This window comes from Formosa agariphila KMM 3901 (genome assembly GCF_000723205.1).
Classification (GTDB): Bacteria; Bacteroidota; Bacteroidia; order Flavobacteriales; family Flavobacteriaceae; genus Formosa; species Formosa agariphila.
In genome coordinates this window covers 1,937,106-2,398,478 of the sequence record NZ_HG315671.1, presented here as the reverse complement: position 1 = coordinate 2,398,478, position 461,373 = coordinate 1,937,106, and the positions used below count along the sequence as shown (strand labels likewise).

Here is a 461,373-nt window from a genome sequence, read left to right as displayed (position 1 = left end):
TTCAAAAACACCTATAAATTTAGGTTCCCCAATATCATTGATGTATTTGGCAGTTTTTAAATCTACTGTATTTCCTATCTCAGGAAGTTTTCTTTTAGCATCTTTTTTACGATCTTCTGACCATTGTACATCGTATGTTTTTCTTCTCGTTTTGCTTTTTTTCTTCTAGGAAATCGTCCTCTGAATCAAATTTAGGAATACTTAAGTCGACATAATCAAAGCCGACACTATATTCTTTAATGTCTTTCAATTTTTTAGACTTCCAGAATTTATTTTACTTTTTTTGTGCAAAAACATATTAAAATGATAGCAAGTTGTGTTTTTTCATAAAAGCAGTTGTTTATTTAATTTGAATTGCTAATATATAGAACACAACCTTCTATTTTGAGAAAACCAATTGTTTCAAATATATATGAATACAAGTTTTACACCACATTAACACAACAAGCTAAGCAAGCAACTAATTACACCTAATTCTCAGACAATACTTTCCCTATCAAATTTTTATAATCTCCCGATTTTAAATTGTAAAACAGTTTTACAATTTTAGAAAGCCCTTGCATAATGTCCTTGTTTTCGAATAATATAGTCAGAATTAATTCGCTATTCTTTCCGCTTAACTTTTTATCTGTAGCCCAAGAAATCTGATTGGAAATTGCCTGATCGATATCTTTAACAATTCCATTTCGAATGTGCTTAAACGTTTTATAATCTGCTTCGGAAATATGATCTTTTTCTAAACATTTAATAAGTTCGTTTAGATACAATCTTATTTTAGTTTTACTGTTTTCAAGCAACTCTATCTGTTCGTCTTCTAATTTTGGATGTAAATTCTGAACATGCTTTTTAGAGCTAGCAACAATATTTACAAAACTCTCTAATAATTCTTGCTGAATATCATGAATATAAAGCATAGCTTTTCCTCCTTCTCGATATTCTTTAGGAACAGTTTTTATTTGTTGCGTCAGTTTAAACTTATAATTCTCATTAGTAGATTTAATATCATCTACCAGAATATTCATGCGTTTAAGCTGTTCTAAATCCGACTTTAACAGTGCATCGATAGTTTCATGATAAGACTTGTCTAAGCGCTTCATCATAAAAGTTAGTTTTTTTCGTATTTCGTGTTCTATTTTAAAGAAATCTGACTTAAACCAAACATCATCCATTTCAAGATTTACTTCAGCTTTAAACCTATTATTTCGATAAAAGATTAAGCTCTTAAATAATAACACAACCGTTATTATTAGCAATGGAATAAGCGCATATAATTTAAAGTTAATTAGAATTGATGCACATATAATAGAAGCCGCCAATGCCATAATAGCCGTTAAGAACCAACCTCCAACAACCGTTAATACGCCAGACACTCGATAAACAGAACTACCTTGCGACCACGCCTTATCTGCAAGCGACGTCCCCATTAATACCATAAACGATACAAATGTTGTAGAAAGCGGTAGTTTAAAGGATGTGGCTACTAGAATTAAACCCGCTGCAACAATTAGGTTTATTGCCGCTCTTACCATATCGAAAGCTGGACGATCGCTAGGAAGCTCGTATTCTATTTTTGGTGTATCGTCTACGAATCGTTTATTTATTTTATGCCAAGTTGTATCGGGAATCACTTTGGCTACACTATTAGATATTCTTGAAATTCCCGAAACTATGCCTCGTGCTAATTCATTGCCTTCAAATCGTTCTTGTCCCTCTTCTTGTCGGCCTAAATCTACAGCTGTTTTCACCACAGATCGCGCCTTTTTAGAAAACCAAAGTGTTAGCGACATAATAATTCCCGCACCCATTAAAAATAACGGGTTCGATTTTACGGGCTCGGTTAAAGCTGTCATTTGATACTCACTAGCAGGGATTCCTGAATCTAACCAATTTAAATACGCATCGTAACCTGCAATTGGCACCCCTATAAAATTCACTAAGTCGTTACTTGCAAAAGCCATAGCCAAAGCAAACGTTCCTAAAAGCACTACGAATTTATAGATATTGAACGATGTATTTGCGCGTAATACAATTTGAAAAATGATAAATGAGGCCCCAAATGCCAGCAGACTAATCAGTGTTGAACTGTTTTGAATGGTAGCAACAACTTCTTGGCTCACACCAGGAATTCCTGTCAATCCCTTGATCACTATAAAATTCGCAATTAAAGCTACGGATAATGAACCGAATAGAGCTCCGAAACTTTTCATGGTCTTTCCGTAATTAAAAGACACGATTAATCTGGTAATGTATTGCACAGCCCACCCCACAACAAAGGCTATGGCTACCGAAAGAAATATACCTACAATAATTGTTAATGCTCCTGCTGCATTGATATGTTCTCCCCATGAGGCTAGTGAACCATCACTATGTAATACCGAGAAGAATGAAATCCCGATGGCCGATCCTAATAAATTAAAAACGATAGACACCGTAGTCGATGTGGGCATTGCTACAGTATTAAAAAAATCTAGAAGAATAATATCTGTAATCATAACTGCTGCAAAGAGGTACATAATTTCCTCCATGCTAAAAAAGGCCGGATTAAACACGCCACTTCTTGCAATCTCCATCATTCCTCCCGAGAATATAGACCCGAACATAATTCCCATGGTTGCAATAATCATGACCAGTTTAAAAGAACCTGCTTTAGAACCTAATGCAGACGTTAAGAAGTTAACCGCATCGTTACTCACGCCTATTATAAGGTCTGTGATGGCTAGAATGAAAAGAATAATTACAATAAACAAATACAGATTTTCCATTTTATATGATGATATTAAAAGGATTATGGATTTTGAGCACCTACAGGAAACCCAAGTATAATTGAATTATAAATATAAGCTCGAGCATCGTTATTAGACGACAAGCCCGCATTTATTAAACGATCGTAAACTAAATCTGTACCGTCTAACTGATACAATGGTCCAACAACAGTTGCATTGGCAATTTGAGCTCGCGTTATAGGTTCTGTATTCACAGCATCTGAACTACTGATCTCGAACGCATTCGCTCCTGACTCGTCTGCAGCGTACGGATTACGTACAATATACACATATTGTAAGGTTCCTGAAAACCCTGAATCCATATCTAAATCATCATCCAAGGTATTATAAGTTGCGATATAAGACATATTTATTTTTCCTCCAAACCATTCCATAGCATCGTCTCCTGCAGCTGTTATAAGTATATGATGAGCTGTTGTTCCAGACCCCACACTACCATAGGTAATACTATTTACTTCATTTCCTGGAGTAATAGCAATTCCTGCATATTCCACACGCCAAAAACTAAAAGTTCCTGAGCTATCCGTTTCATCGTTTCCTCCAAAAAGTCCATCGTCTGCTTCGTCACCCTGAATTCCTTCAATTAAAATATCATCGCCTTTGTTATTCGGCGCACGACCTAGAAATACAACGCCACCCCATTGTCCTCGGGTCCGCTCACCTGCATCGGCAGTTCCCGTAAAAACTATAGGCTCTTCGGGTGTACCGTTGGCATTAATTTTAGATCCGCGATTAAAAATTAATACCCCAGCTTCGACACCAGTTCCTTTGTTTCCAAAGACCACAGTTCCAGGCTCGATGGTTAATGTTACGCCGTCTTTCACAAACACCTGACCTAAAATTAAATACTGTTTATCTTTAGTCCATGTGGTGTTCTGCTCGATATATCCTTCCACTTTAACGGCCGTATTTTTATCAAAATTGTAGACGACATCTTGCGGATCAAGATTAAACCAATTCGAATCTGAATACCACTTTTCGGACATTGTAGAACCAAAAGCACCAACATAAGACGTGGTTTCAAAAACGGGATCCGTTTTAACAACATCTAAAAAATCTTCGTTTATTAGTAACGGAAACTGATCTAAATCTAAATTGTTTGGTACCGACACATTACTAGGTCTTGCAAATGATGTATTCGAAAAATATTTAGACACATCGTCATCGACCAAATAGGTTTCAGAAGAAGCAGGATCTACAAAAAGTGTTGCTGTTTCATTCAATCCAAAATAGATTCCGAGAGCATCCGAATCGCCTGTACTCGTTTGTACTACATTTCCAGTATTATCTGGCGGATCTAATATTTCTATTTCTTCACAACTTTGGCCTAACACTAAAATAAGCATACAAAGCATGGATAGATGTTCTAATGATTTAAAAGTCATATTATATACAATTATTCTACTTTGCTAATTAAAAATTATAACTCATTGAAATACTGTAACTCTGATAAGACAGTCCGTATAACACCTGCTTATCGACAGCACTATTCAGCTTTCCATCTAAATTAGCATCTTCCACCTGTTCGTAAGGTGTGTTTATAATATTTGAAGCATATAGATTTAGTTTAACTGCTTTATTGAGCGCAACACTAAAACCTGCATTTAAAAAATTCTGAGGTTTTATGTACCACGGAAAGGTTTCTACACCGTTCCCGACAGAAAACAATGACTTCCCTTGATATAAATAATCTAAATTAAATTGAATGGTATTTTTAGGATTAGTATAGACAAGTCCAGATGAAATTACCAATGGAATTTGCCCTTGTAATGGGCGTTCTGCCGCGACTTCGTTAGTTTCAGAACCAAGATCTATTAAACTATAGGTATAGGTTACATTGGCTCTGAAGTTAATCTGATTGAAAATTGAAAACTCGTTATTGCTTAAATGTTTAGCGAATTCTAATTCGAATCCAGTTACATGTGCTCCAGCTGCGTTATCGAAACTAAACAAAGGAGAATCTGATCGAATAATATAAACCATTTCAATAGGATCCGTTATTTTTTTATAGAAGGCATTTATAGCAAAATACCCATCCCGATCGAAGTCATGTTCTAAGCTAATATCGATGTTATCTATAGTTGCAATTCTCAGGTCGGGATTTCCTGAAATATCCGATCTGTAATCAAAATCGTAAAAAGAAAATGGAGACAGTTCTCTAAACGCCGGTCGATTTAATGATTTGGTATAAGCAGCTTTTAAAATAGTTCGTGCACCTAACCTATAGTTAAGATTAAGGTAAGGTAGAACATTATTGGAGTCTGTATCTACATCGACATCTCCTGATGCTAATTGTTGATTAAAACTCTCGAAGCGTAAACCAACAGCACTTTTTAAACGCCCATTTAAAAATGTATTTTCTAATCCGGTGTAAGCACCAAAGGTAAAATTGGATGCATTATAGACATCGTAATCTGTAGTTCCATCTACAAGATAATAGCCATTAGGCCCGTAATTTTCAGGAGCATAAACCGTTCCTAATTCGCTGGCATTTACAAATCGTAAATTGGGCGAAGTAAAATCGTCTTTGGCAGATGTTATAATTCGTGCTTCAAAATCGCGTTCGGTACTTTCGATAATAGCACCGGCTTTTAATTGAAAAACAGCATCTATAACATCATGATTTAAATCTATTCGACCGCCATAAGCATTATCTAATAAATCGCTATAGAATCTAGCACCTTGATCTGCTTTAGAACTTTCTGGAATAATAAGTAGAAACGGTTCGTCTGGATTATCGTAACCACGTTGGGCTGCAGAACGTCTTAAATCCGGTTCTTCACGCCCTGTGAGTGACACCCCAAAAGACCAATCGATATCCGTTTTTTCAGAAATATTATGCGCCCCGGTTAATCGCGATAAAAGTACACTTTTTGTAAGTAACCCATATTGTGCTGCATAGGCTTCGTTTCCTGTATTTAGTGCTACGCGATATCGCGATAATGTAGAATTTGTACCTTGGTGCGAATAGGTGAAATCGAAATTATATTCATTTTTATCATTATACTTATAAAACCAACCCGAATTTAAAGACACATTTGCACTTGTTTTATACACACCATCAGTCATATAATTTTCTAAAGCACTCGCTACGACTGTACCTGTTTCATCGGTTTCGTAACCCGTATACGAGGCTCTATTAATATGAGATCCGCCTTGTTGCCTGGAATATAATATAGAATTAATCGTAGATAATTTTGATGTAGCATTATCACGTAAAACGCGCCCCATACTATAAGCCATTTTAAAACTAGGAATTGCATTTGTTTTTTCTAATTCCCAAGCGTTACGCAACAGTTTACCTTGCTCTGCGGCTTCGTTTCTACTTAGATTGGCAAACTCATCTCGCGATACAATGTCGTTTGTTATTTTCCTACGATCTGCGCCATATCCAAATATGTCGCCAAATTTAGAACCATAATCGGCATCTTTTAAAAAGGTATTAAACGTGAAGTTATGCTGATACCCAATATTCAAAGCGATGTTATTATAATCGTTATCGACCTCTGCTTTTGTTGAAATGGCAACCAGCGCACCAGCCCATTCTGCCTGATTATTATAGCTTCCAGATTTAAAAACAGATAATTCTTGTACCGCAGTCGCGGGTAATAACCCTATAGCAAATGCCTTAATCGTTTGTTCGGTAATCGGAGCCGTAAGCCCATCGATGGTAACTGTAGAATATCTCGGACTCAAACCACGAATAGACAATAAAGAACCTTTATCGAATGTAACTCCAGAAATTCGACTAAGCACACCGATACCCGTTCCACCTTGTTTCTGAACCGCTTTTTTATCTAGGTAAAGTCCGATGGGAATTTCCTCGTAATCCGTATACCGCTGGTGTAATCTAAACAAACTGTCGTTCTGATATAACGTCTTGCTTTTTTGTTCAATGTTTTGTCCATTAACATTCAAAAAATTTAAAAGTACAATTAGAACAATAACACACTTATACCGATTCATACAACTACATGTTTATAATTATCCAGAAGAGAATTCAATGGACTATTAAAATTATAAAATTATGTTAACATAGTTGTTTATCAAATTGTTACTAAAACTTAATATCGAATCTATTAAATCGCATGTTTTTCTCTTCTTAAGGTATTTTATAACATAACTATTAACAATTACATAATCACGGCCCTTTTACTTTTAGTAATTTGTACATAATTATAAGCCTTTACCAACCGATTTAATGACAGCGCTAGATCTGATCTACGAAATCATAATACAATTAGCACAGAACTTATCCAAAACTGTATACCAATTTAAAGATTTACTAGTGGTTATCTCTTTACCATTCACTTCTACAGTTTCTCCTTTTGCAAATTTATAAGCATCTGTAGGCTTTAAGCGAGTACCTCCCAGATAGGCGTCTAAAGAGTAGGATGTATGTACATGAATCTCACCAAAAAAGGCTTCTTTATTTTCAAAAAACAGAATATTCTCGTTATTGGAAATGGTGTCGGTTATTTCAGAAGTAAAAATGTCTTCCGACTTTTTTTGTTTTCTGTACAAGAGAAAACCGTAAGTACAGCAAGGGAAAATATAAGAGATTTCATATATCGATGGTTTTTACCCTAGTAAAGTACTGATTTTTTTTCAATACAACTTGTAATCTGTTTTATATCATTGAGTTGTAAATACGCAGGTGTAATGCATAAAAAATTAAAAAGCAAGCTTCTAAGGCGTTAAGGATACATGTGTTGCTATTGCATTTTTTAAAACGTTTACGAAAAGGTAAATTCAATACTGTTACCCATTCAAAATTTTTTTCAACTAAACATCCTAATATTTAGGGGTAGAATCTTTGCTAGAATTTAGAAATTTAAATTCTAGCAAAGATTGATTTTTATTTCCGTTTTTTATATCTCCTATACTATAATAAAAATTATTATTCCGTTACCTTATAAATTTTAGATAATTGGTTGTAATTAGCTTCCATTTCTTTAAAATAATTGCTGTTTTCTGGTGCTGTATATATAGGGTTTACTACAATGCTTTCTATGCCCATAGCTTCTAAACGTGATTTGGTTTCAGATAAAGGAGCTGCTTCCCAAATCATGTATTTAAAGTTTTCTGCCTTTTTTAAATACTCAATATCTTGTGCTCTATCATGATTTAATTCGTAGTTAGGTTCCCAGTGTAAACTTCTACCTTTTAAGTTATACGCTTTTTCGAAATACTGATAAACTGGAAGAGAAAATATAACTTGTAATTCTAGATTTGTAGCCGTTAGTGTTTTAAACTTGGTGTCTAATTCTATTAATTCTTCTGATAATGTTTTAAAATTTGATTCGTACACCGCCTTATGTTCTGGGAATTTCGAAATTAAATGATTTGCAATGACTTCGGCTTGCTTATTGGCTAAATCCATGTCTAACCATGTCAGTGCTGCTAATTCGTTATGTACGTGTGCACCATCATCACCGTGACTGTGTGTGAATAGGCTACCACTTTCTAATAATCTGTCTTCTAAATTTTTGGTCGTATTTATTACTATAGATTCTGATATTGATGTAGACATGAGCCATTTTTCAAAACCCGCTCCATTAATAAAAACAAAATCCGATTCTTGCATACTTGCAATGGTGATTGTTTTTGGTTTCCAATTGGTAATGGATTTCGAAGTTTTCATTGGGAAACGTAAATCTATGTGTTCACCACCAATGCGTTTGGCAAAGTAATGTAACGGATAGGTCGATACATAAACTATTGGTGTTTTAGTTGAAACTGCAGATTCTGTTTCAGGAGTGTTTTTAGTGTCGTTTTTACAACCGACTATAAATAGGACTGATAATAGGAGTAATGAGATTTTTTTCATAATTAGAAATTATTAAAGTATAAAAGTTTCAATTAAGTAAGGTCCAAATTGATTTAAAAAGACGACTAGAACTACCAATGTGTTTTATGGTATTAATTTCTCCACGTCGTAATTTAATAGACTAACTAAACACAAGAGTTACAATTACCAATGTGGCGAAACCAATGCTAATGGCGGCTAAAATAATAAATTCTTCACAGAGATAACGGTGTCTAGTAATTTCCGCATCACCAAAGTTGGGACTATAACTTGTAGGTTGTCTGTTCGATTTTCAAAACATCCTCTTAAAGTAAGTTCGTCTTTTTTAGACTTCGGATTAACCAAAAGCGCCTGAACAGGAAAGACATCCGGATTTCCATGAAAGTGAAACGAATCGATATTTTCTGGCGTGATTTCATTATAAGTGAACACGGCTATATTTGCAATGGCTTTGGTTTCAGTTTTAGACAGCAATAGACTATCTGCTGTGTTTTCTGTAACATTATCATGACCATGTGCATAACTAGAAATCACTCAAGTGGTTTTTATATCTGAATGTAGTTTTGACAATAAGTATCTTATGAAACAGTGTATTATGAGATTTCGTGTCTCGATTATAAACCCCTAATTATTATTAATAACAAATCCAGCAAAAAATAATTTCGCTGGATTAGTTTCATTTTTTAAATGGTCGACTTATTTAATACCGATTAAAAGGTTTTACATATTCTTAAAAGAATACCACTTAAAACTACACTGTAAAAAGACCATCTATAGACAGGTAGCGCTCTCCAGTATCGTAATTCATAGTTAATACAACTTTCTCGCTAGGTATTGTCTCTAACTGTTTTCTAACGGCAGCCAAAGACGCTCCAGTAGAAATACCTACTAAAATACCTTCTGTTTTGGCAATATTTTGAACTTCAGAAAAAGCTTCTTCTTTTGTGATTTTAATAGCACCGTCAATAAGGTCGGTGTTAAACGTTTCTGGTATAAATCCAGGGCCAATACCTTGTAAAGCATGTGGGCCAGGTTCTCCTCCCGAAATTATAGCCGAGTCTGAAGGCTCTACAGCAAATACTTTTAAGTCGGTATATTTTTCTTTTAAAGCTTTAGATATACCAGAAATATGACCACCAGTACCAACACCTGTAATTACGTAATCTAATCCTTCTGGAAAATCGGCAGCAATTTCTAAAGCTGTAGTTTTTTCGTGAATTTCTGGATTAGCAGGATTTGTAAATTGAGACGGCATCCACACATTTTTGTTGTTTTCAACTAATTCTTTTGCTTTTGCAATAGTACCTCCTAAGCCTAATTCTTTAGGAGTAAGTACAAGGTTTGCCCCGTATGCCGCCATTAAAGCTCTACGCTCTACAGACATGGATTCTGGCATAACCAATGTTAATTTATAATTTTTAACCGCTGCTACCATAGCCAATCCAATACCTGTATTTCCAGATGTAGGCTCTATAATCTCAGTGTCTTTAGTTAAGAGGTTTTTTCGTTCTGCATCCTCAATCATAGCCAATGCAATTCTGTCTTTAATACTTCCTCCTGGGTTGTATTTTTCAAGTTTCATCCAAACATTAGCATTCGGGAATAATTTATTTAATTTCACTACAGGAGTGTTACCAATACCTTCTAAAATGTTATTGATTTTCATAGTCAATTATTTATTTTAATATTTAAAATCGCTCAAATCTGATGTAAGTGAGCTGTATGATTTGCTCTAAAAGCATAATTATTTTGTGATATAAAATTACTGTTTTTTAAGTGGTAATTGTTGCTAATTAGTAATTTATTAAGAATTAGGAAGATAAAAAAGAGGTCGTAAATCTTATAATTTATAGGGATTACTCGAAAATGAATTGCTATAAGTTTACTAAATCTATAGATTTAATCAGTAATTAAAAAAGAATGCTTGTTTTTTTTTAAAATAATGATAAAAAAAGGGATGTGAATTAGTAAAAAGATAGTGTTAATTAATAATGCTATCGGTTAAATTTTTCAATTTAATTTTTCGAACAAAAGATGTGTTTGGGTCTGTTTTTAGAAATCGAATCGGAATTTTATCGCCGACATTCAGTGTTTCAAATTCGTTTTTCTGAACAAAAGCACTGTTTTTATACTCTTTACTTTGATATTCGAATGTATATTTTAAAACGTAATTCAATTCTTCAATACGTTTTCCTTTACTCATTGAATCAACCGCATATGTGTTTTTATCGTAATACGAATTATCTATAATTTCTTTATCAAGTATTGTAGCAGTGGTATATTTTCCATGTTTTTTTACAAGGGCTTTCTCGTAATAATGTATCATACTTGAGGGGATGGTATAGATTAAAAAAAAGAGAGCCACAGAAATAAAAATTCCTCCAAAAACGATTAGAAAAATAATATCAAAACGTAATCCAATATAGATTAAAAGTGTTCCTAGCGTAATAAATAGAAATCCAATGTAAAGGATGCCACGATAGGCTTTAGACGACTCGATTAATAACTTAATTTTTTCTGAAAGAGTTTGCCTAATCATTATAGAATAAAGATGACCTTTTTTAATGTGTTTACAATTTATAGGTCACAAAGTATTACAAACAATTGATAATGGCAAGTGCTATTGTGTGCATTTCCCTAATCTGTATGATAAAAAACACACTTCTATTTACTTTTGTATTGTCTTATTTACGTTTTATAGATGTTGAATAGATAATTTAATTAACTTTATAGATACGATCAAACCAATTGATATTATGAAAAAATACACAACTTTTATTTTTATTGTATTACTCGCTATTCCTCAATTTACTAACGCACAGGCAGCAATAATTGCCATGATTTTTGGTGATAAAGTAGCATCGGAAAAATTCAATTTAAGTATGGAAATTGGAGTGCCATTTAATAGTTTTTCTAATGTAGATAATTTAAAAGCTAAAAATGGAGTCAACTTCGGTATCGCAGGAAACATTCAATTAAATGAAAATTGGTATATCAGTCCTACCGTTTATTTTTTATCGAAACGAACGTTTAAGCTAGAAGATACAGATTTACATTCTAACGACGATTATTTAAATAGTTTATATACAAATACAACAGCTAAAACGATTATAAGTTATACCGATGTTCATGTATTATTTACTTATCAATTAAGCGATTCTAATTTCAGATTTGGATTGAGTCCGCAAGTGTCTTTTTTAAGTAAAGGAAGAGCAACTTACGATGGAAGTGAGGGTGAACTTGAACAAAATATTGGCGGATTTGTTAATAAAACGGACTATGGTGTTATTGCTAATGTTGGATATTTTTTAAGATCAGGACATGAAGGTAAAGGCGTAATTTTTAATTTAAGATACTATCAAGGGTTTACAGATGTATTTAAAAACGACTTTCAGGCGGGAACAAATAAAAGTAATTATGTTGCGTTACATGTTAGTTTACCTTTCTTAACAGACGAATTGGCTGCAAAAAATAAAAAACCAGAACCAATTTCTGAAAAGTAATTACAAGCCGTTTTTAAATTAGTGCGAAAACATACATGTTACATCATTTACCTTGTAATATGCTGTTATTTGTGCTTATTTAAATGTTTTTCCTGCTGTTTTTAAAGAAGAATGAATCGTTTTGATTCTATTCTGTCTTCTCAATTTAGGAGAAGGTTTATTTATTAAGTTTGCAATAACCTCTCCAATTTTCTCCGAAATAGAAGTTAATAATTTTAAAACAGAAGATGTTATTTCATAAGATAGCTTTATTATTAGATACTATCAAAGATGCAATCGTTTAGCCATAATTCAATATTTAAGCGGGGTTTTTCTAATTGTTCAGAACTAATACATGTACTTCAGTGCTTTTGTAAGTAATCTATAATACATATAGATGCGTTTCTAGTGTCTAATGTTTTTTGTTTATAAATAATGGTTGATGTATTTATGATAATAAACATCATTTATAGTGAATTTATATCAATCGGTCGATATTTTTGAGTTATCAGTAGAAAAAGCACAATAGTTGCGTTAAATTTTTATATTTTAGAAGAGTATTATATCGACATCAAATTAACTTTTAAAACCACAGAATTTAATGAGTAATTATCACATTAAACATTTAGAAGAATATTACCAAGTATATAGAAAATCGGTTAGGGAGCCTGAAAATTTTTGGGAAGAAGTAGCCGAGGAACATTTTATGTGGCGTAAGCGCTGGGATAAGGTGTTAAGTTGGGATTTTAAAAAACCCGAAATCAAATGGTTTGAAGGTGCTCAATTAAACATTACAGAAAATTGTATAGATAGACATTTAAGAACAAAAGGAGATAAAACGGCTATAATTTTTGAGCCTAATAATCCAGATGATGCAGCCGAGCATATTACATACCAACAACTTCATGATCGTGTTTGCCAAATGGCAAATGTGTTAAAAGACAAAGGCATTAAAAGGGGTGATCGTGTTTGTATTTATTTACCAATGATTCCTGAATTAGCAATTTCATTATTAGCATGTGCAAGAATAGGAGCGATTCACTCTGTTGTTTTCGCAGGATTTTCTGCAAAAGCCTTGTCGTCTAGAATAAATGATAGCGAATGTAAAATGGTTATTACCTCAGATGGCTCTTACCGTGGAGCCAAAACCATAGATTTAAAAGGTATTGTAGACGAAGGATTAGAATCTTGTCCAACTATAGAAAATGTATTAGTTGTAAACAGAATTGGTTCGGACATTAACATGAAAGAAGGACGTGATATTTGGCTTCAACCATTATTAGATGCAGCTTCTACAGATTGTGAACCAGAGATTATGAATGCAGAAGATCCGCTATTTATCTTATATACTTCGGGTTCTACAGGAAAACCTAAAGGAATGGTACACACTACAGCTGGATATATGGTGTATACAGCGTATACCTTTAAAAATGTATTCCAGTATCAAGATGGTGATGTCTATTGGTGTACTGCAGACATTGGTTGGATTACTGGTCATAGTTACATTGTTTATGGGCCGTTAGCCAATGGCGCTACTACAGTGATGTTTGAAGGGGTACCACATTATCCAGATTTTGGACGTTTTTGGCAAATTGTAGAAAAACATAAAGTCAATCAATTTTATACAGCTCCAACAGCAATTCGTGCTTTAGGAAAACAAAATATTTCATTTGTAGACGATAGAGATTTATCATCCTTAAAAGTTTTAGGATCCGTAGGAGAACCTATAAACGAAGAAGCATGGCACTGGTATAACGATAATATTGGAAAACATAAAAGTCCGATTGTAGACACTTGGTGGCAAACAGAAACAGGAGGTGTAATGATTACTCCAATTCCGTTTGTAACGCCAACAAAACCAACCTATGCAACTTTACCGTTCCCAGGAATTCAGCCTGCTTTAATGGATGAAAATGGAGATGTTATTAAAGGGAACCAAGTAGATGGTCGTTTATGTATTAAATTTCCTTGGCCGTCTATAGCACGTACCATTTGGGGTAATCATGAGCGTTATAAAGACACATATTTTTCTGCTTACGAGAATATGTACTTTACGGGAGATGGTGCATTACGGGACGAAGTAGGATATTATAGAATTACCGGTCGTGTAGATGATGTTATTATTGTATCTGGACATAATTTAGGAACAGCGCCTATAGAAGATGCAATTAACGAACACCCAGCAGTTGCAGAATCTGCTATTGTAGGATTCCCACACGATGTTAAAGGAAATGCATTGTATGGTTATGTTACCTTGAAAGAAACAGGAGAATCTAGAGATCAGAACAATTTAAGGAACGAAATTAATCAGTTAATAACAGACCGTATTGGACCAATAGCGAAACTAGATAAAATTCAGTTTACAGATGGCTTACCTAAAACACGATCAGGTAAAATTATGCGTCGTATTTTAAGAAAAATTGCAAGTAAAGATATTAGCAATTTAGGAGATACAAGTACATTATTAAATCCAGAGTGTGTTCAGGATATTATAGATGAAAGTCTATAGTTTTTAAACTGAAATTAAAATTTTAAATAAAAAATCCCGATGTTACATCGGGATTTTTTTTATGAAAATAGATTGTAAGAACGTCATGATATTTCTATTTCAAAGTCATATAGAATGAGATTTTTGAAATTCGTTTATCAGAACGACTTAAACCTTATTGAATAATTTATTTTTTCTTAGGTGTAAATACAGGAAGTAATTCGGTTTTAACCTCACCAAAACCAATTCGTGTACCGTCGTTTTCACAGAATCCTCGCATGATAACAGTATCGTAATCGTTAATAAAATTACGTTCTGTACCATCCTTTAAAGTGATGGGTTGTGTGCCTTTAATTGTTAATTCTAACATCGAACCTAAAGATTCTGGTGTAGGACCAGAGATAGTTCCACTACCCATTAAATCTCCTGAGTTTACAGGGCAACCATTAATGGTATGGTGAGCCAGTTGCTGAGACATATTCCAATACATATGCTTGAAGTTTGAACGACAAACAATAGTTTCTTTTTCTTTTTTAGGCTGAATTGCCACTTCTAAATTAATATCGAAACTTTTCTTGCCTTTGGTTTGTAAGTAAGGCATTTGTGGTTTAATAGGTTTTGGTCCTTGAACTCTATAAGGTTCTAAAGCATCTAAAGTTACAATCCATGGTGACATAGACGAAGCAAAGTTTTTAGATAAAAATGGACCTAATGGTGCATATTCCCAACTCTGAATATCTCTAGCACTCCAATCGTTAAACAATACTAATCCAAAAATATATTCTTCTGCTTCATTCACAGGAATTGGTTCTCCTAAATCATTCGCATCAGTGGTAATAAATGCTAACTCTAATTCAAAATCAATACGCTCAGATGGTCCAAAAACAGGGTCTTTAGCACCTTGAGGTAAGGTTTGTCCTTGTGGTCTATGAATTGGAATTCCAGATGGAATTATAGACGAACTTCTTCCATGATAACCAATTGGTATATGTAACCAGTTAGGAAGTAAAGGTTCTTCAGGTCCTCTAAACATAGTTCCAAGATTAGTGGCGTGTTCAATATTTGAATAGAAATCTGTATAATCTCCAATCTGCACAGGAAGTTGCATTTCAATTTCATCTAAACGAAACAATACAACTTCTTTATGTTGTTTGTTAAGTTTTAAAGTATCATTTTCATCATCAAAAATATCAGCAATTTTATTACGTACTGCACGCCAAGTTTTTCTACCGTCGGCAATAAAATCGTTAAGAGTGTCTTGAAGGAATATATCGTCTGTTAAAGGGATGTCATTAAAGTAACCCAATTGATGCAAAGCACCAAGGTCGATTGCTGTATCTCCAATACGCGTACCTATTGTAATAATGTCGTCTCGGGTAAGAAATACACCGAAAGGAATATTCTGTATAGGGAAATCCGAATTCTTATCGACATGTAGCCATGTTTTGCGACCTGGATTGTTGGCTGATATTTGCATAACGTAATTTTGTGGTTTGTTTAATAAATTATATTCAAATATATGTTTTTTGGTGTATTTAACTAATCTATTTCCTATTTTTGAGGAATTTTTAACGATAAATATAATGATGCAACGCGACGAACAAATTTTTGAATTAATAGAAGCAGAAAAACAACGCCAATTACATGGTTTAGAGTTAATTGCTTCAGAAAACTTTGTAAGCGACCAAGTTATGGAAGCTGCAGGTTCTGTTTTAACTAATAAATATGCTGAAGGTTACCCTGGTAAACGCTACTATGGCGGTTGCGAGGTTGTAGATGAGGTAGAGCAAATCGCGATTGATCGTGCTAAAGCACTTTTTGGAGCTGCTTATGTAAATGTTCAGCCACACTCTGGAAGTCAGGCAAATACAGCTGTTTTTGCAGCCTGTTTAAAACCTGGTGATAAAATTTTAGGTTTCGACTTATCTCACGGTGGACATTTAACACACGGTTCTCCTGTAAATTTCTCAGGAAAATTATATAACCCAACATTTTACGGTGTAGAGCAAGAAACGGGAGTTTTGAACTACGATAAAATTCAAGAAATAGCAACTAAAGAACAGCCAAAATTAATTATTGCTGGTGCTTCTGCGTATTCTCGTGATATCGATTTTAAGAGATTCAGAGTAATTGCAGATAGTGTTGGTGCTATTTTAATGGCCGATATTTCTCACCCTGCAGGTTTAATTGCAAAAGGTATTTTAAACGATCCAATTCCGCATTGTCACGTTGTAACAACAACAACACACAAAACGTTAAGAGGGCCAAGAGGTGGAATGATTATGATGGGGGAAGATTTTGATAACCCATTCGGAATTACACTTAAAAACGGAAATAAAAGAAAAATGTCTTCTTTATTCGATTCTGCTGTATTCCCAGGAAACCAAGGTGGACCATTAGAGCACATTATTGCGGCTAAAGCGATTGCTTTTGGTGAAGCACTTACAGATAATTACCTAACTTATATGTTACAAGTTAAGAAAAATGCTTCAGCTATGGCTGATGCGTTTGTAGCAAAAGGATATAACATTATTTCTGGTGGGACAGATAACCATATGATGCTTATTGATTTAAGAAACAAAGAAGTGTCTGGAAAACAAGCTGAAGAAGCATTAGTAAAAGCAGATATTACAGTAAACAAAAACATGGTGCCTTTCGATGATAAGTCTCCCTTTGTTACCTCTGGTATTCGTATTGGAGCGGCTGCAATTACAACTCGTGGATTAAAAGAAAGCGATATGCAAACTATCGTAGATTTAGTTGATGAAGTTATTATGAACTTAGAAGACGAAGCGGTATTAGCTGCTGTTGGAACTAAAGTGAATGCACTTATGGCCGACAGACCATTATTTGTATTTTAATTAGAATATAATAGATATAATAAAAGGCTGCCAATTGGCAGCCTTTTATTATTTATGAATAGTTTTTCATAGGAATTGTAAGTGTATATTAAAAAGGTTTTACCCTTTTATTTATACTGACATAAATAAGACGTTTGCTCAGCGACCTTAACTTGAAATGTTTTGTTCGCTTCTATCTGATACGATTCTCCAGCTTTAAACGTTTTCCAATTGCTAGATTCTGGTAATAAAACCGTCATTGTACCTTCAATAACATTCATGGTTTCATGTTTGTCGGTGGCAAATTCGTAGGTTCCTGCTTCCATAACGCCTAAGGTCGATGCACCTGTAGCCGATTGGTAGCCTAAAGATTTTACATTGCCATCAAAGTAAGTATTAGATGATATCATAATATGTGTATTTTTTTAAGAATGAAACTTAAAAGTATAACAATGCTTTGGAAGCAACAAAGGAATTACTAGGGAATCCCAATCTAAGCTGTTGAGTGCCAATAATGAAAAAATCGCCTAAAAATTGCTTTCTAGACGATTTCTCTTATTTAATGACCGATTTGGGAATTAATCATTAAAATAAAATCCGTTTGGAGAAATACCAGTGGTAAATGAATTTAGGTATGTTCCAGAAGTATTATACGTATACACTGCTCCTGCAGAAGCATAGTCTTTAGCGTCTCCAATATATATAATGTTGTCTTCTACTTCAAATCCGTAAATACCAAAAGCACCTTGAGAAGCAACATCTATTAGTGCAGTGGTTGGTAAGGCAGCATTTAGTCCTTTAGTGTATACTTCAGTACCTAGTGTATAGTATACAATATCATCTTCAATTTTTAAATGAGATGGGTGTACACCAACTTCAAAATCTAATACTTCTGCTACAGAATTATCAGACATATTAATTTTTGTAATTGCACCTGGAGTTTCTTCTCCAGTAAACCAATCATATTTTCCTGAAGATAACACATATAAGTATCCGTCTTCTTCTTCCATAGTGTCTGGAATATCTGCAACAGTTATAGTAGTTTCAACAGTGTTGTTAGCTAAATTAATTACAGAAATGGTATTTCCAAAACCATAACCACCTTTATGGGCTACATATAATTTACCATCTTCTTCAACTAAGGCTTCTGGACCTTCAGCAACAGATATTGTAATTTCTACTGTATTGGTACTGCTGTTTATTACGGCTATAAAATCGTCTGTAGAATCGTTAGGGTCTCCCCAGTTACTAACATATCCTTTATCATCTTCAAAAACAATATATCTAGGTGTATAAATACCTTCAGAAATGGTAGTAATATCCATCATAGTATAACGGTCTACCACTTTAACAACGTTAGAGTTGTTAATCGCGATATAGGCTTTATCATCTTCGAAAGCCATACTCTGGGCCACATCACCTAAAGTCTCACCATTTTTAGTAGAGTAAATATCATTTGTTAGTTCGTCAGCCGCATTAATAAATGAGATAGAGGCATTATTTTTTGTAAATGCACCTTCGTTTAATACCAAAGTCCCATAATCGTAATCGCCTTTTGGTAAATCATTATCGTCGTCATCGCTGCTACAAGAGCTAAAAAGTGCGGCACTAGCAAATGCCACGGCAAAAAGTGTATTGATTTGTTTCATAGTTAAATAATTATATATTAAAGTTTAAATAAATTGAATAATGTCGTCCGGGCATAAACCTGTTTTCTACACTTTGGTAATTAACATTCCAAAGGTTGTTTACTTTTCCGCCAAGCGTTAGTGTGTTACAAATAGCATAATCTATCCCTATATTTGAAACCTGATAGGCATCTAATTCATATCTAGACAAATTATCGGTTGTGGTAAAAACACTGCCTACGGCTAACCATTGGTATACGGCGGAAATCTTTTTATAGTTGTATCCTAAACTAGCTGTTGCTTTGTGGTAAGGCACATAAATAAGTTGCTTTTTGGTGTCCTTATTTTCAGAAACGGTATACGCATAGGTTCCGTTAACGGAGATGTGATGTTCTCCAAAATCATGTTTATAACCTGCCAAGGCTTCTAGGCCATAAGTCATAACATGGTCTGTATTAATAGGTCGCCATAAACTGCCATTTGGTACCCAACGAATCATATCACTAATGTCATTATAATAAGCTGTTAGAGATATATTAGCGTTTTTAAACTGTAAATGATTCCCGATTTCTGCTTGATAGGCCGTTTCTGGAGCTAAATCAGGATTTCCGCTACCTTCCCAATACAAATCATTAAACGTAGGAATTCTGAAGTTTTTAGAACCGTTAACTGTAATGGTGTACGGCTTGGCAACTTGAAATTGTAAGCCTACATTATATAGAAACGGACTGTTATAGGTATTAGTCACCTCTTGTCTGATTCCCATTTCATATAAAAACCACGAATTTAATTGATGTTTAAAAAGCAGGTTCGAGCTACCAATATGTCGCTTTTCGTTTGCTATACTAGACCCTTCAGCATTATTTTGGGTATAGTCTATAATTCCGTTTACAGTAACATTATCTGTAGGGACGTAGGTCACATCGTATTTTGCGATAACCGTTTCAGCAGATCCAAATGTATAAGTATCGGTGTTTATATTTCCGAAGTATTTATAGTTTTCACTTAAATAGGCGAGTTTTAATTTGGTGGTAATTGTATTGTAAAAGCTCTGCCATTCGATTAATTGTCGTGTGTTAAAGTCTTTATATTTAGTGGGCGTTTCTGTAGGCAGAATTAAGGACAAATGCCGTTCGCCATCAAACACATAACTGTAAAAATTTAGTAGATGTTTTGGGTTAAGTCGGTAACTCAGATTAGCGGTGAGACTCGTGTTGTAATAATTTCCGTTATGGTTGTAATCATCAGAATTCACAAAATCGTAATCATTATCAGAGCTATTTCTACTGATTCCAATATTAGCGCTCAATCGGTTTACTGTAACATTGGCTTTATAATCTAGCAGAAACGTATTAAAACTTCCGTAGTTAGTCAGTAAGCTGTTTTGAAAACCTTCAGAATAATTGAACCTATTATTTAAATGAATACTGCCACCTATAGCACCGCTGCCGTAAATGACACTGCCACCGCCACTACGCACACTAACATTATTAAAACTAGAGGTGTTTATGGTATTAAAATCGGTTTGTCCATTCAGCTGCGAATTGATATTAATGCCATTCCAAACTACAGCGGTTTGTTGAGCAGTCGTACCCCGAAAAGCAGGTGAGGAGACCATACCTAATCCGTTTTCCTTAAAATAAATTGGAGTGTTGTAGTTTAACAAGGACGTTAGTAGTGGCTGATTGACGCGTAACACGCTATCATTTAGCTGTAACACAGATTGGGTGTCACTAAACAGTTTTAGTTGGCTATCGGTGGTAATTAAAACTTCATCTAATTTCTGGATAGAATCGTTTTGTGCAAGGAGTACCGTAGGAACACACACGAAAAATAAAAAAAATAGGATTAGTTTTTGTTTCATATATCTTAAGACCTTTTGCCCGAAAGTCAGTTATTTATGCTGAATTTGGCAGGTCTCCTGACTTTCGTCTTGTTATTTACCTTCCCAGTTTTAATTGAAACCAGTGGTGTATTGAAGTTTTAATAACAAGCATTTTGCAAAGCAAAACTAAGATTACAGTTGCGGGAACAGTTTGAGATTTACACTCAATTCCCATTTAATCCATCACGTTACATGATATGAACCAAAATTCGATTCAAAAATAAGACATTTATTAATATTCAGTATGCTAAACCTAGTTTATTTGTAGGGTAGTTTTTTTCAAAAATTTAAAGACCTTATTGATATGAACTTTTGAATGTTATTTTGAGTGAAGTAAGTTTTAATTATTCAAAAATAAGAGGTAGAGCTATGTGAAGTATACGAGTGGTTAAGCCAAATTAATTTAATTAAAAAATCATTTATTTTAATTTGTCTAGATTTTATATGCTTACATTTGAAGTGTTTTTACTGTTAAATAAATTAGTAATTATTATTTTTATCAGTTATAAATCGCTCATTTTAAAGATTAATTAAATGAATTCTTTTCAGTTAAAATATTTTATTATCGTCTTTTTTGTGCTCGCTTTTAGTTGTAAAAACGACACTAAATCGGTGGAAATACCTGAAGAACATAGTATAGAACTGGTATTAAAACATGCAAAAGGGTTTTCTGTGAAAACGTTCGAAAATTATAAAATTCTTGAAATTTATAGTCCGTGGCCCAAAGCAGAAAAAACATTTAAATATGCATTAGTCGATAAGACAAACCCTAATAAAGCGTCTTTAAACTCTGATGATTTTGATGCTGTAATTTCTGTGCCATTAGAGCGTGTTGTGGTGACATCTACAACCCATTTACCAAGTTTAGAATTGTTAGATGTGGCATGTACCTTAATAGGGTTTCCGGGTACACAATATGTGTCTTCAGAAAACATAAGAAAAAGAATTGAAAGCAAAGATATTCGTGAACTGGGTAAAAACGAAGGGATAAATACAGAAGTACTTTTAGAATTACATCCCGATGCTGTAATTGCATTTGGTGTAGATGGTAGTAACCGGTCTTTAGAGATGATTAAGAATGCCAATATACCTGTGATTTTTAATGGAGATTGGGTAGAAGCTTCGCCTTTAGCCAAAGCAGAATGGATAAAATTATTTGGTGTACTATTTAATAAAGAAGCTAAAGCCTATAAGGTTTATAACGATATTGAATCTGAATATTTAAAAGCCAAAACCTTAGCCGAAAATGTAACAGAAAAACCAAGTGTTTTTAGCGGAGCTATGTATAAAGATGTTTGGTATATGCCAAATGGAACGAGTCCTGAAGCACAACTTTTAAAAGATGCAAATGCTAATTTTCTTTGGAAAAACACACAAGGCTCAGGAAGTTTAGCTTTAAATTTTGAAACCGTATTTAACAAGGCTAAAATGGCTGATATTTGGATTAATCCTTCTATATATTCAAGTTTAAACGATTTGGTAGACGCCAATGTACACTACACCAAATTTGATGCGTTTAAGCAGCAAAACATCTATACCATGTCTAATACAAAAGGCGCCACAGGCGGGGTGTTGTATTATGAGTTGGGACAGTCTAGACCAGATTTGGTTTTAAAAGATTTAATTAAAATTTGTCATCCAGAACTGCTTCAAGATCATGAATTGTTCTTCTTTAAAAAGCTAAATTAATTGCCAAATTCACAGACATATAGAAACGCGTTTATAGTCTTAATTCTTCTACTGTTTTGTAGTTTTTTTATTAATATCAGTTTGGGATCTGTGTCTATTCCGTTACGAGATGTTTTTCATAGTATTTTTGGTACGTCAAGTAACGAATCTTGGCGTTACATCATTCTAAATTATAGATTACCAAAAGCCATTTCAGCCATATTAGTTGGTTCGGGTTTAGGAATATCTGGACTTTTAATGCAAACGTTATTTCGTAATCCGTTGGCAGGACCATTTGTTCTTGGTATTAGTTCAGGGGCGAGTTTAGGAGTGGCTTTAGTGATTTTAGGTTCTGGGCTTTTTGGTGGAACATGTGCTGCTTTATTAACGTCTAAATGGAGTGTGGTTATTGCCGCAAGTTTAGGGAGTTTTATGGTGTTATTGGCGGTGTTAATTGTATCGTCACGGGTACGAGATACCATGTCGATTTTAATCATCGGACTTATGTTTGCAAGTATAACAGGTGCCATAGTGGGCGTCTTATCTTATTTCAGTTCTGCAGAACAATTACAACGTTATGTCTTCTGGGGCTTTGGTAGTTTAGGGAATTTATCATGGCAAGAATTAACTGTTTTTGGAGCAATTTATAGCGTAGGATTATTATTGAGTTTGGGATCTATAAAAGCATTAAACACGTTATTATTAGGCGATAATTATGCGAAAAGTCTAGGATTGAATTTAAAACAAAGCCGACTGTTTATTATTTTAGCCACGAGTTTGTTGGCAGGAACAATTACCGCTTTTGCTGGCCCAATAGCATTTATCGGATTAGCCATTCCGCACGTTACCCGCTTAGTTTTTAATACCTCTAATCATAAAATACTATTACCAGCGGTGCTTTTAGTAGGCGGTGTTATTATGCTAATTTGCGACACTATTGCACAAATTCCTAATAGCGATTATACGTTACCAATTAATGCCATTACGTCTTTAGTAGGAGCGCCTATTGTAATATGGTTGTTGGTTAGAAAACGAAATTTGATGTTTTAAAATGAAGGGAAATAAGAAACATATCATTTTAAAAACAGAGCATTTAAGCATTGGTTATCGGTCTAAATCCGAAAACCATGTTGTGTCTAAAGACATTAATATTGCTTTAAACGAAGGTGAATTGGTTGGGTTAGTTGGAGGAAACGGCATTGGTAAATCGACTATGTTACGCACGCTTACTAATACGCAAGAAGCTCTTAGTGGACAGGTTTTTATAAATGATAAAGCAGTAAATACTTATGGTGCTTTAGAATTAGCACAAGTATTGAGTATTGTTTTTACAGAAAAATTAACCTCTAAAAACTTATCGGTTTTCGAGTTAGTGGCTTTAGGGAGACAGCCGTATACCAATTGGATTGGAACCTTATCTGATTTAGATTTAGAGAAAGTAACGCATGCCTTACAACTAACAAATATTGAATCTTTAAAAGATAAAAAATGTTTTGAATTAAGCGACGGCCAACTTCAGAAAGTCATGATTTCTCGTGCCTTAGCGCAAGATACCCATCTAATTATTTTAGATGAACCCACGACGCATCTAGATATGTATTACAAAGCATATACATTAAAATTACTTCAAAAGTTGGCTAAAGAAACGGGGAAAACCATTTTGTTTTCGTCTCACGAAATTGACTTAGCGATTCAACTCTGCGATAAAATGATTGTAATGACTCCAGAACACGTGGTGTCCGATTCACCATGTAATTTAATTCAGCAAGGCGTGTTTTCTACTTTATTTCCCGATGATTTAATTCAGTTTGATGCCTCTACGGGAAGTTTTCGTGTGAATAAATAAGTTCTGAAATCTTCTAAATTCCATTCTTTTCCTTCGATTAAAAACGAGTATATTTGAGTCATTTCAAAATAATTTCATGAACGATACTATTATATTATTAGCATCTATAAGTGTTTCAGCTCTTGTAGGTGGATTTATAGGGTTTACCATTTCTAAACTAAAAAGTAAAGGAGAATATAGTCGGATAGAAGAACGCTATTCTCAATTACTTCAACAGTTTTCTGAATTTAAAAAAGAAACAGTATCTCAAAATTTGAAGCAAGACGAAGCGTTTAAATTTCAGTTAGAAGCACTTCAAAAGAACATTTCAAAAATTGAAAGTGATCGCGAAGACATTCGCAGAGAGAAAGAGTTTTTAAACTCAGAATTAGCTCGTAGAAATTCAGAATATGAGAATCTTCAGCAGCAAAATTTTCAGCGAGAAAAAGATGTTATAAAACAGCAAGAACAGCTTCGTAAAGATTTTGAATTGATGGCGAATAAGATTTTAGAAGAGAAGTCTGAGAAATTTACACATCAGAATAAAGAGAATTTAAAACAGATTTTAAATCCGTTACATGAAAAAATTCAAGGGTTCGAAAAAAAAGTAGACGATTCTCAGAAAGAAAGTATAAGCATGCATTCGGCATTAAAAGAGCAATTGCTTGGGTTAAAAGATTTGAACCTGCAAATGACGAAGGAAACCTCTAATTTAACGCGCGCCTTGAAAGGAGATAGCAAAATGCAAGGAAATTGGGGCGAATTAGTTTTAGAGCGTGTGTTAGAAAAATCGGGATTAGAAAAAGATAGAGAATACTTTGTACAACAAAATTTTACGCTTACTGACGGTTCCCGTGTGTTACCCGATGTGGTTTTACATCTTCCAGATGCTAAGAAAATGATTATCGATTCTAAAGTCTCTTTAACAGATTACGAACGTTATGTAAATGCTAATGATGATTTTGACAAAGCTGCATTTTTAAAAGCACATGTAAATTCTATTCGTAGACATGTTGAGCAATTGTCGGCAAAGAATTATCAGGATCTTTACGACATAGAATCTCCAGATTTTGTGTTAATGTTTATTCCTATAGAACCCGCATTTGCTATTGCTTTAAACGAAGATAATGCATTGTATAATAAAGCGTTCGAAAAGAATATAGTTATTGTAACGCCTACAACTTTATTGGCTACTTTACGGACTATAGATAGTATGTGGAATAACGAAAAACAACAACGTAATGCATTAGAAATTGCAAAATTAGCAGGTTCACTCTACGATAAATTTGAAGGTCTTATTAAAGATTTAACTGCTGTTGGAAAGAAAATAGACGATGCTAAAAAAGATTATTCTTCGGCCATGAATAAATTAGTAGATGGTCGTGGTAATTTAGTAACAAGCGTAGAAAAGCTTAAAAGAATGGGGGCAAAGGCAAAGAAGTCGCTTCCTGAACCAATAATTAAACGAGCTTTAGAAGAAGAATAAAAAAAAGCAGCTTTTTAAAAGCTGCTTTTGTGTATATATTTTAAAATAATGACTTCTAATACGGTTCAAAATCTTCTTTAGTGGCTCTTGGTTTTTCGTATTCTTCAACGTGTACTTTATCGTGAGTAAACAAATTGACAACGATTAAAACAAATCCAATTAACAGTAGTGTAATTACTACAAAATTATCCAGAATATCTAGTAATCCACAAATAGTAAATCCTAGTGCGACTGCAACAGTTAATATAAAAGAAGTTTTGTCAGAAAACATATGTATTTCAAGTATTAAATTCCTGTATAATTACTAGGAGTAATATCTTTTAACTCTAATTTTATAGTGTCTGAAACTTCTAAAGTGTCAATGAAATTCGAGATAGATAATTGATTTATTTTTTCGTTTGTTCGCGTTAATCCTTTAAGCGCTTCATACGGATTTGGATATCCTTCGCGACGTAATATGGTTTGAATAGCTTCGGCAACAACAGCCCAGTTATTCTCTAAATCTAGAGCAAATTTGTCGGCATTTAAAAGTAATTTATTTAATCCTTTTAAAGTCGATTCAAATCCAATTAATGTATGTCCGAAAGGTACACCAACATTTCTTAATACGGTACTATCTGTTAAGTCACGTTGTAATCTAGATATCGGTAACTTTCCAGCAAGGTACTCAAAAATGGCATTTGCCATACCTAAATTTCCTTCACTGTTTTCAAAATCGATAGGGTTTACTTTATGTGGCATTGCAGAACTTCCTACTTCTCCTGCTTTAATACGTTGTTTAAAATAGTCCATAGATACGTAAGTCCATATGTCACGATCTAAATCTATTAATATATTATTAATACGTTTAACATTGTCAAATAAAGCTGCCATATGGTCGTAGTGCTCGATTTGCGTTGTAGGAAACGAATGGTGTAAACCTAATGTGTCTTGTACAAAAGCATTACCAAATGCTTTCCAGTCAATTTGCTTATACGCAACATGATGTGCGTTGTAGTTTCCTGTTGCTCCACCAAATTTGGCAGCATGAGGAACGGTTTCTAATAATTTAAACTGTTCGTTTAATCGAACTACAAAAACGTCTATTTCTTTACCTAAGCGTGTAGGAGAAGCTGGTTGTCCGTGTGTTTTTGCTAACATAGGAACATCTCTCCATTCAATAGATAATGCTTCTAACTTTTCTTTTACAGCTAAAAATTTAGGAATGTAGACCTCGTTTAAAGCGTCTTTAATACTTAATGGGATTGCTGTATTGTTAATATCTTGCGATGTTAATCCGAAGTGGATAAACTCTTTAAATTCTGCAATGTTTAAAGCGTCAAATTTTTCTTTAATAAAATACTCAACAGCTTTAACATCATGATTTGTAACACTTTCAATTTTCTTAATGGCTAAAGCATCTTCAGTAGAAAACGATTTGTAAACCTCACGTAATGCTTCAAAAAGACTGTTATCGAATCCTTTTAGTTGTGGTAACGGAATTTCGCAAAGGGCAATAAAATATTCAATTTCTACTTGAACTCTATATTTAATTAAAGCTTCTTCAGAAAAATAAGGAGCTAAAGAACTTGTTTTGCTTCTATAACGACCATCTATTGGCGAGATCGCATTAAGTGTTGATATTGACATGTGTAGTTAATTTTTTTTAAAGGCCAAATATACGCATTTCATAGCCTTTTATAGGAGATATTATAAAAGGATTTCGTTAAATATTTTATAGAAATGTTAATAGTTTAAATTTCTATTTTTTAGACTTTATACGTTTTAAAATTTGGCGGGCTCTTGCTTTATAAGCTGCGCTTTGGCTAGGGAAGTCGCGTTCTAAAATAACGACTAATTCGGGGTGAATCCATGGAAATTCCTTTCCTAACATATATAAAGTCGACATGGCATATGCTTTTGTAGCCACTTTTTCGTCATTAATCATATAATCAAAACATACCGAAATTATACGTTCTTTATGTTGCTTTGAAAACATAAACTCTAATAAGCTATTTTCCGGTATCTTAATATTTTTTGCCAAATATTCGCATATTTTTGCCACAGGACGCACAGCAGAATCTAAATGGACAAGATGTATTTTAGAAGTGAATTCATCTAAATAAGGCAGTAAGATGAGTAAATTTTTTTTACAAACAAATTCTAATACCCATCCAGCACGACATGATCGTTTATCGTCTACCATAAATAGGATATCTAGTAAATTATCAATTAATGATGGGTCATCTAAAATAAGTTGGGTGTACTGCACCCGCTTTTCAAGAGAGTGATTCACATCATTTAATTGTTCGTAAAGTTGTGCTGTAGTCACTTAATTGTTATATTTTTAATTACTAAATTTAAATAAATGAAAGGTATTAAGAAAATATTATTGCTAATTTTAGTAGTGTTTGTAATTGCTCAGTTTTTTAAACCAGAACAAAATATAGGAGACTTAACGTCTATAGAACCCTTTCTTGAAGAAACAAATCCTCCAGAAAATGTTAGACTTATTTTAAAAGAGTCTTGTTACGATTGCCATAGCAGTCATACAAATTATCCGTGGTACAGTAACATAACGCCTGTAAATTATTTTATGGCAGACCATGTAAATGACGGTAAAAAACATTTCAATTTTAGTAAATGGAATGCATATTCTCTGAAGAAAAAAGACCATAAAATTGAAGAGTTAATCGAGATGGTAGAAGCTAAAGAGATGCCGTTGGAGTCGTATACTTGGATGCATGCCAATGCAAAATTATCTGATGCCGACATTGCATCTATAAAAGAATGGGCAGAACATTTGCGTATAAAATTTACTTTAATGCCGCAGCCCGAATAAATGAAAGTAGACGTACTTATTATTGGTTTTGTATGGCCTGAGCCTAAATCGTCTGCAGCGGGAAGCCGGATGATGCAGCTTATTGAAGCCTTTCAATTACAAAATTACCAGATAACTTTTGCGAGTCCAAGTAGTAAAAGTGAGCAAAGCGCCGATTTAAATGCACTAGGAATAAAGGAAAAAACGATTGAACTTAATCATTCTAGTTTCGATGATTTTATTACCGAATTAAATCCTGATATCGTTTTGTTCGACCGCTTTATGATGGAAGAGCAATTTGGTTGGAGAGTAACAGAATGTTGTCCGAAAGCTATCAAAATTTTAGATACCGAAGATTTACATTGTTTACGAAAAGGGCGTCAGCAGGCATATAAAGACCAAGTCGAATTTAGTGATGCTTATTTGTTTAGTGACCTTGCAAAACGTGAAATTGCAAGTATTTACAGATGCGATATAAATATTATGATTTCTGAAGTTGAAATGGACATCTTAACACAGAAATTTAAGGTTCCAGAAGACTTATTGTTGTATGTGCCTTTTATGTTAGAAACAATTTCTGAAAACACACAACAAGGTGTACCAACATTTAATGAGCGTGAAGACTTTGTTACTATCGGAAATTTTCTGCACGAACCCAATTATCAATCGGTCTTGTATTTAAAGCAAACGCTTTGGCCACTTATAAAAAAGCAACTTCCAAAAGCAGAACTTCATATTTATGGCGCTTATGCGTCGCAAAAAGTAAATCAGTTACATCAACCTAAAGACCGTTTTTTTATTAAAGGGTTTGCAGACGATGTAAATGAAGTGATGAAACAGTCCAAAATTTGTATAGCGTCCTTAGTTTTTGGAGCTGGATTAAAAGGGAAATTGGTAGATGCCATGATTAACGGAACACCATGTGCCATGTCTTCTATCGCTGCTGAAGGTATGTTTGGAACACAACAACCAAACGGCTTTATTGAAGACGATGCCGAGGTATTTGCTAAGCAAGCCGTAGACTTATATACCAATGAAACGCTTTGGAATGAAAAACAAGCATACGGATTTAAAAACTATAATTCCCGATTTAATAAGTCGTACTTTCAGCAACAGTTTCTAGAGCGTATTCACAACATTAAAAAGCATTTAGAACGACATCGCTTATCTAATTTTACAGGCAGTATGTTGCAACATCATAGTATGCAAAGCACTAAATTTATGTCGCGATGGATTGAAGAAAAGAATAAACTGAATTAGTTAAATACACCCTATGGATTGGAGTTTAATTTTACAACTTGCTTACATTCTAATTGTACTGTTGGTTTGCTTGCGTGTTATTTACGATACCAATAACATTACAAAAACACTGTCGTATTTACTACTCGTTGTATTTGTTCCATTTTTTGGTATAATATTCTATTTTTCTTTCGGAATGAACTACAGAACACGAAAGATTTATAGTAAAAAACTCTTCAGTAATATTAAGTTCGAAAGGCAATTAGAAGTTCAGTTAAAACATTATACACAGAAAATAATAAAAAATAAAGGCGAACTTCTAGAGTCTAATAAAAGGTTGATTCATTTATTGTTTACTGAAATTTCTAGTCCGTTAACCAATAAAAATGAAGTAGATGTTTTACTTAATGGAGAACAGAAATTTCCGGAAGTTTTTAAAGCTATTGAAGCGGCTAAATATCATATTCATATAGAATATTACATTTTTACAGACGATACCATAGGGCGCAAAATTGAAGCACTTTTAATTAAAAAGGCGAAAGAAGGTGTGAAAATTAAATTTATGTACGATGACTTCGGAAGTAGTTCTATCCGGAAAAGTTTGGTTTATAGATTGCGAGATGCCGGCATAGAAGCCTATCCGTTTTACAAAGTAAAACTCATTTATTTAGCGAATAGGATGAATTATAGAAACCACCGTAAGATTATTGTTATCGATGGTCGTGTTGGTTTTGTTGGAGGAATAAACGTTAGCGATCGATATATAAATAACAACAATAATATAGAACCTTCTACGTATTGGAGAGATACGCATTTAAAGATTCAAGGTCCAGCAGTTTGGTATTTGCAATATCTGTTTTTATGCGATTGGAATTTTTGTGCAAATTGTGAAATAGAACCGCAAGCGCATTTATTTCCCGACCTCGATACTTTTGAAACAAAATCTAATATTGCGGTACAAATCGCAGCTAGTGGTCCAGATTCGGAAACACCAACCATTCTATATTCACTGTTACAGGCAATAAGTTTAGCCGAGCGCGAAATTCAAATTACCACGCCTTATTTCGTGCCAAACGAAAGTATTATGGATGCATTATGTATCGCCTCTATGAGTGGCGTAAAAGTGAAACTTTTGGTGCCACGGTCCTCAGATTCTAGAATTGTAAATGCAGCCGCAAGTTCGTATTACGAAAAATTACTTCAATCGGGCGTAGAAATTTATCGCTATAACAAAGGATTTATTCATGCAAAAACAATGGCTATAGACGATGAAATTGCTATTGTTGGTTCCGCAAATATGGATATGCGTAGTTTCGATTTAAATTTTGAAGTGAACGCTATCGTGTATGATAAAGGTGTAAATAAACAGCTTAAAGAGGCTTTTAATACCGATTTAAAAGATGCAGATCAAATTGATTTAGAACGCTGGCAAACACGTACTTGGTATCATGAACTTACAGAGAAAGTCGCGCGATTATTATCACCTTTACTCTAGGGTTTAGATGTTAATGGCGAAATCTTTGTAGTGGATATGCTAGACCTAAGATGCTAAAACAAGTTCTGTATAACGGCTAAATATTAGCGATGATTACGTCTTTATTCTGAAATACAAATAGTTGATAATTCTTAAATTTCAAGATTATAATTTCAAGCTATGTATTAAAGTTAGGCGTTTGTTCTTGATTTATCAGTTTCCAACTCACAACTCACTAAAACTCAACTTTTCTTCAAGTTTTTAATCCTACTAAATAGGGTAGGATGCGAGTAATGCATAAACACATACGCCGGATGTGGCGTTAAATTGCTCAAACTGGTTTTAGATAATTTCTTAAGTGACGTTATCAAGTCGTTAGCATTATAAGTGTTTTTAGCATAATCGTCGGCTTGATATTCAAATTTTCGCGAGAAGATGTTCATTACCAGACTGGTTAACTCACTTATCGGACTGTAAAGCAATCCGAAGGCGATTAATCCCACGTGGAAACTAGGAATCTCAACACCAATAGCATGAGATAATAACGGGTTTGAAATGAATAGCGATAACACAAAAAGAGTTACGCCTGTAAGTAAAATAGAAGCCAACAGATTAAAAATAATATGCTTCTTTTTATAATGCCCAACTTCGTGAGCGAGTACAGCCACAATTTCGTTTTCGGTTAAATCGTTAATTAAAGTATCGTATAAAGTAACTCGTTTTTCGCTTCCAAATCCAGAGAAATACGCATTGGCTTTGGTACTACGCTTGGAGCCATCTATAACAAAAATATTATCTAATTTAAAACCTACAGTGTTTGCATAATTAGAAATTTTTTCTCGTAAACTACCATCTTCTAAAGGCACTTGTTTATTAAAAAGAGGTACAATTAATTTAGCATAAAACATATTCATTAATAGGCTAAATACAGCAATTAAAGCCCAAGCATAAAGCCAAAACTGTTCGCCTGCTATATCGTAAAACCAAATAATAAGGGCCAAAATTCCACCTCCAATTATGGCAAGCATAAACCAACCTTTTATCTTATCTATTATAAAGGTAGTCTTTGTGGTTTTGTTAAACCCGAATTGTTCTTCAATAACAAAAGTCTGATAATAATTAAAAGGCGTCGTTAAGATATCGCTTCCCATCATTATTATTCCAAAGAAAATAATGGCTATAATAATTGGATTATCACTAAAACTTCTCGCAATATTATCTACAAACTCAAAGCCATCTAGTGCTAAAAAGACTAAGGTTAAAACAATAGAAAAGGTAGATGTTATTAAACCAAATTTATAATTTGTTGCCTTATAGCGTTGCGATTTTTTATACGCTTCGTCATCATATACATCTTGTAGCTCTGTAGGTAATGCATCGTTAAAATGTTTAGCATTTAAGGCATCCAAAACCTTATCGACTATAAAATCGATAATAATTATGGCAATTATAATGTAAAATAAGGTCGTAGAAGTCATAAATTAAAAAGGGAATTTAACTGAAAAATTAAGCGAATTGACGCTGACGTTTAGCTTCGAAAACTAAAATTCCCGCGGCTACAGAAACGTTCATAGAATCGATTTCGCCTTGCATTGGAATAATAATATTTTGTGTGGCCTGATTTCTCCACGCTTCGCTTAAACCTGTAGCTTCGGTACCAACCACCAAAGCTGTTGCTGTGGTATAGTCTTGTGTGTGATAAGGTTTTGAAGCTTGTAATGCCGCACAAAAAATATTAATGTTTTTGGATTTTAAAAACGAAATAATGTCATCGGTACTGCCCGAAGCCACTTGATTGGTAAAGACACAACCTACACTAGACCGAATAATATTTGGATTGTATAAGTCCGTTTTAGGATTCGCTATAATAAAAGCATCTACATTCGCGGCATCGGCAGTTCTTAATAACGCACCTATATTTCCTGGTTTTTCTGGAGCTTCAGCAATTAAAATTAAAGGATTAGGTTTATCGAAAGTCAAGTCGGATAAGTCTAATGTTTTAGATTGAGCTATGGCTATAACGCCTTCGGTAGTATCGCGATAGGCCAATTTTTGGTACACATCTTTAGAGACTTGAATAATTTCGGTAGCGGCCGATGTTAACGTTTCAATTTGAATATTGTCAATATAATCATTGCAGTATAAAAGCGTATCTATGGTATACTGTCCCTTTAAAGCGAGGGAAATTTCACGTTGCCCTTCAATTAAAAATGTTCCCGATTTTTTGCGGTCTCGAGACTTGTCTTTTAACTGAACCAACTGTTTGATGTAACTATTTTGAGTGCTTGTAATATCTTTCATAAACTAAAAAAAACAAAAGTAAATGTTTTAGATGTAATTAATACCTTTTGAATTCGTCAAAGACCGTAAATCATTATAAAATACTATGAAAAACATTTTACTACTTTTATTTATTGTTGCTTTCGCATCTTGTAAGCAATCTACCGAAAAGAAAACCACAGAACAGGCAACGTTAGAAGAAGTCGTTACTCAAGACACGGCATCTAAAAACTACCCAGAGAATATAGCAAAGGTCTTTGAAGCGCATGGTGGTTTAGAGGCTTGGAATGCGATGCAAACTTTAGCATTTACGATGCAAAAACCAGATGGGGCAGAGGTTACGACTACCGAATTAAAAAGTAGAAAAGCGCATATTGAAATGCCAAACCACGTGTTAGGTTATAATGGGAAAGATGTGTGGTTAGAATCTAAATATACTACAGCTTACAAAGGAAAACCTAAGTTTTATTATAATTTAATGTTTTATTTCTATGCAATGCCTTTTGTATTAGCAGATGATGGAATTACATATAGTGATGCAGAACCATTACGTTTTGAAGGTGTGGAATATCCAGGAATTAAAATTTCTTATGGTGCAGAAGTAGGTTCGTCGCCAGATGATGAATACATTATTTATTATGATGCTAAAACGAATGAAATGACTTGGTTAGCTTATACCATGACCTTTTTTGCTAAAGAGAAAAGTAAAACATTCAGCTATATTAAATATGGAGATTGGCAAGATGTAAATGGTGTGAAATTACCAAAGGCGATACAATGGTATAATGTGGTAGATGGAAAACCTGTAGATGTGAAAAAAGAAGTTGAGTTTTCTGATGTAAACATATCTGAAGACAAGAAAGATGCTTCATTTTATGATGTTTCTGAAGGTGCGGAAACGATAGAATAATCTCACTATAAATACCAATAGATTAAAAATGTTAACAGAGCGCTTGATTTCGCTCTCTGTTAACATTTTTTATGTTACACCGGATTTTTCTGAAAATAATTCACCAATAGCGCAACGACATAACTATAACTTTCCATGCCGCCTTTCTGGTTATTTGCTTCTAAATACGAGTTGTAACTCATTTTAAAAAGTGGTTCTAACGGATTCTGATAGCTTTCCCAAAACACACGTGTTTCCTCATAATTCTTTAAAATTCCTATGTTTACTGTTTCTACAATATTTTCATACTGTTCTGGGTCGCGACGGTAAATTTCGTTTAAACAATGGCGCAGTCCAAATGCATACCCGGAGTATTTCATGTAAATATCATCGTTATTTATTGTGGCTAAACACCCAATAAAATTAGCTTCATTTTCGGCCGCATAACCTAATTGATGCGCCATTTCGTGAGCCGATGTGGTTGGGAATTTGTAAGAGGGAATTAAATAATCGACTTGCGCTTCATTAGTTAGTGGATTTAAATAACCACTGAAACCCATATACGTTAACGGTACACTGAATAAGGATTTTTTGATACTTCTTGGATGGTATTCGAGATGCGGATACTGTTCCTCTAGATTCTTATATCCTGATTCAGAACGTTTAAATATTTCCGATTTACTATAAGGTATGTCAACTTTTATCGTGTCGTTTTTAGTAATTCCTAATTGAAGACTGTTTGTTTTTTGAATTAATTCTTGAGTTACAGAAATTAGCTGCTCTGTAGTGTAATCGGCTTCTAAATTTAAATTCTGATGCAGTGGTAGTCGGTAATAATTCATGCCCCAGAACAAATGGAAGGCGAAGTATAATAAGGTTACTGCCGATAAAATATCGATTAGCCATTCTTGTGTATTTCTAAAGAAACCTTTTCTATTTACAATCAGCCACCTCACGATATAAATAATACCGAAAGCATAAACCAAATCGCCAAACGAAAAGGGAATCCAACCTAAGCCGTATCGCAATATTTTAGAAATTATAGGGTATATCCCATTACTATAATAATGTTCTATGATTTCCGGGTAATTCGATAAGAATCTTACTAGAAAATATACGGGAAGCAACGAAAATGCTAGATATGTTTTTGGGTTTTTAAGCATGCCTCAAAAATAGGCAAATGTTTGTAATTGCTTAATGCTAATACGTACCTTTGTGAAACATTATAAAACGAAATTATGAATTCAGAAATAAGAGCATTAGAACCAAAAGCCCTTTGGAACAAATTTGCAGATTTAAATGCTGTGCCAAGAGCCTCGAAAAAAGAAGAGCAAGTCATTGCCTTTATGAAAGATTTTGGAACGTCTTTAGGATTGGAAACTATTGAAGATGAAGTTGGAAATGTTATTATAAAAAAGCCCGCTAGTGCAGGAATGGAAGATAGAGCGCCTATCGTGATGCAATCGCATTTAGATATGGTTCACCAAAAAAATAACGATACCGTATTCGACTTTGCTACACAAGGTATTGAGATGTTAGTCGATGGAGATTGGGTGCGTGCCAATGGTACAACTTTGGGAGCAGATAATGGTTTAGGAGTAGCTACAATTATGGCTATTCTTGAAAGTAACGAAATTGCTCATCCGCCACTTGAGGCTTTATTTACTATAGATGAAGAAACTGGAATGACAGGTGCACAAGGTTTAAAAGGAGGTGTTTTAGAAGGAAACATTCTTTTAAATTTAGATACTGAAGAAGATGATGAAATTGGTGTAGGTTGTGCAGGAGGAATCGATGTTACGGCAACAAGAACGTATGAAGAAGAAGAAACACCTGAATTTAAATTAGGATATAAAATTACTGTTAACGGCTTACAAGGTGGACATTCAGGAATGCAAATTCACGAAGGTTTAGGAAACTCGAATAAGATTTTAAATCGCTTATTATTTGACGGATTTGAAAACTTCGGTTTACGTATTTCTGAAATTGATGGCGGAAGTTTACGTAATGCAATACCAAGAGAAAGTAAAGCTATAGTTGCTGTAGATGCAATTCATCAAGAGGCTTTCGAATTAGAAATGAAACTTCAAGGTGCTACAATTCAAGAGGAATTAAAAACAATGGAACCAGATTTAAAGGTGACTGTTGAAGCTGTAGAATTACCTGAAACTATTATGAACTTAGGTGTGCAAGAAGGCTTAACTAGAGCCTTATATGCCGCGCATAATGGGGTATACCGTATGAGCGCTGATATTCCTGAATTGGTAGAAACGTCTAATAATATTGCTCGAGTACTTGTAAAAGACGGTCATATTAAAATAAGCTGTTTAACTCGTTCTTCAGTAGATAGTTCTAAATGGGATTTAGCAAACACATTGCGTTCTGCATTCGAATTAACAGGATGTGAAGTGGAGTGTACGGGAGATTATCCAGGATGGGCACCAAATATGGATTCGTCTATCTTAAAAGTATTAGATACCACTTACCAAAAAATGTACGGTGAAAAAGCACATGTAGCCGCATGTCACGCCGGATTAGAATGTGGTATTATTGGTTCTAACTATCCAGATATGGAAATGATTAGTTTTGGACCGACAATTAAAGGGGCGCATTCTCCAGACGAACGCGCTAGTATTTCTTCAGTACAGAAATACTGGAACTTTGTTCTTGAAATTTTGAAGGAGATTCCTAAAAAATAGGGAGACTATGATGTCTTAAATTACAAGACAGTTTATAAACATTAAAAAATCTGGTGAAAGTCTTTTTCACTGGATTTTTTTTGGTTAAAAAAGAACCATATATTCTAAGATTTTTAGAATGTCATTGGTCATCAATAAATTTTCTGTGCTAATTATATTTTTTATTGTAATTTTTATATTGACATGTTTGTCAGTTATTTAAGTGTTTGTGTGTTAAGTTGAGATATGATATATGTCATAATTTAGTAAAATGAAAATTCGGATGTTTGTAAATCTTTTTGCTAAAAAAAGAGAAACTAAAAACGATTTTAATGAAAAAACTACATTCTTTCCACATCCCTGTAATGGGAATTGGATTTACCGCAGATACACCACTAAAGGTCTCTCATTTAGGAATAGATTCGGCTATTTCTCTAGTGGATGATATTTTACTTGAAAAACTTAGAAAGATGTATTGCAATATGTTTGAACTGCCATATGATGAAATTGATAATTCTCAATCAGATTTTAGAGCGAAACGCATCACGTCGTATTTAGATATGATACACGACGTTACCGAGGAGAAATTCAATCAGCTTAAAGAAGTGAATAAATCTTACACTGCTGAATTAAAACAGTATCTAAATTTATTACCTAGTACTTCAGAGATGAAATTTCAATTCTTAAATGCCATATCGGGGACACTTAACTTAGATAAGGCGAAGAAGTTTTTAACAGACAATTTAGTTAAAGGTAGTATAGATGTAAACATCATGACTAAGGTCGATAAAGACAACTTTAAGGATAAAAAGAAATTACCTATCGAATATAACGATGCACATGCAGCATTAAGAGGGTATGCAAATTCTAATTTAAGTTCGTCCTTAATACTATCGGCAGGAATGAACCCGAGTTTATTCAGTTATTTAGAAAATTTCATGGATTTTTATCCTGATGCTACGGGATACATTAAGAAAAAAGTAATATTAAAAGTAAGTGATTATAGATCAGCTTTAATTCAAGGGAAAATTCTGGCTAAAAAGGGAATCTGGATTTCAGAATTCAGAATAGAATCTGGGTTAAATTGTGGTGGTCATGCATTTGCAACTAATGGATTGTTGTTGGGACCAATCCTAAATGAGTTTACGACCAATAGAGAAAGCTTAATAAATGAACTTCACGATTTACTTACGAAAGCTTTAAAGGCTAAGGGATATTTTGTTCCTAAATCACCTTTACCGATACAAATTACTGCTCAAGGCGGTGTGGGAACATCAGAAGAGCATGATTTTCTATTACATAAATATAAGTTAGATTCTGTAGGGTGGGGAACACCTTTTTTATTAGTGCCTGAAGCAACTACTGTAGATGATGCTACGCTAAAACAATTAACAAAAGCAAAAGAGGAAGATTTATATTTGAGCAATATTTCTCCGTTAGGAGTGCCTTTTAATAGTATGAGAGGGAATACTAAAGATGCTGAAAAAGATAGAAATATTGAAAAAAACAGACCAGGTAGTGCGTGCCCTAAAAAGTTTGTGGCTCTAAATAAAGAGTTTTCAGAAGAAGGTTTGTGTACAGCTTCTAGACAATATCAGCATTTAAAAATTAAAAAGTTAGACGAGCTTAGTCTAGACAAAATCGCCTATAAAAAGGAGCTTGACAAAATAACGGTTAAATCGTGTACTTGTGTAGGTTTAGGAACATCTGCATTATTAAAGTATAATTTAGATACAAAAACAGAAGGTACTGGAGTTTCAGTTTGTCCTGGACCTAATATGGCGTATTTCTCAAAAATTCTGAGTTTAAAAGAGATGTCTTCTCATATTTATGGTGAAATTAAAAATATAGTAGCGCCTAGACGACCAAATATTTTTGTTAAAGAACTGACTATTTATGTAGATTATATTACAGATAAATTTAATGAATCTCCGATAATCTCTAATAAAAGAGAAGAAAAGTATTTTACGACTTTTATTAATAATTTAAAGTCGGGTGTGCTGTATTATGAAAGTATGTTAGAAGATACAAAAGATTATTTTGAAACCTCTAAGAACACTATTTACAAAAGTTTAAATTTTGAATTAGATCGATTAAAAGCACTACATGATAAGGTAAGTCTAGCCATTCAAGTTGTGTCTTAAATGAGGTTGTTTGTTTACTTGTTATGAGTTAATTTTAAAAAAGCCTTGTAGTTAACAAGGCTTTTTCATTAGAGATTAGCATTCATTGCTTAAAAGTCGATTGTAAGTTTATATAAAGTAGTTAGATTTTGTCTCATAATTTAATAATAAGTTTAGTTCTATATGGTTAGCTTTATCTCGTGATTTATAGATTGTATTTAAAGTATAATTGATTTAGTCTATAAAATTTTACGAGAACCCGAAAGCTATTTTGTATGTTCTTATCTAATTTCTGTAGACGAATACAAAGGTTTAGGAGTAAAAATAAATGCGATTTAGTTAATCATTTTTTAAGAGTTTACTAATTTTGAAATATAATACATAGTACTTAATCAATTGTAAATCAGTTGATTGTTATAAATTAGTGATATTGAGAGTTTTCGGTTGTTTAACTTAAAATTGTATTTTATAATTCGATTAATTTCTTAATATTTTGTAAATTTGATAAGGATTTCGTGGAAACGGAATTATATTTTTAAACCATTAAAAATTATAATTATGAGTAAAAGTGGAAACACCGTATTAGGTCTTTTAGCTGGAACAGCAATAGGTGCATTGTTTGGAATTCTTTATGCTCCAGACAAAGGAAGTAAAACAAGACAACGTTTGTCAGAAGAGGCTTTAGCTGCTCGTGATAAAATGAACAGTGAAGCTCACGACCTGAAAGAAAAAGTAAGTAGTAGTGCTCACGATTTAAAGGAAAAAGTAAATAGCAGCTTAAATACTAAAAAAGGAACTTTAGATGAGCAAATAGAATCTATAGTTACAGATGCCAGTCATAAAGCAGACGATGTTATTTCTAGTTTAGAAAAAAAGCTAGCAAAATTGAAAGATCAAAATAAGAAATATCAAAAATCATAATATATGAATATTTTTGAATCTTTAAATGAGACTTCAAATAAAGCTTCAGATATTGGTGAGACTTATATTAATAAATCTCACCAATATGTAAAGCTAAAAATCTTTCAACAGCTCACTCAAGTCATGAGTTTGCTAGGCAAGATGATTTTAGTAGGTGCCTTTTTATTTATTGCATTCATGTTTTTTGCAATTTCGGCAGCTATTGGTATCGGGTATTGGTTAGATAATATGGCTTATGGAGCTTTAGTTGTTGGTGGATTATTTTTAATTTTTGCTGTTATTGTTTATGTGTTAAGAAAACGAATTGACAATAAATTTATAACAACCATGTCACAAAATTTCTTTGATTAACGTATGAAAAAAGTTTACAATTCTTTTGATGAGATAAATTACGAATTAAAACGCCTAGATTTAGAGCGTAAAATTGCTTGGGAGGAATTAAAAGGTCTTAAAGGCGATGTTAAGGAAGATTTACAACCACTTAATTGGGTTCAAACGGCATTGAGTTATACGGCTAAAATAGGATCTTTCGTAATGTTTAAAAAATTTATGAAATAGCCCTATTGTATTTTTCGGATGCACTATTATTTCAATATTATAACTTAATAGACTTAAGGAATTACTTAAGATATTAGGTTTTTTTTGTTAAACGTTACGGTTTTTAGTTATGTAAAATTCAAAAGCAATTTATAAAATTATTGTTTTTTTGTGTAACTGCAAGATTTGTAGTAAATTAATGAGGGTGAGGTTTTGTGTCGTATTAAAAAAATATTCTTAGTATTCATTGTGGTATTTTAAGAGACTTTGCGAATCTCGAAACACTATTTTCTGTTAACTTCTTTAAAACTGAATACGGCTATAGAATACTTCAAATAGAAATTAGAGTGAAAAATCAACAAATCTATAGTGTGCTAATTAACTTTTAATAGAAGAAGCGGTTAATGTATAGGTAGTTCTTATGTATTGATAATAACTTTTAATAACTTAAACTGTAAGGATTGTTTCAAAAATTCTACTTTTGTATCAATTAAATTATAAGAAAAGTTATGTCTGATACAATTGAGAAAGTAAAGTGCCTAATTATTGGTTCTGGTCCTGCAGGGTATACTGCGGCTATTTATGCTGCCAGAGCAAATATGTTTCCTGTATTATATCAAGGAATGCAACCAGGAGGACAATTAACAACGACTAACGAAGTTGAAAATTTTCCAGGTTATCCAGAAGGAATCACTGGTCCAGAAATGATGATTCAGTTACAAGAACAAGCAAAACGTTTTGGATCTGATATTCGTGATGGTTGGGCAACAAAAGTTGATTTTTCTGGAGACGTACATAAAGTTTGGATTAATGAAACTCAAGAAATTCATGCCGATACGGTAATTATTTCTACAGGAGCTTCTGCAAAATATTTAGGATTACCTTCAGAACAAAAATACCTTCAATTAGGAGGTGGGGTTTCTGCTTGTGCAGTTTGCGATGGATTCTTTTATAGAAATCAAGAAGTTGTAATTGTTGGAGCTGGAGATTCTGCTTGCGAAGAAGCACATTACTTATCTAAACTTTGCAAAAAAGTAACCATGTTGGTAAGACGTGATGAATTTAGAGCATCTAGAATTATGGCAGAACGTGTTAAAAAGACGGAAAACATTACCATCTTATTTAATACAGAAACTGAAGAAGTTTTAGGTGACGGACAAGTTGTTACTGGAGTTAAAGTTAAAAACACTCAAACAAATACTATTACAGAGATTCCTGCAACTGGATTTTTTGTAGCTATTGGTCATAAACCAAATACAGATATATTTAAAGAATATTTAGAATTAGACGAAACGGGTTATATTGTTAATACTCCGGGATCTTCTAAAACTAATATTGAAGGTGTGTTTGTTTCTGGAGATGCAGCAGATCATGTGTACAGACAAGCAATTACAGCAGCTGGAACAGGATGTATGGCGGCTTTAGATGCAGAACGTTATTTAGCATCTATAGAAGTAGAAGCTTAAACTAGAGTTTATATATAAATTAAAAACCCCAAACATGATGAGTGTTTGGGGTTTCTTTTATGAATGAGATTTATTCTCTTAACACAAAATGTCTAAAATTAAGGTGATTATTGCTTTTAATAAAGTTTCCATAAAGGTTGGTTTTTTTTGATTGATGAGTTGCTTTTATTAAGAACTAAAATGCCCGAGAATTTCTCGGGCATTTTAGTTTATTTAATCTGATGTAATATTAATTCCATTTTCATCGATGTTTACATTCACATCTTCAGAGGTTGCTTTAACACCGTCGCTGTCAATTTGAATATCGACATCATCGTTCTTAATTTTCACTCCTTTATTATTAATTTTTAAAGTACCGTTACTATCGTTAATGTTAAGATCGATATAGCCTTCTTCATCAGAATCGTCTTCCGTGTCAATATCAAAACAATCAATACAGCTTGCATCATCGTTTAATATTTTCATGATATGGTTCGAGTCTTTATAGGTGATAATATTATCAGCAGATTTATAAGATTTTAAGTACGAACGCATATTTCTATTTAAATCAACATATGTACCTTCTGGAAGATATAATACAATATCTACATTTTGTTCTCTGTATTTATTCTCATAATCTGTAAGTAAATAGCTGTCCAAAAGCAATTGGTTCCCTGTAAGTGTATAGTTGTACATAATATGTTCTGCACGTGCTTTAGCATCTAAGAAGTCTTTTCCTTTAGATTCTTTTTCAATCTGAATTCTACCTATACTATCTTTTGTAGAACGTACATGTACAGTTACATCTCTAGTGAAAATTACTTTCTCGTCGTTATCGTTGTACACAATCTGGAAATCATCGCTTCTACGAATACTTCTGTTGAATTTGTTATTCTTCACCATAGTAATACGTAACGTGTCTTGCGTGTTATATACAAGTGTATTCTTTTCTGTTACTACAGAATGAAGTGCGTGGTCTGAAGCTTGCTTAACACCTATGGTTATTACAGCGATTAACGAGATTAACCACAGTCCTAATAAGGTGAATTTAGCAACCTTTCCTATAGACTTTAAATTATTGATTAAGATTTTAAGTCCTAGGTATAGCACGAAAAAACACGGAATACCAACAGTGAAAAACACAAGTAAAGACCCTAGCCAAATAGGTAAACCTGTCGTGTTTACGGCATCTGGATAATCCATCCACCACGGGTGAAAAAAGGATGAGCTACCTAAAGATAGTAAACTAATCAATAAAGCGAAAATGGATAAAGCACCAAATAACACTAAAATAAGTCCTATAAATTTGGCAAAGAGTTTCAGGAAAAACATGATAATATCACCAATAGTTTCAAAAAATGACTTTGAAGACGATTTAACTTTGCTTCCGTACTTTTCATAGTCGACACTTCTTACAGTATCTGATACATCTTCAAATCCTTTTTTTATTTTTTTTTCGATGTTACTAATATTCACGGGTTCGCCCGTCATAGTTAACTTTTCTGCAGTGGTAACAGCTTCAGGAACTAAAATCCAAAATAAAACATAGATTAGTATAAATGTACCGGCAGAACCAAAAGTTAATAAAACCCAGATTAGGCGTACCCAAATGGTATCTATTCCTAAGTAATGGCTTAACCCCGCAGCGACACCACCTATGTACGAGTTGCTTGTATCTCGATACAGTTTCTTAATAGATTTAGGATGTGAAGGCGATACTGGCTCATCTTCAAAAATTTCGTCGTCAACCAAATAATCTTCTGGTTGCCCCATAATAGAAATTACTTCATCTACTTCTTTGTTACCAATAACCTGTTTGTCGTGTTTTACGCGTTCGTTAAACAATTCGGCAATTCTAGCTTCAATATCTGCTATAATTTCGGAACGACCTTGAGAATCTGTAAATGAACGTTTAATAGCCTCAAGATAGCGCTGTAGTTTTTGGTATGCATCTTCATCAATATGGAAGAAAATACCTGCTAAATTTATGTTGACAGTTTTATTCATTACTATTATTTTTTTGACGGGTTACTAGGTTTACGGCATGTTGTAGTTCGCTCCAAGTGGTGTTTAGTTCACTAAGAAATAATTGTCCAGTTTCGGTTAATCCATAATATTTACGAGGTGGTCCAGAAGTAGATTCTTCCCAGCGATAATTAAGGAGTCCGGCGTTTTTAAGACGTGTTAGTAAAGGATAAATGGTACCTTCTACAACTAACATTTTAGCATCTTTAAGTGTTTCTAGAATTTCTGCAACATAGGCGTCTTCATCTTTTAAAACCGATAATATGCAATATTCTAAAACACCTTTTCGCATTTGTGCTTTTGTGTTTTCTATTTTCATCTGTTTGTATATTTATCCGTCTCGATTAAAGACAAAGTTCTATGAAATGAATATATTTTTACTTGAGTCATGTGTTGATGTGTTTTAATTTTAAACTGTTCATTTTTTTTGATTGGATTGATGAATGATTAATTATTTGATGAAATGGATATTTAATGGATAACGGAAAAGCTCTCCGTCTTTAGCCTTTAAACTAGCGTTTACAATTAAGGCGAGTTCGATAATAAATCCTAAAACAGCTAATCCCGCTAATGCGCCTCCCAAATACAACAAGGGAGAAGGTTTACTTATATTAATTTCTATATGCTCTAAAAGATTAAAATTTATAAAATCTAAGCCATTAAAAATATTAAATATAAAAAAGGGCACTGTAATTAGTCCTATAATAACAGTGTATAGTAAAATACTTAGTTGAAAGTTGATGGCTTCCTTGCCGTGAACATCTATAAATTGAGATTTATCTTTATTGGTAATCCATAAAATAACAGGGGCTATAAAATTTCCAAAAGGAAAAATGAATCTACTGAAGGTAGATAAGTGAATACACGTGGCTATATTTTTTTGGTGGTTATCAATCATGGTTTTTTGTTTTAAGTAGAGATAGATTAATACATTTTGTATGATTCTGAATCTGTTGTTTTATAGAGGACTTTATTAGTTTCGTTTATAAAAATGAGTTCTCCTGACTTTATTTTAGATGTTTTAATTTCATCTTTTATAGCAAACTGACCAATAGTTTTAGCCATATTATGCTTTTGTTGCGTACTGTAATTATTGAATTTTGTATCTGTAATAAAGATTAGTAAGTCTATATTATTATCATCTTCATTAATTTTTACTTCTATCTGCTCTGTATTATATGTATTCGTTATGTTTTTCTTTAAATGATGTATAAACATTAATTTGTCTTTAGCCTTAGAGCAGTTCATCATAGAAAGGCATCCTAATAATGCGAAAATTAAACCAATCTGTTTCATCTTTTAAAAGCATATAATAGTTTCTTATGCAAATATATATCTTTAAAAAGGTATTATGCAAAACATAGTAGTAAAATTTAACGTAATATTAACAAGTTGAAATCTCGATAATTTTCGATATTTTTACCTAAACAACATCGATAACATGAAAATAAGTCCGTCTAAACTGAATAGTTTTTTAATGCTAAAATTGCCATCTGCTTACTTGTGTGGCGTGCGCACAAAATCTTTAAACGAATCGGAATGTGTGGTTACAGTAAAATACAGTTGGATAAACCAAAATCCATTTAAATCTATGTTTTGGGCGGTTCAAGGGATGGCAGCCGAACTCTCTACTGGAGCGCTTATGATGCAGAAAATAAGAAATAGTGGTAAAAAAGTATCTATGTTAGTGTTAAGTAATTCTGCAAACTTTACAAAAAAGGCAACAGGTCGTATTCGTTTTTTATGTGTTGATGGACATGTAATCGATGTAGCATTATCTAAAGCAATTGAAACAGGAGAAGGACAAACAGTTTGGATGACATCAATAGGTACTAATGAAGATGGGGTTGAGGTTTCTACTTTTAAATTTCAATGGACTATAAAAGTAAAGGCGTAAGGCACAAGCATTTTTATGGTGTTTGTAACATTTTTAAATAATAAACTACATATAATTAAGTATTAATCTTTAAAACCTAAAAAAATGAGAGCACACGAAATAGATTATACCATTTATGGTGAAGAAATGCAGTATGTAGAGATTGAATTAGACCAAAATGAAGGCGTTGTTGCAGAAGCCGGAAGTTTTATGATGATGCATGAGGGCATTAAAATGGAAACTATTTTTGGTGATGGCTCAAAACAGAGCTCGAGTTTATTAGATTCTATTTTTGGAGCAGGGAAACGTCTACTAACAGGAGAAAGCTTATTTATGACCGCTTTTTATAATACATATCCAGACAAGCGTTCTGTATCGTTTGCATCGCCATATCCAGGAAAAATTTTGGCTGTAGACTTGAACAAGTTTGGAGGTAAAGTGATTTGCCAGAAAGATGCATTCTTATGTGCAGCTAAAGGAGTAAGCGTTGGTATCGAGTTCTCTAAACGTTTAGGACGTGGTTTATTTGGTGGTGAAGGATTTATTATGCAAAAACTAGAAGGCGATGGTATGGCCTTTGTGCATGCAGGAGGAACACTTGCAACTAAAGAGCTAAAAGCAGGAGAGAAGCTTCGTGTAGATACGGGGTGTATTGTTGGGTTTACTAAAGACGTAGATTACGATATCGAGTTTATAGGTGGAATTAGAAATACAGTGTTTGGTGGGGAAGGTTTATTCTTTGCTACCTTAACAGGACCTGGAACGGTATATGTACAATCGTTACCTTTTAGTCGTCTTGCTGGCCGTGTGCTTTCTGCCTTACCAAATGGAAATAATAAAAAAGGTGAAGGTAGTGTCCTGGGCGGACTCGGAGACTTACTTAATGGAGATAACAGATTTTAACAATATTATTCTGATTTTAAGAGAATATTAAGATTAAAACCTTTATTTTTAATAAAATTTAAAACGTTATAGTTGCCTATAGAACAAATCTACATTTTAAATATAATTACTAAACCTAAACTCAATACCTATGGCAAGAGCAATGTTCGAGTATACCAAAACTATACTTAGTAAAGTTAGTTTTGATACTACGTTGTTTTGCAAAGAAGTACAAAAAGCCCTTCAAAGATTATTACCTTATGAAATCGAAGAGCTTAAGATTTATATACAATCTATAGTACAGCAAAACCCAGATTTAGATAAATGTTTAGTTTATCTAGATTCATAAAAAAAAGCAACTAGAAATAGTTGCTTTTTTTTATTTGAAATTTTGTCCCGTCCTGAAATAGCGATACACTAAAATAAAAATAGTTTAGTGCTAACTATAAACAAGCCTTATAGTGTACATAAAGTGGTTTTATTTTTTAGTAAGTAGGGGACTTATAATTTTTACATTCTGAAAAGCTATAGCGCCACGAATAACTCCAGAGATTATAGATTGCAAAGCTTCAATAATTTGAATTTTTAATTCACTCTTATGATATATTAAACTCACTTCTCGAGCAGGAGAAGGTTCACTGAAAAACTTCAAGTTTTTTTGTGCCTTTTCATTCAAGTCTAGAGTGTGTAAATATGGAAGTAACGTCATTCCTAAACCTTCGTTAGATAATTTAATTAAGGTTTCTATACTACCACTTTCTAACAGGAAGTCGTCGTCTGTATGCTTTTTAAAGGTCTTACAAATGTTAAGTATACTGTTTCTAAAACAATGGCCGTCTTCTAATAAAAGCATATCGTCTACATCTAAATCGCTAGATTCTATTTTTGTTGCATTATGTAATCTGTGGTTTTGCGGTACATAGGCTACAAAAGGTTCGAAATATAAGACGCGTTCTTTTATGTTTTCAGCATCTAAAGGAGTTGCAGCAATAGCTGCGTCAAGATGTCCTTCATTTAATCTAGAAATAATTTCTTCTGTAGTTAATTCTTCAATAATAAGTTTAACCTTAGAGTGCTTTTTTATGAAGGTATTTAAAAACATAGGTAAAAGCGTAGGCATAATAGTAGGTATAATTCCTAATTTAAATTCTCCGCCTATAAAACCTTTTTGCTGGTCTACAATATCCTGAATACGATTCGATTCATTTACAATATTTTTGGCCTGGTTTACAATTTTCTTACCAACTTCGGTTAATTCAATTGGTTTTTTACCACGATCGAAAATAAGAACATCAAGCTCATCTTCAAGTTTCTGTATTTGCATACTTAATGTAGGTTGTGTTACAAAACATTTTTCTGCTGCTTTCGTGAAATTTTGATTTTCTGCAACGGCTAAGACATAATATAATTGAGTAATCGTCATGGTATAAGTTTAGACTATAAAATTATAAAATGAATCAATATAATTGATTATTAGTTGTGTTAATTATGGGCTAAATTTGTATAAATATAAAAACATAAATTATGGGACTTAATATATTAGGATTAGATTCAAAAAAAACTAAAGATTTAGCAAAAGATTTAAATAGCTTATTAGCTAATTTTCAAACATATTATCAGAATTTAAGAGGTATTCACTGGAATATTAGAGGAAAGCAATTCTTTGAATTACACGTTAAATTTGAAGAATTATATACAGAAGCTAACGTAAATGTAGATGAAATTGCTGAGCGTGTATTAACACTTGGTGAAACACCTCTACATACATTTTCAGATTATACAGAAGTTTCAGAAGTAAGAGTTGGTAAAAATGTGTCTGATGACAAAAAAGCTGTAGAGCTTATTGTAGAATCGTTATCGATTTTATTAAAAATTGAAAGAAGTATTCTAGATAAAGCTGGGGATGCAGGAGATGAAGGTACAAACTCTATGATGAGTGATCTTATAACTGAACAAGAAAAAACAATCTGGATGATGAAAGCGTGGTTAGGAGAAACAACAGTATAACCATCGATTGTATAGAAAAAACAGAACCTTCATTTGTAGAAATACAAATGAAGGTTTTTTTTATTTCGTTTTCTGTATTATAATTCATTCATAAACTAAAATGTAATAGTATATTTGCGCCCGCAAATAAATAATGTCATGTTATATACTATTGATTTATTAGGAGTTATAGCCTTTTCTATATCAGGAGTTTTAGTCGCTTTAAGTAAGCGTATGGATCCATTCGGAATTTTAATTATTGCTTTTGTTACCGCAACAGGAGGAGGGATGATGCGTGATGTGCTTATAGGAGCAACACCAGTTTTTTGGATGATTAACCCAATGTATGTTTACCTTATTTTAGGAAGTACAATTTTTGCAATAATTTTTAGACATAAGATTGATTATTTAAGAACATCACTCTTTTTATTCGATACAGTAGGGATTGGTTTGTACACCGTTATTGGTATAGAAAAAGGAATATCTGCTGGCTTGTCCATGCCTATTTGTATTATATTAGGTACAATGACAGCTTGTTTTGGAGGTGTTATTCGTGACATTTTATGTAATGAAATTCCTGTAATATTTAGAGAAGAGATTTATGCGACTCCATGTATCTTAGGTGGAATTTCCTTCTTTTTATTAGAGTTATTGCCTATAGAAGATAACATGGTTTTACTGTCGTCAGGACTAATTGTTATCGCGATAAGGTTGGTAGCGGTACGTTTTAAAATTAGTTTGCCAAACTTATATGCGCACGAAGACAATGTGTAAATATTTGTTTTTAAGCTGTTTTCTGTATTTAATTTAAATCTTTAGTTAATGCAACTTATGTCTTGTAAAAAAGGGTAGCATATAAAATACGGTATCAAATTGATTAGATGTTTTTTACGGCTTAAGTTTTTGTAAACTAATATTTAATCTTAATCTTGTAGTTTGACCATAACAAAAGTCGTAATACATGATTTATATTATAGATATTTTAGGAACAATCTCGTTTGCTATTTCTGGTGTTTTAGTTGCTTTAAGTAAACGTATGGATCCTTTTGGTGTTTTAATAATCGCTTCTGTCACTGCAATTGGTGGCGGAACATTAAGAGATGTATTAGTAGGTAATACGCCTGTTACTTGGATGCATAACATGACGTATGTGTACGTAATCCTAGCAACAACCATTTTCTCTGTAGTATTAAGGCATAAAATTGATTACTTAAGAACATCGTTGTTTTTATTCGATACCATTGGTATTGGTTTGTATACCTTAGTAGGTATTCAGGTTGGGATGTCTCACGGTTTACATCCAATTATTTGCATTGCATTAGGAACAATGACAGCTTGTTTTGGCGGTGTTATACGTGATATTTTATGTAATGAAATTCCTGTTATTTTTAGAGACGAAATCTATGCAACGGCATGTATTTTGGGTGGAATTTCATATTTCGTTTTACGTAAATTACCAATTGAAGATGATTATGTGTTTATGTTTTCAGGGTTGGTGGTAATTTTAATTCGTTTGTTAGCCGTGCGTTTTAAGATTAAACTGCCTAATTTGTATAAAAGTGAAATTGTTAATTAATAATTTCAACTTTCTCAATATAAATATTATTTAAAGGCCACTCTCTGTTGTCTGTTTCAACGTTAGAAATAGCGTCTACGACATCCATTCCGCGTGTTACTTTTCCGAAAATGGTGTAATTCCCATCCAAATGGTGTGCGCCATGTGGTGCTTGTACTATGAAGAACTCGTATGGAGAGGCGAGTTTGTAAGGGTTCTCGATATCGCTACTTGGCATAGAAATTACGCCTCTGTCGTGTGTAAATCCTCGTTTAGCATCTGTTGGAAGCAAGTATTTACCAATACGATTTCTACGCTTTGCAATTTCTGTATCATCACTACTACCACCTTGAATGATAAAGTTTTTTACAACTCTGTAAAACTGTGTATCTGTAAAATAATTTTGTTTTGTTAAGAATATAAAGTTTGAGCGGTGAAATTTGGTTTCGTTAAAAAGCAATAATTCAATAATCCCCATACTAGTGGTTATTCTTACCTTGTTTTCTTTGTGTTTTTTGTCGTACTGAAGAAAGAATTCCATAACATTATCATCTGTCAAGACAGGGTACTCGCGTTTTTCTTTTTCAGAAGTTGTAATGCTGTCCTTTTCAATAGATTTTTCTATTGTGGATTCAGTAGTGATTTTTGAGGTCTTGTTTTTTTTAGAATTTGTATCTTCACAATTAAATAGAAAAAGGAATAAGCAACAGTATACTAAGAATCTCATAAATGAATTTTGATGATTTTATAAAGTTAAGGTCAAAAATAGAAAATATACAGCTTCCAGCCGAAGCATCTCAGTTTAAAATGTCTCCGCCGTTTCGCAAAGAACTGCTTGAAGAAAATAGAATTAAGATGAAAACCGCTAGAAAAGCCGCAGTAATGGCATTATTTTACCCGAATCAAGCGTATGAAACCATGTTGGTTTTAATTCTTAGAAACACGTATAAAGGCGTGCATTCTGCGCAGATAGGGTTTCCTGGTGGTAAGTTAGAGTTAGAGGACGAATCGCTTAAATCTGCAGCTATTCGAGAAACCTTCGAGGAGGTGGGTGTGCGAGAACAAGATATAGAGGTGTGGCGAGAAATTTCTAATTTATATATCCCACCAAGCCACTTTTTAGTGCAACCGTATATTGGGATTGTAGAAAAAACACCAGTTTTTTTAAAGCAAGATGCCGAAGTAAAAGCTATAATTGAAGTTCCGCTTACCGAATTTTTAAATGAGAACAGTGTGGTTACTAAAACAGTAACAACGTCTTATATCGAAAAAATAGATGTTCCAGCCTTTGTTTTGCAAGACTATGTGGTTTGGGGAGCGACAGCAATGATGTTGAGTGAAGTAAAAGACATTTTAAAAGAAGTGTGTTATCTATGACTTTTTCCTACATTTGCTTAATTATAAAAACTTAGAACTATCATGGGATTGTTTAAACGAAATCCTTTCGGACATATACTTTTAATTAAAAAATGGATCATTCGCTACTTGGGAATCATTACGCATCGCAGGTTTCGAGGGTTTAATGAATTGCAAATAGAAGGTTCAGAGGTTATTAAAAATTTACCTCATAACAATGTATTGTTTATATCTAACCATCAAACATATTTTGCAGATGTAGTAGCTATGTTTCATGTGTTTAATGCAAGTCTTAGCGGACGAGAAGATTCTATTAAAAATATAGGGTATATCTGGAATCCTAAGCTAAATGTGTATTATGTTGCTGCTAAAGAGACTATGAAATCTGGTTTGTTGCCTAAGATTTTTGCTTACGCAGGATCTATTAGTATAGAGCGTACTTGGAGAGCAGAAGGTAAGGATGTGAACAGACAGGTTAAAATGAGCGATATTTCTAGTATTGCTAAGGCTTTAAAAGATGGCTGGGTGATTACGTTTCCTCAAGGTACTACAACGCCTTTTAAACCAATTAGAAAAGGAACTGCGCATATAATTAAACGTTACGAGCCTATTGTTGTCCCTGTTGTTATAGACGGTTTTAGACGTTCTTTCGATAAAAAGGGGTTACGGGTCAAGAAAAAGAATATCCTTCAATCTATGGAGATTAAAGCGCCTTTAGATATCGATTATAAAAATGATTCTATAGAGGATATTGTTGAAAAAATTGAATACTCAATAGAGCAACATCCATCATTCTTAAAGGTGCTTACTAAAAAGCAAATTGAAGATATGGAAGAGTTAAATAAACAAAGGAAATATAACGTATAGGTTAAATATCCATCTTTTTAAGTTCCTTATAATTCTTATTGAGTCGTTTTAAAAGGATACCGTATATTAACCAGTAGAAAGCGAGCAATACGCCTGTAGTAATTGCTAGTATGGCTCCTGTAATTAGTATTACTTTAGTGTAATAGATGAAAATGTGACCGCTAGCGGCTGCTTCGTTTATTTTTGAAACTAAGACTTCGTCTTGTCTAAATTCAATCGTTAAAATTGTTACCGTAGAAATTATAATGAATAACAGATTAAACAAAACATAATTTTTCACAGTTTGTCTTGTTTTTAATATGTTCTTCATTAGTGTTTTAGCATTATCTGTAACAGATATTTTTTTGTAGTTTTTGTAAAACAGATAAAAGAAGTACAGTAATACAGCGTAATTTAACACGATAAGTATATCTAAAATAAGACCAGCATCGGTTTTGTTAATTCTAGTTAAGTGTTCAGGTTCTTTAATGGCTAAAGATATAACGGTCCAAAATAAGAACTCTAAAATGCTAATAATAAAAATCCACTTTACAATAGAAGAAGATTTCTTTAAAATCATTTTATATATATCGTTATAAGACAGTTTAGGGAAGTTCTGATTTTCCTTTTTATTCCAATCTTTCTTTAAAATTTCTAATTCATCCATAAGGTTACGGATTTAAAATGGTTCTTAATTTGGTTTTCACACGGTTCATCTTCACTCTGGCATTTACTTCGCTAATTCCCAATGTTTCACTAATTTCTTTGTAATTTTTATCTTCTAAATACAAGAAGATAAGTGCTTTCTCAATATCGTTAAGTTGTTTTACAGCACTGTAAAGTAATTTTAACTGCTCTTCCTCAGTATCATCATAATCTTCAGCTTTTATTCTAAATTGAACCGCATCAAAATCTTGAGTCTGAATTCTTCTTTTAGATTTTCGGTATAGTGTAATAGCGGTATTTAACCCAATACGATACATCCAGGTGCTAAATTTAGCATCGCCACGAAACTTAGGGTAAGCTTTCCAAAGTTGTATGGTTATTTCCTGAAATAAATCGTTGTGAGCATCGTAATCGTTAGTGTATAATCGGCACACCTTATGTACGATATTTTGATGCTCCTCAAGCAATTCAATAAAGTTATGTTTTTGGTTTTTATTCAAGTCGAGAGGTTAATTAATGTATTAGTGTGTTTTGTTTTCAATTTGTTACAAGACGAATTAAAATTGATTAAAATATTGTTTGTGTTATAGGAATTAAGAGGTGTTGTTAAGTTGGTTTTTGTTGTTAAAAGAAAGTGTGAAATCTTATTTTTTAAGTCATATGAGGTATTTATATGTTTAAGATAATTAAAATTTATAGTTAAAGTTTTTATTTATGTAATCATTTTAACTTGTTGATTGTTAGCTTTTGTTGTGTTGTATATAGATAAACTCTATAATGAGTTTTTAATGCCTAAAACTAAAGTGAGTTGGGCGAGACCATACGTAAGCATAATTAGAATATGACTATAATTTAAAGGAACTAAAAACTTATCAATTGCAAGTATGCTGTCTGAAATTATAAATAGAAAAGCACCAATTAAAATTAAATAATAAGACATTTTAGAGTCTGTTTTGTTTCTTAGATAGGCTGTTGTAACCATCGCCAAAATGGCAATAATATAAATAATTACAGGGGTAAATAACTCGCCTAAATTAGGAGATAAAAAATGAAGTAATATTAATCCGTATAGTGACACAACGGTTAGGAATAATAAGCTTTTTTTGTTTGTTCTTCTGTCTTTTAAGAAGACTAAAATATACATAATATGTGCAATTAGAAACGATGCTAAGCCTAACGGGAAAAATAAAGCGTTCTTGTCTTGAAACATTAATAATATGTCTCCAATAAGTGAAAACACTAAAGCTAATAATGTGAATTTCTTCACGTAGGTCGAGGCTGAAGAGTTTGTTTTATAGAAGAATAATATTAGAGAGATTAGCAATGCGGGCTTCGTGATGTAATGTATCGCCGACAAGTGATTTATGTTGGTGAATATTAATTCGGATAGTAATATTACGAGGTAAATCTTAATGAAATTCCAATCGGTTCGGCTTAGCATATGTTTGCTGATGAGTTAGTTGTGCCAAATATATCTAAAATCTTTCTATTTAATGATCTTTTAAAATATTGGAAGCTCGGTTGTTAAATGTTTGGATTGTTATAGTTTCAATTCATCCTTGAAATATAACAGTTGGGTAGGCTTTAGTTTTCAAACGGTAGTATCTGTTTCATTTTTGTATGACTAATTATAACCAATCAAGACATGAAACAATTACAAAGTCTTCTTATTCTAATGAGCTTACTCACTCTAAACCAAGTGTGCGCTCAGACCTTAATTTCTGGTCGTGTTACAGATGCTAAACAGAATCCTATCGCAGGTGCTAATGTGTATTTAGAAGGGGCTTACGATGGCGGAACTAGCGATGCATCGGGAACATTTAGTTTTAAAACGACTGAAACAGGCGCTCAAATTCTTATTGTATCGTTTATAAGCTTTGAAACCTACCGTAAAGCCGGAGATGTTTCCAATTTTCAAGATGTTGAAATAAAATTGCGGGAAGATGTCAATGCCTTAGATGCTGTGGTGCTTTCGGCAGGAACGTTTTCTGCGGGAGACAATAGTAAAGTCAATGCCTTGTCGTCTTTAGATGTGGTTACAACGGCTAGTGCTTTAGGTGATTTTGTAGGTGCTTTGCAAACTCTGCCAGGAACCACAACGGTTGCCGAAGATGGTCGATTGTTTGTTAGAGGTGGAGAAGCTAATGAAACACAGATTTTTATAGATGGTACTCGCGTTTTTACACCTTATACGCCAACGGCTAATAATGTGCCAACACGTGGGCGATATTCGCCGTTTTTGTTCGATGGTATTACCTTTTCAACAGGTGGGTATTCTGCCGAATACGGCCAAGCCTTGTCTAGCGTGTTGATGTTAAACACCATTGATGAACCGGAACAAAACAAAACAGATATAGGGTTAATGTCGGTTGGAGGCGCTCTTGGTCATACCAAAAAGTGGGAAAAAAGCGCGCTGAGTGTTAATGCATCTTATATGAATTTAGGGCCGTATATCTCACTGTTTCCGGGGAGAAACGATTGGGAAAAACCATATCAGAGTTTCTCTGGAGAAGCGGTGTTTCGCAAAAAAATGAATAAAGGGCTGTTTAAATTGTATACGGCTTACGAGCTTAGTGACTTTGAGTTAACTCAAGAGCATATCGATTATGAAGATGGCGTAGATTATAAGCTGAATAACAAAAACCTATATGTAAACACGTCTTATCAAGGAAAACTGAATGCGAATTGGTCTGTGTTTGCTGGTGGGAGTTATACCAATAACAAATCAGAGATTCATATTGAATCGGATGAGGTCGATAATTTAGAACATGCAATGCATGCCAAAGTAGCCTTGAAATATCGTTTTAATAATCGGTATAAATTAAACTTTGGAGCCGAACAATTGTTCTCCAATTTCGATGAATCGTTTAAGGCGTTTAATACAAATTCGGAGTCGTATGGATTTGATAATTCCATCTCTGCATCTTTTGTAGAGGCCGATATGATTTTTACAAAAAAGTTAGCTTTAAAAGCAGGATTACGCGGAGAATATAGTGCGCTTTTTAAGACGTTCGATGTGACACCTCGTATATCTTTAGCTTATAAGGTAGCGTCTAAAAGTCAGGTGTCTTTAGCTTACGGTTCCTTTTATCAGAATCCGAATAATGATATTTTAAATTTTAATCAAGTTATTGATTCAGAAGAATCTACTCATTATTTGTTAAACTATCAGTTAAATGGTGATGGGCGTCTCTTTCGTGCAGAAGCTTACTTTAAAGACTATCGTAATTTAATAAAATACGATACCGAATATGCGAGTTATAACAGTGTGTTTACCAATAATGGCTCTGGTTACGCCAAAGGATTCGATTTGTTTTTTAGAGATGATAAAACCCTTAGGAATTTTGACTATTGGGTGAGTTATTCCTACTTAGATACGGAACGCGATTATCAGAATTATCCAATAGCATCACAACCTAATTTTGCTAATACTCATAACTTTTCTGTAGTAGGAAAATATTGGGTAGACGATTGGAAAAGTCAGATTGGTTTTAGTTACAGTTTGGCTTCTGGACGTACTTACACCAATCCAAATGAAACGGGTTTTTTAAACAATAAAACGAAAGCATATAACAATTTAAGTCTGAATTGGGCTTACTTAATTAGTCCGCAAAAAATTCTGTACCTCTCAGTAAATAATGTGCTTGATTTTAAGAATGTTAATGGCTACCAATATGCCAGTACTCCAAATAGTAATGGCGTTTATAACAGCAGGGCCTTAACGCCGGCTAGCGATCAGTTCTTTTTTGTAGGCTTCTTTTGGACGATTAGCGATAACGGCACAGACAATCAATTAGATAATTTATAGGAATTTTATTTTGAAATGATGGCATCTTACGGTTCATCATACAAAAACTACAGTTCGGTATTTCGTTTTTTAGAAACCAAGACGTTACATAGATATTTGCTTTATAATAATTAATCAACCATAACAATATGAAACATTTAATTCTTTTAATCGTGCTTTTAGTGAATACAGTAACTAACGCACAGTCTAATTTTGAAACCGGTATGCAAAAGGCTTTTGCGTTATGGCAAGACAATAAGCAAGCCGAAGCAGAACAACTTTTCGAACGTATTGCATCTGCCGAACCCGACCAATGGTTGCCTAATTACTACGTGGCGCAATTAAACAGCTTAAAGAGTTGGACGGAGAAAGATGCAACGGTGCTTAAAGCTAATTTGGACAAGGCACAAGAGTATTTAAACACTGCAAAAGGCAAAAGTCCTAATAATGCTGATATCATGGTGTTACAAGCTCAAATTTACACCAATTGGGTAGCGTTCGACGGTATGACTTACGGGATGAAGTATTCTGCTAAAATTGCAGAACTGTATAATAAAGCATATGCATTGGCTCCAGAAAATCCGATGGTGGTTTTAGGGAAAGCAGAATGGGGTATGGGAAGTGCTAAGTATTTCGGACAAGACACGGCGCCGTTTTGTAAGGATATAGCGCATGCATTAGAACTTTTTGTTAACTTTAAACCGGAATCTGCATTTCATCCTAAATGGGGAGAAGCACGCGCTAAGCACGTGTTAGCATCATGTAAATAATTAGAACGAGGACCTTGAATATGATTAAATCAGTAAAAAGTATAGCGATTACATTTGCAATTGGCTGTGTGGTGTACCTTATCGGAAATTTATGGTTTAGCGGATTTAATTATAATTCGGTTAATGATTTCTTTATCGATTTTATATTCTACCAACTGTATGCTTTTGTGTTAGGATATTCAAACATGGCTTTTTTCGATTATTTATCGAAACGTCCTTGGAAACCTAAGCAACATATCGTAAGAGTTTTAACGGGTTTTGTTGGAGCATCTCTAATAACTATTGCTGGTCTTTTTATCATTCACGGATTTACCAAAATGGTATATCAAGAGGCTACATTTAGTGAGTTTGTTGCAACCGAACGGGTTTCAGATTACATTTTTGGGTTTTGGATGACGATTAGCATTGTTATCGTATTTCATCTAGTGTATTATTACAATGCGTACCAGCAAAATAAACTTAAAGAACAAAAGGTTATTGCAGGAACTGCAAGTGCACAATTCGAGAGTTTAAAAAATCAAATCGATCCGCATTTTTTATTCAACAGTCTCAATGTATTAACATCTTTAATTGAAGAAAACCCAGATAGCGCACAACGTTTTACAGTGTCTTTATCTAAAATTTACCGCTATGTATTAGAGCAAAAAGATAAAGAATTAGTCACAGTCGAAGAGGAATTGAAGTTTGCAAAAACGTATATGAATTTGCTTAAAATGCGATTCGAAAACAGTATCGTTTTTCATTTACCTGAAAACTACGACAATCCAGAAGCTAAAGTGGTGCCTTTGTCCTTGCAGTTGTTGTTAGAAAACACCATAAAACACAATACGGTAAGCGAGCAAAAACCATTAGAAATTAACATAACCATAGAAGACAATGTCTTGGTTGTGAAGAATAATTTACAAAAGAAAGAGGTTTTACAAACCAGAAAAGGCGTAGGGTTACAGAATATTGTAAATCGCTACGGCATATTAACTAACAGAAAAGTATTGATAGACGAAACCGAAACGTATTTCGCAGTTAAATTACCAATACTTACAAAACGCATTACAACAATGGAACAAATAAAACATAATTATAACGAGCAAGAGGCATATAATCGTGCAAAGAAACGCGTAGAAGAAATTAAAGGGTTTTACGGCAACTTAGTATCATACTGTGTTGTCATTCCGTTTTTAATATTTATTAATTACCAAACCTTCTGGGGACATCAATGGTTTTGGTACCCAATGTTAGGGTGGGGAATGGGGCTTATAATTCACGGATTTTCTGTATTTGGTTATGGAAAATCTTGGGAAGAGCGTAAGATAGAATCTATTTTAAAGGAAGAAAAACAACAAAAAAACTGGAACTAATGGACAATTCACACTTTGAACAAGAACGCTACGAACGCGCAAAAAAACGAGTAAGGCGTATTAGTGGTTTTTATAGACATGCTTTAATATATATAGTTGTTAACCTTGTACTGGTATTAATAAATATTAAAAATTTGGATCCAGGAGAAAGCTATTTCCAGTGGAAAAATTTTATAACCTTAGGCTCTTGGGGAATTGGCCTACTAGCTCATGGTGTGTCTGTATTTTTACCAACACTAGTTATTGGTAAAAATTGGGAAGACGATAAGATTAAAGAGCTTATGGAAAAAGAACGGAACCATAAATGGGAATAATTTGGGCGTGTTTTTCCGCAAAGCTCCAAAACCGCGCTTTCCGCGCTACACGGTAGCTTGCTCCAATCCCTCACGCAGTACCAATTAGCATACAGTTTAATATTAGAAGTTTTAAGCCCTTATGAAAGTTATTATAATAGAAGACGAAAAACCATCAGCAAGGCGTTTACAGCGTATGTTAGCACAGTTAAATCTAGAAGCCGATGTGATGTTACATTCTGTAGAAGAATCAATAACGTGGTTTCAAAATAATGAACATCCAGAACTTATCTTTTTAGATATACAGTTAAGTGACGGTTTATCGTTCGAGATTTTTGAAAGTGTTAACATAGAATCGGCTATAATATTTACAACAGCTTACGACGAATACGCGCTTAAAGCTTTTAAATTAAATAGTATAGACTATTTGCTCAAGCCTATAGATGAAGATGATTTGGAGTTGGCTGTCGAAAAATTTAAAACTCGAATCCCAAAACAAGAACAAGTAGTTTTAGATTTTAACGAAATTAAAAATCTGCTAGTAAACCCGTTAGACCGCACCTATAAAAAACGATTCTCTGTACAAGTTGGTCAGCATTTAAAACTTATAAATAGTGATGATGTCGAGTGCTTTTATAGTGAAAACAAAGGGACGTACCTACATACAACTTCTGGTAGAAATTATCTTTTAAACTCTACTTTAGACCAATTAGAACAGGAATTAGAGCCCAATGCATTTTACAGAATAAACAGAAAATTCATTGTAAATATTAATGCCATTAATGATATGGTAAACTATACCAATTCACGATTAGAAATTAAACTAAACTCGTATAAAGACAATCAGGTAATTGTTGCTAGAGAACGTGTAAAATCGTTTAAAGACTGGTTAGAATAGAATTTGCTTGATTTTTAGCGCTTTAGCGTTGAATTAGTGGTGTTTATAGATTATTTTTTAGAAACTTTATATAAACTTCTAATTTTCATAGTAAATCAACCGCTATGAAAACCAACCTAATTACTTTATTACTAGTCAGTTTTGTCTTTTTTTCAACTCAAGCACAAAATTGGAAAACATATCCCTATACGCCAGAAGGTAGCTTAATTTCATTTGCTACAGACGAAGGTGCTCATGCTTCCGAACCTACAGAGTGGTGGTATACTAATGGCGAATTAGTTGGCAAGACCACAGGAACTACTTATACTTATTTACTCATTTATTTTAGAAGCACGTATTCCTATGCTGGATTCGACGGATTTCGAATTATAAATATCATGGACGAAAGTACAGGAATGTTTTATACCGATACCAAACCCGTTAATTATGAGTCTATTTCCGAAACAGAACTAAATATTGTCGCAAATGTGTTTACAGGAGGTCAAGATCAGTGGGCGACAAAACGGAATTCAGAAAATCAATTAATCCCTTTTGAGTATACTATTTCGGCAACATCGCCATACGGAGCGCTTGATATCGAATATACGAGTTCAAAAGCACCTTTAATTTTAGGCGATAATGGATATTTAGAACAAGCCAGTGAAAATTATACCTATTACTATTCGCAAACACATAATACTGTTTCTGGAAATATTTCCTTAAATGGTATTACGGAATCTGTTACAGGAACATCGTGGGTCGATAGGCAATATGGAGATTTTAACCCGTATTTGGGCGAACGATACGAATGGTTTAGTATTCAGCTATCAAACGGCATGGATATTAATGCCTATCATGTGTTTACCGAAGATTATGAAATTCCAGACAATTTAAAATATCGCGTGTTTTCGGCTTATGTAGATGAAACGACACAATATACCACAAGTGATTTTAAACTAGAAAGATTATCTTATCATTGGACAGAAGATGAAGAGAAGTGTTACGCAAACAAATGGCGATTAACCTCAGAACAAAATCAGGTTGATTTAATAATTGCAACACGCCACAAGAATGCGGAAATTACCGTTCCTATTCGTTTTTTTGAAGATGCAACTACAATTACAGGAACAGTAAATGGTAAAGCTGTTACCGGAATTGGTTTTGCAGAATTGATTCATAGCTACGATAATCCTGAAATTACAATTAATGAAATAAGTAATAATTTATACACTTCAGAAACTCCAATTTCATGGAATTTAGAAAACCCTGACGATGCAAGAACTACGCTTTACGATGTTTTATATAGCACAGATGGAGAGGTTTTTAATACGTTAATTGCCAATACTTCCGACATGATTTATAGTGGAGATGTACCCAATTTAACAAGTGGTGATTCCGTTTGGTTTAAAATTATAGCGCATACTGCAGATGATGTGTTACAAAGTGAAACAATTAGCGGAGCCTTAATTTACACGGTATTATCTGTTGAAGATGCGTATTTTAATGATATGAGATTGTTTCCTAATCCAACAAAAAATCAATTGTATTTAAATGGGGTTTCGAAGATTTCAGGTTTACAATATCAGATTTTAGATGTTAGCGGACGTATTGTTTATCAATCAAATAAAATCTTAAATTCATCCAATACTATCGAAATTAATACACAACAATTATATTCTGGATTATACTTTTTAAAATGCCAAGCAGCAGAGGCTGAAAAGAGTTTTAAATTTATTAAGGAATAAGCTAATCTTCGTCTTCAATACGGTTATCATCAAAAGCCGATGGTAATAATTTGGGGATAAACTTAATCACGATTGGTAATAAAATAGCACCTCCAGGAAGTAAAAATATAGCTAAACTCGGAATCGATTTAAAAATATCTAAGAGTTGTTCGTTAACTTTTTTACGTTCTTGAGACGTTAAATCTCGTACTGTAGATTTTGTCAGTAAAACCATAAGTTCCTTACTATCTCGTAATTCTCTCAGTAACCGATGACTATTTCTAGTTATTAGTTTCGTTACAATTTGAGACGATCGGTTATAGAAACTTTTCACCACATTTTTTGCACTTAATAATGGTATTTTATCACGATTCGCATTGAAAAACAAGTTAATCGCGTTTAAAGATTCGTTACGGTCTTCCTTATTAATTTGGAGTGCAGTGCTTAGGTTTTCTAAGAATTCAGCTTCAGCAGGTTCTATCCATGCGTCACTCCAAGCGGCCATACAGGCAATATCTAAATAGTATAAATTATGTTGTATTTTTTTTGCATTCTCTATAGCTTCTATATAAGTTAATTGCCCAACTTGTTCGTAGCGTAATGAAGATTGAAACAATTCAATTAAACTTTTGTCGTAATCACTTTTTTCAGATTTTAAACTTAACGCCTCAATAACTATGGTTATTATGGTCGATTCTAAAATTTCTAAATACGATTTTGTTATCGATTTAGTCTCTAAAAAGTGATCGTAAGCAATAATGTCAATGTAGAGTAATACATTGGTGATGTAGTGGTTGAAATTTTTTGAAATAACGTTTTCATGAATCTGAATTCGTTTATGCATAATTTTTTCTACCAATACTTCCGCAGAGTCTCGTCCTAAAAGGTCTCCTAAAAAAGACGTTTTGTTTTCGTTAATAGCGGTGTAAAAATTAATGATACTGTCAAAAAGACCTAATTCGGTACCACTAGTTTTATGTGCATTTATAAACGCAATGCACAAATTAACCTTACATAATTCTTCTTCGGTAAGGTCTTCATTAATAATATAATCGTTTACAATTTTAATGTTGTAGCCATAGATAAACCCTGAGTTTCGGAATGCTTTATAAAAATCGTAATCTGTTGGATTGTCAAGTAAGGTTTGGTTAGATAGTTCTTTTATCAGTTTTTTTATCCAGCCGTTAGCCGATGGGTTCATACCGTTCAGTTTTATAGTTACAAATGTAATATATCGGAGCTAAATAAATGAAATTTTTAGCATTAACATAATTTTAACAAAACCGACTATTTCTTTTTTTCGTAGGTATGAGTGAGAATCAAAAAATACATTAACTAAAATCTCAACTATTATGAAAACAATGAAAATTATTTTAGGAATCGGAGCTTTATCAATCGCTGGTTTCTTTATGGTAGCAGCCGATCATATCGATGCTCCAGCAGTTAAAGGTGGTACAAGCGATATTACCGATTTTTACGCCTTTCAAGGTGAAGACACAAAAAATATAGTGTTTGTTGCCAACGTACAAGGTTTATTAAGTCCGTCGGCTTCAAACGATGCGATGTTCGACGAGAGTACTTTAATCGAAATTAACATCGATACTAACGATGATAAAATTGAAGATTGGGTAATTCAAGCAATTCCTCGTGAGGGTAAAATGTACTTCTTCGGACCTGTAAAACCTACAGCTACTGGATTAAGTAGCCAGATTGAAACTATGGGAATAACAGCTATGGTTGATATATCTACTTATGGCAATGATGCTGTTATAGCAAACACTAATGGAATGAAATTTTTTGCCGGCCCAAGAGATGATCCATTCTTTATGGATTTCGCGCAATACACAGAGATTATCGCTGGTAACGCATCAAGTTTTAACGAAACAGGTAGCGACACCTTTGCTGGAACGAATGTAATGTCTGTAGTTGTTGAGTTGCCAAAATCTATGATTGGTGGTTCTGGAACGATCAATACTTGGGTAGAATCTAAAACAAAACAATAATTAACTTTTAAAACACACACATATGAAAACTTTAAAATATATACTAATTGCAGTTGGCGTTTCAATACTATCGTTTAACTGCTCGAGCGACGATGATAATATGACTATAGATACAACAGAACCAGATTTTTCTGGAACCTATATGCAAGCGGATCAAATGGGGAGGCCTGCCATAAATACGGTATTTGTATCGCCTTCTGCTAAAGATCAATTTAATGTTACCACACCTTCTAATCAAGCTGCTGCGTTTCAATCTATGTTTCAAACTAATTTAGAAGCTTTAAGTCCTGCATATGCTGAAGAAGGAGATACTAATGCTTTAGGATTAGATGCAGTAACATTTACTGGGCTTTTAGCTACAGATGTGCTTACGGTGTCTTTAGATGGTCCAACTACGTTTTACGATGGTACTAATGTGTTAACCGGTAGAGCGTTAACAGACGATGTAATTACAGTAGAGTTATTATTGATTTTTGGAGGAGAAGATTTTACTGAAAACCCAGGGCTTTCAAACGACAATGTCGATGCTAACGATAAAGCATTTTTAACATCATTTCCTTACTTAGCTTCTGCTTGGTAGACACTTTTATGCAATAGGGTGAATGTAAATTTATCCTATTGTTTTCACTAACATAAAACAAAACACCATGAACACTTTTAAACTTATACATCTTACAGTTATTGTACTAATTTGTTTTAGTTGTACTTCTGAAGATAAACAAATAGCTCAAAAGAGCGATTATATTGCCTATGTAGAAACGGAAGACCAGACCGCGTTGCTTTCTATAGAAGCTGATTATGCTTTTTGGAATGGAAAATTAAAAAACCATCCAAATCAGTTTCCATACCTACTTAAGAAAGCAGCGTCCTTGTCTTCTAAATTTAAAATTACAGGAAACATAGATGATTTAATTGAAGCAGAACATGATTTAATTGAAGCGAATAAAAGAACAAACTATGAGAATTCGGGATATTTAAGAGCTTTGGCCAGAAATTATATTTCGCAACATCGCTTTAAAGCGTCTTTAGAGCTACTTAAAAAAGCAGAATCTATAGGCGAGCACTTAAAAGGAACTCAAAATATGCTTTTCGATGTATATCTAGAGTTAGGAAACACGAACGAAGCTTCTGAATATTTAGTGAAAACTCAAGATTTTAATGATTTTGATTATGTTATCCGATTAGCGAAATGGCAAGATCATGAAGGAAATTTAGACGCTGCTATTAAATACATGGAAAAGGCTTTAGCTATGGCAGAATCGTCAAATAATCCAAGTAAAAAACAATGGATTTATACAAATATAGCCGACTATTACGGTCATGATGGTCAGATTGAAAAATCGTATCAATACTATTTAAAAGCATTAGCATTAGATCCTTCTGATGCATATTCTAAAAAAGGAATTGCATGGATTGTATATTCACACGATAAGAATCCTGAAGAAGCAATGAATATCTTAAATCGAGTTACACAGCAGCATAACACACCAGATTATGAGCTTTTAAAGGCTGAAATTGCTGAATTTATGGGAGACGATAGCTCTAAAAAGAAATATTTAAACAAGTATTTAAAAGCTGTTAATAATAAAAAATATGGCGACATGTATAACGCTTATAATACATTAGTATTTGCAGATGATTTACAAATTTTCGATTCTGCTTTAAAATTAGCATATAAAGAAGTCGAAAATAGACCTACACCTCACTCTTACGATTTATTAGCTTGGAGTTATTATAAAAAAGGAGACTATAAAAAAGCGTTACAAATCGTTGAAACCCATATTAAGGGCAAAAGTTTTGAGCCTACCATTTTAAGCCATATGGCTCAAATATATAAAGACAATGGAAAGCTAGCAGATGCCAAAATATTAAAGAAGGAATTATTAGATGCTGCTTACGAATTAGGTCCTGTAGAGACACAGCGTATTAAAAATATTTAGAAGACTTATAAGTGATTTTGTTGGTGGTTTTTTTGTTTGAAAAAGGGTCTGTTATGTACATAACAAACCCTTTTTAATTTTAAGATTGTATATCTTAATCATATAATAAGCTATAATTTAAAGTCGAATACATTAAAAGTTATAGTGTATTAATTAGATGTAGCTGAATTAAGAATCTACTGTACCTAAAGTATAAAGTTGTTCTAGAGTAGGAGAGGTGCTTCCTCCAGCTGGCTCTAATGTAATTCCGAAAGCTTCTGATGCGTTAGCATTTTGCATAGCAAAAATCTTGTTTTCGTTTGATGTAAAATTATCTAAAGTTCCTAGACTAGTAGGTGTTAACGGATTTAATGTTAAAGACCAGACTTGATATACTTTGCCTTTTGGAGGTTCAGGTAAACCTTGTACATCAATATATACACTATTTTCAGCTTTATCCCAATATACTTTAGCGTAAGCTTCTGGATATACTGCTTGTCCGCCAAGCGGAATTGCTAAAATATCTTTATCGCGTAGAATAGTAATTAAACTTTTAGCTTCTTTTAAGTCGGAATCAGCAATTTGAATTTGTTGTTCTAAGAATTCATTATCCGTTTCTACGACATCAATCTGAGTTTTTAAGTCAGAATTTTGCTGTATAGCCCATAATAATCCACCACCTAATATAACCGCAGCAGCCCAACCAGTAAAAGACAACCAACTTGACCTAAGTTTTTCAGCCTTCATATTGATTACCTTAGACTCGGTGTCTTCGGTATTAATATGTTTTGCAATCGGACTAAAATCTAACACTCTATCTTTAGGAGCTGTGGCTTCGGTTAGTTTTAAAATAGCAGCTTCAATGTGTAATACTTCGGTTAAAACTTCAGGATATTTCTGCATGTTTTCGTAGACAGCCTTGTTTTCCGCTTCGGAAAGTGCGCCAGCAACATACAGCTCTAAAATACCAGAATTTATGTAATTATTAATATCCATATTAGTTTAAGACCATTGTTCGTAATTCATTAATACAATTTCTGTTTCTCGTTTTTATAGTGCCAATAGGCATATCTAGAGACTCTGAAGCTTCTTTTTGTGTATAACCTTTAAAATATAATAACTCTATAACCTCGATACATTTCTTAGCAAGTTTGCTTACAAATTTCTCAATGCCAATAGCATCTGTCTTTGTATTTAGGTTATCTCCATGTTCTAAGATATCTACGAAAAATTGAGCATCAAGGTTTTGCTTTTTATTTTTAAAAGATTTGGAGCGGGTTTTATCTATTGCTGCATTACGAGCTATGTTTAAAATCCAAGTAAAAAACCGACCTTTTTCTGCAGAATAAGTTTCTGCTTTATGCCATGCTTTTATAAACACGTCTTGCATAATTTCTTCTGCAATATCTTTGTCTCGAACTATATTATAAATTACACCATGAATATTTGTGGCGTACATGTTGTATAAGATTTCAAAAGCCTTTTCGTCTTTTTTCTGAAATTTTTCAATAAGAAGTTCTAATTGCATATAGTGTTTTGTAAAGGATGAAAGTAGTTAAATAAAGTCATAAAAAAAAGCTGCACAGAGCAGCTTTTTCAAATATAAATTAATTTAAGATTTTAGTTTTCTCTTAAATATGTGTCTATGGTAATGGCAACTTCTTCCCATGTTTTACTTACACCATCTGCACCTGTATGTAAGACCTCGCATGCTTCATGTAACGTACTTAAAGCATCTAAAGCATTCCAATCTTTTAATTGCATAACTCCAGTAAGTGAAACGCGTCTGTCTTCGGCAACGGTATACGTTAATGGTAAATCGTGAGTTTCACCATTCATTGTAATAGTTGCTACAGCTTCAGTAGCAGAATTTGTTTTAAGTATTCCTTTTAAAAGCTCTGTATCTGCCATAACGTTAAAAAAGAATTTTTGCAACTTTCCATCGCGTATAGAATCTTTAGAGAAAATACTACTCACAGGAATTGAAAATTCAACATTATTCAAGGCTTCTTGTACAGAAGCACCAGAATGAGGTTCAAAATTTAAGGTGGTAAACACACCAGAAACAGGGGTTTTAGCTGTGGTTTTATAAGCCGTCCAATTAACAGTCGTACCTGCTGGCTTTATAACAAATTGTTCCGTTTTTTCAGTTGGAGTTTCAGTGACGGTTGTTTCTTTTTTATCAGATTTACAACTTGTAGCAAATGCTAATGCAAATACTGCCATTAAGAGTGTTATTTTTTTCATGATTGACTTTTTAATTACTAATAATTGACTTCGAAATTACAGAATATTTAACCAAATTCAAATAATAGTCTAATCTAAATATAGATTACATTGAAAATGAAGATTTGTAGGAGAACTGTGTTAAAATTTTAAGGGAATAGTCTCTATGTTTTTAGTTTTTTTTGAATGCTTTAACAGTTGCTGTTAAATAAAATGTAAAGTTGATATACAAGTTTGCCCACCTCTAATTAAGAGCGTAAATTTGAAGTATAAATAGTTAGTTAGTTTTTTTTCAAAAACAATTCTATAATAATTTTGGTTGGTTATACATAGAATTAAAAAGTTTGTTAGTTAATTTTTAGTTTAAGAAAGCAGTTGTTTTATACGTTAAAACAACTGCTTTTTTTATTCTATACATTCCATTGTACTTTCTACAGTATCTGGATTAATTTTTGGAGACATATACGGAATACCTAGACCAAGTCCTCTAATAATGAATAGTATTCCAATAATTATTACAAATACTGGGATTAATTTTTGAATACGCTTTTTCGCTAAATTACTTAGCATATTTCCAAAGTATATGGCTGTAGTCATTAACGGAATAGTACCTAATCCAAATAAAGCCATATATAATGCGCCTTGTAAAGGTTCTGCCGTCGCTATAGATGATAAAACGGCCATATACACTAAACCACAAGGAAGAAATCCATTTAAGAAGCCTATGGTTAAAAAAGTGTCCGCTGTTTTTTTCTGAAGAGCTGTACCCATTCCTTTTTTAACTTTAGAAATGATTTTAAATACAGGTTTCGAAAAATTGTATTTGCTGAAAGTTTTGTAGGGGAGTAGTACAATCACGATTAATAAAACTCCTATGATGATAGATAACTTCTGCTGAAGTCCGAAAATGTATAACCCTTTACCTAAGAACCCAAAAACCAAACCGATGATGCTATAGGCTAGAAGACGACCAAAATGATAAATACATATCTGACTTATTTTTTTAACCGGATTGCTTCTGTCTACTGGTAGCATAAATGCAATAGGACCACACATACCAATACAATGAAAACTACCTAATAGGCCAAATATAAAGGCAGAAATAAACATTTAGTACGTTAAGGATTGCTTATAGATATAGCTAGAACCATTGTTTGTCCAGTCTACTTTTAAATTCCAACGACCATCTACAAGGTTTGCCTCAGGGACTAACAAGGTGTGGTTTTTTAGTGCAATAGGTAATTCAAAATCTAAAGCTTTATTTGAAGGTCTGTAAAGCGATACTATACCTGAAATTTGAGTTTCGTTTATCGATTTTGGAAATTGAATTAGTATGCCTTCGGCAGTTTTTTTCCAAGATACGTTCTCTTCTAAAGTTTGCGAGTTTTTTTCTTTATCGATATCGTCTTGTAATGTTAATTCTTGCTGATAATAGTCTTCGACCACTAAATCGTGATTAAATCTGTCGCCAACCATCATATTTACAACAAAATACATGATAAATGCAATAAAGCATACAAAAGCAATAACAATTCCTGTTCCCCAATTTATTCTCATAATGTTACCTTTTATAATTATTTATAACTTCTTGGTCCTAAGAAACTAACTGTGGTGGTTTCAATTAATTCATCGTGACTATAAACTTCCAAAGTCAGTTCGTTTTTATCACCTTTTAAATCAGATTGTTTAATTTCTATAAACAATGTTCCTTCTGCTAAACCTTGTCCTGCTACAGTAAATGAATCTGTAGTAGATACTAATTTAATTTCGCCAGGATAACCTACAAGTTTAAATGATACATCGTCTATATCATCATTAGTCTTATTGATTAGTTTATAGGTAAATACATTACTAATAACGTTGTTCTCTTTATGTTCGTATAATTGTCCTGGAAGTCTTAAAACAGTTGCTTCTAAAGCATTTCTAGAAAACAGCATGCCTCCCCAAACTATTAATAATATAATAAGAACCGCACTATAACCTTTAAGTCTAGCTGTAAACTTGAATTTTTCTTTCTTTTCAATTTCATCTTCACTAGCATATCTAATTAGACCACGTGGGTAACCCACGCTATCCATTATCGTATCGCATTCATCTATACAGGCCGTACAGTTAACACATTCTAATTGTGTTCCGTTTCTAATATCTATTCCAGTTGGGCAGACGTTAACACATTGAAAGCAGTCTATACAATCTCCATGACCTAGTGCTTCGCGGTCTTCATTTTTACGATATTTTTTTCTTCCATTTTCACCTTCACCACGTTTATGGTCGTAAGCTACAATTATAGATTTATCGTCTAGAAGTACACCTTGAAGTCTTCCATATGGACAAGCAATTATACACACTTGTTCTCGAAACCAAGCAAATACAAAGAAAAATACGGCTGTAAAAATTAATAGTGAAATAAGTGTACTAAGATGGTCCGCAGGGCCTTCTTTTATGTATTTAATAACTTCATCCCCACCAACCAAATAGGCAAGGAAGACATTTGCTATTATAAATGAAATTAGCATGAAAAGAAACCACTTTAAAAGACGTTTTCTAATTTTTTCGGCATCCCAAGATTGGCGGTCTAAACGCATTTGTTTCCCACGGTCTCCATCAATCCAATATTCTATTCTTCGGAAAACCATTTCCATAAAAATGGTTTGTGGACAAATCCATCCGCAGAAAATCCGACCAAAGGCAACTGTAAATAACGATAGAAAGACAACACCAATAAGTAACGAAACGACAAAGAGTTTAAAGTCTTGCGGCCAGAACGGGAATCCGAAAATATTAAATCGGCGTTCTAGAATATTAAACATCATAAATTGATTGCCATTTACTTTTATAAATGGAGCAGCAATTAAAATGATTAATAAGATGTAACTAACAATTTTACGCTTATCGTAGAATTTTCCACTAGGTTTTTTTGGAAATACCCAGGCCCTTTTTCCATCTTCGGTAAGTGTGCCAATTGAATCTCGAAATTCTTCGTGTTCTGGAGTTTCCATTATTTAGGGATAATTAATTACTTAAATGCGTTAAATTTTTATTCGGCAGCAGTTTCCTCAACCCAAATCTCACCTTCGGCAGCTTTTGGTTTAGCTGGTGTTGTACCTTGTAAACTTAAAATATAACTAGAAACTTGAGCGATTTGTACAGGTTTTAAACTTTGTTTCCATGCAATCATACCTTTTCCGTCACGACCACCTTCACTAACTGTATGGAATACATTTTTAATTCCTCCACCTAAAATCCAATGATCATCGGTAAGGTTTGGTCCAATACCACCACCACCATCAGCCATATGGCAAGCCACACAGTTAGTTTCGAAAATTGATTTACCAGCGCTTAAATCGGAAGCATCGGTTAATACGGTAACGGTATTAGCATCTACTAAGTCTTTAGCTGTTTTCTTGTATTCTTCAATAGCTATTTTAGCTTCTGCTAGTTCTGTATTGTACTCATCAATTTGAGAATCACCATCAAATACTTCGTATTTTAGCATATAAACTATAGCAAATACTATAGAAATGTAAAACGCATATTTCCACCATGGCGGAAGCGAATTGTCTAATTCACGAATACCATCGTAATTATGATCTAATACAATTTCACTCTCATCAGCGATAGGTCTCTGACCTAATAACTTGATGTAAGTATCTTTAATCCATTGAATGAATTTAGGTGTTTGTTCGTTATTCACTATAAATCTTGCTTTTTCATCTTCGTTTAGACTTTGGAATAATACATTATCTAGAGCCGAAACAATACCTTCTATAGATATAATAACTACTAAGACCAAAAGTAAGAATAACAAAACAGCTGGGTACTTTATAAAAGCAGGTTCATTACCAGAATCCACAAAGTATTCAACTAATCCCGCTATTAAAAAAAATAGAACGGGTACTCTTATATAGGCTGGAATAAATTTTCTCATAATTGGTTTTCGGTTTGGTGGTTATCGTTTTCAAAAGGCAGGTTGCTTACGGTGTCGATGTAGTCTTTTTTTGCGGTTAATACCCACCAAAAAAGGACAACAAAAAAACCGAAAAATATTAATAGCGATAGTATTGGGTATATTTCTATACCCGAGATACTATCCATGTAGTTTTTTACGAAGCTTAACATAATTAATCGTTTTAGTTTATTCTACGTCGCTTACTTTAATGTCTGTTCCTAATCGTTGTAAATAGGCAATTACTGCCACGATTTCACGATTTCTCATCTCTACAAAATCTTCACCATTTTGGGCAGCAGATTTCTTGTCGTTTTCGTATGTTTCTGCAAAGTCAGGATCGCTGTAAAGATTTTTTTCTATAGCAGTACCTTGTTCTAACATACTTTGTTGCGCATTGGCAATGTCTTCTTCTGTATATGGTACACCTAGGGTAACCATAACTTCCATTTTAGTTTCTGTATCAGACTTATCCAATTCGTCTCTTACAATCCATTGGTAAGCAGGCATGATAGAACCACTCGATGTACTTTGTGGGTCGTACATATGGTTTAAGTGCCAGTTGTCTGAATATTTACCTCCAATACGGTGTAAGTCTGGACCGGTACGTTTACTTCCCCAAAGGAATGGATGATCGTATACATATTCACCCGCTTTAGAGTATTCTCCGTAACGTTCTACTTCACTTCTAAAAGGTCTAATCATTTGTGAATGACAACCCACACAACCTTCACGAATGTATATATCTCTACCTTCTAATTCTAGAGGTGTGTAAGGTTTTACGCTACTAATTGTTGGAATATTTGATTTTACCATAATGGTTGGTACAATTTGAATGATACCTCCAATTAAAATAGCAATCGTTGCTAATACTGTTAATTGAATAGGCTTACGCTCTAACCAAGTATGGAAGCCTTCACCTGCCAGACGTCTTTTAGATACACGCTCTAAAGCAGGGGATTCTGCTAATTCATCTGTAACATCAGAACCACGTTTAACAGTTACATAAATGTTGTACACTAATACAATCATTCCTGTTAAATACAATGTACCTCCAATAGCACGCATTGCATACATTGGGATAATTTCTGTAACCGTTTCTAAGAAGTTACCGTAAACTAAAGTACCATCTGCATTAAATTGTTTCCACATACTCGCTTGTAAAAATCCAGCAACATATAATGGAAGTGCATACATTACAATACCTAAAGTTCCGATCCAGAAATGTAGGTTTGCAAGTTTAGTTGAGTATAATTTTGTTTTGAATAATCGTGGTACTAACCAGTAAATCATACCAAAAGTAAAGAACCCGTTCCATGCTAGAGCACCAACATGTACGTGTGCAATAATCCAATCGGTAAAGTGACCAACTGCATTTACATTTTTAAGTGACAATAAAGGCCCTTCGAAAGTCGCCATACCATAACCTGTAATGGCAACAACCATAAATTTTAAAACAGGGTCGGTTCTTACTTTGTCCCAAGCACCTCTTAAAGTTAATAGTCCGTTAATCATACCTCCCCAAGAAGGCATTAATAACATTACAGAGAATGCAACACCTAAATTTTGTGCCCATTCAGGTAAAGCTGTATATAACAAGTGGTGCGGTCCAGCCCAAATGTAAATAAAGATTAATGACCAGAAGTGAACAATAGATAGTTTGTAAGAGTACACTGGTCTGTTCGCTGCTTTAGGAACAAAATAATACATTAATCCTAAGAACGGAGTAGTTAAGAAGAATGCTACAGCATTATGTCCATACCACCATTGTACTAAGGCATCTTGAACACCTGCATATACAGAGTAACTTTTTACTAAACTTACTGGTAACGATAAACTATTAAAAATATGTAATACAGCTACGGTTACAAATGTTGCGATATAAAACCAAATAGCAACATATAAGTGACGTTGTCTACGTTTTAAAATAGTTGCAATTAAATTCCATCCAAAAACAACCCAAACCACAGCAATAGCAATATCTATAGGCCATTCTAATTCGGCATATTCTTTAGAAGACGTATACCCAAGCGGAAGCGTAATTGCAGCAGCAACAATAATTAATTGCCACCCCCAAAAGTTTATGCTACTTAATAAGTCGCTTGCCATTCTCGCTTTAAGTAAACGTTGCGAAGAGTAATAAATTCCCGCAAAGATGGCATTACCAACAAAGGCAAAGATTACAGCATTGGTATGTAAAGGTCTTAATCGACCAAAACTTAACCACGAAATACCGTCGGTAAGGTTAGGGTATAGAAAGAAGAAGGCAAGTAGTAAACCTACTACCATTCCAATTACACCCCAAAAAATGGTTGCATAAATGAATTTTTTTACGATTTTATTATCGTAGTAGAACTGTTGAATTTCCATAGTGAGAGTTAATTATTCTTTTTTGGTTAGTATGGTTTTGTTAGGTTTCTCAGAAACTAATTCGTCTTCAAAAAGCATGCGTACAGAAGGGGTGTAGCTATCATCGTACTGTCCGTTTTTTACTGCAAAAATAAATGCAACAAAAAATATTAATGCAACGATTACACTCACTCCTAATAAAATATAAATTACGCTCATTCTTTATCAATTAATCGGTAAAAGTAATAGGGTCATTTTGTTCAAAATATGACATTTGTCATGTTTTGAATGTTGTTAAGCTAATTTTCTTCCGGCCCAATTAGAAGCAATGGTTGTAAATACCACAATGCTTATAGAGCTTAAAGGCATTAAAATTGCTGCTACTACAGGAACAAGTTGCCCAGTTATAGCAAAATACAGTCCTACACAATTATATAATAAAGATAATAAAAAACTCCATTTTATAATTTTTATAGCCCTTTTTGAGGTTATTAAGAATTGTTCTAATTTATGAAAAACAGAGGCATCCATAATTCCGTCGCAAGCAGGAGAAAATATATTAATGTTTTCAGAAAGGGCGATTCCAACTTCGCTTTGTGCTAAAGCTCCAGAGTCGTTAAGTCCATCGCCAAGCATGAGAACTTTTGCACCTTCGGTTTGATGGTATTTAATGTATTCTAATTTATCCTCGGGTTTCTGATTAAACAATAGTTTGGTTTTTGTAGGTAATAATTTTTTTAAATTTTCTTGCTCACCTTCGTTATCTCCAGAAAGGATAACCAAATCGTAATACTGTTTTAAGTTGTTAAAAAGTTTAGATAGTCCTGTTCTGTAACTGTTGTAAAATGTATACTTCCCTTTATATATATCGTTACTACTGATATGAACACTTGTTTTTAGCGATTTCTGCAATTCTTGTTGTCCTACAAAATTAGCAGAACCTACTTTTATTGCATTTTGTTTTAGTGAGGCTTGAACACCTTTCCCAATATGTTCTTCAAAAGAATCTAAAGTAACAATGTCGTTCACTTTTAAAATATCGTAAAGTGTTCTACTTAGCGGATGGTTAGAGCCCCGTAAGGTGTTTTTCAATAGACGCTCTTCATCAGATGTTAATGGAATTCCGTCGTATGTGGCGGTACTTTTTTTGTTAGAGGTTATGGTTCCCGTTTTATCGAAAATAATAGTATTTATTGCTGCTAATTGTTCAATAACACTTGCATTTTTTAAATAGAATTTATGTTTTCCGAAGATGCGTAGTATATTACCAAATGTAAAAGGAGCGGCTAGGGCTAAAGCACAAGGACATGCAATAATAAGGACCGCTGTAAATACATTCATGGCTTTGCTAGCATCGTAAAATAACCAAAAAATAGTTGAGATTACCGCAATGCTTAAAATAGAAATAGTAAATCGCTTACTAATGGTATTGGTTAAATTAACAAATGCATCCTCTTTGTTTTTGTTGAAAATATCATGACTCCAAAGTTGTGTCAGGTAGCTTTGTTTTACTTCCTTTAAAGCTTCCATTTCTATACTTCCAGACGTTTGTTTTCCGCCTGCAAATAATTTATCTCCAGAGAATTTACTAATAGTTTCCGATTCTCCGGTAACAAAACTATAATCTATAGCTGCTTTTCCTTTAATTAGAATTCCATCAACGGGAATTAACTCTTCATTTCTTATCAGTAAGCGGTCTCCTTTTTTAATGTCGTAAATCTGAATAGGGATTTCTTCAGTTTCCGACACAATTTTGGTTACCGCAATCGGAAAATAGGATTTATAATCGCGTTCAAAAGATAAAAAAGAATACGTTTTTTGTTGAAAAAATTTTCCTAATAATAAAAAGAATACAAGACCAGTAAGACTGTCAAAAAAACCTTGTCCGAGGTCGAATATAATTTCTATAGTACTTCTTAAAAATAAGACGAGTATTCCAATAGCTATTGGTACATCAATATTTAAAAGTCCTGCACGAAGACCTTTATACGCCGAAATAAAATAATCGCGTCCCGCATAAAATACTACTGGAAGTGAGAAGGCGAACATCATCCATCTAAAAATGGGTTTATATTGATCTAACCAAAATTCGTTAACTTCAAAATATTCTGGAAACGACAGAAACATAACATTCCCGAAAGCAAAACCTGCTACACCTAATTTGTAAATTATAGAACGGTTTATATGTGTTTTACCATCGCTATGATCGTCTAAACTAATATAAGGTTCGTATCCAATTCTACTTAAAAGTAAAACAACGTCTTTAAGCGTTGTGGTTTGAGATTGATATGTTATTCGTACTGTTTTTTTATTAAAATTAACCTGCGAACTTGTAATTTCAGGACTTAATTTATTTAGATTTTCTAAAATCCAAATACAAGAACTACAATGAATATGCGGAATATATAATGTGGCTATTTGAATGGCATCATCATTAAACTCGAGTAGTTTTTCTAAAATTTGTGCATCCTTTAAAAAATCGAATTTCCCCTCATTAATTTTAGGAATAGCACCTGGAGAATTCTGCATCTCGTAATAAGCCGTAAGATTGCTTTCCGAAAAAATTTCAAAAACAGTTTTGCACCCGTTACAGCAGAAGGATTTGTCGTCGAATTTAATTTCGACAGTATCACAGCTATTACCGCAATGGAAACAGGTTTTATCTTCGGAAAGTTGATCCATTTTTTTTAGGTCAAAGGTTTAAAATAGGCGCCTACAAAAATATGATAATTGTCATAGTTTCACTACTTTTGTTTCTAATTTAATATTGATTGAATGGGAGATTGCGAACAATGCATGGTGAGGAAGCTAAGTGCTCTAAAAGTGCTGAAGGGTGAAGAAATAAAATCCATATCGAGCTGTAAAGTAACTAAACGAATTAAAAAGGGTGAAGTTATTTTTAAAGAGGGCGAGATGCTTAATGGAGTGTATTGCATAAGCTCGGGTGTTTGTAAATTAACTAAATTAACCGAAAAAGGAAAAGAACAGGTTGTAAAACTGGTAGTTAAAGGAGAACTTTTAGGACAACGTTCTGTAATTCTTAATCAGGTTGCAAATTTATCGGCTACTGCTTTAAACGATATGGAGTATTGCTATATTCCTAAACAAGAAATTGTAAAAGACTTATTGGAAAATAACGAATTTTCGTTTCAGGTGTTAAGAACCATGGCAGAAGATTTAAAAGAGGCTGAAACAGCCATTATCAACATGGCTCAAAAATCGGTTAGAAATCGTTTAGCTGAAATTATTTTGTATTTAAATGATAATTTTGGTGTCGACGATGCTAACTATTTAAAGGTAACCTTGTCTCGAGATGATTTTGCAAGTATAGTAGGTACAGCAACAGAATCTGTAATTAGAACATTGTCTCAATTTAAAAAAGAGGATTTAATTAAAACTTCTGGAAAGCGTATTCAGATAAAGGATTATGATGCTTTACAAATGATGGAATAAATCACAAATTATTCTTGTTATTATATAATATAAAGTTGAATGGCTATTACAAGTGATTCAACTTTTTTTCATATTATAATATTATGTGAAAGCCTGTAGGTTATAATGTAATTTTATTATTTTTATGATGCTATGAAAAAAACAATTCACAAAAAAGGGTTTGTATTTAAGACTTACGAAGCGAAAAATGAGTCGCCATTCGATAAACTTTTAGATATTTTTAAAGAGCTAATTACACATACTTCAGGCGATTTTGAAGAAGCTATTAGTTGGTTACGTGAATTAGATAAGGAATACAAACTAACCGATGACAAGTATACTATAGACGATTTTCTTGACGACCTTTTAAAGCGTGGCTATATTAAAGAAGATGTAGATCCACAAGGTGGTCGCGGAATGCATATTACTGCAAAAACAGAACGTGCTATTAGGCAGCAAGCATTAAATCAAATCTTCGGAAAATTAAAACGTAACGGTTCTGGAAATCATAAAAGTAAATCTCCAGGAGTTGGAGACGAACATACTGGCGAATTTAGAACGTATCAGTTTGGAGATGCTTTAGATAAAGTGTCTATAACCGAAAGTTTAAAAAATGCACAAATAAATCACGGTATCGGGAATTTTAATCTTAGCGAAGAAGACTTGGTTGTTGAAGAAACCTTGCACAAATCGCAAATGAGTACGGTACTCATGATTGATATTAGTCATAGTATGATTCTTTATGGAGAAGATCGAATAACACCGGCAAAAAAAGTGGCTATGGCTTTAGCCGAATTAATTACGACACGTTATCCAAAAGACACTTTAGACATTTTAGTTTTTGGTAACGATGCGTGGCTAATTAAAATCAAAGAATTACCTTATTTAACCGTTGGACCATATCATACCAATACTGTTGCTGGTTTACAGTTAGCCATGGATGTATTAAGAAGAAAGCGTCATACCAATAAACAAATTTTTATGATTACCGATGGTAAACCTAGTTGCCTACGTATGCCAGACGGACAGTATTATAAAAACAGCATGGGCTTAGACGATTTTATTGTGAATAAATGTTACGATTCGGCACAGCAAGCTAGACGATTACATATTCCAATCACCACATTTATGATTGCTAAAGACCCGTACTTAACACAGTTTGTAAGAGAGTTTACAAAAGCAAATCAAGGAAAAGCGTTTTATACCGGCTTGAAAGGACTTGGTGAAATGATTTTTGAAGATTATGAAGCCAATCGTAAAAAGCGAATTAAAGGTTAGAAAGCGAATTATAAATTAGAAAAAAAAGATAACATTAAGATTACTTTTTTAAAGCATCAACTATGAATATTGAAAATATAAAAACATTGGGAGCCCTAAAAGCTTCAGGATATAAAAGCAAATCGGTTAAAGATGAATTACGCGATAATCTCATTAAAAAATTAAAAAAGAATGAGGTTGCTTTTGAAGGCGTTCATGGTTACGAAAACACAGTAATTCCAGAGTTAGAACGTGCTATTTTATCTAGACATAATATTAATCTATTAGGATTACGCGGACAAGCAAAAACACGCTTAGCACGATTAATGGTGAATTTGTTAGACGATTATATTCCAGTAGTAGAAGGTTCAGAAATTAATGACGATCCGTTGCAGCCTATTTCTAGATTTGCGTTAGAATTAATTGAAGAAAAAGGAGATGAGACTCCAATAACTTGGTTACCAAGAAGCGAGCGTTTTGCCGAAAAATTAGCCACGCCAGATGTAACGGTTGCCGATTTAATTGGAGATGTAGATCCAATAAAAGCGGCACATTTAAAACTGAGTTATGCAGATGATCGGGTGATACATTATGGAATGATTCCGAGGGCTAATCGCTGTATTTTTGTAATTAACGAAATCCCAGATTTACAAGCTAGAATTCAGGTCGCATTATTTAACATTCTTCAAGAAGGAGATATTCAAATCCGTGGATTTAAACTGCGTTTACCTTTAGATATACAGTTTGTGTTTACAGCAAATCCTGAAGACTATACCAACAGAGGAAGTATTGTAACACCTTTAAAAGATAGAATTGGTTCTCAGATTATTACACATTATCCAGTAGATATTGAAACAGCTAAAAAAATAACACAGCAAGAAGCTAAAATAAATCCAGAGCAATCCGCTTTAGTAGAGGTTCCTGAGTTGGCTAAAGATATGTTGGAGCAAATTGTTTTTGAAGCTCGCGATAACGAATTTATAGATTCTAAGAGTGGAGTAAGTGCGCGTTTGGGAATAACAGCACTCGAGAATTTAGTTAGCACCGCCGAACGTAGAGCCTTAATCTCTGGCGACTCTAAAACAATAGTTAGATTAAGTGATTTTATTGGAATTATTCCAGCCATAACCGGAAAAGTAGAATTGGTTTACGAAGGCGAGCAAGAAGGTGCATCAATTGTGGCTTTTAATTTAATTGGTGATGCTGTACAAACCTTATTCCCAAACTTTTTTCCGAAGATAGAAAAATTACAAAAAGAAAATGAAGAATCGCCGTATGACGACATTTTATCTTGGTTTTTCAACTCTGATGATAACTTTGAATTGTTAGACGACTTAGATGAGGTAGCTTATCAATCGACTTTAGATTTGATTACGCCATTAGATGATTTTATTAATACGCATCAGCCCGATTTAAAAGAAAATGAGCGTTATTTTGTGAAAGAATTTGTGCTTTGGGGATTAGTACAGTTTAATAAAATAAGTAAATATCGTTATACAGAAGGTATTCAGTTTAGTGATCCTTATGGGAGCTATATAAAAGGGTTGTAGTATATCATATTTGAGTAATTTTTTTTCTAATATTAATCTCTTATATCCATCAATTTATATAAGGTTTTAGACTTTTAGATGATTTAGATGAGGCTGCTTCCTATAAAGGAATTTTAGATGAAATTATACCTTTAAAAGCGGTGTTGGTGAAATATCTACCTGATTTAAACGAAAATGAACGTTACTTTGTAATGGAGTTTGTGCTTTGGGGCTTAGTTTAGTTTGGTAAATTAAATAAGTTTCGATATACCGAAGGTATACAGTCTAGTGGTTTTTATAGTAGTTATATAAGTGGACTATAATTTAAGATGATGATTTAATTACTCAGGATTGTTATTTTTTTAGAAATAATCCTGAGTATATCTTTTGAAGTTAAACTCTACTAGTAAATTAAATATTTTTCTCTTATTTTTTTGAAAGCGATCAAATCATCTTGCCAATTAGCTTTTATTTGATCGAAAGTTAATCCTTCTTCAATTTGTTTTTTTAATTTATCAGTTCCAGCTAGTTTGTTAAAGAATTCAGTTCTTGAAAAGAATTGGTCTTTATCATCTGTTGCGTGATAAGCATTTATTAACCAATTTAGGTTTAAACTACTAAGTCTTTTTTCTTTAGACAAATCTAAACCAAAGCATATTTGATTTTTGTTCTTTGGATTGTTTGCTCCAAAATTTGGTTGAGGTATAAAACTGAAGGTGTATTTGTCCTTATTTAAAAAAGGAGATCCAAACATTTGTAGGGGGGTTTCTGTTCCTCTCCCGCAACTAACATTAGTGCCTTCAAATAAGCATAAGCTTGGGTATAAATTAATAGATATGTCGTTCGGTAGGTTTGGAGATGGTCTTAATGGAGGTGTGTAGGTTGAATTGTGAGTGTAGTTTTGTAAAGGAATTACAGTTAGGTCGCATTGAACTTTATTCTTAAGCCATTTTTCTCCGTTAATCATTTTTGCATATTCGCCAATTGTCATACCGTAAACAATAGGTACGGGATGAAGTCCGACAAAACTTTTAAATTGAGGTTCTACTATGGGGCCGTCAATATAGTGTCCATTTGGGTTTGGTCTATCTAAAACAATAACAGGAATATTGTTTTCTGCACAAGCCTCCATAATATAATGCATCGTTGATAGGTAAGTGTAAAATCTTGCGCCAACGTCTTGGATATCGAATAGTACTAAGTCAATATTTTTTAATTGTTCTTTGTTGGGCTTGTAATTATCTCCATAAAGAGATACAACTTCAAGTCCAGTTTTTTCATCTAACCCGTTTTCAATTTTTTTGCCTCCATTTACAATACCTCTTACACCATGTTCAGGAGCAAACATTTTTTTTATTTTAATTTCAAGTGATAAAAGAGAGTCAACAAGATGTTCAAACGAATTTATACTATCATTTTTAAATATTACCGAAGTGTTATTTACAGCTACTGCAATATTTTTTCCTTTTAATAATTCTAAATATTTTTCTGTTTGGTTTGCTGCAACAATAATGTTTTCTGTTTTTCGTTCGTCTGTGGTTAGTTTGAAATTTTTATTTTTATTAGAGTTTTTGCAACTTAATGCTAATAAGGAGAAAGAGAATACAATTAATAAAATGCGAGATAATAATTTGTGTGTTTTCATATAATTTATATCAAGTTAATGCCTGCGGATATATAGGGTTTTAGTTTTTCGTCTTTTAAATCAAGGTTTGTTATTATTGTATCAATCTCTGTAGTATTACATACATCATAATTGTGGCTTAAGTTTAGTTTATTGGAGGTTGTTAAATAGACGATTTTTTCGGATGCTTTAATCATAGTTTTTTTTATTAAAGAAACTTCATAACCTTCGTCTGTTACGCCTGTATTATGATGTATTGCGCTTACTCCCATGAAGCATATGTTTGCTCTTATATTCGAAACATATTGAATAACATCAATACCAATGGTAACCATGGAGCTTCTATGTATTTTACCTCCAATAAATATGGTTTCAGCCAGTGGAAGTTCTGTTAATTGCATTGCAATCGGTAGGCTGTAAGTGTAAATTGTTAGTTTAATATCTTTTGGTAATAATTTAGCGAGCATTAAATTTGTGGTTCCTCCACTCATAACTAACACCATATTATTTTTAACTAAAGAAATTGCTTTTCGTGCAATGAGAATTTTTTCTTCTCTATTGTAGATAATATCTTCGTTATAGTGGTATAGCTTTTGAATGTTAGAAATAGCACCGCCGTGAATTTTAGTCAACATCCCTTTTTGGTCTAGTTCTTTAATGTCTCTTCTGATAGTGTCTTCTGATACTTTTAGCTTTTCAGATAAAAAATTTGAACTAACTTTTCTATTTATACTAACTTCATCTAAAACTCTTTGTTGTCTCTCTTTTTTTTTCATAAAGAAAATAATTTGCGTATATATTAGCTAATATATGCATTTTTTTGCGTGATAATGTGTTTTTAAATGCAATTGTTTGGTAAAACTTATATATTTGAAAATAGTTGCGTATTTATAAATTATAAATAAAAAAAACATGAAGGTTTCAAATAGGCTTATTTCTTTAGATGTATTGAGGGGAATCACAATCTCTCTTATGATTTTAGTAAATACTCCTGGAAGTTGGAGTTATGTGTATGCTCCACTTAGGCATGCTAAATGGCACGGTTGTAATCCAACAGATTTAGTTTTTCCTTTTTTTTTATTTATAGTTGGAGTGTCTGTATGGTTTTCGTTTTCGAAATATCAAACTAGTTTATCTAGGGAATCCGCTTTAAAAATCATAATACGAACATTCGTAATATTTTTGCTAGGGTTTGTTTTGAATTTATTTCCATTTTTTGATTTCAGTACAGTTAGAATTATGGGAGTGTTACAGCGTATTGCTCTAGCGTATGGAGTTGGTTCTATTCTTTGTTTGGCTTTCAAAAGAAATCATTTGTTGTTGGTTTTGAGTGTGATTCTTATTGGGTACTGGGCACTGCTGTTATTTGGAGCAGATATGGAACCTTATGCATTAATAGGTAATGTTGTTCGAGAATTTGACATCTTTCTTTTTGAGGAAGAGCATGTGTATAAGGGGTTTGGTGTTCCATTTGATCCTGAAGGTGTATTGTCAACAATACCAGCTGTTGGTACTGTCATTATTGGTTTCTTTATAGGGCAAATTATTGATAAAGAGCGTGTTATTTTGAGGAAAATAAGGAAGTTGTTGATTTATGGTAGTATGTTCGTATTTTTAGGATGGATTTGGAGTTTTATTTTTCCAATTAACAAGGCGTTATGGACAAGTTCTTATGTGCTTTTTACCTCTGGTTTGTGTATCTTATTGTTAGCGCTTTTAATTTTTATTATTGATTATAAGGGGTTTAGTAGATGGTCGAAACCTTTTGTTCATTTTGGTACTAACCCTTTGTTTATTTTTGTGTTTTCTGGACTATATGTTAAGACTATTAGTTATTTAATTAAAATACATGTTGGAGAATCAGGAGACACTATATCTGGTTATAAATATATGTATGAGCATCTGTTAGTTCCTGTCTTTGGTAATATGAATGGGTCTTTATTGTTTGCTTTGATTCACGTTTTTGTTTTTTGGTTAATTTGTCTTGTTCTGTATAAGAATAAGATATTCATAAAAATATAGATTATAATACTTCATATTGTTATTTGATAGTCTATTTTCGAGTTTAATGGGTAAAAACTGCATATTTTTACTGTTATTTTGCGTTTTTGTATTTATTTTTCATAGTTTTAACATTGTAACTAAAATATTAACACGTATGAAAAATTATTATTTTCAATTAATTACCATGGTTGTCTTGCTTTTTGTGCAAAGTGGTTTTTCTCAAACAGGTACTATTTCAGGAACTGTTACGGAAAAAAAGACAGATATGCCTTTAATAGGTGTTAACGTTTCTATTGAAGGAACGAGTAAAGGAGCTGTGACGGATTTTGATGGAAACTATTCTATTAATACAGAAGATGCTGCAGGTAAATCATTAGTCTTTAGTTCACTTGGTTTTAAAATGGTCTCGATTGTTTTAAATGGTGGAACTCAGGTTGTAAATGTATCTTTAGAAGAAGATGCTACGAGTCTAGATGAGGTGGTCGTAACAGCATTAGGTATTAAAAGGGAATCTAAAGCCTTAGGGTATTCATTGACAGAGGTTGATGGAGACGAAATGTCCCAAGTAAAAACTACTAGTGCAGTGAATTCTTTGCAAGGTAGGGTTGCAGGTGTGAATATTTCTACCAGTAGTTCTGGTGCGTCTGGGTCGAGTAGAGTTGTTATTCGAGGAGCTAGTTCATTAACAGGGAACAATCAACCACTTTATGTTGTAGATGGAGTGCCTATTATTAACAATACAAATGGGTCCGTAGTTGGTGCTACCAATACTGGTTCAGGAGATGGAGGGGATGATATATCTTCAATTAATCCTGATGATATTGCATCAGTTTCTGTTTTAAAAGGAAGTTCTGCAGCTGCACTTTATGGTTCTTTAGCATCTAATGGTGTAATTATGATTACTACCAAATCAGGTAAAGGAAGTCAGGGTTTTGGTATTGAATATTCTACTTCATATATGTTTGATGAAATTAACACTGATTTACAAAATTTTCAAACTATTTATGGAGCAGGTACGAATAATTTAAAACCAGGGCATGAATATGATGATAATGGAAATGCTGTTGAAATTGCTGATTCAGCTTTAGCTACCGATGAAGCTTTTACCAATTCTTTATTATCATGGGGGGCTAAAATGGATGGTTCGTTAGTCTATAATTGGGATGGGGTTAAAAGACCATATTCTTATACCGGAAATAATTTAGATAAGTTTTATGATACTGGTTCGACGGCTGTTAACTCTGTTGCTGTATCTAAAGGAGGAGAATCATATAACTATCGTTTGTCTTTTTCAAATTTAGAAAATAAAGATATTTTTCCAGAATCTACATTGAATAGAAAGTCTTTTGGGTTAAATGTTTCTTCAGATATTACTCCAAAATTAAAATCTACGGTGAATGCAAAATATGTTATAGAAAAAGTTCATAATCGAATTAATCTAGGTGATACTCCTGGTAATGCGAATACTGTAGCATATGTTTTACCTACTAGTTTAGATATTAACGATTTAAAACCTGGGATAAATGAAGAGGGTACCGAACTCTTGTTTCAGCCGAGTCAGTTTATTCAAAATCCATATTGGGTAGTGAACAACTTTAATTCAGATGATAAAAAAAATAGATTAACAGCTTCTACAACTCTGAGATACGATTTTACAGATTGGTTGTACGCTACAGGTAGAGCAGGTATAGATACTTATGATTTATCTAGAAAGAAAGTTACGCCTTATGGTACGGCTTATCGTCCCACAGGAGAGTTAACCCAAAGTAAATTTACTTACTCGTTGTTTGATGCAGATATAATGTTAGGAATACAAAAAACGTTAACAGGTAAGATTTCAACCAATAGTATTATTGGGACAAATACAAGAACTAATAGTTTTGAAGGACTAAGTGCTACAGGTAGAGAATTTGTTGTAATTGGTTTAGAGGATATAAATAATACCACACTGCCAGAGCCTGATAATAGTTATTATAAAACAAAAATGAGTTCTATATATGGTTCTTTTGAGTTTGATTATGATAACTTTTTATATCTAACATTTACAGGTAGAAATGACTGGTTTTCAACATTGTCATACCCTGGTAAAACAACACCAAATAATGATTTCTATTGGTCTTTAAGTGGTAGTTTATTGATTAGTGAGGCTTTTGAAATGCCTGAGGCTATTAATTATATAAAATTAAGAGCAAGTTATGCACAGGTAGCAGGTGGAGCAAGTGATGCTTACTCTTTAAATTTAGATTATGCTATTACAGGATCTTTTCAAGGGCAATCGTTCGGTCAATTAAATGGGAATTCTATTCCTAATCCAGATTTAGTGCCTTTTCAAAAAGATGAAATAGAAGTTGGATTTGAGACACGTTTCTTTAGTAATAGATTAAACCTTGATGTTGCTTATTATCAAAATAAAACGCAAAATGATATTGTAGAGGCTTCTGCTTCTCAATCTTCAGGATTTACATCGTCTGTACTTAATATTGGGGAGTTACAGAACAAAGGAATTGAATTACTAATAGGTGGTACGCCGATATATACAGATGATTTTTCTTGGAATACATCTTTTAATTTTAGTTTTAATGATAGTGAAATCGTTCATACTGACGATGAGAATACTCCAATTAATGTTGATGGTAGTGAGACGAGATCAAGAACCGCAATTATTTCTCATATAGTAGGTGAGCGCTACGGGGTAATTTATGGGTCTTCTTATAAGCGAGATGAAGATGGTAATATTATGTATGATGTTAATAGCACAATACCTAAACCAATTCAAGGAGAATATAAAATACTAGGAGAAGGTGTGGCACCATATACATTTGGTTTTTCAAACACCTTTAGATACAAAAGTGTATCACTAGGATTCTTAATAGATGCCAAATATGGTGGAAGTGTACACTCTGGTACAAACAGAGAGTTAATGATTAGAGGATTACATGAAAAAACTTTGGAAGGGCGAGAAACTGGCTTGGTTGTATCTGGAATAGATGATGCTACAGGTGAAGCATTCACTACAACAGTAGCTCCAGAGAATTTACGAACTTATTATGGTCTTATTGCAGCAGAGAGTTCAGGTATATCAGAAGAGTTTGTGTATAGTACAGATTTTGTAAAGTTCAGAGAATTAAGTTTGTCATATAACTTCCCAAAGAAGGCTTTAGATAAGATTTTTATTAATGATATTAGAATCTCATTAATTGCTAGAAACTTGTTTTTCTTTTATAGAGCAATTGATAATGTAGATCCAGAAGCTTCATTAAACAATCTTAATTCACAAGGTATAGAACGATTCGGAGTGCCGTCAACGAAAAGTTATGGTTTTTCAATGAATTTTAAATTTTAAAAATAATATAAGATGAAAAAATTAATAATTATAACAGTACTAGTTTTGTCATTGGGATCTTGCGATAAAGGCTATGAAGAACTTAATGTAAATCCAACTAAGCCTACGCAGCTTGAACCAGCAACGAAATTAACATTTATTCAGTTGTATACAGGAGGTAGTAATTATGTTGCTTGCTTATTTTGGAATGTAATCCATTTAATGCAGAATATTCAACATCTTAATGATACTTCATATGTGTCATTCCTATACCAAGAGGGAAATACACATCAATTTTTTGAAGAACAGTTTTCTAATACTGTAAAAAACATCATTGATTTAGAAGCGCAATTAGAATCGAGTGAGGACCCAACTGCAATTGCAGATTTGGCTATTGCAAGAATACAAAAAGTCTTAATATTTAGTAGAATAACAGACCTTTATGGAGATATTCCATATACAGAAGCCGGTTTAGGTTTTTTAAATGGTATACGGTTTCCTAAATATGACAAACAAAGTGATATCTATCTTGATATGTTAGCAACCTTAGAAGCTTCTGCTTTAACTTTAGAAACAGCTGGATCAAATTCTTACGGATCTGCAGATTTATTATTTGCTGGAGATAATTTTAAATGGCAAAAATTTGCTAATTCTTTAATGTTACGTTTGGCAATGCGTATGGTAAAAGTAGATAATTCTGCTTCAGAATCATGGGCTTCTAAAGCTATTAGTGGTGGAGTTATGACTAGTAATGATGATATAGCATTCACTAAATATGAAAATTCAGCAAATGATGGAGGACCTAATGTTAATCCGTTAACTAAGAGTTTTACTTCAAGAGGGGTTAATCAAATAAAAATTTCTAAAACTTTTTTAGATTTTATGAAAGATAGAAATGATCCACGAGTTTCTGTATTGTGTTCTACAGTAGATGGAAATACAGATCCGGAGCTTCAATTTGGTCAAGATATAAATGAAGCAGCAGGAATTCCAACCAATTCAAAACCAAACATTAATATTTTTGGTGGATCAGGAGTGGTAGTTTATGATGCTCCATATTTTTTTCAAACTTATGCTGAAGTAGAATTTATGTTAGCTGAGGCAGCAGAACGTTGGGGATTAGCTGGAGGAGATGTTGAAGAACATTATAACAATGGAGTAATTGCTGCAATGGAATATTTATCCTTATATGGAGATGGAGGTTATATAGCGCCAGAACAAATAAATGATTATTTGGTAGCTAATCCTTTTGAGGCTTCTCAGGCTTTGAAAATGATAAACGAGCAGTATTGGGTAGCTACATTTGGAAATGGTTTAGAAACATTCTCAAATTGGAAGAGATCAGGTTATCCAGAATTAGTGCCTGCAGATGTTGCGGCAACGCTTACAGGAGGAAATTTACCTAGAAGGTTTATATACCCATCTTCAGAAAAATTAAATAACCCTGAAAATGTAGCATTAGCTATAGAGCAGCAAGGTCCAGATGGGCTTTTAACTAGAATGTGGTGGGATGTTGAATAAAATTAGATTTTATATTATTATGTTCTTTTAGTATTGATTAGAAGTAAAATAATATTCATTTTTTTGAATTGTTTTGAAGTTGATAGCAGGGGTGAGATAAGTTTATTTCTTTACTCACCTCTTTTTTTTAGTATTTGTAATTTAATGTATCGTTTTGAAAAAAGTTATAACAGGTTTAGATGTTCTTGTAAACCATCGGGAATTATACGAATCATTCACTGGAAATGTAGCTCTACTTTGTCATAATGCTTCTATAGATTCAGCTTGTACTCATGCAGCTTTAAAGTTTAAAGAAATTTTTGGTACTAGGTTGGTTAAACTATTTGGTCCACAACATGGGTTTTCTACAGATGCACAAGATAATATGATAGAAACGAATCATTATATACATCCGTTTTTTAAGATACCCATTTACTCTTTATATTCTGAAACGCGTATCCCAACAGATGAAATGCTAGAAGGTATAGATCATATTTTCGTGGATTTACAAGATGTCGGGTGTAGAATGTATACTTATATCTATACACTTACTCTTTTATTAGAAAAATGCAGTAGAAAAGATATTCAGGTAGTCGTTTTAGACAGGCCAAATCCAATAAACGGTGTAGATATAGAAGGTAATATTTTAGACTTAAAATTTGAATCTTTTATAGGTAGGCATAAAATTCCTGTTCGTCATGGATTGACTATAGGAGAGTTGGCATTAATGCATCAAGAATTTTGGACTAAAGAGAAATCACAATTAAAAGTTGTGAAAATGAAAAATTGGAATCGTAACATGTATTTTGAAGATACAAAATTACCATGGATTTTGCCTTCTCCAAATTTAGCAAGGTCACAAAGTGCGCTTACTTTTCCTGCTATTGTAGCGATTGAAGGTACTATATTAAGTGAAGGGAGAGGAACAACACAGCCTTTGGAGGTTTTTGGGATTCCAAAAATAGACCCTTATATGTTTTATAATGATAGATTATTCGATCGTATTACAGAATCAAAATTAAAAGGATTTGTATTACGTCCAATGACATTTTTACCAACCTTCGATAAATATAAAAACCATGTTTGTGGTGGTTTTCAACTTCTTATAACTGATAGAAAAACATATAAACCTTGGCGGGTAGGGCAATTTATACTAAGAGAATTATATCAGTACCTAGGGGGTAGTTTTGCTTGGAAAGACCCACCTTTTGAATATAATTATCATCAAAAACCAATAGATATAATTAATGGTACGGATGCTTTGAGGCATTGGGTTGAAAGTAATTCTAGTATTGAATCTCTTGATGATTTTGAAATATTAAATGAATACAGCTCTCAGGTTAATGAAGTTAAAATATATTAAGAATATAAAATAAATAGTAAAAAATATAAATGAGCGCAACACTTATCTTATTCATTATAGCATCTTACTTTGGAGTATTACTCCTTATTTCTCATGTAGTTTCAAAAAATACAAGTGACGAGTCTTTTTATACAGGAGATCGTAAATCACCATGGCAAGTTGTTGCTTTCGGAATGATTGGAGCCGTACTATCTGGGGTGACCTTTGTATCTATTCCAGGTATGGTAGGGACTAATTATTTTTATTATTTACAATTTGTTTTCGGGAATGTAGTTGGTTATGTGTTTATAACGTATGTGCTTGTTCCTATTTATTACGATTTAAAATTGGTATCTATTTATACGTATTTAGAATCGCGATTCGGAATTAAATCTTATAAAACAGGTTCGCTTTTTTTTCTAATATCACAGTCATTTGGTGCAGCGCTTAGATTGTTGCTTGCAGCAAAAATTTTACAATATGCAGTGTTTGATGCTTTTCATATTCCGTTCTTCGTTACGGTACTTGTTATTCTAGCATTAATCTGGTTGTACACTCATAAATCTGGAATTAAAACTATTGTGTGGACAGATACGTTGCAAACATTTTTCTTGCTACTCTCTGTGGGCGTAACTATTTATGTCATAAAAAATGCTTTAAATTTAAATTTGGTAGAGACGACTTCTGCTGTTGTTAATCATGACTATTTTAAAATTTTTAATTGGGATTTTAATTCAGGAAGTAACTTTTTTAAGCAGTTTATTTCAGGAGTTCTAATCGCTGTAGCCATGGTTGGTCTGGATCAAAACATGATGCAGAAAACGTTAACCTGTAAAAATAAGAAAGAAGCACAGCGCAATATTTTAACCTTTAGTTTGGTATTAGCAGTTACACAATTTCTGTTTTTAGGATTGGGAGTGATGCTGTATATGTATGCCGAAAAATTTGGAATAGAACTAGATGTAGAGAATGGGAAATTTATTAATACAGATACGTTATTCCCTATGTTATCCTTAAACCATTTTGGGACAATTGCGAGTCTAAGTTTTATTTTGGGAATTACAGCAGCTTCGTTTTCAAGTGCAGATTCTGCTTTAACCGCCTTAACAACTTCATTTACACATGACTTTCTAGATATTAAACATAAGAATTCAAAAGAAAAAAAGATTATGAAAAATCGTGTGTTATTTGGTTTTTCAATAGTTGTTTTTATAATAATTATGGTGTTTTCTCAGAGTAAAGGAAATGTAATATCACTAATATTTAAAGTGGCAGGATATACATATGGTCCGTTATTGGGACTGTATTTGTTTGGAATTTTTACTAAAATAAAAGTAAAAGACACGGCAGTACCTTTTATATGTATAGTTATGCCTATGGTAACCTATCTTTTAAACCATTATTTTATTCTTTTGTTTGATTTCGATTTCGGATTTATGAACATTTTTGTTAATGCTTTTTTAACAGTAATATGTTTAATCCTTTATAGAGATAAAAAAAATATAAATTAAATTGAAAAAATGCTGAACATGAAAAATAAGCTAACAACAGAGCAAGAATCAGTCTATAATAATTTGGAAAAAATGAGCACTAATGAGCTGCTCACTAATATGAATGTGGAGGATAAAACAGTACCAAACGCTTTAGAAAAAGCAGTGCCTTCTATAGAAAAATTGGTAGATGTTATTTATGATAAAATGAAAGCAGGAGGGCGCTTATTTTATATAGGTGCAGGGACAAGCGGAAGACTAGGTGTTTTAGATGCCTCAGAATGCCCGCCAACTTATGGTGTGCCAGACGACTGGGTTATTGGACTAATCGCTGGTGGTGATTTTGCGCTAAGAAAAGCAGTAGAAAATGCTGAAGACGATACAGAGTTAGCTTGGGAAGATTTAAAAAAATATAATATTAGCGAAAACGATGTGCTTGTTGGTATTGCAGCGTCTGGAACCACGCCATACGTAATAGGAGGCGTAAAAAAAGCTAAAGAACACAATATCTTAACCGGATGTGTAACCTGTAATCTAGATTCTCCATTATCTTTAGAGGTAGACTACCCAATTGAGTTAGTTGTAGGTCCGGAATTTATAACAGGAAGCACAAGAATGAAAGCTGGAACAGCTCAGAAATTAGCCTTAAATATGATTTCTACAACGGTTATGATTAAGCTTGGTCGTGTAAAAGGAAACAAGATGGTTAATATGCAATTATCTAATAAGAAACTTGTAAAAAGAGGTGTGAAGATGATTGTGGATGAATTGGGTATTGATGAAAAAACGGCTAAAAGTTTATTACTTAAACATAAAAGTGTTAGAAATGTAATTAATGAATTTAATATAATTAGTAATGAATAAGATTTTAGCTATAGGAATTCTAGCGTTACTTTCTCTTGGATTTCTACCACATGATTATAAAATTGAAACTAATAATTCTAAAAAAAAGTGGGTAGATAGTATTTACAACAGCATGTCTTTAAAGGAAAAAGTAGGACAATTGTTTATGGTGGCAGCATATTCTAATAGACCTAAAAGTCATGTAGATTCTATTCAGAATTTAATTAAAACAAATGGAATTGGTGGACTTATATTTTTTCAAGGCGGTCCTGTGCGTCAGGCTAAATTAACAAACATGTACCAATCGTTATCTAAAGTACCATTATTAATAGGCATGGATGCAGAATGGGGACTAAATATGCGTTTAGATAGTACATCTGGATTTCCTTATAATATGACGTTAGGAGCAATACAGGGTGACGCTATAATAGAACAGATAGGAAAACAGATAGGAATTAATTCAAAACGTTTAGGTGTACATCTAAATTTTGCTCCCGTTGTAGATATTAATACCAATGCTAATAATCCTATTATAGGAGTACGTTCTTTTGGAGAAGATAAGTTTAACGTTACTAGTAAGGCTTTGGCATTTACAAAAGGTATGCAAAGTGAAGGTGTTTTAGCTTGTGCTAAACATTTTCCAGGTCATGGAGATACTGCTAAAGATTCACATAAAACTTTACCTACAGTCAGTTTTTCAAAAGAACAAATAAATAATGTAGAGTTTTATCCGTATAAAGAATTATTTAAAAAAGAGGTTGCCGGTGTTATGGTAGCACATTTAAATGTTCCGAGTTTAGAGTCTAAAGAAGGATTGCCTTCTTCATTATCTTATAATATAGTTACCAACATATTAAAAGGACAATTAAGTTATAAAGGCTTAGTGTTTACAGATGCTTTAAATATGAAAGGAGTAGCGAATTATAAAGAGCCAGGCGATGTAGATTTAGCTGCATTTAAAGCAGGGAATGATGTATTACTTTTTACTAATAATTCTACAAAAGGAATTTTTAAAATTGTAGAAGCTTATAATAATAAAGAAATAACAGAGGCACGTTTAGCTCATTCTGTTAAAAAAATATTAGCAGCTAAGTACAATGCTAATTTAAATCTATTTAAGCCTATTAAAATAGAAGGTTTGGTAGATGATTTAACTCCTGATTCTAATGTATTATTAAATGAAGAAGCACTCACTAATTCAATAACAATTATTAAAAATGAAAAACAAGTTTTACCCATTCAAACTAATAACAACGAAAAAATAGCTTTCTTAAAATTAGGCGATGGTAATTCTGACTCGTTTTTTAATGCAATAAAGTTTCATGTTAATATTTTTGATGTTTCAAATATTAATCCTTCTCAATTATTAAAAGAGCTTAAAAAATACGATAAAGTTATAATTAGCTATCACCGATTAAATTATAGAGATGTTAAGAAAATAGATTCTGAAAAAGCCTTGTTAATAGAGGAAATAGCAAATAATAATCAAGTCATTTTAAGCGTTTTTGCGAGTCAGTATAGCTTAAAAGAAATTCATTTTCAGAATATAGAGGGAGTTATCGTATCTTATGAAAATACAGATGTTGCACAACGTATTTCTGCTCTAATTGTTTTAGGAGAAAAAGAAGCATTAGGTAAGTTGCCGGCATCTATTAACAGTGAACTTAAATAAAAATTCATTTAATTAAAGTTTATAATAATGAAGATTTTTAGTCTTATAATTTTAATTATTACATGTTTGTCTTGTAACGGTAATTCTGAACAGATAAATAGAGCTGTTACTAAAGTGAAGATGACTGCGTTGGAAGATAAAGAGGAGTTAATTAGTGTTGGAGCAAATCAAACCGATGTGTATTTACCTTTACTGAAAGGAAAAAAAGTAGGTGTTACTGCAAATCAAACGAGTGTTATTTTTAAAGGAGATAATCAATCTCAGTAAATCCATTTAGTAGATTCTTTAATGCTATTAAATATTGATGTAAAAAAAGTGTTTGCACCAGAACATGGATTTCGTGGTAGAGCAGATGCGGGTGAGCATATAGTTGATGGGGTAGATGCTGCAACAGGGCTACCTATTGTATCACTTTATGGGACAAATAGTAAGCCTTCAAAAGAAAATTTAAAAGATATAGATATTATGATTTTCGATATCCAGGATGTTGGGGTGCGTTTCTATACTTATATATCTACATTACATTATATAATGGAAGCTTGTGCAGAGTTGAATATTCCTGTAGTTGTATTAGACAGACCAAATCCTAATGGACATTATGTAGATGGGCCAATACTTGAAGCGGAACTTAAAAGTTTTGTAGGGATGCACCCTGTTCCTGTTGTTTATGGAATGACTATTGGTGAATATGCAAAAATGATTAACGGTGAAAAATGGTTGAATAATGAGGTTCAGTGTGATTTGACAGTAGTTTTGCTAAATGGATATACACATGATTCTGAATATGCTTTACCTATAAAGCCTTCTCCAAATCTGCCAAATGCAGTATCTGTTAATTTATATCCAAGTCTTTGTTTTTTTGAAGGAACAATAGTTAGTTGTGGAAGAGGTACAGAAATGCAGTTTCAGGTTTTTGGAGCGCCTACGCTTCCAAATTCACCTTTCGATTTTAGTTTTACACCACGACCAAATTTTGGCTCAAAAACACCAAAATATAACGGTGAATTATGCTATGGGATGGATTTGATGAATGAAGAAAAATACAATGTTATAAATTTAGATTGGTTAATGGCAGCTTATAACTCTTCATTAGATAAAGCTTCTTTTTTTAATCCGTTTTTTTCGAAATTGGCAGGAACTAAAAGATTACAAAAAGAAATAGAAAACGGATTGTCTGCTAGTGCTATTAAAGAGATTTGGCAATTGGGATTAGATGAATTTAAAGAGAGAAGAGTAAAATATTTGCTATATAAATAATTAAGGAATTGAAATAGGCTTTAATTATAGCATACACAAAATAGAAATTAGAGTAAATAAATAGAGATACAAATCACAATAAAACAAAATATTATGCTAAAAAGTAATATAGACAAAGCCACAGGATTTGAAAAGCGATTTGAAAATATAGGAACGGTAGTTTACGAAAATTCTAATTCAGGATCAAAGGCAGTAGCTAAGGAGATTGCCGATTTAATTAAGGTTAAACAATCACAAAAGCAACCTTGTATTTTAGGTCTTGCTACAGGGTCATCTCCAAAAGGGCTATATGCAGAATTAGTGCGTCTACACAAGGAAGAAGGATTAAGTTTTAAGAATGTGATTTCTTTTAACTTGGACGAATATTATCCTATGGAGCCAGATTCAGTAAATAGTTATGTGCGATTTATGAAAGAGCTTCTATTTAATCATGTCGATATTTTACCAGAAAACTGTAATATTCCAGACGGTACTTTATCAAAAGAGGAAATCGCTGATTATTGCGATGCTTACGAATCTAAGATTGAAGCTTTAGGAGGTATTGATTTACAAATATTAGGAATTGGAGGAAATGGACATATCGGTTTTAATGAATCAGGTTCACTACAAAATTCAAAAACACGATTAGTAGCCTTAGACCACATTACAAGAGTAGCGGCAAGTAGCGATTTTTTAGGTTTAAATAATACCCCAAGAACCGCAATTACTTTAGGAGTTAAAATAATTATGGAATCTCAGCGTGTTATTTTAATGGCATGGGGAGAAGGTAAATCTAATATTATAAAACAATCGGTAGAAGGTCAAGTAACTAATCTCGTTCCGGCATCATTCTTACAAGAACATGATAATGTTACGTTTGTTTTAGATAAAGAAGCATCATCAAAGTTAACACGTATCAATACACCTTGGTTAGTCGAGAAAATAGTTTGGACAGATAAGTTAATTAGAAAAGCAGTTCTAGGCTTAGCATTACATTTAAAGAAACCGATTTTAATGCTTACAGATGCCGATTATATAGAGAACGGTATGAGTGATTTATTAGCCGATTCAGGACCTGCTTACGATATAAATATTAAGATTTTTAACAGACTACAAAATACCATCACAGGTTGGCCAGGAGGCAAGCCCAATGCAGACGATTCTAAACGTCCGGAGCGTGCAGAACCCGCAAAGAAACGTGTACTTATATTTAGTCCGCATCCAGATGATGATGTGATAAGTATGGGAGGAACCTTTAAGCGTTTACAAGAACAAGGTCACGAAGTACATATTGGTTATCAAACTTCTGGAAACATAGCTGTCTCAGATGATGAGGCATTACGTTTTGCAGGATTTGTATGCGATTATAATGCTAAATTTGGTATTGAAAGTTTAGAGGCCGAGAACATTTATAAAAAAGCAGTTGCCTTTTTAGAGAATAAAAAAGGGAGTGAGATAGATATCCCAGAAGTGCGTTATATAAAAGGGTTAATACGAAAAGGAGAAGCTCATGCAGCAGCAAAATTTATTGGCTTACCAGATGCCCACATCCATTTTATGGAAATGCCATTTTATGAAACCGGAGCAATAGAAAAGAAACCCTTAGGTGATGAAGATATCGAGTTGACAATGGCATTAATCGATAAGATAAAGCCACATCAAATTTATGCAGCGGGCGATTTAGCCGATCCACACGGGACGCATAAGGTCTGTTTAGATGCGATATTTACAGCAGTAAAAGCACTAAAACCAAAAAAGTATATGAAAGACTGTTGGGTTTGGTTGTACAGAGGCGCATGGCAAGAGTGGAATGTAGATGAGATAGAAATGGCAGTACCAATGAGTCCTGACCAAGTATTGGAAAAGCGTCATGGAATATTTAAGCATCAATCTCAAAAGGATGGTGTCGTGTTTCAAGGGGCAGATAGTAGAGAATTTTGGCAACGTGCAGAAGATAGAAATGGCGAAACAGCAGAGATTTATCATTTATTAGGGTTAGCTCATTATGCGGCTATGGAAGCCTTTGTGAGATGGCATTTTTAAAAAATGATAGTAAACAATCTTTCAAAAGACACTATCCTAAAAAGTGTGTAAGTTCAAAATTTCAGGGTTAGGTTATTTATAACTTAATCCTGTTTTCAAATATAGCTAAAAATTGATTTAGTATCACTCCCCAATTTCTGATTGGCATGGTCCATTTTTTAGTGCTTTCTCTCAAAGCTAAAAACACGGATTTCATAACTGCTTCATCGGTTGGAAACGAGAGTTTGTTTTTTGTGTATTTCCGTATCTTTCCATTTAGGTTTTCTATAAGATTTGTGGTGTAGATTATGGTTCTTATTTCAATAGGAAAATCAAAGAATACTGTAAGCTCATCCCAATTATTTTCCCAACTTTTAATGGCGTAAGAATATTTAGAATCCCATTTAGTTTTGAAGTCATTTAAAGCAGCTTTGGCAGCTTCTTTTGTAGGAGCAGTATAGATTTGCTTCATGTCACGAGTAAATTCCTTTTTGTCCTTCCAGACCACGTAACGACACGAATTTCTTATTTGATGCACAACACAAATTTGAGTCGTTGATTTCGGAAAAATAGTTTTAATAGTATCCGTAAATCCATTTAAATTATCGGTAGCTGTGATAAGTATATCTTGAGTTCCTCGAGCTTTAATATCGGTTAAAACACTCATCCAAAAGGCTGAAGATTCATTTTTACCTAACCATAATCCTAGGACTTCCTTTTTGCCATCTGTTCTCAGGCCTACTGCAATATAAATAGTCTTGTTTATGACTTTAGAGTTTTCCCTAACTTTAAATACGATGCCATCCATCCAAACAATTAGGTAAGTGGCCTCCAAAGGCCTGTTCCGCCAAGCAATAACATCTTCTGTAATCTTATCTGTAATCCTTGAAATAGTGGATGTAGAAATATTAAAATCGTACAGCTCACGTATTTGTTCTTCAATATCACTGTTACTCATGCCTTTGGCATAAAGCGATATAATAATATTTTCGATGCCTTCTGTTGTACTTTCTCTTTTCTTTACAATTAAAGGATTAAAAGAACTATCACGGTCTCGAGGAACTTGAATCTCTGTTTCTCCTAAAACGGATTTTAATTTCTTTTTAGTGTAACCATTTCGAAGGTTGGCTGCTTTACTTTTTTTGTGCTTATCGTAGTCTAAATGGGCATCTAGTTCCCCTTCTAGTAACTTCTCAATACCACGTTTGTGCAACTGTTCTAAAAAGGATGTTAGCTCTGGTGCATTCTTGAATTGTTTTAAAAAGTCTTCGTTTAATAAATCTTCTGGTTTCATAAGTGTGTAAAAGTTAAAATTAATGAATAAAAAAATCTCAGATTAATATTTAACCTGAGATTTTAAAACTTACACAGTTTATGAGATACTGCCTTTCAAAATTTAACATTTACAATCAATTTTTATAGTTTTAAAGAGAAATTGATTGTAAATGCTTTTTTATACTATACTACAATTGCTTATAGTCTACATAAAAATCATCATCAATTTTAAAGTTGAATGTGTTTTTAAGAGTTAATGTTTTCCATGCGCTTGTAGGCTGTATCCATTCTGATTTTTCGTCTAAAATTACTTGAATAGGCATGTCAAAACCGTTTACAATATTAGTCCAACGGTATTTTAAAGTGTTATGCTCTAACTTATATTCTAAAGTAGGAATACGGACGTCTCTTAGATATTGATTGAAAAATTCGGTTAAATCAATTCCTGTTTCTTTGCTTAAATAATCTTCAATTTGTTTAGTGCTGACAGTTTGGTGATAAAAGGTTTTGTTCATTCCTCTTAAAATTTGTCTCCATTTTTCGTCATCGTCTATCAACTGGCGTAAGGTATGAAGCATATTAGCTCCTTTATAATACATATCTCCAGAACCTTCATGATTTACATTATATTCACCTATTAATGGTCTATCATTTAGTATTGATTTACGAGTTCCAATAACATATTCTGAAGCAGCTTTCTCTCCGTAATAATAATTCAGAAACAGACTTTCTGAATATGCTGTAAAGCTTTCGTGAATCCACATATCTGCAATATCTATATTGGTAATGTTATTCGCAAACCATTCGTGACCTGCTTCATGAATAATGATGAAATCGAATTTTAGTCCCCATCCTGTATCCGATAAATCACTTCCTAAATAACCGTTTTCAAAATTGTTACCGTAAGTTACAGAACTTTGGTGTTCCATGCCTAAATATGGGGCTTCTACTAGTTTAAAGCCATCTTCATAAAACGGATACGGTCCAAACCAATGTTCGAAAGCTTTCATCATTTTAGGTGCGTCTTTAAATTGCTTCTTCGCTTTTTCAAGATTGTCTCGTAACACGTAGTAATCCATAGTTAAAGGTCCTTTTTCTCCAGGGTAAACTTCAGAAAAATGTACATAATCACCAATATTTACATTTACACCATAATTATTTATCGGATTTTTCACAGACCATATAAAGGTCTTTCTACCATCTTGTAACGTTTTTGTATCGGTAAGTCTACCGTTAGACACATCGGTTAATCCTTTAGGTGTTGTAATGCTAATGTCCATGCTATCTACTTCGTCGTACATATGATCTTTACATGGCCACCACACACTAGCACCTAAACCTTGACAAGATGTCGCAACAAAATCATTTCCATTATCATCTTTTTTCCAAGAGAATCCACCATCCCAAGGGGCTCTAATTGCCTCTTTAGGATTGCCTTCATAATATACATCAACTGTATGCCTACTTCCTATTGGCTGAGGTGTTGTAAGGGTTATAAAATGTGCATTTCCGTTAGTAACGATTTGTAAAGACTCACCATCCTGGATTGCTTTAGTAATTTTTAAGGGCGTCTGTAAATCTATTTGTAATACTTTATTAGGTTTTAAAACCGTGTATTGAATGGTGTTTTTACCTAAAATAAATTTGTCTTCTGGTTTTACTTCCACATTTAAATGGTAATATGTTAAGTCCCACCAAGCACGTTCTGGAGTAATACTTCCGCGAAGTGTGTCTTGAAGGGTAAACTTCTCTTTATCGGATAATAACTGACTAAATGCAGTGGTTGTTAAACATAAAAAAGAAAGTAATAGAATTGTTCTTTTTTTCAAAGTTGAAAATTTTAAAATCATTAGTTCTTAATAATACTGTTAGGGAAAACTACAGGGCTTTCAAAGCCATTTTCGTTAATAGAAGCAACACCAAAATAGAAATTATCAATTACAATACCGTCTAAAGTAAATGCCGTAACATTACCAACAGTTCTACTATAATCCCAAGTTGGAGATGTGGTATCTCGCCAATAAATTTTGTAACCCACAGCACCTTCTACTGCATTCCATTTTAATTTAGCAGCAGCTTCAACAATACCACCAATGGCAACAGTTGTAGGTGCAGGTGCCGCATTGGCTAATGAGGCTAGATTTATGGCATTAACAGTGGTTAATTTTTTATTATATTCAAAATTTACATGTTCGAAAGTATCGCCATAATTAATGCCATTTTCGGTACGAACGTCTTGATGTTGTTGTGTGTAATTTTCGTGAGCTTCCATAATTCGGATTCCCGCAAATCCTAAATCGTTAAACGGACGGTGATGGCCACCTCTTCCAAAACGATCTAATCTATAAATCATCATAGGGTTCATTTCTGGCATATACGTTTTGGTAGTTTTATAGACGTACCGGGCTAATTGTCTAGATATACCATCGACTTCACCACCATAAAAACGACGCATTTTGCGTTCCTGTTCAGTTTCTGTAGGGGGAACTGGTTCTGAGAATATTCTAAACGACCTATTGTCAATAACGCCATCAACACCTTCAATATTACCAATCATATCGTTATTAAATACGCCAATAATATCCCAATTGTTAACTTTAGCATAGGCAGCAAAACCTGCACCTCCAAATAAACCTTGTTCTTCACCAGATAAGCCCAGATAAACTATACTATTTTCAAAGGTATATTGAGATAACACCCGAGCGGCTTCGATGGTTCCTGCCATTCCAGACGCATTATCATTAGCTCCAGGGGCGTCTGTAGTAAAATCCATAGTATCGCTAGCACGAGAATCGATATCTCCACTCATAATAATATAGCGGTTTGGATATTTTGTCCCTTTTTGTACCGCTACAACGTTTACCACCCAGGCATCATGTGGTACTCTCGAGTTTCCTTTTTTAGTCACCAAATCTTTTTGATAAAAAACATTTAAACACGAGTTACAGGTGCTAGAAATAGCATCGAATTCACTTTTAATCCAACGTCTAGCAGCACCTATACCTCGGGTCTTAGAAACGGTATCGCTAAAGGTGTTACGGGTACCAAACTCGGTAAGTGTTTTTACATCTTGTTTTATCCGATTTGCCGAAACAGCATCAATAATATTATAAATTTGCTGCAGGTTCTGACCTGAGACCAATAGGGTATTAATGCCTAAAATTAGACATAAATATATACGGTATTTCATAAATTAATTTAAGATTTCGTAAACATGTTTAATAATTCACGAACTTCATCGGTGTTTTTAATGTGATATTTAGCACTTGTTTTCTTAAAGCCAACTTTTACGGTACAAGCAGTTTCTGGTAATTCTTCAAACATATATTCGTCTGTCCAGTCATCTCCAATAGCAAACATAAAATCGTATTCTTCTTGTGTTAATAAACGCGATGCGGCACGACCTTTATTTACATTACTACTTTTAATTTCTGTAACCTTATTACCTTTTAGAACTGTAAGCCCATGGTTTTCAATTAAACTATTAAGTACCGTATTAAGCTCTATACTTCTAACTTGTCCTAATTCGGGATCGGTTTTTCTGTAATGCCAAGCCAAGGAATATTTTTTCTTTTCAACAAATGTTCCTGGTGTTCTATCTACAAAGGTTTCTAAAACAGGTAGAATGTTTTCCATCCAATCGTTTTTAAGATGTTCTAGCATCATCCAATCCTTGTCTTTTTCTTTAAGCCAAACACCATGATCTGTAACTAACGTATAGTCTTTTCCTGCGAACCATTCTTCGAAAGTTTCACGGTCTCTTCCGCTAATAATAACCAGTTTAACACCTTCTATAGCATGTAATTTATCTAGTAAATTCAATAATTCAGTGTCGGGTTTGCAATCTTTTGGATTATCTTTAAAACCGACTAATGTGCCATCAAAATCTAGTAATAATAGTTTCTTTTTAGCTTTTTTAAAGGTTTTAGAAATGTCCTTTTTTAAAGATTTATCCAAACGCTTAGAAATAAATATATCTTCTTTGTTTTTAGTAGAGTCTAAGGCTTTTAAGAATTCTTCTGCCCATTTTTCAACACTATAACGTTCTAAACGTTGTTGAAGAATTTTGATTCTATTTTGTTGTTCTTCAAGCGGCATTTCAATGGCTTGCTTAATGGTATCAGCAAGTTGATCGAAATTATTCGGGTTAATTAAAAGGGCTTCATTCATTTCTTTAGAAGCTCCCGTCATTTCACTTAAAATTAACACACCATCTTGATTGGTTCTTGTGGCTACGTATTCTTTAGCAACCAAATTCATTCCATCTCTTACCGGTGTAATTAATGCGATATCTGAAGTGGTATATAAATCTATTAAATTTTCGAAAGGCATTGAACGGTAAAAATACCAGATTGGTGTCCAGCTTACTGTTGAAAATTCACCATTAATTCGGCCAACCAATTCGTCTGTATCTCGTTTTAATTTTTGGTATTGAGGTACATTTGATCGCGATGGTACAGCTAATAATATTAAGCGTACTTTTTCCTTAAACTGAGGATATTTATTTAAAAAATATTCGAAAGCTTTTAATCGGTTAGGAATTCCTTTGGTATAATCTAATCGATCTATTGATAATATGATTTTAGCATCGGAAGCAGATTTTATATGCTCGTCTAATCGGCGCTGTAATTCTGTACGTTCTTTTTTTAGTTGGCTATTATTTGCTAAAGCAGCCTTGTAGAATTTATCATAATCAATTCCCATAGGGAAGGAGTCTACTTTAACTGTACGATCTAGATAATCGATATTATTAAAATTGACATCAAGTCTTAAAATACGTTTAATAGAGCTTAAAAAGTGTCGTTCATAATCATAGGTGTGGAATCCAATTAAGTCGGCTCCAAGCATACCTTCCAATAATTCTTCACGCCAAGGAAACGTTCTAAAAATTTCGAAAGATGGAAAAGGGATATGTAAAAAGAAACCTATAGATATATTCGGTTTTTTATCTCTAATTAATTTTGGAAGTAATAGTAACTGATAATCGTGCACCCAAACGGTGTCGCCATCGTTAACATTTTCAAGGACCGCATCGGCAAATTTTTGATTTACTTCTTTATAAGATTCCCATTCCGAACTCTCAAAAGAGGTGTATTCCATAAAATAATGAAACAATGGCCAAAGGGTTTTATTACTGAAACCGAGGTAGAAATTATCTATGTCTTCGGTTGTTAGAGGTACAGTTACACATTTTTCTTTAGTAACCTCTTTTTTTATTTCTTTTTTTAATTTAGGAGTAAGTTCTTCTTCTGTTAATCCAGACCAACCAATCCAAATACCATTGCCTTCGGCATGTACAGATTTCATTCCTGTTGCCAAACCGCCAATACTTGGTTTAATTTCTAGCTTAGAATCTTCTAATTTTACTTGTAAAGGGAGTCTATTCGAGACTATAATAGTCTTATTCATGAAGTTCGATTTTGATTAGCAATAAGTTTTTCGTTAATTTAAAGAAAAATAGGTTGCTAACCATATAAAAAGAAGATTTAATGAATAATTTAGATTATGGAATTATAGGAAATTGCCGAAGTGCTGCACTCATCTCTAAAACAGGTTCTATTGATTGGTGTTGTTTGCCAGAATTCGACTCAAGTTCCGTTTTTGCGAAACTTTTAGATGAAAATATTGGAGGTCATTTTGGGATTTCTGTAGACGACAGTTATACGGTTACACAAGAGTATCTTAGTAATACAGCAATATTAGTAACGTCGTTTAATAACGGTAATGATGCGTTCGATATTTTCGATTTTATGCCTAGATACCATAAAACTGCAGGCGGTTATCAATCGCCACCAGAAATTATTCGATTTATAAAATATAAAAGTGGTAGTCCAAAATTCACTGTAGATTATAACCCGAAACTAGAATATGCTTTAGGAGAAACGAATACCTATATTAAAGATGATTTTATTGTTAGTTTAACCGATAAGGAAAAATTTGACACTTTATTTTTGTACACCGATTTAGACAAAAATGCAGTTGTAAATGCAGATGAAATAGAACTGACTAAAGACGCTTATTTTGTTCTGGGTTATAACGAGAAAATTTTTAAACCCGATGTAGAGAAGGTTTATATTGAGTTTGAACGCACCAAAGTGTATTGGTTAAATTGGATGAGTAAAACTCCAGCTTACGAACGATATACTCAAGAAATTAACAGAAGTGCAATTACATTAAAACTTTTAACTTACGATAAATCTGGAGCTGTTTTAGCAGCAGCAACAACCTCTTTACCAGAAACTATAGGCGAAGTTCGTAATTGGGATTATCGTTTTTGTTGGATTAGAGATGCTTCTATGGTTGTAAAAGTTGTGTCGCATTTAGGACATAAAAATATTGCAAAACGTTATTTAAAATTCATTATTGATTTAATTCCAGATAAGGATGAGAAACTTCAAATCATGTATGGAATTAATAAAGAAAAGAAGTTAACCGAAGAAACGTTAGACCATTTAAGTGGTTACAAAGGGTCTAAACCCGTACGTGTTGGAAATGCAGCTTACGAGCAAAGACAGAACGATATCTATGGTATTTTAATGGATGTGATTCACCAACAATTGGTTAGTTTTAGTACCGATATTGAAAACGGTGAAGAAATTTGGACCATTACAAAAGGTATTGTTTGGGTGGTTAACAAGCACTGGAAAGAAGCCGATAAAGGGATATGGGAGTTTAGAACAGAAGAACGTCATTTTACATTCTCTAAAGTGTTGTGTTGGGTTGCCATAGATAAGGCAATTAAGGTTGCAGAAATTTTAGGAAAAACGGCTAAGTTGAAAAAATGGATTCCTTTAGAACAAGAAATTAAGGCTGATATTATGACGAATGCTTGGAACGATAAAGTTCAAGCTTTTACGCAATCTTATGGTTCAGACGATTTAGATGCTTCTGTATTATTAATGGAACCTTACGGATTTATTGATGCTAAAGATCCTAAATATGTAAGTACTGTAAAAGGAATTGAACGCGACTTAAGCAACGATGGATTACTGTATCGTTATAAAAACAAAGATGATTTCGGATTACCATCATCGTCGTTTACAATTTGTACATTCTGGTTTATAAATAGTTTATATAAAATAGGTGAGGAGCAAAAAGCAAAAACACTGTTTGATCAACTTTTGTCGTATAGTAACCACTTAGGATTGTTTAGTGAAGATATCGATTTTGAAACCAAAAGATTGTTAGGGAACTTCCCACAAGCTTATTCTCACTTAGCGCTAATTGAGACCGCTATTAATTTATCTACAGTAACAGATGAAGAGAAAGTTATGGAGTCTATGCGTGAGCATGTAGACGAAAGTGATAATTTATAAAATTACTTTAATCATATTATATATAGATTCTCATAAGGGCAGTATCTCATAAACTGTGTAAGTTTTAAAATCTCAGGTTAAATATTAATCTGAGATTTTTTTATTCATTAATTTTAACTTTTACACACTTATGAAACCAGAAGATTTATTAAACGAAGACTTTTTAAAACAATTCAAGAATGCACCAGAGCTAACATCCTTTTTAGAACAGTTGCACAAACGTGGTATTGAGAAGTTACTAGAAGGGGAACTAGATGCCCATTTAGACTACGATAAGCACAAAAAAAGTAAAGCAGCCAACCTTCGAAATGGTTACACTAAAAAGAAATTAAAATCCGTTTTAGGAGAAACAGAGATTCAAGTTCCTCGAGACCGTGATAGTTCCTTTTAATCCTTTAATTGTAAAGAAAAGAGAAAGTACAACAGAAGGCATCGAAAATATTATTATATCGCTTTATGCCAAAGGCATGAGTAACAGTGATATTGAAGAACAAATACGTGAGCTGTACGATTTTAATATTTCTACATCCACTATTTCAAGGATTACAGATAAGATTACAGAAGATGTTATTGCTTGGCGGAACAGGCCTTTGGAGGCCACTTACCTAATTGTTTGGATGGATGGCATCGTATTTAAAGTTAGGGAAAACTCTAAAGTCATAAACAAGACTATTTATATTGCAGTAGGCCTGAGAACAGATGGCAAAAAGGAAGTCCTAGGATTATGGTTAGGTAAAAATGAATCTTCAGCCTTTTGGATGAGTGTTTTAACCGATATTAAAGCTCGAGGAACTCAAGATATACTTATCACAGCTACCGATAATTTAAATGGATTTACGGATACTATTAAAACTATTTTTCCGAAATCAACGACTCAAATTTGTGTTGTGCATCAAATAAGAAATTCGTGTCGTTACGTGGTCTGGAAGGACAAAAAGGAATTTACTCGTGACATGAAGCAAATCTATACTGCTCCTACAAAAGAAGCTGCCAAAGCTGCTTTAAATGACTTCAAAACTAAATGGGATTCTAAATATTCTTACGCCATTAAAAGTTGGGAAAATAATTGGGATGAGCTTACAGTATTCTTTGATTTTCCTATTGAAATAAGAACCATAATCTACACCACAAATCTTATAGAAAACCTAAATGGAAAGATACGGAAATACACAAAAAACAAACTCTCGTTTCCAACCGATGAAGCAGTTATGAAATCCGTGTTTTTAGCTTTGAGAGAAAGCACTAAAAAATGGACCATGCCAATCAGAAATTGGGGAGTGATACTAAATCAATTTTTAGCTATATTTGAAAACAGGATTAAGTTATAAATAACCTAACCCTGAAATTTTGAACTTACACACTTTTTAGGATAGTGTCCTAATAAGTAAAAAGGGCTAATTCAAAATAATGAATTGGCCCTTTTAATTAAAAAGAATTTGAATTAGTCAATGCAATATGTTTAGAAACAATATTTGTTTTCTGATTTTACTTTTTCTGCGATTTCGTTTCTTAAATCTACTATGTCTGGATAGTTTACATATTTTGTAAAGCGTTTAAGTCCCATTAACATCATGCGTTGTTCATCGCCTTCAGCAAAAGAAATAATACTTTCTTTACCTTTTTTCTCAATAATATCTACCGCTTGGTATAAGTATAATTTAGACATTGCGATTTGTACTTTCTGAGAATCTTCACCAAAACGTTTAGCATTCTTTTCTGTTCTTAAGATTGCAGATTCTGCCATATAAATTTCAATCATGATATCTGAAGCAGCCATTAATAATTGCTGATGTTCTTCTAGAGCTGGTCCAAATTTTTGAACAGCTGCACCAGCCACCATTAAGAATACTTTTTTGAGCTTGGCAATCATTGATTTTTCTTCCGATAATAATTCAGAAAAATCTGGAGTGTCGAAAGAAGGAATACCCATTAAGTCTTCTTGAACTTTCATTGCTGGACCTAATAAATCTACATGACCTTTCATAGCTTTTTTAACTAACATTCCTACGCAAAGCATACGGTTTATCTCGTTAGTTCCTTCGTAAATTCGTGCAATTCTAGCATCTCTCCAAGCAGCTTCCATAGGCGTGTCTTCTGAGAATCCCATTCCACCAAAAATTTGAATACCTTCGTCTGCACAATGTTGTACATCTTCAGATACAGCTACTTTTAAAATAGAACATTCAATAGCATATTCTTCAACACCTTTTAGCTCTGCTTCTTGATGCGAGTTTCCTGCGGCTTGACGCATAGCTATACGGTCTTCTATATTCTTAGCCGCTCTATACGATGCAGACTCACCAGCGTAAGCATTGGTAGTCATTTCAGCAAGTTTTAGTTTTATAGCTCCAAAATCTGCAATAGGCGTTTTAAATTGTTTACGTTCGTTAGCATATTGTACCGCAAGTGTGGTAATTCGACGTTGCGAATCTAAACAAGCTGCAGCAAGCTTAATACGTCCAATATTTAATGCATTCATGGCAATTTTAAAACCTTCGCCACGAGCTGCTAACATGTTTTCTGAAGGCACTACGGTATCGTTAAAAAATACCTGACGTGTAGATGATGCACGTATTCCTAATTTATGCTCTTCTTCACCAAGAGTGATTCCGTTTGGATTTTCTTTATCATATTCAACAATAAAACCAGTAATATTTTTATCGTCTTCAATACGCGCAAACACAATCATTAAACTACAAAAACCAGCATTTGAAATCCACATTTTTTGTCCGTTGATTACGTACGATTTACCATCGTCAGATACTTTTGCGGTAGTTTTTCCAGCGTTGGCATCGCTACCAGCACCTGGTTCTGTTAATGCGTAAGCACCAAACCATTCACCTGTAGCTAATTTTGGGACATATTTTTGTTTTTGTTCTTCTGTTCCGTAAAGGGTGATTGGCATTGTTCCAATTCCTGTATGTGCACCAAAAGCTGTACTAAAAGATCCTGTTCCACTAGAGATATAATCGCAAGTAAGCATAGTTGATACAAATCCCATTCCAAGTCCACCATATTCTTCAGGTACCGAAACACCTAAGAAACCAAGTTCTGCGGCTTTGCGCATAACGTCTTCGGTAAGTGCATAATCTTTAGCTTCGAATCTTGCCTTATTCGGAATTATTTCACGGTCGTTAAATTCTATAACGGCCTCTTTCATCATGTTTTGTTCTTCAGAGAAATCCTCTGGAGTAAACACATCTTCACTTAAGGTTTCTTTTATAAGGAATTGCCCGCCGCGAAGGATATCTTTTTCTGTAGTTTCCATGTTTAGTAGTTTGTATTAGAGAAAATAGATAATAGAATAAAGAGTATAGATTATTGACTTAAGCCGTTTTGAAAACTCATTGTCATTCTCTGAAATTCTTCTAATTTATTTTCTAATTGTTTTAATTTTTCTTGTTTTATATATTGTCTGTGATGTCTTATTAATAATTGCGTTCCTAATTCAAAAGATGAGCCTAAAGAAATGTTTAAAAAATGACCAAAAGATTTGTTTGTTCTAGACGAACCTTCTGCAATGTTGCTTGGTATTGATATAGAACACCTGCTTAATTGAGAACTTAAATTGTACAATTCATATTTTGGAAAATCTATCAATAAATCAGAAATATCATTAGCAATTTCCAACCCTAGTATCCAAATTTTTAAATTCTTATAATTATGACGAGTACTCATCTATTGTGTCCTTTTTTCAATTTTCTATGCTCTGTTATCTTTCATCTTAATTAAGGAATTCAAAAATTCCACAAGCACCTTGCCCAGTACCTACGCACATGGTTACAGCACCGTATTTACCTTTCATATCACGTTTACGCATTTCGTCAAAGAGTTGAACAGATAGTTTAGCTCCAGTACATCCAAGAGGGTGTCCTAATGCAATAGCACCACCATTTACATTTATAATATCTGGATTTAAATCTAATTCACGAATAACCGCCAAAGATTGAGATGCAAATGCTTCGTTTAATTCAATAAGGTCTAAATCGCTTTGTTTTAAACCGGCTTGTTTTAATGCTTTTGGAATGGCTTTAACAGGGCCAATTCCCATAATACGAGGTTCTACACCTGCAGCAGCATAATTTACTAAACGCGCAATAGGTTCAAGATTTAATTCTTTTACCATATCCTCACTCATAACCATTACAAAAGCGGCGCCATCACTAGTTTGCGAAGAGTTTCCTGCCGTTACGCTTCCGCCTGCTGCAAATACTGCTTTTAATTTAGATAAGGCCTCAATGCTTGTTCCTTTTCTTGGACCTTCATCTTTTGTCACCGTATAGGTTTTAGTTGCTTTTTTACCATTGGCATCGATATAGGTTTCATCTACTTCTATAGGAACGATTTGATCTTGAAAACGATTTTCCGCTTGTGCTTTTAAGGCTTTCATATGTGAATTGAAAGCAAATTCATCTTGGTCTTCGCGTGAGACATTAAATTGATTTGCCACCGCTTCAGCTGTATTTCCCATGCCCCAATAGTAATCTTCGTGACCTGCTTTTACGATATCGTAATTTAATTCAGGTTTAAAACCTGTCATAGGTACAGCGCTCATACTTTCGGCACCACCTGCTATGATACAGTCGGCCATTCCAGACTGAATTTTTGCTGTTGCCATTCCAATGGTTTCAATTCCAGAAGAACAAAAACGGTTTACGGTAACTCCAGGAACATCTACAATATCTAATCCCATAAGAGAGATTAAACGTGCCATGTTTAAACCTTGCGAGCCTTCTGGCATGGCGTTACCAACAATAACATCGTCTATACGTTTTGGGTCCAATTCTGGCAGTTCTTTCATCATATATTTGATGGTTTCTGCTGCCAATTCATCGGTTCTTTTAAATCGGAACACGCCTTTAGGAGCTTTTCCTACAGCGGTTCTATATGCTTTTACTATATATGCTTGTTTCATAATCCTCTCCCCAGCCCTCTCCGAAGGAGAGGGAGTTTGTTTGGAGTTTTATTTAAATTTTAGACTTCATTTTATATTATACCGCTCTTTTTTCTCCCCTTTGGGGAGATGCCTTTAGGCAGAGGGGATTTTAGTTTCTTAAAGGCTTTCCGGTTTTCAACATATGCTGAATTCGTTCTAAAGTTTTACGTTCAGTACATAGACTTAAAAAGGCTTCACGCTCTAAATCTAATAAGTATTGTTCGTTGACTAAAGTTGGTTCAGATAAATCACCACCAGCCATTACGTATGCTAATTTATTAGCTATTTTCTGATCGTGTTCACTAATGTAATGACTCGCTTCCATAGAATCTGTTCCTACTAAAAACATTCCTAAGGCTTGTTTTCCTAGAACTTTAATATCGGTACGTTTTATAGGTTGGGTGTAACCTGATTCAGCCATTAATTTAGCGTGCGCTTTTGCTGTTGCTATTTGTCTGTCTCTATTTACTACAACCACATCTTTTCCGTGTTGAAGTAAACCTAAATCGAAAGCTTCGTAAGCAGAGGTAGATACTTTAGCCATACCTATTGTTAAGAAGTATTCTTGAAGTGTGTTTAATTCTACATCACCTTTCTTAAAAGTGTCTTGTGCTCTTAAAGTCATTTCTTTAGAACCGCCACCTCCAGGAATCACACCAACTCCAAATTCTACAAGTCCCATATAGGTTTCTGCAGCAGCAACTACTTTGTCGGCATGTAGCGATAATTCGCAACCACCTCCTAAAGCCATGCCATGAGGTGCAGAAATTGTTGGGATAGATGAGTAACGCATACGCATCATAGTATCTTGGAAATACTTAATTGCCATATTAAGCTCGTCGTATTCTTGTTCGGCGGCCATCATGAAAATCATTCCGATGTTGGCACCAACAGAGAAATTCGCACCTTGATTTCCGACAACTAAACCTTGGAAATCTTTTTCAGCTAAATCTATAGCTTTATTAATTCCGGCTAGAACATCGCCACCAATGGTATTCATTTTCGATTGGAATTCGCAATTCAAAATACCATCACCTAAATCTTCTATAACTACACCTGAGTTTTTGAAGACTTCATTTGATTTTCTAATGTTATCTAAAATAATGAAGGCATCTTGACCAGGCACTTTTTCTTGTTTTTTAGATGGGATATCATAAAAATAAGATGCGCCATCTTTTATAGCATAGAAGGATGATACTCCAGAAGCTAACATATCGTTAACCCAAGCAGCAGGTTCAAAACCTTCAGCTTTCATAATTTCAATTCCTTTTTCAACACCAATAGCATCCCAGATTTGAAACGGACCATGTTGCCATCCGAAACCAGCTTTCATAGCATCGTCAATTTTATAGAGTTCATTTGTTATTTCTGGAATTCTGTTAGAAACATAAGCAAATAAGGCCGCGAAGTTTTTTCTATAAAAATCTCCAGCTTTATCTTTTCCTACTACTAAAACTTTAAAACGGTCTACAACCTTTTCAATCGTTTTCGTTAATTCTAAAGTTGCAAAATTTGCTTTTTTGTTTGGACGATATTCTAAAGTATTTAAGTCTAATGACAAAATATCTTTAGTGCCATCTTTATGACGTTCTAATTTATAGAATCCTTGTTTTGTTTTACTTCCCAGCCATTTATTTTCCATCATTTTACTAATGAAATCTGGCAATTTAAAGAGGTCGTGACGTTCGTCTTTAGGAACATTTTCATACAAGCCGTTAGCGACGTGAACTAAAGTGTCAAGTCCGACAACATCTACCGTACGGAAGGTTGCGGATTTTGGACGACCAATTACTGGTCCTGTTAATTTGTCGACTTCTTCTATGGTTAAATCCATGTCTTTAACAGCATGAAATAAACTCATTATACTGAAGATTCCAACGCGGTTTCCTATAAAAGCAGGCGTGTCTTTAGCAACAACAGATGTTTTTCCTAAAAATTGTTCACCATAACTATTTAAAAAGTCTAAAACGTCTTGACTCGTTTCTGGTCCAGGAATAATCTCGAATAATTTTAAGTAACGTGCAGGGTTGAAAAAATGCGTCCCGCAGAAGTGTTTCTGAAAATCTTCTGAACGTCCTTCACTCATAAAGTGAATTGGAATACCCGAAGTGTTCGATGTAATTAAAGTTCCTGGTGTTCTGTGTTTCTCGAGCGTTTCGAACACTTGTTTTTTGATATCTAGGCGTTCAACAACCACCTCAATAATCCAATCTACGTCTTTAACCTTCGCAATATCGTCTTCTAAATTCCCAGTCGTAATACGGCTTGCAAATTTTTGATGATAAATAGGAGAGGGTTTAGATTTTAAAGCAGCGGTAAGCGAATCGTTTACCATTCTGTTTCTTACAACTTTATCTTGTAATGTTAATCCTTTTGCTTGTTCGGTAGCATTAAGTTCGCGAGGTACAATATCTAGTAATAGTACGTCCACACCAATATTGGCGAAATGACATGCAATACCACTACCCATAATACCGGAACCAATAACGGCTACTTTTTTTATTCTACGTGTACTCATTTTATTTTAAAATGCTTTCGTTAGTATATATTTTTTTGTTTGAAATTAAATCGTTTATAACTTCTGCCACTTCATAAAAATGGTTAATTTTCTCGGCAGAAATGTTCTTTTTAATTGCTTCGTTAAAAATTAAAACGCGATCTCTAGAGAAATCTCTTTTTTCTTTACCCATTTCGGTTAAGTAAATTAAAACGCCTCTACCATCTTCGGGGTTTGGCTTACGTTCTATAAGTCCTTGTTTTTCCAAGTTTTTAATAATTCTGGATAAACTAGTCGCTTCCATTCCCATTTTAGGTCCCAACGATGTCGATGGTGTTCCTTTTTCGGGATCGATACTTAGTAATGCGAAACCTGTGGCCATGGTGCTGTCAAATTTTGCGCCTTGTTCATTGTACATTTTTGTAACAGCTAACCAAGTAGTTCGTAAAACATAATCGATTGTTTTATCTTTCATTTCCAATTTTTGTCTAATCCAAATATAGGAAATAATATTATGCATGCATAATAAATAGTATAATTTTAACTAAAATTAATCACAAAAAAAACTCTCTAAATAGATAGAGAGTTTAATAATTTAAGGTCGATATATCGATTCTATTAAATTTTTGTAGATTTCTTTGATGTTTTTTCGTTTTAACTTCAAAGTAGGAGTAAGGTGTCCATCTTCTATAGACCAGAGTTCTGGTGTTAATTTAAACACTTTTATTTGTTCCCATTTTCCAAATTTCTTATTGGCATGATCAACCTCCGATTGAATACGATCTAATAAACGTTCGTCTTTACATAAGGCTACAATATTAGTAGAATCGATATCATGGCGTTTAGCCCATTCTTTAATAAAATCGAAATTAGGTTGAATTAAAGCTGATGGCATTTTCTCTCCTTCACCAATTACTATAACTTGTTCTATAAAACGAGATTGTTTTAATCGGTTTTCTAATACTGCTGGTGCTACATATTTACCTCCACTTGTTTTAAAAATTTCTTTTTTACGGTCTGTAATTTTTAAGAAGCCTTCGCTATCAATTTCTCCAATATCTCCAGTATGGAAATACTCTCCTGTCATAACTTCTGCAGTTTTTACCGGATCTTTGTAATAGCCTAACATTACATTTGGACCTTTTACAAGAATTTCACCATCTTCTGCTATTTTAACATCAACTTTATCGATTAGTTTTCCAACAGTTCCAACTTTAAAACCAAAATTTCTTTCATCGTTTACAGATATTACTGGGGAAGTTTCTGTTAGGCCGTAACCTTCCATTATTGGCATTCCTGCTGCTGCAAATGTTCGTGTTAATCGCGATTGTAAAGGTGCACTCCCAGAAACCATTAATTGTATATCTCCGCCTAAACCTTCTTTCCATTTACTGAAAATTAGTTTTCTGGCTAGACTAAGTTGCTTTTCGTACCACCAACCATTCTTACCATAAGGTTCGTATCTAAGTCCTAAAGAAATTGCCCAAAAGAATAAAGCTTTCTTTATACCTGTTAATTCACCGCCTTTAGCTACAATTTTATCGTATACCTTTTCGTATAATCTAGGTACAGCAGTCATGACATGAGGATGAACTTCTTTTAAGTTATCACTCATTTTTTCTATAGATTCTGCAAAATAAATTTCTACGCCACAATATTGGTATAGATATAAAAGCATACGTTCAAAAACATGGCAGATAGGTAAGAAGCTTAATGCTCTTGATTTTCCGTAATCGAAAGGCACTCGTTTTTCACTACTTAAAACATTACTTACAAGATTGTTATGTGATAACATAACACCTTTTGGTGTACCTGTAGTTCCAGAGGTATATATTATGGTAGCTAAATCGTCTGGCTTTACATTAGCCTTTTTAGCTTCAACTTCAAGCTGATTAGATTTATCTTTACCTAATTCTAAGATTTCTTTCCAGTTCTTTTCGGTTTTTATGTCATCGAACGTGTATACACCTTTTAAATGTGTATTTCTTTTAATTGCATTAATTTTATCTACAACATCTTGGTCTGAAACAAAACAATATGTAGACTCTGAATGATTTAAAATATATTCATAATCTGATTCTGAAATTGTTGGATAGATTGGTACATTTTGCGCACCAATTTGAAGTATACCAATATCCATAACATTCCATTCAGTTCTGTTATTTGTTGATATAATTGCAATTTTATCGTTTGGTTTAACTCCAAGTCGAAGTAAACCTCTACTTATAGCGTTTGCTTGATTTATATACTCTTGTGTAGAAATGGATACCCATTTATTTCCGTACTTAGTAGATAAAGCTTTATTTAAATTATACTTTTCCAACTGATAATAAGGAAAGTCAAATAGTCGTGTTATGTTTATCATGTATTGTTTAGTGCATCAGTATTACAAAATCTTCTTTTTGAAAGACATTGCGTTTACTGAATTTTTAAGGGTTGAGTAACTATTTAATTGTTAATATTATTATTTTAGTGGTAATATAGTAAGAATTTAATAATTGAAGATTGTTTTTTGATAACTTTCAATCTTCAATTTAAAATATTTAGCATTTTTTTATGAATTCGGATGTTTTTTTTAAAGAATCTGCTCTAATTCTTGTAGATATAATTAGTGCAAAAAAAAGACTGTCTATATAGACAGTCTTTTTTTGAAATTTATTAGTATTAGGATTTACCTCGCCCTCGGCTGAGAACTTTGTATTCTTCATAACATCCGCTTATAGCATCAAGTATTTGAAGATCCGTTGCTGTATTAATAAAGTCTTTAGAGTAGTTGCACTGTCTTACAATTTCATCTAAATCGACTCGATCTACTTGTAATAATACCATTAACATTTCGCGGTCGAATCTGGAGGATAATAAGTTTCGAATTTCGTCGCTCTGTTTCATTTGCTTCAGCTTTTTCATTTCCTGAGGCTTCTTTCCGAAGGTATTATATAAGAAATCGGCAGGATTAAATATAGAACTTAAAATTTTATTAACACCTGTACTTTTACCAGCTTCATATCCGTTTTGTAATCCAGAAATACTATACTGATAATTATTGTTTATAGGTACTTGTGCAATATCTACTTCTAAATAACCTGTTAATCTAAATTGATTTACAATAACTTCTTCTAATGCTAATGCTAATTCTGTTAAGGCAATTGTAGAACTTCCGAATTTTATCCAGTCGTTTGTTACTCTTACTTTAATAGATTTAAAACCTAAATAAGATAGGTGAAGGGTGTCGTTTGCTCGCGCAGCGATTTGAAATTCACCTTTAGTATTTGTTGTGCTTCCAGAGACTTGATTTATGTTTACAATATTTACACCTTCTAAAGGTTCATCGTTAGAACCGTTAATAATTACCCCCATTACATTAGTGTTAGCCTCTTCTTGAGCGAAGACAGCAGTAGACATTAATAATAAGGTAAAAAGTAAAAATGTATATTTCATTATAATATTGTTAGACGTAAAAGTAGCAAACTAAAGCACAATTTAGAAAAAGACCTATTCTTTTGACTAAAAATTAACAGAAAGTTTAGCGTCTAGAACGTCTAGGTCTTGATGAAGATGATGAATCACTTCTTCTTTCAGAACTAGTGCTAGAGTTAGAGCGTCTTGGTTTAGAGTCTGAATCAGAATTTCTTCTTCTTCCTTCTCCTCCAGATTTTGAACGTCTGTCGCCTCTAAATCCACCATCTTTTCTATCTCTACGACCACCGCCGCCACCACGACTTCTGTTTCCGCCGCGACCACCGCCGCCGCCTTTGTTTTCTGTTTCTTCAACATTAACAAAACGACCATCGTGCTTGTAATCTGTAAAGAATGCTAAAACCTTTTCTTTAAGTTCTTTTTCTGTATTAAAGAAAGAGAAACTCTCTTTAACATCTACTTTAAAGACATCGTCACGACCTAATTCTAAAACTTCTTTTAAGAAATCTTTTAGTTTCATCCAGTCGAAACCATCACGGCTACCTACGTTAATAAAGAAACGAGCAGCATTATCGTTACCTACATGTTCTCTTCCTTCTCTTTCTCTAGAGTTTCCTTCAGCTACATTTAAATCTTTAGATTTCTGGTAGTAGTTAAAGAATCTTGTAAATTCTACAGAGAAAAATTTCTGAATTAATTCGTCTTTAGTTGTATCTGCAAATAATGTATTAATACTATCTAAATGCTTATCAATTTCAGGATTGATTTCGGTACTGTGTATTTTGTTAGCAAGAGACATTAATTGAACTTCACAAATTTCCATTCCGTCTGGAATTTCTTTTTTGATGAAATCTTTTTTAATGATACGCTCTATACTTTTAATTTTTCTAACTTCACTTTTAGACACAATTACCATAGAGATTCCTGTTTTACCAGCACGTCCAGTACGACCACTACGGTGATTATACGTTTCGATTTCGTCAGGTAATTGGTAATTGATAACGTGAGTAATATCGTCTACATCAATTCCACGTGCAGCAACATCTGTTGCAACAAGCATTTGGATTTGCTGATTTCTAAACGATTTCATTACTAAATCACGTTGGTTTTGACTTAAGTCACCATGAAGTGCTCCAGCGTTATAACCATCTTCTATAAGTTGTTCTGCTACTTTTTGAGTATCACGCTTCGTTCTACAGAAAATAACAGAGAAAATATCTGGGTTAGCATCTGCTAAACGTTTTAAAGCTTGGTAACGGTCTCTAGCGTTCACTAAATAATATTCGTGAGATACTTGAGTACTACCTTCGTTTTTATTTCCTACAGTAATTTCGGTAGGATTATGCATGAATTTTTTAGCTATAGTTGCAACTTCTTTTGGCATAGTTGCAGAAAATAACCATGTGTTTTTATCTGTAGGTGTATGCGATAAAATATCTGTAATATCTTCTTTGAAACCCATGTTAAGCATTTCATCTGCTTCATCAAGTACGCTATAGGTAATCTTAGAAATATCAACCATGTTACGGCTAATCATATCTTTCATACGACCTGGCGTTGCAACAATAATTTGTGCACCACGTTTTACTTCTCTTGCTTGGTCTTGGATACTAGATCCACCGTAAATAGCAACAACGTTTAAACCTTTACAGTATTTACCGTAAGCTTTAAGTTCGTTAGTAATTTGTAAACAAAGTTCGCGAGTAGGCGATAAGATTAATCCTTGAGTGGTTCTACTATCGATATCAATTTTTTGAAGCATTGGGAAACCAAACGCAGCAGTTTTACCTGTTCCTGTTTGTGCTAATGCAACTAAATCTATTTCACTTTCTAATAATAATGGGATGGCTTTGTCTTGGACTTCACTTGGAGTTTCAAAACCCATATCGGTAATAGCACGCAATAGGTCGTCATTAAGACCTAAATCTTGGAATGTGTTCATTCTTGTAATAAGTATTCGATTAAACTATGTAAGTGTTACATAAGAAGGGAATCGACATACTTAACCTTAAACTTCCAAGTAACACATCCTCTCTCTGAGGAATTTCAAGCTGCAAAGGTAGTGTTTTATTCCGAATAAACTAATTTTGATTAATTTATTGTAAATCAATGGTTTAATTTATGCTTCTAAACTGTTTAAATATTTAACCAATAAAGAAACTGCTTTTCCACGATGACCAATGGTGTTTTTTTCGCTAAGTGGCATTTCTGCAAAGGTCTGTTTCAATCCTTTAGGTCTAAAAATAGGGTCGTATCCAAAACCATCTGTGCCATGTTGGGTTTTAGTAATTTCCCCTTCGCAAATGCCCGTAAATGTTTGAATATTATTTTGAAGAGATAATGCGATTACGGTTTTAAATTGCGCATTTCTATAAGTGGTATCTTTTAAATCCTCTAAAAGTTTGTTCATATTGTCTTTGGCATCGCGTTGTGGTCCAGCAAAACGTGCCGAATACACCCCAGGAGCGCCATCTAAAGCATCGACTTCTAAACCTGTATCGTCTGCAAAACAATCGAAACCATACTTGTCTTTTACATATTCTGCTTTTTGCTTTGCATTGCCTTCTATAGTAGGTTGTGTTTCTGGAATATCTTCTAAACAGTTAATATCTTCTAAACTTAAGAGTGTGATATAACTAGGAATTAAGCCTTGAACTTCCTTTATTTTATTTTTATTGTTGGTAGCAAATACAAGTTTCATGACTTTAGGTTTAAGTTTTGGAATGCTAAAATAAGCTTTTAAAACAATTTTCAGAACTCTTAATAAAAGACTGTTCAATTTGTAATACACCAGTTTTTGATTTAAAATTGATTAATAGTTTGGTATTTAGTTAAATAGATTATTATTTAAAAATTTACGGGCTTAAAACTGATAATTTCACAATTATTTATGATTAAAATCATATGATATAATAGGCTTTATTTTTAAATTTGGAATAGAACATTTAAATATTAATCTATGACTATAAACATTCAATACATTCATATGACGACTAGCGAAGCAATGAATGAACACGTAACCGAAAAACTTAATAAATTAGCTTTAAAATACGATTGGATAATTTCTGCACAGGTTATTTTTGAAAATATTCAAAAAGAGAAAGAAGAAGGTAAAATATGCAAAATTGAATTGAGTGCACCTGGGCCTAGAATTTTTGCTTCTTCTCAAGAAAGAACGTACGAAGGCGCTGTAAAAAACACGATTAATGATTTAGAAATTCAACTTAAAAAACGTAAACAAACATTTGCCCATTCTTAGGCTATAAGAATTTATAATTTAAACGGATGATACAATTTTAAAGTGTATCATCCGTTTTTTTATAAATGCTATAATAGACTTAAAATGCTTATAAATTAGCATTAATTGTTTGTTTCAAGAATTAATGTATTTTTGGCAAACTCCAATAATACTTTATAACCAAGTCAAGTGTGTAGGCGAAAATTACATGGTAAAGAAAACGATTATTTTATTTATATTTTTCACGGTTTCTTGGACTGCACAATCTCAGATTATCAAGAATTTAGATACTTTAGATGTTATTAAACTGATTGATAAAGTTTTTATAGACCATGATATAGATAATTATTCCCTTCGTTTTTTTAGTAATTATAAAGTAAAACAATTCCGAATCAAGAATGAAGATGATTTTAAATCTAAATATTCCCCAAATAATAAGTTTGGTTTAGGTTTTGGTTTTGCCAGCAGTAAGCTGTTAATAGATATTGCTTTTAATTTAAAAACCAATAAAAAACACATTACGCATAGGTTCGATATGCAGGGCACATCTATAGTTGGTAAAAAAAATTATATAAATTTTTATGTACAGACCTATAAAGGTTTTAATGTGAGAAATAATTTTGATGAACCTTTTGTATTTCGAGACGATATTAGATCTGTTACCGTAGGTTTTAATTATTTACGTACCATACCAGATATAGAATTTTCGTATTCTATGTTAAAAGCTGGTGTAGATAATTTAAATCGTAAAGTGTATATAACGGGTGGTTTTGGAGCTTTTGGTTTTTATGATTATTTTTCTGCAGATGACAATATTTTAGAAGACCCATCTAACATTTACTTTAACGAACAAGCGCATGTTAAACGGTATAACAGTAGTGCTTTAGGTATTTTAGGTGGTCTAATGTCTGTGTTTAGGTTGCCGCAAAACTTTACAGCCTCGTGTAATATTATGCCTGGAGTAGGGTTAATGTACAAACATGTGACTTTAGAGGATAATACTTATAAACCGTCTAATCCTATGATTTATAAAATGGATTACACTTTTGCTTTAGGGTATAATGTTCCGCAATATTACGTAAGTTTAATATATGGAGGAGGAGTGTATTCTAGCGATTTAGATTTCGACAATACTTATAGTTTTAATCTAACAAAAGCTAAGATTGCATTCGGATATAAGTTAGGAACCATAAAACCTAAACCTACGAGATAGCATTAAGGTTTATCTATGGTGATAAGGTTCGTTTTTAAGTATAGTAAAACCGCGATATAGTTGTTCGATAATAAATAGTCGAATCATTTGATGAGAAAATGTCATTTTAGATAATGATATCTTACCTAATGCCTTTGCATAAACTTCTTGCGAAAATCCGTAAGGTCCGCCAATAACAAATACTAATTGTTTAATCCCCGAATTCATGTGTTTCTGAAGGTAATTAGAGAAGCCTACAGAATCCATTTGCTTTCCGTTTTCATCTAATAAAATTAACGCATCTGTAGAGTTTAATTTGCCAAGAATAAGCTCACCTTCTTTTTGTTTTTGTTGTTCTTCACTTAAATTTTTAATCTTTTTTAAGTCAGGAATAATTTCAAATTCAAACTTGATGTAAAACCCTAAACGTTTTTGGTAATCATCGATTAAACCTTGTAAAAGTTTACTATCTGTTTTTCCAATGGCCAATAGTTTAATGGTCATAATGTTTCAATTGGATATTAAATAGATAATTGGATTATCTTAGTTTAGGATACTTATTAGGATTTGCCTCGTGCATAATTTTGTAAACAGTTTCAAAAACATCTTCTAAAGAAGGTTTAGAGAAATAATCGCCATCTGTACCATAAGCAGGTCGGTGCGCCTTAGCGGTAAGCGTTCTAGGTTTACTGTCTAAAAATTGGTAAGCATTTTGGTTATCTAAAATTTCATTTAAAATATATGCTGAAGCACCACCAGGAACATCTTCATCTATAATTAATAAACGATTTGTTTTTTGTACACTTTTTACAATATCATGATTAACATCGAAAGGTAAAAGCGATTGAACATCGATAACTTCTGCTTGTATACCAACTTCCATTAAATCTTTAGCAGCTTGCTCTACAATACGTAGTGTAGAACCGTACGATACTAAAGTAATATCTAATCCTTCACGCAGTTTCTCGACAACTCCGATAGGTGTTTTAAATAACCCAAAGTTAGCTGGCTTCTTTTCTTTTAATCGGTAACCGTTTAAACACTCTATGATTAAAGCAGGCTCGTCAGACTCTAATAACGTATTATAAAACCCTGCGGCTTTAGTCATGTTTCTTGGCACTAAAACATGTATCCCTCGAACAAGATTAATTATACCTCCCATTGGCGATCCAGAGTGCCAAACACCTTCAAGACGGTGACCACGTGTTCTTATAATTAAAGGAGCTTTTTGGCGCCCTTTTGTTCTGTACTGTAATGTTGCTAAATCATCACTTATAATTTGAATAGCATATAATAAGTAATCTAAATACTGAATTTCTGCAATTGGACGAAGCCCTCGCATTGCCATTCCTATACCTTGACCAAGAATAGTTGCTTCACGAATACCAACATCGGCTACTCTTAATTCGCCATATTTTTCTTGCATGCCTTCAAGACCTTGGTTTACATCTCCAATGGCTCCAGAGTCTTCACCAAAAATTAATGTTTCAGGATATTTACTAAATATCGCATCAAAATTATCTCTTAAAATTAAACGTCCGTCTACGCTTTCAGTGTTTTCTGTATAGATAGGTTTAACTTCGGCTATATACTTTACAGATTTATTACCTTCACTATATAAATGCGAGCTGTATTGTGGTTGTACTTTTTCGAAGTATTTTTCAATCCATTGCAGCAGTCTGTCTTTTTCTGGAGAATTATCATTAATAATGTAACGTAGCGCTTTACGAGCAGCTACAATAATATCTCGTTTTACAGGTTCGTCTATAGCTTCAAGATCTTGTGCTAATTTAAGAATAAATGCCTTGTTAGGACTTTTGTTAGCTACAAGTTTTAATATGTTTAAGGCTTCTGTTTTATCTTTATTAATAGGGTCTACAATAAGGGACCAAGATGTTTTTTTACCAATTCTAACGACCTTTTTAATGCTTTTTTCGAGTTCGGTTAGTTCTTCATCGGTAGCAAAACCATTTGCAATAATCCATTTTCTCATTTTGGTATTACAATCGTTGGCAATTTCCCAAGCTAGACGATTCCCGTCTTTATAGCGTTCATGAGATCCTGAAGTCGAGTGTCCTTGTGGCTGAGTAATTTCGTTTACGTGTATTAAAACAGGTACATGTTCTTCTCTAGAAATCTTACTTGCTTTTTGGTAGGTTTCAATTAGGGCAGGATAGTCCCAACCTTTAACACGTAATATTTCGTATCCTTTAGTATGTTCATCTCTTTGAAACCCTTTTAAGATTTCAGAAATATTTTCTTTAGTTGTTTGGTGTTTAGCGTGTACAGAAATACCGTATTCGTCATCCCAAACGCTAATAATCATTGGTACTTGTAATACACCTGCAGCGTTTATGGTTTCGAAGAACACACCTTCGCTAGTACTAGCATTTCCAATGGTTCCCCAAGCCACTTCATTTCCGTTATTCGAAAAGTTTTTGGTGTAAATTCCTTTTACATGTCTGTAGATTTTAGAAGCCTGAGCTAAACCTAAAAGTCTAGGCATTTGTGCAGCTGTAGGTGAAATATCTGCACTAGAATTTTTCTGTTCTGTTAAGTTTTTCCAATGTCCATTTTCGTCTAAACTATGTGTTGCAAAATGACCACCCATTTGTCTACCAGCAGACATGGGTTCTATTTCTATGTCTGTATTGGCATATAAACCAGAGAAAAATTGTTCTACAGTAAGTTCGCCTATGGCCATCATAAAGGTTTGGTCGCGATAGTAACCAGAACGGAAGTCTCCGTCTTTAAACGCTTTTGCCATTGCTAATTGAGCAACTTCTTTTCCATCTCCAAAAATTCCGAATTTTGCTTTTCCTGTAAGTACTTCTCTTCGTCCAAGTAAACTACACTCCCGAGAGGTAACTGCAATTTTGTAATCATTTAAAACTTCGGCTTTAAAGTCTTCAAAAGAAAGTCCTTTCATAGTTTCAGGTTCTATTTGCATGTTTTTTTGGGATTGAATTTAAGTACAAATTTATGGAATTTAAATGGTTTTAACAATTGAAAAAGGACTTAATAGAATATACTATTTCTACGAAAATCAATGATTATGAGTGTTTTTATATTGAATTAATAAAAAAAATAATTCTACTGATAATCTAATAAATAAAATTGGGTTTTTAATACCAACGTCTTTTAAATAGTCCTAATAAGGTTTTTGGGGAAAGAGTGACTATAAACCTAATTTTTTCAGCATATTGTGGTTGCGAAATTTCCCATCCTAAATTAGAGTAAACAGGAAAATATAACTCGAAGTAATCGGCAATCAGGTTTAAACGGAATCCTGTATCGTAAACAAACTTAGCAGATTGTCCATGGTTTTTCACTAAACCAAGGTCTCCATAAAGCTCGATATATTTCCAAATGGTTGTTCCTCCATTTAAAGTGGTCATCCACTGATTGGCAAAGGCAGGATCTAATTTCGATTTAAATCCACCCTCAGCAATTACTAATTCCTGACTTAAAACTCCGGACTCTTCCGAACGTCCCAAGTAATTGTAATCGAATAAATAATCTGTTGGTCTATCTAAAGCAAAGCTAAAATAGTCTGAAGTTTCGTAGGTGTTATTGTATAGAAATGTACCAGCAAATAAACGAAGGTTGTAATTTCTGTTGTTTTCTGTTAGCTTTCTATATTCAAAATTTACAGCTATTTTTCCAAAGTTTTTAGCCAATTGAAAATCTGCAAATCCGGTAATATGGTTTTTTAAATTTGGGTCTGTATTTCCATAACGGATATTAAAAACATCGTAATCCGGTTGGGTTTCTTTATTGTAAATATTTGAAGGGTCGTCTTCTCTAGAAATACTAATATATCGTAACGTTAAAGATTGTTTTTTGTTATCTCTAAAGTCGTCGCTATTTCTAAACCCAATATTTACATATGGTGTATATGAGGTGTAAGATAGGTTAGGAGCGTAATTAGAATACTCTCCAGAAAATCCGTATTTAATGTAATATAAATTTTTATTCTCGAATTGGTGAGTATAGCTTAAACTTACATTTCCAATAAGCTGTTTACTTTTTATAGCATATCTAGGTCTTAAACTGTATAAAAATTCTTTAGGGAGCGCTGTTTTGTTATATAAACGAATTCCAGGAGCAAAACCATCGTAATAATTATAGGTAAAATCGGGCATAAAAAAGACCTGATTGTAATACGGGTCTTCAATATCTTTAAATAATCTAAATTGTAAGGGTTTGTTGTTGAAAATAAATCCTTTTAAAGATTTCCAATCGTCTCTTAAATTAAATTCAGGAACACGCATATCGTAGTTTAAAACGAGTTTATCTATGCCTGCTTTTGGAATGTTTACCTTTTCAGTTTCGGTAATGTTATTAATCCACGTTTTATATACAATGCTGTCGTTCTGAATACCAAATAATGAGATTGGCATATTGTTTTTTCGCTTGTTTTTTATGGTAACTTCTAGTGAGTCTCCAACAACGTCGTAGCCTTTAATTTTATAATCTATTTTTTTACGGGTCTGTATGTAATCATTAAAAAACCAATCGACATCTTTAGTGGTGTTACAGCGTAAAAGCGTTTCGAAGTCTTCTGTAGAAGTTTGCTTTAATTTGTTTAATGAAATAAAGCCATCTATAGATTCTTGTACGACATTATCATCTAAATAATCTTCTAAATATTTTAAACCCAGTCCTGCCTTATATTTATTCGCAATATTTGAATTGAATTTTAGTAACGAATCTTTAGGCATAGCTAATGGCTGATCTAAATTAGAGCGTGCCATATGCATGTATAAAAAAGTGTATTGGTTATTAAATTGAAGCTGTGTGGCGTGAAAAGCACGAATTCCCCAAATATTTGAAAGTGTTCCGAAAAGTTTCATATTCGGATAATGTTCGTCTACATATTTCATTAAATAATAGACTTGTAGTCCGTCATTCAACCAATAATCATCCCTTGGGTTAACTAACAATATGTTTTCAAAATAGTTGTTTAAAGCGGTTTTTATAAGTTTTAATTCGTATTGAAAATGATTTGGAAACGGTCGTATAAAATTAGGCAATTGATTAAGACCATAAATGGGATTCTTTCTATAATCGATTTCTGTTAACAGTAGTTTTTCATGTGGATATTCGCCAAAATTATCGGTTATGAACGTGATGATTTTATCGGTGATTATAATGCGTTCTATTTCATTTAAATTCTCTTCATTAATATTGGTAACTATCGAAAAGGATTCGTTTCCAGTTGAATTAAAATCGGATTTAGTTTTTAGAAATAATTTTGAATTTATACTGTTTTTACCTTGTAAAGTCACAATAGTATTTCCGTCTTTAACTTTGGTGTCGGCAACCGATAACTCTGAAATAAGTGAGTAATAGCTTGGAAATTCGATTTCTAAATTTAAATCGGCTACAGGTATAAATAAATCATCTAAATCTTTATTGCTATAGTAGTTCCAGGTTCCGTTGTAAACTGCAGGTGTTATGTACCAGTACCTTAAGTTGAAATCGTTGTTGCTAGTCCAACCATACCGTGTAAAATTATCGTTGGGAACTTGAACAATATATTGAAGATTTATGGTGTACGTTTCGCTTCCTTGTAATGGTTTAGGAAGTTTGACTTTTATAACATCGGGATGATTTTTAACACGACTAAATTCTAGTTCGTCGTTGTTTTGCGTAATACTGGTTACAGCTGTAAAACCACGGTCTTCGCTTTTTGCGAAATGAAAATTAGTTTTATATTCTTCGGTAAAACGTTTTGCAAGAGGTGTAGATTTTGTAGAAAAACTATTTGGCCAATCGTTTAAATATATGGCATGAAGCGTGTCTTGCGTCGTGTTTTTATATTGAATGGTTTGAGAAATTTTAATTTGTTTAGTCGCAACATCGAAGGTAGCTTTTAGGTCGGTTTTATTCTGACCAAAAGTAACCATATGTATTAATAGAAAAAGAATGTAGCAACTATGTCGAAATCTCAATGTGGGTGTTCAAATTTTGTATTTTACAATATTCTAAAGTCAAACGCTATCGGATTAGCTTGGTGTTGGTGTTTATTGCGATAGCGTTTGAAAGATAGATTTTTAAAGTAATTTTCTCACTTTAATTGTGTTAAAAATTTAGACTAAAATTAGATTCGTTATAGAACTTATTTAGCACGTCAACAACTTCATCTTCAGTGTCTACAATGTTGATTAAGTCTAAGTCTTTTGGACTAATGGTACCGTTTTTAGCTAGCATGGTCGATTTAATCCAATCGAATAAACCTTCCCAGTATTCTTTTCCAACTAAAATAACCGGAAAACGTTCAATTTTTCCAGTCTGTATAAGTGTTATCGATTCAAACAATTCGTCTAAAGTTCCAAATCCTCCAGGAAGGACAACAAAGCCTTGAGAGTATTTTACAAACATTAATTTTCTAACAAAAAAGTAATCAAAATCTAAGCTTTTATTATGGTCTATATATGGATTGTCGTGTTGCTCGAAGGGTAACTCTATATTTAATCCAATAGAAGTTCCACCAGCTAAATGTGCACCTTTATTTCCGGCTTCCATAATTCCAGGACCACCACCTGTAATAACACCAAAACCAGCGTCTACAATTTTATGCGCTACGCGTTCTGCTAATTTATAGTAAGGGTCTTCTGGTTTTGTTCGTGCTGATCCAAAAATTGAAATACAGGGACCTACAGTACTCATCTTTTCAAAACCACTAACAAATTCACCCATAATTTTAAATATGGCCCAAGAATCGTTTGTTTTTATTTCATTCCAACCTTTTGGATGTTGTTCTGTTTTCATGATAATTTAATCTTCTATTATTAATGTAATTCCTTTTTTAGGAATTGTGCTGTATAACTTTTTTTGTGTTTTGCGACTTCTTCAGGAGTGCCTTCAACAATCACTTTTCCACCACCTTTTCCGCCTTCGTAACCAATATCTATAATGTGGTCTACAGTTTTTATAACATCTAAATTGTGTTCTATAATTAACACTGTGTTGCCTTTGTCTGCAAGTTTATTTAATACAATCATAAGCACACGTATATCTTCAAAATGAAGTCCGGTAGTAGGTTCATCTAGAATATAAAATGTGTTTCCGGTATCGCGTTTACTTAATTCTGTTGCTAATTTAATACGTTGTGCTTCTCCTCCGGAGAGGGTTGTACTTTGCTGTCCTAAGGTGATGTATCCCAATCCAACATCTTGGATGGTTTTTACTTTTTTATGAATTTTAGGAATATTCTCAAAAAACGGAACGGCATCGTTTATCGTCATGTTAAGTACATCACTAATCGATTTTCCCTTATATCTAATCTCTAAAGTTTCTCTGTTAAAACGCTTTCCTTGACATGTTTCGCACTCCACATAAACGTCGGGAAGAAAGTTCATTTCTATTACGCGTAAACCTCCACCTTGGCACGTTTCGCAACGTCCACCTTTAACGTTGAAACTAAAACGACCTGGTTTATAGCCACGAATCATGGCTTCGGGAATCTTTGCAAACAAACTTCTAATTTCTCCAAAAACACCAGTGTACGTTGCCGGATTACTACGTGGTGTTCTACCAATTGGCGATTGATTAATATCGATAACTTTATCTAAATGTTCTAAACCTTTTATGCTTTTATAAGGCATTGGTTTTTTTACGCCATTAAAGTAATACGCATTTAAAATAGGGTATAAGGTTTCATTAATTAATGTGGATTTACCACTTCCTGAAACACCTGTTACACCAATCATTTTTCCTAAAGGAAATGAAACGCTTACGTTCTTTAAGTTATTTCCTGTACATCCTTTTAAGGTTAATAGGTGTCCGTTACCTTCACGACGTTTTTTAGGAACTTCAATTTCTTTGGTGCCGTTTAGATAATCTGCAGTTAAGGTATGTTGTTTTAATAATTCGGCAGGCGTACCTTCACTAATTATTTCACCACCATAACGCCCTGCTTTTGGTCCGATATCAATCACGTAATCTGCACGTTCTATCATGTCTTTATCGTGTTCAACTACGATAACAGAATTCCCAACATCACGAAGTGCAACTAAAGAATTTATTAATTTTTCGTTGTCACGCTGATGTAACCCAATACTAGGTTCGTCTAAAATATAGAGTACACCAACCAATTGAGAACCAATCTGGGTTGCTAATCGAATACGTTGTGCTTCTCCACCAGAAAGTGATTTAGAACTTCGGTTTAATGATAGATAATCTAAACCAACATCTAATAAAAACTGAAGACGTGTGGTAATCTCTTTTATAATTTCTTCTCCAATTTGTAATTGTTTAGAAGATAAGTGTGTGTTTAAATCTTTAAACCAAACAGATAAATCGCTAATATCTTTATTTGCTAATTCAGCTATGTTTAAGCCATTGACTTTAAAATAAAGCGATTCTTTTCTAAGTCGTGTGCCATGACATTCGCCACAATCCACTTTGTCCATATAGTCTTTAGCCCAACGTTTTAATGATGTGGTTTGAGCATTTTCGTACTGACTTTCAATAAAATTAGCAACACCTTCAAAATCTATTTTATAATCGCGTGTAATTCCCAAAGTTTTACTTTCAACAGAAAACTTTTCTTTTCCGCCGTATAAAATCATGTGTTTAGCAGCCTCAGGAATGTCTTTATACGCATCGGTTAAATTAAAATTGAAACGCTGCGCGATAAGTTGCAATTGCTTGAAAATCCAACTATTTTTCTCGGGACCGTGTGGTGCTAACGCTCCAGATTTAATCGATAATGTTGGGTCTGGAATAATTTTAGATTCATTAACCTGATACAATTGACCAATACCATTACATTTTGGACAAGCACCTTTTGGGGAATTAAATGAAAAATTATTAGGTTCTGGATTTGGATAAGAAACTCCGGTTGATGGACACATAAGCAAACGACTAAAATAACGTGCTTCTTGGGTGTCGTGATCAATAACCATTAAAATATCATCGCCATGATACATGGCTGTTTTTATGGTTTCGGAAAGTCTTTTGTCATTGTCGGCAGTCGTATCGATTTTTAAACGATCGATAACAATTTCTATATCATGTGTTTTATAGCGATCTAGTTTCATGCCTTTTACTAGGTCACGAATTTCCCCATCTGTTCTTACTTTTACAAAACCTTGTTTGGCAATTTGTTCGAATAATTCGCGATAGTGTCCCTTTCTAGAACGAATAACAGGAGCAAGTATATTAATACGTTTTCCTTGATAGTCTTGTGTAATTAAATCTTTGATTTGCTCATCACTATAACTTACCATTTGTTCACCAGTGTTGTAACTATAAGCATCACTAGCTCTAGCATATAACAAACGTAAAAAATCGTAAATTTCTGTAATTGTTCCTACAGTAGATCGAGGAGATTTACTGGTTGTTTTCTGTTCAATAGCAATTACAGGCGAAAGTCCATCGATTTTATCAACGTCAGGACGCTCTAATCCGCCTAAAAACTGACGGGCATAGGCCGAAAATGTTTCAATATAACGGCGCTGACCTTCGGCATAAATTGTGTCGAAAGCCAAAGACGATTTTCCACTCCCCGATAAACCAGTAATTACAACTAGCTTGTCTCTAGGAATAGAAACGTCAATGTTTTTTAAGTTGTGCACTCGGGCACCTTTAACTTCAATATATTCTTCGAAATTGCTCATAGAAATGCAAAGTTTCAAATATACAGATTTTAAGATGAAAAAGGAAGCGAGTTGTGTCTTAGTAAACTGTTAAATATATTGCTGTTTTTTAAGGAGAAATTAAAGCCTTAACAAATACTTAATTTAAAATTAAGACAAAAAAAAAAGCTGATGTTTACACATCAGCTTTAGAATATATATTTAAAAAAGTGATTATTTACTTGTTACACGCATAGCTATTCTTCTATTTTGTGCACGTCCTTCTTCTGTTTCATTAGTGGCAACAGGGTGTTGTTGTCCGTAGCCTTCTGCTGATAAACGACCTGAATCAATTCCTTTAGCTACCATTTCTGCTACCACACTTTTAGCGCGATCTTCAGATAATTTTAAGTTAGCAGCAGGGTCTCCAGTATTGTCTGTATATCCGCCAATTTTAATAGCAACATTTGGGTATGCTTTTAAAATTTCTACAAGGTTAGATAATTGATTTTCAGATTCTGGTAACAAATTTGCAGATGCTGTAGCGAATAATAAATTATCGAAATCGAACCACGTGTTTTTATCTAAAACATTATCTGTGTTTGCTAACCACGTTGTTAACTGACTTTCTAATCCGTTAGCCGTTGCGTTTAAAGTTGTTCCATTTGGAAGTGTAACATCTACTAAATCCACTTTTGGTTCTATAACATCCACTTTAGTTTCTTCTACAACAACAGGAACATTGTTACGTACCACAGGAGTTTCTGGTTCTCCTTCGCAATTTCTAAGTAAGTAAAATATTAATAAAGCGGCAACAGCAATTAAAAATGGTAAAATCCATTTGTTTTTTTGCTTTGCAGGCGGAGGTGTTGGAGTAACAGGTCTTTTAATGTCTTTAATTTTTTCTTTCACTTCAGGTTTTAACTTGGTACCGTGACCAAGTAAAGCTTGTAATCCAGTAGGCGCAGCTTTTAAAATGTCGTCTTTCTGAGAAAATAAAGTTTTAACTAAACTTCCCGCACTAAATCCAGATTTACGAATATATCCTAAAATCATTGGTGCAGCCATCATCATTAATCTAGAAACAGAAGATTTTTTAACACCAGATGTACTACCTAATAGGTCAAATAACCCAGATTGTTTATTTCCAAATAACATGTTTAGCATACCAGAACCTGCTGCGATGGCAGATTTGTTTCCAGAATCGCTAAGTAAGGATGGTAAACTTGAAAGCACACTAGAGGCATCAAAATCTTTGCTATTGGCTAATCCTATAATGCCGTCTATTACATTGGTGTCGTTGGCATTGGTTAATAAGCCAGACAATAATGTTGGTATTGCACTCGACATAGCACTAGAGATTCCGGTTTCAGACTCTCCTAAAGCACTAGAGGCTTGAGAAATTAATTCGGGAGTAACATAATTACTTAATGATTTTAATAGATTGGTTTCCATGGTTTTATTGATTAAATTGTTTACTCAAATTTAACAAAATAATTCAATGAAAATTAAATATTATTAGATTTTACATAAAAATGATGTAAGAATAGCATTGCAAATTACAGAAATAATACTTTTTATACATATTCGGTATTTCTTAAATCATAATTATATAGGCTAAAACTATAGCTTTAATAGGGTTTGAGCTTTTAATACCAATATAGATAATGCTGAAATTTAAAAAACAGTAATTGTTAGTTATGTAATCTTTAAATTGAAAACAATAGTTTAGACATCTAGATTGCAGTTTTAATATCTGTAATTTCTAACCCGAGGAATAATAATTTATGAAATTCAGGAAGTTGAGCCCCTGTCTCAGTAGTCTTCCAGTTACTCCATGTTGCTTCTAAACCTTCTATAGGTAAAATTGAAACCCACATTTTAAATGCCGTAGGTTTATAATCGTTATCTAATAGCCACATATACGAATCTCCAGGTGTACTTCCTCCAGAGGCATACGAAATTAAAAGGCCTTGTTGGTTATTCTCCAACGGAATTAAACTACGTGTTGTGCCTGCATCGAAAACTTTGTACGGGGCAATTAGCCAAAAAGAATCGTTGTTAAAATATTCAACAGCCTTGTCAATATACTCCTTTGCATCAGCTGTTTGTAATGTATCGTTACTTATTGTAACCATACTTGAATGCGGTGCATTTATGTTTAAGTCAACTTTAATGTCTTTCCAATACACTTCACAAAAGTTTTCATTTTTTTTCCATTTAAAATGATGACGTTTGTTAAAGGTCCATTCAATATAATTGGTGTTTTTATATGCTTCATAATCTAAAGCTTCGAGCATTTTATTAGCTACAGTATCTGCTGCTTCCGTAGGTGTACCTTGTGGTAAGTCTTCGTTGTATTTAAAATAGATATACCCGAAAAATAATAGAGTGGGAAGCGTGAAGAATACAATAATTCCAGCAACGATTTTAAGAATTTTCTTAGGAGACATAACTATGATTTTATGACAAAATTACGGTTTTAAAATCCAATTGCGGTATCGTCTCCACGATAATCTGCACCAGCTTCTAAAGTTCCGTTTTTCAATTTTAAAATACCATCAACACGTCCAATAATAGGCGCATCTTTTTCATTAATCGGGTAGCCTTTGGCTTCCAGTTCTAAAATGGTATTTCGGTTAAATTTATTTGGTTCCATTAAAATTTCATCGGGCAACCATTGATGATGAAAACGTGGTGCATTTACAGCTTCTTGCATGCCCATATCGTATTCATGTACATTTAATATGGTTTGAAGTACACAGGTTATTATGGTTGAGCCACCAGGAGTACCAACAGACATGTATAAATCGCCATCTTTTTCTACGATAGTCGGTGTCATTGAACTTAACATGCGTTTTTGTGGTGCAATGCTATTTGCTTCAGCACCAATTAAACCGAACATATTGGGTTCGCCTGGTTTACTGCTAAAATCGTCCATTTCATTATTTAAAAAGAATCCCAATTCAGAGCAATACAATTTAGAGCCATAAGCACCATTTAAAGTGGTGGTGACTGAAATCGCATTTCCAAATTGATCGACAATAGAGTAGTGGGTGGTTTCATCGCTTTCTACAAGTTCTACATTACCATGTGTTAAAGACGATGATGCTGTGGCTTGATCGAAGGATACATTAGACATCCTATCTTTTAGATACGTATCACTTAACAGGGTTTCGGTTGGAATGGCAACAAAATCTGGGTCACCTAAATAGTAGCTTCTATCGGCATAAGCACGACGTTCTGCCTCGGTAATAATCTGAATGGCTTTTGTGCTGTTATGACCATATCTTTTTAAATTGTAAGGTTCTATCATTGTCATAATCTGACCCAAACAAATCCCGCCACTAGATGGTGGAGACATGGATATGATTTTTAAATCGTCGTAGTTAAAAACCACAGGAGTTCGCCATTTGGCTTCGTAATTTGCTAAATCGTCTTCAGTGATAATACCGCCATTATCTTGGATAAAATGGGCTAGAGTTTTTGCAATATCCCCTTTGTAAAAGCCATCTTTTCCAGTGGTCATAATTTTTTCTAAAGTAGTTGCTAACTTAGGATACTTTATAGTGTCGTTTGCTTTCCAATCGGCATCAAAAATAATAGTGTCTTTATTGGCTTCTTGGAATAAAGAACGTTTTGATTGAATATGAATGGCTTGCTTTTCGGTAACAATTACTCCGCGTTTCGCTAAGGCTATTACCGGTTCTAAAATTGTAGATACAGGTAACGTTCCAAATTTTTCATGCGCTGTGAACACACCAGCAACGGTTCCTGGAACTCCAATGGCTAGACTTCCAAGTGTACTTTTGTTTGGAATGACATTGCCAACTGAGTCCAGATACATGGTTTTTGTGGCAGCCATTGGTGCTTTCTCGCGATAATCTAAGGCTCCAATATCTCCGTTGTTTAATCGGTAAACCATAAATCCGCCACCACCTAAATTTCCAGCATAGGGATATGCTACTGCCAGTGCAAGTTCGGTTGCCATCATGGCATCGAAAACATTTCCGCCTTGTTTTAATATAGATGTTCCAATTAACGAGGCTTCCTTTCTTGCCGATACCACCATAGCTTTTTCGGCAATAACACCTGTTACTTTTGGTGTTGAGCTAGATTTTGATTCTTTACATGATGTTAGAATAAGTAATAGTAAGAGCGTATAGTAAATAGACTTCATATGGTATCTAAAAGGGAATTTAATTTATGATGAGAAAAGGTACGGAGTTCTTCAAAAAATGTTGTGAATTCGGCTTCAAATTCATCGTAATACATGCGTAATTCTTTAGTTGCTAAATGCATGTGAGACAGATTTTTGGTACGTTTGTCCATCCCGACAAGTACATCCTCAATGCCTTTAATATTCGAATAACTTACCAGCCAGTTTGCCTTTACCATATAAGGGAGAAGGTATTGCGTACGTTCGGGTAACGTATCGAAATTGTTTTGTAAAAGGGTATAAAACCATTGGGCTTCATCTTCTAAAGAGATTTCTGAATATTTACTCCAGTTTTTAGCTAAAAAGTGGTCGTAAAAAATATCAACTATAATCCCCGAATAATGGCCGTAATTTTTATGTAATCGTTTAGTGCTTTGCTTTACAATAGGATGAGCATCTGTAAATGTATCGATTTGGCGGTGAAGTAAAATGCCAACTTGAATGGCTTTAGGGAATTTTTTATAAGATTTTCCGGTAATCCCATTTCCATCAGCAATAAAATTTCCAATGGTGACCTTTTCTTTGGATTCTGAAAGATAAATGTGGGCTAAATAATTCATTTGGGGAATTTACAAATTCAAAATATAAGATTACCATATTGAAATATTATATTTGTTGAAACTTAAATTATTTTATGACACTAATTAAATCAATTTCAGGAATACGAGGTACCATTGGTGGTGCTATAGGAGATAATTTAACTCCAATTGATGCCGTTAAATTTGCAGCAGCTTATGGAACTTGGATAAAAAAACAACGTAACAAAGAAGATTATCGCGTGGTTGTTGGTCGTGATGCCCGAATTTCGGGAGAAATGATACAGAGTTTAGTAATGAATACCTTAATAGGGATGGGGATTCATGTGATAGATTTAGGTCTGTCTACTACACCAACTGTAGAGGTTGCTGTGCCGTTAGAACATGCCGATGGTGGAATTATTTTAACAGCAAGCCATAATCCAAAACAATGGAATGCTTTAAAATTATTAGATGCAAAAGGTGAATTTTTAAATGCTGAAGAAGGCGCAAAAATTTTAGAATACGCTGAAGATGATACTGTAGAATTTGCTGATGTTGATAATCTTGGGGAAATTTCTATAAATGATGCGTATATCGATATCCATATCGATGAAGTTTTAGATTTACCATTAGTAAACTTAGATGCCATAAAAGATGCTAAATTTAAAGTGGTTGTTGATGGTGTAAATTCTACCGGAGGAATTGCGATTCCTTTACTTCTAGAACGTTTAGGTGTAGAGCCTATAAAATTATTCTGTGAGCCAAACGGACATTTTCCTCATAATCCAGAGCCTTTAAAAGAACATTTAACAGATTTATCTGAGGCTGTTGTAAAAGAGCGTGCTGATTTCGGAATTGTAGTCGACCCAGATGTAGATCGTTTGGCGTTTATGGACGAAAATGGTGAGATGTTTGGAGAAGAATATACGCTTGTGGCCTGTGCCGATTATGTGTTGAGTAAGAATCCAGGAAACACGGTAAGTAATATGAGTTCTACACGTGCTTTAAGAGATGTTACAGAAAAACATGGCGGAACTTACGAAGCTAGTGCAGTTGGAGAAGTCAATGTGGTTACCTTAATGAAAAAGAACAACGTTGTAATTGGTGGTGAAGGTAACGGTGGTATTATTTATCCAGCGTTACATTACGGACGTGATGCTTTTGTTGGTGTAGCTCTATTTTTGAGTTTATTAGCAGAGAAAAAAATGTCGGTTAGTGCTTTAAAAGCATCCTACCCACAATATTATATGAGTAAAAAGAAAATTGCATTAACGCCTCAATTAGATGTTGATGGGATTTTAAAAGCAATGGAAGAAAAATATGCTTCTGAGCAAATTACGACTATAGATGGTGTGAAAATCGATTTCCCTACCAATTGGGTGCATTTACGTAAGAGTAACACAGAGCCAATAATTCGTATTTATACGGAAGCAGGAAGTCAAACAGAAGCCGATGCTTTAGCAGATCGTTTTATTGCTGAAATATCAGAAATTGCAGGTTTGTAATTTTTTAGAATAACAGATAAATTAAAGACCTCACAAGTTATAGAACTTTGTGAGGTCTTTTTTTTATTTAATATGGACGTCATACAGGACGTTTTTCAGCATCTCGTTCCGATTGATAAGCAATAACGATGTGAACCTGAAACAAGTTCAGGTTGACGAAAATTCAATTTTTTAGATAACTTTTTTACTGAAATTCCGCTGGTACCTTATCCCGATGCTTCCAACGCTTGTGTGTCCATAAATAATATTGCGGAGCTTCATAAATTTGTGCTTCAACCTTTCTTAGGAAGGTGTCTGTAATATCGTAATTATCGTATTCTTTAGCATTTTCGGCTATAAGTTCAAAAGTCGTTTCGTAATATCCGCGCTTTATGCGTTTTGTTTTAAAAAATACTACAGACATATCTATGCGTTTAGATAGCATTTCGGCACCCGTATACACAGGAACTTTTATACCCATAAATTCGGTCCAGTAATGAGCGCTTTGTATTTTAGGGGATTGGTCCGATACAAATCCGCAGATATTTAAATCACCGTTAACCTTAGCGCGCATTAGCGTAGGAACGGTTTCTTTGGTTGTAATAAGGTAACTGTCGTATTTGGCTCGTATTTTTTTAACTAATTTGTCAAAATAAGGATTTCGTAGTTTTTTATAAACCGCATAACCTTTAACATTGAAATAGGATTGCAACACGAAAATCCATTCCCAACTTCCGTAATGGGCACACATTAAAGCGATGCTTCTGTCTTTGTCTATCAAATCTTGAATAACATCTAAGCTCTGAAATTGGAAGCGTTTTTTCATTTCAGCATCAGAAATGGTTAACGATTTCATGGCTTCAACAGTCATATCACATAAATGATGATAAAATGCTTTTGTAATGCGTTTTTTTTCAGCTTCAGATTTATCAGGAAAAACTAAATCTAAGTTTTCTTTAACTGTTTTTTTTCTATAGCCAATTATATAATATAAAAGCACATACAAAAAATCTGAGAAAGCATACAACAGCCTAAATGGAAGTATAGATATTAGCCAAATAAATGGATAAATAAGAATATAAGCGAGAAATTGCATTATTTAGTTTTAGTTTTGCTGTAACAAATATATAGTATATTTGAATGATAAGATTATAGTTTATGGGTAATTTAAGTTTAGTGACTATTGTAATTATTGCAGCCAACGTTATTATTTCGTTGAAAGGGTTTAATGATTTTGGTTTTTTTGAGAAATATAAATTTAATGTAGGAGCTATAAATCGTGGTGAAAAAATTAGAATGTTTAGTTCTGGTTTTTTACATGTAGATACGTCTCATTTATTTTTTAATATGTTTACGCTTTATTTTTTCTCTGATGTAGTGGTAGCGTATTTAGGCAATTTCGGATTTATAGTTGTATATCTAGTGAGTTTAATTCTAGGTAGTTTATTATCGCTATACTTTCATAAAAATGAATATCAATACAGTGCTGTAGGAGCGAGTGGGGCAGTAACAGGAATTTTATATTCTGCTATTTTATTACAACCAAATATGAGTTTGTATATGTTTTTTATTCCCATTCCAATTCCTGCATATGTCTTTGGTATCGGATACTTATTGTATTCCATTTACGGGATGAAAAATAGGGTTGGTAATATTGGTCACGATGCCCACTTTGGAGGAGCTATTGGTGGTTTTGTAACGACTTTAGTATTATCGCCAATCTTGTTTAAAACTGATTTGTTAATGATTGGATTATTAATGATTCCAATTATTGCTCTTTTTGTACTGCATAAGACGGGGAAGCTTAATTGAGACGTTAATTTTGAGCACATAGTACTTAGTATTTAGAGAATATGCCAAGATATAAGAAGTAGGATTACGCTCAGATTATATTTAAATTTTAGTTTAAAATTGGTGGCAATTCGTGCTGATTTTTAACTTTCTCATTTCTCATTTCTCATTTCTCATTTCTCATTTCTCATTTCTAGCTTAATAGCTTTAATTATTAACGCTATCGATGCTGTTCGTTTACATTTTATTAATTTTTTCTATCTTAGAGTTTGATTAATAATGTATTATGAATCCGCTATAAGGTAAATGCGCTTTAAAACTGTAAATTACAATCAGAACTATCCATATGTTTTATGTGGTATATTTTTATTGTTTTTTAGTTGTTCTCCCAAATTTTCAGAGATACCACTTCCCATTGAAGATGTTAAAGAATTTTCGACTACCGGAGAACGGGTTTTAGAAGATAAATGGTGGATGGCCTTCGAAGACGAGCAACTCAATACGTTAATAGATAGTGCCATGCAGCGTAATTTCGATTTGGCTGCAACTTGGCAACAATTCTTAGCTGCGCAAGCAACAGTTTCCATAGAAACTTCAAATCTATGGCCTCAAATTGATGCTGGTGCTCAAACTGCGGAAAATTTTCCGCTTAATGATTTTACTGGAGGTGAAAATACACAAATAGGATTATCTGCATCTTACGAAATAGACTTATGGGGCCGACTACGAACGGCCGTTCAAGCGGAAAAATTTAGGGCAGAAGCCAACTTGTACGATTACCGAGCGGCAGCCATTTCCTTATCTGCCGAAATAGCAACAACATGGTACGAGTTACTTGCTGCTAAAAAACAATTACAAATTACCGACGACCAAATTCAGACGAATCAAGACATTATTAAACTGATGCGATCTCGTTTAGTTGGCGGACAAATACGTTCGGTAGATATTCTTAGGCAAGCGCAATTATTAGAGAGTACTAAAGAACAACATATAATTTACAGTACGAATTTACAAATTTTAGAAAATCGCTTAGCTGTACTCTTGGGGAGACAACCACAAGAATCCTTAGTGTTTTCAGAACACTTTTTTCCTAATTTACCAGAACTTCCGGCAACAGGATTGTCTTTAGAGCTGGTTCGTCGCAGACCAGATTTACAACAATCTTATGCTGTTTTACTTTCAGCGGACCGGGATATGGCTGCTGCTGTTCGGAATAAATATCCGAGAATTTCTATAAACATAGACGGACAACTACGCTCTAATAATTTCGCTAATCTTTTCGAAAACTGGGCCTATTCTCTAGCAGGAAATATATTGGCTCCGATTTTTTATGGCGGACAATTACAAGCAGAAGTCGAACGAGCAGAAGCCATCAAACAACAACGTTTATTTGAATATGGACAAACAACATTGGTCGCGTTTCAGGAAGTTGAAGACGGCCTTGTTCAAGAGGTAATGCAAAAGAAACGTACGGAAAATATTAACCGTCAGTTAGAACTATCCCAAAAAAGCAACAAGCAATTACGAATTGAATTTTTAAATGGATTTAGCCCGTATTTAGATGTGCTAATCGGTTTAAACCAAGAACAGCAATTGCGCCGTGATTATGTAGATGCACAATTACGTCAAATTCTCATGCGGATTAGATTGTATAGAGCTTTAGCAGGAAGTTTCGATACAGGACGAACACTTGAAGATTGATATAAAAGAACAGAACATTATGAATACTAAAAAAATACTTTGGATTTGCCTGGCCATTCTTGGGCTTGGTATACTCATTACTGTACTTATCTTTTCTACCGAGCCCGAGGCTAAACAAGAAGGTGCAAGTATTGAGACTGCTATTTTGGTAGACGTTGTCCCTGTAAAAAAAGGAACATTCAAGCCTACAATTGTGGCTACAGGAACTGTTCAGGCTGTAGAAGATATTAATTTAAGTCCGCTAGTTTCCGGTCAAGTTGTTCGTAGAGCCGCCGCTTTTACTCCGGGAGGATTTGTGAAAAAGAATCAGGTGCTGTTGCAAATCGATCCTTCAGATTATAGAAATACGTTAGCATTACGCCAGAGTGAACTTATGCAAATTCAGACCACGCTACATACAGAAATGGGACGCCAACAAATAGCAGAACAGGACTTAGAACTTATTGCCGGAGATTCTCTTTTTGGAGACAATCCTCTGTCGGAAGAAGAGCGTCAATTAGTGCTTAGGCAGCCACAGCTTAATGCGGTTAAAGCAAATATTTCGGCTGCTGAATCTTCTGTAAATCAAGCCCGATTAAATCTAGACCGTACGACAATTCGGGCGCCTTTCGACGCTCATATTTTAAGTCAGAATGTAACCCAAGGATCATTAGTGACACAAGGCGATGATTTAGGACGCTTGGTAGGGACAGATTTTTATTGGATTATGGCCACAGTGCCTGTAGGCAAGTTAAAATGGCTGAGTTTTCCAAATGAAGCAGACGAGCAAGGAGCTCTAGTTCGCATTGAAAATTCATCAGCCTGGAGTAAGGGCGCTTTCCGAGAAGGCTATTTAGATAAACAAATTGGAGCGCTTGATGGGCAAACACGATTAGCACGGGTTTTGGTAAAAGTTAGGGATCCTCTGGCAACAACATCAGAATTAAAAGGACAACCCAAACTCATGATAGGCACCTTTGTAGAGGTAAGTATACAAGCCGACCCCATAGAAAATGTAGTGAAACTGAGTCGAGATTATGTAAGAAGTAACGAAACGGTTTGGGTGATGAAAGCCGATAAATTAGAAATACGAAAGGTTGAAATTGTGTTAACAGATGATACACACGCTTATATAAGCGACGGATTAAAAGATAATGAACATGTGGTAATTACGGACCTAAGTACTGTAAGCGAAGGTATAGCATTACGAACAGCAAAGGAAGGACAGTAATCCAAATGCGATTATAAAACAATGGAAGAGCAGGACGATATACATAAAGGAAAGGTGAGACGAAAAGAAGGTGCCATAGCATATATGGCTCGGAATTCTATTGCGACTAATTTATTAATGTTGCTCCTTCTTGTTGGTGGTTTGTTTACCATGTACAACATTCAAAAAGAAGTGTTTCCTGAATTTCAACTTGATTTTGTAGAGGTTTCTGTAGCTTATCCGGGAGCCTCACCTGCCGAAGTCGAGCAAGGTGTATTGCAACCGGTAGAAGAAGCCGTAAGAGGCGTGCAAGGTATTAAAGAAATTGTGTCTGAAGCCAGTGAAGGTTCAGCAGAAATAAGTATTGAATTGGTGGCTGGATCAGAGCGTATGCAGGTCTTCCAGGATATTGACCAAGCGATTAATCGTATTCGAACGTTTCCAGACGATATTGAACGGCCCGAAGTGAGATTACAATCACGGCAACGCGATGTGCTTCAAATTGGACTTTATGGCGATGCCGATATTTGGACATTAAGAGAAGTTGCAGAACGGTTGCGGACTAGATTATTAAGTAATTCTGAAATCACTCAAGTCGAATTAGGAAATGTGCCGGAATACGAAACGCGCATTGAGATCCCAAGACAAACACTTCAGAAATATAATTTGACGCTAGGGCAAGTTGCAGCAATTATTCAACAAAGTAGTAACGATGTGCCTGCTGGAGCAATTCAAACGCAGAGTGGGGAGATTTTACTTCGTATGCAAGAGCGTAAGCAATGGGCTAAAGAATATGGAAATATTACCATAATATCATCGGAAGATGGTGGGAAAGTGACGTTAAATGATATCGCTACAATTACCGACGGTTTTGAAGAAACGGGCTTCCACGGACAATTCAATCAGCAGAATTATGTAGAACTTCGCATCTTTAGAATCGGAAATCAATCACCTTTAGATATCGCCGATATCACGATGGAGATTATGGAAGATTTTCAATTACCTCCAGAAATAAAATACCGAACAGATAGTAATCGCGCAGCCGACTATAAAGAACGCTTAACTTTATTAACAGAAAACGGTGTGCTAGCGGTAGTAATTGTGCTTATTATCTTGACACTGTTCTTAGAGTATCGTTTAGCCTTTTGGGTGATGATGGGAATGACTGTTTCGTTTATAGGAGGAATGATATTATTACCGTTAATAGGTGTTAGTGTGAATATGATTTCCATGTTTGGGTTTCTTGTTGTACTCGGAATTGTGGTCGATGATGCGATTGTAGTGGGTGAAAATGTGTACGAATATCGGCAGAAAGGCCTAAGTCCGATACAAGCTGCAATTGCGGGAGCAAAAGACGTGTCATTGCCTGTAACATTTAGTATAGTAACAACAATTATAGCGTTCGTTCCTTTATTATTTATGCCAGGCGAAACAGGGAAGTTTTGGCAACCACTTCCAGCTGTTGTTATTGTGATTTTAGCCGTGTCTTTACTTGAAGCGCTGTTTATTTTACCGTCTCATTTAGGTCATCTTAAAAAGAAAAAAAACAAAAATAAGTGGGTCGAAAAACTAGAAGGTTGGCAACAGTCTTTCGCAAAAGGTTTCGATAAACTTATCGATAAGCATTACCGACCATATTTGGATATCTGTTTAAAATATAGATATATCACGCTTAGTGCAGCCCTAGCTCTTTTATTAGTTGTGGGTGGTTACGGACTTAGTGGCCATATGGGAATGATTATGATGCCTGAAGTGGCGGCCGACGAAATTGAGGCAGGAGTGCGTTTGCCCGTGGGAACAACGCCAGACCAAGCTGCTAAAGTAGCACATAACATTTCGGAATCGACGCAGCGTATGTTCGAAGAGCATAATCTTTATGAAGTTGCTGAAGGGATAAAAACCAACGTGCGCGGTCAGAATTTTATTGATGTAGAAATAGTGATGTTACCGCCTGATGAACGTGATATTACTGCAGCTGAAATGATTGCTTTGTGGCGCGATAATATTGGTGATATCGAAGGTGTAGATCAAATTACATTTGAAGCCGAACGTGGGCCAGGTGGCGCACGTCAAGATATTAGTGTCGATTTGAGTCATTCGGATATTGATGTTTTAGAACGGGCCAGTAAAGCTTTTGTAGAACGTATGGATGCCTTTACAAATACTCGAGATGTTACAGATAATTACAATAAGGGTAAAATGCAATACGACTTTAAATTGTTGCCACAAGGTCGGAATTTAGGACTCACATCAGATGAAGTTGGGCGTCAGGTTCGGAATGGTTTTTTTGGTGCTTTAGCGTTGCGGCAATTACGTGGAATGAATGAAATTGAGATTCGTGTAAAATTACCCATAGAAGAACGTAAGGATATTAAAAATCTAGAAAAATTTCTCATACAAACGTCTGATGGTGTTGAGGTGCCTTTAATGGATGTGGTCGAAATTGAAGAACATGAAGCCTTTAGTACCATTAATAGGAGAGATGGTAGACGCGTTGTAAATGTAGGTATGGATGTCGAACCAGCCAATGCCGCTGGACGTGTTATTGCCTCCATTCAGAAGGAAACCTTACCACAACTACGAGCAGATTTCCCGGGTATTACGTGGACTTTTGAAGGGAGCCAGGCAGATATGCGGGAAAGTACCGGTACGTTACGATTAGGATTTTCGATTGCCATGTTGCTTATTTATGCGTTGCTAGCCATTGCGTTTCAAAGTTATATTCAACCTATAATTGTTATGACAGCTATTCCGTTTGGAATCGTGGGTGCTGTTATTGGTCATATTTTATTGGGTTACGATTTGTCTTTGGTGAGTTTAATGGGGGTAATTGCCTTGTCCGGTGTTGTAGTAAATGATTCTTTGATTATGATAGATTATGCAAATAAGCGACGGAAAGAAGGAGATAGTATTTATGAATCCATTCACGAGGCCGGTTTGAGACGATTTCGTCCTATTATTTTAACCACAATGACCACATTTGGAGGGTTAGCGCCAATCATTTTAGAATCGTCAAGTCAAGCGATGTATTTAATTCCGATGGCCATTTCATTAGGATTTGGGATTGTATTTGCCACAGCGATTATACTCGTTATTGTGCCGTGTTTATATTTAATTTTAGAAGATATCCGCTTGCTGATACTAAAAGGAGAAACGGTGAAAGAGGTTGACGTAATGGAAGAGTAGGGCATAGATTAAAGCTAATGTGGAGAGATAATTAGGCGTTGGTATGGAATCCTAAACCAAGAATTGAGACTGCGGCATACAATACATTTAGATTATAAAATAAAAATGCTGTAAATATTATTTTATAACATCCTTAAACCCATAGAAAAAGCCTCCACATTTAAATAAACATGAAGGCTTTTAATCGGATTAGGAATTATACATCTAGTTTAATAACTGTCCAATTTTATCTTCTAAAGCTTGTCCTCTTAAACCTGAAGCAATAATTCTACCTTCTGCATCAAGAATGTATGTTGCAGGAATAGCTTGAATATTAAATTGCTTAGCAATTGGGTCGTTAAAATAGTCTAAGTTAGACACTTGGTGCCATGCTAAACCATCTTTTTCAATTGCAGCAATCCATTCTGCTTTTGCGTCTTTTTGTCTAGGCGTTCCATCTAAAGATACCCCTAAAATTTCTAAACCTTTCTCGTTGTATTTATTATAAACCTTAACTAAGTTCGGATTTTCTTTTCTACAAGGTCCACACCAAGCTGCCCAAAAATCGATAATAGTTACTTTTCCTTTTACATCGCTTAAAGCAATTGTTTTTCCTTCAGGGTTAGGAGCAGAGAAGTCTTTAACTACACTACCAACAGCCGTTGCACTTTGTGCAGCTAAAGATTCAGCAATTGTTTTACCAACACGTGTGTTTTTTATATCGTCTGTGAAATTATCGTAAATAGATTGTTTTTCTTCAAAACTTACTTTCTGATTCGCTAAATGACGTTCTAATATTAATACTGAAACTACAGCATCATTATTTTTTTTCATAAAGTCTAAATCGTAAGCTAAGTTATCGTCTACCATAGACATATAACGTGCTTGAATTTCTGCAACTAATGCTGTATCTTGACTTTGTTGTGCTGTTCTAAATTCTGTACTTAAGGCTTGGTTTTGTTTTTGAAGCCCAACCATATATTCTTGGTAGGTATTAAATACTTTATTTTCTTTACCTCCTTGAACGCGAGCATTAAAAATACTATCGCTGTTAATGTCAACCGTCATGGTTTCATTTTCAATAATTACAGGCACAGCACCTCTAACTTGATCAATCTGAATAAAATAGATGTCTGGAGAATCTACAGATCCTTCAAAAACAGCTTTACCATCTGTAATTGTTGTAGAATCGATTACTTCTTGTTTCTGACCTTCAACTTTTAATAATTTTACAGCTTTACCATTAGAGGCATCGTTAAACGAGGCATTTATAGCAAACCCATTTTTTTCTTCAGCACAAGAAAATGCTAAAGCTACTAGTCCTAGTAGAGCAATCTTTTTAAACATATTAAGTTTTATTTATAATTTCGCACAAATATAACAGAATTAATACTGAAATTCTGTTAAGATTAAGATAAGACTATAATCATATAATTTTAATGAATATGTTTACTTTTGCAGTATGAACTATAACGATACAATTATTGCTTTAGCGACACCTTCAGGTGCAGGTGCTATTGCTGTTATACGCTTATCTGGTAAAGATGCTATACGTTTAGCAAGCGAGTCTTTTAAATCTGTTAGCGGAAAAACATTAGGAAATCAAGCAACACACACCATTCATTTAGGACATGTTTTAGATGGACCTCGTGTTATTGATGAGGTTTTGGTGTCTATTTTTAAAAATCCAAAATCGTATACAGGAGAAGATGTTATTGAAATATCGTGTCATGGTTCGCAATATATTCAGCAAGAAATTATTCAGTTATTTCTTAGAAAGGGATGCCGTATGGCAGATGCGGGAGAATTTACTTTACGTGCCTTTTTAAACGGAAAATTAGATTTAAGTCAGGCAGAAGCTGTAGCCGATTTAATTTCGAGTGATAATGAAGCTTCTCACCAAATCGCGATGCAACAAATGCGTGGCGGATTTTCTTCTGAAATTGCAAAACTTCGTGAAGAACTTTTAAACTTCGCCTCGTTAATAGAATTAGAGTTAGACTTTGCTGAAGAAGATGTAGCCTTTGCAGATCGCACACAATTCAGGGAACTTATTACGCGAATCACGTTTGTCTTGAAACGTTTAATCGATTCGTTCGCGGTTGGAAACGTGATTAAAAACGGAATTCCAGTCGCCATTGTTGGAGAACCCAATGTTGGAAAATCGACATTATTGAATGCTCTATTGAATGAAGAACGTGCTATAGTAAGTGATATTGCTGGAACTACACGAGATACCATAGAAGATGAATTGAGTATAGGCGGCATCGGGTTCCGTTTTATAGATACGGCTGGTATTCGAGAAACTACAGATGTTGTTGAAGGTTTAGGAATTAAGAAAACCTTTGAAAAAATTGAACAATCTCAAGTCGTTGTGTTTTTAGCAGACGGAACGAAATTAGATTCAGAGACAAAAATTCATGTCTTTAAAATTGAAATTGAGAAAGTCAAGAATAAGTATCCTTTAAAACCTATGGTGATTATTGTGAATAAAGTTGACCAGTTAGATGATTCAACGATTTCGCATTTAAAAGACGTCCTTCCAGAACTTCATTTGTTATCTGCAAAAACAGGTTTAGGAGTAGAAGAATTAAAAACAAAACTTTTAGATTTTGTTAATACAGGCGCTTTAAGAAACAACGAAACCATAGTAACTAACACCAGACATTACGATGCCTTATTAAAAGCATTCGAGGAAATTCAGAAAGTTCAACACGGCTTAGATACCGATTTATCTAGCGATTTAATGGCGATTGATATCCGTGAGGCTTTGTATCATTTTGGTGTTATTACTGGTCAAGTGACTAACGATGAATTACTAGGTAATATTTTTGCTAATTTTTGTATCGGGAAATAAATTACGTTTCTTATGGTTTACTTTAGTTTCTTTTTGTTGATAATCAGCGTGTTATATGGAATAGTATTTTCTTTATAATTCCTTTATTATTATATTTGGTACCTCACATGTACCGCATTTATAAAATATGTAGTACAAATGTACCACATTATGAAAATATCGCTTATAGAAAGGAAATTATCGAGTGGCAAAATTAGCTTACTTATAGAATACTATAAAGGTTCGGAAATATCTCCAGAAGGAAAAAGGAAACACATAAGAGACCGAGAAAACTTAAAATTGTATTTATTTAGTGATCCTAAAAATGCTATTGAAAGAAAAGAGAATAAAGAGACACGGTTATTGGCCAAAAAAATTCTGGCTATTCGGGAAGCAGAATACTACCAAGGTAAGTTTGATTTAAAAAACACAACAAAAGGTAAAAGACGATTTTTAGACTTCTTTAAAGAGAAGGTGGAAGAACGGTATGAAAGTCCTAAAAACTATGGTAACTGGACTGCTGCATTCATTCATTTGGAGCGTTGTGTTTCGACGAATACTGTGTTCGACGACATTGATGAAAATTTCGTGAACAACGTTCGTAAATATTTTGACAAGAAAGCACACACTAAAAGTGATTTACCGTTATCCCTTAATTCAAAATATTCATACTTCAATAAATTTAAAGCTGCTTTAAGAGCTGCTTTTGATGAAGGTTATTTGTCAATTAACTATGCTACAAAAGTAAAATCTTTCGAACAGGCAGAAAGTCAGAGAGAATATCTTACATTCCAAGAATTACAAAATTTGGTTAATACAAAATGTAAATATGAAGTTTTAAAACGGGCTTTTTTATTTTCGTGTTTATCCGGTTTAAGATGGTCAGACATCAATGCGATGACTTGGTCTGAAGTACGTGATGAGGATAATACGAGCCGTGTTAACTTTAGACAAAAGAAAACGGATGGCGTAGAATATCTATATATCTCAAAACAAGCACGCCAATTGTTAGGTAATCGTCTTTCGTCTAATGATCGCGTATTTGTAGGTCTCAAATATTCAGCAGTTTATAATAATGAAATTGTGAGGTGGTGTAATCGCGCAGGAATTTCCAAGCATATTACATTCCATAGTGCGAGGCACACAAATGCTGTTTTACTATTAGAAAATGGAGCAGATATCTATACAGTATCTAAGCGTTTGGGACATAGAGAAATTAGGACTACAGCCATTTATGCCAAAATTGTAGATCAAAAAATGAAAGAAGCTTCTAACCTAATTCCTGAATTTAATGTAGAGTTCTAGCTTTATGTTTATCATTTCTAGAAGAAATTCTGTCGATTTTATTAATATTTTACTGTTAATATATTGATTTTGTTGTTAATAACTTTTTTTATTCAAATTTCTATAAATTTTATTGAATGGTAAAAACCCACATTTAATATCAAATAAAATTTTATCAAATATTATTTACCTATTTATACGAGTTTTTGTTATAATTAATTAGTAATCAGTAATTTGTTAAGAACTAATCGTCTTAATAAACCTCCTTTGTTTGCTTGTTTTATACCTTTATTTCTATAATCTCATAAGAGAAAACAAGTGCGCTCTTGTTCATTTTATTAATTCTTAAACCTAAGAAAATGGACAATATTTTAATATTAGAACGATTAGCTCGTTTAGAGAAACTATTAGTAGGACATAAGGAGGTGTTAACCTTCGAGGAAACCTGTGACTATACAGGTATATCTAGAAGTTATTTATATAAATTAACGGCTTCTGGCACAATTCCACACTCAAAACCCAATGGTAAGATGATTTTTTTCGAAAAGGATAAAGTCGTAGAGTGGTTACTTCAAAATAAACGAAAATCCAAACAGGAAATTCACGAACAGGCTTTAGAGTATGTACTCAAACATAAACTAAAGTAATTTCTACTTCATAAAACTAATTATTCATGCTTAAAATACTTTAAGCTAAATACCTCTTATTATGATAAAGATACCATATGTTCGTGTGGGGACTTCCTATTACAAAATGGTTAAAGCACCCACTATTGCTGGTCATTTTAATGAATTTCTTGTGCATTGGAATATGGAAACCATAAAACAAGATCACGGAAAAAATTATTTAAGTAAAATCTCTAAATATGATGGTTTTACTTGTATTCCAAATCACATCGATTTTAAACCGGAATATTTAGGATTCTATAACACTTATTCGCCTTTAAGTAACATTCCAAAAGCTGGTGATTGTTATGAGACACTCGGTTTTCTGAAACATATCTTTGGAGATCATTTTTCCTTAGGGTTAGATTATCTGCAGCTCTTATATCAAAAACCTGTTCAAATCTTACCCATTTTATGCCTGGTATCCAAAGAACGTGTTACAGGAAAAAGTACGTTTCTAAAATGGATGAAAGCCATCTTTGAAAACAACCTAACTTATTTAACTAACGATAGTTTTAGCAGTCAGTTTAATGCCGATTGGGCAAACAAATTATTGATTTGTATAGATGAAGTACTATTCAATAAAGAAGAATTAACAGAGCGTATTAAATATTTAAGTACTACAAATATAAATAAATTGGAAGCCAAAGGTAAAGACAAACGTGAAGTTGAGTTTTTTGGAAAGTTCATTTTATGTAGTAATAATGAAACCAATTTCATAAAGATCGATGCCAATGAAACCCGATTCTGGGTTTTAAAAATTCCTGTTATAAAAAAGGAACGTATTGATTTACTACAAGGACTTATTGAAGAAATACCAGCCTTTCTAAATTTCCTAAATACTAGAGAACTAGAATCTCAAAATATCACTCGCATGTGGTTCACGCCTAGACAAATAAAAACTCCTGCTCTTTTAAGGTTAGTGCAAAATAATAGAAATCGTGTAGAAAAGGAATTGGCCAGTATTCTGTTCGGAATTATAGAAAAGTTTGAGTTAGAAGAAATTCAGTTGTGTCCAATGGATGCGTTAAGTGCTTTAAACAGAACACGAGTAAAAACCGACTTGACTCAACTTAGGCGGCTACTGAAACACGATTGGAATTTAACCAATCAGCCGAACTCTAACAGCTATCAAAAATTTATGATTTTACAGGATGGTACTGAGATTTTAACCGAAAATAAGGGGCGTTATTTTACCATTACAAAAGAGTTTTTACTTGAAAATTTTGATGAAACGATGACAGGATTGTAAAACCCTAGTATTTACAAGGGTTAAGCTGTCATCAAAATACTCATCAAACGGTCATCAAAATAGAAAATGATGACAAGAACTAAAAATTAAAATATAAAAATGATGAAACGATGAATTATTGATGACTTGATATTTCTTGGTATAGATAGAGATTCAAGGGGTTGTCATCAATTCATCAAAAAAAATCTAAAAACATATTGCCTTATGAAAACAAAAAAACTAACCTGTGAAACTGCCCGATCATTATCTATAATGGAAGCCTTAGCTATGCTTGGCCACTTTCCTTCTCGAGAACAACAACAAGACGCCTGGTTTCTTAGTCCATTTCGTACAGAAACCCACGCGTCATTAAAGGTGTCAAAACAATTAAACCGTTGGTATGATCACGGCATAGGTAAAGGCGGAAACATCATTGATTTGGTATGTGCCATTTTAAAAATTTCTGTAGCAGATGCCTTGCTTATCCTAGCCAAATTAAAAACAGTGAATTATGAAATAAGGCCACCAATCCATACTAATAAAAATCAGTCCTCTAAATTAAAAATTTTAGAAACAAAAGAGATTCAGCATGGAGCACTAATTACATATCTGAAGAAAAGGAAAATCCCTTATGCATTGGCCAAACAGTTTTGTAAAGAAGCCCATTTTCAATTGGGATCAAAACATTTATTTTCAATTGGTTTTGAAAATATTTCAGGAGGCTGGGAATTACGTAATCCCTATTTTAAAAGTTGTACTTCTCCCAAAGATATTACGCATCTCCAAATTGGAAGTAAAGCACTTGTGATAACTGAAGGTATGTTCGATTTTCTCTCCATACTAACAGCATTCCCAAAAATGAAAACTTCAAGAGACTTTTTAGTATTGAATTCCCTAAGTCTCATAAAACTGACCTGGCCCATTTTAGAAAACTATGATACGGTTGAACTTTATTTAGATCGCGATCAAGCAGGACGAAAGGCAACAGCTCTGTATTTAGAAAAACATTGTAATACAAATTGTATTGATAAATCAATTATTTATAGTGGTTATGGCGACGTAAATGATTGGCTTATAAAACGAAAACTTGAATTGAAGTAGAGCGTAAAGCAAGATGTGTGGCTGTGGCCACAAACCTTGCTTTACTCCCGATGGTCGCAAAGAAAATAAATAGAACAAAACAAGATGAAACGAAGTCTAATCAAATTTAGGTGTAGCGTTTACGAAAAGAAGTTTTTAAACGCAAAAGCAAAACATGCGGGATTGACTTTGAGCGCGTTTTGCAGACGAGCCTTATTAGAAAAAGAGTTAACCCAGCGGATGACAGAAGAACATATTATGATCTATAAAATGTTAGTTACCTACCATAACAACTTTAAAAGGATTGGGAACATGTATCGTGTTGCGAATCCAAAATTAGAAGAAGAAGTGTTGGTTGTGGCTAGAGAAATCCAATCTCATTTAAAAAAAATAACATCATGATAGGTAAAGCTACTGCTATATCGAGTACTAAGGCTGCCATTGGTTATGGCAATGATCATGAAAAGGGAGCGGAAACTGTATACACTCATTTAATTACAGGAGAACATCCAGATGAAATAGCTAAAGAATTTAGAGCCATTCAATCACTTAACGACAATTGTCAACGAAACACTTTTAGTTTTGTTTTGAGTCCAACTATTGAAGATGGAAAAACATTAGACAATAAAGCGCTTGGAAATATAGCCTCTAAATTTCTTGAAGATATGAAATTAGCAGACCGGCAAGCCATTGCCTTTGTGCATCATGATAAGGCGCATAAACATATTCATTTGTATGTTAATCGTATAGATTTAAATGGAAAGGCTTATAACGATAGTTTTATTGGAAAACGTAGTCAAATTGCCGCAGAGCGTGTAGCAAAAGATCTCGGAATGCAAACAGTTAAAGATATTCGCCAGCAACGTCTTCTTCAGTTAAAAAGTATCCGAACAGAAATCAAAACCCTTCATTCCGAAGTCCTTTTAAAGCATAAACCTAAGTCTATAGATTCTTATATGAAATTGATGCAAGAAAAGGGCGTTAATGTGATTCCTTATATTAATAAATCGAATCAGTTACAAGGATTCCGGTTTGAGTTTAAATGTTATAATTTAAAGGCTAGTGAGGTGCATCGTTCGTTATCTGGAGGGCGGATTATTCAAAGTCTGGATGCACAGAACTATATGACAATTATTAATAAAAAAGATAATAGTATTCTAATTCAGGGCGCCAAATTGGCCCTGTCTGGAAATTTATTGCAGAGCCTGACAAAGAAAGTATTAAAACAAGCGATTAAAAAGGTAATTGAAACAGGAATAGGGATATGACAAAATTAGAAATTATATCAGAATTATTGGTTGAAGAATTACAGGAATTCAAGAACCAAGCACAGCGTGTGGAACAGGTTTCAAAGACCTTAAAGGACGTTAGAATTAAAGCGGATAGCACAGAAATTATACTGATTTTACAGGAATTTATCAAAAAACAGGAACACGTTCAAACCTTACAAAAGGAACAACACAATGAGCTTTTTATAAAACTAAAAAATGCCAGGGTTATCCCAAATTGGCTACTAATTCTTGTGACTGTATTTTTTATTTCATTAGCTCTTATTATAGGTTATTTACTAATCGTAGTATTGAAAATAGAAGGGTTTTGAAAAAACGTTGATTAGAATTATCCATTAAATAAGACTGTAAATCTAATGTTGCATCGCATACTTGTATTATTTGATGCAACATTAGCATCGGTTAATTTTGATATGCGACGAATAAAGTTTATTTTCGTTGCAAATACTGCATCGAATGAAAGCATTTATACATCAAAAAGATAATTGGCCAGAATTTTCATGGGAAAGTAATGAATTTATGAGTCTGTTAAGTGAAGCTAGAAATCTTCAAGGTAGACTTATAGGGAAAATGGAAACGTTAGGTTTCGATTTAAGAAATGAGGCTTTGCTTGATACGCTAACTTTAGATGTTATAAAAACTTCAGAGATTGAAGGAGAAATTCTGAATCCAGGCCAAGTGCGTTCTTCAATTGCTCGTCGGTTAGGAATGGAAATCGTAGGATCAATTGAATCCGATAGGCATATTGATGGTGTAGTAGAAATGATGCTCGATGCCACCCAACATTGTTTTGAACCACTAACAAAAGATAGACTATTTGATTGGCATGCGGCTTTATTTCCTACAGGTAGAAGTGGTATGTATAAAATTACCGTTGCAGACTGGAGGCAAAATACCACGGGGCCAATGCAAGTCGTATCTGGAGCTATGGGAAAAGAGAAAATTCATTTTCAAGCACCAAACTCTGATGTGTTGGATGAAGAAATGACACGATTCCTTGATTGGTTTAATACCTCAAAAACTGATTTAGTTCTAAAGGCAGCAATTGCACACCTATGGTTTGTGACTATCCATCCGTTTGATGATGGAAACGGAAGAATAACCAGAGCATTAACAGATATGCTTTTGGCACAATCTGATAAAAGTACCCAGCGATTTTATAGTATGTCTGCACAAATACGATTAGAAAGGAAGCAATATTACGAGATACTCGAAGAAACACAGAAAGGTGATTTGGATATAACACCTTGGATTATCTGGTTTTTAAATTGTTTAATTAACGCTTTAAAAGCTACAGATTCTGTATTGACACGAGTCTTGGCAAAAGCAGAGTTTTGGCAAAAACATTTAAAAACTCCAATTAATGAAAGACAAAGAAAACTATTAAATAGATTAATGGATGGATTTGACGGGAAACTAACATCCTCCAAATGGGCTAAAATAGCGAAATGTTCTAAAGATTCTGCCGTTCGTGATATTAATGATTTAATGGAAAAAGGTATTTTACAAAAAGAAGCTGCAGGGGGAAGAAGCACTAATTATGAACTGATAGGAATGTCTTCTAATAACGATCCGAAATAGCCAACTTCATACTTACTTTGATTATAATTAAAATGAAATACTAATTGTAATTTCGAAAGCTCCCCATGCTGTTTTTACTTTACGTTTATCTAACGGAACACTATAAAAACAGCATCGGATCCACGCGCAGTTAAGTTATGGGAGATTTGGGGTGATCCAAATTTAAAAGAGAGTTATAGATAATAAGCCGTTCAGCCCATTCCCACTTCATTCCGCGAAAAGCTTCATTACGGGAAAAGCGCTTCCTTGAAAAGTCTTGAACACAATATTAAGGCTTCCTACTTCCACTCCACTTGCTCGCTAATTCCCGAGAAAAACGGGAAGCAATCAAATTCCATTCCTACCTACAGCATTTACGTTATGTTCGATTGATTTTCTTCCATATTTATAATTTGAATTACTTAAAGCACCTCGTATGTAATATTACTTTCCATTTTACGGTTAACTGTACTCTTATTTCTATAGAAAGTAATATATTTAGTGATTAAATCAATGATATCACTTTGTTTATTCTTAATATATGAATATTTAGCAATGATGAAAACAGGTATAATACAATCAACTAGTACTTGATGACAAAATTAGATAAATTCAATATCCACTTTGATAGTAGCTTAAAAGATTTTCACCCAGATATTGATTTTAAAATAATTGGAGGTAGAGAAGTTTTAAGTATCGCAAATGATTTTTCCGATGAGAATTGGCAATTTCAAAAATTTATTTGAATAATATTGCACAAACTGGACTTTCAACAAAAATCTGAACAATTAGTTGAATGACTATGCAGCTAGTTCAAGGTTATACATATCTAATTCAAATTCTTTAATATTTTTGTTTCCTAGAAAGGAATGTCTTCTTTTCTTATTGTACCAAGTTTCTATCCACTGAAAGATTGGAATGTCTACTTTAGTTTGTACAGATTTATGTGATAAACTTAAATTTGTAATATGAATAAAAAGAATTACGATTAGGAATTTAAAATAACCATTGTAAAGTTGTTAAATACAGGGGAAATAGTTAAGTATTTGTCTGAAGAATACGGAGTTAGTGAAGCCTCTATAAATAGATGGAAAAAGGATTTAAAAACAAAAGGGACATCCCAGGATAAGACAACTTCTCAAGAGAGGCTTCGCATCAAGGCTTCAGAGAAGGAGTTAAAAGAAATAAGATTAGAGCGAGATATTCTAAAAAGGGGGGGTAAGCATCTTTTCCAAGAACGACAGGTAAAATATGGTTTTATAAAAAATCATACAGGTAAGTACCCTGTTGAAAAGATGTGTTATTGTATGAAGGTAAGTAAAAATGCTTATTACACTTGGTTAAGAAATAAAGATAAAAGTCTAAGCAACAATTTTTTAGAGTCTGTGAGATAAAGTGTAAAGGAAATATATTACGATAGTAATCGTATTTACGGGAGTTTAAGAGTTCAGAAAATGTTAGAAAGACGAGGGGCGTTTTATAGCATATCTTATACAGCTTATTTAATGAAACAAATGGGGTTAAGAAGTATTTTAAATAGAAAATTTAGGGTAGTCACAACAGATTCTAATCACACCTTCCCCATTGCAGAAAACTTGTTAAACAGGGATTTTACCAGCGACTTCCGTAACAACAATATTAGATTAAGCAGATAGAAAAGTTCTGTCTTGGGTTTTAAGTGAAGATATGACCACCGAAAACACTGTTTAGATTGCTTGGATTTTAGCAAGAAAAAAGAGGGAAATCACAGAAAACCATATTATTCATTCAGATAGAGGAAGCCATTATGCTTCACAAAAAATACCAGACTTACTTAGTTTAAGTTGTAAATCCACTCAAAGCATGAGTCGTAAAGGAAATTTTTGGGATAATGCTGTAGCCGAAAGTTTTTTTAAGACTATAAAATACGAAGGTATTTATAGACATAATTTTAAGCTTACCAAATTATTGAAAACTATATAAAATGGTATAATAACGCTAGAATACACTCTGCTTTAGACTTTAAAACTCCAGCGGAGAAGGAATTAGAATTAAAAATTAAAAGCATGTATAATGTCGTATAAAAAATAGTACCAAATTTATTAGGTAGTCCAAAATTATTTGGTTTGATTAATGCTTGCCTTTACAGAAAAATTTAATAAGGCATAAATTTTTGTCAATATTATTTATGATTTTTTGTAGAAATCAGTTGTAAGTGTACATGAATCATGTTGTTAGTAGAAAAAGAGAAACATAATGATGGATTAGAGAACGTGTTTTTTTTGTTGACAAGATATCTTTGTTGAAAATTGATTAGTTATTATGCGGTATTCAATAGAGTTAAAACGAAAGGTAATATTCCTTGCAGTATTCCTTTTATCCATTAGTTTTTGTAATGCACAAGATATTCCAAAGGTTGCTTTTAAAAACCAAAAAGATTATTCGTTTATGTGGTGGGAAAAAACCATTAAAACAGGTAATAAAATTTTTGCGATTAAAACCAATCGTTATCGATTGGAGTTTGATTATCCAAACCTGTCTATTAATGATTTTAGTAATCATAAAGATCTTACATCAGAAAATATAGTTTTAAGAGAAACCAATGCAGAAAGCTTTCCTTCTAAAGAACCTATAACGTTTAGTTTTGGAGTTAAACGCGATGGAGTTATGAATTGGTGCCAAGAAACGAGCGGTACCGATGATGACTGCCAATTAATAGAAACGGGAAAATATTTTCAACGCAGATTTATTACTAATTTACCAGATTTAAAGGGGGTTATTTCTAATAATAGCGGATTGGAAATTTCTTCTTGGCCAGACCGAATTTCTTTTATTTTGAAAACAGTTCCGTCTACCAATTTAAAAAATATAGAACTGCATACGAAACTCACATTTCCTTCTGAATACAATACAATTATAGTGGAAGGCGAGGTGAAAGCATTAAAAAATCCAAAGAACGGTAGTGGTTATATTTTTCTCAAATCAAGCCAATCTAATCGTATAGTTGTTAAAGGAACAACAGTAGAGGTTACGCTTAGTAAACAAGAGTTTTACCAAGGTGTAGAAGAAAACTCAGGAATTATAATCTACCCAGTTTCAGAAGATATTGATAAAAAGATTGTCGAAATTTCAAATCAAGAAAATCAACCTGTAGTAATAATCGCTAATCAAGTTGCTCCAATCGAAAAATCTCTAGATGTAAATTATAATCAAGATAAGGGTTGGCATGAAATTACCCTAAGAAGTGATAAGATTAAAAGTGAGAGTAGCCCAGCAGAACCAGGTGAAGGTAATCCGGGGCCACAGGATAGAAATAATGAAAGAATGGAGCAGGTGCAATTCACCATTACTAATAGTTCTGATGTGGAAAAGGTTGCGCGATTAAGTTTTGCTAAGGGCAGGATTTTTGACAATGGAGCAGATGTATTTGCCATTCCAGGTATTTCAGCAGTACTCCGTGATATGGAGGGCAATCCTATTGGTATTCCCATTCAGTTGTCAAAAAACTGGCATACAGAAGGAAGAACAGGTGTGGATGATGATTATTTTCGAGGTTCATGGTATCATGGATTAACAATGCTTACCGTTCCTGCAAATACAACTTTAAATCTTGAGTATACTAGTGTGAATTCATTGTGGGGTGGAGTTCCTGCAGCTTCACATGCTCAATTATGTTTGGTTGGCTGGGGTCACAATCAGCAGTGGGATGAATCTGCCATTGGTGCATGGGGGGAAACCATTACTTATGAGCCCGATTTAGATCAGACAGGAGCTCCGGTATTAGACTTTAGACCTCTTCTTGTATCAACGCCAAAAGATAAAAAATGGGGTTGGACGGGCAATTTGGGTGGTGCAGACTTTTTCGATTACACTAAATTAGATGGTAATCGTGGTTGGCACAGTAGAATTCGAACACAGTATAAAAGGTATAGTCCAAATTTTACGGAAGTTACTTATGCTGGTACTATGGACGATAATGCTATGGATTTTGAATATCAAGCTTCAATTGGGCGCTCAGACGATATAACAAGAGGTATTTATAAAATTAAGCTCAAAGTGTTAAAAGATGTCACGTTTAAAGATTTTTCAATTATTGAGTTTGCATCGTCAAGATATCATCATGTAAAATCTAAAGATTTGGCATGGGGTAATGAAACAGGCGTGAAAAGACAATGGCAATCAACAGTGGGAGGCGTACCTAGATATACTACCGAAAAGTCTGCTGCAGAGGGGGAGTTTATATGGTTTTCATTTAACGATTCAGAATACACTAGCCCCCAGTTAAAGCGTTTTAGACTTGCAGAACGTGGGTTTGTTGTTCGTGATTGGAAAGCAAAAATAAATGGAGATACCAATGTTTCCCCATGGTTTGCAGAGTATAATACTGCAAGTGGAGATTATGGTGATCAGAGTGCTATAATAAAAATTGTGCCTCCAAAAAATTGTACATCTTTTAAAGCCGGTGATTTTATTGAAGCAACAGTAGAACTTATACTTATTCCATCGGCCTTAGATGATTATTATGGTCCTAACAAAAATTTGAAAAACGCATTGAGGAATAATGCGCTTACTTGGGAATTAATTTATCGCGAGGCTCTTGGTAATGATCTTGCCGTGGATGTAACTAAAGGAGAATTGGTTGATAATTATCCCATAAAGATCAGGACAGAAAATAACAAAGCACAGTTTTCGGTCATAGGAGGGATTGGGTATGTTCCATTGACTTTAACCAATGTAGGGAGTTATAAAAAACCATTTCTTTTTGTAAAGGAAGATAGCAAATGGAAAAAGGTAAATCAGGAAGTTCATGGAAATGACTTTTGGCAAACCGAGTTTAATGCAGAAAATGAAACATGGGATGTTACATTTAATGTGAATCTTGATTCCCCTAACGATATGCGTCAGAAAACAGAATTTAAGTTTGTTGGTATCCCAAATTAGATTTATAACTAAATAAGTCATCATATTTTTAAATCTCATTCTGTTTTTTTAGATTCAAATGGCTGGGGACGCTAATAAAAACTTATAAATTGGAAGTTTTTCTTTATAATTCAACAATATTATCTTTATAGTATCCTTTGGAACTTGTAAAATAGAGAAGGTACTTGAGGAGGGGGTGATTGATAAAAAAGTAATAAAAATAATAAATAATTATTATATTGTTTTTTATTTTGCTGATTTGTAGTGATTTGTGTAAAAATATGTCGTTTTTAAGCAATGATTTGATTGATTTGAGCAATTGGTTTCACTGACTTGTATCTAATATTGCTAATGAAATTAATCAATAGTTAAGCTAAATTGAAGTGTTCAAAATTAAAACTCTAAACCATTCATCTTTTTTGCTTTAACCATTATCCTGTTACAGATAACGGCTAATTTGATTAAACAGTATTTTACTAACAAAATAAACAAACCAATGAAAAAAACTATTTATTTAAGAAAGTGCCCGAAATTTGGGTTATGTTGTTTTCGAAACCAAAACCAATTTATTTTATTATTACTTTTATTACTCAATACTTTATTTAGTTATCAAGTTTATTCCAATGAAATCTATAAAGATATTATTCCTTCACTCCAAGGTATTACTATTCGGGGGAATATTATTGATTCCGAAGGTATCCCAATGATAGGTGTAACTGTTTTGGTGCAGGACACAACTAATGGGACACTTAGTGATTTTGATGGGAATTATGAAATTAATGTAAATACTGGAGATGTTATTTTATTTTCATACGTTGGTAAAATTTCAAAAAGTGTTACAGTAGGAGCCCAAACTACAATCGATATCGTAATGGAAGATGACGCTAGTGAGTTAGACGAAGTTATTATAGTTGGATATGGAACACAGAAAAAATCTGATTTAACAGGATCTATAAGTTCTGTTTCGGGAGAAGAGGTTACAAGTTATGTCTCAGGAGATCCTAGCCAAGCTTTACAAGGTAAAATGGCAGGTGTAAGAGTTCAATCTAATGGAGGTGGGCCTGGTGCTTCAAACGATATCGTGATTAGAGGTGTTTCTAGTTTTGCAGGATCAACCCCTTTATTTGTAATCGATGGCATGTTTTCAGATACTATGGATTTTGTAAATCCATCAGACGTAACTTCTATAGAGGTGTTAAAAGATGCTTCTGCAGCGGCTATATATGGTTCTAGAGCTGCTAATGGAGTTGTGATTATTAGTACAAAAACAGGAAGTACTACAGAGGGAATTAGAGTTGATATTGAATCAAGTGCTGGTTTTCAGTCAATAACCAATGAATTGGATTGGATATCTGGAGTTGAATATGCCAATTTAAGAAATACATTGGCAGAAGTTAATGATACTGAAAAATATCCTGGATTTAATGAAAATTTAGATCCTAGTGTGAATACAATTGTAGATGAACTTGCGATTTCTTCAGCGCCTCTTATGAATACTTCAGCGAGTATTTATGGGAGTAGTAATAATATAAATTTCAATGTTTCAGCAAATTGGTTAGACCAAGATGGGATAGTTATTGGGTCAAGTTTTGATAAGAAAACCATGCGAACAAATATTGGTTTTAATAAAGGAAAGTTTAAAGTGACTGAATCATTTGCAGTAACTAGAACTTTAGAGCGGCCAAATACAATTTGGAATTTAAATAATAATATTTTACCTACCATACCATTTTATAATCCAGATAATGAAGGCGGGTATGGTGGTGCTACATTAGAAGAACATGGTGTAAATGGTAATAACCATGTCGCTAGGTCTATACTTATGGATAAATATATTGAAAGAGATAATTTGATTGGTAGTTTAGCAATGGAGTATGAGATAATTGATGGATTAGTGGCTAAGGTAAATACGGGTTTAACATATAATACAAATCTAGATTACACATTTATACCAACATTCTTTATTTCGGAACAAATTGGAGCTAATCAAGAAGAAGCAGAATTAAGAGAGTATTCAGGAAAAAGTGTTAGTAGTCTAATAGAAGGAACTGTAAATTATGATAAAAGTATTAATAAAAATAGTTTTAGTCTTTTGGGAGGTATAACGCGTCAGAAAACAACTACCGATACTCGAGCTAGTATTGTATCTGGATTTCCTTCAAATGATGTGAATCAAATTAGTGCATCATCAAATGTGATTCGAATAACAGGTGAACAATATGTTAATACCTTAAGTTCTTTGTTCGGAAGACTTAATTATAATTATGATAGTAAATATTTTTTTAGTGCTACAATAAGAAGAGATGGTTCTTCGAGATTTTCTGAGGAAAATAGATATGGAACCTTCCCATCTGTAGCCGTTGGATGGACAATTTCTAAAGAAAACTTTCTAAATGATAGTGATTTTATTAGTAACATGAAATTAAGAGCCAGTTATGGTAAACTAGGGTCACAACAAATAGCCGATTATGCATATATACCAGTTTTAAATATAAATAGTGATGCTGTTTTTGGTACTGGACAAAATAGATTACCAGGTATTTCTCAAACCGTTTTTGCTAACCCAGACCTTGTATGGGAAACAACAAAATCGAGTGATATTGGGCTTGATTTAGGATTTATGAATAATAAGCTAACGTTTACCATGGATTATTATAATAAAGTTTCTGAGAATGTACTTGTATCATTAGAAATTCCACCTACATCAGGAACTTCAGTTCCAGTGGCACAAAATGCTGCATCCATAGAAAATTCAGGATTTGAGTTTTCTGGAACTTATAGAGGTGCCGTGGGAGATTTTACTTTTAATGTTAGCCCAAACATCACATTTTTACATAACGAAGTTTTAGATTTAGGAGACAATATCGCCCCTATTATTGGAGGTCAGTTTATGGTGTCATACTCAACGAGAACAAGTGTAGGTGAGGAGGTTGCAAGTTATTATGGTTATAAAGTTTTAGGTATCTATCAATCACAAGAAGAGATTGATAATGATGGAGCAATGGCTGATGCAAATGCTGAACCAGGTGATTTTAGATATGCTGATACAGATGGAGATGGCATTCTTTCTGCCGAAGATCAAACCGTTTTGGGGAGTTATATTCCGGACTTAGAGTATGGTATTTCTTTAGCGTTTACATTTAAAAATTTTGATATGAATCTTGATTTTAATGGGGTTTCGGGAGTAGAAATTTATAATTATGGAAGAAGAAAAAACTTATTAGATATAGGAAGTAATATGACTACGGAAGCGCTTAATTACTGGAGACCTGACAATACAGATACTGATATTCCTAGAATTGGTGGAAATGCTCAAAATGAACGCGCATCATCCTTTTTAGTAGAAGACGGTGATTATTTCCGATTAAGAAGTATGCAAATTGGGTATTCATTACCTCAAAGTGTTTTGGATAAAATAAAACTAAGAAAAATTAGAATTTATGCTTCAGGACAGAATGTGTTTACTATTACCAAGTATTCTGGTTATTATCCAGAAATAGGGCAAGGTCTAGCAGATGAGGACAGAGTTGTTGCTAACGATAATCCTCTATTTTATGCAGGTGTAGATCAATCAACGTATCCTACTGCAAGAACATTTCTATTAGGAATTCAATTAGGTTTTTAAAAATAAATAAATATAAAATATATTCAAATGAAAAAATATATAGTAATAATATGTTGTTTTATATCCTTTTATGGATGTGATGATGATTTTCTAAATCAAGAAAATCCTAATACACTTACTCCAGATCAATTTTGGAATACTTCTGACGATGCACAAAGTGCAATTGTAGGAACCTATAGTCCTTTATCTACTATTTTCAATCATGGGCGATTATTTTCGGGGTACACCCAATCGCTTTCTGATGCCGTTCATACTACAGCAGATTTTTCTTATAATGCATCTTTATACAATTTAAATCCTGGTGATGGAAACTTTACTGCAGGATGGGGCGAGTACTGGAAAATTGTGTTCAGAGCTAATTTAGTTTTACAAAATGTGCCAAATATTGAAATGGATTCTGATTTAAAAAATAATATACTAGGTGAAGCCTACTTTTTAAGAGCTTATAGCTATTTTGTCTTGGTTAATTATTTTAATAATATACCACTTGTTACAGTGCCAGCTGCATCACTTGCAGAAACACAACAGCCCCAAGTGGAGCCAGCTCTAGTTTGGGCGCAAATTAAAGAAGATCTTAATATGGCTATTCCAATGTTACCGAATTCTTGGGATGATAATAATAAGGGACGAGTTACAGCTGGTGCAGCTACAGCGCTTTTAGGTAAGACGTATTTGTATCAACAAGAATGGTCAGATGCTGCTACACAATTAAAAAGAGTTATAGACGGAGAGTTTGGAACTTATACGCTTACTTCTGATTATTCTGATAATTTTAGATTAAGTGGAGATAATAATTCAGAATCACTATTTGAAATTCAGTTCGATTTAACTGGAGCGTGGACTGCTGGTTGGGGATCGGATGTACCATCTACAGCAAGATATAATTCATTTGGATTCGATATGTCTAATGCTGGTAGTTCAGTTTTAAACACTTGGGTTTTAAATTTATTTTTAAAGGATCGAACAATAAATGGTCAGATAGATCCAAGAGCCTATGAAACTATGGTTTGGAATTATCCTGGAGCTGAACATTTTAATGGGGAATCATTTGCTACTAAATTTGCATCACAACTCGCAGAAGACCCTAATTATGTAAAAGCAGGGAAATATATTAACCCTAACGGAGGAGGAGCTGCTCCGGCATTTAACACCTTTGCTGTAAATAAAAAGATAATTCGATTTGCAGATGTATTACTAATGTATGCAGAGGCAGAGAATGAAAATAATGGACCGACAAGCGATGCTTATGCCGCTGTAAATCAAGTACGAGATAGAGCTAATATGCCAGATTTTACTCTAGGAATGAGTAAAGATGATTTTAGACAAAAAGTTAGAGATGAACGCGTGCTTGAACTTACATTGGAAGATATTAGACAGTTAGATCTATTAAGATGGGGAATGCTTCCGGATAGAATTATAGATAATCCAGAATTTAGAGAAGGAAATAATTCATATAAACCAGGTAGAGAATATTTCCCAATTCCACAATTAGAGTGGAGTACAAACCCGAATATAGTACAAAATCCAGGTTATGAGTAAAATAAAAGGGGGCTCAATGAGCCCCTTTTATTAATTATATTAGTTTAGGTATGAATTGGTTAAAAAAAATATGTTGTGTGAGCGCTCTTTTAATTCTAAATTGTTCTTGTAGCGATAAGGAAGAAAAGAGAAGTAACTCATCGGTTACAAAATTTAAAGAAATTAGCGACTCAGAAAGTGGTATCGCTTTTAATAACAAAATTATTGAAAATGATTCTTTAAATTATTTTAAGTTCCCTTACATGTATAATGGCGGAGGTGTTGCCATTGGCGATATAAATAACGACGGGCTTTCTGATGTTTTTTTTACAGGTAATTTAATGCCGAATAAATTATATATAAACAAAGGAAATTTACAATTTGAGGATATTACAGAACACGCTGGTGTGGGTGGAGACGATAGATGGTATACTGGAGTGACTATGACCGATATTAATAACGATGGTTTTTTAGACATTTACTTATCGGTTTCTGGTATGGGTGGTAACACTGAAAATCAACTTCTAATAAATAACGGTGATCAAACATTTGCAGAATCTGCTGCCGATTTCGGAATTAACGATAATTCAAATTCTATTCAATCTACTTTTTTTGATTATGATAACGATGGAGATATCGATTTATTTGTAGCGAATTACCCATCCATTCCTATTAGTCAAGGTAATATGTATTATCAGTCTAAAATGCTTGAGAATACCCCTGAAGATAGCGGGCATTTATATAGAAATGAAGGTAATGGCACATTTGTAGATGTTACAAAAGAGGCTAGAGTGCAAAATTTCGGACTCACCTTAGGTCTAGTGGCTTCAGATCTTAATAATGATGGTTGGATTGATTTATACTTATCTAATGATTTTAATGTACCAGATTATTTTTACATAAATAACCAAGATGGAACCTTCTCGGAAGTATTACAACAAGCTACAGGACATGTATCAATGTTTGGTATGGGTGTAGATGCATCAGATTTTAATAATGACGGATTAATAGATTTAGTACAAGGAGAAATGTCTCCAGATGATTATGTGCGTGCACGGGTAAACATGGCAAGTATGAACCCTGAAAATTTTGAACAAGGGGTTGCTATGGGGTTTCATCATCAATATATGCAAAATAGTTTGCAATTAAATAATGGCGTAAATCAGGATAATATTCCTATGATGACTGAAATTTCTCGGTTTGCCAATATAGCATCTACAGATTGGAGTTGGTCAACACTTTTTGTCGATTTGGACAATGATGGCTGGAAAGATATATTTATTACCAATGGTATGAAACGCGACGTTAATGATAATGATGTAAATAACCGTGAAAATACCACATCCTTTAAATATGCATTTAATTTAGATATTACAGATTACCCAAGCGAACCTATTTCAAATTTTGTATTTAAAAATAATGGTGGGTTACAATTTGAAAAGATAACAAAAGCATGGGGATTAGATTTTGAAGGTTTTTCTAATGGGATGGCTTATGGTGATTTAGATAATGATGGTGATTTAGACATTGTTATTAATAATATAGATAAGAAGGCTTCTTTATTTGAAAACCAAACAACAGGTGCTCATTTTTTAAGATTTAAATTAAAAGGTAGTGCTAAAAACCCTTTAGGATTAGGAACAGTGGTCACTTTAAAATCTGGCGATAAGATTCAGCGTCAAGAAATGAGTCTAACTAGAGGTTATCAGTCTAGTATGGAACCCATTTTGCATTTCGGATTGGGGAGTGAGACTAAAATAGATGCAATTACAATAGCATGGCAAGATGGTCGTGAACAAGTTTTAACCACTATTGAAGCCAATCAGGTATTGATTATAGACCATAAAAACGGGGTTTCTAGAGATTCTGAAAAAGACATTGTAAGCATCAAGTTTAAAGATGTTACCGAACAATCTAAAATAGATTTCACCCACATAGAAGATTTGTATAATGATTATCAAAAAGAACCTTTATTGCCTTATAAATATTCTATGTTAGGAGGTGCTTTGGCAGTAGCAGATGTTAATAATGATGGCTTAGATGATTTTTATGTCGGTAATGCTTCAGGAAGTAAAAGCGCACTTTTTATACAAAATAAGGATGCCACATTTACAGCAGTAGACGGGCCTTGGCTTAAAGATGAATCCCAAGAAGATGTAGGGGCTGTTTTTTATGATTTTGATAATGATGGTGACCAAGACTTATATGTTTCTAGTGGTGGTAGTGCCCATTTAAATCTGGTGGATCGCTTGTATATAAATACAGAAAATGGCTTTGTAAAGTCATCGCAGTCTATTCCGGAATTATCGATATCAGGCAAAGCTTTAGCTGTTTGCGATTTTGATAAAGATGGTCTTATGGATATTTTTGTGGGCGGAAGAAATATTCCTGGAAAGTACCCATACCCTCCAACCAGTACACTTTTAAGAAACACAGGAGGTACAGATCAAGATTTAAAATTTGAAAGAATATCATCTCCATTTGGGCAGGACTCAAATAATATAGGAATGGTTACAGATGCTGTCTGGGCAGATTTAGATGGTGATTCTTGGAAAGAATTAATTGTGACAGGGGAGTGGATGCCTATTACAATTTATAAGAATGATCATGGTAAATTGATAAATAGAACTGAAGACTACGGTTTAGATAACACGAAAGGTTGGTGGTATTCATTAGATGTTGTTGATGTTGATCAGGATGGTGATTTGGATGTGGTTGCTGGAAATCTTGGTTTAAATTATAAATATAAATCTAAGCCAGATTCCCCTTTTGAAGTCTATTCAGCAGATTTTGATGAAAACGGTTCAAACGATATTGTATTTACTTATAATAAAAAAGGGAAACAAGTGCCACTAAGAGGGCGAGAATGTTCTTCTCAACAAGTACCTGCAATTGCGAAACGTTATAAAACATTTAGAGCATTTGCAAAGGCCGATTTGCAAGATATATATGGAAATGCCCCTTTAAAAAATGCATTGCATTATACCACAGATACATTTAGCCATTTCTGGTTTGAAAATGAAAATGGAAAAACATTCTCATCTCATGAGCTACCTATGGAATCACAGTTGTCAACTATTACGTGCATAGAGCAAATAGATTATAATAATGATGAATATCCTGATCTTATGGTTTTCGGGAACTTATTTCAAGCCGAAGCAGAAACACCCCGATCAGATTCAGGTTTAGGAACCATTTTACAAGGTTCAAAAGATGGTTTTGAAGTCGTGAACAATGCTGAAACTGGATTGTTTTTCAGATCAGATGTAAAGGATAGTAAAAAAATTACTTTGGCCAACGCTAAACAAGGGTATTTAGTGATTTCAAATAATGATACTCTAAAGCTTCTTGAGTTTGATAACAATTAAATTTTACCCCCTTTAAATTAAGCTGATTACCTGCAGTGTTTATTACTATTCATGCTGCATGTAATACAGCATGGGTAAGAAAGGTGTTTTTTACCTTTAAATGCTTACTAAAAAGACATACTATCTCAATTATTAAAATATATGAAAAGACATAATTTAAAAACGCTTGGTTTCCTTTTATTATTAATTGGTTTAGGGGCTTGTGCACCAGCCGAGAAAACATCAACACCACTTCAGAAACCAAATATTATTTATGTGTTAACAGATGATTTGGGGTATGGAGATCTTTCTGTTTTTAATGCAGATAGTAAGATTTCAACTCCAAATATTGATAAATTGGCAGCAGAGGGTATGATGTTTACAGATGCTCATACATCGTCTGCCGTATGTACTCCTACTAGATATGGCATTTTAACGGGGCGCTATAATTGGAGATCAAAATTGAAATCAGGTGTGCTTGGTGGGAAATCTAAAGCCTTAATTCCAAGTTCAAGAACGACTGTAGCGTCTTTATTGAAAACACAAGGATATGCAACAGCATATATAGGAAAATGGCATTTAGGATGGGATTGGGCATTAAAAAATGACCAGGATACCTTGTCTGAATTTTGGGATAAAGATGATGATCTTAAAGAAATTGATTTTTCCAAACCCATAACTAATGGTCCAAAAGAACTGGGATTTGAGTATTCATATGGTCATTGTGGGTCGTTAGATATGGCACCATATGTATATGTGGAAAATGGAATGCCTACTGAAATTCCTACTGAAATTACAGAAAGTAAAGGAGATCAAAATTGGTGGAGAAAAGGATTAACTTCGTCCGATTTTGTGCATGAAGATGTCACTCCTAACTTTTTTAGAAGAGCCATTTCCTATGTGAAAGAACAGGCCAAGGAAGATAAACCGTTCTTTTTATATTTACCCTTACCATCGCCACATACACCGATTTTACCAACAGAAGAATTTCAAGGGAAAAGTGGATTAGACAATCCGTATGGAGATTTTGTTTTAATGATAGACGCCTATATGGGGCAATTGCTAGCTGAAATAAAAGCGTCAGGGATTGAAGATAATACCTTAATTGTTTTTACAAGCGACAATGGTTGTTCGCCGGAAGCAAATATTGAACAATTAATTTCTAAAGGACATCATCCAAGCGGCATCTATAGAGGTCACAAAGCAGATATTTTTGAAGGCGGACATCGTGTCCCATTTATTGTAAAGTGGCCTAATGTTATTGAAGCAGGTGCAACCAATGAACAACCCATTTGCACAACCGATTTTATGGCCACAGTGGCAACAATAAGTGGTTATACGCTAAAAGATAATGAAGCCGAAGATAGTTTTGATATGATGCCCTTATTAACGCAAACAATAAAGGATGATTCTTTTCGCGAGGGAACTATTCATCATTCAGTTAATGGAAGTTTTGCCATTAGAAAAGGGGATTATAAATTGATTATGTGTGGGGGTTCTGGTGGTTGGAGTTTTCCAAAACCAAACAATAAAGAGGCTCTTGAACAACTACCAGAAATACAATTGTATAATTTAAAAAATGATCCAGGAGAGCTCGTAAATCTTCAATCCGAACGCCCTAATTTAGTAACTGAATTAAAAGCGTTGTTAACAAAACAAATTCTTGATGGACGTAGTACTAAAGGTGCTAAACAAACAAATGATTCGGCAGAAGATTGGAGTCAATTATGGTGGATTGATACTAATTAGGATAGTACCAATGACTTATGTTATTCGAAAATAATATCAGAGTTGCTCTAAATGTTATAAATCATGACAGAACCAAATTGGTTTACGGTTAATTTATTTTTAAAATTTAAGACTTCTGTATGAAAGTAAGCTGCTGAAGAAGTAAAATTGAAAGTAATATATAGTTATATTAGAATTTTGAATTACAAATTTTCGAGTTAGTCCAACGCGTTCCGTTTTGTTGCGAGCGTAAAATAGAGGTGAATAAACGTGAACGTTTTAGTTTAACTGGATTATATATTAATAGCAATGGTCTGTTTAATTATACAGACCATTTAGCATACAGGTGTTTATGAAGTTTAGTTTTAAAATAGTTATATTTTTTGTGTTTCTAATAGGAACCGTTTTATTTAATACTGCTAATGCTCAAAATTTTGAACGGATTTCTAATAAAGAAGGATTTAATCAAAATACCATAAATGTTATAGAACAAGACCAATATGGGTATTTATGGTATGGTACTCCAAATGGATTAATTAGATATGATGGGTACGAGTTTAAAGCCTATACCACGCAATCTAAGAGTGAAGGTAATATTTCTAGTAATTACATTTTGTCATTAAAAAACGATGATCAGGGTGTTTTATGGATAGGGAGTAATGTCGGTCTGAATATTTATGTGCCTTGGTTAGAAAAATTTTACACCGTTCCTTTACCAAATAAATTAATTGTAAATGAAATACAAATTGGACCAAATGGACGGGTTTGGATTCTAGGAAATAATCATCTATATACATGTGAAATATTAGATATAGAAAAAGGCATTTTTAATGTTTCAAAAAACATATTAAAATCTCAAATAGAAGATTTAGAAATTAATGCCATTAGTTTTATTGGTAAACACACCTTAATTGTTGGAACGTCTAGAGGTTTAAAGAAAATTGAACTGAAAAGTCAAGATGACTGTATTGAAATAGATTCCATTACAAGTTTTGAGAATTTTGAGGGGAAACATGTTTCTACCATTTTAAAAACAGAAAACAATTTTTTGATTGGTACTTTTGAAGGTCTCTATAAGGTTTCTATTGATGGCGGTGTGGCACATATTTTAAATGATTTTAGTTCATTTGATAATAATAAATTAAGCTACTCAAAATTACAAGTTAATAACATTATTGAAGACCATTCTGGTGTTATATGGATTGCGACTACAAATAATGGATTGTTTAAATACGATCAGGATAAAAATATAATAGAACATTTTGCATACAATACTAAAGACGAATTAGGGTTAAGTAGTAAAATGATTAATGCCTTGTATCAAGACGATTTTAATGTGTTATGGATAGGAACCGCCCAAGGTGGTATTAATAAACTTGATCTTACACAAAAACCTTTCATATCTTATTCAAACAACCCTTTTAATACAAATTCATTATCAGATAATTTAATAATGGATATTGTTGAAGACACCAACGGACGTCTTTGGTTGTCCGGATTTAATGATCCTTTGTTTAGAAGTGTAAATCGTGTAAATGAAGGGAATATTACCAAGCTGAAGTTTGAAGATTTACAAGATCGGATTAATATAGGTGCTGATGATGTTATTAGATGTATTTATGAAGATAGACATGGCTATTTGTGGTTTGGATCAGATCAATCCTTAACGATTTACAATCCAAAGGAAGACCAATTTAAAAAAGTGGTATTAATGGATCAAGACGAACCATTAACCAGTACTTCTGTTAGGGATATTATTCAAATTGATGACAATAACATTGTTTTAGTTGGCGAGTTAATTTTAGTACTAACAGATCCGTGGGAAGACATTAAAGCGGAAAAAACACCACATATTGTAGTATCTTCAGCGTTAAATTTGGGACACGAAAGAGCTCAAACTGTTTTGGTCGATGATAATTTCAATATATGGTTTGGTACCACAAAAGGATTACTACAAGGGGTACTTAATAATAATCAAATTGAAATTAAAAATGAATATAACGATGACAAATTAGATGAAATTAGTCTAAGTTATAACAATGTATTTTCACTTCATTATGAGGAAAATAACCTTTGGATTGGCACTTTTGGAGGAGGATTAAATAAAATGACCTTAAATGATGAAGGAGAGCCTCTTAAAATGGAATATTATAGAAAAAATGATATCCTACCTGATGATGCTATATATGGGATTTTACAAGATGACAATTCCAACTTGTGGTTAAGCACAGATATGGGTTTGGTGAAGTTTAATATGGATACCAATAAAATACATGTTTATGATGTTAGAGATGGCTTAAACCATAATAATTTTAGACAAAACGCTTCGTTTAAAGGGAAATCTGGATATTTTTATTTTGGTGGACTTAATGGTTTAACAGCATTTAAACCACAGGATATAAAGGAAAATTCGCAAACACCAGAAATTCTGATATCTGCTTTACTACTTAACAATAAGCGGATAAATATTGGGGAAAAAATTAATGGTAAAGTTTTATTAGAAAAATCTATTTCAGAAACTGAACATATTGAAATAAGTCAAGACGAAAGAATTATCTCTTTTAATTTATCTGTTAAACATACAACTTCACCATCAAAAAATAAATTAGAGTATAAGTTAGAAGGCTTTAAAGACGATTGGACAGTAGTACAAGCAGGAAAAACAACAGTAACATATACCAATCTTTCTGCAGGGAATTATGTTTTTAAAATCAGGGGAGCCAATGGAGATGGTATGTGGAGTGAAAAGGTTAAAGAGTTAAAGGTTAAAATCCTGCCACCTTGGTATCAAACATGGCTTAGTTACTCTCTATTTGCAATTTTGGTTTTAGGTATCGTATCAGGGGTCATGATTTATTTTTTACAACATGAAAGACTAAAACAAGGTCTTAAGTATGAGAAAATGGATAAAGAACGCATGGAAACTATTAATCAAGGGAAATTTAGGTATTTCACAAATTTATCGCATGAATTTAGAACGCCATTAACCTTAATAGCCGGGCCTTTAGAAAGTATTATTGCAAATAATTCTGATTCTAAAAATTCTAAGTATTTAAGCATTATTGAAAAAAACACAAAGCGATTACTCAGTTTAGTAGATCAATTAATTACGTTCCGTCAGGCAGAACAAGGGCACATTAAATTAAACCTTGTAAAAACTACTTTAGGAGAATTTATTTATCCAACTACCGAAGCTTTTGAAAATTATGCTTTAGAAAAAAATATAAACTTCTTTTATAAGGTTAACGATCCCAATGAAGAAATTATAATAGATGTTGAAAAATTTGAACGTATTATTTTTAATTTACTTTCAAATTCATTTAAAAACACACCTTCACAAGGTAATATAAGTATTGAAGCCGAAATACTTGTTAGTTCTGGAGAGAACATAATTAGCGTAGATGTTGTAGATACAGGAAAAGGAATCCCTCCTGAGGATATGGAAAATATATTTGAAAGGTTTTATCAATTAGGAAATAAGGATGTTATTAGTGGTGGCGGAATAGGATTATCATTCTGTAAATCTTTAGTTCATATACTAGGTGGTAATATTTTCGCAAAAAGCAATCCAGGAAAAGAAACGCGTTTCTCAGTTAGAATACCTTCTAAAAATATAGATGATTACAGTTCAGAAATAATAAAAAATTCTAACAGTTCATTTATTAAAAATTGGGTGCCATTATCTAATACTATTATTGAAAATGATATAAAAACAGATCGTATTGGTGAACAGAAGGAATTTAGTATTTTAATTGTGGAAGATGAAGCAGATGTTCAAAACTTCCTATACAATGAATTCTCAATAAAATATAATGTTAGTATCGCTAATAATGGGATAGAAGCACTAGATAAAATTAAAATAAAAGCACCGGATTTAATTATTAGTGATGTTATGATGCCTGGAATGGATGGTTACGAACTATGTGAGAAACTAAAATCTAGTTCCGACACCTGTCATTTACCTGTTTTGTTATTAACGGCTTTAGGTTCTAATGAAGAAATTATTAAAGGATTGGAATATGGTGCCGATGAATATTTGAGTAAACCCTTCTCTATAAAACACTTAGAATTACGTGTAAATAAATTAATTAAAAACAGTATTCAAATAAAACAATATTTCTCTAAGAACAGTACGTTACCTAAAAGTGACAAAAAATTGGAGTTATGTACAAAAGATCAAGAGTTTATTGAAAACCTGAATAAAGTGATTGAGAAAAATTTATCCGATTCATCTTTTGGAGTAGAGGAGTTGTCTAAAGAAATTGGATTAAGTACCTCACATTTTTACAGACGATTAAAGCAACTTACCGGGCAGGTTCCTAATGCGTTTTTAAGAAATTATAGATTGCAACACGCAGCAGAACTTTTAAAAAGTAATGAAGGTTATAATGTTGCCGAAGTCATGTATCAAATAGGCATAGAATCTAATTCGTATTTTTCAACATCCTTTAAAAAACTTCATGGCGTATCGCCATCAGAATACTTGAAAAAAAACACCTAAGTTGTTTTACTCTAAGTAAAAGTGTAAACAATATTTATTTTATTCGATCAGAAAAACGGTTTTGACTGTAATCTTTTAGTGCTGTTTACCACCGTTAGAGCATGGGTTTAAAAAGATATAAATCTTTACGAATTGTTTTATAATAAATAAACCCTAAGATTTTAACTTAGGGTTTATTTATTAATTTTGCTAAATTAATAACGTGTGATGTTTTGTCTAGTGTCATAACTTTTATAGGGGCTATATTTGATTACTTTCCCCTATATGTTCCTTATAAAATTTCCAGTTTTCCCTTGCTATATTTCTACCTAATTCTAAGCCAGCTATATTATCTGACTGTATGTGGTATCCTCCTAAAACTCTTGAGATTCCTGCCATTTCAGAAGTCTCTGTAAATGTTGGGAATTTTAAAGTAATTGTATCTCCCAAATGATTTGGCTCCGTTAATGCCCCTGCAACCATTACCGCTTCCGAACCAAAAACTTCACTACCTGTCCAAATTTTTAAAGCTTCTGCACAACCACCACTAATGGTACTATGACCTGATGTATAGCTTGGAAATGGAGGACATAAAAATATGGATGGTGAATAGGGTTGCCATTCCGAACCGTCCATGTCTTTCATGCCTTTTCCTTCTCCTGCCCAAGCCTTTATTATTTTTCCATCGTAATATTCGTGTACTAAGGCATAAGGTCTTGCCGAATCGTAGTACATTTTAGAATCCCAATTTGCAATAAATGCATCCATGGCTACGATCTGATTGTAGAAATACATTTTTACATCTTGGTCCAGTGTGTGATCATCTCTTTTAGAAATATCTTGTGCAAACTTTAACCAATGCCCTGCTTGTTGCACAGATTTTGGACCATCACGCATAAATTCTACCAATGCTTTTTGGTAGTCGGTTAAATTGGTTTGTAAGTCAATAACTTCTTGAACCTCTTTTTCCATTTGTTCCGAACCTATTTTTGGAGGAGGCCCTGGACGAAATTGATCGGCAGATTTTAAGGCGATAGGTTTAACTTTATCCCAAAAAGGCGTCAAACAACCTGGCGCATATTTTCCGCCTTTACCGTCAGAAAAATACTTTGGTTGCCAACGATCAGGATCTATGTTTTCATCAGGCGAGTTAACAGGAGAATACCCTATATAATCAAAATATGGGGTTCCATTAGACCCCTCTTCTTCACCATATTGATTGGCACCATCTCCTTTTCTCGCTTCAATTACGGCTTTGGCCGCTAAGTTACCAATACCTTCAGGCGTGTTTGGGTCTAAAGAAGTATTAGTAGGATCTAATCCTAGCTCTATCATAAATTCAGCAAACATGGCTTTATCGGAATAGTAATATTCATTCATAGCTCCAAAAGCGGCATAACTAATGGCAATCTCCTTATTACTTAAGGTTTGCTCATTTATAGGCCTTCTGTCTATATCTTTTAGATATACAGGTATTGCTTTATCGTCGAATCGAGACCATGCATCAAAGATTGAAACAAATATTAATCCTAAGTAACGCGATGTTACAGTAGGTCTTGGAGAAAATCTTTCGGTGTCGTTTGCTTGTGCATTTAAAGCCATTTTACCCCACTTGAAAGCTATGTTTTCAACACCTTTAGGCTCTTCTGTTATTTCAATAGAAGTTACTGGCTTGGTTTTGTTATTATTTTGCTTACACCCAAAAAAGATTGAGATGGTTAAAATAACTAAAATTGTTTGTTTCATATTAGTAATACTTTTTTAATGGTTGGTTAGTAACTATGTTAGTGCTGTTTATTTATATTTTATTTTATTCATTTTCAGTAAGGTAAATAAGTGCATTTAAAACCAATTGTTGAAAGTATTTATTAGTGGCCGCACCGACACCATGACCCAATGATGTGTAAAATACTGTTCCTTTCCCGTAAGACCTTATCCATGCAATAGGTGTTATAACACCTTCATGTTCTGCCTCAATAAGCACAGTAGAGTCTTCTCGTTTCTCTTTATAGAAATACATTTCATCGTAAATTTCAAAATCACCAATGTTTTTAACAATAGGATGGTCTTGATTGACTATGGATACAGGAATGGTATAAATAGGGGGATGCTTTCCAAAATCTGCACCAATCAAGTCTGTGTAATTCGATTTATGTGCATCATCTTTTTTTAAAGCGGCTGTTGCAGAGTGTAAACCTAAAACAGGCATACCTTCTTTAACCGCATTAGAAAAACCTTCAAATTCGTCGGCTTCCATTTCAGTGGGCATACCATTCATAATAATAATATCATATTGGTCTAAAGGTCTAGTGAAAATACGAAAGTCTTCTGAATATGTAATGTAATAGTCATGACGTACTTCTAAAAATTTTCTAAGAATACTTGCAACAGCTAAATGATCGTGCCAGCTACCACCTGCCATATAAAGAATATGGACTTTACCCTCAGGGTTTCTATCATGATAATCGTAAAATTTGTTTTGGGAATGCATTGTTGCCCAGGTTAATAGTAGAAATGTGAAGGTGATAAATGGTTTGGTTTTCATATGGGTTTAGTTTATAGTTTTTTAAGTTGAATATCTTTAAATCTGATAAGTATTTCATTTTGGCCATGCACCTGTAGTGCAATTTTACCAGACATACCAACACCTTGCGCTTTATGGATGATATCGTCTAAAATGCCAGAACCATCAAAATCTGTAACAACTGTACCATTAAGAATGGATTTTATATGCGTACCATTACAAATAATATGTAATTCATTCCATGCGGGAGATTCATCGGCATAAAAAGATGTAGATGTATTGTTCGCGTCTTCAGGTGTTAGTTTATGATCGGGCCTATTAGGATAAAGCCATCGGTTATAATCATCGGATTCGTCATATAACAAACCTGTTCGGAATGGACCGGGTGGGTGTATGTCTATTTGGGGGCCGTTAATATTTCCTGTTTCTGGGTTGTAAGCACTTCTTAGTTGCAGGCCACTATTTCCTGGACTACTTTTATAGATTTGGAATTTAATTTTAAGTTCAAAATCATCTAGATTTTCCTCGTAAAATAACCACACCGCGTCGTGATTTTTATCGCCTATAGTATTACAGGTAATGGTGCCATTTTCAACAGTCCAATAGTTTTTATCGGTGTCTGCTTTGGTATTATAAACGTTCCACCCCTCTAAAGTTATTTCGTCAAAAATGGAGATAAACCCGTCGTTGTATCTCGGAACTACAGAAACCCAATCCACCATAGCTCCAATACCTTTTGCGCCATAGTAGGTGTCTTCAAAAGCAATAGTCATTGTATCACTATTTGCTTTAACAACGTAGGTATACTTTTCCCAAATCCCTAACGAAGGCTTTATTTTAGTATTTAATGTGTTATTAACACTGAAAATAAAATGACTTTCTCTAGCTTCAACGTTTGGTCGTGCTTGTGTGTAAAATGAAACCTCATACATTTTATTGATTTCGGTATGTAGTGTTTGGAACAATTTATAACCGTTATCACTAGCTAATTCTGCATAATAAACGCCTTGCGGTGGTTTTACTTTTAAAATGGATTGATGGTGACGTTCCATATTAGCACCCTCTGATTGCCAATGAGAATTTCCGTTTTCAAAACTATTGTTTTGAACCAAATTTTGAGCAATACTATTTATTTGTCCTAATAATATGAGTGAAAAGAGCTGTAAAAAGGGAGACTTCATTAGTATTTGTTTAGATAAATTATACCATTTAAAGCTATACCATTTGTAAGTGTTTATTGTTCTTTCGTCGATCAATTGTTTGCTTAATTCACCCCTTTTTTTCAAGGTGTTTTAAGATTAATTAATGTAATTAGTTGTAAACGTAGTGTTTGGTTTTGGTGAGGCGTTGGCTTTTAAAAATTGTGTTTTGATGAAAATAAAGTAGATTGATTGAAATAAGCAAAACCCTGCAAGATAAGAGCTAGTCAATTAAGTAAGGATTTAATTACTTAGCAAAACTATTCTAGGTATTACAAATGTATTCGGAATAAAGATTATTAAATAGAATGAATGTTGATTTTAAACAAATCAAATAGAAATTGTAATTATGAAAAATGTAACTAAGTTTTTACTTCTTTTTTTAACAGGTATCATATTAAATGGCACGTTGTATTCTCAAATTAAAGGAGAAAAAGAAATGGATGAAATGTGGGGAGATGATCAAGTTAAAACAGATGCTTTAAAAGAAGGAAAGGGTAAATTATTCGATGAAGGAAATTATGGCATGTTTATTCATTGGGGATTGTTTTCAAACTTAGGAGGTATTTGGGAAGATAAAACGTATTACGGCATTGGCGAATGGATTATGAATCCTAGGGTAGCAAATATCCCTCCAAAGGAATATATGGAAACAGCCAAAAATTTCAACCCTGTAGATTTTGATGCTAAAAAAATAGCAAAACTAGCTAAAGATGCAGGAATGAAATACATTATAATTACAAGTAAGCATCATGAAGGTTTCGCCATGTTTGATTCTAAAGTTAGCGATTTTGATATTGTAGATGCCACACCATTTGCTCGTGACCCGATGAATGAATTAGCCGATGCTTGCCATGAATTAGGTTTAGGATTTGGGTTTTATTATTCTCATAATCAAGATTGGACCGCGCCAGGAGGTGGAAATGGACCTAGCGTGGATGAGAATGGAAATGAAACATCTTTTAAAGACTATTTTTATAATAAATGTAAACCACAAGTAAAAGAAATTTGTTCCAATTATGGGGAAATAGATTTCGTGTGGTTTGATACGCCTGGAGATATGCCAAAAGAGTACGTTGTTGAGTTAGCCGATATGGTTCGTGAGTTACAGCCAAATGCTATGATGTGTAGTCGTGTGGGGTACGGTATGGGAGATTATGCTAGTAAAGGAGATATGGAAGTGCCTACACAAAATATTCCGGGTTTATGGGAAACTGCAGATACAAATAATGATTCTTGGTCTTATGCTTGGTATGACAACAATTTTAAAAGTCCAAAAATGATTCTTAGTAGGTTAATAGAAACTGTAGGTAGAGGAGGGACGTATTTGTTTAATGTAGGTCCGGATAGTAAAGGGGCAATTCCAGAAATTGGAATCGAATTTTTAGAGGAGTCTGGCACTTGGTTAAAGAAATATCCTCAAGTCGTATATGCAGCAGGACCTTCACCTTGGGGGCACAAATTGCCATGGGGAGATGTTACGACTAAAGATAAGTCATTATTTCTCTCTGTTTTTGATTGGCCAACTGATGGTAAATTGTATTTGCCAGGATTAGAAAACGAAATAGAATCTGTAGTGTTATTAAAAGGTAATACATCCGTTCCAATAACCTATACAAAAGAAAAAGATTGGCTTGTATTTAATACGCCTTATGAAGCGCCAGAAGCATTAATTTCCGTAATAGAAGTCAAGTTAAAAAACAAAGCAGAAGATGTCGTTGTTAACTCTCCTATAGGTGTTTATCCAAATTCAGATACTGTGTTATTAAGTGAGTTTTCGGAAGTACGTAATGCCGAAGAAAAATCAATTAAATGGATGGAAAAATTTGGGGAATGGAAACATGTAAACCAAGTTAGTAATTGGGAAGCTAATGGTACCGTAACTTGGGAGGTTAATGTACAAAATCCGGGGTATTATTATTTAGAATTATGTTATAGTGGAGAAGGAAGATTGGTATGGAAAACGGTAACAGACGAAGGTGTTATGGTTCAAAATCAGCAAGCAGCGACTGAAAAATATATATTCTATAATATGGGGATTTTAGAATTTAAAACACCTGGTAAACATACTATTACAGTGTCGCTAGTAGAAGGGGATAAAGAAACGTCTAGTTTAAAATCTTTAGCATTAAAACCTATACATTAAATTTAATAAAAATCATTTTGAAAAATATTTTCTTTTTTCTTTTTATCTTTAGTATTTCAGCGTATTCTCAAGAAGACTATTATCCAAAATTTAGTTGGGAAACAGTACCTATTGCTTTTCATTTTGGGAAAAGTGATAGTTTAATGACTAAAGAAGAAGCAAAATTTGTAACATCAAAATCAAATTTCATTGTTTTAGAAAAAGGTCATGGGCTTCCAAGTTATAAATATACAGAAACCACTATTGAAAAGGAAGCAAAGCACTTAAAAGAGATAAATCCAGATATGAAAGTTATTTTCTACTGGAATGCATTTTTAGATTACGGTATGTACAAGGCGCATGAAGTCTATCAAGAAAACCCGAATTGGTGGCTGCGTAAGCAAGATGGTGAATTGGATTTTAAAAGTAAGGGATTACAACGTTATGATTTGTCTAATGTAGAAGTCAGGAATTGGTGGACAAATGTGGCTAAAAACGAAATTGTCGATGGCAGTACAGATGGTATATTTATGGATGCATTTATTCAAATTTCAGATCCAAACAATATTAATTTATGGGGACAAGAAAAATATGATTCGGTACAGCAAGGTTTAAACGATTTAATAAAGGAAACTCGCGAAAAATTGGGCGATAATAAATTAATAGTTTATAACGGGATTCGATCAACTCCAAAGAGAAATGTAGGAAATGTTTTCCCCGATTATACCGATGTTGTAATGATTGAGCATTTCGGGCATTTTGCTAGTGATTCAAAAGAAAGTATGCTAACAGATATACAAGAAATGGAAAAAGCGGGTAAATCTGGTAAGATTGTAGTTTTTAAGGCTTGGCCAGGTTTTGCTTGGATTGATAAGGATTTTATGGTTAAACCGTATTCAGAAAAAATTAAAATTTCAGAAGACAATATTACGTTTCCGTTGGCAGCATTTTTAGTTGGGGCTCAGGAACATTCTTATTTTATTTATAATTGGGGATACAAAATGGAAATGGGGTGCTTAGAATGGTATCCTGAATTTGACAAACCATTGGGCAAACCCATAAATGATATGGTTGTAAATGGATATGAATTAACAAGAATATATGAACACGCTTCAATTTGGATAAACTTAGAAACAAATGAAGCTAAAATTAATTGGAAATAAAATACAAAATGAACAAAAGGATTATTATAGTATTTGTAGTTTGGTTGGGAGTCATAACAACTAGTTTTTCACAACTAAAAAAGGAAACTAAAATAGAAGGGAAATCAAAACCAAATGTTATCATAGTGATCACCGATGATCAGGGTTATGGTGATTTGGGGAGTACTGGGAATCCAATTGTGAAAACGCCAAATATTGATGCTTTTTATGAGGAGTCGATTCGGTTAACAGACTTCCATGTCGCGCCTACATGTGCACCTTCACGTTCAGGTTTAATGACAGGAAGGTATGCGAATAGAGTAGGTGTGTGGCATACCATTGGAGGTGTTTCAATTCTTAGAGAAAATGAAATAACCATGGCACAGATCTTCCAGGATAATGGTTACGATACAGCTATGTTTGGTAAATGGCATTTAGGAGATACATATCCTGCGAGACCACAAGATAAAGGGTTTAAGTATACTTTAATCCACGGTGGTGGAGGTGTTGGACAAACACCTGATTATTGGGGGAATGATTATTTTGATGATACTTATTTTGAAAATGGAATTCCTAAAACGTTTGAAGGGTATTGTACTGATATTTGGTTTGATGAGGCCATTAAATTTATTGAAAAAAGTAAGGACGCCCCATTCTTTTGTTATATTTCTTTAAATGCACCTCACTTACCATTTAACGTTCCTGAATCTTATTATAACCAATATAAAGACGCTGATATTCCAGAATTTCAAAAGATTTTTTATGGGATGATTACTAATGTAGATGATAATTTTGCTAAACTTCAGAAGACTTTAAAAGATTTAAAAATTAAAGATAATACCATCTTGATATTTATGACAGATAATGGTACAGCCTCAGGTTATATGGATGTCGATGGAAAAATGTATGGATTTAATGCTGGGATGAAGGGGATAAAAAATAGTGAATATGAGGGCGGACATCGTGTACCATTCTTTATATCCTATCCTGATGGAAATATTAGCGGCGGTAAAGATGTCGAAACCCTAACAGCCCATTTAGATGTGTTACCAACATTAGCCACCTTATGTGATATTGAAATGCCAGAATTAAGCATTGATGGTTCTGATATTTCTACTTTACTGTTGGATGAAGATGCCACTTTAAATAGAGATTATTTAATAACCGATTCACAACGTGTACAAGCACCAATTAAATGGAGAAAAAGCGCTGTAATGTCTAATAAAATGAGATTGGTAAATGGCGAGGAATTATACGATATCGCTATAGATCCGGGACAAACAAATGACTTGTCAAGTCAAAATCCGGAACAAGTTAAAAAAATGCGAGGTTATTATGAAGAATGGTGGAGTTCTGTGTCATCAGAATTTAATCAATTTCCTGTTATAGTTGTTGGTTCTGATAATCAAAATCCAATCGAAATTACTTGTCATGATGGACACGTACATGATTCTACCATTCCGTGGAATCAAAATTTTATAAGAGAAGCCTTAAAGAATCCAATTGGAGGTGAGTATACCATAGATTTTGAACAAGACGGAAAGTATAAGATTGAAATTAGCCGTTGGCCTTTTGAATCTGGATTAGCAATAAATGAATCCATTGTAGGAAGACCTGCAACAATTTCTACCGATCCCATTAGTGATGGTAAAGTGATGAATTTTAAATCTGGTGGTGTAGAAATTGGAGGATGGAAACAAGAAAAAGATGTACTTCAGGATGCAGAATCTATAGCTTTTACTGGAAACTTTACTAAAGGCAAAACGAATTTGAAAGCTTGGTTTACAAATACTGATAATGTAGATTGGGGGGCTTTTTATTTAAGAATTACAAGAGAATAATTGATTGGTTTTTAAGTTGAATTAAATGAGTCGTTGATCTTGATCAATGACTCATTTTTTATTCCAATTCATAGCGGCTTGAACTCCAGATTTATTGAAAATTAGGGGGAGTGTATTGGTGAATTGAAATAAGTTAGGTGTGGACTTGGAAACCAATTCTCTAGCTTTGTTTCATCCTAATCATTATAATTTAAAATAGGTTATTTTCAAACGATGTTTACAAATAGATTCTAATACATATGGTGTATTATACAAGATTAGAACAATAACATGGTTGATTTGAGCCTTTAATTCTAAGTTTTGTCATTTAAATTTGTAATGCATTAATCAGTAAACAAAAGTCAAAATACAATGAAATCCAGCCAACTTTATACATTACTTATAGTCTTGATGTTTTTTTCTTGTAATCAAAACAAAAAAACAACATTAGCACATACCGAAATAGTTAAAGTAAATCAACCTAATATTATTTTCATTTATGCAGATGATTGGGGGTATGGAGATTTGGGTATTCACGGGAGTACATTTTGTAAAACTCCAAACCTTGATAAGATGGCAGCTGAAGGCATAGATTTTCAAAATTTTTCTGTGGTTAACCCTGTCTGTTCACCAAGTAGAGTTGCCGTAATGACTGGTCAGTTTCCTGCGCGTCAAAGTGTTCATGGTCATTTTGCATCTGTAGTCTCACATATGGAAAGAGGTATGCCTGATTGGTTAGACCCTAAAGCGCCATCTTTACCGCGAATGCTAAAAGAAGCAGGTTATGCTACCGCTCACTTTGGTAAATGGCATCTTTCTAATACTCATGTTTCAGATGCGCCATCGCCATTGGAGTATGGATATGATGAATATGGGGCATTTAATTTACCAAGTAGTCTGCATCAAATGCAAGCAGATTCCACGTTATATAAAACAATCGATTTTATTAAACGTAATAAGGAGAAACCCTTTTTTGTGAATGCTTGGATTCACGCGACACATACACCACATTATCCAAAAGAAAAATTTCTAAAACAATTTGCATATTTAAATGAACAAGAACAAGTTTATGCTGCTGTAGTTGCAGAATATGATGCGCGTATAGGAGCATTATTGGAAACGATAAAAAGCTTAGGTATAGATGAGAATACCTTAGTCATATTTTCATCGGATAATGGACCAGAAATTACAGGTGAGCAAAAAATTGCAGATGATAATTCTACCGGCCCAGGTTTTGGAACTTATTATTCGGTTGGAGAAACCAATGGATTAAAAGGACAAAAACGATCTTTGTTTGCAGGCGGTGTTCGTATTCCATTTATTGTAAGATGGCCAGGAACTGTTCCTGCAGGAATAGTAAATAATACCACTGAATTGGCTACCGTAGATTTACTACCCACGTTTTTAGAATTGGCAAATGAAACTTTACCAGATGGCTACCAGTCTGACGGTGAAAGCATTGTAAGCCTTATAAAAGGAGCACTTTATAATCGTGAGAAACCCATTTATTGGGATTGGCGTTTTTCAAATAATAGTCCATATTTCTGGCCAAGTTCTGGAATTCAAGAGGCTAATTGGAAACTTCTAACTAATGCTGAATTAGGTCGAACGGAATTGTATAATATCAATACAGATTGGGCTGAACACATAGATGTGTCTCAAGATTATCCTGAAAAAGTAACCGATTTACTTCATAAAATTAAAGTGTTTGAAGCGGGATTGCCTACAACACCGACGGAAAATGGCTTTTCAAAAGAAAGAATAATTATAGGTAAATAATTAGTATAAAAGACATTCAGATGTGGAAGGTAAATAAATTAATCAAGGATGTTTAAGGGGGGGAGACGCTAAAATTTAATTTAATAATTTATAATAAAGATGTTTCTGAATATTTTAATGACTTTTGAAATGATTATGGCTCTAGAAAAAGGTCTATTTGGGTTGAAATTCTAAGAGTTTATCATCCAGTAGAAAATCACTAAAAATAAGTTAGAGCAATATAATAAAATTCTGGAGTTTGGAGACGAGAGTAAATACCCTTAATTTTAAAAATCTAAGTGTATTAAATATTAACTTTCTGTACATTAACACTATTTACTCATAATCTACTTTTTTGAAATACTTTTTAAAGCTTCACTAACCTTTGTTTGAGGTAATTTACAGTTGCCTTTTGTGCAGACATATATGTAAGTTTCATTTTTGTTAAACTTGTTTTCCATTAAGGGTAAACTACTTTCTGAAGTTGCCCCTCCCACAATAATATTTGGCAGATAATAGCCATTTAATTCGGTTACAAGTGCTATCGCATTATCACCACTAAGGACTACTTCATAAAATGGATTACTGTAATCCATCAATAAACTTAACCATTTACTATAACTAGAAGGAGATTCAAGCATATGATCTTGCATAATATGCATCATGTCCTTTGCTTTATTACTATAATTTTCATTGAAATAATATAAACTTAATTTAAATAATGAACTAGCTAACATTGCGTTAGAAGATGGAATTACACCATCAGTTGATTCTTTAGTTCGTGTTATTAATGGTGTAGAATTATTGGAGGTGTAATAAAATAACTTATTTTCTTTATCATAAAAATGAGTTATCGTATAGTTTATTAATTTCACGGCTTTATCTAACCATGTTTCGTCTAAAGTGACTTGATATAAATTAATAAAAGCTTCTATAGTTGCTGCGTAATCTTCAGCATAACCATCTATAGAACTTGTTCCGTTCGTGTATACATGGTTTAATCCTCCATCTGTTCGTAGTTGTTTAGTAATAATAAAATTTGCAGTTTTTCTTGCAATTTCCAAATAATGCGGATCTCTGAATACACGATATGCATCAAGATATGCATTTATGGTTAAAGCATTCCAGGATGTTAAGATTTTGTGGTCGAATCGTGGAAGTGCACGCTTATTTCTTGCTTTTAATAAAATAGATTTCCATTTGTTTATTTTAACATTGAAATCAACTTCACTGATATCGTTGTTTTTAGAAATTTCAGAAACGGAAAATTGGTTTCGTTTCAGAACATATAACTCATTTTTCCACAAACCTGAATCGCTAATATCATAATATGATTTGAATAAATTAAAATCAGTCCCCAAAATTGTTTTTAATTCCTCTTGATTCCAAACATAAAATGCTCCTTCTTCTAAATTGCCTTCATTATTTTTACTATCGGCATCAATTGCCGAATAAAATGCTCCTGTTTCATCTAAACATTCTCGTTCTAAAAAGTTAAGTGTTTGCTGTACAGTTTGCTTATATAATTCATCTTTAGTGACAGCATATACATTGGAATATATGCTTACTAATTGTGCATTATCATATAGCATTTTTTCAAAATGAGGGATATGCCAAATCTCATCCGTAGCATATCTAGAGAATCCACCACCTATTTGGTCATAAATGCCACCTTTAGCCATTTTTGTAAGTGTGTTTGTTACATGGTTCTTAACAGATTCCTCATTATTTTGAACACCAAATTTCCAAAGGAAATCGAGATTTATTGGCATAGGGAATTTTATATTACCCAATTGACCTCCATTAATAGAGTCTAATTGAGGCTTCCATGAATTAACAGCTTCCGATATAAATTTGGGTTTAAATTCGTTGTTTTTTTTCTTTATATGGATTAATTCAGAAGATTTAATGCCTTTAGTTAGCTCTTCTGCATAAGCTGAAATTTTTTCTGGAGACTCTTTATAGAGGTTTGAAATTTCGGTAATAATTTTCAACCATTCATGTTTTTCAAAATAAGTACCTCCATAAATAGGTCTACCATCTGGCAGAGTAATGCAATTTAAAGGCCAACCTCCACTTCCAGTTAATAATTGTACCGCTTGCATATATACCTTGTCGACGTCAGGTCGTTCTTCTCTGTCAACCTTTATATTGATGAAATTTTTGTTCATAACTGCCGCAATAGAATCATTTTCAAAGCTTTCTTTTTCCATAACATGGCACCAGTGACACGCTGAATAGCCTATGGATAAAATGATTAATTTATTCTCTTTTTTAGCAAGTTCCAGTGTTTTTTCATTCCATGGTTTCCAATTTACAGGATTATGAGCATGCTGAAGAAGGTATGGGCTACTTTCTTCAATTAAATCATTTGTATATGTAAAGTTTTCCCTATTTAAATCTTTCCTTTTACTACAATTAAATAAAATAAAAGAGATAAGTATTGAGATGAAAATGTTTTTCACAATAATTTTGAATAAAATGGATATTTAATAAATATACTTATTTTTATTAAGTCAGAAAATTTATATTGCCTCTATAAGTGCAAAAAAATCATGAATTAAACTTTGTATGAACCTAATATAGGTTGACCACTTTAAACAAAATGGAAACTTATGAAAGCAAACATTAAACTATAAAAAAAACGATGAACTTATTCAGAAGAATTTAAACTGTCTATAGTTAAAGATTGCGAGTCAGGAACCTTTAGTTTTCTTCAATTTGAAAAATTGCTTGGAGTTTGTAATCCTACTTTTTACAACTGGATATATAAATTTTTAGCCTTTAATGAAAATATGATTTTGACTTTTAAGAATACAAATTATTCAGTTTGTTTAAAAATGTTCAAATAGTGGTTGAAGAAAAATCTAAGTACCCTTTCTAGTGAAAACGTGCTGAATTACAAGTAGATTTTCGAACAAGACGAGAATTTTAAGAATAAATGTAAATAAATATGATTAATTAAAAGAAACAGACACTTTTTGTGAGTAAATTTTTTTAGTTGACTTTTTTGAATATAAATTTACATTATTTGTACCTCATAAGTACTACACATGTGAAATTAACCCTTGTGAATATTAAGATGTAAGATACTGTATCGGCAAATAGAATTTACTTTACTTTCATTTACCTTGATGTTTTTTGGTTTACTCTTTTGTGCTTTTTCTGAGTTTAGTAGAGTTATATTTAATCCAAAATAATATTTACTACGTTTAATTAATTATTTTAGTTTTAAATTTTTATACGTTTTTAAAATCATATCTATACTATTTTATACTTGTTAATAATCGTTTAACTAATTACATAAATCTTAAAGAGAGTAAGGCATCATTACTCACTAAAGCTTTATCCCAAGTTGGTTCCCATGTTAATTTACAGTCGTTTCTTTCATAAAACTTAATTCCATTATCCGTTCTATAACTTCATCTACAATCATTCCTGCCATCGCACATGCAGGTGACTTTAACGTCATTAAAACTTCATCATGATTATCAGATTTTACAGTACAATCATGAATTAAGAAAATCTAATTAGAGTTTTCAAGTACAACCAATAAGCTGTAGTTGATTTATTTAGTGCCTAAGTAGTGATATAATAATGCTTTATTACTTAGGTTAAAAGAATTTAAGTTAGATGTTTAAATTGGACTTCCTACTCACTTCAAATAAACTATTTGTAAATATCACTGAAAACGGTTAGAAAAAAATTAGGGTTTTACTCCAAATTTGTAATTATAATTAAAGATTTCAAATATGGATTATAAAACAATGTTACAATTACCTGTATTAGATACTAATGAGGTTATAAATATACTTCAAGAGATAGCAGATATAGAACGAAAAGAAGACCGCCCTCGTATGCCTAAAGTAACGATTTGCACACATGGTGACAGTGCAACTGGTTTTTTTGTAAACTATGATGCAGAAAAGAAGGTGGTTTTCTTATGTGATATTTACGATCGAGATGCCCAATTTCAATATATAGCTGTGCATACAATCTCGTCTATTTCTTTGAGTAATATAAACAAGTACGGCTACCTATTATCTAAAGGCAAGATTCCTTTTACTCCGGATTCTAGTGAAATCCCTACCGGACTTCAGCTTAAAAAAGATATTAAAGCGTTAGAATTAGAATTTAAGGATGCGTTAGGGAAAGATATTTCAATTATGTATAAACATGACGGAACTCCAGAAGATCTGGATAAGTATTATGCTTCAAAAGTAATATCGTTACTAAAGGAAACACTTTCTAAGATCGCTTCAGATCATTTAGCAAAAGAAGCGTTTACAGCTGCAATTTCAACAGTAGAATTCGCCTTAGGTAATAAAAACACATCTACTTTAAATAAAAACGTCGTTGCTCTTACTATAGATATAACTAAAGGATTAAAAAGTTTTCCTAAGGCCATAACATTACAAAGCTTAATAGAGAAAGGACTTTAAACTATAATTAAAAAATAGAAATCATGACAGAATTAAACGTAATTCAGCGTATCGAATTAAGAATTAAAAAAGACGAACATACAGAAGAGTTATTTAAGCTTTCGCAATGTGATTACAACTTTTCGTCTACATACTATCCAAACGAAGAACAAGAACGAGGCTTAGACGTAAATTTATCTGGAGCGATGAGAAACGAGATGAGTACGCTATTTTTAGAATGGTTATCTCATAAACCAGGTGAATGGTCTGGAAGTTTAAAAATTTATTACCAAAACCAAGAGCAACCTGTTGTAAGTTTTGTGTTTGATAATGCTATAATTCATAATTACAGCCAATCATTTTCAGAGAATAATGTACAGTCTCAAGATTATTACTTTAATGCGATTTTAACAGGGGTCGTTTTAAACGATGTAAAACTAAATTAAGCTCACAATATATCATCATAGAAAAAGCCTTTAAGATACATGTCTTAAAGGCTTTTTTATGTCCGTTTTTAGGGGGATTACAAAATTATTCAGGAATACAAAAAGGGAAAGCGTATTAGGCTTTCCCTTTTTGGTTGGATTAGATTAATCTTTACAATTGTGTAATACTATAAGTTATTTTCTAAATATTCACGGATGGTTAAGTCTATAAAATAACCACTATGATGACCACCCCAACATGCTGTTAAAGAAAATACACCATCTTCTAATTTTAATTCTTTGTTTGCTTCGGCACCTTCATTCGGAATACAGTATACTTCAATAGAATTTACACTTTCTGCCATAGCTTCTTTTCCCATATCGTCTTTACAAACCAATTTAATTCCATCTGTAAGACGTTGTAAACATACGCTTGGTACAAATTTTATAAAATCCATTTCAAACGTATCCCAGTTAATATTAATTGGCAATTCCTTACCTACAAGCTCATTAATTTCTTTTTGGTACTCTCCTAAATATTGATCTTCTATAGATTTAGCTGCTCTTTTTTCTTGTAATCCCATGATTTGAGGTTTTTTTGTTTAATTATTTCCTCAAAGATATTGTAACCCATTGGCGGAAAAACACCGTCTTTACGGGAATATTTAAACTCACGGAATTCAGTGAGGGCCTAGTATGAATATTGCTCTACATTTATATGATAGACTAGAGTATTATGAAGATTACAATTTTATCTGTTATATGCATTTTAATCGTCCTGCTTATAGTTGCAGGTTGTGCGAATTATATCGGGATACCAAAAAAAAAAGCAGTTCAAAATTTAGAAGACTATCTGCAACAAAAATATGATGGTAAACTTGGCTATAGTGATTTAACACTGTTTTTTAACGCGGCAACTATGGATCCTAATATGTACGGCATGCTTATTTATGATAAGGAGATTCCTGAAATAGCATTTTATACGCACCTTAATCTGAAACATATATTAGAAAACGATACCCTACCCATGTATCCTAGTTCTGATAATATGACGGTAGATGATTTGTACAAAGACGCTGTAATACGTTATGAAACGAGACAAGCTGTTAAAGCCGATTTTAAAGATGAAATTCCTGAAATAACTTTTGCAACAGAATCTATTGAGCTGAATTTTAACGAGGATGTAAAACCTGAAGTCTTAGAAGATCTGGTACCACGTTTTATAGATCGGTTAAATCAATCTTATGAAACGTTAAACACAGGCTATCAATTTCGTTTACTCGTTAAAACTGCTAGTCATCCTGATGGTTTTGTAATCATCCCGTTAGATATGGAAGATAGTAAACGGATCCAGAACCCTATGTTTTTATCCGAAAAGGCGGAAGGATTTGAAAGCTTAAAAACCATGGTTTTAGAACATATACATGCTAAATTAAAAGGGCCGTATCCATATTTTAAAACGAATGAAAACAGCAAAATTTATATGGATAAATCTACTTTGTCTAGAGGGGCTTGGATACAGTATTTAGAAGATAAGCGCATTGTAAATAACGGAAATGGTAAATGGAAAAACCCGCAAACAGGAATTTATGTGGTGTACTTTGATTTAGATACTAAATTTATATATCGTGGCGAGTTATTAACCGACGAGAATGATACCACGTCGTATAGTGAAGAATTAAAACAAATTATAAGTACTATAGAAGCGGAGGGTATTAGAACTAAATAATGCGCGTTGCTTTTAAGTTTTGTATTAGTCAAATAAACCAGATTCTATGGCATATTTAACGGCTCCGGTTGTGGTTTTAGAGCCTGTTTTTAAAAGAATATTTTTTCTATGCGTCTCTACGGTGTTCACCGAAATAAATAATTTTTCTGAAATTTCTTTAGAAGTTAACTCGTCTCCTAACAAGGATAAAACCTCTTTTTCGCGAGGCGACAATTCTATGTTTTTATATTTTTTACGTTCAAAAACACTTTCCATATAACGTTGTTTAATCACCTCGGAGAAATACTGTTCGTTACCTAAAACCGTTCGAACTGCTTTTTGTAATTCCTCTTTACTGGTAAATTTAGGCACAAATCCATCGGCACCTTTCTGAATCACTTTATGCACTGTCCTGTGATTATCTAACATGCTTAACATAATAATTTTAACATGACTATGCTTCTTTTTAATTTCGGTAAGCAATTCAATACCATCCATTTTTGGCATGCTAATATCACTTATTATTAAACCAATTTCAAACTGATTTAGTAAGCGAACCACTTGTTTGCCTTCGGTGGCCAAATGCACGTCGCCAATTTCTTCCATGTCGCTTAAAATGGTATTAATACCTTCAAGAAACATTAAGTGGTCGTCTGCTATTATGATGTTTATTTTCTTCATAATTATTATTTTAGGGGAATATCTATGGTAATAGACGTTCCATGTCCAGGACTACTATCAATGTCTAAAGAACCTTTTACTTTTTGTAAACGTTCTTTAATATTTCGGAGTCCAATTCCATGTTTTTTGTTCTTTTGAAACCCTTTACCATCATCATTAATTACAATGTTTAAATGATCGGTATGTCGCGTAAGCTGTACATCGACGTGAGAGGCTTCAGCATGTTTTAAAATATTATTAATTAATTCTTGTACAATGCGGTAAGCATCGGCTAATACATCTTGAGGTAACTGATCGATGTCTTCTTCGGGGAAGAAATACGTCTTAATGTCTATGTCTGATTTTTGAGTAATCTGACTAATAAAATCACTTAAAAAACTCGTAAATCCAATTTTAGAAAAGGGTAGTGGATGTAGCTGATGCGACAAACTACGTACATCGATACACGCATTGTTTATGGCATTAGAAATACGCTTAGACTGCGATTTGTCTTCGTGATTTTCGGCATAATGCTCAAAAGCAATCCGTATTCCGGCCAAGTCACTTCCAATACCATCGTGAATCTCTCTTGCAAACCGTTCGCGTTCTTGGTCCTGACCTTCTTGATAACGCTCAATAACAGATAATTTATGATCGTTCATCATCTGATTAATTTTCTGTTTTGCGTTTTCTTCTTGCTGAACACCCAACTCTTTTTGCACCCGTAAACGCTGAATGTATAATAATCTCAGAACAATTAAGGTTAGTAATACCAGTATAAATCCAATGATAAACACATTTCTAATGAGGCGCTGACGTTTCACTTTAAGTTCTGCTTTTTGCAATTCGGCATCACTTAATTTTTGTTCTTTTTCAAGGAGTTGTATGCGCGCTTCTTTTAATTGCGTTTCGTAACGTTCCTGAATGTTAGCAACGTATTTTTCTTTATCTAAGGAATTTTGATCCGCAATTGTAGTAACTCCTTTTTGGTAATACTCTAATGCTTTTTTATAATTGCCGTCATCTTGATACAACTGTGCTAAGTTTTTATAAATATCGGAATTGTATCTTAATAAAGATTGTTCTTCACCTATGGCTAAGGCACGTTGAAAATAATGTATTGCCGATTTTGTGTGTCCTAATTTGGTTTCGCACAAGCCCAAATCATTCAATACGATGGTAATATCTGATGTAAACTGAATTTCTTCTAAGAGCGCTAATGTTTTCTTTAAAGCAACTACAGCCTCTTCACAGCGGCCTTCTTCTACGAGCATTTGTGCAAGATTAATATTTACGTAAGCCACAACGGCTTTATTGCCTTCTTTTTCTCTATAGCCTAAAACCGTTTGGTAATGGGTTCGGGCTTGATCAAATTTGCCTTCTTCTTTTAAAATATTAGCAAAATTAAATAAGGTGGTCAAGACGCCATCATCGTCTCCAATTTCACGATACAAATTTGCGGCGCGATCAAGATTTTCAGCTGCTTTCTTATACTCTTTTTGAAGCAAATACAGGGTTGCTATATTTTGATACGCATTGGCTTCTTGAACTTTATTATTCGTCTTTTCAGAATAACTCAAACATTCCATAAAATTGTCAATAGCTTTAGGGTAATCTCCCAAGTATTTATAAGCCGATGCAATAATATTATAACAAGCTGCTAAACCCTTTTCAATTTTAAGTTTATGAAGTAAAGCAATGGTTTCATTGGTATAGGAAATGGTGCTTTTATAATCTCCAATTATATTACTTAGGTTTCCCAAGGCATAAAGTGCCCTTACTTCTTGAAGTTCTATATTCTGCTTTTTGCTCTCTTTTAGCCAATCGGTAGCAGCTTTCTTTGCAATTTGTGGATTAATATTTACGTTTTCGTAGTATTCTTTGGCTAGAGCATCTATACCTGGTGTACTGTCGGAAGTTTGAGACAGCGCAAGATTAATTAGTCCGAAGAATACGACTACTGTTAGAATATGATGTTTTGTAATCAGCTTCATTTAAATAAATAGGTAAACTTAATACCTTTAAGCGAAATATGCATTTCTTATTCTAGATTTGATTTCTTTTAACGTTTCAAGCTCGTTATTTTCAAATTCGATATCCAGTTTACAAACGCGTTCTAGTAAATTATGTCGTAAAAACAAGTCGTCATTACAAGTTGAAGTTGCAATCTCTAAATGTTCTAAAATAGCATTCTCAGCGGGTTGGTCTTTACTTAAAAACATGGCGTTGTATTTGGTGTAATCTTCTATATGTCCGATACCTTTAGAAGCCTCTTTTAACACTTTTAACAAGACGTGATATTCGTCTTTTTCGAATTGAAAAAAAGAATAATCTGGATAGTTTTGCAGGAGCTTTTCAAAGGCCTCATAACTTTCGTGGTATCGTTGTTCTTGATGTAACAAATTTGCATAATCATAACCTAATTTCCAGTCTTGAGCTTGAGGCACTTGGCTTTGAATGGTTTCACAGAGTGTAATGGCAGGTTCAATATCACCAAAACCTTCGTTTGCACACGATAATGCTAATTTTAAATAATAGGCTTTGTTAGTGGCTAGGGTAGATGCCATTTGTAAATTAGTAGAAGCGGCAGTGTTATCGCCTAACATCCAATGCATAAACCCATTGTTTCTGTATTCTAAAAATGTTGTGGGCTGGTCTATTAAATCTTCCGCGCTAACGGCAGGTAAATCGTCTGGTTTTGGTAAGTAATCGTAAAAACAAATCCACTGAAATACAGTATATAATTCGGGTGCCAATTGTTCTTGCTCGTAATTATAAATCGCATATTTATGCGCTTCTTTGTAATCGCCCATTTCTATAAGAGCTTCTACACACATATTCATGGTGCTACAATAGTCTGAATCTCCAATCTCATAAAAATTAATTTCGGAGTACATATCTTCAAAAAACGCTGTAAAATTTTGATTATGTTTATGGATAATCATACGCAAATTATACAACCAAGGGGCATAAGAATGTGGTGGTAACGGAAAATCGTTAAGGGCTTCATTAATCACGTCATGAGCTTCATCGAATCGTCCTAATTTCACTAAGGCACGGGCCTGAAAAAATAAGGTTTTAAGCGTTGGCGTTTTTCGTCTATGAAATTGTACCACGATATCCAATATGCCTTGCCAGCTTTCTATACGACTATTCACTTCTAATAAGTAAAACAAATATTCACTCATTCGGAGTCCGTTTCTATAGGCTTCGTGATAGGCTTGTCCGGTTTCTTGATAATTTAAATTAAAGAAAAAAGACTTTGCTTTTAAGACTAGTAATATTGGATTATTAGGATTTAAAGCCAAGCCACGTTCGACACAAATTTCTATTGTTTTTTTGTTTTTTGAAAAATAGTATGACGAATTTCCTATCAATACATATTGATGCTGTGCCAATTGCCAACCCGAGTTTGCTAAGGCTTGCATATAGGCTTGATAATCCTCGAAAGTACTATATACTTCTTCGGGGAATTTTGGTTCGCTTGGTGCGCTTAAAATTTGCGATACCATATCGTACTTCATAAAAGATTTTGCATAATCTGCTAATAAAATACGCGTGGTAAGATTTAATTCTAGAAGTCGCCATTCCGAAACCCATTGCTTTTGATTTTCAGAAGCTTTACGTTCCCATAAATCCACTTGAATACGTGCTAAATTGTGACTGGCTTGGTCTAAACGTTCATCTAATTGTAACCCTTTTAAAACGGTTTTATTATGTGTAGCTGATGCTAAATCTAACAGCTCGTAACAATCGGCATCTTCTGTAGATGTGCATAAGTGTTCTAATTGAGCCGATTCGATATCCCAAAGTAACAGACGTGCTTCTGTAAGCCCAGGATAACATTCTAAAACGTATTTCAGAATAAGAATGGCTTCATTAAAACGGTTTTCAAATTGTAATTTTAAGGCATAATGCAAGTGCAATGTGTCGTTATACGGATATAACATAACTGCTTTTTGATATACCGATTCGTCACATTGTTTATAGTGGCTACACACATATTCGTAATCTGAAGCTTCAACGTGATTTATGTTTTCCAATCCTACTAAATAAGATTGTAGGACCTCTATATTCATCTCTTCATAAGCACCAAGATACAGCATGTAAATGCGATAATATCTGGCAAGGTCTGCATACCTATCTTCTATAGCTTCAGAATTGTCTTGTATAGCACGTATATGAGGTTGTAAATGCATATAAAGATTGGCTTTATACAGTTCTTCTGCACGCTCAATATGCGCTATAACCTCTTGTCTTGATAACCTCATTTTTTCCATGTTTTAAACCAATCGGCGTGTTCTATATGTAAACGTTGGTAGCATTCCCATAACGTTTCTGTTCCAGGAAATTTACTCATATCTTGTTCTGTTGTTCCTAATACGTATTCGTCTCCCAAACACACATTTCGGTGAAAATCTCCCCAGCTAGAAAAAGTCGACTTAACGGTGTCATGCGCTTCTTCTAAACGTAAAATCATTTCGTCTGTGTCTATAAAACCTAAAACGTGACCCAAACGCATTTGAAAAATATAATATGCCATTTCGTAACCAATAAGTTTCTCTTTCTTTAGGCTGAAACGGTATTTCCACACCATTTTATAGATGCCTTTTGTACTCGGGTTTTCTTCGGCATTGTATTTGGCATCAAAGTCGGTTGTGGTACTCATACGAAACTCTAAAGCTAGTTTTTCGAACTTATGTGAGACCATTTGTCCGCTTTCATAACGTTGTAAACTATTGCGTAAATGCAAACCAGATTTTATACCGTACAGGTTTAAAAGCCGTTTGGCTTGTTTCACTTGCATGTCGTTTTCTAAGTCAAAACCAGACCAACTTGTTAAGTCGGCATGTTTATGATTTTTCTTTAAAATCAAAGCCGATAAGTTTAATTGGTCTTGAATTTCGGGTGTGATATCTTGTGTCATGTTTTAAGCTTTTAACTGGTGAACAACCTCTAATAAAGCGGTTTTTAGGTGTTCTGAATACGCACCGGAATTTGCCATCGCTTGTAATCCCATGGCGTACGAAGGTGCCATTTTTGTGTCTTTTACTAGATGTACAAATATACTTCTGCAAAGATTCCCGTAGGTTTCGGATGTTGTTCCGGGCGCTAAATTGGTATCGAGTAAGGTCATATAAAGCACTTGGGTAAATTTGGATTCTATTCCTGTTTTATCATCAGCTAACCAAGTTTTAAATTCTTCTATTTTCTCATCTAGCGGTTGTAAAAGTGCCGTGTCACAATTACCGGATGTTCTATAATTTTCTAAATTATGAAGTACTGCATCGACATATTTTTGGTTGATTTCAACAACCTCCATCTCTATGTTAATGGATGGCATAGGTTCTAGAGTTGTACTATGCTCTGAAATTGGTTCTTGTTTAAAGTGCATGCCATTAAACCCTTCAATAGCAACTAATAATTCTGTTAGATTACTGAAACCTGCTTCGTCGCCTTTACTGTATTCATGCAGATATTTTGCAGTATTTGCATTGAGTTTATCTTTTTCTAATGTACCTAGAAAATCGGTTAAATAGATTTCAATTTGTGTCGCAATAGTCCCTAACATGAGGTTGTCATCTTGTTTCAATTCACATTTTCTATGAAAGGTGATAATACGATTTATGGCTCGGTCTAAAAAGAAACTGACATCTTCTTCCATAGCATTAAAATAGGTTGCAGTGCGGACACCTTGCGTATTTAAAACATCCGAAATCCAAACAGCTTCTTGTCCGGAACTGTAATAAAAATCGCCCAAATAATTAAACCAAGCTTGAATAATACTGAGGTTAAGCGGACGGTTTTCATTAATATAATGTCCGCGTGCAAAAGCGTTACAAAGGTCTTCAACGCAAGCATCAATATTTTTTAGTGCCGAAATCTCGTTAACACGTGTAAAATTCCCTGGCTCTACACTTAAGGTCGCGAGTGTCTTTACTATAAATGGTAAATGTTGTGTTCTAATAGCATTATTAGTGTCTCTTGAAGAATAGGCTAATGCTAATAAATATTTTTGTAAAATCTCTTGCTGTTCTGTAGTGTATAACTCCGCTAACCCCTCGCGCGCATCAAAAAACGTGCGGACTAAAAATTGATTTAACGGATTTTTAAGACCTGCTTTTTTGAAGTCGTCAAGCCAACCTTTGAAGTTGTCTTGCGTTTGAAACACATTCTGTAATAAAAACGCTCCAGTCGCCTGAAAATCTTTATGTTGAAAACGCATTGTGGGAAGTACGTCTTTACAATCTTCAATTAACAATTTTGAAAATACGGTGTTATACGTTTCCGTTTGATTCGCAATTCCTGTTTTGGGATGACAGGTATTAAACCAAAACGGAATGCATTGCAATGGCAGAGCTTCGGCAGAATTCTCGCTTAAAATATGTATCCCATAATCTTTAAAAGCTTCTGTATAAAAATGACTTCCGCTATCGGCAGTTAACCAATGTATAAATCGCATATAACTACCATCTAATTGTAGTATCGGAATATTTTTATCACGATTATTAAACAATAACACATCGCCAGCATCCCAAACTTTAGATTCTAAACCAACGATTACGGGGTAATTATTTTCAGTGGTTTTTAGATTGAGTAACTCAAGACTTTTCACTTCACCAAAAATTAATCGTTCTTTTAAAGCCTTATGAAGTTCAAAGGTTTGCTCTAAATGGTCTTTGTAAAATAGTGCTAATTCTTCGCTAAACCATGGCAACATCAAATCGTAAGCACCTGGCATATAAACCCGTCCTACTGGTAATATGTAGTGAAATTTACTGATGAATTTTAACCAATCATTTTCAAAGAAATGTTCTATAAAATGGTTGTCTATCTTAAATGAAAACGTACTGATAGTTTTATCGGAATGCACTACCGAATAGGTTTCATTTAAAAGTGTATGTTGAAGACACTGCTGAATTAAAAAATCGGAATTCAGTACATCTCGTATATCAAAAATGTAATGCACCAAAAAACGAGCAATAGGCAAGGATGCTTCAGATTTACTTAGAACAATATGTTTTAATACATGAAATACTTGGGTTTTTACATTTTTAGAAACGGCTTCGGAATTTAAATAACTCAGACTAAACTGTAAAAATTCTACGAGTTTGTTTGTGCTTTTTTTATCAGGATAAAACCCTTTTTCTAACAACGGCAACCAAGAAGTAACAAATGCTAAACCTTGTTCTTCATTAGCGTACAACTTCGGATAAAAATAAATACGTTGCGCTACATTTTCAGTAAAAATAGCCGTTACATGTTCTAAATCAGTATTGTTTTTTAGAGTGTGATAGGCATCATAATCTGTGGCATTTAACGCTTCTAAAGCCTGAATTAGGGCTTTTACTTCAGCCGGTTCTAAAGATGCTATGTTTAATTGAGGTAATATATGTTCTTTATAAATCGCAGACATATGCTTGGGATTATTCAAAATTTAAATACTGTTTTTCATATCCTTATTTGGCGATATAAAACCATTCGTTGTCTTCAATTTCGCTTTCGTTGCTTCTTAAACTTTCAAAAAAGGAAACGAGGTCGTCGGCCTCGATATATCCAATTTCTTGGTCGGCACCAAAACGAATAATTTGTCCGGGGTTTCCTTTGGTATTCGGTGCAAAATCGAAGGCTAGGAAATTCCCGTTTTCTAAATCGAAAAACGGAATCCAATAGGGTGTGGTGTACATTAATAGCGCTTTTCCTTCGTTGGTAGAGTAGGTATCCAACAACTCTTCTTGCGTCCAATCGTCATAAATATCTTTCCACTGTTTCCATTCGTTATACATGTCTTCTGCACCCATAATGGCACAACGGTCAATGCCGTTATGCAAGCTTAAGTAGTCTTTTATGAGTTGCGGAAACGGATAGCCGGCTTCTTTTTCAAATGTTTTATAAATGGCCTCGTTATTTGTAGGCGGATGAAGCATTAACCCTTTTTCTGAAATTAAACCGATGAAAGATTCTACCAAGGCTTTCATATCTATACCAGCTTCCAGCTGAATAAACGGCGCTAAAAAATCGGCCTTTTCTTTTGCCAATTTTTCGGCTATAAACTGATTGGGAATAAAATGATTAATAAAAGCACCTGTATGCTCTTGGAAGGTGATGTGCTTTAAATTGCTAATAGGTTGTGAGCTAAAACTATTTTGTCCAAAAGAATACACAGAAGATGTTAGCGTTTTCTCATTTGGGTCTTCATCTAATATAGTGTCACACCATTCCTCAAAAAGCGGTGTTTGTTCTATTTTAAAGGCGTAAACCATTTTACCTTCAAGATAAGCAATGCCATAAAATTTGTGAATACTGATGTAATCTGGCGTAATAAATAAGAGTTTAAAGACGGGTTTTCCTGTATGTTTTTCAATAGCTTCTAAAAGGGCATCTCTAAATGTAAAACTGTTACTATAATGATAAGGGTCTTCTAGGACAGGAAAGGTATCGATTTGAATGTTTTCAAAATTAAAATCACTCCATTGTATATCTTTAAAATTATCTGAATATGCGGTGTAATTGGTCATTTTACGTGTGTAAATTTAGAATGCTAAGGTACTTTGGAACATTGTCATTTTTATCACTGAAACTAGTGATTTTGTGAAAAGAAGCGACTTGTTTAATCACTAATTTTACTTTTCAAGGTGCGTTCTAATAAGGGAAAATGCTTAGGTTCAATCTGACTAACAAGGCATCTGATTTTCTTTTCTTTTTCATTCGGATTCTGATACGTGATTACGATGACCTTTTTTACAACCGCATAAGATTTAAGCGCGCTATAAGGCACAGTTGTTTTTCCTATAATTCCTGGTTGAAACACGAAATGGGTCTCAAAAAACTTAAAAACTTTAAGCTTTTTGTTAAAGACATATATACCAAAAAATACGATGGCACAGCCTAAAGGAATCACTGATTCTATAGATATATCTTGTAGGGAAATTAGGCAAAGCCCTATCATAAATAGTGCAAAAACTAAAGGTTTATATTTTGATTTGGAACTTAATTCAATTCCAGAGTCGTTGTCTATTTTAGTCATAATACATTTTTGTATTGTTTTTCTCTATCCTTTAAAGTCGAGTTGAACCCATTGAAACTTTAGTCTAAAAGCTTCTGAATACATTCTCGTTTTGGTCCGTAACTTCCGTAAACAGTATGGAATGTTGTATCTAATTTTTGAAGCAAGTTATTAAAAGAAAAATGAGGTAATTGGTCTAAACAGGTTAGCATGAAGTGCTTGTTAATATTTAAATCTTGATGATGAATGGCATCGCAACTCAAGGCATAATTCAGGAGTTCAGGGGCTAAAGATTGCGTTCTAAATTCGCCTTGAAATTCGTTAGTCACATTCGCTTCATTTTCATTATTCTGAAGCGTTACAGCTTCGGTTTCAGCCATAGGACCATTACCGTGACGTGTTTGATAACAACGCGACACATAGTAGATATCGATTTCTGAAATGGTTTTTATATGATTTTTAATAAGCTGAATTGCATTTTTAGACGTAGTATAACTCCAAGTAGTATGCGGATGGAATCCGTGTTGGGTATCGAGTAAAATGCCCTGACTGCCTTCAAAAATAAAATGTTCGAACGTCGTTGATAGCGCTGAAAGTGTAGCTACACTATAAAACTTCTGAATGGCTAAACAACTGTCTATAAAATAGTCGTCTTTATAATCTTTTAGTTCGTTTTTATAATACGCTTGAACAGACTTCGATTGACTTTTTAACTTAGTATCGTAATAGGTTTTGATACTCTGTAAACGCTGTTTTAGAACCCATTTAAACTGTAAATCGTTTGCATATAGGTATACCTCTTCTTTATTTCTCGCGATAGTTGTTCCAAAACCCAAACCACAAGAGCCGTGATTTTGTTGTTTTTCCAGCGCTCTGTTATAGGCAATATCGTAGATCGTTGTAATCATCGCCAGCGGATGCACATACAATTTAGGCTGATAGGTTTTTAAAAACTCACCTTCGTCTAAAATAGCAGGCGGAAATAGGGTAGTGTACTCCGAATAATAGGTGGGTACGCCCAATAAGGTTCCCGAACCAAAATTACTAAACGTATGCGTTAGCTTTTCCGTACTTACGGTATGTCCTATTTGGTGTCCGCCAGAAAATCGTACCACCAGACTTTTCTCAGGATGTTGCGATGCCAGAAAATCGGTAGTTAAGCCTTTTCCAGCATCACCAAATCCTAAATCTATAACGAGACTACATCTTATCATTTATAACATGTTTTCTACATCAACATCTGTACTGTTCGATGTTGTTTGTGTTGCCGTACTCGGTTTATGATTTTGAATCACCACCTCTGCAATACGTTTTGCTACCGTTTTATAATCTGGAATTTCTATATAATTATCGCCTAAAAGCGCTTTCCAATCACCTTTTCGACGTATTTGTTTAGACCATTCGTTATGCTCTAAATGCATATGAAACACATTATAGGTTTCTTGTGCTTCTTTAATAATGGCTTCGGTAGTAATTGTTTCCGCTTCATCTGTACAGGTATATCTTTTAATGATTTCTGCAGGAATGGTAGGAAACACAGGTTCGTCTCCAATAGTGAATAAAAAGCCTTTTTGTTGTCTTTTTTCCCAACAATCAATCGACGTATGACGTGCCGCAAATAAATGAGCCAAATTATAACCTTCTTGATTGTTTCCGCCACCGCCACCTTCTAAGTATACGCGCGTTAACCAACGGTCTAATAATTCTGCCGAAGATTCAAATTGCCCAACCTGTAACGGTGCACTGTCGTAAATAAAATCGCCAATACCTAAAAACAGCACTTGCGGGTCTTCAATTCCAGCTTCCATTAAAGAGCCAATTAAATCTGGTAACGCTTCTTTTACAATATGTTCGGGTACAAAACCCATACTTCCAGTAACATCTAATGCCACTATGATAGATACTGTTTCAGGATGTTCTTCAGAATCTCGAGACTCTCTAACAAGCGCTTTTGTAGGATCCATTTCTGGATCTATCTGTCTGGATGTAAATATTTCTTCTCTAGACTTATTACTATAGTCTTTAGATTTTCTTAATCGTGCGTATGCATCGTTACTAAATCGTCCTCCTCCCATAATTACAGTTCGTTTATTGTACCACCAAATAAGTGAGCGTAACGCTTTTTGGCTAATTCTAATTTTATTTCTAAGTTTCTAATTTTTACAGACATCTCTAAGTCTTTGGCCACATAATCTTTAGCATCAAAATCGGATGCCAGTACCAAACTATTTGCGTCTGTCGGACTCATATCTAGCATGTTCTCTTGTTCACGTTTTAGGCGCTTTAAAGACAAGGCTAAATCTTCGGTTTCGCGTTTGTACATGAGTTGTGCATCTTCTGCAATGGCACTTGCACGATCGTCTCTTATTTTTTCGTTGTTACGTTTTAAAGATTCTAAAAACGCAGCACTTTTAACTTGCTCTTCCATAAAAAAGGTTTTCAACAAAGTTCGGTTTAGTCTGTGTGGTTTTTATCCCTGAAAACTGTGATTTTAAGATTTGTGTTTGCTTAATTACATATAAATATCACGGAATACAGGCATATTCTTTTTAGGTGGTGTCCGTATCTTTGGACGAACAAAAACGTACTTATGATTGCATTACATTTATCTTCAAAAGGATTTCAAATAAATACTGTTGCCATAGAATTTCCCGTGTCTTTAGACGTGTTAAAAGAGTGTTTGGGAGATGATTTAAATATTTTTAAAAGAAAAAATAACACCATTTTTACATGGAGCGCATTAGGTATTATGGCGTATTCTAAAGGTGGTAATATCGCAGAATCGATTACAATTGCCATTAAATTGGACAGCTATGAATTTAGTCCGAAACAGCCTTTTTCAGGCATCTTTCATTTTAATAATCAAGATATTTTAAGTTACTACGCATCTCGTAAAAATCAGCATGTAAAATTATTCAAAGGCGATGATAGTGGTGCTTTGGTAGCCAATGGTATTAGTGCTTGGTTTAGTAAAGAAGACGATAGCATTGGTGCCATTCAAGTACATACTTATATCCCGTATGAACGAGGTGCAGGACTGCCAGAAGATAAATACACCATGAAGCCACTGGACGAAGACGTTTTGGTTTTTGAAGATTTTGGGTTTAAACTTTCTGTGATTGAAGAATTGATGTATACCAAAGGTTTAATGAAGCCTGTTTTTGATTTGTATGAATTTGCAGATTGGTATAAAGGTCGTGAAATTGATATTGATGAAGAAGGCTACGAACCTATAGCCGAAGTCACCCAATATTTTAAAGACCTACCCATACCAAAACGTCTGGCTTCTGAAATCACCGATTTTTATCAAGACGGCGGCAATGATATTTATATGAATTTATGTCCGTTTTCGGGAGGTGCTGTAGACTATTGGGATATTGAAACATGTGTAGATGCCAAACAATTTCCCAATTTAAAGAAAGTGACACTGTGTTATGCTACCGAGTCCGCTTATGAAGAATTTATAGCTTTGGGTATAGATGCGGAATGGCTGTAATGCATTAAAAATATCATGCCGAAATATACAAAAGCACGCTCATAATGGCGTGCTTTTGTGGTAGTAATTATTACTCAAAAACTCAAAACCTAGAATTTAGTATTTATAAGTATCATTAATTTCAGTGATAGAACTCAGGGGCTTAAATTCTAATTTTGTTTTGTATAATTAAAACAATGAGATAATGGGATTAGGAATTACAAGTGGAATATTAGCAGACTTTATAGAGAATGAACCAGAAGGTTATGAGGCGTATAAAACTATTTTTGACAATATAAATGTGATATTAGAAAAAAATAATTTAGAACCACACCAAGAACCAGATGTTTTAGATCAGGCACCTTTATTCTCTGGAGGTTTTCCATATGATTTTTTACATCACTTAAGACGATTTGCTGCCCACGCTTGGGAGAATGAATATGAGGAAAATTGGGTGCCCACACCTTTCTCGCCAGAAGAAGAACCACAAGGCGACGAGATTTTAGAAGAGCATTATTCATATATGTCTAGTCATCTTTTAACGCATTCCGATACCGAAGGATTTTATATTCCTGTGCAGTTACCAGAAGTTCTTTTCGATACCGATGAAGCACCTGTTCCTGGAGCAATGATTGGATCGTCTTACGATTTGCTAAAAGAATTAAAAACGCTTACAAAACCTTTGGGCATTATATTAAACGAGCAGGATAGTATTTCAAACTTACCGGAACTCAATAAAAGGATACACGATAAAGGTGATTTATGGGTAGAGACTTTAGTTTGTGCAACACTTTTAGATGCTGCCAAATTTAGTATCACTAATAAAACTGCTATCGTTTTCAATTAAAGAAAAGTATGAATGCCATTGTATTAGCGACTATTGCTTTACCGTAGTATTTAGTAAAAAAAGCACGCTCCTAGAAGCGTGCTTTTTCTGTTAGTTTAGAATGTTTAAAACGGTATTACCTGAATACCGTATGTTTCAATCTCACTACTTTCAGGGATAAAATTCAGAGGCATTACTTCTAGTTTTGACATGTAAAATAAACACATTCAAAATGAAAAATACTCTACTTTATTTCGTACTTATATTAATCTTATTTACGTCTTGTAGCCAAAAAAGTTATACGGCATTGTATCGGGAAGATACACGATTAGAACAAAATGAAATCAAGTATAATTTACCTAAAAACCTCTTAAAATTAGAGATTGTTTATACGTTAAACGAACCAAGAGTTTTTAAAAATGGGAAGGATCAAGCCTTAACTTCAAGTACCACTAAAATCACGATTGAAGACCCCTTAAAAATTTCAAAATTATTTGTTGCAGATCGGTCTAAAACTTTCGTACTTAAAGGCGCCCAAGTTGCTGAAGATTATTTTTTAAATCCAGATGAATACGCAGATACAGCGAATACAGAAACGGTTTCCGATGTTTGTGTACAGAATATAAGCAGAACAGAAGCTGTTTTAAAATCATCGTTTACAGATTCTTCTAAAGAAGCTCAAGCTTACAGCTCAGTTATAGAAATTTTAGATAATTTATCTAGAATAAAGACTAAAGTCGATGCCGATTATACTTTGGATTTGGTGTCTATGTACAAAAGTAAAATTACCACAGTTAATGAAGATTTTAAACCGTATATCAGAAAATCTAAAGTTAAATATACTGTCATTATCGACCCATCTGCTAGCGAATCGCCTACAGGACAATGGGCTGTTTTAAGTAATGGTAACATACAACATACTATTTATCCGAAGCATATTTTTAAGGAGAATACCGAGCTTATTGATACCGTTACTATAGTGACTCCAAATATAGAGAACTATAAGTTGTCACATTTAGAAGATAAGGATGCTGTAGAAGGGCTTGTGTATCGCAGTCCGTCGTCTGAAACTTTTAGCGTTAAATTGAATAATCAATTACTTGACGGTGATGCTTTACAATTATCGCAATTTGGAACGATGAAAGTCATTACAGTAGACGAACTTATAAGTAATGTAGATTCCGATATCTTATTATTCAAATCTAAAGACACACCTAAAGCAACAGGTCAATATGAGACTATTGCCAGCCTAAATGATACGGTCGAACTTTTAGATTTCGATTCTAACGAAACCATAGAAGCCTCTCAAATAGCCATTAAAAATGAATACGAAGAAAAATTGAAAAAAATAGACTTGCTAATTAATAAACTTAAAGCACGAAAAAAAGAACTTTAAAATTCAATATCACTGAAATCCGTTACTTTAAAAACTAGGCAAAGTTTCACCTTTGTATAGCACAAATAGATTGAGAAAAGCACTTTATCTAACATTATAATCCATTTCGGATGGTAGTAAAGTGCTATTTAATGACAAGAACTGCTCATGAAAATAATAAGAGACATCCTTAAAAAAGACACCAATACCGAAGGTGCTTTTAAAGTAACTCTAGCATGCGATTTGTATAAAATAGACTTACACCTTGGTTTAGGTGATGTGAGTTTAGACGACATGATTGCTTTTGCAAACACGATTTTAGAAGATTTTGTAAGCTTCGAAACCAAGGCAAAAACAGCAATTGTGAATGATTTTTTACAGAACTATAATGAGGATTGGGCAGATGAAGAAAAGGGCTATCCAGAATTAACAGAGGAAGCTTTTAAAAATAATTTAGAGGTTACAGCCATTCATTTCTATGCTAAAGATTTAATCGATGTGTTTTATACAGAAAATGGCATGTTTGGAAATCACTATTTGGTAGCGCATTCGCACGACGGGAAACACTTTAAAGATACCAGCATGTTTGGTTAAAAACGAATAATTATGACCGTAGAAGATATCAAAAATAAAATTGCAAAACCTGTAACTACGTTTCGTGCGGGAGGTTTTAGACCAACACATACTATTGAAGAAAGTTGGTTAGGAAAGGTATATGCTTTTCATGAAGATGAAGAACTTCCAACAGATAAACACGGAGATTTAATGTTACCATTAGCCCAGTTTTACCTTCCTAATTTACCTTACGTACACCCCAATATTAAAAAAACAAAACTGATAACAGTTTTTATATCACAAGCGTTACCGGAACAATTAGAACCTATGGGAGACCGTTGGATGATTCGTGAATATGAAGATTTAGATGGCATTACCATTAAAAATATTGACCATCCAGATTCTTTCTTAAAACCATTTCCATTACAAGTAGATTTTCAAGAACAAGATTTTCCATTATGGGATGGCGGTGGTTTGTCTATAGATATGGAATCTGAAATTTTAAAATTAGAAGACGAAGGGATAATAGACGATTATTTCGATATTTCAGAACATGTTTACGACCATAAAATTGGTGGCTATCCTTCGTTTTGTCAATCTGGAATTGGCGATGCTGAAGGCTTTGGAGAAGGCTTTCAGTTTGTGTTTCAAATTTCTTCAGACGAAAAAGTAAATTTAAATGTGGTTGATAGCGGGAGCTTAATGTTCGCCAAAAATAGCGAGACCAAACAGTGGAGTCTGTATTACGATTTTTATTAATTGAATATTAGAACATGGACTGTAAATAGCTAAAGATAAAAACATCAAAAAACCTTAAAAATATTATGAGTCAAGACACTAAAGACATCATTTACGCCGAACAAAATATAAAAATGAAGGACGCCTATAGTAAAGCCCAAGACACCTTTAATTACTTCTGGAGAGAAATCTATTGGGATGCCAAACGCGTGATTCCTGTACACGATTTAGCCTTGGTTAAAATTCCTTTTCAACAAATGGTAGAAGGTCGAGAAGAACCTATTGTAGAGCATATGTGGATTAGCGAAATTGAATTTGATGGCGAATATATTACAGGCGTTCTAAGCAACTCCCCAAATAGATTAACGAATGTTGCGGAAGGCGATACAATTACTAGAACAGTATCAGAAATTTCCGATTGGATGTTATCCATAGACCGTAAAACCTATGGCGGTTATACCATTCAAGCGCTACGTTCTGATATGACCGAAGAGGCAAGAGCAAAACATGATCAGGCTTGGGGATTAGATTTTGGCGATTACAATACTATTCTTGTAGCTCACTTACAAGTAGAGGAACAAGAGAACCTAATCGAGCATCCTATGAGTAAAATCATGGAAACTCCAGCGCGAGATTATTTTAGCGCAAATTTAGATGTTGTAACCGCTAAAGATGAAAATGGCGTTACCAGATTACACACAGAAACTATTGCCGGAAACAAAACTGCAGTAGAGATTTTATTAGAATTAGGGGCAGATAAAACGGCTAAAACCAATACAGGGAAGACTGCTTTAGACTTTGCTATCGCTTTAAATTGGTTGCATATTATTCCGGTGTTACGTTAGTTCTAATTTATTTATTCTTAAACTAATGCTCTATGATACTCGCTTTTGACACGTATTATTACGACGGAAAAGCCAAAACCATTGCGGTAAGCTTTAACGATTGGGAAGATGAAGCTCCAACGCAAATTTTCACCGATAGTATTGAAGTTGTAGAACCGTACGAACCAGGTGCTTTTTATAAACGCGAATTGCCGTGTATTTTAAGTTTACTAAAACAAGTGAATTTAGATGAGGTAGAATTAATTATTGTAGATGGTTACGTAATTCTAGAAGAAAAACACTTGGGTTTAGGAGGCTTTTTGTACCAAGCTTTAGAGCATAAAATTCCGGTTGTAGGTATTGCAAAATCTGAGTTTGTGTCTAAAACAGCGGTATTTAAAGAAGTGTTTCGTGGCGAAAGTAAAAAACCATTGTATGTCACGGCTATTGGTACGGATAGAGATGAGGTTTGTAACGCTATAGAACGTATGCACGGTAAATACCGAATGCCAACATTATTACAGATTGTAGACACAAAGACCAAAGAAAATACTAAGCACTAATACTTTAAAAAGTTACAACTATGAATGAAAATTTAATTATATCCTCGGTAGATGAACTAAAACCACTATTTAGAAAAAATTACAGAGATTTTATTGCAGAAAAACCAAGGACTGTAATTTTTGAGGAAGAAGCATTTACCTTGTATAATTTTGAAAAGATGATGAAACGTACCAACATAGATGGTATGGAAGTTAGCCATCTTTACGCATTACATCCGTATGTTAAAACGTTAAGTGAATTTATGAACCCAACATTTAAAGATTTAGATGGGTATAAGTGGAGTTTAGAAAAATTAGCTTTAGGTAAAGCTATTGGCGCTAATTCTGAAGGTGATTTATTATTTTTTGGTTGCTATGATAATACTAAAGTACATGTATTTCGTCACGATGAAGGCAGTATAAAGAGAACTAAATTAACCTTGTTTGAAATTATAAAACAATTTTCTGAGTAAATTTTAGGTACGCATCGTAAATAATAAAAAAGCCCAATTATGTATTTGTAATTGGGCTTTTTAGTTTTTTTAAGACAGAAATTACTCGGTGTATCTTAAAAATAAATGGTTTTTATTTTTAATGATGTCTGCTAATTTTTCAAATTCTGATTCGGTGGTATTGTACAATTTTGCCAAGTCGGCTATCAATGCTTTTAATTCATTGTCTTTTAAAGGCTCATTTCTAATAAATACTAAAAAGGAAGCCCCTATGCCAAAAAGTTCAAGATTATAGGTGTCAAATAGGTGTTTTGATAATGCATAATTTTCAAAAGGACTGAAGTCGGCGTCAAAATATCCATTCGGAAATCCAGTAAGTCCTTCGTATGGTTGTTCTACAGGAAGAATTTTCAAGATAACTTGTTGGTCTAAAAAGGCTAATGGAGATTCATTAATGTTTTCTAAATCTATAACATCGTCTTCAGAATTGCTTATGCCTTTTTTACAAACCGTTTTAAAATCAATGTCTTTTGTTTGTTTTAAAAAGTTTTCTCGGATAATAAAATATTCCGATGGAGTAGAAAGATGCCCCAAATGCTCGTTATCTTCATCATAACACGCTTCATCAAGTCCAGATAAATCATAACCGTCTGTATCTAGCAGAGAATTGTAATCACAAGCGTGACCACTGGTATATTCGGCTTGACCTAAATCATCAAGCGTTAAGATTACAGTCTTGTCAGGATGATTTTGTTTATAATTTTGATAAACGTCCATAAGTTCCTCGTACGACTTTATGTTTTCGATTAAAAAACTGTCAAATAATCTTTCTTGGTAAGGCTCCCGAGTTTTAATTAATTTTTCTATGTTCATTAGATTTATTTTATGCTATTGGAAGTTAGAAGGTCTATGCATGTAATGAACTATTAAGCCGACACACGGTTAATCCCTTCCATACGTTTTAAAATAATAGGCACAAACAAAGCGAATTTGGCATTAAATTCTTCTTGGGTTTTAGAGGTGTTTAGGTTGGTGCCCATAGTCATCCAAGTATTGAATAACGCGTCTTCTTTACTAGCCTCATCAGTATCAATATTCAAGGCTTTAATTAATTTGAAATTTTCATCTTCACTATAAAAGTCTGTGGTCCTTACAATTTCAAAAATGAGTTCAAAAATGCTTCGGGTATCTAAAAGCTCACTGATTTTTATTTCGGTTTCTTTTTGGGTACTAATAGCCTCAAAAATGTCTACCATTAAATTTTGCACTCTACCGTTAATACTGAAGTCTAAATATTTCAAAATCTCATTGTTTTTATTATTCAGTACGAATTTATGCTTGTAAACAATTAAAATTATCACCGTATTCAGCCATTTTTAGACATAATGGATTACGGAAGGATGTAAGTAGGTATGATTTTAAAGCATAAAAAAAAGGTATTCACAATACGCGAATACCTTTTGGTAGGTGTTGAATAGGAGCGTGGTCCTATAAAATTATTAGTCAACTTTATAAACCAACTTCATAGTAATAGAAGCTGTTTTTTCTCTATTTGCTGTGTTAAAGGTTCCTCCCCAAGAATAATCTTCTCCTGAATTTTGACCTGTAATTTGAAAGATTCCCATTTTAGCCGATTCTAATTCACTTAAATGTCCCCCAGAAAATTTAGCAATATTTTCGGCACGTAATCTCGCGTCTTCTGTAGCTTTAGAAATCATTTCAATTTTTAAATCTGCTAGTTTGGTGTAATAATAGCGTGGTGCTTGCGAATAAAACTGAACTCCTTGATTTAATAATTCTGTAATTTCTCTAGAGACTTTTTCAATTTTATCGACGTCTTTAGATTCTATTTCTATAGACTGCGTAAGTTCGTAACCTACAAATTCTTCGCCAGTATAATCGCCATTAACGGTGTATAATTGCTTCGATTTTTGATGTGTAGAAACCGCACTATAAACCAATTCTTCTGGCTTAATCCCTTTTTTAGATAAGTAATTATTAATAGTCGATTTTTTTTCTTCTAAAGAAATGTAGGCTTGCTGTAAATCCATGTTAACAGACCCAAAACTTCCTTCCCAAACAATTAAATCTGATGAAAAATCGGTTTTACCTAGACCCGTGACTTCTATTTTACCATCGACTTTATTTCTGTCGGTGTAGGCTTTTCCTAAGAATATTGAAGATGCAACGATTGCAATTCCAAAAATGATGGCGTTTGTATAATGTTTCATGATGTGTTTTTTATAGTTTGTTTTAATGTTTATCTAAAGTTATTGTTTTAATCTGAATTGTATGAGAGTCCGTTTGTTGAAATGTCCCTCGTCCTGAAACCTGTTTGGAACATAGGCTATAATCATCTCCAAAGGCCAGACCTACTTACACATCAAATGTGAAATTAGCGTGTTGAAATGTAAATGTTTCATCATCGTGATTTACCATAATATCTTCCGGTTTCAAGGTCACGTCCCATAAGCTTGAAGCATAATTTCCATAATTGGTATTGGCTAATAATGCTGACCAAACTGAATGATAATTTGTGATGTGTTCTGCTAAGTCGTGCCGAAGGGTTTTCATAAATAATTTACCAATAGGTACCGACTAAAAACGTAAGTCTTATAAAGGCAATCACACTGTTTGAGCTGAGTACTAAAGGTGTTTTTAAATCGGTTATTTCTTTATCGTCTACAAAAACGACGAATAGACCGTCTTTAAAAGCTAACAATACATTGTCTATAGCTTGTTGGTGATTGGCAAGTGTTGTATTGGTAATATCTCCAAAATGGACTTTACCACTTTGGGCTTGTTCTTGAATTTCGACCGGACTTAAAAATCCGATGACATTTACTTCGGTTCGTTTTTTATTATACGCCTCTACTTGATTTTTAACACAGCCAATTAATAATTCTTCTAGGTTTTTAGGATGCGATTCTAAGGTAAAAGGGACTTCTTTTACTTTTTTCTTACCCAGTCTTTTAAGTTGTAATGTCAGTTCCATTGATATACGGATTTTTTGCGTTAGGGATTGTCGTGGAAAGCCCACAGTGCGATAGCACGAGGACTTGCAACAGAAAGCCCGACCTCGCCTAAGCGAGGTAACGCCCTAATACTATTATTAACTATTAATTTGTGCCAAAATGGTTGGGTCTTGTATTTTATTATCTTCTGATAGTAATTTCATTTTAGAAATAATTTCTGCCGATTTTGGGTCCTCGTCTACGAAAGGCAAGAACATTCGTCCGCGATGTTGACTATGCACTGGAATAATGGATAACGCGAGTCCGTTTTTGCTCACCTGACCACTTCCTAGATGAATGCTGTACTCGCCTAAAGTCCCTTTTATAAAAATATGACGCTCTTTAACCGTGATGTTTTTAAGTTTGAATAACTGGGCAGATGCTTCGGCCAATGCACCACGCATTTCCATGGTACTATGACTCGCTTCCGGATCGACACCACCAACGTGAGCGACACTTACCACCAAATCGATATCGCGCATAATTTCACTAAAAATTACTGGCGGAATCTCTGTAATCGGGATGTTTTTGTAGCTGTCTATTGCGTGAAATTGAATGACTTCTAAAGTTGGTGCCTCTGCATCTGAAGGCGAATACCAGTCTGCCATGGCGTACATGGTGGCTATAAATCCGCGTTTATGATACACTTTCTGTAAGCCGTCTTCCATACTCACCGTCCAACCACGACCGCGTAAAAGTGCTACGGTTTTATTTGGCTGAATTTGATGCCCTTGATAACGTTCGGAACGGTTGCTGTGCTCGCGTTCGTCGTTAGTGATTAAATACAATTCTCTAAACACTTGTTTAAATGGTTGCGTAATGCGCTCTGCAAATACATATTTTTGGTACATATCCCATTCTACCGCTTGATATAAATGAGACACGTGTGCAATACGTAACACATCATCTTCTGCTAACGGATGCGTTTTTCCTGAAGTATCTGTTAATGTTCCTTGGTTATAAAACCCTGAAATTTCTTTTTCAGGAACGTATATTACCAACTTGCTCAACATCACCTTTACAATTGGATGTTGCATCATATTATGAATTTCTGTTGCCGTAAATTCATCTTCGTTAACCATAGCGTTTTCTAACGAAACACGTGTTCTGCTGTATTGTCTAGATAAGTACGTTTTGTGCTCTTTTAAGGCAATAACTTGTTTGTCTTTGCGCAGTTTTGCTGGTATGTTTTTTAATGATTTTCCTGCTTTAGTAACTTTAATATCTGCTTTGCCAAGGTCGTTAATCACGAGTTCAATCTCTGTTTCTTCTATGTTAATCACGGCTTGTTCCATAATGGCTTGAGTGGCTTTCGCTTCCATAGCCCAACTAAAACGCACACGGTCTTGATAGCCGGCATTTCGTGATAAATTATCTAATGCAATGCCTACAGCAATGGCTTCGCTTTCTTGACGTTGTTGTCCGAATTGCTTGCTCTCTTTTAAGAAATCTTGCAAGAGGTTGTAACGTTTTAAGACGTCTTTTTCGGGCACGGTTTTACTTAATGGAATTAATCCTAAAGCACGCACATAATCCTTATCGCGTTTGTCTTTAATTTTCTTCAGGGTTTCGGTGATTTTTACTTCACCTAACATGACGCTAGAATACAATTTGACTTGGCGATGACCGTTTCCATCGGTGATGTATTTGGCGGCGTCGTGTAGTAATTTCCAATTGGATTTCCCGATGGTTTGATACACTTTATTAAACCAATCGATATCGATGGCTCCAATGGCAAAATCGCTTTTTGGTATGTTTGAATAACGCGAAATAATGGTTTCTTTTTCGCTATTCATATAATCTGAAGCGTGCGCTTGAAACCACCATACGGCAGCGTCTAAATTTTCTAAACCTAAATATTCACCCACAAAGGCCGTCCATTGTGTGGCGTAACAGGCGAGTTCTATAAGTCGTTTTTTACTGACATTAGACGCATCTGCACGTGCGGCGAAATCGGCATAACTTTCGGTGTCTTTAAAGGTTGTTTTCTTTAAAATACCGCTAAAGATTGTTTTTTTACTATCTCCATAATAACTGTAACCACGTTCAAAATTATCTTTTCCTAAACGTTCCAAAATCCGGAACACATAATCGATGCCTTCTACGCGGTAAATAGAACTCATATACGCTGTTGCAGGCGTCGCTAAATCTCCACGTTCTAGTTCTGTTTCTAATAAATTGGTTTTTAATGGCGCAATCACGTGCTTTGGAATGGAATCTCTTTCAACCGATTTAAAATTCATTCTGTAGTTAAAGCCACCATCCATAATGACCATTAATTCATGAGAATTTAAAGCCTGAAAACGCAAGTCATCATCATTTAATAAACCTGCTTGATAACCTTTTAAATTGAGCTCTACACTAGGGAATGGCACAATTCCTGGTCTTTTAGCTTGTTGTGTAATTACTTTTACATCGGTCTCTGCATCGGGATGTGAAATATCTTGAGCGACTAAATACATATGAATACCCCAGTAACGTTGAAGTTCTTCATTAGATATATGTTTTAAATTACTCTGACTTAAACTTGGTGCAAGTGGTAAAATGATGTTTGCCCAATTATAAGTCACGGTTTCGTAACGATATCGAGACGATTGAAATTGAAGTAATTTGAGTTTTTCAGGGAAATTGGCAACCATATCTTCTAAAATATCTAATTTAAAAGAGGCCATTGTATTTTCTTCTGAATAGACTTTAAATAAACGACTTAAAATGGTGACATAGTCATTGGATGTGGTGTAATACGCTTGCTTTTCGCCTAGGTTTAATCCGTTTAAATCGGGATAATATTGTCTGCCAAAAGGTTCCAATTCTTTATATTCCCCAAATGGTGCGTTGTGGTGATTTATGTATCGAATGGTCGCATACATTTCGAAATCATTTAAACTACTTTTTTCATACCAAGCAATCCAAACGTTAGCTAACGGAATATTATGTAAAAGTGCTTCTGCAGTAGCATCGTCTCCTAATTTTTTAATATCACGAATGCCCTTTTCTATGTATGTGGTTGCAATTTCACCATCATAAACTTCTGTTTGGTATTCATGCTGCTTATGTTCGGTAACAAGCGCAATTAATTTATTGACCTGAGAGATGATTTTCTTGGTATCAATAAAATCCTTGAACTTGAATTTTGAAGATTCAGACATGGAAATGCCTAATTTATCAAAGAAATTCGTCTTCGTTTCAAAACGTGTTTTTGGGATGTATAGCGGTGTTAAATTATCGTAATCTATAGCTCCAAAACCGTTACTATAGTTGAATTCTTCTGCAGTGTCCGAAAATTTATCTAAATAAACTTGCTCGTTTTTAGTGATTTTAGGACGCTTATTATAGTCACGAATATGCGCTTCTATAAAATCAGGTTGTCTGTTGGCATCGTGTAACAGGGTTAACACTTCCAGTCCTGCTAAACGTTGGTCTATATTTTTGGCAGTCACTAAATTTGTGGTACGCGTTCGGAGTTGGTCTACCGGTAATTCGACCAATAACTGAATTAATGAGGTACGTAAATCTTTATGTTTTCGTCTTAGTAAATCTTCTGCAATGTCTAAATCGGCTTCATAAAGATGCATTTTATTAAACAAATTCAATCCCGTTGCCATAACCAGTTCATTCCGGTTGTAAATGGCTTTTCTGGCTAAAGCGCGTTTCCAAGAATATTGGTCGTAATTTAAACGTTCTTTTTTTTTGGCATTTTGCTGATAATTATAAAGCGAATAACTGTAATCTTTTGGGAAGACTTTACGTATATAATTCTCCCTAAATTCGGTTGGCAAAGTCTCTAAATTGTCTGCCATTAGCTCTAATTGTTCTTCTGTAGCACCATTAATTAAAAACTGGTAAAAGTAGTAAGACGAGGGTGTGAAACTCCACCAAGAGAATATCTTACTCTCGAAGGTTTTTCCCTTTTCATCGGCCGATTTTGCTACAGCAAATAAGCGATTAAACGTTTCATTGTCTAAAGTTCTTGGTGGTAAGTTTACCGCCATCCAATGGTCTAATGCATAATCTTTACCGACCTCTTTTTTGAAATATTCGACTAAAAGATCATTTGTTTTGTCGGTTTGACTAATGAAATATAATGCAAGAATCTTTTTGTGTCTATCTTCCGATTCAAAAACAATATCGAGGGCTTTTCTGTTAGCTGTATCTACATCTAAAATACCAATGGACCACAAACCAACTAACACTTCTAAATTATCTTTACTCTTTAAGTAGGTGTCTACTTCTTTTAAATTAAGAATTAAAGATTGTGCCAATTCTAGCACGCGGTTAATCACCGATTTTTTAGGTGTTTCCCAATTTAAGCCAAACCACGTACTCACGGCTCTGGTGACACTAGAAAAACGGGTCAGATTGTTTTCTAAAAGCACGTTTATCATATATTTTAGGGCACTAAGACCCGACTCGTCTAAAGACTCTAAAATGGTTTGTCTTAAACCTTCTTGGCGTTGGGCGGCGAGTAGTAATTTACTCACCATTTCCCAATGTTTTTCGTCTTCAGACAGTAACAAGGCTTTTATAATATCAGCGCTTATACCACCAATTTCGTCTTCATTTTGAATAATATCGTCCAAAAGTTCATCAAACATACCATTTCCATTATGAAGTAAAGTGGCTAAAAATAAGCTGTTTCCGTGAGGAAAGTAGGTGCTGTATTGAAAATGTTCATGTAGCGTTAATCCACCAAATCCCATTCTGCTGGAATTTAGGAATGCTCTAAAAGTTGCTATTTTTTTGTGTATAACATCTTCTCCGTCTCGCGATCTAAAGGCTTGTCTGTTATAAGAATCTTGATAGGGTAATGTATTTATAAAATCCCACATTGCTGCTAAGTATGGTGCTTGAATAATGCCGTATAACTGCATTCCTAAACGCATACCTTCTGGTGTGGTCCAAGGATTTATATTAAAAGGATCTTCGAAGGCCTCAATAAAATCATACTGATTATAATAGACGCGTTTATCTTTTTCTATACCTGCAAGTACTTTTGCTAAAACACGATAAGGCTCAGAATACGCACGGAATTCAAATCGGTCTACTGCTGATTTTTTATATTGCTCCAAGTATTTTCTAGCATCTTCTATAGGGATCATATCTCTTAAATGTTTTTAACTATGTTCATTAACAATGACTTGTCTTTTTCTAAACAAACCAAATTACTGTAGGCAAGTTAAAAGAAATCTGTTTGTATAAACTCACGGTATTTAGTGATTTTTATAAGTTTTTTTTTACGTTTTAAATATCACAGAATACAGTGACAAGACGCTTACGATTTTATAATAGGTTTGTATAACCATTAACGTAATAAGTATCATGTCTGAATCTATAGAAACCCCAATATTTAATTTTTTTGAACTTGAAGCCTCTTTTGAAGCTATAAAAGGGTGTGAAAATTATCCTGAAGCTTTTTATTATGAAATTTTTGTCATTGCAAAATCAACAGCAGACAAACACATTAGAACCGTGTGTAATACTATCATAAAAAAGCAGGCACCAGATGCTTTACAACGCGCTTTTAAAAGTCGAAAAAAACTTACTCAAAAAGGGGGAATAAAATCTGTAAACGCTAGACTGATTTCCATTTTAGAATATGGATTGCTTTCAGAAGACTTGGACTTGTTTAAACTCTATACTCTTATTAGTAGAGCGCCAGAACTGGGGTTATACAGTTTCTCGAAAGAATTTTTGGTGCAGTTGTTGGAACACCCAGATGTTTTAGGACGTTTTAATGGGATTGAAAGTCTGAAAATTCATTTAAAAGGAGAAGGCAATACGTATGATAGTATCCTTAAAGAAATACCAAAACTAACAGCTTTAAAATCATTAGACCTTGAAGGTGAGTTTGAGCAATTACCAGAAGATATTGGTAGTTTACCAAATCTAAAAAAACTAAAACTTGTTGTGCCTTGTTTAAAAAGGTTTCCAAATACAATGTCTCAGTTAACGGCCTTAAAAAAAGTACATATCGAAGGTGCTTACTGGTCTAGAAACTCTGCTGACAATCTGAATCTAACAGACTTTAATTGGCTTACAAAACTTACGAAATTAAAAGTATTGAAACTGCGTTATGTTGGCGTGCAAGATCTGTCTCAAGTCGTGTTTCCTGCATCCTTAAAACGTATAGAATTTTTTAGCTTGGATGAGTTAATTGCATTACCTAAAGATGTTAGTCATTTAAAGCAATTAGAACGGTTTATGATGTTATCCAAAAGTATAACGCGCCTATCAAATGGATTTGAAGATTTACCTAAATTAGAACATTTTGAGCTTATAGCACCTAAGATAGATAGCATATCGGCTACCTTATTTTTTGGAGATGCGTCGAGACCTAAATTAGTCACTAAAATTGGCAATAGTGAAATTAATATTGCCCCAATGACTGAAGTAAGTCAGCGAGAATCCATCGTATTAGACACGCCAAAACTACTTAACTTTGTTCTAGAGAATGCATCATTTTTTCCTAATTTAAAAACGATAACTGTTAATTGTGAAGCACCAGAAACGCCACATAAAACGAGCTTAGCAGTATTTAAAAATATAACCACACTCAATTATAAACTTGTTCACAATCTGGATTGGCTTCTAGAAGGGATTGAGCAATGTACAAAACTTAAAAATGTAGAGCTATACAGATTTCAAGAGTGGCATACTAAGGATACAGAATTCCCTGTTAGAACTTTACCTAATGTGTTTTCAAAAATTGTACAGTTAGAAAACCTGACGATTAAAAATGCGAGTGCCTTAGTTGTAAATACCGATTGCTTGCCAAAGCAGATTACCAATTTAACTATTTCTGAAATAAAAGGAATAGAGGCAGGAACAGTACCGTTTGATGTGTTTAATATTGAAATAAAATCCACACCAATACTTAATTTACAACAATTTCATACGGTAACTAGCGCGACTAAATTCAATCTTGGACATCGGAATGACGATGTAGATAATGTTTTAAATTTTGAAACCTTTAGACATCCAGAAAAAATTGAATCGTACGAATTCACTAGTGATACGATTCAGTTAGATAGCTTACTTAAAAACTTCGTAAATTTAAAGGAGCTTACCATCACATTTAAAAAAGAAAATCCTGAACAAAATAATGTATTAACGGCCTTTAAACACCCGAACCTAAAAGTACTAAGAATTGAAGGTTATAACGGAAGTACCGAAGCTTTAGAGCGTTTATTAGCCCAAACTCCAAACCTTGAATTTTTAGGAATATTTGAAGCCACAGGTTTTGATGCTTTTCCTACTGTAACTTTGCCTCAGCTTAAAAAATTAAGAATGCAGAGTGTAGACCTTAAAACGATAGATAACCTGAGCGTTAAAACTATTGAAGCAGTAAAACTGATATATTGTGATCATATTAATGATGAAAGTATTGAAACAATATCCCGTTGGAGTTCTTTAAAACACCTTTGGTTAGAAGGCTTAAATGAAAATGGCAGTACCTATCCTGAATCGATTTCTGAGTTAAATTTAGAAACACTTTTCATCAGGGCACATAACAGAGAAGAAAAAATACCAACTTGGATTGCAAATATGAAAAGTCTACGTGTTTTAGGAATAAACAATTTTAAACAGACCATTTTACCTGTAGCATTAACCCGTTTAACACAGCTTGAAGTATTAAGTATTAGTGGTTGTGAATTTTCAGAAAAAGTATCTGAAGACTTTAGAAATCTCAATTTAGAAAAATTAGTCTACTGGACGTCTAAATTTAATGGTAGCAATATGAAATCTGAACTCTATGAGCCATTGGAAAATAAATTAGTATCTCAACGAAATTTTGATGAGAAAGATAGCGAAGCGCCTTTTAGAATGTAAATAAGGACGCGCAAAAGTTGTTTGTGAATTGATAAGTAGTTTGATTGTTGTAAAACAGAAACGTATTGAATTTGTACAGACGTGTTTTAAAGCGATGTCTAAAAAGTGTTCCTTATAGAATATCATTGGGATTCTCGACGCCATTCGAATACCCCTTGATAATACTCGCGTTTACTCCAATACTGTATAAACTCTCAAAAGTTTAATTTTCAGCGACTTTTCTAGAGGTCTAGAAAATAGTAAAATCACATGCTTCTCTATGGTGTTCGAGCGGAGTCGAGAACGTTAAAAAGAAACCGTTTTTTTTGATTAATTACACACCACCATATCACAAAAAAAAAGAGCTTCATATTTCTATGAAGCGCTTTGAGCGAGAGACCGGGTTCGAACCGGCGACATTCAGCTTGGAAGGCTGACGCTCTACCAACTGAGCTACTCTCGCAGTATGGGTAAGCGGTGGCAAATTTACATGTATTTCACTCTATTTTCCAAATAATAAAGCTTCAATTTTTAAAGTATTTTTGACTTTTTTTACAGCGTAAAATTAAAAGGCTTAATGATAGGTAATTATGAAATTTACAATAATGCCAATTTATAATTTTAAATGTTTTTATTAGTTTCAAAAGTGCTTTTCTGAGTTAATATTTCATCGCATTGGATCAGCTCAAAATATTTTTGTTGAGTAAACTTGTTATCAGTTTATTAATTCTTAAAAAGATAACAGTATGAGCAATGAAAATTTATATAGAGACGAAGCAAAATTAAAAATTAAAGCCATGGCCGAAGAAATCGACTTTACCATGATGGTGACTAATTTAAAAGCACTGCCTTTACACATGATTCCCATGAGTACTAAAAAAGTAGATGAAAACGGAATCATCTGGTTCTTAAGTAATAAAAATAGTACCCATAATCAGAACATTATTAAAGACTCAAATGTACATTTAGTATATGCCGACAAAAGTGATATGCAATTTTTAAATGTTTATGGAACAGCTAGAATTGTAACTGATAAAACTATTATTAATGATTTATACTCTAAGGCAGACAGTATGTGGTTTGAGGGTAAAGACGACCCCAATATCACCGCTATAGGGATTACTCCTACAGAGGCATATTACTGGGATCCAAAACATAATAAGTTGGTCTCTTTAGTAAAACTGGGAGTGAGTGCCGTAACAGGAGATAAACCGGATACCATGGATTATGGTAAGTTAAAATTATAATATATTTAAATCGGGTTTCGACCCGATTTTTTATTGTCTTGCTCAGAAATATGGATTCCAATAGACTTCCAAAAATATATCGGATATCAAGGATATATCATAGTCTTAATGTGCTCAAATAAAGTAAAGATTAACGCTATAGATTTTGCTCTAAATGTGTTTGGTTAGATAGTTATATCTTTAATAAAAAGAGCCACATGAAGACACCTTTATTAGTATTTAATGACAACGGTATTTACTGTGAGGTTGCCAATGTGTACTTAGATCCTTGGAAACCGGTAGATTGTGCAATTATTTCTCACGGTCACGCCGATCATAGTCGTTATGGTCATAAAAAATATATTACGCACCATACTAATGTTCCAATAATTAAGCACCGGTTGGGCGATATTCAGGTAAGTGGCGTGAATTACAATGAATCTTTTGTTATTAATAACGTGAAATTTTCATTGCATCCTGCGGGTCATATTATCGGAAGTTCACAAATACGTGTGGAATATCGTGGAGAAGTTTGGGTGTTTTCTGGCGATTATAAATTGGAAGACGATGGCGTTGCTGTGCCTTTCGAACCCGTAAAATGTCATGCCTTTATAACCGAATGTACATTTGGATTACCTGCCTTTAGATGGACACCACAAGCCGAAGTTTTTAACGACATTAATACATGGTGGGCAACCAACAAGGAGGCGAACCAAACCTCTATATTGTTTGGCTATTCCCTAGGGAAAGCTCAGCGTTTATTAAAACATTTAGATCCGAATATCGGTAAAATTTACACCCATGGAGCTATAGAAAATATGACAGAGGTTATTCGTCCCATGATGGATTTTCCTGAAACTACACGCATAACCCGAGAGACCACGAAGAAAGAATTATTAGGCAACATCGTACTGGCACCACCAAGTGCTCATGGTTCGACGTGGATCAGAAAAATGGTGCCTTATGTTACGGCATCTGCCAGTGGTTGGATGGCCTTTAGAGGCGCTAGAAGACGACGAGCAGTAGATCGAGGTTTTGTAATGTCCGATCATTGCGATTGGCAGGAACTCTTAACAGCAGTGGAAGCTACAGGAGCAGAAAAGGTGATTTGTACGCACGGATACACCGATGTGTTTTCAAAATATCTACGAAGCCTGGGCTTAGATGCTCGTACCGAAAACACACAGTTTGAGGGAGAATTAAATGAGCTGGATACCAAACGTGAAAAAGAGGTAGAGGCATGAGACACTTTGCAGAATTAGTACGAACCTTAGACAGCACCACTAAAACGACTTTAAAAGTCAATGCGCTTTCAGAATATTTTAAACAAGCGGGTGATGAAGATCGGGTGTGGACCATTGCCATTCTATCTCATAGAAGACCGCCAAGACCAATAAATACAACACTACTTAGAACTTGGGCTTCAGAATTAGCCAATATACCGCTGTGGTTATTTGAAGAATCTTATCATATTGTTGGAGATTTGGCAGAAACGATAGCGCTTATTTTACCCCCAAATAAAAACACTAGTGATAAGTCCTTAACGCAATTCTTAAATGAAATGATCACGCTTAAAAAAGAGGATGATGCGATTAAGAAACAGTATGTCACGAAAAATTGGAACACTCTCAATTATTACGAACGTTTTGTGTTTACCAAATTAATTACAGGCGGATTTAGAATAGGAGTGAGTCAGAAATTAATGACACGTGCTTTGTCTATGGCCACAGGAGTAGATGAAGATGTTTTGGCCTATAAATTAATGGGGAAATGGGATCCGAGTACCATATCTTTTGAAGATTTGGTGTTACAAGAAAAGGCTTCAGATTTTATTTCAAAACCGTATCCGTTTTACTTGGCTTATGGTTTAGAAGGGCCGGTTTCAGACCTCGGTAACATAGAAGATTGGAGTTTCGAACATAAATGGGATGGTATCAGATCGCAAACCATTATCCGAGATAATGAATTGTTTGTATGGAGTCGTGGTGAGGAATTAGTCACAGATAAATACCCCGAGTTTCATGTGTTTAAAGATGAACTCCCAAACGGTACTGTATTAGATGGTGAGATCTTACCTTTTCCGAATAACGACATCGGTACCTTTCAAGATTTACAAACGCGTATAGGACGAAAAACCGTGAGTAAAGCGCTTCTAGAAAAAACGCCCGTTGTCTTAAAAGTTTACGATATACTAGAATGGGAAGGTAGAGACCTCAGACAACTGCCATTTTCGGAGAGACGCTTTATCCTTGAAAACTTAATACAGCATTTAAATATAGAGAATTTACCACTTCAGCTTTCAGAAACGGTAGATTGCGATTCGTGGGAAGCGGTTGCTGAAGAGCGTAATCGTGCCAGAGAAATGCGAAGCGAAGGACTCATGATTAAACGAAAGGATTCTAAATATTTAGTAGGACGAAAAAAAGGAGATTGGTGGAAGTGGAAAACAGATCCATTAACTATAGATGCCGTTTTAACGTACGCCATGCGGGGACATGGAAGACGAAGTAACTTGTTTACCGACTATACGTTTGGCTTATGGGATAACGATGATAAACTCGTCACCTTTGCAAAAGCCTATTCTGGATTAACCGATGCCGAGTTTAGAAAAGTAGATAATTGGATTAAACGAAACACTGTAGAACGTTTCGGACCGGTGCGGAGTGTAACACCAGAATTGGTTTTCGAAATTGCTTTTGAAGGCATTGCCCCATCAAGCCGGCATAAAAGTGGTTATGCGACGCGATTTCCAAGAATTTTAAGGTGGAGACAAGATAAAAAGATTGAAGACGCGAATAAATTAGAAGATTTAGAATCGTTAATGCTTAGTTGATATATGAACAGAAAGGAGTTAGAGCTTATAGCACACGATTGGTTTAAGCAACAAAATTGGGAACCGTTTCCATTTCAAAAACAAACTTGGACAGCCTTTTTACAAGGAAAAAACGGACTTCTAAACGCGCCTACAGGAAGCGGAAAAACCTATGCATTATGGGTTCCTATCGTTTTAGAATATATGAAAAGACATCCAAATTATAAGTCTAAACCGCAAAAAGGACTTTTAGCCATTTGGGTTACGCCGTTAAGAGCATTATCGGTAGAAATTAAACAGGCCGCCGAACGCTTTGTTAAAGATTTAGATGTGCCTTTAACTGTTGGCATTCGGTCTGGAGATACCTCGACTAAAGAACGTGCCGCGCAGAAACGAAACATGCCGAGCTTATTAATTACCACGCCAGAAAGTTTGCAATTATTACTAGCCACCAAGGGCTACGATAAAATATTTAAAAACGTAATTGGTGTGGTGGTAGACGAGTGGCATGAACTCGTTGCTAATAAACGTGGCGTGCAAATGACATTGGCTTTATCCCGGTTAAATGCCATTTCGCCTAGCCTACGCACTTGGGGTGTGTCTGCAACCATAGGAAACCTGGAACAGGCGCGAGAGGTGTTATTAGGTGTAGATAAAGAACGTGTAGCGAACTCCGTTTTAATAAAAGCCAATATTAAAAAGAAAATAAATGTCTTTTCTATCATCCCTAAAAAGATTGAGAAATTCCCATGGCGTGGGCATTTGGGATTACATCTATTAGAAGATATTATTCCTATACTAGAAGAAAGTCAATCGACATTAATTTTTACAAACACGCGATTGCAGTGTGAAATTTGGTTTCAAAATATTTTAGAAAAGCATCCCGAATTTGCAGGCGATATAGCCATGCATCACGGAAGTATGAGTCGGGAGACACGGCTGTGGGTAGAACAAGCGCTAAGAGAAGGGAGTCTTAAAATTGTGGTTTGTACTTCAAGTTTAGACTTAGGGGTAGATTTTGCTCCGGTGGATACTATTATTCAAGTTGGAGGACCGAAAGGTGTGTCTCGATTTATGCAACGTGCGGGACGAAGCGGACATCAGCCAGGGAAAACCAGTGTCATTTATTTTTTACCAACCCACGCCTTAGAATTAATAGAAGTTTCGGCTCTAATAAAAGCCGTTTCTAATACGGTTGTAGAAGACCGCGTACCGTATCTGAATAGTTTTGATGTGCTTGTACAGTATCTTGTGACTTTGGCAGTGTCCGACGGATTTTATCCAGAGACTATTTATCCGGAAGTTAAAAGTACATTTTGTTTTCAGACATTAACAGCAGAACAGTTTCAATGGATTCTAAATTTTATAACACTTGGCGGACAAAGTTTACAAGCGTACGACGAATATAAACGTGTAGACATAGAAACTGATGGGAAGTTTAAAGTAAAAAGTAGGGCAGTAGCTATGCGACACCGTTTGCAAATAGGTACTATTGTTAGTGATTCTGTTTTAAATGTAAAGTTTTTAAAAGGCGGTTATATTGGTTCTATTGAGGAAAGTTTTATTTCAAAATTAAGACCTGGCGATGTATTTACATTTGCTGGACGGCAACTGGAGTTGTTCAGAATTAGAAATATGCAGGTGTTGGTGAAAAAATCTAAGCAGAAAAATGCTAAAATTCCCAATTGGATGGGAGGACGCATGAGTTTTTCTTCAGAAATGAGTCATTTGATTCGTGAAGAACTCTATCTTCTAAATTCTAATGACACAGATAAATCTAAAGAATTAAAAGCTTTAGAGCCGATTTTAATTCGACAGAATAAAGAAAGTTTGGTCCCAAATGCCGATGAATTTTTAATTGAAACCTTTAAAACTCGAGAAGGCTATCATGCCGTTTTCTATCCGTTTGAAGGTTATTTTGTACATGAAGCAATGGGGAGCTTATTGGCGTATCGTTTAAGTTTGTTACATCCCATTTCGTTTACTATTGCATTTAACGATTATGGTTTCGAGTTATTATCCGATCAACCCATAGATATTCAGGCTATTTTAGATAATAATTTATTCTCGTCAGAGTATTTAAGAAGTGATTTAGAAAAAAGCATCAATGCTTCCGAAATGGCAAAGCGAAAGTTTAGAGATATAGCCGTAATTTCGGGATTAGTCTTTACAGGGTTTCCAAGCAAAATGGTTAAGAGCAAACACTTGCAAGCCAGTTCGCAACTCTTATTTGGGGTATTCGAAGATTACGAACCCGATAATTTATTATTTCAGCAAGCATTTACAGAAACCTTCGAGCATCAATTGGAAGAAGGACGACTACAATTAGCCTTAATGCGTATTAATACGCAGAATATCATTTGGAAATCGTGTGCCAAACCCACACCATTTTCGTTTCCTATTATTACAGACCGATTACGCGCTAAATTATCTTCGGAGAAATTAGCAGATCGCATTAGACGGATGACCATTCAATTGGAAAAATCCTAATTATATTTAAACACAATGAAAACACTTCAGGTACACTGTAATCATCAAAACTTCATTCTGCATCCTTCAGGCGTAGCCTACTGGGAAGCTAAACGCATGTTGTTAATTGCAGATGTTCATTTGGGGAAAATTACGCATTTTAGAAAACATGGTAGCGCGATTCCGCAGGCATCTTTACATCATAATTTTAATCAGTTAAAATCGGTGATTTCTAATTTCGAAAGTGATACAATCTGCTTTTTAGGCGATTTATTTCACAGTTATATGAACAACGAATGGTTATTATTTAAGGCGTGGATAGAGACTTTAAATTGTAAAGTGGTTTTAATTTCTGGGAATCATGACATAATTGATGAAAAACGCTATACACAATTGGGTGTAGAGGTGTTGCAAGAGTGGGAACACGACGGTTTCTTGTTAACGCATCATCCGGAAACGCGCGAAGGGTTTTATAATTTTTCAGGACACATTCATCCAGGCGTGCAATTATTAGGTTTAGGAAGACAACATTTAAAACTAAGTTGTTTCTATTGGAAAGACAACCAGATGATATTTCCAGCGTTTGGTGTGTTTACGGGGAATTACATCATTAAACCCAAATCTGGTGAACGCATTTTTGTGAACACCGAAGATGAGGTTTTAGAGATTGCTCTTAATTCTTAATGTGATTGGCATCATTTACATCAGACCTAAAATATAGCGTAAAAGCTTCACTTTTTTTAATGCATTAAATTTACTGTCTTTAGAGCTAATGCATGTAGATAAAATCAGCTTATTTTATATGAGTTAATTGAAATCATATCATGTACTACAGAAAAAAACATGGCAAAGGCTTTCGTTATGTCGATGCTGATAATATAACGGTAAAAGATAAAGAATTAAAGTCATGGTTTAAATCCTTGGTTATTCCTCCTGCGTGGACAGAAGTTGAAATTAATCCGAAGAAAAACGCCAAAATTTTAGTCACCGGACGGGACGATAAAGACCGTAAACAGTACATTTATAATCCTAAATTTAGAGAAAAACAAAATCAGGAAAAGTTTGATCGCATACTAAAATTTGCAGATAAACTGGAGCGTATGCGACGAGTTACCGGTCAGCATTTGCGTAAACGTAAGCTTGCAAAAGAAAAAGTATTGGCATGTATGGTCAGGTTGTTAGAGGCTGCTTATTTTAGACCAGGAAGCGATCGGTATTCTAAAGAAAACCATAGTTACGGTTTAACAACGATGCGGAGTAAACATTTACAAATTGAAGGCGATGAACTAATATTCAGTTACGTTGGTAAATCTGGAAAAGAGCAAGAACGCCATATCGTCGATAAAAAATTAGCTAAAATAGTTCAGGAGATAGACGATTTACCAGGCTATGAAATTTTTAAATTTATAGATGAAGACGGTGTCAAGCAAGATGTAAAAAGTGAACATCTAAATGGGTATATCCGAGAGGTTATGGGAGAAGAATTCTCGGCCAAAGATTTTAGAACGTGGGCAGGAACTGTTATCGCTGCCATAGCATTGGATGAAATAGGATACTCCGAAAAACAAGACCAAAAGGAATTGGATAAGAATATTCGAGAAGCTGTGATTAAGGTGAGTGAGCGGTTAGGAAATACGCCTTCAGTAGCGCGTAGTTCGTATATCGATCCGCGTGTTATTGATGAATATATAGATGGTAAAACCATTAATTATTTCCAAAAAGAAATCTCTCGATTACTTAAATTAAATGAAAATTTATCTCGAGAAGAACTTGGTGTGTTGTGTCTGTTAAATAAAAAATTAAAATAGAGAAACGTTTAACTGGTAAGTCCGTTTAACTTTCGGATGATTTATTCATCATTAAAAAAGCACGGTGAATATGCTATACACTGCAACTTTATAAACCAGTTCTATACATCTCACCGAATCTAAATTTAGGGGGCGTACTGCCAAAACTGTTTGGACAGAGTTGTATAAGCATATTCCTGATTTGAAGATATTAACGATAAAATGTATGATATGAAGTTACTGTGGTGTTTTTTGTAACTGCTTATACCAAACATAATTCATTAATATGTACCTTTATGTGTATATGGTCCATACTATAAGCATGTTATATATACGGTATAAGCACGCTATAACCCCTAAGTAGCTATTCCGATGCTATAGGTTTGCTTTTGTATGCAATGTAACATGGTGCGGACTTTTAAACACGGTGATTATGGCAAAGCAAAAAGGTATTATTCCCATAGTTGGTACGCTTGGCGGGTTTAATTTTTATTATTTAAAAGGGAAGCCCATCGTACGTGTTGCTGGAGGCGGATTTAATGGTAAAGCGATTAAAACAAAAGCCAGTATGCAACGGGTGCGGGAAAATGGGAGTGAGTTTGGGCACTGTTCCCGAGTGAATAAAATATTCAGGCAGGCGTTGCACCCGTTTTATGCGGGGTACACCTTCTCGCACTTCCACAGTAGGTTAATGACGTTGTTTACCCGTTTAAAAACGCTAGATACCACAAGTGCTCGTGGAGCACGTCGTGTTGGGATTGGAGTAGACACCGCCATTGGCGTACGCGAATTATGCGATTTTGAATACACGCCAGATTGCAGACTACAAACCGTATTACCTTTTCCGTTTTCTATGGATTGGGGAACCTATACGCTTTCGATATCCGATGTTGATGTGTCTCAAATTCCTTTTATTTCGGGAGCGACACATGTGGTCGTGCAATTTGGGGTGTTGGATTTCGATTTTGAAGCGCTTAACTATCATTTACACCTGGCTGATGTTGTACTTATTTCTAAAACCTTTAGTGATACCCTTATTAGCATGACGCCTAATACCATTCCGAGTGGTACCGGAACGCTGTTGGCGGTTTGTGGCGTGCGGTATTACCAAGAGGTTGCTGGGGTATTGTATGAATTAAATCGTTCTGAAGCGGTTGGGTTTGGGGTTGTTGGGGTTGATGTTAATTAATTTATCCTGAAATATTATTTACATACGGTTAACCGTAATCTTGTTTTAATAGAAAGTGATATATTTAGTGATTGTATTGGTCATGTTCCTTTATTTTATCAATATTCAAAATATCAAGTTTAGACAAAAGGAGTAATTTAAATCTAAAATTATTGAAATTCAGAGTAAAAAACTATGAGTGACATAAAGAAAATAACAGCTAAATTAATTGAATTCAGAGATGAACGAGATTGGGAACAATTTCATAATCCTAAAGATTTAGCTTTAGCAATAAATATTGAAGCAGGTGAATTACTCGAAGAATTCTTATGGAAAAAACCACAAGAGGCAAATAGAGAATCTGTTAAAGAAGAATTGGCAGATGTTCTTGCTTATGCTTTTTTACTTGCCAACAAATATGACTTTGATGTAGAAGAAATTGTATTAGAAAAAATAGAAAGTAATGGGAAGAAATACCCTATTGATAAAGCAAAAGGTAGTGCTAAAAAGTATAATAAACTATGATTTCTAACTTTGATCTATCCATAGAAGTTTCTGAACGTTATAGTTTTAACAAAAACGCCCTCAAAGAAATTAATCAAAATATTTGGGTGAAAAACCAATGGCCGTTAGTTTATTTTATACAAAATGAATCTAAACGAGTTGCATATGTTGGTGAATCAACTAATTTTTCAAACAGAATTCAAAACCATCTAGCTAATCCTAAAAAAGCAAATGCTTTTAATCAAATATCAATAATTGGTTCTGATAAGTTTAATAAATCAGCTACACTTGATATCGAATCAAAATTAATTCAATACATTTCTTCCGAAGGTACTTATGAATTGCAAAATGGAAATCATGGATTAATTAATCATAACTATTACCAACAAGATTTATATAAAAATCTTTTTAAAGATATTTGGAGTAAACTCATCGAGAATAAAATAGTAAGTAAATCTCTCGAAGAAATAGAAAACTCTGAACTTTTTAAATACTCTCCTTACAAATCACTAAATGAAGATCAGTATAATTCTGTTTTGGAAATTATTGAAGCTTTAACAGAAAAAAAGTCCAATAAAATATTCATTAAAGGTAGTGCAGGAACAGGGAAGACAATTTTGGCGACCTATTTAATTAAATTGCTTGGTTCTGATGTTTCCAACACTAATATGGACGATTTTAGTGATAATGAAATTCAAGAAATAAATCTAATTCGAGCATATAAAGAGAAATATCCTAAAGCAGAAATTGGATTTGTTGTTGCGATGAGTTCACTTCGGAAAACTTTACAGAATGTATTTAGAAAGATACCAGATTTAAAATCATCAATGATTATTAGTCCTTCAGATACGTTTAAAAAAAAGTACGATTTATTGATAGTTGATGAAGCTCATCGTTTAAGACAATATAAAAATATTGGATGGATGGGAGTTTTTAAAAAGAATAACCGAAAATTAGGTCTTGACGATACGGGAACAGAATTAGATTGGATAATAGCAAATAGTAAAAATCAAATATTCTTTTACGATTCAGCTCAATCTGTTAAGCCTTCAGATATTCCTTCACACCATTTTGATAAACTATTAAGCGAATCTAATACCATAGAGATAGAGTTGAAATCTCAAATGCGTTCTAATGGCGGAAATGATTACATCACATTTGTAGATGATTTACTAAACGTTAAACGTGGAAATAAGAATTTCTATAGTCCAGAGAATTATGATATTGTTGTTTTCGACTCTTTGAAAGATATGTATCAGCAATTATCTATTCAAGAAGAGAAATATAGTTTATGCAGATTAGTTGCTGGTTATTCATGGCCTTGGGCTTCTCAAAAAGATGATAATGCAATTGATATTGAAATAGATGGGGTTGAATTACAATGGAATAAAATAGATAAAGATTGGATAAATTCAGAGAATTCATTCAATGAGGTTGGGTGTATACATACAACGCAAGGGTATGACTTGAATTATACAGGTGTAATATTTGGGGAAGAAATATCATTTAACAACATTACAAATCAGATAGAAATTGATAAATCGAAGTATTTTGATAAAAATGGAAAAAGAGGATTAGATGATATAGAAGCACTCAAAGAATATATTATAAATATCTATAAAACCATAATGTATAGGGGGATAAGAGGTGTCTATATTTATGCTTGCGATAAGAATTTAAGAGCATATTTTAAAGAGCATATTGCGACTTTTCAAACTGAAAGTAAATTAAGTATTTTACCTTTTACAGATGTTAAACCTTTCGTAAATGCAGTACCTGTGTTTGATATTTATGCAGCGGCAGGTAATTTTAGTGAATTACAAGTCCAATCTGAATTAGAAAATTATAAGTGGGTGGAATTGCCTATTAATATATCAGCTAGAGAAGATTATTTTGTTTGTCAAATTATTGGAGAGTCCATGAATAAGAAAATTGAAAATGGCTCTTGGTGCTTATTCAAGACAGATCCAGGAGGTAGTAGAGAAGGTAAGATAGTTTTGGTTGAACATTACAATATTCAAGATTCTGATTTTGGAGCAGGTTATACCATCAAATCTTATCATAGTGAAAAAATAATTACAGATGAAAGTTGGGTTCATAAATCAATAATACTTAAACCTCTATCTTTTGATTCTACTTATGAAAATATTGTATTAGATGATACTGAAATAAACGAACTAAAAATTATGGGAGAATTTGTTACTGTATTAGATTTCTAGTTAACTAATTTAACCTTGTTTTAGCAGTAATAAAGAAATATAATAGAGGATTAGAGAATGTCTTTTTTTGTAGTTAAGATATCTTTGTTGAAAATTATTTTCTGATGGCGTTTTGATTTGTATGGATTCGATATGTTTGTATAAATTGCAAATTTGTATGTGAAATATTTAAAAATAAAAAATAAGATTTTAACCAAGATGATTTAATTGTACTCTATACTTTAATGCGTTTTACAATCAAATAAAAGGGAAAATAAAAACTTAAATAGAGCACTTTAAAACAGACGCATTATAGAAATAACTACGTTTAGAAGGCGTTGATTATATCTAAAAAACACTGTACTAAAATATGATAGAACTTAAATGGTTCTCGGTATAAAAATCACGCGTATTGATGGGAACAACATGTTGTTCATTGTTTATGTTTTTACTATATTACATTTTAAACAAACTAATACCTAACCCTTGAATTTAATTAAACTTTCGGTCTTATTTCTTCTATTACATGTTGTTATAAAATTTCAAGCTCAGGCTCAAGTTCTTGAGCATCCACCTATACAAGTATTTTCCCCTGTAGATTATGGTGCAGATAATCAAAATTGGTCTGTATCTCAGTCTAAAAGTAAAAATATTTACGTCGCTAATAATAAAGGTTTATTAGAGTTTAATGGCGCGAGTTGGGTTTTATATCCATCTCCAAACAATACCATTATTAGATCGGTTAGCGTAGATGAACATAGCATTTACACCGGTAGTTATAAGGCGTTTGGATATTGGAAACCCAATCATTTAGGACGGTTAGAATATGTGCCATTATCTGCCAATTTGAATATTTCTTTTTTAGAAGACGAAGATATTTGGAACATTATCGCTATAGATGATTGGGTTTTATTTCAATCTTTAAATCGGATTTACATATACAATACAACCGATGCTTCAGTATCTATTATAAATTCGGATACCATAATTTATAAAATGATAAAAGTGAGCAACAGTGTTTACTTTCAGCGCGTAAATGATGGGGTTTACGAAATTGTAAAAGGTGAGTCTAAATTAATATCAGATCATCCTGTTTTAAAACAAAATTTATTGGTTAATATTTTTAATCAAGACGGGAACATTTTGTTTCAAACAGAAGATAAAGGGTTTTATACATTTAAAGGAAGTGGTGATTTAATAAAATGGGATATACCTTCGGATGCTATCTTGTCTAATGTTAGGATTTATAGAAGTTTAAAACTGAAAGATAACAGTTTTTTGCTGGGAAGTATTTCTAAAGGAATTTATCATTTAAACGCCTCGGGAGAGATTATTCAACATTTAAATCAGAAGAATGGATTAAGTAATAATACCATACTTTCTGTGTTTGAAGATGCGAATCTTAATATTTGGCTGGGCTTAGAAAATGGAATAAACTGCGTTAATATAGATTCTCCTTTTACTATTTATAACGACATTACTGGAGAGTTAGGGTCTGTAAATACGTCTATTTTACACAACGGTTTTTTGTATTTAGGTACAAATCAAGGATTGTTTTATAAAGAATTGGCTGTAGATACTAGCTATCGGTTTATTGAAGGTACGCAAGGTGCCACGTGGTGTTTAACCAAAATAGGGGGGACTTTATTTTGTGGTCATGATTCCGGGACGTTTGAGATTACAAAAAACACAAGCAAACGTATTGCAGATGTAAAAGGGACTTGGATTGTTAAACCCATAGGTAATGATTTAATATTACAAGGAAATTATAGTGGTTTGTATGTGCTTGAGAAGCAAAACGGACAGTGGCAATTAAGAAATAAAATAGAAGGTTTTAACGTGTCTAGTCGGTTTATAGAATTTATAAATCCGAATCAGGTTTTTGTGAACCACGAGTATAAAGGCGTGTTTAAAATTACATTGGATTCTAATTTAACTAAAGCTACAGAAATAATTAAGGACCAATCTATAGAACAAGGCTTAAATTCGAGTCTTGTTAAATATAATAATAAGTTGCTATTTACCAATAAACGCGGTGTTTACGATTATGATTTTCAGCAACAAAAATTTGCAAAAGACTCTGTGTTGAGTGCGTTTTTTACCGAAGAGGAATACATTTCAGGTAAATTAATAGTCGATAAAGCAAATCAAAGACTATGGTCGTTTTCTAAATCAGGGATTACCTACATGACACCGGGTAAATTAAGTGATCTACCAAAGGTTGAAAAAATATCGCTTCCAAGTTTTGTGAGACATGATATTCCTGGTTATGAAAATATAACACATTTGTTTAAAAATAAATACTTGTATGGCAATGCGCTTGGTTACATGATTATAGATTTAGATAAGTTAGAGCATAAACCCTTTAAAATACATTTGAATACTATTTCGAACACCACTTCTAAGAATAATGATACCATTCATTTATACGATAAAAACACCTTTGTCACTTTTAAAAATAAAGAAAATAATATTGAGTTTCGTTATAATATACCAGAGTATAAGAAATATTTAGTCCCTGAATTTCAATATAAATTAGATGGTATTTACGAAGCTTGGAGCCCGTGGTTTAAAACATCCTCTGTATTGTTTGAAAATTTACCTTTTGGACAATACACCTTTCAGGTGAGAGCGCGAATAGGAAAAACTGTTTCAGAAAATACAGAAACGTATAGTTTTGCCATTAATAGACCTTGGTATTTATCAAATGTCATGATTGCCAGTTATGTGCTATTTGTTTTACTGTTTTCATTGTTAATGCATAATATCTATAAACGCCATTTTAAAAAACAACGTGAAAAATTACTACAAGATAATCAACGTGAACTCGTTTTAAAAGACTTGGAGAATAAGCAACAACTTATGCGATTCAATAACGATAAGTTACGTCAAGATATAGAAACTAAAAATAAAGAGTTGGGGATGTCTACCATGACATTAATTAAAAAGAATGAATTGTTGAGTAGTTTAAAAAGTGAACTACTAAAGGTTGAAACCACGGGAAATATAAAACCGGTAATTAAAATTATTGATAGTAATATTAATAATACAGACGATTGGCAAGTTTTTGAAGAAGCCTTTAATAATGCAGATAAAGACTTTTTAAAGAAAATAAAATCGATACATCCAGAACTCACATCAAACGATTTAAGACTCTGTGCATATTTGCGTTTAAATCTATCATCTAAGGAAATTGCACCACTATTAAATATTTCGCCACGAAGTGTGGAAGTTAAACGGTATCGTTTGCGTAAAAAAATGAATTTACCTCACGAATCTAACCTTACCGATTACATTTTAGAGATGTAATAACCAATACAATCTACAAAATCACCCATACATTACCACAACATCTACTGTAATTCGCTTTTTATTAGTGGATTATAGTATTTTAACAAAACCTTGGTAAAACGCCGTATAATTGATGTTTTGTTAAATAAATGTAGTTTTTTTTATCATGTATGTTTTTTGTTGCGGTGTTATTTATTAATACCTTAATCATAAATGCTAGTTTTACTTTAAACAATAAACTAATTTTTATGAGACACACGCTATTTAAAATTTTAACCTTGTTCTTTATAACATTTTCTAGTGCACAGAATATAGATGTGTCAGGAACTGTTCAAGATGAAACTGGTTTTCCTATTCCAGGTGCTAACATCATAATTAAGAATACAAGTAAAGGAACCACTACAGATTTTGATGGTCACTTTACTTTAAACGCGGTTGAAATTGGTTCGACAATTTCTGTGAGTTATATAGGATATATAACTCATGAAATAGTGATTTCTAGTGACGTTAAATTAACCATTCAATTACAAGAAAATTTAGCTCAGCTAGATGAAGTTGTTGTAGTTGGTTACGGTACACAAAGGAAACAAGATGTTACAGGAGCTGTAGCCATTGTAAATTCTGAAACTATTGAGGCATTAAGACCAGTTGATGCCGCCCAAGCTTTACAAGGAACCACGGCAGGAGTATCTGTTACTGCACCATCAGGTTCGCCAGGTGGAGGATTTAATATTTTAATTCGTGGTGTAAGTTCTAATGGCGATAATGGTCCGCTAGTGATTATAGACGGTTATAAAGGCGATTTAAATTCAATTAACCCAAGCGATATTGAAACCTTTTCAATATTAAAAGATGCACAAGCTGCAATCTACGGTATAGAAGGTGCAAATGGTGTGGTATTAGTAACCACTAAATCCGGAAAGCGTAATGCTAAAGCAAAAATTAATTACGACGTGTATTCTGGGTTTCAAAATACAACCCGTGAGTTACCTTATTTAAATGCAACCGAATATGCTTTAATTTTAAACGAAAGTTATGCCGCTAACGGTCAAGCTTTACCTTTTCCAAATGTTAGTGATTTAGGTACCGGTGTAGATTGGCAAGACCAAATATTTAATGCCGCTCCAATTACAAGTCATAATTTATCTGCAGCAGGTGGTGGAGAAAAAAGCACCTATTATTTTGGAGGTTCAATATTAGAACAAGATGGAATTGTGGCAAGTGATAAGTCTAATTACACCAGAGCGAATGCTAAAATTAAAATAGCCTTCGATGTTTTCGATAAACTTAAAGTAACAACCTCAGCTAATTATTTTAATAACAACAGAAAATCTATTGGAGAGAATGCATTAGGAACACCTTTGTTTAATGCGTTAAACTATGCACCAACGTATAGCATAGATCAGCAAGATACGTCAGGGTTTTTAGGGAACGAAGTGGTAAATCCCATTTCTCAAATAGCGAATACCTATAATAAATATTCTGGAAGTTCTATAGAAGGAACCTTTCAGTTAGAGTATAAACCTATCGATGGATTAACCATAACATCTCGTATTGGTGTAAAATCGTATAACGATAATGAAAAAGTATTTTCACCTATAGTTAATTATGGATCTGGTAAAGTTTTTAATACCGACAGAAATTCTGTAACTCAAACTAAAAATACAAACAACTCATACACTTGGGATACGTTTGCAACTTATAATAAAACATTTGGAGCAGACCATAACACCACATTTACGCTTGGTACAAGTGCACAACGTGCTTGGGGAGATAATTTAAGCGCTACAGGTTTCGATGTGCCAAATAACTCTTGGGAGTTTGCAGATATTTCTTTAGCAAACGGATTAAGTGAAGCAAAATCGACAAGTTCTTACATTTACGATTCTAGATTGTCTTCTTATTTTACTAGAGTGCAATACGATTATAAAGGGAAATATTTACTTTCTGCAATGCTACGTCGTGATGGATCCTCAGATTTTTCACCAGATAATAGAATCGATTACTTCTCTTCTGCAACTGCAGGTTGGAAAATCTCTGACGAGAATTTCTTAAAAGATTCAAATACCATTAATTTCTTAAAATTAAGAGCTAGTTACGGGGTGCTAGGTAACAATAATAACGGACAAGATTTATACCGATCGTTATTAACCGGGGAAGCAACTTATGTGTTTGACGGGGCGTTAGTAACCGGAACAGCTAACGGGAGAATTCCAAATCCAGATGCCACTTGGGAAACAGCCGAAAAATTAGATGTTGGTTTGGATATTAATTTATTTAATAACAAACTAGAAGTTGTAGCCGACTATTTTATTGAAGATAGAAATGATTTATTAATCCAGAATTTTCCAGTCTCAGGAATTTTAGGAGCAGGTGCCCCAGGAGCAGGGTTACCAACTGTAAATGCAGGAACTTCTAGAAATAAAGGGGTCGAGCTATTCTTAAATTATAAACAAGCTGTAAACGATAATTTTTCTTTTGGTGTAAGTTATAATGTTACTCATATTAATAATGAAGTTATAGATGTAAGTAACGGTGTGGTTTCCGAAGGTGGTTCTTTTAGTGTTGGGCAACCCTTTATTTCGAGAATGGAAGTTGGACAACCATTAGGTTATTTCTACGGACTTAAAACCGATGGGATTTTTCAAAATCAAGCAGAAGTCGATGCACATCCTACACAATCTGGTTTAGGGGCTACTGCCGCTCCAGGCGATATTCGTTTTGTAGATGTTAACGGTGACGGAGAAATTACGTTAGACGATAGAACCTACTTAGGGAAACCTCAAGCAGATTATATTATGGGATTAAATTTAAGTTTCGATTATAGAAACTTCGATTTTAGTACCTATATGTATGCCGAATTAGGGAAAGAAACTGTGCGTAATTACGAGCGTGACCAACCTAATGTAAACAGACTGAATTTATATTTAGATAGATGGACGGGAGAAGGGACTAGCAATTCAGTACCAAGAGCAACAACAGGAGCGACTTCAAACAAACTGTTTTCCGACTTTTATGTTGAAGATTCTGCCTTCTTAAGAATTCAAAATATACAATTAGGATATTCCTTATCAGACCAAGTGATTGAGAAATTAGGCATTAGTAAATTCAGATTATATGTGTCCGTAAACAATGCGTTTACATTAACAAAATATAACGGATATGACCCTGCTGCAACGAATGGTAACGCTATTGGTGGCGGTATAGACTATGGTTTTTACCCAATTTCTAGACAATTTTTAATAGGCATAAACCTATCCATTTAAAAAATAGCAATATGAAAAAATATATAAACAAAATATCAGCAGGATTAGTTGCATGTCTATGTGTCTTTGCAATTCATTCTTGTAGCGATAATTACTTAGAAGAAGTAGACCGATACAGTATCGATTCAGAAAGTTATTTTAATTCTGAAGACGATTATTATAATGCCTTAGTTGGTGCTTACGATTTATTACAATCTACATATTTAAACGTCATCTTAGGTGAAATCGCCTCAGATAATACCGTTGCAGGAGGAGAAAGTGCTACCGATGTTGTGTCTTGGCAACAAATAGATAAAATGATACATACACCCGTAAATAGTGAGTTAAAAAATCTATGGGACTGGATGTATGCTGGAGTGAATAGAGCTAATTTTATTTTAGAATTTCAAGATAAAACCGACTTCGATGGTAAAGAAATCATATTAGGAGAAACACGTTTTTTACGAGCGTATTACTATTTCGAGCTGGTAAAATGGTTTGGACCTATTCCATTAAAAGAAACACGATTCGAGTTGGGAGACGAAACCGTACTACCACGTTCTCCAGTTGCCGATGTGTATGCTTTAATTGAAGCCGATTTAAATTATGCTATTGAGCACTTAAATTATACCGCACCACAAACAGGTAGAGCGACAAAAGGATCTGCACAAGCGCTTTTAGGAAAAGCCTATTTATACCAAGAAAAATTTTCGGAAGCAGCAGACATTTTTGATGAGCTTATTGCAAACGGACCGTACGAATTAGTAAGTGATTACGATAGCATTTTTGAAACAGAAGGTGAAAACAATGTAGAATCGGTGTTCGAAGTGCAATACTCAGATGCTGAAGGTGCAGGGTTCGAATGTTTAGTATGTAGTGAAGGTAACGTTGCAGTAGGTTTTAACGGTATTAGAAATTATACTGGACCTGTATTCGATTCTGGTTTTAGTTTTAATATACCAACGCAAGAGATTGTAGATGAATTTGAGGCCGGCGATTTACGCAAAGATGTTGCTATTCTGGATATCGTGGCATGGGCAGCTGCTAACAATGCAACTTACGGAGAAGGTAATGAGCACACAGGCTATTACAACAGAAAATACATTGCTAGAAAAGGAGATTTAAATACGGGAGATCAAAACCTAACAAATCCCAACAACTACAGAGCCATTCGTTTTGCAGATGTTTTATTAATGGCTGCTGAAGCTTATAATCGTGGTGGCATTAGCGACGGTAAAGCACAAGAATATTTAAATAGAGTAAGAGCAAGAGCTTTTGGCACAGCAAACGATATTACGGCAACAGGAGCTACACTTACCGATGCCATTGCACATGAAAGACGTGTAGAACTTGTTGGAGAAGGTCATCGTTTTTTCGATTTAGTAAGAACAGGTAGAGGTTCGGAAATAGACGGATTTACAACAGGTAAAAACGAGGTATTTCCTATTCCAATTGAAGAAATTCAATTTTCTAATGGAAACTGGGAGCAAAATGCAAACTATTAAAACTAAAACACCATGATGAAATTTATAAAATACGCATTCAGTTTAGCGGTTATTGCTCTTATAGCAATTGCGTGTACTGAAGACGATAATACCGATTATGTAAAAGATATTGCAGCGCCTACAAATGTATCCGCTTCAATCAGCGTAACGCAAGACAATACGGGCTTAGTAACTATTACGCCTATAGCAGAAGGCGCCGTGAGTTACGATGTCAATTTTGGAGATGGTTCAGAAAATGAAGAGAATATTACCCCAGGAAAAGGTGCTTCGCATGTTTACAAAGAAGGCGTATACGAGGCTACCATAACCGCAGTATCTTTAAACGGTTTAACTACAGCGGCTACTCAGAGTGTCGTGGTGTCGTTTAAAACACCTGAAAATTTAGTCGTGACTATTGAAAATGATGCGGCTATTTCTAAACAAGTCAATCTGTCTGCAACAGCAGATTTTGCAACTGGTTTTGAAGTGTATTTCGGAGAAAATCCAAGTGAAGAACCGGTGCCTTTAAATGTAGATGAAACGATTTCATACCAATATGAAGACGCAGGAACGTATACTATTAAAGTGGTGGCTATGAGTGCTGCGGCAGAATCTACAGAATATTCTGAAGCCTTTGAAGTAACGGCAATACTTCAACCTTTAGAAGCAGCTCCAGTACCAATTAGAGCACAAGGTGATGTGATTTCAATTTACAGTGATTCTTATACTAATCCGGAATCTATAGATTACAACCCAAATTGGGGACAAACTACCACCTATACAGAAATTCAGGTTGGAGGGAATAATACCATTCAATATGGAGATATTACGTATCAAGGTATCGATTTTAGTGGCGCTCCTATTAATGCCTCAGCAATGGAATTTATTCATATTGATGTATGGACAGCCGAAGCAGATTTTAATGCCTTATTATTTCCTATTACGGCAGCAGCAGACGGAACGACAAGTGAAACGCCTTACAATCTAGAATTAAAACAAGACCAATGGACATCTTTCGATATTCCGCTTACTGCATTTACCGATGCAAATGGTTCATTAGATTTTTCAAATACCATACAATTTAAATTAGAAGGTGTGCCATCTGGAAGCGGTACACTATTTATCGACAATTTATTCTTTTATAAAGTGCCTTCAGGAATAGATACAGGTTTGGTTGGAACATGGAAAATGTCTTCTGCAGCAGGTGCATTAGGTGTTGGTCCAGCGGTAGGTGATATTACATGGTGGAATTGTGATGACGCTTGTGTTATAGATCGTGCTTGTTATTACGATGATACGTATGTGTTTAGCGAAGACGGAACATTTAAAAATGTAATGGGAGATGCTACTTGGGTAGAGGCTTGGCAAGGTGTTTCTGATGGATGTGGAACGCCAATTGCACCACACGATGGATCTAATCCAGCGAGTTACACGTATAATGAAGGCACAAATGAAATTACTATTAATGGTAAAGGTGCCTTTATAGGACTAGCAAAAGCTACGAATGAAGGTGAGTTAACAGATTCTTCCGAAACACCAAATTCCGTAACATATAAAGTTACTTTCTCAGATCCAAATACTATACAAGTGAGTATTGAAACCGGTACAGGTTCAGGCACATTCTGGCAGTTTACCTTGGTTAGAGAAGGTGTAGTAAGCTCGCCGCTAACAGGAACTTGGCAAATGTCTACCGATGCAGGCTCGTTAGGTGTTGGTCCAGCAGTAGGTGATATTTCATGGTGGAATTGCGACGATGCATGTGTTACAGAACGGGCATGTTTTTACGATGATGTTTATGTGTTTGGAGCAGATGGCTCATTTAAAAATGAGTTTGGAGGATCGACTTGGTTAGAATCATGGCAAGGTGGGACTGATGGTTGCGGAACACCAATTGCGCCATTCGACGGTTCTATTGCAGCAACGTATACTTATAATAATGGCGTACTTACCATAAATGGTAAAGGATCATTTATTGGATTAGCAAAAGCAAATAATGAAGGTGAACTTTCGGATGCCGCTAATGCACCCGATTCTATTACTTACAACGTCACGTTTATAGATAACAATACAATAAGCGTCACTGTAGAAACGGGAACAGGATCAGGAACATTCTGGCAATATAAATTGGTAAGAATATAAAAACTAAAAATTATGAAGAACATAAAATATTATATAGGACTTTTTCTTTCGTTTGCTTTTTTGCTTACAAGCTGCCAGGAAGACGATGTGTCCATAGGTGAAATTATGGCGCCTACGGCTGTAACAATATCAGCAGAAATAGTGGGTGTAGATACCGATAATCCATATGGAGATGGTAGTGGAGTTGTCGTTTTTACAGCTACTGCAGATAACGAAATCACTTATCAATTCGATTTTGGAGATGGAAAAACAGGAGTTGCGCCTTCAGGGATAACCGAACACCGATTTACTACAACAGGTATCAATACATATACTGTAGTGGTTAATGCTGTTGGAACAGGTGGCGTTAAATCGAGTACGGCCATGGATGTAGAAGTGTTTAGTTCGTTCTCTGATGTTGAAGCAGAAAATTTAATGGCAGGAGAGTTAGTTGGAGATTCTAGAACTTGGTATTGGGCTGCAAATATTCCACTTCATGTTGGATTAGGTCCAATTGAAGACGATTATGGAAATGGTGAGTTTGCTTACGAAGCTTGGTGGAATGCCATTCAACCATGGGATGAAGAGAAATATTGTATGTATACGAATGAATTTGTCTTTACACGTACAAGTGAGGGATTAACTTTCGAGCAAACAGTAGGACCTGCTTTTGTTCCTGGTGCTTATGCAGACGAACTAGGTATAGCTGGAGATACTTGCTATGATGAAACTGTGGCTACAGGAATGTTTGGTGTTAAAAATGTTTCCTTTTTACCATCAACGTCAAAAGCCGCTTTAGAAGGAAGTTATAACGATATGCCTTATAGAGGAACCGCTTTCGAAATATCTGATGGTGGATTTATGGGCTGGTACGTTGGAGCGAGTAGCTACGATATTATTTCAGTAACAGAAAATACACTTCATGTTAGAATCATTCAACCTGGATTTGGAGCGTGGTATCAAGTGTTCACTTCTAGTAAACCTGTTGAAGGGGAAGTTGATTTTGAATCCGAATTTAATGACTTAGTGTGGTCCGATGAGTTTGATACTTCAGGAGCTCCAGATGCAGCAAACTGGACCTACGATTTAGGTGCAGGTGGTTGGGGAAACCAAGAAGTGCAAACTTATACTAATGATGCCAATAATGTAATTGTAGAAGATGGAATTTTAAAAATCAAGGTGCTAAAAGAAGGAAACACTTATACGTCTGCTAGATTAAAATCTCAGGGATTACAATCGTTTAAATATGGGCGTATAGAGGCTAAAGCAAAATTACCGGCGGCTCAAGGCACGTGGCCAGCAATTTGGATGCTAGGATCTAATTTTGAAAGTGTGGGATGGCCATTATGTGGAGAAATCGACATTATGGAACAAACTGGATGGGATAAAAACACCTCACTAGGAACTTTCCATTGGTTCGAATCGAGCACAAATGCGAATGCAAGTTATGGCGAAACTTTAGCAGTAAGTGAAATGACATCGGAATTCCATTTATATACTTTAGAGTGGTCTGAAGAGCATTTAATTATTCTAGTAGATAATGTTCAAGTGGTGAAATTAGACAATAGTGAAGCCTTACCATTTTACGATAAGAATTTTTTTATGATACTTAATGTAGCCATGGGCGGAAGTTTAGGAGGAGATATAGATCCTGACTTTACTACCGATTCTATGGAAATAGATTATGTAAGAGTTTACCAATAATACTGTTTGTAGTTTTTTTAGTTAGGGGTAGTGCCTAGTTTAGAATCTGCCCCTTTAAAAAACTAAAATGAAACACTAAAACCTTCAAAGAAAACTTGTTGTTATGTACGCTGTAAAGCAGTTACCAAATCGACATTACAAAATTTTTGAATATTTCTAAGTAGCCTTTTAAATAAAACGATTAATGAAAAATACAATGCAAATAGAGTCCGATATAAACAATAGCTCAAACACTAATTCAGACACAAAATTAGTCACTCTTAATGGTGAAATCTTTTATAAAATTTCGAATAGCGATAGCATGCGCCCATTTTTTATGAGCATTGTTAGCGATTCCAACCATTGGATGTTTATTTCAAGTAATGGCGGATTAACTGCAGGACGTAAAAATGCAGAATCGTCGTTGTTTCCGTATTATACCGATGATAAGATTACGGAGTTAGCCGATATAACGGGAAGTAAAACCATCTTTCAAATCCATATAAAAGGACAATCTATTATTTGGGAACCGTTTTCCGAAAGACAAACGGGATTATATAAAATCTCAAGACATGTTTATAAGAATCGTTATGGAAATAAAGTGGTATTCGAAGAGGTAAATCACGATTTAAAATTAACCTTTAAGTACGAGTGGAATTCTAGCAATCAATTCGGCTTTGTAAAAAAATCTACACTAGAAAATCATTCAAAAAACACCATTAAAGTTACGGTTTTAGACGGACTTCAAAACCTATTGCCATCTGGAGTGACTTCAGCACTACAAAACAGCAGTAGTAATTTAGTGGATGCTTACAAGAAAAGCGAATTGCAAACCGAAGTTGGTTTAGGAATTTTTGCTTTAAGTGCAGTCATTGTCGATAAGGCCGAACCTAGCGAAGCTTTAAAAGCGAATATTGTTTGGTCTTCCGGGATTAGTAATGCAACACATTTATTGTCTTCAAGACAATTAAATGCCTTTAGAACACACCAAACTATTACGGAAGAAATAGATGTTAAAGCCGAAAAAGGAGCTTACTTTATTTTATCTGATTTAGTTTTAGAATCCAATACATCAGAAAACTGGATGTTTGTTGCCAATGTAAATCAAACCATCTCAGATGTCGTTAAAGTTTCTGAACTTTTAAAACAAGAACCAAACATCGCAAGTATTATTCAAGAGGATATTGATGCTGGTACGCAACGTTTAATTGCATTGTCGGGTGCGGCAGACGGGTTACAAGTTACTGCAGACCCACTTATAAACATGCGACATTTTTCTAACACGCTTTTTAATATTATGCGTGGTGGAATTTTCGATGATAATTACCAGATAGAGAAAGCCGATTTTATTACATATCTGTCCAAAGCAAATAAACATGTTTTCAAACAAAACGAAAGCATTATAAACGAATTACCAGATGTATTTATACTAGACGACATAAAAAGTATAGCAGAATCAAGTAACGATCGGGATTTTAAACGCCTATGTTTAGAATATTTACCTCTTAAATTTAGTAGAAGACATGGAGACCCAAGCAGGCCTTGGAATAAATTTTCTATAAACACACAAAGTGAAGTAGACGGTTCTAAAATATTAGATTACGAAGGTAACTGGCGAGATATCTTCCAGAATTGGGAAGCTTTAGCACATGCGTATCCAGAGTTTATTGAGGGCATGATTCATAAATTCTTAAATGCCACGACGTTCGAAGGGTATAATCCTTATCGTGTGACTAAAGGTGGTTTTGATTGGGAAGTGATTGAAGAAGACGATCCATGGTCTTACATCGGATATTGGGGAGATCACCAAATTATTTATCTCCTTAAATTCTTAGAATTTAGCGAAGATTATTATCCAGGAACTTTAGCAAAACGCTTCAATCATGATGTGTTTGTATATGCTAACGTACCTTATAAAATCAAGTCGTATTCAGATATTTTAAACAATCCGAAAGACACTATAGATTTCGATTATAAATTAAATACTGCGATAGACGAAAAACGAGCCGAATTAGGTGCAGATGGCGCTTTATTAGTAGATCAGAACGCGACCATTTATCATGTTAATTTAATAGAGAAATTACTAGCTACCGTATTAGCAAAGGTGTCTAATTTTATTCCAGAAGGTGGTATTTGGTTAAATACACAACGCCCAGAATGGAACGATGCCAATAATGCTTTGGTAGGAAATGGTGTATCTATGGTTACCTTATATTACTTAAGACGTTTTCTAGACTTCTTTAAGGATTTAGTAGAGAAATCTGATGTAGAGCATACAGATATTTCTGAGGAGTTAGTCACGTTTTTCAACGCCGTCGTGTTAACTTTAGAAGATAATAAAAATATACTTACAGCTGGTATTACAGATAGAAATAGAAAAACCGTGTTAAACGGTTTGGGTACTGCAGGAAGTGTGTATAGAGAAACTATTTATAACTCTAGTTTTTCTAGTCAGAAAGCTTCAGTGACTAAATCAGAGTTACTAGATTTTATTACGATTACAACTACATATTTAGAACATAGTATCGATGCCAATAAACGCGAAGATAATATGTATCATGCTTACAACTTAATGACGATTAAAAACGAGGATGAAGTATCTATTTCATACTTGTCGGAAATGTTAGAAGGTCAAGTTGCTGTGTTAAGTTCTAAGTATCTTTCGGCAACTCAAGCCTTAAGTTTATTAGATAGTTTAAAGCAAAGTGCATTGTTTAGAGCAGATCAATACAGTTACATTTTATATCCAAACAAAGATTTACCTCGATTTGATCAAAAAAATAATATTCCATCAGAAAGTGTAGAACAATCTAACTTATTAAAAACCTTAGTTCAAGATGGAAACAGACAAGTTATAGAGCAAGATTTCTTAGGGAATTATCATTTTAATGGTGGTTTTAATAATGCAAAAAGTTTAGATGTTGCATTAGCAGAGTTAGATGAAAAATATAAAGCATTAGTCGAAGAAGATAGAGTATTGGTTTTACAAATATTCGAGGATATTTTCGATCATAAATCCTTTACTGGGCGTTCAGGAACCTTTTTTGGTTACGAAGGTTTAGGTTCTATTTACTGGCATATGGTTTCTAAATTGTTACTAGCGGTACAGGAGAATTGCTTATTGGCCATTAAACACCAAGAATCGGATGAAATTATCGGTCGTCTTTTAGATCATTATTACGAAATCAATGCGGGTATAGGCGTACATAAATCACCTGAATTATATGGTGCCTTCCCAACAGATCCGTATTCGCATACACCAGCAACCAAAGGGGCACAACAACCTGGGATGACTGGGCAAGTTAAGGAAGATGTATTAAGTAGAGCAGGAGAATTAGGGGTGTCTGTAGAAGCGGGTAAAATTGTATTTAATCCACGGTTATTACAAACTAAAGAGTTTTTACAAGCACCAACATTATTTAGTATAACTACTATTCAGAAAGAAAGTCAAACAATCGCACTTCAAGAAGGTGAATTAGGTTTTACATATTGTCAGGTGCCTGTGATTTATAAACGTGCAAAAACATCACATGTTGAAGTTGTATTTAACGACCATACACAGCGTGCTTTTGAAGGAAACACTTTAGATGATATTATATCTAAATCCATTTTCGAACGTAAAGGACATGTCAATCATATTAAAGTTTTTGTAAATAAATAATAGCGCATGTGTAATCTAAAAACCTGTATAACACTTTTTATAGTTTGTATGATGTTAGGATGTAACAATAAAACTCAGATTGCGCAGGAATTATCGGCAGCAGCTATTTTAGGGAATCCAAAATACCTGGCTATTTCTTATGGCGGTTACCGTGAAACCACTCGCGAGGTGCAACCTACTATGGCAGAATTGAAAGATGATTTGAAGATTCTTTCGGCTATGGGCATAAAAGTTTTACGGACCTATAATGTGCATTTAGATCAGGCGGCTAATCTGTTAAAAGCGATAAGTGAATTAAAAGCAACGGATCCAAGTTTTGAAATGTACGTTATGCTTGGGGCGTGGATAGATTGTAAAAATGCATTTAATTCTGCTAACGGCGAGCCAGACCATAGTCTAGAAAGTGAACGAAATGCTGTTGAAATAGAGACGGCTGTTCAGTTAACAAAAGCATATCCAGACATCGTTAAAATTATTGCTGTGGGTAATGAAGCCATGGTAAAATGGGCGGCGAGTTATTATGTACAGCCGGGCGTGATTTTAAAATGGGTACATCATTTACAAGACTTAAAACAATCAGGAGAATTACCAACTGATTTATGGGTTACAAGCTCAGACAATTTTGCGTCTTGGGGTGGAGGCGATGCCGAATATCATACAGAAGATTTAAATCAACTAATTAAAACTGTCGATTATATCTCTATGCATACCTACCCAATGCACGATACCCATTATCATTCTGTGTTTTGGGGTGTTGAAGACAGTGAAGCAGATTTATCAGACGAAGAAAAGATTGAAGTGGCTATGGCACGCGCTAAAGCCTATGCCGTATCGCAATACGATAGTGTTTACAATTACATGACGAGTTTAGGCGTAAATAAACCAATTCATATTGGAGAAACAGGTTGGGCGAGCGTGTCTAACGCATTGTATGGAGAAATGGGTTCGAAGGCTACAGATGAATATAAAGAAGCCTTGTATTACAAATCTATGCGAGACTGGACAAACGAAAATGGAATGTCTTGCTTTTATTTTGAAGCTTTCGACGAGCAGTGGAAAGATGCCAATAATCCCTTAGGTTCCGAAAATCATTTTGGCCTTATCAATTTAAATGGAGAAGCCAAATATGCTTTATGGGATTTAGTCGATCAAGGCGTTTTTAAAGGATTGACCAGAAATGGAAAGCCGATTACAAAAACTTTTGGAGGTAATAAAGCGGCTTTAATGGAAACCGTTGCAGTGCCACCAATTAAAAATTAAAATTATGAAACACGCACTTATATTAATACTTCTTGCTGTTAGCTGTTACGGCTGTAAACAAGAGTCGGTTGCTACGCAGGTTACAATCTCTGGTCGACATTTACAGGTAAATGATGAAGCGTATACCATTAAAGGCATTTGTTATCATCCAGTACCACAAGGGTCAGAACATAGAGATTTTAAGACCTTAAGTCAGGATTTAGTACTAATGCAGGAAGCGGGAATAAATACCATTAGAACGTATGCACCTATAGATGATGAAGCTGTGTTAGATGAAATTGCGACCGCAGGATTAAAAGTTATTATCGGTTTTGGCTACGACCAAAAAGGGTTTTTCGATGTGTATTCGGGGAGCTTTATAGATTATGTAAATACCTATAAACATCATCCTGCTATTCTTATGTGGGAATTGGGGAACGAATATAATTATCATCCCGAATGGTTTAATGGCGATGTGAAAAACTGGTACAAAGCCATGAATGCTGCTGCAGATTTAATTCATAAAAACGATTCCAATCACCCGGTGGCAACGGCACATGGCGAGTTGCCAGACGATATCGCACTATCACTTTCACCTAACATAGATGTTTGGGGTATGAATGTGTACCGTTGGGATAATCCGGAAGAGATTTTTAGACAATGGACAGCAATAAGTGATAAGCCCATGTATATCTCTGAAGCTGGTGGCGATAGTTATATGACTATGGAAAGCGACGGATTTCAGCAAGGTGAAAATCAGCACGCTCAAGCGCAAGCTAATGCTATGATTTTAGATAAAATCATTGAAAATCTAGATCTATGTGCAGGAGTCACTATGTTTTCATTCACAGATGGCTGGTGGAAGGCGGGGCATCCAGACCAACAAGATATTGGTGGTTGGGCGCCAAACAGTAGTGGCGTGCCTTACGATGGATCTCCGAACGAAGAATACTGGGGCATTGTAGATATCAATAGAAACAAAAAAGAAACTTTTACTGTTATAAAAGCAAAATATAATCAGATAAAATAATTGAGATATGAACAAACTAAACCTAGTAACCTTCTGTTTAATGATGATTGCATTACACAGTTGTAAAACCGAACCCAAAGACACAACCGTTAACGCTATGACATTTGAAGTCTATGAAACCTCCGAAAAAGGTAACAGTCTTACAAAACTAGAAACTTTTAAGTCCAACAAAGATACGGTGGACCTAAAACTATCGCCTGAGCAAACATTTCAAACCATTACTGGCTTCGGCGGGGCGTTTACAGAATCTTCGGCATACTTATTAAACAAATTAAGCCAAGCGAATCGCGACACGATTTTACAAGCCTATTTTGCAAAAGAAGGCGCGAATTATTCGTTAACCAGAACACATATGAATTCTTGCGATTTTTCTCTTACGAATTACTCATATTCTCCTGTAGCGGGTGATAAAAATTTAGAGCATTTTACGATTGAAGAAGATATGGACGATTTAATTCCGATGATAAAAGACGCTATGGAAGTGTCTGAAGACGGATTTAAAATATTTGCTTCACCATGGACGGCCGCGCCTTGGATGAAAGATAATAGAAAATGGGTTGGGGGAAAATTACTGCCAGAATATTACGATACTTGGGCGTTATTTTTCTCGAAATACTTAGATGCGTACAAAGCTGAAGGTATTGATATTTGGGGATTCACGGTAGAAAACGAACCTCATGGCAATGGTAATAATTGGGAAAGTATGCATTTCTCTCCAAAAGAAATGACCGATTTTGTCGAGTTTCATTTAGGACCAAAATTAGAGAAAGATGGTTACGGCGATAAAATTATTCTAGGATACGATCAAAACAGAGCCGGTTTAAACGAATGGGTAGATGAAATGTATAGAAGCGAATCCTCTTCTAAATATTTCGATGGTACGGCGATTCATTGGTATGAAAGTACTTACGATTATTTCCCTGAAGCTTTACAATATGCACACAACAAGGCACCAAATAAACTTTTAATTGAAACGGAAGGTTGTATAGATTCTCAAGTTCCTGTTTGGAAAGACGATGCTTGGTATTGGAAAAAAGAAGCTACAGATTGGGGGTATGATTGGGCATCTCCAGAGGATAAACATTTACACCCAAAATACGCGCCTGTAAATCGGTATGCGAGAGATATTATTGGTTGCCTTAACAATTGGGTAGACGGTTGGGTAGATTGGAACATGGTGTTAGACCGACAAGGCGGACCAAACTGGTTTGAAAATTGGTGTGTAGCACCGGTTATTGTAGATCCTGATGCAGACGAAGTTTATTTTACACCACTTTACTACACTATGGCTCATTTTAGTAAATATATGCGTCCTGGAGCTAAGGTTATCGGTGTTGAAAACTCAGATGACTCATTGATGGTATCTTCTGTTAAAAATCCAGATGGTTCTATTGCAGTTGTGATTTTTAATGAAACTAAAACGCCAAAAAATATCAGCTTAACATTAGATGAAAATACAGTAGAGTTTTCAATTGATGCACAAGCCATTCAAACCGTGATGCTAACTGAGTTGTAAAAATATTCAGCAAGCATTTAACTAACTAAAATACACTAGAAAGATGTCTCATTTAAATAAAGTTCCGTTCGGTCAAAAAGTTGCTTTCGGAGTTGGTATGCTCGCGAATCAAATGTTTCCAGCTGCAATGGGGATTTTTATGGTTGTGTTAGTACAAGATTTAGGATTTCCAGGGTGGATGTGGGGTGTGATTTTCTTTTTACCTCGTATTTTCGATTCCATTACCGATCCAATTATGGGATTTATATCAGACAATACAAAATCGAAGTGGGGCCGCCGTAGACAGTATGTATTTATTGGAGCTATTTTAATGGGAATTTCGTTTTCAGTCTTATGGCAATTGCATAGAGAAGATGGTATCGATTATAACTTTATCTATTTCATGATCTGGTCGTTTATTTTCTATCTCGGTTTAACCATTTTTAGTGTGCCTTATGTGGCTATGGGCTACGAAATGAGTGACGATTTCCATGAACGTACTAATATCATGGCTGTAGCACAATGGATAGGGCAATGGGCATGGGTAATTGCGCCATGGTTTTGGGTTATTATGTACGATCAAGATTGGTTTGAATCTGCTGATGTAGCCACACGAAGTATTGCCGTTTGGGTGGGAATAATCTGTATGATTTTCGCTATGATTCCAGCGATTTTTATTAAAAGTAGATCCACGATAAACGAAGATTATGCGCCCTTAAATATGAAAAATATTGGGAATAGTTTTAATGGCATTATCGACGGATTTAAAGAAGCTTTTAAAAATAAGCCGTTTAGAAAGTTATGTGTGGCTACGTTTTTAGTCTTTAATGCTTTTAATACTGTAGCTGCGTTTACCTTTTTTATTGTGGTTTACTATTTGTTTAATGGCGATGCTAGTGCCGCAGGAATATGGCCGACATTATTCGGCAGTTTAGGTGCCTTAGCTACCACGTTTATGGTGATTCCTATTGTAGCAAAAATGTCTAAAATAATGGGTAAGAAAAATGCATTTTTAGCATCTCAAAGTATTTCCATTTTAGGATATATTCTACTTTGGTTTCTGTTTATACCAGGAAAACCCTATATGTTTATTTTTGCTTTACCATTTTTCGCTTTTGGAATAGGAAGCCTATTTACTCTGATGATGTCTATGACTGCAGATGTTATTGATTTAGACGAACTAAATACAGGTTTACGAAGAGAAGGTGTTTTTGGAGCCATTTACTGGTGGATGGTAAAATTTGGATTTGCCATTGCGGGCCTATTAAGCGGACTTATATTATCGATGATTGGATTCGATGCAGATGCGAGTTCTCAGTCTGATAATGCCATATTTGGGTTACGGTTTTTCTTCTCTGGATTACCTATATTAGGCACCTTAATAGCCATTTTAGTGATGCGTAAATACAATCTTACCGAAGAAAAAACAAATGAAATTAGAGTGGCGTTAGAACAACGTAAAGTCAAGAAAGGTAAGTAAATCGTATTATAATATGTCTTATAGAAAAGAGAATATTTTATCGCTTTCTGGTGGAAGTCACGAGAATAAAACACTAAGAGGATTAGAAAATACATGCCGTCGCATTATAAAAGAAGGTGTACACGGTATTTGTTTTAGTGCATACGAAGAAGGACAGAAAGCAGGAGATAAAATTAGTGAAGCTCAAATAAGAAGACGTTTAAAAATTTTAAAACCTCATACCCGTTGGATGCGTTCGTTTTCGTGTACAGATGGTAATGAATTAATACCTGAAATTGCTAAAGAACTAGGACTAAAAACACTTGTAGGTGCTTGGTTAGGACAAGATGATGATATCAATGCAAAAGAAATTGCAGGCTTAATTAAACTGGCAAAAAATGGTTATGTCGATATAGCAGCAGTTGGAAATGAAGTCTTATATCGTAAGGATTTATCTGAAGTTGAACTTTTACAATATATGAAGGAGGTTAAAACCGCCATTCCTGAACTTCCTATAGGCTATGTCGATGCCTACTACGAATTTGTAAACCGCCCAAAAATAACAGAAGCTTGCGATGTAATTTTAGCAAATTGTTATCCGTATTGGGAAGGTTGCGCTCAGGAGTATGCTCTTATTTATATGAAAGATATGTTTAATAGAGCAAAAAAAGCGGCTCAAGGTAAACACGTAATCATTACAGAAACCGGTTGGCCTAGTCAAGGATTAGGGTTGCATGGTGCTAAACCTTCTTACGAAAACGCCATTAAATATTTTATAAATGCCCAAGAATGGTCTAAAGAAGACGATATAGATTTGTTCTATTTTTCTTCGTTTGATGAGTCTTGGAAAGTGGGTACAGAAGGCGATGTAGGCGCTTATTGGGGACTATGGGATAAAAATGAAACGCCTAAATATTATAGTAAAATTCCTTTTATCTATAAAAAATAAAGTGGTCAATCTACATCTAAATCGGCTTACTGTGCTGTTTGTATTAAACTTTCATGTATAAACCCTTCTAAAGTGTCCTGTACACGAGTATGATACCAACGGTTCGTTTTAGCTACTATGTTTACTTGAGTATTTATAGGCAAATCAGTTCGTTTTTGAGATTTTGTATCCGGGCTAATCCTAAGTTCGTTTTTTTGCAGTCGTGTTTTACCGACATCTATCAACGCTCCTTTTTTAAATTCTATTTGTTCTGTGAGTTTAATAAACGGATAGGGATCTACTGCACCTGCATTGGTGTAAATGCCGAAGTGCAAATGCGGACTAGTCGTTTTTGCATTTCCTGTATTGCCTACAAAACCTAAAGTATCACCTACATTTACTTTATTTCCTCTGGAGACCGCAATACTGTCTAAATGCGCATAATATAAAGACGAACCAAAAATACCATCGCGTAACCAAACTTGTTTTCCGCCAAGGCCACGATTCCCCGTGTCTGTAATAAATCCGTTTGTAGAGGCAACAACAGGAGTTCCGCGTTTGGCAAATATATCTATACCTTCATGCGAGCGTTTTCCTCCGCTTCTTACAGCGCCCCAAAAACTTTGTACAGCTTTATTGTCTTTTCCACTCACAGGAAAAGCGAGTGTGGGTACTGTATATAATTTTATGCTAAAATTTTTGCGGACTGTGCCATTAGGTATCATTACAAATTTATATTGATTAGTAGACGTAACCTTAAAAGATATTGAATTCGATTCTGTAGTGTTCGAAATCACTGGTTTTTTTGAGGATATAGCATTAGTATTTAATGTGAACATATCTAAAACTAACTGTAAACTATCTGTATTATCATCCGTTTCAATTTTTAAACGCTCCCCTTGTTTTAAATCTAAGGTATAAGCTAAAATTTTAAAACCAGAAGTGTCCGATTTCAATTGTATAACTGTAGGAAGTTCCAACTGAAGCGTATTGTTTAGGGCCTTATGGTAACGTGCTTCGTAGTCTTGAAATACACTATCGTTGCCTTTAAAACTACGTTCAAAAACAGTTTTGGCCGTTGGTTTTGTTATCGCATCTGTAATTTGTTGCGTTTGTTTACACGAGGTAATTATAAGTAGTGTTAATAGTATGGTTATATATTGCTTCATACCTAATTTATGCATAAATCATACCATTTTTATGAAATGAAAATAATTGTAAATCACTGATTTTTATTAGAATGCAAACACTAACAAACTCAGCAATCTTCTATAAGCATATTTTAATTAGTTGTTTTTTTGAATGACATGAAATTTTAATTTGCAATCACTTAATACTTGGTTGTTAATCGGGTCATCTATAATTTTTATTGTATTGATACTATCTATGTTTATTGGTGAGATTAAAAAGACTAATAAATTAGTATAATCTTTCTTGAGATAAACTAACTGCTTACCAAGTTGTGTAAACTGAAATATATTAGTCTGTAATCTTCTTTATTGAACAGATTTATGGGATAGTCGCCAAACATCAGTGATTCATTTGTGTGGTAAACTAACATTTTTGAGGTGTGTGTCAATCCAAAATTCAAAACATAAACTGGACACTGTAACAGTTTATTTTGCCATTAAATTTAATTATGTTTGTAAGGTTTTGAATATTCTTTTCTGCTTAACCTCAATACATATGATTCTAAAATTTAAAAAACCGCTATGAGTTTAAAATGGTATACGCTTATCGTTTTATTTCTGTTTTCTGTTTCGTTATCGGCTCAATATAACACTCTGAAATTTGAAAATATTAATGCTGTCGACGGCTTGTCTAGTGGTACCTGCTTAGATATTTTTCAGGATAAAGATGGGTATTTGTGGTTTGGAACTATTGATGGTTTAAATAAGTTTAATGGTTACGATATTGAAGTGTTTCGACCAGATGAAACAGATTCGTCCACAATTAGTAACATTAGAATTAATGCCATTACTGGAGATAAGGACGGGAATTTATGGATTGGGACCAATAATGGATTAAATGTACTGAACAAAAAAACGAATCGGTTTTCTCGTATTCAAATTTTTAAAAATATTGATTTTAGCGCTGAAAATGGTACCGTAGTTAATACATTGTTTTACGATAAATTACATCATACTGTTTGGGTAGGAACCAATTCTGGTGCTGTAAAAATTGAATTAGATCCAGATAAAGAGGCATCGTCTCCGTTTAACATATCGCATTATAAACATTCGAGTGGTAACGAGTATTCGCTAGATAATAATATTGTAAATGTTATTGTTCAGGATGAGCAAAATACCATATGGATTGGTACTAATGGGTCGTACCTTAATAAGTACAATACACAAGAGAATCATTTCGAGCGGATTTTAATAGAGCATAAAACGTCTTACGAATTAAACCATATTTCTAAAAGTATATATATTGATGCGCTAGGGGATTTTTGGATTGGAAATGACTTGGCGAATTTGGTGCATTGGGAACGAAAAAGCAATCAGTTTAATCAGGTAGCTTTAGTCGATAAACACATTCCGATAAACGATATTTATAAAGATTGCACAGGTCTCATTTGGGTGTCTACCGATGGTCACGGACTGTATTTGTTCGATGCGAATTTTAAATCCATTAAGCAACATATTGTAAATAATCCATCCGATTTATTTTCATTGCCAAACAATCAGCCTACCAAAATCTTTCAGGATAACACGGGTATATTTTGGATTGGAAGCTATAATAAAGGCGTAAGTAAACTTCAACTTTCAAAAAATGCATTCGGTCACTATTATTATCAACCTAATAATCCGAAGGGATTAAACGGCGAAATTGTACAGTCTGTATTACAGGATTCTAAACAACGTATTTGGCTAGGCGTGTATAATCAGGGACTCAATTTGTTTCATGAAAAAGCGCAGACGTTTACACATTTTACTCATAATCCTAATGACTCTAATACACTTAGCTCCAATAAAATTCTATATACTTTTGAAAGTTCCGATGGATATATTTGGATTTGCACATTCGATGGCGGATTAAATCGGTTTGATCCAGATACAGGACAAGTTAAACAGTTTATGCATCATGAATTGGATACAACTTCGCTAGCGCAGAATTCGGTTTGGACTGGGGTAGAAGATGCTGAACATAGAATTTGGGTGGGTTTAAAATCGGAAGGATTAAATCTGTATAATCCAAAAACAGAGCGTTTCCATCAGTTTAAAAATCAGTTTAATGCCGATTCAGGTTTAGCCAGTAATTTTATAGTGTCTTTATTTGTCGATTCGAAAAACCGATTGATTATAGGGACCACGCAAGGTTTAAACAGTTTAAATTTAAATACGCTAGAAGCTTTTATCCCTGAAAATATTCAGGTACAAGCGGTGAACCATCAGAACATAAAAGGGGTACGTATAAATGATATTATTGAAGATGCTTCTGGTACTATTTGGTTGGCGTCCGATAACGGATTACATAAATTCGATTCGGAATTTCAACACTTACAATCGTATACTACCAAAGATGGGTTACCGAATAATTTAATTGTAGGCCTAACAATAGACTATGCAAAACAGGTTTGGTTAATTACTAAAAGTGGTATGTCCGTTTTTAACCCAGAGACGCATCATTTTAAAAATTTCAATATTACAGATGGTTTACAAGGTTTAGAATACCAGAGTAAATCCATAGAAAAAACAACAGATGGTCGCATTTTAGCAGGAGGTTTAAACGGATTTAATGTATTTGACCCACAGTCCATTCTTTCAGATTCCATAACGTCACTTACACCAATAATTTCTAATCTTCGCCTGAATAATAGACCTGTTCACGTTGGCGATACTATAAATGGGCGTGTGTTATTAAAGCAGACTATTTCTGAAACAAACCAGATCCACTTAAACCATAACGAAAACAACATTTCATTCGATTTCGAAGCTTTGTTTTTAAACAACCCAAATCAAGTTAAATATAGATATCAGCTTGAAGGTGTAGACGACGATTTTGTTAAAGCCGGACATAATAGACAAGTTAATTATTCGAATTTACAAGCAGGCGATTACGTCTTTAAAGTAAAAGCATCTTTAGACGACTCTTGGGACGTGCAACAAGCACGTACACTACAAGTAACAGTGTCTCCGCCATTTTGGAAAACGTTGTGGGCGTATTTGGCCTATTTTGCTATAGCTTCATTATTGATTTGGGCATTTTTAAGATTGTATTCTAGAACTATTGAAGATGCACAGAAGCATAAGTTAGATTTAATGAAACTGGAGTTTTTTATTAATGTATCTCATGAATTTAGAACGCCATTAACTTTAATTTTAAATCCGTTAGATAAAATTTTAAATCATATAAAGGAAACCGATGTGGTCGAATCGTCTGCACATACAGCTCAAAGAAGCGCTAGACGTTTGTTGCATTTAATTAATCAGTTGTTAGATTATAGAAAAATGGATGCAGGAATGGCACCCTTGCAATTAGAGCGTGGAGATATAGTGGCGTTTACCGAAACTATTTTCCGACTATTTAAAGGGCTAGCAGAAACCAAGCAAATTAGCTATACGTTTCAGTCTGATGTGGCGCATTGTTCTGGAATTTACGATTTTGACAAAGTAGAGAAAATCATAACGAATTTAATTTCTAATGCGATAAAATACACCGATTATGGCGGAGACATTGCGGTGACAGTAAAATCGGTTGAATCATCGGAGAAGCCAAAAGTAAACCTTTTAAAATTTAATTCGAAATCGCTAACAGACTACGTTGAAATTAGTATTAAAGATTCGGGGCGTGGTATGAAGAAAAAGCAACTGGACCATGTGTTTTCTAGGTTTTATAATTTAGACGAAACAAAATCAGGAACGGGTATCGGACTTCATTTTACAAAAAGTTTAGTCGATATGCATCAAGGTGAAATTCTAGTACATAGCGCACCTAAAAAAGGAAGTGAATTTATAGTAAGACTACCCATTAAAACTCAAGGCAAACTCGCAAGAGTAGCGCATGAAAAAAACGAGTTTTTAATAAATTCGATGAAAGCGGTAGAATATGATGTACTGGTGTCTAATACCGAAATGGAAACGGAACAGAAAGTTTCAAATCCTGAAACGTTAAAAACACACACCGTTTTAATTGTAGAGGACAATAAGGAGCTAAGGTTACATTTAAAAGACGATTTAGAAGATTACTATAATGTAATCACGTCCGAGGATGGAAAAAAAGGATTGAAGAAAGCCTTAAAACGATATCCAGACCTTATTATTAGCGATGTTATGATGCCAAAGATGGATGGTTTTGAAATGTGTAAAGCTTTAAAATCGGATTTAGAGACGAGCCATATCCCAATTATTTTATTAACAGCACGGACAGGAGATCATGATCAAATTTCTGGTTTCGATCATGGTGCAGATGCTTATGTTCCTAAACCGTTTAAAATTGAAGTGCTACGCGCGCGGATTAAGAATTTATTAGAAGCTAAGGCAAGATTGCGTGAAAAGTTCTCTAGATTGGGTACATTACTTCCGTCAAGTGAACTTACTACAAATGCTTTAGACGAGGCTTTTTTAGAAAAAGTAACTAAAGTGGTCTTAAAGAATATTGATAATCAAGATTTTAAAATAGATGATATTCGGTCTGAAGTAGGTGTGGGACGCTCTCAATTGTTTAGAAAGATACAATCTATAACGGGAGAAAATCCGAGTACATTTATCCGTACAATCCGATTAAAATACGCCTCCGAGTTATTGCAAAACAGTGCACATTCAATTAAAGAAATTACACATATGTCTGGGTTTAGTTCCCAAACATATTTTGGTAAAACGTTTAAAGAATTATATGGTATTACACCTACAGAATACATTAACCAAAATAGAAATAAGGAATAAAAAAACACACTTTTTATGTTTTTTTAAGCGTAAGTGAGTAAACACATAAATAAAGATTTCAACGTTTATACAAGAGGCCGCCATATTAATTTATAGCGGTCTTTTTATGTTTTTGGCGTAGCTAAATCGTAATGTTTTAGGTGTTAATTCCATCCTTTTTAAAATCAAATTGAGGGATGTCTTTTTTTAATTCAAAAGACAAGTCTTGTACTACAATTATGACTCGCTATTTTACGAACCCTTAGTATTACTGATATTTTTAAGTGGTTGAACTATAAAATGGACAATAATTAGGACATATTGAACAATAGTTTAGACGTGTTCTTTAACTGAAAAACTAATTTTAGGGTATCGAAATAATTCCAAAGACAAACTCAAAAATTAAACATAAAAGCATGGACATTTTTAGGAACACCATAACTGTATTAAGTGCAGTTTATATACTGTGTAGTTGTAACCAATCGGAAAAAGTATCGGGAACTTTAGAGGTAGATAAAATTCTAAAAGCTAATACCGAAAAAATTAGTGAAGCAACTAGTACATTAAAAGCGCGTGACAGTTTTCCAAGAACAATTCTTAAAGGAGAAACGCAATGGGAATTGGTTGGAGTTCGGGATTGGTGTAGTGGCTTTTGGCCTGGGGTTTTATGGTATGCATACGAATTTTCTGAAGATGAAAACTTGAAACAAGTGGCTCAGGAATTTACCGAACCTATTAAAACTATAGCGTATTCAAAGGCCTTAGATCATGATATCGGATTTCAGGTGTATTGTAGTTTTGGGAATGGGTACCGATTAACCGGAAACGAAGCCTATAAAACGGTTATGCTTGCCGCTGCAGATACGTTAGCAACATTGTATAATCCTAAAGTGGGAAGTATTCATTCTTGGCCTAGTAAACCGCAATATCCACACAATACCATTATTGATAACATGATTAATTTGGAGTTGCTGTTTTGGGCATCGAAAAACGGTGGGTCAAAAAGATTATATGATATCGCAGAAAGTCATGCCGAAGTCACTATGAAAAATTTGGTTAGACCAGATTATTCTACGTATCATTTAGGATCTTTCAATAACGAAACAGGCGAATTTATTCGTGGGGTTGCTCACCAAGGGTATGCCGACGATTCTATGTGGGCACGCGGACAAACTTGGGGGATATATGGTTTTGCTTTTTCGTATCGAGAAACAGGTCGAAAAGACTTTTTAGAAACGTCTATTAAGTTAGCCGATAAATATCTGGAACGCTTACCAAAAGACGGGATTCCGTTTTGGGATTTTGATGATCCAAAAATTCCTAATGCGCCAAAAGATGCTTCGGCGGCGGCAGTTGCGGCTTGTGGTATGTTAGAATTATCGACTTTAGTCGAAGACAAGCAATTACAAGAAAAATATTTTAATGAAGCTAAACGCTTTTTAACAATGCTTTCTTCAGATGCTTACTCAAGCAATGCTACTAATCAGTCACTACTACTACATTCTACGGGGCATCATCCACGTAATTCAGAAATTGATGCGTCAATCGTTTATGCAGATTATTATTATATGGAAGCGTTACTCAAGTTGAAAAAATTAGAAGATAAAAACAAATAAACCGATTCAAGTTGACTTTAAATGGGGATTAAAAACAAAATTACATATCGAATTATTTTGCTACTGTTGGCAATTGGAGTAGTGCTATCCTGTGAACCAAAATCAGAGCGTATTGAGGTCGATTCTCTTCAAGAATTCGCTAAATATATAACGCAAGATGATGTAGTTGTTACATTAAAACCTGGGGTTTATGTATTAAATGATACAACTTTAAGTAAGCGTATACTGCTTAAAAAATATAAAGATGGTAAACCAAGTATAGATTACCCTATTAGTAGTTTGCTTCATTTTTCTGGGAATGGTAGTCGATATATTTTAAATGATGTTGTAATTAATATCGATACGCATTTGCATCAAGCTTTTGGTCAGGATCATATTTTTGAAATTTTCGTTAGCGGAAATCACAATGTTATCGAAGGTTTAGAAGTTCGAGATTTAGGTGAAGAGATACCGCTTCGTGGTGCTATTATGATGCATGTTATGGGCGACGGAAATACCATTAGCAATGTTCAATTACATATTAAAGGTTCGTATCCGTATGGATATGGCCATTTGTTGGGGAAAGGGGCTAATCCGATAGTAAAACCACAAAAACATTCCTCGTTACTCGTGTCTGGGAAAGATACCAAATTGTTGGGGTGTAAGGTGATTACTAGAGGTTTTGGTCATGGTATCGTGATGCAAGGCGCATACAATACGTATATAAAAGACTGTTATGTTGAAGGCGAGATGCGTACAACAAACGCCATGCTTTCAGAAACATCTGGTCCTGCTTTCGACTCGGAGTTTAAAAGTGATTATCCGCCAGGAAAAATAATGCCTAACGAAATTAAATCGCTGTCTGAAGACGGTGTAAGATCGTATCCGTATGGGTATTTGGTAGGACGGAAAACAGAGCATATTACAGTGATAAATACCACAGTTAAAAACATGCGCTCCGGATTTGATTTGAGTGCACATATAGGTGAAACGTTTATTGACGGTTGTACCGCTATCGGTAATCAGGAAAAAGGCTATTCTGTGTCTAAAAATGCTGTGATTAAAGATTCTAAAGGAGATGCAATGTATGGTCCGCTTCTAAGCTTTCATGGCAATACTACCGAAAATTGCGAAGTAGAATTGCAATTAATGCACCCCGTAGGAGAATATCCTGTTCAGCGTTTAGCAGAACTGAATGGAACTGGACATAAAATCACGTTGTCAAATTTTGAAGACAAATCAAGAGCGACTCTAACACCTATCGTTTTTGGCGAATCGTTTTGGTCTGATGTGCATCGTTACAGATATCCTGATAAAGATGCTAAAGCCTTTTCAGGAGCATATAATATTACATTAATCAACAAAACAGGAATGCCGATTGTTTTTGAAAAACTATCGCAACATAATGCAGTGATTTCTAATGGCGAAATGCTTAAAGATTTAGGAGTCGATAATACGTTTAAACACAGTGTAGACCATGAGTAAAATTATAAAATATAGCATATATACTTTGGTAAGTTTGGGGTCATTGTGTATGTATTCCCAAAATGAAGCAGATATTGCTTCGAGTCATTTTTCAACCACCAATTGGATTGTACTCATAGTGTTTTTATTGGGGACAACCCTTGTTGGGGAATTGGTTAAAAATAAAGACAAAGGTTTAGATGCTTTTTTTAAAGGTGGAAATAATTTACCATGGTGGGCAGTTTCATTATCGTTAATTGCTACAAAAACCAGTGTAGCTACCTTTATTGCCGTTCCTGCATTTGTGTTTTCCATGAATGGAAACTTAACGTATTTACAAATGACGATTGGTTTCGCTCTAGGTAACATTTTGTTTGTATACGTGTTATTAAAAGAATATTACGAAGAAGGCATTTTTAGTCCGTATGACTTTATACAAAACCGCTTGGGTGTAAAAGTGAGTCAGTTATCGCGAACGTTTTTTATGGTTGGTGCGACTATGAGTCAAGGTGTACGCTTATTGGGTACAGCTTTAGTATTAAGTGTTATTACGGGGCAAAGTACTGTAGTTTGTATTGGAATAATTGCCTTATTTGCCGTGATCTGGTCTTATATTGGAGGGATTACTACAGTAGTTTGGACAGATGCCATTCAGTTTGTCATTTTTATTTTTGGTGCCTGTTTTGCATTGTTTTATGCCATTGGAGATATACCTGGAGGTTTTGGAGAAATGATGGCTATAGCCGATGAAAAAGCCAAATTGGTAATTTTAGATTTATCTCTAGATCCGCATAAGACCTATACGTTATGGGTTGGAATTTTAGGCTGTACGTTTTTCGAATTTGGGTCTAATGCCGTCGATCAGGTGGTGACTCAAAGAGCTTTGTGTTGTAAAAACCTGAAGGAAGCGAGAAAAGCGGTTGCTTTTTCTGTGATTGGAGTAGCAACCACTTGGATTATGGCTTTTGTAGGTATTGCTTTGGTTGCGTATTATAACATCAATCCGTTGTCCGACATTGTTCAGGCTTCAATCAGTTCAGAACCCGATAGAATTTTTCCTTATTATGTGGTAAACGAATTGCCAAACGGGATTTCTGGTTTAATTATAGCCGCCATGTTTGCCGCAGGTATTTCCACCTTGGATTCTGCTTTAACAGCACTGTCGCAAACTAGTGTTATGGGAGTGGGCTCTTTAATATTTCCTAAATTAAAAACCATGGACGAGACTAAAGTGGTCAAAATATCTAAGATAGCAATAATCGTTTGGGGCGTGATTTTAGCATGTTTAGCGTATGCCTTTAGCTTCTTTCAAGATGGGGGCTTATTGGCTTTAGGTTTTAAAGTGCCAGGATATGCCTATGGGAGTTTAATCGGAATTGCTTTTTTAGCGTTAATGCGGAAAGGAAATTTTATAGGAATTATGGCAGGATCTATGCTCGCTATTGTGGCTATAGCAGCCATGCATTACGATGGTGTTAGTTTTTTCTGGTGGTTCCCCGTTGGGGCTATAATCGTGATTATAGTCGCCTTAATACAATCAAAATTTAGTTCAAATACAATATAAATCTACCTTTTAGAGTAGATTTTAAAATAATCAAAAACATACATTTATAATGAAAACATTCAATACAACAAAAATAGAAGGATACGATGTTATAGTCGTGGGCGGAGGCGTTTCTGGAAGTCATGCGGCTATCGCTTCAGCTAAAACCGGAGCTAAAACCTTATTGATAGAGCAATTTGGATTTTTAGGAGGCTCGTTAACAGCGATGGGTGTAGGCCCAATGATGACTTTTCACAATCGTGCTGGTCAGCAATTGGTTTTTGGTAGCCCAAATGAAATGGTAAGCAGATTAGTGGCTAAAGGCGCAAGTCCGGGGCATATTTTAGATGGTACAGGTTATTGTTCTACAGTGACACCATTTGATGCCGAAATGTTGAAAGTGACGCTAGAGGATATGGTGATTGAAGCTGGTGCAGAAATATTGTATCACACAAGACTTATCGATATTGAAAAAGAAGGCCGAGCTATTACCTCTGTTTTTATTCATAACAGAGGAGGCATTCAAGAAATTCCAGCCAAGGTGTTTGTCGATGCGAGTGGAGATAGTGAAATAGTAAAGTTGTCTGGTGTACCGTTTACAGAAGGGCGTCCAGAAGACAACAAATCGCAACCCATGACCACTAATATTAAAGTCGGGAATGTAAACACCGAAAAACTTCGTGAATACATGGTTAATAATTGGGATCAGTTTGATGCAGAAGAACGTACTGCCGATAAAGCCGAAATTCTGAAGAAAACCAAACGTATCTCTACATGGGGTTTTTATGATTTATGGAATAAAGCAAAAGCTAAAGGTGAGGTTACAGTACCTAGAGACAATGTGTTGTTTTTTGAAACCAATACCGAAGGCGAATTTATTTTTAATACCTCTCGCGTACTTGGTTTTGACCCTTTAAATCCATTCGATTTAAGTAAGGCAGAAACTATGGGACGTAAACAATGTGTAGAAATTTTTAACTTCCTTAGAAACTATGCACCAGGCTTTGAAAATGCCACTTTTGTAAGTACAGCACCACATATTGGGATTAGAGAATCGCGTCATCCACATGCTAAATATGTGCTTTGCGCAGAAGATTTAGTCAATGAAGTGAAATTTAAAGAGCCGATTGCTGTTGGTGGTTATCCTTTAGATATTCATTCTCCGGATGGAGGAAATACAGATACTGTGCATTTAAAAGATGAAGGGGCATATTACATTCCTAAAGACTCTTTGTTAACCAATGAAGTTGATAATTTGGTGCTTTCAGGGCGAGCTATTGGAGCCGATCATCATGCCAGTGCCGGATTACGAGTTACACCTATTGCCATGGCTATTGGCCAAGGGGCAGGAACTATTGCAGGTTTATCTGTGATGGAACATGTATCGCCTAACGATTTAGATTATGGTAAATTAAAACAAGAACTTGAAAATCATGGTGCTTATTTGGGAAGCTAAAACATAATCAATTAAATATCAATTCATGAAAACCAAAAACTTAATTCTTTTAGTTGGTATTCTTTTCAACATGTCCGCTGTGGCTAGTGAAACGTATCACAATATAATTTTAAGTAGTACACAGCAGTCGAAAGCAGCGAAGGTTAATGAAACCATTACATATACATTTGAAATTAATAACGTTGATGATACGGAACAAGTATATCATATTCAAATTATAAACCCGAGGACTTTAGCATGTCAGGTTACTTTAAAAGATACTTTAGTTACTGTTAAAAGCAATCAAGTGTATCACGGAGCGTTTTTAGTCCGAGTTAGTGATGGAATACCTGTTGGCGGACAAGAAACAATTTTTTTAGATATAAAAAATGAAGCGAATACACGTATTGAAACTTTAGAATTTATTACGGTACGGTATAAACCACATCCATTTCTTTTGGTAACCGATGAGATTTTAGAGGAGGCTAAAGAAAAGGTAAAAAATGTAGATTGGGCAAAGCAAAATCTAGAAGAACTTATCGCTTTTGCGAATGCTTATTACGTTCCAGAACGTAAGGTGGTAGATAAACCAAGACCGGTTAAGCGTTGGAAAAGTTTAGCTTATAAAGCAGCAGATGGTGAAGATCTTTTTAAAGTAGCACTTGCCTATAAATTTACAGGAAATACAACGTATTTAAAAAAAGTGATCCAGCTTGTTAATGATGTTTGCGACCCGGAAGAAGGCTATCTGTCTCTAGGTGCCGCAACTACAGGCGTTCAGGTCCATGAAGGATTCTTTTTTATGTATTTGGCATTAACCTGCGATATTTTATATGGTGAAGATGTCTTGTCTGATATAGAACGTCAACATATTGAACAATCCATGCGTCTGTACTTAAAACAAGACAAATCTCATATGGATCCTATCGGGATTATGAACCATCAAGCGAGTGCCAATGTTGGGGCTGTAATCACGTCTCTTTTTCTTCAAGATATGACTGCAGTGAATCATTTTGTAAAAAGCGATGGCGGACTTATAGATCAAATGACCAAAGGGATTATGGCAGATGGTTGGTGGTTTGAAGGTACTCCTGGCTATTGTTATTTGGTAACAGAAAGATTTTGTCTTACTGCTCAAGCTTTCGAAAATTACGGATGGAATTTATACGACAGACGTTTTCCTATGCGATTTAAAAGTAAAGATTTCGAAAACGCCAAAGAAGGTTACACGGGAATGAAGTTCGATATTTGGGGCCCTACAGGTAGCAGTACCAGAGGACTTAAAGAGATGGTGAACGCTTATATTCCTATGATGGATGAAGAGGCCAATTTAATTCCTAATAACGACGGAACCGTTTCAAAACCTCATGAGTTTTATGAGTTGGCTTACAGACATTTTAAAAATGACGATTTAGCATGGGTAATCAGCAAATCTAAAAGAGACAGTTGGGAATCGTTATTATATGGTGTTGCAGAACTTCCGGAAGTAAAAGACCCTAGATCAGAATCGGAATATGTGTCTAATGTTGGTTTGGTAGCCTTGCGTTCTCAACCAAAAAATAAAATCCCAGAAGAACAAATTCAAGCCTATTATAAATTTGGAACACATGGCGGATGGCACGGGCATTTAGATAGAACCGGAATGATTGCTTTAAACCGTTACGGGCATAAGTATTTTGGAACCGAAATGGTGTGGTTTGGCTATGGCGATCCGGGGTATAAAGAGAGTGTTCAAGCATCGGCAACACACAATATGGTTGTTATTGATGGTTTACAACAAGAAGCTGTACCATCAGAACAACTATTGTTTTATAAAGGCGATATCATGCAAGCCACTGTGGTGCAAACAAAAGCCCGATGGAGAAGAATTCCCATTTTTAATAAAGACCTATTTCCACCATGGAATGATTTCGATATTGAACCTGGTTTTGAACCTGTATTACAAAGACGTTTGTCTGTGGTAACAACTGATTATGTTGTGATTGTTGACTATATGCAGGCGCCTCAAAAACATACTTACGATTGGATGTTACATCCTGTTGGATTTCAGTCTATAGATGGTGTCACAACAAAAGGCGGTGTCAAACCTACGTGGAGTGAGGATTTAAATTCTCAATATAAATACTTTACAAGCGCACAATGGTATACATCAAATAAAACGAAAAAAGTCAAGTTTCAAGAACACGATATGAAGTTAGATGTCCATACCCTTTGGCCAAAAAAAGCGGATGTTGTTGTGGCGAGTTATCCCAATGGTGGTAAGCAACGAGGCATTAGGAACAATCCAAATCGCGCAACTTATGGCGTTCGAGTATCGGGTAAAGAAGCGCAGTTTTTAACGGTTCTAGAACCATATAAAAACGCGTCTGCAATTTCTAAGATAGTATCGAAAAATGAAAATGAACTCACAGTGTTTCTGAAAGATGGAAGGAAGCAAAGTGTTTTTATAGAGCATATTAAAGATGCAAATATAAAAATCACTATTAAAGAGTATGTGAATGATGAGTTAGTTGCTACAAATCAGGCTCTAGCGACAACGAACTAATTTTATAAATAATACACTCATTTTAAGGTGTATTCATCTATAACAAAAGACAGTTAAAACATGAAAAAAATAATTAGCCTTGTGTTTATAATCATGGTTGTGTTTACAGCACAAGCCAATACGATAACAAAAGATACCATTTTTATAAAATCGGTAAAAGAATTAGCTAAATATGCTAAAAAGAGTAATGTGTTGGTTAAAATGAAACCTGGCGGATACGCTATAACTTCTATTAAAATAGGCGAACTAAGTATCTTTAAATATGGTGAGAATAATAAGAAGAAAGGCGATTTCCGTATTGGTTCTCTTATCCATTTCTCGGGCGATAATAGTCAGTATTTTCTAACCGGAGTGACTCTTAATATTGATGGTAAACTACATGATAATTACCCTAAAAGTGAGTTTAGTGAGTTTTTAGTCAGTGGAAACAACAATTATATAGAAGGCTTAAAAGGAAAAGATATTGGTAATCATGTGCCAGCTCATCGTGTTCAAATGTTACGCGTTATGGGAGATGATAATATCATTAAAGCTGCCGATTTATTTGTGCATGGATCTTATCCGTATGGGTATGGTCATTTGTTAGGAAAAGGAGGCAATGCTTTGGTGAAAACTCAAAAACATTCGGTGTTACTAGTAGAAGGCACGAATACGCAATTATTGGGATGTAAAGTGGTGTCTCATGCATTTGGTCATGGTATTTTTATGCAAGGCGCGGTAAATACGTTATTACAAGATTGCTATGTAGAAGGTAAAATGAGGTCAACCAATGAAATGCTTGCAGAAACTTCTGGTCCTGCATTTAGTGTAGGTTTTAAAAGTGATTATCCGCCTGGAGTCATTCTGCCAAACGAAATAAAATCCTTATCAGAAGATGGTATTAGAACCTATCCTTCAGGAGGTTTAAGTGGTAGACGAACTCAAGGCGTAACGGTTATTAATTGTACCGTTAAAAATATGCGTTCTGGTTTCGATTTAAGTGCCAACTTACCACCAACTAAAATTGTAGGTTCAACCGCAATTGGGTGTCAGGAAAAAGGATTTTCTGTGGGTGATCACGGCGTTATAGAAAACTCTAAAGGCGATGCTTTATATGGTCCGCTAATTACTTTTGTGGGTAATGATATAAAAAACTGTACAATTGATTTAGAATTAACCGATGCAGTAAGTGATTACAAGGTATCACGTTTGGCGGAAATTAATGGTTCAGGTCACCATATTACGATTCGTAATTATCAGAATAAAAAACGTAGTGTTGAGACTCCAATCGTTTTTGGTGAATCGTTTTGGGATGATGTACATCGCTATAGGAACCCAGATAAACCTAGTGGAACTTATGCTGGAGCGAAGAATATTCAGCTATTTAATTACACAGGAATGCCAGTGAAGTTGAACGATTTATCTGTGAATTGTACAGTGACAAATTCAGAAGAAAAAAGCAAAGTTCTAAATGCCGGTGTAGGTGGAAATAACACGAATGACTTGCTAAAACGAGTAGATAAAGATGTGATTGCAAAGACCCCAGATGTAGTGATTATGATGGTTGGAACAAACGATATGTTGAATTCTAAAAAAATGATTGATTATAATACTTACACCGCTAATCTAGACACATTAATTAAAAAAATAAAATCGAGTGGAAGCGAGTTGGTTTTAATGAGTCCTATACCAGTAGATAGTATTTATTTATTTACCAGACATAAAAAAGTGTTGTTTTCAGATACACCAAATACCAAAATAGATGAGGTTGGTAAAATTGTTAAAACTTTAGCTTCAGAACATAATGTTCGTATTTACGATTTAAATGCTGAATTTAAAGCATTAAACTTACCTATACATAATCAAGATATGATGATAAGGAACGTTAAAAATAGTGGTAAAAAAGATGGAGTACATCCCACGGCCTTAGGCTACCGATTTATAGCAGAACATGTGTATTACTATCTTAAAGTACATCAGCTTTTAAAAGATGACCAAAAAATAATATGTTTTGGAGATTCTATTACAAGAGGAGGAGGGCAAGGAGCGAATTATCCAGCATATTTAAACGCATTAATAGCACAGTAAATTAAGAGTTTGTAAAATGGTGTTTGCACTAAATCTTTTTGGTTTTTGCAGTAGCTTTAAGTCTTTTACTGTTGAAATGCCTTAAAAAAGTTCATAGTTTATAGAGAATGAACCTTGATTTATGCATGAAAAATTAAATCATATTTATTTTTATATAAAAATAATTAAGACCATATGAAATTAATCAGATTGTATTTTTTAAGCTTGTCGTTTATCATTTTGTTTGCATCATGTCAGGAGACTTCAAAAAAAGTAGAACAAGAAACTGTAGAAGTTCAAGAGGAATTTATAACAGTACATACGCTTTCAGATTTTAAAAAGTACATCGATAAGGATGGTGTTAAAATCAAATTAGCTCCAGGAAATTATCAAATCGATCAAGCTGAAAGTATACGATTTATTGCCATTACAGGAAATCATTCACATTACGATTTAACAGGAGCGCGTTTTATGGTAGATACTAAACTTTTTAGTCGTACCGATTTAGCAAAAAGCGACGATGGTAACAGTATGTATTGTGCCATCGAAATTTCAGGAAACCATACCACTTTCGAGGGTTTGTATATTGAAACTTATGGCGGTGCATCAGGTTTACAGAGTAAAAATAAAATATTTAATATCGTAGGGGAACATGTCGTACTTAAAGACGTTGAGGTCCGTACTTCGGGTTCTAATCCATGGGGATATGGCTATTTATACGGTTTAGGGGGAGGCGATGTTAGAAAAATGAATGGTATTCGTGTTGGATATCCTGCTAAAAATGTGACGCTTATTGGTTGTAAAGTGCATATGCGTGCTATGGGGCATGCCATCTTTTTGCAAGGCGCAGAAAACACCTTGGTAGAAGATTGCCACGTAGATGGTTTACTGCGTACTACAGATGCTATTTTAGCAGAAACTTCTGGTTATGGTTTTGATAGAGATTTTTATGCTCAGAAACCCAGGCATCCACATAAAAAAGGATACGTAGAAGGTACCGTTATTGGGCTTGATGGAAAGATTCTACCAGACGAAATAGTGTCTTTAAGCGAGGACGGAATACGTTTATATCCTGAGTATAATGGGCATCCCACTTTAAATACAACGATAAAGGATTGTACGGTTTTTCAGATGAGAAGAGGAATTTGTACCGGTCTAAATACTTCTGGAGATAAAGTTATAAACTGCGAAGTTCGCGACTGTGTTACAACAGGGTATAATGTAGGTAACGAAGATACAGTTATTAATAGTCGTGCCAATGCCAAGTATGGTGAAGCTTTTGGTGTGCCTTATACCGATGCTAAAAATGCCAATGTTGAAATACATATACTCGATAGCCGAAATGGTATGGCAAATAGCATGTTGGCTAAGATTAATGGGACGGGGCACAATATTGTAGTAAAAACGAGTAATGATGATTTTATTCCAGAAGACATGGTCATAAAACTTTCGGTTTGGGAAGGCTATGGTAATTATAACCCCAAAGCTACCATGCATGCTACAGCTATTAAACTTGAAAATGACACCAAAGCAAAGGTGTTAACATATTCAGGAACCACTAATTTAGAAGCAGAAAGCAAAGGAGAAGTTATTGATTTAACTCCTGAAAAAGATTAATGCCGTTCAGAACATAAAACATTCTTTATGCATACAAATAGACATGTTTTAGTGCTATAAAACTAAGGGAGTATGCGTTAGGGTTTTCAATAAAAATTAGAAGTAAAGCTTTAACCATGAACCGAATTAAACCACACGTATTGTTTTTAATTGTAGTACTTTTAGTGTCGAGTTTCATGGAGTAACAAGACAAGAGTAAACCGTATTCGTTAGATTTTAGTCACTATTTGGCAGTGGCTAATTCTGATAGTGTAAGTCCTACGAGCGACCAATTACAGATGTTGCGAGTTGTTGTTCCTGAAACGTAATATCCGTTTCCTGAGGGGTGTTCCCAATATTGGTCAAAACTTTTAAACTCATCTGTCAGTGGCTGATATGGTCCTGCATACTGGTAAAATAAAGGCACATTTCCGTGTCTATTTATTCTTCAGATGCACTACAGTTAATTAGACTTAAACATACAAGTGTTAGGGCGTAATTCTTTAACTATTTTATCGTCATAAGATTTTTAAAATTAGTTTTTGTTACAGCTTTAAAGTAGTGTTATCTAATGTATTGTAGTTAAGTGTTAGAAATAAAGAAATTCATTTAACGGTTGAAAAGAAATTAAAAACCAATTGAAATGTAAGTCTACATGTGTAAATGAGATGTCAGAAAGACTTGAATTAATACAGGTTCTTAATTTGGTAATGATAGATAAATAGTTAGTTTTATAAAAGGTGTTATAGCTAACACAAAATATATTTTAACTTATTATGACAAACACCAACCTGAAAACATTTTTAGCCTCAAGTCTTGATATCGACGAAACAGAAATTCTTTCTGTAATTGAAACATTAAAGATTAAAAAGGTTAAAAAAGATGAATTTCTTTTGCGTGCTAACGAACATTGTAAACACACATTTTTTGTGGAACAGGGGTTGTTACGACAATATTCCATTGATAAAAAAGGAAAGGAACATGTACTTTCTTTTGCTCCAGAAGATTGGTTTGTAACCGATAGAGAGAGTTCTTATTTTAATGCGCCTTCTGCGTACTTTATACAAGCTTTAGAAGATAGTGAAGTTGTAATAATTGATGAGAGTTTTGTGCAATTGCTATCAGATAAAATTAAAACTTTCACCGATTTTAATAATAGATTACTCCATAATCATATTCGTCATTTGCAGAATAGAATTAATCTACTATTGAGTACGTCGGCAGAAGATAGGTATTTACAGTTTGTAAAAATGTATCCCGATATACTTTTAAGAGTACCACAAACTATGGTAGCATCTTATTTAGGAATTACACCAGAGAGTTTAAGTCGCGTCCGTAAAGCACTGTCGCGAAAAAACTTTAAGGGTTAGGTTCTTACCATAGGTCAATGCATAACAGTATTCTCAATTGTAAATTTGTGATATAAAAATTAATACTTATGAAAACTAAAACAGTAGAATTAGTAGCAAGTCCAAAAGAACCACATTTTGTTGGCGATGGATTTAGAGTTCACAATTTTATCCCAAGCGGATTTAGATTGGATATGCAACGTATGACCCCGTTTATTTTATTAGATTATAATTCAACATATAATTTTCCGCCCTCAAAGACACCTAAAGGCGTTGGCGTACATCCGCACCGAGGTTTCGAAACGGTTACTATTGCCTATAAAGGTAAAGTGGCACATCACGATAGCAGTGGTGGAGGTGGCGTTATTGGAGAAGGTGATGTGCAATGGATGACTGCAGCAAGTGGTGTTCTTCATAAAGAATATCACGAAGAGGAATGGAGTAAAACAGGTGGCGATTTTCAAATGGTTCAACTTTGGGTGAACTTACCTAAAAAGGATAAAATGAGCGCTCCTAAATATCAGGCCATTAAACATGCCGATATTAAACGCTATAATTTAGAAGATGGTGCAGGAACAATAGAAGTTATTGCTGGCGAATACAATAGTACAAAAGGCGTGGCATCAACTTTTACGCCAATCCATATGTTTAATGCTAAATTGAATACAGGAGGAAAGGCTGATTTTAAATTTCCGGCAAATTTCAATACCGTACTTCTTGTGTTGGAAGGTAATATTGTAATTAATGGTACCGAACAAGTACCAACAGACCATTTAGCGCTTATGGCAAATGATGGAGAAACCTTTAAAATTGAAGCAACAACTAATGCGGTTATTTTAGTTTTAAGTGGCGAACCTATTAATGAGCCAATTGAGGCACACGGTCCTTTTGTTATGAATACAAAAGAAGAACTAAAAGAAGCTTTCAACGATTTCAATAATGGGAAGTTTGGTTATTTAGAAGAATAATTTCAAATGTATGTTTTAATGAAGTTATAAACTTAAATGTGTAGGAAACTGTGCGTTTAAAAATTCTTAAATATTTAAACATTGATTAAGCTTATAAAATCAAAAACAATGATTTTATAAGCTTTTTTATATGGTTATTTTGATGATGTAAGTGTGTGAAAAAATAACTTCAAATGCAGGTGGTATCCGACTTTTAAAGGATATAATACGTAAAAACCAAGTCAATCTATAGAGTAGGTCTATTTAGGATTTAACAAATAATCATATCATAAAATGTAAAAATATGTTTTTTGACTTTGTTTATTTAGTTAATGGGTAAAAAGGAAAGTAAGCCCTTTGTCTTTATTAATTTTTAACTAGATTTGGTTACCCTAAAAATAATTAATAGCTAATTGTCCCTCACAAAAGATATACATACGTTGTCTTTAAAAGCATATAAGAATGTCTTCGATTCTTTATACGCTTCGTTATGTCTTTTTGCGAATAGTTATGTAAAAGATATAGATATAGCCAAAGATTTGGTACAAGATGTATTTATAAAAGTCTGGGAAGATCAAATACAATTTAATAACGAAGCCGCTATAAAATCGTATTTATATACTGCGGTTAAAAATAGATCTTTAGATTTTTTAAAAAGTAGTCGGTTTAAGGCTACAGACCTTATGTCTGTTGTAGAATTGGATACTTTAAATAAAGAGTCCTTTTATTTAAAAGAAGTTGTTATTGAAGAAGCTTCAACCAAAATTGAAGAAGCTATTAATACACTTCCATGCAAATGCGCTCAAATTATGCGATTAAGTATTAAGGAGTTTACAAATGTTGAAATTGCTAACCAATTGGCCATTTCTGTGAATACGGTTAAAGCTCAAAAAAAAATAGCATATAAACGCTTAAGACCATTACTTAAAGATTACTACATATACATAGCATTTGTTTTTGAATCTTACAATTAAGCATGCGGTTTACTTAACTCTTAAGTAACTGTAAATGTTAAAAAAATAAACTTTAATTAAAAAAGTTAACTTTTTTTAACCCTACCTTAAAGTTTTGTCGTCTTAGTTAAAAATAGTAGTCATAACTAATGATAAAATTTAGTGAAATCATAATATTGTCTAAGCAGATTGTAACTTCTCTTTTAAAAGATGAAAAGCCAAGTGCATTAGAATCTTCAGATTTATTTTCTCAAGAAGAGAAAGCAGAGGTTGTAAAAAGGTTAACAGATAAGTCAGAAATAGAATCTCGTTTAGCACTTAAGAATAAAATTGATAGTAAAGCTGATTGGCAAACTTTAAAATCGAAATTAAACATTCCTAAGAAAACATATTACTGGCAGTATGCAACAGCAGCTTCAGTTGCTCTTATTGTTACATTAACTTTCCTGTTTAATAAAAATAACACCCTACATAACGAACCTGTTATAGTAGATACTAAAATTGAAATAGGGAGTTGTAAAGCGGTATTAACACTTTCAGATGGTTCTGTAGTTGCCTTAGATAGTACGAACACATATAATAATAAATGTGTGAAAGGTAACGGAAGTGAAATTATATATGGAGTCTCGGAAACTGAAAATCAAAACTTAGAGTTTAATTATTTAACTGTTCCTCGTGGTGGACAATATCACGTAGAGTTGTCAGATGGGACAGACGTTTGGTTAAATTCAGATTCACAACTTAAATATCCAGTAAATTTCATAAAAGGACATCCTAGAGAAGTTGAATTGGTGTATGGTGAAGCTTATCTAGAGGTTTCTAAAAGTACCGAAAACCATGGAACTGCCTTTATCTTAAAAACAAAACAACAAGATATTACAGTATTAGGAACAATTTTTAATGTAAAAGCCTATATCGATGAAGCCGATATTGTTACCACATTAGTAGAAGGTAGTGTAGCTGTAAGTAATAGTATTAATAAAAATATTTTAAAGCCTAGCGAACAATCAAAACTATCTCAAGATAAAGACGATTTTGAAATTTCGACAGTAGAAGTAGACGAATTTATTTCTTGGCACAAAGGAAAATTTAGTTTCACAAATAAGTCTCTAGCAGAAATAATGAAAGTGTTGTCTAGATGGTATGACGTTGACATTTTAATAGTTAATGAAGACCTAGAGAATATTGGTTTTACCGGAGTTATAAGTAAAAAACAACCTATAGAAAATATCCTTGGAATTATACAAAATACAAATAATATGAAATATACAATAGAGAATAAACATATCACGATTGAATAAAAAAATAGGGATATAACTAAACATCTCACCGCCAGTAATATCCCTGTGAGTAATTGATTAATTAACCAACATGTAAATTTATGAAAAAAAAATTACTAATCCGCTTCTCTACACGCAGAGAAGGTTTTTGACGCTCATCATGAAAACATTTATTTTTTTCTTTTCGATGTCGCTCTTTAGTTTAACTCCCAAGAATGGATTTTCGCAAGGTGCCAAAATTGAAATTGAATCCAGTCGGGTTGTTTCGGTCGACGAAGTTTTTGAACTGATTAAAAATCAGACAGATTACACGTTTATTTACAGAGCAGATTTGTTCGAAAATTATCCAAAAGTAACCTTAAAAAAAGGTACTGTTAAAGCTCAAGTGCTTTTAGAAAAAACGCTTTCTAATGGAAGCTTTAGTTATGAATTCGCACAAGAAAACACAATCATTATTAAGAGTAAGATTTCTGAAGACGAGCTGGTTGCTAAAGTAGATAATGATGATGAAGTACAAAGTATTATTAATGGTGTTGTTGTCGATGAAAATGGAGTTCCTTTACCTGGAGTAACGATATTATTAAAAGGCACACATAAAGGTACAACTACAGATTTTGATGGTAATTTCAAAATCAATTTGACAGGTAGTACTGAAACCCCAATATTAGTATTCACTTTTATAGGGTATGAAAAACAAGAGGTTAATATTGGTACCAAAACCTCTATAACAGTAAAAATGAAACCTGAGCTTTCTGGTTTAGACGAAGTTGTTGTTATTGGGTATGGTACATCAACAGTAAGAGATGCAACTGGTGTTATAGCTAGAATTCAATCTGAAGATATTGAGAATGCTCCAATGGCCACAACTGTAGAATCTTTAATTCAGGGTAAAGCTTCCGGTGTAAATGTACAAATTCAATCGGCTTCACCTACTTCTCCAGTTAGTGTTGTAATTCGTGGAATGTCTTCACTAGATGGAGACAATCAACCATTATGGGTTATCGATGGTGTTCCACAGGAATCAACCGTAAATAGACCTAATTACGACCCTGTAACTCCATTAGCAGACTTAAACTTAGAGGAAATTGAAAGTATCGATATTTTAAAGGATGCTTCTGCAACAGCAGTTTACGGGTCTAGAGCTGCTCATGGTGTTATTATTATAACTTCTAAAAAAGGAAAGCGAAATACAAAACCCGTATTTCAATTCTCTACAAATATATCGCAAAGTATTACCGATTATAATGCATTCGAATATTTTGATGGCCCACAATACGAAAGCTTTATGGAAGCTGCCTATAGAGAGCAAATTATTACTAATGGCTGGACAGGTGATTCAGATCAATTTTTTGACGAACAAGCATTTTTTAATTTAAATACCAGTGAGTACGATGCTTCAGATTTAACACTTCTTCCAACAGCTTTTTATGGTGGTGATACAGACTGGCAAGAAGAAGTTTCACAGAATCCTTTTAATGTAAAGCATGATTTATCTGTAAGTGGTGGTTCTGAATTGACTACTTTTTATGTGGCTTTAGGTATTGTAGAGAATGACGGGGTTGTAAAATCTGGATATAATAACGGGTATAACGGAAGCGTAAGGCTAGATACTAAATTAAGTGATAGGTTAACCTTTGGAATAAATTTGAGAGGTTCTACTAGAGATGCTAGTAATAAAGACGGATTACTAACTGTAGTGAATAGAATACGTCCAGATTTAAAACCATATAATGAAGATGGGTCTTTATATTACAGCTATTATGTTGAAAACCCGTTTACAGCTATTTTAAATGAAAACTCTTCAAAGACTAATTCTCTTAATACAACAGCATATTTAGAGTATGAAGTTATAAAAGGTTTAAGATGGAGGTCATCTTTTACTAATGCGTATGCTGATTCTGAATATTTATCGTTTAATTACGCAGGTACCTACCAAACAGAATTAAGTGAAAGACGCTGGAGGTCTTCAAAACGAAATCGTGATTTATTTGACAATACCCTAACTTTTGCTAAGCTTATAGGAGATAAACATGATATTACAGCTTTATTAGGTTACAGTTTAGAAAAATATAGTACAAGTAGTTATTCAATATATGCTGAAGATTTTGCTGATGATGATCTTCTTAATAATTTTGGATCTCATGCATCAGTTCCAATTGTAAGTGAAAGTAAAGGTGAATCTGCGTTAATTGGTCAGTTTGCTCGTGTGCATTATAAATACGATGATCGCTATATTATTTCAGGAACAATACGTAGAGATGGATCTTCTCGTTTTGGTTCAGATAGACAATGGGGTACCTTTCCTTCTGGAGCTTTAGCTTGGATAGTTTCTGAAGAAAATTTCATGAATTCTAATAACATGAAAAAATACCTTTCTTATTTAAAGTTAAGAACATCTATTGGTATTACAGGATCTACAGGTGGTCTTGGTTATTCAGATTGGGCTACAGGAATTCAGGCTGAAACTTATAACGACAGTCCAGCAATTAGTCCGAGCTCTTTAGGAAATCCACACTTACAGTGGGAAGAAACCACTATGTTTGACCTTGGTTTAGATTTTTCTATACTTAACGATCGTGTTTCTGGTTCGGTAGGAATTTATAAAAAACACAGTGATAAATTAATTTACGATAATGATATTCCTTGGAGTTCTTCAGAGCGATATACATCTGCAAATATAGCGGCAATGAAGGCTAATGGTGTAGAGGTAAGCTTAAGAGCTGATGTTTTTCGTACAAAAAATGATCGATTAACTTTTAACTTTAACTGGGCTACCAATAAATCTACTGTTGAAAAAATTACAGGAAATTTAGACCAACTTATTTTTTATAGCTACGATACACGTATGATATTAAATGTTGGAGACGAAATTGGTGATTGGTACGGTTACCAAACGGCTGGTAGATTTTACGCTACAGCAGAAGACTCTTATTCATTTAGAAATAGCTTAGACGAATACGGTAATCAAGAACCTTATGTTAGTGAAACTGAAGGTAAAGGCGATATGATTTATGTAGACCAAAATGGAGATGGAATAATAACTGCAGATGATGATCGCGTTAGTTTAGGGTCATCAATACCTGATGGTTATGGTGGTTTTGGTTTAAATTACACACATAAAAACTTTAATATATCGGCTAACTTTAGCTACGCCTATGGTCATTTAAGACATTGGACGGCTGCTAGAGATTTTGTTAGATATGGTATGAGAGATTATAATAGTAGTGTAAACCTTGCTGGGGAAACTTCTGTAGTATTAAGTCCAGAAGAGGCTTCTTTTCCTAGAGTTTTAGGAACTTCTATTGGAGGGAATGGACAATTCTCAGATTTCTTTTTACACGATGCATCTTATCTTCGTTTAAATGCATTGGCTATGAGCTATAATCTACCGCGTGAGATATTCAGAAATACGGTATTAAAGTCACTTACTTTAAATTTTAGAGCTTCAAATTTATTTACAATTACAGATTATCCAGGTTTCCGTCCAGATGGTGGTTCAATACTATCTTCTGTAGGTACGGCATCAGCAGAAGACAGTAGTACTTACCCTGATGCTTCGGTTTACAGTCTTGGATTAATAGTTAAATTCTAATATACATATTTTATGAAAAAATTAATTTATATTTTATTACTAACTCTATTTTTTGGGGTCAGTTCTTGCTCCGATGAATTGAACATAACCCCAAGTTACGAGTTAAATGAAGTTAATGGAATAACAAACGAAGGTAAAGCTGAAGATGCTGTTCACGGTATATATCCTTACATCGTACAAGGGAATAATTATTCTGGAGGTTTGGTTTATGCTTTAGCATCTAGAAGTGGTCTGGCTAGATTCTCGACTTCTGATTATAATATGACAACCACACAAACCAACAATAGCCCTTCGCAACAGTATTTCTGGTTAGGATATTACGAAACTATAAATGCGGCCAACTATGCTATAAACGGTATTAATAAATTAGGTTCAGATGTAATTTCCGATGATAGAAAATCGGAACTACTTGCAGAAGCTAGATTTTTAAAAGCTTTTGCTTGTACGTATGTGTTTTGGAAATACGGACACTGGTGGGAATCTAATGACGAGAGTCCTTATGGAATATTATACCGTGATGATTTAGCTACGGTAGACAATCTTCAAGTTGGTAGATTAAGTGTAGGAGATTCTTATGATAGAATCATGGCGGATATCGATTTTGCTATTGAAAACTTACCGGATTTTAAAGAAAGAGGAAATCGATATGTTTCTAAAGAATTTGCTAAAATTTTTAAAGCTAAAATTTTACTATACAGATATGGTTTTAATGATGGAAGAAACAAACCTGAATTAGAGGAAGCACTTGCTATAGTAGATGAAATTTTAAATTCAAATATACCAGGATTTTCTATGCAATCTGATTTAGCACAGGTTTATGAAGATTCGTGGGATTCTGATGAAAACTTGTTCTCTGGATATTTAGAACAAAACGGTAATGCAGATATATGGAATGCATCATCGTACTACTTTTCAACATTAATTACTAGAGGTACATTAGTTTGGGATTGGACTACTGAATCACAAATTACGGCAGGGCTAGTTAATGATGCAGCGAGTTGGTTTAAAGCTGATGGGCGTTGGCCAATTGCTACTGGGTTAATGCGTTACCCATATAATGCAACTTCTAATTTTAAGTATTATGCATGGAAAAAAGTTTGTAGACTAGGGCAGTATTGGGGACTTAATGCAGAACCTCAAGATAATAAGTACAATACATATTTTTTTAGATATTCAGAGTTATACATAATGAAGTCTGAGTTATTAGCAAGAACAGGTGCATCTGTTGCAGAGGCTATTGAACCAATAAACACTATGCGTTCTCTTCGAACAAATCCTGTGTTAGAAACTCTTAACCCAACATCAGAACAAGAATTGATGGATCTTATATTTAAAGAATATAGTTTAGAAACATTCTTAGAAAATGGTAGTGCCTTTTTTGCTTCATTACGAATGAAAAATGCAGATGGCGTATTATGGATGGAAGGACTTAAAGGATTCTCTATCGAGTTTAATAAAATTTGTTATCCTATTCCAGATGTAGAAATGCTTGTAAACAGAGAGATCATTCAGAACCCAGATTTAGAATAATTTAATTTAGAAAATATGAAATTTACCAAAAAATATATAAGTATCACAGCTGCTATAATTGGCTTAACTGTGTTTAATTCCTGTGCCGAAAGGTATATAGACGAAATAGAGTACGGCAATGATGTTACATTTAACGAATTAACTTTAGATAGGTTTTCTTTTCTTATTCCTGATGCACCTTTTCAAGCAGAAGGTTATGTTTCGGGTGAAATTACTGTAAATGTATCTAAGAATGCAGATGGTACCTATAGCGGATTTGCTTTATCTAATAAAAATTCTCGTTCTTATCCTTGGAGCTTATCACCTACATTTGCACCTGCTAGCGAGCTTAGCCCAGCAGAGGTACAAACTTCTATAGATTCAACTTTTTATAGTGTTTATACCGACGAAGTAAATAGAACAGAAAATTTTTTAGTAGGAAATACAAATAATGATGATGCCTATTTTACATTGCCTACTCCAAATGTTATAGAGCATGTATTAGTAGCAAATACATCATATAATGCCCTTTTAAGCCTTTATGGATCTATTTATTCTGGCGATATTGACGCTGAAACGCAAATGTATGATATAAATGGAGATGTAGTAGCTAACCCCAATATAGCAAATACAGACGATTCTGTGAAAGGAGTCTTTACACTTCCAGGAGTAGATGGTACTCTTAATACAGTGAGATTAAGTGCACATCAAACGCTTCAAAAAATGGCTGCCGGAGAAGCCGCAGGCGAAGAAGCTGGGCAGGCAATTGGAGGAGAAAGTGTTGGAATCGCGGCTGGAGAAGCTGCCGGAGAGGCCGCACGTGATCAATATGTTGCCGATAATCCAAGTAGCACAGAAGAAGAACAGCAAGCGGCTTATGATGCTGCGTATCAAGAGGCGTACGATGCTGCTTATGGCGATGTATATCAAGCTGCTTATAACGAAGCATATGATCAAATAAATATTGGAGATATAACCCTTACCATTGAAGGTTTTCTTAACGGTACGAGTGTTGGTACTACAGATGTTTATTTAGCTTTATTAGAAGGTGTAGATCCAGCAAATCCGGCTTACACATATACAGTAACCGATTGGAGAAGAGTCGATTTATCATCATTCGGCGCAGTTGATAAAGTGTTATTCAAGATGTCTTCTTCTTATGTTAACCCAGACGGTAGTATGGTGTATGCACCTACTTTTTGTTTAGACGGTATCCGACTTCAATAAAATACATATAGTTATTTACTTAAGAAAAACGGGAACTCGTTTTCCCGTTTTTTTAAGTCCACTTTAATTTATTAAAACTTTTATGTAGTGTATCACATCTGTCAAATGATTGTAAATCATCTTGATAAAGGATACTTGTATACTACCTGAACTAAAACTTTATACATGAAAAAAATTGTTATTATACTTCTATCGACCTTGTTTTTAACGTCTTGCGAAGAAAAAAAAGAAACCAAAGATTATATCTTGCTTTCTGGAACCATTTCTAATCCGCCATCAAAAGAATTTAGGCTAGGTGGTAAGGGCGGTTCAACCACGATTGAAATAGCAGAAGATGGCACCTTTTTAGATACAATTAAGACCGGAACAGGGAAATACATCTTTTTTAATCCTAGAACGCGAGCAGATTTGTATTTAACTAATGGCGGTGAATATAACTTAACAGCAGATGGTAAAGATTTTAGAAACACAGTAAAATTAACAGGAACAGATCCTGATGCTTCAAATTATTTAATGACTAAAATTGATAACATCATTAAAGTTAGAGGCGATTATGCCGAATTTAATTCATTAAACGAATCCGATTTTATTGCTAAAGAAACAGCTGTTAAAGAGCAACTTCTTAATTATCTAGATAGTTTTCCTAATGTCCCGAAAGAATTTTTAGAAGCTGAACGTGAAGAGTTAAACTACTACCACTTATTAACTTTAATTAAATACGAAAGTTTACACCAAAGATACACAAAGCAACCCGATTTTAAAGTTTCGCCCGATTTTCTTAAAGAACTAGAAGGTATAGATTACCTTAATGAAGATGCTTATAAACTTAGATCGTCATACAATAAATTAGTAAAAGAGCATTTTAACAGAAAGGCAGATGAATTAATTAAAAACGAAGGGGTCGACCAACATTTAGCTAAACTTAACGTATATGGAGCAATTCCTAACGACTATATAAAAAATGATTTATTAATGTCGGCTGCTTCTAGTGGAATTACATATACCAACAATCTAGACGAATATTATAACACATATATATCTGTGTCCACGTCTAAAAGTAATGATGAAAGTATTACAGAAAAATACGAAAATCTAAAAAAGCTTTCTAAAGGTCAACCATCTCCAGTCTTCACAGCATACGAAAATCATGCAGGTGGAACAACTTCTTTAAGCGATTTTAAAGGTAAATATGTATACATAGATGTTTGGGCAACTTGGTGTGGTCCGTGTTTAGCGGAAGTGCCTGCTCTTAAAAAAGTTGAAAAGCAATATCATAATAAAAACATAGAATTTGTAAGTATCTCTATTGATGTAGAAAACAAATACGATGCTTGGAAAAAAATGGTTACAGATAAGGAGCTTTCTGGAGTGCAATTACTTGCAGATAAAAACTGGAAAAGCGATTTTGTAGCTGCTTACGAGATTAACGGAATCCCTCGTTTTATTTTAATTGATCCATCAGGAAACATTGTAAGTGCTAATGCGCCTCGACCATCGGACTCAAAATTAATCGAACTTTTTAAAGAATTAGGAATTTAATTAACGCATTATTAATTTAAAAAGTATCATGAACAGAATCCTTATCTTATTGCTTTCAATGCTAAGTTTAGCATCGTGCAAAACAACTCCTAGTAAAGATTATATTTTACTTACAGGGACTATTTCCAATACCACATCAGAAAAATTTAGACTTTCAGGACAAGGTTTACGAATGCCTATTGCATTAGCAGAAGATGGCTCCTTTACTTGTGATACCATATATTCTGGAACCGGACGTTACACCTTTACCGATGGTAGAAACACGGCATATCTGTATTTTGAAACTGGAGGTACATATAATTTAACGGCAACTATAAATAAATTTAAAACAACAGCTAAAATAACGGGTACCAATCCTGATGCCTCTAATTATCTTTTAACCGAATATGAACATAACAATAACCTAAGAGGTGTTTATGCTGAATATAATTCATTAAATGAAACTGATTTTAGTGACAAACAACAAACAATATTTGAAGCTAATACTAAATACTTAGAAAGCTTTACAGGACTACCTAAAGAGTTCGCAGAAGTTGAACGTAAGGAGTTATATTATTCACATTATTTAGCACTTATAAAATACGAAAGTTTACATCGAAGATATACCAATCAACCAGATTTTAAAGTTTCAGATAATTTTATGAAGCAATTTGAGTCGGTCGATTTTTTAGACGAACAAGCTTTTAAGCGCAGAGGTTCTTACGACGATTTAGTTAAAGAGTATTTTGTGCGTAAAGCAGACGAGTTAGCAGAACAAGAAGGTATCGATAAATACTTAGCAAAGCTTAAAATCTTTGAAGCAATCCCTGACGATTATATAAAAAATAGTCTATTAAACTCGGCAGCAAAGTACGATATAGCTTATACAGATAATATAGATACATATTATAATACATTTATAGCAGCGTCTACATCAGAAGCGAATAATACAAGTTTTACAGAAAAATATACAGCGTTAAAAAAACTGTCTAAAGGAGAGCCTTCTCCAGTTTTTACAGATTATGTTAATAATGCAGGAGGTACAAATTCTTTAATCGATTTTAAAGGAAAGTATGTGTATATAGATGTGTGGGCTACTTGGTGTGGACCGTGTTTAGCAGAAGTACCAGCGCTTAAAAAAATTGAAAAACAATATCATAACAAGAATATAGAATTTGTAAGTATTTCTATTGACACTCAAGATAAGCGCGAAGCATGGAGTAAAATGATAGCTGATAAAGCATTAGGCGGTGTTCAGTTACTAGCAGATAAAGATTGGAGTACCGACTTTATTGTAGCTTATAAAATTAATAGTATACCAAGGTTTATTTTAATAGACCCAGATGGCAATATTGTGTCGTGGAATGCACCTAGGCCATCAAATGACGAATTAATAACCTTATTTAATGAATTGGGTATTTAAGTATGCCTTTAAATATAAAAACAAATCGTATGAAAAAACATTTATTTATAATGGGAATCGCTATGCTAGCATTTTCATGTAGCAAAAAGGCTCCTGCCGATTATGCACTTGTCTCAGGACAGTTCTCAAACAATACTGATGACAAAATAATTTTAATAAGTTTTAATGATCGTGCATTTTTAGATACGTTACAGGTTTCTAGCGATGGAACTTTTAAAGATACCATTAGAGGAGATAAAGGGTTGTATCAATTAATTTATAATAAAATGCGTACCAATATTCATTTAGAAAATGGTTACAATTTAATACTTAATGCAGACTCAAAAGCTTTAGATAGTACAGTTGTTATTACAGGAACTGGTGCTGAAGAGAATAATTTCCTTAGAGCTAGAAGTAAAAAAACAAAAGAACTAGAAGGGACAGAAAATATCTATATTTTAGAAGAAGATGCTTTTAAAGACAAAACCACTACAATAGTTACTGCTCTTAACGAACTCTTGGATAATACCGAAGGTCTTTCTGAACCCTTTAGGTTAGCGCAGCAAAAAGATATTAAATACACTTATCTTAATAAATTAGGTAATTATGAATACGCTCACGCACGCTATGCTAAGAAAAAAGATTTTAAAGTGTCTCCAGATTTCTTATCAGAATTAGACCTTATCGATTATAATAGCGAAGAAGATTATATCGACTCTAGAGCTTATAAAGCATTAGTGGGTAAGCATTATAGAAGTAAAGCGGCTGAAATTAAAACTACTGAAAACATTTCTAAAGATATTGCCGATTTAAAAGCCTTCTCTACAGCCAAAAATCAGACCATAAAAAACGATTTGTTAGGATCTACCGTAGCAGGAATAACTAGAACAAAACATCTTGATGAATATTACAACCTTTTTATGGCTGCTTCTACAGACGAAGAGCAGAATGAAACACTTAAAGGCTTTTATGAAAACTTAAAAAAGGTTCAAGATGGAAACCCTTCTCCTAAATTCGAGAATTATGTAAACTATGCTGGAGGAACAACTTCTTTAGACGATTTAAAAGGCAAGTATGTTTATATCGATGTTTGGGCAACTTGGTGCGGACCTTGTATTCGTGAAATTCCAGCTCTAAAAGAAACAGAACAGCAATACCACGATAAAAACATTGAGTTTGTAAGTATTTCTGTAGATAAACAAAAAGACTTCGAGAAATGGAAGAAGATGATTAATGATAAAGAACTTGGAGGTGTGCAATTGTTTGCAGACAACGATTTTCAGTCGAAGTTTATTAAAGATTATGTTATTAATGGTATTCCTAAATTCATTTTATTAGATCCTTCAGGAAACATTGTTAATGCCAATGCGCCAAGACCATCAGACCCTAAATTAATCTCATTATTTAATGAGCAGGGTATTTAATTCTAAGCTGTGTAATAATTACTAAATCAACTAAAAGCATATTAAAACTAAACCTTTCCTAGCAATTTTGTTTTCTTAAAAACAATTGAATTAGTCATAGTCAATGTCTAGGAAAGGTTTAAAGGGTTATTTGAAAAAGTAACCCTTTTAAATTAGTTTAAAGTCATCACTTTTTTTCAAAAAGAATTATCTCCTTAATTTTTAAAAAATACAATTCATGAAACATTTTTTTTCATTTTTAACGCTGCTATCTCTAAGCTACTTCGCGATGGGTCAGAATATAGATTTAAAACAACCTATAGCTACAGACCAAAGCGTAATAAAAGGTGTGCTACCTAACGGACTAACTTACTATATAAAAAGTACAGACGTTGTTAAAGATGCGGCAAGTTATTACATTATTCAAAATGTAGGCTCTGTTTTAGAAAACGAAGACCAGCAAGGTTTGGCGCATTTTTTAGAACACATGGCCTTTAATGGGACGCAAAATTTCCCAGGAAAAAGCATGCTAAATACACTGCAAGGCCATGGTGCCGTTTTCGGAAAAGATATAAACGCATATACGTCTTTCGACGAAACGGTCTATAATATGAATAACATTCCAACCAAAGAGGCTTTGGTAGATACCTGCTTAACGGTGTTAAGTGATTGGTCTAATTATTTATTGTTAACCGATGACGAAATAGATGCTGAACGTGGCGTGATTAAAGAAGAATGGCGAACCAGGCAAAACGGACGCATGCGTTTGTTTGCTAAATCTCTGCCTATCACTTACAATCATTCTAAATATGCAGATAGATTACCTATCGGACAAATGTCTGTAGTAGAAAGTTTCGATTATAAAGCCCTTCGCGATTTTTATCACGATTGGTATAGAACAGACTTGCAGGCTATTGCCGTAATTGGTGATTTTGATGCAAAGGTTATAGAGCAAAAAATCATTGAAAAATTTTCTACAATTCCAGCTGTCGACAATCCTAGAGCACGCTTTATAGTCGATATTCCAGATAACAAAGAGATGATGTATAGTTTAGGAATGGACCCAGAGATATCCACAGCAAATATTGCCTTCGGAATACGTCATAAAAAATCATTAGAGACAGAAACTGTAGCCGATTTAAAACGTTCAATTCTTCAATCTATGGCGGTAGGAATGTTAAATGCTAGAATTTCTGAATTGGCTCAAAAACCAGAGGCTTCATTTTTAGGAGCAGGAATGAGTTATGGGAGTATGTCTAGAACATCTAATGCTTTTAGTATCGGAATTTTACCAAAACCCAACATGCAAAAAGAAGCTTTTCAAGAGGTGTTAACAGCTGTCGAGCAAGGTGTAAAGTTCGGGTTTACGCAATCAGAATTGGATAGAAGTATTGTGAAATACAACACATCTTACGAAAACAGAATAGCTAAGAAAGCAAGTATCAGTCATAAAAGTATTATAAATGGTATTAAGAAAAATTATCTTGAAAATGAAACCATTTCAGATTTAGAGAAAGAATACGAAGTGGTGCAACAAATATTTAAGACCATAACAACAGAAGACCTGCACACCACCCTTAAAGCAATGTATGCTAAAGACAATAGATATTTAAATGTTACAGGTGTAGAAGGGCAAGCAAACTTAACCAAAGCAGAAGCCTTAGATATTATGAGTACTGTTGAAAATGATAAAACACTTCAACCGTATCAGGAAGCCATGGCAGGAAAAACCTTAGTATCAGGGATTAATTTTGTGCCTGGTGAAATTGTAGAAACGACCGTTAATAACGAACTAAATGCTACAACGTATATCTTAAGTAATGGCATTAAAGTACATCATAAATTTGTCGATAAAGAGAAAGATAAAGTCGCTTTAAATGCTTACAGCTACGGTGGAACGTCATTATTGAATACAGAAGATTTACCCTCTGCAAATTTTGTATCGAGTTTAGCCCAGAAATCAGGTTTAGGCGATTTTAATGCTACAGACTTAAGAAAAGTATTGGCAGGAAAAACAGCAAATGTATCTATTGGTTTAGGAGCTATTAATGAAAGTCTTTCAGGAGCATCTAATACCAAAGATGTAGAAACCATGTTACAAATGGTATACTTAAATTTTGTAAATCCACGTTTCGAAGCGTCTGCTTTTACCGTTCTAAAAAGTAGTTTAGATAATTATCTTATTAGAAAATCGAACAGTGTAGCAGATAAAATGAAAGACAGTTTAACTGTAACCGTCTATGGTGAAAACAATCCTAAAGCGCGTCTTTTTACAGAAGACTATGTTTCCGACATTAAATTCGAAAAGATAAAATCGATTTACGACGCACGTTTTCATGACGCTTCAGACTTTGAATTTTTTATTGTGGGCGATTTAAAAGCAGAACAATTACAGCCACTGTTAGAAAAATATATTGCGAGTATTCCAACATACAATACCACAGAAGCCTATAAAGATAACGGCCCTGAATGGAAATCAGACCATATTAAAGAAGATATTTATTTGGTTATGGAAGACCCAAAAGCGTCCGTAAATATCGCTTATAAAAAAGAAATGCCATATTCAACAGCGCATGCAATTTATACCAATGCGCTTGGCGATATTCTTCAGTTACGTGTTACAGAAAGTGTAAGAGAATCTGAAGGAGGCGCATACAGCCCAAGAGCAAATGCAAGTTTGTCTAGAGAACCAAAATCGCAATTAAACGTGTCTTTTAGATTTGATTGTAACCCTGAATTGGCCGATAAGTTAGTCGATATCGTGACTGCAGAATTACAAAATATAGCTGATGGAAACGTAAGGGAAGACGATTTAAATAAAACACGAACCAATTTCTTAAAGGAACGTTTACAGTCTAAGGATAAAAATAGTTACGATATGCGATTGCTAACTAGTTTCTATCGCTATGATTTAAATCTAAACGACCCTAAGAATTTTGAAGATATCGTAAACAAGATGTCTATAAAAGACATTCAAGATATGGCGCGTGAAGTTTTAAATGAAGGAAAATCGTATCAAGTTGTGTTTAAACCAAAGCAATAATAAAACACCTAATTAATGAAAAACATACTAATAGCACTCGCTTTTTTAACATGTGGTTTTGTATATAGCCAAGTTTTAGATCCTGTAAAATGGACGACTTCCGTAGAGAAAGTATCCGACACAGAATATAACTTGATTGCTACAGCACATATCGATGCGGGTTGGCATTTATATTCGCAAGTCGTACCCGAAGGTGGCCCGATAGCGACGACCTTTATCTACGATAATTCGGAAGAAAATTTCATTTTAAACGGCAATACTGTAGAAGGAGAAGGGCATACGGTACATGATCCTATTTTCGAAATGGAAATAAAATATTTTGATGGTGAAGCAAAATTTATTCAAAACGTAAAAGTTACAAAAGCAACCTCTACAATAAACGGATTTGTAGAGTTTATGGTCTGCGACGATACCCGTTGTTTACCACCAACAGAAATAGATTTAGAATTTCAGCTTGACGTAAAAACAGCTTTAGCTACAGAAACGACTGAAGCTGTAACACCAGCAGTCGCTGTAGATAACACCATTAAAACTACCGAGGATTTAGCCTCTAATAAAGGACTTTGGTCAATCTTTTTTATTGCCTTCTTATCAGGCTTTGCAGCCTTATTAACACCATGCGTATTCCCGATGATTCCAATGACGGTGAGTTTCTTTACTAAGCAAAGTAAAAACAAAGCCGCTGGAATTAAGAATGCTATTATTTATGGTATTTGTATTATCGTTATTTATTTACTGTTGGGTATTGCTGTAACCGGAATTTTTGGAGCCGATGCTTTAAATGCATTAGCCACCAATGTGTGGTTTAACATAATTTTCTTTGTACTTTTAGTTGTTTTTGCGGTATCTTTTTTAGGTGCTTTCGAGATCATGCTACCAAATTCTTGGGCAAATAAAGTCGATTCTCAAGCGGATAGAGGCGGACTAGTCGGTATCTTTTTTATGGCGTTAGCCTTAGCCATTGTATCTTTCTCTTGTACAGGTCCAATTGTGGGAACCTTATTAGTGGAAGCGGCATCAAAAGGAGGAGTCGCACCAATAATTGGAATGTTCGGATTTTCATTAGCCATTGCATTACCATTTGCACTATTTGCAGCTTTTCCAGGTTGGTTAAACTCACTACCAAAATCAGGAGGTTGGCTAAACACAGTAAAAGTGGTTTTAGGATTTTTAGAACTGGCTCTAGCATTTAAATTCTTAAGTCAAGCGGATTTAGTTTTGCAGCTTCACATTTTAGAACGCGAGGTATTTATCGCGATTTGGATTGCCATTTTTGGAACCCTAGCGTTTTATTTATTCGGGAAAATTAAATTACCACACGATTCCCCATTAACGCATATTTCGGTGGGGCGATTAAGTTTAGGTCTTATCGTGTTAACCTTCACTATTTATATGATTCCAGGCCTTTGGGGAGCACCTCTAAATATTATTAGTGCATTTCCGCCACCACAAGACTATAGCGAATCGCCTTATGGTGTAGGGTTCTCAAAATTAGGATCAGGTGGTAGCGCATCCGCTCATGGCGATTTACCTGAAGGTGCACATTTATTAGCGCCACACGATATCATGGCCTTCAACGATTACGACACAGGTTTAGCATACGCTAAAAAAGTAGGTAAACCTGTAATGTTAGATTTTACAGGTTGGGCGTGTGTAAATTGTAGAAAAATGGAACAGAATGTATGGCCAGAACCAGAAATTTTAAATCTATTAAAAAACGATGTGGTTTTAATCTCCTTATATGTAGATGACAAACGAAAACTTGAGGCTGATGAGATTGTAGATTCACAACTAAAACCTGGAAAAAAGTTAAAGTACATCGGACAAAAATGGAGTGAGATGCAAACCATTAAATACAAATCAAATTCGCAACCATTTTATGTTATCATCGATCATAACGAAGAGAAACTAGTAGAGCCTGTAGGTTATATTCCAGATGTAGAAGCGTATCATACGTGGTTGAAAACTGGGGTGTCGAACTTCTAACTCATAATCATAAGTGAAACAAATTGTATCTATAAACAATTCAAAATAAATAAAACAATGAAAATCAATTATATTCTATATCTATCGTTAGTATTCGTTTTAAACAGTTGTAATTCTACTAAAAACACATCAGAGATTAGTAAAACCGATGTTGAAATTATAGACGAAGTGGCCGAGAATGGTTCAGAGTTTGTTAGTGCGGCTAGTGCAGAAGTCGATAAATTAGTCGCTGCCAATTTGCATACGCCTTTTACAAAACTTGAGGAAGACCGAACAAAGAACTTCGAAGTTAATTCAGGTGTTGTAATTACACCTACAATATCAGCTAAAAAGACAGGGAATCAAATGTATCATCACTTGCAAGAGAGTACATTATATATTGGTTCGTCGTATTTATGCGATAAATGTCCGAATGTACATCTAAGTGCAGCATCTGGATTTGTAATTCACGAAGATGGTATAATTGTTACTAACTATCATGTTATTGCACCTAGAGATAGTATTAAATATGATGGGCTTTTTGCGGTCGATCACGAAGGTACTGTGTATGTCGTGACGGAAGTTTTATCGGCAAGTAAAGCCAACGATTTAGCAATACTAAAAGTCGATACTATGGGGACTAAATTAAATGCATTACCATTAGCAGAAACCGAACTTGTAGGAGAAGATGTGTATATGATGGGACACCCATTTAAAAATACGTTTTTTATGACTAAAGGAATCATTTCTAGAAAATATGTGAATTCTGAAAAGTCGCAACCTAAAATGACCATTACAGCAGAATTTGGTTTAGGAGCTAGTGGTGGACCTGTAGTAAATGATTCTGGAGAAGTGGTTGGAGTAGTGAGTGCTACACGTGCAAACTATACCGGATCAGGGAAACAAAAAGGAGATTTACAGTTGTTGTTAAAAATCGTTATACCAGTAAGTCAACTTAATAATTATGTAAAATCGGACGTTTAAACCATTTAAACAGAAGTAAAATAACAGCCCCATTATATAAAGCGTATTTATATAATGGGGCTGTTTTTATATATAAAAAGCATTTATTTCACTTTAATAAAACAATACAACTTTAAATCTAATATTCATTTTCAAACTCAGGAGTATAACTTTTATAGTTGTTCAGATCACGATACATCTTCGGTCTATGTCTTAGTATTTAACGTGTTGTTTATATGGTGTTTATATTTATTTCTTGTAAAAATTTTTAGGAGTAATAAATTTAGTTTTAGGAGTAATATTCACTGTGGTTTCATAATACTTTTACGTGCATAATTTTAAACATTATAACCATGAAAACGTTAAAAGATTTATTCGAACACCAATTGAAGGATTTATACAGCGCCGAAAGTCAGTTAATAAAAGCCTTACCGAAAGTGGCTAAAAATGCAACGGATAGTGAATTAAAAAAAGCCTTTGAATCGCATCTTGAAGAAACCAAAACTCATAAAAAACGACTGAAAGAGATTTGCGACGAATTAGACATTAAAGCCACGGGTGAAACCTGTAAAGCCATGAAAGGTTTAATTAAAGAAGCTGAAAGTTTTATGGACGAAGCCAAAGACAAAGAGGTTATGGATGCAGGACTTATTGCAGAAGCTCAACGTGTAGAACATTACGAGATTTCTGCTTATGGTACTGCAGTCCGATTCGCAAAAGAATTAGGGCATAAAGACATTGCTGCTAAATTGCAAGAAACTTTAGATGAGGAATATGATGCCGATAATGCATTAGATAAATTGGCAGAAGGTAGATTAAATAAAAAAGCTAAAAGTTAATTAAATTAGTAATTGGCTAGAAGTAACTGCTTATAGGTATATGTGTGTTATCGTATGTATTTATAAGCAGTTTTCTTTGTGTTAATACGCAGCTTTAAACGTTCTTAAATACAATTGAAAAACAATTTTATATATTAAAATGATGAATCTTACGTCAAACGAACCCTTTTGGTTAATTAAAAACGGACTTTTAGAATCTTATCCATCCATTAAAACAGATATGGACACCGATATTTTAGTTGTAAGTGCAGGAATTACAGGAAGTTTAATGGCTCATAAATGCATGTCGAATAATTACCGCACTATGGTTATTGATAGACGGGACGTTGCCAACGGGAGTACCTCGGCGACCACCTCTATGCTTCAATACGAAATAGATGTGCCGCTTTTTAAACTCACCCAGAGAATTGGTAAATCTGCTGCCGAAGCAAATTATTGGGCGTGTTATAATGCTATCGACACCTTACACGATATTGTAAAGTCCATAGGCTCTGACTGCGGATTTAAGAAAAAAGAATCACTCTATTTTGCTGCTTCAGAAGCCGATGTTGCAGATTTAAAAACCGAGTTTAGTGCTAGGCAAGCTTGCGGACTTCCAGTTACGTGGCTTTCTGCTGAAGACATTCAAAAAAAATATAAACTAAAACAGACATTCGGTGGTATCTTGTCTAAACAGGGAGGAAGTCTAGATGCCTTTAAATTAACACACGATCTTTTAAAATATAATGCGGCTCGTGGTTTAGACATTTTCGATAAGACTGAAATTGTTTCTGTAGAGCAAAGCGCTAATGGCGTCACTATAAATACTAATTATGGCTGTAGCATTTCAGCAAAAAAGATAATCTATTGTAATGGTTACGAAAGCACCGAGCTTATAGCAGATAATTTTGTTAAACTCCTATCCACTTACGCCATTATTGGTGAACAACAAGATGATGACCAACCTTATTTAAATGACACGTTATTTTGGAATACTGCAGAACCATATCTATATATGAGAACTACCGATGACAATAGAGTTTTAATTGGTGGTGAAGACGAAGATTTTGTAAATCCTGATAAACGGGATGCCTTACTACACGAAAAAAGTATAATGCTAAAAACAAAGTTAAATACACTATTACCACATTATAAGTTTAGAACCGATTTTGCATGGGCAGGAACCTTTGGAGAAACGAAAGATGGCTTGCCTTATATAGGTGAGCACCCCGACTTTAAACATAGTTATTTTGTGTTAGGCTTTGGTGGTAACGGCATTACGTTTTCTGTTATAGGTGCTGCGGTAATTAGCGATATGTTAGCCGGCAAAACGCATCCTTTACAATCTTATTTTAAGTTTAGAAGATAATTATAAACGTTACTAAGTTAACATTATTAATATGGATATAAAGTTCTGAATAAAAATGCCATTTCGTATAAAAGCTATCAGCTTAAATTTTTAGCGCTAATTTTTTAATGAATCGTGTTAATTTATCTCGCTGTAAATTAAGACTTTCGGACGTATTTCAAACACAAAAAACTTATCTGTAGAACGCTATAAAAAAAACGTAAACTCATGGCAGAGCATAAAAATCAGAAATCAGATTCAAAAAAAATAGAAGACTTAAAAGCAGCCTATAAGGATGCAGAAGGACAAACCATGACGACCAATCAAGGTTTAAAAGTGAACGATACCAACAACTCTTTAAAATCTGGAGAACGCGGAGCAACATTGTTAGAAGACTTTTTACTTCGAGAAAAAATTACCAGTTTCGATCACGAACGTATTCCGGAGCGTATTGTACATGCAAGAGGAAGCGGTGCACATGGTGTTTTTGAATTATATGAAAGTATTGAAGAGTATAGTAAAGCAGGAATTTTTACAGATACGTCTAGAAAAACACCTGTTTTTGCACGCTTTTCAACTGTGGCTGGCTCTAAGGGTTCGACAGATTTAGCGCGAGATGTGCGCGGATTTGCGGTTAAATTTTATACTGAAGAAGGGACCTGGGATTTGGTAGGAAATAATATGCCTATCTTTTTTATTCAAGATGCAATGAAATTCCCTGATTTAATTCATTCGGTAAAACCAGAACCGAATAAAGAAATTCCGCAAGCGGCCTCAGCGCATGATACCTTTTACGATTTTATTTCACGCTCTACAGAAACACTACACAATCAGATTTGGGTGATGAGCGATCGTGCCATTCCACGTAGTTTACGTATGATGGAAGGTTTTGGTATTCATACATTTCGATTAATTAATAAAGAAGGCAAATCACACTTTGTGAAATTTCACTGGAAACCAAAATTAGGGGTGCATTCTGTAACTTGGGATGAAGCAGTTAAAATTAGTGGTGCAGATTCCGATTTCCATCGTCGTGATTTATGGGATGCTATCGAGTCAGGGCAATACCCAGAATGGGAATTAGGACTTCAAATTGTACCCGAAGAAGATGAACACAAATTCGATTTCGATTTGTTAGATCCTACCAAATTGATTCCGGAAGAAATGGTTCCAGTAAAAATTATTGGGAAAATGACCTTAAACCGAAATCCAGAAAACTTCTTTGCAGAAACCGAACAAGTGGCCTTTTTACCAGGACACATTGTGCCAGGAATAGATTTTACAAACGACCCGCTATTGCAAGGCCGTTTATTTTCGTACAGAGATACGCAGTTATCGCGTTTAGGTGGCCCTAATTTTCATCAAATTCCAATTAACAGACCTGTTGGAGAGACACATAATAATCAAAGAGACGGGCATATGCAAACTGAAATTCCGAAAGGACAAACGGCATATTTCCCAAATAGTTTAGGTGGGGGCTGTCCGCATCTTGCAAAAATGGCTGAAGGCGGATTTACACATCACGAAGAACGTATTGATGCTAAAAAAATACGTACACGTAGTGCAAGTTTTAGCGATCATTTTTCACAACCAGCATTATTCTATCGCAGTCTATCCGATTGGGAAAAACAGCATGTTACCGAAGCTTATACTTTCGAATTAGGTAAATGTATGCACCAGCATATACAAGAGCGTATGCTTTGGGTGGTGGCTCAAATCGATGAAGACTTGGCAGCCAATGTGGCTAAAGGTTTAGGACTTAAAGTTCCGAAACAAATAGAGCAACCTGTTAATCAGGCTATAGGCGCAGATGCTGATGTCGAAAAATTCCAACCCGGAAAAAAGAACGTATATTTAGATCAGGCGCCAACGTTAAGTCAGGCGAATACACGTTTTGATAGTATTGCCACCCGACAAATTGCTGTATTAGCCGCCGACGGCTTTTCTATGCAAGATTTCGAGAATATGACGTCAGCTTTAAAAGCTAAAGATGCGATTATTAAAATTATTGCACCTCATGGCGGAACCATAACTTGTTCTGAAGGCATGGCACATAAAGTAGACGCTGCTATAAGCACTACGGAAAGTGTGCTTTATGATGCTGTCTATATTCCAGGAGGAAAACAATCGGTTAAATCACTTTTAGAGACTAAAAAATACATCAAATTTATAAATGAAGCATTTAAGCATTGTAAAGCTATAGCTGCAGATAACGATGGTTTAGACGTAATTAAAGCAACTTATGTTTCAGACTATAAAGATGATGAAGCGGTGTTGTTAAATGCAGAGCCTAAAGCATTTATTAAAGCCATTTCTAAACACAGAAATTGGAATAGGCTAGCGGTTGCAGATAGCGTACCTGTATAGATTCTTTGCTATAAATAAGTTTAATATATACGATTCATGGACTTAGATCAAACGATTGGCATTTTAGCTAGCATTTTTACAACCGTTGCCGTATTGCCTCAAATAATTAAAGCAATTAAAACGGGTATGGTAAACGATGTAGGTCCGTGGATGTATATTATTTTATGTATAGGTGTTGCACTGTGGGTTGTATATGGCATACTAAAGCAAGATTGGCCCATTATTATTTGTAATGCCATATCACTTGTTTTTAATGGCATTATGTTATACATCCTCATAGCTTCAAGACAAAAAGAACTACCTGTAAAAAGTAATTAGACTAAAAATAATCAAGATGGCAAAATCAGATGAATTTCCAGAACAAAAACAATCCAAACCAGGCAAGCAGCATGCTATGCATCCCGAACCAGAATTAATTCGAGATAATTATAAAGGTTCAGGAAAACTGAAAAATAAGGTGGCTTTAATAACTGGTGGTGATAGTGGTATTGGAGCAAGCGTTGCATTACACTTTGCAAAAGAAGGTGCAGACATTGCTCTAGTCTATTTAGAAGAAACCAAAGATGCTAACAGCATTAAGGAGTTAGTAGAAAAAGAAGGTAGAAAATGTCTGTTAATTAAAACAGATTTAAAATGTGAAGAACACTGTATAGAAAGTGTCGAAACATGTATTGAAACCTTCGGACGATTAAACATTTTAGTTAATAATGCGGCAACTCATTTTCCTAAAGATTCTATTTTAGATATAAGTAAAGCTCAACTACAAGAGACAGTCGAGACTAATTTTTATCCCTATGTCTATGTGTCGCAAGCGGCATTAAAACATTTTAAAGCTCACGATGTTATTATAAATACAAGTTCTGTAACAGCTTATAGAGGAAGTGCTCATCTTGTAGATTATGCCAGTACAAAAGGTGCTATAGTTAGTTTTACTCGGTCATTGTCGGCACAATTAGCAGCGCAAAAAATCCGTGTAAACGGAGTAGCTCCTGGACCTATTTGGACACCTTTAGTGATATCATCTTTTGATGATGTTTCAGACTTTGGAAAAGATACGCCTCTAGGAAGAGCAGGACAACCTAGCGAAGTTGGCCCAGCATTTGTTTTTCTTGCTTCTGAAGATAGTAGTTATATTACAGGACAATTTATTCATGTTAATGGTGGTGAAATAATAGGAGGGTAAGGACTCCTATTTAAGCGATTTTGCTTGATTCTTATTTAAAACTTTATCCTTTTTTTTATCGATAGCTAGTGGGTGGTCGGTCATACCTAAACCTATAATTTTTATAATACTTTCAATGGTATTGTAGAGCATTAAAACGACTATAATTAAAGCCGAACTTAAAATACTAGACACGGCTAAAGAAATATAATACATAACGGTAAACCATGATGCAGGTATATTCTCAGAATCGGTAATGGGAAGATTAAAGAGTAGGAAAGAAATCATAGAGGCTACAAATACAACAGTATCAAGTTTTGCTATAAAGCGCACATGTTTATAATGTTTGGGTTTTAGTTTAGATTTACTACTACCCCCTAAAAGGGTTAATAATAATGCTAAGATGGTAGCAGATGCTAGCGTAATGGTATTTCACAGCGTATTAATACCACCAATAGAGTTTTCTATAAGCATTTTGACTTCGTATCCCGAGAGTTTACCAGTCAACACCGTTCCTAAAAAGATAATAATCATAGAAATTACACCACCAAGAATGGCTCACTTTATATATCTATTCAATTCCATATATTTTTAGTAATGCTATTCGTAATTAGTTATAAAGTAATATGTCTTTTGTAGTATTAATTACTGTATTACATTCTAATTTTATCTCAAATACAAATTATTTTAAACATTTTTTTATCTCAATATCTTGTAAATGTTTTGCGCTAATATATAATGTAATAGCGTCTGCTGTTGTGTAATCGAAACTATAATTTAGAAAAACTAATTTTTAGATATAAACGTGTGTTATTCAGAGTGATAAAACATGTCTTCTAAAGTAAATTTTTAGAATTATGGAAACTAATATTGACGATACACTAATTAAAATAGAAGATATTGAATCCGATTTTAAGGATTTTATTCTAAAGCAAAAACATCCTTGTGTTATGGCTAAGACCGTGTTTTCAATGGATAAATATCATTTAAAAACATATGAAAGTATGACGGCAAAAACCAGTGCAGTTACACTTTTAAAAGATTTGGAAGATTATATCAATCAATACGATTTTGAGTCTAATACATTTGAATCTTTTATCGCTGTTTTTCCTAACGATAGCTTTAAAACAGAAATCGGATTTGAAAATCAACTTTGGGCATTCCTACAACGTTTACATGAATTAGACGATAAAGCCTGGGATTCTTCGGTAAGCAATAATCCTAACGATTCTAATTTCAGTTTCAGCCTTAAAGGTAGAGCCTTTTACATTGTAGGATTACATCCTAACAGTTCACGAATTGCTAGACAAAGTCCACATACAACTATAGTATTTAATTTGCATTGGCAATTTGAAAAATTAAGAGCGATGGGCACCTACAAACGTGTGAAAAAACGTATAAGAAAACGTGATAAAAAATTACAAGGTACTATAAATCCAGTTTTAAAGGATTTCGGTAACGATACTGAAACCAAACAATATAGTGGCAGACAAGTAGAGCGTGAGTGGACTTGTCCGTTTCACTCTAAAACATCATAAATATAGCTATGAAACATATAATTAATGCGCAAAGTGGAAAAGCGGTGCACTTAAAAAAAGGAGACATACTTACAGTTATCGACCCGCAAGGGATGCAAGTAAGCGATATGGTTCTTTTTAATGCTCGAGACGTTAAAGAGAAACTTTCGTCTGGAAAAACACTAGATTTTGAAGCCTCCATATTACTTACAACGGGAAATTATTTATGGAGTAATCGCTCTAATAAAATGATGAAGATTCTTGAAGATACTAATGGTAGAAACGATTTTTTATTAGCACCGTGTAGTAAGGAAACTTTTGAAATTATGTATAATAACCCAGACGATCATCCCAGTTGTTTAGCGAATTTAACTACTAATTTAGAGCCTTATGGCATTGTACAGGACGATATTCCAACGGCATTTAATATTTTTATGAATGTACAGTTTACCAATACGGGTAAACTTTCAGTGCTTCCACCAACATCTCAGGCAGGAGATTATGTAAAGTTCGAAGCGCAAATGGATGTATTGGTGTGCTTAACGGCATGTTCTGCAGAAGATAGTAATGGCGGAACCTTTAAACCCATTCATTTTAAAGTTGAACCTCAACAGTAACGTAGATTTATAAATAAGCTTAAAAAAGGTAGTGCCTAAGATTTTGATATTTCAAGTTCTTAGGCATTTTTTATCTTAATAGTGTTCAATAAAAAATCCTAATCTACCAAGGACGTCTTAGTAGATTAGGATTCTTTTTATAAGTGTAAGTATAAAGCCCCATAGGACTTAATACCATATTAATTTTCGATATTTTGATGCTGTAACTCCTTTTTATTTTGTACAAATTTATAGGTTAAATATCCTAATTGTAAAGCTACAAATGCAATCTTCATTTTGTCATTTTTAAATAACGTAGAGGCTGCACCAATTAATGTTGTTGGATTCATATGTTCAGTTTTAATGGTTATATAATTAGTATGTTTTCATTTTGTCTTTACGTTTACGTAATTGACGTTCAAGCTCGTTAATAGATTCCGATACGGCATCTGTAAAATTATCATGACTAGCTTCTGCGAATAGGCGAGGACCAGGCAGACTTAGTCTTATATTACATATTTTTCCAGTTTCATCAGAAGTCGTGTTTTCAGTTTTAAAGAATACATCGGCACGAATTACCATTTCGAATTTCTCTCCTAACTTTTCTAGCTTTTCTTTGGCTACGGTTTCAAGAGCTTCGCTTGCTTGTACATCGTGATATTCAAATATAATTTGCATAAGATTTTTGTTTTAAATTAAAGTGCGTACTATCTATTACAATTTACCATCCAATTGATACCGTATTTATCGGTACAACGTCCAAAATGTCCCCATTCACGTTCTCCAAAATTGTGGTGTACTTGCCCAGAATCAGATAAAGTTTTAAAGAGTTGTTCAGCCTCTTCAGGCGATTTTAAGTCCACACTCATATGTATTTTGTTCCCGTGATTTAATGGCGTGTCTGGTGCCGCATCGTAGGCCATAATATGAATGCCTTTTCCTTTTAATTCGGCATGCTGAAGTTTTTTACGATACGAACTTGGAATGTCAATCTCGCGGTCTTCGTACGTTTGTTTGTTTTTAATTTCTGCGTTAAAAATTTCGCTATAAAAGTTTAATGCCTCCTGGCAATTTCCATTAAAGGCTAAATATGCTTGTACATTCATGATTTTATGTTTTTTAATTTTTAACTAAATTATGAAGTTACTTGCGGTGTGCTTGACCCAAAACATTATAGTTTTAGCTTATATCGTTTTGTCTGTCATATGCGATATTTTTCAAACTCTTTTCCAAGAGTTTTAATATGTTGTCTTTTAATTTGCTGTTTTATAAGGCGTTGTAAGTCTGTGTTAAAATAAATTGATATATTTAGAACATCAAGCGTAAGCTGTAAGATGATATGGCCATGCAGATTTCAGTTATGAAAAAGGAAAGCTAGCCATTTCAATCAACTAAATCGATCTCACGTCCCAATAGATACCTCATTTATCATCCTCATGTTTTGGATTGTCTCACTGTGTTGCACTTGCTACAGCACAGATAAAAGGTGTATACTCCGTTATATGCAAAGACTATTGAAATCCTCTTAAAATGAAATATTGTAATGACTTAAATGTTAGAATTAAAACATATAAAAAGAGATGTAAATTGATATTAACAACCAAAACACGATAATTATGAATGCAAAGTTTTTAGGATTATGCTTGTTGGTATGTATGTTTTCTTGCAAAGACAACAACACAAGCAAAGTAGTCGTGGATCGCGACATTAAGGAATATACCATCGAACAATTTATGGATAACGAAGTGGTAAGTGGTGGAAGTTTTTCATCGGATAACAGTACTGTACTCGTATCTAGTAATCGTTCCGGAATTTATAATGCGTATACAATACCCGTAAAAGGCGGTGAACCAACAGCAATTACCTCATCGGATAGTACGTCTGTTAGAGCTGTTTCTTATTTTCCAGAAGATGATAGAATGTTATTAACTGCCGATGGTAATGGCGATGAGATTGATCATATTTTTGTTAGAGAAGTAGACGGAACCATTAAAAATATTACTCCAGAAAAAGGCGCTAAAGCCATGTTCTACGGTTGGTCTGAAGATGATAAGTATTTGTATTTTGAATCTAATAAAAGAAACCCACGTTATTTTGATGTATATAAAATGTCTGTTGCAGATTATACTTCCGAAATGATTTATCAAGATGATAGCGGACTCACTTTATCGGGAATGTCTACAGATGAGAATTATTTTGCCTTAAGCAAATCTTTAAATACAAACGATAGCGACCTGTTTCTATACGATGTAAAAACCAAAGCAACCACCAAAATAAACGACAACCTAAGTAATAATGCGTCTGAAGCTTTTTCTAAAGATAATTCAACTTTATTTTATACTACAGATGATGGTTCTGAATTTAGCTACCTTATGTCTTATAATTTAGAGACACAGCAGAAGACTAAAGTCCTTGAAAAATCTTGGGATATTTCTGGAGCAGGTATAACTTCTAACGGAACCTATATGGTGGTTTATGTTAATGATGACGGTAAAAATGTGATAGACGTTTTTGATGCCAAAACCATGACTCCAATAGATTTACCTGATTTTGGTGATAAAAGTATTACTAGTGTTATGTTTAGCGAAGACGAATCGTGGATGCGTATGTATGTTGGAGGTTCTAATGCTCCGTCAGATTTATATACTTACAATTTAAAAACTAAAGAACAATATAAACTAACTCATGTGCTTAATGATGCTATCAATGCAGCCGATTTAGTAACAGCCAAAGTGGTGCGTTACAAATCGTTCGACGGTACCGTTATTCCTGCAATTTATTATCTGCCGCATCAAGCCGCTGTAACACATAAAGTACCCGCAATGGTTTGGGTACATGGTGGTCCTGGCGGACAAACACGACAAGGATTTAGTTCTTTAATTCAGTATATGGTTAATCATGGTTATGCTGTTTTAGCGGTAAATAATCGTGGTAGTAGCGGTTACGGAAAAACCTTTTTCCAAATGGATGATTTAAACCATGGTGAAAAAGATTTACAAGATTGTGTAGAAGGTAAAAACTGGTTGGCAACTCAACCTGAAATTGATGCCGATAAAATAGGAATTATTGGTGGTTCTTACGGTGGGTATATGACCATGGCTGCACTTACCTATACTCCAGAAGCATTCGATGTTGGTGTCAATCTTTTTGGAGTCACCAATTGGATTCGTACACTTAAAAGTATTCCGCCGTATTGGGAATCGTTTCGAACGTCTCTTTATCTGGAACTCGGAGATCCGTTTTCTGCCGACTCCACACGTTTAAAGCGCATCTCGCCATTGTTTCACACCGATAAAGTAACCAAACCTTTAATTGTATTACAAGGGGCTCAAGATCCTAGAGTGTTACAAGTAGAGTCTGATGAAATTGTAGAGAATGTTAGAAAAAACGGTGTGCCCGTAGAATATGTATTGTTTGAAGATGAAGGCCATGGTTTTGTGAAAAAAGAAAACCAAATTGAATCGTATAGTCGAATTCTTAAATTTTTAGATAAATACCTTAAAAAGGAAACCGAAACTGTAAATGAAAACCCGGCATTAAAAGAAACCGAAAATATCTAATAAGCATACAATTGTTGTGGTATAAATGAAGACGCCATAGGTAGAAATTTACCTATGGCGGCTTTTATATTAATGTATGGTATCTGTCTATTTAAATAGAATTTGTAAATGATTTCACTACACTTTCACTTGAGTTAATACTATATAGAAACAGCTTTGCTTTGTATTACATGGATTTATAATTATTAATGATAATATTTTCTGCTTTTAAATCGAACATTAAATTATATAGGCCGAAGAATGTACGGTTCATATAAATAAAATGTTTAGAACCTCGGTTACCATTCATTTTTCGTAATTCGGTGTTTTTAGAATACTTTTCTCCTAAAGCAGCGATGTTACCAAAGAATTCAGGGTCAGAAAAATCGAAAGTCTCTTCATGTAAGGGTTGTGTAAATAAAGAAAGCATTTCATGAAACATGGCTGTGAAAAATGTGATTTCTTCGTCGGTATCATCTGCTCTTAAAATTTCAAGCTCGTATAATTTTGCCTTAAAAAGCGTTTCATTATTTATGTGCTCTTGTTGTGCCAATTCAAAATAAGGCACGTAAAAATCTTCAGGAATCTGTTTCATACATCCAAAATCTAAGGCGATAAGTTCACCGTCTTTAGACACTAGAAAATTCCCTGGATGCGGATCGGCATGAACATTTTTTAACACGTGAATCTGATACATATAAAAATCCCAAAGCGCTTGACCCAATTGATTAGATATGCTTGGATCTGTATTATGTGCCGTGAATTCAGAAAGGTGTTCGCCTACCATATAATCCATTGTAATAATACGGTTAGAAGACCATTGCTCGTAATATCTCGGAAACTTTAAGTTTGGAATATGGGCACAAGCTTTAACAATAGCCTGACTTTGCTTCACTTCTAGAATATAATCGGTTTCCTCTATCAGTTTGTTTTCTATCTCTTTAAAATACTTATCAGAGCCTTCTCCTTTAATGTTAAACATGCTCATGGCAATGGGTTTTACCATAGCCAAATCGGATGAAATACTTTCTGAAACTCCAGGATATTGGATTTTAACAGCCAACTTTTTGCCGTCTTTTTCTGCAAGATGTACTTGCCCAATACTCGCAGCATTTACAGACGTAGAATTAAACGAATCGAATAACTCGTTCGGTGTTTTTCCAAAATAAGTTTTAAAGGTTTTTATAACCAAAGGAGGTGAAAGCGGAGGTACAGAAAACTGTGCTAACGAAAATTTCTCAACATAAGCCTGAGGCATTATGCTTTTTTCCATACTTAACATTTGCGCTACTTTTAAAGCACTACCTTTAAGTTGTTTTAGCCCATCGTAAATATCGGCAGCATTATTTTCGTTAAGTTTCTCTTTTGCTTCAAGTTCGGTTTTTGTTAATTTATCGCCATAATATTTAAGGTAATTAACACCAACTTTAGCACCCGTACTTACCATTTTAGAGGCACGCTGAATTTTGGAAACAGGAATTTTATTTATTGTTTTCATAGTTTACCGTAGTTAGATGTTAACCTTTTCTTTAAAAAGAAATTTCCCGAAGTCGATCATACTTTTTATAGGGGCCACATTTAAAATATCGAAACTTGTATTAATAGACTTCTCAATAAACACATCGGTTTTTTCGAAACTCGGAGAGGTGTCATCCATCCAAAATTTCAGGGTTAACATAAATTGTACCCAAGCACTCTCTTTTAAACTTTGTTGTTGAAATTTATCGAGTTGTGCTTGTTGGGTTTCAATAAGGTCGATACCTAATTGAGAGATATAAGTCGTGAATTGGTGTTTTAACGCAGCAAGAACTTTTAAGTTTTTTAAACTGTTTTTATGCTGATTTAAAGCGTAAATCACAAAGCTTCTATTGGCTGTTAAAAGTTCGAAAAACGTAAAGTAAAAGCTTAGTAATTTATTTCGTGCATCGAAGTTATGATAATCTTCACTCTGATTAAGAAGTTCGGATGTATTGTTGTAAAACACTTCAAATACATGCGATTCTATTGCATCGAATGATCCGAAAAACTCATAGAATTTTTGTTCATCAAACTGATTCGCCTTTGCAAAAGCATAAACGGTTTTTGGACGCTCGTTATGTTCTAAAACGTAATCCATATATAAAGACATGATGTCGTGTGCTGTAATTGTTTTCTTTTTCGGCATAATTTGAATGTAAATAAGTATACATAGTTAAAATGTATTCTAAAAATACGATGATATTTAAAATCTTAGATTGATTCTAAGTGTTTTAACGCTTTTTTGTGAAGATATTAACGAAAATTCGGAAGCGTTAATCATTCCCAATCATAAGTTCAGAGATGCAGGTCGTGAGTGTCGTTAAAATAAATGTTGTAATTAAGGTGTTGGCAATCAATAGTAATTTTGGTAATGGTATGTAACTGCAATTAAACATAATTCATCATTATGCTCTATAAATTGTTTCAAATCAAATACACTCTGATTCTATTTTATGTCTCTATAAGGTCTCGTCTTTTATTTCGCTTCCTGCATAGGTGTGGTTTTTATCACGATATATCCAACCGTTTTTTCTTTAGGACCAAAGCTTTCTATATCTACACCTTCCATTTTAATACCCCAACAATACACGTGGTTTTTATCTCTAGCATATTGGTCGTAATCATAAAGTCTGAAGCTTTCCACATCTGCACCACAAATTTTTTTACCACTATAATACACATATTGGTCGTTTTTCGCATAAGCTTTAGTCGGACTGTCAAGTACTTTAAATGTAGCTCTGGTGGCATCCTCAATTAAAATGCCATCGTAAATCACTTGGTTGTCAAAATATAAATAATCGCTATCTGTGCCGTCAATACGCTCAAAATCCTCATAGCTAAATGTATGAAGTGTATTTACTTCTTTCTGATTTTGCCATGCCACATAATCATATATATACCTTGCATCTGCCACATAGCGGTCGTTTATAATTTTCAAAGTTTTAGCATCTATATTGCACGGGAGTATTTCAGAAGACGTTCGTATATACACCTGATTAATATCTTTACAAAAGTTCGTATTTATAGGCGTAAAACTTTCATAATCTACAGCAATCGTTCTATAGTTATAGAACCAGTTTTTTGCATCTTTTCCCCAGTCCCAATCGTCTAACCGTTCAAAGGTTTCTGGATCAGCACCTGCAACAATAAATAACTGATCATCTGTTTTTAAAGTGTCTTGAATGTCATAAGATACCATTTCAAGAGGGATATACACATGGTTCGTATCGTATGCTATAGCTTCTCCAGCTCTGAAAGTTGAGCGGTCCACCTCGGCATCTATAATGTAATCCTTATAAAACACATGGTCTTTATCTTTGGCAAACTCACGCGCTAAAGGTTCAAACGATGCGACATCGGCATCTACTTTACTGTTTCCTAATTCGAACCAATTTCCCATCCGACTATAGCGTATCTCTTTCCCAGATTTAGAGTAATAATAATTATCGGAAATTGTTTTGTCAACAGCACCAGAAAACGGACTGCAAGCGTGTCCTATAAAAGAGGTTATGGCTAAAACCAATACGCCAATTGGTGACCTCTTGGAACGCGTAATATTTTTAATAATACTGTTTAATAGCATAATGGCAATGATTGCAGAAATGTAGGGATGATTAGTAATAAATTGCATCCTACGAATATATGTAATCTATTTAAAAAATGTGTTTAGCCGCTTTAATTTGGATGAGGTTTAGATCGTGAAGCGTTGTGTTGTAAAATTGAACTCTTCTAAATATAAATGAGTAGCGCATTTAAAAGTGTTTAAAAATCAAGCCTCGTAAAGTCTCTAAAAAAGTCTATTTTAGAGGTTTATTGATATGCTGAATCTTACATGTCGTGGCTTTAATTAGTATTAAATTTATAACAGTAGACAATAAGGTTGAAGGTGTTTTGCTGTATCTACTAAAACTTAAAAGGATGAAGTTCGTTTTTTTAAGTGTTCCAATGTCAATTAGTATGTTTTTGAAAAATCTAGATTGCGTATCTTACCAATTTAGTTGTGTTAGCGTTCGCTTAAAATCACTCAAGTAATGATGCAGTAGTTGAAAGAAATATTGTAAATGATGGCATTGATTATTGTAAGAAGTACATTTTTAGAAATTAAATTAAAAGATTGATAATGATAGGTTCAAATTTTTATGTAGTAAGGTTAAGTATTATACTGTTGCTCTCAGCTGTTTGGGGGTTAAATGCTCAGACAACATTAAATAAACCCAATATTGTTTTTATTGTATGCGACGATTTAGGTTATGGCGATGTACAAAGTTTGGCACCGAAAACCAGTAAGATTAAAACACCACATATAGATACTTTAACCGAGCAGGGTATGGTCTTTACAGATGCACACTCCGGATCGTCGGTGTGTACACCAACACGTTATGGTATTATGACGGGACGTTATAGTTGGCGCACGGCATTACAAAAAGGCGTGGTACAAGGGTATGCTCCAAATTTAATTAAAGAACATCGCCCTACAATTGCCGATTTTCTAAGAAGTCAAGGTTATCACACGGCTCTAATAGGAAAATGGCATCTTAATTTTCAGTACTTAGATTCCGTTTCAAAGACACCTTTAGTAAAGCAGTCAAAAACATATTTACCTCCTATAGGATCTTTAATCCCAGATGGACCTACTGCTAGAGGTTTCGATTATTATCATGGGTTCCATCATGCAAGAGATATGAAAGTTGTAATCGAAAATGATAAAGTTATTCTTCATGACGACGTAATTAATATGTTACCGCGTTTAACAACTCACTCTGTAGATTATATTAAAAAGCAAGCTCAAAACACAGACGGCAATCCATTTTTCTTATATGTACCTTTAGGTTCTCCGCATGCACCTATAGTGCCTTCAAAAGCGTGGCAAGGTAAGAGTGGGCTGGGAGATTATGCAGATTTTGTAATGCAAACAGATGCGACAGTAGGAGCGATAACACAAGCACTTGATGAAAGTGGATTATCAGAAAATACATTGATGATATTCACTAGTGATAATGGTGCCTCTAAGGTTGCTAATATTCCCGCATTAGAAGCCCAAGGCCATTATGTAAGCGCAGGATATCGCGGGTCAAAATCCGATTTATGGGATGGCGGTCATCGTGTGCCATTTATTGTAAAATGGCCAGGTCGGGTAGATGCCGGATCAATAAGCGATCAGTTAATATGTCTAACGGATATATTTGCGACTTTTTCAGAAATCACTCAGGTGGCGCTTCCTAGTGAAAGTAGCGAAGACAGTGTGAGTTTCTTACCTGCATTATATGGCGAGGACATAATAAGTAGCAGAGCAGGTGTAATTCACCATTCCATTTCCGGGCATTTTGCATACAGATTAGGGAAATGGAAGTTGTTGTTAGCTAGAGGTTCTGGCGGTTGGACATCACCAAACGAAAAAGAATCTATATACATGCCTATTGCGCAGTTATATAATCTAGAAATAGACCCAGCCGAAATACATAATGTTTATGAAACACGTCCTGAAATTGCTGAAAAACTGTTGAAACAATTAGAATTAGATATTAAAACCGGACGAAGTACTACAGGTGTGTTTTCTGAAAATGATATAGACGATATTATTCTATGGAAAACAGAAACAGACTTAAAGTCTGAACACTAAAGTCTAAATCCTTTATTTATCCAGCACCTTTTTAAATGAACATAGACCAAATTCTCGACACCATATATCCGCTTCCAGAAACGTCGAAAGCGACACTTAAAGCGTGTATTTCTGAAGTTAATTATGCTAAAGGTCATATATTATTACATGCCGATAAAGTGGAACCTAAACTCTATTTTATAAAACAAGGCATAGTGCGGGCTTATGCCAATGCAGTCGATAACGAAATTACGTTTTGGTTCGGAAAAGAAGGCGATACGGCCATTTCTATGAAAAGTTATGTCGCTAAGCAGAAAGGCTACGAAGATATCGAGCTGTTAGAAGATTGCGAATTGTACGAACTAAGAACTCAAGACTTGCAAGCGCTTTTCGAGAAAGACATCCATATCGCAAATTGGGGAAGACGTTTTGCAGAGCAGGAACTTATAAAAACTGAAGAACGCTTAATTTTTAGACAATTCCGTTCGGCTAAAGAGCGCTATCTCGAACTTTTAGAACATCATCCCGATTTAATGCAGCGGGTGCAATTGGGGCATATTGCTTCTTATTTAGGTATCACACAAGTGAGTCTAAGTCGTATTCGTGCAGACGTTAAATAGGCTGTGTTTTTTATCATTTGTTAAATTTTACTTCGTTTCCATTTCTCAATTTTGCCAAAAAAATAAAGTTATGAATTGGATTATTTTAGTCATTGCTGGATTATTCGAAGTGGTGTTTGCATTCTGTTTGGGAAAAGCCAAAGTGGCCACTGGAAACGAGATGTATCTATGGTATATGGCGTTTCTTATCACTTGTGGCATTAGTATGGGACTTCTAATTAAAGCCACTCAAGTTTTACCTATCGGAACGGCTTATGCGGTCTGGACAGGCATTGGGGCGGTAGGCACTGTTTTAGTTGGCATCTTCGTATTTAAAGAACCCGCAACGTTTTTAAGACTATTTTTTATTACTACTTTAGTCTGCTCGATTGTAGGCTTAAAAGCCGTATCGCAATAACTCGTAGGGAAGTGGTAGTACAACGCCGTGAATACGATATAAATGATTTAAAATCGCATGGAAAAAATAGCAGTAATTGGTGGCTTAGGGGCATTGTCTGGAGCAGATTTGTTTTTTAAACTGTTGAAAAATAAAACCGCATTAAAAAATCAGGAACACTATCACTTTATGTTCGAACAGCAACCGTATAGTCAGATAGCTTCTGCTTTGTTTACCGAGCAAGATATCAAGTCTAGGAAGTTTTACACCTTTAATTTATGTCAGAATTTCGAACAAAAAGCCGTGTCTAAAATCCTGATGCCATGTTTTGCGAGTCATTCATTTATCGAAGAATTGCAAAAGGAAACGTCTATTACTATTGTTAATATTTTTGATGCCATCTCCAATTATCTGAGTTTAAAACATGAGAAAGGCACTAAAATTGGGGTACTGACGTCTAGTTTTGTAAAAGAATCAGACTTGTTATACACCTATTTTAAAGATTACGAACTGGTATTTCCCGAAAACCAGAGTCAGTTAATGGATGCCATTTATGGCGAATCGGGTATAAAAAACGGCTATTTAGATGGTTTGCCATTAGAGTATGTGTACGACGCCTGTATGGAACTCAAAGCCAAAGATTGCGAGGTGATTTTACCTTGTATTACCGAAATCTCGTTATTAGTCAATTCGCTTAGAGCGCGAGGTGTTTCTATTATAGATGTAAATGCAGTGTATGCCGATTATGCGTTAGCGAAAGATAACATGCCACAACTCAAACCGTTTAAATTAGGTATTGTTGGCGGTGTTGGTCCATCGGCAACAGTCGATTTTATGAATAAAATCATTCAAAGTACCCCAGCTACAAAGGATCAAGACCACATTAAAATGATTGTGGAGCAAAATCCGCAAATTCCCGATAGAACAGCCAATTTAATTCAGAATGAGACCGATCCTACTTTGGCGTTATTCTCAACCTGTAAAAAGTTAGAAGTCGCAGGGTCTCATGCTATAGCCATACCGTGTAATACCGCTCATGCTTTTGTAAAAGAAATACAAGAACACCTTAATGTGCCTATTGTTAACATGATTACAACCACCGCCGAATATATTTTAGAACATTTTGGAGCGGGCACAAACGTCGGACTCTTAGCTACGAGTGGCACCATCCAGAGTCAGGTATATTATAACGTCTTAACGCATTACGGACTTCAAGTAGTGGTTCCAGATGTTATACATCAGGATTATGTTATGGACAGTATTTATGGCGCATTAGGCGTAAAGGCGGGCTATACCGACGGCCATTGTAAAACTGAAATTCTTAAAGGCGTGTCGCACCTTATCGAAAATAAAGCTGAGGTTATTATTCTAGGATGCACAGAATTACCTCTCATGTTCCCACAAACCCAAACAGTAAACCAAAACGATCTTGAGATCGCGTTACTTGATCCGACTTTAATTTTAGCCAAGAAAGTGGTGGAGTTGGCTAAGGCTAGTGTATAAAAACATTCTTGTTTGCGGTTTTTCGTATTTGTAATTTTTATGTTTTGAATGTGTTTCAGAATCTCATTAAGCAAAAAAGCCAATCTTTATAAGGCCCTGAATCACGTTCAGATTGACTAAACCCTAATATTACATTTCACTACACACTTAAAAAGCAAACGCTTTTTAAGATTTTCATTTCTCTAAGGTCTATAAAATCAATATATTTAGAGGTGCATAACTTGTTTCTAAAAACCTTGAATACGAACCTGCGTTCTATTCTAAATACAGCACCCTAATGCATGCAAAACTAACTATACCACATGAAGAAATTCTTACTATTCGCATGCGTATTGCTCACCATAGCGTGCCAATCTCATGCCCAAAAAACAATTCAAGGTCATAAATGGGAAACCGTCGATATTACGTTTATCGCAAAAGGCCATATTGCTAAACCTTTTCAAGTCGATTTATCTGCTACATTTCAAGCACCTGATGGTTCACAACTAACCGTACCGGGCTTTTACAACGATAATAACACATGGGTGGTGCGTTTCAATCCGAATCAAGAGGGGACGTGGACGTCCGTAAGTACGTCGTCAATCAAAAAGCTAAATGGTGTTACACATATAATCGAAGTGTCTCCTGCACATGCAGACGTTCACGGCGGTATTACCGTGAGTAAAACAGATCCGCAGAAACTTGTATACGAAGACGGTTCACCTTATAATTTGGTGGCGAACGAGGTCGATTGGTTGTTCGCTCTAGATTATGGTAACCCCAATCTTACCAAGACAAAGACTTTAGTGGAAGCGATTTCTGCCAATGGATACAATCAAATTATAATGAATGTTTACGCTTACGATTTAGATTGGACACAGAGCGAGAACATCGACCCTAAATGGGACTTCGGGTCTAAAAAAGAGATTTTTCCTTTTCTAGGCGATAACGAAAACCCAGATTATTCGGCCTTAAATGTGGAGTTCTTTAAGCATTATGATCGTGTGATTGATTTACTAGAAGACCATGGCATTTCTGCGCATATCATGATTTATGTGTGGAATAAAATGGTGAACTGGCCGGAAGCAAATTCGGAGGCCGACAATATGTATTTCGACTATGTAGTAAAACGGTATCAGGCAAAAAGTAATGTGGTTTGGGACATCTCTAAAGAAGCCCTGCGTTATGGTTACGACGACCCCAATTACATTACCGAGCGTATAGACCGACTAAAAGCATTAGATGCGTATAAGCGATTAGTTACGGTTCACGATTTCGAGTATTGCGAGGCGAATCCGGATAAGGTCGATATCATTTCTGCGCAATTCTGGCACTCCGATATTTATAGTAAAATGCTGAATTTAAAAGCAGAATACCCTAATAAACCCATTATAAATCTTGAAAATGGAGCGTATGAAGCCTGTCAGTACGATATTTTTCTAGACAGTAATTATAGCGATCCCATTTCTGCTATCGAGCGCAATTATCAATGTGCTTTTGCAGGCACGTATACCAGTTATTATTGGCAAGGGATGGCGTGGAATGTAGTTATTTACGATCCGTTTGCCGATGAGGTTACTGTGCAACCTAAATTTGAATATTACAAACACTTTCAAGCGTTTCTAGACAAAGTTAACTTTGAAAAACTTCAACCTACCAATCGCTACAATTCTAGTGGCTATTGTTTAGCAAATACTGAGGATGGCGAATTTGTATACTACATGCCAAAAGCCAACAGTGCGCTTGCTGTAAAAGGATTGCCAAAAGCCGAGAAATTAGAAATTCAATGGTTTAATCCGCTTACCGGAATTTATACCGAGCCGTATCAAGTCGACTTTAAAAGTTGGTTGGTTGTAAACCCTAAATTTAAAGGCGTAGACAATGTCTTCATTGTGAAACTCATCAACCGAAAACAATAATACAAACATCATTACAAACAACTATCTATGAAAACTATTTTAAAACCAACCCTTTTGGCTACTGCCGTAATTTTACTTTGTATAACTCTGACCTCTTGGAATTCCAATCCGCCCAAAGCCGACACTTGGGAACACCTCCTAGATTTAGAACTGAGCAATTGGGACGCGTTTGTTGGTGCTCCGCATCACACCGTAGCTATTGAAGGGTACGAAAAAGGGAATGGTATGGACGAAGGCACGCCCTTAGGATTAAACAACGATCCGTTAAACGTGTTTACCACAGTAGAACTGGATGGCGAACCCGTGCTAAAAGTTTCGGGAGAAATATATGGGGCAGTCACCAGCAAAAAGGAATACGAAAACTACCATTTAAGTTTGATGTTTAAGTGGGGCGAAAAGAAATACGAACCGCGTTTAGACAAGCCTATGGATAGCGGTGTGTTGTATCATGCTATTGGCGAAGAGGGCGCGTTTTGGAACTGTTGGATGCAGTCTCAAGAATTTCAGATTCAAGAAGAAGATTGTGGCGATTATTATACCATAGCGGGTACTGGAGCCGATATTAGAGCCATTAAGAAAGAAAACCCAAATTCAGATTGGGATATTTTTATCTACAATCCAAATAGCGATTATAAGCAGTTTAAGACAGGTGAAGACGGCCGTTGTAGAAAAAGTGAGAACTACGGAAAATTAGAAGGGTGGAATCAGATTGATTTGGTGTGCTTGGGCGATAAAGCCTATCATATTGTAAACGGCAAAGTAGTATTGGTCATGGAAAACTCGGTGACTTACAATGAGAACGATGTTGCTAAACCATTAACCAAAGGAAAAATCCAATTGCAGAGTGAAGGCGCAGAAATCTATTATAAAGACATTAAAATCAGGTCGGTTACTGCATTACCCACTGAATTTGCTAAGCAATTGTAAGTATACGTAAAACATACTTTGGCAAGAAAAGTCTATAACGATTCTTTTTTCCAAAGTATGTCGTTTGTAGGACGACATCCAATAGATGTCTACTTCAAATAAAAACGGATAGGCTTTAGGCACGGTGGATTGTAATTTGCTAGTTCATTTAATTCTTAGTTTTTTATTTTTAAGAGTGATTCGGGTAAGCCCACAGCTTTGTATTGCGATAATATAAGCTCTTATAATGCGGTTAACTTAGTGATGTGTTCTGGAATTTTAGCAATAGTATTGTGCTTACTAATTAAATACTTAAATTATGCCTGAATTTACAGCATACAACAGTTCTATCAATTAAAACTAAAATAAAAAACCTTTTACATATGAATTTAATACCAACGGAATCCGTAGGAAGCGTACCACGTCCTAAAGCATTACAAGAGGCTATGACTGCCTTTTCTCAAGGTAATTTATCTGAAACCGAAATGAATAAGCACTTCGATGCTGTGGTTAAGGATACCATAAGCCGTATGGAACAAACCGGATCGCCTATAGTTTCTGATGGCGAACAAACCAAAACCAGTTTTGTAACGTATCCGTTAGATGGGCTTACCAATTTAGCTTCAGATGGGATTTTAATTCCATTTGAAGATGGACATGCCCGTCAATTACCCCGAATAACTTCTGGTCCGTTTCACTATTCAACATATGCTGGGAGTTATTTGCCAAGAGCAAAAAAGTTTGCTACACGCCCTTTAAAACAAGCGGTGATTTCGGCTTCAGCTATGAGTTTATTGTATCCGCAAGACGGGATTGCTAACTATTCGCAAGAACAATTTATCACAGACCTTGTCAATCAATCGGCAGCCGATATTAGAAGTTGTTTCGATAATGGTGCTCTTCATGTGCAAGTCGATTTTACCGAAGCACGTTTGGCTATTAAATTAGATCCCTCTAAAGCCCTTTTAAAACAGTTCATCGATTTAAACAATCAGGTATTAACCCGCTTTACTGCCGAAGAGCGTCAGCGAATCGGATTTCATACGTGTCCTGGCGGCGATCACGATAGTACCCATAGTGCCGATGTCGATTACACCGAACTGATTCCACTGTTTTTAACCTTAAACTCGGGGAACTTTTATATGCAAATGGCCAACGAGCAAAACCCAGCAAAAGCCTTAAAACATATAGGTGAAAACATTCGTCCGAATCAACGGGTTTATGTGGGAGTTATAGATGTGATAAATGCAGAAATCGAAACACCAGAACAAGTTTATGAGCGTATTATGACGGCTGCAGAATATATTCCTGTAAACCAATTAGGAACGACAGACGATTGTGGATTCTCACCTTTTAGCGACGATTTAGCCACTAGTAGAGATACCGCTTTCGCTAAAATCACCGCACGTGTAGAAGGGACAAGAATGGCATCAGAGAAGTTGAAATTGTAAGTGTTGCTATTCAACGGGCTATGTTTTACAGCGTGTAATGGTCGGTTTAAATCATATACTTTTCATAAATAAAAGCAGGAGATGCAAGCTATGGTTGAATTAGATTTACCTTTGAATATTCAATGTAAATACTACAATTAACAATCACGTCCATGAATATATTAGAGCAAGAAATGATTTTGCCAAATGGGGCTGTCCTAAGTAATAGGATTGCTAAATCTGCAATGAGTGAAAACTTATCGAACAAACATCAGGAGCCTACTGCGGTTCTTATAGATGCTTATAAAGTATGGGCTCAAGGTGGCGCTGGATTGCTAATTACCGGTAACATTATGATTGATCCTAACGCCGTTGGAGAACCTCGAAATGTGGTTGTTCAAGACCGTAAAAACATGGATCTGCTTAAACAGTGGGCAGAAAGTGTAAAAGGGACTAAAACACAATTGTGGGCGCAATTAAATCATCCTGGGCGTCAAGCTATGGAGCAAATTAATGGGGTGTTAAAAGCACCTTCTGCAGTCGCTTTAAAAACGAGAGGTCGAAAAGATGCCACAAAAAAAATACCTGAAGCCTTAACCGAAAAAGAAATTCTAGACATTATTGAAGGCTTTGCAAACACCTCGGCTATTTTAAAAGACGCTGGATTCTCTGGTGTTCAGATTCATGGTGCACATGGCTATTTGGTGAGTCAGTTTTTATCGCCTCAAGCCAATATAAGAACCGATAAATGGGGAGGAAGTTTAGAAAATAGAGCCCGATTTGTTGTTGAGGTGTATAACGCCATAAGAGCCCGTGTTGGAAAGGATTTTCCTATTGGGATTAAATTAAATTCCGCGGACTTTCAGAAAGGAGGCTTTACTGAAGAAGAATCTATGGAAGTGGTTAAAATCTTGTCGGCAGCAGGCATGGACCTGATTGAAATTTCAGGTGGAACTTACGAAGCTCCGGCCATGATGGGAAAACAAAAAGAGAGTACTAAACAGCGCGAAGCTTACTTTATGGATTACATCGAAAAGGTAAGACAGGTCACTACAACGCCTTTAATGCTAACGGGAGGATTCCGTACAACGTCGGTAATGCAAGATGCTGTAGCCTCTAATCAATTAGATATTATTGGTGTGGCGCGTCCGTTTGCCGTGTTTCCAAATATGGGGAATGACATTATTAATAATAGCCGTTCTAATTTTAATACAGACATTAAAAAAACGGGTGTAAAAGGTATCGATGGTTCTATGAATATTATTTGGTACGAAACCCAAATTAAGCGTCTCGGACAAGGGAAACAACCTAACCCGAATTTAAGTGCATGGTCGGTGTTTCTTAATTATGCGTGGTTAATTATAGAGCAAAAACTAAAAAGTAAAACAAAATAGATTACAGATAGAAGGGAAGTACAGCTGTCTGTCTTCAAAAGTTTTAGATTTAAGCATACAAGGTCAAGGTATTGATGTTGTATGTTTTTTTATTATTAATCATGTTGCTAACCAATCGTTATGAGAACCTGAATCCAGTTCAAGTTGACGAAACCCTAAACATTCCATTCAGGTTTAATAATAATATTATTGTTGTTCACTAAAAACGCCCTTTCCAGACCTATCGAAAGTTTATCGTAAAATCTGAAGTGAAGCCACCGTAAAATTTCAAGTTGTTTGCGAAGTGTTAGAGTCTGTCATTCTGAATTTATTTCAGAATCTTATCAAAGTGCTAACCAATCGTTATGAGAACCTGAATCCAGTTCAGGTTGACGAAACCCTAAACATTCCATTCAGGTTTAATAATAATATTATTGTTGTTCACTAAAAACGCCCTTTCCAGACCTATCGAAAGTTTATCGTAAAATCTGAAGTGAAGCCACCGTAAAATTACAGACTGTTTGCGAAGTATTAGTCTCCGTCATTCTGAATTCATTTCAGAATCTCCTAAAGTCGAAATAAAACAGAGAAGAATATAGTTTCTATAGTCTATGTAGAATTAAATAAATACTTTTAGTCCATAAATATAAAAATCTCCAACATATGTTAAGCCATAGAAATGGTGGTTATATTGCGCATGTTGTCTATTAAATTATAAGTCTATATGAATGTAGGTAAGAGTCTGTTTGTTAATGTTTTAAAAAATGTATTTGTATCCGTATTTGTGTCTCTCATAATTACAGCATGTAGTACAGACGACGACACTTCACTACAGTCTTATACGCTTGAAGATTTAGAAGTTATGCATAACAACAGTTCCAAAACTTGGCGACTACAAGCTTATTACAGAAATTACGATACGAACTTAAGTGAGCAAAACGATTGCTTGGTAGATGATATCTATACGTTTAAACCAGCAGGAGAAGTTGACGTGATTAGTGGTACGGAGAGCTGTTATTATGGCGGTTCAGAAATTGCCGAAGCACAGTATACATTTTACGAAGAAAGTGGCAGTGTGTTTTTTACAATGATTCGTGGGAAGATTACAGAGGATATTACGAGTTCTACATCCTTTTCTTTAAAATTAACGGACCTAAGTGCTAATCGGATGGTGTTTTCAGCAAGTGATTCATTAGATAATGCTTCGGCCTTAGTTTTCGTAGCAGACTAATAACAATAACACAATACCTAATACGGTATAAAGTTGTGCTTTAGAACTGATAAGCATACACAATCAAGCTGTTGATTGTGTATGCTTTTTTTTATGCGGATACACTTCAGAAAACATAAGTCCAGTAACCTCTAAATTTCAACTTAAAAAGCACCATTTTTAGTCTTCTGTTTTTCTAGCTTATATTAATTAGATATCTTTAGTTGATTAAGTGGAACTGCTTGCATTTAAGACATTTTTAGTGATTAGTTGTTACTAAAAGGGGCTGTGCTAGCAATCGATTAATGTAGACTAGATTATAAATTTTAAAACATAAATAATGAGTAATTATTTTAAAACATACCCAGACAGTGAAGGGTTTTTCGACGGTTATGGAGGTGCTTTTATTCCGCCGGCCTTAGAGGTTGAAATGAAAAAAATAGCAGATGCTTACCATACCATTAGTAAATCTCACAACTTTATACAAGAACTGCGTAGCATACGTAAACATTATCAAGGGCGACCAACACCAGTGTATTATTGCTCGCGTTTGTCTGAAAAATATGGCGGACGCATTTATTTAAAACGTGAAGATTTAAATCATACCGGTGCTCATAAATTAAATCACTGTATGGGGGAGGCTTTACTGGCTAAGCATTTGGGTAAAAAGAAACTTATTGCAGAAACCGGTGCGGGACAACATGGTGTGGCTTTGGCTACGGCAGCAGCCTATTTTGGATTAGAATGCGAAATCCATATGGGGGAAGTCGATATTAAAAAACAACATCCTAATGTGGTACGCATGAAAATATTAGGTGCAGAAATTGTACCTGTTACTAAAGGATTAAAAACCTTAAAAGAAGCAGTAGATTCGGCGTTCGAAGCCTATCTTAAAGACCCCGAAAACACCATTTATTGTATTGGTTCGGTTGTGGGGCCACATCCGTTTCCTATGATGGTTCGCGATTTTCAACGTGTGGTTGGAATTGAAGCTCGTGAGCAGTATTTAGAAATGACGGGCGAATTACCAGATCATGTTGTGGCTTGTGTGGGTGGTGGTAGTAATGCCATTGGAATATTCTCAGCATTTTTAGAAGACGACGAATGTCAAATCCACGGAGTAGAGCCTGCGGGACGTTCGTTAGATTTAGGAGATCATGCTGCAACCATGAAATTTGGTTCGCCGGGTGTTATTCACGGTTTTAAATGTTATATGCTAAAAGACGAACAGGGCGAACCTGCACCTGTATATTCGGTAGCTAGCGGATTGGATTACCCAGGCGTGGGACCAGAACACAGTATGCTTAAGGATACGGAAGCGGTGAATTACGACATTATTAACGATGAAGACGCTATTGATGCGTTTTACGAATTAAGTCGTTTAGAAGGTATTATTCCTGCTATAGAAAGTGCACATGCGGTGGCTTATGCTTTGAAATTGGCTAAAGCACATCCTCAAAAATCTATATTGGTGAATTTAAGTGGACGCGGTGATAAAGATATCGACTATGTGGTAGAAACTTATGGATTGCCAGACTAACTAAACATCGCTAATATTGGTCGGTGTACAAGCGATTAAGGCCATTAAGCTTACAAGATTCTGTAATGGATTTTGTAAGCTTTTTTTATGCTGAGAATTATGCTGAGGTGGATGCATTGTGTTCTAAAAATTAATATATTTAGATGGTCAATACCCACGAATACAGTCTGTTGCTGAATGGGGTTGAAGTGAATTTAAAAACGATACCGTCATGAAAAAAATAATTTTATGTATAATTAGCGTGTTTAGTGCTGTTGTAGTACAAGCGCAGAGTCTTATTGGTGCTTGGGAAGCCACTTCGGTAGCCAAAGATGGTCAAGCGTTAACGCATGTGTTTGTTGTTGTTGAAGATTACCAAGTGTTAACCACTTTTGTTACTGCCACAGGTAAATTTATGCACACCAATGGTGGGTCATGGCATGTAGATGGTGATACCTTGTACAGCACATTCGAGTTTAATACACTGCATACAGAACAAGTAGGAACTACATCGCGTACCAACGTACATCTTACCGAGAATGCGCTTAATATGGTAGACCACAAATTAACGTTTAAACGCCTTGACGATGGTACGCCGGGAGCTTTAGAAGGCGCTTGGTTAATGTCGGGTAGAGTTAAGGATGGCGAGACGCAGTTAAGAGATACTAGTGGCCCTAGAAAAACTATGAAAATACTATCGGGAACACGATTTCAATGGATTGCTTATAATACCGAAACCAAAGCCTTTATGGGTACGGGTGGCGGAACCTACACAACCCAAAATGGTGACTATGTCGAGCAGATCGGGTTTTTCTCTAAAGACGATTCTAGAGTGGGGCAACGTTTACAATTTAAGTACGAATTAATTGATGATGTATGGCATCATTCAGGGCTGTCTAGTAAGGGGCAACCCATTCACGAACTGTGGCGTTTAAGAACTGAATAAGCTGTTGTAACCTTATCAATCTAAATCTTATATCTTATAACAACAAGCGCATAGTCAATCATTGACACTAAAAGAAAAAAGACGAAAACATTTAGTTTTCGTCTTCTGGTTTTATAAGGGCTTCGTTGTATTTTTCTAAAAAGGCCTTTTGTCTGGCAATCATTTGTTGTCTGATTTTGTCGATATCCATAAAGTCATGTCCAAAATCACTTCCAAAAAAGTCATCATTAAAGTAATGCTTACTAAATATGGAGTCGTTGGTAAACACATGTTCAAAGCCTTGATTTTCAAATCCCGAAAAATTGGTAAAAAATCTCGATTTCATATGTTGCAGCAAACTATCTCTATCTGCCGCCGAAAGCTTGTCTAAAGTATCGTACGACGACCACGAATAGATACTGTCGTAGCGTATTAAATTTCCATCGGCATCGAATTCTTTATTCACATTCCAAGACCCTTTAGGCTGTTCTACAGTGTTTTTGTCACGTTTCTGTATTTCGGGTTCTTGTCCGTTGCAACTCACAGTTAGTAAGCTCATCATGGCTAATAACACATATGTTTTCATCATTGCATTGTTTAGGTTACACTTCGTTTTCGAGGTCTCGAAAAGCTGCTGTATAAACCACCAGTTTCCATACTCTTAATTAATTTGTTTTGATGGAAAATTTCTACTTTCCGGTCTCCACGTGCATACCACACACATTCCAAATAATTATCGTAATCTATACCACCAAGTAGCGGGTCGCGTTTGGGTACATATTTTAAAACTTGCATTTTTGGAGTGGTCAGTTTTCCTCTAACTTTAACCCAATCCCCAGATTTAAATTTTCTTGGCATAACATTAAAATTTTAAAGGGTTAACATCTGTTATAATATAGCGGAGACCGCATATACGGCCTCCAGCTATAGTGTACACTTTAACTAAGAGATTTGCGCTTGTATTACGAAATGGTAATACTTCTAGCAGGCTTTTGTTTGGCTTCTTCTTTTTTAGGTAATGTAACGCATAAAATACCTTCTTTATAAGTCGCGTTTATCTTTTCGTCGTTTACACTTTCTGGCAGCGTAAAGGTTCTTTTGAAAGACGAATAGCCAAATTCTCTGCGTGTGTAATTATCTTCTTTGTGTTCGTTTTCCTCTTTTACCTCTGTAGAAATGGATAGTAACTGATTGTCTAAATCGATATGGAAATCTGATTTTTTAAGACCAGGAACAGCCATATCTACAACAAATGCATCGGCAGTTTCTTTAATGTTTACTTGTGGCAAAGTCATGCCAGTATTAAAGTTAGAAGAGAATACCGATGGTAGATCACGATTAAAGACATCGTCTAACCAAGTTGATAAAGTTGGGAAATTTTGATTTGAATTTCTGTTCGCTAAACTTCCATTTTTAGGAACACTTACTACATTGCTCATAACTATAAAATTTTAAATTAAACATATTTTCAAATGTGAAATCGTCTTGATTTCGATGACTATAAAACAAAAAAATACCAAATTGAAAACGGGCAGAATTTCTCTAAAAATTATCTTAATAAAGGCCTGATTCGGTGTCATTTTTTCAGAAACCTTGTCAATTTTTCATTTTTATAAATGTCAGTTTGACATTTTTAAAGTAGCCCACTTTGGCGTTCCCCTTGGCCAGTGTGTTACGACTTAAAGTCTGCCAGAAACGGGCAACTGTATCGTCTATTTTTTTATGTAACTAATAATCGATTTAAAGCAATAAAACATGCATGTAGTAACTCGCTATATTAAGGGCATACACACATGTATTGTCTTTTTTTTTGAAATCTGTTTAATGGTGAATTTGACACATCCTGACACAAATTGACACAAATTGAACAGTATTGAATGTTCTAGACACAAATTAGGCGTGTAATAGGGGTTTTCTTCGAGTCTTGTTCGGGTCTTGTTCGATAGTGCTTCGAGTGTGTATTTAAAAAGTAGACCATTTACCGAACTAGACCCGAAGGCGACTTAAACACCACCCGAATTAAGGTCTGCCTTTGGAGCCGCACCTATGCTTTTATGCTGAAGCATTTAAGAGCAGTTTTAGAATATGAGATTAAAATGGTGTGGGGGAGCGGTGGACTTTCAAAACTTTTAAGTGTCAATAAATTATAGATGGGGTTTTGTAGAGATGTTTTATATTTGAGATATATAGTGCATATGTGCTATATATAATAGTTGTAAGTAATTTGAGAAAAACGCTAACCATATTAATTTCATTGAGTTTCGGACTTATTTCCTGTAAATCAGAAAAGAAATATTCGGACTTTAATGAATCGGACTTTTACGAAGTTCAAGGAATTATTAATTATGCGAATCCGACAAATGACCCTTTCGATAGTACGACGGAAAAAAATGTGAGTTTCACCTATTTTTTAGACCGACCAAATCCGAAAACGGGAATTGAGAATAACTTGGAAATGTTTGAAGCTCAAAACGGATATCCTTTAATAGTTCTTGTACATAAAGAAGACGAAAACATAAGTTTTTATGGTCGAGTTGGAATTCTAGAAAATTTGAACGAAAAGGAAAAAGAATTTCTATCTAAACACATCGAAAAAGAAATGTCTAAGCTAAAGAAAAAGACACCTGAATATATTTATAACGCACTAATAAAAGACTCTGTTAAAGAAAATAAAACGGACAAAAAATAAAAAACTACTTACAACACCGTGTAAAAAACATTGCTTATTTTAGTTAAGCCGTTTGGTCGTTGCTTTGTTTGCTAGCATCTGATTTTCCTTCGGAAAATCCTCGCACTCAAACACGCAACGTTCCTTACACATAAACGTTAGCTTTAATACTCTAGGACATTGCAAAACAGCAAATTTTCGGTTTAAAAAAGTCCTTTAAACTAAATCTGAATTGAAAATATAGAATTGAATGAGATTAACTATAATATCTTTAATCGCTTTAACTTTTTTCTCAAGTTGTGTCGAAAAAGAAACTACTGATTCCGAAATGTATATTGGAACATACAGAATAATGGACCAAATGGTACCTTATCCGTACATAATTCAACAAAAAAAAGATTCTGTATTTCTCTATGATAATAAAGGAAATGCTGTTGATAAAATCATAAATAATTCAATTAAAAAGAATAAAGAAATCAAGTTCAAAGAAAAGCACCTAAAAATCCTAAATAAAAAAGAAAATGAATTCCTTGCTTTTGATTTACTAGACACAATAAACTTTAGAACATTTAAAAACGGAAAACCTAGCCCTAAAAATAGTGCTAAATTCGAGAAAATTACATTAAAAAATAAACTTGACTTTCAAAAAGTAAAAAAAGGAATAATTAATTCCATTTGGAAATATGATGTTGTTGAAGACGAGAATAATAATCCAAACAATGATTTAGATATTGAAGAGGTATTATATTTCAAAAATGATAGCTTAAACATAATTACAAATTATTACTATCAAGATTTAAAAATAATTTCCGAGTATGAAACAAAAACATACAATATTTTTGAAATAGATAATATTTACTTTCTTTCACTTCAAAAAGAAAGTAATAATCCACAACCTATTTATCAAATTATAGGATATGATTTGAATAAAATTGAACTAAAAGATTATTCTTCAAGAGACTCTAAAACTATTAGTTTTTATAAGGCTTCTATAGGCGTTGAAGATTTTGAAAAACTAGCTAAAAGCACTTCGAGTTATTCAAATTGTTTTGATGGATTTCAAGCAGAATATTACCATAATGATGTAAATTATAAAAAAGGTAATGAGTATATAATAAAATATGTTAATGAGAATATTCCAAATAATGAAATAAACTCTGGATATTTAATAGTTCACTTTAATATAAATTGTTTTGGAAAAGTTGGCGATTTTGGTCTAATTCAAATGAACAGAGATTTTAAAGCAACATCTTTTTCAAAAGAACTTGTAAATCACGTACTTAAAAAAGTAAGTAAATTGGAAGATTTTCCACCTTCAAATTCTCAATCTGAATGGCTCGAATACAAAGACGTACACGGTTTTTTAATGTTTAAGCTTGACAATGGTAATATCATAGATTTATGTCCATAAAACAAAAAATAATTAGTTTAGTTATACTATTTGTAATCTGTAGTTGTAATAAAAAAACAACTACAGATTATTCGTCATTGGATGAAAGTAAAAAAGAAGAATTAGCAAATTGGTATCACGAAATGTCAAACTATTTTTATCAACCATCAGAACTCTATAGAACATATAAAGACTCAGCTTTAGCAGTACAACCAAATAATGTAGATTTAAGACAGAGACTTTCTTATTCATACAAAAAAGTTGGAGAACATATTAAAGCCATGGAAGTCTTAAACAAAGCTGTTGAAATTGACACAGCAAATGGAAAGGCAGATGTATTAGAATATAGAGCTTGGACTCTTTTATACTATTATAGAGATTATGAAGGTGTCGTTAGAGATGTTGACTTAATCGAAAAAATTACAGGTAATTCTTATAATTCTTGTTGGGGAGAACCTTGTGGTTTTCACAAAGGCCAAGCTTTATATAAATTAAATAATTTTAAAAAAGCTATTGAAACATTTGAAACAGTAAATTCAGAAGAAGAAAAATTAGGGTTTGATATCAATGACAATTATATGATTTTCTTTTATATTGGAAGATGTTATTCAGAAATGAAAGATTATAAAAAGGCTATACTTTTCTATGAAAAATCCCTAGCATCAGTAAAACAATTTCCAGAAGCGTATTATCAATTAGGTTTGATTTATAAAAAATTAAATAATTATGAAAAAGCTAATGAAAATTTCAAATTAGCAAAAGAGTATATTGATTATAGTATGAATGAACCTTATGTTGAACGTTTTGACGAAGTTTTTCAATATATGATAGATAACGAACTGAAAGAATAACTGATAAAAAAAGCACTAAAAGCCAACAACGTATAAAATTAATTGCTTGGTTCTCGCTTACTTACGAAAATCTTCGAGGATTTTCTATTCAGTTTTTATTTGCTAAATTAGGTGCTTAAACACGCCACAAATCATACACAAAACCGTTGACATTAATTAGAATACTCGTATGAAAATAAGAATTTTAATTTTATTTTTAATCACAATTTTAACTTCTTGTAGTAGTCCACGCGTAATTAAATTTGATGAATCATATAGTAATTTAACAAATTTAATTTATACAGAACCTATATATGAATTTGCTTCACAGGAGGAAAAAACTTCTAAAAGTGGCCAATATTTCATGAAATATACGAATCAAACTCTTGATTCAATTTTTACAGTAGATTCTTTAAAATATAAAATTCATAAAAAAATTGCTATAAAGGATAAAGATAAACTTACTGCTACACTAATTCCAAAACTAAACAAAATAATAGAACAAATACAGTCTCAAAATTCAGTAGAACAAATAAAGATTCCGAAAGAATTTTACTCATTGAATGAATCCCAATTTTTAATGTTTACACTTATAAAACCTAATTTAATATCGAGTGATAAACGATATCCAAATTCTATTGTTTTAAGACCTTCAACTAATTCGTTTTTTGTTCAATTTAGTGAAGTTTATATTTTTATACTTGACTTTAAAAAAGACAAAATAGCATTTTATGGAAATTCATCAGGTAAGTTGAATAATCTTGGGTATAGAAAAAAAATTATAAAGGATATAAATTCCATATATGATTTGATGAAGGAGTAAAAAATAACTATTGCTAACTTAAGAAGTATATAATTTATTATTTGTTCTAGCCCATTTAAGAATATCTTCGCGGATTTTCTATTTGGTTTTTATTTGCTAAATTAGGTGCTTAAACACACCACAAATCATACACAAAACCGTTGACATTCATTGACCAACGAATTTAAAATCGAAAATTTAAAAACAAAATTTATATATTTACTTTTCTAATAAAATTTGAGAATATGGAAACTAAAAAAAATGAATTTTTGATTGATAATATTATTAATAAATACCAAAATTTATCTCATAATGAAAAATCATTAATTAACTTTTCAACTATGATATTATTAGTCGTTTTTGCAATTGGAGCTATTTATAATATAGGAAAAGCATTTGGAGAATTTTTATTTTACGTGAATAATTAAACTTTTAGTGATTCTAATTAAAAAAATGAATCAAAGTAAAGTGTTTTATTTTTAGTTCGTTTGTGGAATCGACAACTAATAAAAAACATAAAGGCAGTTTACACCAATGGCTATAATTAATTACGGTTAAATTCCTTATCGCAATTCAACGCAAATTTGCTATCTTTCAGCTACGGTGGAATATGAATCCTACGGATTTTTCTGCAACGAAATCATACACAAAACCGTTGGCAACACTGTAAAATAACTTATAATCATTGAATTTAGATGAGTATATTTCCATTTAAAAAAAGCTTAAATCCAAAATAGAGTGAGAATTAAGGAAACTGCCTTGGGACGTAGATTCTGAAAAAATCATTCAATTACTAGAGCCGACAATTGGAATTAAAGCTAAAAAGATAAATTCAAAAATCGGAATTGGTAAATCTAAATTTGGAGGTTTACCAGATTTATTAAAAGAAATGGAATGGCCAAATCTAAATGGTTTTCCGGTTTGCCTTTTTAGGACAAATAAATCTATCTGAAATTTAGTTTGATAAGTTTAATTCTCTGCCAGAGAATGGTTTGTTATTATTTTTCTTTTCGATCAACCAAGATGATTATTGATATGAAAACCTCAAAGATTTGCATCGAGTAATCTTTATTGAAAAATTATCGAATTTAGAACAAAGAAACTATCCTGAACAATATAGCGATTTGGCAAAATTTAATGAATGCGAGATTGACTATTTCGAGCAATTCAGTTTGCCATCTTATCAAAATTATAAAATCCTAGATTTAAATTTTACGGATGAAGATGACAATCTCCTATTTGAAGCATCAGAAATTATAAATGAAATAACATTAGCAGGGGAAGATATTGGACATCAGATATTGGGAAATGCACAAGCTGTTCAAGGCGATGCATGCTATTCTTGGGCTTTACAATCTATAGGACATAAACTAAAAACTTTATCAGAATTAAATATATCAGACCAAAATAGAGTTTTAGAAAATCAAAAAAACATAAGACTTTTATTGCAAATCGATATGTTAGATAACATACCTAATTTATCAAAATTTGGAGCTAGTGGAGGCATATATTTCGGTATAACAGAAAATGATTTAGCAAATGGAAATTTTGAGAACACGTATTTTGAACTACAAAACTCATAAAGCTTAGTTACCAATAAGGTATTGTGATAAAAATTAATTAAAGACGGCTCTTGCAAGCTCTAATATTAACTAGTATTACAAACGTGACTTAAACACGACCTGAATCTTGGTGTGCTTTTAACCTGATGCATTTATGAGCAATTCTAGAACATGAGATTAAAATGGTGTAGGGGAGCGGTGAACTTTTAAGTGTCAATAAATTATAGATGGGGTTTTTGTAGAGATTTGTTATATTTGAGATATATAGTGCATATGTGCTATATATAATAGTTGTGCCTAATTACGAAATGAGCAATAAACAAAGAAAAAAAATACTGACAGACCATAAAAAAGTGGGAGCTAAATTAGTTCCACCTTTATTGTCTGTAATGGGAGAAAGCGACTATTCTTATGTCGAAAAAGGAATCCCGCAAATTATATGGATTGCTCTTTTAAATAAAAAGTTTGGGTTAAAAACTGGAATATCTATCTCATTGGAATTTGTTCAAATTATTGATTGCTTAGAAATAAAGAAAGATGTTCCGTATAATATAAGTTGGTTTTCGGACATAAAAACAGAAGATATATCTAAAATCAAAGACAATTTAACATTGGCTAAAGTTTTTGATAAAATTAGAGATGGTCTGAGTCCTCTCTTAAATGTCTACTCAAAATGTCCATTATGTAAGATTTTTGGTTCTGATAATCATTCTGAAAATGACATTTCAACAATCAAAGAAACTTTATTAGAGCTTTATGATAAGCATAGTAGAGAATCAACTTTCGCTTTAGCAAATACTGTTTATTATATGGGAATGTGCAAAAAATTACATATTGTAAAAAATTCACATTTAGACAATCTGGAAAACTTGATTCATTATCCAAAAACAGAAGAATCTAAAATAATAGCAAGTATGATAAGAGCAACTACTAATATGCTTTTAAGTGATAATACTATTAAAAATAGTAAAGATTGGGTACATTATTTTTGGAATAGAGGATTAGAACTTGAGCCTTGTGCAATTTGATTATGGAAGAAAAAGGTTTAAATATTACTAGTTGCATAAATAATTACGTCGAAAACGTAAGGAGTTCCCTAAAAATAAGGTGGAATAAATGGGACAAAAACTTAATAGAACATAGCACTTATGAAGTAATTGGTGGAATTTTGGCTAGACAATGTTCTCTGGCTATTCAGTTATCAACTAATTTACAAATGTGGAACGAAGAAATTGCACCCATTATATTGAGAACAATGGCTGATAACCATATCAATCTTGCTTGGATATTAGTAAATCCTAAAGAGCATTCTGAAAAATTTATTATTCACGGTCTTGGTCAACTAAAACTTGACCTTGAACATAGAAAAAATAATTTGGACGAAACTATGAAAGGAGAAATAGAAGAATATATAGAGCGTGAAGAACAGTTCATTAATTCTCAAAAATATACTTTCCTAACAGAAGTAAATCTTGGAAGTTGGTCTGGGTTAAATACACGCAAAATGGCTGAAGAAGCTGGAATAATTGATTTTTATAATTACGTTTATCAACCATTTAGTAATTGCACTCACAGTACTTGGGCTCATATTTCAAAATATAATACGGATTTAAGCAAAAACCCTTTACATAAGTTTTTTAGACATCCTATAATCATCGATTTCGAACCACATATTAACTATTTAAATTTGGCGGGTAAATATTTGGACAAATCGATGAGAGAGTTTGATAGAGTTTTTAAATTAAATATAAATGAAGATTCAGCTTTTGATATTCTTTTAAAGGAATTGAACGAGTTGTCATCAGAAAAAAATAACTAGGCACAACAATGGCTATAAGTAATTGCTTGTTCTCGCATACTTCTGAAAATCCTCGCGGATTTTCAGTTTGGTGTATACTTGCAAAGTTAAGTACCAAACTACGCAACTACTCATATACAAAACCGTTAGCATTTATTGTGACCCGTCCTGAATAAAGGCTACATAATTTTAAACATTATGTACAAAAATGACAAAGTAATCAGACGGTATTCAGAACCTTTCAAACTGAAAATTTTAGCCGAACTTACAACCGGTAAACACACAAAGAGCGAACTTTGTAAACTCTACTCCATTGCTCCTACAACGGTCAACGAGTGGATTAAAAAGTACAATCGTAAAGATCTAATGAACACCAGAGTAAAAGTGGAAACAAAAGACGAAATATCTAGAATTAAAGCACTTCAAAAAGAGATTGAACAGCTTAAAAAACTACTGATTAAAAAGGATTTAGATACTTTGGTATTAGATTCATACCTTGAGGTAGCAGCCGAAGACTTAGGCTATAAATCGGTTGCTGAACTAAAAAAAAAGCTAAGTATAAAGCCTTAATTAAAGCCAAAGAGAAATCCAAGGGATTTACATCTTTAACAACTATAACACGTTGTTTTGGACTTAAACGTGATGCGTATTATAAATACAAATCTAGAGCTGATAAGCGGTTAATACAGGAACAACAAATTATAAAAATAGTCAGTAGAAAACGTAAATCCCTTCCTAGAGAAGGTGTGCGTAAACTCATTAGATCGTTAGACAATGAGTTTTACAAAGCCAATCTTAAAGTCGGCAGAGACTCTTTATTTAGCGTACTTAGAAAGTATAATATGCTTACACTAAGAAAGAAAACCAGTGCCAGAACTACAAACTCTTATCATCGTTTTTATAAATACAATAACCTGATAAAAGATATGGAAATTACAAGGCCAAATCAGGTGTGGGTAAGCGATATTACCTACATAAGAACCATTAAAGGATTTTGTTACTTAGCACTAATAACAGATATGTATTCTAGGAAAATCGTAGGATATGACCTAAGTGATAGCCTAGAATTAAAAGGATGTGTCAGAGCTTTAAACAAAGCTATATATCAAGCTAAAAACACAAAGAAACTTGTACATCACTCCGATAGAGGCATACAGTATTGTAGCAATGTATACACGCAAATATTAAAAAGAAAAAAGATAGATATTAGTATGACTGAAGAAAATCATTGTTACGAAAATGCTATGGCAGAGCGGGTAAATGGCATACTAAAAGATGAATTCTATCTTGACCAAACCTTTGATAACGTGGCGCACGCCAAGAGAGCTACAAAAAATGCAATTAATCTATACAACGAAATAAGATTACATTTATCTTTAGATTATAAAACACCTAATATGGTATATAAATTATCAGCTTAAAAACAATTTTAACCTGTAGCCATATTTCAGGACAAGACATTGTGAAAAATAATTTTGCATTCACAAATAATTGACCAGAATTTTACTCTTGTGGGATAAAATAAAAATATAGATTATGAATAAAAAACTTAAACAAGTGATATCAGTTGTAGCAATTGTTTTTATTATTGCTATCGGTTATTATTTCCTAAAAGGATCCTTTTCTCCATTTACTCCGAATTGAAGTCAGAACTGATTCGTTTTTGAAAGAAATAATAAAGAGATGTAGGATTTCCAATACGCTCGGAGCAGAACAGAACGGATTTTTGAGTAAGTTTGTGTAGATGGACTTCACTCGGTCGGGGTTCCCAATCTTAGCGAATTTATAAAGGAAATCGGTTGAATTTCTTACTCAATCGGAATTCTATACATTAGGAAACGCAATGAATAATGCATACTCGGGCGGAAAAAACAAATGCTAACAACACCTATAATTAATGCGGGCTTTGGGTTTTGAGCTAAGGTTTAAATATATTTATATAGTCGCAAAATATGTTGGATTTTGCATTATTTAGAAAAAAAACAAAACAAACAGTTTTTGCTTAGTGCCAAACGGAAAGTAATCGTGTATTTTCTCCTGTACTAACCATATCACAAAAACTGCCAGATAAAACATTTGAAAAAAGCAATCTACATAACATTAATATTTGGAATACTGATTAGTTGTTCGGGAGATAAAACAATATCTGAAATCCAAAAATATGTTAACGGAATTGAAAGTCGGACAGACCTAAATGAATCCGTTACGGAATTTAATACGGAGAACCATAACGGAGAAATCGCTGGTGGAACATTAATATATGAATTGACAGATAAAGACAACAATTTATACCGAATAACTAAAGAAAGTTCTAATCTGAATGACACAATATTGAATTATGAGTTCTATTACAAAAACAAAAAGTTGATTTTTGCTAAAGTCATCAAGTTTTCAAACAATTTATCGAAATTTGACACGATTGTGAATAGCGAACTGTACTATAAAAACGGAAAACTTATTGAACAAATAAACCAAAAACCAAATGGAATGGATTCTGAATATGTAAAACTACTGGCTGAATCTATGGCAGTTGAAGGACTTGGAACTGAATGAAAAAACGTTTTACAACCACGTTTATAATTAATGGCTAGTTCCAGCTTGTTTACGAAAACCCTTGCACTTAACCGTTAGCAAATATTGTGCGTAAAATTCAACCCGTAAAAAGTCCTTTAAAATAGTAATGAATTTTCCCTCGGATAGTACGTTATGAATTTTAGCAAGTTTTTAGAATTAAAGAGCAAATACGTAAACCATAATCTGAATTTATATAATTTAGATAAATTAAACCCTAAAATAAATGAATTTTATCGCTCTTCCTTTAGGTCTGCTAATACTGTATCTAATTGATAAAAAAATTACAAAAAAGGAAAAAATCAATTATTCAAAAAGATTAAGAATAATATCCGGAATTTTATGTGCACTTATACTAGTTTTTATTTTTGTAATACAAGAATATCGTAAAGAACATTATAATTTTTGGCTTGGTGTTTTACCTAGCTTTTTAGCAGCAATAGGTTTTCCATTTATATTAATCTTATTTCAGAAAGATATTAAAACCTTTTTTATAAATAAATTTCTTTCATGGACAGTATTAACATTTATAGTTTTAACTATTTATGAATACATTTTATGGTTAGATGGAAGAAATTTTGATGGTTTTGATATATTATTTACATTTTTTGGAGCAATAATAAGTGGGTTTAGTATAAATAAACTTGTTCCCGACCCAATTAATGATGGTAATTCTAAATCAGAGAAATACTAATTATGTTAATATTGAAAATTTAAAATAGGGACATAAATACAGAAAAAACAATTGCTAAGAAGATGTATAATTAATGGCTAGTTTGAGCTTGCTTAATTACGTCACAAATTACACACAAACCCGTTAGCAACGATAAAGACTAGCATCTAAAAAAAATATTTTTTGACTTCAAAAAACTAATCAATCTTTTTAAAATTTCTCTTTCAAGTTAGATTTTTATATAATTCTATTGGAAAAAGATTCTAAAACAAGCATTTGCAATGTGTTAATTATCAGGTAATTAAATTTATTAAATAATAAAAATTATCTTTTACAAATAATTTATTATTGTTTTTCGATAATTTATTAATATGTTTACGTCATTAAACAATAATACTAAAATATGAAAACAATATTAAAATTTTTAAATGCATTTATTAAAACACTCATTATTATTTTAATTGTAGAAGTTTTTGGAAAGATGTATTCGATAATTCTCTTTTTAGTGGATAAGCCTACAACTTTCGAAGTTCATGGGATTGACTTTCCTACTGAATGGAGTAATCTAAATAGAACTATATTCATAATTTCAGGGAGTATTTTGACTATATTTTTAGTTTATCTTGCTTTTATCTTTAGAAAAGTTATTACATCATTTTCAAGGAACAATTATTTTTCAAGCGAAAATGTAAAACAATTAACTAAAGTAGGTAAAGGATTAATTTTTTATGGAATTGGACTCTTTTTACTAAGCAATACTAAAAACCTTTATTTAAATGAATTAACGTCATACAATTTAGGATATGCTTTTGGGCAATCTGTACATAAAACAGTTCCTATATTTATATGTTCTTCTTTTATTTTGCTTATAGCTTCTATAATAAAGAAAGGAAATATTTTACAAGAAGAGAACGAGCTAACCATATAATTATGCCAATAATAGTAAACCTAGACATTATACTTGCTAAACGCAAAATGAAAAGCAAAGACTTGGCAGAAATTATTGGTATTACTACTGCTAATCTTTCTATCTTAAAATCAGGAAAAGCTAAAGCAATTCGATTTTCTACTTTGGAAGCCATTTGCGAAGCATTGGAATGCCAACCATCAGATATACTTGAATATGAAGAAAAAACAAAATGAAAAGAACGATTTAAATAATAGACGGGTGACGACTTAAACATCGTCGCCGCGCCTTTCACATCACCGTACGTACAAGAGCTTCGCTCAGTATTTTCGAACTTTCCTTCTCACTAACATTTACGTCGGTTCACTAAATTGAAGTTTGCGTATTATTAATGTAATCTAGCAAAAAAGGTGGACTTACAGGCAGTATCTCATAAACTGTGTAAGTTTTAAAATCTCAGGTTAAATATTAATCTGAGATTTTTTTATTCATTAATTTTAACTTTTACACACTTATGAAACCAGAAGATTTATTAAACGAAGACTTTTTAAAACAATTCAAGAATGCACCAGAGCTAACATCCTTTTTAGAACAGTTGCACAAACGTGGTATTGAGAAGTTACTAGAAGGGGAACTAGATGCCCATTTAGACTACGATAAGCACAAAAAAAGTAAAGCAGCCAACCTTCGAAATGGTTACACTAAAAAGAAATTAAAATCCGTTTTAGGAGAAACAGAGATTCAAGTTCCTCGAGACCGTGATAGTTCTTTTAATCCTTTAATTGTAAAGAAAAGAGAAAGTACAACAGAAGGCATCGAAAATATTATTATATCGCTTTATGCCAAAGGCATGAGTAACAGTGATATTGAAGAACAAATACGTGAGCTGTACGATTTTAATATTTCTACATCCACTATTTCAAGGATTACAGATAAGATTACAGAAGATGTTATTGCTTGGCGGAACAGGCCTTTGGAGGCCACTTACCTAATTGTTTGGATGGATGGCATCGTATTTAAAGTTAGGGAAAACTCTAAAGTCATAAACAAGACTATTTATATTGCAGTAGGCCTGAGAACAGATGGCAAAAAGGAAGTCCTAGGATTATGGTTAGGTAAAAATGAATCTTCAGCCTTTTGGATGAGTGTTTTAACCGATATTAAAGCTCGAGGAACTCAAGATATACTTATCACAGCTACCGATAATTTAAATGGATTTACGGATACTATTAAAACTATTTTTCCGAAATCAACGACTCAAATTTGTGTTGTGCATCAAATAAGAAATTCGTGTCGTTACGTGGTCTGGAAGGACAAAAAGGAATTTACTCGTGACATGAAGCAAATCTATACTGCTCCTACAAAAGAAGCTGCCAAAGCTGCTTTAAATGACTTCAAAACTAAATGGGATTCTAAATATTCTTACGCCATTAAAAGTTGGGAAAATAATTGGGATGAGCTTACAGTATTCTTTGATTTTCCTATTGAAATAAGAACCATAATCTACACCACAAATCTTATAGAAAACCTAAATGGAAAGATACGGAAATACACAAAAAACAAACTCTCGTTTCCAACCGATGAAGCAGTTATGAAATCCGTGTTTTTAGCTTTGAGAGAAAGCACTAAAAAATGGACCATGCCAATCAGAAATTGGGGAGTGATACTAAATCAATTTTTAGCTATATTTGAAAACAGGATTAAGTTATAAATAACCTAACCCTGAAATTTTGAACTTACACACTTTTTAGGATAGTGTCTCAGAGCCATACTAATTATGTTAATAATAGTAAACCTAGACATGATACTTGCTAACTTTAAGGCTTAAACCACGCCAATAATTTTATACAAAACCGTTAGAAAACATACACCTCGATCCAAGAACATTAATGGACTTAAAGAACCCTTACATATTTTTTTCATTACTAATAGCTTTAAATATAGTTGCTTATTTATTAAATTTAGGAGTTAGTATTTTTTGGGATAAAATTCAAAAAAACAAAACGAGTACTACAAAAAAGGAAATACTGTCTTCATTACTTACATTATTTATAAATATAGTAATTGCTATTCCTGGGTTTATATTATGGATCAATGGAAATATTGTATTTTCTAACTTGAATTTATGGTTAACTTTTATATTTCTTTTCTTGTTAATGGATTTTTTAATGTATGTTCTACATTGGGCTTCTCATAATATATATTATTTAAAGAACATTCACTTAAAACATCATGAACATTCAGAAAGCTTTAATTGTGTTAGTTTATATTATATGTCCCCTTGGGAATCGGTACTATTTGGATTATTAGTAACTATAGTAACATTACTAGTTCCTCTTAATATGTATGGGTTTATAATGTTTCTCGGTTTTAATTGGTTTTATGGCGTTATTACGCATTTAAACATTAGTAATAAAAACCCTCATTTTTTAATTTTCACAACTAATTTTTTTCATCAAAATCATCATAAATTATTTCACAAAAATTATGGGTTTTACACCTTTATTTGGGATAAAATATTTAATACAGAGAAAACTAATTGAAATACATTTGCTACCACAGTATATAAAAAAATGCTATTTTTAGCTTAACTAATTTTGATTACTTTGTTTGCTAGTTTCTGGTTTTTCTACGGAAAATACTCACTTCTTAAACCGCTCTATTCTTATATATAAAGTTGTATGTAAGCTAAATACCAAACTAACTAATTAATAATGATTCACTTTTTGTTAGATGATTCTCAAGAATACATAGAGGAAACTTTTAACGACGTTAAAACAAGATATGTCTCGTTTGGAAAAGATATTTATAAACTATTAAAAGACAAAGAAGCAGAAATTTTTAATACTCTAAAGTTTTATAGAGCAACTAAACTGACAGAAAAAACCAGTTGGGGAACAGCTGAAATTGAAAATAGTTACGCAATATATGATGACGGAATACAATCTTTCGGAATTCAATTAGAACCAATAACACCCGTTATTTGTTTACATAATGAGCGAACTCAAATAGAAATCGGAGATTGGGATGGAAATAATTATTATGCAGAAGCTATAAAATTTATAAAAGAGGAATTAATGACAAGCTGAAATGAAAATAAATACGTAAAACCATTAGTACAAATATGAAACTGAAAACATTAATAAATATAATTGTATTGCTATTTCTTATTCAAATTGGAAACGCTCAAGAAGTTGAAATGATTACTGAATGGAAAGAAGCAAAAGAATTGGCAGAAAAAGAAAATAAACAAATTCTAATAATTCTTACTGGAAGTGAATGGTGCGCACCTTGTAAAAAAATGGATAAAAAAGTAATTGAAAATCCTGAATTTAAAAAGTATGCCGAAGAAAATCTCATTGTATTCCTTATAGACCTTCCGGGTGGCGGACTTGTTATTAATAGTAAAGTATATCAGGATTATGAGAAATTTAAAAACAAATACGAATCGATCGCATTACCTTCTCTAATTCTGACTGAAAATGATGGAACAAAAATAAGAACCTTAAAAGGGAAAATGTTTCGACTTGAAAATGTAATGAAACAATTAGAATTTGAATAAAATACTAGTGCTAACATCGTACAGAATTAATTGGTAGTTAGTGCTTACTTACTATAATCCTTGCGGACTTTCTATCTGTGATTTATTTGCTAACTTTAGTGCTTAAACAACGCAACTAATCTTATATAAAACCTTTGAAAAACCAATGCATATAAAGAAATGTCAATAACAAAAGAATCAGAATTAATCGGAATGAAAAAAGTTAGTGAAGTTGTTGGAACTACACTAAAACTCATGAAAGAATACGCTAAAGTTGGTATGTCAACTAAAGAATTAGATGAATATGGTGCTGAAATTTTAAAAAGTTATGGGGCCAAATCAGCACCTTATGAAACGTATGAATTTCCTGGATATGCTTGTATAAGTGTAAATGAAGAAGCTGCTCATGGGATTCCATCTGACAAAAAAATATTGAAAGAAGGTGACTTGATAAACATTGATGTTTCAGCCGAATTAAATGGATTTTGGTCTGATAATGGAGGTTCTTTTGTACTTGGTAAGGATATTCATAATCATCAACCTCTTGTAGATGCGTCTAAAAATATTTTACAAAAAGCTATTAGCAATATAAAAGGTGGTGTAAAAATAGCCGACATTGGACATTTAATAGAAACGGAAGCAAAAAAATCTGGATTTAAAGTTATTAAAAACTTAGCTGGACATGGCGTTGGAAGAAGTTTGCATGAAGAACCAGAAAACATTTTAAACTACCGAGTTAAAACAAATCGAGAAAGATTTAAAAAAAATACAACAGTAGCTATTGAAACATTTATCTCTACAAAATCGACAGTTGCGGTAGAATTAAATGATGGCTGGACTTTAGTTGGGAATAAAGGAGGATATGTTACTCAACACGAACAGACGATATTGATTACAGACAAGAATCCTATCATTTTAACAGCATCAAATGGAATGTGGAATTAAAACAGGCTATTACAAAACCTATAATACATACCCTGCAGGATACGCCTCATAGCCAAGATGTTGAAGAACCAATGAACATAACGAAATGACATATAAAATATTCTTTATAATTGGATTAATCTTCTTACTAATTGGTCAGATTATATTATCTAAAGGAAATGATTTTGTGTATGCCCAAGAGCCTATAGATTTTGCACATTGGTTTTTGTTAGTTGGAGTCGTTTTACTAATTCCTCAAGTTGTTTCTTTTCCTAAAAAAATATTTAGCCTAATAGGAATTCCTTTAACTTTAATCGGGATTACTTGTACTATTGGAATGTGTGTCTTGGACTTCATTTGGTGGAGCTTTCCAAACGAAGAACTGCGACATGAATTCACTAATCATATTTCTAAAGTTCCTTCTATCTGGAACCCTTTTATGAGTATAGGTCCAAGCTCTAAAATTTTCAATCTTGGTTTATTGATTTTAAGTTTGAATTACTATCAAAATCATAAGATAGGCATAGGCATTATTTTAATAGCAAATCTAATTTTGTGGCATATCATCCCATTGCCTTTTCGGCTCGTTTTAGGATATGCGCTAACTCTAATTGGTTTTAGTCTAATTTTTGTTCGAAGTGGTACTAAAAACATATTAGAATAACATACTGTGGTAAAAAGTAAGGAAGATGCATTAACTTTTCACTAAAAGTACCTCTATATATCTTTTCTGCTAGCTCAAGAATTTACTATTCTTGACAAAAAAGATGTATTTCCTAAAGCATACTTTGCTTTTCCTCATAACATTAGTTCAATTATTTTTTTTTAAAACGCTAACTTAAATTATAAATCAGGTATTCTTGAAATTGATAGTGTACAAACGAAGAGGGCAGTGGTTTTGTCAATAGGGAAATACGTTGCGCCTTTATTTGTTAGTTACAAACATTATGTAAATGAAATTGCAATTAATTTCACGCCAACAGGAATCAACTATTTCTTTGATGAAAATTTCTCAGACATTGCAAAATGTCCAATTCAAGAAATTGGAGATTCTGAGATTACTGAATTTTCAAAAGTTTTGTTCAATACACATAAAGAAAATAGGATTGAAAGCTTAGAATCTTTTTTAGAACAGAGATTTAGAAAAAAGAACATTCAATTAGTTGAGCAAGTTATACCAATAATTGAATGTGATAAAGCATTAAAATTTAAGAACATTTGTAAAGAACTTAATGTGTCTGAAAGAAATATAAACCGATTATTTCATAAGTATATTGGTTATTCTCCAAAGGATTATAAGAAAATAATATGTTTTAGAAAAGCGATAAAAGAAAAGATAAAACGCTTAACAAAATTGTTTAAAATAATTGCTAAATTAGTGCTTTATCAAGATTCTGTACACAAAACCATAAGGCTACTTACACTATAACTGTTGGCAATATTATGACAAAACACAACGCTGCTGAAAACAAATCAAAGCATAAGTTTGAAATTATAACCAATCTTATGTGGACTATATTTGGAGTTATAACTGGGTTAGATTATTATTCAAAGGAGGAATATTTAATTTGTGGAGTAATGTCGTCAATCGGAATTCTATGTGCATATAAGTTAATTAAATCAATAATAAGCAAATGAAAAACATACATTTTGATAATATGAGAAATAAGTTTTGGATTGCAATCTTAATATTATCTATTATTTGTTTTATGATTGGAATTTTTGAACCTATAGCATATTCAAATAAAGACTTAAATACATACTTTTTAAAAAGTGGTTTTTTATTACAAGTTCTTTATTACAGTAAAATGTTTTGGTATAAAAACTATGTACAATGGAATAAAAAAGGTGTTAACATTAAAGGCAATTCTTTTTTTGGAAAATCATTAACTTTTAACCAAATTATAAAGACGGAACTCAACGATAAGAACTTAATAATAACAAAAACTAACGGAACTAAAGTTACGTTAGATTTGAATGAAATAGCGGAACCAGATACTCAGAAACTGAATGAAATAATAGTAAAAAAGACTATTGCTAACACTATTTAAAACTTAGTGTTATTTAGTGCTTAATCAAAACAGATAACTACTCATAACCGAAACCGTTACCAAACAGCTGAATTCAGAAAATATCAATTAATGAAACAAAACGAAAGAATCATCATCATTGGTGCTGGACTTAGCGGTCTTACCTTGGCATATTTATTATCAAAAAAGAATGTGTATGCAACAGTCTTAGAAGCTTCGAATAGATGTGGTGGGAGAATACAAACCATAAAAGGAGAAAATGAAACACCGATGGAATTAGGGGCAACTTGGTTCTCTGATATACATCCCAACTTAATTTCCTTATTGGATGAATTAGAATTAAAAAAATTCCCCCAATACTCTAAAGGAAAATCTTTATTTCAAACCAAATCATTTGAACCCGCTCAGGAATTTTATATACCTGAAGCCGAAACGCCATCTTATAGAATTGCAGGCGGAACGGAGCATTTAATAAGCACTCTATATGAAAAAATAGATGCTGAACACATTAAATTAAAAACTAAAGTTGTTTGCATTGAAGACATTGAAAATGAATTAATAGTGCATTCCAATAAAGGAGAAAAATTTATAGCTGATAAAGTTATCTTATGCTTACCTGTTCAGTTGGTGGGGTCGCAAATTAAATTTATCCCTGAACTGCCTAACAATATTTCAGCTGTACTTCCAACGGTTCAAACTTGGATGGCGGGATCCATTAAATTTGTTTTAGAATATTCGGAACCATTTTGGAGAAGAAACGGATACTCCGGAATGTTGTACAGTCATGTAGGAATTGTTTCTGAAATGTACGACCATACTAATTTTGAAGAAGATAAATTTGGTTTTACAGGTTTCTTAAATGGTAGTTCATCAACCTATACTAAAGCACTCAGAAAGGCACTTGTATTAAAGCAATTAGAGGAGCTTTTAGGAGAAGATGCCTCGACTCCCTTAACTTACTCTGAAAAAATATGGACAGACGACTTTATTCTAAATGGTAATCGATTAATTAATATACCACATCAAAATAACGGACATCCGGTATTTAAGGAAACCTATATGGGTGATAAATTATATTTTTCTGGGACAGAATCCACCGATGAATTCTCTGGCTATATGGAAGGAGCAATACTTTCTGCGCTAAACACTTTAAAAAAAATACGAGAATAAGAAATCCAACAGCTAACTATATATAACCGCTAATTATTCAGTATTATATAGTTTAAAGGCGTTCACCTGTCGCCATGCTCTAGTTGGTGGATTCGGCGACGTCCGAACCCACTCCGAATGACTAAAGCAAATGCTAAACTGTAATTTAGTGTATATTAACTGCCAACTTAAAGTTACACAAGACCGCAGTACTGCATTTTCGAATCTAAATCATTACAAATTAATCACTAAATCATTTAAAAAAGTATTGTAATTATTCAACTCCGTAGGCACATCTGCATTTTTTTCCATATCGTGAAAATGATGTGTGGCTAATAATTCCATTCCTGTAAAAGCATTCATTCTGTGAAATCCAAACATAGCACCTTCATCGACACTTTTCTGATTAAAAAATTCATTTTCTAAAGTAAATGAGGTTTTAGGTGCATTCCAACTTGTAGTTAGTATATATTTTTTTCCGTGCATTAAACCACCCGTCCCGTAATTGATTTTTGGATTTGTTCTACTTCTACCATCATTGGCATAAATTCCATTTTGATGGCCTTCCGTAAAAACTTCATCTATATATTTTTTAAATCCAAATGGTATTTGAAACCACCAAATTGGCGTATGATAAATCACTACATCTGCCCACTTAAATTTTTCAACCTCTTCTTTTACGTTATAATTTTCACCTACTTGAGTATATTTCACTTCAAATTCTTCACGCGTCTCAAAAAATGAAATCGTATTGTTGAAAAGTGTGTCGTTAAATCTTCCACCAGAATGCGCAAATGGATGACTGCCGTTAATTATAAATATATTTTTCATTTGTCTCTTATTTTATTTGAAGCAAAATTAAAGCAATACTTATTATTGTAAAAATAATACAAATCATACCTTTGTATCAAAATTTTGATAGTTATGGTGAATTTAGAATGGTACAGAACATTTAAAGAAATATATGAGAATGGAACGTTAACCAAAGCTTCTATTGCTTTATATGCGTCCCAACCTGGAGTTAGTGTACACTTAAATGCTTTAGAAGCGTATGTTGGCAAAAAACTATTTGAACGCACTTCAAGAAAAATGATTCCAACAGAGGATGGGAAATTCCTATATGAATATATTATTGAATCTTTAACTAAACTTGAAATAGCAGAACAGCATTTTAAGAAAACAACACAAGAAAAAAATCCATCTTTAAATATAGGAATGTGTTCAGAAATGTTTCAACTCATTATTGAACCTGAAATCCCTAAACTAGACTTTGACTTAGTGGCTAGATTTGGATCACATATAGACTTAATAAAAGACCTAAACAATGGCATTTTAGATTTAGTAATCACACCTAAAAAACAGAATGAAAAAAAATCGTTAGTGGAGTATATTCCGTTTTCAAAAGAAAGAATCGTTTTAGTAGCTGGCAATAAAACCGATACAACCCAATTACAGGAACACCTAAAATCTAATGATTTAAACAAGTTAGAAGACGAACTTCTTAAAAACATTTGGTATAGTTCATCTAACGAAATGGAACATTTTAGACGTTTTTGGTTTGAAAATTTTAATAAGAAACCTGCTTTTAAACCCAATTACATTTTACCAAATATTACTTCTATAATTAGATGTTTAAACCATGGTAACGGACTTGCATTAGTTCCCGATTTTTTATGTCGAGAACAAATTTTAAAAAACGAAATACTTTTAGTTTGGGAAGGAAAAGTTAAAACAGAAAACACCTTGTATTTTGCATCAAGAACAGATTTGAAATACAAAAAAGAATTAGAAACCATTAAGACTATATTTAAATCAAAAATGAAATAAATGTAGTACAATAACCTTCGGTAGTTCAGGATAAGTAAAAACGCATAAGTTTTTAATGTAAGTAGTTCTATATGTATGCACTGCTAACTCTAGTGTTTACTAGTGATTCCGAATGCAACTTTAAAGCTATCCGATAACGGTGTGTTTTTGGTGTAGGATTTGTGTTTTTTTATCTCAATACATTTAAAAAAACAGTTTTAGAACCTTAAATTGGAATGGTGTGGGGGAGCGGTAAACTAATAAAACTTCTAAAAATGAATAAATTATAGATGTGGATTTGTAGAGATGTGTTATATTTAATACATATAGTGCATTTGTGTTATATGTAATAGCTGTAAACAATACCGAAAAGCTGAACGAAAATGAAATACGTCGAATTTAATGTTGAAAATAATAAAATAGAATTTATAAATTCTGTATTCGGAATTGAAAGTGTTTTGCTAAACGGAAAAACGGTTTCAAAAAAATTCTCTTTCTCAGGTTTCAAACACAACCTGAATCTGAATTCCGAAAATTTTATTTTGAAATCTAAATACAAACAATTCGATAAAAGAGAAATTCAGTTGGAATTATTAAAAAACGGAGAAACAATTGAAAAGCAAATTGTTAGAGCCGACAAAAAACAAATAATTTATTGGATGCTGATTGGTACTGGACTAGGAATTGGAGCTTATAAATTATTGAATTTATTAGTTGAAACTCTGAATTAATGAAGAGAATTTATATTTAATAATAATTATTGCAAGTGCAATTTTAATGATTGGGAATTTTATAACATCCGAAAAAATTGACAGCATATTTTAGTGTTTATTTTATCGAGTGTTTTAATTATAATATCAATGATGTAGAGAATTAGAGACTACAACAAAAACAACTATTAATAATTTGAATACAAATAACGAACCACTAACTTAAGACGTATATAAAAATTTGCTATTTTTAGCTTCATCGTGTAAGCTATTGTGTTTACTTACATCTGGTTTTCCTTCGGGAAATCCTATAATGCAACCGGTTCACTCAACATGGTCGTGATTGTTGGCATTAATATATTATTTAATCGGATAAGATAATGAGTCCATCAGCAAAAAGTGTTTTTATTTATGGTATCTATTTGGCACTTATCGGATTAATGCTATTGTTAGTGCCTAATGTATTGCTTAGCTTATTTGGAATTGAACCCACTCATGAAGTTTGGATTAGATTTGAGGGCATTTTATTAATGGCTACTGCTGTTTACTATTTCATCGCTGCTAAATATGAGCTTATTTTAATTTTGAAGACAACTGCTTTTATTCGGTTTACAGTAATTGTTTTCTTCAGTGCATTTGTGTTGCTAGATTTAGTATCTCCTAGAATAATAATAATTGCAGTAATAGACTTTTTAGGAGGGACTTGGACCTACTTATTGTTAAAAAAAGAAGGCCATTTTTATCGAAATAAAAATAAATTACCCTGACAATGAAATAATAAAACAGTTACTACTGTCGGCATTGTATTTTAAAAACAACACAAGTCTTTGTTAACACAAGGGTTTGGATGTAATCTTAAAATTCAGTGTCTTTTTACACGCTACGTTTCATACACAAGACCAGGAGGTCTCGCTAAAACCAACTGCTATCCATGATTAAGTTCTTTAGACAAATTAGACAACAGCTTGTTACCGAAAACAAATTCAGTAAGTATTTACTTTATGCCATTGGTGAAATCGTTTTGGTGGTTATCGGTATTTTAATTGCGTTACAAATAAATAACAGTAACGAGAACCGGAAAAATAGGATTAGAGAAATGAGTTATTTAGAAAACCTAAAAGTAGATATAAAGTCCGATTCAATATTTTACGAAAGAACTTGGTTGAAAAATGGTTCTAAAAAAATAGCAGCACTAATAAAAGCTAAAGACTATTATAAGACTAAAGTAATTCCAAACGATACGCTTCAATTTTTAAACGATATCTCTTTTGGTGGAATTTATGGTGTTGGACGATTTATTAGTAATAACCGAACATTTAAAGAATTAGTAAGTACTGGTAATATAAGCCTGATATCTGATGAAGTTATTAGAAAGCATATAGGTGATTATTACCTCGGTCAAGATTTTTCAGTACAATATGCAGCAAATTTACAAAGTGGATATGCTGATTATCTTAACTCTATTAAAGTGTTTAATCCTAAATTTCCAAATACTATCAACCGTTCTGAAATTCCGATGATGTTGAAAATGATGCAACGGGACGAATTTTATTTGCTAATAAACAAAGAGCTCACTTATGCATATTCTTATATAAATCGTGTAGAAGGTTATAAAAAGGATTCACATCATTTGTATACAGAAATTGAAGCGTATTTAAATCAAAAAAGATAAAATTACCAAAACCTTAGTGATTGAAAAACATAACCCTTTATAAAAAAAGCTATTGTAATACAACCTTATCGTTATACTGATAAATACTATTATATTAATGCTTCAACATTTAGCAGTATGAATGTGTAAGTATTTTTTTATGCTTTATTTTTAAAAAATGGGATAACCAAGGTGTTATATACAAGATATTTACCGCATATATTTTATATTTGATAGATGGGTTTTAAAGTCGTATGTTATTCCATCTTCTTAAGCCGTATCTAATTAAAGTAATGTACTAAAAATAAGACCTAATGAAAAATGTTCATCCGTATACAGAAGTCAATGAAGCCTTAAAATCTTTAGACAATGGAGGTCGGTTTTACAACCTACTTACTCAAGCCGAAGACGGTGTAATCAGTCAGGCAGAATTGGGTAAAACAGGAGGACTTTTTAGTGATATACAGCGTATGATCCTGTTTTTAGAAGTATCGATTTCTAAATTAAACCAAGATGAAAAGGACCTCGTGGTTTCAAAATTAGATGATGACTTAAAAGCTAATTATTTAAAATACAAAACCCAGCATTTGCTTCCCTCAGAGGTAGAGGAGCAGGGAATAGTATCTTCTAATTTAATATTGACAGGTGTCCCTAAACTCATAGATTCTAAATCAGATTTTAATGGATTTATTATGGTGCCCAATATGGTTGGAGGCGTAACTACGTTCTCGTTAATTCCGTTAATAGACCAATATGATGTTTATGAATTGAGGGACGAACAAACGTCTGAATCCTTTATAATTGCACATTCTAAAACTTCGGAAAAACTACCAAATAAAAAAATTATAGTAGCTGGCGTATTAAAAACTCTTGAAACAGATAAAACAGTATCTAAACCTCGCTTCTTAGAAACCCTTTATACCGTACAGGATTAAGGCTTGTTGCGTCCCTAGATTAGACCGCATGAATTTTTATAATGAAATTGATAGAATCAAATAAGTGATATATGTGATAAAGTTTTATATTAGATATATAGTGCATATGTGCTATATATAATAGTTGTGCTTCATGTAAAAAACTACTGAACTAAAAATAAATTAAACTGAATGACACATTTTGACCCAGCAAGAAACAAAGTTCTCTTTGGAAGTACAGATAAGTTAGCTGATTGGATAGCTGAAGATTTAGACCAAGGTAAAATCATTGATAAAATCAAATTAATGCTGAAGAATTATCTTGAATTAGATAATGTTAGTTTTCTTTTTGGTTCAGGCACTTCAATTCATTTAGGAGCAGTTGCAATTCGAAATTTCCCTTTAGAAGTAGAAAATTATATAAAAGAACAAGATCCTGAAGGTAATGGTATTTATAACCATTTTATTTTCGTTATTAAACAATTGCAAGGGGACGTTTTAAAATTTGGTAAAGAACATTTAATTCCAGATACTCAAACTTTTGAAGATGAAAGAAAATGGAAATTTGAAATTACAGATGACATTGTACGAGATATTGATTCAAAGGAAATCGCTATAGAATATGAAAAAGTTTTAAATTATTTAATAGCAATGGATTTTGTTTTTAGTGAGGACAAAAGCAAAGCAAGAACAGACAAATATGCTGAATTAATTACAACTATTAAAGAAGGCTTATTTAATGTGTGTAACTTAGAAAACAGACCTGTTTCTCAAACAATAATTGACAGAAAAAAGGCAAGTCAATTCACCAAAGAAAAAGCCCAAGGAGAATTACTTGAATCGAAAAGCAAATATATTTTTCACGAAAAATTCTTAAAAGCTCTTCTTCAAAGACCATTAAATTTAAGACGAGCAAATATATTTACTGCAAACTATGATTTAGCTTTCGAATATGCTTTTGATAAGCTTGGAGTTCATTATATTGATGGTTTTTCAGGGTTTCATAAAAGATTTTTCAAACCTGAAACGTTTGAATATGATATTTTTTATCCAGGCTCTACTACTTCAGGCAAAGTACAAAGAATAGAAAAAGTAGTAAGGTATTATAAATTACATGGTTCATTATCTTGGGTAAATTCGGAATCAAGGGATGCAAACAATCTCTATGGTATTGAAGAAAAACCTTTAGAACTAATAGATTCTCTAAAGAAAAAAGGAGAAATAATAATTTATCCTTCTGCTGTTAAGAAGTCATACACTCTTGACTTGCCTTACTCAGAACTTTTTAGACAGTTTGCATCAACAATAACTCAATCTCAATCAGTTTTACTAACAGTAGGTTATTCATTTGGTGACGACCATTTTAATGATATTATTTATCAGGCTTTATCAAACCCGACTTTCACTCTTATTGTAATTGATTTTCAAGGGACTCAAAATGAATACATAAAAAACCTGAAAGAACTTAATGACCCGAGAATAATCATATTAGAAGGAGCTTTTTTTGGTGACTTTTTAACTTTTTCAGATACACTAATGCCAAATTTCAATAATATCGATAATAACGAAAAAGTTGCAAATACATTAAATGAACTATTAAGTACAAAAACTTCTAAAGCTGAACCAACTAAAGACAAAGAATAATGAGTGAAAGAAGTATTGGAAAGGTAATTTCTGTTGATAGCTTTAGGGCATATATACGACTTGATGATGATTTAAAAAGTCTTTATAAAAGTGGTTATGAAGATATATTTGAAGTCGCTAGAATTAATTCCTATGTTATTATACCAATTGGCTCTGATAAAATTGTAGCTATGGTTACAAGTGTAAGGTCTATTGATGAAACTGAAATTGGAAAAAATAAAGAAGCAATATTTCTGACGAAATCCGCAAGATATTTGGTAGCAACAATGATTGGAACAATTGAAAATAGCGGAAAATATATTCAAGGAGTTTACAATTATCCTATTCTTGACAATCCCGTTTGGTATGTAACCAGTCAAGATTTGGATAATATTTTTGACCAAAAAGAAAAATCATCAATCAACTTTGTTGATGATTACTACCTACCTATTGGAACATCTCCTTCGTTTTCAGATTATAAAATAAAAATAAATCCTGATAAATTTTTTGGTAAACATGCTGCAATATTGGGAAATACAGGCTCTGGTAAGTCATGTACATTTGCTTCTATTATTCAAAGCATGTTTGATTTTGACTATAATGGGAAAAAGCTCAAAAATGCTCACATTATAATATTTGATACAAACGGAGAATATAAACAAGCATTTCAAGGCACTAAAGATACCCCATGTAAAAACTTAGAATTAGTCAACCCATTTCACATAGATAAAGATGGTCTAAAAGTTCCTTTTTGGTTTATGAATTTTGCTGATTTTGATTATTTATTTGAGCCAACTTCAGGAACACAAGCTCCTGTATTTAAAAGAGCAATTGGACTAGCAAAAAATCAAGCTGAAATTAGTGATAAACCAATTCTTGATAAATTTGTTGAAAAAGGAATTCTAAATATTATTGAAAGTTCTCCTGATGATATAAAAAAAAGAAAGTGTACTCAAAGTTATGGAAATTGGAACTACAATGATGAAAATGAAATTCTAGGTTTAGCTGAAGCAATAAACACAAACGATAATGAAACAATAGAAAACATTAAAGAATTAGTACAAGAACTTGGTGAAGAAATTTCAATAAAAAGGGTGTCTGAAATATTGAAGGAATTAAATGAAAGCTACCTAGAGTATATTAGTAAACAAAATGAAAAACAAATTTCAATTGAGAAAAATATAGATTTACCTGTTCGTTTTAATTTTCAAGAATTAATTACAAGGTTTTTTGATGAGGCAATAAACGAGCAAGAAAATTCAGGCAATAGATTAAGAGAATTTGTATCAACGTTAAGACTGCGACTACAATCCTATCTAGGTGATGAAAGAATTTCGAAGCCTTTACTATTGAATGAAACAGGAGAAATCACAAATGCATTAGCAAAATTCATTTCATTTATTTTAGGAGACTTTTGTAAAGTTTATAACTCAACAGACACTGACTTATTTACCGAATCATATAAAGCTAAATTAGGTAAAACTGAAATAGAAAAATTACAAGAAGACAAATCTAGTCAAGTGACAATTATTGACATGTCTTTATTACCATTTGAGGTTTTAGAAACAATTACAGGGTTAATTGGACGACTTATATTAGATTTCACTTCTCGTTTGTCTGAAAGTAATAGAGGTAAATTACCAATTGTAATTGCATTAGAAGAGGCTCAAAATTATATTCCCGAAAAAAATAGAGGTGATAGAGAATCAATAGCTAAAAAAGTTTTTGAAAGAATTGCTAGAGAAGGTCGTAAATATGGTATTTCTTTACTTGTTTCTAGCCAACGTCCATCAGAATTATCAAAGACTGTATTATCTCAATGTAATTCATTTATTATACATAGACTTCAAAACCCAGAAGACCAGAAATATGTTAGACAATTAGTTTCTGCTGCTAATGAGGATATTCTCCAACAGTTACCTATTTTACCACAACAACATGTTGTAGTTATGGGTGATGCTGTTAGAACGCCAGTTCAAGCAAGAATGAATAATGCAAATCCAAGACCCAATAGTAATAACCCTAAATTTGTAGAAAATTGGACAGCAGACTTGGATGAAAATTTCCCTAATTATGTGAAAATTGCAGAAGCTTGGGAAAAAGGTGAAAAATATAATCCTTCCAATATAGAACCTAATGAATAAAACACGAAAGCACAACAATGGCTATAATTAATACGGGTTTTGGTGCTTAAACAAAAGTCTGTGTATATTTACTAAGTCCGCCAAATCTTTTGATTTGGCTTTAAAATAAAAAAGATAAAAACAAAATAAAAAGCTTTGGCTAAGTGCAAATCCGAAAATTATGCTATTTTTAATCCCGTACTAACCATAGCCCAACCGTTGTAAACAATGCAAAAAAAACCATAACAAATGAAATATGCTGAATTTGACATTGACAATAACAAAATAGAATTTCTGAATTCTGTGCTTGGATTTGAGATTGTTTTAATAAATGGAAAGAAAATTTCGAATAGATTTTCAATAACTGGAATTGAACATAAATTCGAACTGAACTCTAAAAATTACATTTTAAAATCTAAAGCTAAATTATTTGCAAAAGATGGAATTAATATTCAACTCTCTGAAAATAGAGAATTAATCGAGACCATAAATCTTGAATATAATAAGAAACACAGGTTATATTGGATGCTTTTTGGAGTGTTTTTTGGTTTGCTAGGTTTTAAACTTGGAAAGATATTGGTTGAGAATTTAACTCACTAAAAAAATATAACTAAACTGAATTTGGAATTGAAACATATTAACTCTTGAATTTGAAGTTGAAAACCTGAATTAATAAAGGGAACTGATAAAAGCATTGTTTACAATACCGTATAAAAACAATTGCGGTTTAGTGCTTAATCAAAGGTAGTTGCGTGTTTGTAACGTCTGATTTTCCTTCGGAAAATCCTCGTAAACAAACCCGCAACTATTCTTATACGAGACCGTTAGCTTTAATTATGAAAAAAACACTCTTCATATTGATTTTAGGACTTACTTTTTATAATTGTAAAAAGGAATTAAAAAATCAGAACGAAAAAGTTGAGATTAAAGCCGAAAAAAGCGAAACAAAAAAGGAATTAAAATTTAGTCTTTATAATTCAACAGAATTTGAATTAAGAAACATAACAGTCGGATTACCATATACTTCTTTAACATATGATAAACTCGAAAAACAATCTCAAACGGAATGGACAAATGTAAAATCTGCATATCATTACGGTTTCGTAAGATTTTATGATATAAAAAACAGAAAATATTATATTCAACCTATTGATTATGTCGGAGAAACACCGTTTGAAAAAGGAGAATTGAAATTCCTAATAAAGGACATCGACTCAATAAATCAAAGGTTTGAACTTGACTTTGAATATAAAAATAACTAAAGCTAACTTAAGCCGTATAAAAATAATGCTTAGTTTAGAGCTTAATCAAGAGTCCGTGCGCTTTTGCTTGCTTCTGATTTTCCTTCGGAAAATCCACGCACACAAAACCACACTAATTTTTTACAAAATCGTTGTGCATAATGTCCCAAAACCGCAGAAAATAAATGAAAAACCTGAATGGAACTTGGTTAAAGATTAAAACAGGAGACGACTATTGTCGACCAGAATTTATTGAATTCTATAACAATCAAATTATACATTTTGAACTTGAATTAAAAAGCGGAAATGAATTATTAAAAGTTCGAACTGAATGGAGCGAGAAACTTTCCGAATCAAAATATGAATTTATAAATGACAATCGAATAAGAATATTCAGAATGGGAAAAACTCACACTGTGTTGAGCGAAACTGAATCGAAAATAGAGGATACTGAGTTTGCGACTGACTATGAGAGAATTGAACCAACCAAAACGAAACTTGAATCTAAAAAAATTGAGACGCTCGAATTCAAAGCAGCGTGGAATAACGAGAAAATACCATTAACGTTCAACAAAATTTTGGATAGTCCAGTAATCCAAGAAATAAATAAAAGAATGAAAAGAAATGGACGGAAATTAGTATTAGAACATTTGCAAGGAACTTATTTCGCATCAATTTTCGAAAATGATGAACGAAAGACACTAATTGGAATAAAGGAAATTGACGAGGAAAAAGCAATTCTATTCGGATTCCCAGAAAAACCATATGAAATTAAAGCTGAATAAAAACACTATGTACAACAATGGCTATTAGTAATTGCTTGTTCTCGTATACTTCTGAAAATCCTGAGGATTTTCAGTTCGGTGTGTACTTGCAAAGTTAAGTGCTTAAACCACGCAATGAAATCATACACAAGCCCGTTGAGCTTAATGTGGAAAAAACAAACTGAAATGGAAATAAGTTACTTGAAAAATAAATCGACCGAAAAACTGAACATCGAATTAAAATCTATTAAAGAAATTAAACTAACTCTAATATTACTTATAATATCTTTATATAGTTTTTCTATTTATGGACTTTTAAATATGGAAAACAGACCTTTATTTTTGGAAATAAGTATAATTGGACTTGTCTGCATTTCGATTTTATTCATACAGTTAGCTAAAATTAAAAAATTAAAAACCGAATTAAACAAGAGAAAAGTATAAAGATACTACGGATAATTTACCTGAGCTTATGTCAGAAATTGAATTTGTACTAGTTTGTGTTTGGGAATAGTTTTTTTTATATGTTTCAGAATTTAATAAACTTGATTCAGACTGTTTGTTAATGTATAGATTATTAGTTACGTATAATAGTATACAGCATGTTGTCTTCTGTGTTTAGTATTCCCAATTAGTCAAACGATTCACTCTACAAACAAATTGATTTCTATTGATACCGTTTAATAATTTTTATTATTTTTGTTGACTAATCAACATATATTCCATGGAAAAGTATGTATTTACGGATTCGGTTGGCTTTTTAACCACTACCATATCTAGAATATTACAGCAAAAATTACAAGCTAGATTTAAAAACACTAGATTAAATACTACGCCCGAACAATGGCGATTATTGGTTCTTATATCTAATGAAGGGGAGATGAATCAAAGTCAGCTTGCAGAACTTCAGCATAAAAATAGGGCTGCAATTAAACGATTAATAGATCATTTAGAAAACAAAAAACTAGTAACAAGAAATTCAGGAAAAGATTCTAGGTCGTATACCATATCACTAACCCAAGAAGGTAAACATGTCGTACAGGTATTTAATAAAGCATCTCATGAAACTGTAAAAGAAGCATTAAGCTGTTTTTCTGAGGCCGAAGCAAAAGATTTAAATAAACTGCTTAACAAATTACTTAATAATATTAATTAAAAAATTTCCCATTATTGTTGATTAATCAACAGTGTGATAAAATACAAATATGAAAAAGTTAAACCAGAACTCAGGTAATATATCTAAAACACGCGTTATTCTAGACTTGTTATTTTTATAGTAATGATTCTTGTGCTTATACCTCAAAGTACAGGAATAGCAATACATGAATGGTTGAGTTTTATAATCTTAATCCCATTTTTCTTACATCTAATCATTAATTGGAACTGGATTACAAAACATTCCAAAAATCTATTCAAAAAAAAATTACACAAAACCAAGTTTGATTACGTGTTCAATTGGATTTTATATATAGTCATGCTATTGGTAACTGTTTCAGGAATTGTAATATCTGAAGCTGCTTTACCTGCTATAGGCATCCATTTTAGTATAAATCCGTTTTGGACGATGTTACATAATGCTTCGGCAACACTATTTATAGCACTTTTAGGAATTCACTTGGCACTACATTGGAACTGGATTGTAAAAACACTTCAAAAATTAAAGTTTGTATCCGAATTTCATAATATAAAACAAATCTCAAATATTCTTCGTAATCGTAAAACAGAATTCCTAATTCTTATCGCTCTAAGTATAATACTTTCTCTAGGTATCTGGCTTATAGAGTTTACAGACTGGGCAGAAACTATAACACGTAACAGCACTAAAAACATAACAGCATCAGGACCTAAAAAGGCAGGAATACAATGGTTAATGTATATTCTTCCATTAGTAAAAGTAACTGTCTTTTTATGTATTCCTGCTGTTTTAACACGAGTAATAATTTATTTAAAAGTAAAACTGAAAAACTAAAATTATGGCGTTTATAGAACATATTATTAAGAAAATAATGGATAGTGGCGTAATAACTTCTAAAACACAACTCTCTAAAAGTGTATTTAAAATTGAAATCCATAGTGAAGCTGTAAAACCAATGGATTTTATACCGGGCTGTTTTATTCGCTTAGGCGTAGGTATTGGTCAAGCAGCCAGCTCGAAAAAAGATATGGTAAGAAGCTATTCTATTTGGAGTATAGATAAAGATAACAACACATTTAGTCTTGCTATAGCTACGCATAGCAATGGAATTGGCGCCCAATGGGTTAAAGATTGTAAGGTTGGCGACTCTGTTTATTATAAAGTAAAAAGAGGGAAATTTACCGTAGATACTACTGCAGATAGCTATTTAATGCTTGGCGACCTATCTGCATTATCGCATTTATATATCATCAATAGATATTTACCAAAAGATAAACATGTGGAAAGTATTATTTATAACAAGAACATTCCAGAATTATACGCCGATATAGATGATGAAAAACCATTTAACCTTTATAGTATAGAAGAAAACAATATAAAAGAAATTATAGCTAAAATAGATGAAGTAATCCCTCATCTTAAAGGCGTTAAAATGGCTTATATTGCTGGTGACAGTAGGGTTTGCATTGCTGTAAATAACTATCTAAGAAAAGAGCTAAAATGGGATACGAAACACATTAAAACTAAGCCGTTTTGGAATCCTGATAAAAAAGGATTGGAATAACAAGCTTTAACCACAAACTAAATAAATTGGCGTTTTTGATTCTTAATCGAAAATGCTTTAACATCATAAAGTTTCCACTTCCAGATTCAATTTATCTAAAAGCAAAAGGTATAGAGTATGCCGATAATTTAAGTACAGATATTAACGTTTGAACAGTTTCAACACATTGGGGACCAAATCCAGACGAATTAAAAGTTGGCGATTCAATCTGTTGGGGTGCTGCGTCAAGCCATCTAAATTATTTAGTAACCAATAATATGGTTTTAATGTCTACTTATATCGATCAAGGCTCTTCCTATGAAAAAGAAGCACTTGCCAAGACAATCATGAAAGATGTTTTTCCTAATAGATAACTTATACTTTTAGATGGCATGATTGTTAATTATAATGGTGGTGGAACACATAGTTTGACACAGTAAGAACCTAGTGTAAAAACTAAGTTATGCCATTACAGTATAAAAACCATTATCTATTTAAGAACAGCAATTGGGACGTTGTAAATTTACTATTTAGAGAACACTTGCGAATAAAGTGGTAAACAAGTAAAGTTTAAGGACTAATTTGTTATAAAGTATTATACAAAAACAACCTGTATGGCGTTAAGATTTATCTTTAGGCTTGTACATTACAATAATCTGAATTAAAATAGCCAAGAACACCAGTATGTAAATCTCAATCTGTGTAAACAATTCAACAGTATTTAAAGCACGTTTACTAATAGACATTTGCTTGCTGCCTTCACTAAGCTGAATTTTAGAGAGGTCGTTAAGATTTGTTTTTAAATTTTCAATGTAATTCACCACCTGCGTGCGGTCACTAAGTGTAGAGTTTATATAGTGATGTTCAGAATCGATTAATAATCCCACATTACGTTTTAAATCTGTAAACACGGTCGCTTCGTCTGAAGTCAGTTTAGTTTGTTCATATCTGCTAATTAAAGTTTCTAGATTAGCATCTACTTTTGAATTCTCTCCTTTAAAAAAAGTGGTATCAGATAAAGCTACTGCCAATTCCTTTTGTTGCACAGATTTTAGCATTTCAAAAATTAAATCGTTAGCGATTAATCGGTCTTCATAAATGGTAACTACAGAATCACGAACCTGAACAAAATTGTTCTTATCGATTAAATTTGTGGTAATGATTAGAACAAAGATCATTAAGATTCCGAGTATCCATTTTAACTTATTGTAGAACGCCATAGGTAACGATTTTCAGAGTTTTAAAACTATTTTCAAATATATAAAAAACGTTTCAGAACACTGAATTAAATTAATTGCTTAAATTAGTGTTTACCCTGTATAAGTAATTTTATTTATGCGTTTTCTACGGAAAACACCTAGTCTATACATCCCTATTTTTGCTTATGCATTAGCGTTTTAAATAATATTAAAACAAATTAAATGAAGAGAACAGTTAGCTACATTAGTTCGTTAAAAACGATTTAATTAAAAAAACGATTGTTACAAACGCAACTTTTTATACCAATGCGCATCTATTAGAAAAGATGTATTATGAATATAAAAACACTACTTTTAATTGGACTTTTAGTTACGGCTTTTGCGTGTCATACTGATGACGATATGCTATCCGATTTAGAGGGTACATATGTCGGCATTTTCGAACGTGAAGGAATCACATCGCAAGTGGAATTGGATTTTGATAACGGTACATATATTGGTGAAAGTGATACCGATAGATTTCCTGCAATATGTCATGGTACATATAACATTGCTAATAATAGCCTACATTTTGAGAATTTATGTTATTGGACTGCAGATTTCGATTGGACTTTAATTTTATATAATAATTGGACTTTCACTTTAGAAGATAATGTTCTAATTTTAACCAACAGTATTGGCGATACCTATACATTAACAAAACAATAAAAGCCTTAAGCGATTATAAGGAAAAACGTAGCAATCTGGCCATGTTACTTAGCAAATTACAGTCCTAATCAACACCCTAGCATCAGCTATGCTAATGTATAATACAAATGCATTGATTTTTCGTACGGACTAGAATGAAACATACTGTATTTATTAGATTAAAAACGTAAAGGTAATTTTGGAGAACTTATATTTTACGTTAATTTCATGCCAAATTTTTATTTCATGAAAAGCCGTACCTACCTACTTTGTTTTATAATTTCTATTCTAGCTTATCACACCGCTTTTTCTCAAGAGGACTTAAAAGACTCCAAATTAGTGACTAATGTGTTCAATTCATTAAAAAAACAGAACGAGAAAAAATTCTTAAAAAGCTTACCTACAAAAGCCGAAATCGATTATCTCATTCCTATGGTAAAAACGGCTCAACCGGATCAAAATATTCCTGAAGCAGATTCAATAATTTCGAATTTTAGAAACAAAGCGACTGATGATTTTAGAAAAGTCATTCAAAGAGGTAGCAATTTTGGAGTGATGTGGGGCGATATCGTTTTACAAAATGTGAGCTATAAGGATAATCCGGACCCTAATGTACAGGTAGAACGCCGTGATATTACTTTAGAGTGCTCTAGCCACGATAAAAAATTCCTTATCATTTTAAAAAAATCTTCAAAAATACTTGATGAGTGGCGGGTAATGGATACCATGAAATTTACCCTTTTGTAATGTACTCGAGGTAAGTCCTAGATAAAAACTAACTTTTTAGATAGGATTGAGAGTTAATCCGAAACCTAATTATAGTTATCAGAATAGCATACCAAGACTAGTTTTAATTATGTGGATGTTTTTAAAGGTGAAGTACTATATTTGAACATCGTCTCATGCTGGATTAATAAACTGAATTATGAAAAAAATATGTGTGCTTTTCCTTATCGGAATTTTAATGTCAAGTTGTTCTGATGATGATAAAGAGTGCATTGACTGTGCGCTTTTTGATCCCGCATTTCCTGATTTATACATTCGCCTTGTTGATGAAACAGGTATTAACATTATTGAAAATGGTACGATTGACCCAAAAGACATAACGGTTGAAGGTAACTTTTCGAACCCAAACTTTTATTACATGCCGCCCAATGAATATGTTGAACCTGATGCCGATATTAGAGTTTACGATAACACACTTTTATTGTATATTCCTAGAGCCTCAGCATTTGAGTATACGCTTCATTTAAACGATTCGACCGCTATCGTTTTAGAATTTGAAGCTGATTATACTGAAATACCTTGCAATATTTCATATTATAATACGACGCAATTAATATACAATAATCAAAATATAGAATCAGAACTTGGAGCGTCTAATACACTAACTTTCTTAGCGGAAATTGAATTATAAATCGCATAAAACCCGAGCTATAATATATTATTTACGGTAGTTTACTTCGCTCGAATCATTTTAATATTAAGTTATTCATGTATTTAAACCTGTAAGTAATAAACCAAGTAATTTATGCAATACCTTTTGAAGCTATGAAATTGATACAAAAACTATTTGGAATGCATACAGATACAAATAGGCCATTTCCTAAAGAAGAACGAGAAGGAGCGGTGTCGATTGTTGGTGATAAAATTATTGTTAAAGGGAATAGTTATCACAACAGCGAAGTTAATATTAAAGACATGCAATACGCATACGTGCTTGTAAATGTGCAAGGCGAATCTTCGTTATTTATTTTTGATCATCATCAGCATGTTTTGCCTGCCAATTATATTGGGTTCTCTAAAGTATATAAGCAATTGTCTTCTGAATTCGGATTTAAAGATGATGTGTTTTTTGAGCATGTCAATCAGACTTCAGTAATAAAAAAACTAATTTGGCGCAAAGTACAGGAAGCAACCTATTCAATTCTTGATACTAATTATACCGATTACAATTTGGGATTTGAAATACAATCTGAAGAAAAAGTGTTTATTAGTTGGGATGATACTTACGTTGATTTAAATGAACACGAACATACGTTTATTGACGTATCTCCATACGGTCAAAAGATTTTAAAATTTAAATACCCAATTCGGATTGGGAATGTTATTTTAAACAATTTTACAGCATATTTCGACAACGCTAGAACAGATATTCCTGTGTTACATTATTATACACATGCTATTAATGCGTCTAGTTCCGATACAAGTTATTATGAATTAAAAACCAGATTACAATCAGATTTTTCTAATGATAATCAGTTCTTTGGATACGAACGGGAAGATCAAAATAGTTTTTCTTTTCGAGCTAACGACATCGTCTTCTCATTGGTGTACACTTACGATAGTACCTACCAGTTTAATGGTGGCTATACATCATTCTCGGTTAAAAATGAACGGGAATATCCTGAGTATTTAGTCGATTTAGATTATGAGAGCAAGATTGAAGTTAGTGATTTTATACAAATTAATGAAAACATAAGAACCGTTTCAAATTACAAAAGTAATAGTAAAATTAAACGTCGACCTGAGAACCTTAAATCTCATGTTGGTGAAGCTCCAACGCTATGGATTGATCATAAAAATTCAAAAATAGGATTTGCAGATCAGTCTTATTGCCAAGTATTCGACAAGTCTGAAATCCAATCTTTTACAATCCAAAATATATTGCCTGCAAAAGGTGGTGGTGGTAGTTATTTAGAATTGGATTTTAAGGATAACAAAAAATCCATCGCTATTTTTTCAGGGCCTTGTCACGTATTTAATGCCTATCAAGATAAACTCTCTAAATTAACAGGTTTAAAAATCAACATAGCAGCAGAATTTTATGATTGCTAATGTTCGTGTGTGAGTTTATAATTGAGTGTATTTTGCTGATTTTTTGTAACTTATAGGTGTTAATTAAAGCCAGAATTTATGAAACTCTTAATCTTACTGAGTGTTTTCGTTTTAAGTTCATATTACGTTAAGGCTCAATCCTTCGAACTCGTACATGACCATTCTACCATTCAGGTTGAAGATATTGAAGTCAGTGCAAAATTTTATGCAGACATATTAAATTTAAAGGAGTTGGAAACACCCTGGCCAGATTATAAATTAATCCGATTCTTTGAAACAGGAAAAAACCAACAACTACACATTGCACAAGCACAGATTTAACAGTATGGCACTGTACATGTTAATAAAGTACTTCATCTTGCTTTTGCTGTTCAGGACTTTGATGCTTTTTTAAGTTATTTAGAAGCCAAAGGCATTGTCTATACTAATTTTGCAGGAGCACCTAAAACCATCCAATCCAGACCAGATGGTGTAAGACAAATATATTTTCAGGATCCAGACGGGTATTGGATAGAGATTAATAATAAGAAACATTAACTTTTTCTGAACTTAAGTCAGTACCTGTTTTTTACTACGGTAGGCGAACTAGTTTATATAAGAGATATAATATAGATATCTTATATTTGGACTGTGTAGCCCAATTGTGCTATATGGTATAGTTTAGCACAATTAAATACAAAACTGCGAAAATGAAAAAAAACTTGTTATAGAATATAATCTTGTTAGTTCAAATACAGAAACTGACGATACGGAATTATCACCTTTTTTAATTGTTTGAGTTCCGAAATCTAAAAAAGAAATAAAGTTTATTGTCAACGGAACTGAATTAGGAGAAGGGACTAAACTTTTTACGTAGATTAAAATAATTGCGGCTTAGTACTAAAACAAACCCACAACTATTCTTATAGATAAACATTAGTTGTAATTCACATAAAATCATATAATAAATATGAATATAAAATACAATGACATAGATAAAACTATCGAAATTAAAGATGGTATGAAAAACTATTATTTTATAATGAAAATACTTATGGTTTTGAATTTATTAAATGCTATGCTAAATCTATTCGATGTGTATAAAACCGGATTTGGATTTATAGAAATAGTTTGGCTTGTATTAGGTTTAATATCAATAGTGGTGTTATACCTTTTCATATTTAAAAAATCGACATCAGAGAAGATTCCAATAGATACTATAAAGGGATTAAGTGAAACCTCTATTTTTGGAAGAACAAGATTTTCAGTTGAATTAAAAAACGGGAAAAAGCGGGACTTAAATGATATTAAAACTCAGAAAGAGTTTAATGCATTGAAAAAGATGTTTAATAAAAACAGAATTGTTAACTTGAAATCTTAAGGTATAGATTTGATTGTATTTTAATACATCACACAAAAATCACCATCCATACATACAAATAACAGTACGATTACTATGAAGAGGTTTGCCGTTTTATTAATGACTTTACTAACTACATTTACATCTATTGCTCAAGACATTACAGGCAAGTGGCATGGTGTTTTAAAAGTACAAGGCACACAGTTAAGGCTTGTTTTTAATGTAACAAAAACTGACGATGGATTTAGTACCACAATGGATAGTCCGGATCAAGGGGCAAAAAATATTCCTGTAACTTCTACCGTTTTTATTAATCCTAAAATTAAATTTATGGTGAGCAACCTGGCTATTGTTTATGATGGCGAATATAAAGATGGCGAAATAACTGGAGTATTTGTTCAGGGAGGTCTTGAGTTTCCAATGAATTTATCTAGAGAACCTATCGAGAAAGACATCGTAAACAGGCCACAAGAACCTAAAAAGCCGTATCCGTATAATTCGGAAGCGGTGACTTTTAAAAATACCAAAGCTGATATTACATTATCGGGTACATTAACATTGCCTAAAAATGGCACCAATTTCCCAGTGGTTATTTTAATTTCGGGAAGTGGTCCGCAAAATAGAGATGAGGAACTATTAGGGCATAAACCCTTTTTAGTAATCTCTGACTATTTAACGAAACACGGCATAGCAGTGTTACGTTATGACGATAGAGGTGTAGGGCAATCTAGCGGAGATTTTAAAACGGCTACCACTGCAGATTTTGCTACAGATGTAGAAAGTGCAATGGCATATTTAAAAACACGACAAGATATCAATTCTCATAAAATTGGTTTAGTTGGGCATAGCGAGGGCGGTTTAATTGCCCCTATGGTGGCGTCGAAATCTAAAGATGTTAACTTCATGGTGTTATTGGCCGGACCAGGAATTTCTGGTTACGATATCTTTTTACTGCAATCCGAATTAATTAACAAAGCCAACGGCTTAGACGAATCTGCTTTACAACAGGAATTAGCGTTTCTTAAAACAAATTTAGATGTTGTTGTAAAAGGCAATGATTTAGATGCTATTAAATCTGTTTTAACCGATACGTTACATAAACAACTCCTTTCTCAACCCGAGCTGTTACCAAAAGGCATGGAGGCAAAAGATGTCGATACATTTGCAGATACGTTTACTACACCTTGGTTTCATTACTTTTTAAAATATAATCCGAGTGTTAGTCTAGAGCAAGTGCAATGTCCTGTTTTAGCTATAAATGGCGAGAAAGATTTACAAGTTCCTCCAAAAGAAAATCTATCGGCCATAGAGCAAGCTTTAATTAGAGGCGGGAACAAAAACATAAGCATTAAAGAACTTCCAAATTTGAATCATTTGTTTCAAGACGCTATAACCGGGTCACCAAACGAATACTCTACTATTGAACAGACATTTTCTCCAGATGCTTTAGAAGAAATTACAAATTGGATACTACTACAAACCAAATAAAATAGCTTCTAATAGTGTGTTATAAAGTTGCTAAATCATGTCATGAATACACAGATATAGCCTTTGAGCATTTTAGTCATACCACGTAAATATTTCAGATATTGAATCATAAATTTTATAACAAGCGTAAAAAAGAGCAACAGAGAGTTACAGCTATAATAGCAATTTGTGCACTTGCCTTTATAATTTTGGCTATTGGGATTTCTATCTATTCGGAAATTTATGGATTTGGATTTTTAGTGGTTATTATCACTTTGTCTATAATCGCTCCTTTTTTCGATATGCCTGCACTTAAAAAAAGCGGACGCATGGTTTATTATTCACCGCTATTCATATCCGAAAAACCAAAAAATGGTCTGATTAATATACACGGAGGTACTTTATTTGATTATTACTTTGTAATTGATCGAAAACTGAATGGAAAGCAACGCACAGACTTTATAATACAACAGTATTTAGAAGGCTTGTTACGTTTTATTGAAGCTAACGAAGCAAGTCCGTACCTTAAAATTCGTGGAACAAGCTATATAATTAATGAACGAACAGCAGAGAAAATAGGTTTTAAAATTGTTGAAACAGACCTATTGCAAAACATCATTCTTGCGTATAATTATTTTAATATTCTACTATCAAATTCTATAGCCAAAAATAAACTAGCATGGCCTAATTTGAAAAATACCAAAACATTTGAGGCTGATATGAGTCAGTTACTTGAAAGAAAAGAATATATAGCCTCATTAAACGCTTCTTTAAAACGAACTATGGCTAAGAGCGTGTAAACTGTAAATTTGATTTTTTTTCGAATCCGTTTAAAAACGTTGCAGTAATTACTAACGGCTGCGTTTAAAAGAAAAACGATGTATATTTATCCGTATTTTACAGTTAGTTTCTAATTCAAAATAAAATGATAACATTACCCGTTATAGCCTCAACCATTTCAGAATACGAATTGGGCGAATTTGCAAAAGATAAATACGGACTTCATAAAGGGTTTAACTGTAGGCTTTTTAGAACAGGAATGAATCATACGTATTTTCTTTCGGATACCGATACAAAATATGTTTTAAGAGTGTATAGTTACAATTGGAGAACGAAATCTGAAATTCAGGCAGAGTTAGAAGTGTTACACCTTTTACATGATAATAATTTAAGTGTCTCTGTACCTATTCAAGATAAAAATGGCGTATGTATTCAAGAGGTCCAAGCTCCAGAAGGATTACGGTATGTAGTCCTTTTTTCGTTTGCAAAAGGTGGAAAGATTAGATTTACAGACAGTGATACTTGTTTTGAAATTGGTTTATTAATGGCTAAAATGCATAAACTTACTTCTAATACTACCATTAATCGAGACTCTTACAATAGGTCGTTACTTTTAGAAATTCCTTATGAAGCTTTAAAATCTCATTTCTCTGAGCAATTACCAGAAATGGAATTCATTAAAACTATTGGTCAATACTTTAAAAACACAGATTTTGAAACGGGAAGACGTGGAGTTGTTCATATGGATATTTGGTACGATAATATGGCTATTACCAATGACAAGGCTATTACATTTTACGATTTTGATTTTTGTGGCAATGGCATACAAATTTTAGATGTCGGTTATTTTTGTAAACAACTATTTCACATAGAAGCGGATAAGAACACCTACGAAATAAAAAAGAAACATTTTTTAGAAGGTTATCAAAGTATCAGACCATTATCAGATTCAGAATTAAAACTAATCCCTAAAGCAGGATTAGCAGTTTTTGTTTTTTATCTTGGTGTACAAGCCCAAAGGTTTGATTGGTCGAACATCTTTTTATCTGAAAACTATCTAAAAATGGTGTTTGTCGACAGACTAAAATCTTGGATTGCATATAACTCTATTAAAGACACAACAGCGGCTACTTCAGCAGGTATAAACACGCGAGTTCAATAAAAACAGATTGTATATAGTGTCTATAATGAATACCTAAATAAAATTTATCTGTCAGAACTTCTAGTGTTTGAACAAGAGATCAGGCACGAATAAGTTTATAAAAAAAATATTCAGAGACTTAAAAAATACCGTTACTAACATTTCCATTAAATATTGGAAAAGTAAACGTAGTTTGGTGAGATACTCAACTATGAGCAAACCGAAGGTATAACATCAAAAGCCTTATAAAGTAAAATCATTTAGGTACTGTTTCATTTTATCACATTAATAGAAATCAAACGTAAAGGGTGTAAAAATAATTCCTTAATTTTAGGCTAAACCTAGATGTATTATCGGTTTATAATATTTAATGATTTATAGGAATCATTTAAGATATATAGTTACAACGATAATTAGAATTGATGGATAAAAAATGAATAAACCGGTTGGCATAATATATTCTTCTACAGACGGACAAACGCTTAAAATTTGCCGACGCATTGCAGTACATCTTGAAGATTTAGGTTTTAAAACAGATGTGATTGATATCGCGTCGTTTCATACTAAAATTTCTATGTACTCTAAATTGATTATTGGAGCAAGCATTAGGTATGGAAAACATCATAAAAATGTAAGTGCGTTTATTAAAACACACCAGCAAGACTTAGAACGTATAGACACAGCATTCTTTTCCGTGAATTTAGTCGCAAGAAAGCCTGATAAAAATACTTTCGACACCAATCCTTATGTGATAAAATTCTTTAAAAACCAGGATTGGAAACCTAAACGAATCGCGGTTTTTGCAGGACGACTAGATTATACTTCGTATTCTTTTTTTGATAGACTAATGATTAAATTGATAATGAAAATAACAAACGGTCCTACAAAATCTGATCACCCGATAGAGTTTACAGATTGGGAACGTGTAAAAGATTTTTCAACAAAGATGAGTCTGAATTAAAGACCTAAAACAATGATTAAACGTTTAAAGCTTAATACAATTAAGGTACATTTTATAGTCATGGTATTTTTATCGTTTCAAATGTTTTCTTGCAAAGATCAAGTGAGCGAAAAATCAGAAACTAAAAGTGTAGAACCTAAAGTATATAATCATCCTTTAGTATTTAATCAAACTACAACTTTTCCGCAAATTCATACCAACTTAAATGGTATTGTAAGCGAGTTTGTAAGAGTGATGCATCAGGATAAAACAGGAAGCTATTGGTTTGGAACAAATACAAAAGGCATTATACTTTACGATGGCAAAACTCTTGAAAATATAATACTTGAAAATCAACATAACGGAGTGTCTGTTAGAGAAATTGTTGAAGATAAAGTTGGCAATATTTGGTTTGGAACCTCTTCAGGACTTATAAAATATGATGGAGAAACGTTTACCACATTTGCTACAGAACTTGGTTTACAACATGAAGAAATATGGGGTTTAACAATCGATTCAAAAGGACTAATTTGGGTTGGAACGCTTGGTGGTGTAAGTACTTTTGATGGAAAAACTTTTACACCATTTGCATTACCCAATATAAGCGTTGAAAAACCGCAACATATGCTCTCTGATGTACTGGTTAAAAAATTTATAGAAGACGGAAACGGCACGATGTGGCTAGTTACCGATGGAAATGGTATCTTTAAATATAGTCACGATGAATTTACTCATCTCACAAAAAAGAATGGACTAACAGACAATAATGTTGCTGATATTATAGAAGATAATCAAGGTAATATTTGGATTGGGACTTATTATGGAGGCGTAAGTAAATTTGATGGGAAAACATATACTAACTTTACAAAAGATGGGATTATTGAAGGAATAGAAACCTATAATTTTTGCAAAGACCGTAAAGGAAATATTTGGTTTTCTGCTGAAAATTATGGCGTATATCGCTACGATGGCACTGAATTTACTCACTTTACAACCGAAAACGGATTAACGACAAACACGGTGCAAAGTATACTCGAAGATAACAAAGGACAACTTTGGTTTGGAACCTGGCAAGGTATAAGTATTTACGATGGAGAAACATTTAGTAATGCGATAGACAAAGCACCTTGGACTCAGTAAAAATAAACGCATCACTACCAAAATCAGATTTAAATTAATTACAATCTGCTTTCAATTTGTAGGATCTCATGCTTGTTTAACTGAAATGAATAAGAACAGTATAACAGAAACAATGTGTGAAAATTATTCCTTAATTTTAGAGTAAATCAAAGATTAAGTCTAGAAATCATATTTTGTATCATGTTAGGTCGGTTCGGTTTCCAAGACTATTTATTTTAAACGAAAAGTTATACAAGATATACTAGAATTACACTTTTATAATGTAAAACTAACAGATCAAACGGGTTGCATTTAAAATTGAATATGATCTTGACGTTTACAGATGTCTAGTATTGCTCGCATAGCACATTAAACCTTATGTAAGATGACACACCTATTAAAATTTTTCAGCATACTAGCTATTTGTTCTTTGCTAGGTTGTAAACAAGATAAAACCCTTGCAAGCATTGAAACAGCAGTTGCAAGTAAAAAAGTTGCTCCAATACCACGAGATAAAGCGTTTAAAGACTATTGGTATTCGGGAACCGCAGAACTAAGTAGTTACACTTTAAAACAATCACGGTATGGTGAAGTTCGTGAGGGTGAAGTGGTGCTTGTATTTGTAACAGAACCATTTTCATTAAGCAAACAGGTTAAGTTGGACCGTCCGAAAGACGCAGGCACAGACAACGTTTCTGTTATGAAACTAAATAATATTAGGACGTTTAATACAGGGATTTACGATTACTCTATAGTAACATCTTCATTTACGCCTATAGATGTACAAAACCATCCCAATACCTTAAAATTAAATACCAGTATTCAAGAGTGGTGTGGGCATACGTTTACGCAACTTAATTTGGCAGATACGCATTATACGTTTAAAGAATTTTCTTATTTTGAGTCTGAAGGCGATACAGAAAGAGATATTCCGAAAGCACTTTTAGAAGATGAACTTTTAACACGAATTCGCATCAACAACGGACAATTGCCTTTGGGAGAAACCGACATGATATTATCTACCTTATACAGTCGCTTTACACATAAAAAAGTAGAGGTTGCTAAAGCTGATATCAGTAAAACAGAATCCGACGGCACCCTGCATTATACTATTGCTTACAAGAATTACGATAGAACGGTGACGATTGATGTTGAGAATTCATTTCCTTATAAAATAGTGTCGTGGACAGAAGATAACGGCGACGGATTAATCACTGAAGCTAAATTGAAAGCAAGCCTAAACGAGCCATATTGGAATCAGAAGAAATTAACCGACGAAAGCAAGCGCGAAGAATTACATCTTAAAAAGTAAAATAGCGCGTTAATATTACGTAGCCCAACTGTAACACTCTGAAACCGCTACAGTCTTTAATGAAATCCATAATATGTGTAGAATCCCGTTTAGTCTTGTCTTAGTTTTATTTTGCTTACAAACTCATGTTGCACATACACAAAATTTAGAAGCGGAAATAGATAAGTTATATCAAGTAGATAACAATTCACCTGGATTTTCTGTAGCCGTGTATCAAGGCGATAAAATTAGTTTTGAAAAACAATATGGAAATGCAAATCTGGGTTATAATATCCCAATTACTCGAGAAACTGTATTCGATATTGGCTCCATAGGTAAACAGTTTACAGCAGCTGCTATTTTATTATTAGAAGCAGAAGGTAAATTAGCGATTAATGAACCCGCATATACTTATATTGAAAACTTACCGCGTTATAAAAAAGGAAACCCGACGATAGAGCATTTGTTAAATCAGACGAGTGGTATAAAAGAAGTCGATTCTTATCTTGAGGTGTGCGATATTCACTGGAGAGATTACATTCGGCCTTCAATGCTAACTCATATTATTACTAACATTGAAACGCTTAACTTTACACCAGGGACTATTTTGACTACACGAATGCCAATTATATTCTATTATCGGCTATCGTAGAACAAGCCTCTGGAATGCCTTTTGAAGATTATCTGCAGGAGCATATTTTTAATCCGCTTAAAATGCGACATACTGTTCTAAATGTCGATGTTTATAGAACAATCCCTAATCGAGCTATAGGGTATACCGAGGATGGAGGCGAGTTGTACAAAACACATCAATACGGTTTGTTTTTTGCTGGCGACGGACAAATTATAACCACCGCTGAAGATATGTTTCAATGGCATCAGAATATTAAACATGCCACAATCGGTACAGCAGACCTATGGAAGAAAATGCACACCAAGGCCTCTTTAAATGATGGTACAATAATCGATTTTGGGTTAGGTGTAGAGTTTGAAACCCATAACGGTTATAAGGCTATGGGATTCGACGGCATGATTAGTAGCGGATTCGTATCGAAATACCTGTATGTACCAGAACTAGATTTAGCCTTCTTTACCACACAAAATACTTTTGATTGGGATTTTAAAGAGCGTTTTTTTAAGCTTGTTGATTTATATGTGCCGGTTAAAAAAGAAGTAATAACAAAAGGGGAGAAGCCAGTCGAATTATCACCTACAGAATTAAAACAATACGAAGGTTCATATTTATTTTATCGTTACGATGAAGACCGAAAAGCCAATACTATAAAAGTGAAAAACGGTGCACTTTATGCACAGACTTTAGATGGAGATGATATTGCGAAATTAATTCCACTTGGTAATCATACTTTTTTATTTGGTGAAGCAGGAAATGCTAAGATAACGTTCAGTTTTAGTGAAAACGAAACACAATACACTTACGATGAGTTAGCATATGAAAAACCTTGGGTATTTAAAACGTATCAACCTTACGAGCATTCACAGCAAGAACTTCAGGAATTCGAAGGACAGTATTTTAATAGCACGTTTCAAATTAGTAAAAAACTTCAGTTAGAAGATGGTAAATTGTATTTCTACTACAGAAATGGAGCATGGAAAAATAAAATGGATTCGCTCGCTAAAGATGTACTTGAAATTTCTATTAGTCCCATTGAAATTATTAGAGATTCCAACAATCAAGTCACCGGATTTAAACTTATGGGATTAGTTTTTGATAAAATTTAATGACAATTAATAAATACTGATACTCCTACAGACTAATTGAATATCATTTATATTTGTTTACTATAATATTTAACCCAAACTTTTATTTATTACAGATTCCAAGAACATGTTTATAGATCAAGATCAAAAATTTAAAGACGTACTTTCTAAAATAGAAGGGACTATTAGTGAACAAAGTTTTTTTAATACATTCTTAGAATTGTATCCGGAAGTTTGGAAAAAACATAAAGCTAACTATTCAAAATTTACTAGAAGCAAACAGTTCGGACAAACCATTCCGTTGCCAAAACCAGAAGTGTCTCTACGAAAGGAAATTAGGTTGTGGCTACAGAAAAATTATTATAAATCTTAAAACGTATTGCTATTTATATTTTACTCATGTTTATGTAATCAGGTTGCATTTAAGTCTAAAATAAATTAGTTTTTTAACATTTGTTAAATAGTTTCTTTAAAAAGTTTAAGAGTTTTGCGCTATAGTAGTATGCATTTATCCTTTAATAGCTATACATACTCTAAACACTCATTTTAAAATTCATTCAAATATGTTATATACTTTAAATATCAAAAACACCTTAGTCGTATTATTGTTTGCTATTCTTTTGGTCGGCTGTAATAGTAAAAATAAATCTGATAATTCAATAGTTAGACCTGAAGTACCGACAGCAGCAAAAGCATCTAAAAAAATATTGTTTGTTGTTACAAGTCATAGTGAAAAAGGAGATACAGGAGAGAAAACGGGGTATTACTTAGGAGAAGTTTCTCATCCTTGGAATGTACTACATACTGCTGGTTACGACATCGATTTTGTAAGTCCTAAAGGCGGAAAAGCACCAGTGGATGCCTTTGATTTGACAGATAGTATCAATAAGAAATTTTGGGATAACGATGTATATCGTAACAAAATAGAAAATACCAAAACCCCTAGTGACGTTAATCCAAATGAGTATGTTGCCATTCATTATGCAGGAGGTCATGGTGCGATGTGGGATTTTGCAGACAATACAGAAATAGCAGAAATAGCAAAACAGATTTACGAAAATAACGGTGTAGTAAGTGCTGTGTGTCATGGTCCTGCTGGTCTTGTAAATATTAAATTAAGTAATGGAAGCTATCTTGTAGATGGTAAAAAGATAAATGCTTTTACTAATGAGGAAGAAATAAAAGTAAAACTAGAGGATGTTGTACCATTTATGCTAGAAGATAAATTGAAAACACGTGGTGCTATTTTCGAAAAGTCGGCACCTTTTAATGCTCATGTTGTAACCGACCAAAGGTTAGTAACCGGACAAAATCCGCAATCTGCACATCGTGTTGGTGAAGCCACTTTAATTGAATTACAAAGATTAAATAAAAGCACGAAATAAATGAATGGAGAAAAAGATTTAGAGACGCTTTTAAAATCAATGAAACCGAAACTTAATGATGGCGAATTTGTGTTTTGTAAAGCTGAAAACTTGGAGCACATAAATTTGAGCCAAGTTATTATGACTTTTAAAGAAGAAGAAAGCATTACCGTAATTACAAAACAGGTAGTTGCAGACCAACTCCATTTAGATTATTCTTTTGTTGCTTCTTGGATTACATTAACGGTGCATTCATCATTAGAAGCAGTGGGGTTAACAGCTGCTTTTTCGAATGCATTATCCGAAAACGGAATCAGTTGTAATGTAGTAGCTGCATATTACCACGATCATATTTTTGTCGATGTAAAAGATACAGACAAAGCCATGGAAATTTTGAATGCATTTTCAAAATAGCACGTAGCTTTTTTAAGTGTTAATGTCCGTTTATTTAAATATTGGTAGAATCTTATTCAACTCAATAAGAACAAGATAATTTTAATGGCTATATTTTACCTCAACTGTACTTGTTGAATTGGGCATGAAAAAGTTATACGATGGTTCTGCATAAGGTGCTTTCGGATTTTCGTTTACTTGTAGCACTTCACCTTTGTTGTTTCTTATAATAAAAATTCAAACTTAAATGTTCTGCTTTATGAAATTCGGCCTCATCTAATTTATATACAGATGAGCAATTTCAAAAACGGTATGCATTTAAAAATCTCATGTTTATTACAATTTTTCATTGATTCAAAACCACTTTCTATTGATAATATTTGAATTCTATAAATAGAAATGTCACCTTTGATTTATTACCAATTGGTTTTAGCATAAACGGGTTTAAATGAATAAAACAATCTTAAATACACAACGGTCTCGATTTTTCGAGTCTACTTTTATCTTTCTGTTTTGGATATTATTGTTCGTTTTACCGCTATTTTATCAGTGGATTAATAGCCATACCATCCGGTGGAATGTCATCTTTAACGTTTGGATAGATTACTTACCACTATTACTTATTTTTTGCATTAACAGATTTATCTTAACGCCTTTTTTACTTTTCAGAAATAAGAAAATTCTATATGTTACTTCTGTAATTGTTGTTATTGCACTTACCGTAATGGGGTCTAGGTCGCTTAGAAGCAACATGCCATCTCAGAATAGAAATCAGACGCAAAAGCATGTCGGACTTCAATTTCCAAATTCAAACAAAGTTGGAAAGCCACATGGTAGTTTAGAACGGCAAGCAGGAGCAGGAACGTATCCGCCTTATGTCAATTTAATTTTGTTATCTATCTTATTGGTTGGTTTTGATACGGGAATGAAACTCTCTGTAAAGTGGGCAGAAACCCAACAGCAAAAAGCAGAAGTCGAAAAAGAAAATATTAAAAACGAATTGGCTTTTTTACGTAATCAAGTCAGTCCTCATTTTTTAATGAATACGCTTAATAATATTCATGCTTTAGTAGATTTTGACACCAAGGAAGCCAAAAGCTCCATTGCAAAATTATCTGTTTTAATGCGCCATTTGTTATACGAATCTAACAAAAAGCCTATTGCATTGTCCAAAGAAATTAAATTTATAGAGAGCTACGTAGAACTTATGAAATTACGTTTTCATGAAGATGTGAAAATTGAATTGAACCTTCCTGTAAATCCGCCTTATATTTCGATTCCAACATTGTTATTTACTAATATTTTAGAAAATGCTTTTAAATACGGTATTAGCTACGAGCAGAAATCGTTTGTACATATTACACTTTCTATCCACGATAGTGTACTCGAATTTACGATTCGAAACAGTGTACACGATAAATTTAAGACCACAGAAGCATCCGGAATAGGTATTCAAAATACAGAAAAACGTTTAAAATTATTATATAATAATAACTATACGTTTACATATTCCGAAATTGAAAATGTGCATTATTCAACCATAAAAATACCGATATGATAACGTGCATCGCTGTAGACGACGAGCCTTTGGCGCTTAGACAAATAGTGTCTTATATAGAGCAAACGCCATTTCTTCAACTTAAAGAAAAATTTACAACGCATTAGGTGTTAGTGATTTTCTGAAGGAACATCCGGTAGATTTACTTTTTCTAGATATTCATATGGCCGATTTAAACGGGTTAGAATTAGCGAAAACTTTAGAGCATCCGCCTCGCATTATTTTCACCACCGCGTATAGCGAATATGCGATTGAAGGCTATAAAGTAAATGCGATAGATTATTTGTTGAAACCAATTGAGTATGTCGATTTTTTAATGGCTTCTAATAAAGCATCAGAAACCATAACTAAGGAGCGACAGTTTGTAACCGAAGTGAAAAAGAATGACGAGTTCTTATTTATAAAATCGGGACAGCAACATATCCGAATCAATTTTAAAGACATTAAATATATCGAAGCTCAGAAAGAATATGTGTCCATAAACTTAATGAATGGCGAACCGGTTAAAACTTTACTTCGTCTTAAAAACATAGAAGACGTTTTACCTAAGGAACATTTTATGCGCATTCACCGTTCTTTTATCGTGAACTTAAATCATATCGTAACTGTAGAGCGGAATAGAATTATTTACAGCAGAAAGGAGTTTATTGTGGTTAGCGATACCTATCAGGATGCGTTTAAAACGTTTCTGAATAATAATTTTTTTAGTTAAATCTCAATAAACTAAAACTTTAATAAAACCCAAATACCATCATGCTGAATTCATTTTAGCATTTCATCTTAGCGTAAACAGATTAAGTATTGCGTTAGACCTTGAAGCTTATTCAGGGTTACGATTATAATATAGTCTTGTATTCATGAATTCCGTTGAAGGAAATCCGTCTTCTATTGATTCTCTTCGTTTTCAAAGACATGAATGTAGACCTTTACATACGTTAAATGTTAAGTTTATAATTATGGAAAAAAGGATAAAAAATACATTGGTTACGTAAGGCATGTGTATGGCGGTTTGGTATACGGCAGTAGGACAAATAACATATCCGATAGTAGATACAGGTGTAACTGAATTTTATAGTAACAACAATGTGATATCCGCTCCGCAAAGTGGTGACGATTTCTATGGTCAAGATGCTACTTATACAGGGAACCAGCCGTTGTATACAGATAATGGCGATGGCACCATTACCGATAATGTTACAGGTTTACTGTGGGAGAAAGATATGGGCGAAAAAATGTCTTTTGAAGCGTCTTTTGCAAAAGCCCAAAACTCTAATTTGGGTGGATATTCAGACTGGCGAGTGCCAACAATTAAGGAGCTTTATTCTCTAATCTTATTTACGGGTCAGGTAAAAGGGGCGAAATCTGGCAAGTTATTTATAGATACGCATTATTTCAATCAGTTATTAGGAGATACCACTATTGGAGAACGCGAAATAGATGCACAAACGTGGTCGTCTACAGTATACGTAGGACAGACAATGAACGGAGATAAAACCATTTTCGGAGTTAATTTTGTGGATGGCCGTATAAAAGGCTATCCTAAATTTAATAAACGAAAAAATAGTGAGAATACCATGTATTTTAGAATGGTTAGAGGCAATACGGACTACGGAAAAAATAACTTTATAGACAATGGAGATGGTACCGTGAGTGATTACGCTACAGGCTTAATGTGGCAAAAAGCAGATGATGGTAAGGGGCGTGATTGGGAAGCGTCTTTAGCGTATTCAGAACATTTAGAACTTGCTGGTTATTCCGATTGGCGTTTACCAAATGCCAAAGAATTACAAAGCATAGTAGATTATTCTAGGTCGCCACAAACCACAAATTCACCAGCTATAAATCCTGTATTTTCGACTTCAGAAATTAAAGACCCCGAAGGGAACTCTGGGCAATATCCATTCTTTTGGACCAGTACTACACATTTAGATGGTGTAAATCCAACTTCTAGTGCGGTGTATATTGCCTTTGGCGAAGGTCAAGGGAAAATGAGAAATCAGCTTATGGATGTGCACGGTGCAGGATGCCAAAGAAGTGACCCGAAAAGTGGTAGTAAAAATAAATATCCAACGTATTTCGGACCTCAAGGCGATGTGCGTTATGTATACAATTATGTACGAAGCGTACGGACCATCGAGATGTAAATTTTGCTAACGCTTATCTAAGATGAAGCGGGTTAGTCTGATTCTTTTTTCATTGATTCAATGCACGATTCTATTGATAGCGTTTTCATTAAACTTGGGTATTAAAGACCTTTAATTTATCAATACCAAAAAACAAAACAAAATGAATTTTGAATATTTAAAAACAACATTCAGTTTACTTGCTGTATGCTCTATAATGTCTTGTGGAGACGATACTATCGATACTGCTGATAATGGCGAAGACGGCGGAGGAGAAATCGGATTTACAGGGTTGAGTTACGAGATTGTAGATACGGGTGTATTAGATTTTTATGATAACGATGCCATAATTACGGCATCAGGTGTTGGCGATGCTTTTTATGGACAAGATGCTACATATATGGGGAATCAGCCATCGTATACAGATAACGGCGATGGTACAGTGACCGATAATGTTACGGGATTAATATGGCAACAAAATATGGGCGATAAAATGTCGTACGCCGATGCTGTTGCATTTGTTGAAACGTTCAATTTAGGAGGTTATTCAGATTGGAGAATTCCTACAATTAAAGAATTGTATTCGCTATCTAATTTTACCGGTCGTTGTTTCGGAGATGATGCTGTAGATATGTTTATCGATGTCGATTATTTCGACCAGCCTATTGGTGACGAATCTATTGGTGAACGAGAAATTGACGGACAAACATGGTCAATCACAGAATATGTTGGACGCGTAATGAATGGAGATGAAGCCGTTTTTGGGTTTAATTTTGTCGACGGACGCTTGAAAAGTTATCCTAAATACAGTCCTGCTACTGGAGCACCAAATACCATGTACTTTAGAATGGTAAGAGGAAATACAGCTTATGGGGAAAACGATTTTACAGATAATGGTAATGGAACAATTACAGACCACGCTACAGGCTTAATGTGGCAACAAGCCGATAATGGAGAAAACTATGACTGGGAACATGCCTTAGCCTATGCCGAATCATTAACGCTTGGAGGTCACAGCGACTGGAGAATGCCAAATGCCAAAGAACTACAAAGTATAGTAGATTATACACGTTCGCCACAAACCACAAATTCTCCTGCGATAGCCCCCTTATTTACCTGCACATCAATTTTAGATTATAACGGTAATCCTGGGCAATACGGTTACTATTGGTCAAGTTCTCCTTTGCAAGACGGACCAACGCCTTATACCGATGCGGTCTATTTTTGTTTTGGAGAAGCCGAAGGCTTAATGAACGGTCAGTTATTAGATGTACATGGAGCAGGAGCACAGCGTAACGACCCTAAAGCGGGTAGTACAGATAATTTTCCCGATACCTTTGGTCCGCAAGGCGATATTCGAAAGGTGTATAACTTTATAAGATGTGTGAGAGACACGAATTAATAGGATATCAAAACTTGATTTACCTCAAGAGAATGTTAGTAAGTGATTCAGGAATATATTAACATCAACAGTACTTAATAATAAAACATTTTAAAAAAGATACCAATGAAAATCAACTACCTTAATATATCATTACTACTTGTATTGCTGTTTTTAGTGAGCGCCTGCGAATCGGATGAGGTAGGACCTACAGAAACGGAAATTGATACGGAATCATCATCGAGTATAACAGACGGTTATGTGTTGTTTTCCTATATTGGAGACAGTACAACGCATCTTATCGATTCTTTGGGAGTAGATGTAAAAACATGGTCGTCAGAATACACATCTTCAGGAGGTAGTTATTTGTCGGAAAACAATACTTTATTACGTATGGCTAAATCCCCACTTGTAAATAATAGTTCATTCGCTACAGGTGGTTTAGTTGCCGGAAGAATTGAAGAATTAGACGACGACAGTCAAGTGATTTGGTCTATTGAAAGAACTAGCGACGAAGCAACGTTTCATCATGATTTTAAACAAATAGATGATACCACTATCATTGCACTAACTTGGCAACTTCGCGAATATAATAATTCGGATTATTGGAACGAAGTTGTGGTTATAATCGATAAAACGGATAACGCTGTACTTTGGGAATGGAGTGCAATGGACGACGGAAACATTGTTCCTAATAACACCAACAAAGCAGACTATTTACATTTTAATTCGGTTGACTATAAAGATGGGAACATTCTTATAAGTTCAAGAGGTCAGAATACATTATATGTTGTAAATAAAGACAGTAAAAGCATTACGCAAACTATTACGGCTTCTGGGGCTTTATCGGGACAGCATGATGCGACTTTTTTAGATAATGGAAACCTCCTTGTTTTTAATAATGAAGCCGGTACCAATACATCTGCGGTTTTAGAAATCACGCTGACTGATGAAGTGGTTTGGTCGTATTCAAACACTTTTTATTCCGACCATATTTCGGGAGCACAGCGATTGGAGTCTGGGCATACCTTAATCTGTTCTGGAGTAGAAGGACGTTTTATAGAGGTTACAGAACAGACGATGAGGTTTGGGATTTTACGCCACAAACTACAAATAAAAAGTCTGAAATTTTTAAAGTGCGTAAGGACTCTAGTTATTAGTTAACTTCAAAGTGAATAAAAAATAAAACGATTCAAGTCAAGTGTGTTTTAAAGAGACTTGATTTGAATCGTTTTTTTTATGAGGGATAAATGGACCTAATCTTTCAGTCCCAATAAACTTGTATTGAATAGTTTGAATATTCTACTGTATTCGTCTATCCAACTACTAGGCTCTACAAAACCATGACGCTCTACAGGATATACGGCCATTTCCCAATTTGTTTTTTCTAATTCAATTAAACGTTGCGATAAACGTACCATGTCTTGAAAATGAACATTGTCATCTACCATACCATGAAGAATTAATAAATCTCCTTTTAAGCCATCTGCAAAATAAATAGGAGAACTTCTTCTATACGCTAGACTATCTGTTACAGGTGTATTTAATATACGAGCAGTATACCCGTGGTTATAAGCAGCCCAATCTCCAACAGAACGGATTGCAGCACCGGCTTTAAACGTATCAGCTTCGTTAAACATACCCATTAACGTTATAAATCCGCCATAAGAACCACCGTAGATTCCAACTTTATTTTTATCAATTCCAAGTTCATTTATTAAATATTGGGCACCATCCACTTGATCACTCAAATCTTTTCCTCCCATATGGCGGTATATTCCTGTTCGCCATTCACTACCATATCCTGCACTACCGCGGTAATCGATATCTAAAACTGTATATCCATTATCTACTAATAAATTATGAAACATATATTCACGGAAGTATGAACTCCACCATTTATGAGCGTTTTGAAGATATCCAGCGCCATGTACAAAAATAGCCGCAGCTTTGTTTTTTACATCAGGCGACGGATTATATAGCCTTGCATGTACTTCTGCACCATCTTCTGCCTTAAAGGTAATGACTTCTGCTGCTCTCCAGTTGTAAGTGTTAAATGCATCGGTAGTGGAATGGGTGAGTTGTGTGGCTTTAGAATTTGTTTTACTAAATAGAGGATTGTCTTTCAAAAATAATTCTGTAGGTTTATTCGAATAAGAGTAGAGAATGGCCATTTGGGTCTCATCTGGAGAAAGCGTTACATCGTTTCCTCCAACATCAGTAGTGAGTTGTTTAAGTTGACCACCGTTAATAGGCATACTATAAAACTGACGGTCTCCAGGATGATTTTTATTGGCTGTTAAATACCAATGCTTTTTATCGTTAGAAATAAAAGGATTATAAATTTCGAAATTTCCAGAAGTCAGTGCTTTTGCTTTTTTAGATGACGTATTTAAAGTGTATAAATGCGAATATCCAGAAGCTTCCGATTGATACCAAATGCTTTTCTGATCTGGCATCCAACCTAAAGCACCACCACGATATCCACCAATTCCAGGTCCTGCAATCCATGCCGCATTATGCTGATGATCTAAATGGGTTACAGTTCCATCTTCTGCGTGTAATAAAACAATCCAGCGGTCTTTATAATCGTTAGCATTTATGTCTAATACGGCTTTAGAACCATCTGCATTCCAAATGGGGCCGCTTATGTAACCAATTCTATTGTCGTTTTTATAGTCTTTGTCGGGATACGCTTTGGTGTATTCTGGAATGTAATCTAGGCCTTCTAAATTATCTAATACTACAGGATAGGTCTTTCTATTGGCAATATCATATATATATAATTCATAGGTGTCTGGCGTATCCCCAACTTTAGAACGTGTGTTTTGGTCTTCGGTATATCCCGACTCTGTAACATAATGCGGTGTAATGGTGCCTTTATTATCTTCTCGTTTAACCGTGAGATAAGTAACGTATTTACCGTTCGGACTTACTTGCTGGTTGTATACAGATTTTCCTTTTACATATATAGGAAGTGGCTTGTTTAAATCTTCTTTATCATTAAAGTGCTCTTTTTGGTCTTGTTTTGCTTTACGTGTTTTTAAAACTTCAAATAGTCCCAACTGATCTTGATACAGCCATTCATCTTTATCACTTCGTTTGTCATCTTTAACTTTTTTATTTGTGAAGTCGGTTAGCTGTTTTGTTACACCCGAGCTTATATCCCAAGTATAAAGATTATCATTTAGCACATATGCAATTTGTTGCTCATTATGTGTAAAATGAACATTGCGTTCTGTTGCTTTTGTATTTGTAATTTGAGTAATTTTTTCTGAAGCAATATCCATTAAAAACACATCGCCATGTTTGCTGTATATTTTTTTGGTCTTGTTGGTATTATAGGTTCCACGAGCCGCAGGTAAATGATAGGCCGTTTCAAAATCAACTTTCTTAATATCTTTTGTATGGGTATTAAAAGCATATAGAGAATCGCTAAAGGCTTTTTCAGGATTCCAGTTGAAGTAAATTGTATTACCATTTTCAGACCAATGTGCGCCTGATGGTAAATGACCAATATAATCATCGCCTTGCATTATTTGTTTAATGCTAAGTGTGGAGGTATTATTGTTTTGTGCTTTAGAATAGAAGAAGCTGCCTAATACGATTAGGCCTAGGAGAATTTTTTTATGCATGTATTTGAATTAAGTGATGTGAGAATTCAAATATAATCAATTGTAACAGTGTAGGGAAATAGTTACTAAAGTAAGACTGCAATTTTTGGATTTGTGAGATTGTAGATTTACTTATCTCTAAACAACCATTTTCTGAAAATTAGAAATCCGTTGGTGATTTTTTTCTTTTTTGAAAACACCACGGGTATAGCCATAGTTGCTAAAATGGCTATAAAAGCAGAAGTTCCTAGTGCGCCTCCATAACCTCTAAAAAACAAACTTTTATTAATATAAATAATACTGAATATAATACCAGCAATTATTAACCAGCTGTAATGCGATATGGCTTTAGAAGATACCATACCAACAAAAGAAGCTCCAATAAAAGCTGTCGGGATGTTTTGTGTTAAATATGGATTTAAAAGGTCTGGAAAGCAATAAAAAAATAAACTAACCAGTAAAGATAACAAGGCTGAAGCTCTAACGGCTCCTTGCTTTAGATTTTCGTTTACGTAAAAGGTTGAGGTGGCACCCAAGACTCCGGTTAAAATTATAATTAAACTGTTCATAATCCCAACCATACATAACACCAATATACAAAAGATACCATAAGCACACCGCCAAAAGCAACCATACCAAGTTTACCACCAATACCCATGAAAATGTTTTTAGATAACAGTAAAAAACCACCGGCTAAGATTCCTGCTACGATAACAAAATTAATTGAAGGAGCAATTTCTACACTAGACATGCCTACAAACGAGCCACAATATATAGCTGGAGGAAGTTTCTTTAAATATTCAGATTTTTTATTTAATAGCGGAATAAAAGACGCAGCCGTACCAGTGATTGCAGTAGATAATACTCCTCCTAAATTAGCATACATATTTAAGGCATAACATACAATCGCTCCAATAGGTACCCAGATAACGACTAAAAGTTCTTCGTAAGTATAATCGTCTTGATGAAGATCTAAATATTTATACCCTAACCACATGATGCCGGTAATGACTAAAATAATAATCCCTGAATGAACAGCTTGTGTTTCGTATTTTTCTAAAACCATCATTATAGAAAATATAGTTAATACACCCATGATGGCCAATTTCGAAAACACTTGTACTGCTTTGTGTGTTTTCTGAATGGTTTTTGTCTTTGGAGTTTTATCTTTATTTTTCATTTTATATTTTGAGGCATAACATAGTATTCAGAAGCCTTATTTTTAAGGTTATACATGTTGTAATCTCAGTGAGGTAACGTTTTAAGATTTTTAGTAGAAATACCTGTAGTGTTTATATTGTGGTGTGAGTTTTTTTATTTAACGAGATGTTGAAACAATAACCGCACTATTTTTTATGGATTATATATGTATTATGATGAGTTTTAAATTTTTACAAATATAAAAAATATAGCGTAGGTTAATCATGCATAGTATCGGTAATTTTGTTGAGGTTAAGACTATTGGCCATGGCATTAAAGATATCGTAATACACACTTTCATTATCGTATAAATCCTCATGAGTGCCTTGTTCTATAACCTTTCCTTTTTCCATGACAATTACATTTTCGGCATCTATAATTTGTGATATACTATGAGATATTATAATCACAGTGCGTCCTTTTTTTATTGAATCTAAACTTTTCTTAATTTGTTCTGTCGAAATGGCATCTAAGCTTGCCGTGGGTTCGTCAAGAAAAATAATAGGTGGATTTTTTAGAAATAAGCGTGCAATAGAAACACGTTGTTTTTGTCCGCCAGATAATAAAGTCGCCTTAGAATTGTAGCCATCTGGTAATTCTATAATCTGTTCGTGGATATGGGCTTTTTTGGCTGCTTCCACTATTTCTTCGTGTGTAGCATGTTCTTTTCCATATAAAATGTTTTCGGCTATAGTACCATTGAAAATATGGTTTTTCTGTAAGACTAAACCGATGTGGTCTCTCAACCAAAGTGTGTCGTATTCTTGCAAGTCGACACCATCTAAATATATGATTCCAGCGGATGGTGCATAAAATTTATCCAATAAATTAACTACAGTACTCTTTCCCGCACCACTTAATCCGACTAATGCATTTATGGTATTGGGTTTAATAGTCATAGATACATCGGTTAAAGCACTGGTACCATTTGGATACGCAAAATCTACATGTTTTATCTCAAAATTTCCAATTACCTTTTCAGGACTATAGGTTCCGGTAGATTCAGTTTCATCAGCATCTAAAATGTCGAAAAATGCTTCGGAATAAATCAAGGCATCATTCACTTCATCATAAATTCTATGTAATTGACGAATAGGAGCAGAGACATTATTAAACAATAAAATATGAAACATGATGGCGCCAATACTCATGCTGCCATTTAATACAAAGTATGCGGTTAATACAATAATTATTACAACCCCAAATTGTTCGATAAAGGTTTTAACACTATCAAATAAAAAACTTAACTGTCGCGTTTTCATTTGGTTTTCTGTCATATCAAGTTGTATGGCTTGGTGTTTTTTGCTTTCTAAATCTTCTCTGGTAAACGATTTTATAACGGTTATAGAATTTATTAAATCAATAATACCATTGTTTCTCGCTTCTCTAAAACCTCTCATTTTACGTCTAAAACCATGAAGTTTTTTTGCTTGTAAACTGCTTATGTAAAAGAAAATAGGAATAATACCTAGACTGACTAACCCCACGTAAACATTGGCTTGAAACATGAAAAATAGCGCTATAATTGCCGTTGTAAATAGCGGCAGTATATCGATGAAAAAATTCTTTATTAATTGGGTTAAACTAGAAACCCCTAAATCAATTCGGGTTTGTAATTTTCCGCTTTCATTCTCAGACGAGCTGTAAAATGCCATTTTATAAGTCAGTATTTTATCGACCACTTGTTGCGCAAAATCCCGTGAGATATAGATTTTCATTTTTTCGCCATAATACTTTTGCCCAAATTGAATGAGTCCATAAAACAATTCTTTCGACAATAAAATCACACTAATCAATATCAATAAAGATGCACCGTCCTGTAAGGTTTTGTTACTGTCTTTTAATACGGTAAGTTCGTCTACAGTGTATCTTAAAACCAAGGCATTCACTTGAGCAAGAAATGCTCCAACAAGTGTTAAAACGAGTGTCCCGATTACTAAAAACTTGTAAGGTTTTATATAGTTTAACAACTTTTTAAATAGCTGAAACAAACTTATACTGGAAGTGTCTTTAGACTTTTTAGGCATAGATTTTAAAGGAATATCTTCAGAGTTTTATCTGTTAAAAAGCGATGATTACGAATTATCTCTTCATTCTGATTTTAAAGATAAATCTAATCTTATGTTATTGTATAAATTATTTCTATTTTTTGTTAATCTACGTTTTGATATTAAGAATTTTTTGATTTTTACAATGTGTGTTAATCTATATAAATACAGTGTTTTAAAGTGATTTATGTAAAGTGATATTTTATACATAATTTCTTTAAAATCATCTCTAATAAACACCATTTTGTGAAGGCCAATTGGATTAAGTTTACGCCAATAAATAGGGTAAACCATATCAAATTTTCGTTCATGTAAACAGTAAGCATAACGCTTAAAATAAATAAAAATTACAGCGCTTAAATTTATGGATGTATGGTATATCTATTTCAGTCAAATAGAAATACAATTAGTGTTTCTGAATTTTAAAAAATAGTTCTTTTCCTGATCTAGATGGATGAGAATTATAAGACGATTCCATCAATTTAATATTAAAGTTATTTTCAAAATAAGAATAATATTCTGCTCTATGTCCGCCAAATGGTGGACGGTCTTTGTGTAAGGGCACATTAAAAAGGAGACCGACAACCTTCCCTTTAGGCTTTAATAATGCATTTACTTTTTTTGCGTATTCGGGTCTTAAACTAGGCGTTATGGCACAGAAAAACGTTTGTTCAATTATTAAATCGAAAATTAAATCTAAGTCAAAAAAGTTCTTATGCATGAGATGAGCCTTTGGAAACGTAGGTACACGATGTTTGAAATGTTCTAATGCAATTTTAGAAACATCCACAACATATACATTTTATAACCGTTTTGGTGTAAATATTCTGCTTCATGAGCATGTCCGCCACCAGGAATTAAAATTTTTAAATCTTTATTTGTTAGTTGATCGAAATACGATTTTAGGGGCGGCGAGACTGTACCCAGATCCCAACCTATGTCGTTGTTTTTATATTTCTCGTTCCAAAACGTTTCAGAAAATTTCATAACCTAATTTAGTTATAGCCCATAAAGCCGTTTTTTAAATCGTAAATCTCAGTAAAACCTAAAGCCGATAGTTTTTTACTGCTCTGTTTGCTTCGCGCGCCGCTTCTGCAATACACATAAATCGCTTTATTCTTGTCTAATTTACTTATTTCATTCGTGAAGTTAGAAGAAAAGAAATCAATGTTTTTTGCATTTTTTATGTGACCTGTTTCTTACTCTCTTGCCGTACGAACATCTACAAGTTGAACGTTTTTATGCTGTACAGCCGTTCTAAATTGATTTGCATTTAAAACTGTAATGGCGTCGTCTGTTGCTGTGTTTATTCCGAAAAGTGAACTTAATATTGACATGATTATAATGTGTTTAAAGTAAGTGATTTATTTATAGGTGTAAGGTTTTAATCTAATTTCACCATGCTTAGTACTGTTTCATTTATTCTTTTAGCTTAATTGTTTTCAACTTCTCTAAAAGTGCTTATCTGTGTGTTCCGACCCCTTATTTAGAATTTTGAATGTAAATCTAATAGTTTCAAAACGTTAGTTTAGAAGATGTTGCTATTACTCTTCTTTTTTCTCATTCAGTTTATAAATCAACCAAGCAAAACCTATTACAAAATGAAGAATAACCACACCAGCGATGATGTAAATCATAGTATTATTTCCGTCTCTCATCTTATATAGAGTTTAAATTTGTTTTGTAAAAGTATAACTATAATTATTTCTGTTTTGTAATGAATGTTACACTACAATTTTATGCATTGCCTTATATTTTAATTTGAGTATTCATTAACACTCTTGATGTTAAATAGGTGTAGGGTAAGTATTAACCACTTATTATTTTTTAATTTTTTATATAATTTGAATGAACGTTCATTCAAATTGCATAACTTTGTATTATGCAAAAGGAAGTAACATCATCAAGAAAGTTAAAAAAGGCAGCAAAGCATAGTGCCATTTTAAATGCTGCTCTCGGACAAATTACTATGTATGGTTTTCATGATACAAGTATTAAAAGGATTGCTGCATCTGCTCAAGTTTCGGCCGGAAGTATTTATAACCATTTTGAAAACAAAGAAGAAGTTATAAAAGAACTTTATTTACACATTGGTAACGAAATAAACACACTTATAAATGCCACGCATAACAGTAATATTCCCTTTGAAGAAGACTTTTTCAATATCTGGAAAGCGATATTAAAATTTTACATAAACGATCCGCGTAAGCCAGAATTTGTAACTCAGTTTACCTATTCTCCATATATTATTTCTCAAGCAGATAATCAGGCAGAGGAGTTGTTAGAGCCTATTCAAGAAATATTTACACGTGCTAAAGAAGATGGGGTTATAAAAAATCTTTCTAATGCCGCATTAATAGCACTGTCTCACAGTCCTATTACCTCCATAGTAAGAATGGCAAATTATGGCCGATTAACAATTACCGACACAGAAATTGAAGCGTATGCACAAGCCTGTTGGGATGCTATTAAATTATAATATGATAAAAATGAAAAAACAAGCCTTGGTCGTTTGGAGTTTACTCGTATTGCCATTATTTGGCTTGGCACAAACGGAAAGCGATTCGTTGAGTTTACAAGCTCTAGTGTATAAAGCGATGCACAAAAACACGGGATTAAAAAATGCTCAGCTAGAAATCGAGAAAAGCGAGAAAACAAAATCTCAAATCAATAATACGTTTTTACCAACCTTAGAAGCCGATGGGAAATTTGCTTATACTGCAGGGAAATTTAATATCGATACCCAATCGGCAAGTCTAGAATTTCCTGGTATTTCACTTCCTACGAGTATTCCTGCGTTGCCCGTTTTTACTATTCCTGGTTTTCCGGTGACTATTCCCGCGATAGATCAAACTTTAGATTTTGATGGGAATTTGTGGATTGCTGGAATAACAGCTAAGTGGACCATATTCACGGGGTTTAAAGCAAGCAATTTGTCTAAGGCCATGACGCATAAAATTGAGGCACAAAAACACATGTTTACTCAAGAAGAAGCCGATTTAATTAGTGAAATTGCGGCGCTTTACGACAAAATAGCGCTTTTAGCACAGACCCAAAACGTGTTAGATATTCAATCGAAACGTTTAGAAAAAGAAAACGAAACGGCTACCAAAGCATTAGGATTGGGACTGATTACCAAACATGAATATCAGAAAATAGAGATTGCTCAATTAAATATTGCGTCTAAAATATTAGAATTTGAAGGCGCTAAAGAATTGTTGTATTTAAAACTGCATCAGTTAACGGGAGTAGAGATCGCAGAATTAGAAACTATTGAAGTGGATATTGAAATCCGTTTAGAAAGTGAAACTTCTAACAAAAGCTTTTTAGACCGCCCGGAATTATTAGCCTTAGACGAGTCTGTTCTTGCTAGCGAATTCAAATACAAATCTGAAATAAGTGGTTACCTTCCTAAAGTACAAGCTTTTGCTTCTCATCAATATTTAGGATTGACTAATGGACAAGCTGCAGGATTCGGATTTAATGAAATTAGCGGCTACCCATTAAATATGGTTGGTGTTGGTATGAAATGGGAAATTTTCGATGGATTTCATACCCGAGACGAACGTCAGAAAATAAAAATAGAGATGCAACAAACTCAGAACCGTAAAGAAGAGGTGACCGAATTATTAGAACTGAATTATAGAAATTGCGTCTCTCAATATGCAAATCTTACCGCCCAAACCGAACTGAAAGCAAAGCAAATGGAGTCGTCTAAAGAGTCTTTAGAAATCAGTTATAAAGAATATAAAAATGGTTTGGTCGATGTCTCAGATTATTTAGAGGCACAATCTGAATACACAACCACTACTTTAGAGTACTATAAAACGGTTTGCGACCAAAGAAATAGCGCATTAGAATTATTAAAAGCTACAGGTAGCTTACAAATTGAGAAACTTTAATTTTATGAAAACAAGAAACATTATTATTGCAGGTCTAGCCATTGTTTCATTAACTGCCTGTAATTCGTCTACAAAATTAGAAGGCGTAAAAGGAAAAGCAAAACGTAATGCATTAACTGTAGTCAGTAAATATCCAGGTCGAATCTTAGAACATTATGTCGAAGAGGGAGCGCAAGTAATTAAAGGCGATACTTTAGCCATGTTAGAAGTTCCTGAAGTAGAAGCCAAAATGCAACAAGCTCAAGGAGCAGTAGATGCCGCTAGAGCCCAGTACGATTTGGCTTTAAATGGTGCGTCTTCAGACCAATTGGCGCAAATTAGTGCGAAACTAGATGCGGTAACCGAGCAATACGAATTTGCCGAAAAATCGTATAATCGTGTTAATGCCATGCATCAAGACAGTTTGGTGTCTGATCAAAGTCATGACGAGATTTATATGAAATATCAAGGAGCCAAAGCACAGTATGTTGGTGTAAAAGCTAAGTATGATGAAGTAAAAAAAGGAGTGAGAAATGAAAAAATAAAAATGGCTCTCGGAACTTACGAGCGCGCGCAAGGGGCTTTGCAAGAAGCTAATGTCGCCTACAAGGAGCGCTATATTGTTGCACCTCAAAACATGACTATAGAAACCATTGCGCTTAAAGATGGAGAGTTAGCGTTGCCTGGATACGGGATTTTTACAGGGTATCAGTTAAATAGCACATTCTTTAGGTTTACAGTTCCAGAAAGTAAAATTAATAATTACAAAATAGGAGAGACGTATACGGTTGATTCCCCATTTACAGACACATCGTATCAAGGGAAATTAGTGTCTATAAAACAATTAACACACTATGCCGACATCACTTCAGCATTTCCGGATTACGAATTAGGTGAAGCCACTTACGAACTTAAAATTGTTCCTGAAGGCACATCGGCTAACGATTTGTACGCGAACATTACAGTGATCTTACCGTAAATAATTGATATGAAAAATTGGATTTCATTACTTAAAAGAGAATTCCGTTTGTTTTCGAGCAACTCGGTAATTATGGCCATATTTATAGGAGCGCCTTTAGCTTACGGTTTACTATTTGGTGCCGTTTATAAAAAAGGTAAAGTCGATAATTTACCCATTTTGGTAATCGATTTAGATAATACACCTATGAGTCATAATCTAATTGATATGTTGGACGACAATGAAGTGGTGGTGCCAAATGTAGTACACAATCAGAACAATATTAGGCAATTAGTTATCGATACAGAATACAGTACGATCCTTACGATTCCTGAACGTTTTGAAGCCGATATCATTCAAAAACGCCATCCAGAAGTACAGGTTGAAGTTAATACAGCCAATATTCTTACAGCAAATTATGCCTCTAAAGCCATTCAAGTGGTGTTAGGAACACTCAATGCAGGGATAGAAATAGAAGGTTTAAAAAAACAGGGCGTGCCAGCTATTACAGCTAGTACTCAATACGAGTCTTTTGGCGTGAGTTATGTGAAATTCTTTAATGCTTCTGCCAATTATATGGAGTTTTTATGGCCTGGAATGATAGGTGTTATTGTGCAACAAGTTTTTATGCTAGCTTTAGCCTTAAGCTTTGCTCGAGAATTTGAAGAACATACCTTTTTCACCGAGTTTATGCCAAAGGCTAAGAATGTAGTGAATGCCATGTTTTTAAAAACCATTCCGTTTTGGATTATGGGCATTGTTATTTTAGCATTGATTCGCGGTATGTTTACGCTATTCCGAATACCATTCGATATTAATCCAGTAGCAGCTGTAGCTCTAATAACAGCCTTGGTCGTTTCGGTAAGTTTCTTAGGTGTATTGTTTAGTGTTGCTATTCCTAGTCAGTTAAAAGCCACCGAAGTTTTAATGGTTATTGCCACGCCTAGTTTTGTGGTAAGCGGATTTACTTGGCCGCTGAGTCAGATGCCAGAGTATGTGGTGGCATTTGCAAATACGATTCCGCTTACACACTTTTTAGAAGGTTTAAGAAAATTGATGTTATACCATGCGAATCTTTCAGATTTAATGCCACAAATAAAAGCCATGATGATTCTAGCTGCGATTTTTGCAGGCTTATCGTTTATATTATTGAAGCTGAAAATTAATAGACATAAAGAGAAGGTCGCTTAGGTTAAGATAGAATTTAGAGCTACTGTTTTACTATAATTATTTCCATTTATTCTAAATTTAAAAACTAAAATAGCGGTTAAGTATTACAACTTAACCGCTATTTTGATTTTATACTTAAAGTGATATATCTACATCTTTTTTACAGGACAACCAATAGCCTTGGTAAAGTTAGGGTTTGGTTTTGTACCATTTTCTAACGCAGCAATAGCATCTTCAACATACTTGATTTTAACGTCTTCAGCAGATTTGGCATTATCATCAATTGTACCAATATATTGTACTTTTTTGTCTTGATCAAGTAAAAACACATGAGGCGTTCTTACCGCTCCATACTGAGGAAAAATCTTCTGACCTTCATCTGCTAAATACACAAAAGGAAATGCTTTCTCTTCTGCACGTGTTTTAATGGCTTCAAAGTTTTCTTTAGGATTACTTTCTGTATAATTTGGATTAATGGCTACAACCGAATATCCTTTTGGAGCATAGGTATTGTGTAAGTCTATTAGACGATCTTCGTACATTTTAGAAAACGGACATTCATTGCATGTAAATACAACAATATAACCTTTAGCATCTTTAATATCAGATAAAGAGAACATGTTACCATCCACATTTTTAAGTTTGAAGTCTGTAGCAACATCTCCAATTTTGTAACCACCTATTTCTTCTAAACTTTTAGATTGTACAGGATCATGACCACCACCAGGAGGAGGCCCTTTTCTATCACCTTTACCTAATGGAGGATGCTCTGGTCTTGGATGATCAGGCTTTTCAGAATGGTGTTCTGTTAAGTTTGCTTCTTCAGGAGTTTCAGATTTGTTTTTACAAGATGTTAATGTTCCAGCTATTAAAACCATAGCTGCTAAAACGATATTTATTTTTTTCATTTTAATTAATTAAAGGTGTTATATACTTCAGTTTCTAAATCTTTAAGGTTTTTAAACTCGCGCTCATGAAACGAACGCTTTGCATTATTAAATATTATTGTAAAAGGAATCGAGCCTGACCAATCGGGGTTAATCTTGTCGATCCAAGTGTTAGAGTCGGGGTCGTCTAACAATACAACTTTAGAGTGTATGCCTTTATCTTTTATAAAAGGTTTAATTTTAGTTTCCATATCTTTTGGAAAATCAAGACTGACTAAAACAACATCTACATCAGGATTGTTTTTTGCAAACTCTTGAATAATTGGAAGCTCTTTAACACAAGGAGCACACCACATGGCCCAAAAATTTACAATATGAATTTTATCACTTTCGGTATAGAGTAGTGGTTCAAATGCTTCAAAATTATAAACAGGGATAGTATCGTTTACCGATAGTTGTTGGGGAGTTTGTGGTTCTTTCTTTTTATCTACACATCCAATGATTATCGGAGCCATGCAAATCAGTATCATTAAAAATCTCTTTGGTAGTGTCATAAATGCTCTATTGCGACTTTTGAAGAATTAGACTATTAAATATAAAGAAGGTTTAAAATTAGATTTATTTTTTTTAACCTTCTTGAATATTTAAATATATTGAAAATTAATAGGTCTAGACATAATGGATACGCGAATTGTAATAATGGATTATTCATGTTTTGAAATCGATTAAGATGTCATGAAATCCTTCATGACAAACTTACAGCAGTAATACGTTTTGTAATTTAAAAGAAATAACTTCTATAATTGTTTTGTGCTTTAGACTTAAAATGATACTTTGATAAGGTCGAGAAATCTTTAAGTTATATTTTTTGAAGTTATATTAAATTAGTTCTATGTATCAATTAAATTACTACTCTAAATCGCAACCAGGTTTATCTCTGGAGCATTTAGATAATATATTAGAAACAGCTGTTTCTGTGAATGCTAAAAAATCCATTTCAGGTTGTCTTATATACCACAATAATAGTTTTGTTCAAATTTTAGAAGGCGAAAAGAAAGATGTTTTAGAAATATTTGAAAAAATTAAAACCGATGACCGCCACCATTCTATTCATCTGTTGTGGGAAAATCATGTAGATAAAAGATATTTTAAAAAATGGGATATGGCGTATTATAAGCCTAATGACCAATTTGCTACTCAATTTGTAGATAATCTATTATTGTTATCTGCTTTTTCAGAAAAATCTTCTGGATCTTTAATGAGTTTTTGGGGACATGTGCGTAGAGTATTAGAATCGGGATCTAAACAAGAACTTGAAAATGTTTAAGGTAATACATCTACACACTGAATCTATCTGATTCTTTTTATTTAGTTTGTTAAAATGAAAAGCGACCATATTTAGATAAAATATGGTCGCTTTTTATATTTAAAATAGATTAATTTATTTTTTTAGGTTCTTCTACACTTTGATCAGATACACAACTGAATAAGCATTTTTGCTTAATTAAGTTAGAGACACCTTCTGGTAGCATGGTTTCCCATCCAGGTTCGTTATTAGCAATCATTCTAAGCACTTCTCTAGAGAATACAGACAAAATTGTTTGATCGTAATCTGTAATGTCTACTACTTTTCCGTTGTATTTAAAGAATTTGTAAAGTTCTTTCATTCGTGGGTGAACTTTTAAGTTTTCACTATCCATTAAAAGTCCGTTTTCATTAGTCATTGGGTATAAATACACACGAAGATCTTTAAAGAATAATTTTCCGAAGGCTTCTAAAATTCCACCACTTAAATGACGGTAGTATTTCTCATCGAAGATATCTACTAAATTATTTACCCCCATAGCTAATCCCATACGGTTCTTAGTATATTGAGAGAAATATTCAACTAGTTTATAATATTCCTGGAAATTAGATATCAATACTGTTTGTCCTAGAGAACACAGTAGCTTGGCACGATCTAAGAAATCTTGTTCATCAATTTCACCTTGGGCACGTAAGTTAGACAAGGTAATTTCGAAGATTACTTTTGTGTTATTTTCATCGACTTTATTTTCCTTTATAAACATGTCGTAAGATTTATGGAACATGTCCATATTTACCTTAGTAACCGGTCTATAACTTCCGCGTAAAGCTAAAATGTTTTTCTTGTATAACACACGAGCAGGTAACACGTTGTTTCCGTCTGGATCAAACATTACCGCATCGGTCATTCCATTTTTAACCAACTGTAAACTCATTAATCTGTTGTCTACATTTTCGAAGATTGGTCCAGAGAAATTTATTGTATCAATTTCAATTTGGTCTTTATCTAAGTGGTCGTATAAATAACGTAATAATTTTTTAGGCTCGTTATACTTATAAAATGCACCATAAATAAGATTGGTACCTAGTACTCCAAGTGTTTCTTGCTGTAATCTTGCATCGGTTTCTTTAAATCTTAAATGGAGTGTAATTTCATTATAATCTTGATCGGGTTCTACTTGATAGCGTAATCCAACCCATCCGTGACCTTTAAATTGCTTTGCAAAATCTATAGTTGTTACAGTATTTGCAAAAGAAAAGAACATTTTATTAGGGTGCTTATCACGAGTAATACGCTCTTCAATTAAGCTAATCTCGTACTTAAGCATTTTTAATAAACGTGCTTCGGTTACATATCTACCATCTTTTTCAACCCCATAAACGGCATCACTAAACGATTTGTCGTAAGCAGACATCGCTTTTGCTATAGTTCCTGAAGCCCCACCGGCCCTAAAAAAATGACGAACTGTTTCCTGTCCTGCACCAATCTCGGCAAATGTACCGTAAATGTTTTCGTTTAGATTAATTCGAAGTGCTTTCGTTTTTAACGACGGAATGTCATCAATTTTTTTGTCTCCTTTTAGGGTGATATCCATGTTTAAATGTAGATTTGTATGTGTTTAACAAAGATATTAAAATAGCCTACTTAACAAAAAAATAACCATATTTTTGTATTAAATCTTTACGCTTTTGAAAATTACTTTTTTAGGTACTGGAACATCTCAGGGTATCCCAATTATAGGGAGTACACACCCCGTTTGTTTAAGTAAGGACCCCAAGGACAAAAGACTACGTGTTTCTGTTTTAATAGAATGGGATAAGTATTGTTATGTAGTAGATTGTGGTCCCGATTTTAGACAACAAATGTTAAGTAATCCTGTTGATAAACTAGATGGTATATTGTTTACTCACGAACATGCAGATCACACGGCTGGCTTAGACGATATTCGTCCGTTTTTTTTCCGTCAAGGTGATATAAGCATTTATGGCCATGAACGAGTTTTGGCTTCGTTGTCTAAACGATTTGATTATATTTTTACAACCGAAGATAAATATCCTGGTGCTCCAAGTGTAGAGTCTAACACCATACAAAACGCACCATTTACAATAGGTAATTTAGAATTGATGCCTATTAATGGTATGCATTTTAAATTACAGGTTTTCGGATTTAGATTTAAAGATTTCGCTTATTTAACAGATATGAAAACTGTTGAAGATACTGAAATTGAAAAATTAAAAGGCGTAAAAGTATTAGTTGTAAATGCCCTTAGAGTAGAACCTCATATTTCTCATTTTAGTTTAGATGAAGCGCTAGAATTTATAAATAAAGTTAAACCAGAACGTGCCTATTTAACCCATATAAGTCATTTACTTGGCTTTCATGAAACTGTACAAAACCAATTACCTAACAACGTATTTTTAGCATACGATAATCTCCAAATTACAATATAATGAAGCAGAAAATTTTTATGTACCTGTTTATTTTTTCATTACTCTTAATCATATTTCAATATGTAAATGCAAAAAATGTCTTTGAAGATGATATTAGAACTATTGAGAAAAGTAAAGCTAAGGTTGAAATGCTAACCGATTCTATTGCTGTTTTAAATGATAAGAATTTAGACTTATCGTACTTTAATATAGAACATAACGAAGATGCATATACTTATTTTGAGAATAAAGGTTTAGATGTACCTGCTTTAATTCCGTTTATTAAAGATGAAATTTATAAACAAAATACTGTAAAAGGCGGGAACCCTCTAATTCCGTATGCAGCAAATGAAGGACGATCGATGTTGGTGAATTCTATAAAAATATTGAATCATAAATGGTTAATTACAGATTTTTCTGATGGCGTATTCTGGGGAGAAATTTTAGTGCGTTATGAAGTCATTAATCAGAATGAAGTGACTTTTGAAGTTATAGATTCTTTATTATACCCAATGCAGTAAAAAGTGGTTTAAATAAAAAAGTGTCTTAAACAAAAATATTTCTAGTTTAAGACACTTTTTTTATGAGTAAACGTTTGGAATTAAATCAATTTAGATAACCACGTTTTTAAATCGTAAAAATTCTGAGGTGCAACTCCATGTCCTACAGGATATTCATGGTATTCGTGTTTAATGTTTAAACCTTTTAATATTCCAGGGGTTTTTCTAGCCCAATCTACAGGAATTACTTGATCCACACTACCGTGAGAACAGAAGAAATTTAGATGTTTATAATCTTCTAAATTATTATTTTTAGGTAATAATTCGGTGTTAATATATCCGCTTAAAGCGATAATATTATTTACTTTTTCTGGATATGTTAACGCTACTGCATAACTTAAAATACTACCTTGACTAAATCCTAACAGTGTAACATTGTCTTTATTAACTGGATAACTGTCTACAGCTTCATCTATAAATTTTGAAATTAAATCTCGAGATGTACGTGCTTGGTCGTCATCGCTCCATTTACCATTTTCTTCATCAAAATTAATGGCATACCATGCATTGCCATAAGGTTGCATAGCAAAAGGAGCGCGTACAGAAAGGACGAATAATTCTTCAGGTAATTCTGATGCAAATGAAAACAAATCGTTTTCGTCGCTACCATACCCATGAAACATGATTAATAATGGTGCATTTTCCTTCAGCGTTGAAGGTCTTGTAATATGATATAAACTTAAGTCTTTCATTTATCTAACGTTTTTAAACCATTCTTGAAAATGTTCTCCTACATAGGGAACCAGTTTTGCCTCACCTTTAATAACATGAAAAAAGGCATAGAACCAACAGAATGCAGTAGCCATCCAGCACAGTGTACCAACCCAGCTGTTTAAATATTCTTCAATTAAGTTTGATACTAATAACATAATTAGTAACCCTAACATTTGTCTGATATGAAAAGTCGTAAACGGATTACGTTTTTCAAGATTCATTATTACGGCTATAATTAATCCGATAAAAGTTAAATAACATACAATAGCTAAAGTTTTACCTTCTTGGACAGTTTGGTTTATCATTAATTTTGATTTAAAATAAGTTGATTATTATTTAAAATACCATAGGTTTTTCCTTTTAATGTAGCACCTTCAAAAATGGCATTTTTAGATAGAGACAGCATATGTTCTCTTTCAAAAGTGTATTTAGAATCTGGATTAAACAGCGTTATATTCGCAGAATTTCCAATGTTTATAGGATTGTTTTCTGCTCCAAACCGTAGTTTTCCTTTAGTTAAAATATCTATTGTTTTCTTTAACGAAAATAGGGTTTGTAATGCACCAAATGCACTTTCTAAACCAATAGTTCCGTAGGCAGCATAATCGAATTCTACTTTCTTTTCTTCAATATTAAACGGATTATGGTCGCTGGTTACCATATCTATAGTACCATCTTTTACTCCCTCTATTAAAGCTTCTATATCTGTTTTAGTACGTAACGGAGGTAAGACTTTAAAATGCGTATTGAAGTCGTCTAAAACACTGTCGTCAAAAAATAAATTATGAATTGTTACACTACAGCTAATATCTAATTTTTTAGATTTAGCTTCGCGAATTAATTGTACAGATTTGGCAGTAGATATGGTAGGAATATGAAGTTTTCCTCCAGTATATTCTAATAAAAATATATCGCGTGCAATTTGTAATTCTTCCGCTAAAGCAGGAATTCCTTTTAAACCTAAAGTTGTACTTGTAATGTGTTCGTTCATGACACCTTTACCAGCAATTTTATTGTCCTGAGGAAACGAACATACCAAGCCGTCAAAATTACTTGCATATTGCAAAGCAATTTTCATTAAGTTGGTGTTTTCAATGGGTTTCATATAATCGTAAAATGCCACGGCACCAGCGCTTTTCATGTCGTATAATTCGGCTAAATCTACACCTTTACTTTCGCGAGTTAAGGCACCAATAGGTAACAATTTTACTGCATTATTAAAAGATTTACTCGTTACAAAAGTAATGTTGCTATTGGTATCGATTACAGGGTGACTATTTGCATTTAAAGCAACGGTTGTAAACCCTGAATAAGCTGCCGTTTTTAAACCATTTGTAATAGTATCACGTTCTTCTAAACCCGGCTCACCAAAACTTACACTACTATCAAACCAGCCTTGAGAGACATGCAGATTGTCTAGTGTAATTTCATCGTATTTATTTGGGTTTTCTAAAGATTTTCCGATGTTGGAAATACTGCCTTTTTCTACTAAAATATCGAGAGTTTGGTTATGAAACTCACTTTTAGTATCAATAATAGTCGCAGATTTTATAAGTACGTTCATTTAAAAAATTTTAAGATGAGCATTTCAATAATCAAAAAGGCTAATGCAAAAATAGTAAACCATTTCCATAGCTCATTAATTTTTGTATTACTTTTTAAAGTGTCGAAAAGACTCGGTATGGAATCGCTGATAGTTACATTTTTAAGGGGTGAAAGGTCTTGATACATCAAATCACTTTCGGATCTATTATAATTATAACTGATATTTTTAATGGGTTTTAACTTGTTTTCAATTGAAAATATTCCTGAGGTTTCTGGTCTGTCTGTTGTAATAACGCTAACCTTATTATTGAAATACTGTTGCTGTGGAATAAATTGTTCTTGTTCGTTTTTTATTGAAATAATATCGTCTTGATTTAAAGATATATCAATATCAAATGTATTTTGTGTTCCTATAGTGTAATAGAGTTTTGGATGCTGTAAACTCTGTACTGCCATTTTATAAAAAGTAGGTACAATTAACGCCCAGCTTTTAAAATTTGAGCCTTCAGAATTTATAGGTGATGAAAATAAAAATACATTTGAAAATTGTGATAAAAAGGATTTTCCATCTTCAAAACTCAGTGCAGAACTGCCCGAATTTCCAGTCAAATTAAAATGTTGATTCACTTTTGGATATTGAAAATTTTGAACTTGTTTTTCAAATACATCATCTTGGTAAATAGGATGCGAATAATTAATCATTGTAATACGTTTATCAGATTGGACGAGTTGCCCCAATTTACTATTGTAGTTAAGTAGTAAACTATTATAAGCGTTAATATTCGATTCTTCCGATGGAATAATTATTAAAGTACCGCCTTGGTCTGTAAACGATTTTAGCGTATGTATTAAAGTAATAGGAATGTCTTTTAATGCGTTTAAAACAATGGTATTCTGATTTTCAATGATGTTATAATCTAATTGATTTGCAGACACAGAGGTGAATATAAACTCGTCTTCAGTATAAATTTTTCTTAAAAAAGTATCGTCATTATCCGAAATACTTAGCACATTAATTTTTGATGGTGTATTGATATTAAAATACAATGTATTGTCGAATTGCAACGCGGCATCTTCAATACTAAAGGTTCCGTTAATAATATCCTGACTAGGAATTGTGAATAGTACTTCTGCTTTATCTGTAATAGAAACTGCCGATTTAGCAATGAGTTTGTTGTTGTTATGTAAAGCTATGGAAAGATTATCTACAGCCTGACCAGAGTTTTTTAGAGTAAGTGTTAATTCGGTTTGTGTTGGATTTACTTTAGAAATATATACACTGTCTAAAGCGATATTGTTGGTGTTGGCAGGTTTTAGTTTAACAAGGTTTACTTGTATTAAAGAATCTTTTTCAATCGAAAACGGAGTTTCTTGTTCTTGAAAATCTGAAATAAACACAAGTTGTTTATGTGCATCCGAATTCGAATTAAACAACGATCTACTTTTTAAAACCGCAGCATTATAAGATAACGGATTAGACGTATATGGCAGTTGTAGTAGCTCGTTTTTAATAGCTTTAATAGTAGTGTTTTTAAAAACGGCATCGTGCGTAACTATAGATATGTTTTTTTCAAAATCGATTTCAGAAATTAAATCTTGAACAGCGCGTTTTAAAAGTTCTCCTTGAGCACCTTTTTGTTGTAAACTAAAAGAATTATCTAAAAAAACAACAGTTTCTTGAGGTGCGTCTTGGATGTTTTTCTTGGTAGTAAATGGCTGAGCAAAGGCTAAAATTATACACCCTAAAAGTAATAAACGAGTTAACAGTGTAAGCCATTTTTTTATTTGAGAACTTTTACGAGTTTGCTGAGATACTGTTTTTAAAATAGCAACATTGGTAAAGGCTTCTTTCTTAAAACGACGTAACTGAAATAAGTGAATAATTATTGGAATGAGTAATAAAAATAGAGTGTAAAGAAGTTCGGGGTGTTTAAACTGCATTCCTAAAATATGTTTGTCAAAGATAAGAATTGCATGCAGATTTAATAATAAAATTTTAAAAATTGGTTAAAATATTAAATCGGTTTATAATCTATTGGAATTCTTTTAACATAATCTTATATTCATTTTTTGTAACAGATTGTAAATTTGAAGTACAAATAGAAAACCAAAAATTAATTCATGAGAAATCAATTTCTAGCCTTGGCATTTACAAGTGTTGTACTTGTAGGTTGTGGCTCTACCAAAACCGTTTCTAAAGATGATTCGGCATCAACTACACCTATTGCAACATCTATTAATTTAACAAAAGTTGTAAACGACAAAGCTCCTGTAACTATAAACCCTGGTCGATTTACTCAAGACACAGTAACATATAGATTGCCACGTGTTATTCAAGGTACCTATTCTGTTAGTGATTTTGGAAAATATGTAGATAATTTTAAAGCCTTCGATTATAATGGTGAAGAAATCGCTACAACTAAATTAGACGTTAACTCTTGGAGCATAGCTAATGCTACAAATTTAGATTATATTACTTATAATGTTAACGATACGTTTGATATTGAGGAAGAAGGCGGAATAGGAGGCGAGCAACCTTTTTCTCCAGCAGGTACCAATATAGAACCTGATAATTATGTATTGAATTTACATGGATTTATTGGTTATTTCGATTCTTTAAAAAACAATCAATATACTTTAGATGTTACGGCTCCAGAACGTTTTAAACGTACATCTGCTTTACAAAATGTAAAAGAAACTAAAAGTGAAGATGGCAAAGTTATTACAACAAGTTATGTAGCTCCCCGTTACTTCGATATTACAGATAACCCAATGATGTATGGCGATCTAGACGTTGAAGAGTTTCAAGTTGGTGATATTAAAATTGTTTTAAGTGTATACTCTCCTACAAAAGCTCACAATGCTAAAAGATTACGTCAGACTATGGAGAAAATGATGCAAGCGCAAAAAACATATTTAGGCGATATTAATACAACACCACGATACGATATCTATTTATATTTAGCTGGAGAAGGTGAAGATCAACCTAAAGGTTTTGGTGCTTTAGAGCATAATACTTCTACAGTAGTGGTGCTTCAAGAGTCTTCATCAGAAGAAGATTTAGACGAAAGTATGATAGATGTAGTGTCTCACGAATTCTTTCATATTGTAACGCCATTAAGTGTACACTCTGCAGATGTTCATTATTTCGATTACAATCAACCTACATTTTCTAAGCATTTATGGATGTACGAAGGGGTTACTGAATACTTTGCAACCTTGTTTCAAGTAAATCAAGATTTAGTTACAGAAGATAAATTCTATTCTACAATCATGGATAAGATTAACTTATCTATGCGTATGGATGATAGCATGAGTTTTACTAAAATGAGTGAAAATGTTATCGACGAACCGTATGCTTCTAACTATTATAATGTGTATCAAAAAGGTGCTTTAATAGGCATGTGTCTAGATATTATTATGCGTGAAGAAAGTAATAATCAGCGTGGCGTTTTATCTTTAATGAAAGAATTATCGACTAAGTACGGAATTAATAAACCATTCGACGACGATACCATTATAGATGAAATTACAACGATGACGTATCCTGCTGTTGGCGAATTTTTAAAGACTCATGTAGAAGGAACAACTCCAATAGATTATAACATGTATTTTGAAAAAGTGGGATTAATGGAGGCTGAAGCTAAAGTAGAAACAAATATTTTACTTAATAATGGAAATTTAATTTTAGGCGGAGATCCTATTCAGAAAACAATATTTTTCAGTGATTTAGTTTTAGATAACAGTTTCTGGAAAGATAATGGTGTGCTACCTAACGATGTTATTAAACGTGTAAATGGTGAAGAGATGACCATTTTAAATGCAAACGATATGCTACAAAAATTAATAGCTATTCAGCCTGGTCAAGATATAGAAGTTGTTTTAGATAGAGATGGAGAAGAAGTTATAGTTAAAACTAAATTAACTAAAACCTATACTACAGGAAAGGTGTTACAATTAAATCCTGAAGCGACAGCAAAACAAAACGAGTTGCGTAAAGCTTGGTTAAAAGGATAAATTATTGATTTATGAGATACTAAAAGCGTATCTTTTATACATCATAAATCATGTAAAATAAGGTTCAGATTATTCTGAACCTTATTTTTTAAGGGATAATGTTTTTAGAACGTTCTAGTAGTAAGTTTAAATCGTTTTCTTCATTTAAAGATGCTTTCCCAACGTTTATAATCATTTTAGCATGTTTATTTATAGCGTGTTTGTGAGCTTCTTTTTTGGCGAATTTATCAATAGTGATTAAAGCATCCATTAATTTTAGAATGACAGACGTACACCCAGCAGAATATTGACGAATCTGATTAAAGGATGAATCTAGAAAGTCTTCAAATGTTAAATTTTCTGTTATTATTCTTAAGTGATTATCATCATCTAATCTGTAGTTCGAAGGAAATGTAACTTGCGAAAGTCTACACATCGTAGCAGTTAAATTATCTATACATGTAATTGCAGTAAATGGATCATTAACTCCGGGCGATAATGCTCTCGATGCAATTTCAACCATTTGTAAAATTGAAAACTCAAGATCCTGTTGTGCATTCTTAGTTTTTCCAAATACAAATTGATCTGTAATATCTTCAAGTTGTTCTTCACTTATAGTTTCATTCGTAAATAACTGACCAATTTCAAGGCCCTCAACCATATGGTCACCAGGTTTAAAGTCTAAAACAAGCAATCCGTTTAACTCACTTATTGTCTCTAAAAGTGCCTCATTATCTATATATTGTGCATATCCGTTTGTATTCGATTTTATACTTTTTTTAATCTTGTACTTCGACTTTATAAAATCGGCATTTATCGTGTATTTATCATCCAGTTCATCACCCATCTTCTCAGGGTATAATGTTTTAAATTGTTTAGAGATGATTGCAGAAATATCCGAAATCACTTTATCTGCCTGAATACTAGTTGCGATTTGATGTATAAATACAATGAGCAAAATAATATTTACAAAAGCAGCAATTATGGCCACAAGTATAGATAAAGATGGCATGAACGTATATCCGTCGGTTTCTTTAATGGCATTTAATACAAATAGGCAATATAAGTATGTTGAAACATACGAGCCTAATACAACCTGATTGAGCCTGACGTACATAAAATTACGAATTAGCCTTGGACCAAATTGCGTAGAAGCCAATGTTAGTGCCACCAATGTTATTGAAAAAACGGTTCCCGCAACACCTATCATAGCCCCAGAAATAGTAGATAGAATACTACGTGCAGAATCGGCACTGTTAACAAAAAAGAAACGAGCAAGACCCTCTTTTGGTAAACTAATAACTTGATCTAATGATACGAGACCGATGGATATAAGAATGGTTATTAAGATAATCAAAACAGGAATAAACCAAAATGTGGATTTCAATTTTTTAAGAAAGAATATTATTTTTTTCATAATTGGAATTTGTATTGAGCGTAATTACTATCATTTAAATCCGATAAAAAGGATGACTACAAATTAAGTGCTTAAGAAAAACTCATTGACTGAAGATACTATAATTAGAATATGCTTCAAAATAGGTTATAATGAATTACTCGAGTACAGATTGTACAATATTGTGAATTTCTACTGATAGTTTTAATCTAAATCAATTATAAACGTGTGCAATCACATTTACAGAAAACATTAAATGTCCTATTAATTATTTTCTAGGATGAAATTTTTCGACCACCTCGGTTAAGTGTTTCTTATCTAAATGCACATAAATTTCGGTTGTGGTAATACTCTCATGGCCTAATAGCAATTGTATAGACCTTAAGTCGGCATTATTCTGTAGTAAGTGTGTCGCAAATGAATGTCTAAAGGTATGCGGTGATATTTTTTTATTTAAATCAATTTTTACTGCTAATTGTTTTATAATGGTAAAAATCATGGCACGCGTAAGTTGTCTTCCACGCCGATTTAAAAATACAGTGTCTTCATGTCCGGGTTGAATATTTAAATGAGGTCTTATCTGTTCTAAATAAATGGTTATATATTTTATAGTAGATGCAACAATAGGTACAAAACGTTGTTTATCACCTTTACCTGTTACATTAATAAAACCTTCATCGAAATACAAGTCAGAAATTTTTAAGTTGGTTAATTCACTTACACGTAGGCCACAACTATATAAAGTTTCTAACATTGCTCGGTTTCGTTCGCCTTCGTTCGTCGATAAATCTATGGCACCTATTAATTGGTCTATGTCTTCTTCGCTTAAAGTATCTGGTAATTTTCTACCTATTTTAGGAGATTCAATTAACTCTAAAGGATTGTCTGCTCTATAATCTTCAAAAATAAGATAATCGAAAAAACTGCGTAAGCCTGAGATTAAACGTGCTTGAGATCGGGTGTTTAATGATTTAGCCGCTTCATAAATAAATTGCTGAATAACTTCAGAAGAAATTAAAATAGGAGAGATGCTAATGTTTTGAGTTTCTAAAAATAAAATAAGCTTCTTAACATCTAAAGTATAACTGCTTACCGAATTTGACGATAATCCGCGTTCAATTTTTAAAAATAAACCGTAATCTTTTAAAGCATTTTCCCATTTCATTGTTTAAAAATAGAATAAATAGCACAACTGTTGATTATTAATCTCATAATTTTATTGCAGTTTATCGATAATTTCGTACTTTAATCGTCCCAAATTTATTAATTAACACTTACATGTCATGAAAAGAACTATTTTCAATGCAATTCTTTTGCTGTTTATTGTTTTTAATATTAACGCACAACCATTGGCTTTCGATAATGCAACATTCAGTTTTGATGAATGGAAAACCAGAGCAGTGCCCGGTATATTTGGAGGCACAAATGTTCAAGATGGTATAAATGTAGGTCTCAGTTTATCGACACCTGTAAATAGTGCTAATAAAGTAGTCCCGTTTGGTTTTATGTTAGATGCCAATTATTTACATCAAACACGTAGAATTATGGCCTTCGGATTCGCTACTGGATATGGTTCGTATTTTGGAGAGGATAATAACGATCATTGGGGACCTATAAATAAGGAAGCCGAATTTAGATATATTCCTGTTGCTGGAGCAGTACGATACGCTTTAGAAAATGGTATAGTTTTTGGCGGCGATTTAGGCTATGCTTTTGGACTTCATAGTAATTGGGATGGTGGATTATATATAAGACCAATATTTGGTTTTAATATATCCGAGATCACACAACTAAATGTCTCTTATACAAGTATTTCTAAAAGTTGGACATGGTCTGCCGTAAATATTGGCTGTACTTTTAATTTAAATAAATAACTGATTATCAGACAAGCATTATCGATAGGGTTTAAAAAATGAATAAAAAATAGCTATTTATTTAAAATACACTATTTTTGTTGCGTTAATGACATTTAATGAACCTAATAATTTTAAATGTTTAATTATTAATCGATAAATTATTTATTATGAAAAAAATTTACTTTGCTGCTGTGTTTACAGTACTAATGTCTTTAGGTGCAGTTGCACAAACTGTAGTGCGTACAACTACTACTAGCAATCAACAAACTGTTTACAGAGCGTTACCAAACGGTCATGATGGATTAAATGTTGGAGCAAGCTTTATGCTACCAATCGCAGATTTATCAGATTACTCATCTGCAGGTGTGGCTTTAGATATTAATTATTTATATCCAATCGCGCCTATGTTAAATATGGGTATTGCTTCTGGTTATGCTGTTGTTTTTGGAGATGATTATCAAGGACCTATTTTTGAATACGAGGGAGAAGACTTTCAATATATTCCAGTTTCTGTAGCAACACGTTATGTACCTACCGAAAAAGTTGAGTTTGGAGCAGATTTAGGATATGCTATTGGGGTAAGCAATGGTTTTGATGGTGGATTTTACTACAGACCAGTTATCGCTTTTAACTTAACAGAAATGGTGCAATTAAACTTTTCTTATACAGGAGTTAACAATAACAATAGTTGGGTAACTTGGTCTACATTAAACTTTGGTGTAATGTTCAACTTGAACTAAGAATAACCGTATTACAATATATTTTGAAGAGCGATTTTTACAATCGCTCTTTTTTTATGCCTTAAAGTTTTATACTTTTACTTTATGAAGAAAATTTTAATAATAAATGGTCCTAATTTAAATTTATTAGGAAAACGAGAACCTGCTATTTATGGTAGTTTAACGTTTACAGAATTTTTTGAAACTGTTAAAGAACGCTATAAAACGGTAGAGTTATCTTATTTTCAATCGAATGTAGAGGGCGAAATTATAGATAAAATGCACGAAGTGGGGTTTAGTTTTGATGGTATTGTATTAAACGCTGCGGCATATACACATACGTCTGTAGCTATAGGTGACGCTGTTAAAGCTATAGAAACTCCAGTCGTAGAAGTGCATATTTCGAATACATTTTCTAGAGAAGAATTTAGACATCAATCTTTTATTTCACCAAATGCTAAAGGTGTAATTCTTGGTTTTGGTTTACAAAGTTACGAATTGGCCATCACCAGTTTTTTATAACATACAAGCATATCGTATATATTAAAAAAGAGCACTTTATTGGTGCTCTTTTTTCGTTTTATTAGTAATCTAAACTTATAACCATTCTACTTTGCTTTCAATAGAGCTAGGAGTACGTTCTGGTGCAGCTGTATCGTAATAACCTAAATAGAAAAAACCTAAACATTTTTCATTAGGTTTTAAGTCGAAAAATTCGTCCATAGTCGAAATTAATCCTGGAGAACTCCAATAGGCACCAAGTCCTAAATGTGTAGCAGTAAGCCACATATTTTGCACCGCCATGGCTGTAGCCGCCACTTCTTCCCATTCAGGTATGCTTTCGTCTAGATCTCTTTCCATGCAAATGGCAATAATAGCACCTGCATTTTTAGTGTTTCTTTGAATTTTGTTATACTTAAATTCTGAAAACTTATCCGCGGTCGCTTTAAATTTCTCCGATAAAAATACACCTAACTCTATTTTAGATTCTCCTTGTAAAACTTTAAATCGCCAAGGTTCTGTACGTTTATGTGTTGGTGCCCAATTAGCAGCTTCTAAAAGTTGTTTAATTAGGTCTTCAGAAATAGGGGTAGAGTTATATTGATCTGGAAAAACTGAGCGTCTGTTTTTTATTAGGTCTTTTAATTCCATGAATGTTCTTTTTTTTCAAAAGTAAGAATAGAGTGGCTTATAATTACATTTTTTGATAAAATATCATATAAAAAGAAAAATCTGAATCCCCCTTTTAATACAATTTAGGTTGTGGGATTTTAAAAGTTTTGGTCATTAATTTAGGGTTTATATAACGTTTTTTCTCTTTGAGATGCTTTTAAGATTAGTCCTGATTTACGTTCGTTTTTTAGAAATTATTACAAAGGAGTTAACAATTTATTTGATAGAGTTGACCAATAATTCTATTAATTCCGATTGATTTTTGGAAGAAAGAATAATCTTGTTAATATGCTGTTAAGCCCTATTGTCAGTTGATTCATGGCCTTTAGATTTGTCTCAATAATCAATAAAAAATCAATAAAAATCATGAAAAAATTAATTGTATTTACAGGAGTATTATTATTTACATTAACATCGGTTTATGCGCAATCAGATTCTAAAGCCGTTCAATTTGGTGCTAAAGCAGGAGTTAATATTTCTAAGCTTAGTGGAGATGATTTTAATGATGTAGATTCAAGAACTAGTTTTAATGCCGGTGTACTTGCCGAAATTCCTATTTCAGAACGTTTCTCTTTTCAACCTGAGGTTTTTTACTCTGGTCAAGGCTTTGATGTCTTAGAAATAGATCAGGATAATATTTTCGATACAGATCAGAACTTAGAGTATCAATTAGATTATATTCAAGTACCACTATTACTAAAAGCGTATTTAGTTAAAGGATTAAGTGTAGAAGTGGGTCCACAATTTGGATTTAAAGTACATGAAGAATTTGACTCAGAACCAAATTCTGATGCTGGTGATTTTGAAATCGATACTGATGATTCTTATGTTAAAGATTTCGATACGAGTTTAGCGTTTGGTACATCTTATAAATTTGATGGTGGTTTATTTTTAAGTGCACGATACACTTTAGGATTAACCAATATATTTGAAGACGATACTGTTTTTGAAAATGTAGATGGTAAAAATGATGTTTGGCAGTTTGGAGTAGGTTATATGTTCTAAACCCCAATTCTGATAACATATTAAAGGTCTCAGATAAGTTCTGAGACCTTTTTTTATGCTTTAAAGTTTTCTAATTGATTACGTTTATGAGATTAAGCGCCATTGTAGTGTTTATGCAAAAATGGTAATTAGTCTATAAAAGAAAAAATCTAGGTTTCTTAAACCTCTAAATTAGATTATGAGCGATTGTAATTTTTTATGTTCTCGACTCCACTCGAACACCATAGAAAATATGGGATTTTCACTATTTAAAATACAATCTAGAAGAGTTGTTAAAAGATTAAATTTTAAGAATTTAAACGGCATTAGAGCGAAGTCGAAAATCACCATGATAACAACTTTTGAGAATGATTCCATTTATGTACAAATGTAAATAGCACAAAAAAAGGAGATTCAAATTGAATCTCCTTAATATATTGTAATAAAATTTGAGTTTTATTAGATGTGAATTACTTCGTCATAAGCCGCTGCAACAGCTTCCATTACCGCTTCACTCATTGTTGGGTGAGGGTGAATCGTTTTTAAAACTTCATGACCTGTAGTTTCAAGTTTTCTACCTAAAACAGCTTCAGCAATCATATCGGTAACACCAGCACCAATCATGTGGCATCCTAACCATTCGCCATATTTAGCATCGAAAATTACTTTTACAAAACCATCTTTGTTTCCTGCAGCACTTGCTTTACCAGAAGCAGAGAATGGGAATTTACCAATTTTTAATTCGTAACCTTTTTCTTTAGCTTGCTTTTCTGTTAAACCAACACTTGCAATCTCTGGAGATGCATAAGTACAACCAGGGATGTTTCCGTAGTCGATTGGTTCAACGTGCATTCCTGCAATTTTTTCAACACATAAAATTCCTTCAGCAGAAGCTACGTGAGCTAAAGCTTGCCCAGGAGTAACATCTCCAATTGCGTAATATCCAGGAACATTAGTTTGGTAGAAATCGTTTACTAAAATCTTATCGCGATCAACAGCAATTCCAACATCTTCTAATCCGATGTTTTCAATGTTTGTTTTAATTCCAACGGCAGAAAGAATAATATCAGCTTCAAGAACTTCTTCACCTTTAGCCGTTTTAACTGTGGCTTTAACACCTTCCCCAGATGTATCGATAGTTGTTACTTCTGCAGATGTCATAACTTTGATTCCGATTTTTTTGAAAGAACGCTCTAATTGTTTAGAAACGTCTTCATCTTCAACAGGTACTACGTTTGGTAAATATTCAACAATAGTAACATCTGTACCCATAGAGTTGTAGAAGTAAGCAAATTCAACTCCAATTGCTCCAGAACCTACAACAATCATTTTCTTAGGTTGTTCAGGTAATGTCATTGCTTCACGGTAACCAATTACTTTTTTACCGTCTTGAGGTAAATTAGGTAATTCACGAGAACGTGCTCCAGTAGCAACAATAATATGATCTGCACTGTATTCAGTACCATCAACATCAATTTTCTTACCAGTTTTTAAAGTACCGTAACCTTCAATAACATCAATTTTATTTTTTTTCATTAAAAATTGAATACCCTTGCTCATTCCATCAGCAACACCACGGCTACGTTTTACAACAGCACCAAAGTCTTTATCAAATTCTTTAACAGATAAACCGTAGTCGTCTGCATGTTTTAAATATTCGAATACCTGCGCTGATTTTAAAAGGGCCTTGGTAGGAATACATCCCCAATTAAGACAAACACCACCTAAGTTTTCTTTTTCTACTATAGCAGTTTTAAACCCTAATTGAGACGCTCTAATAGCGGTTACGTAGCCTCCAGGACCACTTCCAAGAACAATAATATCGTATTTACTCATGATTAATTCTTTAAATCGTTTACAGCTACGAATTTACGAAACCTATTTCAAATAATAAATTTAGAGCGTATAAAAAATCTATCTTTTATTACCTTTGTTTTGTAACTTACTATATATGAATATAAACAGAACGAGTAATCCACGCATTGTCATTGTTGGCGGTGGTTTTGCAGGTGTTTCTCTAGCAAAACAATTATCTAAACAAGAAGTACAAGTCGTTCTTTTGGATCAACATAATTATCATAATTTCCAACCCTTACTATATCAGGTTTCTACAGGTGGTTTAGAGCCCGATTCTATTGCATATCCCATTCGAAAAATCTTAAAAGATTATGACAATTTTCAATTTAGATTAGCTAAAGTTCTAGAAATTAGTCCAGAACAAAATTCTGTAATTACAGATATTGGAACACTTAAATTTGATTATTTGGTGATTGCTTCAGGTTCTGAAACGAATTATTTCGGGAATAAGTCTATTGAAGCACATAGTATGGCCATGAAAACCATTCCGCAGGCGTTAGATTTAAGAAGTTTAATTCTAGAGAATTTTGAAGAGGCCTTATTAACAACCGATTTAGATGAACGTAATGCGTTAATGAACTTTGTAATTGTAGGAGCAGGACCAACTGGAGTAGAGCTTGCAGGCGCATTAGCCGAAATTAAAAAAGGGATTCTTCCTAAAGATTATCCAGATTTAGATACACGTTTGGCGCAGATCCATTTGGTACAGTCTGGAAACCGGATTTTAAAAGAGATGAGTGAGAAAGCTTCTGAAAAAGCAGAAGCCTTTTTAGAGGATTTAGGTGTTAACGTTTGGAAAAATTTACGTGTTTCTAATTACGACGGAAAAATAGTGACCACAAATTCTGATGTTGTTTTTGAAACCGCTACCATGATTTGGGCAGCAGGAGTAAAAGGGGCTAATATAAAAGGTATTGCTGGTGAAGATTTAGTATCTAGAAGTAATAGAATCATTGTTAACGAATTTAATCAATTAAAAACGTACCCGAATATTTTTGCCATTGGCGATGTTGCGCAAATTGAAACAGAAGCGCATCCGTATGGCTATCCTATGATGGCCCAACCAGCCATACAACAAGGTAAGCAGCTAGGTTACAATTTAGAACGTTTGCTAGCAAACCAACCCATGCAGCCTTTTACATATAAAGATAAAGGTGCTATGGCAACTGTTGGAAGAAATAAAGCGGTAGTAGATATGCCAAACTTTAAATTTCAAGGTGTTTTTGCTTGGTTTGTTTGGATGTTTGTGCACTTGTTCTTTTTAATCGGATTTAGAAATCGGATGATTGTATTTGTAAATTGGGTATACAATTACATCCGATTCGATAGAGAAGCCCGATTAATTATTCGTCCGTTTAAGAAGAAACTAAAATCCGATAGCTAATTAAGATTTTGGGATAAATTTTAAAGCCACGCCATTTATACAATGTCTTTTACCTGTAGTGTCTCTTGGACCGTCGTTAAAAACATGCCCTAAGTGGCCGCCACAAGTAGCACAATGTTCTTCCATACCATACATACCACCACCACCAGGTGATGTTAATACGCTACCCGGAATAAATTTATCGAAACTTGGCCAACCTGTACCGGAGTCAAATTTATCTTCACTTTTAAATAAAGGGGTTTCGCAAGCAGCACAAACATACGTTCCTGGTTCATAATTTTTGTCTAATGGACTAGAAAAAGGACGTTCAGTCCCTTCTTGGCGTAAAACACGATATTCAGTAGGTGTAAGTTGAGCTTTCCATTCTGCTTCAGTTTTTGTTACTTCAAAAGTTGTTTGGTCTTTAGAGTCTTTTTTTTGAGAAAAGCCTTGACAAGAAAATAAACTAAAAGCAAGGCATAATAATAAAATAGGTTTCATAATTTATTTGTTTTATTTAAATTGTCGTTTTATATGATTATACTTACACATTAAAAATAATTTGATTTGAGTTAAAGTCATTTATTGTGTTTTTTTAAATTGCTTTAAAAATTAAAAAATAATTATGAGATTAAAATTAGGTATACTCTTATCTATATTAATGTGTTATGGGTGTGCAACCAATCCGTTTACAGGTAAACAAACCATGGCACTGGTTTCTAATGATCAATTATTTCCGACATCATTCCAACAATATAACGAATTTTTAAAATCTAATAAGGTTGTTGAAGGCACTTCCGCAGCCCGTATTAAACGTATTGGTCAACGTATTGCTAAAGCTTCAGAAACATATTTAAACGCTAATGGCTATGTGGGCTATTTAGATGGTTATAAATGGGAGTATCATTTAATAGAAGACGAACAAAAAAATGCGTGGTGTATGCCTGGTGGTAAAATTGTGTTTTACACGGGTATTTTACCTATTGCAGAAAGCGATGCTGGAATTGCCGCAATTATGGGGCATGAAGTTGCACATGCTTTAGCAAATCACGGACAACAGCGTATGAGTGCTGCATATATTCAACAAGGTATTGCTATTGCTGGAAATGTAGCCATTACAGACGAGCAGAGCCGAGATATGTTTAACCAATATTATGGTATTGGATCTGAAGTTGGAGGCATGTTACCATTTAGTAGAAGTCATGAGTCTGAAGCCGATAGAATAGGAATTATTTTAATGGCTATTGCAGGGTATAATCCTGCTGCAGCACCAGCATTATGGACTCGAATGGAGTCTGGTAACACTCCTGAACTTTTAAGTACACACCCTGCAAACGCTAGTAGAATTGCCGAATTAAGTGCTTTAGTGCCTAACGCCAGAGCAGAAGCTAAAAAGTTTGGCGTAACTACGTTTACTGAATAATTCTAATAACTATTTTTTAATTTAATTCTGAATTTTAACACATTTAAAATTCTTATTTTTCAAGAATGAAAATATATCCAAAAGGGAGTAAAAAACTCTTAAATGCTTGGGCGTTTTACGATTGGGCAAATTCTGTGTACACATTAACTATTGCCTCCACTATATTTCCCATTTTTTATGGTGCTCTTTTTCTAACCGATAATAAACAGGTGCATGTTTTTGAAATTGATATAAAAAACACAGCACTGATTTCGTTTGTTACTGCTTTTGCGTTTTTAGTGATTGCTTTTATGTCTCCAATTTTATCTGGTATCGCCGATTATATTGGAAATAAAAAAGTGTTTATGAAATTCTTCTGTTATACAGGTGCTTTAGCGTGTATTGGTTTAAACTGGTTTAGTCTCGATTATATTTATATAAGTTTAACATTTTATTTTCTTGGATTAATAGGGTATTGGGGAAGCTTAGTCTTTTACAATTCTTATTTACCAGACATTGCGTTTCCAGAACAACAAGATAGAATTAGTGCCAAAGGCTTTTCGTTAGGCTATATTGGGAGTGTTTTATTACTGATAGTAAATTTAGCTATGGTAATGAAACCAGATCTTTTTGGTATTACAGGAACTGAAGGTGAAGCGGCCATGAAAGCCATGCGGTATTCGTTTATTATGGTAGGAATCTGGTGGATAGTTTTTAGTCAGTATACCTATTATATTTTACCTAAAGGCATAAAAACGGGGCATAAAGTGACTAAAGATGTGGTTTTTAACGGGTTTAAAGAATTAAAATTAGTTTTTGCTGATATTAAAGAAAACATAAGATTAAAACGATATTTAAGAGCGTTTTTTGTGTACAGCATGGCGGTACAAACCATTATGCTAGTCGCAACATATTTTGGAGAACAAGAAGTAGAGTGGGGCGGCGAACAAGAAAAAACCATGGGACTTATTGTGAGTATTTTAGTAATCCAAATCGTAGCTATATTAGGTGCGTTTTTAACCTCTAGAGCATCAGAGAAATTTGGAAACATTAGGACACTTATTGTTATTAATTTTATATGGATGTGTTTATGTTTCTATGGGTATTTTGTAGAAACACCAACGCAGTTTTATATTACGGCAATGTTTGTTGGATTAGTTATGGGCGGTATTCAAGCCTTGTCTCGATCAACATATTCTAAATTTTTACCAAATACAGACGATACAACTTCATATTTTAGTTTTTACGATGTTGCTGAAAAAATTGGTATTGTGATTGGAATGGTGATTTATGGAAGTATCGATCAAATTACAGGAAGTATGCGAAACTCTATATTGTTCTTATTTATCTTTTTTCTCATCGGAATTATACTGTTGTACAGAGTTCCTAAAGATGAAGCACAGCAACTTTAAAGCATAAAAAAAGCATCCTACTATGGATGCTTTTTAGTTTTACGTTGTACATTCTATTCCATTTCTATACTTCCTGAACCCGACACTTTAATGTCCTCTTTTTTAGGGTTTCCTTTGTAATTTATATCTCCAGAGCCAGATACTCGACCTTTAAACATTTCAGTACTTACAACTTCTGCATCTCCAGAACCTGTAACAGAAGCATCGGTGTTTTTAGCCTTTAAACCAAAGCCATGAAAATCTCCTGACCCTGTGACTTCAACATTTAATTGTTCCGTTTTACCTTTTAGTGTTAAATCGCCTGAGCCTGTAACACTACCTTTTACAGATACGGTTTCAATATCTAAAATAATATCACCAGAACCTGTAATACCTACACTTAAATTTTTAGACGATATAAGATTTTTATTCATTAAATCTCCAGAACCCGTTAATGAGACTTTAGAAATATCTTCAAAAGGAATGGTAATAATTATATCTCGATTATTACTTGGGTTTAAGTTTACACCGTCTTCAGTTTTTACTGTTAACGTATTGCCTTGAACTTCTGTTAATATATATGGGACTAAGTTAGATTCTCCTTCAACAGTAATTTGTCCTTCAGTACCTTTTATTAAAATATAATTCATAGACCCTGTACAACTTATATTGTCGTAGCTAGAGGTTGATCTTTTGTCGGTAATGAATTCACCATTACCTTGAATTCCTTTGTTGATGCTAACACAAGAATTTAAACTTATAAGGGCAAGGATTAGTAAACTGGCTTTTTTTAAAATAATGCTTTTCATATGTTGAGTAAGTATTTGTGGTTAATTTTTTATAAATGATACGCTTCCGTAATCTGAATTAATTTTTATGGTGTTAGGTGTATTAGCACTTCCATAAAAACCTTTATAATATTTGTCGCTAGATTCTATACGTTTTGTACTGAATTCAAAATCGTCTTGATCTCTTAAATCGGCGTAATCTAAATCTAATTCGAAGTTAAAATGATAATTAGGGTCGTAGCCAATTTTAATTCCCACATAATCGGAATCGATGTTTACATTATTGGCATTGGCTGTCATGTTCTTTATTTTAATAGAACCATAATCGGCTGTAATATCTACCGATTTATACACATCGCCAATTACTACAGTTAAGTAATCTCCATCGCCTTTAAAATAGTTTACTTTATCTACAGTTATACTACCGTAATCGCAATTGTAGTCGACATTTTCACCAATTTCTACTTTACTATTGGTATAATCTGCTTCAATAAAAAGTTTTTTTGTTTTAGCGACTGTAAATCCACTATAATCGGCATTTATTGTTCCACTTTTAATATATTCAAAATACGAATTAGAAGTATAATCAAACTCAATATCGTTATTATCGGCCATTAATTCTTTGGTTGTAATCTTTCCGTAATCGCAATTAATTTTTGCATGACCTTCTAATTTATCTAAATTAATCGCGCCGTAATCATTAGTTAAATCGACGTTATTGGTGATTGGCATTTTTACGATGTAATTTATTTTCATATTTACATTATCGGCACCATTCCAATCCCACCATTTCGATTTCGTTTTACTGAAAATGGTTTTTGCAGAAACATGATTAGGTGATCCGCTAAATTCTACAGTTATATCTTTTAGTTTGTTCTGCACAGTTTCCGAATTTTTACCATTAGTAGTTATGGTAATTTCAAAAACAATACGGTTTTCATTCCAAGTAATAATATCTAAATTCCCGTAGCTATTATTAATGCTTAACGTGGCATTGCTGTTTACAGAAAATTCTTTTTTAATAACACGTTCTTCTGTATGTTTTTCTTTAATAGGGTTTTTTGCTAGCGCTATAAAAGGCAGGAGCAAGAGCAGAAATGTGATGTTATATGATGTTTTTATTTTCATGAGAAATATATTTTAATTGTTTTACATTGTCTATAGTTTCCATAACACTTTCTAAAATTTCAATTCGACTCTGAAAATTTGCAATCATGGCATAGATTACGCGTTTATCGTTACCACTTTTGGTTAAGTCTAATTTTAATTTTTCGTAATTAGCTTCAAGTACATTGAGTTGTTTTAAAGCATCTTGTATTAAGGGTTGCACTTCTGGTGCATTTTCTTTTTTTAATTGTTTTAATTCTTGAGCAATGGTAGCTGTAAAAAAACTTTGTGTTTTCGCCATTTCTGGAGATACACTTGCTAAATCTGCTGTGTTATTTTTTTGGGTTTTAATTGTAAATGTTAAGGTTATAAGTAAAACCACAGTTGCGGCTACAGCAAGTAAGGGCTTTAAAAACGGATATGTTTTTTTAGTAGGCTTAACTGTTGTTTTATTATTTTTTAATTTCGCTAAAAACCGATCTTCGTGATGTGCATTTGGCGTTTCAACATCAAAATCGTTTTGTAACGTTTTAAAAAGATGGTCTAAATGATCTTCTGATTTCATAATCTTTATTTTAAACGACGTGTTGTAATTTTTGTCTTAAACTTTCTTTTGCTCTAGAAATGGTTGTTCTGCAATTGGCGTAACTCACATTCATAATGCTCGATATTTCTTCATAATCGTAACCTTCAATTAAATGTAAAGTGAGTGCAATTCTATAATTGTCTTTTAATGTATTCATGGTTTGTAATACAAATTTAGCTTGTGCACTTGCATTATCATCTTGTGTAGAATCTACATGTGTATCTTCAACTTTGTACATTACCGCATCAAACGGAACATCTTCATATTTACTGTTTTTATTAAAATGTTGAATACTGTTATTAACCACAATACGTTTTAACCAGCCTCCAAAGGTTTTAATATCCTTTAGAGTTTCTAATTTTGTAAAAGCTGTTAAAAACGAATCTTGCATTATATCTTCGGCCTCAAAACTGTTTTTTACAATTCTGAAAGACGTATTATACATGGCTTTATAGTATCTGTTATAAACTTCTAATTGTGCCGATTGGTCTCCAGTTTTACAGCGTGCTATAAGTGTGTCTATATGTTGGTTGGTTAGTGACAACTACAAAAATATCTATTGGTTTATTATAAGGATGAAGTTATCACTTTATTGTTACACTTTGTATCATAAAAGTTTTTCGAAATACAGTTAGCTTGGCATATTAATTGAAAAATATATGTTAGCTATTTGGAAAAATATGACTGTAAAAAGCTAATTTTGAATAGTCTAATAGATTTATTGAAGAATTTTTAAATCAAAACAATCTGTAATTTTAAATTTATTATGACAGATTGACCTAAATATATATATGAAAAAAGCTAATTTTTTAACTCTAGACAATATGTCACTTCAAGAGTTTGATGAGAATTCAGAATTAATTCCTTTAATGACTCCGGAAGATGAAGAGAAAATAAATAACGAGGAGCTTCCGGATACTTTACCTATATTATCTTTAAGAAATACGGTGTTATTTCCTGGTGTTGTTATTCCTATTACTGCAGGTAGAGACAAATCAATCAAATTAATTAACGATGCTAATAAAGGCGGAAAAGTTATTGGTGTAGTCTCTCAAAAAGATGAAAGCATTGAAGATCCAACCGCTAAAGATATTTTTGAAACAGGAACAGTTGCACGTATTTTACGTGTTTTAAAAATGCCTGACGGTAATACAACTGTTATTATTCAGGGTAAAAAACGTTTCAAAATAAACGAAGTGACTACAGAAGAGCCTTATTTAACGGCTACAATTTCTGAAGTTCCTGAAGAAAAACCTGCAAATAAGAATAAAGAGTTTGCTGCAATTATAGATTCTATTAAAGAATTGTCGCTTCAAATTATTAAGGAAAGTCCAAGTATTCCTAGCGAAGCATCTTTTGCCATAAAAAATATAGAGAGCAATTCGTTTTTAATCAATTTTGTATCTTCTAACATGAACTTAACGGTTCAAGAGAAACAAAGTCTTTTAGAAAACAATTCGCTTAAAGAACGCGCTTTAGAAACATTGCGCTATATGAATGTTGAATTTCAGAAACTAGAACTTAAAAACGATATACAGTTAAAAGTTCAGAGTGATATGAATCAGCAACAGCGTGAATATTTCTTACATCAGCAAATGAAAACCATTCAAGAAGAATTAGGTGGTGTGAGTTACGAGGAGGAGTTCGAAGAAATGAGACTGCGCTCAAAAAAGAAAAAATGGAATGAAGACATTGCTAAGCATTTCGAAAAGGAATTAGCTAAAATGCAACGTATGAATCCGCAAGTTGCAGAGTATTCTATACAACGCAATTATTTAGATTTATTTCTAGATTTACCTTGGGAGGAGTTCAGTAAAGATAAATTCGACTTAAAACGTGCGCAACGTATTTTAGACCGTGATCATTATGGTTTAGAAGATGTAAAACGTCGTATTATTGAATATCTAGCAGTTTTAAAGTTACGTAACGATATGAAATCTCCAATTTTATGTCTTTATGGACCTCCAGGAGTTGGTAAAACGTCTTTAGGGAAATCTATAGCCGAAGCTTTAGGACGAGAATATGTGCGTGTATCTTTAGGAGGCTTACGCGATGAGGCTGAAATACGCGGACATAGAAAAACGTATATCGGAGCCATGTCTGGACGTATTATTCAAGGCCTTAAAAAAGCTGGAACTTCGAATCCTGTTTTTGTATTAGATGAAATTGATAAACTATCAAATTCACATCAAGGTGATCCATCTTCAGCGTTATTAGAAGTACTAGATCCGGAGCAAAATAGTGCATTTCACGATAATTTCTTAGAGTTAGGTTACGACTTATCTAAAGTAATGTTTGTAGCAACTTCAAACAGTTTAAATACCATTCAGCCAGCTTTATTAGACCGAATGGAAATTATTAACGTTACGGGATATACTATCGAGGAGAAGGTAGAGATTGCAAAACGTCATTTACTTCCAAAGCAAATTAAAGAACACGGTTTAACCGATAAGGATATTAAAATAGGAAAACCTCAATTAGAAAAAATAGTTGAAGGGTATACTAGAGAATCTGGTGTTCGTGGACTTGAAAAGCAAATTGCAAAAATGGTACGTTACGCTGCCAAAAATATTGCTATGGAAGACGAGTACAATGTAAAAATTTCTAATGAAGATATTATTTCTGTACTTGGTGGACCTAAATTAGAACGCGATAAATACGAAAATAATAACGTTGCAGGTGTGGTTACAGGATTAGCTTGGACACGTGTGGGGGGAGATATTCTGTTTATTGAATCTATTTTATCTAAAGGAAAAGGAAATTTAACCATTACTGGGAATTTAGGAAAAGTAATGAAAGAATCTGCAACTATTGCTATGGAGTATATTAAAGCAAATGCAGAAGAATTAGGATTAGATTCAGATATTTTCGATAAGTATAATGTACACATTCACGTACCAGAAGGTGCAACACCTAAAGACGGACCTAGTGCAGGTGTTACCATGTTAACATCGTTAGTGTCTTTATTTACACAACGTAAAGTAAAAAGTAGTTTAGCCATGACTGGTGAAATTACATTACGTGGAAAAGTTCTACCTGTTGGAGGAATTAAAGAAAAAATTCTTGCAGCTAAACGTGCTAAAATTAAAGAAATCATGTTATGCGAAGAAAACAGACGTGATATAGAAGAGATTAAGCAAGAGTATTTAAAAGGATTAACATTCCATTATGTGTCTGAAATGAGCGAGGTTTTAAAAGTCGCAATTATAGATGAAAAAGTAAAAAACGCAAAAACTTTATAATTTAGTACGCAGAGTATTCACTTATAAATTATTTAAAAAGCATCCATTAACATTAGTGTTTTGGATGCTTTTTTATGTTAAAAAACCATTTAATCCGATAGCGTGTAAAAAGTTTAAAAACATTGATTAACTATGAAAATATAATTGATAAATGCGCGTTTTAAATCTAAGATTTATTTAATTTGCACCCGTATGAGGCAAAAATTAGCATTATTTTTTATTGGTTGTTGTAGTTATGTTGCATCCGCTCAATTGGGTGGTGAGACAACTTACCAATTTTTAAATTTAGTGTCTTCGCCTCGCCAAGCAGCTTTAGGAGGAAAAGTTATTACAAATGTCGATTACGATGTCACCCAGGCACTTTATAACCCGGCAACTATTAACTCCGAAATGGATAATCAGTTGGCTTTAAATTATACCAGCCATTTAGGTGTAGTTAGTTATGGTACTGCGGCATATGCGTATACTTACGACAGACGTAGACAAACCTTTCACGCCGGTATTACCTATGTTAATTACGGAGAATTCGATGGTTATGACGAAGATGGGAATGCAACCGGTAATTTTAGTGGTGGCGAATCGGCTTTATCTTTAGGGTACGCTACCCGCTTAGGACGCTCTGATATTTATATAGGTGCTAACCTAAAATTAATCACTTCTAAATTAGAGCAGTATTCGTCTTTTGGTGCTGCTGTAGATTTTGGCGCGATTTACATAAATGAAAAAATAAATTTTAATGCCGCTTTGGTGGTTCGTAATTTAGGAACGCAAATCAAAACATATGCAGGGCAATACGAACCCTTACCTTTAGAAATTGATTTAGGATTTTCGCAAAAATTAGAAAATGTTCCTATTCGTTGGCATATTACTTTAGAAAATTTACAGGAATGGCCCATTGCTGTGGCAAATCCAGCACGTGTTACAAGCGATTTAGAAGGGAATCAAACCCCGGAAGATGTAAGCTTTTTATCTAATGTTATACGCCATACCATTATTGGTGCAGAATTATTTCCAGATAGCGGATTCAATATTCGTGTAGGATATAGTTTTAGAAGGGGAGAAGAGTTACGTATTATAGATGAACGAAATTTCTCGGGACTTTCTGCTGGTATCGGAATTAAAATGAATCGCGTACGATTTAGTTACACTTATGCCCGATATTCAAGCTCGGCGAGTTCAAGTTTTTTTGGATTAAATATAGACTTACTATAATGAAAGATATTACCATTGCTATCGACGGATTTTCATCGACAGGAAAAAGCACAATTGCTAAATTATTAGCCAAAGCGTTAGGTTACGTGTATGTAGATTCTGGTGCTATGTATCGTGCTATCACTTTTTTCGCCATGAAAAAAGGACTGATTACTACAGAATATTTTGATAGAGAAGCTTTAATATCTGCTTTACCAAATGCACATGTATCCTTTAAATTTAATAGCGACTTGGGGTTTGCTGAAGTGTATTTAAACGATGAAAATATTGAAAAGAACATCCGTACATTAGAAGTTTCTAATTTAGTGAGTATTGTTGCTGCAGTTCCAGAAGTGAGAGCACAATTGGTTAAAATACAAAAAGCAATAGGAAAACATAAAGCTGTAGTTATGGATGGCCGTGATATTGGCACGGTAGTGTTTCCGGATGCCGAACTTAAAATATTTATGACTGCTTCCGCAGAAACACGTGCCTTAAGACGTTATAACGAAATTAAAAATAATGGCGAAGATATAACTTTAGAAGCAATACTTGAAAATGTGCAAAAACGAGACCATTTAGATAGCACACGAAAAGACTCTCCTTTATTAAAAGCAGAAGATGCAATTGAAGTCGATAACTCTAATGTTACTATCGAAGAGCAATTTCAGAATATACTAAAACTTGTAAATTCAGTTTTAAACGCATAAAAAAAGGAGCTACTTGTTAAGTTGCTCCTTTAAATTTAAAAAAAGATATATCAATTATAAGTTAGGAATAACTAATACTTGATCTGGGTGAATGACATCTGGATTCTTAAGAATATCAGTATTTGCTTCAAAAATCTCTTTGTATTTAGAAGCTTCACCATAATATTGTTTAGCTATTTTTCCTAAAGTATCTCCGCTCTTTACAGTATGTCTATGAAAAACGCTAGTGTCTGCCACAGTTATGTTCGCTAAGATATCGGTTGGGTTTTCACCTCCAATAGCTTTAATTTTATCCCACATTATATTTTTTTCGTACTGAGTTTGCGCTGTACCTTTAACTTTTAATACGCCATTTTCTTCAGTTACATTTCCGTCTTGAATATTAAGTGATTCTCCTAAATCAAGTACGTCTTGATATTTTGCTTTTACTGCCATAATTAAATTGATTTTTTATGATTACAAGATATTAATTTTCTTTAAAATAGTTGTCAATTTTAAAACATTTCGAGAATAAGAATAAAACCTTAATATTCAGTATTTTAATTTAAATAATATTTATTAGGCTATTTTAAAAATAATAATTAATTTTGCACTCCTTTTAGCGACAGTTGGAAAGATAAGAGGAACTGAAAAAATTATATATAACACTTCTATGTGTTTGTCGTTTAAATCTTCCAAGAACATATAGGATACAAGATGTAATGTAGCGAGTTTACGCGAAAGCAAAAAACAAGTACATTATTAATTTATTTTTAAATGGCTGAAAAAGCAAAACAAGCTGAAGTTGAAGCAACTGAAGCACAATCTGTAGAAGCTCCAAAAGTATCTGAAGCTCAAGCAAACCCTGAAAAATTCTTAGCAGACTTTAACTGGCACAACTACCAAGAAGGTATTGATGAAGTTGAAGATTCTCAATTAAAAGAATTTGAAAAATTAGTAGCAGAAAATTTCGTTGACACATTAAACGACGAAGTAGTAGAAGGAACTGTAGTACATATTTCTGACCGTGATGCTATTATTGACATTAACGCTAAATCTGAAGGTGTAATTTCGTTAAACGAATTTCGTTACAACCCTAACTTAGCAGTTGGTGACAAAGTAGAAGTATTAATTGATGTTCGTGAAGACGCAACTGGTCAATTAGTATTATCTCACAGAAAAGCTCGTGTAATTAAAGCATGGGATCGCGTAAATAATGCTCATGATACTGGTGAAATCGTTAACGGTTTTGTTAAGTGTAGAACTAAGGGTGGTATGATCGTTGACGTATTTGGTATTGAAGCATTCTTACCAGGTTCTCAAATCGATGTTAAGCCAATTAGAGATTACGATCAGTATGTAAACAAAACAATGGAATTCAAAGTTGTGAAAATCAACCACGAATTTAAAAACGTTGTTGTGTCTCATAAAGCGCTTATTGAAGCTGATATTGAAGAACAGAAAAAAGAAATTATTGGTCAATTAGAAAAAGGTCAAGTATTAGAAGGTGTTGTTAAAAACATTACTTCTTACGGTGTATTCATCGACCTTGGTGGCGTAGACGGATTAATTCACATTACAGATCTTTCTTGGTCTAGAATTAATCACCCTAACGAAATCGTTGAGTTAGATCAAAAATTAAACGTTGTTATTCTTGACTTCGATGAAGATAAATCAAGAATCCAATTAGGTCTTAAGCAATTATCTAAGCACCCATGGGATGCTTTAGGTGAAGAAGTTAAAGTTGGAGACAAAGTTAAAGGTAAAGTTGTTGTAATCGCAGATTACGGTGCATTTATCGAAGTTGCAGAAGGTGTTGAAGGTTTAGTTCACGTTTCTGAAATGTCTTGGTCTACGCACTTACGTTCAGCTCAAGATTTCGTATCTGTTGGAGACGAAGTTGAAGCAGTTATCTTAACTTTAGATAGAGAAGAGCGTAAAATGTCTCTTGGAATTAAGCAATTAACTCCAGATCCATGGACAGATATTACTACTAAATACCCGTTAAGCTCTACGCATACAGGTATTGTACGTAACTTCACAAACTTTGGTGTATTTGTTGAATTAGAAGAAGGTATCGATGGATTAATTTACATCTCTGATTTATCTTGGACTAAGAAAATCAAACACCCATCTGAGTTCTGTGCTGTTGGAGACAAATTAGAAGTTGTTGTACTTGAGTTAGATGTTGAAGGACGTAAATTATCTTTAGGTCACAAACAAACTACTCCTAATCCTTGGGATAAGTATGAAACTGAATTCGCTGTAGGAACTGTTCACACTGCTGCTATTGCAGAAGTTGTAGATAAAGGTGCTACAATCGACTTTAACGAAGATATCGTTGCTTTTGTTCCTTCTCGTCACTTAGAGCAGGAAGATGGTAAGAAACTTGGTAAAGGAGATTCTGCTGAATTCAAAATCATTGAATTTAACAAAGAATTTAAAAGAGTAGTTGCTTCGCATACTGCTATTTTTAAAGAAGAAGAGATTGCAAATGTAAAAGCTGCTGTTAAAAAACAAACAGCTCAAGCTTCTGAAGCTAAACCAACTTTAGGTGATGCTAACGATGCTTTACAAGCTCTTAAAGACAAAATGGAAGGAAAATAATTTTTTCTAACTGTTTATAATTTAAAAGCCTTCCAATTTTTGGAAGGCTTTTTTTATGTTTTGTATTAAAGGCAATCTTAATTATTAAAATTTTACATTACCTTTGTTTACCACATACGTTTGGAAACAATATGAGTCAAAAAGTATTACTTAATGCAACAGAGGTAAATATCATTCTTCATCGATTGGCTTGTCAACTTATTGAAAAACATAACGATTTTTCAAATACCGTTTTGGTTGGATTACAGCCCAGAGGGAAATATTTAGCACAACGGATAGCCAAAATTCTAAAAGAAGAGTATAAAATTAAAGACCTTAAATTGGGACTTTTAGATATTACGTTTTATCGTGATGATTTTAGAAGAAGCGACAAACCTCTGGAAGCCAATACCACTGAAATTAATTTTGTAGTAGAAAATAAAAATGTCGTTTTTATAGACGACGTTTTATATACAGGACGTAGTATTCGTGCTGCGCTTACTGCAATTCAATCTTTTGGAAGACCGGAAGAAATAGAATTACTAACGTTGATAGATAGACGTTTTAGCAGACATTTACCTATACAGCCCAATTATCGTGGCCGACAAGTAGATGCAATTAACAAGGAAAAAGTAATAGTACAATGGCAGGAACAAGGTGAGGAGGATGCTGTGTACTTAATAAATAATTAGACTAAGATGAGCGAATTAAGTGTAAATCACTTACTAGGTATTAAATATCTTAATAAAGAAGATATTCAGTTAATTTTTGAAACTGCCGATCATTTTAAAGAAGTTATCAATAGGCCCATTAAAAAAGTGCCTTCACTTCGAGATATTACCATTGCCAATCTATTTTTCGAAAATTCTACACGAACGAAATTATCTTTCGAATTAGCCGAAAAACGATTATCTGCAGATGTTATTAATTTTTCAGCAGGACAATCTTCAGTTAAAAAAGGTGAAACTTTAATCGATACGGTAAACAACATTTTATCTATGAAAGTAGATATGGTTGTTATGCGTCATCCAAATCCTGGAGCCGGTGTATTTCTATCTAAACACGTTAACGCAAGTATTGTTAATGCGGGCGATGGTGCGCACGAACATCCAACACAAGCGTTATTAGATTCGTATTCTATTCGCGAACGTTTAGGTGAAGTGAAAGGTAAAAATGTGGTTATTGTAGGCGATATACTTCATAGTAGAGTAGCACTTTCAAATATATATGCATTACAACTTCAAGGTGCTAAAGTTATGGTTTGCGGACCAAAAACATTAATTCCTAAGTATATAGATAAACTTGGAGTAAAGGTTGAAACAAATTTACGTAAAGCATTAGAATGGTGCGATGTAGCTAATATGCTTCGTGTACAAAACGAACGTATGGATATTAGTTATTTTCCATCAACTAGAGAATATACGCAGCAATTTGGAGTCAATAAAGCCATGCTAGATAGTCTAGATAAAGAGATTACCATTATGCATCCTGGACCTATAAATCGAGGTGTAGAAATTACGAGCGATGTCGCCGATTCTAAACAAGCCATCATTTTAGATCAGGTACAAAATGGAGTAGCAATTAGGATGGCTGTAATATATTTATTAGCTTCAAAAATAAAACAATAATTATGATTTTAAATACAGAAGGTAACACCACAATTATTACTCAAGAAAATGCGACATCGATAGAGCTTGTTAAAAAAATTGAAGCGTCGTATCCGAAATTTAAAAACGATAATGTTATTGTAAATCTATCGTCTTTAAATAAAATGACTTTAGAAAATATTATTGAATTTCTTCAAATATCAAATACGCACAGAAAAGCAAAACATTCGTTTGTTATTGTTACAGATAAAATAAATGTAAGTGAAACTCCAGAAGAAATTGTTGTAGTTCCTACGCTAAAGGAAGCTTACGACATTATCGAGATGGAAGAAATGGAACGTGATTTAGGGTTTTAATTTATGGAATTAACTATTCTAGGTTGTCATAGTGCAACACCACGAATTTCAGCACACCAAACATCTCAGGTTTTAGAAATTAAGAATCATGTATTTTTAATTGATTGTGGAGAAGGCACACAAGTACAACTTAGAAAATATAAGGTTAAATTTAACCGCATTAAACATATCTTCATATCGCATCTTCATGGTGATCATTATTTCGGATTAATTGGGTTAATATCAACATTTAGATTGTTAACTCGAGAAACCGATTTAAATGTTTACGGTCCAAAAGGACTCGAAGAAGTCATTAGGCTTCAAATGAAATTAGGAGGCTCTTGGACAAACTTCAACTTAATTTTTCATGAATTAAGCTCTAAAGAGTCAGAATTAATTTATGAAGATGAAACGGTAGAAGTACATACAATTCCGCTTAAACACCGCGTCTACACAAATGGGTTTTTGTTTAAAGAAAAAGCAGGAGAACGTAAGTTAGACATGAATGCAATTTTAAACGACGACATTGATGTTGCCTATTACCGAAAATTAAAACAAGGTGGAGATGTTATCAATGAAAAAGGAGATTTAATAAAAAACGAAACTGTAACTACTGCTCCTGTAAAACCAAAAAGTTACGCATTTTGTAGCGATACGGTTTATAACGAAACTATAGTGCCTATTATTAAAGATGTAGATATGTTATATCACGAATCTACTTTTTTAGAAAAACACGAAAAAAATGCATTTCCTACTAAGCATTGTACGGCTAAGCAAGCAGCAAGTATAGCCAAACAAGCACAAGCTAAACAACTTATTTTAGGGCATTTTTCTACGCGCTACGACGATTTAAATGAATTTATTACCGAAGCTCAAGAAATTTACGAACCCGTATCGTTAGCTGGGGCAGGTAAAGTATTTAAAATATAATCTACAATTATATTAAACTATGGAAGAACAAGATTTAAGTAATTATAGAAAAGTTTACGAAAAAAGAGAGCTACTTACCGAAGATACTCCAGAGAATCCGTTAGAGTTATTTAGAAGTTGGTTTTTAGAAGTCGACCAACACTTTCTTGAAGATGAAACCAATGCTATGACGGTTTCAACCATAGGCTTAGATGGTTTTCCAAAGAGTAGGGTGGTGTTGTTAAAACGGTATACTTACGAAGGTTTTATTTTTTACACCAATTACGAAAGTGAAAAAGGAAAAGCTATTCTTGCTAATCCTAATGTGTGTTTGTCATTTTTCTGGCCAAAAGCTGAACGCCAAATTATTATAAAAGGGAAAGCAGAAAAAATTCCTGCGAACATGAGCGATGGTTATTTCGAATCTCGCCCTAGAGGAAGTCAATTAGGTGCTATTGTATCGCAACAGAGTGAAGTTGTAGATAGTCGCGATGTTTTAGATCTGAATTTAAAAGCCTTAGAAGAATCTTTTGTTGGTAAAGAAATTCCGAGACCAGAGTATTGGGGCGGATTTATAGTTAGACCAGTAGAATTAGAATTTTGGCAAGGCAGACCAAACCGTTTACACGATCGTATTCGATACAAACTTCAAGATAATTACGACTGGAAAAAGGAGCGTTTATCCCCTTGATTTTAGAAAATCAATTTATCTGTACATGTTTGAATACCATTAGAATTAGCTATTAAGTGTTAGTGAAATTAGAATTCAGAGGACCATATTTTTAAATTCTTCTGATTTTTTTCAACTTCAATATTTAATTTTTAACTAAATTGAGTTCTGAAATTTTTATAAAAGCATACATATGATTCGTTTTCACAAACCCTATTTTATTGCTGGTCTCCTATGTGTTTCATTAAGTATAACATCTTGTAATGAGGTTAAAAAGAGTAACACTGTAGTTGAAGAACTGGCAGCATCTAGTGCTTCTACAATTTTTGTTTCAAACAATAATCAAAACGAATATATTGTAATTGCCAACCCAGGAAGCGACGATGGTAAAATTACAGTTCACGATACCAATGCCAATACAGATTATTATTTACAACGTGTAGAAAGTGCGAGTGGTGTTAAATATAAGAGTGAAGACGGCTATACACTTTGGACGAAAGGGAGTGCTTTTACTTGGGGAAAAGACGATGATGTTCTTGCTAAAGGACAATTAAAAACCACAGAGATTAGCGACCAAAAACCTCCGGTACAATCAGAATTCAATATAACGCATTATGGAAATTACGTAGATGATGCTTACACTTCTAAGGATGAAGGGAACGATTGGGTGGCTATTATTGTCAAGCCTATTGACAAGTTTAAAGCTAAAATTTCTGTACGTTCTCGAGGCGATAAAAAAAGAGCGACTTGTACTTATGATACTATTGGAAACGTAACAGACGAAAATACATTAACAATTTACGAGAACGGAATTACCATATTATTTATTTTTAAGGATAACACAGTATTGATTACTACAACTCCAGAATCGGATAAAGATGGTCTGTCTTATATTTGTTCAGGAGGTGCTAATTTAGCAGGTACATATTCTAAATTAAATGGTGAATTAGATGCTGAGCAAATCGATAAAACGGGATATTCAAAATCTATTACTTATAATGACTTTTCATTTCTTATTGAAGAACAGCGTGGTAAGGTTACAGTTACTCCAATAGGATTAACAGAGGATGAGAATCCGCAAATTGTATCAATACAAGCAGAAATAACAAATGTTGAAGTAGATGATTTAAATAATGATACGTTTCCTGAACTCTTAATTTATACGAAATCTGGAGAGAATAATACAGGTGAAATTTTTGGATTTACAGTGAATGATGGAAAATCTATGAGTGGCATTAATATTCCTAAAGTTTCAGAAAATGCTGAAGCGAATTCAGGTTATGCAGGTCACGATGAGTTTGCTATGGTAGAAGGAACACTTATTCAACGCTTTCCGCTTTACGAAAACAATGAGCCAACAGGTAAAACAAGACAGATTCAATATGTTTTAGAAGATGGAGAAGCGATGAAACAATTGGTCGCCGATAAGATTATGGATTATTAATCTGATTTATTAGAACTTTAAACAAAAACTCTCGAGACATTCTTCTTGAGAGTTTTTGTTTTTATACAAGCCGATATAGATTTATTTGTTTCCTCTAAGTACCAAGTCATACCACATCATTTGGTTATAAATTAATAATAGTTATTATGGATTGTAAACTTGGTTTTCTTGTTCGGCAACTCTAATAAACGTAGTTCGTTTAGTTAGCTCTTTTAAACGTTGAGCACCCACATAGGTACATGTACTTCGAATACCGCCTAAAATATCTTGTAATGTATTTTCTACAGCGCCTTTAAAAGGGACTTCTACAGTTTTACCTTCGCTAGCTCTGTACTCTGCAACACCACCAACATATTTATCCATAGCAGTTTCACTACTCATACCGTAAAATTTCTTGAATTGTTTTCCCTCATGTTCAATCAATTCGCCGCCACTTTCTTCATGTCCTGCAAGCATGCCGCCTAGCATAACAAAATCGGCTCCAGCCCCAAAGGCTTTAGAGACATCTCCAGGAACAGCACAACCACCATCACTAATTATTTGTCCGCCTAAACCATGAGCAGCATCTGCACATTCGATGATAGCAGAGAGTTGCGGATAACCCACACCGGTTTTAACACGTGTAGTACACACCGAACCAGGGCCGATACCTACTTTAACAATATCTGCACCAGACAATAATAATTCTTCAACCATTTCTCCGGTAACAACATTTCCTGCAATAATGACTTTATCAGGAAATTGAGCTCTAGTCTTTTCAACAAATTTTACAAAATGTTCTGAATAGCCGTTAGCCACATCAATGCATATAAATCTTAGTTTTGGATGTTTTTCAAAAATCAACTTTAATTTTTCTCCATCTTTAGAACCAGTTCCTGTGCTAACAGCAATATAATTTTCAATATGTTCTGGAGCTTCTTGTAGAAAAGTATCCCATGCTTCAAAACTATAATGTTTATGTATGGCTGTAAAGAGATTATGCTTAGCCAATGCTAAAGCAAGAGAAAATGTACCAACAGTATCCATATTTGCTGCCATTATAGGTACGCCAGTCCATTTTGTCTGACTATGTAAAAAAGTAAACTCACGATCTAAACTGACTTGCGAACGACTTTTTAAGGTTGATCGTTTTGGACGAATCATAACATCTTTAAATCCTAATTTAATTTCATTTTCAATACGCATTGTAAAGGGGTTTGAGTTATTATAAAAATACGTTTTTAAGTCTTAATAAAGGGAAAGGATTCTAAAAAAATAGCCCCCTTTTAATTAACATTGCTAATTAAAAGGGGACCTAATTATTAAAACTATAGTCGTCTTACTTAGACGCTATAAAACTGATTTCAACATTTACAAATTTAGGTAAATTTGCAACTTCAACTGTTTCTCTAGCTGGTGCTGTTGCTTCATCGAAATACTGACCGTATACTTCATTTATATCGGCAAAGTTATGCATGTCGCTAATAAAAATAGATGTTTTTATAATATCTTCGAACGTCATGTTGGCTTCTTTTAAAATCGCATTTATGTTTTCCATAACTTGCTTGGTTTCCGTTTTAATGTCGTCTAAAACCAATTCGCTAGTTTCTGGATTAATTGCTATTTGACCTGAAGCATATAACATACCATTCTTTAAAACAGCCTGATTGTAAGGTCCAATAGGAGCAGGCGCATTAGGTGTTGTAATTATTGTTTTCATATCTATAATATTAAAGTTGTTGATCGGGTTGTAAACGTTTATCGTATTTAAGATCGCTTAAGATACTTGATTTAATTCCTATAAAGAAGTACCAAGATTTTCTAGAGCTAAAAGGTACCCAACTAAAATTCATTCTCCAACTTTCTAAATCACGTTCTAAACGCAATTGTGTATAAGTGAATCCCATATCTTTAAAGTCGTAACCAGATGATGCACCAACACTCCAACGTGGCGAAAGGGTTACATCTCCAGAGAACATTAAAGAATGTGATGAAATCTCGTTTTGACGCTGGGTATTCGAATAATTAACAGCATACGCTAAGTTAACTGTCCAGGGAATTTTAAATTTATAAAATTCATTGTCCTTTTTTTCTTCATCGTCTTCATCTTTATCATTATCAAAGAAACTTTGATCAGAGAAATCTTGTCCAACTCCAAATAAATCATCATCACGTCCACCTCCACGTAAGTTTTCCTCAATACCACGTTCTTCTTCTTTGTCTCTTTCTGCTTTACTACCAAACATTTTACTTGATAAAGAATAGCTTAACGTCATGTTTGCACTAGTTAATCTAAATAAACTACCATTATTGTTAATGTTATATACATCAATTTTATTGTTATTGTTATCCAGTGCATATGGATCTAAAGTTGCCCCAAAATTAATGTTCATTTTGTTGTTTAAGATTTGTGTACCACCAGAAACACGAACCGGACTCCATTGTAAAGAATCTCCCGCAATATTATAAGACGTCGAGAAGTTTAAGTTGTTAAGTATTGTAACTTTTTTAGCTTCGGTTGCGGTACTATCACGGTCTTTAACTTTCGCTTCAAAGTTATTAGAAAGCGACATTCCTACAGACGATGAAAAGGTTTGGTTAGGCGATCCAAAAAGAGTTTCCTCAAACCTAGAGTATGTGTCTTGAGTGGTTCCATCTGCAGAAATTACTTCATAAGTGTCGTAATATTGATCAAAAGAAGGATTAATATTATAGCTTACAGAAGGCCTCATAACATGTCTAATGGCTTGAATTTTTGGATCCTTACCCTCGCGCTTAAAGTCGAACATACCATAAATAGTTGTTCCTATACTAGTACTGAAATTATAGGTTCTAAAGGCGTCGAAACCATTTACCGTTTCTGTTATAACTTCATCTAAATCTTGGTCGTAATAACGATCTATAGTTTTAAATGTCCAGTTTTCTTGAAAACTAGTTCCTGCAGTTACACTTAAGTGCTTAAACAATTTAAAGTTTGTACTAAGCGGAATGCTATGTTGAACTCCAGCTCGAGCATCTTCAAACATTTGTGGTTTAAAGAATAAAGAGTCTGTAGTTTGTATTTGATTTTCTGCACGTACTGAATATTGTAAATTCACATTATGAATAATTCCTTTCTTAGTTCCCGTCTTTGGAGCAAATGGAAATATTCTACCTACACTTCCTTGAAAGGTTGGTAAAGTCATGTTTATTTGTTCGGTTTGTGTGTTTTGTGAGTGCGTTGCTGTAACACTTAAATTTACTTGTGGTTCTCCAGGAAACGATTTTGAATACGATACAGATGATGATAAGGTATTGTTTAAGAAGTTACCTGTATTGATTTGATTAACAGATTGTTGATAGTAAGAACTACTACCTAGGTTTACCGATGCAGAAAAACTAGAATTAGGATTCGATTTAGAATCTTGGCTATGCGACCAACGGATATTATAAACTGTAGATTTAGAATAATCTGGAAATCCTTTTTCACTGTTTATTAAACTTTCGTATCTAAAAGCGGCGTTTCCTCTAAACTTATAATTAACCGCATAATTGCTTTCGGCTCTAAAACCATAACTTCCGTTAGTGTAATAATCTGCTAAAACGGCTAAGTCTACGTAGTCACTAATGGCAAAATAATATCCTGCATTTTGTAAAAAATAACCACGAGTACTATCTTCTCCAAACGTTGGAATAATAATTCCAGAAGTTTGAGTGTCTGTTAAAGGAAAGAATCCAAAAGGTACGGCGATAGGAGTAGGCACATTTGCAATAACCATATGTGTAGGGCCTACAACAATCTTTTTACCAGGTACAAATTTTATCTTACTTGCTTTAAAATAATAATCGGGGTCTTCGGTATTTTCTGAAGTTGTAAAACGGGCTTTTGCCATAAAAACAACAGAATCATTTTCCTTTTTTACAATGGGTGCAATAATATTAAATCCGCTTTGTTCCGTTTTGGAATTAAAAATTAAAGCTTTTTGGGTATCAAAATTAAATCGAATAGAATCGGGTTCTACCACACTTGCGCCTTGAGTAAATACAGGTTTCTGAGTTAAAGTCCCTGTAGAATCTTTTATTCGTCCAGCGTAAACTTCATTTTTAGTGTAGTCTATAACAATGACTCCTGCTTTAATATTCATGTCTTGATAATCCACTTCGGCTTCATTATATAAATATAATTTCTGCTCAAGTCTATTAAAAGACGTGTAGTCTTTAGCGTTATATTTAACTATGTCCGTTAAGAACTCTTTTTTAAGCTTTACACTATCAAGTCTAATTGTATCGTGTACAGATTCTGAAATTTCTTTAATCGCTAAACTGTCTACAGTAATTTCTGGGCTATATGTAGGCAGGCCTTGTGTAGCTGGTATCGCGACTTTAGTGACTTTAGGTATATCTTGAGAGAAGACAGTCGTGTTGATAAGCACTGTAAAACTTAAAGTTAAAAGTATTTGAAAGTAGTTTGTACGCAATGCTTTTAAATGTATTTTTGTAAAGTAATATTTTAGTGTATGATCCGCCAAAATTACATATATTTTTTTGTGATTGATTAATATTCACTAAATTTTAATAATAATCCGAGGCCTTAAGTGTTATAGTCTATATGAAATCTAAACCTATATTAATTTACTTTTCTTTTATCTCAATAATTTTACTAACCTCTTTTACCAATGATAAGCCACTCAGTACGAGTAAATTTGTTGTTGTATTAGATGCTGGTCATGGTGGTCATGACCCCGGAAAACCTACAAAATTTGGTTTTACCGAAAAAGAAGTTGCTTTAAAAATAGTTTTAAAAATTGGAGCTGAACTAGAAAAGAATAAAGACATAAAAGTAATTTACACGCGTAAAACAGATGTCTTTGTTACGTTAAGGGGGCGTGCTAAAATAGCAAACGAGGCAGATGCCGATTTGTTTGTATCGGTACATTGTAATGCTCACCACTCACAAGCTTCAGGAACCGAAACCTATGTGGTAGGGGTTGCAAATACCAAGCGTAATTTTGATGTTGCAAAACTGGAAAACGAAGTAATTCTTTTAGAGGACGATTACGAGACACATTACGACGGGTTTAATCCTAATGCTCCAGAATCGTTAATCGGATTAACATTAATGCAAGAAGACTATATTGATTATAGTATCATGCTTGCGGGAATGATTGAAAATAATTTTGCGAACAAATTAAAACGTAAAAGCCGTGGTGTTAAACAAGCCAGTTTATGGGTTATGCATAATACTTATATGCCAAGTGTTTTAATTGAAACGGGGTTTATTACTAATACAGAAGAAGGACGTTACTTAAACTCTAACAAAGGACAAACAGAAATTTCTTCGGCAATAAAAGACGCTATTTTAGAATATAAAACATCTTTAGATTTAAATGTTGGTGAAAATCTTGGTACAGCTCGGGTACAAGCTATAATAACAGATGAAGAGGATGATCTTGAAGATGAAACTAATAATCCTGATGTGTATGCAGATGTTGAATTTAAAATTCAAATTGCGGCAAGTTCCAAGAAACTAGAAACAAAACCTTTTAATTTTAACGGATTAAGTCCAGTATCTAGAGATCAAGTAGGGAAAATCTATAAATATTACTACGGAGCAACATCTAATTATTCTGAAGTACAAAGCCTGTTATTACAAGCAAAAGCAAAAGGATTCGACACAAGTTTTATCGTAGCTTTTCGCGATGGAGCACAAATTCATTTGGATAAAGTGCTAAAAACTACATCAAATTAAGTGTATTCTAACTTTATTATTTCTAATTTTGTTTATAAACTAAATTCATTACTTTGAAGATATCAAGAGAAGTCAAAACCGCAATCCTAGTTATTGTTGGGATTATATTTTTAATATTCGGAATCAATTTTCTTAAAGGAGAAAATTTATTTTCATCTTCTAGAACATTCTACGTGGTTTACGAAAATGTTGAAGGTTTAACACCATCTACCCCCGTAACCATAAGCGGCTTACAGGTGGGTAATGTAAAAGAAATCACTTTACAAGAAGACGCTAAATTATTAGTAACACTTATAATTAATAACGAGTATACGTTTTCAAAAAACAGTAAAGCCGAATTATACGACACCAGTTTAATTGGTGGAAAAGCCGTTTCTATAGTACCTGCTCTAGATAATGCAGAAATAGCAAAAGACAACGATTATTTATTGGCTGCTAGAAAATCTGGACTAACAGATATTGTTGGCGAAAAATTAGCGCCTTTGCAAGAAAAAATAGAATCGTTAACGCATAATGCAGATTCTTTAATGCTAAATATAAATAGTATTTTTGATGAAGAGACTAAAGCAAGTTTAAAAAATGCAATTACATCTTTAGATCAAACCATTTCGTCTTTTCAAAAAACGTCTAACAGTTTAAACGGCGTAATAGAAGATAATAAGGAGAATTTAAACACAACCTTATCTAATTTTAGTAATGCATCTACAAACATTTCTAAAATATCAGATTCGTTAGCAGCTACAAATTTCTCTGCTGTTGTGTCTAATTTAGAGCAATCATTAGAAAGCTTTAATGGGGTATTAGCAGATGTTAATAATGGTGAAGGTTCTCTAGGAAAATTATTAACAGACGATAAATTATATACTAATTTAGAGGGCGCATCACTTCAATTAGAGCAATTGCTTCAGGATATGAAATTAAACCCGAAACGTTATGTACATTTTTCATTATTCGGAAAAAAACCAAATGATTTTGATGCAGAAGAGAATCAAGTCGACGATAATGGTTTAAATGTAGACTTACAGGACACAACAACTAACTAGAATATGAATATAATTCCTAACATAATATTTGCAATACTTTTAGTTGCCGGAATCGGTTACTTTGCTAGAAATGTAAAAAAATTAGTTCGCAATATAAAACTCGGTAAAGATGTCGACGTGAGTGATAATACCGCTATACGTTGGAAAAACATGACCAGAATTGCACTTGGGCAAAGTAAAATGGTACAGCGACCAATTGCAGGTATACTGCACATTGTTGTATATGTAGGATTTATTATTATAAATATTGAAGTCTTAGAAATTATTATTGATGGTCTTTTTGGAACACACAGAATCTTCTCTGGAATAGGAAGTTTGTATGGTGTTTTAATTGGGACTTTCGAGATTTTAGCATTTTTAGTTTTTGTTTCTGTTATTATATTTTGGATTAGAAGAAATGTAATTAAACTTCAAAGATTTTGGAAATCAGAAATGAAAGGTTGGCCAAAAAGTGATGGAAATATCATTTTATATATCGAAATGGTATTAATGGTATTGTTTTTAATTATGAATGCTACAGATGTTCATTTTCAAGAGATGAATAACGGAAATGTAATCAGTCAATACATTGCACCTTTATTTAGTAATTTTTCAGAAAGCACTTTACATCTTATTGAAAGAGGAGCTTGGTGGTTGCATATTATTGGAATATTATGTTTCTTAAACTACCTATATTATTCAAAGCATTTACATATTCTATTAGCATTCCCTAATACATATTACGGAAAAGTTAGGCCTAAAGGTCAGTTAGATAATCTTGAAGCTGTAACTACAGAAGTGATGATGATGATGGATCCTAATGCCGATCCATTTGCAGCACCTGCAGAAGATGCTTTCGAAGAAGAAGTTGCTAAGTTTGGTGCTAGCGATGTACAGGATTTAAATTGGGTACAATTGCTAAATGCCTATACATGTACCGAATGTGGACGATGTACTAGCGAGTGTCCTGCAAATCAAACAGGAAAAAAATTGTCGCCTCGTAAAATCATGATGGATACCAGAGACCGTTTAGAGGAAGTTGGTAAAAATATAGATGCAAATAATGGAGTGTTTAACGACGATGGTAAGCAGTTATTAGGTGATTACATTACAAACGAAGAACTTTGGGCGTGTACCTCATGTAATGCTTGTGTAGAAGCTTGCCCTGTGAGTATAGACCCGCTATCTATAATTATAGATATGAGACGTTATTTAGTTATGGAACAGTCTGCTGCTCCTGCAGAACTAAATAATATGATGACAAATATAGAAAATAACGGTGCGCCTTGGCCTTACAACCAAATGGATCGTTTAAATTGGAAAGACGAATAGGTTTTAATATGCTTAAAATTTATAAAAATAATAAATCAAAATAGAGAGAATGAGCGAACAAATAAAAGTGCCAACAATGGCCGAATATATGGCTCAAGGAAAACAACCCGACGTTTTATTTTGGGTTGGTTGTGCTGGAAGTTTTGATGATAGAGCAAAAAAAATAACAAAAGCATTTGTTAAATTATTAAACAAAGCGAATGTCGATTTCGCGGTTTTAGGTACAGAAGAAAGTTGTACTGGTGATCCCGCAAAGCGTGCAGGGAATGAGTTTTTATTTCAAATGCAAGCGGTTACTAATATAGAAGTACTAAATGCTTACGAAGTTAAAAAAATTGTAACAGCTTGTCCGCACTGCTTTAACACCATTAAAAACGAGTATCCTCAATTAGGTGGTAATTACGAAGTAATGCACCATACACAGTTTTTAAAATCGTTATTAGACGAGGGGAAACTAACGATTGAAGGTGGACAATATAAAGGCAAACGTATAACGTTTCACGACCCTTGTTATTTAGGGCGCGCCAATAATGTTTACGAAGCGCCTCGCGATTTAATTCAGAAGTTAGAAGCCGAATTGGTCGAAATGAAGAACTGTAAAAGTAAAGGGCTTTGTTGTGGTGCTGGTGGCGCTCAAATGTTTAAAGATGCCGAAAAAGGTGATAAAGAAGTCAATGTAGAGCGTACGGAACAAGCCATAGAAGTTAAACCAGATATTATCGCAGCTGGTTGTCCGTTTTGCAATACCATGATGACGGATGGTGTTAAAGCCAAAGATAAAGAAGCCGAAGTAGAAGTTATGGATATCGCCGAACTGATAGCAAACGCTCAAGATTTATAAGAATTCAATTCTGAATTCTGAAATATATTATATAGATTAAAAAACAGACAATACAAAGATGTTAGTAGATTTTAATACATTACCCGAAACTTCGAAAGTTTGGATTTATCAAGCCAATCGTTCTTTTAATGATCAAGAATTAGAAGAAATAAAATCTAAAATAGATGTCTTTATTGAAAATTGGACCGCTCATGGTGCAGATTTAAGTGCTGGATACGAGATTAAATACAAACGTTTTATTGTATTAGGTTTAAATCAAGAAGTGAATAATGCTACAGGTTGCTCGGTAGATGCCTCGGTACATTTTATTCAACAATTAGAAAAAGATTATAATGTAGATTTATTAGACAAGATGAACGTGTCTTATAAACAAGGTGAATTTGTGGCGTATAAAACGTTAACCGAATTCAGAAAAATGGCAAAAGATAAGGCAGTATCTAAAAACACGATAGTTTTTAATAATTTAGTGACTAATATCGCCGAATATAACGAAAACTGGGAAGTACCTGCTAGCGACAGTTGGCATAATCGATTTCTTAAATAAACGGTATTCTACGATTTAAGAAGATATTACCAATATGACTTTCAACACACATATACTAATCATTAACAAGGCCATTATACCAAATAGGCCTTTAATTTTTTCAATTTAAAAACCAAAAACGATTATGGGTAAGGAGATTTTCTTATTAAACATTTCGGGACAAGATAAACCAGGATTAACGTCAAGTTTAACTGGTGTTTTAGCAGAGTATGGCGCCAAAGTTTTAGATATTGGACAAGCAAATATTCACGATACACTTTCTTTAGGTATCATGTTTGAGGTTAAGACAAAGAAAAAATCGGCTTCAGTTTTAAAGGATTTGTTGTTTAAATCGTATGAACTTGGAATCAATGCTAAGTTTACACCAATTACTTTAGACGACTATGAAAACTGGGTAACACTTCAAGGAAAAAATCGCTATATCATTACCATTTTAGGTGAAAAATTAGCTGCTGAGCAAATTTCTGAAGTCACTAAAATCATTTCAGATAAGAATTTAAACATAGACGCTATTAAACGTCTTACGGGACGCTTATCATTAGTAAAAGAAGAAGAGTATCCTAGAGCTTCAATTCAATTATCCATTCGTGGTAAAATTGAAAATAAATCGGAATTCACTGAAAAGTTTATGGAAATCTCTAGAAAGTTAGATGTCGATATCGCTTTTCAAGAAGACAATATATATAGACGTAATAGACGTTTAGTGTGTTTTGATATGGATTCGACTTTAATTCAAACAGAAGTCATCGACGAGCTAGCAGAATTAGCAGGTGTTGGTGCAGAAGTTAAAGCCATTACAGAATCTGCTATGCAAGGAGAAATCGATTTTAATGAAAGTTTCAAAAAACGAATGAAACTTTTAGAAGGATTAAGCGAAGAGGTGTTACAACAAGTTGCTGTAAATTTACCAATTACTAAAGGTGCAAGACGTCTTATTAATACACTAAAAAAATACGGATTTAAAACGGCTATTTTATCGGGTGGGTTTACTTATTTCGGACATTATTTACAAAAAGAATTAGGTATTGATTATGTGTATGCTAATCAATTAGAAATTAAAGACGGAAAGCTTACCGGAGGCTATCTTGGCGATATTGTTGATGGTAATAAAAAAGCTGAATATTTACAAGAAATTGCAGAACGTGAGGGAATTAACATCATGCAAACTATTGCTGTAGGAGATGGTGCTAACGACCTACCAATGCTTAATCTTGCAGGATTAGGGATTGCGTTTCATGCCAAACCAAAGGTAAAAGACAATGCGCAAAGTTCTATTTCTAGTATCGGATTAGATGGTGTGTTATACTTATTAGGATATCACGACAAATACATAGATTTAGTAGATTAATTTCTAGATAAACATTACTTTAAAAACTTCACGTTATTCTAGAATACGTGAAGTTTTTTTATTTTAATTTCTTGTTTTTTTCGGTTGTTAATTAATTCTTTATAAATCTATCTTAAAGTCTTTTCAACTTCATTTTAAATATGGTATTTTGCCTACTCATTTGCCGTATACAAGCATTTGCAACCAAATTATACTTACATGCGATATAACCTTTATATAGTTTTTATACTTTTTTTTAGTATTCAATTTTCTTTTAGTCAGAATTCCACAAATCCATTAGTTACAAAAGATGCAGCTGCGCAACAAAAATGGGTAGATAGTGTGTATACAAACTTGTCACTTCAAGAAAAAATTGGGCAATTATTTATGGTTCGCGCCATGACATCTGCAAACACAAGAGATGTCGCGGGCATTAAAAACCTAATTAAAAACAATCATATTGGTGGTATAATTTATTCAAAAGGTGGACCTGTAAAATTGGCTAAACTGAATAATGCCTACCAAGGCTTGTCTGATGTGCCAATGTTAATTGGAATGGATGCAGAATGGGGATTAAGTATGCGATTAGATTCTACTTACGCATTTCCTTGGAACATGACTTTAGGAGCAATAAAAGATAAGGCATTAGTAGAGCAAGCTGGTAAACACATTGGAGAGCATTGTAAACGTATTGGAATTCATTTTAATTTTGGTCCTGATGTGGATATTAATACAAATCCTAAAAATCCAATTATAGGAAATCGTTCTTTTGGTGAAGATCGTGATGAAGTTACCGCACATGCTGTAGCGTTTATGAAAGGGCTTCAAAGTGCCGGAGTTATGGCTACTGGTAAACATTTCCCTGGTCATGGCGATACAGAAACCGATTCGCATAAAGCCTTACCAACAATTACTTTTTCGGAGAAACGTATAGATTCTATTGAGCTGTATCCGTATAAAAAAATGATTAAAAACGGGATGGAGAGTGTTATGGTAGCTCACTTAAATGTACCGAGTTTAGAGTCTAGACCAGATTTTCCATCGTCTTTATCTAAAGCTATAATCACCGATTTATTAAAAGAAAAAATGGGCTTCGAAGGATTAATTTTTACAGATGCCTTAGAAATGAAAGGTGTTGCAGATTTTAGTAGCCCTGGAGATATTGATTTAGCAGCCTTTTTAGCGGGAAACGATATTTTATTAATTTCTGAAGATGTGCCAAAGGCAATGGCTAAAATTACTGAAGCGTATAACGATAAAACCATTACAGAAGAACGTTTAGCATATTCGGTTAAAAAGATTTTAATGTCGAAATACAAAGTGGGATTACATAAATACAAGCCCATAGACACGAATAACTTGGTTAACGATTTAAACCGCCTTGAAGACGACATGCTTAACGAAGAATTGTTTGAAAATGCAATTACGGTTGCTAAAAATGAAAACGATATCTTACCACTTCGTGATTTAGATAAAAAGACAATTGCTTACATTAAATTTGGAGACGATAGTGGTTCGCCATTTTTAAACGAATTAAAAAAATACACTAAAGTACACGAAGTAAAATCGGATTCGTATGGCTATATAAAAAGTAAATTAGATAGTTATAATACAGTTATTATTGGTTTACATCGCTCGAACGCTAATCCTTGGAAGAGTTATAGTTTTACATCTGAAGAAATTCAGCTTTTAGAAAGTATTGCAGCGACACACCATGTAATTTTAGATGTTTTTGTTAAACCTTATGCGTTATTAGACTTACCATCAATTGGTAATATAGAAGGTATCGTAGTCAGCTATCAAAATAGTGTAGTGGCTCAAGAGAAATCTGCTCAAATTATTTTTGGTGCATTAGGCGCTAAAGGGCAACTTCCTGTTTCTGTTGGAAATGGTTTACATGTTGGTGATGGCATTACTCTAAATTCAATTTCTAGATTAGGGTATACTGTTCCAGAACGTGTCGGCATCGACTCTAAAAAGCTTCATAAAATAGATGCTATTGCTCAGCGAGCAGTTAATGAAAAAATGACACCTGGAATTCAGCTATTGGTGGCTAGAAAAGGTAAGGTAATTTATAATCAGAATTTCGGACATCATACATACGATAAAAACTCGGAACCAGTTAAGTTCGATGATGTTTACGACATAGCATCCATAACCAAAATAGTTTCTAGTTTACCATTAATTATGGAAATTGTAGAACAAGACGATGAAATTTCTATTAATACAAAACTATCTCAACTACTTCCGGAGTATGCCGACTCTAATAAAGCCAATATTACCCTCAAGCAAATATTGTCGCATTATGCTCGACTAAAACCCTGGATTCCTTTTTATGTTGCAACACTCGACTCGGCTAAAATGCCGAGTTCTGAATATTATAGAAAATCGCATAGTGAAGATTTCAATATAAAAGTGTCTAATAATTTATACTTAAAACGAGATTATCCAGAAACTATTCAGAAAATTATTAAAGATACCGATTTACTTACAACCTTAAAATATCGCTATAGCGACTTACCTTATTACATTTTAAAGAAATTTATCGAGACTTATTACGACAGAACATTAGACCATCTTATTCAGACGCATTTTTATGAATCTTTAGGGATGAATTATTCAACATATAATCCGTATTTAAAATTTCCAATGAAAGACATTGTACCAACAGAAAACGACACCTATTACAGGCATCAAGTTGTGCAAGGTTATGTTCATGATATGGGAGCAGCTATGCAAAATGGAGTAGGTGGACATGCTGGTGTTTTTAGTAATGCCAACGATATCGCTAAAATCATGCAAATGTATTTACAAAAAGGATTTTATGGAGATAAGCGTTATTTTAAACCCGAAACGGTAGATATGTTTAACAAAACGTATTATGCCGACAAAGATAATAGACGTGGTTTAGGATTCGATAAGCCTCAATTAGGTAAAAGCGGTCCAACATGCGGATGTCTGTCTATGAAAAGTTTTGGTCATTCAGGATTTACTGGAACCTATGCTTGGGCAGATCCAGATGAAGAATTAGTGTATGTGTTTATGGCAAATAGAACATATCCGTCTGCCGAAATTAACATGTTATTACGAGAGAATATTAGAACAGATATTCAAGAACTTATTTACGAAGCAATTATAAATTAAAATGATAATAGGACTTGTTTGTTACCCAACATTTGGAGGGAGTGGCGTTGTTGCAACAGAATTAGGATTAGAGTTGGCGAAACGCGGACACGAAATTCATTTTATTACTTATAATCAGCCGGTACGGTTAGATTTATTAGGTAACAAAGTGCATTTTCACGAAGTTAACGTACCCGAATATCCGTTGTTTCATTACCAACCTTATGAGTTGGCATTATCTAGTAAATTAGTAGATACAGTAAAACTTCATAAAATTGAAGTATTACATGTACATTATGCTATACCTCATGCGTATGCAGCTTATATGGCTAAAAAAATGTTGCAAGAAGAAGGTATTCACCTTCCAATAGTAACAACACTTCACGGTACAGATATTACTTTAGTAGGAAGTCATCCGTTTTATAAACCCGCAGTGAGTTTTAGTATCAATAAATCTGATGCAGTAACAGCTGTTTCAGAAAGTTTAAGAGAAGATACGTTTAGGTTATTCGATATTAAAAATGAAATTAATGTGATTACTAATTTTATCGATATCGATAAGTATAAATTCTCATTCACCGATTGCCAGCGTGGTATGATGGCGCCAGACGACGAAAAAATTATTACTCACATTAGTAATTTAAGACCCGTTAAACGGATTAGAGATGTTATTAAAATTTTCTATAACATTCAAAAAGAAGTACCAGCAAAACTGATGCTTATTGGTGAGGGGCCAGATAAGGAACCTGCTGAAAAGCTTTGTCAAGAATTAGGAATTTTAGATAAAGTCGTGTTTTTTGGAAGAAGTAACGAGATCGATAAAATTTTATGCTTCACAGATTTGTTTTTGCTGCCTTCGGAAACCGAGAGTTTCGGATTAGCAGCTTTAGAAGCTATGGCTTCAGGGGTTCCCGTAATATCTAGTAACACGGGAGGGATTCCAGAAGTTAATGTTCACGGGATTACAGGATTTTTAAGTGATGTTGGAGACGTTGAAGATATGAGTAAAAATGCCATACATATTTTAAGTGATGAAGCCCGTTTAAAGCAATTTAAAAACAATGCTAAAGAACGTTCTTACTTATTCGACCTACATAATATTGTACCACAATACGAGAAGTTATACGAAGAGACCATCGCTAAACGTCCTAAAGTATAACCAATTTAGGGTAAAGTATATATTTAAACGCTTCAGATGGCCATGTCATTTGAAGCGTTTTTGTTTTCTAAAAAGTCAACTTATTTCAATAGTAAAACAATAGTTTATATTCTACGTTGCTTGTTCAATCAACTATTCTTACATTTAGTCAACTTTAACGCGAGGTTCTTTATTATAAATTATTATGACAAAATCTGTTTCTTTCGATTTACAAACACTAAATAATGCCTTAGAAGGCGAATTGTTTTACGACGATTTAATGAAATCTATCTATGCTACAGATGCATCTGTATATAGACGTTTGCCTTTAGCTGTTGCTTATCCAAAACATGAAACAGATTTAAAAGTTTTAATTGCATTTGCTAACACCAATAAGGTGACCTTAATTCCTCGTACAGCAGGAACATCGTTAGCTGGACAATGTGTAGGTGAAGGTATTGTGGTAGATGTGTCTAAACATTTTACAAAAATTATTTCTATTAATAAAGAAGCACGAACGGTGACTGTTCAGCCTGGAATTGTAAAAGATTATTTAAACCTTCAATTAGAGCCATACGGACTCTTTTTCTCACCAGATACATCTACCTCCAACCGCTGTATGATTGGAGGTATGGTTGGTAATAATTCGTCTGGAACAACCTCTATTCAATATGGAGTAACTCGTGATAAAGTATTGGAATTAAAAACCATTTTAAGTGATGGGAGTGAAGCTGTTTTTAGCCAGTTGACTTCAGAAGAATTTCATAAAAAAACAGCTTTAAACAATCTTGAAGGAAAGATTTATAACACAATATATAACGAATTACAATCTGAAACCGTACGGGCTGAAATTCATAAGCAATTCCCTAAACCAGAAATACACAGAAGAAATACGGGCTATGCTTTAGATAAATTAATGGATGCTGATGTTTTTGGAGAATCTTCGAAACCATTTAATATGTGCAATTTGTTATCTGGAAGTGAAGGTACATTAGCGTTTTCTACAGAGATTACATTGCATTTAGATGTTTTACCGCCTACAGCACGCATTATGGTAGCTGCACATTTTAAAAGTGTAGAGGATGCTTTAATAGCAACGACAACCTGTATGCAACATCATTTATATATGTGTGAAATGATGGATAAAATCATTTTAGATTGCACTAAAAACAATTTAAAGCAACAAGAAAACAGACAGTTTGTAGTAGGCGACCCCGAGGCTATTTTAATGTGCGAACTTAAAAGTAATGACAAAACGGATGTTATACGACAAGCAGAAGCGCTTATAAAAGATTTAGAACTAGAAGGGTTAAGTTATGCTAATGTTGTATTAATAGATGACGATATTGATAAAGCTATAGAATTAAGAAAAGCCGGATTAGGACTTTTAGGTAACATTATTGGCGATAAAAAGTCGGCTGCTTGTATTGAAGATACTGCGGTTGCATTACCCGATTTTGCTAATTATATAAATGAATTTACCACTTTAATGAAAGGCTATAACCAAAAAGCAATTTATTATGCACATGCTGGTGCTGGCGAATTACATTTGCGTCCGGTTTTAAATTTGAAATTGAGTGAAGATGTTGTGCTGTTCAGAAAAATTACCACAGATGTTGCGCATTTAGTGAAAAAATATGGCGGCTCAATGTCTGGAGAACATGGAGACGGTATTGTACGTGCAGAGTTTATACCGTTAATGATTGGAGATACTAATTACCAAATTATAAAACGTATAAAAGCTGTTTTCGATCCTAATAACATTTTTAACGCAGGCAAAATTGTAGATGCATTTCCTATGGATGAAGGTTTACGTTATGTTCCTGATAGAACAGAACCGGAGATAAGTACGTTAATGGATTTTTCTGATTCTGAAGGCATTCTAAGACAAGCCGAAAAATGTAATGGGAGTGGAGATTGTAGAAAACCAGCAGAATTGGGCGGAACCATGTGCCCAAGTTATCGTGCTACCCGAAATGAAAAGGATACTACTCGTGCACGAGCAAATGCACTACGTGAGTTTTTAACGAATACAGAAAACGGTAAAAATTCGTTTAATCATGAAGAATTAAAAGACATTCTAGATTTGTGTCTAAGTTGTAAAGGGTGCTTAAATGAATGTCCAAGTACGGTCGATATTTCGAGTATGAAAGCTGAATTCCTATATCAATATCAGAAGGAAAATGGCTTCAGTTTACGTTCAAAAATGTTCGTGTATAACAACAAGGTAAACGAAATAACAACACATATTTCTGGAATTACTAATTTCTTTTTCAAGACGAAACTAACTTCTGATTTTATGAAAAAAACATTTGGTATTGCTGAAAAACGAAGCATGCCTTTTGTTTCATCTAAAAGTTTAAATAGATATATTAAAAATGCTAATAATAAGGTTGTTAATGTAAAAAATATTAAAACTATTTACTTCTTTGTTGATGAATTTACTAATCTATTAGACACAGAAATAGGATTAGATGCTATTGCTCTACTTCGTGGATTAAACTACGATTTAAAGTTTGTAAAACATGAAGAATCAGGGCGTGCATTTATCTCGAAAGGATTTTTAGAACAAGCAAAAGATTGTGCCACTAAAAATGTAAATGTTTATAAGGATTTAATTTCAGAAAAAACGCCTTTGGTAGGTTTAGAACCTTCGGCTATTTTTACTTTTAAAGATGAATATTTAAAATTAACAGACGATAAAGAGAGTGCAAAACGTATTGCAAAACATACATTTTTAATAGAAGATTTTTTATATTCAGAAATTGAAAACGGAAACATTAAATCTGAGCAATTTCATACCGAAGAAAAAACAATAAAAATTCATTCGCATTGTCATCAAAAAGCGATGAGTAATCAATTATCTACATTTAAATTACTCAATCTTCCAAAAGGATATAAAGCAACAATTATTCCGAGTGGATGTTGCGGGATGGCAGGAAGTTTTGGATACGAAAAAGAACATTACGAGGTGAGTATGGCTATTGGAGAACAAACCTTATTTCCTGCAGTCAGGAAAGCATCGAAAGACGTTATTATTTCTGCGAATGGAACCAGTTGTAGACATCAAATTAAAGATGGTACAGATAGAGTTGCTCTACATCCTGTAACCATTTTAAGACGTGCATTACTCTGATTTCTTAGCTTTTTTATCTTTTTTCTTCTTCTTCTTTTTGTCGACTATCGTTATTGCGGCTATTAAATCTTGCATATTCATGCCTTTTAAATCTTCATCAACAAAAAATGGAGAAAGTTTATCATGATTGTAATTGTAAATTTTCCAACGCTTAAACTGATACTCTAAAGCTGTAAAATTTTCAACCCAATCGCCAGAATTTAAATACATGGTTTTTCCGTATTTGTTCTCTTTTATAAGCATTTTTGGCTGATGTATATGTCCACAAATCACATAATCATAACCTTGTTCTATAGCTAAATCTGTTGCTACATCTTCAAAATCATTAATATATTTAACGGCCCCTTTTACGCCATTTTTAATACGTTTAGAAATAGAGTATTTTTCTTTTCCCATTTTGTCTAAACCCCAATTCACCATTTGGTTTATTAATATTAGAAAGTCGTAACCGTATCCACCTAGTTTAGCTAGCCATTTTGCATTTTGAATGGAGACATCGAAAATATCGCCATGAAAAAACCAAGCGGTTTTCCCGTTTAATTCGGTAACATATTTATCAACTATTGAAAAATTTCCAATTGTAGATTCACTAAAACGGCGCAACATTTCGTCGTGATTTCCGGTGATATAAATTACCTCGACACCATCTGAAGCCATATCCATAATTTTTTTTATAACTTGCATATGGGATTTTGGAAAGTAACGCTTGTTAAATTGCCAAACATCAATAATATCTCCGTTTAATATTAGTTTTTTAGGATCAATGCTATTCAAGTACGAATACAACTCTTTTGCATGGCAGCCGAAAGTACCTAAATGTACATCTGAAATGACGGCAATCTCTATTTTTCGTTTTATTTTCAAAAAAGTAAATGAGTTTATGGATTGTATTTAACAAATAACATAAACAGATGTTACTTAAACTTAAACAGCTAATTAATTAAAAAATAGCTTATTGTAAAATTAATGTTACTTAGGTTTCATCATAATATTTTACGATTCCTAACATTCTATTTTATTTTTAATAATAATACGTTTAAATTAGCAAAAAAATACAGTTTGTTATGGCGGGAAATTCCTTTGGAAAAATATTTAAACTTACCACTTTTGGTGAATCACATGGCGTTGCACTAGGTGGAGTATTAGATGGATGCCCAGCGGGTATTTCAATAGATTTTGATGCCATTCAAAATGAAATGAATCGTAGAAAACCAGGGCAATCAGCGATTGTAACACAAAGAAAAGAGCCAGATGAAGTTAAATTTTTATCAGGTGTTTTTGAAGGTAAAACTACGGGAACATCTATTGGATTTATTATTGAAAATGCCAACCAGAAATCTCACGATTATTCTCATATAAAGGATTCTTTCCGTCCGTCGCATGCCGATTATGTTTACGAAAAAAAATACGGCGTTCGCGATTATAGAGGTGGAGGACGTAGTTCTGCTAGAGAAACAGCTTGTCGCGTTGTGGCAGGTGCCGTTGCAAAACAATTCTTAAAAGATATAGAAATTCAGGCATTTACATCTTCAGTGGGCGATATCTTTATGGAAAAACCATATCAGGATGTCGACATTAGTAATGCTGAAAATAACATTGTGCGTTGTCCAGATACTGAAACTGCGGATAGAATGATTTCAAAAATTAAAGAAATCAGAAAAGCAGGAGATACTATTGGAGGAACAGTAACTTGTGTTATTAAGAACGTACCCATAGGATTAGGTGAACCTGTTTTCGACAAATTACATGCCGAATTAGGAAAAGCCATGCTGTCTATTAATGCTGTAAAAGGCTTTGAATATGGTAGCGGATTTTGTGGAGCAAAAATGAAAGGGAGCGAACATAACGATTTGTATAATACAGACGGCACTACAAAAACCAATCTTTCAGGTGGTATTCAAGGTGGAATAAGTAACGGTATGGATATATACTTTAGAGTTGCTTTTAAACCAGTAGCGACAATTATGCAAACGCAAGATACCATTGATAAAGATGGTAATATTGTGAAAATGGAAGGAAAAGGACGTCATGACCCATGTGTTGTGCCAAGAGCTGTACCTATAGTAGAAGCTATGGCAGCATTAGTATTAGCCGATTATTTTTTACTAGATAAAACATATCAATAAAAAACGTACATACTATACTACTTAAAGGGTTTTCTATTGGAATTCATAAATCGATATTGTTTCGATCAAATTCTAATAGAAAACCTTTTATTATTTTATACAAACGGCTAACTTAACAAACAATATTAAAAAATATACAAAATTACACATATGAAGAAACTCGCATTGCATTGGCAAATATTAATAGGAATGGTTTTAGGAGTTGTGTTCGCATTAATCATGACACAATTTGAATGGGGAAGTACTTTTGTTAGCAATTGGATTAAACCTTTTGGAAACATCTTTATAAATTCATTAAAACTCATTGCAGTACCTTTAATATTAGGGTCGTTAATAAAAGGAGTTTCAGATTTAAAAGACATTTCAAAACTCTCTCAAATGGGGGGACGTACTATAGGAACTTATATTTTAACCACATTAATAGCCGTTTCTATAGGTTTGGCTGTAGTAAATATTATTAAGCCTGGACATTCTATTACCGATGAAACGCGACTGCAGTTGGTAGAAAATTATAAAGGTGATGCAGATTCTAAAATTGCTGCTGCCGCCAAACAAAAAGAAGCTGGCCCCTTACAAGCACTAGAAGACATTGTACCAAGTAACATTTTTCAAGCTGCTAGCGATAACGGAAATATGCTTCAAGTGATTTTCTTTGCTATTTTCTTTGGTATAGGTTTAATTCTTATTCCTGAAGAACAATCGAAACCCGTAAAAGATTTTTTTGACGGATTTAATGAAGTGATTTTAAAACTTATAGATATTATTATGCTTGCCGCACCTTATGGTGTATTTGCTTTATTAGCGGCTTTAATTGTAGAGGCACCAAGTGCCGATTTATTTAAAGCCTTAAGTTGGTATGCATTCAGTGTTATTTTAGGGCTTTTGCTTATGATGGCTGTGTATACAGCAATCGTATTTATTTTTACTAAAAGGACACCTAAATTCTTTATAAATGGTATCTCTCCAGCACAACTATTAGCCTTTTCTACAAGTAGTAGTGCGGCGACATTACCACTTACTATGGAACGTGTTGAAGAACATTTAGGCGTAGAAGAAGAAGTGGCAAGTTTTGTATTACCAATAGGTGCTACAATTAATATGGATGGTACAAGTTTGTACCAAGCAGTAGCGGCTGTATTTATAGCGCAAGCTTTTGGTATGGATTTAAGTTTAAGTGCACAGTTAGGAATTATAGTAACTGCAACTTTAGCCTCTATAGGAAGTGCTGCAGTACCTGGAGCAGGTATGGTTATGTTAGTAATTGTTTTAGCACAAGCTGGAATTCCAGAAGCTGGTTTAGCGTTAATTTTCGCAGTAGATCGCCCATTAGACATGTGTAGAACTGTTGTAAATGTTACTGGAGACGCTGCTGTTTCTATGGTGGTTGCAAAGTCGGTCGATAAATTAGGGGAGCCTAATGTAAAAGATTGGAACGACCATTATAAAAACTAATTACAACTAGTGTTAGTGAAATAATTTATTTTAACTTATTGATATGTTGTGTATAACATATGTCTACCTAATTCTGTTGTTTAAACTATTTTAAGGATTGAATCGATTTTATATTTATTAACCTTTCACTTTAATTCTAAATGAAAGGTTAATTTTTTGGCTATTACTAAACGATTGGTTAGTTTTGTCATGTATTTAAAGACAATGGCTAGAAAAAAGGAATATATAGAAGAAGAAGTAATCGAAAAAGCAATGCAAGTGTTTTGGAAAAATGGTTATGAAACAACGTCTATGTATATGTTGGAACAAGCTATGGGTATAAACAAGTTCTCAATTTATTCTAGTTTTGGCAGTAAAAACGGGCTGTTCCTTGAAAGTCTTAAATGTTATAAAAAAAAATTAAATACACTGATAGTTATCTTAAAATCTTCGACTAAGGGTATAGAAGGTTTAAAAGCTTACTTCAAAGATTTTATAGTATTTAGTAAAGTTAATGACAGCGGAAGAGGTTGCTTAATTACGAATACAGCTAATGAAGTTGGCGAAGATACAGACCAAGAGATTAAAACGGTTTTAGAATCGTATACTAATGAAGTTAGAACAGTATTTAAATCTGTTTTAGCACAGGACACATCTAAAAACGAATTTACATTGGAAGCGCAAGCAGATTATTTATTAATTTCTATGATTGGCTTATCATCCGCTTCAAAATTATTTAATAGTACACAATTAGAACATTATATCGAACACGTTTTTAAAAACGTATAATATTTTTTTACAACATAACTAAACGATTGTTTAGTTAATATTAACACTTAATAACATAAATTATGACAACATTAAAAATTCAGAATAAAGAAACAGCGCCAAAAGAAAGTATTGCATTAATGGAAAGTTCAGAAAAAGCAAACGGTATGCTACCTGGTTTACATGCTGTATTAGCTGGTTCTCCTCAATTATTTGAAGCCTACCAAACTTTACACGGTTTATTTTCAAACTCTTCATTTAACAACGAAGAATTAACCGTAGTGTGGCAAACGATTAACGTGGAACATGCATGTCATTACTGTGTACCAGCACACACAGGAATTGCAAAAATGATGAAAGTAGACGATGCAATTACTGAAGCTTTACGTAATGAAACACCACTTGAAGATGCTAAATTAGAAGCATTACGTACATTAACGTTATCTATGGTTCGTAATCGCGGACACGTTTCTCAAGAAGAATTAGATGCGTTTTATGCTGCAGGTTACGGTGAAAGACAAGTATTAGATATCATTTTAGGATTGTCTCAAAAAGTAATAAGTAATTATACAAATCACATCGCAAATACACCTGTAGATACACCATTCAAAAAATTTGAATGGACTAAAGATAATGCGTAATCCCTATTTACGGATTGATTAATAGCTTGTGCACCTTTTGTATCTTTACAAAAGGTGTTCTAATTTTATAAAACATGAAACTATGATAAAAGTATCTGTAATGTATCCAAACTCTGAAGGTGTTAAGTTTGATACAGATTATTATAAACACACACACTTAGCCATGGTGTCTAAAGCTTGTGGCGAGACTTTAAAAGGTATGGAGTTAGATTTAGCAAGTAAAGTGTCAAACGTACCTGCTCCATATGTTGCAATAGCGCATTTAAGATTTGAAAACCTAGAGACTTTTCAGAAAGCCTTCGGACCACATGCCGAAACGTTTGCTGCAGATTTAAAGAACTATTCTAATGTAAAAGGAGAACTTCAAATTAGTGAACTGATAACATTTTAAAAGATGACAGAAAAATTAAAAATAGATATAGTATCAGATGTTGTATGTCCGTGGTGTGCCATTGGATATAAACGTTTAGAAAAAGCCATCACAGAATTGGGGATACAAGACCAGGTTGAAATTGAATGGCAACCTTTCGAATTAAATCCGAATATGCCTATTACAGGACAAAATGTTCAGGAACATATTGAAGAAAAATATGGGGCGACTTTAGAACAACAGAAAGAATCTCAACAACATATGACAGACGTAGGAGCAGAGCTTGGTTTTACGTTCGATTATTTTGATGATATGCGTATGGTTAACACTTTTGATGCTCATGTTTTATTGGAATATGCGCATAAATTTGGGAAACAAACGGAGTTGAAAATGAAGTTAATGACTTCTTTTTTTAGTGAAAGAAAAGATGTTTCAGATCAGTCAATTTTAAAACAAGCATTATTAGATGTGGGTTTAAATGCTGAGGAAGGTTTAGCTTTATTAGATAATTCTGAGGCTAGAACTGAGATAAAAAACAAAGAAAAATATTGGCAACAAATGGGAGTTTCATCTGTGCCTACAATAGTTTTTAATAGGAAGAGTGCTGTAACAGGAGCGCAACCTGTAGATGTGTTTAAAAGTGTGTTAAAAGAGATATTAGAAACCGCTTAAAACTTCCATTTAATAAATCATCTAATAACACAAAAAAGCCTCATAATAAGTTATGAGGACACTATCCTAAAAAGTGTGTAAGTTCAAAATTTCAGGGTTAGGTTATTTATAACTTAATCCTGTTTTCAAATATAGCTAAAAATTGATTTAGTATCACTCCCCAATTTCTGATTGGCATGGTCCATTTTTTAGTGCTTTCTCTCAAAGCTAAAAACACGGATTTCATAACTGCTTCATCGGTTGGAAACGAGAGTTTGTTTTTTGTGTATTTCCGTATCTTTCCATTTAGGTTTTCTATAAGATTTGTGGTGTAGATTATGGTTCTTATTTCAATAGGAAAATCAAAGAATACTGTAAGCTCATCCCAATTATTTTCCCAACTTTTAATGGCGTAAGAATATTTAGAATCCCATTTAGTTTTGAAGTCATTTAAAGCAGCTTTGGCAGCTTCTTTTGTAGGAGCAGTATAGATTTGCTTCATGTCACGAGTAAATTCCTTTTTGTCCTTCCAGACCACGTAACGACACGAATTTCTTATTTGATGCACAACACAAATTTGAGTCGTTGATTTCGGAAAAATAGTTTTAATAGTATCCGTAAATCCATTTAAATTATCGGTAGCTGTGATAAGTATATCTTGAGTTCCTCGAGCTTTAATATCGGTTAAAACACTCATCCAAAAGGCTGAAGATTCATTTTTACCTAACCATAATCCTAGGACTTCCTTTTTGCCATCTGTTCTCAGGCCTACTGCAATATAAATAGTCTTGTTTATGACTTTAGAGTTTTCCCTAACTTTAAATACGATGCCATCCATCCAAACAATTAGGTAAGTGGCCTCCAAAGGCCTGTTCCGCCAAGCAATAACATCTTCTGTAATCTTATCTGTAATCCTTGAAATAGTGGATGTAGAAATATTAAAATCGTACAGCTCACGTATTTGTTCTTCAATATCACTGTTACTCATGCCTTTGGCATAAAGCGATATAATAATATTTTCGATGCCTTCTGTTGTACTTTCTCTTTTCTTTACAATTAAAGGATTAAAAGAACTATCACGGTCTCGAGGAACTTGAATCTCTGTTTCTCCTAAAACGGATTTTAATTTCTTTTTAGTGTAACCATTTCGAAGGTTGGCTGCTTTACTTTTTTTGTGCTTATCGTAGTCTAAATGGGCATCTAGTTCCCCTTCTAGTAACTTCTCAATACCACGTTTGTGCAACTGTTCTAAAAAGGATGTTAGCTCTGGTGCATTCTTGAATTGTTTTAAAAAGTCTTCGTTTAATAAATCTTCTGGTTTCATAAGTGTGTAAAAGTTAAAATTAATGAATAAAAAAATCTCAGATTAATATTTAACCTGAGATTTTAAAACTTACACAGTTTATGAGATACTGCCGTTATGAGGCTTTTTTTATAAAAATTTAGCTAAGTTTTATTTAACCGCTAATGCTTTTTCGATTTTATCTGCATATTCAGCAGCATTTTTACTTACACTACTAGGGTCTTCAATACTAGACGTTACTACAGCTACAAGTTGTTTTCCTTCAGCTTCATCTAAATTATAAGCTACAGTTTCTAAAACAAAAGTTTTAACAGTTCTAGTTGTTGTAGTTGCAGGCATATAACTACCAACACCAACGTAACCCATTGGGTGACCATAATATCCACCAAAACCACCATAGTAACCAGGATACATTCCGTACATACCACCCATAGTTCCTCCAGCGTAGTATCCACCATCTGTCGTAGTTTGTTGTTGTTCAGAATAATCTTTAATTACACTTAATATCACACCATCAAAACCTTCTCTTTTAATTGTTTCAGTAAGTGCATTCACTTGAGCCTCATCTAATTTTTTATTTGGCTCGATATGAGGCATTTTTTTGAAACTTTCAGTCGCTTGTAAACCTTTATTACGTAAATGTTCTGCAATTTCTTGTTCGAAAGCAATACGTGCTTGGTTATTATCTGTTCTCGCAATTACAAGAATGTTTTTTTCTCGAATAGAAGATACATTATCTCCTTTCCAAGAGTCTAAAACTTTTACACTAGAACAGCTACTAAAAATTAAAGTAACCATTAATATTAAAAGCGAATAATTTGATGTTTTCATAAGATTATGATGTTATAAGTATTAATTAATTAAATATGCATTCAAATGTATAAGGTTAAAAGCTGATTTGAAAGAAAAAACTTTGAATAGTTGTTAAATTATTCTAAAAATTTAGCTTTCAACGCTTTGGTAGGAATCATACAAGCCTCTTTTTTACCATACCATTTATATCTGTTTCTAGCTATAAAGTCGTAAACAAAATCTCTAATAAATTTAGGTATTATTAAAAATACACTTAATAAATTAATTGGAAAATATAAATGTGCAGCAATTTTTAAAGCTGCGGTAGATTTCGTGAATAATTTGTTATCAGGGGTGTAAAGTAAAATAGAATCAACTCTTTGTGTATCTATTGTAAAGAATTCCAAAATAGGTTTAGCAGTTTCACCTTGTAAAGTTGTAAACTTAAAACGATTGTTTTTGTCATGTTTAATTACAAACTGAACAGAATGATCGCATAAATTGCAAACACCATCAAAAAGAATAAGTTTTTCGTTGTTATTTATTGGATTCATTATATGAATTTAAATTATAGCGTACGTTTTAAAACGTATAACCTATGGCAATTCCATATCTAAACGATAATGCCGAAAATTTAGAGCTACGATTCACTTGAGAAAATTTAAAATCAGAATTTATAATATCCAATATACTATGATTCTCAAGCGTATTATTTAAGTCATCGTAAAATTCATCTGGTAAATCTCTTTTGTTTTCAAATCTGAATTTATAATTCCCTGATCCAGGACCTGCAATCATAAAATCGATATTGAAGTGTTTTGAAATCGGTAATTTATATCCAAACATAAGTCCAACCGAAGTAATCGTAGTTCCCATATCGAATTCCACATCATAACTTGTATTAGTTCTATCAATATAAGTTCCGTTTAAATCGCTGTTATAATTTGAGTATTTTAAATAGGCTCCAAAATAAAACCCACTTAAAGGTTTACGAGCTGTACTTTTTAAATAATAGCGTATTTCTGGTATTATTTGAAATCCGGTATAAAAAATTTCATCGGTTTTAATATGGTCACCATCCAATCCAGAAAATTTTACCAAACCTTCCTTTCCTTTATACCCCACACCTAAATTAGCTGTAAAATTATTCCAGATATAGCGTTCGTAAGATAATTGATACAGTCCATTAATTAGTTGAAGGACTTCTAATGAGACTTCATTTTTGTAATTTGAATACGTTTTTCCTGTATCATAATCGAATTCTTGGGCTTGTGCAAATTGACAAAAGCAGATTACACTTATAAAGGTGGCTAATAGCGTTTTCATGGTTGATTCTGGTTTTCAATATAAATTACAAAATTTCTAGCATATATATGAAGTGTTGCTGTAACTTTTCGCGATTTATGGCTTTATTTTTTAGCTTCTACAAGTTCTAGTTGATCCAAATTAACATTAGTCGTAAAAATGCCATAATTTACAATGGCTTTATTTTTCTCAATCGTATCAATACTTCCAACAGCTTTTCCGTCAATCATTCGTACGCGATCCCCTAATTTTAAAGTCACTTTAGGTTTGGGGGCTTCTATTGCTTTTTGTTTCGCAATTTTTTTCTTTTGTCTAATAACTTCAACTTTCTTTTCAGCTTCCTTAACGACTTTTTGCGCTTTGGCTTTCTGAATTTTATTTTGTTTAGCAGAAACGCGTTTCCTTTTAGAGTTTTCTATTTGTACAACTTTAAAAAGTTCGTCTAACATTTCCTTTTTACGCTTATTGTTGAAATATTTTTCAGAAATATCATTCAGTTTTTGTCCTAAATAAATGTAGCGTTGATTGCTATCGTAAAGCTCTTGATAGCTTTCTAACTTCTTCTGAATTTTAGTGTTAATTTCTTCTAATTTTTCTGCTTCCGACAGTTTTTTCTGTTCGTTAACTTTAAGAGAACGTTCTGTTTTCTCTAACTTATTGCGTTCTTTTTGAAGTTTCGCAATAGTGGCATCAAAACGTACTTTACTACCTTCAATCTTTTTTTTCGCTTTGTTTATTAAGCTATATGGAATACCATTTTTCTGAGCCACTTCAAACGTAAACGAACTTCCTGCTTGACCTAAAACCAATTTAAAAATGGGTTCTAACGTTTTGTTGTTAAATTGCATATTGGCATTTTGCATATACGGCAATTCATTAGCAAGAATTTTAAGATTGGAGTAGTGGGTTGTAATAATCCCGTATGCTTCTCGTTCGTAAAACTCTTCTAAAAAAGTCTCAGCAAGTGCACCACCAAGTTCTGGGTCTGATCCGGTACCAAATTCATCGATTAAAAAAAGCGTTCTACTGTTGCACTTTTTCAAGAAGTAATTCATTTGCTTTAAGCGATAACTGTACGTACTTAAATGATTTTCTATAGATTGATTATCACCAATATCACTTAACACACGGTCAAAAATATAAGTTTTACTACGTTCGTGAACAGGTATTAACATCCCGCTTTGTAACATAATTTGAAGTAAACCCACTGTTTTTAGAGTAATACTTTTTCCACCTGCATTCGGGCCAGATATTACAATAATTCTATTGTCTTCGTTTAACGTTATGGTTTGCGGGTAAGTAGTTTTATCCTTTTTAGAATTTGTTAAATATAATAAAGGGTGATATGCATCGCGCAAGTACATGCTGCGTTCTTCTGTTATTTCAGGGAGAATAGCATTTAAAGATTTAGCATATTGAGCTTTGGCAGCAATTAAATCGATATTTATTAGAAACGATTGATAATCGTTTAACAAGCCGATATAAGGCCTGATGTAATTGGTTAAATATTTAAGAATTTTAACAATTTCCTCTTTTTCTTCGAATTGTAAATTATGTAATTCTCGTGTATATTTTAAAGTCGCTTCAGGTTCAATAAATACAATACTTCCTGTTTTACTGCTTCCCATAATAGACCCTTTTACTTTTCGTCTATACATGGCTTTAACGGCTAAAACACGTTTGTTTTCTACCACAGATTCTCGAATATCGTCTAAATATTCTAAACCTTGATACATGTTTAAAGCCGTGGTAAAACTTTGGTTAATTTGACCTTTAAGCTTATTCATGGTTTGCCTTATTTCATAAAGCAGGGGCGAAGCGTTATTTTTTATATCTCCAAATCGGTCTACTTTGGCATTTATACTTTCTATAAGTACCTTGGTAATTTCTATATGAGACGCACTTTGATATAAATTAGGGTAGTATTCTATAAATTTTTTCAAGAATACAATAATCTCATTAGTAGCTTGCGAAATGGATACAATCTTCTTTAAACTATGTACTTCTAAATAAGTGTTTTCAATTTTAAGAAGTTGGAGTTCTTTGGTAATATCATCGAAACCATGATTAGGTATACGGTTATCGTTATAAAACGATGATACATATTCATGAGTTAATTGAAGTGCGTTTAAAACGTCTTCTTTATGTTTAAAAGGTAAAATTTCTAGTGCAGCGTTATGTCCTAAATTAGTGATGCAATATTCACTAACTTGTTCTAATACGGTTTGAAATTCTAAATCCTGTAAGGTTTTCTGGTGAATGTTTATCATTCTAAATTTTGAAAATTTTTAAAGACAACAAATTTAAGTAAATAAAAAGGTTTAATACGTCTAAATGTAAACTGAAATTGTTAATACAATCATGATGAAAATAAGTAAAATCCCCACCAGAGGCATTACAAATCGTAACCACTTATCGAAACCAATTTTAACAATGGCTAAAGAAGCTAAAATTAATCCTGTAGGATTTATAAAAGCAAAAATACCCATTCCAAATTGATACGCATTTACTACCATATCTCGACCAATACCAACGCCATCTGCTAATGGTGCCATAATGGGCATGGTTAAAACAGCCATTCCAGAAGATGAAGGAATAAAAAATGAAAGTCCGCTATAAATATATAGCATCACATTTATAAAAACCCCTTTATTCATACCATCGGTTAACGAACTGGCATAAAATAATAAAGAGTCGCTAATTAATCCATCTTCCATTAAAACAGTAACCCCTCTAGCAATACCAATAATAAAAGCAACACCCAATAAATCATTTGCACCTTTTATAAAGGTATCTACAAAAGTAGTCTCTTTAATTCGTGCTATAATACCAATAAGGATTGCGCCAATTAAAAATACAGTTGTCATTTCTAAAAACCACCAATCTAATTGCGAAACACCATATATCATAACTACAAAACACATCATAAAAACAATTAAGATGAATTTATATTTAGCAGTTAAAGTTAAAGCTGAGTCTAAATTAGTTAATGGAAACTGACTTTCAATAGCTTGTTTTTGTTCGAAAATAATAGATTTAGATGGATCCAACTTCACTTTTTGTCCGTAACGAATAATGTATACTAAGCAAATAATTAAACCTAGAAAAAACACAATTAAACGTGTTGTTAATCCGGTAGTCCAATTAATTCCTGCAGCATCTGAAGCAATGATAGTACAAAACGGATTTACGGTAGATGCTAATGTTCCAATACACGAACCAATATAAATAGAGGCTAAGGCGACCATAGCGTCGTATTTTGCAGCCAAGAATACTGGAATTAAAATAGGGTAGAA

The 461,373-nt window shown here is 33.6% G+C and carries 380 protein-coding genes, 1 tRNA gene, 6 pseudogenes and 1 riboswitch (2 of these 388 running past the window's edge); of the genes and pseudogenes, 248 read left to right on the top strand and 139 right to left on the bottom strand.

Annotation, left to right across the window (positions count from 1 at the left end):
- The 9 genes and pseudogenes from BN863_RS19000 to BN863_RS10275 form a co-directional block, all read right to left on the bottom strand.
- Window positions 1-102, bottom strand: a pseudogene (locus BN863_RS19000) (DUF3604 domain-containing protein); its annotated part reaches 162 nt to the left of the window's first position; the annotation flags it as partial.
- A 368-nt stretch (window positions 103-470) separates the two neighbouring features.
- Entirely contained in the window at window positions 471-2,762 is a 2,292-nt protein-coding gene (locus tag BN863_RS10310) for an inorganic phosphate transporter (RefSeq protein WP_038530237.1), read from the bottom strand.
- A 23-nt stretch (window positions 2,763-2,785) separates the two neighbouring features.
- Window positions 2,786-4,168 (bottom strand): hypothetical protein, encoded by a 1,383-nt coding sequence (locus BN863_RS18035; protein ID WP_148304604.1) that lies wholly within the window; start codon window positions 4,166-4,168, stop codon window positions 2,786-2,788.
- A 28-nt stretch (window positions 4,169-4,196) separates the two neighbouring features.
- Window positions 4,197-6,749: a TonB-dependent receptor domain-containing protein gene (locus BN863_RS10300; protein WP_148304603.1), complete on the bottom strand. Its 2,553-nt coding sequence runs from the start codon at window positions 6,747-6,749 to the stop codon at window positions 4,197-4,199.
- Window positions 6,750-7,004: 255 nt separating this feature from the next.
- Window positions 7,005-7,307: a DUF3604 domain-containing protein gene (locus BN863_RS18395; protein ID WP_038530231.1), complete on the bottom strand. Its 303-nt coding sequence runs from the start codon at window positions 7,305-7,307 to the stop codon at window positions 7,005-7,007.
- Window positions 7,308-7,683: 376 nt separating this feature from the next.
- Window positions 7,684-8,613, bottom strand: a complete 930-nt coding sequence (locus BN863_RS10290; RefSeq protein WP_038530229.1) for a metal ABC transporter substrate-binding protein — start codon at window positions 8,611-8,613, stop codon at window positions 7,684-7,686.
- A 177-nt stretch (window positions 8,614-8,790) separates the two neighbouring features.
- Window positions 8,791-9,126, bottom strand: a complete 336-nt coding sequence (locus BN863_RS10285; protein WP_038530227.1) for a hypothetical protein — start codon at window positions 9,124-9,126, stop codon at window positions 8,791-8,793.
- Between the two features lie 217 nt (window positions 9,127-9,343).
- Window positions 9,344-10,258 (bottom strand): cysteine synthase A, encoded by a 915-nt coding sequence (gene cysK, locus BN863_RS10280; RefSeq protein ID WP_038530225.1) that lies wholly within the window; start codon window positions 10,256-10,258, stop codon window positions 9,344-9,346.
- Between the two features lie 315 nt (window positions 10,259-10,573).
- A complete protein-coding gene (locus BN863_RS10275) occupies window positions 10,574-11,131 on the bottom strand; it encodes a hypothetical protein (RefSeq protein ID WP_038530222.1) in 558 nt (185 codons plus the stop codon).
- A 217-nt stretch (window positions 11,132-11,348) separates the two neighbouring features.
- On the opposite strand from BN863_RS10275, the gene BN863_RS10270 reads away from it, so the two are divergent.
- Window positions 11,349-12,095 (top strand): porin family protein, encoded by a 747-nt coding sequence (locus tag BN863_RS10270; RefSeq protein WP_038530221.1) that lies wholly within the window; start codon window positions 11,349-11,351, stop codon window positions 12,093-12,095.
- A gap of 84 nt (window positions 12,096-12,179) precedes the next feature.
- On the opposite strand, the pseudogene BN863_RS19015 reads toward BN863_RS10270, so the two are convergent.
- Window positions 12,180-12,347: pseudogene (locus tag BN863_RS19015) on the bottom strand (Fic family protein); the annotation flags it as partial.
- Between the two features lie 328 nt (window positions 12,348-12,675).
- Here BN863_RS19015 and acs point away from each other — a divergent pair.
- The gene (gene acs / locus BN863_RS10265; RefSeq protein WP_038530219.1) at window positions 12,676-14,583 is read left to right on the top strand and encodes an acetate--CoA ligase; all 1,908 of its coding nucleotides are present in this window, start codon (window positions 12,676-12,678) and stop codon (window positions 14,581-14,583) included.
- Between the two features lie 166 nt (window positions 14,584-14,749).
- Here acs and fahA read toward each other — a convergent pair whose 3' ends face one another.
- Complete coding sequence (gene fahA, locus BN863_RS10260; RefSeq protein ID WP_038530216.1) at window positions 14,750-16,039, bottom strand: fumarylacetoacetase; 1,290 nt, start codon at window positions 16,037-16,039, stop codon at window positions 14,750-14,752.
- 109 nt (window positions 16,040-16,148) lie between these two features.
- On the opposite strand from fahA, the gene glyA reads away from it, so the two are divergent.
- Complete coding sequence (gene glyA / locus BN863_RS10255; RefSeq protein WP_038533459.1) at window positions 16,149-17,423, top strand: serine hydroxymethyltransferase; 1,275 nt, start codon at window positions 16,149-16,151, stop codon at window positions 17,421-17,423.
- A gap of 107 nt (window positions 17,424-17,530) precedes the next feature.
- Here glyA and ppnP read toward each other — a convergent pair whose 3' ends face one another.
- The 3 genes from ppnP to BN863_RS10240 all read right to left on the bottom strand — a co-directional run bounded on the left by ppnP (window position 17,531) and on the right by BN863_RS10240 (window position 20,894).
- Window positions 17,531-17,812, bottom strand: coding sequence for a pyrimidine/purine nucleoside phosphorylase (gene ppnP / locus BN863_RS10250; protein WP_038530213.1), 282 nt, complete (start codon window positions 17,810-17,812; stop codon window positions 17,531-17,533).
- 168 nt (window positions 17,813-17,980) lie between these two features.
- On the bottom strand, window positions 17,981-19,051 hold the full coding sequence (locus tag BN863_RS10245; protein ID WP_051774684.1) for a YncE family protein: 1,071 nt from the start codon (window positions 19,049-19,051) through the stop codon (window positions 17,981-17,983).
- Between the two features lie 10 nt (window positions 19,052-19,061).
- On the bottom strand, window positions 19,062-20,894 hold the full coding sequence (locus BN863_RS10240; protein WP_038530211.1) for a TonB-dependent receptor plug domain-containing protein: 1,833 nt from the start codon (window positions 20,892-20,894) through the stop codon (window positions 19,062-19,064).
- Between the two features lie 30 nt (window positions 20,895-20,924).
- Window positions 20,925-21,137, bottom strand: a riboswitch (cobalamin riboswitch).
- 312 nt (window positions 21,138-21,449) lie between these two features.
- Between BN863_RS10240 and BN863_RS10235 the strand changes: the two genes are divergently transcribed.
- From BN863_RS10235 to rmuC, 4 genes are all read left to right on the top strand, one after another.
- The gene (locus BN863_RS10235; protein WP_038530209.1) at window positions 21,450-22,604 is read left to right on the top strand and encodes an ABC transporter substrate-binding protein; all 1,155 of its coding nucleotides are present in this window, start codon (window positions 21,450-21,452) and stop codon (window positions 22,602-22,604) included.
- The gene (locus BN863_RS10230) at window positions 22,605-23,633 is read left to right on the top strand and encodes a FecCD family ABC transporter permease (protein ID WP_038530207.1); all 1,029 of its coding nucleotides are present in this window, start codon (window positions 22,605-22,607) and stop codon (window positions 23,631-23,633) included.
- 1 nt (window position 23,634) lies between these two features.
- Window positions 23,635-24,429: an ABC transporter ATP-binding protein gene (locus BN863_RS10225; protein WP_038530205.1), complete on the top strand. Its 795-nt coding sequence runs from the start codon at window positions 23,635-23,637 to the stop codon at window positions 24,427-24,429.
- Between the two features lie 76 nt (window positions 24,430-24,505).
- Window positions 24,506-25,894 (top strand): DNA recombination protein RmuC, encoded by a 1,389-nt coding sequence (gene rmuC, locus BN863_RS10220; protein WP_038530203.1) that lies wholly within the window; start codon window positions 24,506-24,508, stop codon window positions 25,892-25,894.
- A 55-nt stretch (window positions 25,895-25,949) separates the two neighbouring features.
- Here the strand turns inward: rmuC and BN863_RS10215 are convergent, their stop codons facing one another.
- The 3 genes from BN863_RS10215 to BN863_RS10205 all read right to left on the bottom strand — a co-directional run bounded on the left by BN863_RS10215 (window position 25,950) and on the right by BN863_RS10205 (window position 28,205).
- A complete protein-coding gene (locus tag BN863_RS10215; RefSeq protein ID WP_038530200.1) occupies window positions 25,950-26,165 on the bottom strand; it encodes a hypothetical protein in 216 nt (71 codons plus the stop codon).
- A 14-nt stretch (window positions 26,166-26,179) separates the two neighbouring features.
- Window positions 26,180-27,523 carry an adenylosuccinate lyase gene (purB, locus tag BN863_RS10210; protein WP_038530198.1) on the bottom strand — a complete coding sequence of 448 codons (1,344 nt, stop codon included), beginning with the start codon at window positions 27,521-27,523 and terminating at the stop codon, window positions 26,180-26,182.
- Window positions 27,524-27,635: 112 nt separating this feature from the next.
- Window positions 27,636-28,205 carry a hypothetical protein gene (locus tag BN863_RS10205; protein WP_038530196.1) on the bottom strand — a complete coding sequence of 190 codons (570 nt, stop codon included), beginning with the start codon at window positions 28,203-28,205 and terminating at the stop codon, window positions 27,636-27,638.
- A 36-nt stretch (window positions 28,206-28,241) separates the two neighbouring features.
- On the opposite strand from BN863_RS10205, the gene BN863_RS10200 reads away from it, so the two are divergent.
- Genes BN863_RS10200 through cls form a run of 3 tightly spaced genes read left to right on the top strand, consistent with a single transcriptional unit; the run spans window position 28,242 to window position 31,428 of the window.
- Entirely contained in the window at window positions 28,242-28,715 is a 474-nt protein-coding gene (locus BN863_RS10200) for a heme-binding domain-containing protein (protein WP_038530193.1), read from the top strand.
- Window positions 28,716-29,954 carry a glycosyltransferase gene (locus tag BN863_RS10195; RefSeq protein WP_038530191.1) on the top strand — a complete coding sequence of 413 codons (1,239 nt, stop codon included), beginning with the start codon at window positions 28,716-28,718 and terminating at the stop codon, window positions 29,952-29,954. It begins immediately after the preceding gene.
- A 13-nt stretch (window positions 29,955-29,967) separates the two neighbouring features.
- Window positions 29,968-31,428, top strand: a complete 1,461-nt coding sequence (cls, locus tag BN863_RS10190) for a cardiolipin synthase (protein WP_038530189.1) — start codon at window positions 29,968-29,970, stop codon at window positions 31,426-31,428.
- Between the two features lie 221 nt (window positions 31,429-31,649).
- On the opposite strand, the gene BN863_RS10185 is transcribed toward cls, so the two are convergent.
- Window positions 31,650-32,885, bottom strand: coding sequence for a M48 family metallopeptidase (locus BN863_RS10185; RefSeq protein ID WP_038530186.1), 1,236 nt, complete (start codon window positions 32,883-32,885; stop codon window positions 31,650-31,652).
- Between the two features lie 28 nt (window positions 32,886-32,913).
- Complete coding sequence (locus BN863_RS10180) at window positions 32,914-33,708, bottom strand: TrmH family RNA methyltransferase (protein WP_038530184.1); 795 nt, start codon at window positions 33,706-33,708, stop codon at window positions 32,914-32,916.
- An 85-nt stretch (window positions 33,709-33,793) separates the two neighbouring features.
- Here BN863_RS10180 and BN863_RS10175 point away from each other — a divergent pair, with 85 nt between their 5' ends.
- Window positions 33,794-34,597 carry a DUF6503 family protein gene (locus tag BN863_RS10175; RefSeq protein WP_038530182.1) on the top strand — a complete coding sequence of 268 codons (804 nt, stop codon included), beginning with the start codon at window positions 33,794-33,796 and terminating at the stop codon, window positions 34,595-34,597.
- A 74-nt stretch (window positions 34,598-34,671) separates the two neighbouring features.
- On the opposite strand, the gene BN863_RS10170 is transcribed toward BN863_RS10175, so the two are convergent.
- Window positions 34,672-35,739, bottom strand: coding sequence for a DUF3810 domain-containing protein (locus BN863_RS10170; protein ID WP_038530180.1), 1,068 nt, complete (start codon window positions 35,737-35,739; stop codon window positions 34,672-34,674).
- Between the two features lie 75 nt (window positions 35,740-35,814).
- Between BN863_RS10170 and BN863_RS10165 the strand changes: the two genes are divergently transcribed.
- From BN863_RS10165 to trxB, 6 genes are all read left to right on the top strand, one after another.
- The gene (locus tag BN863_RS10165; protein ID WP_038530178.1) at window positions 35,815-37,275 is read left to right on the top strand and encodes an aminoacyl-histidine dipeptidase; all 1,461 of its coding nucleotides are present in this window, start codon (window positions 35,815-35,817) and stop codon (window positions 37,273-37,275) included.
- 311 nt (window positions 37,276-37,586) lie between these two features.
- Window positions 37,587-39,398, top strand: a complete 1,812-nt coding sequence (locus BN863_RS10160) for a hypothetical protein (protein WP_038530176.1) — start codon at window positions 37,587-37,589, stop codon at window positions 39,396-39,398.
- 537 nt (window positions 39,399-39,935) lie between these two features.
- On the top strand, window positions 39,936-40,298 hold the full coding sequence (locus BN863_RS10155; RefSeq protein WP_038530173.1) for a YtxH domain-containing protein: 363 nt from the start codon (window positions 39,936-39,938) through the stop codon (window positions 40,296-40,298).
- Window positions 40,299-40,301: 3 nt separating this feature from the next.
- On the top strand, window positions 40,302-40,649 hold the full coding sequence (locus BN863_RS10150) for a phage holin family protein (RefSeq protein WP_038530170.1): 348 nt from the start codon (window positions 40,302-40,304) through the stop codon (window positions 40,647-40,649).
- A 3-nt stretch (window positions 40,650-40,652) separates the two neighbouring features.
- Window positions 40,653-40,856 (top strand): hypothetical protein, encoded by a 204-nt coding sequence (locus BN863_RS10145; protein ID WP_038530168.1) that lies wholly within the window; start codon window positions 40,653-40,655, stop codon window positions 40,854-40,856.
- 488 nt (window positions 40,857-41,344) lie between these two features.
- Window positions 41,345-42,301 (top strand): thioredoxin-disulfide reductase, encoded by a 957-nt coding sequence (gene trxB, locus BN863_RS10140; protein WP_038530166.1) that lies wholly within the window; start codon window positions 41,345-41,347, stop codon window positions 42,299-42,301.
- 213 nt (window positions 42,302-42,514) lie between these two features.
- Here trxB and BN863_RS10135 read toward each other — a convergent pair whose 3' ends face one another.
- The 4 genes from BN863_RS10135 to BN863_RS10120 all read right to left on the bottom strand — a co-directional run bounded on the left by BN863_RS10135 (window position 42,515) and on the right by BN863_RS10120 (window position 45,601).
- Window positions 42,515-44,287, bottom strand: coding sequence for a PspC domain-containing protein (locus BN863_RS10135; protein WP_038530164.1), 1,773 nt, complete (start codon window positions 44,285-44,287; stop codon window positions 42,515-42,517).
- Window positions 44,280-44,624: a PadR family transcriptional regulator gene (locus BN863_RS10130; RefSeq protein ID WP_038530162.1), complete on the bottom strand. Its 345-nt coding sequence runs from the start codon at window positions 44,622-44,624 to the stop codon at window positions 44,280-44,282. Before BN863_RS10130 ends, BN863_RS10135 begins: the two co-directional genes overlap by 8 nt.
- 132 nt (window positions 44,625-44,756) lie before the next feature.
- Window positions 44,757-45,203, bottom strand: a complete 447-nt coding sequence (locus BN863_RS10125) for a DUF4870 domain-containing protein (RefSeq protein WP_038530159.1) — start codon at window positions 45,201-45,203, stop codon at window positions 44,757-44,759.
- 26 nt (window positions 45,204-45,229) lie between these two features.
- Window positions 45,230-45,601, bottom strand: coding sequence for a hypothetical protein (locus BN863_RS10120; protein ID WP_038530157.1), 372 nt, complete (start codon window positions 45,599-45,601; stop codon window positions 45,230-45,232).
- A gap of 145 nt (window positions 45,602-45,746) precedes the next feature.
- Here BN863_RS10120 and BN863_RS10115 point away from each other — a divergent pair, with 145 nt between their 5' ends.
- From BN863_RS10115 to BN863_RS10105, 3 genes are all read left to right on the top strand, one after another.
- Window positions 45,747-46,202, top strand: a complete 456-nt coding sequence (locus BN863_RS10115) for a DUF4442 domain-containing protein (protein WP_038530155.1) — start codon at window positions 45,747-45,749, stop codon at window positions 46,200-46,202.
- 84 nt (window positions 46,203-46,286) lie between these two features.
- Window positions 46,287-47,084, top strand: coding sequence for a TIGR00266 family protein (locus BN863_RS10110; RefSeq protein ID WP_038530153.1), 798 nt, complete (start codon window positions 46,287-46,289; stop codon window positions 47,082-47,084).
- Between the two features lie 130 nt (window positions 47,085-47,214).
- Entirely contained in the window at window positions 47,215-47,412 is a 198-nt protein-coding gene (locus BN863_RS10105) for a hypothetical protein (RefSeq protein ID WP_038530150.1), read from the top strand.
- A gap of 129 nt (window positions 47,413-47,541) precedes the next feature.
- On the opposite strand, the gene BN863_RS10100 is transcribed toward BN863_RS10105, so the two are convergent.
- Window positions 47,542-48,486, bottom strand: coding sequence for a LysR family transcriptional regulator (locus BN863_RS10100; RefSeq protein ID WP_038530147.1), 945 nt, complete (start codon window positions 48,484-48,486; stop codon window positions 47,542-47,544).
- Between the two features lie 101 nt (window positions 48,487-48,587).
- Between BN863_RS10100 and BN863_RS10095 the strand changes: the two genes are divergently transcribed.
- The 3 genes from BN863_RS10095 to BN863_RS10085 all read left to right on the top strand — a co-directional run bounded on the left by BN863_RS10095 (window position 48,588) and on the right by BN863_RS10085 (window position 50,625).
- On the top strand, window positions 48,588-49,070 hold the full coding sequence (locus BN863_RS10095; protein WP_038530146.1) for a Dps family protein: 483 nt from the start codon (window positions 48,588-48,590) through the stop codon (window positions 49,068-49,070).
- Window positions 49,071-49,208: 138 nt separating this feature from the next.
- Window positions 49,209-49,823: a trimeric intracellular cation channel family protein gene (locus BN863_RS10090; RefSeq protein WP_038530144.1), complete on the top strand. Its 615-nt coding sequence runs from the start codon at window positions 49,209-49,211 to the stop codon at window positions 49,821-49,823.
- A gap of 187 nt (window positions 49,824-50,010) precedes the next feature.
- Window positions 50,011-50,625 (top strand): trimeric intracellular cation channel family protein, encoded by a 615-nt coding sequence (locus BN863_RS10085; protein ID WP_038530142.1) that lies wholly within the window; start codon window positions 50,011-50,013, stop codon window positions 50,623-50,625.
- Here the strand turns inward: BN863_RS10085 and BN863_RS10080 are convergent.
- Entirely contained in the window at window positions 50,618-51,331 is a 714-nt protein-coding gene (locus BN863_RS10080) for a peptidylprolyl isomerase (protein WP_038530140.1), read from the bottom strand. The genes BN863_RS10085 and BN863_RS10080 overlap by 8 nt on opposite strands.
- 2 nt (window positions 51,332-51,333) lie before the next feature.
- Between BN863_RS10080 and BN863_RS10075 the strand changes: the two genes are divergently transcribed.
- Window positions 51,334-51,981 carry an NUDIX hydrolase gene (locus tag BN863_RS10075; RefSeq protein WP_038530138.1) on the top strand — a complete coding sequence of 216 codons (648 nt, stop codon included), beginning with the start codon at window positions 51,334-51,336 and terminating at the stop codon, window positions 51,979-51,981.
- Window positions 51,982-52,023: 42 nt separating this feature from the next.
- The gene (locus BN863_RS10070; RefSeq protein ID WP_038530136.1) at window positions 52,024-52,827 is read left to right on the top strand and encodes a lysophospholipid acyltransferase family protein; all 804 of its coding nucleotides are present in this window, start codon (window positions 52,024-52,026) and stop codon (window positions 52,825-52,827) included.
- A 1-nt stretch (window position 52,828) separates the two neighbouring features.
- Here the strand turns inward: BN863_RS10070 and BN863_RS10065 are convergent, their stop codons facing one another.
- From BN863_RS10065 to BN863_RS10055, 3 genes are all read right to left on the bottom strand, one after another.
- On the bottom strand, window positions 52,829-53,473 hold the full coding sequence (locus tag BN863_RS10065) for a hypothetical protein (RefSeq protein ID WP_038530132.1): 645 nt from the start codon (window positions 53,471-53,473) through the stop codon (window positions 52,829-52,831).
- Window positions 53,474-53,477: 4 nt separating this feature from the next.
- Entirely contained in the window at window positions 53,478-53,972 is a 495-nt protein-coding gene (locus BN863_RS10060) for an RNA polymerase sigma factor (RefSeq protein WP_038530130.1), read from the bottom strand.
- A 272-nt stretch (window positions 53,973-54,244) separates the two neighbouring features.
- A complete protein-coding gene (locus tag BN863_RS10055) occupies window positions 54,245-54,913 on the bottom strand; it encodes a lysoplasmalogenase (protein ID WP_038530128.1) in 669 nt (222 codons plus the stop codon).
- Between the two features lie 204 nt (window positions 54,914-55,117).
- On the opposite strand from BN863_RS10055, the gene BN863_RS10050 reads away from it, so the two are divergent.
- The 6 genes from BN863_RS10050 to BN863_RS10025 all read left to right on the top strand — a co-directional run bounded on the left by BN863_RS10050 (window position 55,118) and on the right by BN863_RS10025 (window position 62,299).
- Entirely contained in the window at window positions 55,118-57,280 is a 2,163-nt protein-coding gene (locus BN863_RS10050; RefSeq protein ID WP_038530127.1) for a TonB-dependent receptor, read from the top strand.
- 128 nt (window positions 57,281-57,408) lie between these two features.
- Window positions 57,409-58,029, top strand: coding sequence for a tetratricopeptide repeat protein (locus BN863_RS10045; protein ID WP_038530124.1), 621 nt, complete (start codon window positions 57,409-57,411; stop codon window positions 58,027-58,029).
- Between the two features lie 20 nt (window positions 58,030-58,049).
- Complete coding sequence (locus tag BN863_RS10040; protein ID WP_038530123.1) at window positions 58,050-59,384, top strand: 2TM domain-containing protein; 1,335 nt, start codon at window positions 58,050-58,052, stop codon at window positions 59,382-59,384.
- Entirely contained in the window at window positions 59,384-59,698 is a 315-nt protein-coding gene (locus BN863_RS10035) for a 2TM domain-containing protein (RefSeq protein WP_038530121.1), read from the top strand. Before BN863_RS10040 ends, BN863_RS10035 begins: the two co-directional genes overlap by 1 nt.
- Before the next feature lie 121 nt (window positions 59,699-59,819).
- Entirely contained in the window at window positions 59,820-60,575 is a 756-nt protein-coding gene (locus tag BN863_RS10030; protein WP_038530119.1) for a LytR/AlgR family response regulator transcription factor, read from the top strand.
- Between the two features lie 104 nt (window positions 60,576-60,679).
- A complete protein-coding gene (locus BN863_RS10025; RefSeq protein WP_038530117.1) occupies window positions 60,680-62,299 on the top strand; it encodes a lipocalin-like domain-containing protein in 1,620 nt (539 codons plus the stop codon).
- A 1-nt stretch (window position 62,300) separates the two neighbouring features.
- Here the strand turns inward: BN863_RS10025 and BN863_RS10020 are convergent, their stop codons facing one another.
- Window positions 62,301-63,479 (bottom strand): LETM1-related biofilm-associated protein, encoded by a 1,179-nt coding sequence (locus BN863_RS10020; protein ID WP_038530115.1) that lies wholly within the window; start codon window positions 63,477-63,479, stop codon window positions 62,301-62,303.
- Between the two features lie 151 nt (window positions 63,480-63,630).
- Between BN863_RS10020 and BN863_RS18910 the strand changes: the two genes are divergently transcribed.
- From BN863_RS18910 to BN863_RS10005, 3 genes are all read left to right on the top strand, one after another.
- Window positions 63,631-64,281, top strand: coding sequence for a DUF4331 family protein (locus tag BN863_RS18910; RefSeq protein ID WP_038530113.1), 651 nt, complete (start codon window positions 63,631-63,633; stop codon window positions 64,279-64,281).
- A 22-nt stretch (window positions 64,282-64,303) separates the two neighbouring features.
- Window positions 64,304-64,861, top strand: coding sequence for a DUF4331 family protein (locus tag BN863_RS10010; protein WP_038530112.1), 558 nt, complete (start codon window positions 64,304-64,306; stop codon window positions 64,859-64,861).
- Between the two features lie 67 nt (window positions 64,862-64,928).
- A complete protein-coding gene (locus BN863_RS10005) occupies window positions 64,929-66,221 on the top strand; it encodes a tetratricopeptide repeat protein (protein ID WP_038530110.1) in 1,293 nt (430 codons plus the stop codon).
- Window positions 66,222-66,389: 168 nt separating this feature from the next.
- Here BN863_RS10005 and BN863_RS10000 read toward each other — a convergent pair whose 3' ends face one another.
- The 11 genes from BN863_RS10000 to BN863_RS09950 form a co-directional block, all read right to left on the bottom strand.
- Window positions 66,390-67,196, bottom strand: a complete 807-nt coding sequence (locus BN863_RS10000) for an anti-sigma factor (protein ID WP_038530108.1) — start codon at window positions 67,194-67,196, stop codon at window positions 66,390-66,392.
- A 1-nt stretch (window position 67,197) separates the two neighbouring features.
- Window positions 67,198-67,728 (bottom strand): RNA polymerase sigma factor, encoded by a 531-nt coding sequence (locus BN863_RS09995; protein ID WP_038530106.1) that lies wholly within the window; start codon window positions 67,726-67,728, stop codon window positions 67,198-67,200.
- A 92-nt stretch (window positions 67,729-67,820) separates the two neighbouring features.
- Window positions 67,821-68,447 (bottom strand): YceI family protein, encoded by a 627-nt coding sequence (locus BN863_RS09990; RefSeq protein WP_038530103.1) that lies wholly within the window; start codon window positions 68,445-68,447, stop codon window positions 67,821-67,823.
- A gap of 384 nt (window positions 68,448-68,831) precedes the next feature.
- Window positions 68,832-69,536 (bottom strand): sulfite exporter TauE/SafE family protein, encoded by a 705-nt coding sequence (locus BN863_RS09985; protein ID WP_038530100.1) that lies wholly within the window; start codon window positions 69,534-69,536, stop codon window positions 68,832-68,834.
- The gene (locus BN863_RS09980) at window positions 69,537-69,983 is read right to left on the bottom strand and encodes a FixH family protein (protein ID WP_038530098.1); all 447 of its coding nucleotides are present in this window, start codon (window positions 69,981-69,983) and stop codon (window positions 69,537-69,539) included.
- A gap of 17 nt (window positions 69,984-70,000) precedes the next feature.
- The gene (gene ccoG / locus BN863_RS09975; protein ID WP_038530095.1) at window positions 70,001-71,425 is read right to left on the bottom strand and encodes a cytochrome c oxidase accessory protein CcoG; all 1,425 of its coding nucleotides are present in this window, start codon (window positions 71,423-71,425) and stop codon (window positions 70,001-70,003) included.
- Between the two features lie 38 nt (window positions 71,426-71,463).
- Window positions 71,464-72,354 carry a cbb3-type cytochrome c oxidase N-terminal domain-containing protein gene (locus tag BN863_RS09970; RefSeq protein WP_038530093.1) on the bottom strand — a complete coding sequence of 297 codons (891 nt, stop codon included), beginning with the start codon at window positions 72,352-72,354 and terminating at the stop codon, window positions 71,464-71,466.
- Window positions 72,351-72,545, bottom strand: coding sequence for a cytochrome c oxidase subunit IV (locus BN863_RS18795; RefSeq protein WP_038530092.1), 195 nt, complete (start codon window positions 72,543-72,545; stop codon window positions 72,351-72,353). Before BN863_RS18795 ends, BN863_RS09970 begins: the two co-directional genes overlap by 4 nt.
- A 16-nt stretch (window positions 72,546-72,561) precedes the next feature.
- Window positions 72,562-74,742 (bottom strand): cytochrome-c oxidase, cbb3-type subunit I, encoded by a 2,181-nt coding sequence (ccoN, locus tag BN863_RS09960; RefSeq protein WP_038530090.1) that lies wholly within the window; start codon window positions 74,740-74,742, stop codon window positions 72,562-72,564.
- Between the two features lie 12 nt (window positions 74,743-74,754).
- Window positions 74,755-74,940: a cbb3-type cytochrome oxidase assembly protein CcoS gene (gene ccoS / locus BN863_RS09955; protein WP_038530087.1), complete on the bottom strand. Its 186-nt coding sequence runs from the start codon at window positions 74,938-74,940 to the stop codon at window positions 74,755-74,757.
- Window positions 74,941-75,015: 75 nt separating this feature from the next.
- A complete protein-coding gene (locus tag BN863_RS09950; protein WP_038530084.1) occupies window positions 75,016-77,403 on the bottom strand; it encodes a heavy metal translocating P-type ATPase in 2,388 nt (795 codons plus the stop codon).
- 93 nt (window positions 77,404-77,496) lie between these two features.
- Between BN863_RS09950 and BN863_RS09945 the strand changes: the two genes are divergently transcribed.
- From BN863_RS09945 to BN863_RS09935, 3 genes are all read left to right on the top strand, one after another.
- On the top strand, window positions 77,497-78,174 hold the full coding sequence (locus BN863_RS09945; protein WP_038530081.1) for a Crp/Fnr family transcriptional regulator: 678 nt from the start codon (window positions 77,497-77,499) through the stop codon (window positions 78,172-78,174).
- A gap of 132 nt (window positions 78,175-78,306) precedes the next feature.
- Entirely contained in the window at window positions 78,307-79,431 is a 1,125-nt protein-coding gene (locus BN863_RS09940; RefSeq protein ID WP_038530078.1) for a vWA domain-containing protein, read from the top strand.
- Window positions 79,432-79,493: 62 nt separating this feature from the next.
- A complete protein-coding gene (locus BN863_RS09935; protein WP_038530076.1) occupies window positions 79,494-80,960 on the top strand; it encodes a sigma 54-interacting transcriptional regulator in 1,467 nt (488 codons plus the stop codon).
- Window positions 80,961-81,342: 382 nt separating this feature from the next.
- Here the strand turns inward: BN863_RS09935 and BN863_RS09930 are convergent, their stop codons facing one another.
- Together BN863_RS09930 and BN863_RS09925 are read right to left on the bottom strand one after the other, a co-directional pair.
- Window positions 81,343-82,584: an exo-beta-N-acetylmuramidase NamZ family protein gene (locus tag BN863_RS09930; protein ID WP_038530074.1), complete on the bottom strand. Its 1,242-nt coding sequence runs from the start codon at window positions 82,582-82,584 to the stop codon at window positions 81,343-81,345.
- A 5-nt stretch (window positions 82,585-82,589) separates the two neighbouring features.
- Window positions 82,590-83,339 carry a DeoR/GlpR family DNA-binding transcription regulator gene (locus tag BN863_RS09925; protein WP_038530072.1) on the bottom strand — a complete coding sequence of 250 codons (750 nt, stop codon included), beginning with the start codon at window positions 83,337-83,339 and terminating at the stop codon, window positions 82,590-82,592.
- A gap of 136 nt (window positions 83,340-83,475) precedes the next feature.
- Here BN863_RS09925 and BN863_RS09920 point away from each other — a divergent pair, with 136 nt between their 5' ends.
- From BN863_RS09920 to nagB, 9 genes and pseudogenes are all read left to right on the top strand, one after another.
- Entirely contained in the window at window positions 83,476-84,585 is a 1,110-nt protein-coding gene (locus BN863_RS09920; RefSeq protein ID WP_038530070.1) for an acyltransferase family protein, read from the top strand.
- A gap of 136 nt (window positions 84,586-84,721) precedes the next feature.
- Entirely contained in the window at window positions 84,722-87,910 is a 3,189-nt protein-coding gene (locus tag BN863_RS09915) for a SusC/RagA family TonB-linked outer membrane protein (RefSeq protein WP_038530067.1), read from the top strand.
- 12 nt (window positions 87,911-87,922) lie between these two features.
- A complete protein-coding gene (locus BN863_RS09910) occupies window positions 87,923-89,410 on the top strand; it encodes a SusD/RagB family nutrient-binding outer membrane lipoprotein (RefSeq protein ID WP_038530065.1) in 1,488 nt (495 codons plus the stop codon).
- 154 nt (window positions 89,411-89,564) lie between these two features.
- On the top strand, window positions 89,565-90,752 hold the full coding sequence (locus BN863_RS09905) for a DUF1343 domain-containing protein (RefSeq protein ID WP_038530063.1): 1,188 nt from the start codon (window positions 89,565-89,567) through the stop codon (window positions 90,750-90,752).
- A 29-nt stretch (window positions 90,753-90,781) separates the two neighbouring features.
- Entirely contained in the window at window positions 90,782-92,242 is a 1,461-nt protein-coding gene (locus BN863_RS09900; protein WP_038530061.1) for a sodium:solute symporter, read from the top strand.
- A gap of 18 nt (window positions 92,243-92,260) precedes the next feature.
- A complete protein-coding gene (gene murQ, locus BN863_RS09895) occupies window positions 92,261-93,085 on the top strand; it encodes an N-acetylmuramic acid 6-phosphate etherase (protein ID WP_038533454.1) in 825 nt (274 codons plus the stop codon).
- Window positions 93,078-94,736, top strand: a complete 1,659-nt coding sequence (locus BN863_RS09890) for a glycoside hydrolase family 3 protein (protein WP_051774680.1) — start codon at window positions 93,078-93,080, stop codon at window positions 94,734-94,736. Before murQ ends, BN863_RS09890 begins: the two co-directional genes overlap by 8 nt.
- Before the next feature lie 27 nt (window positions 94,737-94,763).
- Window positions 94,764-95,993, top strand: a pseudogene (locus BN863_RS09885) (exo-beta-N-acetylmuramidase NamZ family protein).
- A gap of 93 nt (window positions 95,994-96,086) precedes the next feature.
- Window positions 96,087-98,015 carry a glucosamine-6-phosphate deaminase gene (gene nagB, locus BN863_RS09880; protein ID WP_038530059.1) on the top strand — a complete coding sequence of 643 codons (1,929 nt, stop codon included), beginning with the start codon at window positions 96,087-96,089 and terminating at the stop codon, window positions 98,013-98,015.
- Between the two features lie 76 nt (window positions 98,016-98,091).
- On the opposite strand, the gene BN863_RS09875 is transcribed toward nagB, so the two are convergent.
- The 4 genes from BN863_RS09875 to BN863_RS09860 all read right to left on the bottom strand — a co-directional run bounded on the left by BN863_RS09875 (window position 98,092) and on the right by BN863_RS09860 (window position 104,678).
- Window positions 98,092-99,288: an IS256 family transposase gene (locus tag BN863_RS09875; protein ID WP_038527458.1), complete on the bottom strand. Its 1,197-nt coding sequence runs from the start codon at window positions 99,286-99,288 to the stop codon at window positions 98,092-98,094.
- Window positions 99,289-99,457: 169 nt separating this feature from the next.
- Entirely contained in the window at window positions 99,458-101,119 is a 1,662-nt protein-coding gene (locus BN863_RS09870) for a M1 family metallopeptidase (protein ID WP_084817513.1), read from the bottom strand.
- Entirely contained in the window at window positions 101,119-102,459 is a 1,341-nt protein-coding gene (locus tag BN863_RS09865; RefSeq protein WP_038530058.1) for a M28 family peptidase, read from the bottom strand. The genes BN863_RS09870 and BN863_RS09865 overlap by 1 nt, the downstream gene beginning before the upstream one ends.
- A gap of 8 nt (window positions 102,460-102,467) precedes the next feature.
- Window positions 102,468-104,678, bottom strand: a complete 2,211-nt coding sequence (locus tag BN863_RS09860) for a bifunctional alpha,alpha-trehalose-phosphate synthase (UDP-forming)/trehalose-phosphatase (protein ID WP_038530055.1) — start codon at window positions 104,676-104,678, stop codon at window positions 102,468-102,470.
- Window positions 104,679-104,758: 80 nt separating this feature from the next.
- Here BN863_RS09860 and BN863_RS09855 point away from each other — a divergent pair, with 80 nt between their 5' ends.
- Window positions 104,759-106,585, top strand: coding sequence for a glycoside hydrolase family 15 protein (locus BN863_RS09855; RefSeq protein WP_038530054.1), 1,827 nt, complete (start codon window positions 104,759-104,761; stop codon window positions 106,583-106,585).
- Between the two features lie 130 nt (window positions 106,586-106,715).
- Window positions 106,716-107,913 (top strand): annotated as a pseudogene (locus BN863_RS09850) (IS256 family transposase).
- A gap of 131 nt (window positions 107,914-108,044) precedes the next feature.
- On the opposite strand, the gene BN863_RS09845 reads toward BN863_RS09850, so the two are convergent.
- From BN863_RS09845 to BN863_RS09805, 9 genes are all read right to left on the bottom strand, one after another.
- Window positions 108,045-109,853, bottom strand: coding sequence for an acyl-CoA dehydrogenase family protein (locus tag BN863_RS09845; RefSeq protein WP_038530051.1), 1,809 nt, complete (start codon window positions 109,851-109,853; stop codon window positions 108,045-108,047).
- A gap of 50 nt (window positions 109,854-109,903) precedes the next feature.
- Entirely contained in the window at window positions 109,904-110,263 is a 360-nt protein-coding gene (locus tag BN863_RS09840; RefSeq protein ID WP_038530047.1) for a four helix bundle protein, read from the bottom strand.
- A 46-nt stretch (window positions 110,264-110,309) separates the two neighbouring features.
- Window positions 110,310-111,500: an acetyl-CoA C-acyltransferase gene (locus BN863_RS09835; RefSeq protein WP_038530046.1), complete on the bottom strand. Its 1,191-nt coding sequence runs from the start codon at window positions 111,498-111,500 to the stop codon at window positions 110,310-110,312.
- Window positions 111,501-111,630: 130 nt separating this feature from the next.
- Window positions 111,631-114,039: a 3-hydroxyacyl-CoA dehydrogenase/enoyl-CoA hydratase family protein gene (locus BN863_RS09830; protein WP_038530044.1), complete on the bottom strand. Its 2,409-nt coding sequence runs from the start codon at window positions 114,037-114,039 to the stop codon at window positions 111,631-111,633.
- A gap of 1 nt (window position 114,040) precedes the next feature.
- A complete protein-coding gene (locus tag BN863_RS09825; protein ID WP_038533448.1) occupies window positions 114,041-114,493 on the bottom strand; it encodes a MarR family winged helix-turn-helix transcriptional regulator in 453 nt (150 codons plus the stop codon).
- Between the two features lie 120 nt (window positions 114,494-114,613).
- Window positions 114,614-116,383, bottom strand: a complete 1,770-nt coding sequence (locus BN863_RS09820; protein ID WP_038530043.1) for an AMP-dependent synthetase/ligase — start codon at window positions 116,381-116,383, stop codon at window positions 114,614-114,616.
- A gap of 299 nt (window positions 116,384-116,682) precedes the next feature.
- Window positions 116,683-117,456, bottom strand: coding sequence for a carboxypeptidase-like regulatory domain-containing protein (locus tag BN863_RS09815; protein WP_038530040.1), 774 nt, complete (start codon window positions 117,454-117,456; stop codon window positions 116,683-116,685).
- Between the two features lie 85 nt (window positions 117,457-117,541).
- The gene (locus tag BN863_RS09810; protein ID WP_038530038.1) at window positions 117,542-119,377 is read right to left on the bottom strand and encodes a DEAD/DEAH box helicase; all 1,836 of its coding nucleotides are present in this window, start codon (window positions 119,375-119,377) and stop codon (window positions 117,542-117,544) included.
- Window positions 119,378-119,554: 177 nt separating this feature from the next.
- The gene (locus BN863_RS09805; protein ID WP_038533446.1) at window positions 119,555-120,136 is read right to left on the bottom strand and encodes a non-canonical purine NTP diphosphatase; all 582 of its coding nucleotides are present in this window, start codon (window positions 120,134-120,136) and stop codon (window positions 119,555-119,557) included.
- A gap of 258 nt (window positions 120,137-120,394) precedes the next feature.
- Between BN863_RS09805 and BN863_RS09800 the strand changes: the two genes are divergently transcribed.
- Window positions 120,395-120,694, top strand: coding sequence for an HPF/RaiA family ribosome-associated protein (locus BN863_RS09800; protein ID WP_038530036.1), 300 nt, complete (start codon window positions 120,395-120,397; stop codon window positions 120,692-120,694).
- A gap of 187 nt (window positions 120,695-120,881) precedes the next feature.
- The gene (locus tag BN863_RS09795; RefSeq protein WP_051774953.1) at window positions 120,882-121,886 is read left to right on the top strand and encodes a DUF4421 family protein; all 1,005 of its coding nucleotides are present in this window, start codon (window positions 120,882-120,884) and stop codon (window positions 121,884-121,886) included.
- A 9-nt stretch (window positions 121,887-121,895) separates the two neighbouring features.
- Here BN863_RS09795 and rlmH read toward each other — a convergent pair whose 3' ends face one another.
- From rlmH to BN863_RS09750, 9 genes are all read right to left on the bottom strand, one after another.
- Window positions 121,896-122,369 (bottom strand): 23S rRNA (pseudouridine(1915)-N(3))-methyltransferase RlmH, encoded by a 474-nt coding sequence (gene rlmH / locus BN863_RS09790; RefSeq protein ID WP_038530033.1) that lies wholly within the window; start codon window positions 122,367-122,369, stop codon window positions 121,896-121,898.
- 34 nt (window positions 122,370-122,403) lie between these two features.
- On the bottom strand, window positions 122,404-124,815 hold the full coding sequence (locus BN863_RS09785; protein WP_038530031.1) for an alpha-ketoacid dehydrogenase subunit alpha/beta: 2,412 nt from the start codon (window positions 124,813-124,815) through the stop codon (window positions 122,404-122,406).
- Window positions 124,816-124,990: 175 nt separating this feature from the next.
- Window positions 124,991-127,777, bottom strand: a complete 2,787-nt coding sequence (locus BN863_RS09780; RefSeq protein ID WP_051774678.1) for a gluzincin family metallopeptidase — start codon at window positions 127,775-127,777, stop codon at window positions 124,991-124,993.
- A gap of 175 nt (window positions 127,778-127,952) precedes the next feature.
- Window positions 127,953-128,642, bottom strand: coding sequence for an LOG family protein (locus tag BN863_RS09775; protein WP_038530026.1), 690 nt, complete (start codon window positions 128,640-128,642; stop codon window positions 127,953-127,955).
- Between the two features lie 20 nt (window positions 128,643-128,662).
- Entirely contained in the window at window positions 128,663-131,494 is a 2,832-nt protein-coding gene (gene uvrA, locus BN863_RS09770) for an excinuclease ABC subunit UvrA (RefSeq protein ID WP_038530024.1), read from the bottom strand.
- Window positions 131,495-131,686: 192 nt separating this feature from the next.
- Complete coding sequence (locus BN863_RS09765; protein ID WP_051774676.1) at window positions 131,687-132,907, bottom strand: DUF937 domain-containing protein; 1,221 nt, start codon at window positions 132,905-132,907, stop codon at window positions 131,687-131,689.
- Between the two features lie 281 nt (window positions 132,908-133,188).
- A complete protein-coding gene (locus BN863_RS09760; RefSeq protein ID WP_038530022.1) occupies window positions 133,189-133,905 on the bottom strand; it encodes a hypothetical protein in 717 nt (238 codons plus the stop codon).
- A gap of 29 nt (window positions 133,906-133,934) precedes the next feature.
- Window positions 133,935-135,632: a gamma-glutamyltransferase gene (gene ggt / locus BN863_RS09755; protein WP_038530019.1), complete on the bottom strand. Its 1,698-nt coding sequence runs from the start codon at window positions 135,630-135,632 to the stop codon at window positions 133,935-133,937.
- A complete protein-coding gene (locus tag BN863_RS09750) occupies window positions 135,629-136,231 on the bottom strand; it encodes an acyl carrier protein phosphodiesterase (RefSeq protein ID WP_038530017.1) in 603 nt (200 codons plus the stop codon). The genes ggt and BN863_RS09750 overlap by 4 nt, the downstream gene beginning before the upstream one ends.
- A gap of 74 nt (window positions 136,232-136,305) precedes the next feature.
- Between BN863_RS09750 and glmM the strand changes: the two genes are divergently transcribed.
- On the top strand, window positions 136,306-137,694 hold the full coding sequence (gene glmM / locus BN863_RS09745; RefSeq protein WP_038530015.1) for a phosphoglucosamine mutase: 1,389 nt from the start codon (window positions 136,306-136,308) through the stop codon (window positions 137,692-137,694).
- A gap of 184 nt (window positions 137,695-137,878) precedes the next feature.
- Here glmM and BN863_RS09740 read toward each other — a convergent pair whose 3' ends face one another.
- A complete protein-coding gene (locus tag BN863_RS09740; RefSeq protein ID WP_038530013.1) occupies window positions 137,879-138,769 on the bottom strand; it encodes a lysophospholipid acyltransferase family protein in 891 nt (296 codons plus the stop codon).
- 62 nt (window positions 138,770-138,831) lie between these two features.
- Here BN863_RS09740 and BN863_RS09735 point away from each other — a divergent pair, with 62 nt between their 5' ends.
- The 4 genes from BN863_RS09735 to BN863_RS09720 all read left to right on the top strand — a co-directional run bounded on the left by BN863_RS09735 (window position 138,832) and on the right by BN863_RS09720 (window position 145,540).
- A complete protein-coding gene (locus BN863_RS09735; RefSeq protein ID WP_038530011.1) occupies window positions 138,832-139,485 on the top strand; it encodes a rhomboid family intramembrane serine protease in 654 nt (217 codons plus the stop codon).
- A gap of 285 nt (window positions 139,486-139,770) precedes the next feature.
- A complete protein-coding gene (locus BN863_RS09730) occupies window positions 139,771-141,165 on the top strand; it encodes a TolC family protein (protein WP_051774674.1) in 1,395 nt (464 codons plus the stop codon).
- Between the two features lie 19 nt (window positions 141,166-141,184).
- Complete coding sequence (locus BN863_RS09725) at window positions 141,185-142,375, top strand: efflux RND transporter periplasmic adaptor subunit (RefSeq protein ID WP_038533438.1); 1,191 nt, start codon at window positions 141,185-141,187, stop codon at window positions 142,373-142,375.
- Window positions 142,376-142,396: 21 nt separating this feature from the next.
- A complete protein-coding gene (locus BN863_RS09720) occupies window positions 142,397-145,540 on the top strand; it encodes an efflux RND transporter permease subunit (protein ID WP_038530009.1) in 3,144 nt (1,047 codons plus the stop codon).
- Between the two features lie 204 nt (window positions 145,541-145,744).
- Here the strand turns inward: BN863_RS09720 and BN863_RS09715 are convergent, their stop codons facing one another.
- Complete coding sequence (locus tag BN863_RS09715; RefSeq protein ID WP_038530007.1) at window positions 145,745-146,866, bottom strand: TlpA disulfide reductase family protein; 1,122 nt, start codon at window positions 146,864-146,866, stop codon at window positions 145,745-145,747.
- Window positions 146,867-146,981: 115 nt separating this feature from the next.
- Between BN863_RS09715 and mnmE the strand changes: the two genes are divergently transcribed.
- The 17 genes and pseudogenes from mnmE (at window position 146,982) to BN863_RS09630 (ending at window position 175,082) form a co-directional block, all read left to right on the top strand.
- A complete protein-coding gene (gene mnmE / locus BN863_RS09710) occupies window positions 146,982-148,376 on the top strand; it encodes a tRNA uridine-5-carboxymethylaminomethyl(34) synthesis GTPase MnmE (RefSeq protein WP_038530004.1) in 1,395 nt (464 codons plus the stop codon).
- A 150-nt stretch (window positions 148,377-148,526) separates the two neighbouring features.
- The gene (locus BN863_RS09705; RefSeq protein ID WP_038530001.1) at window positions 148,527-149,660 is read left to right on the top strand and encodes a site-specific integrase; all 1,134 of its coding nucleotides are present in this window, start codon (window positions 148,527-148,529) and stop codon (window positions 149,658-149,660) included.
- Window positions 149,661-149,998: 338 nt separating this feature from the next.
- Window positions 149,999-150,286, top strand: a complete 288-nt coding sequence (locus tag BN863_RS09700; protein ID WP_038529998.1) for a helix-turn-helix transcriptional regulator — start codon at window positions 149,999-150,001, stop codon at window positions 150,284-150,286.
- 61 nt (window positions 150,287-150,347) lie between these two features.
- On the top strand, window positions 150,348-151,556 hold the full coding sequence (locus BN863_RS09695) for a primase-helicase family protein (protein WP_038529995.1): 1,209 nt from the start codon (window positions 150,348-150,350) through the stop codon (window positions 151,554-151,556).
- 204 nt (window positions 151,557-151,760) lie between these two features.
- The gene (locus tag BN863_RS09690; RefSeq protein ID WP_038533437.1) at window positions 151,761-152,636 is read left to right on the top strand and encodes a toprim domain-containing protein; all 876 of its coding nucleotides are present in this window, start codon (window positions 151,761-151,763) and stop codon (window positions 152,634-152,636) included.
- Window positions 152,637-152,720: 84 nt separating this feature from the next.
- On the top strand, window positions 152,721-153,017 hold the full coding sequence (mbpA, locus tag BN863_RS09685; RefSeq protein ID WP_038529992.1) for a mobilization protein MbpA: 297 nt from the start codon (window positions 152,721-152,723) through the stop codon (window positions 153,015-153,017).
- A complete protein-coding gene (locus tag BN863_RS09680) occupies window positions 153,014-153,883 on the top strand; it encodes a relaxase/mobilization nuclease domain-containing protein (RefSeq protein WP_038529988.1) in 870 nt (289 codons plus the stop codon). Before mbpA ends, BN863_RS09680 begins: the two co-directional genes overlap by 4 nt.
- Window positions 153,880-154,215, top strand: coding sequence for a DUF6730 family protein (locus BN863_RS09675; protein ID WP_038529985.1), 336 nt, complete (start codon window positions 153,880-153,882; stop codon window positions 154,213-154,215). Before BN863_RS09680 ends, BN863_RS09675 begins: the two co-directional genes overlap by 4 nt.
- 145 nt (window positions 154,216-154,360) lie before the next feature.
- Window positions 154,361-155,485 carry a Fic family protein gene (locus tag BN863_RS09670; protein WP_038529983.1) on the top strand — a complete coding sequence of 375 codons (1,125 nt, stop codon included), beginning with the start codon at window positions 154,361-154,363 and terminating at the stop codon, window positions 155,483-155,485.
- Between the two features lie 572 nt (window positions 155,486-156,057).
- Window positions 156,058-156,210 carry a hypothetical protein gene (locus tag BN863_RS18470; RefSeq protein ID WP_158408991.1) on the top strand — a complete coding sequence of 51 codons (153 nt, stop codon included), beginning with the start codon at window positions 156,058-156,060 and terminating at the stop codon, window positions 156,208-156,210.
- A 255-nt stretch (window positions 156,211-156,465) separates the two neighbouring features.
- Window positions 156,466-157,527, top strand: a pseudogene (locus tag BN863_RS09660) (integrase core domain-containing protein).
- Between the two features lie 238 nt (window positions 157,528-157,765).
- Complete coding sequence (locus BN863_RS09655; protein ID WP_038529980.1) at window positions 157,766-160,384, top strand: hypothetical protein; 2,619 nt, start codon at window positions 157,766-157,768, stop codon at window positions 160,382-160,384.
- Window positions 160,385-160,859: 475 nt separating this feature from the next.
- Window positions 160,860-163,988, top strand: coding sequence for a SusC/RagA family TonB-linked outer membrane protein (locus BN863_RS09650; RefSeq protein ID WP_051774672.1), 3,129 nt, complete (start codon window positions 160,860-160,862; stop codon window positions 163,986-163,988).
- A gap of 27 nt (window positions 163,989-164,015) precedes the next feature.
- Entirely contained in the window at window positions 164,016-165,527 is a 1,512-nt protein-coding gene (locus BN863_RS09645; RefSeq protein WP_038529977.1) for a RagB/SusD family nutrient uptake outer membrane protein, read from the top strand.
- A 77-nt stretch (window positions 165,528-165,604) separates the two neighbouring features.
- Entirely contained in the window at window positions 165,605-168,874 is a 3,270-nt protein-coding gene (locus BN863_RS09640; protein WP_197539154.1) for a VCBS repeat-containing protein, read from the top strand.
- A gap of 141 nt (window positions 168,875-169,015) precedes the next feature.
- A complete protein-coding gene (locus BN863_RS09635; RefSeq protein ID WP_038529971.1) occupies window positions 169,016-170,602 on the top strand; it encodes a sulfatase family protein in 1,587 nt (528 codons plus the stop codon).
- A 331-nt stretch (window positions 170,603-170,933) separates the two neighbouring features.
- A complete protein-coding gene (locus tag BN863_RS09630) occupies window positions 170,934-175,082 on the top strand; it encodes a hybrid sensor histidine kinase/response regulator transcription factor (protein ID WP_038529968.1) in 4,149 nt (1,382 codons plus the stop codon).
- A 240-nt stretch (window positions 175,083-175,322) separates the two neighbouring features.
- On the opposite strand, the gene BN863_RS09625 is transcribed toward BN863_RS09630, so the two are convergent.
- The 3 genes from BN863_RS09625 to BN863_RS09615 form a co-directional block, all read right to left on the bottom strand.
- Window positions 175,323-176,807 carry a vanadium-dependent haloperoxidase gene (locus BN863_RS09625; RefSeq protein WP_038529965.1) on the bottom strand — a complete coding sequence of 495 codons (1,485 nt, stop codon included), beginning with the start codon at window positions 176,805-176,807 and terminating at the stop codon, window positions 175,323-175,325.
- 64 nt (window positions 176,808-176,871) lie between these two features.
- Window positions 176,872-177,606: a ThuA domain-containing protein gene (locus BN863_RS09620; RefSeq protein ID WP_084817512.1), complete on the bottom strand. Its 735-nt coding sequence runs from the start codon at window positions 177,604-177,606 to the stop codon at window positions 176,872-176,874.
- Window positions 177,607-177,617: 11 nt separating this feature from the next.
- Window positions 177,618-178,766, bottom strand: coding sequence for a family 16 glycoside hydrolase (locus BN863_RS09615; protein WP_148304602.1), 1,149 nt, complete (start codon window positions 178,764-178,766; stop codon window positions 177,618-177,620).
- Window positions 178,767-179,133: 367 nt separating this feature from the next.
- On the opposite strand from BN863_RS09615, the gene BN863_RS09610 reads away from it, so the two are divergent.
- The 4 genes from BN863_RS09610 (at window position 179,134) to BN863_RS09595 (ending at window position 185,650) form a co-directional block, all read left to right on the top strand.
- A complete protein-coding gene (locus BN863_RS09610; protein WP_038529957.1) occupies window positions 179,134-180,930 on the top strand; it encodes an alpha-L-fucosidase in 1,797 nt (598 codons plus the stop codon).
- A gap of 17 nt (window positions 180,931-180,947) precedes the next feature.
- Window positions 180,948-182,072: a putative glycoside hydrolase family 15 protein gene (locus BN863_RS09605; RefSeq protein ID WP_038529954.1), complete on the top strand. Its 1,125-nt coding sequence runs from the start codon at window positions 180,948-180,950 to the stop codon at window positions 182,070-182,072.
- An 8-nt stretch (window positions 182,073-182,080) separates the two neighbouring features.
- A complete protein-coding gene (locus BN863_RS09600; RefSeq protein WP_038533429.1) occupies window positions 182,081-183,892 on the top strand; it encodes an arylsulfatase in 1,812 nt (603 codons plus the stop codon).
- A gap of 351 nt (window positions 183,893-184,243) precedes the next feature.
- On the top strand, window positions 184,244-185,650 hold the full coding sequence (locus BN863_RS09595; RefSeq protein WP_084817511.1) for a sulfatase-like hydrolase/transferase: 1,407 nt from the start codon (window positions 184,244-184,246) through the stop codon (window positions 185,648-185,650).
- A 326-nt stretch (window positions 185,651-185,976) separates the two neighbouring features.
- Here BN863_RS09595 and BN863_RS09590 read toward each other — a convergent pair whose 3' ends face one another.
- A complete protein-coding gene (locus BN863_RS09590) occupies window positions 185,977-188,094 on the bottom strand; it encodes a thioredoxin domain-containing protein (protein ID WP_242404011.1) in 2,118 nt (705 codons plus the stop codon).
- 1,287 nt (window positions 188,095-189,381) lie between these two features.
- Between BN863_RS09590 and BN863_RS09585 the strand changes: the two genes are divergently transcribed.
- On the top strand, window positions 189,382-190,071 hold the full coding sequence (locus tag BN863_RS09585) for a hypothetical protein (RefSeq protein ID WP_038529948.1): 690 nt from the start codon (window positions 189,382-189,384) through the stop codon (window positions 190,069-190,071).
- 23 nt (window positions 190,072-190,094) lie between these two features.
- On the top strand, window positions 190,095-190,496 hold the full coding sequence (locus tag BN863_RS09580) for a hypothetical protein (RefSeq protein ID WP_038529945.1): 402 nt from the start codon (window positions 190,095-190,097) through the stop codon (window positions 190,494-190,496).
- Window positions 190,497-190,663: 167 nt separating this feature from the next.
- Here BN863_RS09580 and BN863_RS09575 read toward each other — a convergent pair whose 3' ends face one another.
- Window positions 190,664-191,059, bottom strand: a complete 396-nt coding sequence (locus BN863_RS09575) for a hypothetical protein (protein WP_038529943.1) — start codon at window positions 191,057-191,059, stop codon at window positions 190,664-190,666.
- A 152-nt stretch (window positions 191,060-191,211) separates the two neighbouring features.
- Between BN863_RS09575 and BN863_RS09570 the strand changes: the two genes are divergently transcribed.
- A complete protein-coding gene (locus BN863_RS09570) occupies window positions 191,212-192,204 on the top strand; it encodes a hypothetical protein (RefSeq protein ID WP_038529940.1) in 993 nt (330 codons plus the stop codon).
- A 24-nt stretch (window positions 192,205-192,228) separates the two neighbouring features.
- On the opposite strand, the gene BN863_RS09565 is transcribed toward BN863_RS09570, so the two are convergent.
- The 10 genes from BN863_RS09565 to BN863_RS09520 all read right to left on the bottom strand — a co-directional run bounded on the left by BN863_RS09565 (window position 192,229) and on the right by BN863_RS09520 (window position 204,278).
- Complete coding sequence (locus BN863_RS09565) at window positions 192,229-192,864, bottom strand: response regulator transcription factor (protein ID WP_038529937.1); 636 nt, start codon at window positions 192,862-192,864, stop codon at window positions 192,229-192,231.
- Between the two features lie 5 nt (window positions 192,865-192,869).
- Entirely contained in the window at window positions 192,870-194,837 is a 1,968-nt protein-coding gene (locus tag BN863_RS09560; protein WP_038529934.1) for a tetratricopeptide repeat-containing sensor histidine kinase, read from the bottom strand.
- 27 nt (window positions 194,838-194,864) lie between these two features.
- Window positions 194,865-197,114, bottom strand: a complete 2,250-nt coding sequence (locus BN863_RS09555) for a tetratricopeptide repeat protein (RefSeq protein WP_148304601.1) — start codon at window positions 197,112-197,114, stop codon at window positions 194,865-194,867.
- Entirely contained in the window at window positions 197,111-197,770 is a 660-nt protein-coding gene (locus BN863_RS09550; protein WP_038529929.1) for a DUF1266 domain-containing protein, read from the bottom strand. Before BN863_RS09550 ends, BN863_RS09555 begins: the two co-directional genes overlap by 4 nt.
- 3 nt (window positions 197,771-197,773) lie before the next feature.
- On the bottom strand, window positions 197,774-200,278 hold the full coding sequence (locus BN863_RS09545; protein ID WP_148304600.1) for a hypothetical protein: 2,505 nt from the start codon (window positions 200,276-200,278) through the stop codon (window positions 197,774-197,776).
- Window positions 200,279-200,303: 25 nt separating this feature from the next.
- Entirely contained in the window at window positions 200,304-201,362 is a 1,059-nt protein-coding gene (locus BN863_RS09540; RefSeq protein WP_038529924.1) for an SMI1/KNR4 family protein, read from the bottom strand.
- Between the two features lie 92 nt (window positions 201,363-201,454).
- The gene (locus BN863_RS09535) at window positions 201,455-201,871 is read right to left on the bottom strand and encodes a hypothetical protein (RefSeq protein WP_038529922.1); all 417 of its coding nucleotides are present in this window, start codon (window positions 201,869-201,871) and stop codon (window positions 201,455-201,457) included.
- 59 nt (window positions 201,872-201,930) lie between these two features.
- Window positions 201,931-203,064, bottom strand: coding sequence for an adenylosuccinate synthetase (locus tag BN863_RS09530; protein ID WP_038529919.1), 1,134 nt, complete (start codon window positions 203,062-203,064; stop codon window positions 201,931-201,933).
- Complete coding sequence (locus BN863_RS09525; protein WP_038529916.1) at window positions 203,065-203,925, bottom strand: hypothetical protein; 861 nt, start codon at window positions 203,923-203,925, stop codon at window positions 203,065-203,067.
- A gap of 2 nt (window positions 203,926-203,927) precedes the next feature.
- Entirely contained in the window at window positions 203,928-204,278 is a 351-nt protein-coding gene (locus tag BN863_RS09520) for a hypothetical protein (protein ID WP_038529913.1), read from the bottom strand.
- Between the two features lie 162 nt (window positions 204,279-204,440).
- Here BN863_RS09520 and BN863_RS09515 point away from each other — a divergent pair, with 162 nt between their 5' ends.
- The 8 genes from BN863_RS09515 to BN863_RS09480 all read left to right on the top strand — a co-directional run bounded on the left by BN863_RS09515 (window position 204,441) and on the right by BN863_RS09480 (window position 210,658).
- Complete coding sequence (locus BN863_RS09515) at window positions 204,441-205,346, top strand: DUF6892 domain-containing protein (protein ID WP_038529911.1); 906 nt, start codon at window positions 204,441-204,443, stop codon at window positions 205,344-205,346.
- Window positions 205,347-205,530: 184 nt separating this feature from the next.
- Window positions 205,531-206,172, top strand: coding sequence for a hypothetical protein (locus tag BN863_RS09510; RefSeq protein ID WP_038529909.1), 642 nt, complete (start codon window positions 205,531-205,533; stop codon window positions 206,170-206,172).
- A gap of 211 nt (window positions 206,173-206,383) precedes the next feature.
- Window positions 206,384-207,547, top strand: a complete 1,164-nt coding sequence (locus BN863_RS09505) for a hypothetical protein (RefSeq protein WP_148304599.1) — start codon at window positions 206,384-206,386, stop codon at window positions 207,545-207,547.
- A gap of 147 nt (window positions 207,548-207,694) precedes the next feature.
- Window positions 207,695-208,120: a DUF2262 domain-containing protein gene (locus BN863_RS09500; RefSeq protein WP_038529905.1), complete on the top strand. Its 426-nt coding sequence runs from the start codon at window positions 207,695-207,697 to the stop codon at window positions 208,118-208,120.
- Between the two features lie 12 nt (window positions 208,121-208,132).
- Complete coding sequence (locus BN863_RS09495) at window positions 208,133-208,840, top strand: DUF1963 domain-containing protein (protein ID WP_084817510.1); 708 nt, start codon at window positions 208,133-208,135, stop codon at window positions 208,838-208,840.
- A gap of 65 nt (window positions 208,841-208,905) precedes the next feature.
- Entirely contained in the window at window positions 208,906-209,664 is a 759-nt protein-coding gene (locus tag BN863_RS09490; RefSeq protein ID WP_038529902.1) for a DUF2314 domain-containing protein, read from the top strand.
- A gap of 32 nt (window positions 209,665-209,696) precedes the next feature.
- Entirely contained in the window at window positions 209,697-210,206 is a 510-nt protein-coding gene (locus tag BN863_RS09485) for an endonuclease V (protein ID WP_038529900.1), read from the top strand.
- A 20-nt stretch (window positions 210,207-210,226) separates the two neighbouring features.
- Window positions 210,227-210,658 carry a hypothetical protein gene (locus BN863_RS09480; RefSeq protein WP_038529898.1) on the top strand — a complete coding sequence of 144 codons (432 nt, stop codon included), beginning with the start codon at window positions 210,227-210,229 and terminating at the stop codon, window positions 210,656-210,658.
- 81 nt (window positions 210,659-210,739) lie between these two features.
- On the opposite strand, the gene BN863_RS09475 is transcribed toward BN863_RS09480, so the two are convergent.
- The 6 genes from BN863_RS09475 to BN863_RS09450 form a co-directional block, all read right to left on the bottom strand.
- Entirely contained in the window at window positions 210,740-211,510 is a 771-nt protein-coding gene (locus BN863_RS09475) for a hypothetical protein (RefSeq protein WP_038529896.1), read from the bottom strand.
- A gap of 53 nt (window positions 211,511-211,563) precedes the next feature.
- Entirely contained in the window at window positions 211,564-211,938 is a 375-nt protein-coding gene (locus BN863_RS09470; protein WP_038529893.1) for a hypothetical protein, read from the bottom strand.
- A 198-nt stretch (window positions 211,939-212,136) separates the two neighbouring features.
- Window positions 212,137-212,868, bottom strand: coding sequence for an SIMPL domain-containing protein (locus BN863_RS09465; RefSeq protein ID WP_038529891.1), 732 nt, complete (start codon window positions 212,866-212,868; stop codon window positions 212,137-212,139).
- Between the two features lie 145 nt (window positions 212,869-213,013).
- Window positions 213,014-213,211, bottom strand: coding sequence for a hypothetical protein (locus tag BN863_RS09460; protein ID WP_038529888.1), 198 nt, complete (start codon window positions 213,209-213,211; stop codon window positions 213,014-213,016).
- Between the two features lie 7 nt (window positions 213,212-213,218).
- On the bottom strand, window positions 213,219-213,632 hold the full coding sequence (locus BN863_RS09455) for a hypothetical protein (protein ID WP_084817509.1): 414 nt from the start codon (window positions 213,630-213,632) through the stop codon (window positions 213,219-213,221).
- A 117-nt stretch (window positions 213,633-213,749) separates the two neighbouring features.
- Window positions 213,750-218,750 carry a DUF4132 domain-containing protein gene (locus BN863_RS09450; protein WP_038529886.1) on the bottom strand — a complete coding sequence of 1,667 codons (5,001 nt, stop codon included), beginning with the start codon at window positions 218,748-218,750 and terminating at the stop codon, window positions 213,750-213,752.
- 220 nt (window positions 218,751-218,970) lie between these two features.
- Here BN863_RS09450 and BN863_RS09445 point away from each other — a divergent pair, with 220 nt between their 5' ends.
- Window positions 218,971-221,481, top strand: coding sequence for a leucine-rich repeat domain-containing protein (locus BN863_RS09445; protein WP_038529884.1), 2,511 nt, complete (start codon window positions 218,971-218,973; stop codon window positions 221,479-221,481).
- 369 nt (window positions 221,482-221,850) lie between these two features.
- On the opposite strand, the gene BN863_RS09440 is transcribed toward BN863_RS09445, so the two are convergent.
- A tRNA-Gly gene (locus BN863_RS09440) sits at window positions 221,851-221,923 on the bottom strand.
- A gap of 283 nt (window positions 221,924-222,206) precedes the next feature.
- Between BN863_RS09440 and BN863_RS09435 the strand changes: the two genes are divergently transcribed.
- The 20 genes from BN863_RS09435 (at window position 222,207) to BN863_RS09335 (ending at window position 255,278) form a co-directional block, all read left to right on the top strand.
- The gene (locus tag BN863_RS09435) at window positions 222,207-222,707 is read left to right on the top strand and encodes a pyridoxamine 5'-phosphate oxidase family protein (RefSeq protein ID WP_038529883.1); all 501 of its coding nucleotides are present in this window, start codon (window positions 222,207-222,209) and stop codon (window positions 222,705-222,707) included.
- A gap of 197 nt (window positions 222,708-222,904) precedes the next feature.
- Window positions 222,905-223,930, top strand: coding sequence for a ligase-associated DNA damage response exonuclease (locus BN863_RS09430; protein WP_038529881.1), 1,026 nt, complete (start codon window positions 222,905-222,907; stop codon window positions 223,928-223,930).
- Window positions 223,927-225,519 carry an ATP-dependent DNA ligase gene (locus tag BN863_RS09425; RefSeq protein ID WP_038529879.1) on the top strand — a complete coding sequence of 531 codons (1,593 nt, stop codon included), beginning with the start codon at window positions 223,927-223,929 and terminating at the stop codon, window positions 225,517-225,519. The genes BN863_RS09430 and BN863_RS09425 overlap by 4 nt, the downstream gene beginning before the upstream one ends.
- Window positions 225,520-225,522: 3 nt before the next feature.
- Complete coding sequence (locus BN863_RS09420; protein ID WP_038529876.1) at window positions 225,523-227,988, top strand: ligase-associated DNA damage response DEXH box helicase; 2,466 nt, start codon at window positions 225,523-225,525, stop codon at window positions 227,986-227,988.
- A 15-nt stretch (window positions 227,989-228,003) separates the two neighbouring features.
- A complete protein-coding gene (pdeM, locus tag BN863_RS09415; RefSeq protein WP_038529874.1) occupies window positions 228,004-228,651 on the top strand; it encodes a ligase-associated DNA damage response endonuclease PdeM in 648 nt (215 codons plus the stop codon).
- Between the two features lie 140 nt (window positions 228,652-228,791).
- Window positions 228,792-229,775: a DNA topoisomerase IB gene (locus BN863_RS09410; RefSeq protein ID WP_038529872.1), complete on the top strand. Its 984-nt coding sequence runs from the start codon at window positions 228,792-228,794 to the stop codon at window positions 229,773-229,775.
- Between the two features lie 412 nt (window positions 229,776-230,187).
- The gene (locus tag BN863_RS09405) at window positions 230,188-230,943 is read left to right on the top strand and encodes a hypothetical protein (RefSeq protein WP_038529870.1); all 756 of its coding nucleotides are present in this window, start codon (window positions 230,188-230,190) and stop codon (window positions 230,941-230,943) included.
- Between the two features lie 174 nt (window positions 230,944-231,117).
- Entirely contained in the window at window positions 231,118-231,447 is a 330-nt protein-coding gene (locus tag BN863_RS09400; protein ID WP_038529868.1) for a nucleotide pyrophosphohydrolase, read from the top strand.
- Between the two features lie 86 nt (window positions 231,448-231,533).
- Window positions 231,534-233,645, top strand: coding sequence for a DNA/RNA helicase domain-containing protein (locus BN863_RS09395; RefSeq protein ID WP_242404010.1), 2,112 nt, complete (start codon window positions 231,534-231,536; stop codon window positions 233,643-233,645).
- Window positions 233,646-234,110: 465 nt separating this feature from the next.
- Window positions 234,111-236,933 (top strand): helix-turn-helix and ligand-binding sensor domain-containing protein, encoded by a 2,823-nt coding sequence (locus BN863_RS09390; protein WP_038529864.1) that lies wholly within the window; start codon window positions 234,111-234,113, stop codon window positions 236,931-236,933.
- A gap of 230 nt (window positions 236,934-237,163) precedes the next feature.
- A complete protein-coding gene (locus tag BN863_RS09385) occupies window positions 237,164-240,181 on the top strand; it encodes a SusC/RagA family TonB-linked outer membrane protein (RefSeq protein WP_038533422.1) in 3,018 nt (1,005 codons plus the stop codon).
- Window positions 240,182-240,192: 11 nt separating this feature from the next.
- Window positions 240,193-241,665, top strand: a complete 1,473-nt coding sequence (locus BN863_RS09380; protein ID WP_038529861.1) for a RagB/SusD family nutrient uptake outer membrane protein — start codon at window positions 240,193-240,195, stop codon at window positions 241,663-241,665.
- 12 nt (window positions 241,666-241,677) lie between these two features.
- Complete coding sequence (locus BN863_RS18030; RefSeq protein WP_148304598.1) at window positions 241,678-243,783, top strand: hypothetical protein; 2,106 nt, start codon at window positions 241,678-241,680, stop codon at window positions 243,781-243,783.
- A gap of 12 nt (window positions 243,784-243,795) precedes the next feature.
- On the top strand, window positions 243,796-245,466 hold the full coding sequence (locus BN863_RS09365) for a glycoside hydrolase family 16 protein (protein WP_038529859.1): 1,671 nt from the start codon (window positions 243,796-243,798) through the stop codon (window positions 245,464-245,466).
- A gap of 184 nt (window positions 245,467-245,650) precedes the next feature.
- A complete protein-coding gene (locus tag BN863_RS09360; protein ID WP_051774666.1) occupies window positions 245,651-249,106 on the top strand; it encodes a hypothetical protein in 3,456 nt (1,151 codons plus the stop codon).
- A 6-nt stretch (window positions 249,107-249,112) separates the two neighbouring features.
- Window positions 249,113-250,366 carry a glycosyl hydrolase family 17 protein gene (locus tag BN863_RS09355; RefSeq protein ID WP_038529856.1) on the top strand — a complete coding sequence of 418 codons (1,254 nt, stop codon included), beginning with the start codon at window positions 249,113-249,115 and terminating at the stop codon, window positions 250,364-250,366.
- Window positions 250,367-250,370: 4 nt separating this feature from the next.
- A complete protein-coding gene (locus BN863_RS09350; RefSeq protein ID WP_038529854.1) occupies window positions 250,371-251,375 on the top strand; it encodes a glycoside hydrolase family 2 TIM barrel-domain containing protein in 1,005 nt (334 codons plus the stop codon).
- 97 nt (window positions 251,376-251,472) lie between these two features.
- On the top strand, window positions 251,473-252,891 hold the full coding sequence (locus BN863_RS09345) for a glycoside hydrolase family 30 protein (protein WP_148304661.1): 1,419 nt from the start codon (window positions 251,473-251,475) through the stop codon (window positions 252,889-252,891).
- Window positions 252,892-252,934: 43 nt separating this feature from the next.
- On the top strand, window positions 252,935-254,350 hold the full coding sequence (locus BN863_RS09340; RefSeq protein ID WP_038529850.1) for an MFS transporter: 1,416 nt from the start codon (window positions 252,935-252,937) through the stop codon (window positions 254,348-254,350).
- Window positions 254,351-254,363: 13 nt separating this feature from the next.
- Complete coding sequence (locus BN863_RS09335; protein WP_038529848.1) at window positions 254,364-255,278, top strand: glycoside hydrolase family 17 protein; 915 nt, start codon at window positions 254,364-254,366, stop codon at window positions 255,276-255,278.
- A 26-nt stretch (window positions 255,279-255,304) separates the two neighbouring features.
- On the opposite strand, the gene BN863_RS09330 is transcribed toward BN863_RS09335, so the two are convergent.
- A complete protein-coding gene (locus BN863_RS09330; RefSeq protein WP_038529846.1) occupies window positions 255,305-256,441 on the bottom strand; it encodes a peptidoglycan DD-metalloendopeptidase family protein in 1,137 nt (378 codons plus the stop codon).
- Between the two features lie 528 nt (window positions 256,442-256,969).
- On the opposite strand from BN863_RS09330, the gene BN863_RS09325 reads away from it, so the two are divergent.
- The 8 genes from BN863_RS09325 (at window position 256,970) to BN863_RS09290 (ending at window position 273,369) form a co-directional block, all read left to right on the top strand.
- The gene (locus BN863_RS09325) at window positions 256,970-261,145 is read left to right on the top strand and encodes a hybrid sensor histidine kinase/response regulator transcription factor (protein WP_038529844.1); all 4,176 of its coding nucleotides are present in this window, start codon (window positions 256,970-256,972) and stop codon (window positions 261,143-261,145) included.
- Between the two features lie 395 nt (window positions 261,146-261,540).
- Entirely contained in the window at window positions 261,541-262,740 is a 1,200-nt protein-coding gene (locus tag BN863_RS09320) for a glycoside hydrolase family 88 protein (protein WP_038529842.1), read from the top strand.
- A gap of 21 nt (window positions 262,741-262,761) precedes the next feature.
- Window positions 262,762-264,204, top strand: a complete 1,443-nt coding sequence (locus BN863_RS09315; protein ID WP_148304597.1) for a hypothetical protein — start codon at window positions 262,762-262,764, stop codon at window positions 264,202-264,204.
- Window positions 264,197-265,747 carry a sodium:solute symporter family transporter gene (locus BN863_RS09310; RefSeq protein ID WP_084817508.1) on the top strand — a complete coding sequence of 517 codons (1,551 nt, stop codon included), beginning with the start codon at window positions 264,197-264,199 and terminating at the stop codon, window positions 265,745-265,747. Before BN863_RS09315 ends, BN863_RS09310 begins: the two co-directional genes overlap by 8 nt.
- Before the next feature lie 49 nt (window positions 265,748-265,796).
- Window positions 265,797-267,182, top strand: a complete 1,386-nt coding sequence (locus BN863_RS09305; protein ID WP_051774664.1) for an FAD-dependent oxidoreductase — start codon at window positions 265,797-265,799, stop codon at window positions 267,180-267,182.
- A 25-nt stretch (window positions 267,183-267,207) separates the two neighbouring features.
- Window positions 267,208-269,706, top strand: coding sequence for a hypothetical protein (locus tag BN863_RS09300; protein WP_038529836.1), 2,499 nt, complete (start codon window positions 267,208-267,210; stop codon window positions 269,704-269,706).
- A 60-nt stretch (window positions 269,707-269,766) separates the two neighbouring features.
- A complete protein-coding gene (locus tag BN863_RS18025; RefSeq protein WP_084817507.1) occupies window positions 269,767-271,773 on the top strand; it encodes an SGNH/GDSL hydrolase family protein in 2,007 nt (668 codons plus the stop codon).
- 174 nt (window positions 271,774-271,947) lie between these two features.
- A complete protein-coding gene (locus BN863_RS09290; RefSeq protein ID WP_038529834.1) occupies window positions 271,948-273,369 on the top strand; it encodes a hypothetical protein in 1,422 nt (473 codons plus the stop codon).
- A 223-nt stretch (window positions 273,370-273,592) separates the two neighbouring features.
- Here the strand turns inward: BN863_RS09290 and BN863_RS18385 are convergent, their stop codons facing one another.
- Window positions 273,593-273,775 (bottom strand): hypothetical protein, encoded by a 183-nt coding sequence (locus BN863_RS18385; protein WP_148304596.1) that lies wholly within the window; start codon window positions 273,773-273,775, stop codon window positions 273,593-273,595.
- Between the two features lie 349 nt (window positions 273,776-274,124).
- Here BN863_RS18385 and BN863_RS09285 point away from each other — a divergent pair, with 349 nt between their 5' ends.
- From BN863_RS09285 to BN863_RS09200, 18 genes are all read left to right on the top strand, one after another.
- Window positions 274,125-274,718, top strand: coding sequence for a Crp/Fnr family transcriptional regulator (locus tag BN863_RS09285; protein ID WP_038529832.1), 594 nt, complete (start codon window positions 274,125-274,127; stop codon window positions 274,716-274,718).
- Window positions 274,719-274,786: 68 nt separating this feature from the next.
- On the top strand, window positions 274,787-275,665 hold the full coding sequence (locus tag BN863_RS09280; protein ID WP_038529830.1) for a pirin family protein: 879 nt from the start codon (window positions 274,787-274,789) through the stop codon (window positions 275,663-275,665).
- Window positions 275,666-276,057: 392 nt separating this feature from the next.
- Window positions 276,058-276,618, top strand: coding sequence for an RNA polymerase sigma-70 factor (locus BN863_RS09275; protein ID WP_242404009.1), 561 nt, complete (start codon window positions 276,058-276,060; stop codon window positions 276,616-276,618).
- A 128-nt stretch (window positions 276,619-276,746) separates the two neighbouring features.
- Window positions 276,747-277,898: a FecR family protein gene (locus BN863_RS09270; protein WP_051774660.1), complete on the top strand. Its 1,152-nt coding sequence runs from the start codon at window positions 276,747-276,749 to the stop codon at window positions 277,896-277,898.
- Window positions 277,899-278,037: 139 nt separating this feature from the next.
- Window positions 278,038-281,469, top strand: a complete 3,432-nt coding sequence (locus BN863_RS09265; RefSeq protein ID WP_038529828.1) for a SusC/RagA family TonB-linked outer membrane protein — start codon at window positions 278,038-278,040, stop codon at window positions 281,467-281,469.
- A 12-nt stretch (window positions 281,470-281,481) separates the two neighbouring features.
- Window positions 281,482-282,999 (top strand): RagB/SusD family nutrient uptake outer membrane protein, encoded by a 1,518-nt coding sequence (locus tag BN863_RS09260; RefSeq protein ID WP_038529825.1) that lies wholly within the window; start codon window positions 281,482-281,484, stop codon window positions 282,997-282,999.
- 15 nt (window positions 283,000-283,014) lie between these two features.
- On the top strand, window positions 283,015-284,205 hold the full coding sequence (locus tag BN863_RS09255) for a DUF4465 domain-containing protein (protein ID WP_038529822.1): 1,191 nt from the start codon (window positions 283,015-283,017) through the stop codon (window positions 284,203-284,205).
- Window positions 284,206-284,370: 165 nt separating this feature from the next.
- Complete coding sequence (locus BN863_RS09250; protein ID WP_038529820.1) at window positions 284,371-285,744, top strand: TlpA family protein disulfide reductase; 1,374 nt, start codon at window positions 284,371-284,373, stop codon at window positions 285,742-285,744.
- A 28-nt stretch (window positions 285,745-285,772) separates the two neighbouring features.
- On the top strand, window positions 285,773-287,146 hold the full coding sequence (locus tag BN863_RS09245; protein WP_038529818.1) for a TlpA family protein disulfide reductase: 1,374 nt from the start codon (window positions 285,773-285,775) through the stop codon (window positions 287,144-287,146).
- 29 nt (window positions 287,147-287,175) lie between these two features.
- On the top strand, window positions 287,176-288,549 hold the full coding sequence (locus tag BN863_RS09240; protein ID WP_038533405.1) for a TlpA family protein disulfide reductase: 1,374 nt from the start codon (window positions 287,176-287,178) through the stop codon (window positions 288,547-288,549).
- A 217-nt stretch (window positions 288,550-288,766) separates the two neighbouring features.
- On the top strand, window positions 288,767-291,571 hold the full coding sequence (locus tag BN863_RS09235) for a M16 family metallopeptidase (RefSeq protein WP_038529816.1): 2,805 nt from the start codon (window positions 288,767-288,769) through the stop codon (window positions 291,569-291,571).
- Between the two features lie 15 nt (window positions 291,572-291,586).
- Window positions 291,587-293,557 (top strand): protein-disulfide reductase DsbD family protein, encoded by a 1,971-nt coding sequence (locus BN863_RS09230; RefSeq protein WP_038529813.1) that lies wholly within the window; start codon window positions 291,587-291,589, stop codon window positions 293,555-293,557.
- 57 nt (window positions 293,558-293,614) lie between these two features.
- The gene (locus BN863_RS09225) at window positions 293,615-294,520 is read left to right on the top strand and encodes a S1 family peptidase (protein ID WP_038529811.1); all 906 of its coding nucleotides are present in this window, start codon (window positions 293,615-293,617) and stop codon (window positions 294,518-294,520) included.
- 332 nt (window positions 294,521-294,852) lie between these two features.
- On the top strand, window positions 294,853-295,338 hold the full coding sequence (locus BN863_RS09220) for a YciE/YciF ferroxidase family protein (RefSeq protein WP_038529809.1): 486 nt from the start codon (window positions 294,853-294,855) through the stop codon (window positions 295,336-295,338).
- A 142-nt stretch (window positions 295,339-295,480) separates the two neighbouring features.
- The gene (locus tag BN863_RS09215) at window positions 295,481-296,686 is read left to right on the top strand and encodes an NAD(P)/FAD-dependent oxidoreductase (RefSeq protein WP_038529807.1); all 1,206 of its coding nucleotides are present in this window, start codon (window positions 295,481-295,483) and stop codon (window positions 296,684-296,686) included.
- Between the two features lie 207 nt (window positions 296,687-296,893).
- On the top strand, window positions 296,894-299,032 hold the full coding sequence (locus BN863_RS09210; RefSeq protein WP_038529805.1) for a catalase: 2,139 nt from the start codon (window positions 296,894-296,896) through the stop codon (window positions 299,030-299,032).
- Window positions 299,033-299,068: 36 nt separating this feature from the next.
- On the top strand, window positions 299,069-299,350 hold the full coding sequence (locus tag BN863_RS09205) for a SemiSWEET transporter (protein WP_038529804.1): 282 nt from the start codon (window positions 299,069-299,071) through the stop codon (window positions 299,348-299,350).
- 16 nt (window positions 299,351-299,366) lie between these two features.
- Window positions 299,367-300,215 (top strand): SDR family oxidoreductase, encoded by an 849-nt coding sequence (locus BN863_RS09200; RefSeq protein ID WP_038529802.1) that lies wholly within the window; start codon window positions 299,367-299,369, stop codon window positions 300,213-300,215.
- A gap of 6 nt (window positions 300,216-300,221) precedes the next feature.
- Here the strand turns inward: BN863_RS09200 and BN863_RS18780 are convergent, their stop codons facing one another.
- Entirely contained in the window at window positions 300,222-300,527 is a 306-nt protein-coding gene (locus BN863_RS18780; protein WP_242404092.1) for a hypothetical protein, read from the bottom strand.
- 524 nt (window positions 300,528-301,051) lie between these two features.
- On the opposite strand from BN863_RS18780, the gene gntA reads away from it, so the two are divergent.
- Window positions 301,052-301,732 carry a guanitoxin biosynthesis heme-dependent pre-guanitoxin N-hydroxylase GntA gene (gntA, locus tag BN863_RS09190; protein WP_038529799.1) on the top strand — a complete coding sequence of 227 codons (681 nt, stop codon included), beginning with the start codon at window positions 301,052-301,054 and terminating at the stop codon, window positions 301,730-301,732.
- Between the two features lie 8 nt (window positions 301,733-301,740).
- Complete coding sequence (locus BN863_RS09185) at window positions 301,741-302,328, top strand: DUF1989 domain-containing protein (RefSeq protein WP_038529797.1); 588 nt, start codon at window positions 301,741-301,743, stop codon at window positions 302,326-302,328.
- Window positions 302,329-302,507: 179 nt separating this feature from the next.
- Here the strand turns inward: BN863_RS09185 and BN863_RS18465 are convergent, their stop codons facing one another.
- Genes BN863_RS18465 through BN863_RS09175 form a run of 3 tightly spaced genes read right to left on the bottom strand, consistent with a single transcriptional unit; the run spans window position 302,508 to window position 303,413 of the window.
- Window positions 302,508-302,657 (bottom strand): hypothetical protein, encoded by a 150-nt coding sequence (locus BN863_RS18465; RefSeq protein ID WP_158408989.1) that lies wholly within the window; start codon window positions 302,655-302,657, stop codon window positions 302,508-302,510.
- 25 nt (window positions 302,658-302,682) lie between these two features.
- Window positions 302,683-302,985 (bottom strand): ribosome hibernation-promoting factor, HPF/YfiA family, encoded by a 303-nt coding sequence (gene hpf / locus BN863_RS09180; RefSeq protein WP_038529795.1) that lies wholly within the window; start codon window positions 302,983-302,985, stop codon window positions 302,683-302,685.
- A gap of 29 nt (window positions 302,986-303,014) precedes the next feature.
- Complete coding sequence (locus tag BN863_RS09175; RefSeq protein ID WP_038529793.1) at window positions 303,015-303,413, bottom strand: VOC family protein; 399 nt, start codon at window positions 303,411-303,413, stop codon at window positions 303,015-303,017.
- Between the two features lie 510 nt (window positions 303,414-303,923).
- Here BN863_RS09175 and BN863_RS09170 point away from each other — a divergent pair.
- Window positions 303,924-305,867: a S9 family peptidase gene (locus BN863_RS09170; RefSeq protein ID WP_038529790.1), complete on the top strand. Its 1,944-nt coding sequence runs from the start codon at window positions 303,924-303,926 to the stop codon at window positions 305,865-305,867.
- 166 nt (window positions 305,868-306,033) lie between these two features.
- Here the strand turns inward: BN863_RS09170 and BN863_RS09165 are convergent, their stop codons facing one another.
- From BN863_RS09165 to BN863_RS09155, 3 genes are all read right to left on the bottom strand, one after another.
- Window positions 306,034-307,344: an ABC1 kinase family protein gene (locus BN863_RS09165; RefSeq protein WP_038529788.1), complete on the bottom strand. Its 1,311-nt coding sequence runs from the start codon at window positions 307,342-307,344 to the stop codon at window positions 306,034-306,036.
- Window positions 307,345-307,356: 12 nt separating this feature from the next.
- Complete coding sequence (locus tag BN863_RS09160; protein ID WP_038529785.1) at window positions 307,357-308,010, bottom strand: TetR family transcriptional regulator C-terminal domain-containing protein; 654 nt, start codon at window positions 308,008-308,010, stop codon at window positions 307,357-307,359.
- Between the two features lie 330 nt (window positions 308,011-308,340).
- Window positions 308,341-309,495 (bottom strand): DKNYY domain-containing protein, encoded by a 1,155-nt coding sequence (locus BN863_RS09155; RefSeq protein ID WP_038529782.1) that lies wholly within the window; start codon window positions 309,493-309,495, stop codon window positions 308,341-308,343.
- A gap of 489 nt (window positions 309,496-309,984) precedes the next feature.
- Here BN863_RS09155 and BN863_RS09150 point away from each other — a divergent pair, with 489 nt between their 5' ends.
- From BN863_RS09150 to BN863_RS09100, 11 genes are all read left to right on the top strand, one after another.
- On the top strand, window positions 309,985-311,484 hold the full coding sequence (locus tag BN863_RS09150) for a sulfatase family protein (RefSeq protein ID WP_038529779.1): 1,500 nt from the start codon (window positions 309,985-309,987) through the stop codon (window positions 311,482-311,484).
- 35 nt (window positions 311,485-311,519) lie between these two features.
- Window positions 311,520-312,083 carry a Crp/Fnr family transcriptional regulator gene (locus BN863_RS09145; RefSeq protein WP_038529777.1) on the top strand — a complete coding sequence of 188 codons (564 nt, stop codon included), beginning with the start codon at window positions 311,520-311,522 and terminating at the stop codon, window positions 312,081-312,083.
- Between the two features lie 70 nt (window positions 312,084-312,153).
- On the top strand, window positions 312,154-312,480 hold the full coding sequence (locus BN863_RS09140; RefSeq protein ID WP_038529774.1) for a DMT family transporter: 327 nt from the start codon (window positions 312,154-312,156) through the stop codon (window positions 312,478-312,480).
- A 57-nt stretch (window positions 312,481-312,537) separates the two neighbouring features.
- Window positions 312,538-313,962 (top strand): cysteate racemase, encoded by a 1,425-nt coding sequence (locus tag BN863_RS09135; RefSeq protein WP_038529772.1) that lies wholly within the window; start codon window positions 312,538-312,540, stop codon window positions 313,960-313,962.
- 302 nt (window positions 313,963-314,264) lie between these two features.
- A complete protein-coding gene (locus BN863_RS09130) occupies window positions 314,265-315,860 on the top strand; it encodes a DUF5060 domain-containing protein (protein ID WP_084817506.1) in 1,596 nt (531 codons plus the stop codon).
- A gap of 27 nt (window positions 315,861-315,887) precedes the next feature.
- The gene (locus BN863_RS09125; protein WP_038529769.1) at window positions 315,888-316,787 is read left to right on the top strand and encodes a 3-keto-disaccharide hydrolase; all 900 of its coding nucleotides are present in this window, start codon (window positions 315,888-315,890) and stop codon (window positions 316,785-316,787) included.
- Window positions 316,788-317,149: 362 nt separating this feature from the next.
- Window positions 317,150-318,217, top strand: a complete 1,068-nt coding sequence (locus tag BN863_RS09120; RefSeq protein WP_038529768.1) for a uroporphyrinogen decarboxylase/cobalamine-independent methonine synthase family protein — start codon at window positions 317,150-317,152, stop codon at window positions 318,215-318,217.
- 152 nt (window positions 318,218-318,369) lie between these two features.
- Complete coding sequence (locus BN863_RS09115; RefSeq protein WP_038529767.1) at window positions 318,370-319,590, top strand: NADH:flavin oxidoreductase/NADH oxidase family protein; 1,221 nt, start codon at window positions 318,370-318,372, stop codon at window positions 319,588-319,590.
- Window positions 319,591-320,293: 703 nt separating this feature from the next.
- Complete coding sequence (locus tag BN863_RS09110; RefSeq protein WP_038529765.1) at window positions 320,294-320,800, top strand: hypothetical protein; 507 nt, start codon at window positions 320,294-320,296, stop codon at window positions 320,798-320,800.
- A gap of 319 nt (window positions 320,801-321,119) precedes the next feature.
- Window positions 321,120-322,319 carry a tryptophan synthase subunit beta gene (trpB, locus tag BN863_RS09105; protein ID WP_038529764.1) on the top strand — a complete coding sequence of 400 codons (1,200 nt, stop codon included), beginning with the start codon at window positions 321,120-321,122 and terminating at the stop codon, window positions 322,317-322,319.
- A gap of 211 nt (window positions 322,320-322,530) precedes the next feature.
- A complete protein-coding gene (locus BN863_RS09100) occupies window positions 322,531-323,244 on the top strand; it encodes a hypothetical protein (RefSeq protein WP_038529763.1) in 714 nt (237 codons plus the stop codon).
- Window positions 323,245-323,335: 91 nt separating this feature from the next.
- On the opposite strand, the gene BN863_RS09095 is transcribed toward BN863_RS09100, so the two are convergent.
- From BN863_RS09095 to BN863_RS09085, 3 genes are all read right to left on the bottom strand, one after another.
- A complete protein-coding gene (locus BN863_RS09095) occupies window positions 323,336-323,812 on the bottom strand; it encodes a hypothetical protein (protein WP_242404091.1) in 477 nt (158 codons plus the stop codon).
- A gap of 8 nt (window positions 323,813-323,820) precedes the next feature.
- On the bottom strand, window positions 323,821-324,081 hold the full coding sequence (locus tag BN863_RS09090; RefSeq protein WP_038529762.1) for a hypothetical protein: 261 nt from the start codon (window positions 324,079-324,081) through the stop codon (window positions 323,821-323,823).
- Window positions 324,082-324,185: 104 nt separating this feature from the next.
- Entirely contained in the window at window positions 324,186-324,662 is a 477-nt protein-coding gene (locus BN863_RS09085) for an Hsp20/alpha crystallin family protein (RefSeq protein ID WP_038529761.1), read from the bottom strand.
- A gap of 785 nt (window positions 324,663-325,447) precedes the next feature.
- Here BN863_RS09085 and BN863_RS09080 point away from each other — a divergent pair.
- The 23 genes from BN863_RS09080 to BN863_RS08965 all read left to right on the top strand — a co-directional run bounded on the left by BN863_RS09080 (window position 325,448) and on the right by BN863_RS08965 (window position 344,089).
- Window positions 325,448-325,912, top strand: coding sequence for a hypothetical protein (locus BN863_RS09080; protein ID WP_148304594.1), 465 nt, complete (start codon window positions 325,448-325,450; stop codon window positions 325,910-325,912).
- A gap of 229 nt (window positions 325,913-326,141) precedes the next feature.
- Complete coding sequence (locus BN863_RS09075; RefSeq protein ID WP_038529759.1) at window positions 326,142-327,302, top strand: hypothetical protein; 1,161 nt, start codon at window positions 326,142-326,144, stop codon at window positions 327,300-327,302.
- Window positions 327,293-328,132, top strand: a complete 840-nt coding sequence (locus BN863_RS09070) for a tetratricopeptide repeat protein (protein ID WP_038529758.1) — start codon at window positions 327,293-327,295, stop codon at window positions 328,130-328,132. The genes BN863_RS09075 and BN863_RS09070 overlap by 10 nt, the downstream gene beginning before the upstream one ends.
- Window positions 328,133-328,301: 169 nt before the next feature.
- Window positions 328,302-328,934 carry a hypothetical protein gene (locus BN863_RS09065; protein ID WP_038529757.1) on the top strand — a complete coding sequence of 211 codons (633 nt, stop codon included), beginning with the start codon at window positions 328,302-328,304 and terminating at the stop codon, window positions 328,932-328,934.
- A 224-nt stretch (window positions 328,935-329,158) separates the two neighbouring features.
- Window positions 329,159-329,341, top strand: a complete 183-nt coding sequence (locus tag BN863_RS09060) for a hypothetical protein (RefSeq protein WP_038529756.1) — start codon at window positions 329,159-329,161, stop codon at window positions 329,339-329,341.
- A 624-nt stretch (window positions 329,342-329,965) separates the two neighbouring features.
- Window positions 329,966-330,496 carry a DUF1963 domain-containing protein gene (locus BN863_RS09055; protein WP_038529753.1) on the top strand — a complete coding sequence of 177 codons (531 nt, stop codon included), beginning with the start codon at window positions 329,966-329,968 and terminating at the stop codon, window positions 330,494-330,496.
- Window positions 330,497-330,783: 287 nt separating this feature from the next.
- A complete protein-coding gene (locus BN863_RS09050; RefSeq protein WP_148304593.1) occupies window positions 330,784-331,503 on the top strand; it encodes a hypothetical protein in 720 nt (239 codons plus the stop codon).
- A gap of 2 nt (window positions 331,504-331,505) precedes the next feature.
- Window positions 331,506-332,294: a DUF5677 domain-containing protein gene (locus BN863_RS09045; RefSeq protein WP_038529749.1), complete on the top strand. Its 789-nt coding sequence runs from the start codon at window positions 331,506-331,508 to the stop codon at window positions 332,292-332,294.
- A gap of 177 nt (window positions 332,295-332,471) precedes the next feature.
- On the top strand, window positions 332,472-332,843 hold the full coding sequence (locus tag BN863_RS09040) for a transposase (RefSeq protein WP_038529377.1): 372 nt from the start codon (window positions 332,472-332,474) through the stop codon (window positions 332,841-332,843).
- Window positions 332,843-333,694, top strand: a complete 852-nt coding sequence (locus BN863_RS09035) for an IS3 family transposase (protein ID WP_038529380.1) — start codon at window positions 332,843-332,845, stop codon at window positions 333,692-333,694. Before BN863_RS09040 ends, BN863_RS09035 begins: the two co-directional genes overlap by 1 nt.
- 655 nt (window positions 333,695-334,349) lie before the next feature.
- Window positions 334,350-334,826 (top strand): hypothetical protein, encoded by a 477-nt coding sequence (locus BN863_RS09030; protein ID WP_038529748.1) that lies wholly within the window; start codon window positions 334,350-334,352, stop codon window positions 334,824-334,826.
- A gap of 244 nt (window positions 334,827-335,070) precedes the next feature.
- Window positions 335,071-335,538, top strand: a complete 468-nt coding sequence (locus BN863_RS09025) for a hypothetical protein (RefSeq protein ID WP_038529746.1) — start codon at window positions 335,071-335,073, stop codon at window positions 335,536-335,538.
- Window positions 335,539-335,920: 382 nt separating this feature from the next.
- Window positions 335,921-336,445 (top strand): DUF2975 domain-containing protein, encoded by a 525-nt coding sequence (locus tag BN863_RS09020; RefSeq protein ID WP_038529744.1) that lies wholly within the window; start codon window positions 335,921-335,923, stop codon window positions 336,443-336,445.
- Between the two features lie 2 nt (window positions 336,446-336,447).
- Window positions 336,448-336,660, top strand: a complete 213-nt coding sequence (locus BN863_RS09015; protein WP_038529742.1) for a helix-turn-helix domain-containing protein — start codon at window positions 336,448-336,450, stop codon at window positions 336,658-336,660.
- Between the two features lie 278 nt (window positions 336,661-336,938).
- A complete protein-coding gene (locus BN863_RS09010; RefSeq protein WP_038527458.1) occupies window positions 336,939-338,135 on the top strand; it encodes an IS256 family transposase in 1,197 nt (398 codons plus the stop codon).
- A 178-nt stretch (window positions 338,136-338,313) separates the two neighbouring features.
- Window positions 338,314-338,967: a sterol desaturase family protein gene (locus tag BN863_RS18905; RefSeq protein WP_038529740.1), complete on the top strand. Its 654-nt coding sequence runs from the start codon at window positions 338,314-338,316 to the stop codon at window positions 338,965-338,967.
- Between the two features lie 171 nt (window positions 338,968-339,138).
- Entirely contained in the window at window positions 339,139-339,513 is a 375-nt protein-coding gene (locus BN863_RS09000) for a hypothetical protein (RefSeq protein ID WP_038529739.1), read from the top strand.
- 35 nt (window positions 339,514-339,548) lie between these two features.
- Window positions 339,549-339,986, top strand: coding sequence for a thioredoxin family protein (locus BN863_RS08995; RefSeq protein ID WP_038529737.1), 438 nt, complete (start codon window positions 339,549-339,551; stop codon window positions 339,984-339,986).
- A 159-nt stretch (window positions 339,987-340,145) separates the two neighbouring features.
- Window positions 340,146-340,910: a type I methionyl aminopeptidase gene (map, locus tag BN863_RS08990; protein WP_038529735.1), complete on the top strand. Its 765-nt coding sequence runs from the start codon at window positions 340,146-340,148 to the stop codon at window positions 340,908-340,910.
- A gap of 85 nt (window positions 340,911-340,995) precedes the next feature.
- Window positions 340,996-341,553, top strand: a complete 558-nt coding sequence (locus BN863_RS08985; protein WP_051774652.1) for a hypothetical protein — start codon at window positions 340,996-340,998, stop codon at window positions 341,551-341,553.
- Between the two features lie 228 nt (window positions 341,554-341,781).
- The gene (locus BN863_RS08980; RefSeq protein WP_148304592.1) at window positions 341,782-342,318 is read left to right on the top strand and encodes an AraC family transcriptional regulator; all 537 of its coding nucleotides are present in this window, start codon (window positions 341,782-341,784) and stop codon (window positions 342,316-342,318) included.
- 205 nt (window positions 342,319-342,523) lie between these two features.
- Window positions 342,524-342,940 (top strand): hypothetical protein, encoded by a 417-nt coding sequence (locus tag BN863_RS08970; RefSeq protein WP_038529729.1) that lies wholly within the window; start codon window positions 342,524-342,526, stop codon window positions 342,938-342,940.
- A 90-nt stretch (window positions 342,941-343,030) separates the two neighbouring features.
- Complete coding sequence (locus BN863_RS08965; RefSeq protein ID WP_038529727.1) at window positions 343,031-344,089, top strand: flavin monoamine oxidase family protein; 1,059 nt, start codon at window positions 343,031-343,033, stop codon at window positions 344,087-344,089.
- Window positions 344,090-344,302: 213 nt separating this feature from the next.
- Here the strand turns inward: BN863_RS08965 and BN863_RS08960 are convergent, their stop codons facing one another.
- On the bottom strand, window positions 344,303-344,899 hold the full coding sequence (locus BN863_RS08960; protein ID WP_038529725.1) for an NAD(P)H-dependent oxidoreductase: 597 nt from the start codon (window positions 344,897-344,899) through the stop codon (window positions 344,303-344,305).
- A 93-nt stretch (window positions 344,900-344,992) separates the two neighbouring features.
- Here BN863_RS08960 and BN863_RS08955 point away from each other — a divergent pair, with 93 nt between their 5' ends.
- From BN863_RS08955 to BN863_RS08890, 14 genes are all read left to right on the top strand, one after another.
- Window positions 344,993-345,895, top strand: coding sequence for a LysR family transcriptional regulator (locus tag BN863_RS08955; RefSeq protein WP_038529723.1), 903 nt, complete (start codon window positions 344,993-344,995; stop codon window positions 345,893-345,895).
- Window positions 345,896-346,257: 362 nt separating this feature from the next.
- A complete protein-coding gene (locus tag BN863_RS08950; protein ID WP_038529721.1) occupies window positions 346,258-346,605 on the top strand; it encodes a hypothetical protein in 348 nt (115 codons plus the stop codon).
- A gap of 359 nt (window positions 346,606-346,964) precedes the next feature.
- Entirely contained in the window at window positions 346,965-347,351 is a 387-nt protein-coding gene (locus BN863_RS08945; RefSeq protein ID WP_051774650.1) for a hypothetical protein, read from the top strand.
- A 164-nt stretch (window positions 347,352-347,515) separates the two neighbouring features.
- A complete protein-coding gene (locus BN863_RS18020; protein ID WP_051774647.1) occupies window positions 347,516-348,256 on the top strand; it encodes a DUF6090 family protein in 741 nt (246 codons plus the stop codon).
- 293 nt (window positions 348,257-348,549) lie between these two features.
- Window positions 348,550-349,170, top strand: coding sequence for a hypothetical protein (locus BN863_RS08935; RefSeq protein WP_038529719.1), 621 nt, complete (start codon window positions 348,550-348,552; stop codon window positions 349,168-349,170).
- Between the two features lie 171 nt (window positions 349,171-349,341).
- Entirely contained in the window at window positions 349,342-350,793 is a 1,452-nt protein-coding gene (locus tag BN863_RS08930) for an SIR2 family protein (protein ID WP_051774645.1), read from the top strand.
- The gene (locus BN863_RS08925) at window positions 350,793-352,916 is read left to right on the top strand and encodes an ATP-binding protein (RefSeq protein ID WP_051774643.1); all 2,124 of its coding nucleotides are present in this window, start codon (window positions 350,793-350,795) and stop codon (window positions 352,914-352,916) included. Before BN863_RS08930 ends, BN863_RS08925 begins: the two co-directional genes overlap by 1 nt.
- Window positions 352,917-353,144: 228 nt before the next feature.
- Window positions 353,145-353,495, top strand: a complete 351-nt coding sequence (locus BN863_RS08920) for a hypothetical protein (RefSeq protein WP_038529717.1) — start codon at window positions 353,145-353,147, stop codon at window positions 353,493-353,495.
- Between the two features lie 236 nt (window positions 353,496-353,731).
- Entirely contained in the window at window positions 353,732-354,157 is a 426-nt protein-coding gene (locus tag BN863_RS08915; RefSeq protein WP_148304591.1) for a hypothetical protein, read from the top strand.
- A gap of 164 nt (window positions 354,158-354,321) precedes the next feature.
- Window positions 354,322-354,921, top strand: coding sequence for a hypothetical protein (locus BN863_RS08910; RefSeq protein ID WP_038529713.1), 600 nt, complete (start codon window positions 354,322-354,324; stop codon window positions 354,919-354,921).
- Window positions 354,922-355,035: 114 nt separating this feature from the next.
- A complete protein-coding gene (locus BN863_RS08905) occupies window positions 355,036-355,344 on the top strand; it encodes a hypothetical protein (RefSeq protein WP_148304590.1) in 309 nt (102 codons plus the stop codon).
- Window positions 355,345-355,624: 280 nt separating this feature from the next.
- Complete coding sequence (locus tag BN863_RS08900) at window positions 355,625-356,056, top strand: MarR family winged helix-turn-helix transcriptional regulator (protein ID WP_038529709.1); 432 nt, start codon at window positions 355,625-355,627, stop codon at window positions 356,054-356,056.
- Window positions 356,057-356,179: 123 nt separating this feature from the next.
- On the top strand, window positions 356,180-356,869 hold the full coding sequence (locus BN863_RS18015; protein WP_051774642.1) for a DUF4405 domain-containing protein: 690 nt from the start codon (window positions 356,180-356,182) through the stop codon (window positions 356,867-356,869).
- A 4-nt stretch (window positions 356,870-356,873) separates the two neighbouring features.
- Complete coding sequence (locus tag BN863_RS08890) at window positions 356,874-357,599, top strand: siderophore-interacting protein (protein ID WP_038529707.1); 726 nt, start codon at window positions 356,874-356,876, stop codon at window positions 357,597-357,599.
- Between the two features lie 599 nt (window positions 357,600-358,198).
- Here the strand turns inward: BN863_RS08890 and BN863_RS08885 are convergent.
- Window positions 358,199-358,798: an MCP four helix bundle domain-containing protein gene (locus tag BN863_RS08885; protein ID WP_038529705.1), complete on the bottom strand. Its 600-nt coding sequence runs from the start codon at window positions 358,796-358,798 to the stop codon at window positions 358,199-358,201.
- Between the two features lie 312 nt (window positions 358,799-359,110).
- On the opposite strand from BN863_RS08885, the gene BN863_RS08880 reads away from it, so the two are divergent.
- The 23 genes and pseudogenes from BN863_RS08880 (at window position 359,111) to BN863_RS08775 (ending at window position 380,081) form a co-directional block, all read left to right on the top strand.
- Complete coding sequence (locus tag BN863_RS08880) at window positions 359,111-359,485, top strand: hypothetical protein (RefSeq protein WP_038529703.1); 375 nt, start codon at window positions 359,111-359,113, stop codon at window positions 359,483-359,485.
- A gap of 225 nt (window positions 359,486-359,710) precedes the next feature.
- Entirely contained in the window at window positions 359,711-360,211 is a 501-nt protein-coding gene (locus BN863_RS08875) for a hypothetical protein (RefSeq protein WP_038529701.1), read from the top strand.
- A gap of 178 nt (window positions 360,212-360,389) precedes the next feature.
- Complete coding sequence (locus BN863_RS08870; protein ID WP_038529699.1) at window positions 360,390-360,881, top strand: hypothetical protein; 492 nt, start codon at window positions 360,390-360,392, stop codon at window positions 360,879-360,881.
- A gap of 161 nt (window positions 360,882-361,042) precedes the next feature.
- Window positions 361,043-362,302 carry a hypothetical protein gene (locus BN863_RS08865; RefSeq protein WP_148304588.1) on the top strand — a complete coding sequence of 420 codons (1,260 nt, stop codon included), beginning with the start codon at window positions 361,043-361,045 and terminating at the stop codon, window positions 362,300-362,302.
- A gap of 78 nt (window positions 362,303-362,380) precedes the next feature.
- Window positions 362,381-362,623 (top strand): VOC family protein, encoded by a 243-nt coding sequence (locus tag BN863_RS08860; protein WP_038529695.1) that lies wholly within the window; start codon window positions 362,381-362,383, stop codon window positions 362,621-362,623.
- 33 nt (window positions 362,624-362,656) lie between these two features.
- Window positions 362,657-362,839: pseudogene (locus BN863_RS18995) on the top strand (VOC family protein); the annotation flags it as partial.
- A gap of 412 nt (window positions 362,840-363,251) precedes the next feature.
- A complete protein-coding gene (locus BN863_RS08855; protein WP_038529693.1) occupies window positions 363,252-363,662 on the top strand; it encodes a hypothetical protein in 411 nt (136 codons plus the stop codon).
- A gap of 75 nt (window positions 363,663-363,737) precedes the next feature.
- On the top strand, window positions 363,738-365,129 hold the full coding sequence (locus tag BN863_RS08850) for an alpha/beta hydrolase family protein (RefSeq protein WP_038529691.1): 1,392 nt from the start codon (window positions 363,738-363,740) through the stop codon (window positions 365,127-365,129).
- 101 nt (window positions 365,130-365,230) lie between these two features.
- Window positions 365,231-365,908: a hypothetical protein gene (locus BN863_RS08845; protein ID WP_038529689.1), complete on the top strand. Its 678-nt coding sequence runs from the start codon at window positions 365,231-365,233 to the stop codon at window positions 365,906-365,908.
- A gap of 125 nt (window positions 365,909-366,033) precedes the next feature.
- Window positions 366,034-367,050 carry a phosphotransferase gene (locus tag BN863_RS08840; protein ID WP_051774640.1) on the top strand — a complete coding sequence of 339 codons (1,017 nt, stop codon included), beginning with the start codon at window positions 366,034-366,036 and terminating at the stop codon, window positions 367,048-367,050.
- Window positions 367,051-367,462: 412 nt separating this feature from the next.
- Complete coding sequence (gene hemG / locus BN863_RS08835) at window positions 367,463-367,990, top strand: menaquinone-dependent protoporphyrinogen IX dehydrogenase (RefSeq protein ID WP_038529687.1); 528 nt, start codon at window positions 367,463-367,465, stop codon at window positions 367,988-367,990.
- A 12-nt stretch (window positions 367,991-368,002) separates the two neighbouring features.
- Complete coding sequence (locus tag BN863_RS08830) at window positions 368,003-369,109, top strand: ligand-binding sensor domain-containing protein (RefSeq protein ID WP_038529685.1); 1,107 nt, start codon at window positions 368,003-368,005, stop codon at window positions 369,107-369,109.
- A gap of 364 nt (window positions 369,110-369,473) precedes the next feature.
- Window positions 369,474-370,400, top strand: a complete 927-nt coding sequence (locus tag BN863_RS08825) for a hypothetical protein (protein WP_038529682.1) — start codon at window positions 369,474-369,476, stop codon at window positions 370,398-370,400.
- Between the two features lie 73 nt (window positions 370,401-370,473).
- Window positions 370,474-371,031 carry a serine hydrolase domain-containing protein gene (locus tag BN863_RS18900; protein ID WP_038529680.1) on the top strand — a complete coding sequence of 186 codons (558 nt, stop codon included), beginning with the start codon at window positions 370,474-370,476 and terminating at the stop codon, window positions 371,029-371,031.
- A gap of 14 nt (window positions 371,032-371,045) precedes the next feature.
- The gene (locus BN863_RS08815) at window positions 371,046-372,119 is read left to right on the top strand and encodes a serine hydrolase domain-containing protein (protein ID WP_038529678.1); all 1,074 of its coding nucleotides are present in this window, start codon (window positions 371,046-371,048) and stop codon (window positions 372,117-372,119) included.
- A gap of 106 nt (window positions 372,120-372,225) precedes the next feature.
- The gene (locus tag BN863_RS08810; protein WP_038529676.1) at window positions 372,226-372,471 is read left to right on the top strand and encodes a hypothetical protein; all 246 of its coding nucleotides are present in this window, start codon (window positions 372,226-372,228) and stop codon (window positions 372,469-372,471) included.
- Between the two features lie 190 nt (window positions 372,472-372,661).
- Window positions 372,662-373,483: a type 1 glutamine amidotransferase domain-containing protein gene (locus BN863_RS08805; RefSeq protein ID WP_084817503.1), complete on the top strand. Its 822-nt coding sequence runs from the start codon at window positions 372,662-372,664 to the stop codon at window positions 373,481-373,483.
- Window positions 373,484-373,876 (top strand): ACT domain-containing protein, encoded by a 393-nt coding sequence (locus BN863_RS08800; RefSeq protein WP_038529675.1) that lies wholly within the window; start codon window positions 373,484-373,486, stop codon window positions 373,874-373,876.
- A 427-nt stretch (window positions 373,877-374,303) separates the two neighbouring features.
- The gene (locus tag BN863_RS08795; RefSeq protein ID WP_084817502.1) at window positions 374,304-375,413 is read left to right on the top strand and encodes a sensor histidine kinase; all 1,110 of its coding nucleotides are present in this window, start codon (window positions 374,304-374,306) and stop codon (window positions 375,411-375,413) included.
- A 91-nt stretch (window positions 375,414-375,504) separates the two neighbouring features.
- Window positions 375,505-376,125 (top strand): LytR/AlgR family response regulator transcription factor, encoded by a 621-nt coding sequence (locus BN863_RS08790; RefSeq protein WP_316930390.1) that lies wholly within the window; start codon window positions 375,505-375,507, stop codon window positions 376,123-376,125.
- 289 nt (window positions 376,126-376,414) lie between these two features.
- Window positions 376,415-377,557 (top strand): Lcl C-terminal domain-containing protein, encoded by a 1,143-nt coding sequence (locus BN863_RS08785; RefSeq protein WP_197539175.1) that lies wholly within the window; start codon window positions 376,415-376,417, stop codon window positions 377,555-377,557.
- A gap of 142 nt (window positions 377,558-377,699) precedes the next feature.
- Window positions 377,700-378,938 carry an Lcl C-terminal domain-containing protein gene (locus tag BN863_RS08780; RefSeq protein WP_197539174.1) on the top strand — a complete coding sequence of 413 codons (1,239 nt, stop codon included), beginning with the start codon at window positions 377,700-377,702 and terminating at the stop codon, window positions 378,936-378,938.
- A gap of 105 nt (window positions 378,939-379,043) precedes the next feature.
- Window positions 379,044-380,081, top strand: coding sequence for an arylsulfotransferase family protein (locus tag BN863_RS08775; RefSeq protein WP_084817501.1), 1,038 nt, complete (start codon window positions 379,044-379,046; stop codon window positions 380,079-380,081).
- 92 nt (window positions 380,082-380,173) lie between these two features.
- Here BN863_RS08775 and BN863_RS08770 read toward each other — a convergent pair whose 3' ends face one another.
- The 9 genes from BN863_RS08770 to BN863_RS18960 form a co-directional block, all read right to left on the bottom strand.
- Window positions 380,174-382,552, bottom strand: coding sequence for a S9 family peptidase (locus tag BN863_RS08770; protein ID WP_038529666.1), 2,379 nt, complete (start codon window positions 382,550-382,552; stop codon window positions 380,174-380,176).
- A 107-nt stretch (window positions 382,553-382,659) separates the two neighbouring features.
- Window positions 382,660-383,100: a hypothetical protein gene (locus BN863_RS08765; RefSeq protein ID WP_038529664.1), complete on the bottom strand. Its 441-nt coding sequence runs from the start codon at window positions 383,098-383,100 to the stop codon at window positions 382,660-382,662.
- Window positions 383,097-383,711, bottom strand: a complete 615-nt coding sequence (locus tag BN863_RS08760) for a hypothetical protein (RefSeq protein ID WP_242404090.1) — start codon at window positions 383,709-383,711, stop codon at window positions 383,097-383,099. The genes BN863_RS08765 and BN863_RS08760 overlap by 4 nt, the downstream gene beginning before the upstream one ends.
- 238 nt (window positions 383,712-383,949) lie before the next feature.
- Window positions 383,950-385,758 (bottom strand): ABC transporter ATP-binding protein, encoded by a 1,809-nt coding sequence (locus BN863_RS08755; RefSeq protein WP_394331994.1) that lies wholly within the window; start codon window positions 385,756-385,758, stop codon window positions 383,950-383,952.
- A 206-nt stretch (window positions 385,759-385,964) separates the two neighbouring features.
- Window positions 385,965-386,105, bottom strand: a complete 141-nt coding sequence (locus BN863_RS18265; RefSeq protein WP_084817499.1) for a YgaP-like transmembrane domain — start codon at window positions 386,103-386,105, stop codon at window positions 385,965-385,967.
- An 80-nt stretch (window positions 386,106-386,185) separates the two neighbouring features.
- Window positions 386,186-386,569, bottom strand: a complete 384-nt coding sequence (locus BN863_RS08745; RefSeq protein ID WP_316930386.1) for a class I SAM-dependent methyltransferase — start codon at window positions 386,567-386,569, stop codon at window positions 386,186-386,188.
- On the bottom strand, window positions 386,545-386,766 hold the full coding sequence (locus BN863_RS18970) for a class I SAM-dependent methyltransferase (RefSeq protein ID WP_316930385.1): 222 nt from the start codon (window positions 386,764-386,766) through the stop codon (window positions 386,545-386,547). The genes BN863_RS08745 and BN863_RS18970 overlap by 25 nt, the downstream gene beginning before the upstream one ends.
- Before the next feature lie 8 nt (window positions 386,767-386,774).
- Window positions 386,775-386,966, bottom strand: coding sequence for a rhodanese-like domain-containing protein (locus tag BN863_RS18965; RefSeq protein ID WP_316930389.1), 192 nt, complete (start codon window positions 386,964-386,966; stop codon window positions 386,775-386,777).
- Between the two features lie 12 nt (window positions 386,967-386,978).
- Window positions 386,979-387,116, bottom strand: a complete 138-nt coding sequence (locus BN863_RS18960) for a hypothetical protein (RefSeq protein ID WP_316930384.1) — start codon at window positions 387,114-387,116, stop codon at window positions 386,979-386,981.
- A 545-nt stretch (window positions 387,117-387,661) separates the two neighbouring features.
- Between BN863_RS18960 and BN863_RS08735 the strand changes: the two genes are divergently transcribed.
- From BN863_RS08735 to BN863_RS08720, 4 genes are read left to right on the top strand one after another with little or no spacing between them, the layout of a single operon-like run.
- The gene (locus BN863_RS08735; RefSeq protein ID WP_038529659.1) at window positions 387,662-388,258 is read left to right on the top strand and encodes a TetR/AcrR family transcriptional regulator; all 597 of its coding nucleotides are present in this window, start codon (window positions 387,662-387,664) and stop codon (window positions 388,256-388,258) included.
- A gap of 10 nt (window positions 388,259-388,268) precedes the next feature.
- Window positions 388,269-389,681 (top strand): TolC family protein, encoded by a 1,413-nt coding sequence (locus BN863_RS08730; RefSeq protein WP_158408983.1) that lies wholly within the window; start codon window positions 388,269-388,271, stop codon window positions 389,679-389,681.
- A gap of 4 nt (window positions 389,682-389,685) precedes the next feature.
- On the top strand, window positions 389,686-390,639 hold the full coding sequence (locus BN863_RS08725; protein ID WP_038529655.1) for an HlyD family secretion protein: 954 nt from the start codon (window positions 389,686-389,688) through the stop codon (window positions 390,637-390,639).
- Between the two features lie 9 nt (window positions 390,640-390,648).
- Entirely contained in the window at window positions 390,649-391,809 is a 1,161-nt protein-coding gene (locus BN863_RS08720; RefSeq protein ID WP_038529653.1) for an ABC transporter permease, read from the top strand.
- Between the two features lie 128 nt (window positions 391,810-391,937).
- Here BN863_RS08720 and BN863_RS08715 read toward each other — a convergent pair whose 3' ends face one another.
- Together BN863_RS08715 and BN863_RS08710 are read right to left on the bottom strand one after the other, a co-directional pair.
- Complete coding sequence (locus BN863_RS08715; RefSeq protein ID WP_242404089.1) at window positions 391,938-392,696, bottom strand: thioredoxin family protein; 759 nt, start codon at window positions 392,694-392,696, stop codon at window positions 391,938-391,940.
- Window positions 392,697-392,701: 5 nt separating this feature from the next.
- Window positions 392,702-393,190, bottom strand: a complete 489-nt coding sequence (locus BN863_RS08710; RefSeq protein WP_242404088.1) for a TlpA family protein disulfide reductase — start codon at window positions 393,188-393,190, stop codon at window positions 392,702-392,704.
- A gap of 377 nt (window positions 393,191-393,567) precedes the next feature.
- On the opposite strand from BN863_RS08710, the gene BN863_RS08705 reads away from it, so the two are divergent.
- Window positions 393,568-394,002 (top strand): BLUF domain-containing protein, encoded by a 435-nt coding sequence (locus BN863_RS08705; protein WP_051774633.1) that lies wholly within the window; start codon window positions 393,568-393,570, stop codon window positions 394,000-394,002.
- Between the two features lie 109 nt (window positions 394,003-394,111).
- On the opposite strand, the gene BN863_RS08700 is transcribed toward BN863_RS08705, so the two are convergent.
- Window positions 394,112-395,575 carry a hypothetical protein gene (locus BN863_RS08700; protein WP_038529649.1) on the bottom strand — a complete coding sequence of 488 codons (1,464 nt, stop codon included), beginning with the start codon at window positions 395,573-395,575 and terminating at the stop codon, window positions 394,112-394,114.
- Window positions 395,576-395,669: 94 nt separating this feature from the next.
- Between BN863_RS08700 and BN863_RS08695 the strand changes: the two genes are divergently transcribed.
- Window positions 395,670-396,431, top strand: a complete 762-nt coding sequence (locus tag BN863_RS08695; RefSeq protein ID WP_038529647.1) for an MBL fold metallo-hydrolase — start codon at window positions 395,670-395,672, stop codon at window positions 396,429-396,431.
- Entirely contained in the window at window positions 396,431-396,931 is a 501-nt protein-coding gene (locus BN863_RS08690) for a hypothetical protein (protein WP_038529645.1), read from the top strand. The genes BN863_RS08695 and BN863_RS08690 overlap by 1 nt, the downstream gene beginning before the upstream one ends.
- Window positions 396,932-397,011: 80 nt before the next feature.
- Here BN863_RS08690 and BN863_RS08685 read toward each other — a convergent pair whose 3' ends face one another.
- The 4 genes from BN863_RS08685 to BN863_RS08670 are packed head-to-tail and all read right to left on the bottom strand — an operon-like array spanning window position 397,012 to window position 401,170.
- A complete protein-coding gene (locus tag BN863_RS08685; protein ID WP_038529643.1) occupies window positions 397,012-397,662 on the bottom strand; it encodes an alpha/beta hydrolase in 651 nt (216 codons plus the stop codon).
- On the bottom strand, window positions 397,663-397,989 hold the full coding sequence (locus tag BN863_RS08680) for a hypothetical protein (protein ID WP_038529641.1): 327 nt from the start codon (window positions 397,987-397,989) through the stop codon (window positions 397,663-397,665). It abuts the gene before it with no gap.
- Window positions 397,989-399,248, bottom strand: a complete 1,260-nt coding sequence (locus tag BN863_RS08675; RefSeq protein WP_038529639.1) for a dihydroorotase — start codon at window positions 399,246-399,248, stop codon at window positions 397,989-397,991. Before BN863_RS08675 ends, BN863_RS08680 begins: the two co-directional genes overlap by 1 nt.
- Window positions 399,245-401,170 (bottom strand): BatA domain-containing protein, encoded by a 1,926-nt coding sequence (locus BN863_RS08670; protein WP_038529637.1) that lies wholly within the window; start codon window positions 401,168-401,170, stop codon window positions 399,245-399,247. Before BN863_RS08670 ends, BN863_RS08675 begins: the two co-directional genes overlap by 4 nt.
- A 180-nt stretch (window positions 401,171-401,350) precedes the next feature.
- Between BN863_RS08670 and BN863_RS08665 the strand changes: the two genes are divergently transcribed.
- The gene (locus BN863_RS08665; RefSeq protein ID WP_038529635.1) at window positions 401,351-403,246 is read left to right on the top strand and encodes a M61 family metallopeptidase; all 1,896 of its coding nucleotides are present in this window, start codon (window positions 401,351-401,353) and stop codon (window positions 403,244-403,246) included.
- A gap of 88 nt (window positions 403,247-403,334) precedes the next feature.
- On the opposite strand, the gene BN863_RS08660 is transcribed toward BN863_RS08665, so the two are convergent.
- Together BN863_RS08660 and xerD are read right to left on the bottom strand one after the other, a co-directional pair.
- A complete protein-coding gene (locus BN863_RS08660) occupies window positions 403,335-404,642 on the bottom strand; it encodes a DUF2254 domain-containing protein (protein ID WP_038529633.1) in 1,308 nt (435 codons plus the stop codon).
- A gap of 247 nt (window positions 404,643-404,889) precedes the next feature.
- Window positions 404,890-405,786: a site-specific tyrosine recombinase XerD gene (xerD, locus tag BN863_RS08655; RefSeq protein ID WP_038529632.1), complete on the bottom strand. Its 897-nt coding sequence runs from the start codon at window positions 405,784-405,786 to the stop codon at window positions 404,890-404,892.
- A gap of 118 nt (window positions 405,787-405,904) precedes the next feature.
- On the opposite strand from xerD, the gene BN863_RS18010 reads away from it, so the two are divergent.
- The 3 genes from BN863_RS18010 (at window position 405,905) to aroQ (ending at window position 407,718) form a co-directional block, all read left to right on the top strand.
- A complete protein-coding gene (locus tag BN863_RS18010) occupies window positions 405,905-406,495 on the top strand; it encodes a hypothetical protein (protein ID WP_051774632.1) in 591 nt (196 codons plus the stop codon).
- A gap of 149 nt (window positions 406,496-406,644) precedes the next feature.
- Window positions 406,645-407,217 carry a hypothetical protein gene (locus tag BN863_RS18005; protein ID WP_051774629.1) on the top strand — a complete coding sequence of 191 codons (573 nt, stop codon included), beginning with the start codon at window positions 406,645-406,647 and terminating at the stop codon, window positions 407,215-407,217.
- Window positions 407,218-407,301: 84 nt separating this feature from the next.
- Window positions 407,302-407,718 (top strand): type II 3-dehydroquinate dehydratase, encoded by a 417-nt coding sequence (gene aroQ / locus BN863_RS08640; RefSeq protein ID WP_038529631.1) that lies wholly within the window; start codon window positions 407,302-407,304, stop codon window positions 407,716-407,718.
- A 75-nt stretch (window positions 407,719-407,793) separates the two neighbouring features.
- Here the strand turns inward: aroQ and BN863_RS08635 are convergent, their stop codons facing one another.
- Window positions 407,794-408,348 (bottom strand): nitroreductase family protein, encoded by a 555-nt coding sequence (locus BN863_RS08635; protein WP_038529629.1) that lies wholly within the window; start codon window positions 408,346-408,348, stop codon window positions 407,794-407,796.
- Between the two features lie 387 nt (window positions 408,349-408,735).
- Here BN863_RS08635 and BN863_RS08630 point away from each other — a divergent pair, with 387 nt between their 5' ends.
- Window positions 408,736-409,374: a porin family protein gene (locus BN863_RS08630; RefSeq protein ID WP_038529627.1), complete on the top strand. Its 639-nt coding sequence runs from the start codon at window positions 408,736-408,738 to the stop codon at window positions 409,372-409,374.
- Window positions 409,375-409,812: 438 nt separating this feature from the next.
- Here BN863_RS08630 and lpdA read toward each other — a convergent pair whose 3' ends face one another.
- Window positions 409,813-411,189, bottom strand: a complete 1,377-nt coding sequence (gene lpdA, locus BN863_RS08620; protein ID WP_038529623.1) for a dihydrolipoyl dehydrogenase — start codon at window positions 411,187-411,189, stop codon at window positions 409,813-409,815.
- Window positions 411,190-411,304: 115 nt separating this feature from the next.
- Here lpdA and BN863_RS08615 point away from each other — a divergent pair, with 115 nt between their 5' ends.
- Window positions 411,305-412,594, top strand: coding sequence for an NAD(P)/FAD-dependent oxidoreductase (locus tag BN863_RS08615; protein WP_038529621.1), 1,290 nt, complete (start codon window positions 411,305-411,307; stop codon window positions 412,592-412,594).
- Here the strand turns inward: BN863_RS08615 and msrB are convergent, their stop codons facing one another.
- Complete coding sequence (gene msrB / locus BN863_RS08610; RefSeq protein ID WP_038529619.1) at window positions 412,595-413,074, bottom strand: peptide-methionine (R)-S-oxide reductase MsrB; 480 nt, start codon at window positions 413,072-413,074, stop codon at window positions 412,595-412,597.
- A 124-nt stretch (window positions 413,075-413,198) separates the two neighbouring features.
- On the opposite strand from msrB, the gene BN863_RS08605 reads away from it, so the two are divergent.
- Window positions 413,199-413,996, top strand: coding sequence for a M48 family metallopeptidase (locus tag BN863_RS08605; protein ID WP_148304585.1), 798 nt, complete (start codon window positions 413,199-413,201; stop codon window positions 413,994-413,996).
- A gap of 65 nt (window positions 413,997-414,061) precedes the next feature.
- Window positions 414,062-415,387 (top strand): MFS transporter, encoded by a 1,326-nt coding sequence (locus tag BN863_RS08600; protein WP_038529615.1) that lies wholly within the window; start codon window positions 414,062-414,064, stop codon window positions 415,385-415,387.
- 53 nt (window positions 415,388-415,440) lie between these two features.
- Here the strand turns inward: BN863_RS08600 and BN863_RS08595 are convergent, their stop codons facing one another.
- Genes BN863_RS08595 through BN863_RS08580 form a run of 4 tightly spaced genes read right to left on the bottom strand, consistent with a single transcriptional unit; the run spans window position 415,441 to window position 418,391 of the window.
- Complete coding sequence (locus BN863_RS08595) at window positions 415,441-416,175, bottom strand: head GIN domain-containing protein (RefSeq protein WP_038529613.1); 735 nt, start codon at window positions 416,173-416,175, stop codon at window positions 415,441-415,443.
- A gap of 21 nt (window positions 416,176-416,196) precedes the next feature.
- The gene (locus tag BN863_RS08590) at window positions 416,197-417,282 is read right to left on the bottom strand and encodes a hypothetical protein (protein ID WP_038529611.1); all 1,086 of its coding nucleotides are present in this window, start codon (window positions 417,280-417,282) and stop codon (window positions 416,197-416,199) included.
- A complete protein-coding gene (locus BN863_RS08585) occupies window positions 417,260-417,826 on the bottom strand; it encodes a hypothetical protein (protein ID WP_038529609.1) in 567 nt (188 codons plus the stop codon). Before BN863_RS08585 ends, BN863_RS08590 begins: the two co-directional genes overlap by 23 nt.
- Window positions 417,827-417,836: 10 nt before the next feature.
- Window positions 417,837-418,391 carry an RNA polymerase sigma factor gene (locus tag BN863_RS08580; protein ID WP_038529607.1) on the bottom strand — a complete coding sequence of 185 codons (555 nt, stop codon included), beginning with the start codon at window positions 418,389-418,391 and terminating at the stop codon, window positions 417,837-417,839.
- A 247-nt stretch (window positions 418,392-418,638) separates the two neighbouring features.
- Here BN863_RS08580 and lon point away from each other — a divergent pair, with 247 nt between their 5' ends.
- From lon to cmk, 3 genes are all read left to right on the top strand, one after another.
- Window positions 418,639-421,089 (top strand): endopeptidase La, encoded by a 2,451-nt coding sequence (lon, locus tag BN863_RS08575; protein ID WP_038529605.1) that lies wholly within the window; start codon window positions 418,639-418,641, stop codon window positions 421,087-421,089.
- Between the two features lie 192 nt (window positions 421,090-421,281).
- Window positions 421,282-422,301 (top strand): type IX secretion system protein PorQ, encoded by a 1,020-nt coding sequence (gene porQ / locus BN863_RS08570; protein ID WP_038529603.1) that lies wholly within the window; start codon window positions 421,282-421,284, stop codon window positions 422,299-422,301.
- Entirely contained in the window at window positions 422,301-422,990 is a 690-nt protein-coding gene (gene cmk, locus BN863_RS08565) for a (d)CMP kinase (RefSeq protein WP_038529601.1), read from the top strand. Before porQ ends, cmk begins: the two co-directional genes overlap by 1 nt.
- A gap of 54 nt (window positions 422,991-423,044) precedes the next feature.
- Here the strand turns inward: cmk and BN863_RS08560 are convergent, their stop codons facing one another.
- The gene (locus tag BN863_RS08560; protein WP_038529599.1) at window positions 423,045-423,425 is read right to left on the bottom strand and encodes a LysM peptidoglycan-binding domain-containing protein; all 381 of its coding nucleotides are present in this window, start codon (window positions 423,423-423,425) and stop codon (window positions 423,045-423,047) included.
- A gap of 321 nt (window positions 423,426-423,746) precedes the next feature.
- Here BN863_RS08560 and rpsA point away from each other — a divergent pair, with 321 nt between their 5' ends.
- The 7 genes from rpsA to BN863_RS18000 all read left to right on the top strand — a co-directional run bounded on the left by rpsA (window position 423,747) and on the right by BN863_RS18000 (window position 430,520).
- Entirely contained in the window at window positions 423,747-425,576 is a 1,830-nt protein-coding gene (gene rpsA, locus BN863_RS08555; protein ID WP_038529597.1) for a 30S ribosomal protein S1, read from the top strand.
- A 131-nt stretch (window positions 425,577-425,707) separates the two neighbouring features.
- Window positions 425,708-426,247 (top strand): bifunctional pyr operon transcriptional regulator/uracil phosphoribosyltransferase PyrR, encoded by a 540-nt coding sequence (gene pyrR / locus BN863_RS08550; protein WP_038529595.1) that lies wholly within the window; start codon window positions 425,708-425,710, stop codon window positions 426,245-426,247.
- 6 nt (window positions 426,248-426,253) lie between these two features.
- Window positions 426,254-427,183 (top strand): aspartate carbamoyltransferase catalytic subunit, encoded by a 930-nt coding sequence (locus tag BN863_RS08545; RefSeq protein ID WP_038529593.1) that lies wholly within the window; start codon window positions 426,254-426,256, stop codon window positions 427,181-427,183.
- Between the two features lie 2 nt (window positions 427,184-427,185).
- Complete coding sequence (locus BN863_RS08540) at window positions 427,186-427,518, top strand: hypothetical protein (RefSeq protein WP_038529591.1); 333 nt, start codon at window positions 427,186-427,188, stop codon at window positions 427,516-427,518.
- A gap of 3 nt (window positions 427,519-427,521) precedes the next feature.
- Window positions 427,522-428,427, top strand: coding sequence for a ribonuclease Z (locus BN863_RS08535; protein WP_038529589.1), 906 nt, complete (start codon window positions 427,522-427,524; stop codon window positions 428,425-428,427).
- Window positions 428,428-428,446: 19 nt separating this feature from the next.
- Window positions 428,447-429,097 carry a pyridoxamine 5'-phosphate oxidase gene (pdxH, locus tag BN863_RS08530; RefSeq protein WP_038529587.1) on the top strand — a complete coding sequence of 217 codons (651 nt, stop codon included), beginning with the start codon at window positions 428,447-428,449 and terminating at the stop codon, window positions 429,095-429,097.
- 172 nt (window positions 429,098-429,269) lie between these two features.
- Window positions 429,270-430,520 carry an MliC family protein gene (locus tag BN863_RS18000; protein ID WP_051774628.1) on the top strand — a complete coding sequence of 417 codons (1,251 nt, stop codon included), beginning with the start codon at window positions 429,270-429,272 and terminating at the stop codon, window positions 430,518-430,520.
- A 144-nt stretch (window positions 430,521-430,664) separates the two neighbouring features.
- On the opposite strand, the gene BN863_RS08520 is transcribed toward BN863_RS18000, so the two are convergent.
- The 3 genes from BN863_RS08520 to BN863_RS08510 form a co-directional block, all read right to left on the bottom strand.
- On the bottom strand, window positions 430,665-431,705 hold the full coding sequence (locus BN863_RS08520) for a GMP reductase (protein WP_038529585.1): 1,041 nt from the start codon (window positions 431,703-431,705) through the stop codon (window positions 430,665-430,667).
- Between the two features lie 133 nt (window positions 431,706-431,838).
- Entirely contained in the window at window positions 431,839-432,219 is a 381-nt protein-coding gene (locus BN863_RS08515) for a Rid family detoxifying hydrolase (RefSeq protein ID WP_038529583.1), read from the bottom strand.
- Between the two features lie 10 nt (window positions 432,220-432,229).
- Complete coding sequence (locus tag BN863_RS08510) at window positions 432,230-435,007, bottom strand: putative LPS assembly protein LptD (protein ID WP_038529582.1); 2,778 nt, start codon at window positions 435,005-435,007, stop codon at window positions 432,230-432,232.
- A gap of 80 nt (window positions 435,008-435,087) precedes the next feature.
- Here BN863_RS08510 and BN863_RS08505 point away from each other — a divergent pair, with 80 nt between their 5' ends.
- From BN863_RS08505 to BN863_RS08465, 9 genes are all read left to right on the top strand, one after another.
- On the top strand, window positions 435,088-436,227 hold the full coding sequence (locus BN863_RS08505) for an N-acetylmuramoyl-L-alanine amidase family protein (protein WP_038529580.1): 1,140 nt from the start codon (window positions 435,088-435,090) through the stop codon (window positions 436,225-436,227).
- Between the two features lie 53 nt (window positions 436,228-436,280).
- Window positions 436,281-437,270: an MlaD family protein gene (locus BN863_RS08500; protein WP_051774626.1), complete on the top strand. Its 990-nt coding sequence runs from the start codon at window positions 436,281-436,283 to the stop codon at window positions 437,268-437,270.
- A 3-nt stretch (window positions 437,271-437,273) separates the two neighbouring features.
- Complete coding sequence (locus BN863_RS08495; RefSeq protein ID WP_038529578.1) at window positions 437,274-438,581, top strand: (Fe-S)-binding protein; 1,308 nt, start codon at window positions 437,274-437,276, stop codon at window positions 438,579-438,581.
- Window positions 438,582-438,630: 49 nt separating this feature from the next.
- A complete protein-coding gene (locus tag BN863_RS08490; RefSeq protein ID WP_038529576.1) occupies window positions 438,631-439,422 on the top strand; it encodes a (Fe-S)-binding protein in 792 nt (263 codons plus the stop codon).
- Window positions 439,423-439,480: 58 nt separating this feature from the next.
- On the top strand, window positions 439,481-439,966 hold the full coding sequence (locus tag BN863_RS08485) for a hypothetical protein (protein ID WP_038529574.1): 486 nt from the start codon (window positions 439,481-439,483) through the stop codon (window positions 439,964-439,966).
- 124 nt (window positions 439,967-440,090) lie between these two features.
- A complete protein-coding gene (serB, locus tag BN863_RS08480) occupies window positions 440,091-441,314 on the top strand; it encodes a phosphoserine phosphatase SerB (protein WP_038529571.1) in 1,224 nt (407 codons plus the stop codon).
- A 198-nt stretch (window positions 441,315-441,512) separates the two neighbouring features.
- Window positions 441,513-444,437, top strand: coding sequence for a glycoside hydrolase family 3 N-terminal domain-containing protein (locus tag BN863_RS08475; RefSeq protein WP_038529569.1), 2,925 nt, complete (start codon window positions 441,513-441,515; stop codon window positions 444,435-444,437).
- Window position 444,438: 1 nt separating this feature from the next.
- A complete protein-coding gene (gene bshA, locus BN863_RS08470; RefSeq protein WP_038529567.1) occupies window positions 444,439-445,575 on the top strand; it encodes an N-acetyl-alpha-D-glucosaminyl L-malate synthase BshA in 1,137 nt (378 codons plus the stop codon).
- Window positions 445,576-445,759: 184 nt separating this feature from the next.
- Window positions 445,760-448,690, top strand: coding sequence for an FAD-binding and (Fe-S)-binding domain-containing protein (locus BN863_RS08465; protein WP_038529565.1), 2,931 nt, complete (start codon window positions 445,760-445,762; stop codon window positions 448,688-448,690).
- On the opposite strand, the gene BN863_RS08460 is transcribed toward BN863_RS08465, so the two are convergent.
- Entirely contained in the window at window positions 448,682-449,554 is an 873-nt protein-coding gene (locus BN863_RS08460) for a UDP-2,3-diacylglucosamine diphosphatase (protein WP_038529563.1), read from the bottom strand. The two genes, BN863_RS08465 and BN863_RS08460, sit on opposite strands and share 9 nt — an antisense overlap.
- 200 nt (window positions 449,555-449,754) lie before the next feature.
- On the opposite strand from BN863_RS08460, the gene aroC reads away from it, so the two are divergent.
- The 6 genes from aroC (at window position 449,755) to BN863_RS08430 (ending at window position 454,698) form a co-directional block, all read left to right on the top strand.
- Window positions 449,755-450,816 carry a chorismate synthase gene (gene aroC / locus BN863_RS08455; protein ID WP_038529561.1) on the top strand — a complete coding sequence of 354 codons (1,062 nt, stop codon included), beginning with the start codon at window positions 449,755-449,757 and terminating at the stop codon, window positions 450,814-450,816.
- 150 nt (window positions 450,817-450,966) lie between these two features.
- Window positions 450,967-452,268 (top strand): dicarboxylate/amino acid:cation symporter, encoded by a 1,302-nt coding sequence (locus BN863_RS08450; RefSeq protein ID WP_038529559.1) that lies wholly within the window; start codon window positions 450,967-450,969, stop codon window positions 452,266-452,268.
- A gap of 204 nt (window positions 452,269-452,472) precedes the next feature.
- The gene (locus BN863_RS08445; protein WP_038529558.1) at window positions 452,473-453,036 is read left to right on the top strand and encodes a TetR/AcrR family transcriptional regulator; all 564 of its coding nucleotides are present in this window, start codon (window positions 452,473-452,475) and stop codon (window positions 453,034-453,036) included.
- A gap of 62 nt (window positions 453,037-453,098) precedes the next feature.
- Window positions 453,099-453,656, top strand: a complete 558-nt coding sequence (locus tag BN863_RS08440; protein WP_038529556.1) for a carboxymuconolactone decarboxylase family protein — start codon at window positions 453,099-453,101, stop codon at window positions 453,654-453,656.
- Between the two features lie 82 nt (window positions 453,657-453,738).
- Window positions 453,739-454,047 (top strand): EthD family reductase, encoded by a 309-nt coding sequence (locus BN863_RS08435; protein WP_038529554.1) that lies wholly within the window; start codon window positions 453,739-453,741, stop codon window positions 454,045-454,047.
- Window positions 454,048-454,050: 3 nt separating this feature from the next.
- Entirely contained in the window at window positions 454,051-454,698 is a 648-nt protein-coding gene (locus BN863_RS08430; RefSeq protein WP_038529552.1) for a DsbA family oxidoreductase, read from the top strand.
- Window positions 454,699-454,804: 106 nt separating this feature from the next.
- Here the strand turns inward: BN863_RS08430 and BN863_RS08425 are convergent, their stop codons facing one another.
- From BN863_RS08425 to BN863_RS08400, 6 genes are all read right to left on the bottom strand, one after another.
- On the bottom strand, window positions 454,805-456,001 hold the full coding sequence (locus BN863_RS08425) for an IS256 family transposase (RefSeq protein ID WP_038527458.1): 1,197 nt from the start codon (window positions 455,999-456,001) through the stop codon (window positions 454,805-454,807).
- Window positions 456,002-456,130: 129 nt separating this feature from the next.
- Window positions 456,131-456,811 (bottom strand): hypothetical protein, encoded by a 681-nt coding sequence (locus BN863_RS08420; protein WP_038529550.1) that lies wholly within the window; start codon window positions 456,809-456,811, stop codon window positions 456,131-456,133.
- A 98-nt stretch (window positions 456,812-456,909) separates the two neighbouring features.
- Window positions 456,910-457,326, bottom strand: coding sequence for a thiol-disulfide oxidoreductase DCC family protein (locus tag BN863_RS08415; protein WP_038529548.1), 417 nt, complete (start codon window positions 457,324-457,326; stop codon window positions 456,910-456,912).
- Between the two features lie 28 nt (window positions 457,327-457,354).
- Window positions 457,355-458,098: a DUF3575 domain-containing protein gene (locus BN863_RS08410; RefSeq protein ID WP_038529546.1), complete on the bottom strand. Its 744-nt coding sequence runs from the start codon at window positions 458,096-458,098 to the stop codon at window positions 457,355-457,357.
- 83 nt (window positions 458,099-458,181) lie between these two features.
- Window positions 458,182-460,347 carry an endonuclease MutS2 gene (locus BN863_RS08405; RefSeq protein WP_038529544.1) on the bottom strand — a complete coding sequence of 722 codons (2,166 nt, stop codon included), beginning with the start codon at window positions 460,345-460,347 and terminating at the stop codon, window positions 458,182-458,184.
- Between the two features lie 60 nt (window positions 460,348-460,407).
- Window positions 460,408-461,373 carry the 3' portion of a YfcC family protein gene (locus BN863_RS08400; RefSeq protein WP_038533362.1) on the bottom strand. The gene runs 531 nt beyond the window's last position, so only the last 966 of its 1,497 coding nucleotides appear in the window; its start codon lies off the right edge, out of view — the gene reads right to left on this strand; it ends in the stop codon at window positions 460,408-460,410.

What these genes read in the sequence shown, in the direction of transcription:
- ccoN (WP_038530090.1), bottom strand. Translation starts at nt 74,742, where the DNA reads ATGGAAATTCAACAGTTCTACTACGATAATAAAATCGTAAAAAAATTC.
- BN863_RS09420 (WP_038529876.1), top strand. Translation starts at nt 225,523, where the DNA reads ATGAACAGAAAGGAGTTAGAGCTTATAGCACACGATTGGTTTAAGCAA.
- BN863_RS08900 (WP_038529709.1), top strand. Translation starts at nt 355,625, where the DNA reads ATGGAAAAGTATGTATTTACGGATTCGGTTGGCTTTTTAACCACTACC.
- BN863_RS08715 (WP_242404089.1), bottom strand. Translation starts at nt 392,696, where the DNA reads ATGAAAAAAATAAATATCGTTTTAGCAGCTATGGTTTTAATAGCTGGA.
- BN863_RS09465 (WP_038529891.1), bottom strand. Translation starts at nt 212,868, where the DNA reads ATGAAACATTATACAAACGCCATCATTTTTGGAATTGCAATCGTTGCA.
- BN863_RS08475 (WP_038529569.1), top strand. Translation starts at nt 441,513, where the DNA reads ATGCGATATAACCTTTATATAGTTTTTATACTTTTTTTTAGTATTCAA.
- BN863_RS10065 (WP_038530132.1), bottom strand. Translation starts at nt 53,473, where the DNA reads ATGGATGAATTAGAAATTTTAAAGAAAGATTGGAATAAAAAGGAAAAT.
- BN863_RS18960 (WP_316930384.1), bottom strand. Translation starts at nt 387,116, where the DNA reads ATGTCAATATTAAGTTCACTTTTCGGAATAAACACAGCAACAGACGAC.
- BN863_RS09780 (WP_051774678.1), bottom strand. Translation starts at nt 127,777, where the DNA reads ATGGTTACTTTTGGTCAGAATAAAACCGACCTAAAAGCTACCTTCGAT.
- BN863_RS18470 (WP_158408991.1), top strand. Translation starts at nt 156,058, where the DNA reads ATGACAAAATTAGATAAATTCAATATCCACTTTGATAGTAGCTTAAAA.
- BN863_RS09430 (WP_038529881.1), top strand. Translation starts at nt 222,905, where the DNA reads ATGAAGACACCTTTATTAGTATTTAATGACAACGGTATTTACTGTGAG.
- BN863_RS09510 (WP_038529909.1), top strand. Translation starts at nt 205,531, where the DNA reads ATGGGATTAGGAATTACAAGTGGAATATTAGCAGACTTTATAGAGAAT.
- BN863_RS10185 (WP_038530186.1), bottom strand. Translation starts at nt 32,885, where the DNA reads ATGACTTCTACGACCTTATTTTACATTATAATTGCCATAATTATTATC.
- BN863_RS08725 (WP_038529655.1), top strand. Translation starts at nt 389,686, where the DNA reads ATGAAAACAAGAAACATTATTATTGCAGGTCTAGCCATTGTTTCATTA.
- BN863_RS09000 (WP_038529739.1), top strand. Translation starts at nt 339,139, where the DNA reads ATGATTCACTTTTTGTTAGATGATTCTCAAGAATACATAGAGGAAACT.
- BN863_RS10175 (WP_038530182.1), top strand. Translation starts at nt 33,794, where the DNA reads ATGAAAAACATTTTACTACTTTTATTTATTGTTGCTTTCGCATCTTGT.
- BN863_RS09070 (WP_038529758.1), top strand. Translation starts at nt 327,293, where the DNA reads ATGTCCATAAAACAAAAAATAATTAGTTTAGTTATACTATTTGTAATC.
- fahA (WP_038530216.1), bottom strand. Translation starts at nt 16,039, where the DNA reads ATGCAAATATCAGCCAACAATCCAGGTCGCAAAACATGGCTACATGTC.
- xerD (WP_038529632.1), bottom strand. Translation starts at nt 405,786, where the DNA reads ATGAAATGGGAAAATGCTTTAAAAGATTACGGTTTATTTTTAAAAATT.
- BN863_RS09230 (WP_038529813.1), top strand. Translation starts at nt 291,587, where the DNA reads ATGAAAAACATACTAATAGCACTCGCTTTTTTAACATGTGGTTTTGTA.
- BN863_RS09475 (WP_038529896.1), bottom strand. Translation starts at nt 211,510, where the DNA reads ATGAACATAGAAAAATTAATTAAAACTCGGGAGCCTTACCAAGAAAGA.
- BN863_RS09990 (WP_038530103.1), bottom strand. Translation starts at nt 68,447, where the DNA reads ATGAAAAAAATAACACTCTTAATGGCAGTATTTGCATTAGCATTTGCT.
- BN863_RS08490 (WP_038529576.1), top strand. Translation starts at nt 438,631, where the DNA reads ATGAGCGAACAAATAAAAGTGCCAACAATGGCCGAATATATGGCTCAA.
- BN863_RS09010 (WP_038527458.1), top strand. Translation starts at nt 336,939, where the DNA reads ATGAAACCAGAAGATTTATTAAACGAAGACTTTTTAAAACAATTCAAG.
- BN863_RS08605 (WP_148304585.1), top strand. Translation starts at nt 413,199, where the DNA reads ATGAGATTAAAATTAGGTATACTCTTATCTATATTAATGTGTTATGGG.
- BN863_RS08425 (WP_038527458.1), bottom strand. Translation starts at nt 456,001, where the DNA reads ATGAAACCAGAAGATTTATTAAACGAAGACTTTTTAAAACAATTCAAG.
- BN863_RS09145 (WP_038529777.1), top strand. Translation starts at nt 311,520, where the DNA reads ATGAACATAGACCAAATTCTCGACACCATATATCCGCTTCCAGAAACG.
- BN863_RS08440 (WP_038529556.1), top strand. Translation starts at nt 453,099, where the DNA reads ATGACAACATTAAAAATTCAGAATAAAGAAACAGCGCCAAAAGAAAGT.
- BN863_RS18015 (WP_051774642.1), top strand. Translation starts at nt 356,180, where the DNA reads ATGATTCTTGTGCTTATACCTCAAAGTACAGGAATAGCAATACATGAA.
- uvrA (WP_038530024.1), bottom strand. Translation starts at nt 131,494, where the DNA reads ATGAGCAATTTCGAAGAATATATTGAAGTTAAAGGTGCCCGAGTGCAC.
- BN863_RS09450 (WP_038529886.1), bottom strand. Translation starts at nt 218,750, where the DNA reads ATGATCCCTATAGAAGATGCTAGAAAATACTTGGAGCAATATAAAAAA.
- BN863_RS08770 (WP_038529666.1), bottom strand. Translation starts at nt 382,552, where the DNA reads ATGCATAAAAAAATTCTCCTAGGCCTAATCGTATTAGGCAGCTTCTTC.
- BN863_RS09140 (WP_038529774.1), top strand. Translation starts at nt 312,154, where the DNA reads ATGAATTGGATTATTTTAGTCATTGCTGGATTATTCGAAGTGGTGTTT.
- BN863_RS08635 (WP_038529629.1), bottom strand. Translation starts at nt 408,348, where the DNA reads ATGGAATTAAAAGACCTAATAAAAAACAGACGCTCAGTTTTTCCAGAT.
- BN863_RS09110 (WP_038529765.1), top strand. Translation starts at nt 320,294, where the DNA reads ATGAATGTAGGTAAGAGTCTGTTTGTTAATGTTTTAAAAAATGTATTT.
- BN863_RS08920 (WP_038529717.1), top strand. Translation starts at nt 353,145, where the DNA reads ATGAAATATGCTGAATTTGACATTGACAATAACAAAATAGAATTTCTG.
- BN863_RS09595 (WP_084817511.1), top strand. Translation starts at nt 184,244, where the DNA reads ATGAAATCCAGCCAACTTTATACATTACTTATAGTCTTGATGTTTTTT.
- BN863_RS18910 (WP_038530113.1), top strand. Translation starts at nt 63,631, where the DNA reads ATGAAAACAATGAAAATTATTTTAGGAATCGGAGCTTTATCAATCGCT.
- BN863_RS09935 (WP_038530076.1), top strand. Translation starts at nt 79,494, where the DNA reads ATGAATATTGAAAATATAAAAACATTGGGAGCCCTAAAAGCTTCAGGA.
- BN863_RS09485 (WP_038529900.1), top strand. Translation starts at nt 209,697, where the DNA reads ATGATACTCGCTTTTGACACGTATTATTACGACGGAAAAGCCAAAACC.
- BN863_RS09425 (WP_038529879.1), top strand. Translation starts at nt 223,927, where the DNA reads ATGAGACACTTTGCAGAATTAGTACGAACCTTAGACAGCACCACTAAA.
- BN863_RS09175 (WP_038529793.1), bottom strand. Translation starts at nt 303,413, where the DNA reads ATGAATGTACAAGCATATTTAGCCTTTAATGGAAATTGCCAGGAGGCA.
- porQ (WP_038529603.1), top strand. Translation starts at nt 421,282, where the DNA reads ATGAGGCAAAAATTAGCATTATTTTTTATTGGTTGTTGTAGTTATGTT.
- BN863_RS09335 (WP_038529848.1), top strand. Translation starts at nt 254,364, where the DNA reads ATGTCTTATAGAAAAGAGAATATTTTATCGCTTTCTGGTGGAAGTCAC.
- BN863_RS09255 (WP_038529822.1), top strand. Translation starts at nt 283,015, where the DNA reads ATGAAATTTACCAAAAAATATATAAGTATCACAGCTGCTATAATTGGC.
- ggt (WP_038530019.1), bottom strand. Translation starts at nt 135,632, where the DNA reads ATGAAGTCTATTTACTATACGCTCTTACTATTACTTATTCTAACATCA.
- gntA (WP_038529799.1), top strand. Translation starts at nt 301,052, where the DNA reads ATGGAAACTAATATTGACGATACACTAATTAAAATAGAAGATATTGAA.
- BN863_RS09310 (WP_084817508.1), top strand. Translation starts at nt 264,197, where the DNA reads ATGAGTAAAATTATAAAATATAGCATATATACTTTGGTAAGTTTGGGG.
- BN863_RS09625 (WP_038529965.1), bottom strand. Translation starts at nt 176,807, where the DNA reads ATGAAACAAACAATTTTAGTTATTTTAACCATCTCAATCTTTTTTGGG.
- BN863_RS08410 (WP_038529546.1), bottom strand. Translation starts at nt 458,098, where the DNA reads ATGAAAACGCTATTAGCCACCTTTATAAGTGTAATCTGCTTTTGTCAA.
- BN863_RS10160 (WP_038530176.1), top strand. Translation starts at nt 37,587, where the DNA reads ATGAAAAAACTACATTCTTTCCACATCCCTGTAATGGGAATTGGATTT.
- BN863_RS09525 (WP_038529916.1), bottom strand. Translation starts at nt 203,925, where the DNA reads ATGGGAGGAGGACGATTTAGTAACGATGCATACGCACGATTAAGAAAA.
- murQ (WP_038533454.1), top strand. Translation starts at nt 92,261, where the DNA reads ATGAAAAATAAGCTAACAACAGAGCAAGAATCAGTCTATAATAATTTG.
- BN863_RS09740 (WP_038530013.1), bottom strand. Translation starts at nt 138,769, where the DNA reads ATGCAATTTCTCGCTTATATTCTTATTTATCCATTTATTTGGCTAATA.
- BN863_RS09350 (WP_038529854.1), top strand. Translation starts at nt 250,371, where the DNA reads ATGAAACACGCACTTATATTAATACTTCTTGCTGTTAGCTGTTACGGC.
- BN863_RS08870 (WP_038529699.1), top strand. Translation starts at nt 360,390, where the DNA reads ATGAAAAAAATATGTGTGCTTTTCCTTATCGGAATTTTAATGTCAAGT.
- mnmE (WP_038530004.1), top strand. Translation starts at nt 146,982, where the DNA reads ATGAACTATAACGATACAATTATTGCTTTAGCGACACCTTCAGGTGCA.
- BN863_RS09915 (WP_038530067.1), top strand. Translation starts at nt 84,722, where the DNA reads ATGAAAAATTATTATTTTCAATTAATTACCATGGTTGTCTTGCTTTTT.
- nagB (WP_038530059.1), top strand. Translation starts at nt 96,087, where the DNA reads ATGCTAAAAAGTAATATAGACAAAGCCACAGGATTTGAAAAGCGATTT.
- BN863_RS08795 (WP_084817502.1), top strand. Translation starts at nt 374,304, where the DNA reads ATGAATAAAACAATCTTAAATACACAACGGTCTCGATTTTTCGAGTCT.
- BN863_RS09285 (WP_038529832.1), top strand. Translation starts at nt 274,125, where the DNA reads ATGACAAACACCAACCTGAAAACATTTTTAGCCTCAAGTCTTGATATC.
- BN863_RS08950 (WP_038529721.1), top strand. Translation starts at nt 346,258, where the DNA reads ATGAAATACGTCGAATTTAATGTTGAAAATAATAAAATAGAATTTATA.
- BN863_RS09720 (WP_038530009.1), top strand. Translation starts at nt 142,397, where the DNA reads ATGGAAGAGCAGGACGATATACATAAAGGAAAGGTGAGACGAAAAGAA.
- BN863_RS10080 (WP_038530140.1), bottom strand. Translation starts at nt 51,331, where the DNA reads ATGAGATTCTTAGTATACTGTTGCTTATTCCTTTTTCTATTTAATTGT.
- BN863_RS09560 (WP_038529934.1), bottom strand. Translation starts at nt 194,837, where the DNA reads ATGAAGCTGATTACAAAACATCATATTCTAACAGTAGTCGTATTCTTC.
- BN863_RS09090 (WP_038529762.1), bottom strand. Translation starts at nt 324,081, where the DNA reads ATGCCAAGAAAATTTAAATCTGGGGATTGGGTTAAAGTTAGAGGAAAA.
- cls (WP_038530189.1), top strand. Translation starts at nt 29,968, where the DNA reads ATGGATTGGAGTTTAATTTTACAACTTGCTTACATTCTAATTGTACTG.
- BN863_RS08865 (WP_148304588.1), top strand. Translation starts at nt 361,043, where the DNA reads ATGCATACAGATACAAATAGGCCATTTCCTAAAGAAGAACGAGAAGGA.
- BN863_RS08540 (WP_038529591.1), top strand. Translation starts at nt 427,186, where the DNA reads ATGATTTTAAATACAGAAGGTAACACCACAATTATTACTCAAGAAAAT.
- BN863_RS08545 (WP_038529593.1), top strand. Translation starts at nt 426,254, where the DNA reads ATGAGCGAATTAAGTGTAAATCACTTACTAGGTATTAAATATCTTAAT.
- BN863_RS09650 (WP_051774672.1), top strand. Translation starts at nt 160,860, where the DNA reads ATGAAAAAAACTATTTATTTAAGAAAGTGCCCGAAATTTGGGTTATGT.
- BN863_RS09480 (WP_038529898.1), top strand. Translation starts at nt 210,227, where the DNA reads ATGAATGAAAATTTAATTATATCCTCGGTAGATGAACTAAAACCACTA.
- BN863_RS08855 (WP_038529693.1), top strand. Translation starts at nt 363,252, where the DNA reads ATGAATATAAAATACAATGACATAGATAAAACTATCGAAATTAAAGAT.
- BN863_RS08495 (WP_038529578.1), top strand. Translation starts at nt 437,274, where the DNA reads ATGAATATAATTCCTAACATAATATTTGCAATACTTTTAGTTGCCGGA.
- BN863_RS10200 (WP_038530193.1), top strand. Translation starts at nt 28,242, where the DNA reads ATGAAAGGTATTAAGAAAATATTATTGCTAATTTTAGTAGTGTTTGTA.
- BN863_RS10010 (WP_038530112.1), top strand. Translation starts at nt 64,304, where the DNA reads ATGAAAACTTTAAAATATATACTAATTGCAGTTGGCGTTTCAATACTA.
- BN863_RS09020 (WP_038529744.1), top strand. Translation starts at nt 335,921, where the DNA reads ATGAAAACAATATTAAAATTTTTAAATGCATTTATTAAAACACTCATT.
- BN863_RS08680 (WP_038529641.1), bottom strand. Translation starts at nt 397,989, where the DNA reads ATGATAAACCAAACTGTCCAAGAAGGTAAAACTTTAGCTATTGTATGT.
- BN863_RS09185 (WP_038529797.1), top strand. Translation starts at nt 301,741, where the DNA reads ATGAAACATATAATTAATGCGCAAAGTGGAAAAGCGGTGCACTTAAAA.
- BN863_RS09580 (WP_038529945.1), top strand. Translation starts at nt 190,095, where the DNA reads ATGACAGAATTAAACGTAATTCAGCGTATCGAATTAAGAATTAAAAAA.
- BN863_RS10030 (WP_038530119.1), top strand. Translation starts at nt 59,820, where the DNA reads ATGAAAGTTATTATAATAGAAGACGAAAAACCATCAGCAAGGCGTTTA.
- BN863_RS09515 (WP_038529911.1), top strand. Translation starts at nt 204,441, where the DNA reads ATGATTGCATTACATTTATCTTCAAAAGGATTTCAAATAAATACTGTT.
- BN863_RS10300 (WP_148304603.1), bottom strand. Translation starts at nt 6,749, where the DNA reads ATGAATCGGTATAAGTGTGTTATTGTTCTAATTGTACTTTTAAATTTT.
- BN863_RS08815 (WP_038529678.1), top strand. Translation starts at nt 371,046, where the DNA reads ATGCCTTTTGAAGATTATCTGCAGGAGCATATTTTTAATCCGCTTAAA.
- BN863_RS09330 (WP_038529846.1), bottom strand. Translation starts at nt 256,441, where the DNA reads ATGCATAAATTAGGTATGAAGCAATATATAACCATACTATTAACACTA.
- BN863_RS08885 (WP_038529705.1), bottom strand. Translation starts at nt 358,798, where the DNA reads ATGGCGTTCTACAATAAGTTAAAATGGATACTCGGAATCTTAATGATC.
- acs (WP_038530219.1), top strand. Translation starts at nt 12,676, where the DNA reads ATGAGTAATTATCACATTAAACATTTAGAAGAATATTACCAAGTATAT.
- BN863_RS09240 (WP_038533405.1), top strand. Translation starts at nt 287,176, where the DNA reads ATGAAAAAACATTTATTTATAATGGGAATCGCTATGCTAGCATTTTCA.
- BN863_RS09900 (WP_038530061.1), top strand. Translation starts at nt 90,782, where the DNA reads ATGAGCGCAACACTTATCTTATTCATTATAGCATCTTACTTTGGAGTA.
- BN863_RS09635 (WP_038529971.1), top strand. Translation starts at nt 169,016, where the DNA reads ATGAAAAGACATAATTTAAAAACGCTTGGTTTCCTTTTATTATTAATT.
- BN863_RS10135 (WP_038530164.1), bottom strand. Translation starts at nt 44,287, where the DNA reads ATGAATAAAACTGTCAACATAAATTTAGCAGGTATTTTCTTCCATATT.
- BN863_RS08705 (WP_051774633.1), top strand. Translation starts at nt 393,568, where the DNA reads ATGTATCAATTAAATTACTACTCTAAATCGCAACCAGGTTTATCTCTG.
- BN863_RS08720 (WP_038529653.1), top strand. Translation starts at nt 390,649, where the DNA reads ATGAAAAATTGGATTTCATTACTTAAAAGAGAATTCCGTTTGTTTTCG.
- BN863_RS18905 (WP_038529740.1), top strand. Translation starts at nt 338,314, where the DNA reads ATGGACTTAAAGAACCCTTACATATTTTTTTCATTACTAATAGCTTTA.
- BN863_RS08780 (WP_197539174.1), top strand. Translation starts at nt 377,700, where the DNA reads ATGAATTTTGAATATTTAAAAACAACATTCAGTTTACTTGCTGTATGC.
- BN863_RS09380 (WP_038529861.1), top strand. Translation starts at nt 240,193, where the DNA reads ATGAAAAAATATATAAACAAAATATCAGCAGGATTAGTTGCATGTCTA.
- hemG (WP_038529687.1), top strand. Translation starts at nt 367,463, where the DNA reads ATGAATAAACCGGTTGGCATAATATATTCTTCTACAGACGGACAAACG.
- BN863_RS09060 (WP_038529756.1), top strand. Translation starts at nt 329,159, where the DNA reads ATGGAAACTAAAAAAAATGAATTTTTGATTGATAATATTATTAATAAA.
- BN863_RS10070 (WP_038530136.1), top strand. Translation starts at nt 52,024, where the DNA reads ATGGGATTGTTTAAACGAAATCCTTTCGGACATATACTTTTAATTAAA.
- BN863_RS08735 (WP_038529659.1), top strand. Translation starts at nt 387,662, where the DNA reads ATGCAAAAGGAAGTAACATCATCAAGAAAGTTAAAAAAGGCAGCAAAG.
- BN863_RS09015 (WP_038529742.1), top strand. Translation starts at nt 336,448, where the DNA reads ATGCCAATAATAGTAAACCTAGACATTATACTTGCTAAACGCAAAATG.
- BN863_RS08850 (WP_038529691.1), top strand. Translation starts at nt 363,738, where the DNA reads ATGAAGAGGTTTGCCGTTTTATTAATGACTTTACTAACTACATTTACA.
- BN863_RS10225 (WP_038530205.1), top strand. Translation starts at nt 23,635, where the DNA reads ATGAAGGGAAATAAGAAACATATCATTTTAAAAACAGAGCATTTAAGC.
- BN863_RS08965 (WP_038529727.1), top strand. Translation starts at nt 343,031, where the DNA reads ATGAAACAAAACGAAAGAATCATCATCATTGGTGCTGGACTTAGCGGT.
- BN863_RS08630 (WP_038529627.1), top strand. Translation starts at nt 408,736, where the DNA reads ATGAAAAAATTAATTGTATTTACAGGAGTATTATTATTTACATTAACA.
- BN863_RS10105 (WP_038530150.1), top strand. Translation starts at nt 47,215, where the DNA reads ATGGCAAGAGCAATGTTCGAGTATACCAAAACTATACTTAGTAAAGTT.
- BN863_RS08810 (WP_038529676.1), top strand. Translation starts at nt 372,226, where the DNA reads ATGTTTATAGATCAAGATCAAAAATTTAAAGACGTACTTTCTAAAATA.
- BN863_RS09925 (WP_038530072.1), bottom strand. Translation starts at nt 83,339, where the DNA reads ATGAAAAAAAAAGAGAGACAACAAAGAGTTTTAGATGAAGTTAGTATA.
- rpsA (WP_038529597.1), top strand. Translation starts at nt 423,747, where the DNA reads ATGGCTGAAAAAGCAAAACAAGCTGAAGTTGAAGCAACTGAAGCACAA.
- BN863_RS10125 (WP_038530159.1), bottom strand. Translation starts at nt 45,203, where the DNA reads ATGATTGATAACCACCAAAAAAATATAGCCACGTGTATTCACTTATCT.
- BN863_RS09680 (WP_038529988.1), top strand. Translation starts at nt 153,014, where the DNA reads ATGATAGGTAAAGCTACTGCTATATCGAGTACTAAGGCTGCCATTGGT.
- BN863_RS10095 (WP_038530146.1), top strand. Translation starts at nt 48,588, where the DNA reads ATGGGACTTAATATATTAGGATTAGATTCAAAAAAAACTAAAGATTTA.
- BN863_RS10020 (WP_038530115.1), bottom strand. Translation starts at nt 63,479, where the DNA reads ATGAACCCATCGGCTAACGGCTGGATAAAAAAACTGATAAAAGAACTA.
- BN863_RS09950 (WP_038530084.1), bottom strand. Translation starts at nt 77,403, where the DNA reads ATGGATCAACTTTCCGAAGATAAAACCTGTTTCCATTGCGGTAATAGC.
- BN863_RS09620 (WP_084817512.1), bottom strand. Translation starts at nt 177,606, where the DNA reads ATGAAAACCAAACCATTTATCACCTTCACATTTCTACTATTAACCTGG.
- BN863_RS08660 (WP_038529633.1), bottom strand. Translation starts at nt 404,642, where the DNA reads ATGAAAAAAATAATATTCTTTCTTAAAAAATTGAAATCCACATTTTGG.
- BN863_RS08800 (WP_038529675.1), top strand. Translation starts at nt 373,484, where the DNA reads ATGAATGGAGAAAAAGATTTAGAGACGCTTTTAAAATCAATGAAACCG.
- BN863_RS08775 (WP_084817501.1), top strand. Translation starts at nt 379,044, where the DNA reads ATGAAAATCAACTACCTTAATATATCATTACTACTTGTATTGCTGTTT.
- BN863_RS10270 (WP_038530221.1), top strand. Translation starts at nt 11,349, where the DNA reads ATGAAAAAATACACAACTTTTATTTTTATTGTATTACTCGCTATTCCT.
- BN863_RS09120 (WP_038529768.1), top strand. Translation starts at nt 317,150, where the DNA reads ATGAATTTAATACCAACGGAATCCGTAGGAAGCGTACCACGTCCTAAA.
- BN863_RS09715 (WP_038530007.1), bottom strand. Translation starts at nt 146,866, where the DNA reads ATGTTTAAAAAGATTGCTCTACTAGGACTAGTAGCTTTAGCATTTTCT.
- BN863_RS09795 (WP_051774953.1), top strand. Translation starts at nt 120,882, where the DNA reads ATGGTAAAGAAAACGATTATTTTATTTATATTTTTCACGGTTTCTTGG.
- BN863_RS09700 (WP_038529998.1), top strand. Translation starts at nt 149,999, where the DNA reads ATGGACAATATTTTAATATTAGAACGATTAGCTCGTTTAGAGAAACTA.
- BN863_RS08435 (WP_038529554.1), top strand. Translation starts at nt 453,739, where the DNA reads ATGATAAAAGTATCTGTAATGTATCCAAACTCTGAAGGTGTTAAGTTT.
- BN863_RS10130 (WP_038530162.1), bottom strand. Translation starts at nt 44,624, where the DNA reads ATGAAAATAGAAAACACAAAAGCACAAATGCGAAAAGGTGTTTTAGAA.
- BN863_RS09845 (WP_038530051.1), bottom strand. Translation starts at nt 109,853, where the DNA reads ATGGAAACTACAGAAAAAGATATCCTTCGCGGCGGGCAATTCCTTATA.
- BN863_RS09220 (WP_038529809.1), top strand. Translation starts at nt 294,853, where the DNA reads ATGAAAACGTTAAAAGATTTATTCGAACACCAATTGAAGGATTTATAC.
- BN863_RS09930 (WP_038530074.1), bottom strand. Translation starts at nt 82,584, where the DNA reads ATGAAAACACACAAATTATTATCTCGCATTTTATTAATTGTATTCTCT.
- BN863_RS10165 (WP_038530178.1), top strand. Translation starts at nt 35,815, where the DNA reads ATGAATTCAGAAATAAGAGCATTAGAACCAAAAGCCCTTTGGAACAAA.
- BN863_RS08590 (WP_038529611.1), bottom strand. Translation starts at nt 417,282, where the DNA reads ATGAAAATAAAAACATCATATAACATCACATTTCTGCTCTTGCTCCTG.
- msrB (WP_038529619.1), bottom strand. Translation starts at nt 413,074, where the DNA reads ATGAAACCTATTTTATTATTATGCCTTGCTTTTAGTTTATTTTCTTGT.
- BN863_RS09385 (WP_038533422.1), top strand. Translation starts at nt 237,164, where the DNA reads ATGAGACACACGCTATTTAAAATTTTAACCTTGTTCTTTATAACATTT.
- BN863_RS08515 (WP_038529583.1), bottom strand. Translation starts at nt 432,219, where the DNA reads ATGAAAACAATAATTACAACACCTAATGCGCCTGCTCCTATTGGACCT.
- BN863_RS10110 (WP_038530153.1), top strand. Translation starts at nt 46,287, where the DNA reads ATGAGAGCACACGAAATAGATTATACCATTTATGGTGAAGAAATGCAG.
- ccoS (WP_038530087.1), bottom strand. Translation starts at nt 74,940, where the DNA reads ATGAGCGTAATTTATATTTTATTAGGAGTGAGTGTAATCGTTGCATTA.
- BN863_RS09410 (WP_038529872.1), top strand. Translation starts at nt 228,792, where the DNA reads ATGTACTACAGAAAAAAACATGGCAAAGGCTTTCGTTATGTCGATGCT.
- serB (WP_038529571.1), top strand. Translation starts at nt 440,091, where the DNA reads ATGGGTAAGGAGATTTTCTTATTAAACATTTCGGGACAAGATAAACCA.
- BN863_RS10120 (WP_038530157.1), bottom strand. Translation starts at nt 45,601, where the DNA reads ATGAAACAGATTGGTTTAATTTTCGCATTATTAGGATGCCTTTCTATG.
- BN863_RS09130 (WP_084817506.1), top strand. Translation starts at nt 314,265, where the DNA reads ATGAAGAAATTCTTACTATTCGCATGCGTATTGCTCACCATAGCGTGC.
- BN863_RS09540 (WP_038529924.1), bottom strand. Translation starts at nt 201,362, where the DNA reads ATGACCAATTACACCGCATATTCAGATAATTTTAAAGATATACAATGG.
- BN863_RS08955 (WP_038529723.1), top strand. Translation starts at nt 344,993, where the DNA reads ATGGTGAATTTAGAATGGTACAGAACATTTAAAGAAATATATGAGAAT.
- glyA (WP_038533459.1), top strand. Translation starts at nt 16,149, where the DNA reads ATGCAACGCGACGAACAAATTTTTGAATTAATAGAAGCAGAAAAACAA.
- BN863_RS09630 (WP_038529968.1), top strand. Translation starts at nt 170,934, where the DNA reads ATGAAGTTTAGTTTTAAAATAGTTATATTTTTTGTGTTTCTAATAGGA.
- BN863_RS09810 (WP_038530038.1), bottom strand. Translation starts at nt 119,377, where the DNA reads ATGAACACATTCCAAGATTTAGGTCTTAATGACGACCTATTGCGTGCT.
- BN863_RS10085 (WP_038530142.1), top strand. Translation starts at nt 50,011, where the DNA reads ATGATTTATATTATAGATATTTTAGGAACAATCTCGTTTGCTATTTCT.
- mbpA (WP_038529992.1), top strand. Translation starts at nt 152,721, where the DNA reads ATGAAACGAAGTCTAATCAAATTTAGGTGTAGCGTTTACGAAAAGAAG.
- BN863_RS08805 (WP_084817503.1), top strand. Translation starts at nt 372,662, where the DNA reads ATGTTATATACTTTAAATATCAAAAACACCTTAGTCGTATTATTGTTT.
- BN863_RS10035 (WP_038530121.1), top strand. Translation starts at nt 59,384, where the DNA reads ATGGACAATTCACACTTTGAACAAGAACGCTACGAACGCGCAAAAAAA.
- BN863_RS09865 (WP_038530058.1), bottom strand. Translation starts at nt 102,459, where the DNA reads ATGAAATACCGTATATATTTATGTCTAATTTTAGGCATTAATACCCTA.
- glmM (WP_038530015.1), top strand. Translation starts at nt 136,306, where the DNA reads ATGACACTAATTAAATCAATTTCAGGAATACGAGGTACCATTGGTGGT.
- BN863_RS10150 (WP_038530170.1), top strand. Translation starts at nt 40,302, where the DNA reads ATGAATATTTTTGAATCTTTAAATGAGACTTCAAATAAAGCTTCAGAT.
- BN863_RS08585 (WP_038529609.1), bottom strand. Translation starts at nt 417,826, where the DNA reads ATGAAATCAGAAGATCATTTAGACCATCTTTTTAAAACGTTACAAAAC.
- BN863_RS09800 (WP_038530036.1), top strand. Translation starts at nt 120,395, where the DNA reads ATGACTATAAACATTCAATACATTCATATGACGACTAGCGAAGCAATG.
- BN863_RS09870 (WP_084817513.1), bottom strand. Translation starts at nt 101,119, where the DNA reads ATGATTTTAAAATTTTCAACTTTGAAAAAAAGAACAATTCTATTACTT.
- BN863_RS09260 (WP_038529825.1), top strand. Translation starts at nt 281,482, where the DNA reads ATGAAAAAATTAATTTATATTTTATTACTAACTCTATTTTTTGGGGTC.
- BN863_RS18265 (WP_084817499.1), bottom strand. Translation starts at nt 386,105, where the DNA reads ATGCTTACTGTTTACATGAACGAAAATTTGATATGGTTTACCCTATTT.
- BN863_RS09325 (WP_038529844.1), top strand. Translation starts at nt 256,970, where the DNA reads ATGAGTTTAAAATGGTATACGCTTATCGTTTTATTTCTGTTTTCTGTT.
- BN863_RS08485 (WP_038529574.1), top strand. Translation starts at nt 439,481, where the DNA reads ATGTTAGTAGATTTTAATACATTACCCGAAACTTCGAAAGTTTGGATT.
- BN863_RS08960 (WP_038529725.1), bottom strand. Translation starts at nt 344,899, where the DNA reads ATGAAAAATATATTTATAATTAACGGCAGTCATCCATTTGCGCATTCT.
- BN863_RS08840 (WP_051774640.1), top strand. Translation starts at nt 366,034, where the DNA reads ATGATAACATTACCCGTTATAGCCTCAACCATTTCAGAATACGAATTG.
- BN863_RS10100 (WP_038530147.1), bottom strand. Translation starts at nt 48,486, where the DNA reads ATGACGATTACTCAATTATATTATGTCTTAGCCGTTGCAGAAAATCAA.
- BN863_RS09305 (WP_051774664.1), top strand. Translation starts at nt 265,797, where the DNA reads ATGAAAACATTCAATACAACAAAAATAGAAGGATACGATGTTATAGTC.
- BN863_RS08535 (WP_038529589.1), top strand. Translation starts at nt 427,522, where the DNA reads ATGGAATTAACTATTCTAGGTTGTCATAGTGCAACACCACGAATTTCA.
- BN863_RS09970 (WP_038530093.1), bottom strand. Translation starts at nt 72,354, where the DNA reads ATGAGAAAATTTATTCCAGCCTATATAAGAGTACCCGTTCTATTTTTT.
- BN863_RS08910 (WP_038529713.1), top strand. Translation starts at nt 354,322, where the DNA reads ATGAAAAACCTGAATGGAACTTGGTTAAAGATTAAAACAGGAGACGAC.
- BN863_RS08450 (WP_038529559.1), top strand. Translation starts at nt 450,967, where the DNA reads ATGAAGAAACTCGCATTGCATTGGCAAATATTAATAGGAATGGTTTTA.
- BN863_RS09805 (WP_038533446.1), bottom strand. Translation starts at nt 120,136, where the DNA reads ATGAAACTTGTATTTGCTACCAACAATAAAAATAAAATAAAGGAAGTT.
- BN863_RS10040 (WP_038530123.1), top strand. Translation starts at nt 58,050, where the DNA reads ATGATTAAATCAGTAAAAAGTATAGCGATTACATTTGCAATTGGCTGT.
- ccoG (WP_038530095.1), bottom strand. Translation starts at nt 71,425, where the DNA reads ATGGAAACTCCAGAACACGAAGAATTTCGAGATTCAATTGGCACACTT.
- BN863_RS09300 (WP_038529836.1), top strand. Translation starts at nt 267,208, where the DNA reads ATGAAAACCAAAAACTTAATTCTTTTAGTTGGTATTCTTTTCAACATG.
- BN863_RS08670 (WP_038529637.1), bottom strand. Translation starts at nt 401,170, where the DNA reads ATGCAGTTTAAACACCCCGAACTTCTTTACACTCTATTTTTATTACTC.
- BN863_RS08825 (WP_038529682.1), top strand. Translation starts at nt 369,474, where the DNA reads ATGACACACCTATTAAAATTTTTCAGCATACTAGCTATTTGTTCTTTG.
- BN863_RS10245 (WP_051774684.1), bottom strand. Translation starts at nt 19,051, where the DNA reads ATGAAACAAATCAATACACTTTTTGCCGTGGCATTTGCTAGTGCCGCA.
- BN863_RS09860 (WP_038530055.1), bottom strand. Translation starts at nt 104,678, where the DNA reads ATGAATAAGACTATTATAGTCTCGAATAGACTCCCTTTACAAGTAAAA.
- BN863_RS08675 (WP_038529639.1), bottom strand. Translation starts at nt 399,248, where the DNA reads ATGAACGTACTTATAAAATCTGCGACTATTATTGATACTAAAAGTGAG.
- BN863_RS18035 (WP_148304604.1), bottom strand. Translation starts at nt 4,168, where the DNA reads ATGACTTTTAAATCATTAGAACATCTATCCATGCTTTGTATGCTTATT.
- BN863_RS10215 (WP_038530200.1), bottom strand. Translation starts at nt 26,165, where the DNA reads ATGTTTTCTGACAAAACTTCTTTTATATTAACTGTTGCAGTCGCACTA.
- BN863_RS09530 (WP_038529919.1), bottom strand. Translation starts at nt 203,064, where the DNA reads ATGATAAGATGTAGTCTCGTTATAGATTTAGGATTTGGTGATGCTGGA.
- BN863_RS10275 (WP_038530222.1), bottom strand. Translation starts at nt 11,131, where the DNA reads ATGATTAGGCAAACTCTTTCAGAAAAAATTAAGTTATTAATCGAGTCG.
- BN863_RS09785 (WP_038530031.1), bottom strand. Translation starts at nt 124,815, where the DNA reads ATGCAAATAGAACCTGAAACTATGAAAGGACTTTCTTTTGAAGACTTT.
- trpB (WP_038529764.1), top strand. Translation starts at nt 321,120, where the DNA reads ATGAGTAATTATTTTAAAACATACCCAGACAGTGAAGGGTTTTTCGAC.
- BN863_RS10240 (WP_038530211.1), bottom strand. Translation starts at nt 20,894, where the DNA reads ATGAAACAAAAACTAATCCTATTTTTTTTATTTTTCGTGTGTGTTCCT.
- BN863_RS08405 (WP_038529544.1), bottom strand. Translation starts at nt 460,347, where the DNA reads ATGATAAACATTCACCAGAAAACCTTACAGGATTTAGAATTTCAAACC.
- BN863_RS09165 (WP_038529788.1), bottom strand. Translation starts at nt 307,344, where the DNA reads ATGAAAACAATAAATAAAATTCCTGTTTCCAAAATTCAGCGTGCCTCT.
- pyrR (WP_038529595.1), top strand. Translation starts at nt 425,708, where the DNA reads ATGAGTCAAAAAGTATTACTTAATGCAACAGAGGTAAATATCATTCTT.
- BN863_RS18010 (WP_051774632.1), top strand. Translation starts at nt 405,905, where the DNA reads ATGAAAAGAACTATTTTCAATGCAATTCTTTTGCTGTTTATTGTTTTT.
- BN863_RS09290 (WP_038529834.1), top strand. Translation starts at nt 271,948, where the DNA reads ATGAAATTAATCAGATTGTATTTTTTAAGCTTGTCGTTTATCATTTTG.
- BN863_RS09555 (WP_148304601.1), bottom strand. Translation starts at nt 197,114, where the DNA reads ATGAGGTTATCAAGACAAGAGGTTATAGCGCATATTGAGCGTGCAGAA.
- BN863_RS10145 (WP_038530168.1), top strand. Translation starts at nt 40,653, where the DNA reads ATGAAAAAAGTTTACAATTCTTTTGATGAGATAAATTACGAATTAAAA.
- BN863_RS08595 (WP_038529613.1), bottom strand. Translation starts at nt 416,175, where the DNA reads ATGAAAAGCATTATTTTAAAAAAAGCCAGTTTACTAATCCTTGCCCTT.
- BN863_RS09085 (WP_038529761.1), bottom strand. Translation starts at nt 324,662, where the DNA reads ATGAGCAATGTAGTAAGTGTTCCTAAAAATGGAAGTTTAGCGAACAGA.
- BN863_RS09690 (WP_038533437.1), top strand. Translation starts at nt 151,761, where the DNA reads ATGAAAACAAAAAAACTAACCTGTGAAACTGCCCGATCATTATCTATA.
- BN863_RS09355 (WP_038529856.1), top strand. Translation starts at nt 249,113, where the DNA reads ATGTGTAATCTAAAAACCTGTATAACACTTTTTATAGTTTGTATGATG.
- BN863_RS08995 (WP_038529737.1), top strand. Translation starts at nt 339,549, where the DNA reads ATGAAACTGAAAACATTAATAAATATAATTGTATTGCTATTTCTTATT.
- BN863_RS09520 (WP_038529913.1), bottom strand. Translation starts at nt 204,278, where the DNA reads ATGGAAGAGCAAGTTAAAAGTGCTGCGTTTTTAGAATCTTTAAAACGT.
- BN863_RS09135 (WP_038529772.1), top strand. Translation starts at nt 312,538, where the DNA reads ATGGAAAAAATAGCAGTAATTGGTGGCTTAGGGGCATTGTCTGGAGCA.
- BN863_RS10155 (WP_038530173.1), top strand. Translation starts at nt 39,936, where the DNA reads ATGAGTAAAAGTGGAAACACCGTATTAGGTCTTTTAGCTGGAACAGCA.
- BN863_RS09890 (WP_051774680.1), top strand. Translation starts at nt 93,078, where the DNA reads ATGAATAAGATTTTAGCTATAGGAATTCTAGCGTTACTTTCTCTTGGA.
- BN863_RS08875 (WP_038529701.1), top strand. Translation starts at nt 359,711, where the DNA reads ATGAAAAGCCGTACCTACCTACTTTGTTTTATAATTTCTATTCTAGCT.
- BN863_RS09435 (WP_038529883.1), top strand. Translation starts at nt 222,207, where the DNA reads ATGAGCAATGAAAATTTATATAGAGACGAAGCAAAATTAAAAATTAAA.
- BN863_RS09265 (WP_038529828.1), top strand. Translation starts at nt 278,038, where the DNA reads ATGAAAACATTTATTTTTTTCTTTTCGATGTCGCTCTTTAGTTTAACT.
- BN863_RS18030 (WP_148304598.1), top strand. Translation starts at nt 241,678, where the DNA reads ATGATGAAATTTATAAAATACGCATTCAGTTTAGCGGTTATTGCTCTT.
- BN863_RS08880 (WP_038529703.1), top strand. Translation starts at nt 359,111, where the DNA reads ATGAATATAAAAACACTACTTTTAATTGGACTTTTAGTTACGGCTTTT.
- BN863_RS10025 (WP_038530117.1), top strand. Translation starts at nt 60,680, where the DNA reads ATGAAAACCAACCTAATTACTTTATTACTAGTCAGTTTTGTCTTTTTT.
- BN863_RS08505 (WP_038529580.1), top strand. Translation starts at nt 435,088, where the DNA reads ATGAAATCTAAACCTATATTAATTTACTTTTCTTTTATCTCAATAATT.
- pdxH (WP_038529587.1), top strand. Translation starts at nt 428,447, where the DNA reads ATGGAAGAACAAGATTTAAGTAATTATAGAAAAGTTTACGAAAAAAGA.
- BN863_RS09760 (WP_038530022.1), bottom strand. Translation starts at nt 133,905, where the DNA reads ATGTCTCCTAAGAAAATTCTTAAAATCGTTGCTGGAATTATTGTATTC.
- BN863_RS08430 (WP_038529552.1), top strand. Translation starts at nt 454,051, where the DNA reads ATGACAGAAAAATTAAAAATAGATATAGTATCAGATGTTGTATGTCCG.
- BN863_RS09270 (WP_051774660.1), top strand. Translation starts at nt 276,747, where the DNA reads ATGATAAAATTTAGTGAAATCATAATATTGTCTAAGCAGATTGTAACT.
- BN863_RS18025 (WP_084817507.1), top strand. Translation starts at nt 269,767, where the DNA reads ATGAAAAAAATAATTAGCCTTGTGTTTATAATCATGGTTGTGTTTACA.
- BN863_RS09775 (WP_038530026.1), bottom strand. Translation starts at nt 128,642, where the DNA reads ATGAAAACAGAACAACATCCAAAAGGTTGGAATGAAATAAAAACAAAC.
- BN863_RS08690 (WP_038529645.1), top strand. Translation starts at nt 396,431, where the DNA reads ATGAAGCAGAAAATTTTTATGTACCTGTTTATTTTTTCATTACTCTTA.
- BN863_RS08890 (WP_038529707.1), top strand. Translation starts at nt 356,874, where the DNA reads ATGGCGTTTATAGAACATATTATTAAGAAAATAATGGATAGTGGCGTA.
- BN863_RS08520 (WP_038529585.1), bottom strand. Translation starts at nt 431,705, where the DNA reads ATGCGTATTGAAAATGAAATTAAATTAGGATTTAAAGATGTTATGATT.
- trxB (WP_038530166.1), top strand. Translation starts at nt 41,345, where the DNA reads ATGTCTGATACAATTGAGAAAGTAAAGTGCCTAATTATTGGTTCTGGT.
- BN863_RS09200 (WP_038529802.1), top strand. Translation starts at nt 299,367, where the DNA reads ATGGCAAAATCAGATGAATTTCCAGAACAAAAACAATCCAAACCAGGC.
- BN863_RS09100 (WP_038529763.1), top strand. Translation starts at nt 322,531, where the DNA reads ATGAAAAAAATAATTTTATGTATAATTAGCGTGTTTAGTGCTGTTGTA.
- BN863_RS10235 (WP_038530209.1), top strand. Translation starts at nt 21,450, where the DNA reads ATGAATTCTTTTCAGTTAAAATATTTTATTATCGTCTTTTTTGTGCTC.
- BN863_RS10055 (WP_038530128.1), bottom strand. Translation starts at nt 54,913, where the DNA reads ATGCTAAGCCGAACCGATTGGAATTTCATTAAGATTTACCTCGTAATA.
- BN863_RS09825 (WP_038533448.1), bottom strand. Translation starts at nt 114,493, where the DNA reads ATGAAAGATAAAACAATCGATTATGTTTTACGAACTACTTGGTTAGCT.
- cmk (WP_038529601.1), top strand. Translation starts at nt 422,301, where the DNA reads ATGAAAGATATTACCATTGCTATCGACGGATTTTCATCGACAGGAAAA.
- BN863_RS08700 (WP_038529649.1), bottom strand. Translation starts at nt 395,575, where the DNA reads ATGGATATCACCCTAAAAGGAGACAAAAAAATTGATGACATTCCGTCG.
- BN863_RS09460 (WP_038529888.1), bottom strand. Translation starts at nt 213,211, where the DNA reads ATGAAAACCCTTCGGCACGACTTAGCAGAACACATCACAAATTATCAT.
- BN863_RS09910 (WP_038530065.1), top strand. Translation starts at nt 87,923, where the DNA reads ATGAAAAAATTAATAATTATAACAGTACTAGTTTTGTCATTGGGATCT.
- BN863_RS09705 (WP_038530001.1), top strand. Translation starts at nt 148,527, where the DNA reads ATGAAAATATCGCTTATAGAAAGGAAATTATCGAGTGGCAAAATTAGC.
- BN863_RS10310 (WP_038530237.1), bottom strand. Translation starts at nt 2,762, where the DNA reads ATGGAAAATCTGTATTTGTTTATTGTAATTATTCTTTTCATTCTAGCC.
- BN863_RS09550 (WP_038529929.1), bottom strand. Translation starts at nt 197,770, where the DNA reads ATGACACAAGATATCACACCCGAAATTCAAGACCAATTAAACTTATCG.
- BN863_RS09920 (WP_038530070.1), top strand. Translation starts at nt 83,476, where the DNA reads ATGAAGGTTTCAAATAGGCTTATTTCTTTAGATGTATTGAGGGGAATC.
- BN863_RS09210 (WP_038529805.1), top strand. Translation starts at nt 296,894, where the DNA reads ATGGCAGAGCATAAAAATCAGAAATCAGATTCAAAAAAAATAGAAGAC.
- BN863_RS18795 (WP_038530092.1), bottom strand. Translation starts at nt 72,545, where the DNA reads ATGTTAAGCTTCGTAAAAAACTACATGGATAGTATCTCGGGTATAGAA.
- BN863_RS09340 (WP_038529850.1), top strand. Translation starts at nt 252,935, where the DNA reads ATGTCTCATTTAAATAAAGTTCCGTTCGGTCAAAAAGTTGCTTTCGGA.
- map (WP_038529735.1), top strand. Translation starts at nt 340,146, where the DNA reads ATGTCAATAACAAAAGAATCAGAATTAATCGGAATGAAAAAAGTTAGT.
- BN863_RS09125 (WP_038529769.1), top strand. Translation starts at nt 315,888, where the DNA reads ATGAAAACTATTTTAAAACCAACCCTTTTGGCTACTGCCGTAATTTTA.
- BN863_RS09815 (WP_038530040.1), bottom strand. Translation starts at nt 117,456, where the DNA reads ATGAAATATACATTTTTACTTTTTACCTTATTATTAATGTCTACTGCT.
- BN863_RS08905 (WP_148304590.1), top strand. Translation starts at nt 355,036, where the DNA reads ATGAAATCATACACAAGCCCGTTGAGCTTAATGTGGAAAAAACAAACT.
- BN863_RS09645 (WP_038529977.1), top strand. Translation starts at nt 164,016, where the DNA reads ATGAAAAAATATATAGTAATAATATGTTGTTTTATATCCTTTTATGGA.
- BN863_RS10115 (WP_038530155.1), top strand. Translation starts at nt 45,747, where the DNA reads ATGAAAATAAGTCCGTCTAAACTGAATAGTTTTTTAATGCTAAAATTG.
- BN863_RS08915 (WP_148304591.1), top strand. Translation starts at nt 353,732, where the DNA reads ATGAAAAAAACACTCTTCATATTGATTTTAGGACTTACTTTTTATAAT.
- BN863_RS09150 (WP_038529779.1), top strand. Translation starts at nt 309,985, where the DNA reads ATGATAGGTTCAAATTTTTATGTAGTAAGGTTAAGTATTATACTGTTG.
- BN863_RS18000 (WP_051774628.1), top strand. Translation starts at nt 429,270, where the DNA reads ATGATTCGTTTTCACAAACCCTATTTTATTGCTGGTCTCCTATGTGTT.
- BN863_RS09235 (WP_038529816.1), top strand. Translation starts at nt 288,767, where the DNA reads ATGAAACATTTTTTTTCATTTTTAACGCTGCTATCTCTAAGCTACTTC.
- BN863_RS09940 (WP_038530078.1), top strand. Translation starts at nt 78,307, where the DNA reads ATGAAAAAAACAATTCACAAAAAAGGGTTTGTATTTAAGACTTACGAA.
- BN863_RS09075 (WP_038529759.1), top strand. Translation starts at nt 326,142, where the DNA reads ATGAGATTAACTATAATATCTTTAATCGCTTTAACTTTTTTCTCAAGT.
- BN863_RS09585 (WP_038529948.1), top strand. Translation starts at nt 189,382, where the DNA reads ATGGATTATAAAACAATGTTACAATTACCTGTATTAGATACTAATGAG.
- BN863_RS09445 (WP_038529884.1), top strand. Translation starts at nt 218,971, where the DNA reads ATGTCTGAATCTATAGAAACCCCAATATTTAATTTTTTTGAACTTGAA.
- BN863_RS10005 (WP_038530110.1), top strand. Translation starts at nt 64,929, where the DNA reads ATGAACACTTTTAAACTTATACATCTTACAGTTATTGTACTAATTTGT.
- BN863_RS09695 (WP_038529995.1), top strand. Translation starts at nt 150,348, where the DNA reads ATGATAAAGATACCATATGTTCGTGTGGGGACTTCCTATTACAAAATG.
- BN863_RS08760 (WP_242404090.1), bottom strand. Translation starts at nt 383,711, where the DNA reads ATGAAAAATAAAGATAAAACTCCAAAGACAAAAACCATTCAGAAAACA.
- bshA (WP_038529567.1), top strand. Translation starts at nt 444,439, where the DNA reads ATGATAATAGGACTTGTTTGTTACCCAACATTTGGAGGGAGTGGCGTT.
- BN863_RS18005 (WP_051774629.1), top strand. Translation starts at nt 406,645, where the DNA reads ATGAAAAAAATTTACTTTGCTGCTGTGTTTACAGTACTAATGTCTTTA.
- BN863_RS08930 (WP_051774645.1), top strand. Translation starts at nt 349,342, where the DNA reads ATGACACATTTTGACCCAGCAAGAAACAAAGTTCTCTTTGGAAGTACA.
- BN863_RS09570 (WP_038529940.1), top strand. Translation starts at nt 191,212, where the DNA reads ATGAAGATTACAATTTTATCTGTTATATGCATTTTAATCGTCCTGCTT.
- BN863_RS09565 (WP_038529937.1), bottom strand. Translation starts at nt 192,864, where the DNA reads ATGAAGAAAATAAACATCATAATAGCAGACGACCACTTAATGTTTCTT.
- BN863_RS10000 (WP_038530108.1), bottom strand. Translation starts at nt 67,196, where the DNA reads ATGGATATTAATAATTACATAAATTCTGGTATTTTAGAGCTGTATGTT.
- hpf (WP_038529795.1), bottom strand. Translation starts at nt 302,985, where the DNA reads ATGCAAATTATATTTGAATATCACGATGTACAAGCAAGCGAAGCTCTT.
- BN863_RS09820 (WP_038530043.1), bottom strand. Translation starts at nt 116,383, where the DNA reads ATGATAAACATAACACGACTATTTGACTTTCCTTATTATCAGTTGGAA.
- BN863_RS09575 (WP_038529943.1), bottom strand. Translation starts at nt 191,059, where the DNA reads ATGGGATTACAAGAAAAAAGAGCAGCTAAATCTATAGAAGATCAATAT.
- BN863_RS09225 (WP_038529811.1), top strand. Translation starts at nt 293,615, where the DNA reads ATGAAAATCAATTATATTCTATATCTATCGTTAGTATTCGTTTTAAAC.
- BN863_RS10050 (WP_038530127.1), top strand. Translation starts at nt 55,118, where the DNA reads ATGAAACAATTACAAAGTCTTCTTATTCTAATGAGCTTACTCACTCTA.
- BN863_RS09835 (WP_038530046.1), bottom strand. Translation starts at nt 111,500, where the DNA reads ATGAAACAAGCATATATAGTAAAAGCATATAGAACCGCTGTAGGAAAA.
- BN863_RS08710 (WP_242404088.1), bottom strand. Translation starts at nt 393,190, where the DNA reads ATGGCTCCGATAATCATTGGATGTGTAGATAAAAAGAAAGAACCACAA.
- BN863_RS09875 (WP_038527458.1), bottom strand. Translation starts at nt 99,288, where the DNA reads ATGAAACCAGAAGATTTATTAAACGAAGACTTTTTAAAACAATTCAAG.
- lon (WP_038529605.1), top strand. Translation starts at nt 418,639, where the DNA reads ATGAAAAAAGCTAATTTTTTAACTCTAGACAATATGTCACTTCAAGAG.
- BN863_RS10045 (WP_038530124.1), top strand. Translation starts at nt 57,409, where the DNA reads ATGAAACATTTAATTCTTTTAATCGTGCTTTTAGTGAATACAGTAACT.
- BN863_RS09170 (WP_038529790.1), top strand. Translation starts at nt 303,924, where the DNA reads ATGAATGCAAAGTTTTTAGGATTATGCTTGTTGGTATGTATGTTTTCT.
- BN863_RS09345 (WP_148304661.1), top strand. Translation starts at nt 251,473, where the DNA reads ATGACATTTGAAGTCTATGAAACCTCCGAAAAAGGTAACAGTCTTACA.
- BN863_RS09500 (WP_038529905.1), top strand. Translation starts at nt 207,695, where the DNA reads ATGAAAATAATAAGAGACATCCTTAAAAAAGACACCAATACCGAAGGT.
- BN863_RS09535 (WP_038529922.1), bottom strand. Translation starts at nt 201,871, where the DNA reads ATGACTAAAATAGACAACGACTCTGGAATTGAATTAAGTTCCAAATCA.
- BN863_RS08615 (WP_038529621.1), top strand. Translation starts at nt 411,305, where the DNA reads ATGAATATAAACAGAACGAGTAATCCACGCATTGTCATTGTTGGCGGT.
- BN863_RS09360 (WP_051774666.1), top strand. Translation starts at nt 245,651, where the DNA reads ATGAAAAATACAATGCAAATAGAGTCCGATATAAACAATAGCTCAAAC.
- BN863_RS09245 (WP_038529818.1), top strand. Translation starts at nt 285,773, where the DNA reads ATGAACAGAATCCTTATCTTATTGCTTTCAATGCTAAGTTTAGCATCG.
- BN863_RS08985 (WP_051774652.1), top strand. Translation starts at nt 340,996, where the DNA reads ATGACATATAAAATATTCTTTATAATTGGATTAATCTTCTTACTAATT.
- BN863_RS09725 (WP_038533438.1), top strand. Translation starts at nt 141,185, where the DNA reads ATGAATACTAAAAAAATACTTTGGATTTGCCTGGCCATTCTTGGGCTT.
- BN863_RS18020 (WP_051774647.1), top strand. Translation starts at nt 347,516, where the DNA reads ATGATTAAGTTCTTTAGACAAATTAGACAACAGCTTGTTACCGAAAAC.
- pdeM (WP_038529874.1), top strand. Translation starts at nt 228,004, where the DNA reads ATGAAAACACTTCAGGTACACTGTAATCATCAAAACTTCATTCTGCAT.
- BN863_RS10170 (WP_038530180.1), bottom strand. Translation starts at nt 35,739, where the DNA reads ATGCTTAAAAACCCAAAAACATATCTAGCATTTTCGTTGCTTCCCGTA.
- rmuC (WP_038530203.1), top strand. Translation starts at nt 24,506, where the DNA reads ATGAACGATACTATTATATTATTAGCATCTATAAGTGTTTCAGCTCTT.
- BN863_RS09765 (WP_051774676.1), bottom strand. Translation starts at nt 132,907, where the DNA reads ATGGAAACCAATCTATTAAAATCATTAAGTAATTATGTTACTCCCGAA.
- BN863_RS09065 (WP_038529757.1), top strand. Translation starts at nt 328,302, where the DNA reads ATGAAAATAAGAATTTTAATTTTATTTTTAATCACAATTTTAACTTCT.
- BN863_RS08785 (WP_197539175.1), top strand. Translation starts at nt 376,415, where the DNA reads ATGGCGGTTTGGTATACGGCAGTAGGACAAATAACATATCCGATAGTA.
- BN863_RS08860 (WP_038529695.1), top strand. Translation starts at nt 362,381, where the DNA reads ATGAAACTCTTAATCTTACTGAGTGTTTTCGTTTTAAGTTCATATTAC.
- ppnP (WP_038530213.1), bottom strand. Translation starts at nt 17,812, where the DNA reads ATGATATCATCTAATACTTACTTTGATGGCAATGTAAAATCTTTAGGC.
- BN863_RS09505 (WP_148304599.1), top strand. Translation starts at nt 206,384, where the DNA reads ATGAAAAATACTCTACTTTATTTCGTACTTATATTAATCTTATTTACG.
- BN863_RS18900 (WP_038529680.1), top strand. Translation starts at nt 370,474, where the DNA reads ATGTGTAGAATCCCGTTTAGTCTTGTCTTAGTTTTATTTTGCTTACAA.
- BN863_RS09050 (WP_148304593.1), top strand. Translation starts at nt 330,784, where the DNA reads ATGAGCAATAAACAAAGAAAAAAAATACTGACAGACCATAAAAAAGTG.
- BN863_RS09495 (WP_084817510.1), top strand. Translation starts at nt 208,133, where the DNA reads ATGACCGTAGAAGATATCAAAAATAAAATTGCAAAACCTGTAACTACG.
- BN863_RS09600 (WP_038533429.1), top strand. Translation starts at nt 182,081, where the DNA reads ATGAACAAAAGGATTATTATAGTATTTGTAGTTTGGTTGGGAGTCATA.
- BN863_RS09215 (WP_038529807.1), top strand. Translation starts at nt 295,481, where the DNA reads ATGAATCTTACGTCAAACGAACCCTTTTGGTTAATTAAAAACGGACTT.
- BN863_RS08945 (WP_051774650.1), top strand. Translation starts at nt 346,965, where the DNA reads ATGAGTCCATCAGCAAAAAGTGTTTTTATTTATGGTATCTATTTGGCA.
- BN863_RS09040 (WP_038529377.1), top strand. Translation starts at nt 332,472, where the DNA reads ATGTACAAAAATGACAAAGTAATCAGACGGTATTCAGAACCTTTCAAA.
- BN863_RS09045 (WP_038529749.1), top strand. Translation starts at nt 331,506, where the DNA reads ATGGAAGAAAAAGGTTTAAATATTACTAGTTGCATAAATAATTACGTC.
- BN863_RS08415 (WP_038529548.1), bottom strand. Translation starts at nt 457,326, where the DNA reads ATGAATCCAATAAATAACAACGAAAAACTTATTCTTTTTGATGGTGTT.
- aroQ (WP_038529631.1), top strand. Translation starts at nt 407,302, where the DNA reads ATGAAGAAAATTTTAATAATAAATGGTCCTAATTTAAATTTATTAGGA.
- lpdA (WP_038529623.1), bottom strand. Translation starts at nt 411,189, where the DNA reads ATGAGTAAATACGATATTATTGTTCTTGGAAGTGGTCCTGGAGGCTAC.
- BN863_RS09280 (WP_038529830.1), top strand. Translation starts at nt 274,787, where the DNA reads ATGAAAACTAAAACAGTAGAATTAGTAGCAAGTCCAAAAGAACCACAT.
- BN863_RS09250 (WP_038529820.1), top strand. Translation starts at nt 284,371, where the DNA reads ATGAAAAAAATTGTTATTATACTTCTATCGACCTTGTTTTTAACGTCT.
- BN863_RS08970 (WP_038529729.1), top strand. Translation starts at nt 342,524, where the DNA reads ATGAAAAACATACATTTTGATAATATGAGAAATAAGTTTTGGATTGCA.
- rlmH (WP_038530033.1), bottom strand. Translation starts at nt 122,369, where the DNA reads ATGACCATTAAACTATTGGCCATTGGAAAAACAGATAGTAAACTTTTA.
- BN863_RS09615 (WP_148304602.1), bottom strand. Translation starts at nt 178,766, where the DNA reads ATGAAGTCTCCCTTTTTACAGCTCTTTTCACTCATATTATTAGGACAA.
- BN863_RS08600 (WP_038529615.1), top strand. Translation starts at nt 414,062, where the DNA reads ATGAAAATATATCCAAAAGGGAGTAAAAAACTCTTAAATGCTTGGGCG.
- BN863_RS09995 (WP_038530106.1), bottom strand. Translation starts at nt 67,728, where the DNA reads ATGCAATTAGAACTTCTTATTGAAAAATTTCAGAAAAAAGACGAAAAG.
- BN863_RS08730 (WP_158408983.1), top strand. Translation starts at nt 388,269, where the DNA reads ATGAAAAAACAAGCCTTGGTCGTTTGGAGTTTACTCGTATTGCCATTA.
- BN863_RS08445 (WP_038529558.1), top strand. Translation starts at nt 452,473, where the DNA reads ATGGCTAGAAAAAAGGAATATATAGAAGAAGAAGTAATCGAAAAAGCA.
- cysK (WP_038530225.1), bottom strand. Translation starts at nt 10,258, where the DNA reads ATGAAAATCAATAACATTTTAGAAGGTATTGGTAACACTCCTGTAGTG.
- BN863_RS09830 (WP_038530044.1), bottom strand. Translation starts at nt 114,039, where the DNA reads ATGAGTACACGTAGAATAAAAAAAGTAGCCGTTATTGGTTCCGGTATT.
- BN863_RS09455 (WP_084817509.1), bottom strand. Translation starts at nt 213,632, where the DNA reads ATGGAACTGACATTACAACTTAAAAGACTGGGTAAGAAAAAAGTAAAA.
- BN863_RS09985 (WP_038530100.1), bottom strand. Translation starts at nt 69,536, where the DNA reads ATGTTTATTTCTGCCTTTATATTTGGCCTATTAGGTAGTTTTCATTGT.
- aroC (WP_038529561.1), top strand. Translation starts at nt 449,755, where the DNA reads ATGGCGGGAAATTCCTTTGGAAAAATATTTAAACTTACCACTTTTGGT.
- BN863_RS09735 (WP_038530011.1), top strand. Translation starts at nt 138,832, where the DNA reads ATGGGTAATTTAAGTTTAGTGACTATTGTAATTATTGCAGCCAACGTT.
- BN863_RS08765 (WP_038529664.1), bottom strand. Translation starts at nt 383,100, where the DNA reads ATGAACAGTTTAATTATAATTTTAACCGGAGTCTTGGGTGCCACCTCA.
- BN863_RS08685 (WP_038529643.1), bottom strand. Translation starts at nt 397,662, where the DNA reads ATGAAAGACTTAAGTTTATATCATATTACAAGACCTTCAACGCTGAAG.
- BN863_RS09115 (WP_038529767.1), top strand. Translation starts at nt 318,370, where the DNA reads ATGAATATATTAGAGCAAGAAATGATTTTGCCAAATGGGGCTGTCCTA.
- BN863_RS09205 (WP_038529804.1), top strand. Translation starts at nt 299,069, where the DNA reads ATGGACTTAGATCAAACGATTGGCATTTTAGCTAGCATTTTTACAACC.
- BN863_RS10290 (WP_038530229.1), bottom strand. Translation starts at nt 8,613, where the DNA reads ATGAAAAAAATCTCATTACTCCTATTATCAGTCCTATTTATAGTCGGT.
- BN863_RS08935 (WP_038529719.1), top strand. Translation starts at nt 348,550, where the DNA reads ATGAAAAATGTTCATCCGTATACAGAAGTCAATGAAGCCTTAAAATCT.
- purB (WP_038530198.1), bottom strand. Translation starts at nt 27,523, where the DNA reads ATGTCAATATCAACACTTAATGCGATCTCGCCAATAGATGGTCGTTAT.
- BN863_RS09610 (WP_038529957.1), top strand. Translation starts at nt 179,134, where the DNA reads ATGAAAAATGTAACTAAGTTTTTACTTCTTTTTTTAACAGGTATCATA.
- BN863_RS09095 (WP_242404091.1), bottom strand. Translation starts at nt 323,812, where the DNA reads ATGATGAAAACATATGTGTTATTAGCCATGATGAGCTTACTAACTGTG.
- BN863_RS09315 (WP_148304597.1), top strand. Translation starts at nt 262,762, where the DNA reads ATGGGGATTAAAAACAAAATTACATATCGAATTATTTTGCTACTGTTG.
- BN863_RS09155 (WP_038529782.1), bottom strand. Translation starts at nt 309,495, where the DNA reads ATGCAATTTATTACTAATCATCCCTACATTTCTGCAATCATTGCCATT.
- BN863_RS09365 (WP_038529859.1), top strand. Translation starts at nt 243,796, where the DNA reads ATGAAGAACATAAAATATTATATAGGACTTTTTCTTTCGTTTGCTTTT.
- BN863_RS09655 (WP_038529980.1), top strand. Translation starts at nt 157,766, where the DNA reads ATGCGGTATTCAATAGAGTTAAAACGAAAGGTAATATTCCTTGCAGTA.
- BN863_RS08755 (WP_394331994.1), bottom strand. Translation starts at nt 385,758, where the DNA reads ATGCCTAAAAAGTCTAAAGACACTTCCAGTATAAGTTTGTTTCAGCTA.
- BN863_RS10090 (WP_038530144.1), top strand. Translation starts at nt 49,209, where the DNA reads ATGTTATATACTATTGATTTATTAGGAGTTATAGCCTTTTCTATATCA.
- BN863_RS08665 (WP_038529635.1), top strand. Translation starts at nt 401,351, where the DNA reads ATGAGAAATCAATTTCTAGCCTTGGCATTTACAAGTGTTGTACTTGTA.
- BN863_RS08465 (WP_038529565.1), top strand. Translation starts at nt 445,760, where the DNA reads ATGACAAAATCTGTTTCTTTCGATTTACAAACACTAAATAATGCCTTA.
- BN863_RS08830 (WP_038529685.1), top strand. Translation starts at nt 368,003, where the DNA reads ATGATTAAACGTTTAAAGCTTAATACAATTAAGGTACATTTTATAGTC.
- BN863_RS09855 (WP_038530054.1), top strand. Translation starts at nt 104,759, where the DNA reads ATGAATAATTTAGATTATGGAATTATAGGAAATTGCCGAAGTGCTGCA.
- BN863_RS08420 (WP_038529550.1), bottom strand. Translation starts at nt 456,811, where the DNA reads ATGAAAACATCAAATTATTCGCTTTTAATATTAATGGTTACTTTAATT.
- BN863_RS09400 (WP_038529868.1), top strand. Translation starts at nt 231,118, where the DNA reads ATGAGTGACATAAAGAAAATAACAGCTAAATTAATTGAATTCAGAGAT.
- BN863_RS09405 (WP_038529870.1), top strand. Translation starts at nt 230,188, where the DNA reads ATGGCAAAGCAAAAAGGTATTATTCCCATAGTTGGTACGCTTGGCGGG.
- BN863_RS08560 (WP_038529599.1), bottom strand. Translation starts at nt 423,425, where the DNA reads ATGGCAGTAAAAGCAAAATATCAAGACGTACTTGATTTAGGAGAATCA.
- BN863_RS09025 (WP_038529746.1), top strand. Translation starts at nt 335,071, where the DNA reads ATGAATTTTATCGCTCTTCCTTTAGGTCTGCTAATACTGTATCTAATT.
- BN863_RS09160 (WP_038529785.1), bottom strand. Translation starts at nt 308,010, where the DNA reads ATGCCGAAAAAGAAAACAATTACAGCACACGACATCATGTCTTTATAT.
- BN863_RS09980 (WP_038530098.1), bottom strand. Translation starts at nt 69,983, where the DNA reads ATGAGAATAAATTGGGGAACAGGAATTGTTATTGCTTTTGTATGCTTT.
- BN863_RS09750 (WP_038530017.1), bottom strand. Translation starts at nt 136,231, where the DNA reads ATGAATTATTTAGCCCACATTTATCTTTCAGAATCCAAAGAAAAGGTC.
- BN863_RS10180 (WP_038530184.1), bottom strand. Translation starts at nt 33,708, where the DNA reads ATGAAAGATATTACAAGCACTCAAAATAGTTACATCAAACAGTTGGTT.
- BN863_RS09840 (WP_038530047.1), bottom strand. Translation starts at nt 110,263, where the DNA reads ATGAGTACTCGTCATAATTATAAGAATTTAAAAATTTGGATACTAGGG.
- BN863_RS09670 (WP_038529983.1), top strand. Translation starts at nt 154,361, where the DNA reads ATGAAAGCATTTATACATCAAAAAGATAATTGGCCAGAATTTTCATGG.
- BN863_RS09320 (WP_038529842.1), top strand. Translation starts at nt 261,541, where the DNA reads ATGGACATTTTTAGGAACACCATAACTGTATTAAGTGCAGTTTATATA.
- BN863_RS18970 (WP_316930385.1), bottom strand. Translation starts at nt 386,766, where the DNA reads ATGAAATTTTCTGAAACGTTTTGGAACGAGAAATATAAAAACAACGAC.
- BN863_RS18465 (WP_158408989.1), bottom strand. Translation starts at nt 302,657, where the DNA reads ATGAATCCAACAACATTAATTGGTGCAGCCTCTACGTTATTTAAAAAT.
- BN863_RS08925 (WP_051774643.1), top strand. Translation starts at nt 350,793, where the DNA reads ATGAGTGAAAGAAGTATTGGAAAGGTAATTTCTGTTGATAGCTTTAGG.
- BN863_RS09945 (WP_038530081.1), top strand. Translation starts at nt 77,497, where the DNA reads ATGGGAGATTGCGAACAATGCATGGTGAGGAAGCTAAGTGCTCTAAAA.
- BN863_RS09730 (WP_051774674.1), top strand. Translation starts at nt 139,771, where the DNA reads ATGCGCTTTAAAACTGTAAATTACAATCAGAACTATCCATATGTTTTA.
- BN863_RS09675 (WP_038529985.1), top strand. Translation starts at nt 153,880, where the DNA reads ATGACAAAATTAGAAATTATATCAGAATTATTGGTTGAAGAATTACAG.
- BN863_RS09490 (WP_038529902.1), top strand. Translation starts at nt 208,906, where the DNA reads ATGAGTCAAGACACTAAAGACATCATTTACGCCGAACAAAATATAAAA.
- BN863_RS10075 (WP_038530138.1), top strand. Translation starts at nt 51,334, where the DNA reads ATGAATTTTGATGATTTTATAAAGTTAAGGTCAAAAATAGAAAATATA.
- BN863_RS10195 (WP_038530191.1), top strand. Translation starts at nt 28,716, where the DNA reads ATGAAAGTAGACGTACTTATTATTGGTTTTGTATGGCCTGAGCCTAAA.